A 461,373-nucleotide genomic window follows, 5' to 3' on the forward strand; every position below is an offset into this window, starting at 1 on the left:
CGGCGGCAAGATCGACTTCGACGGCAAGGGCAACCTGTTCCTGTCGACCGGTGACGACACCAACCCGTTCGCCTCCGACGGCTACGCCCCGCTCGACGACCGCCCCGGCCGCAACCCGGCCTACGACGCGCGGCGCACCGCGGGCAACACCGCCGACCTGCGCGGCAAGGTCCTGCGCGTCAAGGTCGGGAGCGACGGCGGATACGTCGTCCCCAAGGGCAACCTCTTCGCGCCGGGCACCCCCGGAACCCGACCCGAGATCTACGCCATGGGCCTGCGCAACCCGTTCCGCTTCGCCGTGGACGACCGGACCGGCGAGCTGTACCTCGGCGACTACTCGCCCGACGCCAACAGCGGCAACCCCGACCGCGGTCCCGCCGGCCAGGGCCGCTGGATGGTCGTCGACCGCCCCGCCAACTACGGCTGGCCGTTCTGCGTGACCCGCGGCCTGCCCTACCAGGACTACGACTTCGACACCCAGCGGTCGAGCGGCGCGTTCGACTGTGCCAGGCCGGTCAACGACTCGCGCCACAACACCGGCCGCAGCGTGCTGCCCCCGGTCACGGACGCGGAGATCGTCTACGGCTACGGCGCCTCCGACACCTTCCCCGAACTCGGCACGGGCGGCATCGGCCCCATGGGCGGCCCGGCCTACCACTACGACCGGCGCAACACGGCCGAGAACCGCTGGCCCCGGTACTACGACGGCAAGCCGCTCTTCTACGAGTGGACCCGCGACCAGATGAAGGCCATCACCCTCGGCCGCGGCAACGAGGTGCGCAGGATCGAGGACGCGATCCCCTCGATCAGGACCGACGGTCCGATCGACGCCGAGTTCGGCCCGGACGGCGCGCTGTACGTCCTCGAATACGGCACCGGGTACTTCGCGGAGCTGCCGGAGGCCCAGCTCTCCCGCATCGACTTCACCCGCGGCAACCGCACCCCCGAGCCACAGGTCGCCGCGGACGTGCTCAACGGGACCAGCCCGCTGACGGTCCGGTTCTCCAGCGCCGGCACCAAGGACGCCGACGGGGACACCCTCCGCTACGCCTGGGACTTCGACGCCGACGGCACCGTGGACTCCAGGGAGGCGAACCCGACCCACACCTTCACCAGCAACGCCGTCTTCGACGCCACGCTGAAGGTCACCGACAGCACCGGACGCTCGGCCTCCGCGTCCGTTCCGGTCGTGGTCGGCAACAAGGCGCCGGTCGTCTCGCTCACCACCGACCCGGCCCCCCACGGCGGCACGGCCTTCCACTGGGGCGACACCGTCACCTGGCAGGTGTACGTCACCGACGACCAGCCGGTGGACTGCGCGAAAGTCACCGTCTCGTTCATCCTCGGCCACGACTCGCACGGCCACCCGCTGTCGACGAGCAACGGCTGCTCGGGATCGTTCCAGACCTTCCTGGACGGCGGGCATTCCGGTGCCGACAACCTGAAGGCGGTCTTCAACGCCACCTACCAGGACACGCCCCCGGACGGCCTGCCGTCCCTCTCGGGCAGCGCCGAGGTCGCACTGACCCCGGCACACTGACGACGATGCCGGTCGAGCACCGCCGGTAGCGGTCGTCCCGGGTTGCCTGGAGCGCTAACACCGCCTCCAGGCAACCGCCTTCGGCCCCGGGAACGGGCCCGGCTCCGATTCGCCGTGCCGCCGGGGGTACCCGAAGGGCTCCGTCGCACGACCCGGGAGGCCCACCATGCACGAGGGCTTCGGGTCCCGTATCCCGCTCCGGGATCGACTCCTCCTCAAGCACATCGAGACCGAGATGCGGCGCGACCGCCGCCGCAACCGTACGGCCCAGCCGCCCCCCGCGCCGGGGGACCGCCGGCCGGCCGTCAGCCGGTCCGCGTCGAGCGGCCGAGCGGGAGGGGCACCGCGGACTCGGGGAGGCTGCCCGGCCCGAAGGCGACCGCCGGCGAGCCGCCTCCGATGCCCACCCCGTCCGGCGGCGGGCCGCCAGGAACGTCAGCTCCGCCTCCACCGAACCCGGCAGCGGGCACAGCCCGATTCCGCTGCCGTCCCGTACCGCGCGGCCGCGTCCCACTCCCGCGCGCGTCCACCACCCTCACCCGCATGCGTCCCGAGTCCCCCTCCGCGGCGACCCATGACGGCCCCGCCGGGCGCCGTGCGTCCTGCCGTGACGCGTGGTGGTGCCGGGCGGGGCGAGTGAGGAGGACGGTCCTGGGAGCCCCGTACCGAGCGACCCCGACGGGACAGATGACGGTCGCCCTCGGCCGGGTCTGCCGACCAGGGCTGGGCCGTCCTCGAGGACGTGTCCCGGCACACCGGAGGGCTTCAGCCCTGGCGGTGTCCGGACCGGGACTCCTGGGGGTCGACCCCGGTCTCCGCGGGGGCGTCCTTGGAGCCGCTCGGACGCCCGGAGCGGCCTCGGCCGCCCTGGGACCGGTGGCTCTTCTGGCCTCCCTCGGCGTGTTCCTCGCCGCGGGTGCTGTCGCTCTCCACCGTGTCGCCGGGGACCGGCCGGGTCTCTTCCTCGGACCGCTTCCGGCCCGGTCCCTTGTCGCCGCCGTATTCGGCGGTACGGAAGGAGCGCTCGGCGCTCGGGTTGTCCTGCTGGCGCGTCTCGTCCACGTCGGAGGCCCAGCCGTGGTCTCCGGTGCCGCGTGGCTTCTTCGTCATGGGTCGACCTGCCTGTTCATCGGGGCGGACTTTCCTTGGTACGTCCACGGCTTCACACGATCAGCATCACCACCATCCCGATCAGTCCGACCGCGACCAGCGCCACCACGATCATGATCAGGACGATCGGCATCGGCCCCCAGCCCTTGCGCAGTTCGGGGGGCTCAGGAGGGGAGATGCCGAAGGTGCCGCCTTCGGCGGGCGGGGTCTCACCCGGTGGCACCCCGCCGCCTGGTTCGAGTCCGGACGTCCGCCCGGGCTCGGGGTCGGGAGTCGTCATGGTGCACGCTCCTTTCTCGGTGCTCCGAGTACCCACGGTCGGAGGTGCCCCACGTGGGGCGGCCGCACATCGGGACCGGGTGCGGCCCGGCGGACGTTCCCGCCCGCGCCTCGGGGGGAACCCGTGCCGATGTGCCCCGCCCGCACCGGCCGCCGTACCGGCCCCGACGCGCAGGAGAACGAGATGCCCACCCCGCTGCCGGCCCCGTACCGCCAGGTCCGCGAGGAGACCGCCCGGCGCGCGGAGGCGCTGTGGCGGGTGGCGTGCGCGCTGCACGAGGACCCCGAGACCGGCTTCGCGGAGCATCGCGCGGCGGCCCTGCTCACCGGCGAGCTGGAACGGGCTGGATTTCGGGTACGGCGGAACGTGGCGGGCCTGCCGACGGCGTTCACGGCGTGTTCGGGCGAGGGGCGGCCGGCCGTGGCGCTGCTGCTGGAGTACGACGCCCTGCCCGGCCTCGGACATGCCTGCGGGCACAACCTGGTCGCCGCCGCCGGGCTCGGGGCGGCGCTGGTCGCGGACGCCGTGCGGGGGGCGGCCGACGGCGGTTGCGTGCTGGCCGTGGGCACGCCGGCCGAGGAGGGCGGGGGCGGCAAGGCGCTGGAGGCGGACGCCGGTGTCTTCGACGAGGTCGACGCCGCGCTGATGTTCCATCCCGGTGTCCACGACTGGGTGCGGGCGCCGCTCACCGCGCAGGAGCAGTACCGGGTCGCCTTCCGCGGCCGGGCCGCCCATCCCACCGGCGACCCGACCGAGGGCATCGACGCCCTCGCCGCCCTGATCGAGCTGTTCAACGTCCTGTCGGCGCTCGGCAGGCGGCTGCCGGAGGGCTCGCACGTGCAGGGGATCGTCACGCACGGCGGAACGGCGACCAACATCGTCCCCGACCGTGCCGAGGGCCGCTTCGGCCTGCGGGCGGCGACCACCGCCGCCCTGGACGACCTGGCGGTCCGGCTCGGTGTCTGCGCGGAGGGGGTGGCCCGGGCGACCGGCACGTCCCTTCGAGGTGGAGCGGGCGAGCGTCCGCTACGAGCACTTCCGGGACAACCACGTGCTCTCCGAGCGCTTCGCCGGTCATCTGAGCGCAGCGGGCATCACGCTCACCGCGCCGACACCCGGTGTCCACCTGGGCTCCTCGGACATCGGCAACGTCAGCGGCCGGGTGCCCGCCATCCACCCCTTCGTCGCGATCATGGACGCCGACGGCAGTGACCACACCCCGCGGTTCGCCGGGGCAGCCGCCTCCGAGCGGGCCCGGCACGTCCTGTCGGCGGTCGTGGAGGCACTGGCCGGCACGGCACTCGACGTCCTGCGGGACCCGCACCTACGGGTACGCGCGGCGACCGAGCACCGGACGGCCGCCGCCGACTGACCGACCGCCGGCCGCACGATGGCCGACAACCTGCACGGCGTCGCCCGGGCGCTGGGTGAGCGGCCGTTGGGCCGTTGACGGCATCCGGCTGAGCGCACCTCCCCGCGGTTCTCAGGTCCCGGCCGCCGGCCGTCAACCGGTGTCCGCGGTCTCCCCGGTGGCCGGGTGCCATTCGGCCAGGACGATCGTGGCGTCGTCCTCCAGCCGGTCGTGGTGGTGGTCGAGGATGGCGTGGACGAGGCGGCGCAGGGCCTCGGGGGCGGGTTCGCCGGCGGCGAGCGCGCGGGTGACGAAGTCGACGAGCCGGTCCTCGCCGAACCGCGTGCGGGTGTCGGAGCGCGCCTCGGTGACGCCGTCGGTGTGGATCAGGACGCGGTCGCCGGGTTCCAGCTGGGCCTGGTGCACGGTCCGGGAGGGCCGGTAGCCCGGGCCGAGGCCGAGCGGCAGTTCGCCCCGGGCCTCCAGGGCCCCCGGGACGACGCGGTGGGCGCGGATCAGCAGCGGCGGCGGGTGGCCGGCGTTGATCCAGGCCAGCTGTCCGGTGTCGAGGTCCAGGTGTGCGAAGACGCCGGTGAGCAGACCGCCCGGGCGCCATCGGTGCAGGTCCTCGTCGATCCGGGCGGCGATGTCGGCCAGGCTGCCACCGGCCCGGCGGGTGGACCGGCAGCCCGCCAGCGCGACGGCGGAGGCCAGTCCTGCGGCCAGGTCGTGGCCCATCGCGTCGACGACGGTCAGGTGCAGGCGTCCGTCGTCCAGGCCGTGGTCGAAGGCGTCCCCGCCGATCTCGTAGGCGGGCTCCAGGGCCGCGCTGGAGGTGACCTGGTCGGTGCCCAGGGTGCGTGGGGGCAGAAACGCCCAGACCATCTCCGCCGCGGTGGTCATCGGGCGGCTGCGGGAGGTACGGCTGATCAGGTCGCTGAATCCGCTCTTGGACACCAGGGCCAGCGCCGTCACAGCGGCCAGCTGCCTGGCGTCGTCCAGCAGGGCGGGGGTGAGTTCGTCGGCCGTGACGTGCAGCACGCCGATCCGGGCGATGCCGTCGACGAGGGGCAGCCAGGCCGCGGGCGGCCTGCGGCGCGAGAGCTGCGGCGTCATGGTCCGGTAGGCCCGTCCGGCCACCGTCCCCTCGATCGCCAGCGCTCCGCCGGGGCGGTCGGGGTCCTCGCCCGCCCCGGGCAGCGGCACCAGCTGCTCCTCCTGGACGTCCGCGAGGTGGACGGCCGCCGACGTCATTCCCAGCCGGCGGGCCGCATCCCCGACCAGCCGCGGCAGCTGCTGGGGGAGGCGGTGCGCGAGCGCTCCAGCAGCAGGCCCAGCGCGGCCCCCAGTTCGTCCGCCATCACTCACCGGCCCTTTCCCGACGTGGCCCCTTCTCCGAGTCTGGGACCGTTCCGCCCGGCGCGCCGCCTCGCGGGCACGGCGCGTGAGGGACGGTGTGCGGGAGGGCGGGTCAGAGCACGGCGAGGCGCTCCACCAGCAGGCGCACCCGCTCCTCCGTGACCTCGGGCGGGAGCCGTCCGGCCCGGGTCAGGGTCGCGACCCCGTGCAGGGACGCCCAGAACACCTCGGTGAACAGCCCCGGGTGGATGCCCTCCCCGGCGACCTCACCGAGGCACTCCAGCAGGGCGGCGAAGGCGTCCTTGAGCGGTTCCGGAGTGTCCTCCCGCGCATACGCCAGCCCGCCGTCGAGCTGGAACAGGGCGTCGTAGACCGCCGGATTGCGCTCGGCGTAGTCGAGGTAGGCGCGGGCGAGGGCGGCGACCCGCTCGCGCGGACCGTCCGCCGCGGCGGTCGAGGCCCGCAGCGCGACGGCCAGCTCGGAGGCGCCTTCCAGGGCGACGGCGCCGATGATCTCCCGTTTGCCGCGGAAGTGGCTGTAGAGGACGGGCTGGCTGTACTCGATGCGCTCGGCCAGGCGGCGTGTGGTGACCGCGTCCCAGCCCTGCTGCTCGGCGAGTTCGCGGGCCGTCGTCACGATGAGCCGCTCACGGTTCGCCCGCTCGCGCTCCTTGCGTTCCTTTACCGACATACCCCGATCCTAGCACCGCTAGACAACTGAGCGGTGGCAGCGCTAGCGTTGCCACATCGGATAGCACTGCTAGATTCCAGGAGGTCGTCATGCTCAGCGCACTTGAGGTGTTCACCATCGTGGTCGTCGGCCTGATGGTGGGGGTGGAGTTCTCCGTCGCCTTCGTCATGAACCGGATCCTCGACGCACTTCCCGGCGACGCCGGTCAGCTCGGCCACGCCCACGGGGGCCGGATGCTCGGCGCCCTCATGCCGTTCTGGTACATCGGCTCGCTCGTCCTCGTCGCGGTCTGGGCCGTCGCCGCACGGGGCGACGGCGCCACCGGCCTGGTCGTCGCCGCCGCCGCGCTGCTGCTCCTCAGCGTGATCATGTCGATCCTGCTGCTCGTCCCGATCAACAACCGGAACCGGACGTGGACCCCGCAGAACCGGCCCGCGGACTGGAAGGAGCAGCTGAACCGCTGGCAGCGCTGGCACTACCTCCGCGTCGCCGTCATCGTCGGCGCCTTCGCCCTGCTGGCCACCGCCCTCACCTGAGGGGACCGCAGCCCGCGGCAGCCGGCGGACACCGTGGAGGTCACCGGTCTCCGCCGGCTCCTCGGTGGCTTCGGTGCGGGTCCCCTTCCGGGGTGCCGAGTCGGCGGTGGTCCTCCTCGTCCCACGCCCGGGTGTCGCGCGGCTCGACGTACGGCTCCTCGTCGGCCGGGTGGCCCCCGGCGACGGCGCGCTGACGCGCCAGCTCCGCGTCGAACTCCAGGCCCAGCAGGATCGCGAGATTGGTGATCCACAGCCACACCAGGAAGATGACCACACCCGCGAGAGTGCCGTAGGTCTTGTTGTACGAGCCGAAGTTCGCCACGTACAGCGCGAACCCGGCGGACGCGGCCATCCAGATCAGCAGCGCCAGGAAGCTCCCCGGCGTGATCCAGCGGAAACCGCGGACGCGCGCGTTGGGGGTGGCCCAGTACAGGACGGCGATCATCACCGTCACCAGCAGCACCAGCACAGGCCACTTCGCGTACGACCACACGGTCAGCCCCGTGTCACCGACCCCGAGCGCCGTGCCCGCCTGCCGCGCGAGACTCCCGGTGAACACCACGATCAACGCGCTGATCACCGCCATCACCATCAGGACGACGGTCACGCCGACCCGTACCGGCAGCACCTTCCACACCGGTCGCCCTTCGGGGATGTCGTAGACCGCGTTGGCGCTGCGGATGAACGCGGCGACATAGCCGGACGCCGACCACACCGCGAGCACCAGGCCCACGACGGCCATGAGTGAGCCGAGCCCGCCCCTGCCCTGCATCTGCTGCACCGCGCTCCGCAGGATGTCCTGAGCCGCGCCCGGCGCGAGCTTCTGGATGTTGTCCAGGACCGCCCGGGTGGCGGACTGCCCGACGATCCCCAGCAGCGAGACCAGCGCCAGCAGCGCCGGGAACAGCGCCAGGATCGAGTAGTAGGTCAGCGCCGCGGCCCGGTCGGCCAGCTCGTCCCTCTTGAACTCCTTCAGGGTGCCCCTGAGCACTGCTGCCCAGGAGCGCTTGGGCAGGTCCGTCGGCTTCCCCGGGGCCTGCCGCTCCTCGCTCCCGTCCGTCCTGTCGGCGGCCGGGGCGTGCACGTCGTGGCGTCTGTGAGGCTTCAGCGTTCGTACCATTCCCGTCGGGTATCCGGCCCGCCACCAGCTATGCACATATATCCCTTATTGGACTTTTGGGGCCGATCGGGTGTGCTGTCGCCCGCCGCCGGGTGTTTCCCGCCCCCGGGGCGCTCGCCGCGCGCGGCTCGGGCAAGGGATGGAGCCGGGAGTGCGTGCCGGAGAGAGGAGTGCCGCCGTGGGTGACGGGCGACGCCGGGGGGAGCGGCTGGCGGACGCAGCGGACGCGCGACTGCCGGTGCACGACGGCGCGGGGCCGCTGCTGCGCAAGGCGTTCCCCGACCACGGGTCGTTCCTGCTGGGCGAACTGGCCCTGTACAGCCTGATCGTGCTCGTGCTGACCGGCGTGTGGCTGACCTTCTTCTTCGAGCCCGGGATGCGGGAGGTGGTGTACACCGGCTCCTACGCGCCGCTGCGCGGGGTACGGATGACGGAGGCGTTCGCGTCCACGATCGACATCAGCTTCGCCGTGCGGGGCGGGCTGCTGATCCGGCAGCTGCACCACTGGGCCGCGCTGGTGTTCGTCGCCGCGATCGGGGTGCATCTGCTGCGGGTCTTCTTCACCGGCGCCTTCCGCAGACCGCGGGAGGCGAACTGGGTCATCGGCGTCACGCTCCTCGTGCTCACCCTGGCCGAGGGTTTCGCCGGCTACTCCCTCCCGGACGACCTGCTCTCCGGCACCGGGCTGCGGATCGCCCAGGGCATCATGCTGTCCCTGCCGGTGGTGGGGACGTACGTCGCGCTGTTCGCGTTCGGCTCGCAGTACCCGGGGCACGACCTCGTCCCGCGGCTGTACGGCCTGCACATCCTGCTGTTGCCCGGACTGCTGCTCGGGCTGGTCACCGTGCATCTGGTCCTCGTCTTCTTCCTCAAGCACACCCAGTGGCGCGCCCCGGGCCGCACCCACGCGAACGCCGTCGGAAAACCGATGTACCCGCAGTTCACAGCGTCGTCCGGCGGCCTGTCCCTGGCCGTCTTCGGGCTGCTCGCCGCTCTCGCCGGCGTCGCGCAGGTCAATCCCGTGTGGCAGTACGGCCCCTACCGCCCGGACGTCGTGTCGACCGGTTCGCAGCCGGACTGGTACGTCGGCTTCCTCGAGGGCGCGCTGCGACTCGTACCGCCGTGGGAGACGACCGTCGCCGGGCACACCGTCATGTGGAACGTCCTGCTGCCGGCCGTCGTCCTGCCCGGACTGTTCTTCGGCGTGCTCTACGCCTACCCCTTCGCCGAACAGCGCCTCACCGGGGAGGGCAGCCGGGAACAGCACCTGTGCGACCGGCCCCGCGAGCGCCCGGTGCGCACCGGACTGGGCGTCGCGGGGATCACCTTCTACGGCGTGCTGGTGCTGGCCGGCGGCAACGACGTCGTGGCGGCGACGTTCCGCGTCTCGGTGAACGCCCTCACCTGGATCCTCCGGATCGCCCTGGTCCTCGGCCCCGTCGTCGCGTTCTTCGTCACCCGGGCGCTGTGTCACGCCCTGCTGCGCGCCGAACGGGCACGGCTCGCCGAGGGCGAGGAGACCGGTGAGGTGCGGCAGACCCTCGCGGGAGGCTATGAGGGCGGCCACCGCCCGGTGACGTCCTTCCGGCCGGGCGCACCGCGCCTACCGCTCAGCCCTCCTGGTCGCCCCGGTGGACGTACTGGAACACCATCCCCAGAACACCGCGCGCCAGAATCCCGAAACCGATGAGGAACAGCCACAGCCCGTAGACCACCCCGGTCGCCGCGAGGGCGAAGCCCAGCGCGGTGACGACGGGCCAGCCGCTGTGCGGCGGGAAGAAGTCCAGCGGCCCCACCCGGTCGGCGACCTCGGCGTCGGTGCGGTCCTGGGCCCGGGTGCCGGTGCCGGACGTACTGCACGGAGCAGTAGAACGACACGAGGGCGCCCATGCAGAACGCCACCACGAGCGCCGCCGTACCCGCCGGGTCCCAGCGCGACCAGAAACCGTAGAGCACCGCGGCTCCGCCGAAGAAGACGGCCACGCCCCCGAACAGCATCGCCTCCGCCTTCACCGTGCGTCCTCCCGCTCCGGGACGTCCGGGTGGCGCAGATCGAACGCCGGTGACTCCGAGCGGATCCTCGGCAGCGCCACGAAGTTGTGCCGGGGCGGCGGGCAGGAGGTCGTCCATTCCAGGGAGCGCCCGTACCCCCAGGGGTCGTCCTCCGTGGCGCGCCGCCCGTGGCGCGCCGTGCGCCAGACGTTGTAGAGGAACGGCAGGGTGGAGACGCCGAGCAGGAACGCACCGGCCGTCGACAGGGTGTTGAGCAGGGTGAAGCCGTCGGAGGGCAGATAGTCGGCGTACCGGCGGGGCATCCCCTCCTCGCCCAGCCAGTGCTGCACGAGGAACGTCAGCTGGAAGCCGGGGAAGAGCAGCCAGAAGTGCACTTTGCCCAGCCGTTCGTCGAGCATCCTGCCGGTGAACTTGGGCCACCAGAAGTAGAAGCCGGCGAACATCGCGAAGACCACCGTGCCGAACAGGACGTAGTGCAGATGGGCGACGACGAAGTACGAGTCGGTGAGGTGGAAGTCGAGGGGCGGGGACGCGACGAGCACCCCGCTCAGTCCGCCCAGCAGGAACGTCACGAGGAAGCCCGCCGACCACAGCATCGGCGTCTCGAAGGAGAGCGAACCGCGCATCATGGTGCCGGTCCAGGCGAAGAACTTGATGCCCGTCGGTACGGCGATGAGGAACGACATGACCGAGAAGAACGGCAGCAGGACCGCGCCCGTCGCGAACATGTGGTGCGCCCACACCACCGCCGACAGCATGGTGATCGTGGTGGTCGCCCCGATCATCGGCAGATAGCCGAACAGGGGTTTGCGGGAGAACACCGGGAGGATCTCGGAGATGATGCCGAAGAACGGCAGGGCGACGATGTAGACCTCCGGGTGCCCGAAGAACCAGAACAGGTGCTGCCACAGGAGGGCGCCGCCGTTGGCGGGGTCGAATACGTGCGAGCCGAACGTGCGGTCGGACTCCAGGGCCAGCAGCGCGGCGGTCAGCACGGGGAAGGAGGGCAGCACCAGGATCGACGTGAACAGCACGTTCCAGGTGAACATCGGCATCCGGAACATGGTCATCGCCGGGGCCCGCAGGCACAGGATGGTGGCGATGAAGTTGACCGCGCCGAGCGTGGTCGACACACCGGTGACCACCAGGCCCATCACCCACAGGTCGGCGCCGGCCCCGGGGGAGTGGTACGCGCTGTTGAGCGGGGCGTAGGCGAACCAGCCGAACGCGGCCGCGCCGCCCGGTGTCACGAACCCGGAGACGACCATCAGACCGCCGAAGAGGTACATCCAGTACGACAGCGCGTTGAGCCGAGGGAACGCCACATCGGGAGCCCCGATCTGCAACGGCATCACGGCGTTGGTGAACCCCGCGAACATCGGGGTCGCGAAGAGCAGCATCATGATCGTGCCGTGGATGGTGACGAACTCGTCGTAGGTCTGCTCGCTGAGGAACTGCAGCCCGGGCCGGGCCAGTTCGGCCCGCATACCGAGGGCGAGCAGACCGGCGAGGAGGAAGAACGCGAACGCCGTCACCATGTACAGGTTGCCGATCACCTTGTGATCGGTGGTCGTGGTCCAGCGGAGCAGCCGTCGGCCCAGGGGGAGCGTGACATCGCCGGGCGTGCGTGCCCCGCCTGCGGCGATGCGTGGGGGTGACACCTCGGTCATGGTCCGACGCTACCGGTGACCTCCGCTCGTGCCGGGATCGCCACGCTTGCGGGCATTCACTCCTCAGGGGCGGGTACTCGGCCCCGATGAACACGACACACGGACCGGGTACGCCGTTCGAGGCGGCCGAGCAGACGGCCGCGGCCGGATCGGCGGCGGGCATTGTCCTGATCGTCGTCTGCGGCGTACTCGTCACGGCCGCCCTGGTGTGGGCGGTCCGCTTCGGCACCAGGGTGCGGGCCCGGGAGCAGTCCCCGGGGCGCACGGCGACGCGCTCCGGGCCGCCGCGGCCGACTCGGCGGCCGGTGGACCAGGAACGGCTGCAGCGGCGCGAGCCCGGCGAGGTGCCCCAGGCCGGCCCCGGCGACCGCCCTCTCACACCGCACGAACTCGGCAACGCGCCCGACCGGCCGAGCGAGAGCCAGGAACGCCCTCGCCGGCGCCCCGGCTCCGGCGGCTCGTTCGGCAGCGGCGGCCACTGACCGGGCCGGCCTCCTACTTGACGTCGACGAAGTCGGCGGACGCCGTCGAGGCGCCGGTCGTGGCGGTGCCGGCGAAGGTGTAGCGGTAGTAACCGTCGGCGGTGGCCTTGGTCGTGGCCTTCAGGGTGCCGGTGCTGCTGGTCCTGACCGTCTTCAGGGTGGTGTACGTGCTGCCGCCCTTCTTGCGGAACTGCAGCTTCACGAGCTGGGACGCGTAGCCCGCGTACTTCCCCGTCGACCAGTTCGCGCGGGCGAGCTTGCCCGTGACGGTGATGGTCCTGCCCTTCTTGACCGGCTCGGGTGTGGCGTCGGCGGTCACTGTGGCGGCCTTCTTGATCGCGGCGGCGGCGACGTCGTCGTCGTAACTGGCGTTCGCGTACAGGTCCCAGCCGCCCAGGAACAGCTTCCAGGTCCCCGCGACGCCGTTGTTCTTCATGTCGGTGGCGGGGCGGATGTGGAAGACGGCCTTGCAGGTGTAGACGCCCTGGGTGGCCGACTCCGTGCAACTGGGGTCGTCGTCCGTCCCCAGGCCGCCGGTGATGCCGTCCGTGGTGGAGCTGTCGGTGCCCTGCCACAGGAAGGCCTCGGTGAGGGCGACGCCGTTCTGGTCGGTCGCGGTGTAGGTGACGGCGACGGTCTTCGTGCCGGTGGTGCCGAGCACGATGTCCTTGCCGCCGTTGACGACCGCGTGGGAGAACTTGGTGTTGCCCAACGCGTCGTACGGACGCACCGTCGCGGAGGCGCCGGAGGCGAAGGCGCCGAGCTTCGTCGACGCGCCCGTGCGCTCCGAGGCCTGAGCGGCCACCGGAAGGGCGAGCGCGGACAGGACGACGACACCGGAGACGACGGCGGCGGCCGTGACGCGTATACGCATGATCCCCCCACAAGAACCTGAGAGGCCCGCCGAAGTCGTCCTCCGGTCGGGCCTGTTGATCTCCGCATCATAGGAACCCGGTGTGTAAAGAGTGGAGATCGTTCCGGCAATGGCTGGGCAACGGAAGCCTGTCGAGCCCGCACCGTTCAGGCGAGGTCGGCGAGGTCCTCCTGGGTGAGTGTGATCCCGGCGGCGGCCATGTTGTCCTCCAGATGCGCCAGGGAACCCGAGCCGGGAATCGCCAGGGTCACCGGCGAGGAGGCCAGCAGCCAGGCCAGACCGATCCGGGCCGGGCCGGCACCGTGCCGGGCGGCGACCTTGGCCAACCGCGCGTCGTCCGGTTCCCGGCCGCCGCCGAGCGGGAAGAAGGGCACGAACGCGATGCCGGCCTCCTCGCAGGCGGTCAGCACGTCCATGTCGTCCCGGCGGGCGGCGTGGAACTGGTTCTGCACGGCCGCGACCGGGGCGATCGCGCGGGCCTCCGCGAGGTGGGCGCCGTCGACGTTGCTGATGCCGAGGTGACGGATCAGCCCTTCCTCGCGCAGCGCGGCGAGGGCCTCGAACGAGGCGGCGATGGAGGTGCCGCGCGGGGGACCCATGGCGCCCACCCGCAGATAGACCAGGTCCAGTCGGTCCACGCCCAGACCGTCGAGGTTGGCCTCGACGAAGCCGCGCATGTCGGCGGGGGCGCCGTGGGAGAGGCCACCGGGGCCGAAGACGGGGCCCACCTTGGTGGCGATGACCAGGTCCGCGGGATAGGGGTGCAGGGCCTCACGGATCAGGGTGTTCGCGCGTACCGCGCCACCGGCGCTGGCGTAGAAGTCCGCGGTGTCGATGTGGTTGACGCCGAGTTCGACGGCGCGGCGCAGCACGGCGCGGCCGCTCTGCGGGTCGCGGGCGGGGCCGCCGATGCCCTGCCGGGACGGCAGGCGCATGGCGCCGAAACCGAGCCGGTTCACGGGCAGGTCGCCGCCCAGACGGAATGCATTGCTCATGGCGCCAGCTTCACGGCGCGGCGGAGCGTCGGCCATGGTCTGGCACCTTGCTGCCAGGGGCGCGGCCGCGGTGCTGCGGCGCGCCCCCGGCAACCGCACGCGTCAGGGTGCGGTGGTGTTGCCCGCGACCTGCGTCACGAGCGGCGTGCCCGGCGGGTCGTGTACAGCGCCGCGCCGCCGAGGGCTATCACCGCGGCGGCGGTGCCGGCGATGAGGCCGACCGGCGCGCTGGAGCCGGTCTCGGCCAGGGGCGGGGTGCTGTGGCTGGGGGAGGGCTTCGGGCCGGCGGGCGGCGGCGACTGCATCGGCGGGACGTCCGACGTGGTCGGCGGGGTGCTGGAGGAGACGGGGGCGGTGGGGGTGGCCGGCGGCGTCGTGTCCTCGGCGGGGGGCTCGCTCGCCGGGGGTGAACTCGGGGTGGTGGGCGTCGGCTCGACGGGCGTCGAAGGCGGCGAGGCGGGCTGGTCCGGGGTGCAGGGCTTGTCGCCCCCGTTCCACGCGGCGATGAGGTGGTACGGGGTGACGATGTTGCCGGGCTGGTACGGCGCGGGGCCGTGACCGTCGCCCGTCTTGCCGTCGTACAGGACGTCGTCGCCGTAGAGGTCGATCTGCCCGTAGCAGTCGGGGGTCTCGACCGACAGCTTCTGCCAGGTCCGCTTGGTGTCGTCGGTGCCGGCGACGTCGGCCGCGGTGAGGTACACCGTGGCGTGGTCGACGAGGGTCTGGTGGCCGGAGGTGTACCAGTTGGATCCCTCGGTGGTGTACTCGGCCAGCGAGACCGGGTACGTGCAGCCGTCGCCGACCTTCTGCCCGGGGGCGAGGCGCACCTCGACGGTGCCCGGGACGGAGGTCCACTGGTGGAAGCCGCCCTGGGAGGTCCAGTCGGCGCCGACCGGGTTTCCGTCGCCGTCGACGAGGCGGTACTGCACGGTGGCCGACTGGCAGCTGCCTCCGGTTGTGGCGCTCGCTTGGGTCGCTCCGAGCAGCGGCGCGGTGGCGAGGAGGGCGGTCGTGGCGAGGGCGGCCGCGGTTCTGGAACGTGAGGAGTGCGTCAAGATCTGCCTCTGGGGGATCAGGATGGGGGAGGTCGGTGCGCGCGAGCCGTCGAGACCCACGGAGACCGGGAGTCTGCGGCGGGGACACTCGCGTCACAGGGCTCACTCAGGACGCAGTGAGTGATCGAGATTGTCGCCAATTCATCGAACTTCCGTCAAACTTTCTCGAGTTCGCCACAAACTGCACAGAATCCGGCTGATACGGCCCCAACCGTCCCGAGGCCGACGTTCTCGCCGGGCGCCCTGCTGGAACGTCCACGACGACCGCCGCCGCGACTTCTGGGGCAACGTCGTCATCGAGTCCTGGTACAAGGAACGGGGCGGAACGGGGCGGGGGCGCCGGTCGCTCGCCCTCCGCCTGGGTGGCGGACACGATCACCCGCGGGCCAGGCCGAGTTCAGCCGCGCGCAGCCCGGCCTGGAAGCGTGATTCCGCGCCCAGGACGGCAAGGAGTTCGGCGACCCTGCGGCGATAGGTGCGCAGCGACATCCCCAGCTCCCGGGCGGCCGCGGCGTCGGTGGCACCCGAGCTCAGCGTGCGCAGCACCGAGCGGGCCCGGGCGTCGATGTGGGGTCGATCGGCGGCGAGGAAGGCCGCCAGGTCCGTGGCCGTCTCCCACGCGGCCTCGAACAATGCGTACGCCCCGCTCACCAGAGCGGGTTCCGTGCTGAGGGTGTACGTGCGGTCACGGCGACCTGACGCGCCCGAGGCGGGACCGGTGAGGATCATGGTGCGTCGGTCGATGAACGCGGTGCCCCGGGGGACGGGGGCGGCGGTGACACGCACCTGGATGCCCTGGGCGGCCATCTCGCGCAGGACGTCCCGGTCACGTTCGTCGGCGAGCGCCGTGGGGCTGTACAGCTTGCGGGCCCGGCGGGCTCTCTCGCCGTTCATCCGACGCCGGGCCGACTCGCGGGCACCGGGCCAGGTGTCCAGATCGTGCGCGATGTTGACCCACTCCGTCTCGTCGGGCTCCACCAGCGGCCAGACCCGTGTGCGCAGTTCGAGATCACTGTGGAGGAAGATCGTCTGTGGCATGGATCCAGTGTGCCCCGGCGGCATTCCGGAGCTCGCCCGGGCGAGGGACCGCGGCCGGGCCGCGGCCGCACCTGCCTCCCCGGCGATCCGGTGCCCGGTACCCACGGCCCGGCTGCGCCGGCCGGTGGACCGACTGACGGCCGTCTTCGGGAAATCAACCGGGGTTTTGTCGCGCCTCCCCTCATATTCTGCGCCGTTTATCCCTGCCCTGACGCTTTTCGACGCACCGCGCGCGAGAACCGAATGAAAGACCCCCCGGTGGGGTACTTCTTCGCTTGCCGGAATGGCCGTGGAACGGAGTGGGGGCCGTACCTCCCCCGGGCGGGAGCCGACGCGGTTCCCTTGTCTCTCCGTGATCAAACCATGACCGCCCTGTCGTTATCGAATCGTCACATCGAGGGGTCGGCGGGCGGCGAGGGGGACGTTGCCGCATGTGGGTGCTCGCGTTACGGTTGTCCGATCTTCGGATGAAAGTGCAGACGGGAGCGTTGCACCTGCCCTTCCCGGCTCCTCCCGGACACATCCCCGCCACGACGGCGCAACACGGGCTCCGCATGTGCGGGCCGCGCCGCGCTGTGCATGTGTGACCGTACCGAACCGGCCCACCGAACAAAGCTACGCGCGATGACCGAACCCGCCGTACGGGGGCACCGCAGTATTTCCCCGCCGACCCCGACCGTCGTTGACTCCTCGCATGCGGCCCACCTAATGTCGCCGACAGCGGTGCAGAAAAAGAATGGGAATATTCGTCGCAGCGGCTTTCTTCTCTGCCTTCCGCTGACGAAGCAATAGTTCCGCGTTGACGTTCAGGAGAGGAATTTCATGCTCCCCTACGCCGACAGGTCGGCAATGGTCAGTGGCCTTCCCGAAGCATCGCGCCATGCTCGCCGTGGAGACCGGCGGGCAAGCGCCCCGCCGCACGTCACCTGCATGGCGAGTCTGGACGCCGGCCTCAAGATAGAAGCGGCCAACGCCGACTTCTTCCGGCATGTGGCCCGGCCGTCCACGGAGATCTGCGGACGCAGCATCTACGACGTCCTGCATCCGAGTGCCCGCAACATCCTGCCCAAGCACTTCACCCACCTCTCGAACGGCCACGGCAGCCGATTCGTGGAGCGGGTGGTCGCCATGCGAGGGCACGACCGCGTCTTCTCCGCGGAGATCACCGGCATAGCCGTCAAGGGGGAGGGCGACGACCTGTCAGGTGTCGTCGTCCTGATGAGCCCCGAGGACGAGCCGGCCGAAGCGGCGGAGCGCCCCGCCAAGCCGACGCCGGTGCTCACCGCCCTGGACGCCCGCATCCTCGAGGGGGTGGCCACCGGCGCCTCGACCATCCAACTGGCCTCGCGCCTCTACCTCAGCCGACAGGGCGTGGAGTACCACGTCGGACTGATGCTGCGCCGGTTCAAGGCCCCCAACCGTGCCGCGCTCGTCTCCCGCGCCTACTCCATGGGCGTCCTCACGGTCGGCAGTTGGCCGCCCCGTGCCGTGTCCGAGTACGTGAAGTGACCCCTCGGCACCGTGTGCCGCCACCGGACTCCCCAGGCCCGCCAGGGGAGTCCGGCCCATTTCTCACGGCGGACCGGCGCGGTCAGCGGCGCTGACCACCGATCCCCTCGTCGTCGGCGTCCTGCCAGGGCAGATGCTGGTACGGGCCGTCGCTGATCCGTACGACCTCACGTCCACGCCTGCTCCCGCACAGCGCCGACGCGCGGACGCCGGCACCCGAGACGTCCTCCATGTCCAGCTGGAAGCGGTCGAGATCGTTCATCAGCCGCCGGACGTACGGCGAGTCACCGTCGGCCAGCCGCAGCGACTCCAGGCTGCGACGCAGCTCCACCAGGGCACCGCGCACATGGGCGAGTTCCACGTTCGTCATGGCTCTTCCTCCGTCTCCTCCGGACCGGCCGACAGGCCGTCGCGCACACCGACCCGAGACCCGGACACATCACCGCCGCACCCCCGGGGCGGTGTCGCCTCATTCAGAGGGGAGAACCCGGACGAGCGCAACACCTCGCACAGCGCCCCGGGCCATGTCTGGGCGTTTCCCGAAACACACCGCCCCCGGGACGGCCTCCGCACCCGGCGACCCGGCACGAATCTAGGGGCCGCCCTAGTCCATGCGCCCCTAGCGTGAGTAGCCCGGCGGTCCGCGATCCGCTGCCCGACCCCTGGCGGGCCGGCGCGGGCCGCCGACTACGCCGTGCGCCGTATGCATGCCGTACCCGACGTCTGCGGTCCACACGAGCTGGGCCAACAAGCTGGTGGAGTGGAATGAGCGAGTCAGAACGCACACGGTACGGGCTCAACGCCGCCCCCCAGCGGGCCATCGCCGTCGTCGGCCTGGCCTGCCGCCTGCCCGGTGCGCCCGACCCCGACGGCTTGTGGCGCCTGCTGCGCGACGGTGACAGCGCCGTGCGCCCGGCGCCCGCCGATCGCCCGCGGCCCGCCGCTTCCTCCACCCGGGGCGGCCCCGAGGACGGGGCACCCCGCTGGGGCGGATTCCTCGACGAGGTCGACGGCTTCGACGCCGGCTTCTTCGGTGTCTCGCCACGCGAGGCGGACGCCATGGACCCCCAGCAGCGCCTCGTGCTCGAACTCGCCTGGGAGGCCCTGGAGGACGCCCGCATCCTGCCCGAACACCTCCGCTCCACCAACGCGGGCGTGTTCATCGGGGCCGCCCACGACGACTACGCCACCCTGCTCCACGCACTCGGACCGGAAGCGGTCACCCACCAGTCCTTCACCGGCACCCACCGCGCCCTCGTGGCCAACCGGCTCTCCTACCTGCTCGGCCTGCGCGGCCCCAGCCTCACCCTCGACTCGGCGCAGTCGTCCTCGCTCGTAGCCGTCCACCTCGCCTGCGAAAGCCTGCGCAGCGGCGACAGCGACATCGCCCTCGTGGGCGGCGTGAACCTGCACCTGGCCCCGGAGAGCGACCTCTACCCGCACCGCTTCGGCGCCCTCTCGCCCGACGGCCGCTGCTACACCTTCGACGCCCGCGCCAACGGGTTCGTGCGCGGCGAGGGCGGCGGCCTCGTCGTCCTGAAGCCGCTCGACCGGGCCCTCGCCGACGGCGACCCCGTCCGCGCCGTCATCCGCGGCAGCGCCGTCAACAACGACGGCGGAGGCGACACGCTCACCGCTCCCGACCCGCGCGCCCAGGAAGACGTGATCCGCCGAGCCCTGCGCAACGCCGGGACGGCCCCGCACGACATCCAGTACGTCGAACTCCACGGAACCGGGACACCGGTCGGCGACCCGGTCGAGGCGGCCGCCCTCGGCGCGGCCCTGGGCGAGGGAAGGCCCTCCGACGAGCCCCTGCGCGTGGGCTCCCTCAAGACCAACGTGGGCCACCTCGAAGGCGCGGCCGGAATCGCCGGCCTCCTCAAGACGGTCCTGTCACTCCAGCACCGCGAACTTCCGCCCAGCCTCAACTACCGGACCCCTAACCCCGACATCCCTCTCGACGCCCTCCGCCTTCGCGTCCAGGACACCAAGACCCCCTGGCCGCGCCCCGAAGCGTCCCTCATCGCCGGGGTGAGCGCCTTCGGCATGGGCGGGACGAACGCGCATGTGGTGTTGGAGGAGGCTCCGGTTGTGTCGGAGGCCGAGTCCGGGGATGCGGGATCGGACACGTCGCCGGTGCTTGTGGCTGGTGGTGTGGTGCCGTGGGTGGTGTCGGGTCGTGGTGGTGAGGGGCTGGCGGGTCAGGCCGGCCGTCTGGGGTCGGTCGTGGGTTCTGCCGGTGGTGAGTTGCGGCCGGTGGATGTGGCGTGGTCGTTGGCTGCGACGCGTACGGCGTTCGAGAACCGGGCCGTGGTCCTGGGTGGTGAGTCCGGTGAACTGGTGTCCGGGCTGGGTGTGGTGGCTGATGGTGGCGTCGTGGGTTCCGGTGTGGTGCGGGGTGCGGTGACGGGTGCTGCTGACCGGGTGGTGTTCGTGTTCCCGGGTCAGGGGGCTCAGTGGGTGGGTATGGGGCGGGAGTTGTGGGATGTCTCGCCGGTGTTCGCGGCGTCGATGGAGGCGTGTGAGCGGGCGTTGGCGCCGTATGTGGGGTGGTCGCTGAGCGAGGTCGTGCGGGGTGCGGCGGAGCTGGTGGACGTGGATGTGGTGCAGCCGGTGTCGTGGGCGGTGATGGTGTCGCTCGCGGAGGTCTGGCGTGCGTGCGGTGTTCAGCCGTCCGTGGTCGTGGGCCACTCGCAGGGTGAGATCGCTGCCGCGGTGGTGGCGGGTGGTCTGTCGCTGGAGGACGGGGCGCGGGTGGTGGCGCTGCGTTCGCGGGCGATCCGCGCGATCGCCGGGCGCGGTGGCATGGTCTCCGTCTCCCTTTCCCTCGCTGAGGTCGAGGAGTTGCTGGCGGGTTGGTCGGGGCGGGTCGATGTGGCGGCGGTGAACGGCCCGGCGTCGGTGGTGGTGGCCGGTGACGCGGACGCGCTGGACGAGCTGATGGCCCACTGCGAGAGCAGTGACGTACGGGCTCGTCGTATCCCGGTCGACTACGCCTCCCACACCTGGCACGTCGAAGCCATCGAGGACGAGCTGGCGCGGGTGCTGGCGGCGGTGGAGCCGCGTTCGGGTCAGGTGCCGTTCTTTTCCACGACCGAGGCGGAGGTGGTTGATACGGCTCTGCTGGACGGGGGGTACTGGTATCGGAACCTGCGTCAGCGGGTGCGTTTCGCGGATGCCGTGCAGGGTCTGGTGGATCAGGGGTACGGGGCGTTCGTCGAGGTCAGTTCCCATCCGGTGCTCGGCATGGCGGTCCAGGAGGCCGCTCCGGACGCGGTCGTGGTGGGTACTCTGCGGCGGGACAAGGGCGATGCCCACCGGCTGCTGACCTCCCTCGCCGAGGCCTGGGTGCGTGGTGTGCCCGTCGACTGGACGGCCGTACTCGCCGGACAGGACGCCCGCACGGTGGCGCTCCCGACGTACGCCTTCCAGCGTCGGCGCTACTGGTTCGACGGCGGCGCGACCCGTGGGCTTCCGCTCGAAGCCGACGTCGCTCCGACGCCGGAGCGGCGCAACGACTGGGTGCAGCGGATCCGGGCTCATGCCGCCGCCGTGCTGGGGCATGCCGCAGCAGGGGATGTCGACTCGACGCTCACCTTCAAGGCGCTGGGCTTCGACTCCGCGACCTCGGTCGAACTGCGGAACCGGCTGGTGGAGGACACGGGGCTCTTGCTGCCGGCCTCCGTACTCTTCGATCACCCCACGCCCCAGGCCCTCGCCCGTCATGTACGCGGGCTGCTCGACGGCAGTGGTGACCCGGCCCCCGAGATGTCCGAGGGCCAGACGTCCGCCACTGAGGATGAGCCCATCGCCATCGTGGCCATGGGCTGCCGCCTGCCCGGTGGCATCAGCACACCGGAAGAGCTGTGGGAACTCCTCTCCGCCGGCGACGACACCGTTTCCGGCTTTCCCGCCGACCGTGGCTGGGACCTGGAGAGCCTGTACGACCCCGACCCGGAACAGCACGGGACCACGTACGCACGCTCGGGTTCGTTCCTCTACGACGCCGGTGACTTCGACCCCGGCTTCTTCGGGATCTCGCCGCGCGAGGCCGTCGCCATGGACCCGCAGCAGCGGCTTCTCCTGGAAGCCTCGTGGGAGGCGCTGGAGCGGGCCGGGATCGACCCGGAGACGCTCCGGGAGCGCGACGGCGGAGTATTCGTCGGAATCATGCAGCAGGAATACGGGCCCGGACTGCACCGCGCCCCCGACTCCGTCGACGGGCATCTCCTCACCGGCACGTCCTCCAGCGTGGCCAGCGGTCGGATCGCCTATGTCCTGGGACTGCGCGGACAGGCGGTGACCGTGGACACCGCGTGCTCGTCGTCGTTGGTGGCCCTGCATCTCGCGGCCCAGGCGCTGCGCGCCGGTGAGTGCTCGTTCGCGCTCGCAGGGGGCGCGACGGTGATGGCCGAGCCCGGCATCTTCGTGGAGTTCAGTCGTCAGCGGGGGCTTGCGCCGGACGGTCGGTGCAAGCCGTTCGCGGCGGGGGCGGACGGTACGGGCTGGGGTGAGGGTGTGGGGGTGCTGCTGCTGGAGCGGCTCTCGGACGCCCGTCGCAACGGTCATCCGGTGCTGGCGGTGGTGCGCGGTTCGGCGGTCAACCAGGACGGGGCGAGCAACGGGCTCACGGCGCCCAACGGTCCCGCGCAGGAGCGGGTGATCCGGGCGGCCCTCGCCAAGGCCGGGCTGTCTGCGGCTGACGTGGACGCGGTGGAGGCGCACGGCACGGGCACCACTCTGGGCGACCCGATCGAGGCGCAGGCGCTTCTCGCCACGTACGGACGGGGACGCGATCCGGAACGGCCGTTGTGGCTGGGCTCGTTGAAGTCCAACATCGGTCACACCCAGGCTGCTGCGGGTGTGGTCGGCGTGATGAAGATGGTGCTCGCGTTGCAGCAGGGAATCCTTCCCCGCACGCTCAACGTCGACGAGCCGACGCCGCATGTCGACTGGTCTGCGGGAGCGGTGTCGCTGCTGACCGAGGCCGTGGAGTGGCCGTCGGGCGAGGGGCGTCCGCGCCGCGCGGGTGTGTCGTCCTTCGGGATCAGTGGGACGAACGCGCATGTGGTGTTGGAGGAGGCTCCGGTTGTGCCGGAGGCCGAGTCCGGGGATGTGGGTGCGGGTGCGTCGCCGGTGTTGGCTGCTGGTGGTGTGGTGCCGTGGGTGGTGTCGGGTCGTGGTGGTGAGGGGCTGGCGGGTCAGGCCGGCCGTCTGGCGTCGGTCGTGGGTTCTGCCGGTGGTGAGTTGCGGCCGGTGGATGTGGCGTGGTCGTTGGCTGCGACGCGTACGGCGTTCGAGAACCGGGCCGTGGTCCTGGGCACCGAACGGGACGACCTGATCCTCGCGGTCAAGGGGCTCACGGCGGACGACGGTGTGAACCCGTCGTCCGTGGTGCGAGGGCGAGCCACTCGTGCCGCCGGTGACGTGGTGTTCGTGTTCCCGGGTCAGGGGGCTCAGTGGGTGGGTATGGGGCGGGAGTTGTGGGATGTCTCGCCGGTGTTCGCGGCGTCGATGGAGGCGTGTGAGCGGGCGTTGGCGCCGTATGTGGGGTGGTCGCTGAGCGAGGTCGTGCGGGGTGCGGCGGAGCTGGTGGACGTGGATGTGGTGCAGCCGGTGTCGTGGGCGGTGATGGTGTCGCTGGCGGCGGTGTGGCGTGCGTGCGGTGTTCAGCCGTCGGTGGTGGTGGGGCATTCGCAGGGTGAGATCGCTGCCGCGGTGGTGGCGGGTGGTCTGTCGCTGGAGGACGGGGCGCGGGTGGTGGCGTTGCGTTCGCGGGCGATCCGTGCGATCGCCGGGCGCGGCGGCATGGTCTCCGTCTCCCTTCCCCTCGCCGAGGTCGAGGAGTTGCTGGCGGGTTGGTCGGGGCGGATCGATGTGGCGGCGGTGAACGGCCCGGCGTCGGTGGTGGTGGCCGGTGACGCGGACGCGCTGGACGAGCTGATGGCCCACTGCGAGGTGGAGGAGATCCGCGCTCGTCGTGTCCCGGTGGATTACGCCTCTCACACCTGGCACGTGGAGGCGATCGAGGACGAGCTGGCGCGGGTGCTGGCGGCGGTGGAGCCGCGTTCGGGTGAGGTGCCGTTCTTTTCCACGACCGAGGCGGAGGTGGTTGATACGGCTTTGCTGGACGGGGGGTACTGGTATCGGAACCTGCGTCAGCGGGTGCGTTTCGCGGATGCCGTGCAGGGTCTGGTGGATCAGGGGTACGGGGCGTTCGTCGAGGTCAGTTCCCATCCGGTGCTCGGCATGGCGGTCCAGGAGGCTGCTCCGGACGCGGTGGTGGTGGGTACTCTGCGGCGGGACAAGGGCGACGCCCACCGGTTGCTGACCTCCCTCGCCGAGGCCTGGGTGCGTGGTGTGCCCGTCGACTGGACGGCCGTACTCGCCGGACAGGACGCCCGCACGGTGGCGCTCCCGACGTACGCCTTCCAACACCGGCGCTACTGGCTCGACACGCCCGAGCCCGCCCCCGTCGGCCCCTCGGTCGACGCGGTGGACGCCCGTTTCTGGGAGGCCGTCGAGCGGGAGGATCTGGAAGCGCTGGCGGAGACGTTGCGCGTGTCCGACAGTGAGTCGCTGGCCGGTGTCCTTCCCGCGTTGTCGGGGTGGCGTCGGGAGCAGGCTGCGCGGTCGGTGGTGGACGGCTGGCGGTACAAGGTGGTCTGGAAGCCGGTCGGCCGGGACGTCCGGGACGCGGCCCTGACCGGTGTGTGGCTGCTCGTCGTCCCGCACGGACACCAGGACACCGCACTTGTCACCACCCTCGCCGACGGGCTGACCGCCCACGGCGCCGAGGTCCGTGTCCTCGGACTCACCGCGCGGCATGCGGAGTGCGAGGCACTGAAGTCCGCGCTCGACGAGGCGTCGGCCGACGCTGCGGTGCCGTTCAGCGGTGTGCTGTCGTTGCTGGGGCTGGACGAGGACCCGTTGCCCGATCACCCCGTGCTGTCCACCGGGGCCGCCCTCACCGTCTCCCTCCTCCAGGCGCTCGGCCGGGCCGGGGTGAGCGCGCCCCTGTGGTGTGTCACGCAAGGTGCCGTGGCCGTCGGGGACCAGGAACAGGTCGCCCGGCCGGCCCAGGCGGCCGTATGGGGCCTGGGCAGGGTCGCGGCCCTGGAGTGCCCGGAACGCTGGGGCGGACTCGTCGACCTCCCCGAGCGGCTCGACGGCCGGGGAGCGGGCGCCCTGTGCGCCGTCCTGGCCTCCCGCGGCGACAGTGCCGAGGACCAGGTGGCGCTGCGCGCCCACAGCACCTTCGTACGGCGTCTGGTTCCGGCCCCGCTCTCCGCAGGCGGGAACCCGGCTGCCGGGCGGCGGCACTGGAAGCCCCGCGGTACGGCCCTCGTGACCGGCGGAACCGGTGCGCTCGGTGCGCACGTCGCCCGGTGGCTGGCGCGCGGCGGTGCCGAGGACGTGGTCCTGGTCGGCCGACGGGAACGGTCCGACGACGCGGCCCTGACGGAGCTGCAGGCCGAACTCGACGGCTTGGGAGCCCGGTTGACCGTGGCGGCGTGTGATGTCGCCGACGGCGCGGCTCTGGGGGAGCTGCTGGACTCCCTGCGCGCCGACGGACGTACGGTTCGTACGGTGGTGCACGCCGCCGGTGTCGGCACCCTCGGAACGCTCGACGACCTCAGCACGGCGGAGTTCGCCGAGGTCGCCGCGGGCAAGGTCGCCGGGGCTCGGCACCTCACCGAGGCCCTGGACCCGGCCGAGACCGACGCGCTGATCTTCTTCTCCTCGATCTCCGGCGTCTGGGGCGTCGCCGACCACGCGGCCTACGCCGCCGCCAACGCCTGTCTGGACGCCCTCGCCGAGCACGTACGCCGCACCCGTGGGCTCTCGGCGCTGTCGGTGGCGTGGGGGCCCTGGGACGGCGGTGGCATGATCGCCGAGGACATGCGCGATCCGCTGCGTCGCCGGGGCATCCCCGTCATCGCCGCGGAACCCGCGATGGTGGCCCTGCAGGACGCACTCGACCACGATGACACGGTCGTGGCCGTCGCCGACGTCGACTGGGGCCGCTTCGTGCCCGTCTTCAGCGCCGTGCGCCCCGCCCCGCTCATCGCCGCACTGGAACCGAAGGACGAGACCGCGGGCGGCGAGCGGACCCGCGCCGGGGAACGGGACGGGCACGGGACGGACCCGGCTGCCTCGACCCTGACGCAGCGACTCGCGGCGCTGCCCGCCGTCGAGCACGACCGCTTCGTCCAGGACCTCGTGCGGTCCGAGGCGGCCGCCGTGCTCGGTCATGACTCGGCGGACGCCGTCGACGCCGCCTACGCCTTCAAGGAGCTGGGCTTCGACTCGGTCAGCGCCGTCGAGCTGCGCAACCGGCTCGTCGCCCGTACGGGGCTGAAGATCCCGACCACCGTCGTCTTCGACCACCCCAGTCCGCTCGCCCTCGCCGCCCACCTCCGCCTGCTCGCCGTCGGGGACCACGCCGGACCGCGACAGGACCCGGAGTCGTCCGCCTCGGTGGCCCTCTCGCGTGCGCCTGCCCCCGACGACGACCTCATCGCCGTCGTCGGCATGGGATGCCGCTACCCGGGCGGCATCGCCTCCCCCGACGACCTCTGGCGCGTCGTCGTCGACGGCGAGGACGTGATCACCGGCTTCCCCGCCGACCGGGGCTGGGACACGACCCGGCTCTACGACCCCGACCCCGACCGGAACGGCACCAGCTACGTCCGGCACGGAGGGTTCCTGCACGACGCCGGGGAGTTCGACGCGGCCTTCTTCGGGATCTCCCCGCGCGAGGCGGCGGCCATGGATCCGCAGCAGCGACTGCTCCTGGAGACGTCGTGGGAGGCCTTCGAGCAGGCCGGCATCGACCCGAGGACCCTGCGCGGCAGCAGCACCGGCGTCTTCACGGGCCTCACGGACCAGAACTACGGCACCCTGCTCAGCCGCGGCGCCGACGGCACCGAGGGCTATCTCGTCACCGGCGCCTCGACCGCCGTCGCCTCGGGCCGCGTCTCCTACGTCCTGGGCCTGGAGGGGCCTGCGGTGACCGTGGACACCGCGTGCTCGTCGTCGCTGGTGGCGCTGCACCTCGCGGTACGGGCCCTGCGGTCCGGCGAGTGCTCGATGGCGCTGGCGGGCGCCGCGATGGTCATGGCCGACCCTGCGCCCTTCGTGGGCTTCAGCCGGCAGCGGGGCCTGGCCCCCGACGGCCGGTGCAAGCCCTTCGCCGAAGCCGCCGACGGCTTCTCCCTCGCCGAGGGTGTGGGAGTGGTGCTGCTGGAGCGGCTGTCGGACGCCCGTCGCAACGGTCATCCCGTGCTGGCGGTGGTGCGTGGTTCGGCGATCAACCAGGACGGGGCGAGCAACGGCCTGACCGCGCCCAACGGTCCCTCGCAGCAACGAGTGATCCGTGCCGCTCTCACGGATGCCCGCCTCACCGCCGGTGAGGTGGATGTCGTCGAGGCGCACGGCACGGGCACACGGCTGGGCGACCCGATCGAGGCGCAGGCCCTGCTGGCGACGTACGGCCAGGACCGGCCCGCCGACCAGCCGCTGTTCATCGGTTCGCTCAAGTCGAACATCGGCCACACCCAGACCGCCTCCGGCATGGCGGGCGTGATGAAGATGGTGCTCGCCATGCGGCACGGCCTCGTGCCCGCGACCCTGCACGTCGACGCGCCTTCCTCGCATGTCGACTGGTCGGCGGGAGCGGTGTCGCTGCTGACCGAGGCCGTGGAGTGGCCGTCGGGCGAGGGGCGTCCGCGTCGCGCGGGTGTGTCGTCCTTCGGGATCAGTGGGACGAACGCGCATGTGGTGTTGGAGGAGGCTCCGGTTGTGTCGGAGGCCGAGTCCGGCCGTGCGGATGCGGACACGTCACCGGTGTTGGCTGCCGGTGGTGTGGTGCCGTGGATCGTGTCGGGCCGTGGCGGGGAGGGGCTCGCCGGTCAGGCCGGCCGCCTGGCGTCGATAGCGGGTGTGACTCGGCCGGTGGATGTGGCGTGGTCGTTGGCTGCGACGCGTACGGCGTTCGAGAACCGGGCTGTGGTTCTGGGTGGTGAGTCCGGTGAACTGGTGTCCGGGCTGGGTGTGGTGGCTGATGGTGGCGTCGTGGGTTCCGGTGTGGTGCGGGGTGCGGTGACGGGTGCTGCTGACCGGGTGGTGTTCGTGTTCCCGGGTCAGGGGGCTCAGTGGGTGGGTATGGGGCGGGAGTTGTGGGATGTCTCGCCGGTGTTCGCGGCGTCGATGGAGGCGTGTGAGCGGGCGTTGGCGCCGTATGTGGGGTGGTCGCTGAGCGAGGTCGTGCGGGGTGCGGCGGAGCTGGTGGATGTGGATGTGGTGCAGCCGGTGTCGTGGGCGGTGATGGTGTCGCTGGCGGCGGTGTGGCGTGCGTGCGGTGTTCAGCCGTCGGTGGTGGTGGGGCATTCGCAGGGTGAGATCGCTGCCGCGGTGGTGGCGGGTGGTCTGTCGCTGGAGGACGGGGCGCGGGTGGTGGCGTTGCGTTCGCGGGCGATCCGTGCGATCGCCGGGCGCGGTGGCATGGTCTCCGTCTCCCTTTCCCTCGCTGAGGTCGAGGAGTTGCTGGCGGGTTGGTCGGGGCGGGTCGATGTGGCGGCGGTGAACGGCCCTGCGTCGGTGGTGGTGGCCGGTGACGCGGACGCGCTGGACGAGCTGATGGCACACTGCGAGGTGGAGGAGATCCGCGCTCGTCGGGTCCCGGTGGATTACGCCTCCCACACCTGGCACGTGGAGGCGATCGAGGACGAGCTGGCGCGGGTGCTGGCGGCGGTGGAGCCGCGTTCGGGTGAGGTGCCGTTCTTTTCCACGACCGAGGCGGAGGTGGTGGATACGGCTCTGCTGGACGGGGGGTACTGGTATCGGAACCTGCGTCAGCGGGTGCGTTTCGCGGATGCCGTGCAGGGTCTGGTGGATCAGGGGTACGGGGCGTTCGTCGAGGTCAGTTCCCATCCGGTGCTCGGCATGGCGGTCCAGGAGGCCGCTCCGGACGCGGTCGTGGTGGGTACTCTGCGGCGGGACAAGGGCGATGCCCACCGGTTGCTGACCTCCCTCGCCGAGGCCTGGGTGCGTGGTGTGCCCGTCGACTGGACGGCCGTACTCGCCGGACAGGACGCCCGGACAGTCCCGCTGCCCACCTACGCCTTCCAACACCGGCGCTACTGGCTCGACACGCCCGAGCCCGCCCCCGTCGGCCCCTCGGTCGACGCGGTGGACGCCCGTTTCTGGGAGGCCGTCGAGCGGGAGGACCTGGAAGCCCTCGCCGACACCCTCGACCTGGCGCCCGAACGGCGCGACACGCTCGACACGGTCGAACCGGTGCTGCCCGTGCTGGCGGAGTGGCGCCGACGCAAGCGGGAGACCGCCGCGCTGGACTCCTGGCGGTACGCGGTGACGTGGCGGCCGGCCGGTGCACCGGTGGCCGGGCCCGGCCCGTTGGCATCGCACTGGCTGGTCGTACTGCCGGGCGACGACGGCACGGCCGAGAGCACCGCTCGGGAGCTGGTCGAGGGGCTGCGCGGGCACAAGGAGGTCGAGGACGTCGTCACGGTCACCCTCGACGTGACGCGGGCGGACCGGGAGGCTCTGGCGGACCGTCTCCACGAGGCGTTCGAACAGAACCCGCTCATCGGCGGCGTACTCAATCTGCTGCCCCTGGCACCTCGCGGTGGCCACCCCTCCGCAGAGCCGACCCCCTCCGGCGTGCCCGAGGCCGTCACGAGCACCTTCCTGCTCATGCAGGCCCTCGCGGACACGAAGGCCGAGGCACCGCTGTGGACGGTCACCCGGGGGAGCGGTCGCCGTGCCCGGCCCCGCCGCCCCGCAGGCGTCCGGGCCGCTGCCCGAGCAGGCGGCCGTCTGGGGTCTGGGCCGGGTCTACGGGCTCGACCATCCCGAGCGCTGGGGAGGCCTCGTCGACCTCCCCGCACTTCCTGGCGAGGACCAAGCCTCCGGTGACGTGGTCGTGGACCTCGGCGCCCGTGCCCTGGACCGGTTCCTCACCGCTCTCGCGGGCGACGAGGACGAGGACCAGTTCGCCGTGCGCGAGGACGGCCTGTACGTACGCCGCATGGTGCGCAAGCCGGTCGACACCGAGGTCGGCGAGCGACGTACCGTCGGCCTCACCGGGACCACACTCATCACCGGTGGCACCGGCGCCCTCGGCGCCCACCTGGCCCGACGGCTCGCCGCCACCGGTGCCCGGCATCTGCTGCTCGTCAGCCGCCGTGGGCCGGACGCTCCCGGCGCGGACGGACTGGAGCGGGAACTCACCGAGCTCGGCGCCCGTGTCACCATCGCCGCCTGCGACCTCACCGACCGGGAGGACCTGGCCCGCTTGCTGTCGGGCGTGCCGGAGGACGCGCCGGTCACCGCCGTGGTGCACGCGGCGGGCGCCGAGCCGCCGGCCGTGGCGATCGGGGACACGGACCTCGACGACCTGCACGAGGTGATGCGCGCGAAGGTCGCGGGTGCCCTGCACCTCGACGCGCTGCTCGGCGACCGCCCGCTGGAGGCCTTCGTCCTGTTCTCCTCGGGCGCGGGCGTCTGGGGCGACGGGGGCCACTCCGGTTACGCGGCGGCCAACGCCTACCTCGACGCGTTCGCCGAGTGGCGCCGCGGACGAGGCCGGACGGCCACCTCCCTCGCCTGGGGTGCCTGGGCCGGCGGCGGCATGGTGCACGAGGCCGAGGGCGACCGGCTGCGGCGCTACGGCGTACCCATGATGGACCCCGAGGTGGCGGTGGGCGCCGTACAGCAGGCCCTCGCCCACGACGAGACCGTCCTGGTCGTCGCCGACGTGATCTGGGAACGGTTCGCGGCCACCTACTCGGCCGCCCGCCGCCGACGCCTCTTCGACGAGATCCCGGAGGCCCGGCTCCTCGACGCCGCTCAGGTCGTCGGCCGCACCGCCGACACCGACCCCGACACCGGGGCCGCGCCCGGTCCGGCGCAGTCGTTCGCCGCCCGGCTGGCCGGCGCGAGCCGGGCCGAGCAGGAACGGACCGTGCTCCAGCTCGTGCGGACCCAGGTCGCGGCCGTTCTCGGCCATGACGGGACCGGTGCCATCAGCCCCGGACACGCCTTCCGCGACCTGGGATTCGACTCCCTGACCGCGGTGGAGCTGCGCAACCGGCTGAAGGAGGCCACGGGTCTCGGCCTGCCCGCCACCCTGGTCTTCGACCATCCCACCCCGGCGGCCCTCGGCGAACGGCTGCTGTCCGAACTCGCCCCGCAGACGACGGGGACGGACGCGGGGGACCTCTCACCGCTCGACGCGCTGGAGGCGGCCGTCGCCGCGCTCGACCCCGGCGACGACGTCTCCCGCACCAGGATCACCACCCGGCTGCAAGCGCTGCTGTGGCGTCTGTCGGACGGTCCGACGGAGGCCCCGGTCGGCGGGGACGCCGACGACACACTGCTCGAGGCCGTATCGGACGACGAGATGTTCGACCTGATCGACAAGGAACTCGGCCTCAACTAGACCGCCGGCGGGGCGGCGTACTCCCCCGGTCGCCCCGTCCGGCCCGCTCCTTCCGCTCCGCCCCACCGCCCCATCTCTAGGGACTGATGACGCTCATGGCTAACGAGGACAAGCTCCGCGACTACCTCAAGCTGGTCACCACCGACCTTCGGCAGACCCGCCGACGCCTTCAGGAGGTCGAGGCCCGCCAGCAGGAGCCCATCGCCATCGTCTCGATGAGCTGCCGCTTCCCCGGCAACGCGCACACGCCCGAGGACTTCTGGGGCATGCTGGTGGCCGGCGCCGACACCGTCTCCGAGCTGCCCGCGAACCGTGGCTGGGACCTGGAGAACCTGTACCACCCCGACCCGGAACACCAGGGCACCAGCTACGCCCGCTCCGGCTCGTTCCTCTACGACGCCGCCGACTTCGACCCCGCGTTCTTCGGTATATCGCCGCGCGAGGCGACGATGATGGACCCGCAGCAGCGGCTGCTGCTGGAGACCTCGTGGGAGGCGCTGGAGCGGGCCGGCATCGACCCGGGCACCCTGCGCGGCGAGAAGGCCGGCGTGTTCGTCGGCAGCAGCGACCAGGGGTACGGGGCGGCTGCCGCCCGGGCCCGCGACCGCGTCGAGGGACACATGCTGACGGGCGGCTCCGGCGCGGTGCTGTCCGGCCGTATCGCCTACACCCTCGGCTTCGAGGGCCCCGCCGTCACCGTCGACACCATGTGCTCCTCGTCGCTGGTGGCGCTGCACCTCGCCGTCCAGGCGCTGCGCCAGGACGAGTGCCGGCTCGCCCTGGCCGCCGGCGCCACCGTCATGGCCGGCCCCCGGAACTTCGTGGAGTTCAGTCGTCAGCGGGGGCTTGCGCCGGACGGTCGGTGCAAGCCGTTCGCGGCGGGGGCGGACGGTACGGGCTGGGGTGAGGGTGTGGGGGTGCTGCTGCTGGAGCGGCTCTCGGACGCCCGTCGCAACGGTCATCCGGTGCTGGCGGTGGTGCGCGGTTCGGCGGTCAACCAGGACGGGGCGAGCAACGGGCTCACGGCGCCCAACGGTCCCGCGCAGGAGCGGGTGATCCGGGCGGCCCTCGCCAACGCACGCCTGGGCGCCGATCTCGTGGACGCGGTGGAGGCGCACGGCACGGGCACCACCCTGGGCGACCCGATCGAGGCCCAGGCACTCCTGGCCACCTACGGGCAGGCGGACCGCGAGGAACCGCTGCGCATGGGCTCCCTGAAGTCCAACATCGGGCACCTGCAGGCCAGTTCGGGTGTCGCTGGGGTCATCAAGATGGTGCTCGCCATGCACCACGGCGTCCTCCCGAAGCTGCTGCACCTGGACGAGCCCACCCCGCACGTCGACTGGTCGTCCGGCGCGGTCGAACTGCTCACCGAGAACGAGGAGTGGCCCGAGACCGGCCGGCCCCGCCGCGCGGGCGTGTCCTCCTTCGGCGGCAGCGGCACCAACGCCCATGTGATCCTCGAACAGGCACCGGAGTCCGACCCCGAGGTGAGCGGACCGGAGACCACCGACGACCTCGGCGCACCCGTGCTCGTGGCTGGTGGTGTCGTGCCGTGGGTGGTGTCGGGCCGTGGCGGCGAGGGGCTCGCGGGTCAGGCCGGCCGCCTGGCGTCCTCCGTGGAGTCTGCCGCTGACGAGGTGCGACCGGTGGACGTGGCGTGGTCCCTGGCCGCCACGCGAGCCGCGTTCGAGAACAGGGCGGTCCTCCTCGGTACGGAGCGAAGCGAACTCGTCGCAGGACTCGGGGACCTGGCGGGCAATGCCGGTGTGGCTCCCGGAGCGGTGACCGGCAGCTTCGACGTGGTTCCCGACGGCACGGTGTTCGTGTTCCCGGGTCAGGGGGCTCAGTGGGTGGGTATGGGGCGGGAGTTGTGGGATGTCTCGCCGGTGTTCGCGGCGTCGATGGAGGCGTGTGAGCGGGCGTTGGCCCCGCATGTGGGGTGGTCGCTGAGCGAGGTCGTGCGGGGTGCGGCGGAGCTGGTGGACGTGGATGTGGTGCAGCCGGTGTCGTGGGCGGTGATGGTGTCGCTCGCGGAGGTCTGGCGTGCGTGCGGTGTTCAGCCGTCCGTGGTCGTGGGCCACTCGCAGGGTGAGATCGCTGCCGCGGTGGTGGCGGGTGGTCTGTCGCTGGAGGACGGGGCGCGGGTGGTGGCGCTGCGTTCGCGGGCGATCCGCGCGATCGCCGGGCGCGGCGGCATGGTCTCCGTCTCCCTTCCCCTCGCCGAGGTCGAGGAGCTGCTGGCGGGCTGGTCGGGGCGGATCGATGTGGCGGCGGTGAACGGCCCTGCGTCGGTGGTGGTGGCCGGTGACGCGGACGCGCTGGACGAGCTGATGGCCCACTGCGAGAGCAGTGACGTACGGGCTCGTCGTATCCCGGTGGATTACGCCTCCCACACCTGGCACGTCGAAGCCATCGAGGACGAGCTGGCCCGGGTGCTGGCGGCGGTGGAGCCGCGTTCGGGTCAGGTGCCGTTCTTTTCCACGACCGAGGCGGAGGTGGTGGATACGGCTCTGCTGGACGGGGGGTACTGGTATCGGAACCTGCGTCAGCGGGTGCGTTTCGCGGATGCCGTGCAGGGTCTGGTGGATCAGGGGTACGGGGCGTTCGTCGAGGTCAGTTCCCATCCGGTGCTCGGCATGGCGGTCCAGGAGGCCGCTCCGGACGCGGTCGTGGTGGGTACTCTGCGGCGGGACAAGGGCGATGCCCACCGGCTGCTGACCTCCCTCGCCGAGGCCTGGGTACGTGGTGTGCCCGTCGACTGGACGGCCGTACTCGCCGGACAGGACGCCCGCACGGTGGCGCTCCCGACATACGCCTTCCAGCACCGCCCCTACTGGTTCGACCCCGACCCGCAGTCGGCCGCCGTCACCGACGGGGTCCAGGACCCGGCGGACGCCGAATTCTGGGCGGCTGTCGAGGGACAGGACGTCGAAGCGCTGACCGGTGTCCTCGATGTCGCCGGGGACACCGGGCAGGAGGTGCTGGCCCAGGCGCTGCCCGTGCTGTCGGCCTGGCGCCGGGGCCGCCGTGCCGCGTCCACCCTCGACTCCTGGCGCTACCGCGTCGCCTGGCGGCCGACAGCCGATTCGTTCTCCACCGCGCTGGAAGGGACGTGGCTGGTCGTCGTTCCCGCGAGCCACGCGGGTACCGAACTCGTCCAGGTCTGCCTGGAGGGGCTCGCCGCGCACGGGGCTCAGACCGTTCCCCTGTTCATCGACTCCTCCGACACCGACCGCGAGCGGCTCGCCGCGCTGCTGACCGAGACGGCACAGCACAACGGCGTGGACTCCGTCCAGTTCGACGGCGTGCTCTCCTTCCTCGGGCTCGACGAGCACCCGTACCCCGCACAGCCGGGACTCGCGGCCGGTCTGGTGGCCGGGCTGGCACTGATCCAGGCGTGCGGTGACCTCGGTGTGCGTGCCCCGCTGTGGCTGGCCACCAGCGGGGCCGTCACCACGGGCGACAGCGACCCCCTGCGCAACCCCGTGCAGAACGGCATCTGGGGCATGGGCCGGGTCGCCGCTCTGGAGCACCCCGAGTTCTGGGGTGGCCTCGTCGACCTCCCGGAGCAGCCCGACGAGCGGACCGCCGCCCGGCTGTGCGGAGTCCTGGCCGACTCCCGTGCCGAGGACCAGGTGGCCATCCGCCGGACCGGCGTACTGATCCGCCGCCTGACCCGTGTCCCCGTGGGGGCGTCGGACGGCGGTCACGGTACGTGGACCTCGCGCGGCACCGCGCTGATCACCGGCGGTACCGGTGGCCTGGGCGGCCACACGGCCCGCTGGCTCGCGAACAACGGGACCGAGCACCTGGTCCTGGTCAGCCGTCGTGGAGCGGACGCCCCGGGCGCCGCCGCGCTGGAGGCCGAACTGCGCGAGCTGGGCGTTCGTGTCACCATCGCCGCCTGCGACATCGCCGACCGGGACGCCCTGGCCGCGCTCGTCGAGCGGGTGGAGGCCGACGGACCGCCCATCCGTACCGTCGTGCACACCGCCGGCGTCGGCATCCTCATCCCGCTGGCCACCACCACCCTCCAGGAGTTCGCCGACGGGGCCGAGGCCAAGCTGTCGGGCGTCGCCCATCTCGACGCGCTCTTCTCCGACGACCGGCTCGACGCCTTCGTCGTCTTCTCCTCCGTCGCGGGAGTCTGGGGCAGCGGCGACCACGGAGCGTACGCGGCGGCCAACGCCTACGCCGACGCGGTCGCCGAGCACCGGCGGGCCCGCGGTCTGGCCGGCACCTCCATCGCGTGGGGCATCTGGAGCGACGAGGGCGGCGGCATGGCCCTCGACATCGTCCAGGAGCAACTGCGCTGGCGCGGCATCCCCTTCATGGACCCCGCCCTCGCGGTCAGGGGCATGCAACAGGTCCTGGACCGCGACGAGTGCTTCGTCGCCGTCGCCGACATCGACTGGGAGCGTTTCGTCCCCGTCTTCACCGCTGCCCGCCCCCGCCCCCTCCTCACCGAGGTGCCCGAGGTCGCCGAGCTGCTGCGCGCCGAGGAGGAGCGCCACCGCCAGGACACGTCGGCCGTGGCGGGCTCCGGTCTCGTCGACCGGCTGCGCGGCATGGGCCCCGACGAACAGCAGCAGGCCGTACTGGACCTGGTGCGCGCGCAGGTCGCCGGCGTGCTCGGGCACAGCAGCCCGAGCAGCGTGGAAGTGGGCCGGGCGTTCCGCGAGCTGGGCTTCGACTCGCTGACCTCGGTAGAACTGCGCAACCGGCTGAACGCCGCCACCGGCCTGCGTCTGCCGGTCACCGTGATCTTCGATCGGCCCACGGTCACCGCTCTGGCCCGGCACGTCCGCGAGGAACTGCTCGGAGACACGGCGGCCCTTCCCGTGCCGGCCGCGCCCATGGCCCCCGCGCGTGAGGCCGCCGCGGACGACGACCCGATCGTCATCGTCTCCATGAGCTGCCGCTACCCGGGCGGCGCCGACAGCCCCGAGGAACTCTGGCGGATCCTCGCCGAGGGCCGCGACGTCATCGACGCGTTCCCCGACGACCGCGCCTGGGACCTCGAGGCGCTGTACGACCCGGACCCCGACCGCGAGGGCACCTGCTACGCACGCGAGGGCGGCTTCGTCTACGACGCGGGCGACTTCGACCCCGGCTTCTTCGGGATCTCGCCGCGCGAGGCCATCGCCATGGACCCGCAGCAGCGCCTGCTGCTGGAGACCTCCTGGGAGGTCCTGGAACGGGCCGGGCTCGTTCCCGAGGAACTGCGCGGCACTCCCGTCGGTGTGTTCGTGGGCGCCGCCAACCAGGGCTTCGGCGGCCTGGACAACCTGCCCGAGGGCGTCGAGGGGCACATCGTCACCGGCAGCGCCACCAGCGTGCTGTCCGGCCGGATCGCCTACACCCTCGGTCTCGAGGGCAGCGCGGTGACCATAGACACCGCCTGCTCGTCCTCCCTGGTCGCCCTCCACATGGCGGTCCAGGCGCTGCGCTCCGGCGAGTGCTCCATGGCCCTGGCGGGCGGTGTCGCCGTGATGGTCGAGCCCATCGGTTTCATCGGCTTCGCCCGGACCCGTGGTGTCGCCCAGGACGGGCGTTCGAAGGCGTTCGCCAAGGCCGCCGACGGCATGGGCCTCGCCGAGGGCGCGGGCATGGTGCTCCTGGAGCGCCTCTCGGACGCCCGCCGCAACGGACATCCCGTGCTGGCCGTGGTCCGCTCCACCGCCCTCAACCAGGACGGTGCGAGCAACGGCCTCAGCGCCCCCAGCGGCCCCGCCCAGCAGCAGGTGATCCGGGCGGCGCTCGCCAAGGCCGGGCTGTCTGCGGCTGACGTGGACGCGGTGGAGGCGCACGGCACGGGCACCACTCTGGGCGACCCGATCGAGGCGCAGGCGCTTCTCGCCACGTACGGACAGGGACGCGATCCGGAACGGCCGTTGTGGCTGGGCTCGTTGAAGTCCAACATCGGTCACACCCAGGCCGCCTCCGGTGTCGGCGGCGTGATGAAGATGGTGCTGGCGCTGCAGCACGGGCTCCTTCCGCCGACGCTGCACGTCGACGAGCCGACTCCGCATGTCGACTGGTCGGCGGGAGCGGTGTCGCTGCTCACGGAGGCCGTGGAGTGGCCGCAGGCCGAAGGCCGTCCGCGCCGCGCGGGTGTGTCGTCCTTCGGAGTGAGCGGCACCAATGCGCATGTGCTGTTGGAGGAGGCTCCGGTTGTGTCGGAGGCCGAGTCCGGGGATGCGGGATCGGACACGTCGCCGGTGCTTGTGGCTGGTGGTGTGGTGCCGTGGGTGGTGTCGGGTCGTGGTGGTGAGGGGCTGGCGGGTCAGGCCGGCCGTCTGGGGTCGGTCGTGGGTTCTGCCGGTGGTGAGTTGCGGCCGGTGGATGTGGCGTGGTCGTTGGCTGCGACGCGTACGGCGTTCGAGAACCGGGCCGTGGTTCTGGGTGGTGAGTCCGGTGAACTGGTGTCCGGGCTGGGTGTGGTGGCTGATGGTGGCGTCGTGGGTTCCGGTGTGGTGCGGGGTGCGGTGACGGGTGCTGCTGACCGGGTGGTGTTCGTGTTCCCGGGTCAGGGGGCTCAGTGGGTGGGTATGGGGCGGGAGTTGTGGGATGTCTCGCCGGTGTTCGCGGCGTCGATGGAGGCGTGTGAGCGGGCGTTGGCCCCGCATGTGGGGTGGTCGCTGAGCGAGGTCGTGCGGGGTGCGGCGGAGCTGGTGGACGTGGATGTGGTGCAGCCGGTGTCGTGGGCGGTGATGGTGTCGCTCGCGGAGGTCTGGCGTGCGTGCGGTGTTCAGCCGTCCGTGGTCGTGGGCCACTCGCAGGGTGAGATCGCTGCCGCGGTGGTGGCGGGTGGTCTGTCGCTGGAGGACGGGGCGCGGGTGGTGGCGCTGCGTTCGCGGGCGATCCGCGCGATCGCCGGGCGCGGTGGCATGGTCTCCGTCTCCCTTTCCCTCGCCGAGGTCGAGGAGCTGCTGGCGGGTTGGTCGGGGCGGATCGATGTGGCCGCGGTGAACGGCCCGGGCTCGGTGGTGGTGGCCGGTGACGCGGACGCGCTGGACGAGCTGATGGCCCACTGCGAGGTGGAGGAGATCCGCGCTCGTCGTGTCCCGGTGGATTACGCCTCTCACACCTGGCACGTGGAGGCGATCGAGGACGAGCTGGCGCGGGTGCTGGCGGCGGTGGAGCCGCGTTCGGGTCAGGTGCCGTTCTTCTCCACGACCGAGGCGGAGGTGGTTGATACGGCTCTGCTGGACGGGGGGTACTGGTATCGGAACCTGCGTCAGCGGGTGCGTTTCGCGGATGCCGTGCAGGGTCTGGTGGATCAGGGGTACGGGGCGTTCGTCGAGGTCAGTTCCCATCCGGTGCTCGGCATGGCGGTCCAGGAGGCCGCTCCGGACGCGGTCGTGGTGGGTACTCTGCGGCGGGACAAGGGCGATGCCCACCGGTTGCTGACCTCCCTCGCCGAGGCCTGGGTGCGTGGTGTGCCCGTCGACTGGACGGCTGTACTCGCCGGACAGGACGCCCGCACGGTGGCGCTCCCGACGTACGCCTTCCAGCGTCGGCGCTACTGGCTGGAGAAGACGGCTCCCGTGGCGGTTTCGGTCTCCGCGCAGGACGCGGTGGACGCCCGTTTCTGGGAGGCCGTCGAGCGGGAGGACCTGGAAGCGCTGGCGGAGACGTTGCGCGTGTCCGACAGTGAGTCGCTGGCCGGTGTCCTTCCCGCGTTGTCGGGGTGGCGTCGGGAGCAGGCTGCGCGGTCGGTGGTGGACGGCTGGCGGTACAAGGTGGTCTGGAAGCCGGTCGGCCGGGACGTCCGGGACGCGGCCCTGACCGGTGTGTGGCTGCTCGTGGTCCCGCAGGGACACCAGGACACCGCACTTGTCACCACCCTCGCCGACGGGCTGACCGCGCACGGCGCCGAGGTGACCACCCTGGAGGTGGCCGCCGGTGTCGGCCGGGAGCAGCTCACCGCACTGCTCGGTACCGTCGTGAGCGACGACGGCGGTGCCCGTCCGGCCGGGGTGCTGTCGCTGCTGGCGCTGGACGAGTCGTCGTACGCGCCCGGCACCGCACTCGACAACGGGCTCGCCCTCACCACGGCCCTGGTGCAGGCGCTCGGTGACGCGGGCGTGACCGCGCCGCTGTGGATCGCCACCCGCGGCGCGGTGTCCACCGGCCGCGCCGACCGGCCGGCCGCCCCCGTCCAGGCGCAGGCCTGGGGGCTCGGCCGTATCGCCGCGCTGGAGTACCCGCAGCGCTTCGGTGGCCTGGTCGACCTGCCGTCGGAGCTGGACGGCCGTGCCCTCGGCCGGCTGGTGACGGCCCTGTCCGGGGCCGTGCAGGAGGACCAGGTGGCCGTCCGGGGTTCCGCCCTGTTCACGCGGCGCCTGGAGCGGGCCGCGCTGCCCGATTCCGCGCCCGCCGTCTGGACGCCGACCGGCACCGTGCTGGTGACCGGCGGAACCGGGGGCGTGGGGGCCCAGGTCGCGCGCTGGCTGGCCCGCAACGGCGCCGGTCATCTGCTGCTGGTCGGACGCCGGGGCCCGGACGCGCCCGGCGCGGCGGAGCTGGAGGCCGAGCTGACCGGACTGGGCGCCCGTGTGACGCTCGCCGCGTGCGACGCGGCCGACCGCGACCAGCTGGCCGCACTGCTGGCCGCCGTACCCGCGGACCAGCCGCTCACCGCGGTCGTGCACGCGGCCGCGGTGCTCGACGACGGTGTGCTGGACGGCCTCACTCCCGAGCGGGCCGAGACGGTGCTGCGGCCCAAGGTGACGGCGGCGCTGCACCTGCACGAGCTGACCCGGGACCTGGAACTGGACGCGTTCGTGCTGTTCTCCTCGCTCGCCGGCACGCTCGGCGGCCCCGGCCAGGGCAGTTACGCGGCCGCCAACGCGTTCCTCGACGCGCTCGCCCGGCAGCGGCACGCCGACGGGCTGCCCGCCACGTCGGTCGCCTGGGGCGCCTGGGGCGGCGGGGGGTCTGGCCTCCGGCGACACCGGAGAGCGGCTGGCCCGCGCCGGTATGCCCGCGATGGAGCCCGAGTCGGCCCTGACGGGGCTTCAGCAGGCCGTGTCCGCCGGTGAACCCGTGCTGGCGCTGGCCGACGTACGGTGGGAGACGTACGCGTTCGCCCACTCCGACCGCGCCCCGCGGGTCCTCGCCGACCTGCCCGAGGTACGGGCGGCCCTGGCGACCCGCGGCACCCCCGTGACGGACGGCGGCGACGGCAACGCGCTCACGGGGCGCCTGGCAGGTCTTCCGTACGAGGAGCAGCGGCGTGAACTCCTCTCTCGGTAAGGACGCTGGCGGCCTCGGCGCTCGGGTACGCCGACGCCGACCAGGTCGACGAGGAGCGGGCCTTCCGTGACCTCGGCTTCGACTCGCTCACCGCGGTGGCCCTGCGCAACACCATCGCCGAGAGCACCGGACTCCGGCTGCCGGTCACCCTGGTCTTCGACCACCCGACCGCCGTCGCGCTCGCGGCGAAGCTGCACGAGGAGCTGTTCGGCGCGGCAGGACTGCCCGCCGACCCGGCACCGGCCGGCACGCTCCGGCCGGTCGCGACGGACGACGACCCCGTGGTGATCGTGTCGATGGGCTGCCGCTACCCCGGGGGGGTGGACGGCCCGGAGGCCCTGTGGCGGCTGCTCGCGCAGGGCGGTGACGCCGTGTCCGCCTTCCCCGAGGACCGCGGCTGGGACCTCGAGGGCGCCTTCGACCCCGACCCGGACCGTCCGGGCACCTTCTACGCCCGCGGTGGCGGATTCCTGTACGACGCGCACCACTTCGACCCCGAGTTCTTCGGTATGAGCCCGCGCGAGGCGCTGGCGGTGGACCCGCAGCAGCGGCTGCTGCTGGAGACCTCGTGGGAGGCGTTCGAGCGGGCCGGTATCGACCCGAAGACGCTGCGCGGCAGCGCCACCGGGGTGTTCGTCGGCTCCAACTACCACGACTACGGCTCCCGGGTGCAACGCGCCCCGAAGGACTTCGAGGGCTACCTGGCCACCGGAAGCGCCGGCAGCGTGGCCTCGGGGCGGATCTCGTACACCTTCGGTCTGGAGGGCCCGGCCGTCACCGTCGACACCGCCTGCTCCTCGTCCCTGGTGGCGCTGCACATGGCCGCGCAGGCACTGCGCTCCGGTGAGTGCACCATGGCGCTGGCCGGCGGGGTCACGGTGATCTCCTCGCTGGACACCTTCATCGAGTTCAGCCGGCAGCGCGCCCTGTCCCCGGACGGACGCTGCAAGGCGTTCTCCGACGACGCCGACGGCGCGGGCTGGGCCGAGGGCGTCGGCGTGGTGCTGCTGGAGCGGCTCTCCGACGCCCGGCGCAACGGCCACCCCGTGCTCGCGGTGCTCGCCGGTTCGGCGGTCAACCAGGACGGCGCCAGCAACGGCCTCACCGCGCCGAGCGGCCCGGCCCAGCAGCGCGTCATCCGTCAGGCGCTGGCCGCCGCCGGGCTCTCCCCGGCCGACGTCGACGCCGTCGAGTCGCACGGCACCGGCACCCGGCTCGGCGACCCCATCGAGGCCCAGGCGCTGATGGCGACGTACGGCCAGGGCCGGCCCGCAGACCGGCCGCTGCTGCTCGGCGCCCTGAAGTCCAACATCGGGCACACCCAGGCCGCCGCCGGTGTCGGCGGTGTGATCAAGATGGTGCTGGCGATGCGGCACGGTGTGCTGCCCCGCACCCTGCACGCCGACCGGCCCTCGACCAGCATCGACTGGACGGAGGGGGCGGTGGCACTCCTGACGGAGGCGGTCGAGTGGCCGCAGGACGCGGCGCGTCCGCGCCGGGCCGGCGTGTCGGCCTTCGGCATCAGCGGCACCAACGCCCATGTGATCCTGGAGCAGCCGCCCGCCGAGGCGCCCGGGACGTCGGACCGGTCCCCGCGGCCGGCCACCGAGACGGAGACGCCCGAAGCTCCCTCGACCGCCCGGGTGGTCCCCTGGGTGCTCTCCGCACAGGGCGCCGACGCCCTGCGCGACCAGGCCGTCCGGCTGCTCGCCCATCTGGAGGACCCGGAAGGGGAGCACACCCCCGTGCCCCTCGACATCGCGCACACCCTCGCCCTCGGGCGCACCGGCTTCGACCACCGCGCGGCCGCCGTCGGCCGCGACCAGGACGAACTCATCGCCGCCGTGCGGGCGTTGGCCGAGGAACGGGAGGCTCCCGGGCTGGTGCGCGGGGTGCGCCGGCGGGGCGGCCGTACCGCGTTCCTCTTCAGCGGCCAGGGCAGCCAGCGGCCGGGCGCGGGCCGTGACCTGTACGCCGCCCACCCGGTCTTCGCCGACGCCCTCGACGCCGTCTGCGCCGAACTCGACCAGGAGCTCGAACGGCCCTTGAAGGAGGTGCTGTTCGCCCCGGCCGGCACCCCCGACGCCGATCTGCTGGACCGGACCGTCTACACCCAGGCCGCGCTGTTCGCCCTGGAGGTCGCCCAGTTCCGGCTGCTGGAACACTGGGGGCTGCGGCCGGACATCGTGGTCGGCCACTCCATCGGTGAACTGGCCGCCGCCCATGTCGCGGGCGTGTTCGACCTGGCCGGCGCCTGCCGTCTGGTCGCCGCCCGGGGCCGGCTGATGCAGGGACTGCCCGACGGCGGCGCCATGCTGGCCGTGCAGGCCGGCGAGGCGGAGGTCCTGGCAGCGCTGAACACCTACGAGGACCGGGTGTCCGTCGCCGCCGTCAACGGCCCGGAGTCCGTGGTCGTCTCCGGTGACGAGGACGCCGTGGAGGAACTGGCCGAGGCCTGGCGCGAGGCGGGGCTGCGCACCAAACGGCTGAAGGTGTCGCACGCCTTCCACTCGCCGCGCATGGAACCCATGCAGGCCGACTTCGCGGCTGTCGCCGACGCGACGGCGTACACGTCCCCGAGCGTGTCCGTGGTCTGCGACCTCACCGGTGAACTCGCCGACTCCGGGCAGCTGGAGGGCGCCGACTACTGGGTGCGCCATGTGCGGGGCACGGTCCGCTGGGCCGACGTCGTCGCCACCCTGGAGGGGCAGGGCGTCACCGCCTACCTCGAACTGGGCCCCGACGCGGTGCTCACCGCCATGACCCGCGACTGTCTCGCCGAGCCGCAGGCCGCCGTCGTCACACCGCTGCTGCGCCGCGACCGGCCCGAGGAGACGGCGGTCACGACCGCCGTCGCCACGCTCCACGTGCACGGCGCGGGCCCCGACTGGGCCAGGTACTTCGCCGGTCGTCCGGTGCGCCGGGCCGAGCTGCCGACGTACGCCTTCCAGCACGCCCGGTACTGGCTCGACGCCGACCCCGGCGTCCCGGACCTCGCCGCCGCCGGGCTCTCCGCCGGGGAGCATCCGCTGCTCGCCGCGGGCACCGCCCTCGCGGGCGGCGACGGCTACCTCCTCACCGGACGGCTCTCGCTCAGCAGTCACCCCTGGCTCGCCGACCACGCGGTCTCCGGCACCGCCGTCCTGCCCGGCACCGCCTTCCTGGAGCTGGCCCTGCTGGCCGCCGACCGGGTCGGCTGCACGGTCGTCGACGAACTCACCCTGGAGGCACCGCTCGTGCTGCCCGACCAGGGTGCCGTCCACCTCCAGGTCACCGTCGGCGAGCCCGGCGAGCAGGGAGCACGCGGCGTGACCGTGCACTCCCGCCCGGACGACGCGGCGGACGACGAGCCCTGGACCCGCCACGCGCTCGGTCGGCTCACCGCCGCGGCGGACCCGGCCGACGAGCCCCCGCTCGGGCCGTGGCCGCCGCAGGGCGCCGAGGAGATCGCCCTGGACGGACTCTACGACCGCTTCGCCGCGGGCGGTTTCGGCTACGGACCCGCCTTCCAGGGGCTGACCGCCGCCTGGAGGCTCGGCGAGGACGTGTACGCCGAGATCGAGCCGCCCGCGGAGGTCACCGCCGACGCCGGTGGCTACGGACTGCATCCGGCCCTGCTGGACGCCGCCCTGCAGACCGTCGGACTGACCGAGGGCGCCGCGTCCGGTCCCGCGCTCATGCCGTTCAGCTGGACCGGCGTGCGACTGCACGCGCCGGGGGCCGGCGCCCTGCGGGTGCGTCTCGTCCCGGCCGGCCCGGACACGGTCGCGCTGACCGTCACCGATCCCGCGGGCGGTCCCGTCGCCACGGTGGGCGGGCTGACCCTGCGGCCCCTGCCGGCCGGGCACCTCGGGGACGACGCCCGTGCCGCCGCCCGGCATCTGTACGAACTGGAGTGGGTGACCCCGCACACCACCGGCGCCGCCGTCCGGGCCGCCTCCGACGGCTTCGCCGTCCTGGACGGCGACGGCGGCACCGCTCTCGGGGAGGCGCTGACGGCCGCCGGGCTCGCCGCCGCGTCCCGGCCCGACCTGGACGCCCTCGCCCGCGCCGTCGCCGTCGGCGACCTCCCGGTGCCCGGGACGGTGCTGGCCGCCGTGCCCGGCCTCGGCGACGACGAGGCGGGGCTGCCGGACGGCACCGCCGTGGCCGCCGCGGTGCGCCGGGTGACCGGTCGCGTGCTGCGGCTGCTCCAGGAGTGGCTCGCCGACGACACCTTCAACGCCACCCGCCTGGTGCTGGTCACCCGGCACGCCGTGACCGTCCACGACGGCGACCGGGCACCCGACCCGGTGGCCGCGGCGGTGTGGGGCCTGGTGCGCACCGCGCAGACCGAGAACCCCGACCGGTTCCTGCTCCTCGACTGGGACGGCGCCCAGGAGTCGTACCGGGCGCTGCCCGCCGCGGCCCGCCACGAGGAGCCGCAGGTCACCCTCCGCAAGGGCGAGACGCGGGTGCCGAGGCTCGTCCGTGCCCGGCTGACCCAGCCGGCCGACGGCGACACCGCCGCGCTGCTCGACCCGGACGGCACCGTCCTGGTCACCGGGGCCACCGGCGCGCTCGGCGGCCTCGTCGCCCGGCACCTGGCCGGCCGGCACGGGGCCCGGAACCTGCTGCTCGTCGGCCGCCGCGGCCCCGACGCGCCGGGCGCCCGGGAACTCCTCGACGACCTGAGCGCGCTCGGCGCCCGGGCCGAACTCGTCGCCTGCGACACCTCGGACCGGGAGGCGCTGGCCGCACTGCTCGCCACGGTCCCGGCACAGCATCCGCTGACCGCCGTGGTGCACACCGCGGGAGTCCTCGACGACGGTGTCATCGGCACCCTCACCCAGGAACGACTCGACACGGTCCTCGCCGCCAAGGCCGACAGCGCGCTGCATCTGCACGAACTGACCCGGCACAGCGAGCTGCGCGCGTTCGTGCTCTACTCCTCGCTGGCCGGCGTCCTCGGCGGCTCGGGGCAGGGCAACTACGCGGCGGCCAACGCCTTCCTCGACGCCCTCGCCCGGCAGCGGCGCGCCCACGGCCTGCCCGCCCAGTCACTGGCGTGGGGCCTGTGGGAGGAGCGGTCGGCGATGACCGGCAAACTGGACCGGGCCGACCTGGTGCGGATGGCCCGCGGCGGTGTCGTCCCGATGCCGTCCGAGCAGGCCCTCGGTCTCTTCGACGCCGCCGTGGCGGCCGACCGGGCGGTGCTGGTCCCGGCCCGCTTCGACACGGCCGGCCTGCGGACCCCTGACGGGGAGGTGCCGGCCCTGCTGCGGTCCCTCGTCAAGCCGGCGCCGGGCCGCCGCGCAGCCGCCGGCGGGGCCGGCGGGGCCGATGGGGTCGCGCCCGCCGAGCGGCTGCGCCGCAGGCTCGCGGAACTGGACGCCGAGGCGCGTCTCGCGGTGCTCGCGGACCTCGTCCGCGACCATGCGGCGGCCGTGCTCGGCTACGCCGACTCCGAGGCGGTGGACCCCGAACGCGGCTTCCTGGAGATGGGCTTCGACTCGCTGACCGCCGTCGAGCTGCGCAACCGGCTCACCACCGCGACCGGGCTCAGGCTGCCGGCCACCCTGCTGTTCGACTATCCGACGCCGCTCGGGCTGGCCCGCCACCTGCGGGCCGAGACCGCGCCGGGCGCTGCGGCGGCCGTACAGCCGATGCTGGCCGAACTCGACCGGCTGGAGGGTGCGTTGGCCGACATCACCGGGGACGAGGAGGTGCGCTCCGCGCTGGCCGGGCGGCTGCGCGGACTGCTCGCGACCCTGGACGCGGCCCCGGCCGCCGGGGCCACGGCCGGCTCCGCCGGGAGCGGCCACGGTGACCACGAGGGGGCCCCGCAGGCGGCGGTCGAGGAACGGATCGACGCGGCCAGCGACGACGACCTCTTCGACTTCATCGACCAGCAGTTCGGGTCCGCGTGAGCCGCTCGGCCAGGCCGCTGGGCGCGACCTGACCGGACGTCAAGTTGCTTGCTGGGTATAGGACTTCACCTAACAAAGGCTGTGATCGGCCCAAGGGAGGTGGTGTTTCGTGAATCGTTGCCCCGGGGCCGCCCCTTCGGCCCCGGGGCGGCCATCGGGCTGTGAAAGGAGCTGGAGGCCATGGAACGAGCGGCAGTCGTCGCCGGACTCGGCGGCTGGGTACCTCCGACCGTCGTCAGCAACGACCAACTGGCGGAGGTCCTCGACACCAGCGACGAGTGGATCCGCCGCCGTACCGGCATCCGGGAGCGCCGCTGGGTCTCACCGGGGCAGTCCACCGGCGACCTGGCCGTGGAGGCCGGGCGGCGGGCGCTGGCCTCGGCCGGGCTGGACAGCGTGGACGCGGTGGTCCTCGCCACCAGCTCCCCGGACCGGCACTGCCCCGCCACCGCGCCCGAGGTGGCCACCCGGCTCGGACTCGGACCGATCGCGGCGTTCGACGTGGCGGCGGTGTGCACCGGTTTCGTGTACGCCCTCGCGACGGGCGCCGGCATGGTCGCGCTCGGCGCCGCCGAGACCGTGCTGGTCGTGGGCGCCGACGCGTTCTCCACACTCCTCGCCCCGGACGACCGCACGACCCGGGTGATCTTCGGCGACGGCGGCGGCGCGGTGGTGCTGCGCGCCGGGTCGCCGACCGAGGCCGGGGCGCTCACCGGGCTGAACCTCGGCAGCGACGGCAGCCTCAGCGATCTGATCGAGGTACCGGCCGGCGGTTCCCGGCAGCGCTCCACGGGGCTGCCGGCCAAGACCGAGGACACCTACTTCACCATGCAGGGGCAGGTCGTCTACGCGCAGGCGGTGCGGCGGATGGCGGACTCGGTGAAGGAGACCGCCCGGCGCACCGGGTGGGACCCGGCGGAGATCGACGCCTTCGTGCTGCACCAGGCCAACGCCCGGATCCTGGAAGCGGTCGCCCGGCGACTCGGCCTGCCGGCGGAACGGTTCCTGTCCAACATCGAGACGCGAGGCAACACGGTCGCCGCCTCGATCCCCCTGGCCCTGGCCGACTGCGTCGCCTCCGGTCAACTGCTTCCGGGGCACAAGGTGGTGCTGGCCGGCTTCGGCGGCGGCCTCACCTGGGGGTCGACGGCCCTCGTCTGGCCCCGCCTGGCCGCGTCCTCGGCGTCGTCGCCGGACACCGCGGCCGCCTTGGCCGGTACCGCCCCCGGCACGCCCTGAACCCGGTGCCGCCGCGCCACACCCGAAGCACCGGAACCATGTGACCAGGAGGACCGTTGGACGCGCAGTCGATCGTCGCCCAGTTACTGACCACCGAGGGACGGGCCGATCCCTACCCGCTGTACGAGCGTGCCCTCGAACTGGGGCCCGCCGTGCCGGCCGGGGACGGTCTCCTGCTGGTCAGCGGCTACGAGGCCTGCCGCCAGGCCCTGCGCAGTCCGGCACTCGGCGCCGACATCAACCTGGTGACGTGGGGCGCCGACATCTCCGCTCACCCCTCGCTCGCCCTGATGAGCCGCACCCTGCTCGTCGCCAACCCGCCCCACCACGGGCGGCTGCGTTCGTCGATGTCCCAGGTGTTCACCGCCCGGAGGGTGGCGGCGATGGAAGCCCGCGTCGCGGACCTCACCGACGCGCTGCTCGACACCGTCGCGGACGCCGGCTCCGCACCGGTGGACTTCATGGACGCCGTGGCCTTCCCCCTGCCCGCCCATGTCATCTGCGACCTGCTCGGAGTCCCCGTCGAGGACCGGGAGCGCTTCCGGGACTACGCGACGGACCTGATCGGCATCCTGGAACTGCTCGCCGACCCCTCGGGCCTTGCGGCAGCCGACCGCGCGGCGGTGGAACTCCACCGGTACTTCACCGAGTTGGCCGGCCGACGCCGGGCCGACCCGCGCGACGACCTGGTGACCGCCATGGTCCGGGCGCGCGACGAGGGGACCCTGCGGGACGACGAGGAACTCGTCGCCAACCTCGCCAGTCTGCTGCTGGCCGGTTTCGAGACCACCACCTACCTCCTCGGCAACGGCCTGCAGACGCTGTTCGAGCACCCCGGGATCATGGCCGGCCTGCGGGACGGAACCGTTCCCGTGCAGGGCTTCGTCGAAGAGGTGCTGCGCCACGACTCGCCGGTGCAGACGAGCAACCGGGCCGTGCTCACCGACGGCGTCGTCGTCGGGGGCGTGCCGGCGCCGGCGGGCAGCCACGTGGTGCTCCTCCTCGGTGCCGCCAACCGCGATCCCGCCCGCTACGAGCAGCCGGACCGCTTCGACCCCCACCGCAAGGACATCCAGCCGCTCAGCTTCGGCGGGGGAGCGCACCACTGCCTCGGGGCCATGCTGGCCCGGCTGGAGGCCGTCACCGTCTTCAGCCGGCTGCCCACGCGGTTCCCCGACCTGCGCCCGGCTCCCGGGGACGGCCCGGTCCGCCGCGACCGGCTCGTCCTGCGCGGCCACCAGAGCCTGCCGGTCGTCCTGACCTGAACCGAACGAGCGGCCTCGACCGAACGGCCGGCCTGAACCGAATGACTGGCCTCGACCGAACGGCCGGCCTGAACCGAATGACTGGCCTCGACCGAACGGCCGGCCTGAACCGAATGACTGGCCTCGACCGAACGGCCGGCCTGAACCGAATGACTGGCCTCGACCGAATGACCGGCTTGAGCCGAACGACCAGCCTGGGCCGAACGACCGGCCCGAGCCGAACGACCGGCCCGAGCCGAACGACCGGCGTTTTTCGGCGAAGTTGCCGCGGCGCCCGACTCGAAAGGTTTCGCCCGCTCCCGCCGTGAGACTTCCGGTGAGGTCGAGCGCGAGCCATGCGGAGGAATCACGTTGTCGCTCACCACGGAATCCGAACACCTGTCCCTGGGTGTTCTGTCGCCCTCCAGCGAGGAGTCCCTGATCACCCGGTACGCCGGTGGCAAGGGCAGAAACCTGCACACGCTCACCGCGGCCGGTTTCCAGGTGCCCGACTGGTCGGTGATCGGCCTGGACGTCTTCGCCGGCTTCTCCCGCAGAAGCGGGCTGCAGGAGCGTCTGGCCCAGCTCCTCGCCGACGGCTGGGACACCACGGCCGGCCGCGTCGCCGCCGAGATCGCCGCCCTGATCGAGGAGACGCCCCTCGACGCGCACACCGCCGCGGCCGTCGCCCTGGCCTACCGGCAGGCCGGTGGCGGCCTGGTCGCCGTGCGCTCCTCCGGACAGGAGGAGGACGGCACGGAGCACTCCTTCGCCGGACAGTTCGACAGCTTCCTCAACATCAGCGGCCTGGACGAGGTCACCACCCATGTCCGCCGCTGCTGGGCGTCCGGATTCTCCGAGCGGTCCCTGCTCTACCGCGCGCAGCGGGGACTGCCGCCCGGCACCGGCGGCGTCGCCGTCATCGTCCAGCGCATGGTGCCCGCGGAGCGCAGCGGCGTGCTGTTCACCGCCGATCCGACGGCCGGGCGCACGGACCGCCATGTGGTCAGCGCCGTCCACGGGCTGGGGGAGGGGCTGGTCTCCGGCGCCGTCGACGCCGACACCGTCGTCCTCGACGCCGCCACCGGCGAACCGCTCAGCACGGTCATCGGTGACAAGCAGGAACGCTACGACGCCGGCACCGGACCGGGCTGCACCGTGACGCCGGTCACCGACGAGGACCGCGAGGCGCCCGCCCTGACCGCCGACGACCTGGCCCTGCTGCACGCCGCCGGGGTGCGCGCCACCGCGCACTACGGCGCCCCGCAGGACATCGAATGGGCCATAGCGGACGGCACCCTGTGGCTCCTGCAGAGCCGCCCCGTCACCACCCTCGGCCCGCCGCCCGGCACCGCGCCGGAACCCGAGGGGGAGCTGCGGATCTGGGACAACTCCAACATCATCGAGAGCTTCAGCGGCGTCGTCTCCCCGCTCACCTACAGCTTCGCCGCCGACACCTACGCCAAGGTCTACGAGAGCTACGCCCGCGCGCTGGGCGTCCGGGGCGACCGGCTCCGTGAGGTCCAGGAGTGGACTCCCCACCTGCTCGGCTACGTCCACGGACGCGTCTACTACAACCTGTACCACTGGTACCGCATGGTGCGGCTGGCACCGCTGTACCCGCTCAACCGCCGGGTGCTGGAGAAATCGCTGGGCGTCGCCGAGAGCATCTCCGACGAGACCGCCGACGGGCTGCACCCCTTCGCCCCCCGGCCCGGGCTGCGCGGCCGCCTCTCCCGACTGGCCCGGACGGCCGTCTTCACCCGGCGCTTCCTGTCCATCGGGAAGTCGGTGGAGACCTTCCACCGCGACTTCTACCGGGCGTACGAGGTCTTCAACAACGTCGACTACGACGCGCTGCCCGGCGACGAGACGTACCGCCGCTTCCGGCAGTTGCAGAAGGAACTCATCGAGAAGTGGGGCCCCATGCAGGCCCTGGACGCCACGATCCTGCTCTCCGTCGGCCTGCTGGCCCTGCTCACCCGCCGCTGGCTGCCCGACGCCCCCGAGTGGTTCACCTGGGCCGCGGCCGCTCCCGGCGGCGACGTCGAGTCCGCCGAACCGGCCTGGGCGCTCGCCGAACTGGCCGCGGCGGTGCGCGCCGACGACGAGGCGCGGCAGCTGCTGGAGCGCACCCCCGACACGGACGCCTACCAGGCGCTGGTCGAGGCCGGACACACCGGCATCGTCGCCGCCGTCGACGCCTACGTCGCCGCCTACGGCTACCGCAGCCCCGACGAACTCAAGCTCGAGGTCCCCGACCTGTACGAGAACCCGGCCGGCTTGTTCAGCCTGCTGCGCGACGCCCTGCCGGAGAACCGGGGGAGCGGCGCGGGCGAGCACGGGGGCGAGGCCGACGCCTACCTCGACCAGCATCTGCGCGGTCCCCGCCGCTGGGTGTACGAGCGGGTACGGCGCAAGGCCCGCGCCGCCCTCACCGACCGCGAACGGCTCCGGTTCTGCCGCACCCGCGCCTTCGGCGCCGCCAAACGGATGCTGCGCGCCCTGGGCCGCGACCTCGCCCGCGCCGGCGCCCTCACCTCCTGGGACGACGTGTTCATGCTGCGCCTGGAGGAGGTCAGGGGCGCCTACGAGGGCATGATCGCCCACACCGAGCTGAAGGACCTGGCCGCCCTGCGGCGCACCCGGCTCGCGGCGGACGCCGCGCTGCACGCCCCCGCCCGGTTCACCACCCGGGGCGCCCCCTACTGGTCGGGCAACCTCGAACGGGCCGGCTGGAGCAGCGGGCCCGCCGCCCGCAGCGGCGCCCGCGAACTGCGCGGCACCCCCTGCTGCCCCGGGGTCGTCGAAGGACCCGCGGTGGTCACCGACACGCCCCGCGACATCGGCGGCGGCATCCTGCTCGCCTACCGCACCGACCCCGGCTGGGTGGCCGCGCTGCCCTCGGCCGCCGCGCTGGTCGTCGAACGCGGCAGCCCGCTGACCCATGTCGCCGTCGTCGCCAGGGAGTTGGGCATCCCCACGGTGGTCCAGGTCAGGAACGCCACCACCGAGATCCGCACCGGCACCCTGCTGCGCGTCGACGGCGCCGCCGGCACGGTCACCGTACTCGCCGATCCGCCCGACGGCGGCGCGTCCGCCGAGAACCCGGACACTCCCAGGACGGAGACACATCCGTGATCCTCACCGAGGACCAGCTGCAAGACCTGCTCGACAAGTCGCTCGCCGAACTCCCCCCGGGCGCAGACTGGGCCGTGGTGCTGGAGGGCTCCATCGCGGAGGGCTTCGGCAACCCCTCCTCCGACATCGACTTCCTGCTCGTCGCCCGCTCCGAGGACGACCTGCCCACCATGCCGTCGCTGCTCTTCGTCGACGGCCGCAGGGTGGAGATCCGCACCCGGTCGATGCGCCAGCTCGCCGACCAGTTCCGCGCCCTGGAGAAGGGAGCCGGCCGCCCCGGCCGGCTCTCCGAGGATCTGCTCAACCGCTGCCAGCGGCTGCTGAACAGCCACCCGCTGCGCGGCCACGCCCTCGTCGACCAGGTCAAGTCCCTCATGCCGAAGGAGCGGTTCGCCCGGATCGCCGCCGACTGGTGGGCGCACCGGGCCCGGCAGTCCCTGCGGCACGCGACGGCGCTGCTCTGCCTCGGCGAGCCGGACGAGGCGGTCGACTGGACCCGCGCCGGACTCGTTCAGACGATCAAGTTCTGGGCGGCCGGACAGGGCGAGACCTACCTCGAACCCAAGTGGCTGTCCATGCAGCTCGACCGGGCCGACCACCCCGCCGTACGCGACGGGTACTGGGAGCTGGAGACCACCGCCCCCGCACCCGGCGACACCGACGCCGCCCGTGCCTACCTGACCGCCTGCCTCGCCTTCGCCGGGGAACTCGGCCTCACCGGTGTCTCCGCGCGTCCCGAGCGGCTCACCGTGGAACGCGTGGCCGCAGTGACCACCTGGCAGACCGACGCGCGCGTACACGTCGTCCGCGGACGGCGCGAGGTGTTCGCCCTCGGCGACCGCGCCGGAGCGGTCTGGCGCTCCCTGGTCCTCGGCCGGCCGCTGCCCCAGGTGCTGGCCGCCGCCGCGGACACCGGTGTCGCCGAACCGGGCAGGCTCCTGGCCACGTTCGTGCGCTACGGACTGATCCGGCTGGCCTGGAAGGGCGGCGGCACCGTCACCCCGGCGCTGCCGCTCGCCGCGCCGCCCGGCCCCGTCACCCCGCCGCCGTCCACCGCCCAGCCGTTGCTGTCGGTGCGCGGCGCCGCCGTCAGCGGCCCCGAGGCCGTCGACCTGGTGCCGCTGCCCGCCGAACGGTTCGCCGCCGCCACCATGGCCCTGGTGTGGGCCAACATCGTCACCGAGAACGCCGTCGAGGACCTGACCGGCGCCCTCCAGCGAGGCCAGTGGCGGGTCGCCGAGCTCACCGCCCGCCGCGCCGTGCACGCCGCGCTGCGCGGCCTGTTCAGCGCGTACGGCGTCAACCCGCTGCCCGCCGACACCGATCTGGTCCGCCGTATCGACCTGCTTCCCCCGGCCACCCTCGCGATCCGGACGCGCGCCGAGGAACTGCTGCGCCGCACCGTCTCCTCGGTGGAGCAGGGGGACGAGCTCCTCGCCGATCTGCGCGACTACATCGCCCAGGTGCGCGGCACCGCGGGCGCCGACGCCTTCCCCCTCTCCTTCGACTCGGCGGACACCTGGCGGGCCACGCTGGAGCTCAGCTACGACTGGGTGCGCATCGGCGCCCACCTCGACGCGGAACTCCCCCTGGAGGAGGCCCGCGACCTCGTCGCCAGCAACGGTGCCCAGCCCCACCAGGCCGCCTGATGCCTCGCCCCCTGACGGAGGAATGATCGATGGCTGACACGATGACGGTGCTGCTCACCGGCGCCAGCGGCTTCGTGGGCGCGGAGGTGGCCGCCCGGCTCACCGGCGCGGGCCACACCGTACTCACCCTGATGCACCGCAACGGCGACATCCTCCGCAACGACGGCAGGAAACTCGCCCCCGGGCCCGGCACCCTCACCCGCCTCACCGGTGACGTCACCCGTCCCGGCCTCGGGCTGAACGAGGACGACCGCAGGCTCGCCGCGACCGCCGACCGGATCGTGCACTGCGCCGCCGTCACCGACTTCGGACTGCCCGACGAGCGGTACGAGAGCATCAACGTGGGCGGCACACGGCACGTCCTGGACCTCGCCCTGGCCCACCGCACCCCGCTGGTGCAGGTCAGCACGGCCTATGTGTGCGGGGTGCGCGACGGCGTGGCCCTGGAGGACGAACTCGACGTCGGACAGCGGTTCGGCAACGTCTACGAGAAGAGCAAACTGGCCGCGGAGACCATGGTCCGCAAGGCCGCCGCGGACGGCCTGCCGGTGGCCGTGGTCCGTCCCAGCATCGTCACCGGCGCCTCCCGCACGGGCCGTTGCCGCGACTTCAAGACCGTCTATCCCATACTCAAGGTCATGACCCGGGGCCTGGTGCGCACCATGCCCGGCCACTACGACGCCGCGCTGGACCTGGTACCGGTCGACCACGTCGCCGACCTGGTCACGGAGGTCACCACCCGTTTCGAGGACGCCGAGGGCCTCACCCTGCACGCGGTCGGCCACCTGCTGACCCTGCGGGACTTCTCCGACGTCCTCGCCGAGTACCCGTCGTTCCAGGTGACGCGGTTCGTCCCGCCGACCACGTTCTCCGCGGCGGCCCTGCCCGACCGCGAACGCCCCTACTACGACCGCGTCGTCGCCCTCTACGACACCTACCTCCAGCGGCGCATCCGCTTCGACGACAGCCGGGCCGCCGCCTTCAGCGGCCGCCGCGTGCCCCTGAGCGGACGCCCCTACCTGCGCCGCCTCCTCGACCACTGCCTCAAGGTCGGCTACCTCGGCACACCACCGCCCCGGCAGCCCGCCGCGAACCCGACGGACGGGAGCACCCCGTGACGACCCACTCCGACCACCCCGAGCCGGTCCACGGCATCCCCGTCTCACCGCTGCTCACCTGCCACCCCGAGAAACAGCGGCTGTACGGCGCGGACACCTACTACCAGGAGAGCCACGAACAACTCGCCGCCCTCACCGACGACGTCACCGGCTTCGCCCACCGCCACGCCGCACTGCTGCTGAAGCCCGACGCCGTGGTGTCCCGCAGGCTGGACGCGGCCGTGGAGTGGCTGGCCGAGCAGGAGTACCGGATCGTCGGCGCGGCGATCACCCGGCTGACCCGGACCATGATCCGCTCCCTGTGGTACTTCCAGTGGAACCTCGCCACCCCTCATCGCAGGCGCCTGGCCGCGCTCTTCCTGGAGGACGCCGACGCCCTCGTGCTGCTCGTCCGCCCCGGCCGCCCCAGCGACATCCCGGCCTCGGTCCAGCTCACCCGGCTGAAGGGCCCCACCGACCCCGAAGCCCGGGTGCCCGGCCAGCTGCGCCACCTGCTCGGCCGCTACAGCTATCTGCTCAACCTCGTGCACACCCCCGACGAGCCCGCCGACGTCCTGCGCGAGCTGGCCGTGCACTTCGACCACGCGGAGCGCGACCGGCTCTTCCGCTCCGCGCTGGCCGACGAGGACCTCACCGGGTACGCCCTCGGGCTGGCCGACCGGCTGTACGCCGCCACCAAGCCGCGGGACCTCGACTTCGGGCCCGCCGCCGAACGGCTGCGCGCCGCGCTCTCCGGCCGGCCCGGTGCCGGCCCCGACGCCACCCCGCGTCACCTCCTGGAACACGCCTGGGAGCACGGCATCGACATCGACCCGTGGGACGCGGTCATCGTCGGATCGTCGGTGCTCCCGATGCGGCAGCCCGGCCGCGCCCCGGTCCTCGACGGCGCCGGCGTGGACGCGTGGCGCCGGCACCTGGACACCGTCCGGGACGCCCAGATCTGAACGAGGAGCAGCCATGCAGTTCGCCCGGACACTCCCGAAGGAGCTGGTGCACCGGGCAGCGATCGCGGAGGTCTTCCTGACCGACGCGGAGCGCCTCAGCGAGGACGAGATGCGGCTGGCCGCGCAGCTTCCCCGCCGCCACCCCTTCTACGGCGACGCCGTCGCCCCCCGCAGCCACCACGACCCGTTGCTGCTGCTGGAGGCCTGCCGCCAGGGCATCTTCGTGGTGGCCCACCGCTACCTCGACGTACCCCTGGACCACAAGTTCCTGCTCCGGACGGTCGAGTACGAGGTGTCCGACCCGGACGCCCTGACCTGCGGGGACACCCCCGCCGAGGCGGTCGTCGGGGTCCGGGTCGAGCACCGCATCCGCAACCGGACCGGTGTGACGGGCCTGCGGCTGCGCTTCACCGCGGCCATCGGGGCACGGGAGGCACTGCTGGCCCGCATCGACTACTCGTGGATGCCCCCGCAGGAGTGGAGCCGCCTGCGGGCCGGGCAGCGCCGGGACCTCGGCCTGTGCGATCCGCCCGTCGCGCTGCCCGGACAGACCGTCGAACCCGGCCGGGTCGGCCGGCGCGACCGGGCCAACGCGGTGATCACACCGCCGCGCACGTCGCCCGACGGCGTCCGCACCGCCCGGCTGGTCGCCGAGACCACCCACCCCACCCTCTACGACCACTGGGTCGACCACGTCCCCGGCATGCTGGAACTGGAGGCCTTCCGGCAACTGGCCCTGATCGCCGCCGTGGACGAGGGCGCGGTGCGCGCGCCCACGGCGCTGCCGGTCCGCCTGCGGGCCCGGTTCCGCTGCTTCGCCGAGATGGACCTGCCCCTGGAGTGCCGGACCGCTCCCGTGGTGCCGGGCGCCGACATCGAGTGCACCCTGCACCAGCCCGGCGCCCTGGTCGCCGAGGCCCGCGTCGGGTTCGCCGACCGGGACACGGCCGGCCGGACCGAGGTGCTCGCGGCCCCGGCGTCCGCCGCGCACCGCTGAACGGCCCCCGATGACGCACCCCACCAGAACCCGCACCCGAGACAGGGGACACCCTCAGTGAGCACCGTCGCCGTGCCCCGCATCCCCGGCCGGCTGGGCCGATTCGTGCTGCGTATGTTCCGGCCCCACGTCTACGCCACCTACGGCCTGCTGTGGGTCCTGGCCCTGGAGGGCTCCGCGGTGAGTGTGAGCGGCGCCGCCTGGCGGCCGACCGGCGCCACCTGGGTGCGGGTCCTCAGCGTCGTCCTCGCGCTGCTGTTCCTGAGGATGCTGGACGAGCAGAAGGACCTCGCCTACGACCGTGTGCACCACCCGGACCGGCCCCTGGTCACCGGCGCGATCACGGTCGCCGAACTGCGCGGTGCGATGGTCGCCCTCACCGCGGTGGTGGCCGGCCTGAACGCGGCGCTGTCCGCCACGGCCGTCCTGCTGGTCCTGGCCGCCCTCGGCTACGGGGTCTTCCTCGCCGTCCTGGAACGCCTCTCGGCGGCCGTGCGCGACCGGCAGCTCCTCAACCTCGCGGTCACCTACCCGGTGCAGGTGCTGCTCGGCGTCTATGTGTACGGTTCGCTGGCCGCCGCCGGGACCGTCACCGCCGACTGGCGCGGAGCGCTGCTGCTCGCCCTGTGCGCGGGTGTCTTCCTGCACTTCGAGTTCGCCCGCAAGACGGCGTGGGAGGCGGAGCCGGGCGCCCGTCTGTACTCGGCCGACCTCGGGCCCCGGGGCAGCGCCGCCGTCACCGCCGCGTTCGCGGCCGGGGCGGTCCTCTGCCAGGTCGTCCTGTTCGCGCCGGACGGCGTCCTCGGGCTGCTGCCCTGCCTGACGGCGGCCCTGCCGCTCTGGGGCGCCCGGCGGTTCCTGACCGCGCGCCGTGGCGCCTGGCCCCTGGCCGCCGCGATGGGGTTCGTCGTGACCACCTACCTCGCCCTGGCCGTCCGGGCGGTGCTGCTGCCGTGACCACGCCGCCTTCCCTCTCGGGCGAGGAGTTGCTGACCACGACCCGCTCCGTGCGGCGCGGCCTGGACCTGGAGCGGCCCGTCGACCCGGAACTGGTCAAGGACTGCCTGCGGATCGCGTTGCAGGCCCCCAACGGCAACAACCGCCAGCGCTGGCACTGGCTGCTGCTCACCGATCCGCAGCTCCGCGCCCGTGTCGCCGAGGTGTACCGGGCCGCCTTCCACGACCGCAACGGCGCCGCCCTGCGACGGCTGGACGAGCAGCCGGAGGGCACCCGCTCCGTGCTCACCGGCGCGCAGGTGCTGGCCGAGCGGCTGCACCGGGTGCCCGTGCTCGTCATCCCGTGCCTCGAACTGCCCGACGGCCGGCTGCCGGAGGGCAACCAGGCCGGTGTCTGGGGTTCACTGCTGCCCGCGGCCTGGAGCTATGCGCTGGCCGCCCGCAGCCGGGGCCTGGTCACCGCATGGACGGCCGTCCACCTGGACCGCGAGCGGGAGATGGCCGACCTCCTGGGCCTGCCCCCCACCGTCCGCCAGGGCGCACTGCTGCCGACGGCATACCCCCTGCGCACCACTTTCCGCCCGGGCCCCCGACGGCCCCTGGAGGAGGTCCTCCACCTGGACGGCTGGCAGGGCAGCGGCGACGACCACGCGTGACACCGTCCGCCGGCGGCGCGTTGCCGCCGCGTGCCGTGCTCCGGCCGGGTTGCACCGGGCCCGTGGGGCGGTGGCTGGCAAGGGGCGGGGCGAGACCGCGTGGTGACGCGATGGGCCGGGGCGGGGTCTGCCGACCGCCGTCCGCCGGGGGCGTGTTGCCGGTGACGGCGTTTCGGCTGCGTGCCGTGGTCCGGGCGGGGCCGCGCCGGGCCCTTGGGGGGTCTGCACGGGACGGCTGCAGGGGCGGGGCGACGACCGCGTCTGACGCCGTTGGCCGGGGGCCGAGGCCGCCGTGCGCAGGGGTGGGCCGCCGCATGCGAGTACCCGCGCCGTCCGCGCCCGTCTGCGCACCCGCGTCACCGAGCCCGTCCGCGCCCGTCTGCGCACCCTCGTCGCCGAGCCCGTCCGCGCCCGTCTGCGCACCCTCGTCGCCGAGCCCGTCCGTGCGACGGCGTCGTGTGCAGCGCTCCGGAGTCGTCTGCTCTGGAGCCCCCGTGACTGTCCGTCGGGGCGCGTTGTCGCCGACGGCGTTCCGCTGCCTGTCGTGTTCGGGGCGGGGACCAGCGGGCCCTCGGGAGGGTTCCGCATCCGGGTGGTCGGCGCGGCGGTGACCCCGGCTGAGACGCGGCCGGGGCCCTGTGCCGCTGGGGTGCGGCACAGGGCCCCGGACGTCGTCGGCCGTCAGTGTCGGCTCATCCTTCGTTCCACTTGAAGAACCGCAGCGTCAGCCCCGTCACCACGGCGGCGAAGGCCAGCATGCCGCCCATCGTGGGCAGGACGTCCAGGACACCGCCGCCCCGGCTGAGCACCGACTCGCCGCCCTCCACCAGGTAGTGCAGCGGCATGACGTACGACACGACCCGGACCCACTCCGGAGCGCTGTCCAGCGAGAAGAACGACCCCGACAGCAGGGACATCGGCAGGACCAGCAGCTGGGCCAGACCGCCCGCGGACTCCTCCGTCTTCGTGAGCGAGCCGATGAGCAGACCCAGCGACATCAGCGCCAGCGTCCCGCAGACCACGAGCGGCACCACCAGCCACCAGTTCCCGGTGAGCCGCAGACCGAAGTACGGCAGGGTCGCCACCGCCAGGAACAGGGCCGTCTGCGTCAACGCCATCAGCATGGTCATGGAGATACGGGCGGCCACCACCTCCCAGGGCCGGATCGGCGACAGCTGCATCCGCTGCAGGATCTTCTTGCGCCGCAGCGTCACCAGCGTCAGGGCGGTGCTGAACACCGAGCTGGTGGCGATGGCGAAGCCCAGCAGACCCGGGGTGAGGTACTGGATGGGCTTGACCGACTCGTCCTCGACCTGGGAGGCCTTCAGCGTGTACTTGGCGGGCATGCCGGTGGCGGCCAGGTTGACCTGCTCCAGCACCGCGTTCAGCGTCGCGCGGGCCGAGGCCCCCTTGACCGAGTCCGAGACGCTGTAGCGCAGCACGACGGTGTCCCCGTCCTGCTCGACCAGCGCGTCGTAGTCCCCCTCGCGTACCTTCGCCAGCGCGGCCGACTCGCTCTTCACCTTGGTGATCTTGGCGGCCTTGGAGAGCTGCTCCCGCTGCGCCCCGGTGAGCGAGTCGAGCACCTGCACCTCGCCGACCTGCGCCACCTTGATGTGCGAGGTCCCCTCGCTCTTGAACAACGTGCCGAACAACATCAGGAACAGGATGGGGAAGATCATCAGGAAGAAGATCGTGCCCTTGTCCCGCAGCACGCTGAGGATCATCGCCCGCGCCAGCTCGCGGATCGGGTTCAGCCGCCTGTCCTTGACGGGCCCCTTGCGCCCCGGACCGGCCTTGACCGTCGCCGCCTCCGGCTCCGCCGAGGCCTGCGCGGCCGTCCCGGTGGAGCGGGAGGACGTCTCGTCGATGCTCACGCGCGGTACTCCCGTCCGGTCAGCTGGAGGAAGACGTCCTCCAGAGTGGCGCCGCGCACCTGAAGACCGCGCAGCGCCCGGTGGTCGGCCAGGATCGACAGCACCGGCCCGGGGGAGGGCGTGGCGATCGACAGCGTGATCCCGTCGTCCTCCACCACCGCGTTCTCCACCCCGGCCGTCACCAGTCCGTCGCGCAGCGCGTCCGCCTTGACCAGCCCCGACTCCACACTGACCCGCACCATGTCGTCGAGCTCGCGGACCAGGGCCGCCGGCGCGCCCGTCTTGAGCACCCGGCCCTTCTCCATCACCGACACCCGGTCGCAGAGCATCTCGGCCTCGTCCAGGTAGTGGGTGGTGAGGACCAGCGTGCGGCCCTCGTCGTTGACGTCCCGGAGCAGGTCCCAGAGGTTGCGGCGCGCCTGCGGGTCCAGACCCGCGGTGGGCTCGTCCAGGAAGACGATCTCCGGGTCGTGCACCAGACCGCACGCGATCGACAGCCGCTGCGCCTGGCCGCCCGAGAGCTTGTCGGCCGGTACCGCGCCGAACTCGGTGAGGCCCACCCGCTCCAGCATCGCGTCGGCCTGCCGGGTGCCGACCCGGTAGAAGGAGGCGAACAGGCAGATCGTCTCGCGCGTGGTGAGCTTGTCGAAGAACGACGACGCCTGGAACTGCACGCCGATGCGGCGCAGCAGCCTGGGATTGCGCGGCCAGGGGCTCTCGCCGAACAGCTCGATCCGCCCCTCGTCGGGCTCGCGGACGCCCTCCAGAATCTCCAGAGTGGTCGTCTTCCCCGCGCCGTTGGGCCCCAGGATGCCGTAGAACTCGCCCGCCTCGATGTGCAGCGAGACTCCGTCGACGGCCTGGATGTCCCCGTACCGCTTGCGGACGCCGTCCGCGACGATCGCCGCCGTCATGACGCGCCCGTCCTGACCGTGCGGGACCGCCAACCGGCCCCGCCGCACATGAACTGAAGGTCCATCACTCGCCTGTCGTCTCTCCGTGATCGGTTGAGGGATCGAGGCCGGGCCGTGGGAGTGACAGGGCGCTGCGAACGCGTCCACCGCAGGTCGGCCGGGAAGGGGACGAACCGCCGCGGGGCGCGTGGCCCCGGGGCGGTTCGAAGACCCACACCAGCACAGCCGCGACAGCCGCGGCCACCGCGGGCGCCGAAGACTAGGGAATCGCCCCTACTCCCGGACCCGGAGTGGGGAACACGCCGTTCCGGCAGCGGTCTCCGACCGTAGGTTCGACGGGCAAGTCTGCGCGGTGCTCCCATCGCGAAGCCGACAGGAACGAGGAAGCGACGATGCCCCCCACCACCCGGGACGAGGACACCCACCGCGACGGCGGGTACCGACCTCCCGGGGCCACATCCCGTGTCCCCACCCCCGCCGCCCCGCCGGTGGACCCACCCCCACCCCTGGCCCTGCTGCCGGTGTGCGCCGTCGCGTGCGCCACCGCGGCCCTGCTGCTGCTCACCGCCGACCGCTTCGGCTACTTCAGCGACGAGCTGTACTTCCTCGCCGCCGGCCGCAGCCCCGCGTGGGGGTACGCCGACCAGCCCCCGCTGCTGCCCCTGCTGGCCCACGCCCTCGACGCCCTGGCGCCCGGCTCGCTGGTGGTGCTGCGCGCACCGGCCGCGGCCGTCACCGCGCTCGGGGTGCTGATCGCCGCCCTGACCGCCCGTGAGCTGGGCGGCCGACGCGCCGCCCAGCTCGCCACCGCCGGCGCGTACGCCGTCTCGCCGGTCATGCTCCAGATGGGCCACCTGCTCATCACCGCCACCCTGGACATCTTCCTGACGACGGCCGGGGTCTGGCTGCTGGTGCGCTGGGTCCGCACCCGGCGCGACCGGCTGCTGCCCCTGCTCGGTCTGACCGCCGCCGTCTCCCTCCAGGTGAAGTTCCTCAGCGTCGGCCTGTGGGCCGTGCTGCTCGTGTCCCTGCTCCTCGCCGGACCCCGGGAGCTGCTGCGCCGCCCGCTGCTGTGGGCCTCGGCGGCGGGGGCCCTGCTCACCGCGGTGCCCGGGCTGCTGTGGCAGGCCCGGGCCGGCTGGCCTCAGCTGGCCATGACCGGCGTCATCGCCCGGGAGGTCGCCGCCGAGGGAAGCCGGGCCACGTTTCTCCCCACCGTCCTGGCGGCCGCCGGACTGGCCGGCGCCCTCCTCCTCGGCTGCGGGCTCTTATGGCTGCTGTTCGCCCGCGCGGCACGCCCCTACCGGTTCCTCGGACTGACCTTCGCCGGACTGTGCGCCTGTTACCTCGTCGTCCACGGACGGCCCTACTACGTCGCCGGGCTGTTCGCCGTGCTGTGGGCGGCGGGCGCCACGGCACTGCAACGCCTGGCCGCCACCCGCCCGCGGATCTGGTCGACGGCCGTGGTCTACCTGGCGTCGGCGGCCCTGGCGGTCCAGGTCCTGCCGGTCTACCCGGTGCAGCGGCTCACCCGCTCCTCCGCCGACCGGCTGGCCATGGAGAGCGTCGGCTGGCCCGACCTGGCCGCCTCGGTGGCCCGCGTCTACCGCGGCCTGCCCGCCGACCGGCGCCGCCGGGCCCTGCTGGTCACCGACCGCTACGACCAGGCCGGCGCCCTCGACCGCTTCGGCCCCGGGCTCGGACTGCCGCGGCCCTACAGCGGCCACCGCGGCTACCGGTACCTGCGCCGACCGACCGACGACACCGCGACCGTGGTCTTCGTCGGCGCGGACGCCCGCTACCTGCGGGAGTTCTTCACCGACGTGCGCCGACGCGGCACCGTCACCAACGCGGACAAGGTGCACAACCTCAACTGGGGCACCCCCGTCTGGGTCTGCGAGGGACTGCGCCGGCCCTGGCGCACCACCTGGCCCCGCATGTCCCACCTGAGCTGAGCCCCAGCCCGGCCCTCCCGCGCCCCGCCAGGGCGGCGGAAACGGGAACCGCGGGCCGCCCCGTTGCCGGGACGGCCCGCGGTTCGTGTCCGGGGGGTCGGCTCACCCCCCAGGTCACGGGCAGCGCGTACACGCCGTAGTGCATCGCCTTGTCCCGCAGCGGGACCTCCCCCGGCTCGACCGCCAGCCGGAGGTCCGGGAAACGGTCGAAGAGCTTCTGGAAGCCGATGCGCAGGGTGGCCCGGGCCAGATGCTGCCCCAGGCACTGGTGGATGCCGAAGCCGAACGCCAGGTGGCGGCGGGAGGGGCGGGTGACGTCGAAGACCTCGGGGTCCTCGAACTGCTCCGGGTCCCGGTTGGCGGCCGGCAGGGACAGCACCACGGTCTGTCCGGCCTCGATCTGCTGTCCGCCAACCTCCACGTCCTCCAGCGCCACCCGGCTCGCGCCCATGTGGGAGATCGTCAGATAGCGCAGCAGCTCCTCCACCGCCCGCTCCATCAGCTCGGGCCGCTCGCGGACCTTCGCCAGCTGCTCCGGATGCTCCAGCAGGGCGAACGTGCCGAGACCCAGCATGTTCGGCGTGGTGTCCAGGGCGCCGCCGATGGTGATCCAGGCGATGTTCGCCAGCTCCTCCTCGGTCAGCTCACCGGTCTTGACCAGCTTGCCGAGCAGCTTGTCGTTCGGCTCGGCGAACAGGTCCTTGACGACCCGGGCCAGGGTCTGGTCCAGCGCCGTGTTGTGCTCGATGAACTCCTCGAGCGTGTAGTCGATCCGCATGATCGCCGAGAAGTGCCGGTCGAGCTCGGCGATGTCCTCCTCCGGCACCCCCATCACCGAGTGCACCGACCGGTGGACGACCTTCTGCACGAACGCCGGCAGCAGGTCCACCGGCGGTTCGAGGTCCGCCATCTCGTCGAGCACGTCGTCGATGATCCCGGCGAGCGTCGGCTCGTACTCCTGGATCTTGCGGACCGTGAAGAAGCCGGTCAGCAGGCGCCGGTAGCGCGTGTGGTCCGGGGCGTCCATGCGGACGAACGACCCCGGGCCCGACGGCTGGGGCTCGTACTTCTCCACCTCGAACGGCGGCGACGCCACCAGCGCCAGCAGCTCGGCGCGGTGACTGAACCGGGGGTCGGTCATGATCGCCCGCACATGGTCGTGCCGGGTGACCAGCCACCCGTCGTCGCGGCCCGGTGCGATGTCGAACCTGACCGGGCTGATCGGTTCCTCCTCACGCAGCCGGCGGTACTCCGGATCGGGGTCGAAGGGGCAGGTGCGGTCGGTGGGGATCACCGGTGGTTTCGGCTCGTAGGCCATGAGTCCTCCGTCTGGTGGGTTGTCCGCCCGGATGCGCCGGTCAGGCACGGCGGACCGTCAGGGGCAGCCGCCGAAGACCGAAGACGTTGACACGGTTGTCGAAGTAGGACAGCGGTGCGTCACGGTCGACCCGGATGTCGACGTAGCGGTCGAGCATCAGATTGAGCGCGATCTGCCCCTCCATACGGGCCAGCGGGGCGCCCAGGCAGTAATGGATGCCGTGCCCGAAGGCCAGCTGCTTGGCGTTGGACCGGCCGGGCAGGAAGCGGTCCGGGTCGGGGAAGACGCGCTCGTCGCGATTGGCGGACAGCAGCCAGAGGTACACCATCGCGTTCTCGGGCACCTTCTCCCCGGCGATCTCCACCGGGGCCGTGGGCACCCGCTCGATCTTCAGGAACGGCGGCCGGCAGCGCAGGACCTCTTCCGTGAACGGCGTGATCCTCGCGCGGTCGGTGCGCAACTCGGTGAGCAGGCCCTCTTCCTGATCCAGGGTCAGCAGCATGTTGCCGAGCAGCACGGCGGTGGTGACATGGCCGGCGAGCAGCAGCAGCGCGGCGAAGCTGACCACGTCGTCGTCGTTCAGGCTCTCCCCGTCGACCTCGGCGCGGACCAGCAGGCTCATCAGGTCGTCGTGCTCGCGTGCCCGCCGCTCGGCGACGTGCCGGCGCAGATATGCGTCCAGCTCCTGCACGGTCCGGCCCATGACCTCGGCGCCCTCGGGCGTCTCCCAGTCGACGGTCAGCAGGTTGTTCGCCCACACCTGGAACAGCGGGTGGTCGGACGGCGGGACCCCGAGCATCGAGGAGATCACGATCACCGGCAGCGGGTTGGCGAACGCCTCGATGAGGTCGAAGCGGTCGCTGCCGTCGAGACCGTCGAGCAGTTCGGTGGCCACCTCGGTGATCCGCGGCGTCAGCTCGTTGATCATCTTCGCGGTGAAGACCTTGCTCACCAGTCGCCGCAGCTTGCCGTGGCGCGGCGGGTCCAGCAAGAGCAGTGTGCCACCCGGCGGTTGGCGCTCACCGCCCGACAGCCGGGTCACCGTGTCCGAGGAGTAGGCCGCCGGGTCGGCGGTGATCCGCTGGATGTCCTCGTGCCGGAAGACGTGGTAGCGGCCCGCCGGATCGCGCCACACCGGCTGCTCGTCGCGCATCCGCCGCAGCCATGCCAGCAGGCTCGCACCGCCGTCGAGACCGACCTCGGGCGGCGCGGCCACCGCGGGGCCGGCAGGAGCGGGCACGGCTGTCATCGGGAACCCCTCTCGTAGGCGGGCCGCACGGGAGGCGGGCCGGGAGCGGCCTCAGCGCAGCACGCCGGGCCGAACGAAGGCCAGAAGAGCCGCGCAACTCTAGGGATTTGCCGGTGTCGGCCGCCGTCGACCGGTGCCGGGCGCGGGCCGGACCGGCGCCGGGCCGGTGCCGTGGGCAACTAGGGGATTTTTCAGAGTCGGAGGTAGAGCGGCCGTGGACCGCCCGGCCGCCCCCAGACTGGGCCGGGTTCGAGGTGTTCGAGGAGCCATGCCATGAGCGTGGGTGTCCGAGCCTGAGGAGATTCCGGTGTTGTCTACCGTTCCGAGCGCAGCGGGCCTGCCACAGCTCTCCGTCGTGGTGTGCGACCCGGGTCTGGGGGCCGAGCTGTGAGCGAAGACCGCCTGCGGGACTATCTGAAGCGGGTCACCGCCGACCTGCACCGCACCACCGGCCGCCTGCGCGAGCTGGAGAGCAAGGACCGCGAGCCCATCGCGATCGTCTCCATGGCCTGCCGCTACCCGGGTGACGTGCGCACCCCCGAGGACCTCTGGCGCCTGGTCGCCGACGGCACCGACGCCATCACGCCCTTCCCGGAGGACCGCGGCTGGGACGTGGCGTCCCTCTACCACCCCGACCCCGAGCGCCCGGGCACCTGCTACACCCGCGAGGGCGGCTTCCTGCACGACGCCGCCGACTTCGACCCCGACTTCTTCGGCATGTCGCCGCGCGAGGCCCTCGGCACAGACCCGCAGCAGCGGCTCCTGCTGCAGATCTCCTGGGAGGCCCTGGAGCGGGCCGGACTCGACCCCGGCACCCTGCGGGGCAGCCCCACCGGCGTCTTCGTCGGTGTCATGTACAACGACTACGGCTCCCGGTTCGACGTCCCCCCGCCCGGTCTCGAGGGCTTCATCGGCAACGGCAGCGCCGGCAGCATCGCCTCCGGGCGCGTCGCCTACACCCTGGGCCTGGAGGGCCCCGCCGTCACGGTGGACACGGCCTGCTCCTCCTCGCTGGTCGCCCTGCACCTGGCCTGCCGGGCGCTGCGGGCGGGCGAGTGCTCCCTGGCCCTGGCGGGCGGTGTCGCCGTGATGTCCACGCCGGTCACCTTCACCGAGTTCAGCCGCCAGCGCGGACTCTCCGCCGACGGCCGCTGCAAGTCCTTCGCGGACGCCGCGGACGGCACCGGCTGGGGCGAGGGCGCGGGCCTGCTGCTGCTGGAACGGCTGTCCGACGCGCGGCGCAACGGACACCAGGTGCTGGCGGTCATCCGGGGCAGCGCGGTCAACCAGGACGGCGCCAGCAGCGGACTGACCGCCCCGAACGGTCCCTCGCAGCAGCGGGTGATCCGGGCGGCCCTGGCGAGCGCCGGGCTGTCCACGGCGGACGTGGACGCGGTGGAGGCCCACGGCACGGGCACCACGCTGGGCGACCCGATCGAGGCCCAGGCGCTGCTCGCCACCTACGGACGCGACCGCGAACAACCGCTCTGGCTCGGCTCGTTGAAGTCGAACATCGGGCACACCCAGGCCGCCGCCGGGGTCGGCGGCGTGATCAAGATGGTCATGGCCATGCGGCACGGGCTGCTCCCGCGCACGCTCCACGTCGACGCCCCCTCCCGCCACGTCGACTGGTCGGCGGGCCGGGTGAGCCTGCTCGCCGACGCTCAGCAGTGGCCGCGGACCGACGACGACCGGCCGCGCCGCGCCGGCGTCTCCGCCTTCGGCGTCAGCGGCACCAACGCACATGTGGTGCTGGAGGAGCCGGGGGAGACCGAGGAGTCCGCCGTGTCCGGTGGCGGCGACGGCGACGCCGGGGTGGTGCTGTGGCCGGTGTCGGCGCGCGGCGAGGGGGCGCTGCGGGCGCAGGCGGCGCGGCTGCTGGACGCGCAGGCTTCCGCCGATCGCGCCGTCGATGTCGCGTGGTCGCTGGCGACGACGCGGTCGGTGTTCGAGGACCGTGCGGTGGTGGTCGGTTCCACGGCCGAGGAACTGCGGGCCGGGCTGGCCGCGGTGGCGGCGGGTGAGGAGGACGCACGAGCGGTGCGCGGGACGGCACTGCGCGGGCGCACGGCCTTCCTGTTCGCCGGACAGGGCTCCCAACGCCTGGGTATGGGACGGGAGTTGTACGACACCTATCCCGTGTTCGCCGAGGCCTTCGACGCGGTCGACGCCCACCTCCCCTTCGATCTGCGGGAGATGCTGTTCGGCGCGGACGCCGAGCGGGTGCACCGTACGGAGTTCGCGCAGCCGGCGCTGTTCGCGCTGGAGGTGGCGCTGTTCCGGCTGCTGGAGTCGTGGGGGGTGCGCCCGGACCTGCTGGCCGGTCACTCGATCGGTGAGATCGCCGCCGCGCACGTGGCGGGGGTGTGGTCCCTGGCCGACGCCTGCCGTCTGGTGGTCGCTCGCGGCCGCCTGATGCAGGCGCTGCCGGCCGGTGGTGCGATGGCCGCGGTGCAGGCCTCCGAGGACGAGGTGCTGCCCCTGCTCGGCGACGAGGTGGGCATCGCGGCGGTCAACGGGCCGCAGGCCGTGGTGGTTTCCGGCGCGGCCGGGGCGGTCGAGGAGATCGCGGGCCACTTCCGCGGCCAGGGCCGCAAGGTCACGGCGCTGCGGGTGAGCCATGCCTTCCACTCCCCGCTCATGGAACCGATGCTCGACGACTTCCGCGCGGTCGCCGACAGCCTGACGTACGAGCGCCCCCGGCTGACCGTCGTCTCCACGCTCACCGGGGAGACCGCGAGCGCCGAGGAACTGATGTCGCCGGACCACTGGGTGCGGCACGTCCGTCAGGCGGTCCGGTACGCCGACGCGGTCCGCACCCTCGTACGGAACAAGGCCACGCGCTTCGTCGAACTCGGGCCGGACGCCACCCTCACGGCGCTCGCCCGTACGTTCCTCGACGACGACCAGGGCGTTCTGGCGCCCGCCCTGCGCAAGGACGCCCCGGAGCCGGTGACCCTGCTGCGTGCCGTCGCCGCGCTGCACGCCCACGGGCACAGCCCGGACTGGTCCGCCCTCTTCCCCACCGGCCGGACGGTGGACCTGCCCACCTACGCCTTCCAGCAGCGACGCCTCTGGCTCGATCCGGTGCCCGGCACCGGACGGCGCGCCGGCGGGCATCCGCTGCTCGGTGGCGCGGTGACCCTGGCGGACTCCTCGTCCGTGCTGTCCACCACCGTGCTCTCGGCCCGTACCCACCCCTGGCTGGCCGACCACACGGTCGCGGGCGCGACCGTGCTGCCCGGCGCCGCGTACGTCGACTTCGCCCTGCACCTCGGCGCGCTCGTCGGCTGCCACCACGTCGTGGAGCTCGCACAGGAGCGACCGCTCGTTCTCGACGGCCACCGGCCCGTGGAGATCCAGGTCGTCCTCGACAGCCCGGACGAGAACGGCGTCAGGACGTTCTCCTGTCACTCCCGGCCCCTCCCGGCCGCCGACCGCGCACCGGACGACGCACACCAGGACGACCGGCCCTGGGTCCGCAACGCCCGCGGTGTCCTGGACCAGGCCGGGGCCCCGCCGGAGCTCCCCGGGCCGGACGCACCGGAAGCGGCCTGGCCGCCGCCGGGCGCCCAGGCCCTGACCGCCGACGAGATCGACGAGATCTACGACGCGTGGCGGGACCTCGGCCTGGACCACGGTCCCGCCTTCCGCGGGCTCACCGCGGTGTGGCGGGCCGGGGACCGCACCTACGCCGAGGTCGCCGTACCGGAGGAGTTCCGGCCGGACGCGCTGCGGGTCGCCCTGCATCCCGCGCTCCTCGACGCCGCCCTGCACACGGCGCCCGCGCTCGGCCGTCCCGGCGGCTTCGCCGTGACCTGGCGGGACTGCGCCCTGCACGCGGCCGGCGCGGAGACCCTGCGGGTCGCACTCCGGTCCCACTCCGACGGCACCCTGCGAGTCGACCTCACCGACGAGTCCGGCACCCCCGTCGCCACCGTTGGCGCGGTCACCCTCACTCCCGTCGACGAACTGCCCCTGACCGCCCCCTCGGAGGGCGGTGACGACCTGTTCGCCGTCGACTGGATCCCCCTGCCGACGGCCGGGACGGCCACCCACCGGCCGACCCTCGCCTTCGTGGGCGCCGCACCGGCCCCGGCCGACGCCGACCGTCACCCCGACCCGGACGCCTTCTTCACCGCCCTCGCCGACCCCGGCGCGCCGGTGCCCGACCTGGTCCTCGTGTCCTGGCAGGGAGGCGACGCGGAACTGCCCGCCGCCGCACACGAGTCGGCGGCCGCGGCCCTGGACCTGCTCCAGCGCTGGCAGGCCGAGGAACGCACGGCGGACGCCCGGCTGGTCCTGCTCACCCGGAACGCGGTGGCCGTCCGGCCCGGCGAACCGGTCGCCGACCTCGCCGCGGCCGCCGTCCGCGGTCTGGTGCGGTCGGCGCAGTCGGAGAACCCGGGGTCCTTCCTGCTCGTGGACACCGACTCCGGCACCGACCCGGAGGTCCTCCTCGCCGCCGTCCGCGACGCGGCGCACACCGGGGAGACCGAGATCGCCCTGCGGGCCGGCCGCGCCCACGCCGCCCGCCTCGTCCGGCACCAGCCGGAAACCCCCGCCACCGCCGCGCGGCCGCTCCTCGATCCGGAGCGGACCGTGCTGATCACCGGGGCGGGCGGCACCGTCGCCTCGGCCCTCGCCCGGCACCTGGTCACCGCGCACGGAGCACGGCACCTGCTGCTGACGAGCCGCCGCGGCCCCGAGGCGCCCGGCGCCGCGGAGCTCCGCGCCGCCCTCGAAGAGGCCGGTGCCGAGGTGACGCTCGCCGCCTGCGACGCCGCCGACCCGGCCGCGCTGGCGGCGCTGCTGGACGCCGTACCCGCACCGCACCCCCTCGGCGCGGTCTTCCACGCCGCCGGGGTGATCGACGACGGCGTCGTCCCCGCGCTGACCCCCGACCGGCTGTCGGCCGTGCTGCGGCCCAAGGCGGACGCCGCCGTGCATCTGGCGCGCCTGACCCGGGACCTGGACCTGTCGGCGTTCGTGCTGTTCTCGTCCGCCGCCGCCACCTTCGGCGGTCCCGGACAGGGCAACTACGCCGCCGCCAACGCCTTCCTGGAGGCGCTCGCCGCCACCCTGCGGGCCGAGGGACGGCCCGCGCTCGCCCTCGGCTGGGGCCTGTGGGCCGAGGAGAGCGGCATGACGGCCGGCCTCGGCGACGCCGACCGCACCCGCATGGCCCGGGCGGGCGTCGCACCGCTGCCCACCGCCGACGCCCTGCGCCTGCTCGACCTCTCCGCGGCGCAGGACCGCCCGGTGCTGCTGCCGGTCCGGCTGGACCTGGCCGCGGCGCGGGCCGCCACCACCCCCACCCCTGCCCTGCTGCGCGACCCCGCCGCCTCCGTGCCCCGTACCGCCCGAGCCGCCGCGTCGGGCGGACGCCTGGCCCGTACCCTCACCGCGCTGCCGGCGGCCGAACGGCCCGGCGCCGTCCTGCGCCTCCTGCAGACGGAGATCGCCACCGTCCTCGGCCACACCCCGGACGCCCCCGCCGCCGACCCCGAACGCGCCTTCCGCGACCTCGGCTTCGACTCGCTGACCGCCGTCGACCTGCGCAACGCGCTGCAACGCCGCACCGGCCTGCGGCTCGCGCCCAGCGTCGCCTTCGACCACCCCACCCCGGCCGCCCTCGCCGAGCACCTGCTGCGCTCGCTGCCGGCCGGCGACGGCGCCGCCCGGTCCGTCACCGCCCCGACCCGCCCCGCGTCCGGCGGCAGCGACGAACCCCTCGCCGTCGTCGGCATGGCCTGCCGCCTCCCCGGCGGCGCCGACACCCCCGAACGGCTCTGGGACCTGCTCGCCTCCGGCGGCGACGGCCTGACCGGATTCCCCGACGACCGCGGCTGGGACCTCACCTCGCTGTACCACCCGGACCCCGACCACGAGGGCACCAGCTACACCCGCACCGGCGGCTTCCTGTCCGGCGTCGACCGGTTCGACGCCGCCTTCTTCGGCATCTCGCCGCGCGAGGCCCTGGCCATGGACCCGCAGCAGCGGCTCCTCCTCGAAGTGTGCTGGGAGGCCGTCGAGCGCGCGGGCCTCGACCCGCGGACCCTGCGCGGCTCCCGCACCGGCGTCTTCGCCGGCACCAACGGCCAGGACTACCCGACCCTGCTGCGCACGTCCGCGGACGACGTCGACGGCTACCTCGGCACCGGCAACGCCGCCAGCGTCGTCTCCGGCCGCATCTCCTACACCCTCGGCCTGGAGGGCCCCGCCGTCACCGTCGACACCGCCTGCTCCTCCTCCCTGGTCGCCCTGCACTGGGCGGCGCGGGCGCTGCGCGCGGGGGAGTGCGACCTGGCCCTCGCCGGCGGCGTCACCGTGATGTCGACCCCGGCCGCGTTCCTGGAGTTCAGCCGCCAGCGCGGCCTGGCTCCCGACGGACGCTGCAAGGCCTACGGCGACGGCGCCGACGGCACCGGCTGGGGCGAGGGCGCCGGCATGCTGCTCGTGGAGCGGCTCTCCGACGCCCGGCGCAACGGACACCGGATCCTGGCCGTGGTGCGCGGCAGCGCCGTCAACTCCGACGGCGCCAGCAACGGCCTGACCGCCCCCAACGGGCCCTCGCAGGAACGGGTCATCCGGGCCGCGCTGGCCGACGCCGGGCTCACCCCCGCCGACGTCGACGCCGTCGAGGGACACGGCACCGGCACCGTCCTCGGCGACCCCATCGAGGCCCAGGCGCTCCTCGCCACCTACGGCCAGGACCGGCCCGACGACCGGCCGCTGTGGCTCGGCTCGGTCAAGTCCAACCTCGGCCACACCCAGGCCGCCGCAGGCGTCGCCGGCATCATCAAGACGGTCCTGGCGCTGCACCACGGCGAACTGCCCCGCACCCTGCACGCCGACCGGCCCTCCAGCCGGGTCGACTGGGCCTCCGGCGCCGTCCACCTGCTGACCGAGGCCCGGCCCTGGCAGCGAGAGGAGGGCCGCCCGCGCCGCGCGGGTGTCTCGTCCTTCGGGTTCAGCGGCACCAACGCCCACGTCATCCTCGAAGAGGCCCCGGCCGCGTCCGCCACCGTCGCGCAGCCCCCCGCACGGCCGGTCACCCACGCGACGACCGCCTGGCCGCTGTCCGGCCGCACCCCCGAGGCGCTGCGCGCCCAGGCCGAGAAGCTGCGCGAGCACGCCCTGCGCCACCCCGAACTGTCCGCCGCCGACCTCGGCCACTCCCTGGCGACCACCCGCCCCGCCTTCGAACACCGCGCGGTGCTGCTCGGCACCGGACGCGACGACCTGCTCGCCGAGCTGACCCGGCTCGCCTCCGGCACCACCCCGCCCGACGGGACGGGCACCGCCGCGCGCGGCGGACGCACCGCCTTCCTCTTCACCGGGCAGGGCGCCCAACGCCCCGGCATGGGCGGCGACCTGTACGCCGCCTTCCCGGTCTTCGCCGACGCCTTCGACGAGGTGTGCGCCCACTTCGGCGCCGACGTCCTCGGCACCACGCTGCGCGAGGCCGTCCTCGGCGACGCCGGAGCCCTGCTGGAGCGCACCGGATACGCGCAGCCCGCCCTGTTCGCGCTCGAAGTCGCCCTCTACCGGCTCGTCCGCGCCCTCGGCGTGACCCCCGACCACCTGTTCGGCCACTCCATCGGCTCCCTGGCCGCCGTCCACGCCGCCGGAGTCCTCAGCCTCGGCGACGCCTGCGCCCTGGTCGCGGCCCGCGGCCGGCTGATGGACGCCCTCCCGGCCGACGGCGCCATGGTCGCCCTCCAGGCCACCGAGGAGGAGGTGCTGCCCCTGCTGGAGGGCCACGAGCACCGGGTGGGCCTGGCCGCGGTCAACGGACCCCGCTCGGTGGTGGTCTCCGGCGACGAGGACGCCGTACGCGAGGTCGCCGCCCGCATCGAGGAGCTGGGCCGGCGCACCAAGCGGCTGCGGGTCAGCCACGCCTTCCACTCGCCCCTCATGGAGCCCATGCTCCAGGAGTTCCGCGAGGTGGCCGCCACGCTCCGCTACCACGAACCGCTCATCCCCGTGGTCTCCGACGTCACCGGCCGCCCGGCCGGACCCGACGAACTCGCCTCGCCCGACTACTGGGTCCGGCATGTGCGGCAGGCCGTCCGCTTCCACGACGGCGTACGCACCCTCCAGCAGGCCGGCGTCCGCCACTACCTGGAGATCGGCCCCGACGGCACGCTCACCGCCCTGGCCGCCGACGCCGTCACCGACCCCGCCGGCACCACCGCCGTCGCCCTGCTGCGCCCCGGCCAGGACGAGACCGTCACCCTGCTCGCCGGTCTCGCGCGCGCCCACACCCAGGGCGTCGACGTCGACTGGAGCGCCGCCACCGGCGGCACCGGTCGCGTCGTCGACCTGCCCACCTATGCCTTCCAGCGGGAGCGCCACTGGCCCACCACGGCCGGCCGGAGCGCGTCCGACCTGGCCGCGGCGGGCCTCGCCGACGCCGGACACCCGCTGCTCGGCGCCCGCGTCGACCTCGCCGACGGCCATGTCTTCACCAGCCGGCTCTCCGTCACCGACCAGCCGTGGCTCGCCGATCACGCCGTCGGCGGCACCACCGTCCTGCCCGGTACCGCCCACCTCGACCTGGCGCTGCTCGCCGCCGAACGCGTGGGATGCGACCGCATCGCCGCACTCACCCTGGTCGAGCCGCTGCTGCTCGCCGCCGACCAGGCCGTCACCCTGCACCTGCGGGTCGGCGCCCCCGACGCGGACGGCAACCGCCCGCTCGGCGTGCACTCCCGGCCCGCCGACGCCCCCGCCGACCGGCCCTGGACCCTGCACGCCGACGGCATCCTCGCCCCCGGCGCCGGTCCGGAACCCGAGGGTGCCCCGCTCGCCGACTGGCCGCCCGCCGGAGCCGAGGAAATCCCCGTCGACGACACCTACGACCGCCTCGCCGCCGCCGGGTTCGCCTACGGACCCGTGTTCCGGGGGCTGCGCGCCGCCTGGCGGCTCGACGACGACGTGTACGCCGAGATCGCCCTGCCCGAGCAGGCACACGCCGACGCCCCCCGCTACGGTCTGCACCCCGCGCTGCTCGACGCCGCCCTGCACGCCACCGCCTTCCTGCCGCTGGACGACTCCGCGCCCGGCCGTCTGCCGTACTCCTGGCGGGACGTGACCCCGCACGCCACCGGCGCCACCGCCGTCCGCGTCCGGCTCGCCCTGAGCGGCGAGGACACCGTCACCCTCGACGTGGCCGACGTCACCGGGCGGCCCGTGGCCTCCATCGGATCGCTCACCCTGCGCGAGATCGACCCCGAACGGCTGCGCGCCCGGCCCGACCGGGGCGCGGGCGACCTCTTCCGCCTCGACTGGCAGCCGCAGCCCGCCACCGGCGGCCGCCCGCACCCCCAGCCGCTCACCCTCCTCGGCGACGCCGCCGGCCGGGAGTTCGCCGCCCTGCTCGACGCCGCCGGGGTCCCCGCCGACGTCACCGAGGCCGCCGACCTCACCGCCCTGGCGGCGGCCGACACCGCACCCGGCACCGTCCTCGCCGTCCTGCCCCACCAGGACGGCCCGCTCGACCGCGCCGGACACACCGCCGCACAGCGCGCCCTCGCCCTCGTCCGGCAGCTGTCCGCCGAGCGACGGCTGGACGCCACCCGGCTGGTGCTGGTGACCCGTGAGGCGCTCATGCCGGACGGACCCGCCGGCCCCGGGGTGCGCCACCCGGCCGCCGCATCGGCCTGGGGCCTGGTCCGGTCGGCACAGTCCGAGCACCCCGGCCGGTTCGTCCTCCTCGACACCGACACCGCGGCCGCCTCACTCGCCGCCCTGCCCACCGCACTGGCCCGCACGGACGCCCAACTGGCGCTGCGCGAAGGGACCGTGCACCTCCCGCGTGTCGCGCGCACCGACCCGGCCACCGCCCTGCGGCCCCCGCACTCCAGCCCCGGTACCGCCTGGCGGCTGGACATGGTCCGCAAGGGCACCCTCGACGGCCTGGACCTCGTCGCCGCCCCGGACGCCGAACGCGCCCTCGCCGACGGCGAGATACGGATCGCCGTCCGTGCCGCCGGCGTCAACTTCCGTGACGTGCTCAACGCCCTCGGCATGTACCCCGGTCCGGCCCGCGACTTCGGCCTGGAGGGAGCCGGGGTGATCACCGAGGTCGGCCCCGGCGTCACGGGTCTCGCCGTCGGCGACCGCGTCATGGGCATGTTCCCCGCCGCCTACGGACCCGTCGCGGTGGCCGACGCCCGTACCGTGGCCCCCGTCCCCGACGGCTGGACCTTCGCCCAGGCGGCGACCGTACCGATCGTCTTCCTCACCGCCTACTACGCCCTCGTCGACCTCGGCGGAGTGACCGAGGGCCAGACCGTCCTCGTGCACGCGGCGGCCGGCGGCGTCGGCATGGCCGCCACCCAGCTCGCCCGCCACCTCGGCGCGGAGGTGTACGCCACCGCCGGCCCCGGCAAATGGGACGCCCTGCGCGCCGCCGGCCTGGACGACCGGCACATCGCCTCCTCCCGCGACCTCTCCTTCGAGACCGCCTTCCGCGCCGCGACCGGCGACCGCGGCGTCGACCTCGTCCTGGACTCCCTGGCGGGCGAGTTCGTCGACGCCTCCCTGCGGCTGCTGACCCCCGGCGGACACTTCCTGGAGATGGGCAAGACCGACGTCCGCGACCCCGACGACGTCGCCGCCCGCCATCCCGGCGTCCACTACCGGGCGTTCGACCTCATCGAGGCCGGACCCGACCGCATCGGCGAGATGCTCACCGCCCTCGTCGACCTGTTCGCGGCCGGGGTCCTGACCCCGCTGCCGGTCACCCCGTGGGACGTGCGCCGCGCGCCGGAGGCCTTCCGCCACATGTCGCAGGCCCGCCACATCGGCAAGGTCGTCCTCACCGTCCCCGCACCCCTCGACCCGCACGGCACGGTCCTCGTCACCGGCGGCACGGGCGGCCTCGGCGCCCTGCTCGCCCGCCACCTGGTCACCGAGCACGGCGTACGTCACCTGCTGCTCGCCTCCCGCCGCGGACCCGCCGCCCCCGACGCCGCCCCGCTCGTCACCGAACTGGAGGAGCTCGGCGCCGAGGTGCACGTCCGGGCCGCGGACGTCACCGACCGCGACCAGGTCGCCGCCCTCCTCGCCTCGGTACCCGACGGGCATCCGCTGACCGCCGTCGTCCACACCGCCGGCGTGCTCGACGACACCGTCGTGGACCACCTCACCCCCGAGCGGCTGGACGCCGTACTGCGCCCGAAGCTGGACGCCGCCGTTCACCTCCACGACCTCACCCGCCACCTCGACCTGAGCGCCTTCGTCCTGTTCTCCTCGGTCGCCGGCACCCTGGGCGCCCCCGGCCAGGCCAACTACGCCGCCGCCAACGCCTTCCTCGACGCCCTCGCCGAACACCGGCGCGCCCTCGGCCTGCCGGCCCTGTCCCTGCCCTGGGGTCCCTGGTCCCAGGCAACCGGCATGACCAGCGGCCTCGGCGACGCCGACATCCGCCGTATGGAACGCGCCGGGCTGCCGCCGCTCGCCCCCAAGGAGGGCCTGGCCCTCTTCACCGAAGCCCTGGACCAGCCCGCGGCCGTGTGCCTGGCGATGGCGGTCGACTCGACGCGCCTCGGGGCCGAGGGCCCGGTACCGCCCCTGCTGTCCGGCCTGGCCCGGACCCGACGCGCCGTCGCGCAGCACGCACCCGCCGACCGGCCGGGCGGCGGCGAGGACCTCGCCGCCGCACTGGCCCGGCTCGGTGCCACCGACCGGCACCGCAGGCTGGCCGAAGAGGTCTGCCGCCAGGTCGCCGCCGTCCTGGGGCACGCGTCCGCCGCCCGGATCGACCCGGAGCAGTCCTTCAAGGAACTCGGCTTCGACTCGCTCACCGCCGTCGAACTGCGCAACCGGCTCAACGCCGCCACCGGAGTGCTGCTGCCCGCCACCCTGGTCTTCGACTACCCCACCCCGACGGCGCTCGCCGACCATCTGAACCGGGAGCACTTCGCGGCCGGAACCGACCCGGCCGCGCCGGGCACGGCCACCCCCCGTCCGGGTGAACCCGACGAGGCGGCCCTCCGCAAGCTGCTGACGTCCATCCCGATCACCAGGTTCCGCGAGTCGGGGCTGCTGGACGCGCTCATGGACCTCGCGTCGGCCCCCGCCGCCCGGCCCGGTCAGCAGCCGCCGGCCTCGGCCGACGGCGCCGACGTGGACGTCGACGACATGGACGTGGACGACCTCGTCCGGATGGCCCTGGGCGCCGACGACTGAGCGTCACCGCCCCCGTCCCGATCCCTCCAGCCCCGACTGGACCCCTGTCTTCATCGAAGCGCGAAGTGTGGAGCTGAGCTGAGCATGTCCTCCGAAAAAGTCGTCGAAGCCCTCCGTGCCTCGCTCCGGGAGAACGAACGGCTGCGCAAGCACAACCAGCGGTTGCAGGAGGCGATGACCGAGCCGGTCGCCATCGTCGCCATGGCCTGCCGCTGGCCGGGCGGAGCCGACACCCCCGAGGACTTCTGGCGGCTCCTCGCGGACGGCACGGACGCCATGACGGGCTTCCCCACCGACCGCGGCTGGGACCTCGACGCGCTGTCCGGCTCCGAGGGCACCGACGGCGGCAGCGCCACCGCCCAGGGCGGCTTCGTCCACGACGCCGACCGCTTCGACGCCGACTTCTTCGGCATCTCACCGCGTGAGGCCCTCGCCATGGACCCCCAGCAGCGCCTGCTTCTGGAGGTCGCCTGGGAGACGGTGGAACGCGCGGGCATCGCCCCGGCCGCCCTGCGCGGCAGCAGCACCGGTGTCTTCGTCGGCGCCAGCAACCAGGAGTACGGCTCCGTCCTGCGCGACGTCCCCGACGGCGTCGCGGGCCACATCCTCACCGGCAACACCGGCAGCGTCGTCTCCGGACGGGTCGCCTACACCCTGGGCCTGGAGGGCCCCGCCATCACGGTGGACACGGCCTGCTCCTCCGCCCTGGTCGCCCTGCACCTCGCGGCGCACGCCCTGCGGGCCGGGGAGTGCTCCCTGGCCCTGGCGGGCGGTGTCGCCGTCATGTCCACCCCCGGCGCCTTCGTCGAGTTCAGCCGCCAGGGCGGCATGGCGGGCGACGGCCGCTGCAAGCCCTTCGCGGACGCCGCGGACGGCACCGGCTGGGGCGAGGGCGCGGGCCTGCTGCTGCTGGAACGGCTGTCCGACGCACGGCGCAACGGTCACCGCGTGCTGGCCGTCCTCCGGGGCAGCGCGGTCAACCAGGACGGAGCGTCGAACGGTCTCACGGCGCCGAACGGTCCGTCGCAGCAGCGGGTGATCCGCGCGGCCCTGGCGAGCGCCGGGCTGTCGACGGCGGACGTGGACGCGGTGGAGGCGCACGGCACGGGCACCACGCTGGGTGACCCGATCGAGGCCCAGGCCCTGCTCGCCACCTACGGGCAGGACCGCGAACAGCCCCTGTGGCTCGGGTCGGTGAAGTCCAACATCGGACACACCCAGGCCGCGGCCGGCGTCGCGGGAGTCATGAAGATGGTGCTGGCGCTGCGCCACGGCCTGCTGCCGCGCACCCTGCACGCCGACACGCCGTCCACCCACGTCGACTGGTCGGCGGGTGACGTGCGCCTCCTGGACCAGCCACGCGACTGGCCCCGGACCCAGGACCGTCCGCGCCGCGCCGGTGTGTCCTCCTTCGGCATCTCGGGCACCAACGCGCACGTGGTGCTGGAGGAGGCCGAGGAGGCCGAGGAGACCGAGGGCGCTCAGGAGGCCGCCGCGCCCGCCGGCAGCGGTGGCGGGGTGGTGCTGTGGCCGGTCTCGGCGCGCGGCGAGGAGGCGCTGCGGGCTCAGGCGGCGAAGCTCCTGGACGGGGCGCCGCAGGGTTCCGCCGCCGATGTGGGCCGGTCGCTGGCCGTGACGCGGTCGGTGTTCGAGGACCGTGCGGTGGTCGTCGCCTCCGGGCTCGACGAACTGCGCTCGGGCCTGGCCGCGTTGGCGGCCGGTGAGACGGACGCCCGGGTGGTGCGGGGCAGCGCCCTGCGCGGGCGCACGGCGTTCCTGTTCGCGGGGCAGGGCTCCCAACGGCTCGGCATGGGGCGGGAACTCTATGACGAGTACCCGGTCTTCGCCGAGGCCTTCGACGCGGTGGACGCGGAACTTCCCTTTGATCTGCGGGAGGTGGTGTTCGGTGCGGACGCCGAGCGTCTGAACCGTACGGAGTTCGCGCAGCCGGCGTTGTTCGCTCTGGAGGTGGCGCTGTTCCGGCTGCTGGAGTCGTGGGGTGTGCGGCCCGATGTGCTCGCGGGTCATTCGATCGGTGAGATCGCGGCGGCGTATGTGGCGGGGGTGTGGTCGCTGGCCGATGCGTGCCGTCTGGTGGTGGCGCGTGGTCGGCTGATGCAGGCGCTGCCGGCCGGTGGTGCGATGGTCGCGGTCCGGGCGTCCGAGGAGGAGGTGCTGCCTCTGCTCGGTGAGGAGGTGGGTCTCGCGGCGGTCAACGGGCCGCAGGCGGTGGTGGTTTCGGGTGCTGCCGGGGCGGTCGAGGAGGTCGCGGGTCACTTCCGTGGTCTGGGGCGCAAGGTCACGGCGCTGCGGGTGAGCCATGCGTTCCATTCGCCGTTGATGGAGCCGATGCTCGACGAGTTCCGTGCCGTTGCCGAGGGTCTCGTCTATGCGGAGCCGGGTCTGCCGGTCGTCTCCAGCCTGACGGGTGCGCTCGCGTCCGCGGAGGAGCTGTGCTCTGCGGACCACTGGGTGCGGCATGTCCGTCAGGCGGTCCGTTTCGCCGACGCCGTGGGTGTGCTCGCCGCGCGGGGTACGACCCGCTACCTGGAAGTCGGACCCGACGGCACCCTCACCGCCCTCGCCCTGGCGCTGCTGCCCTCCGGGCCCGGCCAGGAAGGGGAAGCGGCACAGCACATGGCCGTACCCGCCCTGCGCAAGGACGGGCCGGAAGCGGTGACGCTGCTCCACGCCGTCGCCCAGCTGCACGCGCACGGGCACAGCCCGGACTGGTCCGCGCTGTGCCCCGACGCACGCCACGTCGACCTGCCCACCTACGCCTTCCAGCGCGTCCGGTACTGGCCGGCCGACACCGCCTCCGGCCAGGAGGGGCGTCCCACGCACGCCCTCGACTCGGCGTTCTGGTCCGCCGTCCGCAGGGGAGACGTCCGCGACCTCGCCGAACGCCTGGCACTCGACCCGGACGTCCTGGCACCCGTGCTCCCCGCCCTCACCTCCTGGCACCACGACAGCATGCGGCGTGCCACCGCCGACTCCTGGCAGTACCGGGAGACCTGGACCCCCCTTCCGTCGCCCACCGGGTCCCCGGCCGGCGTCTGGCTGGTGCCCTTCTGCGCCGCCGACCCGGACGCCGCCGCGACCGCCGACGCCCTGGCGGAGGCCTTCACCGCGGCCGGCGCGGACGCCGCGCCCTTCCCGGTGACCGCCGACACCGACCGCGCCCGGCTCGTGGAAACGCTCACCGAGGCCGCCGCGGGCCACGGCGGTCCGCTCCAGCTGGTGTCCGTGCTCGCCCTCACCGAGGAACCGCACGCCGCGCACCCCGACGTACCGCTCGGGCTGCACCTCAACACCCTGCTGGTGCAGGCACTGGCCGAGACCGGCATCCGCGCACGGCTGTGGGCGGCCACGCGGTCCGCGGTGTCCGTCGGCGCCGCCGACCGGCTCACGCGGCCGACGCAGGCCACCACCTGGGGCCTCGGCCGGACCGCGGCCGTCGAACACTCCGATCTGTGGGCCGGCCTCCTCGACCTGCCGCAGCACCCGGAGCCGCGGGCGCTCGCCCGCCTGGTGGCGCTCGTCGCGCAGCCGGGGGACGAGACCGAGCTCGCCGTCCGCGACGCGGCCGTCTTCGCCCGACGACTGACCCGTGTCACCCGTGACGGCGCCGAGACCCCTCCCGCGCCGCGGTTCACCGGAACGACGCTCATCACCGGCGGCACCGGAATCATCGGTGCCCACGTGGCGCGCCACCTCGCCCGGGAGGGTGCCGAGCATCTCCTGCTCGTCAGCCGCAGGGGCCCGGAGGCCCCCGGCGCCGAGGACCTGCGCCGCGAACTCGAACAGACGGGGACCGGCGTCACCGTCGCCGCCTGCGACCCCGCCGACCGGTCGGCGCTGCGGGCGCTGCTCGCCACCGTCCCGGCCGACCGGCCGCTGACCTCGGTGCTGCACGTCGCCGGCGCCCTCGACGACGCGCCCCTGACCGCGATGGACCCCGAGCGGTACGCCACCGTCCTGCGCGCCAAGCTGCGCGCGGCCGACAACCTGGACGAGGCCACCAGGGAGCTGGACACCCCCCTCACCGCGTTCGTGCTGTTCTCGTCCATCGCCGGTGCGCTCGGCTCGGCGGGACAGGCCGGGTACGCGGCCGGCAACGCCCACCTCGACGCCCTCGCCCGGCGGCGGCGCGCCGCCGGACTCCCGGCGCTCTCCGTCGCATGGGGGCCCTGGTCCGGCGGCGGCATGGCCGACGACCCCGCGGTGCTCAACCGGCTGCGGCGCGGCGGCCTGACCCCGATGGAGGTCGAACCGGCGCTCACCGCCCTCGGCAGCCTCCTCGCCCATGACGACACCTGGGCGCTGGTCTGTGACGTCGACTGGACGAGGATCGCCGCCGGGCGGCGGGGACTGCCGGGCGGCGCCCTGCTGAGCCGTATCCCGGAAGCCGTCCAGGGCATGGCGGCCCACGACCCGACGGCCGGGCAGGGCGGCGGCCTGCGCGCCGAACTCGCCCCGCTGGGTGCCGCCGAACGCCGCCAGGTGCTGCTCAAGCTGGTCCGCCACAGCGCGGCCGGCGCGCTCGGCCACCCCACCCCGGAGAGCATCCAGCCGTCCCGCGCCTTCCAGGACTGCGGCTTCGACTCGCTCACCGCCGTCGAGCTGCGCAACCTCCTGGCCACCGCAACCGGCCTCACCCTGCCGACGACGCTGGTGTTCGACCACCCGACCCCGCTGGCCCTCGCCGAGCACCTGGTGCACGAACTCGACGACGGCAGCCTGGAGTTGGGCCACCGGGCGCCCGGCGCCGACCTGCTCCCGGCGGGCGGCCGCGGCGACGAGGACGAACCGATCGCCATCGTCGCCATGGCCTGCCGGTTCCCCGGCCGCATCACCTCGCCGGAGGAACTGTGGGACCTCCTGACGCGCGGCGGTGACGCCGTCGGCTCCTTCCCGGCCGACCGCGGCTGGGACCTCGACGCGCTGTACGACCCCGACTCACTGCGCCCCGGCACCAGTTACGTCAACGAGGGCGGCTTCCTGACCGGCGCCGACGCCTTCGACGCCGCCTTCTTCGGCATCTCGCCGCGCGAGGCCGTCGCCATCGACCCCCAGCAGCGGCTGCTGCTGGAGGTCTCCTGGGAGACCGTCGAACGCGCCGGGTTCGACCCGCGCTCACTGCGCGGGAGCCGCACCGGTCTGTTCGTCGGCTGCGGCCACCAGGGCTACGGTGCCACGTCCGGCGAGGTCCCGGACGACGTCCGAGGCCATCTCCTCACCGGCAGCGCGGCGAGCCTGGCCTCGGGCCGGGTGTCGTACGCGCTCGGCCTGGAGGGTCCCGCCGTCACGCTCGACACGGCGTGTTCGTCGTCGCTGGTGGCGCTGCATCTCGCGGCGCAGGCGTTGCGTGCGGGTGAGTGTGATCTGGCGTTGGCCGGTGGTGTGACGGTGATGTCGACGCCGGGTGTGTTCGTGGAGTTCTCGCGGCAGCGGGGGCTCGCGGAGGACGGTCGGTGCAAGGCGTTCGCGGAGGCCGCGGACGGTACGGGGTGGTCCGAGGGCGTGGGCATGCTCCTGGTGGAGCGGCTGTCGGACGCGCGGCGCCTTGGTCATCGGGTGCTGGCGGTGGTGCGGGGCAGTGCGGTCAACCAGGACGGTGCGTCGAACGGTCTGACGGCGCCGAACGGGCCTTCGCAGCAGCGGGTGATCCGTGCGGCGCTGGCCAGTGCGGGGCTGTCGACGGCGGACGTGGACGCGGTGGAGGCGCACGGCACGGGTACGGCTCTGGGTGACCCGATCGAGGCGCAGGCGTTGCTTGCCACGTATGGGCAGGGGCGTGAGCGGCCGTTGTGGCTGGGTTCGGTGAAGTCGAACATCGGGCACACGCAGGCCGCTGCCGGTGTGGCGGGTGTGATCAAGATGGTGCTGGCGATGCAGCACGGCGTGCTGCCGCGCACGCTGCATGTCGACGAGCCGTCCTCGCACGTGGACTGGTCGGCCGGTGCGGTCGAGTTGCTGACGCAGGAGCGGGAGTGGGCCGGTGAGGACGGACGACCGCGCCGCGCCGCCGTCTCCGCCTTCGGGCTCAGCGGCACCAACGCCCATGTCGTCCTGGAGCAACCGCTCCCCGCCGGGGCCCCGGAAGCCCCGCCCGCCCCGAACCCCCCGTCGGCCACGGTGCCCTGGCTGATCTCCGGCCGCAGCGACGAGGCGTTGCGCGCCCAGGCCACCCGACTGGCCGAGCACCTCGACTCCCACCCCGAGCTGAGCCCCGCCGTGGTCGCCCACGCGCTCGCCACCTCCCGGTCCGCCTTCGAGCACCGCGCCACCGTGATCGGTGCCGACCGCGACGACCTCCTCACCGCCCTGAAGGCCGTCGGCCGGGGCGAGCCCTCGCCCTTCGCGGCCGTCGGCACGGCCGGCCCCGAGGGCGGCCTCGCCTTCCTCTTCGCGGGACAGGGCTCCCAACGGCTCGGCATGGGCCGGGAACTCTACGCTGCCTACCCGGAGTTCGCGGAGGCCTTCGACGCCGCCTGCGCCCACCTGGACAACGAACTCGGGCGCTCGCTCAAGGACATCGTGTTCGGCGACGACGAAACGACGCTGAACCGCACCGAGTTCACCCAACCCGCCCTCTTCGCCTTCGAAGTGGCGCTCTTCCGGCTGCTGGAGTCGTGGGGTCTCCGCCCCGACGTGCTCGCCGGCCACTCCATCGGCGAACTGGCCGCCGCCTACGTCGCGGGAGTGTGGTCCCTGGACGACGCCTGCCGTCTGGTCGCGGCCCGTGGCCGACTCATGCAGGCGCTGCCCGAGGGCGGCGCCATGGTCGCGCTGCAGGCCTCCGAGGAGGAGGTGCTGCCCCTGCTGGCCGGGCTGGAGACCGAGGCCGGCATCGCCGCCGTCAACGGACCGCAGTCCGTCGTGATCTCCGGCGGCGAGGAGAGGGTGGCGGAGATCGCCGCGCACTTCCGGACCCTCGGCCGCAGGACCACCCCCTTGCGGGTCAGCCACGCCTTCCACTCGCCCCTGATGGAACCGATGCTGCGGGACTTCCTCAGCGTCGCGGAGGGCCTCACCTACCACCGTCCGCAGATCCCCGTCGTCTCCGACGTCACCGGCACCCTCGCCGACCCCGGCGAACTCTGCGCGGCCGGATACTGGGTGGCGCACGTCCGCCAGCCCGTACGCTTCGCGGACGACGTACGACGCCTGCACGAGCAGGGCGTCACCCGCTACCTCGAAGTCGGCGCCGACGGCACCCTCACCGCCCTCGCCCGCACCTGCCTCGCCGACGACCCGTCCACGGGCAGCGGCTCGCTGCTCGTCCCCGCGCTGCGCAAGGACCGCCCCGAGGTCGCCGGTCTGTACGGCGCCCTGGCCCAGCTCCACGCCCACGGCGTCGACGTCGACTGGTCCCCGGCGCTGGGCGCCGCCCCCACCACCCCGGCGGCGGACCTGCCGACCTACGCCTTCCAGCACGAGCGTTACTGGCTCGACCACGGCACGGCCGCCACGGGCGGGGCCGGGGAAGCAGCCCGGACCGCGGCGGACACCGCCGACGACCGGTTCTGGGAAGCGGTCGAGTGCGAGGACGTCGACGCCCTGACGCAGACCCTGGGGCTCCCGCCCGAGGACATCGGCGCGGTCGTCCCGGCGCTCGCCTCCTGGCGGAAGCGGCAGCAGCAGGAGAATGCCGTCGAGGCCCTCTCCTACGAGGTGGTGTGGAAGCCCGCCACCATCGAACCGGCCACCGCACCGGACGCCACCGACGCCCGGTGGCTGCTGGTCCTCCCGGCCGGCCCCGACAGCGACGACCCGGCCGTCACCGCCCTCAGCACAGCCCTGGGCGGCCCCGACCGCGTCACCACCGTGGTCGCCACGGGCGCCACCGACCGTGCCGCACTGGCCGACCGACTGCGTGACGCCACGCAGGGTCACCCGGTCGCGGGCGTCCTCACCTTCGCGGGACTCGCCGGAGCCGACCCCGAAGGCCTGCCCCTCGGCCCCGCCCTGGTGGCCATGGTGGTGCAGGCGGTCGGTGACGCGGGTGTGGGCGGCCGGGTGTGGGTGCTGACGCGTGGCGGTGTGTCGGTGGGCCGTTCGGACGGTCCGGCCGATCCGGTGCAGGGTGCGGTGTGGGGTCTGGGCCGGGTGGCGGCGTTCGAGTACCCGGATCGGTGGGGTGGACTGATCGACCTGCCCGAAGTCCTGGACCGCCGCGCCGTCACGCGTCTGCTGGGCGTGCTGTTCGGCGGCGGCACGGAGGACCAGGTGGCTCTGCGGCCTTCCGGCGTCCTCGGGCGTCGTCTGGAGCGGTTGCGTGGCGCCGGCGCTGCTGCCGGTGGGGAGTCGGTGTGGCGTCCGCGGGGGACGGTGTTGGTGACGGGTGGTACGGGTGCGTTGGGTGCGCGGGTGGCGCGGTGGGTGGCGGCTGAGGGTGCCGAGCATGTGGTGCTGATGAGCCGTCGGGGTGTGGAGGCTCCGGGTGCGGTGGAGTTGCGTGAGGAGCTGACTGCTGCTGGTGTGCGGGTGTCGGTGGTGGCGTGTGATGCGTCCGACCGGGAGGCTTTGGCGGGGGTGTTGGCGGAGTGTCCGGTGGATGCGGTGGTGCATACGGCGGGTGTGCTGGACGACGGTGTGATCGACGCGTTGACGCCGGAGCGGTTCGCGACGGTGTTGCGTGCGAAGGCGCTGGGCGCGTTGCACCTGGACGAACTGACCCGTGACCGCGACCTCGACGCCTTCGTCCTCTTCTCGTCGATCTCCGGCACCCTCGGCACCACGGGCCAGGGCAACTACGCCTCCGCCAACGCCTTCCTCGACACCCTCGCCCAGCGCCGCCGGGCGGCCGGGCTGCCCGCCACCTCGATCGTGTGGGGGCCGTGGGCCGACGGCGGCATGGCCGACGAGGAGGTCGTGCACTGGCGCATGCACCGCGGCGGCGTGCTGCCCCTCCAGCCCGCCCTCGGTGTCCTGGCGCTGCACCGCGCCGTCGGTGAACCCCTGCCGGTCGTCATGGTCGCGGACATCCACTGGGCCGAGTTCGCCCCCGTCTTCACCGTCACTCGCCCCAGCCCGCTGATCGAGTCGCTGCCCGAGGCACGCGCGGCCGTCGAGAAGGCCGGAGCCGCTTCCGAACGGTTCGGACGCGGCGACGGCTCCGTCCTGCGCGACCAGCTCATCGGGCTCACCCCCGCGGAACAGGAGCGCGTGCTCCTCGAAGTCGTCCGCTTCTGCGCCGCCGGCGTCCTCGGTTACGCGGGGGCGGCCGCCGTGCCGGCCGAGCGTGCCTTCCGTGACCTGGGTGTCGACTCCCTCACCGCGGTCGAACTCCGCGGCACACTCGCCATGGCGACCGGTGTCCCTCTGGCCGCCACACTGGTGTTCGACTATCCGACGCCCGTTCTGCTCGCGCGCCACCTGCGGGAACAACTGCTGGGCGACGATGCGCCCGGTGCGGAGGCCGTCGTTCCGGCGGTGGGGGGTGCGGTCGTCGCCGAGGACCCGGTGGTGATCGTCGGTATGGCGTGCCGGTTCCCGGGTGGGGTGCAGGACCCCGAAGGGCTGTGGCGGCTGCTGTCCGAGGGCGACGACACGATCGGCCCGTTCCCGGCCGACCGGGGCTGGGACCTCACGGCCCTGTACGACCCCGACGCCGAACACCGCGGCACGAGTTACGTGGACGTGGGTGCGTTCCTCGATGCTGCGGGTGGGTTCGACGCGGGGTTCTTCGGGATGAGTCCGCGGGAGGCGTTGGCGACGGATCCGCAGCAGCGGTTGTTGCTGGAGACGTCGTGGGAGGCGCTGGAGCGGTCGGGGATCGCTCCGGGTGGGCTGCGGGGCAGCCGGACGGGGGTGTTCGCGGGGACCAACGGTCAGGATTACACGGGTCTGCTGCTGGCCTCGGGTGAGGATTTCGAGGGTCATGTGGGCACGGGGAACGCGGCGTCGGTGCTGTCGGGGCGGGTGTCGTACGTGCTGGGTCTGGAGGGTCCGGCGGTGACGGTGGACACGGCGTGTTCGTCGTCGCTGGTGGCGCTGCATCTTGCGGCGCAGGCGTTGCGTGCGGGTGAGTGTGATCTGGCGTTGGCCGGTGGTGTGACGGTGATGTCGACGCCGGGTGCGTTCGTGGAGTTCTCGCGGCAGCGGGGGCTTGCGGTGGACGGTCGGTGCAAGGCGTTCGCCGAGGGTGCGGACGGTACGGGGTGGGGTGAGGGTGTCGGTGTGCTGGTGGTGGAGCGGCTGTCGGACGCGCGGCGCCTTGGTCATCGGGTGCTGGCGGTGGTGCGGGGCAGTGCGGTCAACCAGGACGGTGCCTCCAACGGACTCACCGCGCCGAACGGGCCTTCGCAGCAGCGGGTGATCCGTGCGGCGCTGGCGGCCGGTGGGCTGGATGCGGCCGAGGTGGACGCCGTCGAGGCGCACGGCACGGGTACGGCTCTGGGTGACCCGATCGAGGCGCAGGCGTTGCTTGCCACGTATGGGCAGGGTCGTGAGCGGCCGTTGTGGCTGGGTTCGGTGAAGTCGAACATCGGGCACACGCAGGCTGCCGCGGGTGTGGCGGGTGTGATCAAGATGGTGCTGGCGATGCAGCACGGCGTGCTGCCGCGCACGCTGCATGTCGACGAGCCGTCCTCGCACGTGGACTGGTCGGCCGGTGCGGTGGAGCTGCTGACGCAGGAGCGGGAGTGGGCCGGTGAGGACGGACGACCGCGCCGCGCCGCCGTGTCCGCCTTCGGCGTGAGCGGCACCAACGCCCATGTCGTGCTCGAACAGCCCGTCGCGGAAGAACGTCAGACGATCCCTGCTGACGGACCGGTGTCGTCGGTTGTTCCGTGGGTGGTGTCGGCGCGCAGTCGGGCCGCGTTGCGGGCGCAGGCCGGTCGGCTGGCGGAGTTCGTGGCCGGTTCCGGTGTGCTGGATGTGGCGGGTGTCGGTGCGGCTCTGGTCCGGTCGCGGTCGGTGTTCGAGCACCGGGCCGTGGTGTGGGGTGCGGATCGTGCGGAGCTGCTGGCCGGTCTGGGCGCGGTGGCGTCCGGTGAGTCGGTTGCGGGCGTGGTGACGGGCGAGGTCGGCGAAGGCGGCCGTACGGCGTTCCTGTTCGCCGGTCAGGGCTCGCAACGCCTCGGTATGGGACGTGAGTTGTACGAGGAGTATCCGGTGTTCGCGGATGCCTTCGACGCCGCCTGCGCCTACCTGGACACCGAACTGCCGCGTCCGTTGCGTGACGTGGTCTTCGGCGATGATGCCGACGTACTGAACCGTACGGAGTACGCGCAGCCGGCGTTGTTCGCGCTGGAAGTCGCGCTGTTCCGGCTGCTGGAGTCCTGGGGTGTGCACCCCGATGTTCTCGCCGGTCACTCGATCGGTGAGATCGCTGCCGCGCATGTGGCGGGGGTGTGGTCCCTGGCCGACGCGTGCCGTCTGGTGGCTGCTCGCGGCCGGCTGATGCAGGCGCTGCCGGCCGGCGGGGCCATGGTCGCGGTCCAGGCGTCCGAGGACGAGGTGCTGCCCCTGCTCGGTGAGGGAGTGGGTGTCGCGGCGGTCAACGGGCCGCAGGCGGTGGTGGTTTCGGGTGCTGCCGGGGCGGTCGAGGAGGTCGCGGGTCACTTCCGTGGCCAGGGCCGCAAGGTGACGGCGCTGCGGGTGAGCCATGCCTTCCATTCGCCGTTGATGGAGCCGATGCTCGACGACTTCCGCACCGTCGCCGAGAGCCTGTCGTACGAGCCGCCGCGGACACCGATCGTCTCGACCGTCACAGGCGCCGCTGCCACGGCGGAGGAGCTGACCTCGCCGGACTACTGGGTGGAGCACGTCCGTGCGACGGTGCGCTTCGCCGCCGCCGTACGCACCCTGGACGGACAGGACAACGTCCGCCGCTTTCTCGAACTCGGGCCCGACGGCACGCTCGCCACGCTGGCGCAGGACTGTGTCAGCGACGACGACCGGCTCTTCGTGCCGGTGTTGCGCAGGAACCGGGCGGAGGTCGACGCGGTGGTGGCCGCGGTGGCGGCTGTCTTCGCCGGTGGCGCCGAGGTGGACTGGTCCGCTCTCCTGCCCGCCGACGGCTGGGTGGAGCTGCCGACGTATGCCTTCCAGCACCGGCGGTACTGGCCGGATGTCGTGCGTCCGGAGCCGGTCGTCGGTGCGGGTGGTGAGATCGACGCCCGTTTCTGGGAGGCGGTCGAGCGGGAGGATCTGGGAGCCCTGGCAGGGGAGTTGGAGCTGGGCGAGGAGGTCGTGGGGGCTGTCCTGCCGGCGCTGACCTCCTGGCGGCGGCAGAGCCGGGAGCAGGCCGAGGCGGACCGCTCCCGGTACCGGGTGCACTGGGAACCGGTGACCGGTGTCCCCCGTGCTGCGGTGCTGTCGGGCCGTTGGCTGGCTGTCGTACCGGACGGCTTCGAGGCGGACCCCTGGGGCGTCTCGGTACGGGAGGCCCTCGCCGCGGCGGGCGCCGACGTCGAGTGCTGGACGTGCGATCCGCGTGCGGACCGCGCGCTGCTCGCCGCACGGCTGAAGGACGTACCGCCGGTGGCAGGAGTGGTGTCCTTGCTCGCCTCCTCGGACGGGGAGACCGGGGACGGCGTACCCCTGGGTGTGTCGGGTTCGCTGGCGCTGGTCCAGGCTCTGGGCGACGCCGGGGTGACGGCTCCGCTCTGGGCGCTGACCCGGGGCGCGGTCGCCGTGACTCGCGCGGACGCGGTCGTCGACCCGGTCCTGAACGCCGTCTGGGGGCTCGGCCGGGTGGCCGCCCTCGAGGCACCCGGCCGATGGGGCGGCCTGGTCGACCTGCCCGCCGACCTCGACGCCACCACCGGGAACGCCCTGGTGGCTGTGTTGGCGGGTGTGGGTGATGAGGATCAGGTGGCGGTGCGGGCGTCGGGTGTGTTCGGGCGTCGGCTTGAGCGGGTTCCTGCCGGGGGTGTTGGTGGGGAGTCGGTGTGGTGTCCGCGGGGGACGGTGTTGGTGACGGGTGGTACGGGTGCGTTGGGTGCGCGGGTGGCGCGGTGGGTGGCGGCTGAGGGTGCTGAGCATGTGGTGCTGGTGAGTCGTCGGGGTGTGGAGGCTCCGGGTGCGGTGGAGTTGCGTGAGGAGCTCGCCGCGGGTGGGGTGCGGGTGAGTGTGGAGGCGTGTGATGTGGCTGATCGGGGTGCGGTGGAGGCGTTGTTGGGGGTGTATCCGGTGGATGCGGTGGTGCATGCGGCGGGTGCGGTGGTGAATGTGCCGTTGGGTGAGGTGTCGGTGGGGGATCTTGCCGGGGTGTGGTCGGGCAAGGTGGCCGGTGCGGTGCATCTGGATGCGGTGCTGGGGGATCGTGCGTTGGATGCGTTCGTGGTGTTCTCCTCGATTGCCGGTGTGTGGGGCAGTGGGGGGCAGGCGGGGTATGCGGCGGCGAATGCGGCGTTGGACGCTTTGGTGGCGGCGCGTCGGTCGCGGGGGTTGGTGGGGACGTCGGTGGCGTGGGGTCCGTGGGCCGGTGGGGGTATGGCTGCGGACGAGGGTGCTGTGGAGGCGTTGCGGCGGCGGGGTCTGGTGGCGCTGGATCCGGAGCGTGCGGTGCGGGCGCTGGGTCGGGTCGTCGCTGGTGGGGACGGGGTCGTGGTGGTGGCGGACGTGGAGTGGGAGCGGTTCGCTCCGGCGTACACGAGTGTGCGTCCCAGCGCGCTGCTGGCCGGGCTTCCCGAGGCACACACCGCCCTCACCACGACCACGGCCCTCACCGGGCAGGAGGGCGAACGGGACGCCGGGCTACGGGAGAAGCTGGGCGGGCAGTCCGCGGACGAGCGAGGGCAGGCGCTGCTCGAGCTGGTCCGCAGGCTGGCGGCGCAGGTCCTGGGACACGGCGACACCGGCGAGGTGGGACCGGGCCAGGCCTTCAGGGAACTCGGCGTCGACTCACTGACCGCCGTCGAGCTGCGCAACCGGCTCGCCGCCGAGAGCGGCCTGAAGCTCCCCAGCACCCTCGTCTTCGACTACCCGACCCCCCGCCATCTGGCGGGCTTCCTCGACGCCGAGCTGTTCGGCTCCGGAGAAACGGACCCGGAGACCGTCCTCGCCGCCGAGCTCGACCGGCTGGCCTCCACGATTTCAAGGCTTTCCCCAGATAACAGCGCCAGGACTCTCGCGAAGGCCCGCCTGCGCAGCATGCTGACCGAGCTGGGTGATCAGGGCGAGGGTGATCCCAAGGCCTCCGTCTCCCAGCACCTCGAGGCGGCCTCGGACGACGAGATCTTCGACTTCATCAACCGGGAACTCGGCCGGTCCTGACCGCCCGCGTCACTGCAGGCCGAATCGTTCCTACCGATACGACGTATGGGGCAAGTTCCAATGGCGAATGAAGACAAGCTCCGGGACTACCTCAAGTGGGTCACCGCAGACCTGGCCGAGACGCGTCGCCGGCTCCAGGAGCTGGAGGCCCGCGAGGACGAGCCCATCGCGATCGTCGGCATGAGCTGCCGGTTCCCCGGCGGGGTGCGGTCCCCCGAGGACTACTGGCAGCTCCTGGCCGACGGTGGCGACGCCATCTCCCCCTGGCCCACGGACCGTGGTTGGGACACGGAGGCGCTCTACGACCCGGAAGCCCGCCGCGTGGACGGCAGCTACGCCCGTGAGGGCGGCTTCGTCCTGGACGCCGGCGACTTCGACCCGGCGTTCTTCGGGATCTCGCCGCGCGAGGCCGTCGCCATGGACCCCCAGCAGCGGCTGCTGCTGGAGGCGTCCTGGGAGGCCTTCGAACACGCCGGCGTGGACCCCGAGTCCGCGCGGGGCGGCCGCGCCGGCGTCTTCGTCGGATGCAGCAACCAGGAGTACGGCGCGGGCCTCGGTGACATCCCCGACGACGTCCGGGGCCACCTGCTGACCGGCAACTCCACCTCCGTGGTCTCCGGACGCGTCTCGTACGTGCTCGGCCTCGAAGGACCCGCGGTGACGGTGGACACGGCGTGTTCGTCGTCGCTGGTGGCGCTGCATCTTGCGGCGCAGGCGTTGCGTGCGGGTGAGTGTGATCTGGCGTTGGCCGGTGGTGTGACGGTGATGTCGACGCCGGGTGTGTTCGTGGAGTTCTCGCGGCAGCGGGGGCTCGCGGAGGACGGTCGGTGCAAGGCGTTCGCGGAGGCCGCGGACGGTACGGGGTGGTCCGAGGGTGTGGGCATGCTCCTGGTGGAGCGGCTGTCGGACGCGCGGCGCCTTGGTCATCGGGTGCTGGCGGTGGTGCGGGGCAGTGCGGTCAACCAGGACGGTGCCTCCAACGGACTCACCGCGCCGAACGGGCCTTCGCAGCAGCGGGTGATCCGTGCGGCGCTGGCCAGTGCGGGGCTGTCGACGGCGGACGTGGACGCGGTGGAGGCGCACGGCACGGGCACCACGCTGGGTGACCCGATCGAGGCGCAGGCGTTGCTCGCCACGTACGGGCAGGGTCGTGAGCGGCCGTTGTGGCTGGGTTCGGTGAAGTCGAACATCGGGCACACGCAGGCCGCCGCGGGTGTGGCGGGTGTGATCAAGATGGTGCTGGCGATGCAGCACGGCGTACTGCCGCGCACGCTGCATGTCGACGAGCCGTCCTCGCACGTGGACTGGTCGGCCGGTGCGGTCGAGCTGCTGACGCAGGAGCGGGAGTGGGCCGGTGAGGACGGACGACCGCGCCGCGCCGCCGTCTCCGCCTTCGGCGTGAGCGGCACCAACGCCCACGCCATCCTCGAGGAGGCACCCGCGGAGGAAGCTCCCGAGAACGCGGAAGCGCCCGCCGACGGCGACAGCGAGACCACAGCCGCCACTTCCCACGCGCTGCCGCACCCGGCCCCCCGCGTGCTGCCCTGGGTCCTGTCCGCCCGTACCCCCGAAGCCCTGCCCGCCCAGGCCACCCGTCTCCTCGCGCATCTGCGGGAACACCCCGGGGCCGAGCCCCTCGACATCGCCTGGTCGCTCGCCGCGCACCGATCGGCACTGCCGTACCGGGCCGCCGTCATCGGTTCCGACCGCGCCCGACTCATCGAGACGCTCGCCGCCTTCGCCGCCGGTGACCGGAGCGAGGGCATCGTCACCGGCACCGCCCACCCGGACGGCCGTACCGCCTTCCTCTTCGCGGGTCAGGGCTCCCAACGGCTCGGCATGGGGCGGGAACTCTATGACGAGTACCCGGTCTTCGCCGAGGCCTTCGACGCGGTGGACGCGGAACTGCCCTTTGATCTGCGGGAGGTGGTGTTCGGTGCGGACGCCGAGCGTCTGAACCGTACGGAGTTCGCGCAGCCGGCGTTGTTCGCGCTGGAGGTGGCGCTGTTCCGGCTGCTGGAGTCGTGGGGTGTGCGGCCCGATGTGCTGGCCGGTCATTCGATCGGTGAGATCGCGGCGGCGTATGTGGCGGGGGTGTGGTCGCTGGCCGATGCGTGCCGTCTGGTGGTGGCGCGTGGTCGGCTGATGCAGGCGCTGCCGGCCGGTGGTGCGATGGTCGCGGTCCGGGCGTCCGAGGAGGAGGTGTTGCCTCTGCTCGGTGACGAGGTGGGCATCGCGGCGGTCAACGGGCCGCAGGCGGTGGTGGTTTCGGGTGCTGCCGGGGCGGTCGAGGAGGTCGCGGGTCACTTCCGTGGTCTGGGGCGCAAGGTCACGGCGCTGCGGGTGAGTCATGCCTTCCATTCGCCGTTGATGGAGCCGATGCTCGACGAGTTCCGTGCCGTTGCCGAGGGTCTCGTCTATGCGGAGCCGGCTCTGCCGGTCGTCTCCGGCCTCACGGGTGCGCTCGCGTCCGCGGAGGAGCTGTGCTCTGCGGACCACTGGGTGCGGCATGTCCGTCAGGCGGTCCGTTTCGCCGACGCCGTGGGTGTGCTCGCCGCGCGGGGCACGACCCGCTACCTGGAAGTCGGACCCGACGGCACCCTCACCGCCCTCGCCCAGGACTGCCCGGACGCGCTCGCCGCCGGAGACACCGGCGGCCTCCTGTTCACCCCCCTCCTGCGCAAGGACCGGGACGGGACCGCCGACGTGGTCACGGCGCTCGCCCGTCTCCACGCCCATGGCGCCACGGTCGCCTGGGACGCCGTCCTGCCCGGTGGCAGCCGGGTGGAACTGCCCACGTACGCCTTCCAGCACCAGCGTTACTGGCTCGCCGACCAGGGCCGCCCGGCCGCGGGCAGCGGCGTCGAAGGCGGACAGCGCACCGGGGGCGCCGCCGAGACGGAGTTCTGGAACGCCGTCGAGCGGGGTGACCTCGGTTCCCTCGCCGACTCGCTGGGTCTCGCCGAGGAGTCCCTGAACGGACTCGTCCCGGCGCTGTCGTCCTGGCGGCGCCGCCGCCAGGAACGCTCACGCGCGGACGGGTGGTTCTACCGAGCACACTGGAAGCCGCTCGCGTCGACCACCACCCCGCCCGCCGGCCGCTGGCTGGTACTCCGGCCGGAAGGCACGGGACAGGACACCGGCACCGACGCCATCACGGCGGAACTCGCCGCGCGCGGCGCCGACCTCGCCGTGATCGACCTGCCCGTCGCGTCCGACCGTGCCTCCGTGGCGGCGCAGTTGGAGTCGGCCGGAGCCGACGAAGTCTCCGGGATCGTCGTCGACACCGTCGTCGGTACGGACGCCGCGGAGGTGTGCGGCCTGGTGGCCGTGGTGGTGCAGGCGGTCGGTGACGCGGGTGTGGGCGGCCGGGTGTGGGTGCTGACGCGTGGCGGTGTGTCGGTGGGCCGTTCGGACGGTCCGGCCGATCCGGTGCAGGGTGCGGTGTGGGGTCTGGGCCGGGTGGCGGCGCTGGAGTACCCGGATCGGTGGGGTGGTCTGATCGACCTGCCCGAGGTCCTGGACCGCCGCGCGGCCAACCGGTTCGCCGCGGTTCTCGCCGGCGGACTCGCCGACGAGGACCAGGTGGCGGTACGGGCGTCGGGTGTGTTCGGGCGTCGGCTTGAGCGGGTTCCTGCCGGGGGTGTTGGTGGGGAGTCGGTGTGGCGTCCGCGGGGGACGGTGTTGGTGACGGGTGGTACGGGTGCGTTGGGTGCGCGGGTGGCGCGGTGGGTGGCGGCTGAGGGTGCCGAGCATGTGGTGCTGATGAGCCGTCGGGGTGTGGAGGCTCCGGGTGCGGTGGAGTTGCGTGAGGAGCTGACTGCTGCTGGTGTGCGGGTGTCGGTGGTGGCGTGTGATGCGTCCGACCGGGAGGCTTTGGCGGGGGTGTTGGCGGAGTGTCCGGTGGATGCGGTGGTGCATACGGCGGGTGTGCTGGACGACGGTGTGATCGACGCGTTGACGCCGGAGCGGTTCGCGACGGTGTTGCGTGCGAAGGCGCTGGGCGCGTTGCACCTGGACGAACTGACCCGTGACCGCGCCCTCGACGCCTTCGTCCTCTTCTCGTCCTTCGCGGGAAGCATCGGAGCGGCGGGCCAGGGCAACTACGCGGCGGCCAACGCCTTCCTCGACACGCTGGCCGAGCGCCGCCGGGCGGCCGGGCTGCCCGCCATCTCGATCGCCTGGGGGCCGTGGGCCGACGGCGGCATGGCCGACGAGACCCACTCCGCCGCGCGGATGCGCCGCGGCGGTGTCCTCCCCCTGGACGCCGAGGCCGCCACGAACGTGCTCGCCCGCGCGGTCGCGTCCGACACGCCCGCCGTCGTCGTCGCCGACCTCGACTGGGCGGAGTTCGCCCCCGCCCTCACCCTGACCCGCCCGAACCCGCTGCTCTCCTCGCTGCCCGAGGTGCACGCGGCCCTGGAAGCCGCCGCCACCGAGACCGGGAGCACCGGCATCGGCGACCGGGCCGGGCTGCTCGGCCGGCTGGTCGGCCTCAGCCGCACCGAACAGGACCGCGTCCTGCTGGAGACGGTGCAGTCGTGCGCCGCCGCCGTGCTCGGTTATGCGGGGGCGGCCGCCGTGCCGGCCGAGCGTGCCTTCCGTGACCTGGGTGTCGACTCCCTCACCGCGGTCGAACTCCGCAACGGTCTCTCCGCCCTCACGGGTGTCACCGGCCTGACCGCGACGGTGGTGTTCGACTACCCGACACCGCTGGCACTCGCACGACACGTGCGGGAACAACTGCTGGGCGACGATGCGCCCGGTGCGGAGGCCGCCGTCCCGGCGGTGGGCGGTGCGGTCGTCGCCGAGGACCCGGTGGTGATCGTCGGTATGGCGTGCCGGTTCCCGGGTGGGGTGCAGGACCCCGAAGGGCTGTGGCGGCTGCTGTCCGAGGGCGACGACACCGTCGGCCCGTTCCCGGCCGACCGTGGCTGGGACCTGGCCACTCTGTACGACCCCGAGGGCGAGCGCCCCGGAACCACGCTGGTCGACATGGGTGCGTTCCTCGATGCTGCGGGTGGGTTCGACGCGGGGTTCTTCGGGATGAGTCCGCGGGAGGCGTTGGCGACGGATCCGCAGCAGCGGTTGTTGCTGGAGACGTCGTGGGAGGCGCTGGAGCGGTCGGGGATCGCTCCGGGTGGGCTGCGGGGCAGCCGGACGGGGGTGTTCGCGGGGACCAACGGTCAGGATTACACGGGTCTGCTGCTGGCCTCGGGTGAGGATTTCGAGGGTCATGTGGGCACGGGGAACGCGGCGTCGGTGCTGTCGGGGCGGGTGTCGTACGTGCTGGGTCTGGAGGGTCCGGCGGTGACGGTGGACACGGCGTGTTCGTCGTCGCTGGTGGCGCTGCATCTTGCGGCGCAGGCGTTGCGTGCGGGTGAGTGTGATCTGGCGTTGGCCGGTGGTGTGACGGTGATGTCGACGCCGGGTGCGTTCGTGGAGTTCTCGCGGCAGCGGGGGCTTGCGGTGGACGGTCGGTGCAAGGCGTTCGCCGAGGGTGCGGACGGTACGGGGTGGGGTGAGGGTGTCGGTGTGCTGGTGGTGGAGCGGCTGTCGGACGCGCGGCGCCTTGGTCATCGGGTGCTGGCGGTGGTGCGGGGCAGTGCGGTCAACCAGGACGGTGCCTCCAACGGACTCACCGCGCCGAACGGGCCTTCGCAGCAGCGGGTGATCCGTGCGGCGCTGGCGGCCGGTGGGCTGGATGCGGCCGAGGTGGACGCCGTCGAGGCGCACGGCACGGGTACGGCTCTGGGTGACCCGATCGAGGCGCAGGCGTTGCTTGCCACGTATGGGCAGGGTCGTGAGCGGCCGTTGTGGCTGGGTTCGGTGAAGTCGAACATCGGGCACACGCAGGCTGCCGCGGGTGTGGCGGGTGTGATCAAGATGGTGCTGGCGATGCAGCACGGCGTGCTGCCGCGCACGCTGCATGTCGACGAGCCGTCCTCGCACGTGGACTGGTCGGCCGGTGCGGTCGAGTTGCTGACGCAGCAGCAGGAGTGGCCCGAGGCGGGGCGTGCGCGGCGGGCAGGTGTGTCGGCGTTCGGTGTCTCCGGTACGAATGCCCACGTCGTCCTGGAGCAGCCGGTCCCGGAGGAGCTTCCTGCCTCTTCCGGCGGCGAGGAGCCGGTGTCGTCGGTTGTTCCGTGGGTGGTGTCGGCGCGCAGTCGGGCCGCCTTGCGGGCGCAGGCCGGTCGGCTGGCGGAGTTCGTGGCCGGCTCCGGTGTGCTGGATGTGGCGGGTGTCGGTGCGGCTCTGGTCCGGTCGCGGTCGGTGTTCGAGCACCGGGCCGTGGTGTGGGGTGCGGATCGTGCGGAGCTGCTGGCCGGTCTGGGCGCGGTGGCGTCCGGTGAGTCGGTTGCGGGCGTGGTGACGGGCGAGGTCGGCGAAGGCGGCCGTACGGCGTTCCTGTTCGCCGGTCAGGGCTCGCAGCGTCTGGGTATGGGGCGCGAACTCTATGACGAGTACACGGTGTTCGCGGATGCCTTCGACGCCGCCTGCGCCCACCTCGACGCGGAACTCGAAGTGCCTCTGAATGAGGTGGTGTTCGGTCAGGAAGCGGAGCGCCTGAACCGTACGGAGTACGCGCAGCCGGCGTTGTTCGCGCTGGAAGTCGCGCTGTTCCGGCTGCTGGAGTCCTGGGGTGTGCGCCCCGATGTTCTCGCCGGTCACTCGATCGGTGAGATCGCTGCCGCGCATGTGGCGGGGGTGTGGTCCCTGGCCGACGCGTGCCGTCTGGTGGCCGCTCGCGGCCGGCTGATGCAGGCGCTGCCGGCCGGTGGTGCGATGGCCGCGGTCCAGGCGTCCGAGGACGAGGTGCTGCCCCTGCTCGGCGACGAGGTGGGCATCGCGGCCGTCAACGGCCCGCGTTCTGTGGTGATTTCGGGTTCCTCAGAGTGGGTCGAGGAGATAGCGGAGCACTTCCGCGCCCAGAACCGCAAGGTGACGGCGCTGCGGGTGAGCCATGCCTTCCACTCCCCGCTCATGGAACCGATGCTCGACGAGTTCCGTGCGGTCGTGGAAGAGCTCTCCTACGAGCGTCCGCAGCTGCCCGTCGTCTCCACGGTGACCGGCGCGCCCGCCACCGACGAGCTGATGTCTCCGGAGTACTGGGTGGACCACGTCCGCCGTACGGTCCGCTTCGCCGACGCCGTGGCCACTCTCGACGGGCAGACCGTCACCCGCTTCCTCGAACTCGGGCCCGACGGCACGCTCGCCACGCTGGCGCAGGACTGTGTCACGGACGACGACCGGCTCTTCGTGCCGGTGTTGCGCAAGGACCGGGCTGAGGTCGACGCGGTGGTGGCCGCGGTGGCGGCTGTCTTCGCCGGTGGCGCCGAGGTGGACTGGTCTGCCTTCTTCCCCGCCGACGGCTGGGTGGAGCTGCCGACGTATGCCTTCCAGCACCGGCGGTACTGGCCGGATGTCGTGCGTCCGGAGCCGGTCGTCGGTGCGGGTGGTGAGATCGACGCCCGTTTCTGGGAGGCGGTCGAGCGGGAGGATCTGGGAGCCCTGGCAGGGGAGTTGGAGCTGGGCGAGGAGGTCGTGGGGGCTGTCCTGCCGGCGCTGACCTCCTGGCGGCGGCAGAGCCGGGAGCAGGCCGAGGCGGACCGCTCCCGGTACCGGGTGGCGTGGCGGCCGCTGGCCGACGTCCCCGGCTCAGGCGCACTCTCGGGCCGTTGGCTGGTGGTCGAGCCGGCCGGACTCACCGCGGACCCCTGGGCGCAGTCGGTGTGCGACGCGCTGTCGGCGCATGGTGCCGAGGTCGAGCGGGTCGCCCATGAGGCCACCATGGACCGGGTTGGGCTGGCCGCGAGCCTGGAGGGCACGGCGCCGGTCGACGGAGTCGTGTCCCTGCTCGCCCTCACTGAGGACGTCTCCGAAGACGTCGCCGAGGGCGGCGTGCCGCTCGGCGTGTCGGGTTCGCTGGCGCTGATTCAGGCTCTGGGCGACGCCGGGGTGACGGCTCCGCTCTGGGCGCTGACCCGGGGCGCGGTCGCGGTGGGCCGTTCCGACGGCGCCGTGGACGCCGCGCAGGGCGCCGTCTGGGGCCTGGGCCGGGTGGCGGCGCTGGAGGCCTCCGACCGCTGGGGCGGTCTGATCGACCTCCCTGCCACGATCGATCGCCGTACCGCGAGCCGCCTGGTGGCTGTGTTGGCGGGTGTGGGTGATGAGGATCAGGTGGCGGTGCGGGCGTCGGGTGTGTTCGGGCGTCGGCTTGAGCGGGTTCCTGCCGGGGGTGTTGGTGGGGAGTCGGTGTGGTGTCCGCGGGGGACGGTGTTGGTGACGGGTGGTACGGGTGCGTTGGGTGCGCGGGTGGCGCGGTGGGTGGCGGCTGAGGGTGCTGAGCATGTGGTGCTGGTGAGTCGTCGGGGTGTGGAGGCTCCGGGTGCGGTGGAGTTGCGTGAGGAGCTCGCCGCGGGTGGGGTGCGGGTGAGTGTGGAGGCGTGTGATGTGGCTGATCGGGGTGCGGTGGAGGCGTTGTTGGGGGTGTATCCGGTGGATGCGGTGGTGCATGCGGCGGGTGCGGTGGTGAATGTGCCGTTGGGTGAGGTGTCGGTGGGGGATCTTGCCGGGGTGTGGTCGGGCAAGGTGGCCGGTGCGGTGCATCTGGATGCGGTGCTGGGGGATCGTGCGTTGGATGCGTTCGTGGTGTTCTCCTCGATTGCCGGTGTGTGGGGCAGTGGGGGGCAGGCGGGGTATGCGGCGGCGAATGCGGCGTTGGACGCTTTGGTGGCGGCGCGTCGGTCGCGGGGGTTGGTGGGGACGTCGGTGGCGTGGGGTCCGTGGGCCGGTGGGGGTATGGCTGCGGACGAGGGTGCTGTGGAGGCGTTGCGGCGGCGGGGTCTGGTGGCGCTGGATCCGGAGCGTGCGGTGCGGGCGCTGGGTCGGGTCGTCGCCGGTGGGGACGGGGTCGTGGTGGTGGCGGACGTGGAGTGGGAGCGGTTCGCTCCGGCGTACACGAGTGTGCGTCCCAGCGCGCTGCTGGCCGGGCTTCCCGAGGCACACACCGCCCTCACCACCCCCTCCGTCCCCCTCGCCGGGGAACCGGCCGGCTCGGGGCTGCGCGACCGTCTCGCCGGACTGCCGGCGGCCGAACGCGACCGTGCCCTGCTGGAATCGGTCCTCGCCGCTGTCGCCGCGGTGCTCGGGCACGCCGACGCCGCGGCGGTGGAGGCCACACGGTCCTTCCGGGACCTGGGATTCGACTCGCTCACGGCTGTCGAGCTGCGGAACCGGCTCGCCGCCGAGAGCGGCCTGAAGCTCCCCAGCACCCTCGTCTTCGACCATCCGACGCCGGCGGCTCTCGTCCGGCTGCTGCGAGCGGAACTGTTCGCCGACGACGCCGCCGACCAGGCGACCGACGCGCTGTCGCCCGTCCCGGCGCTGACGGTCACGACGGACGACCCGGTCGTCATCGTCGGCATGGCCTGCCGGCTGCCCGGCGAGGTGGAGGGCCCGGACGACCTGTGGCGGCTGGTCACCCAGGGCGCCGACGCGATCTCCGCGTTCCCCACCGACCGGGGCTGGGACCTCGACGCCCTGCACGCCTCCTCCGCGGACGGCGGTCCGAGCCGCAGCCACACCCGGGCGGGCGGATTCCTCTACGACGCCGGGCAGTTCGACCCCGCCTTCTTCGGTATCTCGCCCCGTGAGGCCCTCGCCGTCGACCCGCAGCAGCGGCTGCTGCTGGAGACGTCCTGGGAAGCCCTCGAACACGCGGACATCAGGCCCGGCTCGCTGCACGGCAGCCGTACCGGCGTGTTCGTCGGCGCCGGCAGCTCCGGCTACGGCGCCGGACTCCGCGAGGTGCCCGAGGGGCTCGGCGGGCAGCTGCTGACGGGTGTCGCGGGCAGCGTGGTCTCCGGCCGTGTCGCGTACACCTTCGGCTTCGAGGGCCCGGCGGTGACGGTGGACACCGCCTGCTCGTCCTCCCTCGTGGCGCTGCACCTGGCGGCGCAGTCGCTGCGCTCCGCCGAGTGCGACCTGGCGCTGGTCGGCGGTGTGACCGTGCTGGCCGACCCCGGGGCGTTCGTCGAGTTCAGCTCCCAGGGCGGGCTGGCGGCGGACGGCCGCTGCAAGGCGTTCTCCGACGACGCCGACGGTACCGGCTGGGCCGAGGGCGTGGGCGTGCTCGTCGTGGAGCGGCTCTCCGACGCCCGCCGCAACGGTCACCAGGTGCTGGCCGTGGTGGCCGGTTCCGCCGTCAACCAGGACGGCGCGAGCAACGGTCTGACCGCGCCCAACGGGCCCGCCCAGCAGCGGGTCATCCGCCAGGCGCTGGCCGGGGCCGGGCTCACCCCGGCCGACGTCGACGCCGTGGAGGCGCACGGCACGGGCACGAGGCTGGGCGACCCGATCGAGGCCCAGGCACTCCTCGCCGCCTACGGCCAGGACCGCGAACAGCCGCTGTGGCTGGGCTCGTTGAAGTCCAACATCGGACACACCCAGGCCGCCGCCGGCGTCGCCGGCGTGATCAAGACGGTGCTGGCGATGCACCACGGCCTCCTGCCGCGCACCCTGCACGCCGACCGGCCGTCGAGCCACGTCGACTGGTCGGCGGGCAAGGTCCGGCTGCTCACCGAGAACACCGAGTGGCCGGTGACCGAGGGACGTCCGCGGCGAGCCGGTGTGTCGGCGTTCGGCGTGTCCGGCACCAACGCACACGTCGTCCTGGAACAGCCCGACCCGCAGCGACTCGCCCTTGAGATGGAGTCGTCCTCCGACGGGCACGTGGACGGTGCCCGTCCCGAGGCCACCGCCCTGCTTCCCTGGCCGGTGTCCGGCCGCAGCAGGACCGCGCTGCGTGCCCAGGCCGCTCGGCTGGCCGACCATGTCGCCGGCCGTCCCGGGGCGACGGCGGTCGAGGTGGCCGCCGCGCTCGTCGGCTCCCGCGAGGCGTTCGAGCACCGGGCCGTGGTCTGGGGCACGGACCGCGAGGACCTGCTCCGCGCCCTGCGGACGGTCGCGGACGGCGAGCCTGCCGACGGCGCCGCCATCGGCTCCGACGGCGCCGCCATCGGCTCCGTCATCGGCTCCGTGCTGCAGGACGGCCGTACGGCCTTCCTGTTCGCCGGCCAGGGCTCGCAACGCCCTGGCATGGGACGTGAGTTGTACGAGGAGTATCCGGTGTTCGCGGATGCCTTCGACGCCGTGTGCGCCCACCTGGACACCGAACTGCCGCGCCCGTTGCGCGAGGTGGCCTTCGGTGACGAGGCGGACGTACTGAACCGTACGGAGTACGCGCAGCCCGCGCTGTTCGCGCTGGAGGTGGCGCTGTTCCGGCTGCTGGAGTCGTGGGGTGTGCGTCCGGACGTGCTGCTGGGGCACTCCATCGGTGAGCTGGCCGCCGCGCACGTCGCGGGGGTGTGGTCGCTGGCCGACGCGTGCCGTCTGGTGGTGGCGCGCGGCAGGCTGATGCAGGCGCTGCCGGCGGGTGGGGCGATGGTGTCGCTCCAGGCGTCGGAGGACGAGGTCCTGCCCCTGCTCGCGGGCCGGGAGGCCGAGGCCGGTATCGCCGCCGTCAACGGACCGCTGTCCGTGGTGGTCTCCGGCACCGAGGACGCGGTGAGCGAGATCGCGGCGGCCGCCGAGGCGCTCGGCAAGCGCACCCGGCGGCTGCGGGTCAGCCATGCCTTCCACTCCCCGCTGATGGAACCCATGCTCGCCGGCTTCCGCGCCGTCGCCGAGGGCGTCACCTACGCCGCCCCGCACATCCCCCTCGTCTCCGACGTCACCGGCGCCGCCGCCACCGCCGAGGAGATCACCTCCCCGGAGTACTGGGTGCGGCACGTGCGCGACGCCGTCCGCTTCGCCGACGGCGTCGGCACCCTCGCCGGCCTGAACGTCACCCGTTGGGTGGAACTCGGCCCCGACAGCACCCTGACCACGCTCGCCCAGGCCTGCCTGCCCACCACGGACGGGCTGCACATGCCCGTGCTGCGGCACGACCGGCCCGAGCCGCACACCCTGCTCACCGCTGTCTCCGCCCTGTTCACGCGGGGCGTCGACGTGGACTGGACGCAGGCCCTGCCGGTGCTGTCCGGGACGCGGCGCGTCTCCCTGCCCACCTACGCCTTCCAGCGCCGGCGCTACTGGCTGGAGGTGCCGGTCGCCACGGGCGACGCCTCCGCGCTGGGGCTCGCCGCCACCGGCCATCCCCTGCTCGCCGCCGCCGTACCGGTCGCGGGCAGTGACGCGGTCGTCCTGACCGGACGGCTGTCGCTGCGCTCGCACCCGTGGCTGGCCGACCACCGGCTCGCCGGTGCCGTCGTGGTGCCCAGCACCGCCTTCCTGGAACTCGCCGTCCGCGCGGGCGACGAGGTCGGCTGCGACGAGGTGCGCGAACTCGCCCTGGAGGCGCCCCTGGCGGTGCCCGAACACGGCGCGGTCCGGCTCCAGGTCCGTGTCGAGGAGCCGGACGCCCGGGGCACCCGTGCCCTCGCCGTCTACTCGCGGCCCGACGACCCACGGTCCGACGCCCCGGAGTCCGACGGCCCCGGCTGGACCCGCCACGCGGCCGGCCTGCTCGCGCCGACCGGCTCCGCCGCCGCCCGGCGGGACGTCCACGCGGGCCGGGAAGCCGACTTCACGGTCTGGCCTCCGGCCGGAGCCGAGCCGGTCCCCGTCGGAGACCTGTACGAGCGGCTGGCGGCCGACGCCGGCCTGGAGTACGGCCCGGCGTTCCGCGCCCTCACCGCCGTATGGCGGCACGGCGACGACGTGTACGCCGAGGTCGCCCTCGACGCTCAGACCCGCGAACAGGCGCGGGGCTTCGGGCTGCACCCGGCCCTGCTCGACGCGGCGCTGCATCCGCTCGGCCTCGGCCTGCCGGAAGGACTGGGGGAGGGGCTCCTGCTCTTCGCCTGGCAGCGGGCGTCCCTGCTCGCCGACGGCGCCGCCACCCTGCGCGTCCACCTGGCCCGGACCGGCGAGGACGCGGTGACCCTCCGGGCCGCCGACGCCTCCGGGCAGCCGGTGCTCACCGTGGAGTCGCTGCGCCTGCGCCCCGCCACCCCCGCCGCCTCCGCCGCGTCCGGCCCGGTCACCGCGACCGCCGGGGACCGTACGGACACGGCGGGTGCCGGGGACCGTACGCCCGCAGAGGCAGCGGACGACCGCGGGCACGGAGCCGACGTCCCCGGCGACACCGCCGAGGGCGCACGTCCCGCCGCCCCGGCGCGGGCCGGACGCCGTCGCGCCGCCGACTCCGGTGACGAGGCCGGGGAAGCGAGCCTGCTGGACCGGCTCGCCGGGCGGTCCGCGGCCGAGCGCCGGCGCGTGCTGCTCGACCTGGTGCGCCGCAAGGTGGCCGCCGTGCTCGACTACGTCGACCTCGACGAGGTGGAGCCCTCCCGCGTCTTCAAGGACCTCGGTTTCGCCTCGGTCACCGCGGTGGAACTGCGCAACCGGCTCAGCGCGGACCTGGGCGTCCTGCTGCCGGCCACCCTGGTCTTCGACCACCCGACCCCGCTCGCGCTCGCCGCACACCTCGACGAGGAACTCTTCGGCACCCGGCCGGACACGGCCGCGCCCGCGGCCGTGCGGAACCGGCTCGACGACGATCCGATCGTGGTCGTCGGCATGGCCTGCCGCTACCCGGGCGGCATCACCAGCCCCGAGGAACTGTGGGACCTCGTCGCCAACCGCGGCGACGGCATCTCCCCGCTCCCGGCCGACCGGGGCTGGGACCTCGCCGCGCTCTACCACCCGGACCCGGACCACCCGGGCACCTGCTACGCCCGCGAGGGCGGCTTCCTGCACAACGCCAGCCAGTTCGACCCCGGCTTCTTCGGCATCTCCCCGCGTGAGGCGCTGGCGATGGACCCCCAGCAGCGGCTGCTGCTGGAGACGTCGTGGGAGGCGCTGGAGCGGGCGGGGATCGACCCGGCGTCCCGGCGCGGCAGCCTCACCGGAGTCTTCGCCGGTGTCACCTACCAGGACTACATCGGCATCCTCGGCGCGGCCAAGGAGAGCTTCGAGGGCTACATCGGCACCGGCAACTCGCCGAGCGTCCTGTCCGGCCGGATCGCCTACGCCCTCGGGCTGGAGGGCCCCGCGCTGTCCGTCGACACCGCCTGCTCCTCCTCCCTGGTGGCCCTCCACCTCGCGGTGCAGTCGCTGCGGCAGGGCGAGTGCGATCTCGCCCTGGCCGGCGGTGTGACCGTCATGTCGACGCCGGGCTCGCTCATCGAGTTCAGCCGGCAGCGGGCGCTCGCCGAGGACGGCCGCTGCAAGCCGTTCTCCGCGGACGCCGACGGAGCGAGCTGGGCCGAGGGCGTCGGCATGGTCGTGCTCGAACGGCTGTCCGACGCCCGGCGCGCCGGACACCCCGTCCTCGCCGTCGTCCAGGGCAGCGCCCTCAACCAGGACGGCGCCTCCAACGGACTGACCGCCCCCAACGGGCCCTCGCAGCAGCGCGTCATCCGCGCCGCGCTGGCCGGCGGCGGGCTCACCCCGGCCGATGTTGACGCCGTGGAGGCGCACGGCACGGGGACGACGCTGGGCGACCCGATCGAGGCCCAGGCCCTGATCGCCGTCTACGGCCAGGACCGCGCCGACGACCGCCCCCTGTGGCTGGGCTCCCTGAAGTCCAACATCGGCCACTCCCAGGCCGCGGCCGGCGTCGGCGGCGTGATCAAGATGGTCATGGCCCTGCGCAACGGGCTGCTCCCGGCGACCCTGCACGCCGACAATCCGACCTCCGAGGTCGACTGGTCCGCGGGTGCCGTACGGCTGCTCAACGACCCGGTGCCGTGGCCGCGGACCGACCGGCCGCGCCGCGCGGGCGTCTCGTCGTTCGGCATGAGCGGCACCAACGCGCACGTCATCATCGAGCAGGCCCCCGACGACGTGACCGAGCCCGACACGACAGCGACGCCGCAGGACCCGACCGTCCCGGCCGCCGTCCCCGTCGCCGTCCCGCTGTCCGCCCGCACCACCGACGGACTGCGCGCCCAGGCCGGCCGGCTCCTCGCCCACCTGCGCGCCCACCCCGGAGTCGGCCTCGCCGACCTGGGCCTGTCCCTGGCCACCACCCGCACCGCCTTCGAACAGCGGGCGGTCGTGCTCGCCGCCGACGAGGAGGGCCTGGTACGCGGGCTGCGCGACCTCGTCGAGGACGGCATGGTCAGCGAGGTCGTCCGCGGCGTCGACCGGCGCGGCACCGGACCGGTGCTGGTCTTCCCCGGCCAGGGCGCCCAGTGGCCCGGCATGGGCCGTGAACTCCTCGACACCGCACCCGAGTTCGCCCGTCGCATCGCCGAGTGCGAGCAGGCGCTCGCGCCCCACGTCGACTGGTCGCTGACGGCAGCCCTGCGCGGCGGCCCCGACGCCCCCGACCTCGACCGGGTGGACGTCGTCCAGCCCGTCCTGTGGGCCGTCATGGTCTCCCTCGCCCACCTCTGGCGCTCCTACGGCGTCGAGCCCGCCGCCGTCGTCGGCCACAGCCAGGGAGAGATCGCCGCGGCCGTCGTCGCCGGTGCCCTGTCCCTGGAGGACGGCGCCCGCGTCGCCGCCCTGCGGAGCAAGGCCATCACCGCCATCGCGGGCGACGGCGGCATGATGTCCGTCCCGCTGCCCGCCGACGAGGTCCGCCCCCGGCTCGAACCGTACGGCGACCGGCTCGCCGTGGCCGCCGTCAACGGCCCCCGCTCGGTCGTCGTCTCCGGCGCCGCCGACGCCCTGGACGACCTGTTCACCGCACTGACCGGGGACGGCGTACAGGCCCGCAAGGTCGCCGTGGACTACGGCAGCCACTCCACCCACGTCGAACCCGTCCGCGAGCAGGTCCTCGACACGCTCGCCGCACTGCGGCCGACGCCCCCCGAGATCCCGTTCCGCTCCTCGGTGACCGGCGACTGGCTGGCCGACGACACCGTCCTGGACGCCGCCTACTGGTACACCAACCTGCGCGAGACCGTCCGCTTCGAGGACGCGATCCGCGGCCTGCTCGGCGCCGGACACCGCGCCTTCATCGAGGTCGGACCGCACCCCGTCGTCGCCTTCGGCCTCCGGGACACCGTCGAGGACGCCGGCGCCGACGCCGTCGTGCTCGGCACGCTCCGCCGCGACCAGGGCGGCCTGGACCGCTTCCTGACCTCCCTCGCCGAAGCCCACGTCCAGGGCGTCCCCGTCGACTGGCACGGTGTCTTCGCCGGCACCGGTGCCCGCCGCGTCGACCTGCCGACCTACGCCTTCCAGCGGCTGAGGTTCTGGCCCGAACTGCGGGACGCGGAGCCCGCGGCCGAGGACGGCGCACAGACGTCCGACGAGGTGGAGAGCCGCTTCTGGCGGACGGTGGAGGAAGCGGACCTCGCCTCCCTCACCGCCACCCTCGACATCGGCGGCGACACGCCGCTGCGCGAGGTGCTGCCCGCGCTGTCCGCCTGGCGGCGCAGCAGCAAGGAGCAGTCCACCGTCGACAGCTGGCGCTACACCGTCGGCTGGACCCCGCTCACCCAGGACACCGCCGCGGCGCCCCCGTCCGGCACCTGGCTCCTCGTCCGGCCCGCCGCCGGCCACGCCCTGGCGGACGCCACCCGGCAGGCACTGACCGACCACGGCGTCACCGTCCGGACCGTCACCGTCGACGGCGCGGCACCCGGCACCGACCGCGAGGGACTGGCCGGACTGCTGACCGCCGCGCTCGCCGCCACGGACGCCGAACCCGCCCTGGAGCCAGCCGACCTCGGCGGAGTGCTCTCGCTCCTCGCCCTGGACGAGACCCCGCACCCCGACCACCCGTCCGTGCCCACCGGTCTCGCCGCCACCCTCACGCTCGTCCAGGCCCTCGGCGACCTCGGCATCAGCGCACCCCTGTGGTGCGCCACCCGGGGCGCCGTCGCCCTCACCGCGTCGGAGACCGTGCTGAGCGCACCGCAGGCCCTCGTCTGGGGCTTCGGCCGGGTCGCCGCCCTGGAGCACTCCGACCGCTGGGGCGGCCTGATCGACCTGCCCGCCACCCTGGACCGCCGGGCGGGCGACCGGCTGTGCGCCCTGCTCGCCCGTCCCGACGGCGAGGACCAGACCGCCCTCCGCGCCTCCGGCACCTACGGCCGCCGCCTGCTGCGCGCCCCGCTCGACGGCGCCACACCGCCCGGCGAGACCTGGCGCCCCCGAGGCACCGTCCTGATCACCGGCGGCACCGGCGCGGTCGGCGGACACATCTCCCGCTGGCTCGCCTCCCTCGGCGCCGACCACCTGCTGCTCACCAGCCGCCGGGGCGCCGACGCGCCCGGCGCCGCCGAACTGGCGGCGGAGCTGACCGCGCTCGGCGCCGGCCGTGTCACCCTCGCCGCCTGCGACGTCGCCGACCGCGACGCCCTGCGCGAGCTGCTCGGGTCGATCCCCGCGGAACACCCGCTCGACGCCGTGCTGCACATCGCCGGATCCCTCGACGACGGTGTCATCGACGCCCTCGACCCCGGCCGCATGCACCCGGTGCTGCGCACCAAGGCCACCGCCGCGGTGAACCTGCACGAACTGACCGCCGGACTCGACCTGTCCGCCTTCGTCCTGTTCTCCTCCACGTCCGGCACGATCAGCGGACCCGGCCTCGGCAACTACGCCCCCGGCAACGCCTTCCTCGACGCCCTCGCCCAGCAGCGCCGCTCCCTCGGCCTGCCCGCCACCGCCGTCGCCTGGGGCCACTGGGCCGACGGTGGCATGGGCGACGGCGCGGTCGGTGACCGTCTGCGCCGCTACGGCGTCTACGACATGCGGCCCGAACTGGCCTGCCAGGCCCTCCAGCAGGCACTCGACCACGGCGAGACCCACGTCGCCGTGACCGACATCGGCTGGGAACGCTTCGCGCCCGCCTTCACCGGCTCCCGGCCCAGCGCCCTCCTGCGCGACCTGCCCGACGCCCGGCGCGTCCTCGCACCGGCCGGCACCACCGCCTCCCGCCCGACCGCCGGCGACTCCTTCGGCGGCGACGGCGACGGCACCGGCCAGCCCGCGCTCCGCCGCCACCTCGCCGGCCTGCCCGCCGACGAACGGGCGGACGCCGTACTCGACGTCGTCCGCGGCTATGTGGCCACCGTGCTCGGCTACCCCGGGCCCGAGGCGGTCGAGCCGACCCGCGCCTTCAGCGACCTCGGCTTCGACTCGCTCAGCGCCGTCGAACTCCGCAACGGCATGAACAAGATCAGCGGCATGCGGCTGCCGGCCACGCTGGTCTTCGACTTCCCGAACTGCGCCGAACTGGCGCGGATGCTGCTCGGTGAACTCGGTACGGCGTCCGACGGCACGGACTCCACGGACGACCGCCTGCCGGCGGCCACCCGGACCGCCGCCGACCCTGTCTCCGTCGCCGACGACCCGATCGTCATCACCGCGATGAGCTGCCGCTTCCCCGGCGGGGCGGACACGCCCGAGGACTACTGGCGGCTGCTCGCCGACGGCACCGACGCCATCGCGCCGTTCCCGGCCGACCGCGGCTGGGACGTCGACAACCTCTACCACCCCGACCCCGACCACCCCGGCACCTGCACCGCCCGCGAAGGCGGCTTCCTGCGGGACATGGCCGCGTTCGACCCCGCCTTCTTCGGCGTCTCGCCGCGTGAGGCGCTGGCGATGGACCCGCAGCAGCGGTTGCTGCTGGAGCTGGCGTGGGAGACGTTCGAGCGGGCCGGGATCGACCCGACGACCCTGCGCGGCTCCCGCACCGGCGTCTTCGCCGGCACCAACGGCAACGACTACACCCCGCTCCTCGTCGCCTCCGGCGAGGACGTCGGCGGCCACCTCGGCACCGGCAACGCGGCGAGCATCGTCTCCGGGCGGGTGTCCTACACGCTCGGCCTGGAGGGCCCGGCCGTCACGGTCGACACGGCGTGCTCGGCCGCCCTGGTGGCGCTGCATCTGGCGGTGCAGGCGGTGCGTTCGGGTGAGTGTGATCTGGCGTTGGCCGGTGGTGTGACGGTGATGTCGACGCCGGGGCTGTTCCTGGACTTCAGTCGGCAGCGGGGGCTTGCGGGGGACGGGCGGTGCAAGGCGTTCTCGGACGCTGCGGACGGTGCCGGGTTCTCCGAGGGTGCGGGTCTGGTGCTGGTGGAGCGGCTTTCGGGTGCGCGTGCGGCGGGGCGTGGGGTGCTGGCGGTGGTCGCGGGTTCCGCGGTCAACCAGGACGGTGCGTCCAATGGTCTGACGGCGCCGAACGGTCCTTCGCAGCAGCGGGTGATCCGGCAGGCGCTGGCGGGTGCGGGGCTCAAGGCTGCTGATGTGGATGCGGTGGAGGCGCACGGTACGGGTACGGCGTTGGGTGATCCGATCGAGGCGCAGGCGATCCTGGCGACGTACGGTCAGGATCGGGAGCGGCCGCTGTTGTTGGGGTCGGTGAAGTCGAACATTGGTCATACGCAGGCTGCGGCGGGTGCCGCGGGTGTGATCAAGATGGTGCTGGCTCTGCAGCACGGTGTGCTGCCGCGGACGCTGCATGCGCAGGAGCCGTCGTCGCACGTGGACTGGTCGGCGGGGGCGGTGGAGCTGCTCACGGAGCGTGTGGAGTGGCCGCGTGTGGAGGGGCGGACGCGGCGTGCGGGTGTGTCGTCGTTCGGGCTGAGTGGTACGAACGCGCATGTGGTGCTGGAGGAGCCGCCGGTGGAGCCGGTGGCGGATCCGGTGCCGGTGCCGGTTGTCGGTGGTGTGGTGCCGTGGGTGGTGTCGGGTCGTACGGCTGCGGCGGTGCGGGCCCAGGCCGGGCGGCTGGCGGAGTTCGTGGCCGGTGACGAGATGCTGGGCCTCGCCGAGGTGGCTGGTGCGCTGGTGCGGTCGCGGTCGCTGTTCGAGCACCGGGCGGTCGTCTGGGGTTCGGGCCGTGCGGAGTTGCTGCGGGCGCTGGAGGCGGTTGTTTCCGGCGAGGAGGCACCCAACGCGGCGACGGGCACGGCCCGCCGTGAGGCTCGCACGGCGTTCCTGTTCGCCGGGCAGGGCTCACAACGCCTCGCCATGGGACGGGAGTTGTACGACGCCTACCCCGTCTTCGCAGACGCCTTCGACGCGGCCTGCGCCCACTTCGACACCGAAGTGCCGCGTCCGCTGCGGGAGGTGGTGTTCGGTGAGGACGTCGACCTGCTGAACCGTACGGAGTTCACCCAGCCGGCCCTCTTCGCTCTGGAGGTGGCGCTGTTTCGGCTGCTGGAGTCGTGGGGTGTGCGGCCGGACGTGCTGGCGGGTCATTCGATCGGTGAGATCGCGGCGGCGCATGTGGCGGGTGTGTGGTCGCTGGCGGACGCGTGCCGTCTGGTGGCGGCGCGCGGCCGGCTGATGCAGGCGTTGCCGGCCGGTGGCGCGATGGTGGCGCTGCAGGCGGCCGAGGACGAGGTCCTGCCTCTCCTCGGTGAGGAGGTGGGTGTCGCGGCGGTCAACGGCCCGCGCTCGGTGGTGATCGCCGGTGCGGCGGATGCCGTGGCGGAGATCTCCGATCACTTCCGTGCCCTGGACCGCAAGGTCACGGCGTTGCGGGTGAGTCATGCGTTCCACTCGCCGTTGATGGAGCCGATGCTCGCCGACTTCCGCAAGGTGGCGGAGAGTCTGTCGTACGGGCGTCCGAAGCTGGCGATGGTCTCGACGGTGACGGGTGAGGTGGCCTCGGCCGACGAGGTGATGTCGGCGGACTACTGGGTGGCCCATGTGCGCCGGCCGGTGCGGTTCGCGGACGCGGTCCGGGTGCTGGCCGGACAGGGTGTCGGGCGCTGGGTGGAACTCGGCGCGGACGGTACCCTCACCGCCCTCGCCCAGGCCTGCCTCGACGACACCGACGCCGTGGTGATGACGCCGGTGCTGCGCAAGGACCGGCCCGAGACGCCGTCCGCCCTCGCCGCCCTCGCAGCCCTGTTCGTGCACGGCGCCGACGCGGACTGGTCCACCCTCACGGGCGGCGACCGGGGCCCGACCCCGAACCTGCCGACGTACGCCTTCCAACGCCGCCGTTACTGGCCGGACTTCACCGGCGTCACCCTCGGCGACCTCGGTTCCGCGGGCCTCGGCTCGGCCGAGCACCCGCTGCTCGGCGCCGCCGTGCGGGTGGCCGGCAGCGAGGAGGCCCTGTTCACCGGGCGCCTCTCCCTCAGGTCCCACCCGTGGCTCCGCGACCACGCGGTCACCGGCACCGTCCTCTTCCCGGGTACCGGATTCCTCGAACTCGCCCTGTGCGCGGCCGGACAGCTCGGCTACGACCGCGTCGAGGAACTGACCATCGCCGCCCCACTGGTCGTGCCCGAGCGCACCGGACGACTGGTGCAGGTCAGGGTGGGCGAGCCCGACGAGTCGGACAACCGCACGGTGGAGGTGTACTCGCGGGCCGAGGACGCCCTCGACACCGATCCCTGGACGCTGAACGCCAGCGGCTCGCTGACCGCCGACCCGGCGCCCGAGACCGCGGCCCCCGACCTGACCGCCTGGCCCCCGCCGAACGCCGAGGCCGTCCCCATGGAGGGCTTCTACGACCGCTTCGCCGAGGCGGGCTTCGCCTACGGGCCGGTCTTCCAGGGCCTGCGCGCGGTCTGGCGGCGCGGTGAGGAGGTCTTCGCCGAGGTCGGGCTGCCCGACGAGCACGATCGACTCGCGGGCGACTTCGGTCTCCACCCGGCGCTCCTGGACTCCGCCCTGCACGCGATGATGTTCGTCTCGCTGGCCGACGCAGGCCAGGGCAGGCTGCCGTTCTCCTGGAGCGGTGTGTCGCTGCGCGCGTCCGGCGCGCGGGCCCTGCGCGTCCGGATGGTGCAGGCCGGTCCGGAAGCCGTCGCCCTGCAACTGGCCGACCCGACCGGCGGCACGGTCGCCGCCGTCGAGTCGCTGCTGCTGCGCCAGGTGTCCGGCGACCTCGCCGCGCGCGCCGAGGCCGACGGACACCGTGACGGCCTCTTCCAGGTGGACTGGACGAAGGTGTCGCCGGACGCGTCCTCGGCGGGTGCCCTCGTGGCGGTCGGCGCCGTCGGCCCCGTGCCCGGCGCGGTGTCGTACCCGACCCTGGCCGAACTGCCGGCCACCGTGCCCGCGACCGTGCTGTTCGCCGCGGGCGGCGGCCTGGACGGCGCCGACGGCGACACGGCGGCCGCGGCCCGCGTGGCCACCGGTCGTGTCCTGGACGCCGTACGGTCCTGGCTCGCCGACGAGCGGTTCGAGGAGTCCCGCCTGGTGGTCGTCACCGAGGGTGCGGTCACCCTGGACGGCACGGCCCCCGATCCGGCCCTGGCCGCGGTGTGGGGCCTGGTACGGGCCGCGCGCGCCGAGGCACCCGACCGGTTCGCCCTGGTCGACACGGACGGCACGGAAGCGTCTCGTGCCGCCCTCGCCCAGGCCCTCGGCACCGGCGAGCCGGAGCTCGCGCTGCGGGACGGCGTGCCTTACGCGCCGCGCCTCGGCCGCGTCCCGACCGGGGACGGACTCCCGCTCCCGGCGGGTGAACCGGCCTGGCACCTGGACAGTGTGGAGAAGGGCACCCTGGACAACCTGGCCCTGACCCCGTTCCCGGAGGCTGCGGCCGAGTTGACGGAGGGACAGGTCCGTATCGCCGTCCGTGCGGCGGGCGTCAACTTCCGCGACGTGCTCAACGCGCTCGGCATGTATCCGGGCGAGGCGGGGCTGCTGGGCGGCGAGGGCGCGGGCGTGGTGACCGAGGTCGGTCCCGGCGTGTCCGGACTGACCGTCGGCGACCGGGTGTTCGGCATGTTCCCCGGCTCCTTCGGGCCGGTGGCGGTCGCGGACGCGCGGACGGTCGCGCGGGTGCCCCAGGGGTGGTCGTTCGCCGAGGCGGCGTCGGTGCCCATCGTGTTCCTGACCGCGTACTACGCGCTGACCGACCTCGGGGCCGTCAAGCCCGGCGAGTCGGTGCTGGTGCACGCGGCCGCGGGCGGTGTGGGCATGGCCGCGGCGCAGCTGGCGCGGCACCTGGGTGCCGAGGTGTTCGGTACGGCCAGTGCCGGCAAGTGGGACACCCTGCGTGCCCTCGGCCTCGACGAGGGGCACATCGCCTCCTCGCGTGACCTGACCTTCGAGTCGGCGTTCCTCGCGGCGACCGGCGGCGACGGCGTGGACGTCGTACTGGATTCGCTCGCCGGTGAGTTCGTGGACGCGTCGTTGCGTCTGCTGCCGCGCGGTGGCCGGTTCCTGGAGATGGGCAAGACCGACGTCCGTGCCCCGGAGGCGGTCGCCGCCGAGCACGCGGGAGTCATGTACCGGGCCTTCGACCTGTGGGAAGCGGGTCCGGAGCGGATCGGCGGGATGCTGGCCGACCTGGTGGCCCTGTTCGAGGCGGGGGTGCTCAAGCCCCTCCCGGTCACCTGCTGGGACGTACGCAGGGCTCCGGACGCCTTCCGGTACCTGTCGCAGGCCCGGCACGTCGGCAAGGTGGTCCTCACCGTCCCGGTGCCGCTGGACCGGGACCGCACGGTCCTGGTCACCGGTGGTACGGGTGGTCTGGGCGCGCTGGCGGCCCGTCATCTGGTGACGGAGCACGGGGTACGGCGTCTGCTGCTCGCCAGCCGACGCGGCCCCGATGCGCCGGGAGCCGGTGAACTCCTCGCGGAGCTGGCCGCCTTGGGCGCCGAGGCGGAGGCCGTGGCGGTGGACGTCGCCGATCGCGACCAGCTGGCCGCCGCGCTGGCCGGGCATGCGCTGACCGCCGTGGTCCACACGGCCGGCATCGTCGACGACGGTGTCGTCGCCTCGCTCACCCCGGAGCGGCTGGCCGAGGTCATGCGGCCCAAGGCCGACGCCGTGGCGCACCTGCACGAGCTGACCCGTGACGCGGATCTGTCCGCCTTCGTGGTCTTCTCCTCCGTCGCGGGGACGTTCGGCAGCGCGGGTCAGGCCAACTACGCGGCCGCCAACGCCTTCCTGGACGCCTTCGCCGCCCGCCGCCGCTCCGCCGGTCTGCCGGCCGTGTCCCTCGCGTGGGGCGCGTGGGCGCCCGGCGCGGGCATGACCGCCGACCTGACCGAGGCGGACCTGCGCCGCATGGCCCGCGGTGGCATGCGGCCGCTCACCGCCGAGCAGGGACTCGCCCTCCTCGACACCGCGGGGCTCGTGGCCCCCACGGCCCCCGCACACCGGGCTCTCCTGCTGCCGGTGAACCTCGACCTCCAGGCGCTGCGGGCGCACGCCGAGGCCGTACCGCCGCTGCTGCGCGGCCTGGTGCGGGCACCGGCGCGGCGGGCCGCGCAGACGGCGGCCGGGGCCGGTGCGGAGCGGCAGGACCTCGGAGCCCTGCTGGCGGCCCTCGCGCCGGCCGACCGGGAGCAGCACCTCGTCGATCTCGTCTGTGCCCAGGCGGCAGCCACCCTCGGCCATGCCTCGGCGGACGAGATCGAACCGGACCAGGCGTTCAAGGAACTGGGGTTCGACTCGCTCACCGCCGTCGAACTGCGCAACCGGCTCAACGCGGTCACCCGGCTGCGGCTTCCGGCGACGTTGGTCTTCGACCACCCGACGCCGACGGCGCTGGCGGCGCACCTGCTGGAGGGGATCACCCTGCCGGAGGCGTCCGGCACGGGTGCGGGCGAGGGCCCGGGCGCGGCCGTGCCGGCGGCGCCGCTCCTGGTCGAACTGGACCGGCTGGAGGCGGCGCTCGGCGCCGCCGCGGTCGGCGGGGACGACCACGCGACGATCACTTCCCGGCTCCAGCGGCTGACGGCGAAGTGGCAGGAGAAGACAACGAAGGGCGGCGGTGCCGGACACGACAACGGCACCGGCTCCGGGGGTTCCGGAGCGGCGCTCGCCGACGTCGACGACGGGGAACTGGACTCCGTCGAGACGGCGGACGAGCTGTTCGACCTGATCGACAAAGAACTCGGGATGTCGTGATCAGCCGCGGGAAACCGTTGGCATCGGCTCAGGGATGTGGCGTTGGTGGCTGAAGACGGCAAGACGGACGACAAGTACGTCGAGTACCTCAAGCGGTTGACCGCGGAACTGCGGCAGACACGCCGGCAGTTGCGGGAGGTGGAGGAACGCGACCGGGAACCGATCGCGATCGTGGCGATGAGCTGCCGCTACCCCGGCGGGGTGGAGAGCCCGGAGGAGCTGTGGCGGCTCGTCGACGAGGGCGGGGACGCCATCTCCGGCTTCCCCGCCGACCGCGGCTGGGACATCGAGGCGGGCTACGACCCCGACCCCGACAACCCCGGCACCTTCTACGCGCTCGGCGGCGGCTTCCTGCACGAGGCGTCCCGTTTCGACGCGGACTTCTTCGGGATCTCGCCGCGTGAGGCGCTGGCGATGGACCCGCAGCAGCGGCTCCTGCTGGAGATCTCCTGGGAGGCGTTCGAACGGGCCGGGATCGCCCCGGCCTCCGTGCGCGGCAGCAGCACCGGGGTCTTCGTCGGCGCCGCGACCTCCGGCTACGGCGCCGGCGTGAGCGAGTTCCCGGACGGGGTGCAGGGCCTGCTGCTGGCGGGCAACGCCACCTCGGTCGCCTCCGGCCGCATCGCCTACACCCTGGGCCTGGAAGGGCCCACCGTCACCGTCGACACGGCCTGCTCGTCCTCGCTCGTCGCCCTGCACTGGGCGTGCCAGGCGCTGCGCCGCGGCGAATGCGACCTGGCGCTCGCGGGCGGTGTCGCCGTGATGGCCACCCCGGCGATGTACTACGAGTTCAGCCGGCAGCGCGGCCTGGCCGCCGACGGCCGCTGCAAGGCGTTCTCCGACGACGCCGACGGCACCGGCTGGGCGGAGGGCGCCGGCATGCTGCTCGTCGAGCGGCTCTCGGACGCCCGCCGCCTGGGCCACCCGGTCCTGGCCGTCGTCCGCGGCACCGCGATCAACTCCGACGGCGCCTCCAACGGCCTCACCGCCCCCAACGGCCCCTCCCAGCAGCGGGTCATCCGCGCCGCCCTGGCCAACGCGGGCCTCGCGCCCGCCGACGTGGACGCCGTCGACGCGCACGGCACCGGCACCTCGCTCGGCGACCCGATCGAGGCACAGGCCCTGCTCGCCGCCTACGGCCAGGACCGCGAACAGCCGCTGTGGCTGGGATCCCTGAAGTCCAACATCGGGCACACCCAGTCCGCCGCCGGCGTCGGCAGCATCATCAAGATGGTCGAGGCGATGCGGCACGGCGTGCTGCCGCGCACCCTGCACGTCTCCGAGCCGTCCCGGCACGTCGACTGGTCGGCCGGGGCCGTGCGCCTGCTCACCGAGCCCGTCGACTGGCCGGAGGCGGGCCGCCCGCGCCGCGCCGGTGTGTCCTCGTTCGGCATCAGCGGCACCAACGCGCACGCCGTCATCGAGCAGGCTCCCGCCGCCGGAGCGGACGAGCCCGAGGCCCCCGCCGCGGAGCCGGCCGCCCCCGCCGTCGAGCCCCGGACGCTGCCCGTCGTGCCGTGGCCGGTGTCCGCGCGCAGCGCGGAGGCGCTGCGGGCGCAGGCCGCCCGGCTGCTGGGCCGGCTGCGGGCCGGCGGCGAGCCGCCTCGCCCGCTGGACGTCGGCCACGCCCTCGCCACCGGCCGGGCCGCCCTGGAACACCGGGCGATCGTCCTCGCCACCGACCACGACACCGCCGTACACGAACTGACCGCGCTCGCCGACGGCCGGGCCGGCACCGCGACCGTCCTGGGCCGCACCGTGCGCGGTGCCACCGCGTTCCTGTTCGCCGGTCAGGGGTCCCAACGGCTCGGCATGGGCCGCGAACTGTACGACACCCATCCCGTCTTCGCCGCGGCGTTCGACGCCGTGGACGCCGAACTGCCCTTCAGTCTGCGGGAGATCGTCTTCGGCGAGGACGCGGACCGGCTGAACCGCACCGAGTACGCGCAGCCGGCGCTCTTCGCCCTCGAGGTGGCGCTGTTCCGGCTGCTGGAGTCGTGGGGTGTCACCCCGAAGTTCCTGCTGGGCCACTCCGTCGGCGAGCTGGCGGCCGCGCATGTGGCGGGAGTGTGGTCGCTGGCGGACGCCTGCCGGCTGGTGGTGGCGCGCGGCCGGCTGATGCAGGCCCTGCCCGAGGGCGGGGCGATGGCCGCGCTCCAGGCCACCGAGGAGGAGGTGCTGCCGCTGCTGAACGACCGCGTCGGCATCGCCGCCGTCAACGGGCCCCGCGCGGTGGTCGTCTCCGGTGCCGCCGACGCCGTGGAGGAGACGGCCGCGCACATGCGTGCCCAGGGCCGCAAGGTGACGGCCCTGCGGGTCAGCCATGCCTTCCACTCCCCGCTGATGGAGCCCATGCTCCAGGAGTTCCGGGCGGTCGCCGAGACCCTCACCTACCACCCGCCCCGGCTGACGCTCGTCTCCGACATGACCGGCGAGGTCGCCCGCCCGGCCGACCTGTGCTCACCGGACTACTGGGTGCGGCACGTCCGTGAGCCCGTCCGGTTCGCCGACGGGATACGGCTGCTGGCCAAGCGCCGGGTGGCCCGCTTCGTCGAGCTGGGCCCCGACGGCACCCTCACCGCCCTCGCGCAGGGCTGCTTCGAGGGCGAGGCGCCGGCCGCCGTGCCCACGCTGCGCAAGGACCGGCCCGAGCCCGCCGCGCTGATGGCGGCCGTCGCCGGTGCCTTCGCCCACGGCGCGCCCGTCGACTGGCCGGCCGTGTTCGAGGGGACCGGCGCCGGGGCGGTGGACCTGCCCACGTACGCCTTCCGCAGGGAACGCTTCTGGCTGGAGCCCACTCCGCCGTCCGCCGCCGGCCCCACGGGCGACACCGGTGCCGCGGACACCGGCTTCTGGACGGCCGTCGCGGACGAGGACATCGCCGCCCTCGCCGACACCCTGGACGTCGACGAAGGGCTCGTACGCCCCCTCGTACCCGCCCTGTCGTCGTGGTGGCGCGGACGGCGGGAGCTCGGCCGGGTCGACCGGCTGCGGTACCGCGTCGCCTGGCACCCCCTCGATCCGGGCGCCGGCGGCACGCTCACCGGACAGTGGCTCGTCCTCGCCCCCGCCGGAACGGGCGACGGCCGCCCCGTCGGCACCGTGACCGACGCGCTGACGGCAGCCGGGGCCGACGTCGTGCTCCTGGAGTACGCCCCCGATGAGGAGCGTGCCGAGCTGGCCGCCCGGCTCACCGGCCTCGCCCCCTGTGCCGGCGTCCTCGCCCTGCCCGTCGACGACGACCAGGCGTCACCGGCCGACACACTGCTGCGCACGCTGCGGCTGGTGCAGGCCCTCGGCGACGCCGAGGTGACCGCACCGCTGTGGCTCGCCACCCGGGGCGCGGTGGCCACCGCCCGCTCCGACGACGCACCCGAGCCGGCCCAGGCCGCACTGTGGGGCCTGGGCCGGGTCGCCGCACTGGAGCTGGCCGGCCGGTGGGGCGGCCTCGTCGACCTGCCGCCCACCGTCGACCGGCGGGCGGGGGCACGGCTCGCCGCGGCGCTGGCCCGGCCCGGCGACGAGGACCAGCTCGCCGTACGTGCCTCCGGCGTCTTCGCACGCCGTCTGCTGCACGCCGAGGACCCCACCGCCCCGCCGACCGGCGGGAGCGGCTGGCAGCCGCGCGGCACCGTCCTGATCACCGGCGGCACCGGCGCGCTGGGCGCCCGGGTCGCCCGCTGGGCCGCCGAACAGGGCGCCGAACACCTCGTCCTGACCGGCCGGCGCGGCCCCGACGCACCGGGCGCCGCCGATCTGACGGCCGCGCTCACCGCGCTCGGCGCCCGCGTGACGATCGAGGCCTGCGACATCGCCGACCGCGCGGCCGTCGAGGACCTGCTCGCCCGCCACACCGTCGACGCCGTCGTCCACGCGGCCGGCGTCACCGACACCCTGCCGCTGCCCGACCTCGACGCCGACCGCCTCCACCCGGTCGTCGCCGCCAAGGCACACGGCGCCGCCCACCTCGACGCCGTGCTGCGCGCCCAGGGTGACCGCCCGCTCGACGCGTTCGTGCTGTTCTCCTCCATCGCCGGCGTGTGGGGCAGCGGCGGCCAGAGCGCCTACGCCGCCGCCAACGCCTACCTCGACGCCCTGGCCGAACAGCGGCGCGCCCGCGGCGCCACCGCCACTTCCGTGGCCTGGGGGCCCTGGGGCGAGGGCGGCATGGCCGCCGAGGACGGCGCCGAGGAGTACCTGCGCCGACGCGGCCTGGCCGCCCTCGATCCCGACACGGCACTCGCCGCGCTGCGCCGCGTCCTCCAGCAGGACGTCACCGGCCAGGTCGTCGCCGACGTCGACTGGACACGGTTCGCCCCCGGCTTCACCAGCACCCGCCCCAGCCCCCTCCTCGCCGACCTGCCCGAGGCACGGGACGCGCTCAGCACGGGGCGGACCGAACCGGACGACGCCGGAACGGCCGCGGCCCTGCGCGCACGTCTGGCGGGCCGCCCGGCCGCCGAACGCACCCGCGCCCTCCTGGAGCTGGTCCGCACCCACGCCGCCGCCGTCCTCGGCCACACCGACGCGGCGCTGCTGGAGACCCGGCGCGCCTTCCGCGACTCGGGCTTCGACTCCCTGACCGCCGTCGAACTGCGCAACCGCCTCGCCGCCGAGACCGGCCTGGCCCTGCCCGCCACGCTCGTCTTCGACCACCCCACCCCCGTCGACCTCGCCGCGTTCGTGCACGGCGAGCTGTTCGGCGACACCGGGCCCGCGGACCCCGACGGCACGGGCGGCGCGGTCCGCGCGGAGCGCGCCACGGACGACCCGATCGTCATCGTCGGCATGGGCTGCCGTCTCCCCGGCGACGTGCGAGGCCCGGACGAGCTGTGGCAGCTGGTCGCCGCCGGACGGGACGCGATCGGCGAGTTCCCCGCCGACCGAGGCTGGGACCTCGACGCGCTCTACGACCCCGAACCCGGCCGCCCCGGCACCAGCTACACCCGGCACGGCGGATTCCTCACCGGCGTCGGCGACTTCGACCCCGCCTTCTTCGGCATCTCGCCGCGCGAGGCCGTCGCCATGGACCCCCAGCAGCGCCTGCTGCTGGAGACCTCCTGGGAGGCGCTGGAGCGCGCCGCCATCGCCCCGGGCGCCCTGCGCGGCAGCCGTACCGGCGTCTTCATGGGCTCCAACGGCCAGGACTATCCCGCCCTGCTGCTCAGCACACCCGACGCCGGGGACGGCTACCTCGGCACCGGCAACGCCGCCGCCGTGGTCTCCGGCCGTATCGCCTACGTCCTCGGTCTCGAAGGACCGACCCTCACCGTCGACACCGCCTGCTCCTCCTCGCTCGTGGCCCTCCATCTCGCGGTGCGCGCGCTGCGCGCGGGCGAGTGCGACCTCGCCCTCGCCGGCGGCGTCACCGTCATGTCGACCCCGGGCGCCTTCCTGGAGTTCAGCCGGCAGCGCGGGCTGGCGGCGGACGGCCGCTGCAAGGCGTTCTCCGACGACGCCGACGGCACCGGCTGGGCCGAGGGCGTGGGCGTGCTCGTCGTCGAGCGGCTCTCCGACGCCCGCCGCAACGGGCACCCGGTGCTCGCGGTGGTCGCCGGTTCCGCCGTCAACCAGGACGGCGCCAGCAACGGCCTGACCGCGCCCAACGGGCCCGCCCAGCAGCGCGTCATCCGCGCCGCCCTGGCGGACGCCGGGCTGACCCCGGCCGGCGTGGACGCGGTGGAGGCGCACGGCACCGGCACGACCCTGGGCGACCCGATCGAGGCCCAGGCCCTGCTGGCGGCCTACGGCCAGGACCGCGAACACCCTCTGCTCCTGGGCTCGTTGAAGTCGAACATCGGGCACACCCAGGCCGCCGCCGGTGTCGCCGGCATCATCAAGATGGTCATGGCGATGCGGCACGGCGTGCTGCCGCCCACCCTGCACGCCGAAGCCCCCAGCACCCATGTCGACTGGTCCGCGGGCGCCGTGGAACTGCTCGCGGAGAGCACGCCCTGGCCCGGCGGCGACCGGCCGCGCCGCGCCGGAGTCTCCGCGTTCGGCGTCTCCGGCACCAACGCCCACGTCATCGTCGAGCAGCCCGGGGACGACCAGCCGTCACCGGCCGACGACCGGCCCCGTGACGCCGCGCCGCAGGACGCCGACACCGGTGCCCCGCTGCCCTGGGTGATCTCCGGCGCGTCCGAGAACGCCCTGCGCGAGCAGGCCGAACGACTCCTCGACCACGTCGGGGCCCGGCCCGGCCTCACCGCCGCGAGCCTCGGCCTCGCCCTCGCCACCACCCGTACCGCGCTCGAACACCGCGCCGTCCTGCTGGGCGCCGACCGGGCCGAACTGCTGGCCGCCCTCACCTCCCTGGTCCAGGGCGAGCCCGGCCCCGCGGGCGTCACCGGCCGCTCCCGGCCCGACGGCCGCACGGCGTTCCTCTTCGCGGGCCAGGGCGCCCAACGGGCAGGCATGGGACGGGAGCTGTACGAGACGTACCCGGTCTTCGCGGACGCCTTCGACGCCGTCTGCGCGCAGGTCGACGCCGAACTGCCCCGCCCGCTCCGGGAGATCGTCCTCGGGGACGACACGGAGGCCCTCGGCCGCACCGAGTTCACCCAGCCCGCCCTGTTCGCGCTGGAAGTGGCCCTGTTCCGGCTGCTGGAGTCGTGGGGTGTACGCCCGGACGTCCTCGCGGGTCACTCGATCGGTGAGATCGCCGCGGCGCATGTCGCGGGCGTCTGGTCGCTGGCGGACGCCTGCCGGCTGGTGGTGGCGCGCGGCCGGCTGATGCAGGCCCTGCCCGAGGGCGGGGCGATGGTCGCCGTCCGGGCCACCGAGGAGGAGGTCCTGCCGCTCCTGGACGACACACGGGTCGGGATCGCCGCCGTCAACGGCCCCCGGGCGGTCGTCGTCGCCGGGACCGCCGACGCGGTGCAGGAGGTCGCGGACCGCTTCCGCGCCCAGGACCGCAAGGTCACGGCCCTGCGGGTGAGCCACGCCTTCCACTCCCCGCTGATGGAGCCCATGCTGGCCGCCTTCCGCGAGGTCGCGGAGAGCCTGACGTACGAGGTTCCGCACCTGCCCCTCGTCTCGACGGTCACCGGCGAGCCCGCCACGGCCGAGGAGCTGTGCTCCCCCGAGTACTGGGTCCGGCACGTCCGCAGGCCGGTCCGCTTCGCCGACGCGGTCGCCGCCCTGGAGTCCGAGGGCGTCACCCGGTTCCTGGAACTGGGCCCCGACGGCACCCTCACCGCGCTGGCCCATGCCTCGCTCACCGACGGCGAACCGGTCGCGGTCCCGGCCCTGCGCCCCGACCGCCCCGAGCCCGCGACACTGCTCGCGGCGACCGCGACCCTCCACGCCCACGGCGCGGACGTCACCTGGTCCGCGTTCTTCCCCGCCGAGCGCCCCGCCGAGCTGCCCACCTACGCCTTCCAGCACGGCCGCTACTGGCCGCGCACGGCCGGCGGACCCCTCGGTGACCTCCGCTCCGCGGGGCTCTCCGCCGCCGGGCACCCGCTGCTCGGCGCCGCCGTCACCCTCGCCGACAGCGGAGCCGCGCTCTTCACCGGACGGCTGTCCACCCGGCTCCAGCCGTGGCTGGCCGACCACGTCGTCTCCGGTTCCGTCCTGCTGCCCGGCACCGCCTTCCTCGAACTCGCACTCCACGCGGCCGACCGCGTCGGCTGCGCCCAGGTCGAGGAACTCACGCTGCACGCACCGCTGGTGCTGCCCGCTCAGGGAGCCGCCCAGCTCCAGGTCACCGTCGGCGCCCCGGACCCGGAAGGACGCCGCGAGATCGGCGTGTACGCGCGCCCCGCCGACGGCTCCGACACCGACGGACCCGACGACGAGCCGTGGACCCGGCACGCGAGCGGCACCCTGCTCCCCGAGCCCGCCGGGCCGGCCGCCGAAGCGGACGCACGACCGCCCGCCGACGCCACCGCGATCCCCACGGACACCCTCTACGACCAGCTGGCCGAAACCGGCCTGTCGTACGGGCCGCTGTTCCGCGGACTGGCCCGCGTCCGGCAGCACGGCGACGACCTGTTCGCCGAAGCGGGCCTCCCCGACGAGGCCGCCCAGGACGCCCGCCGTTACGGCATCCACCCCGCCCTGCTGGACTCGGTGCTGCACGCCCTCGCCACCGCCCCGCCGGCCACCGGCGACACGGCGGCGGGGGAGCCGCCGGCCCCCGGCCTGCCCTTCTCGTGGACCGGCGTCACTCTCTACGCCACCGGCGCGGCACAGCTCCACGCCCGTCTGCGCACGACCGGCAACGGCTCGGTCACCCTCGACCTGGCCGATCCCTCCGGCGCACCCGTCGCCACCGTCGGATCGCTCAGCCTGCGCGCCCTCACGGCACCGGCCGCCGGAACGGCGGACACCCCGCACGCGGAACTGCTGCACCGGGTCGACTGGACGCCGCTCCCGCTGGACGGAGCCTCGTCGGCGGCACCGGCAGCCCTGCCGTCGTCCCTCCCGACCACCTTGCCGACGACCGGCGCCGCAGCCGGGGAGGACGTGCTGATCGGCCTCGCACCCCCGGCCTGCGACCCCGGGGACGCGGTGCGCACGGCCACCCTGAACGCGCTGGAACTGGTACGCGCCTGGCTGACGGACGAGCGCTACGAAGGCGCCCGTCTGGTGGTGGTCACCGAGGGCGCCGTCACGCTCGACGCGACGGCCCCCGATCCCGCCCTCGCCGCGGTGTGGGGTCTGGTGCGGGCGGCCCGGGCGGAGAACCCGGGGCGGTTCGCGCTCCTCGACCTGGACGGTGCCGACGAGTCGTGGGCGGTCGTCCCGGCCGCGCTCGCCTCGGACGAGGCCGAGGCCGCGGTCCGCGCCGGCACCGTCTTCACGCCGCGTCTGGCCCCGGCCGCGACCGGCCGTGACCTCGCCCCTCCCACGGGGGAGGCGGCCTGGCGGCTGGCCATCGCGGAGCAGGGAACCCTGGAAGGGCTGGCCCTGCGGCCGGCCCCGGAGGCGGAAGCGGACCTGCCCCCCGGTCACGTCCGCATCGCCGTGCGGGCCGCCGGGGTGAACTTCCGTGACGTGCTCAACGCGCTCGGCATGTATCCCGGCGACGCGAAGGACTTCGGTCTGGAGGGCGCCGGACTGGTGACCGAGGTCGGTCCCGGGGTCACCGCTCTCGCCGTCGGCGACCGCGTGATGGGCCTGTTCTCGGGCTCGTTCGGACCGGTGGCCGTGGCGGACGCCCGCACGGTGGCCCGGATCCCGGCCGGCTGGACGTTCGCGCAGGCCGCGTCGGTGCCCCTCGTGTTCCTGACCGCGTACTACGCGCTGACCGACCTGGGGGCGCTGGAGCCCGGCGAGTCGGTGCTGGTGCACGCGGCGGCCGGCGGTGTGGGCATGGCCGCCCTGCAACTGGCCCGGCACCGGGGCGCCGAGGTGTTCGGCACCGCGAGCGCCGGCAAGTGGGACACGCTGCGCGGCCTCGGACTGGACGACGCGCACCTCGCCTCCTCCCGCGACACGGACTTCGAGCCGGCCTTCCTCGCCGAGACCGGCGGCCGCGGCATGGACGTCGTACTGGACTCCCTGGCCGGGGAGTTCGTCGACGCGTCCCTGCGGCTGCTGCCGCGCGGCGGCCGCTTCCTGGAGATGGGCAAGACCGACGTCCGTGACGCGGAGACCGTCGCCGCCGAGCACCCGGGCGTGACCTACCGCGCCTTCGACCTGTGGGACGCCGGTCCGGAGCGGATCGGACACATGCTGTCCGACCTGGTCGCCCTGTTCGAACAGGGTGTGCTCGAGCCCCTCCCGGTCACCTGCTGGGACGTACGGCAGGCCCCCGAGGCGTTCCGGTATCTGTCGCAGGCCCGGCACGTGGGCAAGGTGGTCCTCACCGTCCCCGCGCCGCTGGACCGGGACCGCACGGTCCTGGTCACCGGTGGTACGGGTGGTCTGGGCGCGCTGGTGGCCCGTCATCTGGTGACCGGGCACGGGGTACGGCGTCTGCTGCTGGCGGGCCGTCGTGGCCTCGATGCGCCGGGAGCCGGTGAACTCGTCGCCGAGCTGGGTGGCTTGGGCGCTGAGGTGGACGTCGTAGCGGTGGATGTCGCCGATCGTGACCAGCTGGCCGCCGCGCTGGCCGGGCGTTCGCTGACGGCCGTGGTGCACGCGGCGGGTGTCCTGGACGACGGCGTGGTGTCCTCCCTCACCCCGGAGCGGTTCGCGACGGTGATGCGGCCGAAGGTGGACGCGGTGACGCATCTGCATGAGTTGACCCGCGATGCCGACCTGTCCGCGTTCGTGGTCTTCTCCTCCGTCGCCGGGATGTTCGGCGGCGCGGGTCAGGCCAACTACGCGGCCGCCAACGCCTTCCTGGATGCCTTCGCCGCCCGTCGCCGTTCCGCCGGTCTGCCCGCGGTGTCCCTCGCCTGGGGTCCGTGGGCGCCCGGTGCGGGCATGACCGCCGAGCTGACCGAGGCCGACCTGCGCCGCATGGCCCGCGGCGGAATGCGGCCGCTCGCCCCCGCACAGGGCCTCGGCGCCCTGGACGCGGCCCTGCGACGGACCGAACCCGTCCTCGTGCCCCTCGCGCTCGACCGGCGCGTACTGCGGGACAGGCAGGCGGTGGCGGCCCTGCCCGCCATGCTGCGCGGCCTCGCCGTCGCCCCGGCGCGCCGCACCGCGGCCACGACGGACGGCGCCGACGCCGGGCAGAGCTTCCGGACCCGCCTCGCCGCGCTCGGACAGCCCGAGCGGGAGACGGCGGTCCTGGACCTCGTACGCACCCAGACGGCCCTGGTGCTGGGCCACACCGGCCCGGACACCGTGGAGGCCGGCCGGGACTTCCGCGGCCTCGGCATCGACTCGCTGACCGCCGTCGAACTGCGCAACCGCCTCAACGCGGCGACCGGACTGCGCCTGCCGGCCACCCTGGTGTTCGACTACCCCTCGCCGCAGGCGCTCGCCCGTCACATCGGCGCCGAACTCCTCGACACCCAACCCCCGGCCGCCGCGACCGCTCCCGTGCCGACGGCCCCGCGTGCCGCCGACCCGGCCGACGACGACGCGCGGATCGCGATCGTCGGCATCGGCTGCCGCTTCCCCGGTGGCGTCCGCGGACCGGAGGACTTCTGGCGCCTGCTCGCCGACGGCGTGGACGCGATCGGGGCACCGCCCGCCGACCGCGGCTGGCACGCGGACGGCGTCCAGGGCGGATTCCTGTACGACGCCGCCGAGTTCGACGCGGACTTCTTCGGGATCTCGCCGCGCGAGGCGGTGTCCATGGACCCCCAGCAGCGACTCCTGCTGGAGATCTCCTGGGAGGCGCTGGAGCGGGCCGCGATCGACCCGCGGGGCCTGCACGGCTCCCGTACCGGCGTGTTCGTCGGCACCAACTACCAGGGGTACGGTTCGGCCGCGCACGACGTCCCCGAGGACGCGCGCGGACAGCTCCTGACCGGGCACGCCGCCAGCGTGGCCTCCGGCCGCGTCGCCTATGTGCTCGGCCTGGAGGGCCCGGCGGTCACCGTGGACACCGCCTGCTCGTCCTCCCTCGTGGCCCTGCACTGGGCGGCCCAGTCGCTGCGGTCCGGCGAGTGCGACCTGGCGCTCGCCGGCGGTGTCACGGTGATGGCCACACCGGGCGCGTTCGCCGAGTTCGACCGGCAGGGAGGGCTCGCCGGCGACCACCGCTGCAAGGCCTTCTCGGACGACGCCGACGGCACCGGCTGGGGCGAGGGCGCCGGAATCCTCCTGCTGGAGCGGCTCTCCGACGCCCGCCGCAACGGCCACCCGGTGCTCGCCGTGGTCCGCGGCAGCGCCGTCAACTCGGACGGCGCCAGCAACGGACTGACCGCGCCCAACGGGCCCTCGCAGCAACGCGTCATCCGCGCCGCGCTGGCCGCGGGCGGACTCACGCCCGCCGACGTCGACGCGGTGGAGGCGCACGGCACCGGCACCGCGCTCGGCGACCCGATCGAGGCCCAGGCCCTGCTCGCCACCTACGGGCAGGACCGCGAACAGCCCCTGTGGCTCGGGTCGGTGAAGTCCAACATCGGACACACCCAGGCCGCCGCCGGCGTCGCCGGCGTCATCAAGACCGTGCTGGCGATGCGGCACGGAACGCTGCCGCGCACCCTGCACCTCGGCCGGCCCACCACCCACGTCGACTGGACGTCCGGCCGGATCGAGCTGCTCGCCGAACCGGTGGCCTGGCCGGCCACGGGACGCCCGCGGCGCGCCGCGGTCTCCTCGTTCGGCATCAGCGGCACCAACGCCCACGTCGTCCTGGAGCAGGGCGCGGGAGACGACACGGCGGAGGGCGCCGGAGAACCCGCCGCGCCGCACACCGCCGGGCCCGTCGCCTGGCCGCTGAGCGGACGATCGGCCGCCGCCCTGCGCGGACAGGCCGAGCGGCTGCGCGCCCGGCTGACCGCCGACCCCGAGCCGACCCCCGCCGACGTGGCGCACTCCCTCGTCACCGGCCGCGCGGCCTTCGAACACCGGGCCGTGGTGGTCGCCGAGGACCGCGCCGGGCTCCTGGCCGGGCTCGCCGCGCTCGGCCGCGACGAGGACACCGCCGCGGTGGTCCGCGGGCGCACCGGGCCACGGGGCCGCACGGCGTTCCTGTTCAGCGGCCAGGGCTCCCAGCGGCCCGGCATGGGCGGGGAACTCCTCACCCGCTTCCCGGTGTACGCCGAGGCCTTCCACCGTGTCTGCGCCGCGTTCGCCCCGCACCTCGACGTGCCGCTGGCCGACGTCGTCCTCGCCCCCGAGGGCACGGAGCAGGCCGGCCTGCTGGACCGCACCGCCTACACCCAGCCCGCCCTGTTCGCCGTCCACGTGGCGCTCTACGAACTGGTGCGCTCCTGGGGGGCCGCGCCGGACGCGCTGATGGGGCACTCCATCGGCGAACTGTCCGCCGCCCACGTCTCCGGAGTGCTGTCGCTGCCCGACGCGTGCGCCCTGGTCGCGGCCCGCGGCCGGCTGATGGAGGCGCTGCCCGAGGGCGGCGCGATGACCGCCGTACAGGCCTCCGAGGACGAGGTGGCGCCGCTGCTCGCCGGACGCGACCAGCACATCGCGGTCGCCGCCGTCAACGGGCCCTCGGCGCTGGTGGTCTCCGGTGACGAGGACGCCGTCCGTGACATCGAGGGACATTTCGCCGCGCTGGGCCGAAAGACTAGGCGTTTGCGGGTCAGCCATGCGTTTCACTCGGCGCATATGGACGCGATGCTTGCGGAGTTCGAAGAGGTCGCACGCGGCGTGCGCTACGCCGCGCCCGCGATCCCGATCGTCTCCAACGTGACGGGCGACCGGGCCACCGAGGCCGAACTGACCTCGCCGGACCACTGGGTGCGGCATGTGCGGCAGACCGTGCGCTTCGCGGACGGCGTACGCCGCCTGCGTCAGGACGGCGTCGGCACCTTCGTGGAACTCGGGCCGGACGGCTCGCTGACCGCGATGACCCTCGACAGCCTGGCGGAGCCCGCGCACCACGACCCGCGGGAACCGGCCGACGCGGCCGTCGCCGTGCCCGTGCTGCGCCGGGGCCGGCCGGAGCCGGTCGCCGCCCTGCTGGCCGCGGGCGTCCTGCACGTGCGCGGCCTGGCCGCCGCGCCGACCGGGCTGACCGGTCCGGCCCGCACGGTGGACCTCCCGACGTACGCCTTCCAGCGCGACCACTACTGGCTCGCGGCCGCCCTGCCCGCCGCGGCCGGGGCGCCGGACGACGGCGCGCGCGTCGACGACGAGTTCTGGGCCGCCGTCGAGCGCGGCGACCTGGGCGAGCTGACCGAGCGCCCCGACCTCGGCGACGACACCCCGCTCAGCGAACTGCTGCCCGCGCTGTCGACCTGGCGGCGCCGCCGCCGTGAGCGCGCCACCCTCGACTCCCGCGCCTACACGGTCCTCTGGCGTCCGGTGCCGGACGGCCCGCCGCCGGTGCTGTCGGGCACCTGGCTGCTGGCCGTGCCCGCCTCCCGGGCCGACGACCCCTGGACGGACACCCTCGCCGAGGGCCTGACCGCGCACGGCGCCCACGTCGTGCCCCTGGTCGTGGACTGCGCCCTCACCGACCGGACCGCCCTCGCCGACCACCTGCGCAAGCTTCCCGAACCGGACGCCGTACGCGGCGTACTGTCGCTGCTCGCACTCGACGAGGAGCCGGTGGCCACCACGGACCGCGCGGCCACCCCCGCCGGCCTGGCCGCGCTGCTCGCCCTGACCCAGGCGCTCGGCGACCTGGAGATCGGCGCCCCGCTGTGGGCCGCCACCGTCGGCGCCGTCGCCGCCACCGACCGGGAGGGCGTCACCTCGCCCACCCAGGCCGCCACCTGGGGCCTGGGCCGGGTCGCCGCGCTGGAGCACCCGCAGCGCTGGGGTGGTCTCGTCGACCTCCCCGCCACCCTCGACGGGCGGACCGCCGAACGGCTCGCGGCCCTGCTCTCCGGCACCACCGGAGAGGACCAGACCGCCGTACGGGCCGCCGGGGTCTTCGCCCGCCGCCTCGTGCACGCCCGGCCCGCCGACCCCGCCGCCGACGCACCCGAGTGGAACTGCGCGGGCGAGACCGTGCTGATCACCGGCGGCACCGGAGCACTCGGCGCCCGGGTCGCCCGCCGGCTCGCCGAACGCGGCGCCCGGCACCTGGTGCTGGCCGGCCGCCGCGGCCCCGACGCCGAAGGAGCCGAGGCGCTGCGCGCCGAACTGGCCGCCCACGGGACGACGGTGACGCAGGCCGCCTGCGACACCGCGGACCCCGACGCCCTGGCCGCCCTGCTGGCCCGGCACCCGGTCGACGCCGTGGTGCACGCCGCCGGGGTCCTCGACGACGGACTGCTGCAGTCGCTCACCCCCGAGCGACTGGAGGCGGTGCTGCGGCCGAAGCTGGCCGCCGCCCGCAACCTCGACCTGCTCACCCGCGACCGCGCCCTGTCGGCGTTCGTCCTGTTCTCCTCCTTCGCCGGCACCGTCGGCTCGGCGGGACAGGGCAACTACGCCGCCGCCAACGCCTACCTCGACGCCCTCGCCGCCCGGCGCCGCGCCGAGGGCCTGCCCGCCACCTCCGTGGCCTGGGGTCCGTGGGCCGGCGGCGGCATGGCGGCCGCCGACCCCGACGCGGAGGCACGCCTGCGGGGCGGCGGGATCGTCCCGCTCGACCCGGACACCGCCCTCGCCGCCCTCGACCGGGCGGTGACCGGCGCGGACGCCGCGCTGACCGTCGCCGAGCTGACCTGGGACCGCTTCGTGCCCGGCTTCACCGCCGTGCGTCCCGCACCGCTCCTCGCCGAACTGCCCGAGGCCGAGGCCTTCCGCCGGCAGGCGCGGGACGGGGACGGCGGTGCCGCGGCGGAGAGCGGCGCCCTGCGGACCCGGCTGGCCGGACTCGCCGAGGCCGAGCAGGAACGGCTGCTCATCCACCTGGTCCGCGGCCATGTCGCCACGGTCCTCGGACACGCTTCCGCCGACTCCGTCGACGCCGACCGGGCCTTCAGCGAACTCGGCTTCGACTCGCTGATGGCGGTGGAACTGCGCAACCGGCTCGGCGTCGCGGCCGGGCTCCAGCTGCCCGCCACCCTCCTGTTCGACCAGCCCACCCCGCGCGTCCTCGCCCGCCATCTGCGGTCCCTGACCGCGGCCGAGGGCGGCGGAGCGCCGGCGCTGGACGCCCTCGACCGGCTGGAGGCCGCGCTCGCCGGGCTCGCCGAGGACGACGCCGGGCGCGGCCGCATCGCCTCCCGCCTGCTGGCGCTCGCCACCCGCTGGAGCGGCCAGGGCGAACCGTCCGCCGAGCGGACGGGCGACGACGGCGGCGACCTCCAGGACCGGATCGAGACGGCCGGCGCCGAGGAGATCTTCGCCCTCATCGACAACGACCTGGGCCTGTCATGACCGGCACCACGGCCACCGCCACGACCGACACGACCTGCCAGGTGGGGGAGTACGCGTGAACGAGCAGGAGAAGCTCCTCAGTTACCTCAAGAAGGTCACCGGAGACCTGCACGAGACCCGCAGGCGGCTGCGGGAGGCCGAGTCCGCCTCCCGGGAACCGGTCGCCATCGTCGCGATGAGCTGCCGCTTCCCCGGCGGCGCCGACTCGCCCGAGGAACTGTGGCGGCTGCTCGCCTCCGGCGGCGACGCCGTCACCGAGTGGCCCGCCGACCGCGGCTGGAACCTCGCCGACCACTACGATCCCGAACCCGGCCGCCCGGGGAAGACGTACAGCACCTCCGGCGGCGCCCTCGCCGGAGCCGGCGACTTCGACGCCTCCTTCTTCGGCATCTCTCCGCGCGAGGCGATGGCGATGGACCCCCAGCAGCGGCTGCTCCTGGAGATCTCCTGGGAGGCGTTCGAGCGGGCGGGGCTCGACCCCACGGCCCTGCGCGGCTCCCGCACCGGCGTCTTCGCCGGCACCAACGGCCAGGACTACCCGGCCCTGCTGCTGGCCTCCCAGGAGACCCTGGAAGGACACGTCGGCACCGGCAACGCCGCCAGCGTCGTCTCCGGGCGCATCTCCTACACCCTGGGCCTGGAGGGCCCGGCCGTCACCGTCGACACCGCCTGCTCCTCCTCCCTGGTCGCCCTGCACCTCGCCGTACGGGCGCTGCGGTCCCGGGAGTGCGACCTGGCCCTCGCCGGCGGCGTCACCGTGCTGTCGACTCCCGGCCTGTTCCTGGAGTTCAGCAGACAGCGGGGCCTCGCCCCCGACGGCCGCTGCAAGGCCTTCGCCGAGGCAGCCGACGGCACCGGCTGGGCCGAGGGCGCCGGCATGCTGCTGGTGGAGCGGCTGGCCGACGCCCGCCGCCTCGGGCACCCGGTGCTCGCCGTCGTCCGGGGCAGCGCCGTCAACCAGGACGGTGCCTCCAACGGACTGACCGCCCCCAACGGCCCCTCCCAGCAACGCGTCATCTGGCAGGCCCTCGCCGACGCACAGCTGTCCACCGCCGACGTGGACGCCGTGGAGGCGCACGGCACCGGGACCATGCTGGGCGACCCGATCGAGGCCCAGGCCCTGCTCGCCACGTACGGGCAGGACCGGGAGACGCCGCTCTGGCTCGGATCGGTGAAGTCCAACATCGGGCACACCCAGGCCGCCGCCGGCGTCGCCGGCGTCATGAAGATGGTCCTCGCCATGCGGCACGGACTGCTGCCCCGCACCCTCCACGTCGACCGGCCCACCACCCACGTCGACTGGAGCGCGGGCCGCGTCGAACTCCTCACCGAGGCACGCCCCTGGCCCGCGGCCGAACGGCCGCGCCTGGCCGGTGTGTCCTCCTTCGGCGTCAGCGGCACCAACGCCCACGTCATCCTCGAACAGCCCGTCCCCGAACCGGCCGACCCGGCGACGCCCGCCCCGCCCGACGCCGTACCGGCGCGCACGCTCGCGTACGCCGTCTCCGGCCGCGGCGCCACCGCCCTGCGGGCCCAGGCCGCCGCCCTGCACGCCCGGCTGCGCACCGACGAGACGGTGGCCCCGCACGACCTCGCCTGGTCGCTGGCGACCACCCGGTCCGCGTTCGAACACCGCGCGGTCCTGCTCGCCGACGACCGCGCCGAACTGCTGCGCGGCCTGGAGGCGCTGGCGGCGGGCTCCCCGGCGGCCGGTCTCGTCCAGGGCGTGGCCGACGTCGACGGCCGCACCGTCTTCGTCTTCCCCGGCCAGGGCCCCCAATGGCCCGGCATGGCCACCGAACTCCTCGACACGGACCCGGACTTCCGCGACCACTTCACCGCCTGCGCGTCCGCCGTCGAACGGCACGTCGACTGGTCCGTCGAAGCCGTCCTGCGCGGCGCCGACGGCGCCCCCACCCTCGACCGCGTGGACGTCGTCCAGCCCCTGCTGTTCGTGACCATGGTGTCGCTGGCCCGGCTGTGGCAGTCCCGCGGCGTGCGCCCCGACGCCGTCGTCGGCCACAGCCAGGGCGAGATCGCGGCCGCCTGCGTCGCCGGCGGCCTCACCCTGGACGACGCGGCCCGCGTCGTCGTCCTGCGCAGCAGGGCCATCACCGCGCTCGCCGGACGCGGCGGCATGGCCTCGGTGCTGCTGCCGGTCACCGACGTCCGGGAACGGCTGGCACGCTGGGAAGGACGGCTGTCGGTCGCCGCCGTCAACGGCCCCGCCGCCGTGGTCGTCTCCGGGGACGCCGACGCCGTACGCGACCTCTGCGCCGAACTCACCGCCTCCGGCGCGCAGGCACGGCAGATCCCCGTCGACTACGCCTCCCACTCCGCGCAGGTCGAGGAGATCCACGAGCGGCTCCTCGCCGACCTCGCCGCCCTCCGCCCGCGCACCGCCGACGTGCCGTTCTTCTCCACCGTCACCTGCGACTGGCTCGACACCGAGCGCCTGGACGCCACCTACTGGTACGACAACCTGCGCCGCACCGTCCGCTTCGCCGACGCCGTACAGGCCCTCGCCGCCCAGGACTTCCGCGCCTTCGTCGAGTCCAGCCCGCACCCCGTGCTCACCGCCGCCGTCCGCGACACCCTCGACCAGGACGGCCGCACCGGCACCGTCGTCACCGGAACCCTGCGCCGCGGCGAGGGCGGCCCCCGCCGCTTCCTCACCTCCCTGGCCGAACTGAGCGTCCGCGGCGCGGTCCCCGCCGACCACATCGCCCCGGTCCCGACCGGCACCCGCGTCGACCTGCCCACCTACGCCTTCCAACGCCGCACCTACTGGCCCACCCCGGCCCAGCTCGCGCCCTCCGCGCCGACCGCCGGCACGGACCTCGACGCCCGCTTCTGGGAGACCGTCGAGAACGGCGAGACCGCCCCGCTGGCCGCCGCCCTCCACCTCGACCAGGACACCCTCGCCACGGTCCTGCCCGCCCTGAGCGACTACCGCAGGCGCAGCCGCGAGAACGCCACCGTGGACGCCTGGCGGTACCGCGTCACCTGGAAACCCCTGCCCCCCACCCCGGCACCCGTCCTGCACGGCAGCTGGCTCGTCGCCCTGCCCGCGGCGCACCAGGACCCCGACCACCCCGGCCACGGCCTCGCCACCGCTGTCGTCGACGCCCTCGCCCGCGCGGGCGCCGACCCGGTCACCGTCGCCGTCGCCCCCCACGACGGCCGCGACCGCATCGCCGAAGCCCTGAAAGCCACCGGCCAGGACCGGCCCCGGGCCGTCCTGTCGCTGCTCGCCCTCGACGAGGAGGAGTACGACGGGCTGCCCGGCCTGCCCCGCGGCTTCGCCGCCACCGTCTCCCTCGTCCAGGCGCTCGACGACCTCGGCCAGGAGGCACCCGTCTGGTTCGCCACCCGCGGCGCCGTCGCCACCGGTACGACCGAGACCGTCGACACCCCGGACCAGGCCCTCGTCTGGGGCTTCGGCCGCGTCGTCGCCCTCGAACAGCCCCAGCGCTGGGGCGGCCTGATCGACCTGCCCGCCACCCTCGACCCCGCCGGCGCCGAACGCCTCACCGCCGCCCTCGCCGGGGTCGGCCTGGAGGACCAGCTCGCGATCCGCGACACCGGCCTCCTCGCCCGCCGCCTCACCCGCGCGGCGACGGGCGGCCTCGGCAACGGCCGGGACTGGACCCCCACCGGCACCGTCCTCGTCACCGGCGGCACCGGCGCCCTCGGCCGCCAGGTCGCCCGCAGACTCGCCCGCCAGGGCGCCCCGGGCCTCCTCCTGGTCAGCCGCACCGGCGCCGACGCCCCCGGCGCCGCCGAACTCCGCAGCGAACTCACCGCACTCGGGGCCGGAAACGTCGACATCGCCGCCTGCGACATCGCCGACCGCGACCAGCTCGCCGCCCTGCTGGCCGCCGTCCCCGCCGAGCGGCCCCTCACCGCCGTCTTCCACACCGCCGCCGTCCTGCGGGACGGCGTCGTCACCACCCTCACCCCCGACCTGCTCGCCGAGGTCCTGCGCGTGAAGGTCGGCGGCGCCCGCAACCTCGACGCCCTCACCGCCGGGCTCGACCTCTCCGCGTTCGTCCTCTTCTCCTCGACCGCCGGCACGATCGGCGCCCCGGGCCACGCCAACTACGCCCCCGGCAACGCGCTCCTCGACGCCCTCGCCCAGCAGCGCCGCTCCCGCGGGCTGCCCGCGACCGCCGTCGCCTGGGGCCCCTGGGCCCACGGCGGCATGGCCGAGGGCTCGGTCGGCGAACGCCTCCAGCGGCACGGCGTACGCCCCATGGACCCCGAGCTCGCCCTCGGAGCCCTGCAACAGGCCCTCGACCACGAGGACATCACCCTCGCCGTCACCGACATCGACTGGGACCTGTTCGCCCACGCCTACACCACCGCCCGGCCCCGCCCCTTCCTCGACGACCTGCCCGACGCCCGGCGTGCCCTGACCGCCCGGCGCGGCCCCGACCACGACCCCCGGCACACCGCCGACGGCGACCCCCAGGACACCGGCGACCTCGTCCGGCGACTCGCGGCACTCCCCGAGGCCGAACAGCGCGCCGCCTTCGGGGAACTCGTCCGCGCCCACGCCGCCGTCGTCCTCAACCACGCCGGCCCGCAGGACGTCGAACCCACCCGCTCCTTCCGCGAACTCGGCTTCGACTCGCTCACCGCGGTGGAACTCCGCAACGCCCTCAGCGCCGCCGTCGGCCGCCCCCTGCCCGCCACCCTGGTCTTCGACTACCCCACCCCCACCGCCCTCGCCGAACACCTCCGCGCCGCCGTCGCCCCGGCCACCGGGAACACCCCGGACACCGCCCTCGCACTGCCGCGCGCGACCGACGACGACCCGATCGTCATCACCGCGACGAGCTGCCGCTTCCCGGGCGGGGCGGACACGCCCGAGGACTACTGGCGGCTGCTCGCCGACGGCACCGACGCCATCAGCTCCTGGCCCGACGACCGCGGCTGGGACGTCGACGCCCTCTACGACCCCGAGCCCGGCGTGCCCGGCCGCGCCAGCACCCGCGGCGGCGGATTCCTCGATCGCGTCGCCGACTTCGACCCCGGCTTCTTCGGGATCTCGCCGCGTGAGGCGCTGGCGATGGACCCGCAGCAGCGGTTGCTGCTGGAGCTGGCGTGGGAGGCGTTCGAGCGGGCCGGGATCGACCCGACGAGCCTGCGCGGCTCCCGCACGGGCGTCTTCGCCGGCACCAACTACCAGGACTACGCCTCCCGCCCCCTCGACCCCGCCACGGCCGAGGAGGTCGCGGGCCACCTCGGAACGGGCAACACCGCGAGCGTCATGTCCGGCCGGGTGTCCTACACGCTGGGCCTGGAGGGTCCGGCGGTGACGGTGGACACGGCGTGCTCGTCGGCGCTGGTGGCGCTGCATCTGGCGGTGCAGGCGGTGCGTTCGGGTGAGTGTGATCTGGCGTTGGCCGGTGGTGTGACGGTGATGTCGACGCCGGGGCTGTTCCTGGACTTCAGTCGGCAGCGGGGGCTTGCGGGGGACGGGCGGTGCAAGGCGTTCTCGGACGCTGCGGACGGTGCCGGGTTCTCCGAGGGTGCGGGTCTGGTGCTGGTGGAGCGGCTTTCGGGTGCGCGTGCGGCGGGGCGTGGGGTGCTGGCGGTGGTCGCGGGTTCCGCGGTCAACCAGGACGGTGCGTCCAATGGTCTGACGGCGCCGAACGGTCCTTCGCAGCAGCGGGTGATCCGGCAGGCGCTGGCGGGTGCGGGGCTCAAGGCTGCTGATGTGGATGCGGTGGAGGCGCACGGTACGGGTACGGCGTTGGGTGATCCGATCGAGGCGCAGGCGATCCTGGCGACGTACGGTCAGGATCGGGAGCGGCCGCTGTTGTTGGGGTCGGTGAAGTCGAACATTGGTCATACGCAGGCTGCGGCGGGTGCCGCGGGTGTGATCAAGATGGTGCTGGCTCTGCAGCACGGTGTGCTGCCGCGGACGCTGCATGCGCAGGAGCCGTCGTCGCACGTGGACTGGTCGGCGGGGGCGGTGGAGCTGCTCACGGAGCGTGTGGAGTGGCCGCGTGTGGAGGGGCGGACGCGGCGTGCGGGTGTGTCGTCGTTCGGGCTGAGTGGTACGAACGCGCATGTGGTGCTGGAGGAGCCGCCGGTGGAGCCGGTGGCGGATCCGGTGCCGGTGCCGGTTGTCGGTGGTGTGGTGCCGTGGGTGGTGTCGGGTCGTACGGCTGCGGCGGTGCGGGCCCAGGCCGGGCGGCTGGCGGAGTTCGTGGCCGGTGACGAGATGCTGGGCCTCGCCGAGGTGGCTGGTGCGCTGGTGCGGTCGCGGTCGCTGTTCGAGCACCGGGCGGTCGTCTGGGGTTCGGGCCGTGCGGAGTTGCTGCGGGCGCTGGAGGCGGTTGTTTCCGGCGAGGAGGCACCCAACGCGGCGACGGGCACGGCCCGCCGTGAGGCTCGCACGGCGTTCCTGTTCGCCGGGCAGGGCTCACAACGCCTCGCCATGGGACGGGAGTTGTACGACGCCTACCCCGTCTTCGCAGACGCCTTCGACGCGGCCTGCGCCCACTTCGACACCGAAGTGCCGCGTCCGCTGCGGGAGGTGGTGTTCGGTGAGGACGTCGACCTGCTGAACCGTACGGAGTTCACCCAGCCGGCCCTCTTCGCTCTGGAGGTGGCGCTGTTTCGGCTGCTGGAGTCGTGGGGTGTGCGGCCGGACGTGCTGGCGGGTCATTCGATCGGTGAGATCGCGGCGGCGCATGTGGCGGGTGTGTGGTCGCTGGCGGACGCGTGCCGTCTGGTGGCGGCGCGCGGCCGGCTGATGCAGGCGTTGCCGGCCGGTGGCGCGATGGTGGCGCTGCAGGCGGCCGAGGACGAGGTCCTGCCTCTCCTCGGTGAGGAGGTGGGTGTCGCGGCGGTCAACGGCCCGCGCTCGGTGGTGATCGCCGGTGCGGCGGATGCCGTGGCGGAGATCTCCGATCACTTCCGTGCCCTGGACCGCAAGGTCACGGCGTTGCGGGTGAGTCATGCGTTCCACTCGCCGTTGATGGAGCCGATGCTCGCCGACTTCCGCAAGGTGGCGGAGAGTCTGTCGTACGGGCGTCCGAAGCTGGCGATGGTCTCGACGGTGACGGGTGAGGTGGCCTCGGCCGACGAGGTGATGTCGGCGGACTACTGGGTGGCCCATGTGCGCCGGCCGGTGCGGTTCGCGGACGCGGTCCGGGTGCTGGCCGGACAGGGTGTCGGGCGCTGGGTGGAACTCGGCGCGGACGGTACCCTCACCGCCCTCGCCCAGGCCTGCCTCGACGACACCGACGCCGTGGTGATGACGCCGGTGCTGCGCAAGGACCGGCCCGAGGCCGCCTCGCTCCTCGCCGCCCTCGCCACTCTCTTCACCGACGGGTCCCCCGTCGACTGGGCGGCACAACTCCCGCCCACGGCGCCGGTGTTGCTGCCCACCTACGCCTTCCAGCGCCGCCGCTACTGGCTGGACGCCGCCGACCACGCCGGTGATGTCACCGCGGCCGGGCTGGAGCGCGCCGGGCACCCGCTGCTCTCGGCCACCGTCAGGGTCGCCGACACCGGCGGGCTCGTGCTCAGCGGGCGGCTGTCGGCCCGGGGCCACACCTGGCTCGCCGACCACTGCGTGCTGGGCCGTGCCATCCTGCCCGCCACCGCCTACCTCGAACTCGCCGTGCACGCCGGTGACCAGGTCGGCCTCGGCCAGGTCGCCGAACTGACCCTGGAGACCCCGCTGGTGCTGCCCGAGCGCGGTGCCGTGCAGCTCCAACTCGCCCTCGGCGGGGAGACGGAGGACGGGCGGCGGCCGTTCAGCGTGCACTCCAGGGCAGCCGACGCCGCGGCCGACCAGCCGTGGACCCGTCATGCCCAGGGGGTGCTGGCCGAGGAGTCCGAGCCGGTGCCGCAGGACACCGGTTCCTGGCCGCCGCCGGATGCCGTTCCGGTCGTAGCGGACCCGGCGGGGGAGGGCGACTGGTACGAGCTGTTCGCCGCCGGAGGGTTCGACTACGGGCCCGCGTTCCAGGGGCTCGGCCGTGTGTGGCGGAGGGACCGGGAGCTGTTCGCCGAGGTGGCGCTGCCGGAGTCCCACCGGTCCGAGGCGTCCCACTACGGGCTGCACCCGGCCTTGCTGGACGCCGCCGTACAGACCCTGCTCGTCAGGGCGCTGGACGCCTCCGGCGACCGGGAGGCGTCGGCGACCCTGCCGTTCGCCTGGAGCGGCTACTCCCTCCACGCGGCCGGAGCGACCGCCCTGCGCGTCCACCTGGCGCCCACCGACCGCCCGGACGAGTACGCGGTGACCGTCGCCGACCCCGACGGCCGGCCGGTGGCGACGGCGGACGGACTGCTGCTGCGCAGGATCGACGCCGAACGGCTCCAGGAGGCCCCCGGGGACGCGACGGCTCCCACCGCGCCGCCCCTGCTCGTGCAGCGCTGGCGGCGCGCCGATCCGCAGCCCGTCGCCCCGGCACCCGAGACCGTGCGCTGGGCGCTGATCGGGCAGGGCGACGGCGGCCTCGCCGAGACGCTCGACGCGGCCGGGGTGCACCTGGAGTGCTACGCCGACCTCGCCTCGCTCGCCGCGGCCGTCGACACCGGCACCGCCGCGCCCAGGATCGTCCTGACCGCCTGCACGGCCTTCGCCGAACCCGCCCCCGAGGGCACACGGGAACTGCTGGCCGGGGCCGTCGACCTCGTCGGACACTGGGTCGGCGACGACCGGTTCGCCGACTCGCGGCTGGTCCTGGTCACCCGCGGCGCCCTCGCCACCACCGACGCGGAGGACGTCGGCGACCTCGCCGCCGCCGCGCTGTGGGGGCTCGCCCGGTCCGCCCAGCTGGAGCACCCCGACCGCGTGCTGCTCCTCGACCTCGCCCCGTCCGGCACGGCGGACGACGACGCCTCGCCGGGCGCCGTAGCCGCCGCGGTCGCCGCCGCCCTCCCGCAGGCCGCTGTGCGCGACGGAGCACTGCTGGTGCCCCACCTCGCCGCAGCGGTCGCGGCCCTGGGCGACGCCGCCGAGCCCACGACCCCCTTCGCGGCCGGGGGCACCGTCCTCGTCACCGGCGCCACCGGAGCCCTCGGCACGCTGGTGGCACGGCACCTGGTCACCGCGCACGGAGCGCGCCGGCTGCTGCTGGCGTCCCGGCGGGGGCCGGACGCGCCCGGGGCCGACGCCCTGGCCGCCGAACTGGCCGCGCTGGGTGCGGAGACGACCCTCGTCGCCTGCGATGTCGCCGACCCCGACCGGCTGGCGGAGCTGCTCGCCTCCGTACCCGAGGAACACCCGCTGACCGCCGTAGTGCACCTCGCCGGTGTCGTACGGGACGCGACCCTGACCTCGCTGACCGACGCCCAGGTGGACGCCGTCCTGCGGCCCAAGGCCGACGCGGCCTGGCACCTGCACCGGCTGACGCAGGACCGCGACCTGTCCGCGTTCGTGGTGTTCTCCTCCGCGGCGGGCACCTTCGGCGCCGCCGGACAGTCCGCCTATGCCGCGGCCAACGCCTTCCTCGACGGGCTCGCCCGGCACCGGCGGGCGCACGGACTGCCCGCCACCTCCATCGCCTGGGGCCTGTGGGCGGCCGAGAGCGGAATGACCGCGGGGCTCGGCACCGCCGACCGGGAGCGGATGGCCAGGAACGGCATGCTGCCGCTGACCGCCGAAGCCGGCCTCGCGCTCCTCGACTCCGCCGTCGCCGCCCCCGACGCGGCCCTGGTCGCCGTCGCGAGCCGGTCCGCGGCGCCCGCCTCCCGTACGGTGGCGCGGCGCACCGCGGCCTCGGGTGCGCCGGCGGACGGCGGACGGGCGCTGTCCGCGCGGCTCGCCGGCCTCCCCGGCCCGCAGCGGCTCGCCGCGCTGCTGGACGCGGTCCGCGACCAGGTCGCCGCCGTCCTCGGGCACGACTCGACGGACGAGGTGCTGCCCGACCGGCACTTCGCGGAACTCGGCTTCGACTCGCTGACCGCCGTCGAACTGCGCAACAGGATCGCGACCCTGACGGGACTCCGGCTGCCTCCGACCCTCGTCTTCGACCACGACACCCCGCACGCGCTCGCCGCCGAACTGGCCGAACGGTTCGGGGAGGCGGACCCCGCCGGGCCGGACGACCCGGGCACGTCCCCGGGCGACGACACGACGGCCCGGCCCACCGCCCGCCCGGAGGACACCGTGGGCGCGCTGTTCCGCACCGCCTGCCGACAGGGCCGTGTCGACGACGGCTTCGCCCTGCTCCAGGCGGTCGCCGAGCTGCGCCCGGTCTTCGATTCCCCGGCCGCACTCACCGGCCCGCCCGCCGGACTGCGGCTGGCCGCGGGCGACGACGGCCCGTCCGTGATCTGCTTCAGTTCGTACGTGGCGCTCGCCGGTGTCCACCAGTACGCGCGGTTCGCCTCCGCCTTCCGCGGCCGTCAGGACGTGTGGGCGCTCCCCACGCCCGGCTTCGGGCGCGGCGAGCCGCTGCCCGCCACACTGGACGTGGTGGCCAGGACCCAGGCCGAGTGGGTGCTGCGCTGCGCGAACGGCAGGCCCTTCGTCCTCACCGGGTCGTCGTCCGGCGGCATCCTGGCCCTCGCGGCCGCCCGCCATCTGGCACAGTCGGGGCATCCGCCGCTGGGGGTGGCCCTCCTCGACACCTACATGCCGCGCGCCGACTCGCCGTTCACCCGCTTCTCGGCCGAGATGCTGAGCGGGATGTTCGACCGGGAGTCGATGTTCGCCGCCATGGACACCGACCGGCTCTCGGCCATGAGCTGGTACATCCGGATGATCGGCGAGTGGGACCCGGGCGCGCTGCCGGTGCCGGTGCTGCTCGTGCGGCCCGCCGAGCCGCCCGTCACCGGACCGACGCCGCTCGCGCCGGGGGAGTGGCAGAGCTCCTGGGACGGCGCGGACAGCGTGCTGGAGGTCCCCGGCAACCACTTCACGATGATGGAGTCACACGCCGCCACCACGGCGGGCGCCCTCGCCGGCTGGATCGCCACGGCACTGCCATCGCACACCGCGGGCCGCGACGCGGCCCGACCGACCGAGGGAGCATGATGCGGGTCCTGTTCGTCAGCCTGTCCGAGAAATCCCACATCTTTTTCATGACCCCGCTGGCGTGGGCGCTCACGGCGGCCGGGCACGACGTCCGGGTGGCCAGCCATCCCCTGGCGGTCGAGACCATCACCCGCGCCGGCCTCACCGCCGTCCCCGTCGGCACCGACCACGGCGTCCACCAGGACATGTCGGCCTACCGGGAGTCGCAGGACTACGAGACCGCCAACTGGAGCCGCTGCGAACGCGACCAGGTCGACTGGGCGGAACTGAAGGAGCGCTTCGCACTGAGCGTCCCCTACGCGTTCGCCCCCTACAACGACTCCATGATCGACGACCTGGCCGCGTTCGCCCAGGCCTGGCGGCCCGACCTGGTGATCCGCGACCCGCTGGCGTACGCCGGTGCCCTCGCCGCCCGGATCAGCGGAGCCGCCCACGCCCGCCTGATGTGGTGCTCCGACGTGTGGGGCCGCACCCGGCAGACGTATCTGGAGCTGATGCGGGAGCAGCCCGAGGCGGAACGGACCGACCCGCTCGCCGAGTGGATGGCCGCGCGGTCCGAGCCCTTCGGGTTCTCCTGCGACGAGGAACTGCTGCACGGCCAGGCCACCATCAGCACCCTGCCCCGCTCCCTGTCGATCCCGTCGGCCTCCCCCGAACTGCCCATGCGGTACGTCCCCTACAACGGCCGCGCGGTGGTCTGGGACTGGCTGCGGGAGGCGCCCAAACGGCCCCGGGTCTGCCTCAGCCTCGGCACCTCCAACACCGAGAACTACGGCGACGACTACGTCTCCATACCGCGCATCCTCGACGCCCTCGCCGACGAGGACGTGGAGGTGGTGGCCGCCCTGCTGCCCGCCCAGCTGGAGCAGCTCGGCACCGTCCCCGACAATGCCCGGGTCGTCCACTCGGTCGCCCTGAGCACGCTCCTGCCGAGCTGTTCGGCCGTCATCCACCACGGCGGCTACGGCACCTTCGCCACCGCCATGGTCGCCGGAGTGCCCCAGATGATGCTCTCCACCCTGATCGCCGACCACGAGCAGCGCGGCGGGGCGCTCGAACGCGCGGGAGCCGGCATGTACCTGCGCCACGGCGACGCCACCGTGGAGAAGGTCCGCGACGGGGTGCGGCGGCTCGTCGGCGAGCCGGAGCCCCGGGACGCGGCCCGCCGGCTGCGCGCCGAAGCCGAGGCCATGCCCCGCCCGCACGACCTGGTGGCCGACCTGGAACGCCTGGCCGAAGTGCGCTGAGCACCTCCGCCGGCCGGGTGCCGCACCGAGAACCAACCCCGACGAAAGAACAGGACAACCCCATGAAGATCACCGTCGACCGCGAGCGCTGTGTCGGAGCCGGTCAGTGCGTGCTGGCCGCGCCCGCCGTGTTCGAGCAGAAGGAGGACGGTCTCGTGGAGCTGCTGCTGCCCGAGCCGGAGCAGGACCTGCACGAGGCCGTGACCGAGGCGGAGCTGATCTGCCCCTCGGGCGCGATCGAGCTGCAGTCCTGACGGCGGCCCTCCCCCTCACCCACGACCCCAGTCAGACGGGATGAATCCGTGAAGGCTCTCGTGCTCTCGGGGGGTGCGGGCACCCGGCTGCGGCCGATCACCCACACCTCCGCCAAGCAGTTGGTGCCGGTCGCCAACAAGCCCATCCTCTTCTACGGCCTGGAGGCCATCGCGGACGCCGGGATCACCGAGGTCGCGATCGTCGTCGGCGACACCGAGAACGAGATCCGGCAGGCCGTCGGCGACGGTTCCGGCTTCGGCCTCGACATCACCTACCTGCGACAGGAAGCACCCCTGGGCCTGTCGCACGCCGTCCTGATCGCCCGGGACTTCCTCGGCGACGACGACTTCGTGATGTTCCTCGGCGACAACTTCGTCTTCGGAGGCATCACCGACGCCGTGGACGCGTTCCGCAAGGAGCGCCCGGACGCCCAGCTCCTGCTCACCCGGGTGCCCGACCCGTCCGCCTTCGGCGTCGCCGAACTCGACGACCTCGGGCGCCTGGTGAGTCTGGAGGAGAAGCCCGCGCAGCCCCGCAGCGACCTCGCGCTGGTCGGCGTGTACCTCTTCGGGCCCGCGATCCACGAGGCGGTGCGCGCCATCCGCCCCTCCGCCCGCGGCGAGCTGGAGATCACCGACGCCGTCCAGTGGCTGCTGGAACGCGAGCACGACGTGCGCACCACCGTGATCACCGGCTACTGGAAGGACACCGGCAACGCCGCGGACATCCTCGACGTCAACCGCAGACTGCTGGACCTGCTGGAGTACCGCGTCGACGGTGACGTCGACGAGACCAGCGAGATCGTCGGCCGGGTGCACATCGACGCGGGCGCCGTCATCCGCGGTTCGCGCATCGTGGGCCCCGCGATCATCGGTCCCGGCACCGTGGTCGAGAACTCCTACATCGGCCCGTCGACGTCCATCGCGGAGGACTGCGTCATCCGCGACAGCGAGATCGAGTTCTCGATCATCCTGCGGGAGTCCCGGTTCGACAGCATCCGCCGGGTGGAGGGCTCCCTCGTCGGACGCAACGTACGGGTCTCCCTGGGCCCCCGCGTGCCCGCCACCCACCGGCTGGTGATCGGCGACCACGGGCGGGTGCAGATCTCCTCATGACACGCCCGCACCCCGCCCCGCCCACCGCCCGCACGGGCGCCACCCGCATCCTGGTGACCGGCGGCGCCGGCTTCATCGGCTCCCACCACGTGCGGACCCTCCTCGGACCCGCCGGTCCGGCCGGTGTCACCGTCACCGTCCTGGACCACCTCACCTACGCCGGCAACCCCGCCAACCTGGACCCGGTACGCGACCACCCCGCGTTCTCCTTCGTCAAGGGCGACATCTGCGACCGGGAACTCGTCGACGACCTCATGGCCGGCCACGACGACGTCGTGCACTTCGCCGCGGAGTCCCACGTGGACCGCTCGATCCTGCATCCCGCCGAGTTCGTCCGCACCAACGTCCTGGGCACGCAGACCCTCCTCGACTCGGCGCTGCGCCACGGCGTGCGCACCTTCGTGCACGTCTCCACCGACGAGGTGTACGGCTCCCTCGACACCGGGGCCTGGACCGAGGACAGCCCGCTGCTGCCCAACTCCCCCTACTCCGCCTCCAAGGCCTCCTCCGACCTGCTCGCCCTGGCCTACCACCGCACCCACGGCCTGGACGTACGGGTGACCCGGTGCTCCAACAACTACGGCCACCACCAGTACCCCGAGAAGGTCGTCCCGCTGTTCGTCACCCACCTCCTCGACGGCCGCAAGGTGCCGCTGTACGGGGACGGCGGCAACGTACGCGACTGGCTGCACATCGACGACCACGTCCAGGGCATCGAACTGGTCCGCACCGGCGGCCGCCCCGGCGAGGTCTACAACATCGGCGGCGGCACCGAGCTGACCAACCGCCACCTGACCGACCTCCTCCTCGACGCGTGCGGCGCCGGGCCGGACCGCGTCGAGTACGTCGCCGACCGCAAGGGCCACGACCGTCGCTACTGCGTCGACTGGTCCAAGATCCGCGACGAGCTCGGCTACCGGCCGCGCAAGGACTTCGCCACCGGCCTGGCCGAGACCGTCGCCTGGTACCGCGAGAACCGGTCCTGGTGGGAGCCGCTGAAACAGACCGTGGAGATGACCCGTTGAGCAGCCTGGACGAGATCGTCGTCGTCGGCGCGGGCGCCGCCGGCGCCACCACCGCCGAGACCCTCAGACGCCAGGGCTACGAGGGCCGCCTCACCCTCGTCGGCGGCGAACCCCATTCGCCGTACGACCGGCCGCCGCTGTCCAAGCAGGTCCTCGCCGGCCGGTGGGAGCCCGACCGCATCCGACTGCGCGGGCCCGAGGTCTACGACCGCCTCGGCATCGACCTGCGCCTGGGCACCCCCGCCGCCCGCCTGGACCCGGCCGGCCGCGCCGTCGAACTCGCCGACGGCGGCCGGCTGCGCGCCGACGCCGTGGTGATCGCGACCGGCGTACGGCCCCGGACCCTGCCCGGCACCGAGGGCGTGACCGGTGTCCACGTCCTGCGCACGCTCGACGACGCCCTCGCCCTGCGCGAGGCCCTGGGCGAAGGACGCCGCCTGGTCGTGGCCGGGGCCGGTCTGCTCGGCACGGAGGCGGCCGTCGCCGCCCGCGGCCTGGGGGCGGACGTCACGCTGGTGGGCGGCGACCCGGTACCGCTGCTCGACCTCCTCGGACCGCAGGCGGCCGGACTGGTCGCCGCCGCCCACCGCGATCTCGGCCTGCGCTTCAGGCGCGGACGGGTGAGCGCGGTGGTGGGCGCGGGGGGCGTGGCCACCGGGGTCCTGCTGTCCGACGGAACGCACCTGCCCGCGGACGTGGTCCTGATCGCGACGGGTTCCCTCCCCCACACCGAGTGGCTGGCGGGCAGCGGCGTCCCGGTCGGCGACGGCGTCCTCTGCGACGACCTGGGCGCGGCCCGCCCCGGGGTGTGGGCCGCGGGCGACGTCGCCAACCGACCCGACCCGCGCACCGGACGGCGCCGACGGTGGGAGCACCGTACGCAGGCCACCGACCAGGCGGTCGCGGTCGCCCGCAACCTGCTCGCCGGCGCCGGGGCCCGGCCCGCCGCGCCGCTGCCGTACTTCTGGACCGACCAGCACGACCTGCGGATCCAGGTGTTCGGGGAGATCGCCGGCACCGACCGCTGCCATCTCGTCGAAGGCAGCCCCGCCGAGCGGAAGTTCACCGCGGTCTACTGCGCCCAGGACCGGGTCCGCGCCGCCGTCGCCGTCAACCTGCCACGCGCCGTCCAGCAACTCCGCCCCCTGGTGGAGAGCGCAGCCGTGTGGACGGGGCTGCCCACGGAGGCCCCTACCGGTCAGGTGCACTGATCACGAGCGCTGTCGACGGTCCTCGGCTTGATCATGGCGAGACCGCCGGGGTGGTGTCGAGGCCGAGACGGGCACCTCACGCGTCGCGGCCCCCACGTGGACGGCTCGCCGGCGGGCCGAGCGGAAGCAGGGGCTGCCCGACCGGCCCGGCCCGTCCCGGGGCACCCCGCCTCGACCGCGCACCGCGTGCTGCTCTCGGGCCGGTGGGCGCGGGCCGGGTCGCCGGTCGCGCCACCGTCTCTCCCGCCGGGAGGCGTCAGCCCTGGGGTGGGGCCACGACGACGGGGAGGGTCTCGTGGGCGCGCAGGATGAGCCGGTCCTGGCGGGTCGGCTCCGCGTCGGGCGCGAGGGCCAGGGCGGGGAACCGGGAGATCAAGCGGGAGAAGGCGATGGTGGCCTCCGAGCGGGCCAGTACGGCACCGAGGCAGTAGTGCGCGCCTCCGCTGAAGCTGAGCGGCTGGATGTCCTGGCGGCCCGGGTCGAAGCGGTCGGGGTCGTCGTAGCGGGCCGGATCGCGGTTGGCGGCTCCCAGGAGCAGCAGCACCTGACTGCCCGCGGGGACGGGGACGCCCTCGATCGAGATGCCGTCCGCCATCGCCACGCGATGGGTGACCTGCCCGGGGGTGTCATAGCGCAGCACCTCTTCGACGAAGTCGGCCACGTCGACGGTGCCCTCGCGCAGGCCGGCCATCACCTGGGGGTGCTCGAGCAGCAGTTGGAGACCGTTGCCCAGGAGATAGGTGGTGGTCTCAAGGCCCGCCAGAAGCACTTGGGTGAGGTTGGCGACGAGCTCCTCGTCGGTCTCCAGGGCACCCCGTTCCCGTGCCTTCACCAGAGCGGTGACCAGGTCGTCGCGCGGATCGGCTCGACGTGCCTCGGCCAGATGGGTGAAGTAGTCTCCGATCTCCAGAGCCGCCCGGTCGGCGGTCTCGAGGCCGGAGGGGTCGGCCATGAGTTCCAGTGCGGCCATCATGTCGATGGCCAGGCCGTGGAGGTGGGACCGGTCCCCGTCGGGCACACCGACCAGTTCGCAGATGACACGGGCCGGCAGGGGGAAGGCGAAGGCGTCCATGAAGTCCACCGGGCGGGCACCGGCTTCCGCGAGGGCGTCGAGCAGGGTGTCGGTGTGCTCGGCGATCGTTTTCTCCATGGCGGCCACCCTGCGGGCGGTGAACAACGGGGAAATCGGTGATCTCATACGCCCGTGGTGGGGCGGGTTGGCGTAGAGGATGGACCGGTTCAGCATGGCAAGGGAGGGATGTTCGTCGAGGTCGACGCCCAGCGACGCCATGGTGATGTCGGTCCCGAGCCCCGGGTTGCGCAGAGCCTCTTTGACGGCCTCGTAGCCGCCGACCATCACGAGGCCTTCACCGGCCGGGGCGGCGGGCCCCAGTTCATGGACGAGGGTGTACAAGGGGTAGCGATCGGCCCGCCCCTCGGGTGTCAGCAATTGGTTGATGATGGACTGTGCGTCCACGGGCCCTCCTCGTGATGCGAACGGCGAGTTCGATGAAGCCGGGTGGTTCGGAAGCCGAACGTCCCTGCCCGGTTCGGCGCACCGCGCAAGCCTGTGGGCGCCGTCCGGTCGTCGAAGCACCAGTGCGGACTCGGGGCCGGTGACGGGGACTCCTCGAGCAGCCGTCGCGCAGGACAGGGACGGACCGGGTACGACGACGCTAGGGCCGTATGGCGTCCGGCAGCCGCCCCGAGGGCCGAGGGCTGGGGGAACCACCAGTTTCCGCCGCCTGACCGACGCCGTGGTACCGGCTGTCGGTCCGCACACCTACGAGGTGGCCGGCCTGCCACGGGGCCCGCCGTCGTGACGGGCTCTCTCGGGTGAGGGGTGAGGGGTGAGGGGTGAGGGGTGAGGGGTGAGGGGTGAGGGGTGAGGGGTGAGGGGCCAGGTCCGGTGCGCCCCGCGGTGGTCGGGGCGTTCACCCGGCGGGCGGCGCGGTGGGACGGTCCACCCGTAGGGGGCGGTCCGTCAGGACAGCCACGCGTCAGGTGCCGGGCCGCCGCGCCCGACGGGCGGGAAGAGGGCGTCGAGCCCCGCTACGAACGCCTCCGGCAGCGGGGAACGCAGCGCTGCGAGCGCCCCGTCGACGTGCTGTTCCGTCCGCGGACCGATCACCGCGCCCGTCACCCCGGGGCGCGACAGCGTCCAGGCCAGCCCCGCCTCCGCCGGATCGAGACCGTGGTCGGCGCAGAGCTTCTCGTAGGCGCCGATGGTGTCGCGGTACTGGTCGAGGGCCTCCGCGGCACGGCCCTGGGCCGACTTCACCGCGTCGTTCTCCCGCAGCTTGCGCAGGACACCGCTGAGCAGACCGCCGTGCAGCGGGGACCACACCAGCACGCCGAGGCCGTACGCCTGCGCCGCGGGGATGACCTCCAGCTCGGCGTGCCGGGTCACCAGGTTGTACACGCACTGCTCGGACACCAGGCCGAGGGTGTGGCGACGCCTCGCCGCCTCCTGCGCGGACGCGATGTCCCAGCCGGCGAAGTTCGACGAGCCGACGTAGCGCACCTTGCCCTGGGCGACCAGCAGGTCCATCGCCTGCCACACCTCGTCCCAGCCCACCGACCGGTCGACGTGGTGCATCTGGTAGAGGTCGATCCAGTCCGTGCCCAGCCGCCGCAGCGACGCCTCACAGGCGGAGACGATGTTGCGCACCGACAGGCCGTGCGCGTTGAGACCGTCGCCCATCGGGTCGCCGACCTTGGTGGCGACGACGACCTCGTCACGCCGGCCGGGGCTCTTGGCCAGCCATCTGCCGATGACCTCCTCCGTGTGCCCCTTGTACACCCGCCAGCCATAGGTGTTGGCGGTGTCGACGAAGTTGATGCCCTCGGCCAGGGCGTGGTCCATCAGACGATGCGCCTCTGGCTCCTCCACCCGGCCACCGAAGTTCACGGTGCCGAGGACCAGCCTGCTGACGCGCAGACCCGTCCGGCCCAGCTGAGTGTGCAACACGTGGTCATCCTCGTGAGTGAGGGCCGGACCCGCTCTCCGGGCCGCCGGCCGTGGGGGTGCCGGGCTGCGGCGACAGGAGGGGCCACAGACCGGCACGCGCGTGGTAGATGTTGACGATCACCAGCATCAGCAGCGTGAAGACGCCGTACTGGGCGCCGTTGAGCGCGGGCACCACATGCACCGGCAGCGTGTACGCCATCAGCGTCCGTATCCCGGAGTCCACCAACAGCCCGACGCCCCAGATCACCGTGGTGACCCGCCAGATCCGCCGGAAGAGGGGCTCCTCCTCCCACAGTTGGTCCCAGTCCCGGTCACCGGTGGTACGCCGCTCCAGCAGCCGGCGGGAGAAACCGAACGCGAGGGGCCGCCGGCCGCGCAGGGACACCAGGAAGCCGAGCCCGGCCACCGCCGTCAGCCAGCCGTCGCGCACCAGCAGCAGCCGCGCGCTCCCCCCGGCCAGCGAGACCACGATGCTCAGCACCAGCATGGTCGTCACGAACGCCCCGAGCACGTCCACCCGCCGCGTCCGCACGAACCGCACCAGCGTCGCCGCCCCCGGCACCACGGCCCCGGCGGTCAGCGCGAGCACATCGCTCACACCGGCGGCCGTCAGCCCGTAGTAGAGGCCGATGGGGACGCCCAGGTCCACCAGGACGGTCAGCAGCAGGGGTGGCCCGGACGCGGTCTGCGGGTGCTGTTCCGGATGGGGGTGTCCACCGCTGGTCATGAGTTCTCCGTCCGATGGGGGCGGTACGGAACATGTGCCGGATCGCCCTCTTGCCGAGGCAGTCCGGCACACGCACAGCGTACGGGCGACCCCCCGCAACGGTCCCGCCGGCACCCACCGCAGCGTGCCAACACGCTGGAATTCCCTAGAACTCCGCGGCACTTGACGGCCCGGCGGCTCCTCGGTGCTAGCGTCGGGCGCCAGCTCCACCGGGCATATATGTCCTTTTTCGCCGTGGCCGCAGGAATCCCGATCCGCCCGCCGTCGCCCGGCCCACCGAGCCCTGTCAGCCTCCGCAGACCAGGAGACATCCGTGACCGACGTTCATACGACCCCCGAGTCGGCTGCGCCGACCGAGTCCATCCCCACCCCGGACTCCTTGGGGCTGAAGGAGATGCGCGAGGTCATCCGCAACATCCCCGGCTACATGTCCCGGCTGCGCGACAAGCACGGCCCCGTGGTCCGCATTCCCATGGGCAAGGACGAGGTCTTCCTCCTCAGCGACTTCGACGTCGTCCAGGACGTCATCGTCGCCTCCAGCCGCCGCTTCGACAAGGACACCAAGAAGACCGGCCCCGGGCCCGACGACTGGGGCGCCAACCTCGAGACCATCCTGGGCCGCAACGTCCTCGGCAAGGGCCTGGTCACCAGCGTCGGCACCTACCACCGCCGGCAGCGACGGCTCATCCAGCCCGTCTTCCACCGCAAGCGCATCGCCGGATACGGCTCCAGTTTCGCCGCCATCGCCGACGAGGCCTCGGGGAAGTTCACCGACGGCGAGAAGTTCAACTTCCACGAGTCCATGTACGAACTCGCCCTCGGCATGGTCACCCGCACCCTCTTCGACGTCTCCCTCGAAAGCGAGGCCGCCGAGAGCATCCGCACCGCCTTCCCCCGCGAGGGCGGCCCGCTGCGCTGGGAGCTGAGCCCCTTCGGCAAGGTCCTGCTGCGCCTGCCGCTGCCCGCCAACCGCCAGCTCAAGCGCGGCCTGCGGAACATCGACGACATCGTCTACGCCATGATCGAGGAACGGCGCCAGGGCTCCGGCGACGGCGCGGACCTGCTGTCCGTCCTGCTGACCGTCACCGACGCCGACACCGGCGAGCACCTCACCGACCTGGAGGTGCGCGACGAGGCCGTCACCCTGCTGATGGCCGGTCACGAGACCTCCTCCGGTGCCCTGACCTGGGCGTACCAGCTCCTCGGCACCAACCCCGAGACCCGCGAGCGGCTGCACGCGGAAGTCGACGAGGTGCTCGGGGACCGGCTGCCCACCGTCGAGGACCTGCCCGACCTGAAGTACGCCGACGCCGTCTACTCCGAGGCGCTGCGCCTGTACCCGCCGGCCTGGAACCTCGTCAGGCGCTCGCTGGAGGACTACACGGCCAACGGCTACCAGATCCCCCGCAACAGCGTGGTCATCTGCAGCCCCTACGTCCTGCACCGCGACCCCACCTGGTGGCCCGAGCCCGAGCGGTTCGCCCCCCAGCGGTTCCTGGCCGAGTCCGACCCCTCCGACCCGCTGGCGGGTCACGCCAAGGCGGCCGGCCGGCCCAGGCTGGCGTACCTCCCCTTCGGCGCCGGACCCCGGCAGTGCATCGGGAACGTCTTCGCTCAGATGGAAGGCGTCATGGCACTGGCGACCCTCAGCCGCCACTGGGAGTTCGAGCCCGTCGACAAGGGGCCCGTCCGGGTCGCCAGCGACATCACCCTGCAGCCCCGCGGCGGCCTCGAGATGATCGCCCGCCGCCGGCGCTGAACGCCGCTGACCAGGGCGGAAGAAGTAGAAGTCTCCCTAGATGGCGGCTAGCGCGCGGGACTGATCCGCTCGCCAGCCGCAAGGATGACGAACACCGGAACCAACGATCGCATCGCAGACATCGATCGTCTCGCAGGTCGCGCGGGAGTCGGATCCGGCCGGAATGCGCGGCCGGAAGTAGAGCCGGATCCGTAGGGCGGAGGCAGTGGCCGTGTTGCCAGAAGACGCACAGGCACGGGAAAACGCGTCGGAATCCCTTCAGGGACCCGAGAACCCTCAGGAAGGGGCTTCTCTTCGAAGGCCCGTCCTGCCGGGGGAGACGGCCCGTATCTCGTCGGAACCCCCGAACGCCACGGCGCTCCACAATGCCGTGGCGGTCGTGGGCCTGTCCTGCCGTTTCCCGCAGGCACCCGACCCCGCCGCCTTCTGGCGCCTGCTCACCGACGGCGCGAGCGCCGTCACCGAAACGCCCGACAGCCGCCGGGACACCTCGGCCGCGTCCGGCCCGGACGCCCCCGGCACCGTGCGCCGCGGCGGCTACCTCGACCACGTCGACCGCTTCGACCCCGGCTTCTTCGGTATCTCGCCGCGCGAGGCCGCGGCCATGGACCCCCAGCAGCGCCTGGTCCTCGAACTCGGCTGGGAGACCCTGGAGGAAGCAGCCGTCGTCCCCGCGCGCCTGCGCGGCAGCCGCACCGCGGTCTTCGTCGGCGCCATCTGGGACGACTACGCCACCCTCGCCCGCCGCCTCGGCCCCGAGACCGTCGGCCGGTACACCCTCAGCGGCCTCAACCGGGGCATCATCGCCAACCGCCTCTCCTACGCCCTCGGCCTGCGCGGCCCCAGCCTGACGGTGGACGCCGGCCAGTCCTCCTCCCTGGTCGCCGTCCACCTGGCCTGCGAGAGCCTGCGGCGCGGCGAGTCCGACCTCGCCCTGGCCGGCGGTGTCAACCTCGCCCTCGCCCCGGACAGCGCCCTCGCCTCCGCCGGTTTCGGAGCGCTCTCCCCGGACGGCCAGTGCTACACCTTCGACGCCCGCGCCAACGGCTACGTACGCGGTGAAGGCGGCGCCCTGGTCCTCCTCAAGCCGCTCGCCCGCGCCCTCGCCGACGGCGATCGCATCCACTGCGTCATCCGTGGCAGCGCCACCAACAACGACGGTGGCGGCGACGGCCTGACCGCACCCCTGCGCGAGGCGCAGGAGGACGTGCTGCGCCTGGCCTACCGCCAGGCCGCCGTGAACCCCGCCGACGTCCAGTACGTCGAGCTGCACGGCACCGGTACCCGGCTCGGCGACCCCATCGAGGCCGCCGCCCTCGGCACGGTCATCGGCGGCGCCCGCCCCGACGGCACCCCCCTGCTCGTCGGCTCGGTCAAGACCAACATCGGTCACCTGGAAGGCGCGGCCGGCGTCGCCGGGCTCGTCAAGACCGTCCTCTCCCTCCGCCACCGCCACATCCCCGCGAGCCTCAACTACCAGAAGCCCAACCCCGCCATCCCTCTCGACGCCCTCAACCTGCGCGTCGCCGCCGAGTCCCAGCCGTGGCCCGACCAGGACGGACCCCGACGGGCCGGCGTCAGCTCCTTCGGAATGGGCGGCACCAACTGCCACGTCGTGCTGGAGGAATGGCCCACCCCGGCGCCGGCCGACGCCGAGACGCTCGACGCCACGACGCCGGACTCCGTGACGCCGGCACCCCACGCCGAGCCGGAAGCGGCCGACCCGGGGGCCGCCGCCCCCGCACCGCTCCCGTGGATCGTCTCCGCCCGCACCCGCAAGGCACTGCGCGGCCAGGCCCGCCGACTGCTCACCCGCCTGGAGAACGATCCCGACGCCGACCCGGCCGACATCGCCTGCTCCCTGGCCGAGACCAGGACCCGCTTCGAACACCGTGCCGTGGTCGTGGGCGGGCACCGCGACGAACTGCTGCGCGGTCTGACCGCCCTCGCGGCGGGCACCCCGTCGAACGACGTCGTCACCGGCGTCTCCCAGCCCTCCCCGGCCACGCCCGCGTCCGCCCCCGACGGCATCGCCGCCCCCACCCGCACCGCCTTCCTCTTCGCCGGTCAGGGTTCCCAACGGCCGGGTATGGGGCGCGAGTTGTACGACGCCTATCCCGTCTTCGCCGAGGCCTTCGACGCCGTGGACGCCGAGTTGCCGTTCGCGCTGCGGGAGATCGTGTTCGGCGACGGGGCGGACGTACTGAACCGGACGGAGTACACGCAGCCCGCCCTGTTCGCCCTCCAGGTCGCCCTCTACCGCCTCGCCGAGTCCTTCGGCGTACGCCCCGACGTCGTGTTCGGGCACTCCGTCGGCGAGATCGCGGCGGCGCACGTGGCCGGCCTCTGGTCGCTGGCCGACGCCTGCCGCGTCGTCACCGCCCGCGGACGCCTGATGCAGGCCCTCCCCGCGGGCGGCGCGATGGTCGCCGTCGAGGCGACCGAGGACGAGGTGCTCCCCCTGCTGACCGACCAGGTCGGCATCGCGGCGGTCAACGGCCCCCGCGCGCTGGTCGTTTCGGGCACGGCCGAAGCCGTCGAGCAGGTCGGCGCGCACTTCCGGGCCCGCGACCGCAAGGTGACGGCCCTGCGCGTCAGTCACGCCTTCCACTCCCCGCTCATGGAACCGATGCTGGACGAGTTCCGCGCCGTCCTCGCCGGCATCACCTACGGGCAGCCCACCCTCCCGATCGTCTCCGACGTCACCGGCCGCCTCGCGACGGCCGAGGAACTGACGTCCCCCGACTACTGGACCCAGCACGTCCGGCAGCCCGTACGGTTCGCCGACGGCATCCGGACGCTGGAGGAGCAGGGCGCCCGCCGCTTCCTGGAACTCGGCCCGGACGGCACCCTGACGGCCCTCGCCGAGCAGAGCCTCAACGACGACGAGACGGTCGCCGTGCCCGCCGTGCGCAAGGACCGCCCGGAGCCGACGGCCTTCCTCGCGGCCCTCGCCGGACTGCACACCCGTGGCCTCCCCGTCGACTGGACCCCCCTCTTCGCCGCCCGCCGGGCCCGGCCCACCGCCCTGCCGACCTACGCCTTCCAGCGCCGCCGCTACTGGCTGCCCGACCCCGTCGCGTCCGGGACCCCGACGTCCGCGACGCCCGTGCCGTCCCCGGCGGCTCCGGAAGACACCGAGGACGCGACCGCCGCCGTAGCGCAGGACACCGACGACGCGCTCTCCCCGCTCCACGACGACCTGGCCGGACTCTCCCCGCGCGACCGGCACGGCGCTCTGCTGGACCTGGTGCGGGCCCACGCCGCGACCATCCTCGACCACGAGTCGGCCGACGAGGTCGAGCCCAGCCGCACCTTCAAGGACCTCGGCTTCGACTCCCTCACCTCCGTCGACCTGCGCAACCGGCTCAAGGCCGCGACCGGCCTGCCCCTGCCCGCCTCCCTGCTGTTCGACTTCCCGACCCCGGACGCCGTGGCCGGACACCTCGACGAACGGCTCTCCGGCGCCACCGTCTCCGCGCCCCTGCCGACCGGACCGGCGAACCCGGCCGACGATCCGGTGGTGATCGTCGGGATGGCCTGCCGGTTCCCCGGTGGGGTCGGTTCGCCGGAGGATCTGTGGCGGCTGGTCAGCGAGGGCGGGGACGCCATCGGCGCCTTCCCGACCGACCGTGGCTGGGACCTCGACGGGCTGTACGACCCGGAGCCCGGCACTCCGGGCCGCGTCTACGTGCGCGAGGGCGGATTCCTCCAGGACGCCACGTCCTTCGATGCCGGACTGTTCGGGATCTCGCCGCGTGAGGCGCTGGCGATGGACCCGCAGCAGCGCCTGCTGCTGGAGACCTCGTGGGAGGTCCTGGAGCGTGCGGGCATCGACCCGGCGACGCTGCGCGGCAGCCGCACCGGCGTCTTCGCCGGGCTCGTGGAACAGGGCTACGGAGCCTGTCTGCGCGACGCAGCCGAGGAGTCGGACGGCTATGTCCTCACCGGCACGACCCTCAGTGTGGCGTCGGGGCGTATCGCGTACACGTTCGGTTTCGAGGGTCCGGCGGTGACGGTGGACACGGCGTGTTCGTCGTCGCTGGTGGCGCTGCATCTGGCGGCGCAGGCGCTGCGTTCGGGTGAGTGCGATCTGGCGCTGGCCGGTGGTGTGACGGTGATGGCGGGGCCGGAGATGTTCGTGGAGTTCTCGCGGCAGCGGGGGCTGGCGGTGGACGGCCGGTGCAAGGCGTTCTCGGACGGGGCGGACGGCACTGCCTGGTCGGAGGGTGTGGGTCTGCTGCTGGTCGAGCGGCTCTCGGATGCGCGGCGCCTGGGCCACCGGGTCCTGGCGGTGGTGGCGGGTTCGGCGGTGAACCAGGACGGTGCGTCGAACGGTCTGACGGCGCCGAACGGTCCGTCGCAGCAGCGGGTGATCCGGCAGGCGCTGGCCGGTGCGGGGCTCAAGGCCGCTGATGTGGATGCGGTGGAGGCGCACGGTACGGGTACCCCGCTGGGTGACCCGATCGAGGCGCAGGCCCTGCTCGCCACGTACGGCCAGGACCGTGAGCAGCCGCTGCTTCTGGGGTCGTTGAAGTCGAACATCGGTCACACGCAGGCGGCGGCCGGTGTGGGTGGTGTGATCAAGATGGTGATGGCGATGCGGCACGGCGTCCTGCCGCGGACCCTGCACGCCGACGCGCCGTCCTCCCACGTCGACTGGAGCGCCGGTGCGGTCGAGCTGCTGACGGAGGAGCGCGGTTGGCCCGAGACGGACCGGGCGCGCAGGGCCGGGGTCTCGTCCTTCGGTATCAGCGGCACCAACGCCCACGTCATCCTCGAACAGGCCCCTGCCGCTCCGGCGGAGGCCGAGACGTCCGCAGAACCGCAGCGTCTCCCGGTGGCGCCCGTCGTGCTGTCGGGCGCGGCCGACTCCGCGGTGCGCGATCAGGCGGCGCGCTTGTCGGCGTGGCTGGAGGACGGCCCGACCGAGGACGTCCGCCCGGCCGACGTCGCCCTCGCGTCGGTCACGAGCCGGGCCGTTCTGGAGCACCGCGCGGTGGTCCTGGCCGCCGACCGGGACGACCTGCTGCGAGGTCTGCGCGCACTGGCGGCCGACGCCGAAGCACCGGGGCTCATCCGCGGTGCGCAGGCACGTGCGGGCAAGACGGCACTGCTCTTCGCCGGTCAGGGTTCCCAGCGCCTCGGCATGGGCCGGGAGTTGTATGCCACGTACCCGGTCTTCGCCGAGGCCTTCGACGCCGTGGACGCGGAACTGCCCTTCGATCTCGCGGAGGTGGTGTTCGGCGAGGACGCCGAGCGCCTGAACCGCACGGAGTTCACCCAGCCGGCCCTCTTCGCTCTCGAAGTGGCCTTGTTCCGGCTGCTGGAGTCGTGGGGTGTGCGCGCGGACGTGCTGGCCGGTCACTCGATCGGTGAGATCGCCGCCGCGCACGTCGCGGGAGTGTGGTCGCTGGCCGACGCGTGCCGTCTGGTGGCGGCGCGCGGCCGGCTGATGCAGGCGCTGCCGGCCGGCGGTGCCATGGTCGCGCTCCAGGCCTCCGAGGACGAGGTGCTGCCCCTGCTGGAGGGGGAGGTCGGCCTCGCAGCCGTCAACGGCCCACGAGCGGTCGTGATCGCCGGTGCGGCGGACACGGTGGAGAACGTCGCCGCGCAGCTCCGGACCCAGGGACGCAGGGTGACGGCCCTGCGGGTCAGCCACGCGTTCCACTCGCCGCTGATGGAACCGATGCTCGACGACTTCCGGGCCGTGGCCGAGACACTGACCTACGGCGCACCGCGTCTGGCCCTCGTCTCCACGCTCACCGGTGCCCCCGCCGAACCCGCGCAGCTCATGACCCCGGACTACTGGGTACGACATGTGCGCCAGGCCGTCCGCTACGGCGACGCCGTGCGCACGCTCGCGGGACAGGGCATCGCGCGATTCGTGGAGATCGGTCCCGACGGCACGCTGACCGCACTCGCGCAGGCGTGCCTGGACGGCGAGGGGGAGGGCCCGCTGCTGCAGCCCTGCCTGCGCAAGGACCGCCCGGAGGGCGAAACGGTACTGGCCGCGGTCGCCGCCCTGTTCACCCGTGGCGGAGACGTGGACTGGCGCGAGGTCGTCGCACGGACCGGGGCCCGCGCGGTCGAGCTGCCCACCTACGCCTTCCAACGCAAGACCTACTGGCCCACCAAGGCCCGGGAAAGGTTCGACGGTGACCTCTCAGGACTCGGCCTCGCGGCCGCCGATCACCCCCTGCTCGGAGCGGCGCTGGCACCGGCCGACTCGGACCGGGTGGTCCTCACCGGTCTTCTCTCGCTTCGGAGCCACCCCTGGCTACGGGACCACGTCGTCTCCGGAGTGGCGCTCTTCCCCGGCACCGGCTTCCTGGAACTGGTCCTCCGCGGGGCCGACCAGGTGGGCTGCGACCGGGTGGAGGAACTGACGATCTCCGTCCCGCTGGCACTCCCCGAGCACGGTGGTGCACGGGTCCAGGTGCTGGTCGACGGACCGGACGACTCGGGCCGTCGGGGAGTGAGCGTCTTCGCACGGGCGGAGGGCGCGGCGGAGGACGAGGCGTGGACCCTCCACGCCACAGGTGTGGTGACCGACCGGACGGAGGCTCCGTACCCGGACCGCTCCCTCGACACCGCCTTCGCCGTGTGGCCCCCACGGGACGCGGTGGCGGAGCCGGTCGAGGGCGCGTACGAGGCGCTGGCCGGGCTGGGGCTGTCGTACGGACCGGCGTTCCGGGGCCTGCGTGCCATGTGGCGGCGCGGCGACGAGGTGTTCGCCGAAGTGGCCCTGCCCGAGGCACAGGGAGAACTCGCGGACCGGTTCGGGATGCATCCCGCGCTGCTGGACGCCGTCCTGCACGCCGTCCTGCGCGGAACGTTCGGTGCCGAGAACTCGCTGCGACTGCCCTTCTCGTGCAGCGGTGTGTCGCTGTGGGCGACGGGCGCGCGGGAGCTGAGGGTGCGCGTGACCCCGGCGGGTCCGGACGCCGTGACCCTCGATCTCGCGGACACGACCGGCGCCCCGGTCGCCTCGGTGGACTCACTGGTGATGCGTGAGGCGACCGGGGGAATCGCATCGGCCGACGGTGGACGAGACGGCCTGTTCCAGCTCGACTGGGTGCGCGTCCCGGCGGCCACCGGCCCCGCCCCCCAGGTGAGGACAGGACTGCCCGAACCGACCGAGGCCGTGGCCGGCGACGTGCTGGTGCGCTTCGATCGCCCTGACGGAGATCAGCCGGCAGCCGCCCACGCCGTCGCCCGCACCGCGCTCGAAACGGTGCGCGTCTGGCTGGCGGAGGAGCGGTTCGAGGGTGCGCGTCTGGTGGTGGTCACCGAGGGCGCGGTCACGCTCGACGCGACGGCTCCCGATCCCGCCCTGGCCGCGGTGTGGGGTCTGGTGCGGGCGGCGCGGGCGGAGAATCCGGGCCGTTTCGTGCTGGTGGACGTGGACGGCACGGACGAGTCATGGGCTGTGGTGAGCGGGGCTCTGGCTTCTGGTGAGGCCGAGTTCGCGGTGCGTGGTGGGGTGGTGTTCGTTCCGCGGCTGGTGCGTGCGGCGTCCGGTGGGGCGTTGGCGGTTCCGGTGGAAGAGTCGGCCTGGCGGCTGGACATCGTGGAGAAGGGCACGCTGGAGGGGCTGGCGCTGCGTGGTGTTCCGTCGTCGGATGGGTTGGCGGATCAGCAGGTGCGTATCGCCGTTCGTGCGGCGGGTGTCAACTTCCGTGATGTGCTCAACGCGCTCGGTATGTACCCCGGGGACGCCAAGGACTTCGGTCTGGAGGGTGCGGGTGTGGTGACCGAGGTCGGCCCTGGGGTGTCGGGGCTGGCGGTGGGTGACCGGGTGTTCGGGATGTTCTCGGGTGCGTTCGGGCCGGTGGCGGTGGCGGATGCGCGCAAGGTGGCGCGGGTGCCCCAGGGGTGGTCGTTCGCGGAGGCGGCGTCGGTTCCGATTGTGTTCCTGACCGCGTACTACGCGCTGACCGACCTCGGGGCGGTGAAGCCGGGCGAGTCGGTGCTGGTGCACGCGGCTGCGGGCGGTGTGGGCATGGCTGCGGTGCAGTTGGCGCGGCATCTGGGTGCCGAGGTGTTCGGTACGGCGAGTGCCGGCAAGTGGGGTGCTCTGCGTGCCCTCGGTCTGGACGAGGGGCACATCGCCTCGTCCCGGGATCTGGCCTTCGAGGCTGCGTTCCTCGCGGCGACCGGTGGCGACGGCATGGATGTCGTCCTGGATTCGCTGGCGGGTGAGTTCGTGGACGCGTCGTTGCGTCTGCTGCCGCGCGGTGGGCGGTTCCTGGAGATGGGCAAGACCGATGTCCGTGACCCGGAGACGGTGGCGGCGGAGCACGCCGGTGTGGTGTACCGGGCGTTCGATCTGATGGATGTGGAGCCGGAGCGGATCGGCGGGATGCTGGCCGATCTGGTGGCTCTGTTCGAGGCGGGGGTGCTCAGGCCGCTTCCGGTCACGTGCTGGGATGTGCGCAGGGCTCCGGAGGCGTTCCGGTATCTGTCGCAGGCCCGGCACGTGGGCAAGGTGGTCCTCACCGTCCCCGCGCCGCTGGACCGGGACCGCACGGTCCTGGTCACCGGTGGTACGGGTGGTCTGGGCGCGCTGGTGGCCCGCCATCTGGTGACCGAGCACGGGGTACGGCGTCTGCTGCTCGCCAGCCGACGTGGCCCCGATGCGCCGGGAGCCGGTGAACTCGTCGCCGAGCTGGGCGACTTGGGTGCCGAGGTGGACGTCGTGGCGGTGGACGTCGCCGATCGCGACCAGCTGGCCGCCGCGCTGGCCGGGCATGCGCTGACCGCTGTGGTCCACACGGCCGGCATCGTCGACGACGGTGTGGTGTCCTCCCTCACCCCGGAGCGACTCACCACGGTCATGCGGCCGAAGGTCGACGCGGTGACGCACCTGCACGAGCTGACCCGCGACGCCGACCTGTCCGCGTTCGTCGTCTTCTCGTCCGTCATGGGCACCTTCGGAGGTGCGGGGCAGGCCAACTACTCGGCTGCCAACGCCTTCCTCGACGCCTTCGCCTCCTTCCGCCGGAAGGAGGGGCTGCCCGCGGTGTCCCTGGGCTGGGGTCCGTGGGCGCCGGGGGCCGGCATGACCGCCGAGCTGACCGAGGCCGGCCTGCGCCGTATGGCACGCGAGGGCATGCAGCCGCTGGCTCCTGAGCGGGGCCTGGGCCTGCTGGACGCGGCACTCGAACAGGGTCCCGGGCTGGAGCGGGCGGCCGTGCTGCCCATCGAGCTCGATCTGACGGGGCTGCGCCGGCGACCGGCGGAGGAAGTGCCGGCCTTGCTGCGTGCCCTGGTCCGGGTCCGTGCCCGTCGCAAGGCCGAGGCCGGAACGGGCAGCGGAACGCGGCACCAGGACCTCAAGGCACAGCTGTCGGCCATTCCGCCGGCGGACCGCGACCGGCTCGTGTCCGATTTGGTCCAGGGTGCTGCGGCCGCCGTGCTCGGCCACGCCTCCACGGCCGACATCGAGGTGGACCACACCTTCAAGGAACTGGGTTTCGACTCCCTGACCTCGGTGGAGCTCCGCAACCGCGTGAATGCCGCGACCGGCATGAGGCTCCCCGCCACCCTGATCTTCGACTACCCCACGCCCGCCGCCTTGATCCGGCACATCGGAACGGAGCTGGTGGGAGGAGACGAGCAAGCAGCCACGGCCGCACTGCCCGCGCCGACGAGTGTGACCGACGATCCGGTGGTGATCGTCGGGATGGCCTGCCGGTTCCCCGGTGGGGTCGGTTCGCCGGAGGATCTGTGGCGGCTGGTCAGCGAGGGCGGGGACGCCATCGGTGGCTTCCCGACCGACCGTGGCTGGGATCTCGACGGGCTGTACGACCCGGAGCCGGGCACGGTCGGGCGTACGTACGTCCGTGAGGGTGGCTTCCTCCACGACGCTACGTCCTTCGACGCCGGCCTGTTCGGGATCTCGCCGCGTGAGGCGCTGGCGATGGACCCGCAGCAGCGGCTGCTGCTGGAGACCTCGTGGGAGGTTCTGGAGCGTGCGGGCATCGACCCGGCGACGCTGCGCGGCAGCCGCACCGGCGTCTTCGCGGGCGCCATGGCCCAGGACTACGGCTCCTCCCTGCGCGGTACTTCCGAAGGCGCCGACGGCTACCTGCTGACCGGGAACACCGGCAGTGTGGCGTCGGGTCGTATCGCGTACACGTTCGGTTTCGAGGGGCCGGCGGTGACGGTGGACACGGCGTGTTCGTCGTCGCTGGTGGCCCTGCATCTGGCGGCGCAGGCGCTGCGCTCGGGTGAGTGCGATCTGGCGCTGGCCGGTGGTGTGACCGTGATGTCCACGCCGGACACCTTCGTGGAGTTCTCGCGGCAGCGGGGGCTGGCGGTGGACGGCCGGTGCAAGGCGTTCTCCGACGGCGCGGACGGCACGGCCTGGTCGGAGGGTGTGGGTCTGCTGCTGGTCGAGCGGCTCTCGGATGCGCGGCGCCTGGGCCACCGGGTCCTGGCGGTGGTGGCAGGTTCGGCGGTGAACCAGGACGGTGCGTCGAACGGTCTGACGGCGCCGAACGGTCCTTCGCAGCAGCGGGTGATCCGGCAGGCGCTGGCCGGTGCCGGGCTCAAGGCGGCTGACGTGGATGCGGTGGAGGCGCACGGTACGGGTACCCCGCTGGGTGACCCGATCGAGGCGCAGGCCCTGCTCGCCACGTACGGCCAGGACCGTGAGCAGCCGCTGCTTCTGGGTTCGTTGAAGTCGAACATCGGTCACACGCAGGCGGCGGCCGGTGTGGGTGGTGTGATCAAGATGGTGATGGCGATGCGGCACGGCGTCCTGCCGCGGACCCTGCACGCCGACGAGCCGTCCTCGCACGTCGACTGGACGGCCGGGGACATCGAGCTGCTCGCAGAGGAGCGGGCGTGGCCGGAGACGGGCCGTGCGCGGCGCGCGGGTGTGTCGTCCTTCGGGATCAGCGGCACCAACGCCCACGTCATCCTCGAACAGACGCCTGAAGCGGCGGTCGTTGCGGAGAGTACCGCGATCGACGAGGCGGCAAGCGGCGAGGCGTCGGTGTTGCCGTGGGTGTTGTCGGCGGCCGGCGGTGGCCTGTCGGCCCAGGCCGAGAATCTGGCGGCGTTCGTCGAGGCGCGGCCCGACCTCCCCCTCGCCGACACTGCTCGGGCGCTCGCCACCACAAGGACCGTCCTGGAGCACCGCGCGGTGATCCTGGCCGCCGATCGCAACGAACTGCTCCACGCTCTGAGCGCTCTCGCCGAGGGCGGTACGGAGCCCAACGTCATACGGAACTCCGCGCAGACCAACGGCCGGACGGCCTTCCTGTTCGCGGGGCAGGGTTCGCAACGCCTGGGTATGGGGCGTGAGTTGTACGAGGCGTATCCCGTCTTCGCCGAGGCGTTCGACGCCGTGGGCGCGGAACTGCCCTTTGATCTGCGGGAGGTGGTGTTCGGCGAGGACGCCGAGCGTCTGAACCGTACGGAGTTCACCCAGCCGGCCCTCTTCGCTCTGGAGGTGGCGCTGTTCCGGCTGCTGGAGTCGTGGGGTGTGCGGCCGGACGTGCTGGCCGGTCATTCGATCGGTGAGATCGCGGCGGCGCATGTGGCGGGTGTGTGGTCGCTGGCGGACGCGTGCCGTCTGGTGGTGGCGCGCGGCCGGCTGATGCAGGCGCTGCCGGCCGGTGGCGCGATGGTGGCGCTGCAGGCGGCCGAGGACGAGGTCCTGCCTCTCCTCGGTGAGGAGGTGGGTCTCGCGGCGGTCAACGGGCCGCAGGCTGTGGTGGTCGCGGGTGTTGCCGAAGCCGTGGCGGAGATCGCGGACCGCTTCCGTGCTCTGGACCGCAAGGTCACCGCGTTGCGGGTGAGTCATGCGTTCCACTCGCCGTTGATGGAGCCGATGCTTGAGGACTTCCGGGTGGTGGCCGAGGGGCTGTCGTACGGGCAGCCTCGGATTGCGGTTGTCTCGACGGTGACGGGTGAGGTGGCTGCGGCTGAGGAGTTGATGTCGCCGGGGTACTGGGTGGAGCACGTGCGTCGGCCTGTGCGGTTCGCGGGTGCGGTGGGGCGGTTGGCGGAGCAGGGTGTGTCGCGGTTCGTGGAGCTGGGCGCGGACGGAACCCTGACGGCGCTGGCGCAGGGCGGCCTTGACGGTGCGGACGGGGGCGTTCTGCTGACCCCGACCCTGCGCAGGGACCGCGCCGAGACCCACTCGCTCCTCTCGGCGGCAGCGGAGCTGTTCGCACGCGGCACCGCACTCGACTGGACCGCCGTCTTCACCGGTACGGCTGCTGCCGCGACCCCCTGCGACCTGCCGACGTACGTGTTCCAGCGGCGCCGCTTCTGGCCCGCCGCCTCCGCCCTGCACACCCGGGATCTGGGTGCGGTGGGGTTGGGTGTGGCGGGGCATCCGTTGCTGGGTGCGGCGGTGGAGTTGGCCGGTGGGGATGGTCTGCTGTTGACGGGGCGTGTGTCGTGTGGGGTGCAGGAGTGGTTGCGGGATCATGTGGTGGCGGGTGTGGTGGTGTTTCCGGGGACGGGGTTCCTGGAGTTGGCGTTGCGGGCGGGGGAGCAGGCCGGGTGTGACCGGGTGGAGGATCTGACGATCGCGGCGCCGTTGGTGGTGCCGGAGCGGGGTGGGGTCCGGGTTCAGGTGCGGGTGGGTGCGGCGGACGAGGCCGGCCGCCGCACACTGGAGATCCACTCCCGTCTCGAAGAGCTGCCCGACGATCTCCCCTGGACCCTGCACGCCACGGGCGCACTGGCCGCGCTCGCGGACGCCCCGTCCGCGGCTTCCCCCGATCTCGGTGTGTGGCCGCCGCAGGGTGCGGTGGCGGAGCCGGTCGAGGGGGTGTACGAGCGTTTCGCCGGTCTGGGGCTGTCGTACGGTCCGGTGTTCCAGGGTCTGCGGGGTGTGTGGCGGCGTGGCGAAGAGGTCTTCGCGGAAGTCGCGTTGCCCGAGGAGCATGAGGATGGGGCGGAGCGGTTCGGGGCGCATCCGGCGTTGGTGGATGCGGCGCTGCACGCGGTGATGTTCACGTCGGTGCTGGGGGACGGGCGGGCGCGGTTGCCGTTCTCGTGGTCCGGGGTGTCGTTGTGGGCGTCGGGTGCGCGTGCGTTGCGGGTACGGGTGGTGGAACTGGGTTCGGACGCGGTGGCGTTGGAGCTCGCGGATGCCGCGGGTGGGCTGGTGGCGTCGGTGGAGTCGCTCGTGCTGCGGGAGGCGTCCGGCGACCTGGCGAAGGCGGACGCCCGCCACGTCGACAGCCTCTTCCAGACAGACTGGGCCCCGGTCCCGCTCGCCCCGTCTGCCGACGGCGTGACGCAAGCCCCCGCTGTGCTCGTCGGTCTCCCCGACACTGCTGTGGAGCCCGGGACGGACGTCCTGCTGCGGGTGCGGCGGCCGGTCGGCGGCGCGGCCGAGGCCGCGCACGAGGTCACGGCCCACGTACTCGCCCAGGTCCAGGCCTGGCTGTCGGAGGAGCGGTTCGAAGGCGCCCGCCTGGTGCTCCTCACCGAAGGGGCCGTCACGATCGACGAGTCGTCCGCCGATCCGGCCCTGGCCGCGGTGTGTGGCTTGGTCCGCGCGGCTCGCGCCGAGGCGCCGGACCGGTTCGCACTGCTCGACGTGGACGGCACGGACGGGTCCTGGGCCCTGGTGCCCGCCGCGCTCGCCTCGGGCGAGCCGGAGCTGGCGCTGCGCGGTGGCACCGCCTACGCGCCCCGGCTCGTCCGCGCCGCGACCGGTACGGCTCTGACCATTCCCGCAGGGCAGTCGGCCTGGCGGCTGGACATCGCGGAAAAGGGCACGCTGGAGGGGCTGGCGCTGCGTGGTGTTCCGTCGTCCGATGAGTTGGCGGACCAGCAGGTGCGTATCGCCGTTCGTGCGGCGGGTGTCAACTTCCGCGATGTGCTCAACACGCTCGGCATGTACCCCGGGGACGCCAAGGACTTCGGTCTGGAAGGCGCCGGTGTGGTGACCGAGGTCGGCCCGGGCGTGACGGGGCTGGCGGTCGGTGACCGCGTCATGGGCCTCTTCTCCGGTTCGTTCGGGCCGGTGGCGGTGGCGGATGCGCGCAAGGTGGCGCGGGTGCCCCAGGGGTGGTCGTTCGCGGAGGCGGCGTCGGTGCCGGTGGTCTTCCTGACGGCGTACTACGCGCTGACGGATCTGGGGGCGGTGAAGCCGGGCGAGTCGGTGCTGGTGCACGCGGCCGCGGGCGGTGTGGGCATGGCTGCGGTGCAGTTGGCGCGGCATCTGGGTGCCGAGGTGTTCGGTACGGCGAGTGCCGGCAAGTGGGGTGCTCTGCGGGGGCTGGGCCTGGACGAGGGGCACATCGCGTCCTCGCGTGACACGGGCTTCGAGGCTGCGTTCCTGGCGGCGACTGCCGGCAGGGGCATGGATGTGGTTCTGGATTCGCTGGCGGGTGAGTTCGTGGACGCGTCGTTGCGTCTGCTGCCGCGTGGTGGGCGGTTCCTGGAGATGGGCAAGACCGATGTCCGTGACCCGGAGACGGTGGCGGCGGAGCACGCCGGTGTGGTGTATCGGGCGTTCGACTTGATGGATGTGGAGCCGGAGCGGATCGGCGGGATGCTGGCCGATCTGGTGGCTCTGTTCGAGGCGGGTGTGCTCAGGCCGCTTCCGGTCACGTGCTGGGATGTGCGCAGGGCTCCGGAGGCGTTCCGGTATCTGTCGCAGGCCCGGCACGTGGGCAAGGTGGTCCTCACCGTCCCGGCGCCGTTGGACCGCGAGGGCGGGACGGTGCTGGTGACCGGTGGTACGGGTGGTCTGGGCGCGCTGGTGGCCCGTCATCTGGTGACCGGGCACGGGGTACGGCGTCTGCTGCTGGCGGGCCGTCGTGGCCTCGATGCGCCGGGAGCCGGTGAACTCGTCGCCGAGCTGGGTGGCTTGGGCGCTGAGGTGGATGTCGTGGCGGTGGATGTCGCCGATCGCGACCAGCTGGCCGCCGCGTTGGCCGGGCGTTCGCTGACGGCCGTGGTGCACGCGGCGGGTGTCCTGGACGACGGCGTGGTGTCCTCCCTCACCCCGGAGCGGTTCGCGACGGTGATGCGGCCGAAGGTGGACGCGGTGACGCACCTGCACGAGCTGACCCGCGATGCCGACCTGTCCGCGTTCGTGGTCTTCTCCTCCGTCGCCGGGACGTTCGGCGGCGCGGGTCAGGCCAACTACGCGGCCGCCAACGCCTTCCTGGACGCCTTCGCCGCCCGTCGGCGTTCCGCCGGTCTGCCCGCGGTGTCCCTCGCCTGGGGTCCGTGGGCGCCCGGTGCGGGCATGACCGCCGAGCTGACCGAGGCCGACCTGCGACGCCTGGCGCGGAGCGGGATGCTCCCGCTGGCCCCCGCCCAGGGTCTCGGCCTGCTGGACACCGTGATGGACCTGGGTGCGGGCCTGGAACGGGCCGGCGTGCTGCCGGTCCACATGGACATCGCGGCGCTCCGCCGACGGGCACCCGAGGACGTGGCCCCGCTGCTGCGCGCCCTGGTGCGCGGTCACGGCCGCCGCAAGGCCGGGATCGCCGCGGCGGGCGAGGCCACGAGCCTGCGGCAGCAGCTGCTCGCGCTCCCGGCCGGCGAGCGTGAGCGCTTCCTCCGCGGTTTCGTCTCGACGCAGGCCGCCTCGGTGCTCGGGCACCAGTCGACGCAACAGGTGGACGCGGACCATACCTTCAAGGACCTCGGCTTCGACTCGCTCACCTCGGTCGAACTGCGCAACAGACTGAACGCGGCGACCGGCATGCGGTTCCCCGCCACGCTGGTCTTCGACTACCCGACCCCGGCTGACGTGGCCCGTTTCGCGCTCGCGGAACTGGTCGAGGACGGCGGGCCCGACGCCGTCGCCACCGACAGGCTCCTGCCTGCGCCGACGAGTGTGACCGACGATCCGGTGGTGATCGTCGGGATGGCCTGCCGGTTCCCCGGTGGGGTCGGTTCGCCGGAGGATCTGTGGCGGCTGGTCAGCGAGGGCGGGGACGCCATCGGTGACTTCCCGTCCGACCGTGGCTGGGACCTCGACCGCCTCTATGACCCGGAGCCGGTCACGCCCGGTCGTACGTACGTCCGTGAGGGCGGGTTCCTCTACGACGCCGCCCTGTTCGATTCCTCGCTGTTCGGGATCTCGCCGCGTGAGGCGCTGGCGATGGACCCGCAGCAGCGCCTGCTGCTGGAGACCTCGTGGGAGGTCCTGGAGCGTGCGGGCATCGACCCGGCGACGCTGCGCGGCAGCCGCACCGGCGTCTTCGCCGGCGCCATGGCCCAGGACTACGGTTCCTTCCTCAGGTCGGGCGAGCTCGACTCGGGCGGTTACCTCATGACCGGGAACACCGGCAGTGTGGCGTCGGGTCGTATCGCGTACACGTTCGGTTTCGAGGGTCCGGCGGTGACGGTGGACACGGCGTGTTCGTCGTCGCTGGTGGCCCTGCACTTGGCGGCGCAGGCGCTGCGCTCGGGTGAGTGCGACCTGGCGCTCGCCGGTGGTGTGACCGTGATGTCCACGCCGGACACCTTCGTGGAGTTCTCGCGGCAGCGGGGGCTGGCGGTGGACGGCCGGTGCAAGGCGTTCTCCGACGGCGCGGACGGCACGGCCTGGTCGGAGGGTGTGGGTCTGCTCCTGGTCGAGCGGCTCTCGGATGCGCGGCGCCTGGGCCACCGGGTCCTGGCGGTGGTGCGGGGCAGTGCGGTCAACCAGGACGGTGCGTCGAACGGTCTGACGGCGCCGAACGGTCCCTCGCAGCAGCGAGTGATCCGGCAGGCGCTGGCCGGTGCCGGGCTCAAGGCCGCTGATGTGGATGCGGTGGAGGCGCACGGTACGGGTACCCCGCTGGGTGACCCGATCGAGGCGCAGGCCCTGCTCGCCACCTATGGCCAGGACCGTGAACACCCGCTGCTGCTCGGCTCGTTGAAGTCGAACATCGGTCACACGCAGGCGGCGGCCGGTGTGGGTGGTGTGATCAAGATGGTGATGGCGATGCGGCACGGCGTCCTGCCGCGCACCCTGCACGCCGAAGAGCCGTCCTCCCACGTCGACTGGACGGCCGGGGACATCGAGCTGCTCGCCGAGGAGCGGGCGTGGCCGGAGACGGGCCGTGCGCGGCGCGCGGGTGTGTCGTCCTTCGGGATCAGCGGCACCAACGCCCACGTCATCCTCGAACAGGCGGCCGCGCCGGACCGCACCGACGAGGACAGGGCGCGCGACGAGAGCCACGGGGCCGCCGACCGTGGCGTCATCCTCCCCCTCTCCGCCGCCGAACCGCAGGCCCTGTGCGACCAGGCCGAGCGCCTGGCGACCCTCCTGTCGTCGGACACGGAGCTGTCGCACCATGACGTCGCCCTGTCCCTGGCGACGACGCGTTCCGCACTGGAACACCGTGCCGTGGTGGTGGCCACCGACCGCCGGCAGGTCCTGGCCGGGCTGCGGGCCGTGACCGGCCGGCAGCCCGCCGCGCAGGTGATCAGCGGCACGGCGGTCGCCGACGGGGGCCGTACGGCCTTCCTGTTCGCGGGCCAGGGCGCGCAACGGCTGGGCATGGGCCGCGAGTTGTACGCAGCCCATCCCGTCTTCGCCGAGGCCTTCGACGCCGTGGACGCGGAACTGCCCTTCGACCTGCGCGAGGTGGTGTTCGGCGAGGACGCCGACCGGCTGAACCGTACGGAGTTCGCGCAGCCCGCGTTGTTCGCGCTGGAGGTGGCGCTGTTCCGGCTGCTGGAGTCGTGGGGTGTGCGTCCGGACGTGCTGCTGGGGCACTCCATCGGTGAGCTGGCCGCCGCGCACGTCGCGGGGGTGTGGTCGCTGGCGGACGCGTGCCGTCTGGTGGTGGCGCGCGGCAGGCTGATGCAGGCGCTGCCGGCGGGTGGGGCGATGGTGTCGCTCCAGGCGTCGGAGGACGAGGTCCTGCCCCTGCTCGGCGACGAGGTGGGCATCGCGGCGGTCAACGGACCGGAGGCGACCGTGGTCGCCGGCAGCGAGGCGGCCGTCGAGGCGATCGCCGCGCACTTCCGGGACCTCGACCGCAAGGCCACCCGGCTGCGGGTCAGCCACGCCTTCCACTCGCCGCTGATGGAACCCATGCTCGCCGAGTTCCGCAAGGTCGCGGAAAGTCTGGCGTACGGACGTCCGCGGCTGACCGTCGTCTCGACGCTCACCGGCGAACTCGCCGAAGCCGACGACCTGATGACGCCCGACCACTGGGTGCGGCACGTTCGCCACGCCGTACGGTTCGCGGCTGCCGTGAGCCGGGCGAGCGACGAAGGAGTGTCCCGCTGGGTCGAGTTGGGACCGGACGGCACGCTCACCGCGCTGGCGCGGGAAGTGGTGCAGGCCGGCCCCGCCGAACAGATCCTCTTCGTGCCCGCGCTGCGCAAGGACCGCGACGAGCGCGCCACTGTACTGACCGCCCTGGCCGAGCTGTACGTGCGCGGTACCGAACCGGACTGGCCTGCCGTGTTCGAGGGTGGTGGCGCCCGCCGGGCCGAGCTGCCGACTTACGCCTTCCAGCGGCAGCGCTTCTGGCCGGACGCCCCGGCCGCCACGGCCGGTGACGCGACCGGTCTCGGACTGACCTTTGCCGGGCACCCGCTGCTCGGCGCGGAGGTGGCGCTGGCGGAAGGCGGCGGAGCGCTGCTCACCGGCAGGCTCTCCCTCACGACCCACCCCTGGCTGCGGGACCACGCGGTGGCGGGCACGGTCCTGTTCCCGGGGACCGGCTTCCTCGAACTGGCCCTCCAGGCCGGTCTGCGCGTGGGCTGCGCCCGTCTGGCGGACCTGACGCTCGAAGCACCGCTCGTCCTCACCGAGCAGGGCGGCGTACGGATCCAGGTCGCCGTCGGCGGCCCGGACAGCTCTGGACGGCGTACCGTGTCCGTCCACTCCCTGGCCGACTCCGCCGAGGCCACGGCCGAGGGATGGGTACGTCACGCCGGTGGCGTCCTCGACACCGACCCCACCGACGAGACGGACGCCGACGGCCCCTTCGGAGACTGGCCGCCCGCGGAGGCGACCCCCGTCCCGCTGCACGGCTTCTACGACCGTCTCGCGGACGAGGGGTACACCTACGGCCCCGTCTTCCAGGGCCTGCGTGCCGTCTGGCGGCAGGGCGAGGACGTCTACGCCGAGGTCGGACTGCCCGCCGGCCAGCAGGACGAGGCAGGGCGCCACGGCCTGCACCCGGCCCTGCTCGACGCCGCGCTGCACGCCTGGCTCGCCGCGGGACGGGCGACGGCGGACGCCTCCGGCGAGGCACCCGCCGCCGACGGGGTGCGGCTGCCGTTCGCATGGAGCGGGGTCTCGCTGACCGCGGTCGGCGCCTCCGCCGTGCGGGTACGGCTGGCACCGGTGGACGAGGACACGATCACGCTCGCCGTCGCCGACGCCGAGGGCCGAGGCGTGGCCCGCGTCGACGCCCTCACCCTCCGTGAGCTGAGCGGGGAGGCACTCACCCCCGCCGTCCGCCCGTCGGCCGGGCACGACACCCTGTTCCGGGTGGACTGGAGCGCGCTGCCCGCGCCGTCCGGCGCCCTCCCCGACCAGGCCGGACAGTGGGCCGTCGTCGGGCCGGAGATCGCCGGGCTGCCGGACGCGCCGGCCGGTCACTACGCCGACGTCACGGCCCTGGCCGAGGCGGTCGCCACGGGCACACCCCTGCCGGGCGCGGTGCTCGTCGCCTGCGACCCGTCCGCGACCGGGACACCGGCACCGGCGACTTCCACGGTGGACGTCACCAAGACGGTGCTGCACCAGGTCCTCGCCCTCGTGCAGAGCTGGCTGGCGGACGACCGCCTCGGCGCCGCCCGACTGGTGCTGGTCACCCGGGGCGCGGTGCCCGCCGACGGCGACCGGGCGCTCACCGACCCGGTGGCCGCCTCCGTCTGGGGTCTGGTCCGCTCCGCCCAGTCGGAGCACCCCGGACGCCTGGTCCTGCTCGACCTCGACCCCGGAACACCCGTCGCTCCCGATCACGTCGCCGCCGTCCACGCCGTCCACGAGAGCGGCGGGGCCGGCGCCACCGACCCCACCCCCGCACTCGCCTCCGGCGAACCCCAACTCGCCCTGCGCGCGGATGCCGTACTCGTGCCCCGGCTGCAACCGGCCGGCACCGGCGGCGCGCTGCTGCCGCCGCCCGGTGAGTCCGTGTGGCGGCTGGACGTCACCACGCCCGGCACCCTCGACAGCCTGGCCCTCGTCGGCTGCCCCGAGGTCACCGGACCGCTCGCCCACGGTGAGGTACGGGTGGCGATGCGGGCCACCGGCGTCAACTTCCGTGACGTCCTGGTCTGCCTCGGCATGCTCGACCGCGAGGTGCCCGGCCGTGAGGGCGCGGGCGTGGTCCTGGAGACCGGCCCCGGTGTCACCGGGCTCGCCCCCGGCGACCGGGTGCTCGGCCTCTTCTCCGGGGCGTACGGCCCGGTCGCGGTCACCGATCACCGTCTGCTCACCCGGCAGCCGCACGACTGGTCCTTCACCGAGGCCGCGGCGGCGCCCATCGTCTTCCTCAGCGCCTACCACGGCCTGGTGGACCTGGCGGACCTGCGTCCCGGCGAGGCCGTCCTCGTCCACGCCGGCACCGGAGGCGTCGGCATGGCCGCCGTCCAGCTCGCCCGGCACCTGGGCGCCGAGGTCTTCGCCACCGCCGCCCCCGCCAAGTGGGAGACGCTGCGGGCCATGGGTCTGGACGACGACCACATCGCCTCCTCGCGCGACACGGACTTCGAGGAGAAGTTCCTGCGGGTGACCGCCGGCCGCGGTATGGACGTCGTCCTCAACTCCCTGGCCCGGGAACTGATCGACGCGTCGTTCCGGCTGCTGCCGCGCGGCGGACGCTTCATCGAGATGGGCAAGACCGACCTGCGCGACGCGCCGACCGTCGCCGCCGCTCACCCGGGCGTGGTCTACCGGGCGTTCGACCTGCGGGACGTCGACCCCGACCACACCGCCGAGATGCTGACGGCCGTGCTCGCCCTGTTCGAACAGCGGGCACTGCGTCCGCTGCCGGTCACCACGTGGGACGTACGGCGGGCCCCGGAGGCGTTCCGGTACCTCAGCCAGGCACGGCACACCGGCAAGATCGTCCTCACCGTCCCCGAGCTGCCCGTCGACCTGGCCCACGCCGTGGAGGACGCGCACGACGGACGCACCGAGGAGCGCGCCCACCGCGAAGGCACCGTCCTGATCACCGGCGGCACCGGCACGCTCGGCGCGCTGTTCGCCCGGCACCTGGTCACCCGCCACGGCGTCCGCCATCTGCTGCTCACCAGCCGCAGCGGCCCAGACGCCCCCGGCGCCGCCGAACTCGCCGCGGAACTGACCGGCCTGGGCGCCACCGTCACCGTCGCCGCCTGCGACCTCGCCGACCGTGACGCCCTGGCCGCACTGCTGGCCGGGATCCCCGCCGAGCGACCGCTGACCGCCGTCCTCCACGCGGCCGGCATCCTCGACGACGGCATCCTGGACGCCCTGACACCCGACCGCGTCGACCACGTCCTGCGCCCGAAGGCACAGGCCGCCTGGACCCTCCACGAACTCACCCGCGACCTGCCCCTGTCGGCGTTCGTCCTCTTCTCCTCCGTGGCCGCCACCTTCGGCAGCCAGGGACAGGCCAACTACGCAGCTGCCAACGCCTTCCTCGACGCCCTGGCCCAGCACCGCAGGGCCCGGGGACTGGCCGCGCTCTCCCTGGCCTGGGGCCTGTGGGACACCGACGACGGCATGGCGGGCACCCTCGGCGCCGCCGACCTGCGGCGCATCGGCCGGATGGGTCTCGCCCCGCTCCCGGCGGACGAGGGCCTGGCCCTGTTCGACACGGCCCTCGCCGCCGACCAGGCGCTGCTGCTGCCCACCCGCCTGGACCTGCCCGGGCTGGAACGCCGCGGCACCGAACCGCCCGCCCTGCTCAAGGCCCTGGCCCGCACCCCGGTCCGACGGGCCGCGGCCGACACCACCGGCACCCCGGCCGACGGCCAGGACGCCGGAAGCGGTACGCAGGTGTCGTTCACGGAGCTGCTGCGGCCACTGCCCGCCGAGGAACGGGAACGGGCCGCCCTCGACCTCGTCCGCACCCACACCGCGGCGGTCATCGGGCACTCCGACCCCGAAGCGGTCGACGCCGACCGGCCGTTCAAGTCGCTGGGCTTCGACTCGCTCACCGCGGTCGAGATGCGCAACCGGCTCGGCGCGGCCACCGGACTCACCCTGCGGGCCACGCTGGTGTTCAGCTACCCGACGCCCGCGGTCCTCGCCCGCCACCTGCTGGAGCAGTGCGCGCCCCGCGACGAACGACCGGCCGACGTCCTGCTCGCCGAACTCGACAAGATCGAGTCCGTGATGGCCGGCACGCACCCCGCGGCCGACGGTACCGACGACGCCGCGCTGAACGACAAGGTGACCGCCCGCCTGCGGGACCTGCTGACCCGGTGGACGAGCAGCACCGGCACCACAGGCGACACGGCCACCACAGGCGGCACGGCGGGCACGGCCGCCACGGGTGACACAAGTGGCACCACGCCGACCGTCACCGGACTCGAATCCGCGACGGACGACGAGATGTTCGACCTCATCAACAAAGAGCTGGGCATTTCCTGACCCCGACCGACCCCGGACCGCTCAGGACCCGACGTCTCCGGATCCCCTCGGGGCTCCTCCAAGGAAGTGGCATCGAATGGCGAGCAACGAAGAGAAGCTGCGGGACTACCTCAAACTGGTCACGGCCGACCTTCGTCAGACACGCAAACGTCTGCAGGACCTCGAGGAACAGCGGCAGGAACCCGTCGCGATCGTCGCCATGGGCTGCCGCTTCCCCGACGGGGCCGACAGCCCCGAGGCCCTGTGGCGGCTCCTGGCCTCCGGCACCGACGCCGTCACCCCCTTCCCGGCCGACCGCGGCTGGGACCTCGACGCGCTGTACGACCCGGACCCCGACCGCCCCGGCACCTCCTACGTCCGCGAAGGCGGCTTCCTGCACGAGGCGCCCCTGTTCGACGCGGAGTTCTTCGAGATCTCCCCCCGCGAGGCCCAGGCCATGGACCCGCAGCAACGGCTCCTCCTGGAGACCTCCTGGGAGACCGTGGAACGCGCGGGCATCCTCCCGGCCTCCCTGCGCGGCTCGGCCACCGGCGTGTTCGTCGGCGCCATCGCCCAGGACTACCTGCCTCGCTCCCACGACTCCCAGGCCGACCTCGGCGGCCATCTGCTCACCGGCAGCACCATCAGCGTCGCCTCCGGCCGTATCGCCTACTCCTTCGGCCTGGAGGGCCCCGCCGTCACGGTCGACACGGCCTGCTCGTCGTCGCTGGTGGCCCTCCACCTCGCCGTACGGTCCCTGCGCTCGGGCGAGTGCGACCTGGCGCTCGGCGGCGGCGTGACCGTCATGTCCGGTCCCGAGATGTTCGTCGACTTCGGACGACAGCGCGCGCTCGCCGTCGACGGCCGCTGCAAGGCGTTCTCCGCCGAGGCCAACGGCTTCGGGCCCGCCGAGGGCGTCGGCATGCTCCTCCTGGAACGCCTCTCCGACGCCCGCCGCAACGGCCACCCCGTACTCGGCGTGATCCGTGGCAGCGCGGTCAACCAGGACGGCGCGTCCAACGGCCTGACCGCCCCCAACGGCCCGGCTCAGGAACGGGTCATCCGCGCCGCCCTCGCCGACGCCGGCCTGTCCGCGGACGACGTCGACGCCATCGAGGCCCACGGTACCGGCACCCCCCTCGGCGACCCCATTGAGGCGGAGGCGCTGCTGGCCACCTACGGCGCCGCACGCCCCGAGGACCGACCCCTGTGGCTCGGCTCGGTGAAGTCCAACATCGGACACACGCAGGCGGCGGCCGGCGTCGCCGGAGTCATCAAGCTCGTCCTGGCCATGCGCCACGGCCTGCTTCCCCGCACCCTGCACGCCGACGAGCCGTCCCGGCACATCGACTGGACCGCCGCCGACCTGCGCCTGCTCACCCTCGAACAGGCCTGGCCCCGTCACGACGACCGACCCCGCCGTGCGGCCGTCTCCTCCTTCGGCATCAGCGGCACCAACGCCCACTTGATCGTCGAAGAGGCGCCCGCGCCGGCGCCGCTCGAGGGAGCCGACCAGACGGAACAGGCACCCCCGCAGACCGCTTCCCCGGCCGAGCCGGAGCGGCCGACCGGTGACCACCCGCTGCCCTGGGTGCTCTCCGCCCGCAGCCGCACGGCCCTGCACGCCCAGGCCGCCCGCCTGCTCGCGCACCTGGACGACGTGCCCCACCCGGACCCGGCCCGCATCGGCCGCGCCCTCGTCACGACCCGCTCCACCTTCGAACACCGGGCCGTGCTCACCGGACGCACCCTCGACGACTTCCGCACCGCCCTCACCGCCCTCGCCGCCGGCGAACCCCACCCGGGCACCGTCACGGGAACCGTCCGGCCCGGTGGACGACTGGCCGTCCTGTTCACCGGCCAGGGTTCACAACGGCTGGACATGGGGCGTGAGTTGTACGCCACCTATCCCGTCTTCGCCGAGGCCTTCGACGCCGTGGACGCGGAACTGCCCTTCGACCTGCGCGAGGTGGTGTTCGGTGAGGACGCCGAGCGCCTGAACCGTACGGAGTTCGCGCAGCCCGCGTTGTTCGCGCTGGAGGTGGCGCTGTTCCGGCTGCTGGAGTCGTGGGGAGTACGCCCCGACGTCGTCGTCGGTCACTCGATCGGTGAGATCGCCGCCGCGCATGTGGCCGGGGTGTGGTCGCTGGCGGACGCGTGCCGTCTGGTGGTGGCACGGGGCCGGCTGATGCAGGCCCTGCCGGCCGGCGGTGCGATGGTCGCGCTCCAGGCGACCGAGGACGAGGTCCTGCCGCTGCTCGGCGACGAGGTCGGTCTCGCGGCGGTCAACGGCCCGCGCTCGGTGGTGGTCTCGGGTGCCGCGGATGCCGTGGCGGAGATCGCCGACCGCTTCCGTGCCCAGGACCGCAAGGTCACCGCGTTGCGGGTGAGCCATGCCTTCCACTCGCCGCTGATGGAGCCCATGCTCGACGCCTTCCGGGCCGTGGCCGAGACACTCACCTACAGCGCACCGCGCATCGCCGTGGTCTCCAACGTCACCGGCCGCCCGGCCGAACCCGCCGAACTCACCTCGCCCGACTACTGGGTGCGGCACGTCCGCCAGCCGGTCCGCTTCGCCGACGGCGTACGTGCCCTGGCCGAACGCAAGGTCGGCAGGCTGCTGGAACTGGGCCCCGACGGCCAGTTGACCGCCCTGGCCCAGAGCTGCCTGGACGGCGGCTCCGAACTGTTCGCCACCGCCCTGCGCAAGGACCGCCCGGAGCCCGAGACCCTGCTCGAGGCCCTGGCCCAGCTCCACACCGGCGGTCTGCCGGTCCGCTGGCAGACGGCGTTCCCCCACGAGGAGCCCACCGCTCCCGACCAGGATCAGGTGCCCCTGCCCACCTACGCCTTCCAGCGGCGCCGCTTCTGGTCCCGGGACACGGGCTCGACTCTCGGCGATCTGGGTGCGGTGGGGTTGGGTGTGGCGGGGCATCCGTTGCTGGGTGCGGCGGTGGAGTTGGCCGGTGGGGATGGTCTGCTGTTGACGGGGCGTGTGTCGTGTGGGGTGCAGGAGTGGTTGCGGGATCATGTGGTGGCGGGTGTGGTGGTGTTTCCGGGGACGGGGTTCCTGGAGTTGGCGTTGCGGGCGGGGGAGCAGGCCGGGTGTGACCGGGTGGAGGATCTGACGATCGCGGCGCCGTTGGTGGTGCCGGAGCGGGGTGGGGTCCGGGTTCAGGTGCGGGTGGGTGCGGCGGACGAGGCCGGCCGCCGCACACTGGAGATCCACTCCCTCGCCGAGGACGCCCTCGACTCCGATCCGTGGACGCTCCATGCGACCGGTGCGCTGTCCACGACCTCGGCCGTGCCGCCCGCCGACCGTTTCGACTTCGGTGTGTGGCCGCCGCAGGGTGCGGTGGCGGAGCCGGTCGAGGGGGTGTACGAGCGTTTCGCCGGTCTGGGGCTGTCGTACGGTCCGGTGTTCCAGGGTCTGCGGGGTGTGTGGCGGCGTGGCGAAGAGGTCTTCGCGGAAGTCGCGTTGCCCGAGGAGCACGAGGACGGGGCGGAGCGGTTCGGGGCGCATCCGGCGTTGGTGGATGCGGCGCTGCACGCGGTGATGTTCACGTCGGCGTTGGGGGACGGGCGGGCGCGGTTGCCGTTCTCGTGGTCCGGGGTGTCGTTGTGGGCGTCGGGTGCGCGTGCGTTGCGGGTACGGGTGGTGGAACTGGGTTCGGACGCGGTGGCGTTGGAGCTCGCGGATGCCGCGGGTGGGTTGGTGGCGTCGGTGGAGTCGCTCGTGCTGCGGGAGGCGTCCGGCGACCTGGCGAAGGCGGACAGCCGCCACGTCGACAGCCTCTTCCAGACCGACTGGGTGAAGGTCCCCGCGAGCAAGGGACCCGCCCCGGCTTCCGCTCGCACCGCTCTGCCGGGACCCGACGAGGCAGTGCCCGCCGACGTACTCCTCCGGGTAGAACGCCCGGCCGCCGCCGACACCGCCCAGGCCGCCCACGCGGTGACCACGCGGGTCCTCGGCCTCCTCACGGAGTGGCTGGCGGAGGAGCGGTTCGAGGGTGCGCGTCTGGTGGTGGTCACCGAGGGCGCGGTCACGCTCGACGCGACGGCTCCCGATCCCGCCCTGGCCGCGGTGTGGGGTCTGGTGCGGGCGGCGCGGGCGGAGAATCCGGGCCGGTTCGTGCTGGTGGACGTGGACGGCACGGACGAGTCATGGGCTGTGGTGAGCGGGGCTCTGGCTTCTGGTGAGGCAGAGTTCGCGGTGCGTGGTGGGGTGGTGTTCGTTCCGCGGCTGGTGCGTGCGGCGTCCGGTGGGGCGTTGGCGGTTCCGGTGGAGGAGTCTGCCTGGCGGCTGGACATCGTGGAGAAGGGCACGCTGGAGGGGCTGGCGCTGCGTGGTGTTCCGTCGTCGGATGGGTTGGCGGATCAGCAGGTGCGTATCGCCGTTCGTGCGGCGGGTGTCAACTTCCGTGATGTGCTCAACGCGCTCGGTATGTATCCCGGGGACGCGAAGGACTTCGGTCTGGAGGGTGCGGGTGTGGTGACCGAGGTCGGCCCTGGGGTGTCGGGGCTGGCGGTGGGTGACCGGGTGTTCGGGATGTTCTCGGGTGCGTTCGGGCCGGTGGCGGTGGCGGATGCGCGCAAGGTGGCGCGGGTGCCCCAGGGGTGGTCGTTCGCGGAGGCGGCGTCGGTTCCGATTGTGTTCCTGACGGCGTACTACGCGCTGACGGATCTGGGGGCGGTGAAGCCGGGCGAGTCGGTGCTGGTGCACGCGGCTGCGGGCGGTGTGGGCATGGCTGCGGTGCAGTTGGCGCGGCATCTGGGTGCCGAGGTGTTCGGTACGGCGAGTGCCGGCAAGTGGGGTGCTCTGCGGGGGCTGGGCCTGGACGAGGGGCACATCGCCTCGTCCCGGGATCTGGCCTTCGAGGCTGCGTTCCTGGCGGCGACTGCCGGCAGGGGCATGGATGTGGTTCTGGATTCGCTGGCGGGTGAGTTCGTGGACGCGTCGTTGCGTCTGCTGCCGCGCGGTGGGCGGTTCCTGGAGATGGGCAAGACCGATGTCCGTGACCCGGAGACGGTGGCGGCGGAGCACGCCGGTGTGGTGTATCGGGCGTTCGATCTGATGGATGTGGAGCCGGAGCGGATCGGCGGGATGCTGGCCGATCTGGTGGCTCTGTTCGAGGCGGGTGTGCTCAGGCCGCTTCCGGTCACGTGCTGGGATGTGCGCAGGGCTCCGGAGGCGTTCCGGTATCTGTCGCAGGCCCGGCACGTGGGCAAGGTGGTCCTCACCGTCCCGGCGCCGTTGGACCGCGAGGGCGGGACGGTTCTGGTGACCGGTGGTACGGGTGGTCTGGGCGCGCTGGTGGCCCGTCATCTGGTGACCGGGCACGGGGTACGGCGTCTGCTGCTGGCGGGCCGTCGTGGCCTCGATGCGCCGGGTGCTCCCGAACTCGTCGCCGAGCTGGGCGGGTTGGGTGCCGAGGCCGAGGTGGTGGCCCTGGACGTGGCGGACCGTGACCAGCTGGCCGCCGCGTTGGCCGGGCGTTCGCTGACGGCCGTGGTGCACGCGGCGGGTGTCCTGGACGACGGCGTGGTGTCCTCCCTCACCCCGGAGCGGTTCGCGACGGTGATGCGGCCGAAGGTGGACGCGGTGACGCACCTGCACGAGCTGACCCGCGATGCCGACCTGTCCGCGTTCGTGGTCTTCTCCTCCGTCGCCGGGACGTTCGGCGGCGCGGGTCAGGCCAATTACGGGGCCGCCAACGCCTTCCTGGATGCCTTCGCCGCCCGTCGCCGTTCCGCCGGTCTGCCCGCGGTGTCCCTCGCCTGGGGTCCGTGGGCGCCCGGCGCGGGCATGACCGCCGAGCTGACCGAGGCCGACCTGAGCCGTATGGCACGCGAGGGCATGCAGCCGCTCGCCCCTGAACAGGGGATCGGGCTGTTCGACACCGCCCTGGAGATCGCCCCGGCACTCGACAGGGCAGCGGTGCTGCCGATCAACCTCGACCTCGCGGCCCTGCGCCGACGCGGACAGGTCCCCGACCTGCTGCGCTCCCTCGTTCGCACGCCCACCCGCCGGGCCGCTGAGGCACACGCCGCCCTGGGAGGGGCAGGCGATCTCCGCCGACGGGTCAGCGGGCTCACCGAGGCCGAGCGGGAGAAGTTCCTGCTGGAGCTCGTGTGCGGGCAGGCCGCCTCTGTCCTCGGCCACGCGTCGGCAGCCGATCTGGAGGCCGATCAGGCCTTCAAGGCCCTCGGCTTCGATTCCCTGACCTCGGTGGAGCTGCGCAACCGGGTGAGCACGGCGACCGGCATGAGGCTCCCGGCCACGCTGGTCTTCGACTACCCGACCCCGGTCGCGCTGGCCCGGCACCTCCTGTCCGAACTGTCGGACGGACAGGATGCCGTCGACACGGCGTCGGCACTGCCCGCACCGACGAGCGTGAGCGACGATCCGGTGGTGATCGTCGGGATGGCGTGCCGGTTCCCCGGTGGGGTCGGTTCGCCGGAGGATCTGTGGCGGCTGGTCAGCGAGGGCGGGGACGCCATCGGCGGCTTCCCGACCGACCGTGGCTGGGACCTCGACCGCCTCTATGACCCGGAGCCGGGCATGGTCGGGCGTACGTACGTCCGTGAGGGCGGGTTCCTCTACGACGCCGCCCTGTTCGATTCCTCGCTGTTCGGGATCTCGCCGCGTGAGGCGCTGGCGATGGACCCGCAGCAGCGCCTGCTGCTGGAGACCTCGTGGGAGGTCCTGGAGCGTGCGGGCATCGACCCGGCGACGCTGCGGGGCAGCCGCACCGGCGTCTTCGCCGGCGCGATCACCCAGGATTACGGCTCCTGCATGCGCGCCGGGGAGCACGACTCCGACGGTTATCTGCTGACAGGTTCGACGGGCAGTGTGGCGTCGGGTCGTATCGCGTACACGTTCGGTTTCGAGGGTCCGGCGGTGACGGTGGACACGGCGTGTTCGTCGTCGCTGGTGGCGCTGCATCTGGCGGCGCAGGCGCTGCGTTCGGGTGAGTGCGATCTGGCGCTGGCCGGTGGTGTGACGGTGATGGCGGGGCCGGAGATGTTCGTGGAGTTCTCGCGGCAGCGGGGGCTTGCGGTGGACGGCCGGTGCAAGGCGTTCTCCGACGGGGCGGACGGAACGGCCTGGTCGGAGGGTGTGGGTCTGCTCCTGGTCGAGCGGCTCTCGGATGCGCGGCGCCTCGGTCACCGGGTCCTGGCGGTGGTGGCGGGTTCGGCGGTGAACCAGGACGGTGCGTCGAACGGTCTGACGGCGCCGAACGGTCCCTCGCAGCAGCGAGTGATCCGGCAGGCGCTGGCCGGTGCCGGGCTCAAGGCGGCTGATGTGGATGCGGTGGAGGCGCACGGTACGGGTACCCCGCTGGGTGACCCGATCGAGGCGCAGGCCCTGCTCGCCACCTATGGCCAGGACCGTGAACACCCGCTGCTGCTCGGCTCGTTGAAGTCGAACATCGGTCACACGCAGGCGGCGGCCGGTGTGGGTGGTGTGATCAAGATGGTGATGGCGATGCGGCACGGCGTCCTGCCGCGGACCCTGCACGCCGAAGAGCCGTCCTCGCACGTCGACTGGACGGCCGGGGACATCGAGCTGCTCGCCGAGGAGCGGGCGTGGCCGGAGACGGGCCGTGCGCGGCGCGCGGGTGTGTCGTCCTTCGGGATCAGCGGCACCAACGCCCACGTCATCCTCGAACAGGCACCCCACACTGCGGCCGACCCGGAAGACGCCGGAGAGGGCAAGGCGTCGGTGCTGCCGTGGGTGCTGTCCGCGGCAGGCGGCGCGCTGCCGGAACAAGCCGAGAACCTTGCGGCCTTCGTCGAGGCGCGGCCCGACCTCCCGCTCGCCCACACGGCCCGGGCGCTTGTGACCACCAGGACCGTCCTGGAGCACCGGGCGGTGCTCCTGGCCGCCGACCACCACGAACTGGTGACGGGTCTGCGTGCGCTGGCCGAAGGTGCCGACGCCCCGGGGCTGATCCGGGGTGCGCAGACCCGCGCAGCGAAGACGGCACTGCTCTTCGCCGGTCAGGGTTCCCAGCGCCTCGCCATGGGCCGGGAGTTGTATGCCGCCCATCCCGTCTTCGCCGAGGCGTTCGACGCCGTGGACGCGGAACTTCCCTTTGATCTGCGGGAGGTGGTGTTCGGCGAGGACGCCGAGCGCCTGAACCGCACGGAGTTCACCCAGCCGGCCCTCTTCGCTCTGGAGGTGGCGCTGTTCCGGCTGCTGGAGTCGTGGGGTGTGCGGCCGGACGTGCTGGCGGGTCATTCGATCGGTGAGATCGCTGCGGCGCATGTGGCGGGGGTGTGGTCGCTGGCGGACGCGTGCCGTCTGGTGGTGGCGCGCGGCCGACTGATGCAGGCGCTGCCGGCCGGTGGCGCGATGGTGGCGCTGCAGGCGGCCGAGGACGAGGTCCTGCCTCTCCTCGGTGAGGAGGTGGGTGTCGCGGCGGTCAACGGCCCGCGCTCGGTGGTGATCGCCGGTGCGGCGGATGCCGTGGCGGAGATCTCCGATCACTTCCGTGCCCTGGACCGCAAGGTCACGGCGTTGCGGGTGAGTCATGCGTTCCATTCGCCGTTGATGGAGCCGATGCTCGCCGACTTCCGCAAGGTGGCGGAGAGTCTGTCGTACGGGCGTCCGAAGCTGGCGATGGTCTCGACGGTGACGGGTGAGGTGGCCTCGGCCGACGAGGTGATGTCGGCGGACTACTGGGTGGCCCATGTGCGCCGGCCGGTGCGGTTCGCGGACGCGGTCCGGGTGCTGGCCGGACAGGGTGTCGGGCGCTGGGTGGAACTCGGCGCGGACGGTACCCTCACCGCTCTCGCCCAGGCCTGCCTCGACGACACCGACGCCGTGGTGATGACGCCGGTGCTGCGCAAGGACCGGCCCGAGACGCCGTCCGCCCTCGCCGCCCTCGCCACCCTGTTCACCGCGGGCGCCGAAGTGGACTGGCGCGCCGTCCTGCCCGCCGCCGGCCCCGGCGCCGTCGAACTGCCGACGTACGCCTTCCAGCGGAAGCGGTTCTGGCCGCAGCCGTCGGCGAGCCCGGGCGACCTGGCCGCCGCCGGGCTCGACGTGGCGGCGCACCCGCTGCTGGGCGCCACCGTGGAACTCGCCGACGGGGGAGCGGTGCTGACCGGACGCCTCGCGCTCAGGTCGCACCCGTGGCTGCGGGACCACGACATCCTGGGCACGGTGGTCTTCCCGGGTACGGGCTGGGCCGAGCTGGCGCTGCGCGCCGGCGACCAGGTGGGGTGCACGCGGGTCGAGGAGCTGACGATCGCGGTGCCGCTGCTGGTGCCGGAGGCAGGCATGCTTCGGCTGCGGGTGACCGTCGGCGTGGCCGACGACGCGGGACGCCGAACCGTGGAGATGCACGCACGCCCCGAGGACGCCCCGGACGACACCCAGTGGGTGCTGCACGCCGACGGAGTGCTGGCCGCGGACACGGCGGCGGAGACACACCGCGACGCGGCGTCCGGCCTCGCCGAGTGGCCCCCGCCGGGCGCCGAGCCCCGGCCCGTGACCGACGTGTACGAGCGGTTCGCGGCTGCCGGGCTGGCGTACGGCCCGGTGTTCCAGGGGCTGCGGCAGGTGTGGCGGCGCGGCGATGAGGTGTTCGCCGAGGTCGCCCTGCCGGAGGAGCACGAGGCGCTCGCGGCCCGCTTCGGGCTGCATCCCGCCCTGCTCGACTCCGCCCTGCACGCCGTCCTGTTCGGTCCCCTCGGCGACACGGGCCCCGGCCGGCTGCCGTTCGCGTGGCGCGGGCTGTCGCTGTACGCGGGCGGGGCGCGTGCCCTGCGGGTGCGGGTGGTGCCCGCCGGACCCGACGCGGTGTCCCTGTACGTGGCCGACCCGTCCGGCGGCCTGGTCGCCGCCGTCGAATCGCTGGCGCTGCGCGAGCTGCCCGCCGAGGGTGTGGGCGCTTCGGGCCCGGCCCCCCTCACCGGGACGTACCGGATCGACTGGACCGCGCTGCCCTTCACGGTCCAGGCTCCGGACCCCGCCGATCCGGCGGCCCCGGGTGACGGACGTACGGTGCTGCTGACGGATCACGCGGCCCCGGACGACCACCCGTCCGCGGCCCGCCCCGACATCCCCGCCCGCACCTGCGCGGAGCTGATGAGGGCCGTGCACGACGGAGAGCCCGTCCCCCGGACCGTGCTGCTGCCGTGGAGCGGCCCCGCGGACGCCTCGCTGGCCGGGTCCTCGGCCGTGGCGCACGCCGTCACGGCCGCCGCACTCACCTTCCTTCAGGAGTGGCTGGCCGCCGACGAGCTCGCCGAGGCCCGGCTCGTCGTCGTCACCCGAGGTGCGGTGGCGGTACGGCCCGAGGAGGAGTCGGATCCGGCGCTGGCCGCGCTGTGGGGCCTGGTGCGCTCGGCCCGTACGGAGAACCCCGGCCGTTTCGCGCTGGCCGACCTGGACGGCACCCCCGAATCCTGGGACACCCTGGTTGCACTGCTCGCCGGACCGGTCCTCCCCACCGCCGAGACCGAACTGGCCGTCCGCGGGGCCGAGGTACTCGTCCCGAGGCTGGTGGCCGCCCCTCTGCCCGCCCCCGCCGCCCACCTCGGCGGCGAGGACGACACCGCGCGCCTCGTGGACGACACCACGGGCCCCACGGACGACACCGTGCGCCTCGCGGACGGCACCGTCCTCGTCACCGGAGGCACCGGCGGACTGGGCGCCCTGGTCGCACGTCACCTGGTCACCGAGCACGGCGTACGCCACCTGCTGCTCGCGGGCCGGCGCGGTCCCGAGGCGCCGGGTGCGGCGGAACTCACGGCCGAACTGACGCAGTTGGGCGCCGACGTCACCGTCGCGGCCTGTGACGTGGCCGACCGGCAGGCACTCGAAGCCCTGCTGGCGTCGGTCCCGGCCGACCGCCCGCTGACCGGAGTGATCCACACCGCCGGTGTCGTCGACGACGGCGTGCTGACGTCCCTCACCGAGGAGCGGCTGCTCACGGTGGTCCGTCCCAAGGCGGACGCGACCGAACACCTCGACGCGCTCACCCGTGACCTGGACCTGGCCGCGTTCGTCCTGTTCTCCTCGGTCTCCGCCACCTTCGGCGGCGCCGGACAGGCCAACTACGCCGCTGCCAATGCCTACGTGGACGCCATCGCCCGGTGCCGCCGGAACCTCGGCCTGCCCGCGGTCTCGCTCGCCTGGGGCCCCTGGGCGCCGGGCAGGGGCATGACCGCGGAGCTCTCCGAGGCGGACCTGAACCGCATGGCGCGCGGCGGTGTCCGGCCGCTCGCCGTCGAGAAGGGCCTCGCCGTCCTCGACGCCGTCCTCGGACAGGCCGAGCCCGCCTTCCTGCTCCCGGTCGAACTCGACCTGCGTACACTGCGCCAACTGCCCGAGGTCCCGGCTCTGTTGCGGGACCTGGTGGGCGGGCCGGCCCGGCGTGCCGCGCACACCGGCGGCCACGGCACGGGCGGCCACGGTGCCGGCGGCGACGCGCTGCGGAACCGGCTGCTGACCCTGCCCTCCGCCGAACGCGAACCGCACCTGCTGGAGTTGGTCACCGGTCTGGTGGCCCAGGTACTCGGCCACGCCTCCGCCGGCGACGTGGAACCCGGCCAGGCGTTCAAGACACTCGGCTTCGACTCGCTGACCTCGGTCGAACTGCGCAACCGCGTCAACGCGGCGACCGGACTGCGACTGCCCGCCACCCTGGTCTTCGACCACCCGTCGCCTGTCGCCCTCGCCCGGCACCTGCTGACCGCCCTCGCCGGCGACGCGGCCGAGGCCCCGGGCGGGGCGCTGCCCGCCTGGAAGGGCATGGACGACGACCCGGTGGTCATCGTGGGCATGGCGTGCCGTTTCCCCGGCGGCGTAGAGTCGCCCGAGGACCTCTGGCGACTGGTCAGCGAGGGCGGCGACGCGATCGGTGACTTCCCGACGGACCGCGGCTGGGACCTGGAGACGCTGTACGACCCCGAGCCCGGCCGACTCGGCAGGACCTATGTCCGGCGGGGCGGCTTCCTCTACGACGCGGCGTCCTTCGACGCCGGACTCTTCGGGATCTCGCCGCGCGAGGCACTGGCCATGGACCCCCAGCAGCGGCTGCTGCTGGAGGTGTCCTGGGAGGTCCTGGAACGGGCGGGCGTCGACCCGACCGCGCTGCGCGGCAGCCGCACCGGCGTGTTCGCCGGTGTCATGGGGCAGGACTACAACTCCTGCCTGCGGGAGGGCGAGCACGACTCCGACGGCTACCTCCTCACCGGCAACACCAGCAGTGTCCACTCCGGCCGTATCGCCTACACCTTCGGCCTGGAGGGCCCGGCGATGACGGTGGACACGGCGTGCTCCTCCTCCCTGGTCACCCTTCACCTGGCCGCCCAGTCGCTGCGGGCCGGCGAGTGCGATCTCGCCCTGACCGGCGGCGTGATGGTGATGTCCACGCCGGACACCTTCGTCGACTTCAGCCAGCAGCGCGGCCTCGCCTCCGACGGCCGCTGCAAGTCCTTCGGGGCCGGGGCCGACGGTACGGCCTGGTCGGAGGGCATCGGCATGCTGGTGCTGGAACGGCTCTCGGACGCGCGCCGCAACAACCACCGGGTCCTGGCGGTGGTGGCGGGTTCGGCGGTGAACCAGGACGGTGCGTCGAACGGTCTGACGGCGCCGAACGGTCCGTCACAGGAGCGCGTGATCCGGCAGGCGCTGGCCAGTGCCGGGCTCAAGGCGGCCGACGTGGATGCGGTGGAGGCGCACGGTACGGGTACCCCGCTGGGTGACCCGATCGAGGCGCAGGCCCTGCTCGCCACGTACGGCCAGGACCGTGAACAGCCGTTGCTGCTCGGTTCGTTGAAGTCGAACGTCGGTCACACGCAGGCGGCGGCCGGTGTGGGTGGTGTGATCAAGATGGTGATGGCGATGCGGCACGGCGTCCTGCCGCGCACCCTGCACGCCGAAGAGCCGTCGCCGTTCGTCGACTGGACGGCCGGGGACATCACCCTGCTGACGGAGAACGTGGAGTGGCCGGAGCCGCAGGGCCGTCCCCGGCGCGCGGGCGTGTCGTCCTTCGGTATCAGCGGCACCAACGCCCACGTCATCATCGAGCAGTCCCCCGAGTCCCTCCCCGCGGCGCCCGAGACGGACAGCCCCGAACAGGCCGCGAAGAGCGCCGAGTTGCCGCTCACACCGATCGCGCTGTCCGCCGCGTCCGAGGGCGCCCTGCGCGGTCAGGCCGAACGGCTGTGGGCCCAGGTCGACGCCGACCCCGGACTCCGCCTGGGCGACCTGGGCCTCTCGACGTCCCTCCGCCCCTGGCTGGAGCACCGCGCCACGGTCCTGGCCGCCGACCGCACCGAACTGCTGCGAGGACTGCGCGCACTGGCGATCGGCGAGCACGACCCCTCCGTCCTCACCGGCACACCTGGCCGTTCGGGCCGCCGACTCGCCTTCCTGTTCGCGGGGCAGGGTTCGCAACGCCTGGGTATGGGGCGTGAGTTGTACGAGGCGTATCCCGTCTTCGCCGAGGCGTTCGACGCCGTGGGCGCGGAACTTCCCTTTGATCTGCGGGAGGTGGTGTTCGGTGAGGACGCCGAGCGTCTGAACCGTACGGAGTTCACCCAGCCGGCCCTCTTCGCTCTGGAGGTGGCGCTGTTCCGGCTGCTGGAGTCGTGGGGTGTGCGGCCGGACGTGCTGGCCGGTCATTCGATCGGTGAGATCGCTGCGGCGCATGTGGCGGGGGTGTGGTCGCTGGCGGACGCGTGCCGTCTGGTGGTGGCGCGCGGCCGGCTGATGCAGGCGCTGCCGGCCGGTGGCGCGATGGTGGCGCTGCAGGCGGCCGAGGACGAGGTCCTGCCTCTCCTCGGTGAGGAGGTGGGTCTCGCGGCGGTCAACGGGCCGCAGGCTGTGGTGGTCGCGGGTGTTGCCGAAGCCGTGGCGGAGATCGCGGACCGCTTCCGTGCTCTGGACCGCAAGGTCACCGCGTTGCGGGTGAGTCATGCGTTCCACTCGCCGTTGATGGAGCCGATGCTTGAGGACTTCCGGGTGGTGGCCGAGGGGCTGTCGTACGGGCAGCCTCGGATTGCGGTTGTCTCGACGGTGACGGGTGAGGTGGCTGCGGCTGAGGAGTTGATGTCGCCGGGGTACTGGGTGGAGCACGTGCGTCGGCCTGTGCGGTTCGCGGGTGCGGTGGGGCGGTTGGCGGAGCAGGGTGTGTCGCGGTTCGTGGAGCTGGGCGCGGACGGAACCCTGACGGCGCTGGCGCAGGGCGGTCTCGAGGGTGCGGACGGGGGCGTTCTGCTGACCCCGACCCTGCGCAGGGACCGCGCCGAGACCCACTCGCTCCTCTCGGCGGTCGTAGGGCTGCATCTGCACGGCGGGCAGGTGGACTGGGCCGCCGTCTACGCCCCGACCGGGCCGACCGTGGTGGACCTGCCGACCTACGCCTTCGAACGTGAGCGTTTCTGGCCCGACGGCGCCAGGCTGGGCGGCTCGTCCGCGGCGGTCACCTCCGACCGCGCGGACGCCGGGTTCTGGTCCGCCGTCGAGCAGGGTGACGCCCGTACGCTGGCCGACTCGCTCGGTGTCGCCCAGGACGCGCTGGACGGGCTGTTGCCCGCGCTGTCATCGTGGTGGCGGGGGCAGCAGGAGCAGTCCAGGGTCGACGACTGGCTCTACTCCATGAACTGGAAACCGCTCGGCGCGGTGTCCGGTGGTGGGCTGCCCGGCCGCTGGCTGGCCGTACTCCCCGCCTCGCTGCGGGACGACGCGTGGGGCTCCGCCGTGCTGGAGGGGCTCGCCGGGTACGGGGCCGAGATCGCGACGGTCGCGTACGAGCCCGGCACCGACCGGGCCGAGCTCGCCACGCTGCTGACCGCGGCGGCGGGGGACGGGCCGGTTGCCGGTGTCCTGTCCTTCCTGGCGCTGTCCGAGCCCCAGGACGAGGACGTCGACGAGGTTCCGGCCGGCCCCGCCGCCACCGCCGTACTCGTCCAGGCGCTCGGCGACGCGGCCGTCGCCGCCCCGCTGTGGGCCCTGACCAGGGGCGCTGTCGCGGTGAACCGGTCCGACCCGGCGCCCGACCCGGCGCAGGGCGCGGTCTGGGGAGTGGGCCGGGTCGCCGCGCTGGAGCACCCGGAGGGCTGGGGCGGTCTGGTCGACCTTCCCCAGGTCGTCGACCGGCGCACGACCGGCCGCCTCGTCGGCGTGCTCCAGGGCCGCGCGGGGGAGGACCAGGTGGCGATCCGGGCGACCGGTGTCTTCGGTCGCAGGCTCGGCCGTACGGCACCCGGTGAGCTCGGCGCGGGCTGGCGCCCCTCGGGCACCGTGCTGATCACGGGCGGTACGGGTGCGCTGGGCGCCCGGGTGGCACGCTGGGCCGCCGTGCGGGGAGCCGAGCACCTCGTCCTGCTCAGCCGGCGCGGTCTGGACGCTCCCGGCGCACCGGCTCTGCGTGACGAACTCGCCGCCTCGGGCGTACGGGTGACCGTGACCGCCTGCGACGCGGCGGACCGGGACGCACTCGCCGCGCTGCTGGCCGAGCACCCCGTGGACGCGGTGGTGCACACCGCGGGTGTCCTCGACGACGGGCTGGTGGAGGCGCTCACTCCGGAGCGCTTCGCGGCCGTCCTGCGCGCCAAGGCGGTCGCCGCCCGCAACCTCGACGTGCTCACCCGGGACCGGGAGCTGTCGGCGTTCGTGCTGTTCTCCTCCTTCGCGGGCTCCGTGGGCTCGCCGGGCCAGGGCAACTACGCCGCCGCCAACGCCTACCTGGACACGCTCGCCGAGCGGCGCAGGGCGGCCGGGCTGCCCGCCACGTCCCTGGCGTGGGGGCCGTGGGCGCAGGACGGCATGGCGGCCGACGGCGGTGTCGAGGAGTATCTGCGCCGCCGGGGCCTGACCGGCCTGGACCCCGAGCCCGCCCTGGCCGCGATGGAACGGCTGGTGGGCTCCGGAGACCCGGCCGCCGTCGTGGCACGGGTCGACTGGACGCGGTTCGCCCCCGCCTTCACCGCGGGGCGGGGTACCGCCCTGCTGGGGGAGATCCCCGAGGCCGAGGCCGCGCTGCGGGACGCCGCCTCCGGGGCGGACGCCGACGCGCTGCGCCGGCGGCTCGAGGGACTGGGCGCCGACGAACGGTCGGCGGCCCTCGTGCAGCTGGTGCGGGAGCAGGCCGCCGTGGTCCTCGGACACGCCAGGACCGAGGCGGTCGATCCGAGCCGCGCGTTCCGCGAGGCCGGATTCGACTCGCTGACCGCGGTGGAACTGCGCAACCGGCTCGGCACGGCCACCGGACTCCGGCTGCCGGCGACCCTGGTGTTCGACTACCCGGCCCCCGTGGACATCGCCCGCTACCTGGAGGGCGAACTCGTCGGCCCGGACGGTGACCCGGCCGCCGGGTCCGGGCTCCTCGCCGAGATCGACCGACTGGCGGGGGTCCTCGCCGCCGAGGCCGGGACCGGCGGCGCGACCGGCCCGGAGATCACCGCGAAGCTGCGGGGACTGCTGGCGCTGTGGACCGGCACCGACGCCACCGACGAGACGGACGACGCGATCGCGGAACTGGACGGGGCGACGGACGACGAGATGTTCGACCTGATCGACAAGGAATTCGGGATCTGATCACCCGGCCCGTGCGACGGGTCCGTTCACGGCTTTTGCGCGAGGAAGTGGAGCACGATGGCGAGCAATGAAGAGAAGCTGCGGGACTACCTGAAAAGGGTGACGGCGGACCTCCGTCAGACCCGCAAGCGTCTTCATGACGCCGAGACGGGCCGCCAGGAGCCCGTCGCGATCGTCGGCATCGGCTGCCGCTTCCCCGGAGGAGCCGACACACCGGAGGAGTTCTGGCGGCTGCTGAACGAGGGGCGCGACACCGTCGCCGACTTCCCCGCCGACCGCGGCTGGGATCTCGACGGCGTCTTCGACGCGGCGGGCGGCGTCGGCACCACGTACGCCCGCCAGGGAGCCTTCCTCTACGACGCACCACTGTTCGACTCCACCTTCTTCGACATCTCGCCTCGCGAGGCCACGACCATGGACCCCCAGCAGCGGCTGCTGCTGGAGACCTCCTGGGAGGCACTGGAACGCTCCGGCATCGACCCTGCCGCGCTGCGCGGCAGCCGCACCGGCGTGTTCACCGGCACCAACGGCCAGGACTACCTGGCGCTCATGCTCAACCGGCCGGAGGAGTCCGACGGCCACCTGACCACCGGCATCACCGCGTCGGTGCTGTCGGGGCGGGTGTCGTACGTGCTGGGTCTGGAGGGTCCGGCGGTGACGGTGGACACGGCGTGTTCGTCGTCGCTGGTGGCGCTGCATCTTGCGGCGCAGGCGTTGCGTGCGGGTGAGTGTGATCTGGCGTTGGCCGGTGGTGTGACGGTGATGTCGACGCCGGGTGCGTTCGTGGAGTTCTCGCGGCAGCGGGGGCTTGCGGTGGACGGTCGGTGCAAGGCGTTCGCCGAGGGTGCGGACGGTACGGGGTGGGGTGAGGGTGTCGGTGTGCTGGTGGTCGAGCGGCTGTCGGACGCGCGGCGCAACGGTCATCGGGTGCTGGCGGTGGTGCGGGGCAGTGCGGTCAACCAGGACGGTGCGTCGAACGGGCTGACGGCGCCGAACGGGCCTTCGCAGCAGCGGGTGATCCGTGCGGCGCTGGCCAGTGCGGGGCTGTCGACGGCGGACGTGGACGCGGTGGAGGCGCACGGCACGGGTACGGCTCTGGGTGACCCGATCGAGGCGCAGGCGTTGCTCGCCACCTACGGGCAGGGACGTGAGCGGCCGTTGTGGCTGGGTTCGGTGAAGTCGAACATCGGGCACACGCAGGCTGCCGCGGGTGTGGCGGGTGTGATCAAGATGGTGCTGGCGATGCAGCACGGCGTACTGCCGCGCACCCTGCACGCCGACGAACCCACCTCCCAGGTGGACTGGACGGCCGGCTCCGTCCGGCTGCTCCAGGCCACCACCGACTGGCCGGAGGCGGCGGACCGCCCACGCCGGGCGGGCGTCTCCGCCTTCGGGGTCTCCGGCACCAATGCCCACGTCGTACTGGAGCAGGCCCCCCAGGAGCCCGCCGCGGAGCCCGGCACTCCCGCTCCCGCCCCGGCCGCCCTGCGCCTGCCGTCCTCGGCCGTGCCGTGGCTGGTCACCGGCCGTACCCCGGCCGCCCTGCGCGAGCAGGCCCGTCGGCTCGCCGACTTCGTACGGTCGGGTCCGGCCGCCGATCCGGCGCACACCGCCGCCGCGCTGCTGACCACCCGGTCCGTCTTCGAGGAACGAGCCGTGCTGCTCGGCTCCGACCGCGACGACCTGCTGCGCGGTCTCGACGCCCTGGCCGCGGGCCACGCCCGGCCCGGCCTCGTCACCGGCTCCGCCTCCGCGAGCGGCCGGACCGCCTTCCTGTTCGCCGGGCAGGGCTCGCAGCGCCCCGGCATGGGGCGTGAACTCCACGCGACGTACGAGGTGTTCGCGGACGCCTTCGACGAGGTGTGCGCCGAGGTCGACACCCACCTCGAACGCCCGCTCCAGGACGTGGTGTTCGGTACGGACGCCGACCTGCTGAACCGTACCGAGTACGCGCAGCCCGCCCTCTTCGCCCTGGAAGTCGCCCTGTTCCGGCTCGCCGAGTCCTTCGGTGCACGCCCCGACGTGGTCCTCGGCCACTCCGTCGGCGAGCTGGCGGCCGCGCACGTGGCGGGGGTGTGGTCCCTCGCCGACGCCTGCCGGCTGGTGGCGGCGCGCGGGCGGCTGATGCAGGCGCTTCCCGAGGGCGGCGCCATGCTCTCCCTCCAGCTCCCCGAGTCCGAGGTGTCGGCCCTGCTGGAGGGGCGCGGCGACCGGGTCGGCATCGCCGCCGTCAACGCCCCCCACGCCACGGTGGTCGCGGGTGTCGCCGCCGATGTCGCGGAGATCGCGGAAGAGGCCAGGGCGCGCGGCCATCGCGCCACCGCCCTCCGCGTGAGCCACGCCTTCCACTCGCCGCTGATGGAACCGATGCTGCGCGACTTCCGGCGGGTCGCCGAGTCGGTGGAGTTCCACCCGCCGCGTCTGACCGTCGTCTCCGACCTCACGGGCCGCCCCGCCGACCCCGACGAGCTGACCTCCCCCGAGTACTGGGTGCGGCACGTCCGGCACGCGGTCCGCTTCGCCGACGGCGTCCGCGCCCTGGCCGGTCTCGGCGTCACCCGCTGCCTCGAACTGGGGCCCGACGGCACCCTGTCCGCCCTGGCGGCGCAGAGCCTGCCGGCCGAGGACGAGGTGCTCGCCGTTCCGGCCCAGCACAAGGACCAGCCCGGACCCCGGGCCTTCGAGACCGCCCTCGCCGCCCTGTACACCCGGGGCGCAGCCGTCGACTGGACCGGCCTCCTCACGGGAACGGGAACGGGCGCGGGCACGGGAACGGGTGCGGGCACGGGTGCGGACGCCGGCGCGTACGCCCCGCCCACCGAGCCGCTCCCGACGTACGCCTTCCAGCGGCGCCGCGCCTGGCTGCCCGCAGGACCGTCCGGCGCCGCCGGGATCCGGGCCGCGGGCCTCGGAGCCGCGCGCCACCCGCTGCTCGGCGCCACCGTCGAACTCGCCGGTGCGCAGGGTGTCCTCCTCACCGGCCGGCTGTCCGCGCGCTCCCACGCCTGGCTCGCCGAACGCGAGACCGCCGGCAGCACGCTGCTGCCCGGGTCCGTCCTCGTCGAACTGGCCGTACGGGCGGGAGACGAGGCCGGCTGCACCACCCTGGAGACCATGACCCTGCGGGAGCCGCTGCCGCTGCCCGCGCAGGGCGGGGTCCGGATGCAGATCCTGGTCGGAGCCGCCGACGACTCGGGGCGGCGCACGGTCACGGTCCACTCCCGGCCGGACGACGACGAGGGCGACCACCCCTGGCGCTGCCACGCCGAGGGCACCCTGACCGCCACCGGCAACGCCGGCGCCCAGCCCGCCGAGACCGCGTCCGCGACGGACATCTGGCCGCCCGAGCAGGCCGAACCCGTCGACGTGGAGGATCTGTACGAGGACCTGTCGCTGCGCGGCCACTCCTGCGGACCCGCCTTCCGTGCGGTGCGGGCCCTGTGGCGCCGAGGCAGCGAGCTCTTCGCCGAACTCGCCGTACCGGACGAGCCGCGCGAGGCGGGTGCGGCCGCCTTCGGCCTCCATCCGGTGCTGCTCGACGCCGCGGCGCAGACCGCCCTGTGGGCCGCGCCCGATGCGGGCGAGGGCCGCGTGGCGCTGCCCCAGGACTGGCACGGCGTGACCGTGCACGCGACCGGCGCGGCCACCGCCCGGCTGCGGGTCACCGGCGCGGGCACCGACCGCGTCTCACTCACCCTCACCGACGCCCACGCGAGGGCGCTGGCCACGGTCGACTCCGTCTCCCTGGCCTTCCCCGCCGTCTCCGCGCTGGTCACCGATCCGCGGGTCGACGGGCTCTACGCGCTGGAGTGGGCGCCGGTGTCCGGGCAGGCCGCCGAGCGACGACCTGCCGACGGTGACTGGGCGGTCCTCGCCCCGGACGGCGCGGCGCTCGCCGCCCACCTCGCCGAGCGCGGTGTGACCGTCCGCGTCCACCCCGACCTCGCCGCGCTGCGGGCCGCTCTGGACGAGGGCACCGCGGCGCCCACGACCGTGCTGCTGCCGGTCGCCTCCGCCGGCCGCCCGGACGACGGCACCAGCCTCGCGACCGCGGCCCGGGACGCCACCGCGGCCGTCCTGGCCACCCTGCGGGAATGGCTGGCCGACGAGCGCCTCGACGGAACCCGGCTGGCGGTGCTCACCCACCACGCCGTGGCCGCGGGCCCCGACGACCGGGTGCCCGACCTCGCCCACGCCCCCGTGTGGGGACTGGTCCGCACGGCTCAGTCGGAGCACCCCGGCCGGTTCCTGCTCGTGGACCGGGACACGCCCGACTCCCTCCCGCCGTCGGCCCTGCACGGCGAGGAGCCGCAACTTGCCGTCCGCGACGGGGTGTTGCTGGCCCCGGGCGTGGTGCGCGCGCCTCGCCCCGCCGAAGCGGCGTCGTCCGGGTTCGGCCCCTACGGCACGGTGCTGATCACCGGCGGCACCGGCGGCCTGGGCGCCCTGACCGCCCGGCACCTGGTGGCCGAGCACGGCGTACGGCGGCTGCTGCTGGTCAGCAGGTCCGGCCCCGGGGCACCGGGCGCGGCCGCCCTGCGCGACGCGCTGACCGCGCTCGGTGCCGAGGTGACGGTCGAGGCGTGCGACGTCAGCGACCGCCCCGCGCTGGCCGCCCTGCTGGCCGCCGTCCCGGCCGCACACCCGGTCACCGCGGTGGTGCACACCGCGGGTGTCCTCGACGACGGCCTGCTCACCTCCCTCACGCCCGAGCGTCTCGCCACGGTCTTCGACGCCAAGGCGACCGCCGCCGCGCATCTGCACGAGCTGACCCGGGACCTGGACCTGTCCGCCTTCGTGGTGTTCTCCTCGGCGGCGGGTCTGCTCGGCAATCCCGGCCAGGCCACCTATGCCGCCGCGAACACCTTCCTCGACGCCCTCGCCCGGCACCGCCGCGCGGCGGGACTGGCGGCGACCTCACTGGCCTGGGGGCCGTGGGAGCGGTTCGCCGGTATGACGGCCGCCCTGGACGCCACCCACGCCGCGCGAACGGCCGCCCAGGGGGTCGTTCCCCTCTCCGCCGAGCGGGGCCTGTCGCTGTTCGACGCCGGCACAGCCGCCGACCCGGCGCTGCTGCTCGCGATGCGGCTCGACGCGCGCGCCCTGCGCTCCCGCGCCGAGGCAGGGGAGCTCCCGCCGATGCTGCGCGGACTGGTGCGCGTCACCGTCCGGCGCGGCGCGTCCGGCACGGCGGGCGAGGGCGGCGGCTTCGCCCGTCGGCTCGCCGCGCTGCCCCGCGCCCGGCGGCACCGCGCGCTGGCCGACCTCGTCACCGGCCAGGTCGCCGCGATCCTCGGCTACGACAGCACCGACCTCGTCGGCTCCGACAAGCCGTTCAAGGAGCTGGGGTTCGACTCGCTCGCCGCCGTGAACCTGCGCAACCGGCTCGGTCAGGAGACCGGACTGCGCCTGCCCGCCACCCTCGTCTACGACCACCCCACCGCCGGTGCCCTGATCCGGTACCTGGCCGCGGAACTGGGCGTGGGCGGGGAACGGACCGACGGCGACGGCACCCCCGACGGCCCGGCCCCCGCCGTACCCGACGACGACCCGGTGGTCATCGTCGGCATGGGCTGCCGCTACCCCGGCGGAGCGGACTCCCCCGAAGCGCTGTGGCGCCTGGTCGCGGCGGGAGCCGAGGGACTGGGCCCGTTCCCGGCCGACCGCGGCTGGGACCTCGACGCGCTGTACCACCCGGACTCCGACCACCCCGGCACCACGTACGTCCGCGAGGCGGGGTTCCTGTACGACTCGGGCGAGTTCGACGCCGAGCTCTTCGGTATCTCCCCGCGCGAGGCGCTCACCATGGACCCCCAGCAGAGGCTGCTGCTGGAGACCTCCTGGGAGGTCTTCGAGCGGGCCGGGATCGCACCCGCCTCCCTCAAGGGCAGCCGCACCGGTGTGTTCGCGGGGGTGACCTATCACGACTACGCCTCCGGGATGCAGCTGGGCACCGCCGGGAACGTGGCCGCCGGCCGGGTGTCGTACGCCTTCGGTCTGGAAGGCCCCTCGGTGGCCGTGGACACGGCCTGCTCGTCCTCCCTGGTCGCCCTGCACCTGGCGGCGCAGGCGCTGCGGGCCGGGGAGTGCGACCTGGCGCTGGCCGGGGGAGTGGCGGTGATGTCGCAGCCCGACCCGTACGTGGCCTTCAGCCGGGAGCGCACCCTCGCCGCCGACGGCCGGTGCAAGCCGTTCTCGGCCGACGCCGACGGCACCAACTGGGCCGAGGGCGTGGGCCTGCTGCTCCTGGAGCGGCTCTCCGACGCCCGTCGGCGCGGTCACCGGGTCCTCGCCCGGATCGCCGGGAGCGGCATCAACCAGGACGGTGCCTCCAACGGACTGACCGCCCCCAGCGGCCCCGCCCAGCAGCGGCTGATCCGTCAGGTGCTGCGCTCCGCCGGACTGCGCGCCGCCGACGTGGACGCCGTCGAGGCCCACGGCACGGGCACCCCGCTCGGCGACCCGATCGAGGCCCAGGCGGTCCTCGCCACCTACGGACAGGACCGGGAACGGCCGTTGTGGCTGGGCTCGATGAAGGGGAACGTCGGCCACACCCAGGCGGCCTCCGGCGCGGGCGGCGTCATCAAAATGATCATGGCGATGCGGCACGGCGTCCTGCCCCGCACCCCGCACACCGACCCGCCCTCCCCGCACGTCGACTGGTCCGCGGGCGCCGTGGAACTGCTGCGGACGGACGTGCCCTGGCCGTCCGGCGACCGCCCCCGCAGGGCCGGCGTGTCCTCGTTCGGCATCAGCGGCACCAACGCCCACGTCATCCTCGAAGAGCCGCCCCGGGACGGGGAACACGCCGACGGCGACGATGACACCCCTGTCGACACCCCCGCCGGCGACGGCACCCCGCTGCCGCTGCCGTTGTCCGCGCGCAGTGCCGAGGCCCTGCGCGGGCAGGCGGCCCGCCTGCACGCCTTCCTGACGGAGGAGCCGGCGCCCGGGCTGGCGGACGTGGCGCTGTCGCTCGCCACCACCCGCTCCGCCCTGGAACACCGGGCGGTGCTCACCGTCCCGGACCGCGAGCGCGCGCTGGACGCCCTGAAGGCCCTCGCGGACGGGACCGCGTCCCACCCCGCCGTCGTCAGCGGCACCGCCCCCACCGGCTCCGCCGCACCCGCCGTCGTGTTCGCCTTCCCGGCCGCCGACGCCCGGTGGACGGCGGGTGCCGCCCCGCTGGCCGACACCGCCCCGGTGTTCGCCGAGACGCTCGCGGCCTGCGGACGGGCCCTGTCCGGGCTGGTCGACTGGACGCCCGCCGAGGTCCTGGCCGGACGCGCCGCCCCCGACTGGACCGACCGTCCCGAGATCGCCGGACCGCTCGGCTGGGCGGTGGCCGTCGCGACGACCGCGCTGCTGCGTTCGTACGGCATCGAGCCCGCGGCGGTGACCGGCCGGGGACTCGGCGAGATCGCGGCCGCCTGTGCCGCCGGGCTGCTCCCGCTGGAGACCGGTGCCCGCATCGCCGTGCACCACGGCCGGACCACGCCGGGGGACCTGCCCCCGGTCCGCTTCGGGGCCGCCGACACGCCGTTCTGCTCCGCCGCGACCGGTGGCTGGCTCGACGGCGACGAGAGCGAGGCCGACGAGTGGGCCGCAGGCCTCGCGGGCGATCCCGCACGGCCCGGACAGGCGCTGCGGGCGCTGCTGGACAGCGGCCACCGCACGCTGGTCGTCCTCGGCACCCCCGACCGGGGCGAAGAGCAGGCTCACGACGGCACCCCGGCCGACGCGCGGGCCGACCTGCTGCCGCTCACCGCACCGGACGGACCCGGACTCGTGACCCTCCTCGCGCACCTGCACGTCCGGGGTGTCGACGTCCAGTGGAGCACCCTGCTCGCGCCGTCCGGGGCACGCCGGATCCCGCTGCCGACGTACGCCTTCCACCGCCGCCACTACTGGATGGCCCCCGCCCCGCACCCCGGCGCCCCCGCCACCGGCCCGGCGGGCCGCCACCCGCTGCTGGACTCGGCCGTCGAACTGCCCGAGCCCGGCGGGCTGGTGCTGACCGGCACGCTGGACCGCGCCGCCCTGTGGCCCGCCGCTCACTCCGGCACCGGGGCCGTGCCCGGCTCGGTGCTGGTCGAACTCGCCGTCCAGGCCGGCGAGCGGGTCGGTTGCGACCACGTCCTCGAACTGACGCCCAAGGCTCCGCTGGTCCTGCCCGAGCGGGACGAGGTCGCGCTGCGCGTCACGGTCGGCGAGGCGGACGCCGCGGGGGAACGCGTCCTGCGCGTCCACTCCCGGCGCGTCGGCGCCCTGCCCGGCACACCCTGGACCTGCCACGCCCGGGCGGTGCTGTGCCCCGCCGCCGGACCGGCCTCCTTCGACCTCGAACTCTGGCCGCCCGCCGACGCCGAGCCCGTCGACCTCACCGGGCTGCCCGGGACGGCCGACGGCAGCCTTCGGGGCCTGTGGCGGCGCGGTGACGACCTGCTCGCCGACGTCGCCCTCACCGACGGACAGCGGCCGCAGGCAGCCTCGTACTGCCTGCATCCGGCGCTGCTGGACACCGCCCTGAGCACCCTCGCCCGCACGGAGGAGACCACCGGCACCGGCGGACCGGCCCTGCCCGGCTCCTGGCACCGCACGGCGCTGTACGCCGTCGGCGCCCCCGCGCTGCGCGTCCGCCTGACGCGTACCGGGAGCGAGACGGTCGCCCTGGAGGCCGCCGACGACACGGGGCTGCCCGTCGTGTCCATCGGCGAGATACGGCTCGCCGCCGCCGACCCGGAGCGGCTCACCGGTGCCCGCACCGCGCACCACGGACCGCTGTTCCGGCTGGAATGGCCCCGGACCGAGTGCCCGGCCCCCACGGACAAACCCCGCTGGGCACTCGTCGGCCCCGATCCGCTCGGGGCCCGCGCGGCCCTGATGAGGGCGGGTGTCTACACCGAGGCGTACGACGACCCGGCCGCGCTCGCCGAGGCACTGGACTCGGGCATGGCCGTGCCCGAGGCGGTCCTGGCCGGCTGCGTGCCGGAGCCCGGGGACCCCACCGGCGCCGCAGCGGTGCGCCACATCGCCGCGCTGGTGCAGGAGTGGCTCTCCGACGACCGCTTCGCCGATGCCCGGCTCGCCGTGCTGACCTGCGGCTCGCTCGCCGCCGACGGCACCCGCGCGCCGGACCCGGCCGTCGCCGCGGTGTGGGGCCTGATCCGCTCCGCCCAGCTGGCCCGTCCGGGCCGGATCGTCCTGGCCGACCTGGACGGCAAGCGTGCCTCCTGGCGGGTCCTGCCGGCGGCGCTCGCCCTCCCCGAGCCGCAACTGGCCCTGGCCCAGGGGGAAGTACGCGTCCCACGGCTGACCGCCGTGGCCGCCACGACCGCCCCCGCCGACGGAGCGGGCCTGCCGACCGGACCCGAAGGGACCGTCCTGGTCACCGGTGCCGACCGGCCGGCCGGCACCGAGATCGCCCGGCACCTGGCGGTCCGGCCGGACGTGCGCCGGCTGGTGCTCACCGCCCCGGCACCCGGCGAGGAGCAGCGGCTGCTGCGGGACGAACTGGCCGCGCAGGGCACCGAGGTGACCGTCGCCGCGTGCGACCCGGCCGACCGCGAGGCACTGGCCGCGCTGCTCGCCTCGGTGCCTGCCGCGCACCCGCTGACGGCTGTCGTCCACGCGGCCGGGGTACCGCGGCACCCCGGGACGGACGAGGCGGCGGCTGCGGCGGCGGACCCGCTGCACCGGGAACTCCTCGCCGCCCAGTACCTCGATGAGCTGACGACACCGGGGCGGCCCGGCTACGCCGCGCTCCCCCTGGTCCTCCTCTCGTCCGCCGCCGGCACACTGGGAGACCCCGGACACGGTGACGAGGCCGCCCTGGGCGCCTTCCTGGACGCCCTGGCGCTCCGCCGTCGGGCCGCCGGGCTGCCCGGGCTGTCGGTGGCGTGGGGCCCCTGGGACGGCGAGGACCGGGCCACGGGCGCGTTGCCCGCGGGCGTGGGACGGCTGTCCCGGACCGCCTGCCGGGACCTCTTCGACGCGGCCTGCGCCCAGGACGCGCCCACCGCCGTCCTGCTGCGCCCGGACACCGGGACGCTCCTCGGCCGCGCGGGCGACGCCGGCCTGCCGGCACCCCTGCGCGACCTGGCCGGCGCACCGGCCCGGCGCCGGGCGGGCCGGCCGGGATCCGCGGGCGCGCTCAGCATGCTCCGGCGCCGCCTCGCCGGGCTCGGCGACACCGAACGCGACGCCTTGCTCATGGCCCTCGTGCGCACCGACGTGGCGGCGGTGCTCGACTACCCCTCGCCCGCGGCCGTCGAGGACACCCGGGCCTTCCGGGACATCGGTCTCAACTCGCTCACCGCGTTCGCCCTGCGCAACCGGCTGCGCGAGACCACGGGACTGCGGCTGCCCGCCGCCCTGCTGTTCGAGGCCGACACCCCCGTCCTGCTGGTGAAGCGCCTCAAGGAAGAGCTGCTGCACGGATGACACGGGCGCCCCGGCGCCCCCGCGCGTCGGCCGCCCGACCCCGACACCACCACCCGAACGACACGACACTCAAGGAGAACAGCCACAGATGAAGACGAACGGCGTCTACGTCGACACGGTCGGGGTCTACATCCCGGAGCAGCGGGTGACCGTCGAGGAGGCCGTCGAGCAGGGGCTCTACGACGAGTTCTCCATCCAGTACGCGACCGGGCTCACCGCCGCCTACATCGCCGGCGACCTGCCCGCGCTCGACATGGCCGTGCGCGCCGCCCGGCACGCGTTCCGGCGCTCGGACAACGAGATCGACGACCTCGACTACCACGTCCACTGCACCGCCGTGCAGCACGGCCCCGAGGGCTTCTACCCGCCCGGGTACGTGCTGCGCGAGCTGGGCGCGAGCGGGGTGGCCAGCACGGACGTGCGCCAGCACTCCAACGGGCTGCTCGCCGGCATCGAGGTCGCCGTGGGACAGCTGACGGGAGCAGCGGGTGCCGAGACCGCGCTGGTGACGGCGGCGGAGAACTTCACCAGCCCGCTCATCGACCGGTGGCGCGGTTTCGGCACCGGGTTCACCGCCAGCGACGGCGGCGCCGCCGTCCTGCTCAGCGGCGAGGGCGGGTTCGCGGCGCTGCGGGCGGTGAACTCCGGGACCATGCCGGAGCTGGAGCAGTGGCACCGCGGGCAGGAGTCGCTGCTGCCGTTCCGCGGGGAGGAGCGCAAGGCCAACGGCACGATGGACCTGCTCATGTACTTCAACCAGCACGTCATGCCGCTCGACAAGTGCATGGAGATGATCCGCGACTTCGAGCTGGACCTGGTGCACCGCTCGCTGGTGGACGCGGGGCTGAACGCGTCGGACCTGCGCTGGGTGGTCGCCGCCAACAGCGACTCCCTCATGGTCGAGCAGACGAAGATGCAGCCGCTGGGCCTGCCGATGTCGCGCTCCACCGCCCACTTCGGCAAGGAATACGGTCACATGGGCGCCTGCGACATGGCGGTCTCCCTGAACCACCTGCTCACCAACGGGCTGGTGTCCCCCGGCGACAACGTCCTGATGACGACGTCGGCGGCCGGCTGGGTCTCCACCTCGGCCGTGCTCACCATCCTGGAGATCCCGGAGTGGGCCCGGTCCTGAGGCCCCGGGGCCCCGCGCCCGCCGCGGCGTCCCGCGCGAAAACGCCGGACCCGGCACCACGTCCCTGTGGTGCCGGGTCCTTTGCGCGCCGCGCGCGGGTGCTCACGCGTCCCGGTTGCGCAGCACGAGATACCCGCCGAGCAGTGCCGCGGCCACCCACGCCAGCATGATGACCAACCCGCCCCCCGCCCCGTAGGGCAGGTCCGACTTCGGCACCACCCGCACCATCGCCGCACCGGCCTGGTCGGGAAGGTACTCCGCCGCCTTCTTGGCTCCCGGCACGGAGGCCAGGATCTGTGTGACGAGGAAGAAGAACGGCATCAGGATGCCCATGGACAGCATCGAACTGCGCAGCATGGTGGCCACGCCCATCGAGAACACGGCCATCAGCGTCATGTAGAGCGCCGCGCCGAACGTCGCCCGGAGCACGTTGTGCGCGCCGAGGGTGGTGCTGTGCGATCCGAGCGCGGCCTGCCCGGCGAAGAAGGTCACGAACGTGGTGGCGAGGCTGACGGTCAGGGCCGCACCGGTCGCCACCGCGACCTTGCTGAGGTAGAAGACCCCGCGCCGGGGGACCGCCGCCAGGGAGCTGCGGATCGCGCCGGTGCTGTACTCGGAGCCGATCACCATGACACCGAACGCGATCATCGCCAACTGGCCGAGGAGACCGCCGGTGAAGCTGGTCCCGGCGGCGTCGAAGGAGAGCTTCTCCTGCTCCGAGAGGCTGTCGTAGTCGGAGTTGGACAGGGCGCTCACGAGCGTGCCGAAGGCCACGGTGACGGCGAAGGCGGCGAACAGGGTCCACCCCGTGGAGCGGACCGTGGTGAGTTTGGCCCACTCGGAGCGCAGGGTCGCTGTGGGTGCGGACATGGGTCAGGACTCCGTTCCGGTGGTCTGCGGCGCGTTCGTGGCGACGCTCGACGCGGCGGCGGGGGCGGGCGCCCCCGTGCGGTACTCGGCCGCCTCACCCGTCAGAGCGATGAACGCCTCTTCCAGGGAGGCGTGCTGCGGGCTCAGCTCGTGCAGCAGGACACGGTGCTCCAGGGCCAGTTCCCCGAGCCGCTCCACCGGCGTCCCGGTCACCTCGAAGACCCCCGGGGCGCTCTCGTCGGCGGTGATGCCGGCCGCCGCGAGGGCGTCCCGCAGCTTCTCCGGTTCCGGGGTGCGGATCCGCACGGACGAACGGGAGTTGCGGTCGATGAAGTCCTGCATACCGGTGTCGGCGAGCAGCCTGCCGCGGCCGATGACGACCAGATGGTCCGCGGTCAGCGCCATCTCGCTCATCAGGTGGCTGGAGACGAACACCGTGCGGCCCTCCGACGCCAGCCGCTTCATCAGCGTGCGGATCCAGTGGATGCCCTCCGGGTCGAGACCGTTGACCGGCTCGTCCAGCATCACGATCTCCGGGTCGCCGAGCAGCGCCGCGGCGATGCCGAGCCGCTGCCCCATGCCGAGCGAGAAGCCCTTGGGCCGCTTCTTGGCGACCTCGCCCAGACCGACCTCCTGGAGCACGTCGTCGACCCGCTGCATCGGTATCCGGTTGCTCAGGGCGAGGCACCGGAGGTTGTCGTACGCGCTGCGCCCGCCGTGCATCGCCTTCGCGTCCAGCAGCGCGCCGATGCGGCGCAGCGGTTCCTTCAGCCGGGCGTAGGGTTCACCGTCGATGAGGACGTGGCCCGCCGTGGGACGGTCCAGACCGAGCATCATCCGCATCGTGGTGGACTTGCCTGCTCCGTTGGGGCCGAGGAATCCGGTGACGCAGCCCGGCCGGACGCTGAAGGTGAGGTCGTCGACCACCACCTTCTCGCCGTACTGTTTGGTCACTCCCGCAAGCTCGATCATGTGTCCACGCTAGGTGGAGTCACCGCTTCCGGCCGGTGTCCGGGGGGACATGTCTAGGGGTTTCCCCAGTTTTGCGGCGCGGTCACCGGGCGGGCAGCGCCGCCAGATCCCGCGGCTGGGCGGTGTAGTACGGCAGATACGCGTCCAGCAACGCTCCGAGATAGGCCGGGTCGGGGACCGCGGCGCGGAAGTCCGGCACCAGCCGCCGCAGCCGCCGTACGGACGCACGGGTGACGGCGGTCGGGCCGGGACGGTGTACGCGCCGGGCCGTGACGCCCAGCCGCTCCTCGACCGCGGTCACGATCGCCTCCACCGGTTGCGGGACCCCCGAGGCGACGTTGACGACCTCGCCGTGGACGCCGTCCTCGAGGAGGCGGCCGACCGCGTGCACCAGGTCCCGCACGTCCAGCAGGTCGCGGTGCGCTCCCTGATGGACCGTCACCTCGCCCTCGGAGACGTGCCGTACGAGGGTGGGCAGCAACTGGTGCGGCCGCTGGTGGTGGCCCACGGCGTGACTCACCCGCAGGATCAGGTGCTCGACGCCCGAGGAGCGCACCACGCTCTCCAGGGCCAGCTTGTGCCGGCCGTACGCCGTCGGCGGCCGCAGCGGGCCCGTCTCGTCGACCTCGTCGTCCGTGAAGCCGTACATGGAGAACGAGGCGGTGGACAGGAACAGCAGCCGCCGGCCGTCCCGGCGGCACGCGTCGAGGACCTCGTAGAGGAGCTGCGCCTCACGGTCGTACTCGGACACGGCCGTGGTGGCCGTGCTGGAGACCCCGGAGGCGATCGTGGTCACCTCGGGGAAGCGGTCCCCGAACGACTCGGCCAGATTGCGGGCCAGGAATCCGTCACCGATGATCCGCACGGCTGCCTCCCCTGCCCGGGGCGCCGGCCCCGATCGCGCGGACTCCCGCCGCGGGCAGCCCGGTCGGGAGCCCGGTGACGCTGCGCAGGGCCGCGACCAGTGTCCGCGCCTGCACGTTGACGTAGTGGCTGTACTTCAGCAGCTCGCCGAGCTGACGCAGCGTCACCCACCGGTAGTCCGACGGGATCTCGTCGGGGACGCCGTCGTCCGCCTCGATGATCAGGTACCGGTTCTGCGCGTTCAGGAAGCGGCCGCCCTCCTCCGACAGCACCGTGTCGAACAGCACCTGCTCCGGGCGGGCCCCGGTCACCAGGTCGAGGAAGCGGGGCTGGTCCGACGCGGGAAGGCGGGCGTAGTTCTCCGGGGTGCACTGCACGGTGGGGCCGAGCTCGACCACGTCCAGGTAGCCCGGCTCGACCCGGGCCTGCACCAGACAGTGCGGCACCCCGTCGATCCGGCGCACCAGCATCGCCGAGATGCCGATGCCGTGCGGTTCGAGCAACGGCTGCGACCAGGACGTCACCTCACGCCGGTTGGACGAGACGTCCACCGGCACGATGCTGAAGAACAGCCCTCCCCGGTGGGAGATGCGGTCCTCGGTGCGGAACCAGTCCCGCCCCTCCACCTCGCTCAGCGGCAACAGGGAGGCGCTGACGTCCCGTTCGCTCTGCTGGGTGGTGATCCAGCTGCGGATCGCCACGTCCGGGTGGAGACCAGTCGTCGGACCGGTCCCGTGGTGCCAGTCGGGGAGACAGGAGAGCACCGTGCGCGCGTCCATGTTCACCAGGTTCTCGTAGTGCAGCAGCGCGTTGACCTGCCGCAGGGTCAGCCAGCAGAAGTCCTCGCCCGCCTCCACCTCCGGACCGACCTCGACGATCATGTTGCGGTTGCGCTTGCAGAAGAACCACGAGCCCTGCTCCGACTGGAGCACGTCCGCCAGCACCCGGTGGCCGCGGGCCTCCGGCTCGCGGAAGCAGTCCAGGTACGGCACCGACGCACCGCCGTGCACCCGGGTGTAGTTGCTCTTGGTCGCCTGCACGGTCGGGGACAGCTGCACCCCGTTGACGTTGCCCGGCTCGGACTTCGCCTGCATCAGGCAGTGGAGCACCCCGTTGGTCTCACGGACCGCGAGACCGAGGATGCCTATCTCCGGTTGCCTGATGATCGGCTGGGTCCATTCCGGCACGGGACCGAAGTCGGTGCTCACCCGCACGCCGCGCACGGTGAAGAACCGCCCGCTGCGATGCGCCAGATCGCCGCTGCCCGGGACGAAGTCCCACCCCGACATCTCGGCGAAGGTGGTGCGCCGCACCACCTGGCTGTGCCTGCGGCGGCGCTGGTCGAACCAGTCGAAGAACTCGACGTCGGTCATCACCTCGCCGCCCTCGGCCGTCGCGGAGACGGCCAGCCGCGCGGCCAGGAGCGCCTCGCTGTCGGACTCGGGTCCGGTCGTGTTGAGCTGGGGCATCGCTGCCTCTCCATCGGATCGTCATCGGTTCGAGGCGCCTCACGGCAGCCGGTGCGGCCCAGGGGGATCGGCCTGCGGCGGTGGGCGCAAGGCGTCGGACAAGGCCGTCACGCGGGTGCGGACGGCCGGGTGCGCGGCGCGCCGGACACGGCGCGGCCCATGGGCTCGCAGGAGGCCGGTACCCCGCCGGGTGCCTCCCCCGGTCCCTCGGCCGGGCGGCGCACGACGGGTGCCAGCGCGGTCAGCACCAGCCCGTCGTCCACGAGCCAACGGCCGGTGAGCCCGGCGCCGCCCACGGGACCCGCGAACTCACGGGGCACCGGTACCAGCAGCGTGACGTCGAACGTGCCGCGCGCCGCACCTGTGAGGTCAGGCTCCCGGGTGAAGCGCAGCCGGGCCTCCTCGAACCCCAGCGGCCGGCGGGCGAGCGGGAACCACACCTTGTAGACCGACTCCTTCGCGCTGAACAGCAGCCGGTCCCACGGCACCTGCGGTGCGGTGCGCGCCAGCCGGGCGAGATCGGCGCGCTCCTCGGGCAGGGACACCGCCTCCAGGACACCGTCCGGCAGCGGGGCCGCCGTCTCGGCGTCGACGCCGAGCGCCGCCAGATCGGTGGCGCGGGCGACCGCCGCCACCCGGTAGCCGTCACAGTGGGACACCGCACCGACCACCCCGGCGGGCCAGCGGGGTTCCCCCTGGGGACCGGACAGCAGCGGAACGGCCGGGAGCCCCAGCGCGGCCAGCGACAGACGGGCGCACCGCCGGCCGGTGGCGAACTCGCGGCGGCGCTTGTCGACCGCCCGCGCCACCACCGCCGCCTCCTCCGGGAACAGCGGCGGCCCGGTCAACTCGCCCCGCACCTCGGTCACTTCGACCGTGTCGGGCAGCAGGCGGCGCATCAGCGGCGTCACCGGGCACCTCGCCGGGGCAGGATCTCGCGCAGCAACGGATCGGGCATGCCGCGGGCCTGCCACTCACGCGGGTAGCCCAGCGACACCTCGCGGTGCGGCACCCCGTCGTGCCAGGTGGTGCGCGGGATGTGCAGATGGCCGTAGACGACGGTCGCCGCCCGGTAGCGCCGGTGCCAGTCATGGGTGGCGGTCGTCCCGCACCACAGGGCGAACTCCGGGTACCGCAGGATGCGGGTGGGTTCGCGCACCAGCGGGAAGTGGTTCACCAGCACCGTCGGCAGGTCGGACGGGCAGGCGTCCAGCCGCTCGCGCGTGTACTCCAGCCGTGCCCGGCACCAGGCCGCCCGGTCGGGGTAGGGGTCGCTGTGCAGCAGGAACTCGTCGGTGGCCACCACCCCGGCCTTCTCCGCCCGGGTCAGCGCGTCGGCGGTGCCGGTGGCGCCCGGCGGCAGGAACGAGTAGTCGTACAGCAGGAACAGCGGTGCGATCACCACCGGTCCGTCCGGTCCCGGCCACTGCACGTAGGGGTCCTCCGGGGTCAGCACGCCGAGGGACCGGCACAGTTCGACCAGGCTGCGGTAGCGGGCCTCACCGCGCAGCGGCACCGGATCGTCGGGATGTGTCCACAGCTCGTGGTTGCCCGGCACCCACACCACGGTGGCGAACCGCTCGGCGAGCAGCCGCAGCACCCACTCGACGTCCGCCGTCAGCTCCCCGATGTCACCGGCGACGATCAGCCAGTCGGAGGGATCGGACGGGCGCAGGCTCCGCACCACGGCGCGGTTCTGCTCGTAGGCGACATGCAGGTCACTGACCGCGAAGAGCCTGCCGCCCGGGACGGGGCTCACCGGTGGTGCGCCTCGCCCAAGGCGGGCCGTGGAACCGTGGTGCTGGGCATGGGAACTCCTCGCTGGGGGGCCGGCGCCTCGGATACGCGTCCGGCGCTCAGCTTTATGCCACCGTGCCGTCCCGCCGCACAACGGGCAGCCGCCCCACAGCTCCAAGGACAGGGGAAACGCCCAGACTTCGGGGAGCGGCCGCCGTTCGGCCCCTGCGGTGCCCGATAGTGGCGGCACACCTTCAGGAGCACGCCAGTGATCCAGCCCACCGAAATCCGCTGACACAGGACGGACGAACAGCGTGAGTGTTTCCCCCGCAGACGACGGACTGTGGTGCCGACGGTTCGACCCGGCCCCCGACGCCGCCCACCGCCTGGTCTGCTTCCCCCACGCCGGCGGCTCGGCCAGCTACTACCTCCCCGTCGCCACCGCGCTCAGCCCGCGCGTCGACGTCGTGGCCGTGCAGTACCCCGGCCGACAGGACCGGCGCAACGAGCCGCTGATCGACGACATCGGCACGCTCGCGGACCGGGTGCACGAGGTACTGCGCGGCTGGGACGACCGCCCGCTGACCTTCTTCGGGCACAGCATGGGCGCACTCGTCGCCTTCGAGGTCGCCCGGCGGTTCGAGCAGGAGGGCAGCGGTCCGGTACGGCTCTTCGCGTCGGGCCGGCGTGCCCCCTCCCGCTACCGCGACGAGAACGTCCACCGCCGCGACGACGACGGCATCATCGCCGAGATCAAGTCCATGAGCGGCACCGACGACCGGCTGCTGGGCGACGAGGAATTGATCCGCATGATCCTGCCCGCGCTGCGCGGCGACTACCGGGCCGTGGAGACCTACCGGTCCGCCCCGGGTGCCACGGTGGACTGCCCGGTCACCGCGCTCGTCGGCGACAACGACCCCAAGACGTCGATCGACGAGGCCCGGGACTGGGAGAAGCACACCACCGCGGACTTCGACCTGCGGATCCTGCCCGGCGGCCACTTCTACCTCAACAGCCGTGCAGCGGATGTGCTGAAGCTGCTCGAGGAGCACTTCAGCGCGCAGAGCGCACCGCAGGCCACCTGACCGGGGATGGGGAGCCGCCCGGTCGCCCGCTGTCCCGGACCCGGCCGGCGGTCAGGCCGCGCCCTGAGGGCGGATCGTTTCGGCGGGCGGAGCCGGCGTGCCCGGCGACTCGAACAGGCCCGCGTCCTCGAGCGCGCTCGCGAGCCCCGAACGGCCGGACGTCGACATCTTGCGGTAGCAGTTCGTCAGGTGCTTCTCCACGGCGCGCCGGGAGACCCCGAGCGCGTCGGCGATGGCCTGGTTCGTCAGCCCCTCCACGGCCATCCGCGCCACCATCCGCTCCGTCGACGTCAGGCCCCGCGTCGGGACGCCGGCCGCCGCCGGCCCCAGCAACTCCTGGGCGCGGGCCGCGATCCGCGCGGCTCCGCACTCCACGGCCAGCTCGAACGACGTGCGCAGCGCAGCCTCCGCCTCCGCTGCATGACGAGGGGCCACCGCCTCCGCCAGCCGCAGCAGGACCGACGCCCGTGTGAGCAGGTCGCCGGACGCCTCCAGCACCCCTGCGGCCTCCCGCAGCAGTTTCGGCGCCGACGACCCGCCCGTCACGGCGGCCTGGAGGGCGAGCGCGCGGCCCAGGCCCGAGGGGGCACCCCAGGCCCTCGCCTGTTCCAGGTGCCGTTCGGCCAGGGGCTCGGCGCGCTCGGACTCGCCCATGCGGTGCAGGGTGCGCGCCGCCCAGTACGCCGCCGGCGCGAGGACGGGATTGCGCCAACCCGCCCGGTCCAGGGCGTACTCGGCGTCGAGGTAGTGCTCCACGGCCATGCCCGGCTCGTGCCGGCGCTCCGCCTTCATGCCCCGCACCATGACGAGCAGGGCGGCCAGCACACAGTTCTCGTGCACCCCGCGGATCCGCTCCGGCAGCGCCTCGACCAGGTCCGGCTCGCGGGTCCGCAGTGCCACCAACGCCGAAGCGATGATCGAGAGCGTGCTCGCCTCCTCGGCGCCGGACACCGACAGGGCCCGTACCGCCCGGTCCCGCGCGGCGGTCAGCCTGCCCTGGGCGAGCAGGACCAGCGCCTGTTCGCTGAGCACCACCGACTGCTCCAGCCGTCCGCCCCGGCGTTCCGCGTCGGCCAGTGCCGTGTCCAGCCAGGACATCAGCCCGGTGACCGAGTCCGCGGTGACCGCGACCGGAATGACCAGCGGCACCACGGTGTGCACATGGGCCGCGCACGCCGGCTCGTGTTCCAGGACCCGCCTCGCGAGCGCACTGACCTGACGGGCGGGCAGCGTGGCGGAGACCGTCGCGGTGTACGCGAGCGACACCAGCAGCTCCCGCTGCCCCGGGTGTGTCATCTCCGGTCGCCCGCCCAGCCCGCCCAGCCGGTCCGCGGCCGACGCGAGCACCGACGGATCGAGGTCGCAGAGGTGATGGAGCCGGGCCTCCAGCCGCAGCTCCAGTAGCCGCCGGTCGGCCGGCCGCATCTCCGCGGCGGGCAGCTCCCGTGCCGTCTGCCGCATCGCGTCCCCCAGCGACAGCAGGGTGGCACCGGTCGCCACCGGGGTGAGCGTCAGCAGCGCCTCGGCGCGGGCCCGCGCGCCGGTCAGCAGCGGGAGCGCCTGGGTGATGTGCCGGACGGCCACCGACGGCGCGAAACTGCGCTCAGCCGTCGCCAGTTCGACCAGCAACGCGGCCCGCGCCTCACTGTGCGGCGGTACGTCGAGCAGCGCCCGGCGCAGATAGCGGGCCGCCGTCTCCGGGGCGCCGCGCCGCACCGCGGCATCGGCGGCGTGCCGCAGCGCCGCCACCGATTCGTCGTCCAACGGGGCGGTGCTGGCGAGGAGATGGCCCGCCACCCGCTCGGGCGTGCTGCCCCGGTACCGCAGGAGTGCGGCCGCTCGCAGGTGCAGCCGATTGCGCTCGCCCGGCGGCATGGTGTCCTCGATCACCTCGTGCACCGCTTGATGCGCCAGCCGCAGACCGGTGCCCTCCCGGACGACCAGCGTCAGCCTGTCCAGCCGCCACAGGCCCGTCTCCCGGTCCACCCGGTCCAGTCCGGCCAGTTCCCCCACCACCTGCGGGTCGGCACCGTCCCCGAGGACGTGCAGCGCACGCGCCGCGGCCAGGACGGAGGGCGGCTGGTCCTGGAGCCCCAGCAGGAGTCGCCGGCGCAGCGCCGGCGGCACCAGCGCGGCCACCTCGGACGCGCAGGCCGCCACCGGGGCGATGCCGCGGGACCGGCATTCCTGGAGCAGCGACACGAGGTGCAGCGGGTTGCCGCGCGTGGCGGCGTGACACGCGGCCGTGAACTCCGCCTCGCCCGGGGTGCCCAGGTGCTGCAGGATCAGGGCGTCGACCGACGCCGTGCCCAGCGGGGCCGGGAACAGCGTGTGCTCCGCGGCGGCGACCGGACGGACCCCGGGCGGATCCGCCGCGGGCTCTCCCTCGCAGACCGTCGCCGCGACCAGGATTCCGCGCTGGGGCACCTGCTGCACGAGCTGGTCCAGCCAGTCCAGCGTGCCCTCGTCCGCCCAGTGCAGATCGTCGATCAGGAGCACCGGAGTGCGGTCCTGGCTCATGTTCTCCACCAGGGACAGCAGGGCCCGCACCGTCGTCGCGGTGTGCTGGCGGGGCGACTCCGGGTCGCCCTGGAGGAAGCCGAGCGCGGGCCGCGCGGAGCCGGCGCTCCATCTGCTCACGAACGTGCCCGACTTGATCACCGGCTCCAGCAGTTGCCGGGTGACACCGAGAGCGAAGGAGCGTTCCGCGGGGGCGGCGTAGGCACGCATCACCAGGGGCCGGGGAAGCGCCGCCGACCCGGCAGTCGGGCCGGTGGTCAGGCGGAGGGCGAGTTCGCCGATCTCCGACAGGACGGCCGACTTGCCGATTCCGGGCGGTCCGCTGATCACGACCATGGATCCGTTGCCGTGTGCGGCGAGCCGGAGGGCCTCGGCCGCCACTGTCAGTTCGTTCTGCCGCTCGAGCAACATGCCAGCGGCCTCCTTGCGCGGTGTGATGGAGCTTGAGGGGGGTGGATACGAGGTGCGTCGAGTGCGCGGCGTCAAGGACCCATCGACAGCCCGCCGTCCTGGTACCCCGGTCCGGGGGACGCGGGGACCGACCGTACCCCGGAGCGCGCTCCGGCGGCCTCCCGGGCGACCACCGACTGGACGAAGCGCCGGGACCCGGGCGTGTGACCCAGCCGGCGCAGTGCGAGTTCGGTCAGCCGCGCCGCCTGCGGCGCCGGTGAGCCGAGGCCACGGCGCAGGTCGGTCCAGGCCAGGGCGGAGTCGGTGCCCCACCGTCGGGCCAGCCGCGACTCCTCCGCGAACCGCTCGGCCGCCCGGTCGTCCTCCCCGCAGCCCAGGTGGGCCAGGGCCGCCAACGAGCGCCAGGCCACCAGCCCCGGGTTGGCCCACCCGCGGGCGGCCATGCGCCGGCCGCACTCCTCGGCCTCGGCCAGCGCCCGCCGGGGGCGCCCCTGGCAGAGGTACAACTGGGCGCGGGAGTAGAGCAGATGGATCGCGGCGTCGCTCTCGTCGGCTGCCGGCGTCAGCTCCTCGCGGGCCAGCCGGTCCGCCTCCGCGTAGCGCTCCCGCGCGACCAGGAGGCGGATCTCCAGCGACCGCAGCAGGGTGAGCCGGGTGGGATCCCACACCTCCGCCGGTGCCAGGGACCGGCAGGAGGCGAGGTCGTGCACGGCGGTCTCGGGGGCTCCGGCCTGCAGGTTGAGCTGCGCCCGCAGCAACCGGCCCCACGCCACGAGTGCGGGACTGCGGCGGCGTCCGGCCTCGGCGAGGGTGATGTCCAGGGCATCCCGCGCCGCGTCGTGGGCGTCCGCCACGGACAGGGCGCAGCAGGCGGAGAACCGGGGGAGCAGCGCCGCGTCGAGCGGCGCCCGCAGGGCCTGCCGGCACATCTCGCGCACCGCGGCCGCGTCGTGGCCGCGCACCGTCTGCCGCCACGCCTGCGCGGTGAGCGGGCTCGGGTGCAGTGCGGCCCCGGACGCGTCGTGTGCGCCCGGCCGCCCCCCGGAACCTCCGGGCGCCCCGAGGCGCGGGGCGTCCTCCTCCAGGATCTCCGCGGACCCCGTGCCGTAGATCCCGAGCGACACCGGCAGGCTGTGGGGGCTGCGGTTGATCCGGAGGTCCTGGGCGGCGGCGCGCACCCGCGAGGGCGCCTGCGTCCCGGACAGCAGCTCCGCGATCCTGCGGTCCGCGGCCTCGGGCGCGGTCATCGTGTACGACTCGGCGGCCTCCAGGAGCACTTCCGCGCGCTCCTCGGGACTGAGCGGCTCGCGCAACGCGCGCTCCAGCACCATGGCCGCCTCGGCGTGACAGCCGCGGGTGAGCAGAGCGCGGGCGGTCCGGCGCAGCACCGACGGCACCCAGGGCTCGCCCAGCGGCACGGTGTTCAGCAGCAGGACGGCGAGCGCCTCCTCGTCGGCGTCCCAGCGGTGTGCCCAGCGGGCCGCCTGCACGTGCAACCGCTTGCGCTCGTCGCCCGTCAGACCCGTCAGCAGACCGGCCGTGCAGCCCGGCATCCGCAGCGGCGGTGGATCGCCGTCGCCGATCAGGCCCTGGACCCGCAACGTCCGCAGGGCGCCGGACAGTTCGGCTTCGTCCAGCTGCACCAGGGCGGCGACCCGCTCGACCGGCAGCAGCTCCCGGCAGACCGCCAGCCCGCGCAGCAGCGCGAGCGGACCTCCCACCAGGTGCGCGGCCGACTCGGTCGCCCGGTCCCGGTGCGCGGCCTCGATCTCCTGGGCGAGCGCCGTGCGCAGTCCCACCGAGGACACCAGCGCGGGGTCGCGGCGGACCTTGTCCACGGAACGCAGCATCACCCAGGGACTCCCGCCGGTGAGCCGGCTGACGTCGGCCCACCAGAGGTCGTCGGAGGTCGGGGGGACGGGCAGTCCCGAGGCGGTGCACATCGCATGGATCTCGGGCACGCCGAGCGGGCCGAGTTCCAGCAGCAGTCCCCGGTGGTCGGGGGAGGCGGCCGCCTGGTCGAGGAGCCCGGCGCAGGCGTCGGGGAACTCGCCGTGGGCGCCGGTGACGGTCAGCAGCACCCCGAGCGGTGCCGAGGACAGCCTGCGCAGCAGTCCCGCGAGCACCTGCACCGATTCCGGGTCCGCCCACTGGACGTCGTCCAGGGCGACGAGCGTCGGCCGGTGCGCGGCGGCCAGGAGGGAGCGGCACCAGCCCTGCACGGAGTCCTTCGCGGACGGCTCTCCGGCCAGGGCCGCACCGCCCACCGCGGACCGGCCCGGCCGCAGCTGTCGTACGAGGGAGTACGGTGCGGCCGGGGCCGGGGCCGTGCCCACCGCGGTCAACACCTGGACACCGGCGGCCCGGGCGAAGGCCGTGCCGCGCCGCAGCAGGCGGCTGCGCCCGGCGCCCGGCCTGCCGTGGATCACCGTCACGCCGGGATGCCCTGCGGCGAGCCGGTTCATCATGTGCAACAGCGCCGCTTGTTCGGCCTCTCGCCCGTACAGCGGGGTGAAGCCGTCCAGGGAGGCCGGCTTGAGCGGGAACGGGGCGGCGGAGGACGCCGTCCGGCCGTCCGGTGCGGCACTCATCGCTCTCCGCCGCCGGACGGGGACGCCCACATTCCGGTGGCCCGCAGGACGCCCACCAGATCCTCCCGGCCGCTCACGCCGAGTTTCTGGTAGGCGTGGGTCAGGTGCAGTTCGACCGTACGGCGGGTGATGTACAGCGTCTCGGCTATCTCCCGGTTGGAGCGGCCTGCCATCGCCAGGGCGGCGACTCTGCGCTCGCGTGCCGTCAGGGCGTCGTCCGGGCGGCCGCTGAGCTGGCGGGGCCGCCCGCCCGCCTCGGCCAGCCGGACCCGGATGTGCGTCGCGGCGTTGCCGGCCCCGCACCCGATCGTCAGGTCCAGCGCGGTCCGCAGCCGGGGCCGGGCGGCCAGGGGGTCGCCCGCGTCCAGCAGGGCGGAGCCCAGCGCGTACTCGGCGCGGGCCCGCAGCAGCCGTGCCGGGGATTCGGCCAGGCGGCCGCAGGCCTCGTCGAGGAGCCGGTGTCCGGCCCGGCCAGCAGTGGCCAGTCCGCGGGCCAGCAGCTGCAGTCCGGCGCCCCGCGGGGTGTCGCACCGGCCGACGAGGGCGGCGCCCTGGGCGGCCACCTGCCGCGCCTCGGCCGGCCGGTCCAGCTCGGTCAGCAGGTTGGCCGTCTCCAGCCACCACGGCAGCACCAGCGGGGACTCGGCTCCCTGCGGACCGAGGGCCCGGCCGCCGGCGCGCAGGGCCACCAGGGCGCCGGCCAGGTCGCCGTGTTCGCGGCGTACGGCCGCCGTCGCCCACCAGTACAGGGGGTGGACGTGCGACAGCCGGCGCAGGTCGGCGGAGCCGACCTCGGAGAGGACCGCCGCCGCGGCGGCGATGCTGCCGCGCTGGGCGAGGACATAGGCGAAGACGACGGCGGACGTGACGGCGGGGCCGTCGTCACGCCGCCGCTCCAGTTCCAGGGCCTGCCGGCTGTCCCGCTCGGCCGCGGGCAGGTCGCCCGTCGCGCTCAGCACCAGGGCCCGGACCGTGAAGGCCTGGATCCGGCTGGGGTCGAGTTCTCCGCGGAGCGGGTTGCCGAGGAGCCGGTCGAGCGCGGCGAGCGCCGTGGTGTTGTCGTCGGCGAGGTTCGCGACGACGGCGGCGGCGATCATCGACAGGTCGTCCAGCGGGGTGCCGGGGGTGCCGACGGCGTTGAGGCCGGGATGCTCGGGGACGGGGCGGCCGCTGAGCACCGACAGGGCGGCGCGGGCCAGCCGCAGCCGACGGGTGCCGGGGCTGTCGTCGCAGGGCTCGCTCGAGGTCCGCAGGCGCTCCTTGACCCAGCGCACGGTCCCCGGTTCCAGCGCTCCGCTGAGCAGCAGGGCGGATTCCAGAGCCGCCCGGCACTCCTGCGGAACGACGACCTGCGACGAGCCGGGGCGGCGGTCCAGCACGTCGGCGAGCAGCCGGGCCGCCTCGTCGCCGCGGCCGAGGGGGACGAGCGTGTCGGTGTACCGCAGGGCGAGCTCGGCGAGTTCGTGTCCGTCGGTGCTGCTGGCGATGAGCATGCTCAGGTGGTGGACGGCCAGGTCCGGTGCGACGGTGCCGAGGGTGTCGGCCAGCAGGCCCCTGATCCGGCGGAGCGTGCGGGTGTTCTCCCCGGCACCGATGTCCAGTGCGTGGGAGAGGTACCGCACGGCGGCCCTCGGGGAGTCGGTGGCCAGGGCCGCGCTGTAGAGGGCCTCCAGCATCCACGGTGCGGCCCCGAACCGGATCCGCAGGAGGGCCTGCGCCACCTGGGTCGGGGGGCGGCCCGCGTCCTCCAGCAGCCGGGCCGCGCGGGCGTACAGCGGGATGAGGTCGTCGCTCGAGAGACCGGCCGGCATGTCGTCGTCCGGATCGCGGGATCCGGCTCGTGCGCCGTCGAGCGGCAGGATCCGGCGTTCGGCGAGATGGTCCAGAGCCCGGCGCACGGTCGGCAGCGGCATCCGGATCAGTTCGCTCACCAACTCCGGTTCGGAGCAGCCGAGTACGGCCACCGCGGACAGGACGGCCGAGGCCGAGGAGGGCAGTTGGCCGAGGTCCTGCGGCGTGGCGCGGTCTCCGCCTGCCGCTCCGTCCGTCGCACCGCCTGTGCCGGTGTACCGGTGGACGAACGCGTGGACCGCCGCGGGGATGCCCTCGGACTGCTCCGCGCACCGGCGCAGCAGGGCCGTGGAGGGCTCGTGCCCCAGTTTCCGGAAGAGTACTTCGGAGATCTCGTCGGCGGTGAGGGGGTGCAACTCCCGTGCGCTCCAGGGGTGGTGGGTGAGCAGGGCGGCGAGGGCCGGCGGCTCGGTGACGGGGGGCACCGTGATCACCGGCAGCAGCGGCAGTCCGACGGATCTGCGCAGGACGTAGTCGAGTGCGCGCAGCGACCGGGGGCGGGGCAGGTGCGCGTCGTCCATGGCGAGCACCACGGGCCCGCGCCGGCACATCTCCGTCACCGACTCAAGGAGCTGATGGCTCGTCAAAGAAGCCTCGCCGAGCGGTGATCGGCCTCGGTCCGCGGCGCCGTGCACGGCCCCGACCGCGTCGTACCAGGTGCCGTCCTGCGCGCCGGCGCGCAGGACGGACGCCCAGGGGCCGACCAGGTCGCAGAAGGCGTGCAGCAGCGCGCTGCGGCCGACTCCGACCGGTCCGGTCAGCAGCACGCCGGGGGAGGCTCCGGAGTCGGTCCCGGGGATGCGGCGGATGAGTGCCGAGAGCAGGGTGGATCTACCCACCAGGGGTTCGGCCGAGGTGGCACGTGTGAGCGGCGAGCGAGGGGCCGGTAAGGCCGAAGTGAGGTTCACGGGGCCACCGAATGTTCTGGGGGGACGGACACTTGATGGGCTTTGTGGGCGAGGCGCCGGGGAAATGGGGAGCCCGGCCGCGCGGGCGGCACACGGCATGGGGAGGGTGGAGCTCGCGGTGGCCCAAGGGGTGAAGGGCGTCGGCGCTCACCGCTTTGTAAGCGGTTTTCAGCGCTCTCTTCTCTGTTCACAGTTGGTGCACACACAACGCTGTGGATTGTAGCCGATACTCACTGTCGACATGTGAGTGATGTGAAGGATGCAGGGGTCGGAATGCCCCGGCCAGGTGCGGGGACGTGCCCGGGAAAGGCCAGAAGTGCCTGCTGGCGCGGGTATTGCGTCCGGTTCATCCAATTCGCGTTGATGTGGTTCGGGGTGTGAATGGAACGGGACTAGTGAATCACCTAGAATTTAAGTCAATAGTGCCGGTGGATACGTCGTGGATCGCGCGCACCGCTTTTCCCGTGACCGGCCGGCCGCCCCGGGGTTTTTCTCCTCGCGCGCGACGCCTTCTCGCCCGGCAGCGGCCCCGGCCCCGTCGGGTCGGGCCAGGAATTCGGTGCGGGGCAGGTGTCGGGGCGGGCTCAGGCGGGCAGCCTGATGCGAAACCACGCTCCCCGGCGCCCGGGTTCCAGCGACACGGTCCCGCCGTGCGCGGTGACGATGGCCGCCACGACGCTCAGGCCCAGCCCGTTCCCGCCGCCCGTGTCCGCGACCGGGGGGCGCGTCGCCGCCTTGCCGCCGTGGACGAACCGTTCGAAGGCCGAGTGCCGCAACTCGACGGGGATGCCGGGCCCGTCGTCGATCACCTCGATGACCCGGAAACCGTCCTCGGTGCCCAGCCCCAGCGCGGTGCGTGTGCCCCCGGGTGTGTGATGCCGTACGTTCGCCAGCAGGTTGGCGACCGCCTGGTAGAGCCGGTCCCGGTCGCCGACGACGGCGTGGGTGCCCGGCAGGATCGTGAGCCGGATGGGATGGTGCGGAGAACAGGCCTGGGCGTCGGCCACCACTTCCCGGCACAGCTGGGCGAGGTTGACCGGCTCGCTGCGCAGGGGCTGGCCGAGGTCCAGTCTGGCGAGGAGCATCAACTCGTCCAGGAGCGCGGACATACGGCGGGTCTCGTCGGCCATGCGGTCCATGACCAGGTCGAACTTCTCCACGTCGGCCAGTCCGCCCAGCCGCGCCAACTGGACGTAGCCGGAGATGGCGGTGAGGGGAGTCCGTAATTCGTGGCACGCGGTCGCCACGAACGCCATGATGCGCTGCTCGGACTTGCGCCGGTTTCCCCGGTCCCGGTGCAGTTGGGTGCCGAGCCCGATCGCCGCCAGCAGCGGCAGGAGCAGCAGGGCCAGCTTGAGCATCGCCCGTGAACCGGGGGCGCCCAGAGCCCCTTTGGGGCCGACGACCCCCATGCTCTGCCGGCTGCCGCGGATCACGGCCACCCGTTCGCGGCCGCCGCCCGCGGCACCCGCGTGGAGGGCCATCGCGTGCGTCAGGGTCGGCCTGACCGGCGGGGGTGGCCCTCCCTCCCGCGTCGGACCGGCGGACAGGACGAGGAGAAGCACCATGAGGGAGAGGGCGCCGACCGCCGCACCACCGTGCGGGGTCCACGCCGAGGTCAGGGGGCGAGGCACCGACACCGCAGTCTCCTCGTGGGTCTCTCGAAGATACACCTCACCGCCCGATCAGGGTCCCCTGCGCCAACGCGACGAAAACAAGCCTTGCTTGGCGGCACGATACCGAAGGGCCCTCTCCGGTCGGCAAGTGTTCGCGTGACCAGGTTGTTACAAGGCGCTATCGATGTCGACAGGTTGGTCGTACCAGGTGGGAAGGGGTGCGGGCGGATCAGCGGCCGAGGCGCCGTCGGGTCGGGGCGGCGCCGCCCTCGAGGCAGGGCCGGGCAGCCCGGCCGTCGGCCCGGCGGGCCGCGCGGGCCCCGGGGCCCACTGCCGGAGTGCCGAGCGCGGTGAAAAAGCACTGATCACAGGGCGTCGCGGGGCGCGGAAAGGGTCAGGCGCGCGGCCACCCGACCTCCGGCTCCGCCCCGCAGCGGGGGGACGCGAGGCAGTCCGGCCGTGACGAACTCCCGCCCCGTGGATCTAGGGGAATCCCTGGTTTTCGCGCAGGTGCGCGACACGGGGCGGGTGTCTGTGCAGGGCGCTTTCCCCGGTCCCGCGGGCCGTGGTCGCGCGGAAGGTGCTCAGCGGGGCGCCGTTGCGCTTCAGGGCAGTGGCTGAGGGGAGGTGGAGCCGAGGCGGCGCCCCGCGCTGGCGGGCAGGCTCACCCGGAACCAGGCGCCCCGCTCCGAGGGTTCGAGGTCGATCGAGCCGCCGTGCGCCGTGACCACCGCCGCCGCCACGCTCAACCCCAGCCCGCGTCCGGAGCATTGCGGCAGATCCGGATCCGTGGGGGAGGGATGCGGCGCGCGGAAGAACGGCTCGAAGATCCGGTCCCGCACACTGCCCGCGATCCCGGGCCCGTCGTCGATGACGTCGATGACATGGCGGTCCCCGTCCAGACCCAGCCGGACCTGGGCCGAAGTCTCCTCGGGGGTATGGGCCAGCACGTTGGCGAGCAGGTTGTCGATCGCCTGCTCCAGCCTCTGCCGGTCGCCCTCCACCCAGTGCGGGAAGGACTCCACCTCACAGCGCAGCGTGCGGGGAGCGCCGGGCGCCTGGGCCCGGTCCACCGCCTGGAGGCAGACCTGGGCCAGGTCCACCGGACGCTGTTCGAGGATGCCGCCGTGCCCCAGCCGGGCCAGCAGCAGCATGTCCTCGACCAGGCTGATCAGACGCCGGGTCTCCTTCTGGACGTGCCCCATGGCCTCGTCCAGTCGGCGTGGGTCGTCCAGCGCCCGGATCAGGGCCAGTTGGGTGTACCCGGTGATGGTGGTGAGCGGCGTGCGCAGTTCATGACTGGCGGCCTCGACGAGTTCGCACAGCCTGTTCTCGTCCTGTCGGCGGCGCAGGGCCGCCTCCTCGATGCGGCGCAGCAGGTAGTTGTACGTGTCGGCGGTGCGCTGCAGCTCCCTGGGCGGGTGCGTCGTGACCGGGACGCGCTCCGAGGGGTCCTCGCTGCCTTCCGCGATGCGTCGGGCGTCGGCCGACATCTCGCGCAGGGACACGCAGGCCCGACGACTGGTCCACAGGGCCCCGAGGGCCAGCGCGACGATCAGCGGGACGGCGGTGACCGTCTCGATGTCCACGAGCGTCCGTACGGTCGCCGCGTCGGCGGCCGTCGACCGGGCGGTGACCAGGTAGCCGCCCTCCGGCAGCCTGTCCACGAGGGCCCGAGCCGCCCGGCCGGGCACCGGCAGCGGCTGCTCGATACCGTCCCGCTCCCGCAACAGCGCCGCCGACATCGGCAGTCTGCCGAGCGGGGGTGTGGCCCCCGTCGGCAGGCGCACGACACCCCGGGCGTCGGTCACCACGGACGCGGAGTCCTGCTGTGACGGGTACCAGTCCCTCCCGGCGCGCAGTGCCTCCAACCGCAAGCGGTGGGTCTGGACGATCTGCTGGTCCGTGCGCTCCCGGAGGCGGTACGACAGCGCGCACACGCAGTAGAAGTCGGCCCCGAGCACCCCGATCGCGGCGATGACGAGGAATCCCCAGACGAGCCTGCGGGTCAAGGACGTGGTGGGGGCCGGACGGGAGCGGGCCCCCTGGTCCTTTCGACGGTTCTGGGAGGGGCACGCGGCGGTGGACATCCTCAGCCCTCCGTGAGGTGTCCGGGAGGGGCCGAGCGCACCAGATAGCCCGCCCCGCGCACGGTGTGGATGAGAGTCTGGTCGGTGTCGCCCAGTTTCCGCCGCAAATAGTAGATGTAGGTCTCGACGATTCCGGACTCGCCCCGGAAGTCGTAGCTCCACACGTTGTCGAGCATCTGGGCCTTGGAGAGCACCTGGTCGGCGTTCTCCAGGAGATAACGCAGTAACGCGAATTCCGTCGACGACAGCTGAACCGGCTGACCGTGTCTCCAGACCTCTCGCGTGTCCTGGTCCAGTTCCACCCAACCGGCGCGCAGCCTGCGGCCATTGGCCGGAGTCAGCTCACGGCCGCGGCGCATGACGGCCCGGATCCGGGCCACCACCTCGTTGAGGTCGAAGGGCTTGGTGACGTAGTCGTCGGCGAGTTCGAGGCCGCGGACCTTGTCCGCCACCGCGTCACGGGCGGTCACGAACAGGACGGGGGCGTTGACGCCCGCGCCGCGGAGGCTGCGGCAGACCTCGAACCCGTCCATGTCGGGCAGGACGACGTCGAGCAGAACGACGTCGGGGGCACAACTGGTCGCCAGGGCGAGCGCCTTGCTTCCCCGGTCGGCGGTGATCACCGCGAATCCGAGGAACTGCAACGCCATGGTGAGCATGGAGGCGATGCTGGACTCGTCCTCCACGACGAGCACGGTCGTTTTCGAGGACGTGTCGCTCTGGATCATCGTGTGCGCACCAAGTCGGTAAGAACCCATTGTTGTCGAGATCTGCCCGCGGAATCGAGGAAGCCGGGATCAGTGCTGTCGTTGTCATGATGGCACAGGGATGATCCATCGGATCGTATTCCGATCGTGCTCTGAGCGGACTTTGATGTATCTCTGAACTTCGTGGACTTTCCTGTCCTGACATGACCACACACGCGGAGCCGATACCCGACCTTCACCCACTCTTCGCGTCGGAGGGGATCGAGGATGTCGACGAAGTACGCCGCAGGGTCCGGTGGGAGATCTTCTCGGCCCTGACCGAGGTGGTGTCCGGCCAGGGCGACTGGAGCTGGCAGAGTGCGGCTCGCATCCGCGCGGAGGGCCGGGCGTGGGCGCGACGGGGCCGGTCCCTCGACGAACTGCTCGCCATGGTGGGCGGGATGACCCGCCACCTCATCAACCGCTGCACCGTCGGCGCCCATGACCAGGACGCCATGACGCACGAGGTGATGGTCCTGCGCCTCGGTGACGCCGGCAGGCTGGTGGGCCGTGAACTCAACTGCGGCTTCTTCGACGTGGGGATCGGCGGTGAGGACGCCCCCGAGCCTCCCCGCCAGGTTCCGGCGCCGCGCACCGCGGGGACTGCCGACGAGGCGCGCGCGGTGCTCGCCGTACGCGCTCTGTCGTGCACGATCGCCGACATCGACCGGGTCTTCCGCGGTCTGGCGGCGGCCGTGGTGCCGACGTCCGAGGACGGAGCCCACGTCCTGCTGCGGGCCGCCGGCCAGGAAGAGGCCGTCGCCCTCGCCCGGGAAGCCCACAAGGACCTTCCCGGCGACGTCTGGATCGCGGTCCACTGGCAGGAGCCCGGCCCCGGCACACCGGGCGGACGGGCGGTGCCGGAGGGCGGCGGGGTGTCGGTCGCCGACGGCATCTGCGCCACGCTCCTCGCCCTCGAGTGTCCTCCCGGGGTGTACGGACTCGACGACGTCCTGGTGGAGTACGGAGCGGCGGAGACCCCGGCCGTCTCCGAGCGGCTCCTCAAGATGGTCGAGCCGCTGAACGAACACCCCGTCCTCTGGGACACCCTGACCGCCCTCATCGCCGCCGACGGGGTCCGTCACCGCGCCTGCGAGCGGCTGGGCGTCCACCGCAACACGCTGGACCGGCGCCTGCAGCGGATCGGCATGCTCACCGGCCAGCGCCTCGACGGGCTGCGCGGTCTGTGCACCCTGCGTGCGGCTCTCGCCGTCGTCGCGGTGACCCGGCTCCAGCGCGCCGCGGGCCTGACCTGGTCCGAATCGACGACGCCGGGCGGGTGGTCCCCGGAGGACGCCCTTGACTTCGGCGGCCACGAGGCCGTTCCGGACGGCCCGCCCCCGCACGCCGCAGGCACGACCCGCCCGCGCGTGCCGGCCCCTCTTCGGTGACCGCGCCCCAGACCCACGCTCTCGGCTGAGCCCGGCTGAGCCGAGCCCTGCCCGAACTGCCCCTGCCGAACTGAGCCGAGCCGAGACAAGCCGGGCTGACAAGCCGGCCGTACGTTCTTCAGAGCGCCGTGGAGAAGGGTGGCGGTCACCGGTCGTGTGGTCAGCCGCGATGTGCGGCACCGGACCGACCCGCCCTGTTTCCCCTGTGCCGCCGAGGACGCCTCGCCCGCGGCCGCCCGCACCACCACCGCACGGGCCCGCCACCGCCCAGCGCCGACGACGAGACGGCGTCAGGCCCCCCCTGCCGCACGCTTCCCCCACTTCCCCCACCTCCCCTTGGGCCCCTAGGCCTCCTTGGTCTCCTGGACCCATGGCCCCCGGCCCTCGGGCCCACAAACCCGCCCCGCCGCCACGGCCCGTCCTCCGCGCAGGGGCGCACGACGCCGGTTCGGACCACACCCCCACGACGACTTCCGTTCTCTCCCCACCCGCATTTCCGCGAAGGGAACGCCCGTGTCCCCTCTTGTCACGTTCGAGATCCCGGAGACCGTCACCGGGACGCCCGAGGACGTCCGTCTGGGTCGGCAGCTGATCGAGGCCTGGCAGCGCGACGGCATTTATCAGGTAGCCGTCCCGGCCGGGCAGCGCGGGGTGGTCGCCGACGCCTACGCGGCGAGCCGGCGCTTCTTCTCCCTGCCGCTCGCCGAGAAGTCCCGGCACGTCAGCGACCTCAGCTACAGCGGATACGTCGCCTCCGGCGAGGAGGTGACCGACGGCGTCCAGGACGGCTCGGAGATCTTCACCGTCACCAAGGACGTCTCCCCGTACGACGCCCGGGTCGCCGAGAACTGGCCCTGCCACGGCCCCGTCCCCTGGCCCGGGGACTCCTACCGCGACGCCGTCAACGCCTACATGGCACAGTCCGGCGACCTCGGCGAGCGCATCCTCCGGCTCACCGCCCTCGGACTCGGCCAGGACATCGAGGCCTTCACCCGGCTGACCGACGACGGCTGGCACCACATGCGCGTCCTGCGCTTCCCCGCCGCCACGCCGGACACCGACCGCGGCATCGGCGCCCACACCGACTACGGACTGCTCGTCATCGCCACCCAGGACGAGACCGGCCAGGCCCTCTACATCCGTCCCCCCGTCGAGGGCGAGCGCCGCAACCGCAACTGGCTGCCCGAGGAGAGCGCCGCCGGCGTGTACGAGGACGACGACCACTGGACCTACGTCCCGCCGGTGCCGCACACCTTCACCGTCTTCCCCGGCGACCTCTTCCAGTTCGTCACCGGCGGGAGCCTGCTCTCCACCCCCCACAAGGTCAAGCTCGCCGACCGCGAACGCTACGCCTTCGCCTACTTCCACGAGCCGAGCTTCCAGGCCGCGGCCCGCCCGCTCGGCAGCACCGACGACTCCGAAGTCCTGCACTACGGCAGCCACTTCACCCACATGTTCTTGCGCTGCTATCCCGACCGCGTCACGACCCGGCGCATCCACGACGAGGGCAGGCTCTCCGTCCTGGACAAGCTGAGGGAAGAGGCCGCCGCCACCTCGTGACCCCGCTCGGGGCCGTGCGTCCGCGCGACGGCGTGGGTACGGCTCCGGGGGTACGACGCGCGGGCTCGGCCTTCCGCCGAGCCCGCCACGCCGGTTCCACACCGGAGCCGGAGTGCCGTCACGCCGTCAGCGCTGCAGTGTCAGCAGACCCGGGCGGTAGGGCAGGAGGCCGTAGTCACCGCCGGAGTTGGGGCTGCGCCCCTGGTAGAGCAACTGCAGGTTGCAGGGATCGACGGTCATGGTCTGATCGGGGCCGGTGCGGATCAGTTCGCCGTGGCTGATGTCATTGGTCCATGCGGCGCCGCTGTTGGCCTTGCCCGCGAAGGGGTTGCTCTCGGTCGCGGCCTGCGGCGTCCATGAGCCGTTCAGACTGGTGGCCGTGAACGAGCGGAAGTAGCGCCCCCGCGCGCCGATCGCCTCGACGATCATGAGGTAGCGGTTCTGGCCCTGCAGCTTGTAGACCTGCGGAGCCTCGAACAGGTTGTTGGTCGAGTCGCTCATGACCACCGTCGAGGTCGAGCCGAAGCTGCCCGGGAAGTTCCCGATCGGCATACTGGCCCGGTAGATCTTGCCGTTGTCACCGGCGAAGAACAGGTACATGTTCGTGCCGTCACCGATGAGTGTCTGGTCGATGGGTCCCGTTCCGGAGCCGGCGATGCTCCCGGAGAAGAGCACCTGCGGGGATGACCAGCCATTCGGGTTGGTGGGGTTGCTCGAGGTCCGGTAGGAGAAGGCGGTGCCGCCCCACTGGTAGGTGAGCACCCAGATGTTCTTCGGCGCGAAGTAGAAGAGCGTGGGCGCGACGGTCGAGGCCGACATCGTGTTCTGGCCTGCCGAGGCCATGTCCGACCAGTTGGTGAACAGGTTGAAGTTCATCGAACCCCAGCGCGTTCCCGTGTCGTGCGTCGTCGCATAGACCAGTTGCCGGCCGTTGTAGGGGACGACCGTGAAGTCCTTGAGCGAGACCCACCCGGCCTTGGGCTGTGCCAGCGCGCCCGTCGAGGTCCAGCGGTACGCCGAGGGAAGATCGCACGCGGCGGTGGAGCCGGCGCCCACCTTGACGAGCCGCCACTGCTGGTTCGTGCCGCCCCGGTCGTCGTACTGGACGACGTTCGCGTTCTCGGCGGTGGAGGCGCCCTGTACCTCCAGGGCTTTGCCGCTGTGGCGCGAGACGAGCCGCACGTAGCCGTCCGGGCTGTCGGCCAGCCGCCACTGCTGGTGGGTGGCGTTCCGGTCGGCCCACTGGACGATCGAGCCGCCGTTCGCGGTGGAGCGGTTCTGGACGTCCAGGACCTTGCCCGAGAGGCGGGACTCGATACGGAAGTAGCCGCCTCCGGAGTCGACGAACCGCCACTGCTGCTGCTTCTCGTCGTTCCTGGACCACTGGGTGATGCGGGCGCCGTCGCCGGTCGCCATGTCGTGGACGTCCAGGGCCTTGCCGCTGTTGCGGTTGACCAGCACGTACGAGGCGTGGGTGTCCACGGTCGCCGCGCCGGAGGGCTGGGCACCGAGGAAGACGGATACGAGCAGCAGGGGCGCCAGGACAGCGAGTAATCGCCTCAGACGGACCGCGGACCGGGCCGCGGACGGATGACGGAACCACATGGGAGGGCCTCCTTGGGGGTGGGGGTGAGGGGACCTCGGTGAAGCACGGAGCGGACATGCCGGGAGAGGGGGCGATCTCGAAAGTTTCGAAGATTTCCCGCAAGCTTCGACGCCACAAGCTAGGAATTCCGGGCCCTCTGGTCAAGAGCTGTCGCCGATGTGTCCACAAACAGCTCCTCCTTCTGAGCCGGACGGGCGTCCAACCGGCCGCAGGCGTAGGCAGTCCGGCCATGACGCTCTGGCGGCGCGCCGGATTCCGGAAGTTTCGAAGGGGTCCCGAAACTTCTTCTGTGAGGGCTATTGACGATGCATCGTCAATTCCTCAATCATCCGTGCCGGAGGGGCCGGTCGCGGTTCGAGATGTCGAACGATGGTGGACCGAGTCTGCGCTGCACTGCAGATCCACGCACTGCCCGGGTTCCGGCCCGCCCCGACCGGCTGCCGAGTGGGAGCGGGCCACGCATTCCCCTGCGCTTCAGTCCTTCTCCGATTCCTACCCTGGAGGCACAGTCATGGGCTGTCCTGCCCTTTCCAGAACAGTGATCCGCCGGAAGGTCCACGGCCTGCTGCTGGCGCTGGTCGCCGGCGCCCTCGGTGTGGTCGCCACGCTGGTCGCGTCGCCGGGCGCGCACGCCGCCGAGAGCACGCTCGGCGCCGCGGCGGCGCGGAGCGGCCGCTACTTCGGCACGGCCATCGCCTCCGGCAGACTGGGCGACTCGGCGTACACGACGATCGCGAGCCGTGAGTTCAACTCGGTCACGGCCGAGAACGAGATGAAGATCGACGCCACCGAACCGCAGCGGGGCCAGTTCAACTTCACGGCCGGCGACCGGGTCTTCAACTGGGCTGTGCAGAACGGCAAGCAGGTGCGCGGCCACACCCTGGCCTGGCACTCCCAGCAGCCCGGCTGGATGCAGAGCCTCAGCGGCAGCACGCTGCGCCAGGCGATGATCAACCACATCAACGGCGTGATGGCCCACTACAAGGGCCGGATCGCCCAGTGGGACGTCGTGAACGAGGCCTTCGCCGACGGCAGTTCAGGAGCCCGGCGCGACTCCAACCTGCAACGCACCGGCAACGACTGGATCGAGGTCGCCTTCCGCACCGCGCGCGCCGCCGACCCGGCCGCCAAGCTCTGCTACAACGACTACAACGTCGAGAACTGGACCTGGGCCAAGACCCAGGCCATGTACTCCATGGTCCGGGACTTCAAGCAGCGCGGCGTGCCGATCGACTGCGTCGGCTTCCAGTCGCACTTCAACAGCGGCAGCCCCTACAACAGCAACTTCCGCACCACCCTGCAGAACTTCGCCGCCCTGGGCGTCGACGTGGCGATCACCGAACTCGACATCCAGGGCGCTCCGGCCTCGACGTACACCAGCGTGACCAACGACTGCCTGGCCGTACCGCGCTGCCTCGGCATCACCGTCTGGGGTGTGCGCGACACCGACTCCTGGCGGTCGGAGCAGACGCCGCTGCTGTTCAACGGCAACGGCAGCAAGAAGCCCGCCTACACCGCCGTCCTCAACGCGCTCAACGGCGGTACCTCGACGCCGCCCCCCGCGGACTCCGCGACGATCAAGGGCGTCGGTTCGGGCCGGTGCCTGGACGTGCCCGGCACCAGCACCGCCGACGGCACCCAGCTCCAGCTCTGGGACTGCCACAACGGCACCAACCAGCAGTGGGCCGCCACGGCCGCCGGCGAGCTGAGGGTCTACGGCGACAAGTGCCTGGACGCCGCCGGCACCGGCGCGGGGACCAAGGTCCAGATCTACGGCTGCTGGGGCGGTGACAACCAGAAATGGCGCCTCAACTCCGACGGATCCATCGTCGGCGTCCAGTCCGGCCTCTGCCTCGACACCGCCACCGCAGGCACCGCCAACGGCACCCTGGTGCAGCTCTCCTCCTGCACGAACGGCGACAGCCAACGGTGGACCCGCACCTAGAGCCGCACCCCACCGCGCGCGGGGTGGAGCCGGGATCATCCCGGCTCCACCCCGTCGACGTCCGTCCGGACAGCGCCTTTCGAGCGCCGGTGACTCCCGTCGCCAACTGTTTCGGCTCGGCTCGCGGCCCTCTGTCATGGCCGGTAGACCATGCCCGGCTGCGCCTTGGCGGGAGCGAGTAGCTGCGACACCGTGACGATGGTGTAGCCGCGTTGTTCGAGCGCCTTGATGATCCCGGGGACGGCGGGCACGGTCCCCTTGTGCAGGTCGTGGAGCAGGATGATGCCGTCGCGATGGGTCTGGTCCAGCACCCTTCTGGTGATCAAGGCCGAGTCGGTCGTCTCGTAGTCCTTGGCCGTGACGCTCCACAGCACCTGAGCCAGCCCCAACTCCCGGCAGACCTCGGCTACTTTGCGGTTGGTGCGGCCCTCCGGAGGACGCATCAGGACCGGCCTCTCGCCGGTGATCCTCTCGATGGCGTCCTGCGTCCGGGCCAGTTCCCGACGGGCGCCGGCCTCGTCGAGATCTGTCAACCTGGGGTGGGTCCAGGTGTGGTCACCGATTTCGTGCCCCTCGGCCGCCATACGGCGCAGGATGTCCGGGTACTTCGCTATGTGGCCCTTGCCCTGTGCGAAGAACGTGGCGTGCAGCCCGTCCTGTCTGAGGATGTCCAGCAGCCCGGGGGTCGTCGGGCTGGGGCCGCCGTCGAAGCTCAGGGCCACGCACTTCGTCTTGCGGCAGTCGACGTTTCCGGCCACCTTTCCCTCTGCCCTGTTACGGGCGGCGCGCGGTGAGGTGTGATCGTAGGTCGTGACCGTCAAGGCCAGAGTCAGCGCGACTGCCAGGGCAGCGGCCACCGCTGTCAGGCCGGCGATGAGGATGCGCGGGCGTCTTGTTCGCCTGTCGAGGGGCATGCGAGATCTTTCTTCGGACGGAGTCACGGGGTTATGGCGTACGGATGACAGCCGGCCTCACGGCGGGATCCCGCACTCGCATGTCGAGCGTCAGGCGATGCCTCAGCAGGCGTCCGAGCCGACGCTCCACGGTTGTGTGGATGAGCAGGGACAGCCCCAGCACGCAGAGGACGGACACCGCCATCGAAGGCAGCGGCCCCAGCTTCGGAACGAGTCGGAGCAAACCCTTGGCCAAGGGAACTCCGACGCTCTGGTGGAGGAGGTAGAAGGGGTACGTGAGTCCCCCCGCGGTGACCAGCCAACGCCGGCGCAGCCTCGCCAGCGGTCCGTCGACACCGGCCAGCGCCAGCAGCCCGAGACAGACCGTGAGCACGACCGCGCACACGGCCCAGGAGGGCCGGCTCTCGCCGGTGGGTACGGTGGCGTGGTCGGCCACCCGGAGTTCGAGCACGGTGAGTTCGTAGGACCAGGCGAAGCCCAGCAGCAGCCACAGCAGGAGGCTCCGGCCGAACCTGTGCATGAGGTGGAGGACGATTCCGGCGACGAACAGACCGGTGTACCGGGGCAGTACGAACTCTTCCAGCAGGGGCGAGTGGAGTTCGAGCGTGATGACACCGGCCAGGAGCCAGGCTCCGCAGAAGGTCACCACCCGCCGGTACGACAGCCCGCGGACGAGCAGCACGGCCATCAGCAGGTAGAAGCGGGCCTCCACCCAGAGCGTCCAGCTGACTCCGTCGACCAGGTCGAGCCCCAGGGGGCCCGGGGCCATCGTCAGGTTTCCGAGGACGGTGCGAAAGTCGACGCGGGTGGCGGCGGGCCAGTGGCCCATCCGCGAGACAAGGACGAGCGCGACGACGAGGAGTACGGCGCACCAGTAGGCCGGGAAGAGTCGTGCGATGCGGGAGACGGTGAACTGTCCGGGAGTCCGCCCCCAGCAGCTCATGCAGATGACGAAGCCGCTGATGGCGAAGAAGAACTCGACGCCGAGCCAGCCGTAGCGGCTGATCTCGTGCAGGAACGGCACGAGGTCCCGGAGTTCGGTCCTTCCCCAGAAGTGCGAGGTGGGCGTCCCGAGGAAGTGGTACGCGGCCACCATGAGCGCTGCCGACAGGCGGAGCCCGTCTATCGCGGCCAGGCGTGCCGGCCCGCTCGGCGGTCCGGGAGACGGCATCTGGGAGACCGTCTCAGGCGGCGGGCAGAGGCGCGCGGCTGACACGTATCTTCGACTGGCCGTGCGGGCGCTGCTCCCAGTCCGCCATGAACCGCGCGTGCAGGCCGTGCCGCCTCGCCAGAGCCAGCAGCGTCTCGGTCCGGTAGTAGAAGTCCTCGCGCAGCACCTGGTGTTCGGTGCCCTCGGTGCGGTCGAAGGTGAAGTCGAAGAACCCGGTGTCGGTCAGCACCCGGCCGACGTGCGCCAGGCACTGGTCGATGACCTCCAGTGGCGAGTGGGAGAAGACGCTGTGCGCGTGGACCACGTCGAAGTGGTCGTCGGGCAGGAAGTCCAGGGTGAGGTCGCCGGTGATGGTCAGATGCGGCAGCTTGTCCTGGACACGGCGCTCGACCAGGGTCTTCTTGGCGGCTATCAGGATGTCGGGCGAGATGTCGATGCCGTAGTAGTTGCCCGTGTCGAGGTGGCTGATGAAGCGCCAGCCGCCGCGCAGGTTGCCGCAGCCGATGTCCAGCATGCGGTGGTCGGGCCGCAGCCCGTGTTCGACGAGGTAGTCGAACTGCATCTGCCCGAGCGCGAGCCAGCGGTCGTGCGTCTGGCTGCCGACGGCGGCCTCCGGGTTGCGGCGGGTGTCCGAGGCCATCACGGCACGGTAGTAGCCGACGTGGTCGGGGTGCTTGAGGCCCAGCCACGCGTCCCGGCCGGCCCGGCGCAGGTACGGGACGACGCGGCCGGGGTGGCGCAGGGCGTAACCGGTCTTGTGGGTGAGGGTGGCGCGGTTGTTGCGCAGTTTCTTCGGTGACGTGGCGTCGGCGGGCATGGCGAAGCGACCTCCGTGCGGTTGCAGCAGGGGAACCCTGGTGAAGGAGAAAGACAGACAGGCGGACGGGCGGACAGGCGGAGCGGACGGTCCCGATCCGGTCGCCGCGGTCAGACGCGGCGGCGCAGGAGCAGGACGGTGAGGACCGTGAGCAGTGCGGCGAGGCCGCCGAGGACGGCGGTGTCGGTCCACTGGAAGGTCCAGTAGTCACCGGCGGGGTTGGCCTCGTAGAAGCGGGACACGTACCCGTGCGCCGCCATGCACTCCTTGAGCTGGGCACCTGACGGATAGGGGCAGTTCAGCACGTCGTCGTGGCGGCCGGAGGAGGTGATCAGGCCGTAGGTGCCGGTCGACCACTTCTCTCCCATGGGCGCCTTGGGGGTGGGGCCGGTGCTGACGTAGGTGTGCGGCGGGACCAGCAGCCGGGTCCGGTGCGTCCACTCCAGCAGGAGCGTCGTCACCCCCGTCACCAGCAGGGTCAAGCCCATCGCTGCCAGGACCCGGCGGGCCAGCAGGCCCAGCAGGGTGCCGGCCGCCAGGCCGAACAGAGCGGCCGCGACGACGCGGGGGCCCGAGCCGCTCAGGGCCGTTTCGTCGTACCAGAACAGGCCGTAGCTCCGGTCGGCGGCCGGCCGCCACCACCACGCGAACACTCCTGCCAGCAGGGCGGAGAGGGCCGTCGTGATCAGCGCCGCGAGGGCGAACCGGGAGGCGAACCACTGCCCGCGGCTCACGCCCTGGGCGAGGATCATGCGGTGCGTGCCCAGTTCCCGGTCGCGGCCCAGCAGCGGGGCGCCCCAGAAGACGCCGATGGCGACGGGCAGGGCGATGTTCAGCGCCCCGAGGTACTTCAGTGGCTCGACGTCCAGCAGCAGGGGCAGGCCGGTGTCGGACCGGGTGCAGTACAGCGGCCCGGTGGCGCAGTGGTCGAACAGCCCGCTGTGCAGGGCGTCGAGCATGTCCGAGCGGTAGTACGCGGCGATCGCCGCGGCGAGGAGCAGAGTGACCGCGCCGATGCCGGCGGAGACGCGTTGCTGTCGCCAGGCGAGCCAGAGGGAGCCTTTCATGCGGCCGCCTCCGTCGGCTCGGCGGGGGCGGTGCGGGGGTGCCCCGGCTCTGCGGCCTGGAGGTAGCCGATCAGGACGTCCTCCAGTCCGGGCCGTTCGACGTGCCATGTGCCGTGCAGGGGGCCGTGCTGCCGTATCAGGGCGGTCAGCTGTCTGCCGCCGGTACGGCTCCGCACGACGGTGTGCTGTGCGGCCAGCGTGTCCGCCTGGTCGGTGGGCCCGGTCAGTACGGCATGGCTCCGGCGCATTGTCTCGGCATCCTCGCTGAGCTCGACGCGGCCGTCCCGCAGGACCAGCACCCAGTCGCAGGTCTCCTCCAGTTCGGGCAGGACGTGCGAGGACAGCACGATGTTCGTGCCGCGCTCCGCGGCCTCGGCCATCAGCTCCGCCATGATCTCGCCTCGTGCCACGGGGTCGAGGTCGGCCAACGGCTCGTCGAGAAGCAGGAGTTCGGGCCGTTTGCCCAGTGCCAGGGCGAGCGCGACGCGAGTGCGCCGCCCAGGGGAGAGTTCGCCGACGCGGGCGTGTGGCGGGATGCCGCCCTCGTGGACGATCCGCTCGGCGGTCGTCCGGTCCCACGAAGAGTTGAGCCTCTCGCCCATCAGCAGGGTGTCAGCCACGGTGAAACGGGGGTAGAGCGGCTTGTCCTGGGTGAGCAGCGCGACCCGGTTGCGGGCCTCGGCCGTGCCGGGTACGGCGCCCAGCGTCCGCAGTTCCCCGCGGCTGGGCCGCAGCAGGCCGCCGGCCAGGTGCAGCAGGGTGCTCTTGCCCGCGCCGTTGCGTCCGACGAGTGCGGTGATACGACCGCCCGGCACGGTGAACTCGCAGTCCCGTAGGGCCCAGCCGCCCCTCATGCGGTACCGGAATCCCAGTCCTGTGGCGCAGAGCGCGGCCGACGCGTCAGGCCCGGTCATACGTCCTCCTTCGTCTTGCGTCCCCGGTCGCCCGGGGTCCTGCTCTCGTGCTCGTGCTCGTGCTCGTTGTCGTAGGCGTCCAGGACGGCCGTGACCAGGGCGAGGACATCGGCCCGTTCCAGCCCGGCGGCCCGCGCGCGGGCCACCAGGTCGGTGGCGTCGCGGCGCAGCGGGGAGTCGTCCTCCGCGCCGGGCCGGGCGAGCGACCGCGTCACGAAGGTCCCGAGGCCACGGCGCAGTTCGACCAGACCGGCCTGCTCCATGTCGCGGTAGGCCCGCAGCACCGTGTTGGGGTTGATGGCGGTAGCCGCCACCACCTCCCTCGCCGTGGGCAGCTTGTCCCCGACCTGCAGGGTGCCCATCCGCAGCGCTCGTTCGGTCTGCTCGACGATCTGGACGTAGGCCGGTACACCGCTGCCACGGTCGACCCGGTAGTCGATCACATCGGCTTCCTCTGCTCCACCATGCTTGTGTTAATGAATTAATGGAAGCATGGTGGATGTCCGGCGGCGATGTCAAACACGCGGGGGAGAACCACTGCCCACCGGATCAACGGCCGCCGACGGCGCCTGCTCCCCGACACCCTCGACACCGGCTGGAAAATTTCCTCCACCCCACCGTCTGGATCCGGCCGGGGTTGCGGCGGAGCAGCGACCGCACCTCCTCGGCGAACCGGAGCGGTGTGCCGCGCTGCGCGCGGCAGGTGCACGCGATGCCGTCACCTCCGTTTCACACGACACCCATCGCCGCTGGCGCGCTGTGCTGAACCAATACGATCTCGCCCCGGCCTTGACTTGGACGGACACCGGACCGTGCACCCCTGAGCGCCGCGTGGCCGGCTATCGGCGTCTGAGGCCGGATCAGCTGCATTGCGACGCGCTCGACGAACTCGTACCGTTACAGGTCGGCGGCGACGCCGCCGGCGACCGGTCTCGCTTGCCTTCGCCCTGCTCCCGCCCGGCGACTCGAATGATGAAGCGGACTGACCTCGCCGCCCGCATCTACGCTCGTCGTGTGTCCCTCGCCGTGCGCCGTGTGGACCGGCGGGGGATCAGGACCGGTTGTACGAGCCGACGCCGGTCCACCCCGACGCGGCCGTTGATGACGGCGACCAGCAGATCGACCGCCGCCTCGCCGGTGCGGTCCGGTCGGAGACTGAGCGCGGTGACGGGTGGTGTGGTCGTGGCGTAGTCGGGGTCCTCACTGACACAGGCCACCAGGAGATCCCGCGGTACCCGAAGACCGTGGTCGCGCGCGACGGCGAGGATGTTGTGACCGGAGTCGGAGTAGACGCCGATGACGGCGTCCGGTCTCGGATCGCGGTCGAGCAGCCGCGCGACCGCCTTCTGTTCCGCCGTGAAGTAGTCGGGCATCGCCGCGTACTCCTCCACCAGGATCTGCATGTCCTGGTCGGCGCACCAGAGCCGGTAGGCGTCGGCGATCAGGTGCGGGTACGTGTTGTCGTGCACGGGCAGGGTGAGCCCGATCCTCCGGGCACCGGCCGCAGCGAGGTGGTCGAGCAGGAGCCGCAGACCTGTGTCGTGGTCGGCGTCGACCCACGTGTCGCACCCGTTCCCTTCGGGCGGCCGGCCTTCGCAGACCATGGGGATGCCCCGCTCGAGCAGCAGGGAACGTACGTGGTCGTCCGCGCGCGGGCCGACGTGGATGACGCCGTCCATCGGCGTGTTCAGCCACATCCACGACGACATCGAGTTCGGCATCACCTGCAGCAGGTAACCGCGGTTGTGTGCCGCCGCCATGGCAGCCAGCACCAGGTGCGCGTAGAACGGGATCTCGGTGTAGGGGACGCGCAGGTTGCCGTACGTCGTCATGGTCAGGCCGAGCACTCCGGTGGCTCCGCGCGCCAGGGCGCGGGCGGTGCTGGCGGGGGCGTAGCCGAGTTCGCCCGCTGCGGCCAGGACGCGTTGCCTGGTCGCCTCGGAGAGCCGACCGGTGCCGTTGAGCGCGTTGGACACCGTGGCCGTCGACACGCCGGCCCGGGCGGCCACGGCGTCCAGCGTGGGACGTCGCCAGACACGCGAACTCGTCATGCGGACCCCACGTTCCCAACTGCACTGTGACGCCTTGCGGTTAAGAGCTTAATCAGTCAGCGTACCCGGCGTCGGCCCCGGCTGCCGGTTGGCGGGGCTCAGGCGTGGACACGTCACCAGGACATGAAGAGGACGCGGTGGAAGCGACATATACGCAGGTGCGGCGAAGCACCACATCTCCGGTCGGTGCGGCGCGGCGCGCGCTGTGGACCTTCGTTGTCGTCAACGTGGTGATCGTCGAGGTGCTGTTCCTCAGCGCTGGCACGGGTAAGAACGCAGTGCTCACGGTCGCCAAGTTCTTCGGCCTGCACGCCGCCGTACTGATGCTCTTCCAACTGCTGCTGGTGGCACGGCTGCCGTGGCTCGATCGCCGCATCGGCATGGACCGGTTGACGGTGTGGCACCGATGGGTCGGCTTCACCCTGCTGTGGACCATCCTCGCCCACGCCGGCCTGGTGGTGCTGGGCTACGCGAAGCTGAGTGGCACCTCACTGCCGAAGACGTTCTCCTCGCTGGCCGACGTGCCGGCCTCCCTGCTGGGGATGTGCGCGGCGGCGATCGTCGCGGTGATCGCCGTGGTCTCCGCCCGCTCCGTGCGACGGCGGCTGCCCTACGAGGTCTGGCACGGTCTGCACCTGCTGCTGTACGTGGCGTTGGGGCTGGCGTTCGTCCACCAGTTGCAGGAGACCACGACGTTCAAGTCCTCCGCCTTCGCGGAGATCTACTGGTGGGCCTTGTGGTTGTTCGCCTTCGGTGCCCTGATCGCGGGGCGGGTCGTCATGCCGCTGTGGCGCAACGTCTATCACCGCTTCGAGGTCGCCGCCGTAGTGATGGAATCCGACAACGCGGTGTCTGTGCACGTCACCGGCCGCCACCTCGACAGACTGCCGGTCCAGGCGGGGCAGTTCTGCATCTGGCGGTTCCCCGGGCACAACCCCTGGTGGCTGGCCAATCCGTTCTCGCTGTCGGCAGCGCCCGACGGCAGGACGCTGCGCCTGACCGCCAAGGCGGTAGGCAGCACCAGCGCCGGACTGCGGCACCTCGAGGTCGGCAGCCGCGCCTTCGTGGAGGGCCCGTACGGCGCGTTCACATCACTGCACCGAACACGGTCCGGTGCGTTGCTGATCGCCGGAGGCGTCGGCATCACGCCCGTCCGCGCGCTGCTGGAGGAGGAATCGGCCGGTGATGTCGTCGTGCTGTACCGCGTGCGCAGCGAGAGCGACGCGGTACTGGTCGACGAGGTACGTACCCTCGTGGCCCACCACGGCGGCCGGCTGCACCTGCTCACCGGTCCACGGGGCGAGGGAGCGTCGCCCTTCGAGCCGGACGGTCTGAGTGCTCTGGTCCCGGACGTGGCCGAACGCGACGTGTATGTCTGCGGGCCGCCGGCGATGACCTCGACCGTGCTCAGTGCCCTGCGCACGCTGGGGGTTCCCCGAGGACAAGTGCACGCCGAGCGGTTCGGTCTGGCCTGAGGCACACCGGTGCCTGGGTCGGCGTTGACATAGCTGCCGCCTCCACCGACCCAGTGCGCACGGTGTCCACGTGAACGCCGACGCGGTTGGCGATGCGCGCGTTGGCCCGGCCCGGGGCCGCCAGCACCACGATGCGCCCGCACCCGGGCCTGATGCGGGGTCTTGTGGCCCCGGGCCGCTTCTCTTCTTGAGCGGGCGCCGCTCAGCGGCGGTCGGGAGTACCGGACGGGCTGCGGCAACAGGCATGAAGGGCGGACCGATCGGATGAAGTGGATCAGGCCTTGCCGCCATCTGCCGCACCTGCCTCGGCGAGCAGGGTTCGCCACGCGGCACGGATCGGGCAGCAAGGAGCGGCGAGATCAGGTTCGGCACTCTGCCGATGCCGGCTGCCGGTCAGCGCGCTCGGCCTTCAGCCGGTGCCCGGGAATGGCCATCAGTGGCCCAGGCCAGCAGCATCCGCAGGGCGTCGTGCGATGCGCTGCCAGGCTCGGCGGCATACGTGATCAGCGCCTGCTCGGGATCGTCCGCTGCGCGCAGAGTCTCGTAGGCCAGTTCCAGATCGCCGACCACCGGATGGTGGAATCGCTTGGTCCCCGAGGTCTTGTCCCGCACCGGGTGCTCTGCCCACCAGCGGCGGAAGTCCTCGCTCTTCATCGACAGTTCGCCGATCAGGCTCGCCAATCGGGGGTCCTCGGGGTGACGTCCTGCGTCCAGGTGGGCGAAGGCCAGCACCGGGGCGAGCAGCAGACTCACCGCGTAGACCCGGAACGGAACGCGCCAGCCCGCCGCGCCGGCTGCTCCGCCGAGCACGAAGAACGCTGTGGCGGACGCGGAGGCGCACATGGTCTGCAGGGCGAGGTACCTCACCCGCCGGTGACCGGAGTAGTAGTGTGCCGAACAGCGCGTACAGGACGGTCGCCACCAGCAGCAGACGCTTGCGGCCCAAGCGATCGACGATCACGCCGGCGAACGGGGCCAGCAGCGCCAGAACCAGCGCCGGAACAGTCAGCGCCAGGGGAACCAGCGCCTTGGCGCCGGGGGCCGACGCGAAGTGGTCCTGCATCTTCGGCAGCACAGGAGCGATCAGTACCGCTCCCAGCACGGGCAGACAGCTGCCCGCCATCAGCGCGGTCACCCGCAGCTGATGCGCCGGACCCGACACGCTCACCGGCGGAGGGGTGGAGTCGTCGACAGTGGTGGAGGGCACGGGCACGGCAGCGGGCCTGGTGACTCCAGGGGGACGAAGTATGGGAGCGGGCATGCCGCACAGGCGCTCTCGGCGCTCGGCATGCTGCGGAGGACCTCACGCCGATCGGGAACCGGGGACGTGGCGTGCGGGTGGGACGACCATGCGGCCTCGGGGGCCCGCTGCCCCCCACCCCCGCGCGATCGGTATTCCGGATTCGGCGCCTCCATGGAACGAATGGGGATGTCACGGTCCGGGCAGGGCGGACGGTGATGCGTCAGCGGCATCGGAGTATGAAAGGCGCGGGGGCGTGCGGGTCGGGCTCGGGTACGCCCGGCCCGACCGGCTGTGCCCGGATCGGATCAGGAGCGGCTCCGGGGACGTCGGCGAGCCACCGGCAGGGGCACCGGCTCGGTGCCGGGGACGACGGTGTTGCGGACGGAGCCGAGGACGTCCGCGGTGAGGGTGACGGTGTCGCCGGGCTTCAACGGCGGCGGGACCCGCTCGCCCCGGATGCCCCACAGTTCGGCCAGGCAGCCGCCGTTTCCGCAGGTGCCCGAGCCGAGGACGTCGCCGGGGCGGACGACGGTGCCGCGTGAGGCGTGGGCGATCATCTCCTCGAAGGTCCAGCTCATGTTGGACAGCAGGTCCTTGCCGACGACCTCGCCGTTGATCTCCGAGGTCAGGGCGAGGCGCAGGAAGCCGTCCGGGTCGCGGTACGGCTCCACCTCGTCCCCAGTCACGAGGTAGGGGCCGAGGGTGGTGGCGGTGTCCTTGCCCTTGCAGGGGCCGAGGCCCACCTGCATCTCGCGGATCTGAAGGTCACGGGCCGACCAGTCATTGAACAGGGTGTATCCGGCGATGCGGTCGCGCGCTTGCTCGGGCGTCAGGTCGCGGCCCTCGCGGCCGATGACCACCGCGACCTCGAGTTCGAAGTCCAGCACCTTGCTGCCGGGCGGATACGGGACGTCGTCGTGCGCGCCGATGAGGGCTTGAGGGTTGGTGAAGTAGAAGGTGGGCGCGTCGTACCACGCCTCGGGTACGCCGCGGTCACCGGAGCGCCGTACGCCCTCGATGTGTTCTTCGAAGGTGTAGAAGTCCCGCACGGAAGGCGGTTCCAGGGGCGGGAGCAGCCGTACGGCGTCCAGCGCGACGGGGTCTGCGGTGGGTGGGAGGTCGGTGGCCGCTCGCGGGAGTCCGGAGCGGATCAGGTCGAGCAGTGTCGTGCCGTCGGGGAAGGCGCGTACGGCGGCACCGTCGATCACGCCGCAGTTGCGGCGGCCCTGATACTCGTAGGTGGCGAAGCGCATGGGGGCTCCAGGGGGCTGGGCCGGGGGCGCGGCGGGCACTCAGGGCCCTGAGCGGAGCGTCGCCTCGCCCCCGGAGTAGGGAGGATCAGACCGGCGGGGCGATGAAGCAGCCGCGGTCGGGGTCGTTGAAGGACTCCTTGGCGACCAGTTCGTTCACGGGGTTGGCAGTGCCCCACTGGTCGGAGACCTCGTCGGTGGAGAAGTCGTAGACGTGGGGGTGCCAGGTGTCCTCGTCCAACTGCTCCAGCTCGGTGGTGTACTCGACGGTGTTGCCGTGCGGGTCGTGGAAGTAGGAGAAGGTGTTGTCGCCCGCGCAGTGGCGGCCGGGGCCCCATACCTTGTGCACCCCGGCGCGCAGCAGTCGGCCGGTGCCGCGCATGTACTCGTCGATGCCGCGCATCTCGAAGGAGATGTGGTGCAGGGCGGTGTGCGGTCCCTGGGCGATGGCCATCGAGTGGTGCTGGGAGCTGATCCGCATGAAGTGCATCGCCTCACCCATCTTCGGGTGCCAGAGGGTGTCGGAGAGCCGGAAGCCGAGGTGGCGCTCGTACCACTCCTTGGTGGCGTTGAGATCGGGGGAGTTGATGACGACGTGCGACAGCTTGACCGGGATCGACTCCTTCTCCTCGATCTTGCGGTGCTGTCGTATGGCGACGTCGGCGGAGACCTCGATGGTGCGGCCGTCGATGTCGAAGAAGCGGAAACCGTAGCCGCCGCCGGGGGTGTCGACCTTGCCCGGCTGGGTAATCAACTGCACTCCGCCCGCAAGGAGTTGTGCGGCGAGGGTGTCGACGTCGGCCGGGGTGGCGGCGCCGTAGGAGATGAGGTCGAGGCGCTTCTCCTCGGCCTTGCGCAGCCGCACGATGTACTGCTCGGGGCTGCCCTCGGCGGCGAGGAAGGAGACGCCGGAGTCCTCGGCGACCTCGGTCAGGCCCCAGATGCCGGCGTAGAAGTCGAGCTGTTTGTCGTAGTCGGGCACGGCGAGGTCGACATGCCTCAGATGGGTGAGCAGACGCTCGGTCATGAGTGGGGCTCCTGTTCAGGTGGCCTCAGGTGAGGCGCAGCAGCGAAGCCGCGTTGGCACCGCGAATGGCGTGGAAGTCGGAATCGGGCAGGTGGGCGGCGCGCAGAGCGGCCAGCGGGTGGTCGGCCCCCATGTCGAAAGGGAAGTCGGAACCGAGCAGCACCCGGTCGGCGCCCACGATCCGGACCAGCTCGCGCAGGACGGACGGATCGTGGACGAGCGAGTCGAAGTACAGCCGCTTGAGGTAGCTGCTGGGCGGGTGGGCGCAGCCTCGGGCGTCAGGACGGACCCGCCAGGCGTGGTCGGAGCGGCCGATGTGGGTGGGAAGATAGCCGCCCCCGTGCGCGGCTATCAGCTTCAGCTCCGGGTGCCGGTCCAGGACACCGGAGAAGATCAGATGGGAGAGCGCGACGGCGTTCTCGGTGGGCTGGCCGACGGTGTTGGACAGGTACCACCGGTCGAGGCGCTCGTCGAGGGTGCAGCCGTAGGGGTGCAGGAACAGCACGGCCCCGGTCTCCTCGGCGCGGCTCCAGAAGGGTTCGTATGCGGGGTCCGACAGTTCGCGGCCGGGTGCGTGCGAGGAGATCTCGACACCCGACAAGCCCTGTTCCACGGCGTGTTCGAGAGCCTCGACGGCCAGGTGCGGATGCTGGAGCGGGACCAGCCCGAGGCCGCGCAGCCGCTCCGGTGCCTGCGCGCAGTGTGCCGCGACACCGGTGTTCGCCAGCTCCCACACGGTGCGGGCCGGCTCCTGTTCCGTCCAGTAGTGGTAGTCCGGGACGGGAGACACGAGCTGTATGTCGACATCGCAGGCGTCCATCGCGGCCAGGCGGGCTCTGGCGTCGGTCAGCTTCGGGATGCGGTCACGGATCATGGGCCCACTGACGGCCTGGGCCTCCGGGCCGATGCGGCGGGCCTCCAGAGCGCGGGCGGCGGCGCGTCCCGGCCACCCGGCGATGGTCTCCTCCAGCTCGGGGAGTACGACGTGGGCGTGGACGTCGACGGTCGGCGTCGTCACGGCAGCTCCGTCAGCATGGTCATCGTGCGGCCGATCAGACCGGGCACGTCGGCGTCGCGTACCCCGTCCAGCTGCCACCGGCAGATCTGGACGGCGCCGTCCACGACCAGCCGGACTCGGGGGATACGCCGCTCGTAGTAGGCCGTGAGCAGTTCGTCGTTCCAGTCGTCGTGGCCGGCGAGCAGCTCCGCCAGGACCAGGGCGTCCTCCAGGGACATCGCCGCGCCCTGGGCGAGAGTGGGTGGGCAGCTGTGCGCGGCGTCGCCGACGAGCACGACGCGGCCGCGGTGCCAGGAGCCCTCGACCAGGTGCCGGGTGAACACCGTGTAGTTGACCTTCTTCGGATCGGTGATGGACGCGCGGATCTCGTCCCAGGCACCGCCGTACGGCTCGGCGAGGCGGCGCATCTCCTCGTCGAAGGTGTCAGGGTCGAGGTTCGCACGGTCCCGCTGGGGCTCCACCAGGTACGCGTAGAGGGAGTCCGGGCCGGTGGGACAGTAGCCGGCGATGTAGCAGGGGCCGCCGTAAGCGAGGTCAGTGCGCTCGACGTTTGTGGGACGAGGGGCGCAGACACGCCAGATACCCATGCCGACGGGTTCGGGCCGCTCGCTCATGCCGATCATGGCGCGGGTGGCGGAGTGCAGTCCGTCGGCGGCGACGACCAGGTCGTACCGGCCCGAGGTGTCGTCGCTGAAGGTGACGTCGACTCCCGCGGCGTTCTGTTCCAGTTGCCGGACGGTGGTGCCGAGCCGGACCCGGACGCCGGATCTTCGGACCGCGTCGATGAGGATGCGCTGGAGGTCCGCCCGCTGCATGCCGACAACCGAGGGCAGGTCCGGGCCGCCGGTGCGGTGATGGGCGTCGAGGTGCAGCACTGTCCCGTCGGGAGCGGTGATGCCGAGCGCGTCGAACCCGAAGCCGTGCTTCTCGACCTCCTCCCACACGCCGATCTCGCGCAGGACGCGCAGGGCGTTGCCCTGAGTGGTGATTCCGGAGCCGTGGACGTTCCAGTCGGCCTTGGCTTCGACGAGGTCGACGTCGATGCCGGCTTTGCGGAGCAGGACGGTCAGGCCGTTTCCTGCGGTGCCGCCGCCGATGACGAGGACGGTGCGGGTGTGGGTCATGGGAACTTCCTTGTTCCTCTTGTCAGGTCGTGACGGCCGGGTCGATGGGCTACTTGACGGCGATCGGATTGACGGGCGAGCCGACGGCGCCGGTGATGGGCAGGGGCGCGGCGGTGAGCCAGAACTCGTACACGCCGTCGTCCGCGCAGTCCGCGGCGAGGACGTCGAGGTCCCACATCTCGCCGATCAGCAGGCCCATGTTGGGGATGACGACCTGGTGCAGTGGCTGGAAGGCGCCCTCGAACTCGTTCGGCCGGACCTCGAAGCCCCAGGTGTCGGTGGCGATCGCGGCGATCTCGGTGCGGTGCAGCCACCCGGCGGTGGTGAAGGACAGGCCGGGCGCGGGCCCGCCCGCGTAGTCGCCCCAGCCCTCGCGGCGGACGCGGGTCAGCTGGCCGGTGCGTACCAGGGCGATGTCTCCGCGGCCGACGGCGACGCCGTGCGCATCGACGGTCGCGGTCAGGTGCTCCTCGGTGATGGCGAAGCCGTCGGGCAGCTCGCCGTCGGTGCCGATGACCCGTCCCACGTCGAGGAGAACGCCGCGCCCGGCCACGTGCGGGGCCATGTGCTCGATGCCGGTGACCAGGTCGCCCTCGGCGGTGACTACCTTCTGCGCGTCGCGTCCGTTCCATGCCTTGCCGTGGTCGAAGACGTGGCCGAGTCCGTCCCACTGGGTGGAGCACTGCAACGGCATCGTGATGAGGTCGTCGGCGCCCCCGATCCCGTGGGGGGAGCCCTGGTTGCCGAGAGCCGCGTCCGTGCCGGTCATCAGCATGGTGTGGACGGGGTTGGTGCGCCGCCGCCAGCCCTTCTGCGGGCCGTCCATGTCGAAGCGCTGGGAGAGCGAGAAACTCACCCCGCGCCGTCCCAGGGCCATGCCCTCGCGGCGTTTGGCCTCGTCGAGGAAGTTCAGGGTGCCGAGAACGTCGTCCTCTCCCCAGCGTCCCCAGTTGGAGTACGCCTCGGCGGCCTCGGCGATCGCGCCTTCGGGATCCGTGCGGTCCAGGCTCACGAGGACGTCTCCGCCACACTTCGGGTGCGCTGGGTGCCCAGTCCGGTGATGGAGCCCTCCATGACGTCGCCGTCGCGCATCAGCCGTCCCCAGTGCATGCCGTTGCCGGCCGGGGATCCTGTCAACACCAGGTCGCCGGGCAGGAGCCGCGCCGTCTGGGAGATGTACGACACCAGGCGTGCGACGCCGAAGAGCATGTCCTTGGTGGACTCGTCCTGCATGGTCTCGCCGTTCAGCTTCAGCGTGACCCGCAGGTCACCGGGGTCCGCGATCGACTCCGCGGGGACGATCCAGGGGCCGAGCGGGGTGAAGCCGGGGGCGTTCTTGCTGTGCAGCCAGTCGGTGCCGATTCCGGGCATGTCCTGGCGGAAGACGGTGGCGCGGTCGGTGAGGTCGTTGGCGATCGTGTAGCCGGCAACGTACTCCAGCGCCTCCTCCACGGAGACTCGGTGGGCGGGCTTGGCGATCACGGCCACCAGCTCCAGTTCCCAGTCCGGCTGTGCGGCCCAGGCGGGCAGGAGGACGTCGTCGTACGGGCCGGTGATCGCGCTCGGCAGGCCGATGAACACGTAGGGCAGGTCGTCGCGCGTCCGGCGGTCCATGGCCTCCGCGAACTCGACCCGCGCCGCCTCGACCGTGCGGGGGTCGTCGGGGGAGCGGTGGGCGACTGCCAGGTCGATCACGTGCTGCCGGTAGTTGGCGCCGGACTGGAAGACCTGCCGTGGCTCCACGGGGGCGTGGATCCGCAGACCGTCCAGAGGCAGCCAGTTGCCGGCCGTGTCCGCGGCCAGAGTGCGCAGGCGCGGCAGCACGTCGTCCCAGCCCTCCAGCAGGGTGCGCACGGTGAGCTCCGGCGCGCCCAGGGCGGCACGCAGGTCCAGCACGCGGTCGCCCGGCACGACCAGAGCGGGGAACGGATCTCGGCCTGGTGCGCTGACGGTGCCGAGGGCGAAGGGGCCGGAGAAGGTCGGTGAATCAACATCGCGTTTCACGGATGTGTCCTCTCGGTGGCGGTGCGACTAATGTGGCCGCACCGCATCCGATCGGGGAAATCGATTCGCCGGATGAAGCCCATCGGTGGGACCGATGAGCCATTGGTCTCGTATCTCGTCTCGCGACGGGTGTTCAGCGCTCGGGAGTGTCATGCATCTGGCCAGCCTTGACCTGAATCTCCTGGTGGCTCTGCGCGCTCTTCTGGAGGAACGCAACGTCACCAGGGCCGGGCAGCGTATGGGGCTCAGCCAGCCCGCGATGAGCGGCGCCCTCGCGCGACTGCGCCGGCATTTCGACGACGAGCTCCTCTTCAGGACCGGCAACAGCTACGAGCTGACCGCCCTCGGCCAGGCGCTGCTGGACCGGACGGCCAGGGCCTGCGACATGGCGGAACGGGTCTTCAGCAGCCAGGCCGAGTTCGACCCCGTCGAGGACCAGCACGAGTTCAAGATCATCACCTCGGACTACGCGGTGACGGTCTTCGGCACCGAACTGACCCGCACCGTTCACGCGGAGGCGCCCGGGGTCCGGCTCCATTTCGAGCTGACTCCCGCCACGGTCACCGAGGAGACAGCCGCGTTGCTGAGTACCACCGACGGGATGCTCCTGCCGCACGGCTTCATCAGCGGTTACCCGGCGCTCGAGGTCTTCCAGGACCGCTGGGTCTTCGTGATCTCACGGGACAATGCCGACGTGGGTGACGAACTCACGCTGGACGACCTGAGCCGGCTGCCCTGGGTGACGTACCGGCGGCTGTACGACACCCCGTCCACGCGGCAGCTGAGCATGCTCGGCATCGAGCCCCGCTCGGAGGTCTCCGCCGACACCTTCCAGGCACTGTGCTTCCTCGTCGCCGGAACCCGCCGAATCGCCCTCGTCCAGGCCCGGCTCGCCGAACTGCTCCGGGACACGGCCGGCATCCGCGTCATGGAGCCGCCGTACAGCGCGATGCCCCTCCACGAAGCCCTCTGGTGGCACCCCGTCCACGCCCACGACGCGGCACACACATGGCTTCGCGCGACCGTCGCGCGGGTCGCGAAACGGATGGCAGAGCGCTCACCGGAAAAGTGACCGGGTCTGCCCTCAGGGCGCCGACGGTCTCGGCTCGCCTTCCTCACCTGCGAAAACGCGGAGCTGCAGGGCGAGCGTGGAGTAGTAGCCCACCAGGGTCGTCAGCTCGAACAGGCCGCGCTCACCGATGGCCGACACCGCCGCGTCGTACTCGCCGTCGCCCAGGCTGCCAGAGTCCAGGAGCGAGGCCGTCGTCCGCAGCGCGATCGTCTCGTCGGCGTCGGTGAGGGCCGGCAGCGCACCGGAGCGCAGCGAGCCGAGCTCCTCCTCGGTCAGACCGCAGGCACGCCCCACGGCTTCATGGGCCTCCCGTTCGAACGAGCTGCCCCAGTGCGCGGCGACCAGGAGCACGGCCATCTCACGTACGCGGTCGCTGAGCGAGGAGCGGTAGCGCACTGCCGCGCCCACGGTCTGCAACGCGGCGCCGACCGGTGGGCTGAGCAGCATCGCGTTGAACGGTCCCCGAAGCCGTCCCTCGCCGTCGGTGAGGGCGAAGAGCTGCGGGCCAGTGGCGCGTGGTCCTCCGGAGATGGCCTGGTAGACCGAGGCCTGTTCCTCGCTCAGATCGCCGGGGAGAAACCCTGCGAGGCGCGCGATCATCGTCGCTCCCTTCGTTCGATGACGCGGAATGACGCGGAACTATAGCCCGCTGTCACCCTCGCGCCGCGAGCCCGTCAGCCCTCGCGGCGCAGCGCGGCCGGCGTCGTACCGAGGTGGGAGCGGATCACTCGGGTCAGGTGCTCCTGATGCGAGAAGCCGCACGTGGCCGCCACCTGTGCGATGGGCATGGAACCCGCGCGCAGCAGGCGGGCGGCCTGCTCCACGCGCAGGCGCACGAGGTACCGGTGGGGAGGGCAGCCGACGCGGGTCTTGAAACGCCGGGCGAACTGGCTGACGCCGAGGCCCGTGGCCGCGGCAAGGTCCTCCAGCGACAGCGCCTCGGAAAGCCGGGCGTCGATGAGATCCCGAACAGCCGCGAACTGCCGGTCGCTGAGCCCCACTTGCCGCCCCGTCGGCTCGGCGGCCCTCCCCCGGCCTCCGGCCGGGGGTGCCCCCAGCCGCACGCTGTGGCGACGGGTCAGCTGGGCAGCGGTCATGAGCGCGAGCTGATCCGCGTAGGTGCTGGCACTGGGCTCCCAGCGCCGTACGACACCGTCGAGGGCCAGGACGAGCTGCTCCAGGAGCGGATCCGTGGTGCCGAACTCCTCCTTCAGCCGTACCGGCCGGCCGTCGTCCGCGGTCGTCTGGAGGGCCGAGTCCGACAGGTAGACGTGCACGGTGTTCAGGTAGCCGCCGAGTTCCACGTCCAGCTCTGTCCCGGCGGGATGCAGGAACAGACCGCCGGGCGGCACGTGCCGTGCGGCCGTCAACCCGCGGCGTCCCCTGCGCACGGTGACGGGGCCGTCCAGATGAAGGATCACCAGATGGCTGCCGGCGCCCTGGAAGGCATCCCGGTACGGCAGCTCCCGCTGCGTCGACACATACAGCCGCTCCCAGCCGAGACCCGCGCTCGTGCGGACGGGACGCACCCCGGGCCGGGCCAGTATTCCGTGGGTGTCATCGAGTCCCATCTCGCTCATGCGACCCTCCTTCGCAACACAGTCTCGCTGCCCTCCGTACGGGCAGGCAAGCACGGACCGGGCGACAGCCGAAGCCGTTTCTTTGCAAAGCGATGCCGAGATTGTGCAGGAACGGCTGGCGCACGGGCCCGAATACTGCGACAGGCCCACTGACCCCCCACAGCACGGAGAGCAGCTTCATGAGGAGTTTTGTGCACACGGCCGGCCCGAGCCGGGTGGTCTTCGGCGCGGGAACGCTCCCGCAGGCCCGCGATGAGGCCGAACGGCTCGGCGGGTCCCGGGTACTTCTCCTCTCCGATGGATCACCGGTCCTGCGCAAGGACACCGAACGGCTCCGTGAAGTTCTGGGCGACCTGTTGGTGGCCGAGTTCGACGGCGCGGCCATGCACACCCCCGTCGAGGTGACCGAGCAGGCCCTGAGTCTCGTGCGCGACCAGCGCGCGGATTGCCTGGTGGCCATCGGCGGCGGCTCGACGACCGGCCTCGCGAAGGCGCTGGCGGTCCGCACGGACCTGCCCCAGATCATCGTGCCGACCACCTACGCCGGCTCCGAGGTCACTCCCGTGCTCGGCGAGACGGTGGACGGCCGCAAGGTCACCCGGTCCTCACCCGTGATCCTGCCCGAAACGGTCGTGTACGACGTCGAGCTCACCCTCGGCCTCCCTGTCGCCATGTCAGTGACAAGTGGCATCAACGCGCTGGCCCACGCCGTGGAAGCCCTCTACTCGCCGGACGCCACTCCGGTCACCGACGCCATGGCCCTGGAAGCGGTCGCCGCCATCGGCAGAGCCCTCCCCGCTCTCCAGGAGAATTCCTCCGACCTGGACGCACGGGCGGAGATGCTGCAGGCGGCATGGCTGTCCGGCAGCTGCCTCGGCGCCGTCGGCATGGGACTGCACCACAAGCTCTGTCACACCCTGGGCGGTACCTTCGGCCTGCCGCACGCCGAGACCCACACCGTGATCCTCCCGCACGCCATGGCGTACAACGCGCCCGCGGCACGGGAGGCGATGGACCGCATCGCGCGTGCCCTGGGCGTGCCCGACGCACCCACCGGCCTCTTCGACCTGATCCGCCGGAGCGGCGGGCCGACGTCACTGCGCGACCTCGGCATGGCCGAGGCCGACCTGGACCGCGCAGCGGAACTGGCCACGGCACAGCCGTACCCGAACCCGCGCGAACTCACCCGCACCGGCCTCGCGGACCTGCTGCGCGACGCCTGGCAGGGCCGCCGCCCGCAGGCGGCGGCCGGCTCGGCACCCGACCTGCGCCCGTTGACCGACGAGGTGGTGGCCAGCTTCGACGGCTGCACGAACCCGCGCCTCAGGCAACTGCTGACCGATCTCGCCCGCACCCTCCACGCCTACACGATCCGCAACGACCTGACCCCGCAGGAGTGGCAGCGGGCCATCGGATTCCTCACCGAGGCCGGCCACATCACCACCGACAAGCGGCAGGAGTTCATCCTCCTCTCCGACACCCTCGGCGTGTCCAGCGTCGTCGATGCCCTCGCCAACTCCCGTACGCCCGACACCACTTCCTCCGCGATCCTCGGCCCCTTCTACGTCGCCGGGCCGCCCGCTGCCGAACACGGCAGTGACATCGCGGGAGACTTCACGGGCACACCGATGTGGGCGGACATCACGGTGACCGACCAGGCGGGGGAGCCGGTCGCCGGTGCCGTCGTGGACGTCTGGCAGTCCAACGAGGACGGCTTCTACGACGTCCAACTCCCTGATCTGGACGGGCCGGTGTTGCGCGCCCGGTTCACCACCGGCGCCGACGGGCGTTTCACGTTCTGGTCGATCCTGCCGTCCGCATACCCGATCCCGGACGACGGTCCGGTCGGCGAGATGCTCTCCGCCGTCGGACGCCACCCCTACCGTGCACCGCACGTGCACTTCCTGATCAACGCTCCCGGACACCAGCCGCTGATCACCCAGCTGTTCGTCCGGGGCGGGGCCTACCTCGACGGAGCCCCGGGTCAGCGCGACGCGGTCTTCGGCGTCAAGGACGACCTGGTCACGGACTTCGTCCGGCGCACCGGCCCCACGCCCGACGGCCGGCCTGTCGACGGCGAGTGGCGCCGACTCGACTTCACCTTCCGCATCGCGCGTCTCGGGCATTGAGCGCCCCATTCCCTCACGGATTCCCACAGAGCTTCACGGAGACAGCATGAGCACGCCCGAAAGCTACGACACCGACGTCCTCGTCGTCGGCAGCGGACCCGCCGGCGGAACCGCAGCCCTGCTGCTGGCCACCTACGGTGTGCGCACCCACCTGGTCACCAAATACGGCTGGCTCGCCGACACCCCGCGCGCCCACATCACCAACCAGCGCGCCATGGAGGTCTTCCGTGACCTCGGCATCGAGCAGGAGGCCCTGGAGAAGGGCACACCGAGCCACCTGATGGGCGACACCGTGTTCGCCACCTCACTCCTCGGCGACGAGATCGGCCGTATCCGCACCTGGGGCACCGGCGACGAGAGCCTGACCGAGTACGCGTCCCAGAGCCCCTGCGGGATGATCGACCTCCCGCAGACCTACCTGGAGCCCATCCTCCTGGCCAACGCCGCCAAGCGCGGCGCCGTGGTCCGGCTGAACACGGAACTTGTCGACTTCGAGCAGGACGCGGGCGGCGTGACCGCGCGCCTGCGCGACCGGGTGGGCGGAACCGAGACCACTGTCCGCGCCCGTTACATGATCGGCGCCGACGGCGGCCGCAGCATCGTCGCGGAGAAGCTCGGGCTGCCCATGGAGGGGCAGATGGGCAAGGCCGGCAGCATGAACATCGTCTTCAGGGCCGACCTCGCGCAGTACGTCGAGCACCGTCCCAGCGTCCTGTACTGGATCATGCGCCCGGGCGCCGACGTCGGCGGCATCGGCATGGGCCTGCTGCGCATGGTTCGTCCCTGGAACGAATGGCTCATCGTCTGGGGATACGACATCGACAACCCCCCGCCGGAGGTCACCGACCAGGGGGCGGCAGCGATCGTCCGTGACCTCGTCGGCGATGACGAACTCGACGTGCGGATCGACAGCGCCTCCCTGTGGACGGTCAACCATGCCTACGCCACCCGGCTGCACGCCGGACGCGTCTTCTGTGCCGGGGACGCCGTCCACCGGCACCCGCCGTCCAACGGCCTCGGTTCCAACACTTCCGTCCAGGACTCCTACAACCTCGCGTGGAAGCTGGCGGCTGTCCTGAAGGGACACGCCGGGCCCGAACTCCTGGACACCTACTCTGACGAACGCGCCCCCGTCGCCAAGCAGATCGTTGAACGCGCGAACCTGTCCCGAGACCAGTTCCTTCCGCTCTTCGAGGCTCTCGGTGTCGTGGGCGGGGACGAGGAAGGCATCTCCAAGGCGCTGCACGCGGCTCGGCAGCCGGACGCCGACGGGGCGAAGAAGCGGCGGGCCATCCGCGAGGCGATCGAGTTGAAGCACTACGAGTTCAACGCCCACGGCGTCGAGCACAACCAGCGCTACGAGTCGGCGGCCGTCATCCCCGACGGCACCGTCGAAACGATCTCACACGACGATGAACTCTTCGGGCGCCCGACCTCCCGTCCCGGCGCGAAGCTGCCGCACGCCTGGCTCGTCGACGACCAGGGCGGGCGCATCTCGACGCTCGACCTGGTCGGCAGGGGCAGGTTTACCATCGTCACCGGCCTGGCCGGTGCCCTGTGGGCCGACGCCGCCGAAACCCTGGCTCGGGACCTCGGTCTCGACCTGCGCGCCGTCGTCATCGACCGCGACGCGCACGACGCGTACGGCGAATGGAGCCGCCGCGCGGAGATCGACGAGGAAGGCGTACTGCTCGTCCGCCCCGACGGATACGTGGCCTGGCGTCGACCCAACGGTGCCGCCGACATCACCGAGGCGACCCGGCTGCTGCGGGAGACGCTGACCATGGCGCTCTGCCGACCCGCATGACGCGCGGCACCATGTTGCGCAGTTCTCGCCGGCAATCGGCACTGCAGAATCCGTAGCCTTCTGTGGATTCCAGCTGGACGGTCCGTTCACTTCCCGGCTACGGACCGCCGGGCCGGGAACAGAGCGTGTTGCGCGAAGGGCGCCTGACGGGTGAAACCCGGGGCAGGCGCCTTTCCGCAGGTGTCTAGAAGAAGCCGAGCTTCTGAGGGCTGTAAGAACACAGAATGTTCTTCGTCTGCTGGTAGTGCTCCAGCATCATCTTGTGCGTCTCCCGCCCGATGCCCGACTGCTTGTACCCGCCGAAGGCGGCGTGCGCCGGGTAGGCGTGGTAGCAGTTCGTCCAGACGCGGCCCGCCTGGATCGCCCGGCCCGCGCGGTACGCCGTGTTGATGTCCCGGGTCCACACGCCGGCCCCGAGGCCGTACGGGGTGTCGTTGGCGATCTTGATGGCGTCGTCGAAGTCGTCGAAGGAGGCCACCGAGACGACCGGTCCGAAGATCTCCTCCTGGAACACCCGCATCCGGTTGTCGCCCTCGAAGATCGTCGGCTGGACGTAGTAGCCGCCCTTCAGCTCGCCGTCGTGCTCGGCGCGCTCACCGCCGGTGAGCACCTTGGCGCCCTCCTGCCGGCCGATGTCGATGTAGGACAGGATCTTCGACAGCTGCTCGCTCGACGCCTGCGCGCCGATCATCGTGTCGGTGTCGAGCGGGTTGCCGGACTTGATCAGCTCGGTGCGGGCGACGGCCGCCTGGAGGAAGTCGCCGTAGTTCCCGCGCTGGATCAGACCGCGGGACGGACAGGTGCACACCTCGCCCTGGTTCAGCGCGAACATGGTGAACCCTTCGAGGGCCTTGTCGCGCAGGTCGTCGTCCTTGTCCCACACGTCGTCGAAGAAGAGGTTCGGCGACTTGCCGCCCAGTTCCAGCGTGACGGGCTTCAGGTTCTCCGCGGCGTACTGCATGATCAGCCGGCCCGTGGACGTCTCGCCGGTGAAGGCCACCTTCGCCACCCGGGGGCTGGACGCGAGCGGCTTGCCCGCCTCCGGGCCGAAGCCGTTGACGATGTTGACCACGCCCGGCGGCAGCAGGTCCGCGATCAGGCTCATCCAGTAGTGCAGCGAGACCGGCGTCTGCTCGGCCGGCTTGATGACCACCGCGTTGCCCGCCGCGAGCGCCGGCGCCAGCTTCCACGAAGCCATCAGGATCGGGAAGTTCCACGGGATGATTTGCGCGACGACACCGAGCGGCTCGTGGAAGTGGTACGCCACCGTGTCGTCGTCGATCTCGCTGAGCGAGCCCTCCTGCGCGCGCACCGCCCCCGCGAAGTAGCGGAAGTGGTCGATGGCCAGCGGGATGTCCGCCGCGAGCGTCTCCCGGACCGGCTTGCCGTTCTCCCAGGTCTCCGCGACCGCGAGAGGCTCCAGGTAGGCCTCCATACGGTCCGCGATCTTCAGCAGGATGTCCGACCGCTCGGTCGCCGACGTACGCCCCCATCCCGGCGCCGCAGCGTGTGCCGCGTCGAGCGCCCGCTCCACGTCCTCCGCCGTGCCGCGCGCCACCTCGGTGAAGGGCTGCCCGTTCACGGGGGACGGGTTCTCGAAGTACTGCCCGCGGGCCGGCGGCACGTACTCCCCGCCGATGAAGTGGTCGTAGCGCGCCTGGTAGGAGACGATCGCGCCCTCGGTGCCGGGCGCCGCGTAACGGGTCATGGGGGTGTGCCTCCCTCAGCAGGGCCGCCCGCCGTTGGACGGCTCTGCCCGGAGGCTAGGGACCCGGACGTTGCAGCAACGTTGCGGTGATCCCCGCGGCGCCCGGCCCGGGCCGGGGCCAGCCGTCCGGCGCCCGCAGTTCCGCCTCCAGCGCCGCCAGCCGCGCCCGAGTCGCCGCCGTCGGGCGGGCCGCCGCCAGCGCCCGCCAGACGTCCAGGTCGTCCTCACCCCACGGCGCGTGCGCCCAGTCCGCCAGGAGGTCGGGATCCCGGCCGGCGATCAGCGCGGCACGCAGCCCGTCGGCGAGACGCTGCCGCAGCCGTACGACCGCCGGGGCCTGCGACGCCGGCAGCAGCGGCCCGGAGTATGCCGCCGCTGCGGCCGTCAACGCTCCCGACGCCAGGCGCCGTTCGACGATCGCCACGTCCGACTGCAGCGGAACGGTGAGCCGGTAGGGTCGCGAGGCCAGCAGCCCGGGCCCCAGCACCCCGCGCAGCCGGGCGAGTTCCGCCCGCAGGGTCACCGGCGTCACCGTCTCGTCCTCGTACAGCGCGCACAGCAGCTCGTCGCCGGTCAGACCCTCCGGATGACGGGCCAGCAGCACCAGGATCTCGCTGTGCCGCCGACTGAGCCGCACACTGCGGCCACCGGTGACCAGCCGAGCCTCGTCCCGGCCGAGCACGGACAGCTCCGGTACGTCGAGCTGCGGCAACTCCGGCGCGAGCAGGGCGAGCTGGGACTCGGCGGCCCGGGCGACCGCCTGGACGAAGCCCAGGCTGTGCGGATGGGCCAGCCCGTTCCCGCCGGTGATGTCCACCGCCCCCAGCACCCGTCCCGTCCGCGGATCGTGCACCGGCGCGGCCGCGCACGTCCACGGCTGCACCCGTCGGATGAAGTGCTCGGCGGCGAACACCTGCACCGGCCGGTCCAGGGCGACCGCCGTGCCCGGTGCGTTCGTCCCGACGGCGCACTCCGACCAACGCGCACCCGGCACGAAGTTCATCGTCCCGGCCCGCTTGCGCGTCGCCGCGTGGCCCTCGACCCACAACAGCCTGCCGTGCGCGTCGCACACCGCGAGGAGATGCTCGCCGTCGGCGGCGAACGTGCCCATGAGCTCCCGGAACAGCGGCATCACCCGCGCCAGCGGATGCTCGTCCCGGTAGCTGCCGAGATCGCCGTCGGTCAGCTCCACGCTCGCGGTGCCGTCGGGGCCGACCCCCGCCCGCGCCGACCGCCGCCACGAGTCGGCCACCACCGACCGCACCGGCCGGGCGACGGTGCCCGCCTCGGTGAACGTCTGGTACGCCCGGCGCAGGATGCGTGCCCGCTCGGCGGCATCGGCCCCTGGTTCCAGGGCCACCCATGGGTCGCTCGACACTCGCCCTCCCGGGGGACGACACGGCTGGGACGTCCACTGGGGACATCGGCTGGGACATCGGCTGGGGACATCGTCGCCCCGGGCGTGCGGAGCGACAACCATTTGAACGTGGATCAGACGCCGTTGACGAGTCTCAGATAGCGCGCCCAGTCCCAGTTCGGGCCGGGATCGGTGTGGTCCGTGCCCGGCACCTCGTAGTGGCCGATGATGTGCGCACGGTCCCGGGGGATGCCGTACCGCTCGCAGACCGACGCGGTGAGCCGGGCGGACCGCTCGTAGAGGGCGTCGGTGAAAGAGGCGGGCCGGTCCACCCAACCCTCGTGCTCGATGCCGACGCTGTGGGTGTTGACCTCCCAGTTCCCCGCGTGCCAGGCGATGTCGGACTCCCGCACGCACTGCGCCACATGCCCGTCGGCGGAGCGCACGACGTAGTGCGCCGACACCCTCTTCCTCGGGTTCTGGAAGACGGCCAGGGTCTTCGCGAAATCGGTCTGGGTGACGTGGATGACGACCCGGTCGACCGGATGGGACACGGGGCGGTCGGCCGCGGTGTAGTTGGCCGCGGTCGCCGGTTGCCATGCGGCGGGCCGGTAGTCGACGGCCTGGGTCTGCGCACCGGCCGGCGGATCCGGGAGCAGGGTGTACGGGACGGCCGCGAGCAGGGCACCCCGCAGCAGCCGCCGCCGGGTGGGAAGGGACACGTGTGGGGTCATGGCTGGGCTCTCCGTTCCGCGGAGGCCGACGGCTGCGCCCCGCGTCGATCACACTACGGCGACCACCGGCCGGGCCGTGGGACGTCGGGTGGTTCGGTGGACAGCCGGCCGCATGGGGACAACTCGCTCACCCGAACGAGGAATTCCGGTCGCGCGCCGACGTCAGGAGCCGTCCTTCGCCACCGCCGCCGGGTCGTCGAGCACGGCCCGGACCACGGAGTGCGCCGCCCCCAGCAACGGCCCTTCGGGACCCAGCAGGGAGACGGACACCGGGCGCGCGGGGCCTGCCGTCCGCCGGGCGAGTTCGGACTCCAGCGACGGCAGCAGCCACGGCGCGAGCCCGGCCAGCGCGCCGCCGAGCACGACGCTCTCGGGGTCCAGCAGATTCAGCGCACCGGTCAGGGCGATGCCGAGGGCCGTGCCCGCCTCGTGCAGGGCGCGCCGCACCTCGGCATCGCCGTCCGCCGCCCGGCCCGCGAGGAGGCCGACCCGGTCGCCCCCCGGCTCCAGCCCGGCCGCGCGCAGTACCGCCTCCTCGCCGGCGTACTGCTCCAGACACCCGCGGCCGCCGCAGCCGCACCGCGGCCCGTCGGGGTGGACCGGCACATGCCCCAGCTCGCCCGCGAAGCCGCGGGTGCCGCGCAGCAGGCGGCCGTCCACGACGACCGCGGCGCCGATGCCGATCTCCGCCGACACGTGCAGGAAGTTCTGCGGGGTCCGTTCGCCGAGCCAGAGCTCGGCCAGTCCGCCGAAGTTGGCCTCGTTGTCCACCGTCAGCGGCCAGTCGGCGGGCAGCAGGGCACCGAGGTCGGTGTCGTGCCAGCCGAGGTTCGGGGCGCGGACGACGGTCCGGGCGTCGCGGGCGATCAGGCCCGGGACGGCCACGGCGAGCCCGGCCGGCCACAGCCCCGCGCCCTCCGCCTCCGCGACGGCCGCCCGCAGCAGCTCGGTGAGTTCGCCGATCACCGGCTCGGGGGAGCGGCCCCGGTTCGTACCGTGCCGCACGGCACGCGCGCGTACCTCGCCCCGCAGATCGACGACGCACACCGCGAGATGATCGACGCCGACCTCGGCGCCCAGCCCGGCCGGGCCGCGCCCGCTGACCGCCAGTGCCGAACCGGGCCGGCCCACCCGGCCGGGCCGCTCCGGGCCGAGTTCCTCCAGCAGTCCGGTGCGTATCAGCTCGTCGACGAGGGTCGACACCGCCGCACGGGTCAACCCGATGCGGGAGGCGACCGCCGCCCGGGACAGCGGCCCCTCCGCGCTGACGGTGTGCATCACCCGCGCCAGGTTGCGGCGGCGCATGCCCTGCTGGGTGTCGGGCAGCGCGCGCCCCGGGCCGGTGCCGGGGGCCTCGTGCAGCGGTGCGGTCATGCCTCCATCGATTCGTAGATTCGTAGATTCGTAGATGTGTGAATTCGTGGATATCTGGTTGCCGTAGCTTCGTTGCTCCGTCGATATCGCCGGTTCGTGGCCTGGCGGATCTCGTCGGTCCGTCGCCGGCGCGTGGACGCGCCGCCGCTCAACCGGTGTGCGTGCCCCGCTCCAGCAGCGGAGCCGCGTCGGAGAGTACCCCGGCGATCCTGGTCAGCGTCGCGTCGTCCCGCTCCACGGCGTCGAGGACCGGGCCGCGCGCGGTGTTCCAGCGGCGGGCGACGGCGGCCGGGTCCTCCCCGGTCAGCAGCCCGGCCGCCTGTGCCGCCGCGCCCAGCGCGACCAGCTCCTTGGCCTCCGGGATCTGCACCGGCCGCCCCGACAGCCGCCGTACGGTCTGCTGCCACGCCGCACCCCGCGCGCCGCCGCCGATCAGCAGCAGCGGTGCCGACGGGTCCGCGTCCGCGTCGAGGACCAGGTCCAGCGCGCCCAGCAGCGAGTGCACGGCACCGTCGTAGGCCGCCTGCAGCAGCTGCCCGCCCGTGGTGTCGTGGCGGAGGCCGTGCAGCAGACCCGAGGCGTTCGGCAGGTTCGGGGTGCGCTCGCCGTCCAGGTAGGGCAGCAGCGTGAGGCCGGTGGTGGGCTCCACGGCCTCTCGGTCGAGGCCCAGCAGCGCCGCGAGCCGGTCCACGGCGAGGGTGCAGTTCAGGGTGCAGGCCAGCGGCAGCCAGTCGCCGTGCGCGTCCGCGAAGCCCGCCACCGTGCCGGTCGGGTCGGCCGGCCGCCGCTTCGACACCGCGTACACCGTGCCGGACGTGCCGAGGCTCAGCACCGGCGTGCCGGGACGCAGCCCGAGGCCCAGGGCGGCCGCCGCGTTGTCGCCGGTGCCCGCGGCGACGAGGGTGCCCTTGGCGAACGGCAGGTCGTGGCTGTCGCGCACGGTGCCCGCGATCTCACCGGGCCGCACCACACGGGGCAGCAGCGCCGGATCGAGCCCCACGCGCGCGAGGATCTCCTCGTCGTACCCTTCCGTCGCCGACGCCCACCAGCCGGTGCCGGAGGCGTCGCCGCGATCGGTCGTGCCCTCGCCGGTGAGACGCCCGGTCAGGTAGTCGTGCGGGAGGCGTACCGCCTTCGTGGCGTGCAGCGCCTCCGGCTCGTTCTCGGCGAGCCACGCCCACTTCGTGACAGTGAAGGACGCGGCCGGTACGGATCCGGTGCGCTCCGCCCAGAACTTCGCTCCGCCGAGCTCCTCGGTCAGCCGTCGGGCCTGGGGGGCCGACCGCACGTCGTTCCACAGCATGGCGGGCCGCACCGGCTCGCCGTTCGCGTCCAGCGTCACCAGTCCGTGCTGCTGCCCGCCGATCGACACCGCGGCGGCCTCGCGCGCCGGCTCCCCGCACTGGCGCAGCGCCTCGTGCAGCGCGTCCCACCACTGACGCGGGTCGCTCTCCCGGCCGGCCCCGGCGGAGACCGTGTGCGGTGCCTGGCCGCCGGCGACGATCTCGCCGGTGCCCGCGTCGACGACCAGCACCTTCGTGGACTGGGTGGACGAGTCCACCCCGACGACGAGCGGACCCTCGGCTGCTGACATCGGGTTCTCCCTCAAGTTTTTTCGCGGCTCCGTGGGATCTGTCTTCCCAGAGATGCGTTGGCATACTAATTTGTAAACGGCCATGACGAAATAGTTCGCCACCGACCGCCACCGACCCGCACGACCATCTGCACACCAAGGAGCAGCGGCAATGAGCTACCAGCCCACCCCTGACGACAGGTTCACCTTCGGCCTGTGGACCGTCGGCTGGCAGGGAAGGGACCCGTTCGGCGACGCCACGCGGCGTGCCCTCGACCCGGTCGAGACGGTGACCCGCCTGGCCGAGCTGGGCGCCTACGGCGTGACCTTCCACGACGACGACCTGATCCCGTTCGGGTCCTCCGACAGCGAGCGCGAGGAGCACATCAAGCGCTTCCGCCAGGCCCTGGACACCACCGGCATGACCGTGCCGATGGCCACCACCAACCTTTTCACGCACCCCGTCTTCAAGGACGGCGCGTTCACCGCGAACGACCGCGACGTACGCCGCTACGCCCTGCGCAAGACGATCCGCAACATCGACCTGGCCGCCGAGCTCGGCGCGAAGATCTACGTCGCCTGGGGCGGCCGCGAGGGCGCCGAGTCCGGTGCCGCCAAGGACGTGCGCGTCGCCCTCGATCGTATGAAGGAGGCGTTCGACCTCCTCGGCGAGTACGTCACCTCCCAGGGCTACGACCTGCGCTTCGCCCTCGAGCCCAAGCCGAACGAGCCGCGCGGCGACATCCTCCTGCCCACCGTCGGACACGCGCTCGCGTTCATCGACCGCCTGGAGCGCCCGGAGCTGTACGGCGTCAACCCGGAGGTCGGCCATGAGCAGATGGCGGGCCTGAACTTCCCGCACGGCATCGCGCAGGCGCTGTGGGCGGGCAAGCTCTTCCACATCGACCTCAACGGCCAGTCCGGCATCAAGTACGACCAGGACCTGCGCTTCGGCGCCGGCGACCTGCGGTCCGCGTTCTGGCTGGTCGACCTGCTGGAGAGCGCCGGCTACGCGGGCCCGAAGCACTTCGACTTCAAGCCGCCGCGCACCGAGGACCTCGACGGCGTGTGGGCCTCGGCCGCGGGCTGCATGCGCAACTACCTGATCCTCAAGGAGCGCGCGGCCGCGTTCCGCGCCGACCCGGAGGTCCAGGAGGCTCTGCGGGCCTCCCGCCTCGACGAGCTGGCCCAGGCGACCGCCGCCGACGGCCTGCAGGGCCTGCTCGCCGACCGCACCGCGTTCGAGGACTTCGACGCCGACGCGGCCGCCGCCCGCGGCATGGCCTTCGAGCGCCTCGACCAGCTCGCGATGGACCACCTGCTGGGCGCCCGCGGCTGACCCGCCCCGGCCCGGACCTCCGCACGGAATACGCCGGAATCATGCCCTCCACGGCATGACCCGGTAGCAATTTCCGCGCGGAGGTCGTTCCCGGTCTCCGTTCGCGGGGACGCTGGACCTATGGCCACGCCACCCGTACCGCCCCATCCGCCCGGTCCGCCGGGCGACGACACACCGCCGCACGGCGGCTTCGGACCGCCCGCCCCCGGCTACGGTCCCGGCGGCCCCCGGCGGCGCCGCAGCCCGCTCGTCGCGGTCCTCGTCCTGCTCGTCGGCGCCGTCGCCGTCTTCGTCGTCGTCCTGATGGCCTCGTCCGGCGACGACGATCCGGACGACAAGCCGACCGGCGGGACCGCCACCACGCCCGCTCCCTCGATCAGCCTTCCGACCGAACTGCCCAGCACGCTGCCGAGCGGACTGCCGTCCAGGCTCCCGAGCACCCTGCCGACGGAGCTGCCGAGCGACCTGGACTCACTGCTGCCGTCCCTGACGGCGCTGCTGCCCTAGGGGGCGCCGTCTCGGCCTTGGCCTCCAGGACGGGTCGCCGAGGGTGTAGGCCTCTCGGGGCTGCCTCGGGGCTGCCTCGGGGCTGCCTCGGGGCTGCCTCGGGGCTGCCTCGGGGTGGAGCTCAGGGACGTTTCAGGGTCGGTTCCGGAACCGCGCGCGGCGCGGACCCGTTTTCATGACAGAGAGCGGCAGGGGCCGCGAAGGAGGCGACGCACATGTCGAGGAACGCGAAAATCGCCGCCGGAGGTGTGGCGGTCGGGATTCTGCTGTTGATCTGGCTGCCCTGGTGGGCGGCTGTGCTGATTGTGCTGGGGGTTCCGGCGGCGGCCTACCTCACCCTGGATCCCGCACAGCGGCGCAGGCTGCGCCGCGTCACCCGCAAGGAACTCGGCCGCTGAGCAAGCCACCACGACAGCGGCCGAGGGAGCCACGGCCGCGAGGACCGCGGTGGGCGTGCGTCCCGGAGGGACGGGCGGGGGTGATTCCCCCCGCGCAGCGCCTCACCGCGGTCCTCGTACCGTCTCAGTACGGGCGTACGGCCATCTTGTCCAGCGCCTCCAGGAGCCCCGGCAGTTCCGGTCCCCGGCCGACCGGTAGGACCTCGCCGGGCCGCGCGTCCAGCAGAAGGAACGCGATGTCGTCGGTCCTGGCCACGAGCGACCAGCCGGGGCCGTCGGCGCGCAGGGTGCGCGCGTCGCCGGGTGCGAACGACGACCGTACCCGCCCCGGCGGCGGCGGAGTCTCCACGTAGGCGCGGGCCTCGGCCAGCACCCGCCGGATGTCGCTGTGTCCTGTGGGCGGAGTCTGTCTGGCCCCGGTCCCGTCCGTGTCCCCGTCGGTGCCGCCGCCCTTCTCGGCGTCGTCCAGGCCGTTCCCCCCGGTCTCCGTCGTGAAGTCCGCGTCGTCCAGCTGATCCCGCCACAGGGTCCACTGGACCCCGATCTCGTCGGCCCCCAGCCGCCGCCGGGCCGGGCCCCACACGGACGTGTCCGGCGGGGTCAGCGTGGGGGCGTCCGTGATCTCCGGGGCGGGATCGTGCGGTGCGGGCACCCCGGGCGCCGCGACGGCGACGTCCAGCGGCCAGCCCGGCAGCGCCGCGACCACCGTCCGCTCGTCGGGCGACAGCTCCTGCTCCATGCCGCAGTCCCACGACGCGATGGCGACCGCCACGAGCGACACGTCGTCGATGACGACCGTCCACCGCGCACCCTCGCCGTCCTGGCCCAGCACCAGGCCGTACCCGTCGGCCCGCGGCGCGAGACCGAGCGCCGCACAGGCCTCCGGGTAGTCGTCCCCGAGCACCGCCGGGAACTTCGCGGGCGTCAGCAGCGCCGCCGTGAGCACATAGAGCGCGTCGTCCGCGGCGGCGACGGTGTCCTCGTCCGTCCCGGCCATCCCAGCCTCCCCATCCATTGGTCCAACGGCGCGCACCCTAATGCGGCGGGAAGGCGCTTGTCACGACTGCCCGGCACACCCGGAGCTGCCGTTTTCCGACGTGACGGGGCGAAACGGCCACCCTTCACCGGTCTGTCACACGGCCGGCAGCCCCAGCAGCGCCCGTGCCACGGTCCCCGGCGACTCGTCGCGCTCCCGCGCGAGGGCGAGGACGGCACGGCAGGCGAGTTCGTTGACCCCGAAGGACAGCGCCTCCGGCGACACCCAGCCCGCCGCCTCCTCGATCCTGTCCTGATCGTCCACCGCGCGGGCGGAGACGTACACGGCGGCCGCCTCGAACAGATTGTGCGGGCGCTTCGCGGCGGCGGAGCCCTTTCCGGCGGCGGGCCGCGACCCGCCCGGGCCGTCGGGCGACGGTGTGCTCCGCGCGCCGAAGAGTCTCGCACCGGCCTTGCGGATCCTGTCGAACATGGTGAAGCCCTTCCCCGATACGGTGTACGCCGTGCCATGGTCCTTTCATCACCCCATACCCAAGCTGGAGTTAGAGTCACGGCGACAGAGAGGGAACCGTACGGTGAAGCGATTCGAGCGGCTCGAACAGATCCGGCGCATGGACCCGTACCGGGACGCCCACGAGATCTACCGGCTGACCGCGGCGTACGAGTTCCCCTGGGACTTCACCCGCGCCCTCGAACTCGCCCTCTACCGCACCTACGCGGTGCCGAGCATCGGCCGGCTGCTGGCCGAGACGGCGGAGCTCACCGACCGCTCCCAGAAGCGCTACGACGACACCTCCCTGCTCCTCGACGCGGTCGTCGAGCACGGCTTCGACAGCGAGCGGGGCCGCACGGCGGTGCGCCGCATCAACCAGATGCACCGCAGGTACGACATCGGCAACGACGACCTGCGGTACGTGCTCTGCACGTTCGTCGTCATGCCGAAGCGGTGGACCGACGCCTACGGATGGCGGCGGATGTCCCGCCACGAGACGGTGGCCTCCACCGTCCACTACCGCACGCTCGGCCGCCTCATGGGGATCCGGGGCATCCCCGAGACGTACGAGGAGTTCGAGGACTGCCTCGACGCCTACGAACGGGCCCACTTCGCCTGGGACGAGCAGGCGCGCCGCGTCTCGGACGCCACGCTGGACCTGATGGCCTCCTGGTACCCGCGTCCGCTCGCCCCCGCCCTGCGCACCGCCACCCTCGCCCTGCTCGACGAGCCGCTCCTGACGGCCTTCCGCTACGGCCCGCCGAGCCCTGCGGTCCGCACCCTGGTGCGCAGGGCCGTACGCGCGCGTGGACGCGTGGTGCGACTGCTCCCGCCCCGCCGCGAGCCCCACTACGCCCGGCAGAACTGGGAGATCAAGAGCTATCCGGACGGCTACCGCCTGGAGGACCTGGGCACCCGCCCCGTGCCCGGTCTGCGCGGCTGCCCGGTGCGGCATGCCGGGGGCGAGTCAGCCGCCCAGTGAGTCCAGGGTCTCGCGCAGCCAGGTGATCTCGGCCCGGGACGTGGCCCGTGCGACGGTCAGCACACCGCGCCGGAACGGGTCGTCGAGCTCTTCGGCGCGCAGGGGCCGCTCACCGTCGTAGAAGAAGCTCGTCGGCTCTCGGAGGAAGTCCAGGCGGCGACGGAGCACAGCGGCCTGCGCTCCGGGATCCTCCAGGTGCCGCAGGAACGTGAGGACCGTGAACCAGCGGTTCTCGTCGGTGATGTCTCGCTCGCCCGGCTCGGCCAGCCTGCGGCGCAGTTCGCTCCGGCCCTCGTCGGTGAGGCTCAGGACATGGCGCGGGGCGGCCACGACCCCCGGTTCGGTGGCGCGCACCAAGAACCCCGGCCTCTCCAGGCGCTTGATCGCCGGATAGAGGGTGCTCTCCGCCACCGGGCGCACGTGTCCCGTCAGCGCCGTGAGACGTTTGCGCAGCTCGTAGCCGTGCAGCGGGGTGTCGTACAGGAAGCCGAGGATGGCGAGCTCCAGCATGCCCGCATCCTATATCTCGTTGACGTAATACCTCGGTGCCGATGTATTGTCCTCCCCGGACGTGACAGCCGGGTGCGCGAGGGGGGCGAGATGCGGCAGGCCGTGTTCGACGACGGGGGAAGCGGCATCAGGTGGACGGAGACCCCAGGGGACGACCCCGCGCGCGTGTACGTGCACGGACTGGGGTCGGTCTCCGCCGTCTACCACGCGCACGTGGCGGCCAGGCCCGAACTCGCCGGTCGGCGCAGCCTGTTCGTCGACCTTCCCGGGCACGGCATCAGCGACCGGCCCGAGGACTTCGGGTACACCCTCGAGGACCACGCCGACGCCTTGGCGGCCGCCCTCGACGCGGCGCGGGTGAGCGGAGCGGAACTCGTCGCCCACAGCATGGGCGGCGCCGTGGCCATCGTCCTGGCGCACCGCCGGCCCGACCTGGTCGCCCGGCTGGTCCTCACGGAGGCCAACCTGGACGCGTACCCGCCGCTCACCGCCGGCAGCGCCGACATCGCCTCCTTCTCCGAGGAGGAGTTCCTGGACCACGGGTACGCGCGTGTTCTCGACCGGGTGGGTCCCCTGTGGGCCGCGACGATGCGTCTCGCCGATCCGCTCGGCCTCTACCGCAGCGCCGTCGCCCTGCGGCGCGGTTCGGAGCCGGTCATGCGCGAGATCCTGGCCGGGCTGCACACCGTCGACCGCGTCTACCTCCAGGGCGAACGCAGCGGTGCGCTCGACGGGGCGGACGCGCTGGAGGGGGCGGGCGTGCGCGTCGTGACGGTCCCGGGCGCCGGACACAACGTCATGTTCGACGCCGCGGACGCGTTCGTCGGGGCGGTCGCCGCGGCTGCGTGAGCCGTCAGGCCTCCCGGACGGCCAGGGCCAGGAAACGGGTGTCCTCGTCGGCGTACGAGGTCATGCGCCAGCCGGAACCGGCCAGCAGGGGGCGCAGGTTCGGCTCCGCGCGCACATCCTGCGGTGTCAGCTGCCTTCCCTGGCGGGCGGCCAGGGCGGCACGTCCGATCGGATGGAACAGCGCCAGGACGCCGCCCGGGCGCACCACCCGGGCCAGCTCCCGCAGGTTCTCCGCCGGCCGAGGGAGATGGGCGACGAGCCCCGCCGCGAACACCGCGTCGAGCGACTCGTCCCGCAGGGGGAGCGCGGCGACGTCCGTGAGCAGCAGTCGCCCCGCGCGGTCGCGTCCGGCCCGTACGGCGGCCTGGAGCATGGCCGGGGTCAGATCGGCCCCGACGACCACTCCCGAGGGCCCCACGGCCGCCCGCAGCGGCGTGAGGGCACGCCCGGTGCCGCAGCCCGCGTCCAGCACCCGGCTGCCCTCCCGCAGGCCCAGCTCGGCGACGGCTGCCGCGTAGAGGGGGCCGTCGTCGGGGAAGCGGGTGTCCCAGTCCGCCGCCCGCGCGCCGAAGAACTCCTGGACATGTGTGTGGTCGTCGCTCATGGACCGCATGATCCCTCACCGTCAGGGAGGACGTCGCTGTGTGCATGTTCGAGCGTGCGGCGATCGGCACGGCACACTTATGCGTCACATTCCATCACCTTTCGAAATGCGCCCCCTTTGTGCACCCGTGCCCCCACTAGCGTCCCCTGGCCATGGGACACCTGGACCACGCCGCCTTCGGCTGGCTGACCCCCGTACTGTCGTACGTGATGGCGTGCACCGGCGCCGCCCTCGGGCTGCGCTGCACCGTGCGCGCCCTCGGCGCCACCGGGCACTCACGGCGCAACTGGCTGATCACCGCCGCCTCCGCGCTCGGCACCGGCATCTGGACCATGCACTTCGTGGCCATGCTCGGCTTCGCAGTCGGCGGCACCGACATCCGCTACGACGTTCCGCTGACCGTGCTCAGCCTCCTCGTCGCCATGGTCGTCGTCTGCGCCGGTGTGTTCGCCGTCGGCTACGGCCGTGACCGCACGCGCGCGTTGCTGATCGGCGGGCTCACCACCGGGGTCGGCGTGGCGAGCATGCACTACCTGGGCATGGCCGCGGTCCGCCTGCACGGTGACGTCTCCTACGACCCGACGCGCGTCGCCCTCTCCGTCCTGATCGCCGTCGTCGCCGCGACCGCGGCCCTGTGGGCGGCGCTCAACATCAAGTCGCCGATCGCGGTCACCGTCGCCTCGCTGGTGATGGGCGCGGCGGTCAGCAGCATGCACTACACCGGCATGTTCGCGGTGCGCGTGCACGTCACACCCTCCGGGGCGGTGCTGCCCGGGGCCACGGCGATGCAGTTCATCTTCCCCCTCGCCGTCGGCCTCGGGTCCTATCTCTTCCTGACCTCGGCCTTCGTCGCGCTGTCGCCCACCACGGGGGAGCGTGAGGCGTCCGCCTCGGCTCAGCAGCCGCTGGAGAGCGGAGCCGTCCGCGGTCCGGCCCGGACCGTGTGAGCGGCCCGGAGCGCACACCCGAGTCGTTCCGCACACCCCGCGTCGTTCCGCACGCCGCGAGCCGTTCCGCACGGCTCGTCCCCCGCACTACTTCCGAGCGAGGAGGCCATGCGTACACCCCGTAGGACCCCCACCGCCGGCGCCGAGGCGCCGCCCCCGGTGCGCGGCCGGCGCGCCCACGCCGGGCCGCCCGCCGACGAGGGCCCGGACGAACAGCCGGGCGCGCCGGACGGCACGGCACCCGCGCGTGCGGGACGTCGGCACCTGAGGCCGCGCACCGTACGGGCCAAGATCATCTGCCTGCTGATGGTGCCGGTCGTCTCCCTGCTGGCCCTGTGGGCGTACGCCACCGTCAGCACCGCCCAGGACATCTCCCGGCTCCGCCAGCTGCAGCGGGTGGACGCCCAGGTTCGTACGCCCGTCGCGGCGGCGGTGGCCGCTCTGCAGAACGAGCGGGCGGCCGCCGTACGGTACGCGACCGAACCCGCCGCCGGGCAGGACGACGACCTCAGGCGACTCGCGGAGCAGACGGACGCGGCTGTCGCCCGGCTCCGCCTGGGGGACCACAGCACCGTCGCCGACGGCCAGGAACTGCCCGCCGGAGTCGCCCGGCGGCTGGAGACGTTCGTCTCCGGAGCCGAGGCCCTGAGCCCGCTGCGGACCGCCGTGCTCAACGGCGGCGCCGACTGGCGGGATGCCTACGACCGGTACACCGCCACCCTCTCGGCGGCCTTCCAGGTCGACGGCGCGCTCTCGGGCATCCAGGACGCGGAACTCGGCTCCGACGCGCGCGTGCTGCTCGAGTTCTCCCGCGCGGGCGAGGCGCTGGCCCAGGAGGACGCCGTCCTCGCGAGCGCCCGCCTGGCCGGGCGCCTGGACGGCGAGCGCCTGAGGCTGTTCACCGGCGCCGTCGCCACCCGCCGTACCTTGGCCGAGTCGGCCGCCGCCGACCTGCGAGGCCCCGAACGCACCGCCTGGCAGCGCCTCGCCGCGGGCAGCGCCTACGCGGCGCTGGCCGCCACCGAGAACCGCGTGCTCGGGGGCGGATCAGGGGCGAAAGCGCTTTCGGCCGCGTCGGGGGCCACCTGGAACAAGGCCCACGCGCGCGTGCGGGACGACCTGCGCGGCATCGAGTCCGCCGCCGCACGCGACGTCGCGGACCGCGCCGACCCGTTCACCCGGGGCGCGCTCACCCCCGCGGGCGCCGCGGTGCTCTTCGGTCTCGCCGCCGTCGCCGCGTCGCTCGTGATCTCCGTCCGCATCGGCCGCGGGCTCGTCGTGGAACTCGTCAGCCTGCGCAACAGCGCCCTGGAGATCGCCCGGCGCAAACTCCCCGAAGCCATGCGCCGGCTCCGCGCCGGGGACGAGATCGACATCCGCGCGGAGGCACCGCCCGGACCGGCCGCCGAGGACGAGACCGGTCAGGTCGCCGAGGCGCTGACCACCGTGCACCGGGCCGCGCTGCGGGCCGCGGTGGAGCGCGCCGAACTCGCCAGCGGCATCTCCGGCGTGTTCGTCAACCTCGCCCGCCGCAGTCAGGTTCTCGTCCACCGCCAGCTGAGCCTCCTGGACAGCATGGAGCGCCGCTCCGACGACCCCGACGAGCTGAGCGACCTCTTCCGGCTCGACCACCTCACCACCCGCATGCGGCGTCACGCCGAGAGCCTGATCATCCTCTCCGGGGCAGCCCCCGGCCGGGCCTGGCGCATGCCGGTCTCCCTGACCAACGTGGTCCGCGCCGCGGTCTCCGAGGTCGAGGACTACGCGCGCGTGGAGATACGGCAGCTGCCCGAGACCTCCGTCGTCGGCGCCGCCGTCGCCGACCTCACCCATCTCCTCGCCGAACTCGTGGAGAACGCCGCCCAGTTCTCCCCGCCCCACACGCGCGTGCGCGTGACGGGCGAGCCCGTCGGCAACGGCTACGCCGTCGAGGTGGAGGACCGCGGACTCGGCATGGGCAAGGAGACCCTCGCGGAGGCCAACCGGCGCATCGCGCAGTCCGAGGCGCTCGACCTGTTCGACAGTGACCGGCTCGGTCTGTTCGTCGTCAGCAGACTCTCCGCGCGCCACGGCGTCAAGGTGCATCTGCGGACCTCGCCCTACGGCGGCACCACCGCGGTGGTCCTCCTGCCGACGGCCCTCCTGCACGGCGGGAAGCCGGAACGTTCCGCGGTCGATGCCGTGGAGGCGGCGGAGGCGGTGCAGGCCGAGGCGGTGCAGGCCGAGCGGGTCACGGCACGCGCGTACGCGCGCGTACCCGCCCCCGAGCGGTCGGCGCCCGAACCGGAGGCCGTTTCCGCGCCCGCCGAGCGGCCCGCGCTGGTCGCCCCGTCCCGCGCCGCCGCCGAACCGGCCTCCGCCGACCCGCCGCCTCCCGGAGTCACCGCCTTGCGTCTGCATCGCCCCCCTGACGACTCCGAGGGATCGGACGACCTCCCGCGCCGGGTAAGGCAGGCGCACCTCGCCCCCCAACTGCGCAGATCGCTCCCCGAGGAACCGCCTCGCGACACCCACCGGCGCGACGACGGGCGTACCCCCGAACTCGTACGGGACCGCATGGCCGCCTACCGGGCCGGCTGGGCACGCGGCGGCGGCAGGCAACCCGGCCGGGCCGGAGCACCGCATCCCGCACCGGGCAGCGACAGCAGCGAAGGAGACCCCGCATGATCCACGACCCGAGCCCGAGGCCGGCCCAGCGGTCGGGCGAACTCGACTGGCTGCTGGACGACCTCGTGACGAGAGTCAGGGAGGTACGGCATGCCGTGGTGCTGTCCAACGACGGCCTCGCCGTCGGTGCCTCCACCGGCCTGAGCCGCGAGGACGCCGAACACCTCGCGGCCGTCGCCTCCGGCTTCCACAGTCTCGCCAAGGGCGCCGGACGCCACTTCGGCGCCGGCGGCGTCCGGCAGACCATGGTGGAGATGGACGAGGGCTTCCTGTTCGTGGCCGCTGCCGGAGACGGCTCCTGCCTCGCCCTCCTCACCGCCGTCACCGCCGACATCGGCCTGGTCGCCTACGAGATGGCACGGCTGGTCAAACGGGTCGGCGAGCATCTCTTCACCGGTCCGCGCACGGGCGCGCGGCCCCCCGCCGCCGGATGAGACGAGAGAGCGACCGGCCGACATGACCGAGGACAGGACCGGCGCCCCGCACGAGCCGGGCAGCCAGTGGTACGACAACGAGGCCGGACCCCTGGTGCGCCCGTACGCCATGACGGGCGGCCGCACCAAGCCGGGCCCCTGCGGAGTGCGCTTCGATCTGATCGCCCTGGTCACCCTGGAACCGGGGGCGCCCGACACGGACGACCCGGCCGTCGGGCCCGAGCACCGGGCGCTCACCGACCTGTGCCGCGCGGAGACGCAGTCGGTCGCCGAACTCGCGGCGGGCGCCGACCTGCCCGTGGGAGTGGTCCGGGTCCTCCTCGGCGACCTCCTGGAGCTCGGCCGCGTCACCGTCAGCCTGCCGGTCCCGCCCGCCCGCCTGCCCGACGAGCGCATCCTCCGCGAGGTGATCGAGGGGCTGCGGGCCCTGTAGGCCGGGGGCCCGGCCCCGGACCACACGGACCCGAGCCGACCCGGACGCAGAACGGACCCGCCTGGCACAGGCTCACGCACACCTTCGGACCGTGAACGCGCAGCGAGCGGTCAGATCGGTCAGATTACGGTCGAACCCCCCGGAAAGGGGCCCACGTTGTCATGATGCTGACTTCGCACACCTGCACCGCAGCCGTCCTCTCCCGAGAGAAGTGATCCATGGTCTCCGAGCACTCCGATGCCACAGGTGGCGAGACGGCCCCCCTGGCGTTGAAGATTCTGGTCGCAGGCGGGTTCGGCGTCGGCAAGACCACCCTGGTGGGCGCCGTCAGCGAGATCAGACCGCTGCGCACAGAGGAACTGCTGAGCGAAGCCGGCCAGTGGGTGGACGACACCGACGGAGTGGACCAGAAGGTCACCACGACCGTCGCCATGGACTTCGGCCGGATCACCATCCGCTCCGGCCTCTCCCTCTACCTCTTCGGAACCCCCGGCCAGGACCGCTTCTGGTTCCTGTGGGACGAGTTGTCACAAGGGGCCCTGGGCGCGGTCGTCCTGGCCGACACCCGGCGCCTCGAGGACTGCTTCCCCGCCGTCGACTACTTCGAGCACCGGCACATCCCCTTCGTCGTCGCCGTCAACTGCTTCACCGGCGCCCGGACCTACGGCGCCCAGGACGTCTCGCGCGCTCTCGACCTCGACGGCGGAACCCCCGTCGTGCTGTGCGACGCACGGGACCGCGCCTCGGGGAAGGAGGTGCTGATCCGGCTCGTCGAGTACGCCGGGCGGATGCACACCGCCCGGCTGCTCGACTCGGTGAGCTGAGGGGTGCCGCTCAGTCGGCGACGGACCTCAGAGCCAGCACCTTGTCGATCGCGACCCGCACCAGCAGCTCACCGGGTACGCCGTTGCGGGCGCCGAACTCCTCGGCACGCTCCTCGCCCATGTACCGGGCCCCGATACGGGCCGCCCAGTAGCGGACCTCGTCGAGCACCTCCGAGATCCGGGCCCGGCCCTGGAGCACCACGAAGTCGAACGGCGGCCGGTCGTCGTCCACACACAGGGCGATCCGGCCGTCCCGCGCCAGGTTCCGCCCCTTCACCGTCTCCTTGCCGGTGTTGAACACCACCTCGTCCCCGTCGAGCAGGAACCACACCGGCGCCACATGCGGACTGCCGTCGGCCCGCACCGTGGACAGCTTTCCGGTGCGGGTGCCCTGCGAGACGAACGCCCGCCACTCCTCGTCGGTCATCTTCTGCGCCATGCCGTAATCCTCCTTGCTCCGGCGCCCGTTCCTGGGGAAGGCTGGCGGGCGTTTCCTCCGGCGAGGCGGGGGAGCACGGGCGAATCTCACGGGGACATGACACGCGGGGAGACGGAGACATGGCGCAGAACCAGGGGCTGGGCCGGCTGCTGGACGACCTGACCGAGCGCGTCGACCACGTCCGCCATGCGCTGGTGCTGTCCAACGACGGACTGGTGGCGGGCGCGAGCACCGGACTGCGCCGCGAGGACGCGGAGCACCTCGCGGCGGTCTCGTCCGGACTGCACAGCCTGGCCAAGGGCTCCGGACGCCACTTCGGCGCGGGCCAGGTACGCCAGACCATGATCGAGTTCGATGAGGCGCTGCTCTTCGTCACCGCGGCCGGCTCCGGCAGCTGTCTGTGCGTGCTCAGCGGCGCGCAGGCCGACATGGGCCAGATCGCCTACGAGATGACGCTGCTCGTCAGCCGGGTCGGTGAGCACGTCACCGTGGACGTCCGCAGGCCCGACCGAACGCCACTGGAAGACCTCTGACCTGCATTTTTCGTGACCCCCGTGGAGTTATCCACAGGCCCGCCACGAGATCCGCGGTTCCGGCTACGGTTTTTTCCGAGGCCACCGCGGACCGTGCGGGGCCGTCGTACTCCACGGGGGAGACCGGACATGTCCTCGAACACCGTCGCACCACAGCAGACCCCGTCGTGCCCCGCGAGCCGCGCCGCTCGGGAACTCGGCCTGAAGCGCAGCGAGTTCGACCTCGCCGTGCACCTGGGACGGATCAGGACCGTCCCCGACGAAGGCGGCGGGGGCCGCCGGGTGGTGCCCCGCACCGAAGTCGACCGGCTGCTCGGAGCCACGCGGGAACTGCGCGAGCACGTGCGGGTGGTCGGCACCGGCGAGGCGGCCGCCCTCATGCAGGTACCGGCCTCCCGGTTCACCCGCCTCGCCCGACTCGGAGTCGTCGTGCCCGTGCGCTTCTACTTGAACCGCTATCGGGCCGTCGTCTGGCAGTACCTGGCCGAAGAGCTGGAGCAGTTCACCGCCGACGACCACAACGCCTGCCTGCTCAAGGGCCGTACACCCGAATCGATGCGGGGCCACCTGGCGGCCGGCCGCGACCTCAGGGCCCGGAACTGGCGAGGCCGTCACCTGGGCTTCCTGCTGCGGCAGTGCGACGACCCCTGGCAGAAGGCCGGAGCCCTGGCCGCGTTCCTCGACCCGCTCCAGATCGCGGAGATCGTCGACGATCCCTACGAGCGCACCCACCTGAACCGGTACCGGCCCGGGCCACCCGCCCACGGCGCCCCGGGCAGCCCGGCCGCACACCTCGTCGAGAAGATCGCCACGGCCGACGACCCGGACGAGATCGCCTGGCTCCGGGCCGACCTGCACCGCACCCTGGACGAAGCCCGAGCCCACCGCCCCGCGCCCCGCCCGGAACCCTCGGGCCACGCGGAGGAACCAAGGCCCCCGCACCCCACGGCGGAACCAGGGACGCCACCACGCCCCCGGCGCGCGCCGCGCGACCTGCTGAGCATCCTGCGCCGCAGAAACTCCTGACAAAGGACAGGCGCGCTACAGCTTGCGGAACAGGCCTTCCTGGACGACCGACACCAACAGGCGCCCCTGAAGGTCGTAGATCCGCCCGCGGGCCAGGCCGCGCCCACCGGTGGCGATCGGTGACTCCTGGTCGTACAGGAACCACTCGTCCGCGCGGAACGGCCGGTGGAACCACATGGCGTGATCCAGCGACGCCATGTCGAAGTTCCGCTGCCCCCACAGGGGTTCCACCGGCAGCCGGACGGCGTCCAGGAGCGTCATGTCGCTGGCGTACGTGAGCGCGCAGGTGTGCACCAGCGGATCGTCGCCCAGCGGACCGACCGCGCGCATCCACACCGCGCTGCGCGGCTCGGCGTCCCGGACGTCCTCGGCGCTCCACCGCAGCCGGTCCGCGTACCGGATGTCGAAGGGCTGACGGCGCGCCATCCGCTCCAACTGCTCGGGCAGTGCGCCCAGATGCTGCCGGATCTCCTCCGTGACCGTCGGCAGGGACTCCGGGTCCGGGACCTCGCGGGCCGGCGGCAGCTGGTGCTCGAAGGGGCCTTCCTCAGGCTTGTGAAAGGAGGCGGTGAGATTGAAGATCGTGCGGCCCTGCTGCACTGCGGTGACCCGGCGCGTGGTGAACGACCGCCCGTCCCGCACCCGCTCGACCTGGTACACGATCGGCACGCCCGGCCGCCCCGGGCGCAGGAAGTACGCGTGCAGCGAATGCACGGGCCGGTCGCCGTCGGTGGTCCGGCCGGCCGCGACCAGCGCCTGGCCGGCCACCTGCCCGCCGAAGACCCGCTGCAGGGACTCCTGCGGACTGCGGCCGCGGAAGATGTTGACCTCGATCTGCTCCAGGTCGAGCAGATCGACGAGCCTCTCGGCAGGGTTCGTCATCGGTGCACTTCTCCTGTGCCTCGCGCTGATCTCACAGTTGACCCACGTCCGTGACCCGGACGACCGCCCGGCCCTCCGCGTCGGAGGCCGTGAGGTCGATCTCCGCGCTGATGCCCCAGTCGTGGTCGTCGTTCGGGTCGTCGAAGATCTGGCGGACCCGCCACAGGGCGTTCTGCGGCTCCTCCTGGATCACCAGCAGCTTGGGACCGCGCGCGTCCGGGCCGGTGCCCAGGTCGTCGTACTCGTCCCAGTACTTGTCCATCGCCTCGCCCCACGCGTCGGCGTCCCAGCCGGACTCGGCGTCCATCTCGCCCAGCTCCTCGACGTGGTCGAGAGCCGCCAGCTCGACCCGCCGGAACAGGGCGTTGCGCACGAGCACCCGGAAAGCCCGCGCGTTCGCGGTGACCGGCTTGACCTCGTCGGCCTTCTCCTGCGCCTCCTCCGCGGTCATCTCCTCGGGGTTGGCGAGCTGCTCCCACTCGTCCAGCAGACTCGAGTCGACCTGGCGCACCATCTCGCCCAGCCACTCGATCAGATCCTGGAGGTCCTCCGACTTGAGATCGTCGGGGACGGTGTGATCGAGGGCCTTGTAGGCACTCGCCAGGTAGCGCAGCACGATGCCCTCGGTGCGGGCCAGCTCGTAGTGGGAGACCAGCTCCGTGAAGGACTGGGCCCGCTCGTACATGTCACGGATGACGGACTTGGGCGACAGCGGGTGGTCGCCGACCCACGGATGACTCTTGCGGTACGTGTTGTAGGCGTGGAACAGCAGTTCCTCGAGGGGCTTCGGGTAGGTGATGTCCTGGAGCCGCTCCATGCGCTCCTCGTACTCGACACCGTCGGCCTTCATCAGGGCGACGGCCTCCCCACGCGCCTTGTTCTGCTGGGCGGCCAGGATCTGCCGGGGGTCGTCCAGGGTGGACTCGACGACGGAGACCATGTCCAGCGCGTACGACGGCGACTCGGGATCGAGCAGTTCGAACGCGGCCAGCGCGAACGTGGACAGCGGCTGGTTCAGCGCGAAGTCCTGCTGAAGATCCACGGTGAGGCGGACGATCCGGCCGGTGGCGTCCGGCTCGTCGAGCTTCTCGACGATCCCGCCGTCCAGCAGCGAACGGTAGATCGCGATCGCACGCCGGATGTGCCGCAGCTGCTGGCGCCGCGGCTCGTGGTTGTCCTCCAGCAGATGACGCATCGCCTCGAAGGCGTTGCCCGGCCGGGCGATCACCGACAGCAGCATCGTGTGCGTCACCTGGAAACGGGACGTCAGCGGCTCCGGCTCCGACTCGATCAGCTTGTCGAACGTATTCTCCGTCCAGCCGACGAAGCCCTCCGGCGCCTTCTTGCGGACCACCTTGCGGCGCTTCTTCGGATCGTCGCCCGCCTTGGCGAGCGCCTTCTCGTTCTCGATGACGTGCTCGGGGGCCTGCGCCACCACGAAGCCCGCCGTGTCGAAGCCGGCCCGTCCCGCCCGGCCGGCGATCTGGTGGAACTCACGCGCCCGCAGCGTCCGCACCCGGTTGCCGTCGTACTTCGTGAGGGCCGTGAACAGCACGGTGCGGATCGGCACGTTGACCCCGACGCCGAGGGTGTCCGTCCCGCAGATGACCTTCAGCAGACCCGCCTGGGCGAGCTTCTCCACCAGGCGCCGGTACTTGGGCAGCATGCCGGCGTGGTGCACGCCGATGCCGTGCCGTACGTAACGCGAGAGGTTCTGACCGAACTTGGTGGTGAAGCGGAAGTTGCCGATCAGATCGGCGATCTGCTCCTTCTCGTCCTTCGAGCACATGTTGATGCTCATCAGCGCCTGCGCCCGCTCCACCGCCTGCGCCTGGGTGAAGTGCACGATGTAGACGGGGGCCTGCCGGGTGTCCAGCAGATCGGTGAGCGTCTCCGTCAGCGGGGTGTAGCGGTACTCGTACGACAGCGGTACCGGCCGGGTCGCCGAGCGGACCACGGCGGTGGGGCGGCCGGTGCGGCGCGTGAGGTCCTTCTCGAAGAAGGACACGTCACCGAGGGTCGCCGACATGAGGACGAACTGCGCCTGCGGCAGCTCCAGGATGGGGATCTGCCAGGCCCAGCCGCGGTCGCCCTCGGCGTAGAAGTGGAACTCGTCCATCACGACCTGGCCCACGTCCGCGTGCTTGCCGTCGCGCAGGGCGATCGAGGCGAGCACCTCCGCGGTGCAGCAGATGACGGGGGCGTCGGAGTTGACGGACGCGTCACCCGTCAGCATGCCCACGTTCTCCGTGCCGAAGATCTTGCACAGCTCGAAGAACTTCTCCGACACCAACGCCTTGATCGGCGCGGTGTAGAAGGTGACCTCGTCCCGGGCCAGCGCCGCGAAGTGCGCGGCCGCGGCGATCATGCTCTTGCCGGAGCCGGTCGGCGTCGACACGATCACGTTCGCCCCGGAGACCACCTCGATCAGCGCCTCCTCCTGGTGGGGGTAGAGCGTCAGCCCCCGCTCCTGCGCCCAGGACTCGAAGGCGTCGTACAGGGCATCGGGATCTGCGGTCGGCGGCAACTGATCGATGAGGGTCACGACCCCATCTTGCCTGCCCGGCAGCCCGATGGGGGAATCGGCTGCCGGCCCGAAGATCACGGCCGCTACGCTGTGTCGCCGACGGAGCGTCATCGCACCCGGTCAACTGGACAGCGGCACTCGAGGAATGGGGCGGGCAACGGCCATGATGGGACCAGCACACTCACTGTCGGGCGCCGCCGCCTGGCTAGGCGTCGGCGCGGCCGCCGCCGCGGCGGGGCACACCATGCCCTGGCCGGTCCTTCTCTCCGGTGCGCTGATCTGCGCCGGTGCGGCGCTGGCACCGGACCTCGACCACAAGGCCGCCACCATCTCCCGCTCCTTCGGCCCGGTCTCCCGATGGCTGTGCGAGATCGTCGACAAGCTCTCGTACGCCGTCTACAAGGCCACGCGGAAGCAGGGCGACCCGCGCCGCTCCGGCGGGCACCGCACGCTCACCCACACCTGGCTGTGGGCGGTCATGATCGGCGCGGGCGCCTCGGCCCTGGCGATCGCCGGTGGCCGCTGGGCGGTGCTGGCGATCCTCTTCGTGCACATGGTGCTGGCGATCGAGGGCCTGCTGTGGCGGGCCGCCCGGGGCTCCAGCAGCGATGTGCTGGTGTGGTTGCTGGCCGCGACCAGCGCGTGGATCCTCGCCGGTGTCCTGGACAAGCCGGGCAACGGCGCCGACTGGCTGTTCACGGACCCCGGCCAGGAGTACCTCTGGCTGGGCCTGCCGATCCTGCTGGGCGCTCTGGTGCACGACATCGGCGACGCGCTGACCGTCTCGGGCTGCCCGGTCCTGTGGCCCATCCCGATCGGGCGCAAGCGCTGGTACCCGCTCGGTCCGCCGAAGGCGATGCGGTTCCGGGCGGGCAGCTGGGTCGAGCTGAAGGTGCTGATGCCGGTCTTCATGCTGCTCGGCGGAGTCGGCGCCGCGGCCGCGCTCAACGTCATCTGAAGCCGGCCGCGGGCGGGGGTGACGGCTCAGCCGGTCTTGTCCTCGCCGTAGCGGCGCTCGAAGCGGGCGACGCGGCCCTCCGTGTCCACCGTGCGGGCCTTGCCCGTGTAGAAGGGGTGGCTCTCCGAGGAGATCTCCACGTCCACCACGGGGTACGTCTCGCCGTCGTCCCACTCGATGCTCTGGTCGCTGGAGGCGGTGGACCGGGTGAGGAACGCGTAGCCGGCGGCGCGGTCGCGGAAGACCACCTCGTGGTAGTCGGGCTGCTTGTCCTGCTGCATGGGTGCTCCTCGTCCTCGCTGGGCGGCGGGTCAGCCGGAGAGGCTGTCCTCGTCGACGATGTGCATGGCCGCCTCCTCCGCGGACGCGGCCGCGCCGTCGATACCGATGTCACTGGCGACCATGGCGCTCTCCTCGTCCTCGTGGGCGCCTTCGTCCGGTGCGACCAGCCGGCCCGAGCGGGCCGCGCCGACCTCGTTGTCGAGGAGTTCCCCGTCGGTGCCGTCGCAGTCGCCGAGGCCGTCCCCGTCGGGCACGGGCGGATCGGGCACCTCTTCGGCGAGCCGCTGGTCGAGGGTCTCGCCCTGCCGGCGCTCGGCGGCCGTCACCCCGTCGTGCTCCACGGCCCAGGGCCGCTCGGGCGGGGACCAGCCGCGGTCGAGGGGGTCGGAGACACCGTCGTCCACGAGTGTGTCCTCCGCGTCGAGCAGTCCGGAGTCCTCCTGGATGTCGGAGGCGTCGGGCTGGTAGACGTCGTCCCCCCATCCGTCGACGCTGTTCACGGGTACCTCCAGGGGCTGACCGGCCCGTTCTCACCGCGATCGGCGGTGGGGTACCGCCGCACGGGGCACCGGCCTGGCCCGGCGTGCGCCGGACGGATCCGGGCCGACTCGGGCGCGGGTGCCGGTATCCAGCGTTCCATCCCGCTTCGGCACCGCGCAACGCCAGCGCGGCGTCGAAACGGGGCCGGCCCCGCCGGGTCCGGAACGCCGGGTGCTCACCCTCCGAGGATCGCCGGGCCCCCTGCCCCGGCCCGCACAGGGCGCCGAGCCTCGGGCGCGACGCGGCCGTCGGGTGCCGACACCACCCCACCGCGCAGGCCCCCGCCCCTCGCCTTCCCTAGCCTCGGCGGCCACTGACCGGCCTCCCGGCTGCCGCCTTCCCGGGCTTCGACCGCCAGCGACTCGGCCTCCCGGCCCTCGTCTTCCCGGCCCCTCGTCTTCCCGGCCCCTCGTCTTCCCGGCCCTCGTCTTCCGGGGCCTCGGCGGCCAGAGACCCGGCGGCCAGGGGCCCGGCCTCCCGGCCCTCGCCTCCCCGGGCTTCGGCCGCCGGGGCCCCGGCCTCCCGTCCCCGCCTTCCGGGGCCCCGGTGGCCAGGGCTCCGGTCTCCCGGCTCCCGCCGCACCGGACCCCGGCCGCTGGGGCCCCCGGCCTCCCAGGTCGCGCTCCCGGCGCCCGACCTCCCGGCACCCCACCCCCCACCCTTAGGACCCGGCCGCCTGCCGGGAGCCCGCGCTCCCGCGTGGCCCGTCTCAGCCGTGCCAGGAGCGCCACAGTGCCGCGTACGCCCCGTTCGCGGCGACGAGGTCCGTGTGGCTGCCCAGCTCGCTGATGCGGCCGTGCTCGACGACGGCGATCAGGTCCGCGTCGTGGGCGGTGTGCAGGCGGTGGGCGATGGCGACGACGGTGCGGCCGTCCAGGACGCGGGAGAGGGACCGCTCCAGATGGCGGGCGGCACGCGGGTCCAGCAGCGAGGTCGCCTCGTCCAGGACCAGGGTGTGGGGATCGGCCAGCACCAGCCGGGCCAGGGCGATCTGCTGGGCCTGGGCCGGGGTGAGCGTGAAGCCGCCCGAGCCGACCTCGGTGTCCAGCCCCCGGTCCAGGCCCCGCGCCCAGCCCTCAGCGTCGACCGAGCCCAGCGCCGCCCACAGCTCCTCATCCCCGGCTCCGGTCCGGGCCAGTCGCAGGTTGTCGCGGAGGGAGCCGACGAAGACGTGGTGTTCCTGGTTGACGAGTGCCACGTGGGAGCGGACGCGTTCGGCGGTCATCCGGGACAGCTCGGCGCCGCCGAGGGTGATCCGGCCGTCGCGCGGCGCGTAGATGCCGGCGAGGAGCCGGCCCAGCGTGGACTTGCCCGCGCCGGACGGTCCGACGAGGGCCAGCCGGGTGCCGGGGGCGACCTCCAGGGACACCTTGCGCAGCACGTCGACGCCCTCGCGGTAGCCGAAGTGGACGCCCTCGGCGAGTACGTCCCGCCCGTCCGGCGCCAGCCCGCTCTCACCGGCGTCCGGCTCGATGTCCCGCACCCCGACGAGCCGGGCCAGCGACACCTGCGCGATTTGCAGCTCGTCGTACCAGCGCAGGACGAGGTTGACCGGGTCGACGAGCATCTGCGCCAGCAGCGCGCCGGTCGTCAGCTGGCCCACCCCGATCCAGCCGTGCAGGACGAACACCCCGCCGAGCATGAGGACCGAGCCCAGCACGGTGACGTGCACCAGGTTGATGACCGGGAACAGCACCGAGCGCAGCCACAGCGTGTAGCGCTCCCAGGCGGTCCACTGCCGGATCCGCTGCTTCGACAGTTCGATCCGGCGGTCGCCGAGACGGTGGGCCTCGACGGTGCGGCCGGCGTCCACGGTCTCGGCGAGGGCGGCGGCCACGGCGGCGTACCCGGCGGCCTCCGAGCGGTAGCCGGAGGGCGCCCGCTTGAAGTACCAGCGGCAGCCCACCACCAGCAGCGGCACCGCGACCAGCACGGCCGGTGCGAGGGGCGGTGCCATGACGACGAGCCCGCCGAGCAGCAGGGCCGCCCACAGCACACCGATGGTCAGCTGGGGCACGGCCTCGCGCATGGCGTTGCCGAGCCGGTCGATGTCCGTGGTGATGCGGGACAGCAGATCGCCGGTACCGGCCCGCTCCAGGACGCCCGGGGGCAGCCGGACCGACCGTACGAGGAAGTCCTCGCGCAGGTCCGCCAGCATCCGCTCGCCGAGCATGGCGCCGCGCAGCCGCACCTGGCGGACGAACGCGGCCTGGACGACCAGGGCGGACACGAACAGCGTGGCGACGATCCCCAGGTGGAGTTCCTCGGTTCCGGCGGAGAGCCGTTCCACCACGTCGCCGAGGAGCCAGGGGCCCACCATCGAGGCGACGGTGGCGACGGTGTTGACGAGCAGCAGGAGCAGGAAGGCGCGGCGGTGCCGGCGCAGGAGTTCGGCCACGTAGGCGCGGACGGTCGCCGGGGCGCCGACGGGCAGCGTGTTCGCCGTCGTCGGTGCCGCAGGGTCGAACACGGGTGGCGGCACGCCGATCATGCGGTCTCCTCGATCTCTTGCAGCTCGTCCAGTTCGTCCAGCTCGTCCAGCCCGGCCGGCCCGGCCGGCTCGGTCCGGTCGAGCGTGGTTCCGTCCGGCCCCGTCGGCGGGTCGGCGGCGGCCGACTCCTCGTCGGTCTCGCGGGTGACCACGGCGCGGTACCGCGGTTCGCCGTGCAGCAGCGCGCGGTGCTCACCGACGGCGACGACCTCGCCCTCGTGCACCAGGGCGACCCGGTCGGCCCGGTCGAGCAGCAGCGGGGAGGAGGTGAACACCACGGTCGTGCGACCGGTCCGCAGCTCCCGCACCCCCTCGGCGATCCGGGCCTCGGTGTGCGAGTCGACGGCCGAGGTGGGCTCGTCGAGGACGAGTACCTCCGGGTCGGTGAGCAGCGACCGGGCCAGGGCGAGTCGCTGCCGCTGGCCGCCGGACAGCGAGCGGCCGCGTTCGGTGATCCGGGCGTCCATCGGGTCGTCGGCGTCCAAGGAGCCCTGCACCAGGGCCTCCAGGACGTCCTCGCACTGGGCCGCGGCCAGCGCGGCAGGCGCCGCCACGTCACCGGAGGCGGGCACGTCGAGCAGTTCGCGCAGTGAACCGGACAGCAGCACCGGGTCCTTGTCCTGGACGAGGACGGCCGTGCGCGCGGCCTCCAGCGGGAGTTCGTCCAGTGGGACACCGCCGAGCAGGACCGAGGGACCGTCCTCCGGAGGGTGGCCGCCGAGTCGTTCGGCGAGCCGTCCGGCCGCGTCCGGGTCGCCGCACACCACCGCGGTGAGCCGTCCGGCCGGCGCGAGCAGTCCGGTGGCCGGGTCGTACAGGTCGCCCGAGGGCACGTCCCCCGCGCGTGATCCGCCGATGTCCGTGGCCCGTCGCAGCGACAACACGCGGGCGGCTCGTCGGGCCGAGGGACGCGAGAAGGAGTAGGCCATCGCGATCTCCTCAAAGTGCCGCAGGGGATACGTCAGGACCATGACGGAGCTGTAGACCGCGACCAGTTCTCCGACGGAGATACGGCCCTCGTGCACGAGACGGACGCCGTAGCAGACGACCACGATCACCAGCAAGCCGGGCAGCAGCACCTGGATGGCGGTGATCAGGGACCACATGCGGGCGCTGCGGACGGCCGCGTGCCGGACCTCCTGGGAGGCGCGGCGGTAGCGGTCGAGGAAGAGGTCCTCCCCGCCGATGCCGCGCAGCACCCGCAGTCCGGCCACGGTGTCCGAGGCCAGTTCGGTGGCGCGTCCCGCCTTCTCACGCTGGTCGTCGGCCCGGCGTGTCGCGCGCGGCAGCAGCGGCAGCACCGCGAGCGCGAGGACGGGCAGGCCGACGGCGACGACGATGCCGAGGGCCGGCTGGTAGACGACGAGGCCGACACAGACCAGCACGACGGTCAGGGCCGCGGCGGTGAAGCGGGAGACGGCCTCGACGAACCAGCCGATCTTCTCGACGTCACCGGTGGAGACGGCCACCACCTCGCCGGCCGCGACCCGCCGGGTCAGCGCGGATCCCAGCTGGGCGGCCTGGCGGGCGAGGAGTTGCTGGACGCGGGCGGCGGCGGTGATCCAGTTGGTGACGGCGGCGCGGTGCAGGAAGGTGTCGCCGATCGCGGTGGCCGCCCCGAACAGGGCCATCAGCCCACCGGCCAGGGCGAGTCGGCTGCCGGAGCGGTCGACCACGGCCTCGATGGCGTACCCGACGCAGAACGGCTGCGCCGAGACGGCGACGAAGTGCAGCAGTCCCCAGGCCAGGGACTTGAGCTGGCCGCCCAGTTGGTTGCGGCCGAGCCACCACAGGAAGCGGGGTCCCGAGCGTGCGTCCGGCACACCCGGGTCGGGATACGGAAGGTCTTGGATCTGCATGACGTCCCAGTGGCTCGTGTCAGGGGAGGGGGGAAGGGCCCGCGAGGGGCGGCAACAAACCGTGAAAGGTTCGCGTCGGGGTGTGGTCGGAATCAACTGGTTTTCCGATGCGGGTACGGGGTTCCGGCTGTTCTCCGACACGGTCCCGGTGTCCGGAATCTGACGCATATACCGGGAAAGTGATGCAAGCATGGGCGGATGCGACATGGCGGTGTGCGGTCCGGGGTGGCCGTGGCGGTGGCCGGAACCCTCCTTCTCGCGGCCCTGTCCGCGTGCGGCGGCGCGGACGCGGGACGAAGCGGCGGCGACGGGGCGGCAGGGCCCGGGGGCAGCGCCGCCCCGGCGGGCGGGGCGGCGGAGAGCGGCGCCCGGTCGGGTGACGGTCCGTCGGGTGGTGCCGGTTCGGGCGGATCGGCGTCGAGTACGCCCGCCCTGACGCGGATCCCGGACATCGGCGACCGGCTGCACCGGCGTATTCCGGCCACGTCGAGCCAGGTCCTGGCGGTATACGGCGACGGAGCGGACTCGGCGGAGTCGACCGTCGTGCTCTACGGCAGGCGGGGCGCGTTCTGGGAACGCGTGGCCGGCTGGCCCGCGCACAACGGCAGGAAGGGCTGGACCCCCGACCATCGTCTGGGCGACCACCGCAGCCCCGTCGGGGTCTTCACGCTCACCGCCGCGGGCGGGGTCCTGGCCGATCCCGGGACCAGGCTGCCGTACACGCACTCGGAGGACTACGCGGCGCCGCGCTGGTGGGACGAGTCGCACTGGCACGACTTCGACTACGTCATCGCCATCGACTACAACCGGGTCCCGGGCACCCCGCCCGACGACGGGGAGCAGCCGCTGGGGGAGGAGAAGGGCGGCGGGATCTGGCTGCACCTGGACCACGGCGACGGCACGTCCGCCTGTGTCAGCCTCTCCAAGGAGGCGATGGAGTACCTGCTGCTCGCGCTCGACCCGGAGCGGGATCCCGTCGTGGTGATGGGGGACAGGGCCGCGCTGAAGGCGTAGGGCCGGTGGGGGAGGCATTGGAGGCGTCATTGCGGGTGCGGGCCGACTCCCCGTAGAACACCGGCCATGAAGAGTCGATTAATCATGTCCATGCTCACCGGGGCGACCCTCCTGGTGGGCACCATCCTCGGGGCGGCCCCGGCCCGATCGGCCGACGTGCCCGCCGAGTTCGGCACCGACTGGCACGACCCGGTGACCGCGGCGCCCCCGGTCGACCGGCCCGGGGGCAGGTCCTGCCGCATCACCCTCGCCGAGGCGCAGTTCCGGGACTTCACCCCGTACCGGGGCGTCTACACCCCGCCGGACGGCTGCGGCGACCGCTGGAGCAAGGTGGTGCTGCGCCTCGACGGCAAGGTCAGGGGGTGGCAGTTCGACCGGCTCGGCCATGTGCAGGTCGGCGGGGTCGAGATCTTCCGTACGTCGACCCCCGAGCCCTCGCCCGACGGCATCGCGTGGTCCGTGGAGAAGGACGTCACCCGGTACAGCGACACCTTCCGCCGGAGCCAGGACGTCGAGATGCTCATCGGGAACGTCGTCGACGACACCTACACGGGTGTGCTCGACGTCAAGGTCACGCTGACCTTCTACGCCGGCAAGGAACCGGCCGCGACCCCCGACAGCGTCCTCACCCTGACCGGCGGCGCGACCCTCACCACGCCCCGCAACGGCGAACGCGTCGTCGCCGAGGTGTACGCGACCGGCTCGGGCGGCGGCTGCGAGGAGTACTGGTACCTGACGGTGCCCGCGCAGGCGCCGTACTCCTGCCGGGCTGACGACGGCCCGTACCGCGAGGTGCAGGTGAGGGTCGACGGACGACTGGCGGGAATCGCCACCCCGTTCCCGACCGTGTGGACCGGCGGCTGGTCCAACCCCTTCCTGTGGTACGTGATCCCGGGCCCCCGCGCCTTCGACGTCAAGCCGATCGAATACGACCTGACGCCCTTCGCCGGAGTCCTCAACGACGGACGCCCGCACCGCGTCGAGGTGTCGGTCGTCGGTGTGCCCGAGGGGCAGAGCGGGTGGAGCACACCGGTCAACGTGCTGGTCTGGCGGGACCACGGCAGGGCGGTCGTGCCCGGGAGACTGCTCACCGCCGATGCCGGCGACCCGACCGGTTCCAGCGTCTACACGCCCGGCACGGAACACCGCCTCGACACCGAAGGGGGCCACCGGCTGACCGTCGCCGGGTACCTCGACACCTCGCACGGCCGGGTGCGGACCACCGTCACCCGCTCCCTGGACCACACCTCCGCGCACCGCTGGACCGACGGCGAGACCGTGGACGGCCTCGACGCGGTCTGGAAGGACGACGAGAAGGTCACGGTCGCCGGCCACGGACGGACCGTCACCACCGCGACCCGGCGCACCTGCACGATGGACGGCACGACCACGCTCGGCGCGGACGACCGGCTGCGGACCGTGCTGACGCTCGGCGACCGGGCGCACGCCGTGACGATCCGCAACGGCCGCCGCACGGCCTGGTCGCGGCTCGACGACACCTACACCGGTGACGCCACCTACACCGTCGGAGTGCCCCGGGACCAGCGGCACGCGGTCGGCGCGACGAGCGAGCACTACCGGCTCCGCGGCTCGGACGGCTGCCACGACCGCCGACTCGCCACGGCCCAGGGGGTGTTGACGGAAGACCGTGACGGCTGCTGAGCGCGAAAGGCGCGCGACGCGGCACGGGTGACGGGATTTACACGGCCGAAACGCGGCGGTCTTGTGCGCGATCAACGACACCTTCACAGTGATCGCAACGGAATTCGCTTTCCGCATTGCAGAAGTCCCTCGTCCCCAGGGGCTTCTGCGATGCCGTCGTCCTGCACAGGTCGTCCCCCACAAGTCGTCCCCCACAAGGAGTGCCCGTGCCGCCGTCCGTCCCGTCCCTGCCACGACGCGTCGCACGCCTGCTGCGTACCTCACTCTTCGCGCAGGTCGCCTGCGCGCTCGTGCTCGGCATCGTCGTCGGAAAGCTGTGGCCCGGTGTGGCCACGGATCTCCAGCCGCTCGGCGACGGTTTCACCCGGCTCGTCAAGACGATCATCTCTCCGCTGGTGTTCTGCGTGGTGGTCGTCGGCATCGCCAAGGCCGGTGATCTCAAGGCGTTCGGCCGGATCGGGCTCAAGGCCCTGATCTGGTTCGAGGTCGCCAGCACGCTCGCCCTGATCATCGGGTTGCTCGCCGCCAACGTCGTCCAGCCCGGCTCGGGGATGCACGTCGACCCGGCCACCCTGGACACCGCGGCGGTCGACGCCAAGACCGGCGGCGGCTCGCTGCCCACGACGACCGAGTTCGTCGTGAACGCGCTGCCCACCAGTTTCATCGGCGCGTTCGCCGAGAACTCCCTCCTCCAGGTGCTCATCCTGGCGTGCCTGGTGGGCGCCGCACTGCTTCACCTCGGGCACACCAAGGTGCCGCAGGTACTGCCCGCCGTCGAGCAGGCCCAGGAGATCATCTTCGCGATCGTCGGCTTCGTGATGCGGCTGGCGCCGATCGCGGTGTTCGGCGCGATGGCCGTGCTGATCGGCAACTACGGGCTCGGTGTCATCGAGACCTACGCCAAGCTGATCGTCCTCTGTTACGCGGCGGCCGCGTTCTTCGTCGCGCTGCTGGCCGTGGCCCTGCGCCTGGTGACCGGGCTCAGTCTCTGGAAGTTCCTGCGCTACATCCGTGAGGAGATGCTGCTCGCCCTCGGCACCGCCTCCACCGAGGCCGTCATGCCGCGCGTGATGCAGAAGCTGCGCAGGGCGGGTGCCCGTGACGACGCGGTGGGCCTCGTGCTGCCGACCGGCTACTCCTTCAACCTCGACGGCGCCTCGCTGTACCTGTCCATCGGCACGCTGTTCATCGCCCAGGCCGTGGACGTCGATCTCAGCCTCGGGCAGCAGATCACCGTGATCCTGGTGCTGATGCTGACGAGCAAGGGCATGGCCGGCATTCCCGGTTCGGCCTTCCTCGCCCTGTCCGCCACGGCGTCCTCGCTCGGCGCCATTCCGGCGGGCGCCGTGGCCCTGCTGCTGGGGGTCGACCGGATCATGGACTCGATGCGGGTGGTCACCAACCTCCTCGGCAACTGCGTCGCGGTCTTCGCGGTGTCCCGCTGGGAGGGGGCGCTGGACCTGGGGCGGGCGAAGAGGGTGCTGGAGGGCGAGAGCGCGGGCGAGGAGGAGGTCGCGGTGCCGGAAGAGGCGGCGCCGGTCGCCCAGTAGACCGGGTGTGCGTGGCGGTTGATCGCGCAGTTCCCCGCGCCCCGGAAAGGCCGGACCGCTGGTCCGGCCTCGAAAGGGGCGCGGGGAACTGCGCGATCGCCACGAACCACCCGCAGCCGCCCGCGAACCGTAGCCCCCTCCCCGTAGCGCCCCCTACGGCATCCCGTCCACGAGCGTGTCCAGCAAGTCGCCCAGTACCTCCCGCTGCCCGCCCGAGAGCGGGGCGAGGATCTCCTCGGCCGCCGACCGCCGGGCGGCCCGCAGGTTGCGCAGGGCCGCCCGGCCGTCGTCGGTGAGTTCGATGCGGATCACCCGGCGGTTCGTGGGGTCGGGCACCCGTCGTACCTTCCCGCCCGCCTCCAGGCCGTCGACCAGCGTCGTCACCGCGCGCGGGACCACCTCCAGGCGCTCGGCGAGATCGGCCATCCGCGGCGGCGAGCCGTAGCACGCCAGGGTGCGCAGCAGGCGGGACTGGGCCGGGGTCACGCCGATGCCGCACTGTTCGATGTGCCGCTTCTGGATCCGGTGCACACGGCGGGTGAACCGCAGCAGTTGCTCGGCGAGCACGCTGTCGGAATCGGGGGTGGTCATGCGGGAACAATATCAGGATGCCGTTCATTGTGAGTATAGGTAACAATGAGCTATGGTCAGCTCGATCAACCCGCTCACCTCCCGTAGGAGCCCATGCATCCCGACACCCCGGCATCCTGGACACCGTCCGCCGACAGCGAGGCCCAGCCCCGGCAGGTCCGCCGTATCGTCGGTCTCTTCCGTCCCTACCGCGGCCGGCTCGCCGTCGTCGGCGTCCTCGTCGGCGCCTCGTCGCTGGTCTCGGTCGCCACGCCCTTCCTGCTGAAGGAGACCCTCGACGTCGCCATCCCCGAGGGCCGCACCGGGCTGCTGAGCCTGCTCGCCCTCGGCATGATCCTCAGCGCCGTGCTCAGCAGCGTCTTCGGCGTCCTGCAGACCCTCATCTCCACCACCGTCGGCCAGCGCGTCATGCACGACCTGCGCACCGCCGTCTTCGGCCGGCTCCAGCGCATGTCCCTGGCGTTCTTCACGCGCACGCGTACCGGCGAAGTGCAGTCCCGCATCGCCAACGACATCGGCGGTATGCAGGCCACCGTCACCTCCACGGCCACCTCCCTGGTCTCCAACTTCACCAGCGTGGTCGCCACGATCATCGCGATGATCGCCCTCGACTGGCGGCTGACCGTCGTCTCCCTGCTCCTGCTGCCGGTGTTCGTCTGGATCAGCCGTCGCGTGGGCAACGAACGCAAGAAGATCACCACCCAGCGCCAGAAACAGATGGCCGCCATGGCCGCCACGGTCACGGAATCGCTCTCCGTCAGCGGCATCCTGCTCGGCCGCACCATGGGCCGCGCCGACTCGCTCACCCGCTCCTTCGCCGACGAGTCCGAGCGGCTGGTCGACCTGGAAGTGAAGTCGAACATGGCCGGCCGCTGGCGCATGGCCGTGATCACCATCGTCATGGCCGCCATGCCGGCGGTCATCTACTGGACGGCCGGCATGGCCCTCCAGCTCGGTGGCCCCGATGTCTCCCTCGGCACGATCGTCGCCTTCGTCTCCCTCCAGCAGGGCCTCTTCCGCCCCGCCGTCAGCCTGCTCGCCACCGGCGTGCAGATCCAGACCTCCCTCGCGCTCTTCCAGCGCATCTTCGAGTACCTCGACCTCCCGATCGACATCACCGAGCGCACCGACCCGGTACATCTCGACCAGATCAAGGGCGAGGTCCGCTTCGAGAAGGTCGTGTTCGCCTACGACGGGAAGGGCAGCGCCGTCCTCGACGGCATCGACGTCACCGTCCCCGCGGGCGGCAGCCTCGCCGTCGTCGGCCCGACCGGCGCCGGCAAGTCCACCCTGGGGCACCTGGTGCCGCGCCTTTACGACGTGACCGGCGGCCGGGTCACCCTCGACGGGGTCGACGTCCGCGACCTCGACTTCGACACCCTCGCCCGCGCGGTCGGTGTCGTCTCGCAGGAGACGTACCTCTTCCACGCGACGGTCGCCGACAACCTGCGCTTCGCCAAGCCGGACGCCACTGACGAGGAGCTGTACACCGCCGCGCGCGCGGCGCAGATCCACGACCACATCGCCGCCCTGCCCGACGGGTACGACACGGTCGTCGGTGAACGCGGCCACCGCTTCTCCGGCGGTGAGAAGCAGCGCCTGGCGATAGCCCGCACCATCCTGCGCGATCCGCCGGTGCTGATCCTCGACGAGGCGACGAGCGCCCTGGACACCCGCACCGAGCACGCCGTCCAGGAGGCCCTCGACGCGCTCTCCGCAAACCGCACCACCCTCACCATCGCCCACCGGCTCTCCACCGTCCGCGACGCCGACCAGATCGTGGTCCTCGACGCGGGCCGACTGGTCGAACGGGGGACGCACGAGGAACTGCTGGAGCGGGACGGGCGGTACGCGGCCCTGGTGCGGCGGGACGCCAGCCTGGAGCCGACAAGCTGACAACCGTCAAGCGCATGACCGGTTATGCCGGGTTTATGACGATATGAGGGTTACCGTGCCCGCATGCAGATGAACACTCCGCCACGGAGCACGATTCGACTGACGCGCCGGGGCCGGCTCGCCCTCATCGCGGCCGGAGCCGTCGTGGCCGGTACCGCCGTGGCGGTGCCGCTGCTGAGTACCGGGCACAAGGTGGTGCCGGAGGCACCCAAGAAGCCGACGGCTCTGGTCATCCCCGAGGGCTGGCGCGCGAGTCAGGTCTACGAGGCCGTCGACAAGGCCCTCTCCCTGCCCGCCGGCACGACCAGGAAGGCCCTGCCCCAGGCGGGTCTGAAGCTCCCGGCCGACGCCGACGGCAACCCGGAGGGCTACCTCTTCCCGGCGACGTATCCGCTCGACGGGAAGACGACGCCGCAGGCGCTGCTGGCCTACATGGTCGACACGGCGAACAAGCGGTTCAACGGGGCACCGGTCACCGCGGGCGCCCAGCGGAGCGCGATGAACGTCTACCAGGCCGTCACCATCGCCAGCCTGGTCCAGGCGGAGGCCGCCACCAAGGCCGACATGGGGAAGGTGGCCCGGGTGGTCTTCAACCGGCTCGCGCGCGGCATGCCGTTGCAGATGGACTCCACCATCAACTACGCCCTGAACCGGTCCACGGTGCGGACCACGGAGAGCGACACCCGGATCGAGAGCCCCTACAACTCCTACCAGCGCATGGGCCTGCCGCCGACGCCGATCGACAATCCCGGCGAGGAGGCCATGCACGCCGCCCTCAGCCCCACCCCCGGCGACTGGTTGTACTTCGTCACGGTCAAGCCCGGCGACACCCGCTTCACCGCGAACTACCAGGAGCACCTGCGCAACGTGGCCGAGTTCAACCGGAACCGGCAGAGCGCGTCGGCCAAGGCGGCCGGTTGACGCGACGGAACGTCAGGCGGCGGCCGCCTCCGGCTCGGTCTCGGGTCCGGTCTCCGGCTCCGGTCCCGGCCCGGGCTTCCCGGCCCCCTCGGACAGCAGCCGTCCGATGTCCCGCACGGCGGCGCGGCCGGCCCGGTTGGCCCCGATGGTGCTCGCCGAAGGCCCGTAGCCGACCAGATGGATCCGCGGATCGGCGGCCACCCGCGTGCCCTCCAGCCGGATCCCGCCGCCCGGACCGCGCAGCCGCAGCGGGGCGAGATGGTCGATGGCGGGCCGGAAGCCCGTCGCCCAGAGGATGACGTCGGCGTCCACACGGCGGCCGTCGTCCCACTCCACACCCTCCGGTGTGATCCGGTCGAACATCGGCAGCCGGTCCAGGACCCCGTCCGCCAGCCCCTGCCGGATCGCGTCGTTCAACGGCAGCCCCGTCACCGACACCACGCTCCTCGGCGGCAGCCCCTGCCGCACCCGCTCCTCCACGAGCGCGACCGCCGCACGGCCGGCCTCCTGGTCGAAGGGCCCCTCGCGGAACACCGGAGGCCGCCGTGTCACCCAGGTCGTGGAGGCGGCGTAGGGGGCGATCTCCAGCAGGTGCTGGGTGCCGGACGCGCCCCCGCCCACCACGACCACCCGTTGCCCGGCGAACGCCTCGGGCCCCGGATAGCCGGCCGTGTGCACCTGTCGGCCCCGGAAGGTCTCCTGGCCCGGGTAGCGCGGCCAGAACGGCCGGTCCCAGGTGCCGGTCGCGTTGATCAGCGCCCGTGTCGACCAGGTGCCGGCGGAGGTCTCCACGAGCAGCCGCCCACCGGACCCCTCGCGCACGGCCCGTACGTCCACCGGACGCCGTACCCGCAGATCGAAGGTCCGCTCGTAGGCGGCGAAGTACCCGGAGATCACCTCGGACGACGCCCGCGCCGGATCGGCTCCCGTCAGTTCCATGCCCGGCAGTGCGTGCATCCCGTGCACCGTGCCGTACGTCAGCGAGGGCCAGCGGAACTGCCAGGCACCGCCCGGACCGGGCGCGTGGTCCAGCACCACGAAGTCACGCTCCGGCTCGAACCCGGTGCGCCGCAGGTGATACGCCGCGGCCAGCCCCGCCTGACCCGCTCCGATCACCACGACGTCGACCTCAGGGACGTCGACTTCAGGTGTGTCGTTCACGCCTCAACTAACACTGCCGGCCGGGCGGATCTTCCCCGGACCCGTCCGTGGGCCAGGATGGTGGCATGTCAGACGCGTTCACCACCCGAGTACTGCACGTCGCCTCCGGCACCCGGGAGCGGGTCGTCGATCTCACCCAGGACTGCGAGGCCTTTCTGCGGGAGGCCGCCGGAGAGCGGGACGGCCTGCTGAACATCTTCGTCCCGCACGCCACCGCCGGCATCGCCGTGATCGAGACGGGCGCCGGGAGCGACGACGACCTCCTCGCCGCCCTGCACACCCTCCTGCCCGCCGACGACCGCTGGCAGCACCGCCACGGCAGCCCCGGTCACGGCCGGGACCATGTCCTGCCGGCCTTCGTCCCGCCCCACGCGACCCTGCCCGTGGTGGCCGGGCGGCTGGAACTGGGCACCTGGCAGTCGGTGTGCCTCGTCGACACCAACAAGGACAACCCCGAGCGCAAGGTCCGCCTGTCGTTCCTGGGTTAGCCCGTCGGGACAGGGAGCCCTGCCCGCCCTGCGCGGCCGTCCCCCCGGTGTCAAGCTGGAGCCATGTCCCCGACATCCGGGCAGGCCGTGTCCCGCGTCTCCCGCGCGGAGTTCGACGCGCTGTTCGAGGCGGTGTGCACCTGGGGCCGCTGGGACCGGGCCGACCGCGGGGCCTGGAACCGGGTGACCGCCGACCGGGTGCGGCAGGCCCTGGCCGAGGCGCGGTCGGGGACCGTCGTCCCGCTGGCCCTCCCCTGGAACACCCGGCCCGAACCCGGCAACCCCAAGCCGGCCCTGCATCACATGACCGACCTCGGCGACGTGGAGACCCCCGAACCCGCCGCCCACAAGGACTTCATCGCCGTCGACTACCACGGCAGGGGCGTCACCCATCTCGACGCGCTCTCCCACATCGCCTACCGGGGCCTGCTCTACGACGGCCGTACGGCACGCGAGGCCGTCGACGCCGGCGGCGCCCGCTTCGGCGCGGTGGCGGAACTGGGGCCCCTGGTGACGAGGGGGGTGCTGCTCGATCTGCCCGTCGTGCTCGGGGTCCCCTGGCTGGAACCGGGGCAGGCGGTGCACGCCCGCGACGTCCTCGCCGCGGAGGCGGCGCTCGGGGCGGTGATCGGCGAGGGGGACGCGGTACTGCTGCGCACGGGGCATGTCCGCCGTCGTAGGGAACGGGGACCGTGGGACTCCGGCGCACTGAGCGCGGGTTTCCACGTGGACGCCGTACCGCTGCTGGCCGAGCGGGGTGTCGCCCTGCTTGGAGGGGACGGCGACAGTGACGTACGGCCCTCACCCGTCGTGGAGGTGCACTCGCCCGTGCATGCCCTGGCCGTCACCGCGATGGGGGTGCCGCTGCTGGACAACCTCGACCTGGAGGCCCTGTCGGCCGCGACGGCGGAGGCGGGCCGATACACGTTCCTGCTCGTCGTGGCGCCACTGAACATCCCCGGCGGGACCGGGTCGCCCGTCACCCCGGTCGCCGTCCTGTGACGACCGGCGTACGGACGTCACCGCATGTGAGGGGCGGGCCGGAGGCCGTCGCACGCCAAGGCGGGCGGCCCATGACTCACGCCGCTTATGTCCGTATGCTCTTCAATGTCGGATTAAATATTGCTCCGGTCATCTGCTTGACCGGAGGAGGGACGGGCGACAGGGCGAGTGGACGCGGGCGCGAGTGAGGCGAGGCGTGTTTCGATCCGAAGGAGAACAGGCTGCGGTGGGGCGTGCGACGGACGGCACGGGTCCCACGCTCTTCCGTGAGCGATTCCTGCAGGGCGAGTCCGTCGAACGCGGCGTAAGGCTGTCCATCCTGGACTCCTGGCAGCGCTGCCGGACCCTGGGGCTCTCGCCTGACCAGTCCGACCTGCCCTTCCGGGACGACTTCGAGGCGGACGGCCGTATCGTCCGCGCCGCCGCGCCGGTGCTCGACCGGCTGGAGTCCCTGTTCGCCGGCAGCAAGATCAATATCTCCGTCGCCGACGCGAACGGGACGGTCCTCCTGCGCCGCTTCGGCGAGACGTCCATGTCCCACAGCCTTCCGGCGATCCAGCGCGTCCCGGGCTTCGTGTTCGCCGAACGCGTCGCCGGAACCAACGGCATCGGTCTCGCCCTCGCCGAACGCCGGCTCATCCGCGTCTACGGCGCCGAGCACTTCGCCGAGCGCGCCCAGGCGAACGCGTGTGTCGCGCTGCCCGTGCGCGATCCGCTCAGCGGCGGCATCGAGGGCGTCCTGTGCTTCGGCTACCCGCGCGGCTTCGAGACCCCGGCGCTCAGCGGCGTGATCCGCAAGGCGGCCCGCGCCATGGAACGCCGGCTGCTGGGACAGAGCTCCGCTCGTGAGCGCGCACTGCTGCGGGCGTACCTGGCCACCCAGGCCGAAGCCGACGAGGCCGACGGCCGTGAGGGGAGTGCGCCGGCCCTGCGGCTGCGCCCCGGTGACCGGGCGCTGCTCATGGAGAAGGCCGCCGAGCTGATCTCCCGCGCGCAGCGGGCCGCCGTGGACGTACCGCTGCCCGACGGGCGCCGGGTGACCCTGGTGAGCCGACCGATGCGGAGCGCGTCGGGCGTGGAGGGCGTCGCCATCGAGGCGGTTCTGCCGGGTTCCACGCCCGGGGAACGCCTCGCGACCAGGGAACCGCTCGTCGTGCCGGCCCGGGGCGACGAGCGGCTGCCGACGCTCCCCGTCGGATTCCCCGTCGAGCCGGCCGTCGTCGCCGCCGTCTCGCGGCTCGACCGGCTCTCCCTCACGCCACCGGTGGGGCACCTGCCGAACGGGAACGGTGCCGCGGACGAGGATGGGGCCGAACGAGCCACGGTCGACCGTGACGGAGCCGATGGAGCCGTCGGTGCCGGAACCGCGGCTGTCTCCGTCACCGGCGCCGCAGCCGCCGGCGTCATCGCCGACGGCCTCGGTGCCGCCGCCAACGGTTCCCCCGAGCCGCCGCCCTCGGCGCGGGGGCTCGTCATGGTCGGGGAGCCGCAGGTCGGCGCCTACGCCCTGGCGGCGCGCCGCAGGCTGGAATTGCTGTCCGAGGCCAGCGCCCGCATCGGCACCACCCTGGACGTCCGTCGCACCGCCGAGGAACTCGCGGAGACCGCCGTCCCCCGGCTGGCCGACTACGTCACCGTCGACCTGCCCGACGCCGTCCTGCGCGGCGAGGAGTCCGCCGACCCGGTCGGTGACCTGCACCGGACGGTGATCCACGGCCTCCGTGACGACCTGCCCTTCACCCCCGTCGGCCGGCGGACCGACTTCGGCCCGACCGCGCCCCAGCGGCGCGCGCTGACCGGCGGTCAGGCGGTCCTGGAACCGGACCTGGCGAGCGCCGCGGGCTGGCTCGCCCAGGACCCCGAGCACACCGGGACCCTGCTCACCCAGGTGCACTCGCTCATCGCGGTCCCCCTGGTGGCGCGCGGGGTCGTGCTGGGCGTCGTCAGCTTCTACCGCGCCCAGGAACCCGCCCCCTTCGGCGACGACGACCGCTCGCTGGCCCAGGAACTCGCCACCCGCGCCGCCCTCTCCATCGACAACGCGCGGCGCTACACGCATGAGCGCGCCATGGTCCTGGCCCTCCAGCGCCGACTGCTCCCGCACGGGCTGCCCGACCAGGAGACCGTCGAGGTCGCCCACCGCTATCTGCCCGCCGAGGCCGACGTCGGCGGTGACTGGTACGACGTCATCCCGCTCTCCGGCGCGCGCATCGGCCTCCTGGTCGGTGACGTCGTCGGCCACGGCATGCTGTCCGCCGCCACCATGGGCCGGCTGCGCACCGCCGCCCGCAGCTTCGCCGAACTCGACTTCCCGCCCGACGAGGTCCTCGTCCACCTCGACAACCTCGTGGGCCGCCTCGACCGCGAGGACCCCGAGGGGGAGGGCGAGGGGATGGGCATCATCGGCGCGACCTGCCTGTACGCCGTCTACGACCCGACCTCGCAGCGCTGTGTGATGGCCCGCGCCGGACACCCGCCGCCCGCGCTGGTCCACCCCGACGGCGGCGTGACCTACCCGGACCTGCCCGCCGGACCCCCGCTCGGCCTCGGCGGACTGCCCTTCGACGCGGTGGAGATCGACCTGCCCGAGGACAGTCAGCTTGTCCTCTACACCGACGGTCTCATCGAGGACCGTCACCGTGACGTCGACCTGGTCCTCGACGAGCTGCGCGGGGCCCTGGCCCACCATCCCGAGCGCACCCCCGAGGACACCTGCCAGGCGATCCTGGACACGGTGGCGCCCGCGCATCCGTGTGACGACATCGCGCTGCTGGTCGCCCGCACCCATGCCCTGGACCCCGGCCGGATCGCCACCTGGGAGCTGCCCGCCGACCCCGCCCGAGTCGGCGAGGTCCGCGCCGCGGCCATGCGACAGCTGAGCGACTGGGGACTCGACGAGGCCGCCTTCGCCGCCGAGCTGATCCTCAGTGAGCTGGTCACCAACGCCATCCGGCACGGCACCGGGCCCGTACGGGTACGGCTGCTGCACGACCGTTCCCTGATCTGCGAGGTCGCCGACGCCAGCAACACGGCCCCGCACCTGCGCCGGGCGGCCAGCACCGACGAGGGCGGGCGCGGCCTCTTCCTCGTCGCCCAGCTCTCCCGGACCTGGGGCACGCGCTATCTCCCGGAGGGCAAGGTCATCTGGGCCGAGTGCGGGCTCGACGGCGTCTGAGGCGCACAGCCGAGTCGAATATCCGAAATGACATGAATGATCCCGATAGGATCGCCCCATGTGCGACGCTTCCGACCCGTCCGCCCCGGCGGCCGCGCCCCTCGCGTCGGAGCCCCTGGTCCGCATCCGCGGGCTCGGCAAACGGTTCGGCGGGACGCTCGCCCTGGCCGGGGTCGACCTCGACGTCCACGCGGGCAGCGTCCTCGCCCTCCTCGGGCCCAACGGCGCCGGGAAGTCCACCCTCATCAAGATCCTCGCCGGCGTCCACCACGCCGACGCGGGACGGATCACGGTGGACGGGCACCCCCTCGGCAGCCAGGCCGCCGCCCGCCGTATGTCGTTCATCCACCAGGACCTCGGGCTCGTGGAGTGGATGACGGTCGCCGAGAACATCGCCCTGAGCACCGGCTATCCACGCCGCGCCGGACTGGTCTCCTGGCGGCGCACCCGCGAGAGCTGCGCCGACGCCCTGGGCACCGTAGCCGCCCACGTCGATCCCGACACCCCGGTCGCCCGGCTGGCGCCCGCCGAACGGTCCCTGGTCGCCATCGCCCGGGCGCTCGCGGCCCGCGCCCGGCTGATCGTCCTGGACGAGCCGACCGCCCGCCTGCCCGCCCCGGACTGCGCCCGGCTCTTCGGCGTCCTGCACGCCCTGCGCGACCGCGGACACGCCGTCCTCTACGTCAGCCACCGCCTCGACGAGGTCTACGAGGTCGCCGACACCTTCGCCGTCCTGCGCGACGGCCACCTAGTCCGTCACGGCCTCCTGGCGGAGCACGCCCCCGCCCGCCTGGTGCACGACATCGTGGGCCCCCGGCCGACTGCCCCGGAGACCGAACAGCCGGCCACCCATGCCGGGGGTCGGCCCCCCGAGGAGGCCCCACCGCCGGCCCCCGCCCCGGCTCCCTCTTCGGCCCCGGGTCCGCCCGCCGCCCCGGCTCCGGCCCCAGGCCTCGGCCCAGCCTCCACCCGCGCCCCGGCTCCCGCTCAGGCTCCCGGTCCGGCCCCCGCCCCGGCTCCGGCCCCCGCCCCCGCCCGCACCCCCACCCCCGCCCTTCTCACCCTCGAAGCCGCTCGGGTCGCCGGCGCGGGTCCGGTCGACCTCGCTCTGCGGGCCGGGGAGGCCCTCGCTCTGGTCGGGCTCTCCGGTGCCGGGCACCTCGACCTCGGCCGGGCGCTCGCCGGGGCCCGTCCGCTCCTGGCCGGGCAGGTACGGCTCGGCGGGCAGCCGTACCGCCCCCGCACGGTCGCCGACGCCGTACGGCGAGGCGTCGGCTTCGTGCCCGGCGACCGGCTGCGCGAGGCCTGCCTCGCCGACCTGACCGTGCGCGAGAACCTCTTCGCCAACCCCGCCGCCGGAGGCCGCCCCGCACCCCGCTGGCTCGGCCCCCGCCGGGAACGCGCCGAGGCCGCCGCCCTGGTCGAGCGGTTCGCGGTGCGCCCCCATGACACCGAGGCGCCTCTCGCCACGCTGTCCGGGGGGAACCAGCAGAAAGTCGTGATCGGCCGCTGGCTGCGCGCGGACCTGCGGCTGCTGATCCTGGAGGAGCCGACCGCGAGCGTCGACATCGGCGCCAAGGCCGCCGTCCACCGCCTGCTCGACGAGGCGCTGGCCGCGGGCCTCGCGGTCCTGCTGATCTCCACCGACTTCGACGAGGTCGTCAGTGTGTGCCGACGCGCCCTGGTTTTCGTCCGGGGCGCCGTGACGGCCGAGCTGAGCGGCGCGGCCCTCACCGCCGCCGGGCTGACCCGCGCAGCCTCCGCCGTGCCCCCGCCCCGGACGGACCCGGGCCCGTGACGGCCCCCACCCCGCCCCGGCCCCGCCGACCGGGCGGGCACCTCGTCGGCGCCTACGGACTGCTCGCCCTCACCGCCCTGCTGGTCCTGGTCTTCTCCCTCGCCCTGCCCCGCACCTTCCCGACCCTCGACACCCTCGACTCGATCCTGTCCTCCCAGTCGATCCCGGCGATCCTCGCCCTCGCCGCCACGATCCCCATCGTGACCGGCGCGTTCGACCTCTCCCTCGGCTACGCCCTCGGGCTCGCCCACGTCATGGCGATGGAGCTGATCGTGAACGAGGGCTGGCCCTGGCCGCTCGCCGCGCTCGCGGTGATCGCGGGCGGCGCCGCCGTGGGCGTGCTCAACGGGGTGATCGTCGAATACGGGCGGATCGACTCCTTCATCGCCACCCTCGGCACCGGCAGCATGCTCTACGCCCTGACCGGCTGGGTCACCGACGGCGGCCGGATCGTCCCCGGCCCCGAGGGCCTCCCGCCCGCCTTCACCGACCTCTACGACTCCACGTTCCTCGGCCTCCCGGTCCCCGCCTTCTACGTCCTCGCCCTCACCGCGGTCCTGTGGCTGGTCCTGGAACGGCTGCCCCTCGGCCGGTACCTGTACGTCGTCGGCTCCAACCCCCGCGCCGCCGACCTCCTCGGCATCCCCACCCGCAAGTACACCGTGTACGCCTTCACCGCGTCGGGCCTGATCGTCGGCATGGCGGGGGTGCTGCTCGCGGCCCAGCAGCAGATCGGCAACCCGAGCGTCGGCCTGGACTACCTGCTGCCCGCCTTCGCCGGGGCCCTCCTCGGCGCCACCGCGATCAAGCCCGGCCGGCCCAACGCCCTCGGCACCCTGGTCGCCGTCACCGTCCTCGCCGTCGGCCTCACCGGCATCGGGCAGCTCGGCGCCGACTTCTGGACGGTCCCGCTGTTCTACGGCGGCACCCTGCTTCTCGCCGTCGGCCTAGCCGGATACGCCGCCCGCCGCCGACTGAGCGGCGGGGTGCACGCAGCCCGCGACGCACCGCCCGACCCCTCCCCGTAGCTCCCCGCCCGCGCCCACCCGGCCCTGTCTCCAACCATCCGTCCCCACTCGTCCCCACCCTGTTCTCCGTCTGTTCCCCTCCCACGAGGAGTACCCGTGCACGGCAACCGCAGAGCCACCCCCGGCGCCCGTACCGCCCGGACCGGCTCGTGTGCCCTGCTCCTGGCGGCGGTCACCGCCCTCGCCGGCTGTCAGCGCGGCTCGTCGGACACCTCGGGGGAGACCCCCACCGGGCCCAACGGCTGCCCCGCCGTCCACGCCACGGCACAGGCCTCGGTCCTGCGGGCCGAGCAGAGCGACGTCCCCTGGGGCGGGCCGACCACCGGACCGCGGGCCGTGCCGCGCAAGACCCTCGTCTACGTCGCGCAGACCATGACCAACCCGGGGGTCGCGGGCGTCGCGAAGGGCGTACGGGAGGCCGCGCGGGTCATCGGCTGGAACGTCCGGGTCATCGACGGCGGCGGCACTCCCGCCGGCCTCCAGTCGGCGATGAGCGAGGCCGTCGCCCTGCGACCCTCCGGCATCGTCATCGGCGGCTTCGACCCGAACTCGACCTCGGAACAGGTGGCACGGGCCAACCGGGAGGGCATCCCGCTCGTCGGCTGGCACGCTCTCCCCGCCCCCGGCCCCAGCCGCCGGCCCGAGCTGTTCACCAATGTCACCACTCATGTCGAGGAGGTGGCCGAGATCAGTGCGCGCTGGATCATCGCCCACTCCCAGGGCCGTGCCGGGGTCGTCCTGATCACCGACGCCTCGATCCCCTTCGCCAGGAACAAGTCCGAGCTGATCAGGAAGGAACTCGCCACCTGCCCGGGCGTCAGCCTCCTCGCCTACCCCAACATCCCCATCCCGGACGCCGGCAGCCGCACCCCGCGCGAGATCTCCTCCCTCCTCGCCCGTTTCGGCGCCCGGTGGACCCACTCCGTCGCCATCAACGACCTGTACTTCGCCGACGCGGCCCCCGCCTTCCGCGCCGCGGGGAAGAAGGGTGCCGGGCCGCCGTACAACATCGGCGCGGGCGACGGCGACCCCTCCGCCTTCCAGCGCATCAACAGCCGCCAGTACCAGGCCGCCACCGTGCCAGAACCGCTGTCCCTCCAGGGCTGGCAGATCGTCGACGAGTTCAACCGCGCCTTCTCCCGGGCGCCCGCCAGCGGCTACACGGCACCCGTCCACATCGCCACCGCCGACAACAGCGCCGGCACCAGCTCCTGGGACCCGACGGGCTACCGGCAGGCGTACCGCACCATCTGGGGGAAGTAGGCGTCAGCCCAGGGCCCGGTCCAGGTTGAAGGCCGCGCTGATCAGCGCCAGATGGGTGAACGCCTGGGGGAAGTTCCCCTGCTGCTCACCCGTCTGGCTGATCTCCTCGGCGAAGAGGCCCAGGTGGTTGGCGTAGGTCAGCATCTTCTCGAACGCCAGCCGTGCCTCGTCCAGCCGCCCGGCGTGCACCAGCGCCTCGACGTACCAGAACGAGCAGATGGAGAACGTGCCCTCGTCGCCGCGCAGCCCGTCGGGGCTGGCCACCGGGTCGTAGCGGTAGACCAGGGAGTCGGAGACCAGGTCCTCGGTGAGCGCGTCGAGCGTCGACAGCCACTTGGGGTCGGTCGGCGCGATGAACTTCGTCAGCGGCATCATCAGCACCGCCGCGTCCAGCACGTCCCCGTCCTCGTGCTGCACGAACGCCTGCCGCCGCGGCGACCAGCCACGGTTGTGGATGCGCCGGTAGATGGTGTCGCGGGCCTCCTGCCAGCGGGGCAGGTCGGCGGGCAGTCCGCGCCGGTTCGCCATCCGGATCGCCCGTTCGAGCGCCACCCAGCACATCAGCCGCGAGTACAGGAAGTTCTTGCGGCCGCCCCGGGTCTCCCACACGCCCTCGTCCGGCTGGTCCCAGTGGGCGCACACCCAGTCGACCAGGGCGCACACGTCGTCCCACTGGTCGCTGGAGACCGGCTGCGCCCACTTGTCGTACAGGTACACCGAGTCGATCAGCGCGCCGTAGATGTCCAGCTGGAGCTGGTCCGCGGCGGCGTTGCCGACCCGTACCGGGGCGGATCCCTGATGGCCCTCCAGATGCGTGAGCTCGCTCTCGGACAGGTCGGTGCGCCCGTCGATGCCGTACATGATCTGCAAAGGCCCGGAGGGCTTGCCGTCGCCCGGGGTGATGTGCCGGGTCACGAACTCCATGAAGGCCCCGGCCTCGTCGGAGAACCCCAGCCGCAGCAGCGCGTACACACAGAACGCGGCGTCGCGCACCCAGACGTACCGGTAGTCCCAGTTGCGCTCGCCGCCCACCTGCTCGGGCAGGCTCGTGGTCGGCGCGGCCACGATCGCCCCCGTGGGCGCGTAGGTGAGCAGTTTCAGGGTGAGCGCGGAGCGGTGCACCATCTCCCGCCAGCGGCCCCGGTACCGGGAGGCGGACAGCCAGCGCCGCCAGTACGTCACCGTCGCCGCGAACTGCTCCTCGGCCTCGGTGCGTGCGCACCGCCGCGGGGTGACCTCGCCGCCCACCTGGTCGAGGGCGAACACCGCCGACTCGCCCTCGGACAGTTTGAAGTCCGCCCGCACGTCCGGCCCGTCGCACTCCAGGGGCACCGTCGAGGTCAGGGAGAGTGCCAGCTTCTCGGACTCGAAGACGGCCATGCCCTCGACCAGGCGGACGGTGTGGGCACTGGCGCCGTAGTCGAACCGGGGCGCCACCCGGGTACGGAACGGCAGCGCGCCGCGCACACACAGCACCCGCCGGATCAGCCGGTGCCGTTCGACCTCGGCGGACCCGCCGGTCACCGGCATGAAGTCCTGCACCTCACCCACCCCGTCCGCGGTGAAGAACCGGGTGATCAGGACGTTGGTGTCGGGGAAGTAGAACTGCTTCGTACGGGCCGCCACCGCCGCCGCCAGCTCGAACGAGCCGCCGCGCCGGGCGTCCAGAACCGATCCGAACACGCTCGGCGAGTCGAACGACGGACAGCAGTACCAGTCGATCGTGCCGTCCGTCCCCACCAGGGCCACACTGCGCAGATCACCGATCAGCCCGTGCTCGGCGATCGGCAGATAGCCGTCGGCATCGGCCATGACAGCCTCCCTGTCCCGACCCGCTCCGGCGAGGCTTCCAGCCTAGGCGGGATCGGCCGCCGCGTCCTCGGCAGCCGGTCGCCCGCCCAGGGCGTCGAAGGAGAGGCCCGCCGGTCCCGGGCCCCGGTCCGCGCTCGCGTCACACCTGGTGCGGTGCGAACAACTCCAGATGACCGCAGACACGGCAGCGATAGGCGTCTATCTGGAAGCGGGGCCGGCCCAGACGCCTGGCCCCGCCGAAGATCCCCCGCTGGAGCGGCCCGGGAATCCACCGCGCGTAGCCGCGGGAGTGCTCGCCCGAGTCCTCGACGAACCCCGGCTCCAGCTCGAACCCCTGGCACTGCGTGCATCTCATCTCCATGGCCGCACTGTAGGAGCAGCCGGAGCGGGCCGGTGAGCCCCCTGCGCCAACGGCCCGTCACCGTTCATCCGTCGTCGTCCACGCTCACCCGGCTCACCCGACTCACCCGATGTCCACCACCCGTGCCCAGTCGGGCGGCGCGTCGGGCACATAGTCGAGGTCGCTCTCCCGCCAGGAGCCCCCGGGCCGGGAGAAGAGCCCCACGACCGTACGGCACGGCGGACGCGCCTCGGGCCAAGGCGTCTGACCGTCCGTCAGCACCACGATCACATCCGGCCGGGGCCGCGTCCGCAGCGCCCTCGCGAAGCCCGTGCGCAGATCCGTACCCCCGCCGCCCATCAGCGCGATCCCCTCGCCCCGGCAGAGCGAGTGCGCGAACGGGGCGTCCGCGTCGCACGGCAGTACGGTGACCAGGTCCCGCCGCCCGCCCACCGCACGGCAGATCGCGGCGACCTCCAGCAGCGCGCCGCCCAGTTCGGCGTCGCTGACCGACCTCGACGTGTCGATGATCACGGACACCCGGGGCGGCCGTCGCCGCAGGCTCGGCAGGACGACCCCGGGCACCCCGGACGAGCGCCGCGCCGGCCTCCCGTACGAGTAGTCCTCGCCCCCGCCCGCGCCCGACGCGGCCGAACGGACCGCCGCGCCCAGCAACTCCCGCCAGGGCTGCGGCGGATGGAACGCCTCCTCGGCCCACCGCCGCCACCGCTGCGGCGCGTTCCCCGGACGGCCCTTGATGCCCTGCGCCACCCGGAACCGGACGGCGTCCCGCTCCTGCTCGCTCAGCCCGTGCGCGCCGTCGGGGCCGAGGTCCCATTCCCGCGCCAGCCCGTCGGCACCGCTGCCGCAGTCCAGCCAGGCCAGGTCCTGGGTGGGTGACCCGAGCGTGAAACACCGCAGGTAGTCCTCCATCAGCCTGCCCTCGGGCAGCCCCAGGAACTCCGGGTCGACGGCGCCCGTCGGACGGACCAGCCCGTCGCCGTAGACGTCGTCGTTGATCTCGCAGTCCGCCGCGATGTTCATCCGGAGCCGTTCCCCGGGCCCGGTCAGTCCGCGCTCCCGGGCCACCCGGTCGCTGCGCCCGTGATGGTCGCGCAGCAGGTGCGAGACCTCGTGCACCCAGACCGCCGCCAGTTCCTCCACCGGCATCCGCGCCACGAACGCGGGCGAGACATAGCACCGCCAGTGGGGGTCGACGCCCATCGTCGGCACCCGCCGGGACTCGACGACCTGCAGGGCGAACAGCGCGGTGGCCAGGTAGGGACGGGCCCGCGCGGCCTGCAGCCGGGCGCTGAAGAGCTTGTCGCGGTCCAGGGGCATCGGCGGCAGTGCTCCGGCTGTGCCCTCCGTGTCGCTCACGTCCACGTCGTCCGCGTCCCGGTCCTTCATCGGCCGTGGCCCCCTCATGCCTTCGCCCGGGCCGCCGTACGCGTCGCCGCCCGGTCCGCCCGCCGGGACAGCGAGACGACCCCGGCAAGCTGCTCGATCGAGGCCGGCACCTGCCACTCCTGGCAGCGCAGCGCCGCGAGGCTCGTCGCCGGGACCACCACCAGGTCCGGCGCCCCCGTCTCCACCGCTCGCACCATCAGTGCCCAGGCCGCGTCCCAGCGGGACTTGTCGGGACGCTCCCGGACGGCGGCCACCACGCCGTCGAGCACGGCCTGCCGGAGGTCCCCGCGCTCGGGCAGTTCGGCAGCGGCCGGGTCGGCAAGCAGCGCCTCGGGGTCCGGCAGGTCCAGCCGGTCCAGGCTCGATGAGCGTACGGATCGTCGCCACGGCCCGCCACGCCATTTATGACGACCCGCCACCCCCTTGCGGTACGACCCGTGTCCCCCGTTCGGCCCACCGCGCGTCACCGACGGCCTCCGAGTCATTGCGGCCGGGTCCGAGCCGCCCGACTGTGGAGGCAGGACCGGCGAGCGAGGAGGACGGGCGATGACGGACGCCGAAAGACCGGTGGACGCCGAGCGGCGGCGGCTCGCGGAGGCCGACGCCGGCGTGGCGCCCTGGCGGCGCTGGGGCCCGTACCTGAGCGAGCGGCAGTGGGGGACGGTCCGCGAGGACTACAGCGCGGACGGCGACGCGTGGTCGTACTTCACCCATGACCAGGCCCGCTCCCGCGCCTACCGCTGGGGCGAGGACGGCATCGCCGGGGTCAGCGACGACAAGCAGCTGCTGTGCTTCGCGCTGGCCCTGTGGAACGGCCGCGACCCGATCCTCAAGGAACGCATGTTCGGCCTGACCAACGCCGAGGGCAACCACGGCGAGGACGCCAAGGAGTACTGGTTCCACCTCGACAACACGCCCACCCACTCGTACATGAAGTACCTCTACAAATACCCGCAGAGCGCGTTCCCCTACGCCGACCTCGTCGCCACCAACCGGGCGCGCGGCCGACGCGACCTCGAGTACGAGCTGCTCGACACCGGCGTCTTCGACGAGGACCGCTACTTCGACGTGTTCGTCGAGTACGCCAAGGCCGGCCCGGAGGATCTGCTGGTCGAGATCACCGCGCACAACCGGGGCCCCGACGAGGCCACCCTGCACCTGCTGCCGACCCTCTGGTTCCGGCACACCTGGTCCTGGGCCGGCGGCACGGCCGTCCCCGCCCTGCGCGCGACCGACGGCGCCGTCCGCGCCGACCACCGGGACCTGGGGCCGCGCTGGCTCCACCACGAGGGCGGCGAGCCGCTCTTCACGGACAACGAGACCGACGACGAGCGGATCTTCGGCAGCCCGAACACCACCCCGTACGTCAAGGACGGCATCGGCCGCCGCGTCGTCCACGGCGACACCACCGCCGTCAACCCGGCCCGCACCGGCACCAAGGCCGCCGTCCACCACGTCCTGACCGTCCCCGGCGGCCGGAGCGCCACGGTCCGCCTGCGCCTGACCGACACCGAACTGCCCGCTCCCTGGGCCGACTTCACCCAGGTCATGGACGCACGCCGCACCGAGGCCGACGCCTTCTACGACGCCCTCACCCCCGACAGCATGGGCGACGACGAGCGCCGCACGGTCCGCCAGGCGCTCGCCGGAATGCTGTGGTCCAAGCAGTACTACCACCTGGACGTCGAACGCTGGCTCGCCGAACACGGCGTCGACCCCCTCGCCGCCGACCCCGGGATCCGCAACAGCGGCTGGTACCACATGGTCCACGACGAGATCATGTCGATGCCCGACACCTGGGAGTACCCCTGGTTCGCGGCCTGGGACCTCGCCTTCCACACCCTCGCCCTCGCCATGGTCGACATCGCCTTCGCCAAGGACCAGCTCGCCCTGCTGCTGCGCCGCCTCTCGCTGCACCCCAACGGCCAGATCCCGGCGTACGAATGGAACTTCGGTGACGTCAACCCGCCCGTGCACGCCTGGGCCGTCCTCTTCGTGTACGAACTGGAGAAGCGCCGCACCGGCCGCGGCGACCGCGCCTTCCTGGAGAACGCCTTCCAGAAGCTGATGAAGAACTTCACCTGGTGGCTCAACCGCAAGGACACCGACGGCAACAACGTCTTCCAGGGCGGCTTCCTCGGCCTCGACAACATCGGCGTCTTCGACCGCAGCGCGCCCCTGCCCACCGGCGGTCACCTCGACCAGGCCGACGGCACCGCCTGGATGGCGCTCTACTGCCAGAACCTCCTCGACATCGCCATCGAACTCGCCGTCGACAACCCGGTCTACGTCGAACAGGCGCAGATGCTCTTCGAGCACTTCGCGTGGATCGCCGTCGCCATGAACCGCATGGGCCCGGACAACGCCAGCCTCTGGGACGAGGAGGACGGCTTCTTCTACGACGTGCTGCGCCTGCCCGACGGCAGTGCCACCCCGCTGAAGGTACGGTCCCTGGTCGGTCTGATACCGCTGGCGGCGACCAGTGTGATCGGCGGCCGGGCCGATCGCGCCTTCCCCGAACTCGTCGCAGGGGCAAAGGAGTTCATCCGGCGGCACCCGGCAGTGGAGGCGGTCGTCGAGCAGCAGGACCTGGGGTCCGGAGCCGACGGCCGGTACCTGTTCGCGCTGTTCGGCGAGGACCGGCTGCGCCGCGTCCTGGCCCGGATGCTCGACGAGGACGAGTTCCTCGGCCCCTACGGCATCCGCTCCCTCTCCCGCCACCACGCCGAGCACCCGTACACCTTCGAGGTGCACGGGCAGACGTACGGTGTGGGCTATCTGCCCGCCGAGTCCGACTCCGGCATGTTCGGCGGCAACTCCAACTGGCGCGGCCCGGTGTGGTTCCCCGTCAACGTCCTGATCATCCGCGCCCTGCTGAACCTGCACGACTACCACGGCCCCGCCTTCACCGTGGAGTGCCCGACCGGATCCGGCCGGTCGCTGAACCTCTACGAGGTCGCCCGCGAGATCTCCGACCGGCTCACCGCCACCTTCCTGCGCGACGCCGACGGCCACCGTCCGGTGCACGGCGCCCAGGCCAAGTTCGCCAAGGACCCGCACTGGAAAGACCTGATCCTGTTCCACGAGTACTTCCACGGCGACGACGGCTCGGGCCTCGGCGCCTCCCACCAGACCGGCTGGACCGGACTGGTCGCCGCGATCGCCACCCTGTTCCACACCATCGACGCCGACGACTGGCGGCACGGCGGCCGCACCTCGCTCGAACCCGCGCCGGACGACCGCGGGGAGCCGCTGTCGTGACCGTGATCCATGAGATCAACACCCTGGTCTGGCTCGACGGACTGGGCCGCCGTCTCGGCCGCCGCATCACCCTGGGTGAGGTGCCGGGCGAGGTCTGGGACACGCTCGCACGGCCCGGCGTCGACACGGTCTGGCTGATGGGCGTCTGGGAGCGCAGCCCGGTAGGCCTCGGCGTCGCGCTGCGCGACGAGCACCTCCTGAAGTCGTTCCGCGAGGCCCTGCCCGACCTCACCGAGGCGGACATCGCCGGCTCCCCCTACTGCGTACGCGACTACGTCGTCGATCCGTCCCTCGGCGGCCCCGGCGGCCTGGCCGAGGCCCGCGCCCAACTGGCCCGTCGGGGACTGAGGCTGATCCTCGATCACGTGCCCAACCACGTGGCCCCCGACCACCCCTGGCTCGCCGCGCACCCCGAACGCCTGATCCGGGGCACGGCGGACGACCTGGCCCGAGACCCCGGCGGATATCTGGAGCGGGAGGGGCACGTGTTCGCCCGGGGCCGTGACCCCTACTTCCCGCCCTGGCCGGACGTCGTGCAACTCAACGCCTTCAGCGAGGAGTTGCGCCGGGCCACGGTCGACACGCTCGTCTCCGTCGGCGACCAGGCGGACGGCGTGCGCTGCGACATGGCGATGCTGATGATGAACGACGTGTTCGCCAAGACCTGGGGCGAGCGGGCGGGACCCGCGCCCGCCGAGGACTTCTGGCCCCACGTCCTTCCCCGGGTGCGCGCCCGCCACCCCGACCTGCTCCTCGTCGCGGAGGCGTACTGGGACCTCGAAGGGGCCCTCCAGCAGCAGGGCTTCGACCACTGCTACGACAAACGGCTCTACGACCGGCTCGCCCACGAGGGCGCGGGACCGGTCCGCGCTCATCTGGGCGCCGACCTCGCCTTTCAGCGAGGCCTGGTCCGCTTCCTGGAGAACCACGACGAACCGCGCGCCGCCACCGCCCTGCCCGGCGGCCGGGGACGCGCGGCGGCCGTCACCGTGGCGACCCTGCCCGGCGCCACCCTCTGGCACGAGGGCCAGTTCGAGGGGCGCGCCGTGCGGCTCCCCGTATTTCTGCGCCGGGCGCCCGAGGAACCGGCCGACACCTCGCTCCGGGACTTCTACGCCCGACTGCTGCCCGCCGCCGCCCGCGCCCGCCGCGGCGAGTGGCGGCAGCTCACCCCGACGGGCTGGCCCGACAACGACACCCACTCCCGGCTGCTCGCCTGGACCTGGACCGCCTCCGACGCCCGCCACCTGGTCGTCGTCAACCACTGCGACAGCCCGTCCCAGGCGAGGATCCCCCTCACCTGGGACGGGCTGCGCGGGCACACCCACCGACTGACCGACCTGCTCACCGCACAGTCGTACGACCGCGAGGGCGCCGAACTGACCGACCCCGGTCTCTTCGTCGCCCTGGAGCCCTGGCAGGCCCACCTCTTCGAGGTCAGCCCATGCTCTTCGCCCCGTCCAGGGACTCCCGGATGATGTCGGCATGACCGGCGTGCTGGGCCGTCTCGGCGACGATGTGGATCAGCACCCGGCGCGCCGACCGACGGCCGCCCGGCTCGAACCACGGCGCCTTCGGCAGCGGGTGCTCCACGTCCAGGCTGGGCAGGGAGACGACCAACTCGTCCGTACGGCGGGCCACCTCCTCGTACTCCTTCAGCACGCCCGCCAGCGTCTCGCCCGGCAGCATCCGGAACTCGTCCGCCCGCCGGGCGAAGTCCGCCTCGGTCATCGCGTCGAAGTCACCCAGCGCGGACGGACCCTCGACGATGAAGTCGGCCCAGCCGCGCTCCATCGAGGTCACATGCTTGATCAGCCCGCCCAGACACAGTTCGCTGGCCGTCGTCCGCTGCCCGGCCTGCTCGTCCGTGAGGTCACGGGCGGGGAAACGCAGGAAGTGCCGGGCAGCGGCCAGCTCCTTCAGCAGGTCGGCGCGCTCGCCGGTGACGGCCTGGGCGGGGGTGGCGGTGGAGTCGCTCATGGTCCTCTTCTCCCGTGTGGTTCCGCGGTCGAGTACCACGTTAGGAGCCATGCAGGTCAGATCCTGACCTAAAGCCCCACGCCGTCGCGCACAACTCGCGCTCCACCCCTCCCGTGTAGCAGGCCGCCGCCAGCCACGCCCGGGCGAAGCGGGGCGTGCCGGCCGGAAGGAGCCGGCCGAACGCGTCCCGCGTGCGGTCCGCCGCCGTCGCGTGCAGCTCGTCGAGCACGGCCGCGCCGGTGGCGAACCCGTTGCGGCGCAACCGGGCCGGATCGCCCGCCGCACCCCCCGGGAAGGCCAGCACCCGGCGCCCCCCGGACACCGCCTGGTGCACCCGGCGCCGCAGCAGGTGGAGCGGGGCCTCGTCCGGCACGGGAGCGGCGGCCGGCGGCACGGCCGGCGCGGGCAGATCGGCCCGCTGGAGTCGGTCCAGACCGAGATCGACCCGCACGCCCGGCCGGGACGGGTGCTCGGCGGCCAGCAGCAGGGCCCGGGGGAGCGGCCCCGGCGCCAGCCGCGCGATCACCCGCAGACGGGTGCCGAGGGCGGCCGCCAGCAGCCGTAGGTTCTCCCGATGGGGGAGCGCCGGATCGTCGTGCGCCGCGGCCAGCCGCAGCGTCAGCCCCTCGCAGTCCGCCAGCAGACAGTCACCCGCGGCCTCCCGGACCGTGCCGACGAGCGTGACGTCGAGGAACAGCAGGTCATGCGGCCCGCCGTCGAGGGCCCGGCGCACCTGCTCGGCCACGGGCACCGCCCACAGCCGCTCCAGCGGCTCCCCGCGCCAGTCGGCGCCGGACGCGCGGACCGCCCGTACCCCCGCCCCCGCGCCCAGGCGTCCGGTCGGCGACACCGTCGCGCCGGACACGGCGAGCCCCGCGCGCGACAGCTCGCGGTGGGTCAGGGCCGTGTCCCCGATCCGCACGGTCCGGTCGGCGGCGCCGGTGGCCCGGCCGGCACCGCCCGGCGCCACATCGGACACCGTGTACAGACGGCCCTCCGTGTCCGCCGTCCAGGTGACCGCACCCGCGTACCCGGTCGCCGTCAGCACCGGTTCGGAGAACAGCCCGTACAGCCGCAGCGAACCGTCCGGCGTGTACGGCTGCCGTACCGTCCCGCGCAGCTCCGCCAGCTCGGCTCCCGCCGCACCCGGCAACCGGTGCGCCACCCCCAGGACCGTCCGCAACGCCTCCACCAGGTCGGGCAGCCGGTAGGCCGGGTCCGCGGAGCGCGCCGCCCGCACCCCGGTCACCACCGTGACCGCCGCCGAGGCGGCCCGGGGGAGCCCGGCGAGCCGCGCGGTGTGCGCGGCCCGCAGCAGCTCCGCCTGGAGCACGGCCCCCGCCCCGTCCGTACCGGCCTCGAGCACGGCGGCCGCCGCCTCGAAGACGGCGCGGGCGGCGCCGAGCTGCTGGGGGGAGGGGCCCTCGGGCTCCGGCTCCGGTGCAGGTTCCGGCTCCGGAGACGACGGCTGCCGCGGGGACTCCCCGGCCGCCGCCGGTGTCTGCGGGCCGCCGTCCTCGACGGCCCCCGCGGGGACGCCGTCGGCCACCGGCGCCGCCGAGGCCGCCGCCGCGCGGTGCAGACAGTCAGGGGCGAGCAGACACCCGCAGCGGACCGCGTCCGCGCTGGTCACCACGGAGCCGGGGGCGTGCAGTTCGAGATCGGTGTCGTCGTCGATCGCGATCCGCACGGTGTCCCCGTCGCGCACGACGGGACGCCCCGCCAGTTTGGCGACGCCCGCGTCCAGCCGCTTGCGCAGCCGGGGCGACAGCGCCTCCACGAGTTCGGCGGTCACGGCCGGGACGACCGCGGGCAGCTGCGGACTCGTGCTCATGCGATCTTCTCCCCTACCCAGCGGGCCAGTTCGAGCGGACTGAGGGCGGCCACGGGCATGCCCGCCGACACGAGCTGACCCGCGACCCCCGTGGAGTAACGCGGCCGGCCGGTGTCGTCGAGGCTGGCGCAGCCCAGCACATGACAGCCGGCGCCGACCAGGGCGCGGACCTCGGCCAGCAGCCCGCCGAGCGGATACCCCTCCTCGAAGTCGCTGACGACCACGACGAGGGTGCGCGAGGGCACGGTGACCAGCTCACGCGCGTGCCGCAGACCCGCCGCGATGTGCGTGCCGCCGCCGACGCGCACCTCCAGCAACAGCGACAGCGGATCCTCGACATGCCCGGTGAGATCCATGACCTCCGTGGAGAAGGCCAGGAAGTGCGTCGACAGGGTCGGCACCCCGGCCAGCACCGACGCCGTGAGCGCCGCCCACACCGTGGAGGCCTCCATGGACCCCGACACGTCCGTGACCAGGATCAGCCGCCAGTCGGCGGCCCGGCGCGCCCGGGTACGGAACACCGGGTGCTCCGGGACGACCCGGACCGTGCCGTCCGGGCCGCGCCGGGCGGTCGCCAGGTTGGCCCGCAGGGTGCGGGGCAGGTCCAGCCCGCCGCCCGGCCGCCGGCTGGGCCGGGGCAGGACCGTGCCGTGCAGCGCGGGCCGCAGCCGGGTGGCCAGCTCCCGGGTGAGCGCGTCCACCAGCCGCCGGACGAGCGGCCGGAGCGCCGCCAGCCGGGCCTCGGGCAGCCCGCCCGCATGGCTCAGCACCGTGCGCAGCAGCTCGACCGAGGGCCGCACGGCGGCCGCGTCCAGCTCCGTCAGCACATCCTTGCGGCCCTCCGCGGCGGCCGCCGCCAGCACCTCCTCCCGGATACCCGGTCCGAACAGCGCCGCCAGCTCCTCCGACCACTCGCGCACCCCGGGATACGGTGCCTCCCGGCCGCCGCCCACCCCCGTACCCGTGAGGTCGCCCCGGCTGCCCTCGCCGCGCCCGCTGCCGTACAGCTCGTCGAGCGCGGTCGCGAGCGGTGCGGCGGAGGCCGAGAGCCGCTCCTTGCGCCGGCCCAGGACGAGCCGCCAGCGGTCGGCGGGGGTCAGCCGCCGCTCCTCGGCCGGGGACGGCGCCTGGTCGTGGCCCTGGTCTTGGTCTTTGTCTTTGTCTTGGTCCCGGTCCGGGGCGACCGGTGCCGTGTCGGTGCTGTCCGGCTCGGTGCCGGGGGCGGATGAGGGCAGCAGGCCGAGGGAGCGCAGGGCGGTGTGCGCCGCCAGGTCGGCCTGTGTCCAGGCGGCCAGCGCGGCCGGGTCCACCCCGCCGGTGTCGGCCACCCGGTCGGTGCCGAGGCGTTCCTCCACGGCCGACAGCAGCCGGTCCCGGGCCGCCGGGCTCAGCGTGTCGAAACCGCCCCGCAGCGCCGGGAGCCGCTCCAGGAACGCGCGGTCGGGCAGCTCCGCCACCCGGGTCAGCAGCGGATCCAGGGCGTCGGCCGCCGCCTCCAGCAACGGCCCCGCGGCCGTCAGCAGCCCCGTCAGCCGGGCGGTCAGCGCGGACCGCGCGTCGGCGTCCACCGCACCGTCGACCCATGAGGCCACCCGGTCCCCGAACGCCCGCGCGTCCTCCTGCCCGAGCAGCACCCGTACGGCCCCGGCGGCGCCGCGCATCAGCGGCGAGCCCCCGGCGGCCAGCCGCGCGAGGGCGTCGGCGAGCCGGATCCCGCCCAGCAGGTCCGCGCGATGGGCCAGTCCGAGCAGGGCGTGCGCGTCGGCCGCCTCCTCGGAGCCGGTCAGACCGTCCACCTGCCGCACCGCGGCCGACGTCAGCAGCTCGGCCACGTCCGCCGCCCGCGCCGTACGGCGGCCGTCGGCGCCGAGCCCGGCCACGTGACCGGCGCGGACCCGGTCCAACAGGGCCAGCCCGGCGAGCAGTTCGGGCAGCGAGCCGGCCTGCGGCAGGGTCTCGGCGAGGTCGTCGAGCCGTTCGTCCGCCAGCGTCGGCAGACCGCACTCCGCGGCCCGCGCCAGCCCTTCGAGCACCTGGGCGCCGGTCGAGCCGCCCTCGTCCCGCTCTGCGCGTCGCCGCTCCCGCAGCACCCCCTCGGCGGCCTGGGCGGCGGTCACCCCGCGCACCCCGGCCGCGGTCAGCATGGCCGCGGTGGCCGGCGTCCAGCGCACCTCCCAGCGCGAGGTCAGCGCCTCGGCACCGCCCGCGCCGGCGACCTCCTTCGCCTCCCCGTACGGCACACCGCACACCGCCAGCCGACGCAGCAGCAGCTCCCGGCGCCGGTCCAGGTCGGACCGCAGCGGGTCCAGACGCAGGTCCTTGGCGGCCGGGGCCGTGCCGTTCCCCGGTCCGGGCAGGCCCAGCTCGGCGACCTCGGTCTCCACCGCCGGAGCGAGACCGCTGCGCGGGGCGCCGGGCGCGGGACGTCCGGTGCGGGTGCCGACCAGCACCCGCTCCATCGCCCGTGCCACGGCCCGGCCGCGTCCGTACGGCTCCCCCTGGGCGAGCACCGTCTGCACCGCCTCGACCAGCTTCGCCACGGCCCGCCGCCGGGAGACCGCGCAGCCGGGCCAGGTCCGAGGCGAGCCGGGTGATCTCCCGGGCATCGGCGGGCCCCGACGGATGCCCGAGTCCCCGCAGCTCCGCGCACACCCGTACGGCCGCCCGCGTCAGCGCCTCCTCCAGCGCGGCGGGCTCCCCGCCCGCCCGCAGCACCAGGTCCTGCCACTCCGGGTCCCGGATACCGGCCGGATACCCGGAGCGCTCGTCCAGGAGGGCGTAGGTGTACGGGATGAGGGAGGTGGTCCAGGTGCTCGAAGGGGTGCTCGAAGGGGTGCTCGCGGGGGAGGGGCGGTCGTCGGAGGCATCGATACCGCAGGCGTCGGCACCCGGGGCGCCGGAGTCCGCTTCCTCCCCGCCCCCCGGCTCCGTCAGCGCCGGGGCGTGGAAGGCGCCGACGACCACCGCCGCCCGCCGGCCCCCCGCCGTGGCCTCCGCGATCCGGGCCCGCATCCACCGCTCCCGCCGCAGGTCCAGCTCCGGCACCCCGCCCGCGGCGGCCGCGTCCTCGCGCAGCGCCCAGCCCGTCAGCAGGGCCGCCCGGCGCAGCGCCTCCGGCGGTGACCCCGGTGCACTCGCCTCGACGAGCCGGTCCCACAGATCGTCCCCGGGGCGTCCGGTGAGCCGGGACCGCAGCGCCGAGGTGAGCCCCAGGGGCTCCCCGGCCGCGGAGCCGTCACGCCCCTCGCCCCACGCCCGGTGCGCGAGCGGCAGGTCGCAGGCGACCACGGGCACGCCGCGCCGGGCCGCCCACCGCACGGCCGCCAGCTCGGGCGAGAAGTCGGCGAACGGATAGAACGCCGGCCCGGCGCCGCCCCGGCCGTCCCCGGGCGCGGCGGCGAGGGCGACCGGCGCCCGCGTCTCCTCGTGCCCCAGCCAGGGCAGCCACTGCTGCATCTCGGCCGGCAGCTCGACCAGCACCACGTCCGGCCCCGCCGCGTCCAGCAGCGCGGGCACGGCCGCGGCCAGGGAGGGCGCGTGATGCCGCACACCGATGAGGAAGGGCGCGTCGTGACGGGTGAGCGCGGCGAGCGCCCGGTCGGGGGCCACGACGGCCTTCCGGGGCGAGTCGGGGCCGCACGGCTCCGTCGTGGTGCGGGGTGCGACCCCGTGGGAGTGGGACACGACCGTCAGCCCTCCAGGACCGTGCGCAGGTCCCACAGGGTCCGCCAGGTCGCGGAACCCTGCTCGGCGCGGCGCCGTACGGGGCCGTCCCAGTAGCCGCGCAGCCGGGCCGCGTCCGCAGGGTCGTCCTTGCGGACCACCCCGAGCAGATGGCCCGGCAGCAGACCGAGCACATCACGGTCGCCGGGGAAGTACGCCGCGGCCAGCCCCAGTGCACCCGCCACCGACACCGCCTCCGCGGTGCTCATCACGGTCGACGGCCGCTCCACCTCCCAGCCCTCGGCCGACCGGCCCTCACGCAGGTCCCGGAACGCGGTGACCAGCGCCTCCAGCACCGCGTCGTCGACCTGGAACGGCGCCCCGGACCGCTCCACGGAGGCCCGCGCCTGGCTGCGCACCAGCGCGGTCTCCGCGTCCAGGTCGGGGATCGGGCCGACCGTCTCGAAGTTGAAGCGGCGCTTGAGGGCCGCGGACATCTCCGAGACGCCCTTGTCCCGCAGGTTGGCGGTGGCGATGAGGTTGAAGCCGGGTGCCGAGTGCGCCAACGCGTCGTCCGTGCCGGCCAGTTCGGGCACCGCGATCCGCCGCTCCGACAGCAGCGACACCAGCGAGTCCTGCACCTCCGGCAGACACCGGGTGACCTCCTCGACCCGGGCGATGCCGCCCCGGCGCATGGCGGTCAGCACCGGTGAGGGCACCAGCGCCTGCGGGCTGGGCCCCTGTGCCAGCAACAGGGCGTAGTTCCAGCCGTACTTGAGCTGGTCCTCGGTGGTGCCGGCGGTGCCCTGCACGACCAGTCCGCTGGTCCCGCACACCGCGGCCGACAGCAGCTCGGACAGCATCGACTTGGCGGTGCCGGGCTCGCCGACGAGCAGCAGGCCGCGCTCCCCGGCGAGGGTGACCACACACCGTTCGACCAGAGCGCGGTCGCCGACGAACTTGCCCTCCACGACCAGCCGGCGCGGCACCCCCTCGGGTGCCTCCGCGCCGTCGGGCAGCTTCAGGGCCCGGCCGTCGCTGCCCATGACGAAGGTGACGACGGCACGCGGGGTGAGCCGCCAGGCGGGCGGGCGCGGACCGGCGTCGTACGCGGCGAGGAAGGCCAGCTCGACGGCGTACCGCTCCTCCGGCGGCACGATCTGGCGGGCGGTGTCGGGGGACAGGGTGGCGGTCATCACGGTGCGTTCTTCCAGGTGGGGCGGGACGGTGGTCATCGGCGGCGGCCCTTGCGGGTCGCGCGGGACGTGAGCTCCTCGTACGCCGGGGCGTCACCCGTGCGGACCCGGTCCCAGGCCCGCTCGTACACCTCGGCCACCGGCAGCAGCGGTACGGCGCGTCCGTACCCGCTGAGCGGGTAGAGGCCCTGCTTCCAGAGCTCCACCGGCAGCGCGCCCCGGGACTTCAGGTCCAGCCAGCCGCACGGCAGGAACAGCGTGCGTCCGGCGCGCGACCGCTTGGCCTCCACGACCAGGTCGGTCGCCGCGAGTTCGGCCCGGGCCTTCTTCATCCGCGCGGGCTTCCAGCCGGTCCAGCGGGCGCAGTTGCGGTCCGTCGGGTCGGGCAGGGCGAGCAGCATCAGATACAGCGCCGCCGCGTCCGCACCGAGACCGTGCCGCTCGGCGACCTCGGCGACCAGCGTGGGCACGCTGAACATCGGGTCCTGCGCATGCCCCGAGGGCCCCTCGGGGTCGACACCGACCGCGAGAGCGCGCGTGAGCTCGTCGTCGAGGAGGGTCCGCAGGGCCCCCATGCCCTGTCCGCGCCCGGGGCCGACGATCCCTTCGAGCAACCCGAACACCGGGTCGTCCGAACCGGTGAGCGCACCGGGACGCACCAGTACCGTCTCCTGCTCCCCGTACCAGGGGCGCAGCACCAGCGCCTCGCCCGCCCGGGTCAGCCCGTCCTGGCCGGCGCCGCCGGTGGCGGGCATCCCGTACGCCTTGCGCAGGGCGACGGCGGTCGGCTCGGCGGTCGCCGTCCAGGCCAGATCCAGGTCGAGGAGCAGCCCCGGGTCGGCGACCCGGCGGCGCAGCGCGGCGAGACTGTCCGGCAGCACGGCCCGCAGCGGATGCCCGTACGGCAGCGCGTAGGCGAGGCCGGCCAGGGCGTGCACCGCCTGCGTGATGTCGTACCGGCCGGGCAGGGCCTGCGGGTCCTCCGCGACCAGGGCGCCGTCCTTGTCGGGCCGCTGCACGGTGGTGCGGCTGATCCAGGGGGTGCGCCCGGGGTTGAGGACCTCGTACGCGGAGCCGAGGGGCAGGGAGACGAGGGAGAGCTCGGCGGCCAGCTCCTCGGGCAGCCGCACGACATCGGCCAGGAACCGCTTCCAGATGCCGCCCACCGCGTCCGTGTCCGGGCCGGTCGTCCACAGGTCGGCGGGGTTCTCGGGCAGCAGCGCGCCGACCATCGGCTTCCAGTTGCCGGGCTCCAGCGAGTTCAGCAGCTGGTCGCCGAGCTCCTTCTGGCGAGGCTTCAGCCCGGTCGCCGCGCTCACCTCGTCGGTGAGCTGCGCGGGCCGGCCGGCCAGCAGCAGGGCCGCCTGCACGGGCCCCAGCCCGCCCCGGCTCGCCGTGACCAGCGCGTCGACCGCCTCCGGCTGCCAGGGGGCCGGGCCCTTGTCCCGGACGAGCCGGGTGACGGCGGCGAGCGTCTCGGCGGGGTAGACCGCCGGATGCGCCTGTTCCTGCTCCAGGGCGAAGTGGGCGATCGCGCCGCGGTCGTCGGCCGGGCCGTGATCCAGGGCCAGCCAGTGCATACGGTTGTGCTCGTCGACGTTGCGGGAGCCGATGACGACGACCGTGCGGTCCGCCCGGCGCAGCACCTGGCCGACGCGCTGCTGCTTGTCGTGGGGCTCGCTCAGCACGACCTGCCGCAGCAGCTTCCCCGGAGCGGCCAGCGGCCCCTCCACGATCGCCTCGAACAGCAGGAGCAGCGCCGCCCGGTGCGTCTCGGTCGTCGCCGGGGTGGCCGCCCGGTAGGCCAGCGGGCGCAGGGCGTCGAGAAGGGACAGCCACTGCGCGCCGTCGCCGGGGACGGTGAACTCGTCACTGGTCCAGCCGTCCTGCGCCCCGGTGGTCCGCAGGGCCTTCGGCAGCGGCTTGCCGTCGGCGGGCTCGCCGGACAGCACGTGGTTCACGGCGCGGATCTGCCGCAGCGTGCTCCACCGCGGGGTGCCTCCCCACCAGCCGTGCAGACCCGCCAGGCCGCTCACCGCCTCCTTCAGGGTGGTGTCGTCGCCGTACTCGGGGCGGTAGTCCGCGAACATGCCCTCGGTGCGCCGGGGGTCCCGCTGCGACTTCTCGGCCGGGGGCGCCACGTACACCGCGGTCGACTCGTCGAAGCGCAGGGCCGCGCGCACCAGCGCCGCCACCCCGGTGACCAGCCGTTCGTCGCCCAGCTCGGGCAGGGCGGCCGAGACCACCGTCCGCAGTACCTCGTCGGCGGCCGGGACGCCCGCCTTGGCGTCGTCCGTGCCGTCGACCGCCGCGGCCGCGGCTATTCGCGCCTGCCGCTCCGCCAGCGCCTCGGCGCCGGCGCGCATCACCTCGGCCACGCGCGCGTCGGTCAGCGCGCGCAGCACGGCGGAGGCCCGCTCGTCGCGCGGACGCAGCGCGTGCCAGAACTCCACCGGCGGCACGAACCGGGTGCCGGCGGCGAACTCGCTGCCGCGCTCCATCGGCGTCACCCGCCCGAGTTCACCTGCGGCGGAGGTGTCGGCCCCCGCGTACAGCGCGAGGTGCTGCTGCCTGCGCACGACGACCGGCTCGGCGCCGCCCGGCAGCCGCAGCGCGCCGAGCGGAACGCCGGAGTTCCCGCCGCTCCGTGCCACGGTGACGGTCCGGCCGTCCGGGGTCCCGGCGACCGTACGCGCCTCGGCGCCCTCGCCCTCGGTGCGCACCCAGCGGCCGAGGACCGTGCCGTCGGTGCCGAAGGGGCTGTGCTCCAGTCCGGGCTGGAGCGGCAGCACCTCGCAGTCCTGCTGCCGCAGCGTGGCGCCCTCCCGGACACCGCCCTGCACGAAGGCGGGCAGCGAGGCACGCCCGTGCGTGCCGGTGGCCGGGTCGTACTCGAGCCACACCTGCTGCCGGCCCTGCCGCCCCTGACGCCAGTAGGACGTGCCGTCGCCCAGGATGCGGCGGCCCGGCGGCAGCACCGTGTCGCCGGCGTGCAACGTGCGTCCGCCGGTGGCCCGGCCCCCGCCCGGCAGCGGAACGGAGGCAGCGCCCGCGTGGCCGGAGCCGTACCAGTAGTAGGGGATCGTCTCGCCGCCGAGCGGGAACACGTCGGCCGCGCGGGCGGACCAGTAGCCGACCTGCTTGCCGTCCTCCCGCCACATCACCAGCAGCTCGCCGTCCGTGTAGCGGAACGACGGACGGTTCCACCGGCCCAGCTCCACGGGGAGCCGCAGCTCGTGCTCCAGCAGGATCTCCTCGGGGCCGACGACGAACACCTTGTGGCCCCGGTGGACGATCAGCGCGGGCCAGGCCTCCTGGACCGTCACCGTCTTGTCCTGGTCGCCCTGGGGCTTGGTCTCGGCGTCGATCCGGCGCAGCGCCTCGTCGAGCGCGGGCCAGCCCAGCTCGTCCAGGAGGCCTGCGCGCAGGGTGTGCCCGAGCAGCGGCGCGGCCTCGTGCGCGGCGACCCGCGCCACGGCGTCCGGGGCCACCTCGGCGGCCACCGTGCGGAACGGCTGCATCCGCTCCAGTGCCGCGCGAGCGGGGGGCAGACCCGTGGCGGCGGTCAGTTCCCCGGCCGCGTCGCTCAGCCACTCACGCAGGACGTCGCTGAGCACCGGGTGCGCGGCGATGCCCTTGAGCACCGCGGCGTCCGGGCGGTTGCCGCTCTGCGTGCCGATCTCGGTGTACAGCAGACGCCGGAAGCGGGCGTCCGCCGCGATGCCCGTCAGCTCGCGCCGGCCGGGCCGGTCCTCGCTCAGCCAGCGCTGGAGACCGAGGTACACCACCTCGTCCGCGGGCGGCGGCGCCAGCGGGATGCCCTCGGCCAGGCAGAGGTCGAGCAGGTCGAGGTCGGCACCGGCGTGCCAGCGGCCCGTGACGATGTCCACGGGCCGGCCCTGGGCCCGCAGCCGGGGGGCCATCCTCGCCACGAGCGCGAGGGTGGCCGCGGAGCGGTCGCAGATGTTGCCCCCGTGCTTGCGGTGCAGCGCCCAGCGGGTCAGCCAGTCCGCCGCGTCGACCGCGTCGGACTCGTCCGGCCCCGCACCGGCTTCACCGGTCAGCAGCAGGTCGGCCCCGCACTCCGCGAGCAGCGCCAGCCAGAACTCGTCGTCCTCGACGGACCGGCCGAGAGCGGCCGGCATGATCTCCAGCAGTCGGCGCCGCACCGCGGGCTCCCGCTCGGCGAGCACGACGAGCGTCGCCCGGTAGGAGTTCCAGAAGGACGCCGGGGCCCGCACGGCCGCGGGCGAGGCGAGCAGGTCGCCGACCAGCCCGCACTCCTCGGTGACCCGGTCCAGCCCCGCCGCCTTGATCAGCCCGCGCGCGTCCTGCGGCAGCGACGCGTAGGGCGGCATCCCGGCGGCGCACCGCTCCACCGTGAGCTGCCGGAACTGGCTCCAGGCGTCGGCCGGGCTGAGCCGCGCGGCGAGCGCCTTCACATGCTCCTTCAGCGCCTTGACGGTCAGCGCGCCCGCGAACGCGAACTCCAGGAACACGGCGCGCTGCCGCTCCTCGTCCACCGTCAGCGCGTGCACCCGCTCGGCCTCGCGCGCCTTGCCGAAGAAGGCGGCGGCGTACGTCGTGTTCTCGTGCTGGAGGAAGACCCGCGCCGCCTGCTCGTAGAACGTCGGCAGGAAGTGCGGGACGGCCCGGCCCAGCCGGGTGCCGAGCTCCTCGAAGCCGTCCTTGGCGTTGCCGGGCCGGGACTTCGCCTGGCGCGCGAGCCGCTCGACGTCCCTCACCAGCGCCAGCGCGTGATGGCCGTTCGCCGGGTCGTTGACCAGCGCCCAGGCCGGGAAGCCCAGGGTCACCCGGCGCACCTGGCCCACCTCGGGGACCTCGGGGTCCCGCACCAGACCGAGGAAGTCCAGGGCGAGGTCCTCGGCCTCGCCGAGCGTGCCCGGCACCAGCCGGACGATCCGCCGGTCGTCCAGTCCGGGGTGGGTGTAGGTGCGGACGGTGAGCGTGTCGGCGTCCTCGCGGTCCGTGCTGCCCGGCGGCAGGACCGCGCCCGCGTCGAGCAGCGTGCCCGCGGTGGTCTCGTCGTAGGTCGTCATGCCGCCCGCTCCTCGTCCTCGATGTCGCGCCCCGCGTACAGTGCGGCCGCCATGCGCATGCCCTCCGACCAGGCCACCGGTCCCACCTGACCGAGCCTCAGCACCCGGCCCGCGGGATCGGTGAAGGTCAGCGGGCCGGTCTCGGACTCCTCGTAGCTCTCGTAGTCGCCCACCCACACCCGCGCCTCGACCGTGCGCCCGTCCTCCAGGACGGCGTGGACGGCGTTGCCGCCGCGCACCCGGTAGCCGAGCTGGGTCACCCGGCCGTGCAGGAACCGCTGCTCCTTGAAGGCGCCGCCCGCGTACTCCTCGACCGAGGTGCCCTCGGCGTCCAGCGTCGCCGGACGGTGCCACACCTCGCGGAAGAGCTGCTGGGCGCGCTGCTCCACACCGAGCTCCACCGCGAACTCCCGCAGGTCCTCCAGATCGTCGAGGAGGACCGGGTGCGGCAGGCGGACCAGGTCGGGGGTGATGCGCACGGTGTCGCCGTCGAGGTCGACCAGTCCCAGGCCGCGCTCGGGGTCGGCGTCCCGCAGGAACCCGGCCACCTCTCCGTCGGCCCCGGTGACCACCAGGTCCCGCAGCGCCGCCTGCCAGGCGGGGTCGGGCCACACCCGGGCCACGACCGCGAACGGCACCGGCAGCGAGCGCACCATCCACCGCTCCACATCGGTCAGGCACTGCCGCTCGTGCCGCTCCAGCCACTCGACGAGCTGGCGCAGTCCCACCACGGCCGGATCGTCGGCGATCTTGGGCGGTACGGACTTCAACAGCCGCCCCGCCGCGTTGCGGCACACCACCTTGCCGTCGTCGAGGGCGACTTCGTAGTCGCCGGCCGACACCCACCCCATACGTGCCTCCCGCACCCGCATCGATCAAGTGACGGGAACTGTAGAACAAGCCACTGACAACGGGGCCCGGCCGAAGCAGATCTGACGGCGGACCAGGCGTGACCTGCGGGAATTCCTGTCATGACCCCGCCGAGTAGCCCCGAGAGCCCCCGAGATCCCGCCAAGAACCCGCCACGAACACTCCGGGAACGGGTCCGCGGGCCGCGCGCGGAGGCGGAAAAACGACGGGACCCCCGTCGGTGTCGACGGGGGTCCCGATGCCCTCGGGCATGGGTCCGAGGGTCAGCCCTCGACCCAGCCGTGGTTCTTGGCGAACTGCGCGAGCCCGCCGCGCACCTGCAGGATCTGCTCCCCGGTGAGCGAGGGCGCCGCGCTCAGCAGGGCCTCGGTGACGTCCCGGACGAACTCCTCGGTGCTGAGCACATCGCACAGCACGTCGTCGTCGGCCGCGAGCGGCTTGCCGTCCTCGCCCCGCGCGAGCCGGACCGCGGACGCCTTCGGACCGCGCTCGCCGTCCTCGATCTCGAACTCGACGAGGATGCCCCGCCGCACCTGCGACTCGGGCATCAACATGTCGTTGACGTGCAGGAAGACATCCTCCCCGCCGTCGTCGGGCGCGATGAACCCGTAGCCCCGCTGGCTGTCGAAGCGCACCACACGACCAGCAACCATCCCAACCCCCAGCAACCTCGAAACACCCACTTCGGTGAACCTGCCCAGATCGTAGTCAAACCGACCGCCCCCAGGCGACTCCCGGGTCCCACCGCGCGCGGCGCACCTCGCTGAGCTGCGGAAACCGCCCGTGTCAGTCCTCGGTGGCGGCGCGCTCGGCGTCCCGCTTCTTCAGCCGGGCCGCCTCCTTGCGGACCTCGGCCTGGGTACCGCGCTCCTTCTCCAGCCACTCCGGCTCGGCGTCCTTGAGCGCGTCGATCTGCTCGGTGGTGAGCGCCTCCGTCACCCCGCCCCGGGCCAGGCCCGCGATGGACACGCCCAGCTTGGCCGCGACCACCGGACGGGGGTGCGGGCCCTTCTCGCGCAGCGTCCGCAGCCAGGCGGGCGGGTTCGCCTGGAGCTCGTTCAGCTCGGCGCGCGAGACGACGCCCTCCTGGAACTCGGCGGGCGTGGCGGGGAGGTACACACCCAGCTTCTTCGCCGCGGTGGCGGGCTTCATCGTCTGGGTGGTCTGCTGCGACTTCATACGGTCCAGGGTATCGGCCGCCGCGGAGACCTCCGACCACAGCCGGTAGCCTGGCGGGATGACCGACCAGGCGGATTCCCCTTCGTTCCGGCTCGCGTACGTTCCCGGAGTGACGCCCGCCAAGTGGGTGCGGATCTGGGAGGAGCGCCTGCCCGACACCCCTCTCACCCTGCTCCAGGTGTCCCCGGCCGAGGCCTGCGAGGTCCTGCGCGGCGGCGCCGCCGACGCGGCCTTCCTCCGGCTGCCCGTCGACCGTACGGTGTTCAGCGCGATCCCCCTTTACACCGAGACGACGGTCGTCGTGGTCCCCAAGGATCATGTGATCACCGCCGCCGAGGAGATCACCCTGGACGATCTCGCCGACGAGGTGGTGATCCACCCCCTCGACGACGTCCTCGGCTGGTCCGAGCTGCCCGGGGAGCCCGCCTTCGAGCGCCCGCGGACCACGGAGGACGCGATCGAACTCGTCGCGGCGGACATCGGCGTCCTGATCGTGCCGCAGTCCCTGGCCCGCCTGCACCACCGTCGCGACCTCACCTACCGCACGCTGGTGGACGCCCCGCAGTCGGCGGTCGCCCTGTCCTGGCCCGAGGAGGCGACCACCGACCTGGTCGAGGACCTCATCGGCATCGTCCGGGGCCGCACGGTCAACAGCACCCGGGGCCGGGCCCAGCAGGCCCCGCCGAAACAGCGCGAGCCCCGCGGGACCGCCGGAAGCGGCGGAGGCACCGGAGGCGCGCGCGGCCGCAGCGGCGGCACGCGGAGCGGCGGCTCGGCGAAGGGCGGCAGCGGCACGAGGAGCGGTGGCGGAGCGCGGGGCGCGGGCGGGACGAAGGGCGGCGGCGGTACGAAGGGCGGCGGCCGGCGCGGAACCGGCGGCGGCAAGCCCCGCCGCCGGTCCTAGCGCCGAGCCATCGGCGGCCGGTGCCGCCGCCGATGCCGCTCCGCTCGTCCGTTCAGGCCACGTAGCTCGCCGCGGCCGCGGTGCTCACCACCTTCTCGCCGTCCGCCGACGGCAGCAGCCCGGTGGCCACCCAGGCGTCCACCACCGACCGTACCCGGGCGACGAGGGCCGCCTTGGAGGCGAACGGCGCGGCCGCCCAGACCTCGTCGAGCAGCGTGGTGCCGTCCGGCTTCGCGGGATTGGCGACCCCTGAGTCGACGGTCCCGAAGACGGCCTTCGGCTCCGAGCGCCGGACGTAGGCGTGCGTGGGGTCCTCCGTCCCCTCGAAGAACGGCGCGAACTCGGTGCCGTTCAGCGTGTAGTGGAGGGACTTGCCGCTCACCGGCGTCAGCGTGGGCAGCAGATCGCCGGAGAGCGCCGCGTTGGCGTACAGCCCGCACCGCAGATACCCGGTGGAGGAGTCGCGGGCGACCAGGTTCACCGGTCCGTAGAACAGGGTCTGCAACGACGGATCGTCCAGGGCCTTCTCGACGCGCAGCCGGAACGGCACGCCGACGCGTACGACGTCACCGGACTTCCAGGTGCGGGACACCGTGAAGTAGCTCCCGGCGACCGGAGTGCCGTTCACCGCGCTGCCGTTGACCGTCACCCGGAAGCCCGCGGTCGCCCAGGACGGCACCCGCAGCCGGAGGGCGAAGGACGCGCTGCTCCCGCCGAAGGTGAGGGTCGTGCCCTGTTCCACCGGGTAGGCGGTGGTCTGGGTGACCGTGACGCCCTTCTCCGCCCAGGTCAGCGTGGACGGGCTGTAGAGGTTGACGTACAGCGCGCTGCCGTCGGCGGCCTTGAAGTACACCGAGTCCTGGTACTTGGTGGCGCTCTCCATCCCGGTGCCCTCGCAGCAGGTGGTGCCCTGCTTGGGCGTGTAGTCGCGCACATGGCCGGGGGTGAGGCCGATGAAGTACGTGACGAGCGGCTTCTCCGTGTCCGCGGTGTCCTGCTTGGAGCCGAGGACCTGGTTGAGCAGGGTCCGCTCGTAGTAGTCCATGTAGGCCGGGGTCTGCTCGTGGAAGAACAGGGTCCGGCTCAGCTTCAGCAGGTTGTACGCGCAGCAGGTCTCCGCGTTCGTGGTGCTGATCGTGCCCGCGATGACGTCCCGCGCCTTCCAGAACTCACCGGTGCTGGTGCCGCCGATGCCGTACGTCCGGTGCGGGACGACCATGCCCCAGAAGTTCTTCGCGGCCGTCAGGTAGCGGGTCTCGCCCGTCGCGTCGTACAGCCTGAGCAGTCCGGTGAAGATCGGGATGTGCTGGTTGGCGTGCAGCCCGTCGAGCGTGTCGGTGTTCGCGGCGCACGCGTCGATCAGCGAGTCGAGGTCGAAAAGCCTGGCCAGCGCGAGGTGTTCGGCCTTCCCGGTGAACGCGTGCAGATCGACGATCGCCTCGACGATCCCGCCGAACTCGCCGCTGGAGAACAGCCCCCACATCCGCTGGAGCGTCGCCGCGGAGAGCACCGACAGCCGGGAGTGCATCCAGTCGCCCATGCCGGACGCAAGATCGAGGGCGCGGGCGTCGTCGGTGGCGAGGTAGGCGTCCAGCAGGCCGCGCAGGATCTTGTGCGCGGTGTAGTACGGCGCCCAGACCTTGGTGTAGTCGCTGCCGGTCATCGACTCCAGGAGGATGAACTGGGTCTCCGGGTAGGCGGCCAGGAACCCGGGGTGGCTGGGCCCGCCCCAGGTGCGCTTCAGGGTGGCGGTCAGCCCGCGGCCCGAGGCGTCCGAGAAGGTGCCGCCGGCGGTGGCCTGGAACCAGTACGACGCGAGGTTGCCGAGTCCGGGCGAGGAGAGCTTGGCCTCGCTGGTCTGGAGCGAGGTGATCTCGGCCTGGGTGAGGACCCGCGACCACACGTTGAACTCGTCGTAGCAGCCGGCGTACAGGGGGTCGCCGGAGTAGTTCGACCGGCCCAGCCAGTTGTTGGTGAGCGTGCCGAGCGCCGCGGGGGTGAGGGTCATCGCCGTGTTCGTGGCGACCGCCGTGCCGTTGACGTACAGGGTGCCCGTGCTGCCCGAGAGGGTGACCGCGAGGTGGCTCCACTGGTTCAGCGGCAGCGCGGCCGTCCCGTTGAGGCCCTGCTCGCCGCCCGCGCCGCCGGTCGTGATGGCGAACCGGGGCACACCGCTCGCGTTGCGGCTCGCCAGGTACATGTACCGGGTGGTGTTGTCGCCGAAGTCGAACACCCGCTGCCAGTCGGCGTCATGGGTGGGCTTGACCCACACGGCCAGGGTGATCGCGGAGGCGCCGTTCAGCACGGTGGCGGGCAGGTCGACGTACTGGTAGGAGCCGCGCACCAGTTCCAGACCCCCGCCCCACTTCCCCGTGACGGCAAGCATCTTCGGGTCCGTGCGCAGGGCCGCGCGGACCTCGGACAGCGCGCCGACCACGGTCGCGATGCGGTCGGCGAACACCTGCTCGCCGGTGCTCGCGTACGCCTGCGCCAGCATGGTCAGGAAGTGCCCGGTGTAGTGCCCGCGCAGATTGCCGTTGGCCTCGCCGTCGAGCCCCTCCCAGCCGCCCGGCGCGACCGCGCCCAGCGTGGAGAGGCCGGCGTTGGCCCGGAACACCTGGAGCAGCCGGTTGACGTCGTAGCCGCGGGCGTGGTCGAGCATCAGCTTCCGCTTGCTGGCGAAGATCCCGGCGCCGAGGGCCACGTCCTGGAGCGCGAAGGGCTGCAGCGCCCAGGAGGCCGGCGGCGGAAGCGTGGCCGCCGAGGCCGAGGGGGCCACCGCCGCGCCGACACCGGGGGCCGCGGTGGCGAGGATCGCGCTCCGGAGAAGGGTCCGTCTGCTGAGGGGAGGTGCCATGTACTGCTCCTCTGATCCACAAGGGGGTGTGTTCGCCGTCGCGTGTCCGGAAGGCGTCCGAGCGCTGTTCGATATGACGAACGATGTGCGGATGGTCGACCAGACGTTAGAAGGGGGACGGGAAGGCGTCAACGGGCCTGACAGGACCGAAAGTTGAGAGAGTCACCTGCGGGCCGCGCGGCCGATCGACTCCACCAGCGGCAGCAGACGGTGCGGTACGCGCTCGCGCAGCGCGACCTCGGTCCGGGTGCGCACCACTCCGGGGAGGCTGATCAGCTTCTGGATCACGTCCTCCAGATGGGCGTTGTCCCGCGCCACCACCCGGGTGAGCAGGTCCCCGCCCCCGGTGATCGAGAAGGCCTCGACGATCTCCGGTACGGCGGCCAGCGCGTCGCCCACGTCGTCGAGATGCCCCTGGGTGACCTCGATGTGCACGAACGCGAGCACCGGGTGACCGAGCGCGGCGGGGGAGAGCGAGGGGGCGCTGCCGGTGATCACCCCGTCCCGCTCCAGCCGGTCCAGCCGGGCCTGGAGGGTGCCGCGCGCGACACCGAGGATCCGCGCGTACTCCCGCACGCTGGTCCGCGGCTGTTCGAGCAGCAGCCGCAGGATGCGGGTGTCCAGCTCGTCGACGGCCATGACTCCCGGCCTCCTGGTACGGGACTGATCTTCGCCGACTGTACCAACGGCCCGGCCGGACGGCCCACACGGTGCGCCGGGGACGCCGCACTCCCCGACCCCGCTCGACGGGTGCCATGCTGGATGCGGGGACCCGTGCGGGCGCCGGGGGCGGGAGCCACGCGCGGCGCCGCAGCCGCCCCAGGAAGAAGATGACGGTGATGATCTCCCAGCCGGTCCGGGTGCCCGTCGACGGCGCGGCGCTCGCCGGCGATCTCCTCGTCCCGGAGCACGCCCGGGCCGTGGTGCTCTTCGCCCACGGCAGCGGCAGCTCCCGGCACAGCCCCCGCAACCGCGCGGTCGCCGCCGAACTGCGCTCCGCGGGCCTCGGCACCCTGCTCGTCGATCTGCTCACCGAGCCCGAGGAGCGCGCGGACGCGTCCACGGGCGAGCACCGCTTCGACATACCCCTGCTCGGCGGACGTGTGGTCGCCGTGGTCGACCGGCTCGCCGCACGGCCCGACACCGAGGGCCTCCCCGTCGTCCTGTTCGGCGCCAGCACCGGCGCGGCGGCGGCGCTGACGGCCGCGGCCGAGCGGCCCGGCCGGGTGCTGACCGTGGTCTCCCGCGGCGGGCGGCCCGACCTGGCCGGGGCCGCCCTGGACGCCGTACGGGTGCCGGTGCTGCTGATCGTGGGCGGCCGGGACCCGGAGGTGCGGCGGCTGAACGAGGAGGCGGCGCGGCGGCTGCCGGGGCCGTGCACCCTCCACGTCGTACCGGGCGCCACCCATCTGTTCGAGGAGCCCGGCGCGCTGGAGCAGGTCGCCGGGGTCGCGAAGCGCTGGTGCGCCGATCGGCTGCGGGAGCTGCCCCCGCCGTCGCCGCGAGCGCATCGCCGGGACGGAGGAGGCGGTCGTCATGCGGTTCCCTGACCGTGCCCGGGCCGGACGCGAGCTCGCCGAGGTGCTGCGCGCGCGCCAGGACGACGGCGAACTGCCCGACCCCGTCGTCCTCGCCCTGCCCCGGGGCGGCGTCGCCGTGGCCGAGGAGGTCGCCCGCGCGCTCGGCGCGCCGCTCGACGTGCTCGTCGTACGGAAGATCGGCGCGCCCTTCCAGCCGGAACTCGGCGTCGGCGCGCTCGTGGGCGACGCCGAGCCGCTCTTCGACGAGGCCATGCTGGGCGCACTCGGCCTCACCGAGCGCGACCTCGCCCCGGTGGTGGAGCGCGAGCGCGCCGAACTGCGCCGCCGTGAGATGCTCTACCGGGACGGCCGCCCCGCCCCCGACCTGCGCGGACGTACCGCGATCGTGGTCGACGACGGCCTCGCGACCGGAGCCACGGCCCGCGCGGCCCTGCGCCACCTGCGGCACGTGGCGCCCCGCCGCACGGTCCTGGCCGTGCCGGTCGGCGCCCCGGAGGCGGTCGCCCTGCTGCGGTCCGAGGCGGACGACGTGATCTGTCTCCACCGGCCGGCCGCCTTCACGGCCGTCGGCCTCTGGTACGAGGATTTCGACCAGCTCAGCGATGCCGACGTGCTGCGTGCCCTGCGCACGGCGGCCGGCCGGTGAAGCGCCGCCGCTGGTCCGATGGCACCCCGCCGGTCCACCCGCTGAGGTCTTCACTGCACCATTGGCCCAGTGCTCACGGCACCGGTTGAACCATCTGCCGACCGGATGTTCCTATGGACGCGTCAATGGCGCTGCGGACCCCGCGGCGCCTTTTTCGTGCGGGCGTCCGACAGGGGTGGGAAGCAGTGCTGAAGAGGGTGTTCACGGCTCCGGACCCGGGGCGGACCCGGCTGCGCTTCGCCGCCCGGGCCGTCCTGGGCATCGGCCTGGCCGTCGTCGCGTGCGGTCTCGCCGGGCACGCGCTCCCCGGGATCGTCACCGGCGGCCTCGCGGCCCTGCTCGCCCTGTTCACCGTCGCGGACGCCTCCGTGCGCGGCCAGGCGGTCACCACCGCCCTGCTGCCCGCCGTGGGCCTGCCCGTGCTCACCGCGGCGGCCGTCCTGCACGACCACCCCGTGGTCCGCGACCTCACCTTCCTCGCCGTCATCGGCGCGGGCGTGTACGCCCGCCGCCGGGGGCCGCGCGGGCACAGCCTGGGCGTCTTCGCGTTCATGATGTTCTTCGTCGCCCAGTTCCTGCACGCGACGACCGGAGACCTCCCCGAGCTGTACGCCTCCCTCGCGCTGTCCCTGACGGCCGCCGCGGCGGTGCGCTTCGGGGCGTGGTGCTACGAGCGCCGCACGCCTCCGGCGCCCGTGCCCGCCCCGCCCGGCGGCCGCGGCCTGGCCCGGGTCACCACCCGCCAGGCCGTCCAGGCGACCGCCGGCGCGGGCTTCGCCCTCGTCCTCGGCCAGCTCGTCTCCGGGCAGCGCTGGTACTGGGCCGTCGGCGCCACCTGGTGGATCTTCGTCAACACCGCCTCGCGCGGCGAGACCCTGGTGCGCGGATTCCGCCGGGTCCTCGGCACGGTGATCGGCATCGGACTCGGGCTCCTGGTCGCGGTCCCGGTGCACGGAGCCCCCGCCCCCACCGCCGCCCTGGTGGCACTCTCGGTCTTCGGCATCTTCTACACGGCCGCCGTCTCCTACACCTGGATGATGCTCTGGGTGACCCTGCTCGCCGAACTGCTCTACGGCCTCCTCGGCGTCCTCACCCCGGGGCTGCTGGCGCTGCGGCTCGCCGAGACCGCGGTGGGCGCGCTCGGCGCCGCGCTCGCCGTGCTGTTCGTCCTGCCGGTGACCACGCACACCATCACCGACGCCTGGATCCAGCGCGCCCTGCGCTGTGTCCACGCCTGCACCGCCGAGGCCGCCGCCCGCCTCGCCGGCGACCCCTTCGCCGACCCGGCCGGGCGGGCCGCCGAACTGGACCAGCTCCTCGGCCGGGTCCGGCTCGCCGTCGCGCCGCTCGTGCACCCCCTGAACCCGATGGCCGGCCGCAAGCGACGCGCCCGCCGGGTGCTGGCCCTGCTGGACGACTGCGCCCGGGAGAGCCGGGGTCTGGCCGCCGTCGCCGCCGACCCCGAGGCCTCGCACGACGCCCGGCTGGCCGCGGCCTGCTGGCGCGTGCAGGCGGCCGTGGAGGCCCTCACCGGCGGCGGTGCCCCGGCGGCGGTCCCCGGGGAACGGCCCCCGGCAGCCCATCCCGCCCTGCCCGCCCTGGCCCACCTGCACGGTCTGGAGCACGCCCTGGCGGAACTGTCCCAGCCGCTGCGGACCCCGTCGGGATCGCCACTAGTCGGGGCGTGACGTTTCGGCGCGGGTCTGGTCTAGACCTGCGCCGGTCAACTGCTACCGTCACCCCGGACAGCAGCGACCGAGAGGGGACAGCGGTGGCAGACCTCGGCGGACGGACCCGGCGTGCGTTCATCGGCTCGTTCACGGCGGCCGGCGGTCCCGGCATCGTGACCGCCGCCGTGGACCCGGACAGCGGGGCGCTCACCGCGCTCAGCAGCCTCGACGCGCTGCCCGACCCGTCCTACCTGGCCCTGTCGGCCGACGGCGGCACCCTCTACGCCGTCAGCGAGACGGCCGAGGGCGCGGTGGCCGCGTACCGGGTCACCGGTGACCTGCCGGAGGCGGCCGGGGCGCCCGTGCCGGTCGACGGCAGCGGCCCCACCCACCTCGCACTGTTCGACGGCCATGTCCTGACCGCGAACTACGGCTCCGGCAGCGTCACCGCCGTCCCCGTCCGGGCGGACGGCGGCCTCGCCCGGACCGCCTCCGGCGTTCTGCACCACACCGGCTCGGGCCCGCACACCCGCCGCCAGCAGGGGCCGCACGCGCACCAGGTGCAGGCCGACCCCAGTGGGCGCTGGGCGGTCAGCGTGGACCTCGGGACGGACTCGGTGCGGGTGTGCGCCCTGCGCGACGGCACGCCCGTCCTGCACCGCGAGCACGCCCTGCGCCCCGGCTCGGGGCCGCGCCACCTCGCCTTCCACCCCGACGGCTCGTACGCCTACGTCGTCAACGAACTCACCCCGACCGTCACGGTGTGCCGCTGGGACGCCCTCGACGGCTCCCTGAAGCCCCTGGCGGAGGTGCCGGTGCTGCCCGGCGCCCCCGACGGGGACGCCTACCCCTCGGGCGTCGCCGTGGCGCCGGACGGCCGGTTCGTGTGGACGGCAACGCGCGGCGAGGACGTGCTGTCCGTGTTCGCCGTCGAGGGCGAGGGCGACGCGCTGCGGCCGGCCGGCACGGTGTCCTGCGCGGGCCACTGGCCGAGGGACCTGGCCGTCTCCGCCTGCGGCAGAACCCTCTACGTCGCCAACGAGCGCTCCGGCGACGTCGCCTGGTTCACCCTGGACCCCACCACCGGCCTGCCCCGGCCCGCGGGCTCACTGCCGCTCCCGGCCGCCTCGTGCGTGGTCCTGGGCTGACCCCGTTCCCGTCCGGACCTGCTCGTCGCCCTCGCTGCCCCAGGGCACGGCGAAGGGCCCGCTCCTCGATCGGAGCGGGCCCTTTCGCGTCGTGCGGCGTCCTTGACGGTCGGCCGGTCAGCGGACCGGCGCGCCCTGCGGCTGCGGTGGGGCGATGCCCAGGGCGGTCGTGTACTTGGCCAGCGCGAGCTTGCCGATCGCCGGGTAGGCGCCGAGCGCCTCGGCGGCGGCGCAGTCCGCTTCCTTGGCGGCCTCCTCGATCAGCGTGGCGTCGATCTCCGGGCCGATCAGGTACGGCGCGAGCGCCAGCTGCTGGGAGCCGGAGGAGCGCAGCTGGTCGGCCACGGAGGCGATGGAGCCCTCCTGGTCGAGCGCGGCGGCCATCACCGGCACGGCGAGACGCGCGGCGAGCAGCATGCCGGTGATCCCGGCGGCCTGCACGGCCTCGTCACCGCCCACGGAGGCCAGGATGATGCCGTCCGCGGCGGTCGCCACGGTGAACAGCCGGGCCCGGTCCGCGCGGGCCAGACCGGCCTCGGACAGCCGCACGTGCAGCGCCTCGGCGAGCAGCGGGTGCGGGCCGAGGACGTCGGTCAGATCGGCGGCGACCCGGCTCTCCATCACGGCCTGACGGACCTGGCGCAGCAGCGCGCTGTCGGGGCCGGCCAGCAGCGGCACCACGACGCCGACGGGGCCGTCCGGCTCCTTGACGTCGTGACCGGCGGCGCGGGCCTGCTCGTAGCGGGCGGTGCGCTCCTCGGCGGCGTGCGCGAGGACGGACTGGAGGGCGGGGAACTCGGCGTCGTCCCCGTCGAGGTAACCGATGCGCGCGTCGACGCCGGGGAGCTCGGAGCGGGCGATGCTCACGATCTCCTCGGCGATGCCGCGGGTGGCCCTGCTCGGGGTGCCCGGCACCGCGAGGACGAGCGCGGGCGCGCCTTCAGGAGCCGCCAACGGCTCGGGTCGCCGGTGCCGCCCGGGCTGGCGGGGGCGCGGCATTCGTACGGGCAGGCCGGACGCGGGCCCAGTGGGGGAGCTCATGGCGCCGCATGTTACTTGTTTCCTGGGCTCCCCTGTTCGGGGAGGGTGCAGGTGAGCGGTATCCGTCCGGTTTTGTCTGATGAGTTACGTACGGATCAGAAGTGATCAGCGTGTTTTCCGGGCGACTTGCCCACGAAGAGAGCAATCCCTCTTTTGGGTAATGCTGTACGACTCGTTCCGTACGTTTCACTCCGTACGTCCCCTACGTACACCCCCGATCAGCCGCCTACGCGCGACGCAAAACCGACAGAAGCACCCCGTCGACCGGCAGCGCGAGTCGGCCTTCGGCCAGATCGGCGGCCATCCGCACCGCGCCGTGCAGCGGATCCCCTTCGGGGTCCACCCGCCGTGCGTGCGGCAGCAGCCGGGCCACCTCCTCCGCCAGCGGTACGAGGAGGGGCGCGCCCAGTCCCGCCAGGCCCCCGGTGAGGGCGAACGGGGGCTGTCCGTCCGGCGGGCAGACCGCGGCGGCCGACTCGGCGATGTGCCGTGCCGCCGCCCGCAGGATGTCCGAGGCCACCGGATCGCATGCGGCGCACCCGGCCACCTCGGGCGCGAAGGAGGCGAGGACGGCCGCCCGGTCCGGCCGCGGGTAGAGACGGCCCGGCAGCCCGGGCACCGGCCCGAACCGCTCCTCGGCGCGGGCCAGCAGCCGGGCCGAGCCGCCCGGCCGCCCGTCGTGGGCGCGCAGCGCGGCCTCCAGCCCCGCCCGTCCGATCCAGGCGCCGCCACCGCAGTCGCCCAGCAGATGACCCCAGCCGTCCGCCCGCTGCCAGCCCGTCAGATCCGTGCCGAGCGCGATCAGACCGGTGCCGGCCGCGGCCACGACTCCCGGCCGGGCACCGAGCGCGCCGCTGAACGCGGTGACGGCGTCCGCGGCCAGCGCGGTCGTCCGGACGCCGAACGCGCGGGCGAGGGCGTCCGGGAGCGTGGCGCGCAGCCCGTCGCCCAGGCCGGCCAGTCCGGCCGCACCCACGACGGCCGTGGTCGCTTCCGCGACCCCGGTCCGCTCCTCCAACGCCCGTACCATCGGAACCAGTTGATCCAGCAGGTGCCCGGGGTCGATGCCCCGCTCGCCGGTGCGCACCGGCACCGGCGAGGACTGCTCGGCCAGGGCGCCGGCCCCGGAGGTGCCCACGGCCACCCGCAGACCCGAGCCGCCCGAGTCCACGGCGAGGATGCCGTGGCCGCGCTCCGGATCCGCGGGGACGGTCACGGCAGTTGCCAGTCCACCGGCTGACCTCCCTGCCGGACCAGCAGGTCGTTGGCCCGGCTGAACGGCCGTGAACCGAAGAAGCCGCGGTCCGCCGACATGGGCGAGGGGTGCGCGGACTCCACCGAGGGCAGATCGCCCAGCAGCGGACGCAGGTTGCGGGCGTCCCGGCCCCACAGGATGGACACGAGCGGCTTGCCGCGCGCCGCCAGCGCCCGTATCGCCTGCTCGGTGACCGCCTCCCAGCCCTTGTCGCGGTGTGCGCCGGGCTTGCGCGGGGCCGTGGTGAGCGCCCTGTTGAGCAGGAGCACGCCCTGCCGCGTCCACGGCGTCAGATCACCGTTGGACGGCTGCGCCAGGCCGAGGTCCGAGGTCAGCTCCCGGTAGATGTTGATCAGACTGCCGGGCAGCGGGCGGACGTCCGGCGCGACCGAGAAGGACAGTCCCACCGCGTGCCCCGGCGTGGGGTAGGGATCCTGTCCGACGATCAGGACGCGGACGTCGTCGAAGGGCTGCTGGAACGCCCGGAGGACATTCTGACCGGCCGGAAGGTAGGTGCGTCCCGCGGCGATCTCCGCGCGCAGGAAGTCGCCCATCTCGGCGATCCGTCCCGCCACCGGTTCCAGGGCCTTCGCCCAGCCCGCTTCGACGATCTCATGCAAGGGTCGTGGTGCCACGGGCGTCACCCTACTGCCGTACGCACGACGATGATCAACCGGTGGCCAACGCCCCGCCAGCCCCCCACCCGGCTCATCCGACCACCGCGGCCCGCACACAGAGCACGTCCGGCAGATGGGACGCCAACTGCCGCCAGCTGTCGCCGTCGTCCGCCGAGGCGAACACCTCGCCGTTGCGGTTGCCGAAGTACACGCCCGCCGGGTCCGCGTCGTCCGTGCACAGCGCGTCGCGCAGGACCGTGCCGTAGTGGTCCTCCTGCGGCAGACCCGCTGTGAGCGGCTCCCAGCTCGCGCCCGCGTCCGCCGTACGGAAGACCCGGCACCGGTGGCCGGCGGGGACCCGGTCCGCGTCGGCGTTGATCGGGAAGACGTACGCCGTGTCCCCGCGCGTGGGATGGGCGGCGGCCGCGAAGCCGAAGGTGGAGGGCAGGCCCGCGCCGATGTCCGTCCAGCTGCGGCCGGTGTCGTCGCTGCGGTACACGCCCCAGTGGTTCTGCAGATAGAGCCGGTCCGGGGTCGCCGCGTCCTGGGCGATCTTGTGCACGCACTGGCCGAACTCCGGGTGCGGATCCGGCAGGAACACCGCCGAGACCCCGGAGTTGGAGGGCTGCCAGCTCGCCCCGCCGTCGGTGCTGCGGAAGACCCCGGCCGTGGACACCGCCACCGTCACCGCGTCGGGGTCGCGCCGGTCGGTGAGGACGGTGTGCAGCCCCTCCCCGCCGCCGCCCGGCACCCACTTCGAGCGCGTCGGGTGCTCCCAGAGCGGGCGGACCAGCTCGAAGGTCTCCCCACGGTCCTCCGAGCGGTACAGCGCCGCAGGTTCCGTCCCCGCGTAGACCACGTCGGGTTCGGCCGCCGCCGGGTGCAGCTGCCACACCCGCTCCAGGGACGCCTCCGTGTCCTGCGGGAACCTGACGGCGGGCGTGGCCGGTTCGGTCCAGGTCCGGCCGAGGTCGTCGGAGTGGAACACGGACGGGCCCCAGTGCGCGCTGTCGCCGCCGGCCAGCAGCCGCGGCCGCTCGCCCCGGGTGTCGATGGCGACCGAATAGATCGCCTGTGCGTTGAAGTACGGGGATGCGTCGAACTCCCATGTGCCTGCGCGCCGACGCCCGATGAACAGGCCTTTGCGCGTGCCCACGGCGAGCAGTACCTCGGTCATGCCGCTCTCCTCCACTGTGTCCTCGACCTCGTTGTCCCGGACACCGGCCAGTCTGCACCCCGCCACTGACAGTCACCTCCGGACAGACCGTCTCCGCAGGTCACAGCCGTCGTGCCGGACCCGTCAGCGGCGCCTCGGCCCCCGCCCGGACGGACGGCCGCGGGGCCGACGGGACACGTGCGGCCACCGGAACGAGCCACTCGCCCTGAGCATCCGGACCGCGCGCCCCGTATGGGAGGGCGGTCCAAGGATGTTCGTGCGCTCATGAGGAGGAAGCCTTCGATGGCGTTCCGTGGTCCGAAGGTGTGGCTGTGGCGCTGGCGGCGCAACCCGCTCAGGCGTCGCGCCGACGCGGTGGAGGCCTGGGTCGTGCTCGGTGCCTGGGCACTGACCGTCCTCGTCGGGGTCCTGGCGGGATGGGGGGCCGCCGGGTCTGTCGAACACGGGCTGGCCAGAGAGCGCGTCGAGTGGCGTCCCCTGGAGGCCCGGCTGACCGAACCGGCGCCCGGGAAGGCCGACCGGCAGCCCGGCTCGGCCGGTGGCGACATGGTCTGGGCGAAGGTCGGCTGGACCGGCCCGGACGGCTCCTCGCACACCGGTCAGGTCCGGGTCGCGACCGGCAGCCCCACCGGCACGCCGGTCACCGTCTGGACGGACCGCCAAGGCCGGCTGGTCACCCGGCCCGCCACCCCGGACCAGGCCCGGCTGCGCTCCGCCATGGTGGGCGGCCTGGCCGGTGTCGCCGCGGCGGCCCTGCCCTTCGCGGCCGGCCGGCTCCTGCGCGGACGTCTGGAGCAGCGCCGCATCGAACAGTGGGACACCGACTGGGCCCGCTTCGACGCCCTCCGGGGCCGCCGCCCGATGAGCTGACCGGCACGGCCCTCGGGACGTCCTGCCTGCGGTTCCCGTCCGGGCGGCCGGCGTACCGACGGGATGAGGCGACTTCCCCGCGGCCAGGTCCCGCGGGGGCACCGCGCCGGTGCCTGGACGGCCTGACAGGCGGCGATGCCCATGCGCGTGTGCGGTGCGCGGCCCGGACGGCGCGCGGGGGAGCGGCGACCGTCGGCTCCCGCCTCCCGGCTGACCCGGGTCATGGCGCAGGCGACGGCCGTCGCGGACTGCCGGCGGCGCGCCCGGGGGATGCCGTCCGGTGGAGCAGGGCCAGGGCCGCGCGTGCGGTGCTGCCGGGCCGGGCCGGGCCTGGCTACGGGCGGCGCGCGGGGGAGGGGCGAAGGCCGACTCCACCGGCCCGGCGACCCGGGCAGCGGCGGCGGCCGGCTCCCTTTCCCCGGCGACCCGGCCATCGCGCAGTCGGCGGCCGGCCCGGAGCGCCGCCGGAGCGCCCGGGGATGCCGTCCGGCGGAGCACAGGCAGCGCCGCGCGCGCCGCCGCCGGGCCGGACCCGACCGCGCGCGGCGTGCCCGGTAGCGTTGCCGTGAGCCGACTTCCGTGGCAGGACGGGCAGCACCGCTCCCGGGTCGGCTCACGTAAGCGACGGCGGAACCCAGGTTGCGGGACAGGACGCGCGAGGTCTCCGTCAGCCGGGCCGGCACCCGGACCGCACGCGAATCCCCGGCCCCGGCCGGGGCCCGCACCGCTGCCCCCCGACCCTCGTCACCCCGGGCGGCCACCGTCGTCACCACAGGTCGGGCCGCACGACCACCAGCACGCGGAGGCCGCCGGGGGACGGGGACCGGTCCCGCCCCCCGTCCTTCGCACCGCTCGCGGTCACGCGCGCGTGGCGGGCCCGACCCCCGGCGTGATCCCCGGAGTGTTCCCCGGCGCGATGCCCGGCGCGACCCTCCAGCAGATCCCGAACCCGGACACCAGGTCGGCCGGAAGCCGCCCCGGACGGCGGGCGGCGGGGCGGAAGCGGCACGGAATCCGACGCCGCTCGCAGGCGACGGGCGTCAGTGCGCGCCGGGAAGGCTCCGCTCCAGGATGCCGTCGACGTCGGCCCCGTCGGGAAGCGTGCCGAAGGCGTGGCCCCAGTCGCCGCCGAGCCGGGTCGCGCAGAACGCGTCCGCCACGGCCGGCGGGGCGTGCCGGACCAGGAGGGAGGCCTGGAGGGTGAGGGCCATGCGTTCCACCAGCCGGCGCGCCCCGGACGGTGTCGCCGTGCCGAGATCGGACCGCAGCCGCGCGACGGCCGCGTCCAGCCGGGCGTCCGCCCCCCGGGCCAGGGCGAGTTCACCGAAGAGCGCCTGGGCGGTCTCCGGTTCGCGCGTCAACGCGCGCAGGACATCAAGGGCGTTGACGTTCCCCGAGCCCTCCCAGATCGACAGCAGCGGCGCCTCGCGGTAGTGGCGGGGCATGCCGGAGTCCTCCACGTAACCGTTCCCGCCCAGGCACTCCAGCGCCTCCGCCGTGAAGGCCGGACCCCGCTTGGTCACCCAGTACTTGCCGACGGCGGTGGCGATCCGCCGGAAGGCCGGCTCGGCCCCCTGGCCGTCGTCCCCGCGCACCGCGCGGTCGGCCGCCCCCGCCAGCCGCAGCGTCAGCGTGGTCGCCGCCTCCGACTCCAGCGCCAGATCGGCCAGGACGTTCCGCATCAGCGGCTGGTCCAGCAGCCGGGCCCCGAACGCGCTCCGGTGCCGTACGTGATGACCCGCCTCGACGAGCGTCTTGCGCATCAGCGCCGCCGACATCATCACGCAGTCCAGACGGGTGCAGTTGACCATCTCGATGATGGTCTTGACCCCCTGCCCCTCCGGTCCCACCAGCCAGGCCACGGTCCCGTCGAACTCCGGCTCGGAGGACGCGTTGGAGCGGTTGCCCAGCTTGTCCTTCAGCCGCTGGACACGGAACGTGTTGCGGGTGCCGTCCGGCAGGACGCGCGGCACCAGGAAGCAGGACAGCCCGCCCGGCGCCTGCGCCAGCACCAGGAACAGGTCGCACATCGGCGCCGACGTGAACCACTTGTGCCCGCGCAGGGTGTACACACCGGGCTCCGCCGTCGGCGAGGCCGCCGTGGTGTTGGTGCGGACGTCCGAGCCGCCCTGCTTCTCGGTCATCCCCATGCCGGCCAGCAGCCCGCGCTTCTCCGTCGGCACCCGCAGCCCCGGGTCGTACTCCCGGCTCGTCAGCAGCGGCTCGTACACCTTCGCCAGCTCCGGCTGCCGGCGCAGGGCGGGCACCGCCGCGTAGGTCATCGACGTCGGGCAGCCGTGCCCGGCGTCGGTGTGCCCCCACACCAGGCCGCCCGCCGTCCGCGCGACATGCGCGCCGGGCCGTTCGTCCGCCCACGGCGCGCCCGCCTGCCCCTCGGCGACCGCCACCCGGAGCAGCTCGTGCCAGCTCGGGTGGAAGTCGACCTCGTCGACCCGGTGGCCGTACCGGTCGTGCGCGCGCAGCACCGGAGCGTGCCGGTTGGCCAGCTCGCTCCACTCCTGTGCCTCGGGGCCGCCGGCCAGCAGCCCGAGCCGGCGCACGTCCGCCTCCGCCCAGCCGGCGCCCTCCCGTCGCAGCCCCTCCAGCAGGGCGGTGTCGTCGGACGCGTCGTAGGGGGACAGCGGCGGCGGCTGATTGGTCACGTCGTGCGTGGCGTACGGCGGGGTCTGCGGGAGCGTCGAGGTCATGCGGGACATGTTGCACTTTTCCTTCGGTCGCAGCAATAGTGCAGCAATAGGGAGGTCGTACAGTACGTTTCCATGCGGATGAACGTCCCGGCGGAACCCGGAGCAGTCGAGCTGCGCCCGCTGTCGGCCCGGTCGGTGGTGCTGAGCCTGCTGCTGGGGGCGCACCCGCCCGAGCTGCCCGCGCGGGACCTGGTGCGGGGGGTGGAACCCTTCGGGGTGGGCGGATCGACCGTGCGGGCCGCGCTCAGCAGGATGGTCGCCGCCGGTGATCTGCGGCGCACGGACACGGTCTACCGGCTCAGCGACCGGCTGCTGGAGCGGCAGCGCCGGCAGGACGACGCCGTCAGTCCCGACACGCGCGCGTGGGAGGGCGACTGGGAGATGGCGGTGATCACCGCGACCGGCCGCGGGCCCGCCGAACGCGCCGATCTGCGCACCCGGTTGACCGCCCTCAGGCTCGCCGAACTCCGTGAGGGCGTCTGGCTGCGCCCCGCCAACCTGGGCCACCGCTGGCCCACCGACCTCGACCAGGTCCTCCAGCGCTTCACCACCCGGCCGGCGTCCCCCGACGCCGAGCTGGCCGCCGGTCTGTGGCCGCTCGACGCCTGGGCGGACGCGGCGAGGGCCCTGCTGGCCCACGTGGAGCGCTCACCCGGGCCGGCCGAGCTGTTCACGGTGCTGGCCGCGGTCGTCCGGCATCTGCTGGCCGACCCGGTGCTGCCGCCCGCGCTGCTGCCCGCCGACTGGCCGGGCCCGGCGCTGCGGACCGCCTACGAGCACCACAGTCGCATGCTCGCCGGGATCGCCCTCGGCGCCCGGACACAGGAGCGGCGGCCGTGCGAAGCGCCGTGCGGGGACGCTTCGTACGGCCGCCTTCACCGTGGGGGGACGACGGGACAGGGGCGGACTACCTGTACGTGATGTCGGCCGCCGTGTAGTTGCAGTACGTGCCGTCGGCGCTGGTGCCGTTGGTGGTCGGCTCCGCACCCGTGTTGTTCCCGATGTACTTCTGGCACGGGACGATCTTCCTGCTGCTGTCGCCGACCACGGTGACGGCACGCAGCGCCACGCTGTCGCCGTAGTTGGTGTTGATGCCGGCGATCCGGCCGCCCGGGTAGGTGACCTCGATGGTGTTGAGGGTGATCGACCGCTTGTACTGCGTCCTGCAGTTGCCGCAGGACCGGACGAAGGTGCCGAAGTTCTGCACGGCGAACTTGGAGACGACCAGCTTGCCCGCGCCGTTGAACTGGAACACCTTGTCGCTGGCCCCCTTCGCGCCCCCGCCGTAGACGGTGTAGACGCTCGACGAGGAGGCGCCCTTGAAGGTGGCGGCGTCCTCGCCGACGTCCTCCCACCACACGTTCTGCAGGGTGCAGCTGCCCTTGCAGTGGATGCCGTCGGCGGCCGGGGCGCCGATGATGACGTTCTTCAGGACGGCGCCGTCGGCCAGTTCCAGGATCGGCCCCTGGTCCTCGTCCTGGCTGCCGCTGCCCAGGTCGCCGGTGCCGTACAGGCGGACGTACCCGTAGTCCTTGGTCCCGGACACGGAGATGGTGGAGGAGACCGCCTTGTTGCCGGTCGCGGTGGGCCAGGTCGCGGCGTTGGCGGGCGCGGAGCCCAATGTCGTGATCATGCCAATCGAGAGGCCAAGGGTGGCCAGTATGCCGCTCAGCGCGCGCACGGACGAGCGCGGACGTGCCGAAGAAGTCATGTCCCGATTCCTTCTTCCTCGTCGGGGATGGTCAGAGCTTTCCGGCGCCCGCTCCGGCCGTCATCGAGGCGACGACGGTCGAGGCGGGCTCGGCGGTGCAGCTGTAGGGCGGCTCGGTGAAGGTCCCCACCCGTGACACCTCGGTCGCGGCTCCGCCGAGGCCGTCCACGTCGCTGTCCCGGCTGGTGGTGACGGCGACCAGGGTCGAGCGGAAGACGTTGTTCTCGACCGGCATCCGGGCGCCCATCCGGGAGTGGACGGCGCTTCGGCGCCGACGACGCAGTTGTCGTAGAAGTGCCCGGTGCCGAACCCGACCGGAGAGGTGTCGGCCGCGCCGGCCGGCTGGGGGGAGGGCGGGCACCGACGCCGTGGTGACGAGAGCGGCGGCCGCCTCGACGAGGGTGGATCTTTGCGCCTGGGTACGTGGGGGGTTGCCGGACACGCGGATGCGTCCCTTCGGGGAAAGTGGGGAGAACACATTCATGACTGTTGTACTTGTGCTTGAACTCTGAAATGCCGCAAGTGCCACTCTTGAGGGATCTTCCGGAGGCAGCTCGGTCACACTGCTGAACGGAACGTAGAGGGCAAGCGCTTTCTAGTCAACGCTTTGCGCAGAACGAACCCGCCGTGCGCGAAAGCAGTGGGAGCGCTTCCATGGCGCGCATGCGCATGCCACCATGCGAGGCGGACTCCACGTACGACGTCCCCCGAGCCCCACAGAAAGGGACAAGCACGTGCCCGACTTCTTACGCAGAGCACTGCGTTCCCTGGGCGGAGCCCTGGCGCTCCTGCTCGCGACGGCCCTTCTCACCGCCCCCGCCGCCGTGGCCCGTCCGCAGGCCGCGGCGCCCGTCCCGACCGCCACCCTCACCGAGGTCACCGGCTTCGGTGCCAACCCCAGCGGCCTGCGCATGTACGTGTACGTGCCGGCGAGCGTCACCGCGCACCCGGCCGTCCTGGTCGCGGTGCACTGGTGCACCGGCTCCGGCCCCGACATGTACAACGGCACCGAGTACGACACGCTGGCCGACCGGTACGGGTACATCGTGGTCTACCCGTCGGTCACCCGCAGCAGCAAGTGCTTCGACGTCTCCTCGCCGCAGGCGCTCCGGCGCGGCGGCGGCAGCGACCCGGTCGGCATCAAGTCCATGGTCGACTGGGTGACCACGAACTACGCCGCCGACACCGGCCGGATCTACGTCACCGGCATCTCCTCCGGCGCGATGATGACCAACGTCCTGCTCGGCGACTACCCGGACGTCTTCGCAGCGGGCGCCGCCTTCGCCGGCGTCCCCTTCGGCTGCTTCGCCACCACCGACGGCTCCGAGTGGAACAGCGCCTGCTCCGGCGGCACGGTGATCCACACCGCGCAGCAATGGGGCGACATCGCCCGCGCCGCCTACCCCGGGCACACCGGCGCCAGGCCACGGATGCAGCTCTGGCACGGCACCGTGGACGACGTCCTGCGCTATCCCAACTTCGGGGAGGAGATCAAGCAGTGGACGAACGTCCGCGGCATCGGGCAGACCCCGGCCGCCACGGACGCACCGCAGTCAGGCTGGACCCGCACCCGCTACGGCGGCACCGGTGACCAGGCCCCCGTGGAGGCCATCAGCCTCCAGGGCACCGGCCACAACGTGTACACCTACGGCATGGCGGCCCGCGTCCTCACGTTCTTCGGCCTCGACGGCGGCGGCCCCGCACCCCAGCCCCAGCCCGGTGGCTGCAAGGTGACCGCCACGACCAACGCCTGGAGCACCGGACTGACCGCCTCGGTGACCGTCACCAACACGGGCACCACCGCCGTCAACGGCTGGCAGCTCGCCTTCACCCTGCCCTCCGGCCAGACCGTCACCAACGGCTGGGGCGCCACGTACAGCCCGGCCGCCGGTGCGGTGACGGCGACGAACGTGTCGTACGACGCCACCATCGCCCCGAACGCCGGCATCAGCATCGGCTACCAGGCGAACCACACGGGCAACAGCGCCGCGCCGGGTGCCTTCACCCTCAACGGGGCCGCCTGCACCCTGGGATGAGACTGAAGATCTTGCTCCGGCCGCCTGACTCGCCCCGGATTGCCAGTCAATGTCAATCACTATGAACCGGTGCAAGTCGGGCGCGATTTCAAGATCTTCAGGACGCTTCTAGTGTCCTGAGTCTTTGATTCGATTCAGATATCCGGTGAGGCGTTCGAAGATCTCGTCAGCGGTCTTCGTCCAGACGAAGGGCCTCGGGTTGTCGTTCCAGTCGGCGATCCAGGCCCGGATGTCTTTCTCCAAGGCTTGGACGTTCCTGTGGACGCCACGCCGTATCTGCTTGTCCGTCAGCAGTGCGAACCAGCGCTCCACCTGGTTGAGCCAGGACGAAGCTGGTCGGGGTGAAGTGCATGTGGAACCGGGGATGGGCCAGCAGCCACTTCTGGATCGCGGGCGTCTTGTGGGTGGCGTAGTTGTCGCAGATCAGGTGGACGTCGAGATGGTCTGGGACCTCCTTGTCCAGCTTGGCCAGGAACTTCTTGAACTCCACCGCGCGGTGCCGGCGGTGGAGCGAGCTGATGACCTCGCCGGTGGCCGCGTTCAGGGCGGCGAACAGGGTCGTCACGCCGCCGCGCAAGTAGTCGTGGGTGCGGCGCTCAGGCATGCCCGGCATCATCGGCAGCACCGGCGCCGACCGGTCCAGCGCCTGGATCTGTGACTTCTCGTCCACGCACAGGACGATGGCCCGCTCGGGCGGGTCCAGGTACAGGCCGACAACGTCGCGGACCTTCTCGATGAACTGCGGGTCCTTGGACAGCTTGAAGGTGTCCACCAGGTGTGGTTTGAGGCCGAAGGTCCGCCAGATCCGCGAGACGGTGGACTGGCTCAGGCCGCTGGCCGCGGCCATGTCCCGTGTCGACCAGTGCGTGGCGTTCTTCGGAGTGGTCTCCAGGGTCCGCACGACCACCTCCTCGACTTTCTCGTCGCTCACCGTGCGGGGCGGGCCGGGCCGCGGCTCGTCCGACAGACCCTGGAGCCGGTCGGCCGCGAACCGCTTACGCCACTTGGCCACCGTGACCGGGTGGACCCCAAGCTCCATTCCCACCGCGGTGTTCGAGCCGCCATCAGCACACGCGAGTACGATCCGGCACCTCAACGCCAGAGCCTGCGAGGACGTTGCCCGCCGTGACCAGCGCAGCAGCGTCTCTCGCTCCTCATCCGTCAGAACCACCTCGACCGTCGGCCGACCCATACGCGCCATGAGCCCAGCCTACTTCTGTATCGAAATAAAGACTCATGACACTAGAGCCCTCCGCCGGTGGGCGGTGACGGCGCCGTCCGCGGCGCCGCACCGCCCTTCGCCGGAAGGTGGTTGAAGACCAGGTTGAGCACGATCGCCGTCAGACAGCCCGCGCTGATACCGCTGTTCATGATCGTCTGAAACCAGTCGGGGAACTTCTCGTAGACGGTCGGCACCCCGACCGGCAGCATCCCGACGGCCACGGACACGGCGACCACGGTGAGGTTGTGGTTGTCCTGGAAGTCGACGCGCGCCAGGGTGCGCAGTCCGCTCGCGGCGACCGTCCCGAACATCACCAGCCCCGCACCGCCGAGGACCGGTGCGGGCACGGCCGCCACCACCGCGCCCAGCTTGGGCAGCAGACCGAGCAGGACGAGGATGCCGCCGGCGGTGGCCACCACCCAGCGGCTGCGCACCCGGGTCATCCCGACCAGACCGACGTTCTGGGCGTACGCCGTGTAGGGGAACGTGTTGAACACACCGCCCAGGACGGTGGACAGTCCGTCGGCGCGCAGCCCGTCGGCGAGGGAGCGCGGCTCGACCCGGCGGCCGGTCATCTCGCCGACCGCGATCAGGTCACCGGTGGTCTCCGTCATCGTCACCAGCGCCACCACCAGCATCGACACGATCGCCGAGACCTCGAAGGAGGGCGCCCCGAAGTGGAACGGGGTGCTGATCCCCAGCCAGTCGGCGTCCTGGACCCCGCCGAAGTCGGTGAACCCGAACGGCACCGCCACCACCAGCCCGACCGTGATCCCGGTCAGCACCGCGATCCGGCTCAGGAACGCCGGCGCGAACCGCTGCACCGCCAGCACCACGGCGAGGACGAAGGCGGCCAGCGCGAGGTTCTTCGGCTCCCCGAAGTCCTGCGAACCGACGCCGCCCGCGGCCCAGTTGCCCGCGACCGGCAGCAGCGAGAGACCGATGACCAGGATCACCGTGCCGGTGACGAGGGGCGGGAAGAACCGCAGCAGCCGGCCGAACACCGGGGCCAGCAGGACGATCGCGAGCCCCGCCACGATCACCGAGCCGTAGATCGCCGTCAGTCCGCCGCCCGTCGTCCCGATCAGCACCATCGGCGACACGGCGGCGAACGTGCACCCCTGCATGATCGGCAGCCGGACACCGAAGCGCCAGAACCCGACGCACTGGATCAGCGTGGCGATCCCGCACACCAGCAGATCGGCCGTGATCAGATACGCCAGGTCGGCGGGCGACAGCTTCATCGCCCCGCCCACGATCAGCGGCACGGCCACCGCGCCGGCGTACATCGCGAGCACGTGCTGCAGGCCGAAGGCGGCCAACTGCCGTACGGGAGGCACCTCGTCGACGGGATGAACGGGTGCGGTCGTGGCCATGGGCACTCCTGAGCGGGGCGACGTCCGAACAGCACGGAACGGTACGCCGATTAAACAGATTGTTGATTTCCGTGGTGTTGCCGCTGTGTGCGGTCGTCGGCGATCCCTGCCCGGTCCACGGCCGTCCGCAACGCCGCCCAGTCGGGCAGTTTCACCACGTCCCGCCCCAGCGAGGCCCCCAGCTCCGCCTCGGCCCGCTCGATCCCCAGCCACCCCTGCCACCCGACCGGCTCGGCCCCCGCCGCCCGCAACGACGGCAGCACGTCCTTCGGCACCTGCCTGCGTACGAGCAGGGCGGCGTCCTCGAGGAGCGAGGTCGCCGTCTCCTTCGCGCACGGCCGGTTGGTGCCGATCACCCCGGTCGGCCCCCGCTTGATCCAGCCCGCCACGTACTCGCCCGGTGCGGCCGCGCCCGCGCGTACCACCCGCCCGGCCGTATGCGGCACCGTGCCCCGCACCGCGTCGAACGGCAGCCCCTCCAGCTCCACCCCGCGATAGCCCACCGACCGCAGCACCAACTGGGCCTCGACGATCTCGTGGCGGCCGGTGCCCGTCACGCCGCCCCGGCCGTCGGGTGCGGTCCGCTCGAACCGCACCGCGCCCACCCGGCCCCCGACGGCGAGCAGTTCGACCGGCCGCAGGAAGAAGCGGAGCCGGATGCGCCGCCGCACGTCCCGCGCCGGCAGGGCCGTCCAGCCGCGCAGCACCTCCACGTTGCGGCGCTGTGCCGCCGGCAGCCCGGACGGATCGCCGTACGCCGGGTCGAGCGCCAGCTCCGCCGCGTCCACGCGTACGTCCGTGTCCGGCAGCGCGCCGAGTTCCCGCAGCTCCTTGGTGGTGAAGCGGGCCTGGGAGGGGCCGCGCCGGCCCACCGTGTGGATGTCCATGACCCCGCTCGCGGCCAGCGCGGTCAGCGCGGCCTGGGGCATGTCGGTGGGGCTCAGCTCGGCCGCGCCGCGCGCCAGGATGCGGGTGACGTCCACGGCGACGTTCCCCACGCCGATCACGACCGCCGAGCGGACGCCCCGCAGAAACCCCTCGTCGGCCGCGTCCGGATGGGCGCTGTACCAGGAGACGAACTCCGTCGCCGACCAGCTGCCCGGGAGTTCCTCGCCCGGGATGTCCAGCCGGCGGTCGGCCGCCGCGCCCACGCAGTACACCACCGCGTGGTACAGCTCGCGCAGCCGGGCGACCGGCACGCCGCCCGCACCGACCTCGACCCCGCCGAGGAACCGCACCCGCTCGTGCTCCAGCACCGTGCGCAGGGTGCCCTGCAGCGACTTGATCTTCTCGTGGTCCGGCGCCACGCCGTACCGCACCAGGCCGTACGGGCAGGGCAGCCGGTCCAGGACGTCGACCTGCACCTCGGGATCCTGCTGGACGAGGCTCTGGGCGGTGTAGACCCCGCTCGGCCCGGAACCGACCACGGCGACACGCAGCACGGCGTGACCCCTTACCCGCACGACACCCGTGCGACGGAGGAGAGCGCTGGTGCCTCCAGCATCGCACCGAGGGTGCTCCGCTGACAGGGTGCGTCACCGCGGCCCGTGTGCGTGTCCGTTCGTATGGAAAGTGATCATGCGGTTACGTTGCGTGTGTGCTAGAAGCATCTTTCCTTAATCTTTCTGATCGTTCCGCAGAGGACGGGACCGTGACCGTGTCACCGGCGTGGGAGCTGCGCGAGAACGGCGACCCCGCGGCGACCTGGTTCGACGTCCGGCTCGCCTTCGCCGACGGCGCCGGGGTGGACCTGCTGGCCGTGGTGTCCGGGGGGTGCGTGTCCTTCGAGGACGTCCGCGCCCGGCCGCCCCTGTCCCTGGTCGACCTGACGGAGCTCGCGGACTGGATCGAGGGTCCGCTCTTCGACAGCTGCGCGGGCGCAGGCGGGACGCAGGCCGAGCGGGGGACGGCGGCGGGCGGTGCCCGTCGCGCCCGTCCGGCCTGGCCGCGCGGGAGCGAGGGGTGCCGACTGGTCGCGCAGGAGTACCGGGCGGCCCAGCAGCAGGGCGCGGACCCCATCCTCGCGGTGATGAGTGCGACCGGGCACAGCCGTCGCGGGTCCCTGCGTCTGATCGCCCGGGCGCGGGACGCCGGCTATCTGGCGCCGCGTCACGCGAAGGGATGAGCGGGGACCGGGGAAACCCGGTCCCCCGGGTCAGCTCATCTGCCGCATCCGGGTGATCTCGCTCGTCTGCTGGGCCACGACGTCGTCCGCCATCTCCTCGATCCGCAGGTTGTTGCCCTGCGCCTTGACCTCGGTGGCCATCGTGATCGCGCCCTCGTGATGGGTGATCATCAGGCTGAGGAAGAGGGCGTCGAAAGCCTTCCCGTGCGTCGCGCGGAGCGTGCTCAGCTGGGCGTCGCTCGCCATGCCGGGCATCGCGGCGTGGTCGTGCGCACCGCCGGTCTCGGCCTTGTCGTACGACCCGAGCCAGGCCTTCATCGCCTCGATCTCCGGTCCCTGCGCGGCCGCGATGCGCAGCGCGAGGCGCTTCACGCCCGCCGACGCGGCCCGCTCCGGGACGAGTTCGGTCATCACCAGGGCCTGGGCATGGTGCCGGATCATCATCCGGGCGTACGACACGTCCGCCGCGTTGGGGGAGTCGTCCTCGGCCCGCTGCTCGGCAGCCTCCTGGGCGGAGAGCGTCCGGTTGCCCTCGCCCGGCATGCCCGGCGCGATCACCGAAGGGCCGCCCGCCGCGGCCGGCTTGTCCTGCGCACCGGAGTCGCAGCCCGCGAGGGCGAGCACGAGCAGTGCGGCCGCGGCGGTGAGGGGTGCGCGGCGGTGGGGCACAACGACCTCCTGAAGCAAGGGAGTTGGATTGATCGCACTACCCGGCGGAGAGATTCATTACGTCTGCGTTGCCAGCCTTTGATATGTGCATGATGAAGACGATACTGCAGGGGACCGTGAACCGTTCCACAGGAACGGCAACGAGGGAGGACGCAGTGACCCTGTCGAACGATCCCCGAACGCGGCGCAGACGGCTGGGCGTCGCCGCCGCCTGTACCGGGCTCCTGGCCGCGCTGCTCGCGGCGGTCCCGGCTGCCGCCACCCCCGACCCGGGGGACGCGCCGGCCGTGGAGCGGGAGGTGTCCGGAAGCGCCCGGGCCGGGGCGGCCGCCGCGATCGCGGACGGTGACATACCCGGACAGGACGAGATCGTCCACTCCGCCAACATCGAGCACCTCACCAACGTCCCCAAGGACGCGCTGTCCGGCACCAATTCGGACCTCGCCTTCCAGGGGAAGTACGCCTTCGCCGGCAACTACGACGGCTTCCGCATCTTCGACATCAGCGACCCGAAGTCCCCGAAGACCGTCTCCCAGGTGCTCTGCCCCGGCTCGCAGAACGACATCTCCGTCTCCGGAGACCTGCTCTTCCTCTCCACCGACTCCTCGCGCAGCGACAGCAGTTGCAACAGCACCACGCAGCCCGCTACGGAGAAGTCCTCCTGGGAGGGCATGAAGGTCTTCGACATCAGCGACAAGAAGAACCCCAAGTACGTCGCCGCCGTCGAGACCGCCTGTGGCTCGCACACCCACAGCCTGGTGCCCGAGCGCAAGAACGTGTACATCTACGTCTCCTCGTACTCGCCGAGCGCCGCCTACCCCGACTGCCAGCCCCCGCACGACGGCATCTCCGTCATCAAGGTGCCGCGCAAGGCGCCCGAGACGGCGGCGGTCGTCGACTTCCCCGTCCTCTTCCCGGGTGAGGGCCCGGACGGCGGCGGCAACCCCGGCTCGCCCACCAACCCGGGCGTGTCCAAGACCACCGGCTGCCACGACATCACCGTGCTCCCGGAGAAGGACCTCGCGGCCGGCGCCTGCATGGGGGACGGCATCCTCTTCTCCATCAAGGACCCGGAGCACCCCAAGGTGATCGACCAGGTGCAGGACAACGTGAACTTCGCGTTCTGGCACTCGGCGACCTTCAACCAGAAGGCGAACAAGGTCGTCTTCACCGACGAGCTGGGCGGCGGCGGAGCGGCCACCTGCAACGCGGCCATCGGCCCGAACCGGGGCGCCGACGGCATCTACGACATCGTCGGCAAGGGCGACAAGCGCAAGCTCGTCTTCCGCAGCTACTACAAGATCCCCCGCCACCAGGCGGACACCGAGAACTGCGTCGCCCACAACGGCTCGCTGATCCCGGTCAAGGGCAAGGACCTCATGGTCCAGGCCTGGTACCAGGGCGGCGTCTCGGTCTGGGACTTCACCGACTCCTCCGCCCCGAAGGAGATCGCCTACTTCGAGCGCGGCCCGCTGAGCACAACGGCCCTGTCGGTCGGCGGCGCGTGGTCGGCGTACTACTACAACGGCTACATCTACTCCAACGACATCGCCAAGGGCTTCGACGTGCTGAAGCTCAGTGACCGGCGTACGGATCCGGCCAAGCGGATCCACCTGCGGGAGCTCAACGTCCAGACGCAGCCGGACTACTTCGACTGATCTGCGTCGGCCTGAGCGGCCGGCTCCGTCGCGAAGTAGCGTGACAGATCCTGCGCGCATCTCCCGCCGGGCGCCTCGGCGTCCGGCGGGAACCCCGACTCCCAGTCCAGCCGGTACCGTTCGAACAGCTCGGCACGCAACCGGGCCAGCGGCAACGGTACGTTGGGCAGCACCAGCGCGTACACGGCGCCCATGAGCTGCGAACGCAGCATCGGATAGTCGTGGCCGACGTCCCGCGACCCGTGCCGGGCCGCCGTCTGCCGCAACAGCTCGGCCAGTCGCTGCTGTTCGGGACACTGCACGAAGCCCTCGGCCTGGAGCAGTCCGGCCATGTGTTGGCGCATCAGCACCGTACGGTCCCGGGCCAGTCCGAGGATCGCGTCGATGGCCCGCGCCATCCGTTCCCGGCCGTCCTCGGTACACGGCTCCCGCTCCAGGGCCTCCTCGAGCGTACGGTGCATCAGCCGGTGCACCGCCGACTGCACCAACTGCCGCTTGCCGGGGAAGTAGTACGACACCAGACCGCGCGCCGAACCGGCCCGGTCCGCGATGTCGCCGAGCGTCGTGGCCTCGTACCCGCGCTCGCTCACCAGCTCCAGGGCCGCGTGCAACAGCCGCTCGCGCGAACGTCGCCGCAATTCTTCATTGACCGAGGCGCTGCGCGGGGACATCCTGTAACTCCTGCGTTGACTGGCTATCAGCCAACTATACTCAGGGCATCCCGGACAGTTCCGCACGGAGCAGGTCCGGGCTGCTGCCCGCTCTGGGCGACGCGGGGGATCGTCCAGAGTGGGCGCGCCTTCGCCCACATGGTGGCCTGGGGCTACTGATCGGTGGGGCGCGCCGGAACCGGCCACCGCCTGCAGCAGAGGCCGGGCCACACCTCGGCCCGACCAGGACGACCTTTCTGCCGTCTACCGCATTCCGAGCTCCCGGCTGCGACCCACCAGGTCCAGGACCGGGCGCAGTCCGTCCGGCCGTTCGGCCGCTGGGAGATGGTCCACGAAGTGCACCGTGCAGCCCAGCGCCGCCGCCCCGCCGTCCGCCCGCCGGTCGTCCCCGACCATCAGGGCCGCGCGCGGATCGACCCCGAGCGCCTCGCAGGCCGCCGTGAACAGCCGGGGATGCGGCTTCTGCACCCCGTGCTCGTACGACAGCACATACGTGTCGACGAACCGGTCGAGCCCGTGCGCACGGAACACCGGCCGCAGATCCCAGCCGATGTTGCTGACCACGCCCACCGCGACCCCCGCCTCCCGCAGCCCGCTCAGCACGTCGAGGGCGTCGGGATACGGCGCCCAGGCCGCCGGGGTCATGTGCCGGTCGTACAGCGCGTCGTGCAGCCCCGGGTCCGGCAGCGTCACCTGACGGGAGAGCCCGGTGTACGCCGCCCGGTGCGCCTCGGCGCTCTCGTCCCGGACCCGCCACGCCGCGGCCACCTCCTCGGGCACCCGCCCCGGAGGCGCCCCGCCGGGCAGCGCCCCGGCCGCCTCCAGCGCACGCGCCGTGGCGGCCAGCTCTTCCTCCGGCAGGCCGGCCCCGGCCTCCTCCAGCACGGCACGCAACCAGGCCTCGGTGGACTCGACCCGGAACAGGGTCCCGGAGAAGTCGAACAGAACGGCAGTCATGCGCTCGATCCTAGGAACTCGGAGGATCTCGCGGGGCCACGTTCCAGAAGAGGGGCAACTCGTCCTCGCAGAACACACAGACGTACACCTCTTCCCGCACCACGTTGATCTCCCGGCACCGCTCGCAGCGCCGGAACACCAGCGCGTGGGTGAACGCGTCCGGTCGCACGATCCCCGCCCGGTCCAGGGCGGCCGCCACCGCCGGCCAGCAGCCGGGGTCGGGGCAGTAACCGGTGGACTGGTTGGTGACCTCGTGGACCTCCCAGCCACGGCCGGTGCGCCGGAACGAGACCTCGCCCGCCCCGAGGACGGCCCCGCCGCCCGCACAGGCCACGTGCTCGCTGCGCCGCGGGGCCAGGCGCAGCCGTCCGTCGAGCCCGACGACGTACGTGTACGGCTCCCCGTCCTCCACCGCGAAGGCGGTCAGGCCGGCGAGGTCGCGCACGGCGTACCCCTCACTGCCCGGTACGACGGCTCGCAGGATGTCCTCGGGCCCGACGTACCGGTACGGCCCGGCCGGGGGGTGCGGCGGGACGGTCACGGGTACCGGCGCTGGTGCACCACGACGGCCCCTGTCACCAGCAGGGCGCCCAGCAGCCAGCCGCCGAGGACGTCCGAGGGCCAGTGGACGCCCAGCCAGATCCTGGTCAGGCCGACGCCGACCACGGAGACGACCGCCACCGCCACGGCCGTACGCCAGACCGGGCGGCTCACGCCGTGGCGGTGCAGCAGCCACAGGAGGAGACCCAGCACCACCGTGGCGGTCAGGGCGTGGCCGGAGGGGTAGGCCTGGTAGTGCGCGGAGTCGACGGGGTCGGGCCAGACCGGGCGGTCCCGGTCGACCGCCGCTTTGAGGCCCTGCTGGACCAGCGTCCCCACCGCCGACGTGACCACCAGCCAGCCCGCGGTCCACCAGGCCGCGTGCCGCCACACCAGCCACACCGCCGCCGCGGCCCCCACCAGCCGCATCGTCACCGGATCCCACACCCAGTCCGTGAGGATGCGGCAGACACGCGTGAAGCCGGGGTCGGCCACGGCCCAGCGGTGGGTGGTGCGGGCGAGGTCTCCGTCGACGGCCATCAGCGGGTGCCACTCCGTCGCGACCAGGACGAGAAGGGCCACCGAGCACAGACCGAGGACCGCCGCGAGGCGGACGGCCGTGCGCCGGGCCGGTGGACGGGGCGGGGGAGTCGACGGACCGCGTGTGCATGATGCGATCCTCGCCGAACGGAGGGGCCGGAGGCCAACCCGGGCTGTCACGGAGCGGGCCCCTGGGGTTTCGCCGAGGTGGAATCGAGGTGTACGGGCACTCCGCGGCCCCCGCTCACCCGTGACCGGGGTCTGATGCCGGCCAGCTGGCGCGGCTGCGGCTCGCCGCCGACCGTGCCGCCGTCCCGGCTCCGCAGCCCGCCCACCCACCCCGGAAGCCCGTGTTTCCCGACCGCCGGCGCTCCTCAGCCCAGTGCCCTCAGGCCAGGTACCAAAGTCACCAGGACCGGGATCACCGGCACCAGTGCGGCCGCCGCCGTCAGACGCAGTCTGCGTGCCGGGGGGAGCCGGTCCGGGGGAGTGAGGAGCCGGTGCACCCGCTGCGGGACGTGTGCCTGCGGAGTGGGGGTGGGGCCGAACACCCCGCGGTCCTCGTTGAGTTCGACCAGCGCAAGCGCGGTGGTCAGCCGGCCGAACCGTCGGGACGCCATGTCGTCGGCGGCCAGCTCCACCAGCCGGTGCATCTCGTCGCGGAACGCCGCGAACACCGGCACCTGCGGGAACCCGGTGGCCAGTGCCGACGACGAGTGCAGCAGCCAGTGGTGCCGGGCCTGCGCGTGCCCCTGCTCATGGGCGAGCAGAGCGTCCAGCTGACGCCCCTTCAGTCGCTGCAACGCGGCCGTCGTGACGACGAGTCGGGGTGCGGCACCCGACAGCCACCAGGCGTCCGGCCGCGCACCCTCCAGGACGACGAGCCGCCCCGCCGCAGGCTCCTCGCCGGGCAACAGCGGTGCGCGCAGCAGCAGTTCGGCCCGGCGTGCCCGGCTGCGGGCCCCGGCGCGCGCCACCTCCCGTACGAGCATCGCCGCGCTCCACAACCCGGCGCAGGCCAACGTCAGCGCGGTGGCCGCCGCCCAGGGGCCGGTGGAACCGAGGGCGTAGGCATCCACGACCGCCCGCGGCGCCGGAGCGAAGACATGACCGCGTACCGCCTGCCACGCCGCCGCCGCACTCAGCGTCATCGACAGCGCACAGCAGAGCAGGACCGCCGCCACCACGCACTGCCACGCCCACAGCGCGACCACCGGTTCACGGTCGGGCCAGTCGGCCCGGGCGAGCAGCCGGGGGTGCTCCGACCGCGGTCAGGGCGCCGAGCAGCAGCAGGACCGCGGGGACCGTCATGGACAGCACCCTATGAGCGGCGCACCGCTCAGGGGTACGGCTTGCCCCGGCAAAGTGACGCAGGCCACGGCCGAGTTGAGGCCGGCGCGACCTCACAGAGCCAGCAGCATCGCCAGCATCCCGATCCCCATGGACAGCCGGCACGCCCGCGCCAGTTCGGGACGGTCGCTCCACCCGACGGCGCCCCCGGCGGACCCGGGAACTCCCCCCGCCCCGGCACTCCCGCCGGCCGCGGCCGTCCCCGTCCACGGCAGCAGCCGCGCCCCCGAGAGGAGGACGTACCCGGCGAAGTACAGCAGCAGTACGCCCGTGAGGACCGGTACACCCGAGGCGGCCGCGCCGTGCGCGTGCGCGTCGGGCGGCGACACGGCCATCGTGACCGCCATGTAGACCATCGCCGAGCTGCCCACCAGGTGGTGCAGATGGTGGCTGTCCGCACGCGCCGTCCACAGGGCCCGTAACGCGGCGGCCCCGAACACCGCCGCGTAGGCGGGCCAGGCCCACGGGGGCGGGATGAACACCGAGGGCGGCACCGCCATCACCGCCATGCCGAACCCCATGAGTGCCTCACCGCCGGCGGCTCTGCGCTGCTCCTCCACATGGCTGCGCATCCGCAGCAGACAGTAGGCACCGGTCGCCGCACACAGCGTGACCAGCAGCCAGCCGGGCGAAGTCGGTCCGTGCACGCGCACCTCCCCGCTCGACGGACGCGTCGAGGGTTGCGATGCCCACGCCACGCGGCGCGCACGCGGCGCAACGAGGTACACGGGGAGCATTCGAGGGAGCACGGTGCGTGAGCGATTGCCCGCCGCATATGGCACGAGCGTGCGCGGCTCCTGCCTCCCCCGTCCGCCGCCGAGCGGTGGCGACGCGCCCTGCCGAGGAGCGGGTCAGCGCTGCCGAACGGTCCGGACGCCGTACGCTCGCCGCGACGGTACGGCACCGGGGACCGCCCCCGGATCGGGACGCGACCACGACGGCGGAGGGTGTGCGGCGATGACGGCGACGCGGGGACCAGCGGCGGCCGGGGACGGGGCGGGGAGCGACACCGTCGCGTCGGTGGTGGGGCAGTGGCAGGTGGTGCGGCCCGACCTCGACACCGGCCCCATGGAGATCATCGGCCGTGTCAACCGCTGCGCCGCCCTGCTCCAGCAGGCCGAGGACGCACCGCTGCGCCGGGCGGGTCTGAGCCGCCCCGAGTTCGACCTGCTCGGCGCGCTGCGCCGTACCGGCCATGAACTGACCCCCGGCGACCTGGCCCGCGAGACCTTCTCCTCGGGGGCCGCCGTCACCAAACGCCTCAAGCAGCTCACCGAACGCGGCCTGGTGGAACGCCGGGGGGACGCCCGCGACCGCCGCGTCGTCCACCTGAGCCTCACGGACGCCGGCCGCGACCTCGTCGACGCCGTCCTCCCCGAGCAACTCGCCTACGAGCGCGCCGTGCTGTCTGCCCTCGACGGCGACCGCCAGGGCGAACTGGCCGGACTCCTGGGGGAGTTGCTGAGCCGCCTGGAAGGGTCCATGCGCACCGCCCGCGCCTGAGGCGTCAACCGGCCTGCCCGACGCCGGGGTTCAGCCCTCCTCCCCGGCCCGGTACACCCCGAACACGGCTCCCTGCGGGTCCTGCAGTACGGCGATCCGCGGGCCGTCGGGCACGGACAGGGGCTCCACCGGCGCGGCGCCGCCCGCCGCCGTCGCGGTGGCCGTCGAGGCGTCCACGTCGGCCACCGCGAAGTACGGCAGCCAGTGCGGCGGCACCTCGGGCGGGAACCTCTCGTCCATCCTGACCATGCCGCCGAAGTCGGCGCCGCCGACACCCCACTGCAGATAGTTCTCCGACGAGGTCACGGTCCAGCCGAACACGGTGGTGTAGAAGGTCTCCGCCCGGTCCGGGTCACGGGTCAGCAGCTCCACCCAGCCGAGCGAACCGGGCGCGTTGAACAGCCCCGCGCCCGGGAAGGCCCGCGCCTGCCAGAGCTGGAACACCGCTCCGCCCGGATCGAGGGCCACCACGAAACGGCCCGTGTCGAAGACGTCCATCGGCCCGACCAGCACCTTGCCGCCGGCCTCGGTGACCAGCCGTGCGCTGACATCGGCGTCGGTCGCGGCGAAGGACACGTTCCATGCGCACCGCTGCGCCATCTGGTACAGGGGCGTCAGCGCGGCGACGGCCGCCTCGCCGAGGTGCGCGACGGTGTAGCCGCCGGCCTCCTGCCGGGGGTCCGTCTGCGCACGCCAGCCGAAGAGCTCCGCGTAGAAGCGCTTCGCCGCCTGCGGATCACTGGTCCCCAGCTCGGCCCAGCAGGGCCCGCCGGGCACCGGTGCGTCGAGCTTCATGACGTTCCTTCCAGAAAAGGAGGCCCCTCCAGCACGCTATGCCCGCCCTGCCGCCCCGGCATCCGCTCACGCTGTCGACGAGCCCCGCACCACGGGCAGGGGGCGCCACCGTCCCGCGGCTCCCGGGGCGCCGGCCGCTAGTGCCGTGACCGGAAAGGTTCACCGGCTCGCGGCGTCCGGCACGGCACCTCGCCGCGTTGTCGCATCACCCGAGTACATCCGGTACGCGGGCGACGCTCCGCCTTGCGATGCACCGCACCGGACGCCGCGAGCTTCCCGGCAAACCTTTCCGGTCACGGCACTACTAGATCCCCGGCCGGTACCTGATCGGATGATCCTTCGGCACCTCCACCAGCACGATCGGCGTCCCGTCCGGATCCTCGATCCACATCTCCACCAGCCCCCACGGCTCCTTGACCGGCGCCCGCACGACGGCAACCCCCTTCGCCCGCAGCTCCTCGTACGCCGCCGTCACGTCCGCGACCTGCAACCAGAGCCGTACGGCGGGGTCCGGCGGTGTCTGCGCGCGCCCCGAGAGCTCCAGGAAGCCACCGCCGAGGAAGTAGACGACCCCGCGCTCCGGCCCCGTACCGAACTCGCGGTAGACCCCGAGCCCGAGCTGCTCGCCGTAGAAGACGCGCGAGCGCTCGGGGTCGGTGGGGCGGAGGAGGACCCGGCTGCTGAGTACGTGCACCATGCGCCGGGAGCCTACGGCCTGGCGCCGTGCCGAGCGGCCGGACGGGCCGGGAGCGGGTGGCGATACCCTCGTCCGAGTCCCAGCCGTGCCACACACCGGAGACCGCCCGCATGGAGATCACCGCCGACCCCGCCCCCACCTTCCGTGACGCCACCGACGCCGACGTGGACGAGGTGGTCGCGCTGGTCGAGTCGGCGTACCGCGGGGAGTCCAGCCGGGCGGGCTGGACCACCGAGGCGGACATCCTCCAGGGGCAGCGCACCGACCCCGAGGGGGTCCGGGCGATCATCGGGTCGGCCGACGGACGGGTGCTCACCGTCGAGCGGGACGGCCGGATCGTCGCCTGCTGCCAGCTCGAACACCGCGGCGACCACGCCTACTTCGGCATGTTCGCGGTCAGCCCCACGGCCCAGGGCGGCGGCCTCGGCCGGATCGTCCTGGCCGAGGCCGAGCGGCAGGCCCGCGAGGTCTGGGGAGCCGCCGAGATGCACATGACCGTGATCTCCGTACGCGAGGACCTCATCGCGTGGTACGAGCGCCGCGGCTACGGCCGCACCGGACGGATGACGCCCTTCCCCTACGGCGACGAGCGCTTCGGCATCCCGCAGCGCGACGACCTCCAGTTCGAGCTGCTGGTCAAGCCGCTGTCCTGAGGCCCCTCACGCGGTGAAGCGCCCCGTGCGCCTGATCTCCGGGTAGTCCGTGGTCGCGCCGTCCAGCTCCAGCGCGCGCACCAGCCGCAACTGGTGCTGGGTGTTGACCACCCAGCCGATGATCCGCAGATCCCGTCTGCGGGCCTCCTCGACGATCTCCAGGGTGAGGCGCCGCATGTTCAGGCACACGGTCGCGGCCCCGGCGTCCGCGGCCCGGGAAACGATGTCGAGGCCGAAACGGCTGCCGATCAGCGCGGTGCGCACCCCGGGCACCAGCCGGGCCATCTCGGCCACCGCCTCGTCGTGGAACGAGGACACCTCCACCCGGCCCACCAGATCCCGCTCGCGCAGCACCTCGGCCAGCGCCCGGGCCGCCTGCACGTCCTTGATCTCGGCCTGCAGCGGCAGCGACACGGCGTCCAGGACCTCCTCGAACACCGGCACCCGCTCCCCGCGCCCCGCGTCCAGGGTCTTCAGCTCCGCGAGCGTCTGATCGGCGATGGGGCCCGTGCCGTCGGTCGTCCGGTCCACGTCCGGATCGTGCATCACCACCAGCGCGCCGTCCTTGCTCAGATGCAGATCGAGTTCGATCACATCGAGGCCGGCCTCCTCGGCGGCGACGAACGAGCGGAGGGTGTTCTCGGGCTCGACACCCATGACGCCGCGATGACCGATGGTGACGAAGTTCAAGACGGGACTCGCTTCCGTCGACGAGCGGGTGCGCAACCGCAGCCTAACGGCCCGGGTTCGTCATGGACACGTGTAGACGCCGTTGGTCGCAGCGTGTACCCACCCTGAGCGGAATCAGTCACTCCTGGGATGGCGGACAGGAAAAACTCACGTTAACCCCCGTGTGTGCAGAATAATTTTCGGTAGCCCCCCTTGCTGAGGCAAACCTCGTATGCATACGGTGTCCATACGCGAGGTTCTCCCGTGGAGGATGGGACATGACGGAAATTCTTGTGCAGGCGGCGACGGGGGAGCAGCTTCCTCCCGGCACCAGGGTGGTGGAGCACCCGGCGTGGCCCGTGCTCAAGGATGCCGTGGAGCGGATCCGCCCCTGGCAGTCCAAGGACGGATCGATCGACTTCTCCGCCGTCGACGCCCCCGAGCGCCCCGAGGCCGAGCGGGCCGTACGGGACGTGATCGACGCGGTCGAGCAGCTCTCCCCGCTGCTCCCGCACGACGCCGACTACCACCGGTCCCTGGTGAAGGACCTGCACCGCTGGGCCGAGGGCGGCTTCGAGGTGCCGGACTTCCTCGACTCGCTGCTGGCCTTCCAGCCCGCCGCGAACCGCGCCGACGGCCTTCAGCACCTGGTCGTCTTCCCGATGTACACGCAGAACGGCAACCCCGACCGCAACCTGGAGGCGGTCGTGCTGCGCATGGTCTGGCCGGACTGGCTGGCCGAGCTGGAGCGCACCCGCTACGACAACCCGCTGTTCTGCGGCATCAAGTTCGAGGACTTCACCGCCGGCTACGACACCAACTCGGCCGTGCTCTTCCCGGAGACCATCGCCGTCCGTGAGGCGCCGGAACGTTTCTCCTGGGGTGGGATCTTCTGCGACCGCGAGGCCGCCCGCTTCCGCCGGGTCACCGACGCCGCCGTCGGCATCCTGGGCCTGGAACTCCCCGAGGACATCGCCGCCATGGTCCACGACCAGAAGCGCTGCGAGGAGGCCTTCGTCCTGTGGGACATGGTCCACGACCGCACCCACAGCCACGGCGACCTGCCCTTCGACCCCTTCATGATCAAGCAGCGCCAGCCGTTCTGGATGTACGGCCTGGAGGAGCTGCGCTGTGACCTCACCGCCTTCAAGGAGGCCGTGAAGCTCGAGGCCGACGGCGTCCCGCAGGCCCGTGACGTGCAGTACGCGGTCCTCTTCGACCGCATGTTCCGCTTCCCGGTCACCGGCGAGCGCGTCCGCAACTACGACGGCCTCGGCGGCCAGCTCCTCTTCGCCTACCTGCACCGGCACGAGGTCGTCCGCTGGACCGACAACAAGCTGCACATCGACTGGCAGCGCGCCCCACAGGTCACCAACGAGCTGTGCGCCGAGATCGAGAAGCTGTACCGCGACGGCATCGACCGCCCCAAGCTGGTCCACTGGTTCGCCGGCTACGAGCTGGTCTCCACCTACCTCTCCCCGCACCCCGGCTCGCGCTGGGCCAAGGGCCCCGACGCCCTGGATCTCTCGCAGCCGCCGCGCAAACTCGTGGATGACGTGCTTCCCGACGAGTTTCCGCTGAGCATGTTCTATGAGGCACTGTCCAAGAAGCTCAAGCACGTGATCGCCTCCACCAAGGGCATCACGGCGGACAGCGCCGAGAGGGTCGCCGCGTGAGCGACCGTACGGACACCGCTCAGCAGGAGGCAAGGATGGGGAACGGCGCTCTCAACGGTGCGGTGATCGCGGTGGCCGGCGCGGGTGGACCTGCCGGCCGTGCGGCACTGCTCCGGCTCGCCCGCGCGGGCGCGACCGTCGTCGGCTCGGACAACGACCCCGAGCGCCTGGCGGAGGCCGTCGACCACGCCCGCTACGAGGCCGGCGGCGCCACCGTCACCGGCGACACCGTCGATCTGCTCGACCTCGGCTCCACCCAGGAGTGGGCGGCGCGCGTCGAGAAGGACTTCGGCCGCATCGACGGACTGGTCCACCTCGTCGGAGGCTGGCGCGGCAGCGAGACGTTCGTCAAGACCAGGCTGGACGACTGGGACCTGCTCGAACTCCTCCTCGTCAAGACCGTGCAGCACACGTCGCTGGCGTTCTTCGAAGGGCTCCAGCGCAGCGAGCGCGGCCGGTACGTGCTGATCAGCGCCGCCGGCGCGTCCAAACCCACCGCGGGCAACGCCGCCTACGCCGCCGCCAAGGCCGCAGCCGAGGCCTGGACGCTGGCCCTCGCGGACGCCTTCCACAAGGCCGGGGGAGCCGCGGGGCCCACCTCGGCGGCCGCCATCCTGGTGGTGAAGGCGCTGGTGCACGACGCGATGCGCGCCGACCGGCCCAACGCCAAGTTCGCCGGCTTCACCGACGTCACGGACCTCGCCGAGGCGATCGCCGGTGTCTGGGAGAAGCCCGCCCCCGAAGTGAACGGACAGCGTCTGTGGCTCACCGAGAAGCCGTGAACCCCCCGAAGACCGACGCCCGTCGCCACCACGACCCGGAGGTCCGCGGTTTCGCCAGCGACAACTACGCCGGGGCCCACCCGGAGGTGATGGCCGCCCTGGCCCTGGCCAACGGCGGCCATCAGGTCGCGTACGGCGAGGACGACTACACGGAGAACCTCCAGCGGATCGTCCGCGGCCACTTCGGGGCCACGGCCGAGGCGTTCCCGGTCTTCAACGGCACCGGCGCCAACGTCGTCGCGCTCCAGGCGGTCACCGACCGCTGGGGAGCGGTGATCTGCGCCGAGAGCGCCCATATCAACGTGGACGAGGGCGGTGCTCCGGAGCGGATGGGCGGACTGAAGCTGCTCACCGTCGCCACCCCCGACGGCAAGCTCACCCCGGAGCTGATCGACCGGCAGGCCTGGGGCTGGGAGGACGAGCACCGCGCCATGCCTCAGGTCGTCTCGATCACCCAGAGCACGGAGCTCGGCACCCTCTACACCCCGGCCGAGATCCGCGCGATCTGCGACCACGCCCATGCGCACGGCATGAAGGTGCACCTGGACGGCTCCCGCATAGCCAACGCGGCCGCCTCCCTGGACGTCCCGATGCGGACCTTCACCAACGCGGTCGGCGTCGACATCCTCTCCCTCGGCGGCACGAAGAACGGCGCGCTGTTCGGCGAGGCGGTCGTCGTGATCAACCAGGACGCCGTCCGCCGTATGAAGCATCTGCGGAAGCTGTCCATGCAGCTCGCCTCCAAGATGCGCTTCGTCTCCGTGCAACTGGAAGCACTGCTCGCCAAGGATCTGTGGTTGCGCAACGCCCGGCACGCCAACGAGATGGCCCAGCGGCTCGCCGAGGGGGTGCGCGCCGTGCACGGGGTGGAGATCCTCCACCCCGTCCAGGCCAACGGCGTGTTCGCCCGGCTGCCGCACGAGGTGAGCGTGCGCCTGCAGAAGCGGTTCCGCTTCTACTTCTGGGACGAGGCCGCGGGCGACGTGCGCTGGATGTGTTCCTTCGACACGACCGAGGAGGACGTGGACGCGTTCGTCGCCGCGGTCAAGGAGGAGATGGCGGACTAGCGGCTCCCCCACGAGCATGTATGCATAGATATGCGGTCACCCGAAAAAGTATTGACGATCGGGTGATCGCGTTTCTATGCTCTCCGATCATGGAGCTGATCCAGGAGAACCCCGACCTGTCCGCCTATCTGGCCGACGACGAGGTCGTCGACCACCATCACCCGCTCGTCCGGGAGACCGCCGCGCGACTCGCCGACGGCGCGACGGACTCGTATGCCTATGCGCGCCTGGCCTTCGAGTTCGTGCGCGACACCATCCGCCACTCCCAGGACTTCGGCGATCCGCGCGTCACCTGGCGCGCCTCCGACGTGCTGGAGCAGGGCACGGGCATCTGCTACGCCAAGGCCCACGCGCTCACCGCGCTGCTGCGGGCCGAGGACATCCCCACGGCGCTGTGCTACCAGCGCCTCACGCAGGACGACGGCGCGGGGCACTGTGTGCACGGGCTGGTCGCCGTGCGCTTCCACGGCGCCTGGCACCGGCAGGACCCGCGCGGCAACGGGCCGGGGGTGGACGCCCGATTCTCCCTGGACGGTGAACAGCTCGCCTTCCTCCCGGACCGGGAGCAAGGCGAGCTGGATTATCCGACGCTGTACGCGGCACCGCACCCGGCGGTGCTGGACGCGCTCAGGGCCGCCCCGGACCGGTCGTCCCTGTGGCGGACGCTCCCGGCCGAGCTGACCTGACGCGCCTCCCGGCCGCCGTCAGTGGGCCTCGGCCGCCCGCACCTGCTCCGGAGTCGGCGCCGTACCGCCGAGGTGCGCGGGCATCCACCAGGTGTCGTCGGCGTCCTTCGGGCGGACCGGGTAGGCGCGCTGGGCGGCCTCCAGCAGCTCCTGCACCCGCTCGCGCAGCTGACGGGTGATCGCGCCCGCGTACTTGTCCTTGGACGCCTCGATCGCCTCGCCGACACGGATGGTGATCGGGGTGTGGCTGCGCTTGAAGTTGCGTGGGTGCCCCTTCGTCCACAGCCGCTGCGTCCCCCACACGGCCATCGGGATCAGCGGGACGCCCGCCTCCTGCGCGAGCCGCGCCGCACCCGACTTGAAGCTCTTCAGCGTGAACGACTGGGAGATGGTCGCCTCGGGGAAGACCCCGATGATCTCGCCCGAGCGCAGCGACGCCAGCGCGTGCTGGTAGGCCGCCTCGCCCTGGTTGCGGTCCACCGGGATGTGCTTCATCCCGCGCATCAGCGGACCGGAGATCTTGTGGCGGAACACGGACTCCTTCGCCATGAAACGGACGAGCCGCTTCTGCGGGAGCGCGGCCAGGCCGTCGAAGATGAAGTCGAGGTAACTGATGTGATTGCTCACCAGCACGGCACCGCCCGACCGCGGGATGTTCTCCGACCCCTTGCAGTCGATCTTGAGGTCCCAGACCTTGAACAACGTCAGGGCGAGGCCGACGGCGGGACGGTAGACAAGCTCTGCCATGGGCGGCGCGGACCCTTCCTTCTGCCCGGGCGGGGTTCCCCTCGGGCAAAGTTACGCTGCCGTAGGTTTACGGCATCTCGCAGATCGTGCCCGAAGAACGGCCGGGGGGCCAGCCCCCGTGCCCCACGACGACGAGATCCTCGTCACTCCGCCCCGTAATCCACCTCGGCCTTTTAAGTCACCTTTACTGCGCGCGCACCGTCACCCGCCGTACGAGCAGGTACGCCTCGCAGCCCAGGCAGTACCCGAAAGCGGCATTGAGGAAGGCGGCCGCGAGCGCCGCGCCGGTCGCCGCGAGCCCCAGCCAGCCGGGGCCCAGCGCCAGGCCCACCAGACCCACGGCCGCGAAGACCAGCCCCACCGCCTGCGCGAACCGCGGCGGCTCCGGCGGCTCGAACTCCGTCGGCGGCCCGATCCGCGGCCGTACGATCCTGCGGAACGCCCAGCCGTACGGCGAGCGCCCCACCCCGCCCGCGGCGCCCAGTGCGAACGCCAGCGTCTGCCAGGCCAGCAGCCACACACTGCCGGTCACCAGAACGACCGCCAGTACTACGGTCGTGACGGCGGCCCCGAACCGGGGGCCCCTCACATCGATGTCCATGGATCGAGCATTCCTCAGAAGAAACGATTCTTGGTGCAGGGAATCTTTGCAGTCTCATGAACGCTGGAGCAGCTGGTGACCGGACTGGTGGTGTGTGTGGCGGTGCTCGCTGCGGCGAGCGCCTACGGAGTGCTGCAGCGGCGGCGGAGCGGGAGGGTGCGCGTGCGCGGGCGCGACGACGGAAAGCGGCTCGACGCCGGCCGGCTCGGCGGCGAACTGGGGGAGCGGGCCACCCTCCTGCAGTTCTCCAGCGCCTTCTGCGCGCCCTGCCGGGCCACCCGCAGGGTCCTCGGCGAGGTGGCCGGCATGGTGCCCGGCGTCACCCACATCGAGATCGACGCCGAGGCGCACCTGGACCTCGTGCGCGAGCTGGACATCCTCAAGACCCCCACCGTGCTGGTCCTCGACGCGGACGGCCGCATCGTGCGCCGCGCCACCGGGCAGCCCCGCAGGGCCGACGTCATCGCCGCCCTGGGGGAGGCCGTATGACCGGCCGACAGGTGAGGGTGAGGCACCTTTCGGATCGCGGAACGTACTTGACTGGACACGCCACCCGTCGTCAGCCTGAGCCCATGCCCGAGGAACTCCTTCTCCACGGACGGGTCCACGTCGACCTCGTCCGTACCGCGAGCGCGCGCTGTCCGGGCCGTTGACAGCCCCCGGACCCTCCCGCCGCCGCTCACCCCAGAAGGACGCCAACTCCATGACGGCCTCGCCCGACCTCGGCACCGCCCAGCTCGCCTCACCCGACCTCCTGCGTTCCGTCTTCCGCCGGCATGCCGCGGGGGTCGCCGTGATCACCGCCGCGGGTGCCCGCGGCCCGGTCGGCTTCACCGCCACCTCCCTCACCTCCGTCTCCGCCGAACCCCCGATGCTCTCCTTCGGCGTCGGCACGGGCGCCTCCAGCTGGCCCGCGATATCCCGGGCGGAGCACGTGGGCGTGCACCTGCTCGGCGAGCACCAGCAGGAGCTGGCCGCCACCTTCGCCCGCAGCGGCGCCGACCGCTTCGCCGAACCCACCGCCTGGCGCGAGGGCCCCGAGGGCGTCCCCGTCCTCGACGACGTCCTCGCCTGGCTGGTGTGCCGCGTCGTCGCGCGGGTCCCCGCCGGGGACCACCGGATCGTGCTGGCCGAGGTCGTCCTCGGCGACCCGGCGGGCGCGGGCCGGCCGCTGCTCTACCACCAGGGCCGGTTCACCGCTCTGCGGGATTGATCACTGCCCGGCTCTCCTGCGAAGCCGTCGAGTTCCGGTTACGCTGCGTTGCAGAGGTCACAGTTCAAAGCGCTTGCTTAGCGGGCAGGAACTGGGTGTACTGACGAGTAATATTTCGTTCGGAGCGCAGGCCGCCCCGATCGGGATCGGCCGCTTGTGGCGCCTATGCTGCCTGAAAGAAGGCAGCCGAGAACTGACGATGCAGTAGGAGAGCCGGCGTGAGCTTGAGGATCGTTGTCACTGTGAAGTACGTGCCCGACGCCACTGGCGACCGGCACTTCGCCGATGACCTGACCGTCGACCGGGACGACGTGGACGGTCTGCTCTCCGAGCTCGACGAGTACGCCGTCGAGCAGGCGCTGCAGATCTCCGAGAACTCCGACGACGACGTGGAGATCACCGTTCTCACGGTGGGCCCCGAGGACGCCAAGGACGCGCTGCGCAAGGCGCTGTCGATGGGCGCCGACAAGGCGATCCATGTCGAGGACGACGACCTGCACGGCACCGACGCCATCGGCACCTCCCTGGTGCTGGCCAAGGCCATCGAGAAGGCCGGCTACGACCTGGTGATCTCCGGCATGGCCTCCACCGACGGCACCATGGGCGTCGTACCCGCCCTGCTCGCCGAGCGCCTCGGCGTCCCGCAGGTCACCCTGCTCTCCGAGGTCTCCGTCGAGGACGGCACCGTCAAGGGCCGCCGCGACGGCGACGCCGCGAGCGAGCAGCTCGAGGCCTCCCTGCCGGCCGTCGTGTCGGTCACCGACCAGTCCGGCGAGGCCCGTTACCCGTCCTTCAAGGGCATCATGGCGGCCAAGAAGAAGCCCGTTCAGGCCTGGGACCTGTCCGACCTCGACATCGAGACGGACGAGGTCGGCCTCGAGGGCGCCTGGACCAAGGTCGAGGACGCCTCCGCGCGCCCGGCCCGCACCGCCGGCACGATCGTCAAGGACGAGGGCGAGGGCGGCAAGCAGCTCGCCGAGTACCTCGCGAGCCAGAAGTTCATCTAAGGCTCGACACGCCGACCGCCCCCTCAACTTCGTTTCGCAGGAGAGCAATCCCATGGCTGAAGTCCTCGTCTACGTCGACCACGTGGACGGTGCCGTCCGCAAGCCGACCCTGGAGCTGCTGACGCTGGCCCGCCGCATCGGCGAGCCCGTCGCCGTCGCGCTCGGCGCCGGGGCCGAGAACACCGCCGCCGCGCTCGCCGAGCACGGCGCCGTCAAGGTCCTCACGCACGACGCCTCCGAGTACGCCGACTACCTCGTCGTACCGAAGGTGGACGCGCTGCAGGCCGCCGTCGCCGCCGTCTCCCCGGCCGCCGTGCTGGTCCCCTCCTCCGCCGAGGGCAAGGAGATCGCCGCCCGCCTGGCGCTGCGCATCGGCTCCGGCATCATCACCGACGCCGTCGACCTCGAGGCCGGCGACGAGGGCCCGGTGGCCACCCAGTCGGTGTTCGCCGCGTCCTTCACCACCAAGTCCCGCATCGCCAAGGGCACCCCGGTCATCACCGTCAAGCCCAACAGCGCCGCCGTCGAGGCCGCCCCGGCCGCCGGCAGCGTCGAGGCCCTCGCCGTCACCTTCTCGGCCGCCGCGACCGGCACCAAGGTCACCGGCCGCACGGCCCGTGAGTCGACCGGCCGCCCCGAGCTGACCGAGGCCGCGATCGTCGTCTCCGGCGGCCGCGGCGTCAACGGCGCCGAGAACTTCGCCGTCATCGAGGCCCTCGCCGACTCCCTCGGCGCGGCCGTCGGCGCCTCCCGCGCCGCGGTGGACGCCGGCTGGTACCCGCACACCAACCAGGTCGGCCAGACCGGCAAGTCCGTCTCCCCGCAGCTGTACATCGCCAACGGCATCTCCGGCGCCATCCAGCACCGCGCCGGCATGCAGACCTCGAAGACCATCGTGGCCGTCAACAAGGACGCCGAGGCCCCGATCTTCGACCTGGTCGACTACGGCATCGTCGGCGACCTCTTCGACGTCGTCCCGCAGCTCACCGAGGAGATCAAGGCCCGCAAGGGCTGATCGCCACCCGGTCGGCGCAGTCGCCCGAGGCCCCCGTGACCCCAGCGGTCGCGGGGGCCTCGGCCGTTCACTTCAGGCTCACCGACGCCAGCACCGGCAGATGGTCGCTCGGATAGCGGCCGTCCACCGTGAACGGGTCCGCCCACGCCCGGTGGACCGTCACATCGGGGGTCGACAGGATCCAGTCGATACGGTCCCCGTCGGGCCTGAGCGCCTGCCAGCCGTTGAACGTCCCGAACACCGGCCCCGTCTCCCGCGCGGTGACCCAGGTGTCGACGAGACCGGAGCCCAGCAGGGTGCCGTAGGCCGGGTCCGTGGTGGCAGCGGCGTTGAAGTCGCCCGTCAGCAGGACCGGACGGGAGGGGCCGAGCCGTCTGATCCGATCGCCGATCAGCCGGGCCGCCCGCACGCGCGCGTACGCGCTGCGATGGTCGAGATGGGTGTTGAGGACGTGGAACTCCCGTCCCGGGTCCCGCCGGTCGCGGAAGAGCACCCGGGTCACCAGCCGGGGGAAGGCCGCCCCCCAGGTGTTGGAGCCCGGTACGTCCGGCGTGTCGGAGAGCCGGAAGACATCGTGCTCGAGCGGCTCGAGCCGGCGGACGTCGTAGTAGATCGCCACCGACTCCTCGTCACCGCTGCCGGGCGTGCCGATCCAGTCGTAATGCGGGCCCATGTCGGCCCACACGGCCTGGAGCTGCCTGAACTGTCCCTCCTGGGTGCCCATGACATGCGGCGCGGTCTCCTTCAGCAGCGCCCGCATCACCGGACGCCGGTGGACCCAGCTGTTGCCGTCCTGGTCGACCGGGACCCGGAGGTTGAACGTCATGATCCTCAGCGGGGGCACGGGCTGCGGCTCCCGGGCCGGTGACGGGACCGCCCGGCGCGGCTCGGCCGCCCCGACCGCGGCGAACAGCGGGACCGCGACGGCCGCCGAGACCATCGCTCTCAGTCCCGCCCGCCGGGTGGGTCCCGCAGCGCCTGTCATGTGTCCCCTCTCGCCTCGTGAGCCAGGATGAAGGTGTGCGGGTCTGTGCGAAAGAGGGGCAAGGTGCGGAAGTGATCACACGCGACCACGGCTCGGTGATCACACAAGAGAGCGGTGAGCTGCGAGTGACCAGGACGTGGACGGGGTGTTGACCCACCGGAACGTGCACGGATAGCTTCGCTCTACGGATTGTTGATTCCGTCATACGGAAACAGGAGGTTGCGGGATGGGCCAGGGCCAGCACGAGACGGGCCGGCGCGAGACGGTGGCGACGAGCCTCACGGGCGCCGTCAGCGACGAGATCAGCGCTTCCCTCGCCCCCGTCGACGCCGAACTCGACCGCCGCTACCCCGGCGACCCCGGCACCCGCCAGCCCGTCCACACCGTCTACGTCCCCGCGGACGCCTTCACCGCCGGCACCGTCCGCTCCTGGGGCGACCGCGCCCTCGCCGCCCTCGACGCACACGCCCCCGACGCCGCCACCTTCGCCGCCTGCCTCGGCCTGCCCGACCACCTCGCCGAACCCGTCCACACGCGCGTACGCGCCAAACTCCACCGCGAGCCGGTGGAGGACCTGCGCATCGACTTCGAGGACGGCTACGGCCTCCGCCCCGACCCCGAGGAGGACGAGACCGCCGCCCGCGCCGCCCGGCTCGTCGCCGAGGCGTACGCGAAGGGCACGGCAGCCCCCTACATGGGCATCCGCATGAAGTGCATGGAGGCCGCAGTCCGCGCCCGCGGCATCCGCACCCTCGACATCTTCCTCACCGGCCTGCTGGCGGCCGGCGGCCTGCCCGAGGGCCTGGTGCTGACCCTGCCGAAGGTCACCTACCCCGAGCAGGTCACCGCCATGGTGCGGCTCCTCGAGGCCTTCGAGAACGCCCACGGACTCCCGCCCGGCCGCCTCGGCTTCGAGATCCAGATCGAGACCAGCCAGGCCATCCTCGCCACGGACGGCACCGCCACCGTCGCCCGCATGATCCAGGCCGCCCGGGGCCGAGCCACCGGCCTGCACTACGGCACCTTCGACTACAGCGCCTGCCTCGGCGTCTCCGCGGCCCACCAGGCCAGCGACCACCCGGCCGCCGACCACGCCAAGGCGGTCATGCAGGTCGCCGCGGCCGGCACCGGCGTACGCGTCTCGGACGGCTCCACCAACGTCCTGCCCGTCGGCCCCACCGCCCAGGTCCACGACGCCTGGCGGCTGCACTACGGCCTCACCCGCCGCGCCCTGGCCCGCGCCTACTACCAGGGGTGGGACATGCACCCCGCCCATATCCCCACCCGGTACGCAGCCGTCTACGCCTTCTACCGCGAGGGCTTCGCCCAGGCCGCCGAACGCCTGGCCCGGTACGCGAACCGGGCCGGCGGCGACGTGCTCGACGAACCGGCCACCGCCAAGGCCCTCGCCGGCTACCTGCTGCGCGGCCTGGACTGCGGCGCCCTCGATCTCGCCGAGGTGATCCACGCGACCGGGCTGTCCCGGGCGGCTCTGGAGGGCTTCGCGGCCCCTCGACGGGGCGAACTGACGGCTTCGGCACCCTGACCGCGACCGGCCGGGCGTCCAGAAGCCGCCTTTCAGGCCGTGCGCAGATGTTCCAGCCCGGAGCGCGTCACCCGGCGCTCCTCGGCGAGCAGGCGCGTGCCGCGCTCGCAGAGCGCCGCGTCCGACCGGGCGCGGGCCACGAACTCCTCCGGCGTCGTCCCGAACAGCCGCCGCAACGCCGGTGACGCGTCGAGGAGTTCGGTGATGAGCGGACGCTGGCCGGGGTGACTGCGCGGAGCGCCGCGGCCGTTGTGCAGGACGCCGTGGCGATTGACGTACGAGAACACCTCGTCCAGCGTCTCGCCGCTCTCCAGCCCGACCCTGAACCGGGGCACGGGCAGGACGACCCGGTCGTAGTTCGGCTCGGTCGCGTCGACGGCGGCGAGCTGCTCGTCGTCCAGCCAGATCACGAACAACTCCCGTGCCGCACCGGGGGAGTCGACGGGAGAGGCGGACATGTACCCCAGCCGGCTGACGTGCGCCGAGACCCCCACCCCGACACCGCTCACCCGGGTCCGCACCATCGGGATCGGCGAGGTGATCCCCAACACCGCCATCTTGTGCCGCAGTTGCCCCGGGGAGGCGTTGGAGCCGACGGCCAGGACCGGGCTGCGGCCGGGATGCGTGAGGCGGTCCAGGGGCAGCAGCAGATCACCGGCGAGCAGACCCGACCCGGCCGGCCACACACCCGGATAGCCGAGCGGATGGTCGCACGGCGCACGACCCAGCCCCAGCTCCTCCAGCGAGCGGTGTTCCCGGCGTTCGTCCATCCGTGCCCAGTCTGCCTCAGTCCGCGGGCGGCAGCTCACCCGAACCGCGCGCGATCAGCCGGGTGGGCAGCTCGATGCGCTCCGGCACCACGAGCGTGCCCTCCAACTGCCGGAACAACCGCTCCGCGGCGGTCCGGCCGAGCGCCGCCGCGTCCTGCGCGACCACGGTCACCCCCGGCTCCAGCAGATCGGCCAGCTCCAGATCGTCGAAGGCCACCAACGCCACCCGGCGGGCCCGCTCCGCGAGAACCCGGATCACGGTGACCGTCACCCGGTTGTTCCCCGAGAAGACCGCCGTGACCGGCTCCGGACCCGACAGCATCTCCTCGGCAGCCCGGCGCACCCGCTCCGGGTCGGTGGTGCCCAGCGAGACCCAGGCGTCCGCGACCTCTATCCCCGCGTCCTCCATCGCCGTCCGGTAGCCGCGCAGCCGCTCCGCGGCGGTGTGGATGCGCGGCATGTCGCCGATGAAGCCGATCCGCCGGTGTCCGTGCGCGATGAGATGGGCCACGCCCTCGCGGGCCCCGCCGAAGTTGTCCGACAGCACGCAGTCGGCGTCCATGTGCCCCGCCGGCCGGTCCACGAACACCGTCGCCACGCCCGCCTTGACCTCCGGCTCCAGATACCGGTGGTCGTCGCCGGCCGGGATCACCACGAGCCCGTCCACCCGCCGCGCGCACAGCGCCAGCGCCAGCTCCTGCTCACGGTCCGGGTCCTCGGCACTGGAACCGTTGATCAGCAGCGCCCCGTGGGCCCGGGCCACCTCCTCCACCGCCCGGCTGAGCGGGCCGTAGAACGGGTCCGCCAGATCCTCCAGGACCAGACCGATGCTCGCGGTACGCCCCTTGCGCAGCACCCGCGCGCTGTCGTTGCGGCGGAACCCCAGCGCGTCGATGGCCTCCTGGACCCGGCGTTCGGTCTCGGGGGTGACCCCCGGCTCGCCGTTGACCACCCGGGAGACCGTCTTGAGGCCGACGCCGGCGCGGGCCGCGACATCCTTCATCGTGGGACGGTTGCCGTAACGGCTGTCGGGGCGGCGCGGCGTCTCGGGCACGATGCGGAGTCCTGTTCCTGTCGTCCACGGGACGGCCGGTCACGGCGGCGGCCGCGAAGACGGTGCCGACGGGATGGACGGGTCCCTGGGTGCGGATGAGGGTGTGGCGTCGAGCATAGAGCCTGGACAACGTTGTCAGATGCGGGAGAGACTGTCCAGCGACAAACTCCGGCCCACGTCCCCCACCACAGGCCGGCCGGCCCCTTTTCCAAGGTTGACGGGGAGAACCGAGACTTTGATGCAGACCGACCTCGTGGCCGCGCTCGACATGGGCGGCACCAAGATCGCCGGAGCCCTGGTGGACGGCGACGGCACGATCCTGGTCCGCGCACAGCGGCCCACACCAGCGCAGGAGGACGGCGACACCGTGATGGCGGCCGTCGAGGAGGTGCTGAAGGAGCTGACCGCCTCCCCGCTGTGGCCCCGCGTGTACGCCGTCGGCATCGGCAGCGCCGGCCCGGTGGACGCCTCCGCCGGCACGGTCAGCCCGGTGAACGTGCCCGGCTGGCGCGACTACCCGCTCGTCGACCGCGTCCGGGCCGCGACCGGCAACCTCCCCGTCGAGCTGATCGGCGACGGCGTGGCCATCACGGCGGCCGAGCACTGGCAGGGTGCCGCCCGCGGCCACGACAACGCCCTGTGCATGGTGGTCTCCACCGGCGTGGGCGGCGGCCTCGTCCTCGGCGGGCGCCTGCACCCGGGCCCCACCGGCAACGCCGGTCACATCGGCCACATCAGCGTCGACCTCGACGGCGATCCCTGCCCGTGCGGGGCGCGCGGCTGCGTGGAACGCATCGCCAGCGGGCCCAACATCGCCCGGCGCGCCCTGGCGAACGGCTGGCTTCCCGGCCCCGACGGCGACACCTCCGCGGCCGCCGTGGCCGCCGCGGCCCGCGCGGGCGACCCGGTGGCCGTCGCCTCCTTCGACCGCGCCGCCCAGGCCCTCGCCGCCGGCATCGCGGCCACCGCCACCCTCGTCGAGATCGACATCGCGGTGATCGGCGGAGGAGTGGGCAAGGCCGGCGACATCCTCTTCACCCCCCTGCGCCGGTCCCTCGCCGGCTACGCCACGCTCTCCTTCGTCCAGCGCCTGCAGGTCGTCCCGGCCCAGATGGGAACGGACGCCGGACTCGTCGGAGCGGCCGCGGCGGCACTGGCGAAGGCGGGGGCGGTACGGGTGTGAGGCACGCGCGCGGCGACGGCGAGCGGTGCCCTGCCCTGAGGGCACTGCTCGGCTCTGGGCGCACCGCCCTCCCGTGAGCACGGCGCTCCGCCCTGCGCTCGGCGCTCAGCGGGGTCCGTCGGGCGCTGGGCGCTGGGCGCTCAGCGAGTTCCGCCGGGCGCTGGGTGCTGGGCGCTGGCCTGGAAGAGCGGGGCTCCGGGCTGAGAGCGGTGCCGAGCCTCGACGCCGGGCGATGGGCGCCGGGCCCTCGGGCGCTGGGGTGCGGCTCTCCCGTGGCCTGTGACTCCAGCTCCGTGGGACGTGGAGGCGGTTCCGTGGGGCAGGTGGGTGCGGCGGGTCCGGGGGGGTCCGGCCCGCCGGGTCCGGCGGGTTGGGTGGGCCCGGGACTTCGGGCTCAGGGGCCCGGCGGGTGTGGGGACTTCGGCGTCGGGCCCAGCGGGTTGGGGCGCACCAGGGCTGGGGCCGGCGGGTCTGTGCGCATTTCGGGCTTGAGGTCCTGTGGGCCCGGGGACTCCGGGTTTGGGACCCGCCAAGTCTGTGGGGACTTCGGGCTTGGGCCCCTGCGGGTCCGTGCGGAGCAGGGTACCGAGCCGGTCGGCCATACGGGCCCCGGTTCGGGCGGTGGGCCTGGGCGGGGCGTGACCTCTGTGGCGCCCTGCCGTTGGAGTGGGCATGAAGAAGCGCAGCATGCTCGCCATCGCCTCCCTCGCCACCGGGTTCGTCGTCGCGGCCATCACCCCCTCCCACGGCCTGGGCGCCGACGACCTCGACGACCTGAACGTCCGTGACACCGTCGGCAGCCTCGACCACACCATCGCCAGCGAGAGCCTGGCGATCGACGACAACGCCCTGGGCCAGACCGACTGACGGCGGACGCGGCACGCAGGACGCATCGGCCGTGGCACCGGTGCCCCCTTCGCGGGAGCACCGGTGCCACGGCCTTCGTGCGCCCTCTTCGCGGAGGTGGTTTCCATGGCAGGGTGGAGCGGGCAAGCCACAGGGGGCCACCAGAAGAGGGGGAAATGTGACCGTCGTTTGGATCAACGGCGCGTTCGGTGCGGGCAAGACCACCACCGCACGGGAACTGATCGACCTGATCCCGAATAGCACGCTCTTCGACCCCGAGGTGATCGGCGGAGCACTCCCGCACCTGCTGCCGCCCAAACGCCTCGCGGAGGTCGGCGACCACCAGGACCTGCGGATCTGGCGCCGGCTGGTGATCGACACCGCGGCCGCCCTTCTCTCCGAGGTCGGCGGCACCCTGGTCGTCCCCATGACCTTGCTGCGCCAGGAGTACCGCGACGAGATCTTCGGCGCTCTCGCCGCCCGCCGGATACCGGTCCACCACGTGCTCCTCGCCCCGGCGGAAACGATCCTGCGCGGGCGCATAGCCGGTCGCGAGGTCCCGCCCGACCTCCCCGACGGCGAGATCCGCGTCCGCCAGTGGTCCTACGACCACATCGAGCCCTACCGCGCCGCCCTCGCCTCCTGGCTCACGGCCGATGCCCACCTCGTCGACACCAGCCACCTCACCCCGTACGAGACCGCCGTCCGCATAGCCGATGCGGTAGGCACCGGCGCTGTGCCCGCCTGCGACATCGTCCAGACCCCCGAACCCACCGGCGAGACCCTCGCCTCCGGAGTGCTGCTCTTCGACGAGCACGACCGGGTGCTGCTCGTCGACCCGACCTACAAACCGGGCTGGGAATTCCCCGGCGGGGTCGTGGAACCCGGCGAGGCACCCGCCCGCGCCGGGATGCGCGAGGTCGAGGAGGAGACCGGCGTCCACCTGGAGGACGTACCCCGGCTGCTCGTCGTCGACTGGGAACGGCCCGCACCCCCCGCCTACGGCGGACTGCGCCTCCTCTTCGACGGCGGCCGCCTCGACACGGCGGCCGCCGAGGGGCTGCTGCTGCCCGGCCCCGAACTGCGCGGCTGGCGCTTCGTCACCGAGGCGGAGGCCGCCGATCTCCTGCCGCCGGTCCGCTACGAGCGGCTGCGCTGGGCGCTGAGGGCGCGGGAGCGCGGCGCAGCCCTGTACCTGGAGGCCGGGGTTCCGGTCGGCTGAGCGCACCTCTGCCGAGCGCACGCCGCACGCCCCGCGCCGGGAACGGAGTCGCGCGGCTCTCCTCCACCAGCCGGCGCCGGAACTCCTCCATCACCACGGCGACCGGGGCGTGGCGGCGCGGCCGCGCCCCGGGATCCCCTCCGGCCCCATCCCCTGCGGACCGGCGCCTGCATCTGCTGTTCCCTCTCCCGGGCCACCAGCGGCACGCCGCGTCCGCCGCCGTGCCCGCCGCCGCGTCCGGCGTGCGCAACCGCGCGCCCGGCCAGTCGTGGAGGGTGTCCGGGACGTACTCCAGGAACAGCGTGCCGGCCGCCCCTCCAGCCGTTTCGCGCACTCCCCGGCCGCCGCCCCAGTACCACACCGTCCGCGCCACGTCGGCCAGTTCGGGCGGCAGCGGGCGCGGTTCGTCGGGCAGCACCCGCCAGTGGTGCAGCAGCGGGAAGCCGGCGAACCGCCCGGACAGCGCCCAGCGGGTCGTCATCAGCTAACGGATCGGCCGTGGACTGCCGCGCTTGGGCCGCAGCACCGTCGTCCAGGCGTTCCCCGGCCGCGGCGACGGCGTGGTGGGCGACGATCCGGCCGGTCAGCACGGCCCCATCCGCCGTCAGCCCGGCGGCACTTGTCCGCTCATCCGGCCGCGTAGTTCCGCAGGAACAGTGCTTCCGCCACGGACAGCCGCTCCAGCTCCTCCGGTGACACGCTCTCGTTGACCGCGTGGATCTGGGCCTCCGGCTCGCTCAGCCCGATCAGGAGGATCTCCGCGGCCGGGTACAGGGCCGCGAGGGTGTTGCACAGCGGGATGGAGCCGCCCTGGCCGGCGTACTGCATCTCCTGGCCCGGGTAGGCGACGGCCATCGCGTCGGCCATCGCCGCGTATGCCGGGCTGGTGGTGTCGGCGCTGAACGGCTGGCCCTGGCCGATCTGCTCGGTGCTCACCCGCGCACCCCACGGCGTGTGCGCCTCCAGGTGCGCCTGCAGCAGCTTCGTCGCCTCGGCCGCGTCGACGCCCGGCGGCACCCGCAGGCTGATCAGCGCACGGGCGCTCGCCTGCACGGACGGGGTGGCGCCGACCACCGGCGGGCAGTCGATGCCGAGGACGGTGACGGCCGGCCGGGCCCAGATGCGGTCCGCGACCGTGCCGGAGCCGATCAGCTCGACGCCTTCCAGCACCTTGGCGTCCTGGCGGAACTGCTCCTCCTCGTACTGCAGTCCCGGCCAGTGCGCGTCACCGGTCAGCCCGTCGACCGTCGTCGAGCCGTCCTCGGCCCGCAGCGAGTCCAGTACGCGGATCAGGGCGCCCAGCGCGTCGGGGGCCGCTCCGCCGAACTGGCCCGAGTGCAGGTTCCCCTCGAGTGTGTCGATCTTCACGCGCAGCATCGTCATCCCGCGCAGGGTGGAGGTGGCCGTGGGCAGGCCGACCCGGAAGTTGCCCGAGTCGCCGATCACGACGGCGTCGGCGGCCAGCAGCTCCGGGTGCTGCTCGGCGTACCGCTCCAGACCGCCGGTGCCCTGCTCCTCCGAGCCCTCCACGATCACCTTCACGTGCACCGGGACCCCGCCGTTCGCCTTCAGGGCGCGCAGCGCGAGCAGGTGCATGACGAGGCCGCCCTTGCAGTCGGCGGCACCGCGGCCGTACCAGCGGCCCTCGCGCTCGGTCAGCTCGAACGGCGGAGTGGTCCAGCCCGCCTCGTCCAGCGGCGGCTGCACGTCGTAGTGCGCGTAGAGCAGCACCGTCCTCGCGCCCTCGGGGCCCGCCAGCCGGCCGTACACCGACTGCGTGCCGTCCGGCGTGTCGAGCACGGCCACGTCCTCGAAGCCCTCGGCCTCCAGCGCGGTCGTGATCCAGCTCGCGGCGGCCTCGCTCTCGCTGCGCGGGAACTGGTCGAAGTCCGCCACCGACTTGAAGGCCACCAGTTCGGTGAGCTCCGCCTTCGCCCTGGGCATCAGCGAGGCGACGGTCTCGGCGACGGGATTCGACGACATGGGCACGCTCCTTGTGGGTGCGACGTTGTACAGGGTGGCACTGGTCCGTTCGGGGACCGTGCGAGCGTACGCGCTGCCGGGATGGGGTCGCGCACCTCGCCGATCCTTCCACAGCGGACTGTCATCGGGCCGCGACGATCTCCGCCGTAGGATGCGGGGGACAGGTGCGGCAGGCGGCTTGATCGGGAGCAGTAGACCATCGTGAGCAGCGAGAACTCTTCGGCGGACGACGTGCGGCAGGTGTGGGACGTCGTCGTGGTGGGCGCGGGACCTGCGGGGGCTTCGGCCGCGTACGCGGCGGCGGTCACGGGACGGCGTGTCCTGTTGCTGGAGAAGGCGGAGCTGCCCCGCTACAAGACGTGCGGCGGCGGCATCATCGGCCCTTCGCGGGATGCGCTGCCACCCGGATTCGACCTGCCCTTCCGGGACCGGGTGCACGCGGTGACCTTCTCCAACAACGGGCGCTTCACCCGTACGCGCCGCTCGCGGCAGATGCTGTTCGGGCTGATCAACCGGCCCGAGTTCGACCAGCAGCTGGTCGAGCACGCACAGAAGGCGGGCGCCGAACTGCGGACGGGCGTCACGGTCACCCGCGTCGAGCAGCACGGCTCGGCGGTCCCCGACCGGCGCACGGTCGCGGTCGTCCTCCAGGGCGGCGAGACCGTGCTGGCACGCGCGGTGGTGGGCGCGGACGGCAGCGCCAGCCGCATAGGGGCGCACGTCGGGGTGAAACTCGACCAGGTGGACCTCGGCCTGGAGGCGGAGATCCCGGTGCCCGACACGGTCGCCGAGGACTGGAGGGGCCGCGTCCTCATCGACTGGGGCCCGATGCCCGGCAGCTACGGCTGGGTCTTCCCCAAGGACGACACGCTGACAGTCGGTGTGATCTCCGCGCGCGGCGAGGGCGCCGCCACCAAGCGGTATCTGGAGGACTTCATCGGGCGGCTGGGCCTGGCCGGCTTCGAGCCGAGCATCTCCTCCGGCCACCTCACCCGCTGCCGCGCCGACGACTCGCCGCTCTCCCGGGGACGCGTGCTGGTCTGCGGGGACGCGGCGGGCCTGCTGGAGCCGTGGACCCGTGAGGGCATCTCCTTCGCCCTGCGCTCGGGCCGTCTCGCGGGCGAGTGGGCGGTACGCATCGCGGAGGCGCACGACGCGGTGGACACCCGCCGTCAGGCGCTGAACTACGCGTTCGCGATCAAGGCGGGCCTCGGTGTGGAGATGGCGGTCGGCAAGCGCATGCTGGCGGCCTTCGAGCGCCGCCCCGGCCTTTTCCACGCGGCCCTCACCGGCTTCCGCCCCGCCTGGCGGGCCTTCGCCGACATCACCCGGGGCCGTACGACCCTCGGTGAGCTGGTCCGTTCGCATCCGATGGCCCAGCGCGCGCTGACCCTGATGGACCGCAGGCAGGAGCCGGCCGCGACACCGGCCGAGGAGCCCGAGGAGGCCTGAGCCGGGGGCGCGCGTCGGTCAGCCCTCGACCGTGATCCGGAACACCGGGTGGTCGGGGGCCGCCGCCGCGATCTCCGCGTCGGTGGACTTCGCCGTGACCCCGTTGAAGTACTGGTTGACCTCCCAGCCCCACTTCTCCAGATAGGTCCGCAGGATCGCGGGCTTCTCCTCGTCGGGGACCTCCACCGCGGTGAACGAGCGCACCTTGCGTCCCACCCGCAGCTCCCCGCCGCCGGCCGCCCGCATGTTGCGCACCCACTGGGAGTGCCCGCGCGCCGAGACCAGGAACTGCGCACCCTCGTACGTGTGCGGGTTGACGGGGATGCGCTGCATCTGCCCGCTCTTGCGGCCCCGCACCGACATCTCCGCCGAGCCCATGAGGCTCAGCCCGTGCCGGGCCAGCCAGCCGATGACGCCGTTGAAGCGGACGTTGATCGGGCTGCCCTTGAGGTAGTACGGCTGCGACGACATCGGTGACCCCAGTCAGTTTGAGAGAGCGGTGCTCTCGCTTGCTTCGAGTGTGCCGGAGGTCGGCGATGCAATGCAAGAGCAGTGCTCTCGAATTTTTGCGCCGCTCTCGAATGTGTGCACTGATCTGATCGCGTGGGAGACTGAGGACATGAGCACCAATGCCGCCCAGGGGGCCCGCGCCCGCGCCCGGATCGAAGTCACCGCCGCCATCAAGGAGGAGGCGCGCAGACAGCTGGCCGCCGAGGGCGCCGCCAAGCTCTCGCTGCGGGCGGTGGCGCGTGAGCTGGGCATGGTGTCCTCCGCGCTGTACCGGTACTTCCCGAGCCGTGACGACCTGCTCACCGCACTCATCATCGACGCGTACGACTCCCTCGGCGAGCGTGCGGAGGTTGCGCACGCGGCTGTCGCCGGGGCGGATCCGGTACGGCGCTGGGTGGCGGTGTGCGAGGCGGTGCGCGCCTGGGCACAGTCGCATCCGCACGAGTACGCGCTGATCTACGGCACGCCCGTCCCGGGATACAGCGCGCCGCAGGCGACGGTGCCGGCCGCGTCCCGGGTCGGGCTCCTCCTCATCGGTATCGTCCGGGACGCGCACCGGTCGCAGGTCCTGGAGGTGCCGCTGCTCACCGACGAGCTTGTTCCGGAAGCTGTGCGCATGGCGGGCGACTTCGCCCCCGACCTGCCCCCGGGAGCGGTCGCGGCGCTGGTCGCGGCCTGGGCGCAGCTGTTCGGACTGGTCGGCTTCGAGCTGTTCGGCCAGTTCAACCGGATCGTGGAGGAGCGCGAGCCGTTCTTCCGGCACGCGGTGACCCGGCTGGCCCACGGCGTGGGCCTGCGCCAGGTGCACTGACCCGCCCGCGGGTCCCACCCTGGACGAGGTGCCGACGCGGCTCACTCTGCGGGACCCCGCGCCACCCTCCTCGCCGGTTGACGGGCGAGCAGTGCACCGAGACGGTCCGGGTGCTGTCCGTGACGGCAGGCAACGCGGAGGCGTTCACGGTCCACCGAGCGGGCCGTGTGCGCGGGGAGCGGCAGCGGCGTACTTCCAGGGGAGTACGGCTGATCACCTCGCCCGGCGGACGTCCGCCCCGGCTCCGGACGTCTAGCGTGGCCGACATGGACGCAGAGCAGGAGCGCGGGGGCGGCGCGCCGGGGCGGTGGCGGCGGTACGGGCGGCTCCGGCCGCGCCCATGGCCGCAGGAAGGCGCTCAAGGTGACGGCGACGGCGACGGTGACGGTGACGGTGACGGTGACGAGCGTCGGCCGTGGTGGTCCACGCTGCTGCTGACCGCCTTCGTCCTCGCCGGTTCGGCCTTCGCCGCCCATGTGCAGCAGGGCGAGCGCGCCGGACTGGACCTCTTCGCCCGTGTCCTGCTGCTCGCAGCCTGCGCACTCCTGCTGTGGCGGCGACGGCATCCGGTGGCCGTCGTGTTCGGCACGGCGGTCGTGGTCGCGCTCTATCTGGGGGCGGGCTATCCGTACGGCCCGGTGTTCTTCACGGTGGCCGTGGCCTGTTTCGCCGCCGTGGTCGCCGGGCACCGGCGCGCCGCGTGGACCGCGCTCGGCCTGCTGTGCGTCGTACATCTGCTGGTCGCGTACTGGCTGTACCGGTGGCTGCCGCCGTCCGGGGACCGGTCGGCGTCCCTCGGGCAGGAGATCGTGGTCACCGGCTGGGTGGTCGCGATCGTGGCGGTCGCGGAACTGGCGCGGGCCCGGCGCGAGCAGTGGTCACGGGATCGGGCCGAGCGTGCGCAGGCCGCACGGCGCCGCGCCGACGAGGAGCGGCTGCGGATCGCCCGCGAACTGCATGACGTCCTCGCGCACAGCCTGTCCGTCATCAACGTCCAGGCGGGGGTCGGTCTGGCACTCCTCGACGCCGATCCCGATCAGGCGCGTACGGCGCTCACCACCATCAAGTCCGCCAGCAAGGAGGCGCTCGGCGAGGTGCGCCAGGTGCTCGACACCCTCCGCGCACCGGGAGACGCGCCGCGCGCCCCGGCGCCCGGCCTGGACCGGCTCCCCGAGCTGGTCGAGCAGGCGGCACACGCCGGGCTCACCGTCGAGGTGACGGGCAAGCCGCCCAGGCTGCCACCCGGCACGGACCTCGCCGCGTTCCGCATCCTCCAGGAGGCCCTCACCAACGTCGTGCGCCACTCGGGTTCACGGCACGCGCGCGTACGGCTCGACGAGGACGGTACGACGCTACGGCTGCGTATCGACGACGACGGGCCGTCGGCCGGCGCGGACGCGGGCGGCAGCGGCAAGGGTCTCGCCGGGATGCGGGAGCGTGCCGCGGCGCTGGGTGGCACGATCGAGGCGGGGTCGCGCGCCGACGGCGGCTTCCGTGTGCTCGCCGTCCTGCCGGTGCGGGCGACGGCGCGGCCGACCGCGGCGGAGGGTGGGGAGAGCCGGTGATCCGCGTACTGCTCGCCGACGACCAGTCCCTGGTCCGGGCGGGGTTCCGGGCGCTGCTCGACGCGCAGCCGGACATCGAGGTGTGCGCCGAGGCGGCGGACGGCGAGGAGGCCGTGCGCGCGGTCGGTGAACTCCACCCGGACGTGGTCCTGATGGACATCCGCATGCCCCGGCTGGACGGCCTCGTGGCCACCCGCCGCATCACCGGGGACGAGACGCTCGCCGGGGTGAGGGTGGTCATGCTGACCACGTTCGAACTCGACGAGTACGTCTTCGAGGCGATCCGCTCGGGGGCCTCCGGCTTTCTGGTCAAGGACACCGAACCCGAGGAACTCCTGCGGGCTGTCAGGGCGGTGGTGGCCGGTGACGCGCTGCTCTCGCCCGGTGTGACGCGCCGGCTCATCGCCGAGTTCGCCGCCCGCTCCAAGGAGCCCGCCGCGGCGGAGGAGCTGGGCCGGCTCACGGAACGCGAGCGGGAGGTGATGACGCTGGTCGGCATCGGCCTGTCCAACGAGGAGATCGCCCGCCGCCTGGTCGTCAGCCCCCTCACCGCCAAGACCCACGTCAGCCGTACCATGGTGAAACTGGGTGTCCGGGACCGTGCCCAACTGGTCGTGCTGGCCTACGAGTCGGGCCTGGTACGACCGGGCTGGCTGGGCTGAGCCGCCCGGGGGAAGCGCCACAGCACGCTCACCACACGGACCACGAACACCGCGGCGGCGGGAGCCAGCGCCGCGCGCGGCAGCAACCGGGCGACGACGTCCGGCAGTTCGAACACCAGCACCGGACCGGCGACCGCGCCGAAGACGACCGCGGCCGCGAACGCCGCGCTGAACAAGGCGTATCCGATCTCCACGGTGATCGCGTCGCGCTCGACCCGGCTCCGCCGTCCCCCGTGACCGCTCATCCCGCGATTCTCACCGCTCGGCGCCCGGCCGGGCAACACCCCCGCCGGGCGCACCGTTGAAAGGGAATCCCTCAGTCGCCGACCGGTACGCGGTCCGGCCGCGACGTCTCCGGCGTGGAGCCCGCGACGACGACCGAGCCGCGGGCGTGGCGGGTGCGCAGCCCGGGAAGGGTGATGAGCAGACCCGCGGCGGCGATCGCCGTCACCACCGCGAGGCCGGGGCGGTAGCTGTCCAGGACGGCCTGCGGGGTCGGCTCGGCCGGGGCCCCCGCGGTCACCACCGCCGTCACCACGGCGAGGAAGATCGCACCGCCGACCTGCACGGACGTGTTGAGCAGACCGGACACCATGCCCTGCTCACGGTCCGCCACGCCGTTGGTCGCCTGGATGTTGAGCGAGGGGAAGACCAGCGCGCAGGCCGCGCCGATCAGCAGCATGGTGGGCAGGATCACGGTCGCGTACACCGGGTCGAGGTCGACACGCAGGAACAGCGCGTACCCGGCGACCATCAGGGCGAAGCCGGCCGCGATCAGCCGCGGGGTGCCGAACCGGTCCACGATCGCGCCGACCCTGGTCGAGGACACCGCCACCAGCGCACCCGCCGGCAGGAACGCGAGTGCCGTGTGCAGGGCCGACCAGCCGAGCAGCGACTGCAGGTAGAGCGTGGCCAGGAACTGGAAGCCCACGTACGAACCGAAGAAGGCCATCGCGCCGAGCTGGGCGCGGATCTGGTTGCCCGAGCGCAGGACACCGAGCCGGATGAGCGGCCCGGCGGAGCGCTGCTCGACCCGCACGAACACCGTCAGCAGCACCGCGACCGCGAGGAACGAGAGCAGTGTTCGCGCGGATGTCCAGCCCGCCTCCGGTGCCTGGACGACCGTGAACACCAGCAGCAGCATCGACAGGGTGCCGAGGACGGCGCCGGGGACGTCGTAGCCGTTGTGCTCCCGTTCGCGCTCGCTGCGCGGCAGCAGCCGCATCCCCGCGAACAGCGCGATCAGGGCGATCGGCGCGGGCAGCAGCATGGTCAGACGCCAACTGGCCTCCGTGAGCAGGCCGGAGAGGACCAGCCCCATGGAGAAGCCGGTGGCGGCGCAGGTGGTGTAGATGGACAGGGCCCGGTTGCGCAGCGGCCCCTCCGGGAACGTGGTCGTGATGATCGACAGGCCGGCCGGCGCGGTGAACGCCGCGCTCAGGCCCTTGATGAAACGGCTGGCGATCAGCAGCGGCCCCGAGTCGACGAGCCCGCCCAGCAGCGAGGCGAGCGCGAAGACACCGAGGGCGACCAGGAAGACCTGACGCCGGCCCAGCAGGTCGGCGGTCCGGCCGCCCAGGAGCAGCAGTCCGCCGTAGCCGAGGATGTAGCCGCTGACGACCCATTGCAGCGTCGAGGTGGAGAGGCCCAGGTCGGAGCCTATGGACGGCAGGGCGACGCCGACCATCGACACATCGAGCGCGTCCAGGAACATCGCGGCGCAGAGCACCAGCAGGGTGCCCCACAGCCGGGAGGTCCAGCGTCCCTCGGGCACGCCGGGGACGGGTGAGGTGAGCGGAGAGGTCATGGGACGACAGTACATGCGCACGCATTGAATGCAAGCGCATTTAATTCTGGTGCAACAAAATCGTTTCTCTGCTACGGTGCGGGCCATGGCGGCGAAGAGCGGCGAGGCGGACAGAGCCGAGCGGGCGCTGGTCGAGCAGTGGCGGGACATGCTCGCCCTGCATGCCCGCACCCAGTGCGAACTCGACCGGGTGCTGCACCGGCACGGCCTGTGCGCCAGTGACTTCGAAGTCCTGGACGTCCTCGCCGAGTCGGTCGGGGACGCCGCGTGCAGCTACCGCGTCCAGGAGATCGCCGAGCGGGTCCACCTCACCCAGAGCGCGCTGTCCCGGCTGATCGCGCGGCTGGAGAGGGACGGCCTGGTCGAACGCCGCCTGTGCGCCGAGGACCGCAGAGGCGTCCGGGTCGCGCTCACGGGGAAGGGGCGGACGCTGCACGGCGACCTCCTGCCCGCTCAGCGAGCAGTGCTCACCCGCATGCTGACGCAGTCGGACACGCCCTGGAGAACCAGCTTCAGGTGACGTCAGGTCGCCCGGCGGGTGGCGAAGCCGATCAGGGCGGCCAGCGCGGCGAGGGCGGCCACGCTGGTCAGTGCGACGGACAGGGAGAGCCACTCGGCCAGGAAGCCGATGGCGGGCGGCCCGAGGAGCATGCCGCCGTAGCCGAGCGTGGAGGCGGTGGCCACCCCGCTCGGTCCGGCCAGGGCGCCCGCGCGTTCGACGGCCACGGGAAAGAGGTTGGCCAGACCGAGTCCCGCGATCAGATAGCCCAGCAGGGCCGCCCAGAGCGCGGGGGCGAGCGCGCCCAGCAGCATCCCGGCCGCCGCGACGGAACCGCCGGCCACCACGGTGAGGGTGCGGCCGAGCCGTTCGAGGAGCGTGGTGCCGGTCAGCCGGCCGACGGTCATGGCCAGTGCGAAACACGAGTACCCGATCGCGGCGGCTCCGGCGGAGCTGCCCAGGTCCTGCCGCAGATGCAGCGCGCCCCAGTCGGCCAGGGCACCCTCGCCGTACGCCGTGCACAGGGCGATCAGACCGAAGACGAGGACCAGTCGGCGGGTGCGGGGGGCTGTCGCCGACTCGCGGGAAGGCCGGGGCGGCCCCGGCGCCAGGGGTGCGGTCGCCGCTGTCCGGGCGGCGGGCGGTGACAGCGTTGTCGGGGCGGTCGGCTCCACGGCTGCCGCGCGCCCCGCCGCGGCGGACGGACCCGCCGGTGCGCGCGGACCGCCAGGGGGGTCCGCTGAGCCCGCCTGCGGGGGAAGCCCCGGCGAGGCGGGCTCGGTGATGATCGTGGGCGACGGCCCCGAGGCCGCGGCCGGTGCCTGGCGCAGCAGTGCCGGACCGGCGACGGCTGTCACGGCGAGGCCGAGGAGCCCCAGGCCGACCAGGTGGACGGTGGGCGACAGCGTCCCGGCGACGAGCGCGCCGAGCCCCGCGCCCAGCATGCCGCCCAGGCTGAACGCGGCGTGGAAGGTGGGCATGATCGGCCTGCGCAGGGCCGTCACCAGGTCGACGGCGGCGCTGTTGAAGGCGACGTTGATGCCCCCGTACGCACTGCCGAACACGAGGAGGACGAGGCCGAGGGTGAGGGCGGAGTGGGCGAGCGGGGGCAGCATCACGCCGAGGCAGAGCAGGACGGCGCACACGACCGTGACGGGATGGCTGCCGTGGCGGCGGCACAGGCGCCCGGTCAGGGTCATGGTGACCACCGCCCCGGCGGAGACGCCGAGCAGGGCCAGGCCGAGGGTGCCGGCGGTGGCGTCGGTCTGTTCCTTGATGGCGGGGATGCGGACGACCCAGCCGGCGAAGACGAAGCCGTCGAGGGCGAAGAAGACGGTGAGGACGATCCGGAGGCGAGTGAGGGTGAGACCCGGCACGACGCTGTGCGTTCGGGTTTTGTTTATTTGCGGCACAAACTCAGGCTAGGTGTGCGCCAGGCTTCGGACAAGGTGGCGATGTTCACGGCGGCGGGGCCGGAACGGCGAGGACGCGCAGCTGGAGGGCGGGCGCGCCGTAGTGGCCGGCGCCTGCCGACCGTTCGAAGAGGGTGCGTTCGCCGGGGCGGACGGATCCGGGTCCGTGCCCTCCCGCAGTGCCGGCAGCGCGGTGTCCGTCGCCCCCCGCGGCGCCGACGCGTTCGTGTGCCGTGCCCGCGGGCGCCGGTCGCGGCCCTCGGCCGACTCGGGACGCCGCGTGATCCATTCTTTGTAAAGTGGCCCTCGCCCGTCCTTTACAGGAGCCCCTGCGACCCGTGAGGTACACCCGAACCATGACGACCGAAACGTTTGAGTTCCAGGTAGAGGCCCGTCAGCTCCTCCAGTTGATGATCCACTCGGTCTACTCGAACAAGGACGTCTTCCTGCGCGAGCTCGTCTCCAACGCCTCCGACGCGCTGGACAAGCTGCGCCTCGCCAAGCTGCGGGACGACGCGCTCGACGCCGACGTCTCCGACCTGCACATCGAGATCGACACCGACGCCGAGGCCCGTACGCTCACCGTGCGGGACAACGGGATCGGCATGTCGTACGACGAGGTCGGCCAACTCATCGGCACCATCGCCCACTCCGGCACCGCGCAGTTCGCCAAGGAACTGCGCGAGGCGCAGGACGCGGACAGCGCGGAGGGGCTCATCGGTCAGTTCGGCGTCGGCTTCTACTCAGGGTTCATGGTGGCCGACGAGATGACCCTCGTGACCCGGCACGCCGGGGAGAGTCACGGCACCCGCTGGTCCTCGCGCGGCGAGGGGACGTACACCCTCGAGACCGTCGAGGACGCGCCGCAGGGCACCTCGGTCACCCTGCACCTCAAGCCGGCCGACGACGAGGACAAGCTGCACGATTACACCTCCGCCTGGACGATCAAGGACATCGTCAAGCGCTACTCGGACTTCATCACCTGGCCGATCCGCACCGTCCCGCGCCCGGACGAGGACGGCACCACGCCCGAGCCTGAGACACTCAACTCGATGAAGGCGCTGTGGGCGCGCTCGCGCGAGGAGGTGTCCGACGACGAGTACCACGAGCTGTACAAGCACATCAGCCACGACTGGCGCGAGCCGCTGGAGACCATCAGGCTCCAGGCGGAGGGCACCTTCGAGTACCAGGCCCTGCTGTTCGTGCCCTCGCACGCACCGCACGACCTCTACACCCAGGGCTACAAGCGCGGCGTGCAGCTGTACGTCAAGCGCGTCTTCATCATGGACGACTGCGAGGCGCTGCTGCCGCCCTACCTGCGTTTCGTCAAGGGCGTGGTCGACGCGGCGGACCTCTCGCTGAACGTCTCCCGCGAGATCCTCCAGCAGGACCGGCACATCCGGATGATGCAGCGCCGGCTGACCAAGAAGCTCCTGTCCACCGTCAAGGAGATGCGGGAGAACGCCCCGGAGCGGTACGCCACGTTCTGGCGGGAGTTCGGCTCCGTCCTCAAGGAGGGCCTGCTCAGTGACGCCGACAACCGTGACACCCTGCTCGCCGCCGCGTCGTTCGCCAGCACGCACGCCGAGGACGGGCTCACCACGCTCGCGGCGTACGTGGAGCGGATGAAGGACGGCCAGGAGGACATCTACTACCTGACCGGCGAGTCCCGCGAGAGCGTCGAGAACTCCCCGCACATGGAGGCGTTCCGCGCCAAGGGCATCGAGGTCCTGCTGCTCACCGACGCCGTCGACGAGGTCTGGGTCGACGTGGTGGGCGAGTTCGAGGGCAAGCGGCTCAAGTCCGTCGCCAAGGGCGAGGTCGACCTCGACGGCGACAGCGACGAACAGGCCGACGAGGAGCGGGAGAAGCAGGGCGAGGAGTACGCCGCCCTCCTCGGCTGGATGAAGGAACAACTGGGCGACGACATCAAGGAGGTGCGCCTGTCCGCACGCCTCACCGTCTCCCCGTCCTGTCTCGTCTCCGACACCGGCGACCTCACCCCCGCGCTGGAGAACATGTACCGCGCGATGGGCCAGGAGGTGCCGAAGGCCCAGCGGATCCTCGAACTCAACCCGGGACACCAGCTGGTGCAGGGCCTGAACAAGGCCTACCAGGAGCGCGAGGACCGCTCCGAACTCGCCGGTACCGCCGAACTGCTGCACGGCCTCGCGGTGCTCGCCGAGGGCGGCCGCCCGACGGATCCCGGCCGGTTCGTGAAGCTCGTGGCGGAACGGCTGGAGCGCGCGCTCTAGCACCGTGCCGGGCGTCGCGAGCCGGTGAACCTTTCCGGTCACGGCACTATGGGGTGTTGCCGAAGTCCCGCACAGCACCCGCGGCGCCCGGCACGCTCCCCCGGAGGGGGCACCCCCACTCGCCGCACCGGCCGAAACCCCAAGTACGTCCAGTACGAGGGCTTTCGTCCGGCACTCCCCCAGCCTTCGGCCGGGGGGACCCCCAGAGCACGCACCGGACACCGCGGGCACCGCACAGGACTTTCGAAACACCCCCTAGCGGCCGCGGGCGATTCCGGGTGATTCCGGGCGGGGACGGCGTGGCGGCCCGTCCGGAATCTTCACGGCCCGCACACCGAACCTTCTGATTGGTTGAGTCAATCAACTGGGCCTACGATGCTGGGCAGTTCGTGCTGGAACGCATCCCCCCACGGAGGCCCCCACCATGTCCCCCACGCATCCCGCGCCCGCCCGGGCGGGGGCCTCCACACCCGCGAGGACGGGGGAGCCCGCCGCCCGGCGGCCGGGTCTCGTCGTCGCGGTGCTCGCCTTCGGCGGGATCGTCGTCTCGCTCATGCAGACGCTGGTCATCCCGATCGTCCCCGAACTGCCCACGCTGCTCGACGCGTCGGCCTCGGACGCGACCTGGGCGGTCACCGCCACCCTGCTCGCCGCCGCCGTCGCCACCCCCGTCATGGGCCGGCTCGGCGACATGTACGGCAAGCGCCGCATGCTGCTGGCCGGCCTGTTCATGCTGGTCGCCGGTTCCGTCACGGCCGCCCTCGGCGACACCCTCGCCCCCGTGATCGTCGGCCGGGCGCTCCAGGGCCTCGCCTCCGGAGTCGTCCCGCTGGGCATCAGCATCATGCGCGACGAACTCCCCACCGAGCGGCTCGCCCCGGCCACCGCGCTGATGAGCGCCTCCCTCGGCGTCGGCGGCGCCCTCGGACTGCCCGCCGCCGCGCTGATCGCGGACCACTTCGACTGGCACGCGCTGTTCTGGACCTCCGCCGCGCTGGGCGTGGTCGCCGCCGTGCTCGTCCCGCTGTGCGTGCCGGAGTCGCCGGTGCGGGCCGGCGGCCGCTTCGACGTCGTGGGCGCCGTCGGCATGGCGGCCGGGCTGGTCTGTCTGCTGCTGGGCATCTCCAAGGGCGCCGACTGGGGCTGGGGCAGTGCCACCACGCTCGCCCTCTTCGGCGCGGCGGCCGTCGTACTCCTCCTGTGGGGCCTGTTCCAACTTCGGGTCCCGGAGCCCCTGGTGGACCTGCGGGCCACCGCCCGCCGTCAGGTGCTGTTGACCAACCTGGCCTCCCTGGCCTTCGGCTTCTCCATGTTCGCGATGTCCCTGGTCCTTCCCCAGCTGATCCAGTTGCCTGAGGCGACGGGCTACGGTCTGGGCAGGTCGCTGCTGACCGCCGGTCTCGTCATGGCCCCCACCGGCCTGGTCATGATGGCCACCGCGCCGCTGTCCGCGCTGGTCTCCTCGGCACGCGGCCCCAAGACGACCCTGATGATCGGCGCCGCGATCGTGGCCGCGGGGTACGGACTGGGCATCGTGCTGATGGACGCCGTGTGGCAGCTCGTGCTGGTCTCCTGCGTCGTCGGAGCCGGCATCGGCTTCGCCTACGGCGCCATGCCCGCGCTCGTCATGGGCGCGGTGGACCCTTCCGAGACGGCCGCCGCGAACAGCCTCAACACGCTGATGCGGTCCATCGGCACCTCCACCGCGAGTGCCGTCGCCGGGGTGATCCTGGCCCGGATGACCACCCCCTTCGGCACCGGCGCCCTGCCGTCCGAGAACGGCTTCAAGGTGGTCATGGCCGTGGGGTCGGGGGCGGCGGCGCTGGCGCTGCTCGTCGCCGCGTTCCTCCCCGGGCAGCGCCGCTCGGCGCGGGAGCCGGACGCGGTGACGGCGGAGCCCGCCGGGCCGGACGAGCGGGCCGTCGGCGCGGCCGTCGCCGTCCCGCTGGCCCGTGCCGTCGCCGAGGTGGTCGCCACGGTGCCGGGCCTCGACGACGGCGAGCCGGGCGTCGGCGCGCACCCCGTGCGCGGACAGGTGAGAGGCGCGGAGGGCACCCCGGTCGCCGGGGCGGCGCTGACCCTGATCTCGCTGGGCGGACGGCAACTGGGCCGCGCGGTCACCGCGGACGACGGCTCCTACACCCTCCAGGCGCCGGGGGAGGGGACGTACGTACTGGTCACCGCTGCGGACGGCCATCAACCGCAGGCGACGACCGTCGTGGCGGGGGCGGCGCCGGTGACGTACGACGTCCTCCTCGTCGGCAGCAGTGGGCTCGCCGGAGCGGTGCGCTCGGCCGAGAGCGGTGCTCCGGTCGCCGAGGCGGTGGTGGTCGTCACCGATGTGCGCGGGGATGTGCTGGCCAGCGTGCGGACCGACGGCTTGGGCGAGTTCGCGGTGGCGGATCTGGTGCCCGGGCCGGTGACCGTCGCCGTCAGCTCGCCCAAGCACCGGCCCCTGGCGCTGCCCGTGGAGATCGGCGGCACCGGCATCACCCGGGTCGACCTCGCACTGCGGTTCGGCGCGCAGGTCCGGGGCACGGTACGCGGCGCGGGCGCCCCGCTCGGCGACGCCCGGGTGACACTGGTGGATGCCGCCGGGAACGTCGTCGCCTCCACGACGACGGGCGGCGACGGCACGTACGCCTTCTGCGATCTGGACGGCGGCCCGTACACGGTGATCGCGACCGGCTACCCGGCCCGTGCGAGCGGGGTCAGTCTCGGCGGCGGTGACGTGGACGACCACGACATCGAACTCGCCCACGCGGGCGAGTAGCCCCGGCGCCGCCTCACGAGCGGACCGGCATCCGCCCCACTCGGGTGCCGGTCCTTCACCGACCGCCGCCAGCACAGCGGTGGCCGCGGTCGCCCCGACCCCGACCCCGACCCCGGCCGTCGGCGTCGGCAGCGGGCACGCGATGACCACCCGCACCGCGCCCTCGACCACGCCCCGGCCGGCGCGGCTCTCCGAGGCGGTCGACGTACCGCTTGCTTCCGCACGGTCCGTCCGGCCTCCCCGGCGGCAGCTCACGGCTGCCGTGGCAGGCGCGATCACCGGGGCGAGGCCGACATCGGCATCGTGCTCGACCAGGCCCCGACGGGCGCGAGCCGGGCGTTCCCGGACACCGATCCGGCCGTCGTCGACCGCGCCGCTACCCGGCGGCGGGCCGGGAGGCGACGGCCCGGACCGTGAAGCGGACCCTGCGCCTGTTCATCCGCGCCTGACCGCCTTCAGCACCACGAACTTCGGGTCCCCGGCCACCAGCCGGCAGTTCCCGAACAGCCGCTTCAGCGTCACGTGGTAGCCCAGATGCCGGTTGCCCACCACCCACAGCTCCCCGCCCGGCCGCAGCACCCGCCGGGCACCCGTGAACATCCGGCGGGCCGTCGCGTCGGTGGTCGCCTGGTGGGAGTGGAACGGCGGATTGTTCAGGACGACGTCCACACTGCCGTCCGGCACCCCGGTCAGCCCGTCCCCGACGCGGAACTCGGCGTGGCCCGGCACCCCGTTGGCCTTGAAGGTCGCCTCCGCAGAGGCCACCGCCTGGAACGACTCGTCGGTGAACAGTACTTCCGTCCGCGGGTCGGCCAGCGCCACCGCCGTCCCCACGATCCCGTTGCCGCAGCCGAGGTCCACGACCCTGTCCCTGCCGTCGGTGCCCGGCAGGTGCCGCAGGAAGAACCTGGTGCCGATGTCCAGCCGATCGGCGCAGAAGACCCCCGCGTGGTTGACGACCGGGCGGCCCGAGAGCGGTCCGAGGCCGTCGGGAAGGTCGTAGAGGTAAGGCCACGGGTTCGCGGGGCGGGACAGCGACGCATCCGGGGTGCAGAAGATCAGCCGCGCCTTCTGCTCGGCCAGCGAGGTCGTGGTCGGGCCGAGGATCCGCTCGAACAGCCTCAGGGTGGAGGTGTGGATCTCCTTGACCATGCCGGTGCCGATCACGACCGTGCCCGGGTGGACGGCGGGCGCGAGCCGCAGCAACTGGTCCTCCAGCAGCGCCAGGCTCTTCGGCACCCTGACGAGGAGCAGGTCGATCCGCTCGGGCACCGGGTCCTGGGTGGTGAGCAGCCGCACCGTGCCGGGCCCTGCACCCGCACGCGCCAGGTTCGCCCGGGTCGCCTCCTGCCCCAGCCAGGAGTCGGTGATCTGCACCGGGTGGTGCGCCGCGAGCGCCGTGACGAGCGCGCCCCAGCGGTCGCCCAGCACCACGACCGTGCCGGTCAGGGGCACGTCCCGCTGCGCGAGATACCGCAGCAGATACGCGTCGGAGGCGTCCCAGGCACGCAGCCGGTCGCGCGGATCCTCGGGGAAGCGGGCCAGGGCGACCTCGCCCCACGGCGTCGTCATACGGTCGTTCATGGTGCCCCAAGGCTAGCCCAGCCGCAGCTCAGGCCCGGTGGCGGTGCGGTGGGGGAGGATGGCCGCATGGACGGCGAGCTGTTTCCCCGGCAGCGGGCCCGGATCGCGCCCGGCGCGGTGCACGTGCCCGACTGGCTCGACGCGGGCCGGCAGGCTGACCTCCTCGAAGCCTGCCGCGACTGGGCGAGACCCCCGGCCGGCCTGCGCACGGTCCGCACGCCCGGCGGCGGCACGATGACCGCCCGCCAGGTCTGTCTGGGCTGGCACTGGTACCCGTACGCCTACGCCCGCACGGTCGTCGACGGGGACGGCACACCGGTGAAGCCGTTCCCGGACTGGCTCGGTGAGCTGGGCCGGCGCGCGGTGGCCGACGCGCTCGGACCCCGGGCGGTGGCCGCTGCGCCGTACGACATCGCGCTGATCAACTTCTACGACGGCGACGCCCGCATGGGACTGCACCGGGACGCCGACGAACGCTCCGACGCGCCCGTGGTGTCCCTGAGCCTCGGCGACACCTGTGTGTTCCGCTTCGGCAACACCGAGACCCGCACCCGGCCCTGGACCGACGTGGAACTGCGCAGCGGCGACCTGTTCGTGTTCGGCGGGGACTCCCGGCTCGCCTACCACGGGGTGCCGCGCGTCCTGCCCGGCACGGCACCGGCGGGGCTGGGCCTGACGGGACGGCTGAACCTCACGCTCCGGGTGAGCGGCTTCCCGCGGACGTCCGGCGTCGGCTGACGAACGGATCATGGGAGACTCCCCCTCATGAGCGGCGACGCGGACCCCCGGCCGGCGGGGGAAGGAACCACCTCCAGGGCGCGGTTGGACCGGGGGCGCGGTGCGCTCGGGCCCGCGTTGGAGCTCGTGCACACCGGGCGGGCGCCCACCCGGTCGGTGCTCACCGCGGAACTCGGCGTCACCCGCGCCACGGCCGGCGCGGTCGCCGCGGAACTGGAGGCGCTCGGGCTGATCCGGGTCGACGCACGGCCCGGTGCCGCCGCCGGTTCCCAGGGCCGGCCCTCGCACCGGCTCGAACTCGCCGAGGAGGGCCCGGTCGCCCTGGCCGCCCAGGTGCACGCCGACGGGTTCCGGGCCGCGCTGGTCGGCCTCGGCGGCCGGATCGTCGCCACCACCCCCAGCTGCGAGACCGTGGACGCCGACCCGGCGAAGGTGCTCGGCGCCGCCATGGACGCCGGTGCCGAACTGCTGCGGCGGACCGGCCGCCGGTGCGTGGGCGCCGGGCTCGCGGTGCCGTCGGCGGTCACCGAACCGGAGGGCCTGGCTCTCAACCCCCTGCACCTGGCCTGGCCGGTGGGGGCGCCGGTGCGGGAGGTCTTCGCCGAACGCGTCCGGGCCGCCGGGATCACCGGCCCCGCCTTCGTCGGCAACGACGTCAACCTCGCCGCCCTCGCCGAACACCGGCACGGGGCCGGCCGCGGCGCCCGCGACCTGCTGTGCGTGGCCACCGGGCACCGGGGCGTCGGCGGCGCGCTCGTCCTCGACGGACGTCTGCACACGGGCAGTTCGGGACTCGCCCTGGAGGTCGGGCACCTCACCGTCAACCCCGAGGGCCGCCCCTGCCACTGCGGCGGCCGCGGCTGCCTCGACGTCGAGGCCGACCCGCTGGCCCTCCTGACGACCGCCGGCCGCGAGCCCGGACCCGAGGGCTCGCTGCTCCACCAGGCCAACGAGCTGCTCCGCGAGGAGTACGGCGACCCGGTCGTCCGCACGGCCGCCGAGGCCCTCATCGACCGGCTCGGCCTCGGACTCGCGGGCCTGGTCAACATCCTCAACCCCGACCGGATCATCCTCGGCGGCCTGCACCGCACCCTCCTCGACGCCGACCCCGACCGGCTGCGTGCCGTCGTCGCCGACCGCAGCCTGTGGGGCCGCAGCGGCGGCGTCCCCATCCTGGCCTGCACCCTCGACCACAACAGCCTGGTCGGAGCGGCCGAGCTGGCCTGGCAGCCGGTGCTCGACGACCCCCTCGGCGCACTGAGCGCGGCCTGAACCGCTCCCGCTCACGTCCGTCGAGACGCCACGGCCGCTTCGTACCCAGCTCGTCCGTCTCACGGGGACCTGCCGGGCCTGATGGGCGTGCGGGGACTTGCCGGGCCTGCGGGGCCTGCTGAGTCCGTCGAGCGCGCCCGGCTGCCGAGCCCTGCGGGGCCTGTCCGGACCTGTCGAGACCGCCGGGCCTGCGGGTCTCGCCGAGTCCGTCGGGACCTGCCGAGTCCGCCGGGCCTTCAAGTCCGCCCGGCTGGCCGAGGGGGTCGGGCCTGCCGAGTCCGTCGAGCGCGCCCGGCTGCCGAGCCCCGCCGCACCTGCCCGGACTTGCCGAGCCCGCCGGGCCTACGGGGGCCTGCGCGTCTCGCCGAGTCCGTTGAGACCTGCTGATGAGTCCGTCGAGCGCTCCCTGCTGCCGGGCCTGCCGGGCCTGCCGGGCCTGCCGGGCCTGCCGGGTCTGCCGGGTCTGCCGAGCCCGACGGGCCAGCCGGGCCCGCCGAGCCCGACGGGCCTTTCGAGCCCGTCGAGCCCGCCCGGCGTGCCGGGCCCCTTCCCGCCTGCCGAGCCCCGCCGGAACTGCCGGGACGTGCCCAGCCCCGCCGAGCCCGCGGGGTCTGCCCAGCCCGCCCGGCCCAGCCCGCCCGGCCCGTCGCGCCCGGCCCGTCGCGCCCGTCGGCCGGTGGCTCCGGGGGGCCGTTCGATGACGGCGGCGATCAAAGGCCGTCCAGCAGCGCTGCGCAGCGGGGCGCACCGCTCACCCGCTCGGACGTCCGCGTCGACGCGGTCCGCCCGGCCGGGGGGTGGTCACCGGGCACCGCCGCACGGTCGCACGGCCGTGGGAGCGTCGCGTCGAAGTAGGTTGACGGCATGAGCCACAAGACCACCGTGAGTGTCCTCGGCACCGGCATCATGGGTGCCGCCATGGCCCGCAACCTCGTCCGCGCCGGACACCCCGTCCGCGCCTGGAACCGCACCCGCGCCAAGGCCGAGCCGCTGGCCGCCGACGGCGTCACCGTCGCCGACACCCCCGCCGAGGCCGTCCGGGACGCGGACGTCGTCCTGACCATGCTCTACGACGGTCCCTCCGCCCTGGAGGTCCTGCGCGAGGCCGCTCCCGCCCTGCGCTCCGGCGCCGCCTGGGTGCAGTCGACCACCGCCGGCATCGCGGCCGTCGGCGACCTGGCCGCCTTCGCCAGGGAGCACGGGCTCGTCTTCTTCGACGCACCGGTGCTGGGCACCCGCCAGCCCGCCGAGGCCGGGCAGCTGACGGTCCTCGCGGCCGGTCCGGTCGCGCACCGGGACGCGGTCGCGTCCGTCTTCGACGCGGTCGGCGCGCGTACCGTCTGGACCGGCGAGGACGGCGGCGCGGGCAGCGCCACCCGGCTGAAGCTGGTCGCCAACAGCTGGGTCCTCGCCGCGACCGCCGCGACCGGCGAGGTGCTCGCCCTCGCTCAGGCGCTCGACGTCGACCCGGCGGCGTTCTTCGGGCTGATCGAGGGCGGCCCGCTGGACATGGGCTATCTGCGGGCCAAGGCCCGGATGATCCTCGACGGGCGGCTCACCCCGCCCCAGTTCGCCGTGGACACCGCGGCCAAGGACGCCCGGCTGATCGTCGAGGCCGGCCGTGCGGGCGGCATCCGCCTCGACGTGGCGGCCGCGAGCGCGGAACGCCTGGAGCGGGCGGCCGCGCAGGGACACGCCGACGAGGACATGGCGGCGGCCTACTTCGCGAGCTTCGACGAGAAGCCGTCCGCCTGAGGCAGCACAGCACCGCCACCGCCACCGTCACCGCGCCGGACGCCGCCGCCCCTCATGAGGCACGTGCGGCGCCCGCGCGCCGCGGCCCGGGCCGTCAGACCCCGGCGGCTCGGCGCGGCCGGGACACCAGCTCGCCGCCGCAGTTGGGGCAGACACCCCCCAGCGCGTCGCCGCACGGCCCGCAGAACGTGCATTCGTAGGAGCAGATCAGCGCCGGCCCGTCGGGCGGCAGAGCAGCCGTCGTACAGCGCTCGCAGCGCTCACGCATCTCCAGGGCCATGACCGTGCCGCTCCTCATCCTCGGGGTCTCTCCGTCACCGGCCATGCTCGCGGACCGTCCGGCGACCGGCAGCGCCCCGGCAGGTCAGGAACCGACATGATCGGGCCACCCGTCCGCTCCGCCGCTCCGTCCGAAGCAGTCCCGCGCCCGGCGCGTACTCCCCGGGAGGTACCCGCACTGCCGCCGCCCGCACGACGACCCGGGCCCCCTCCCAGCGGGATTCTCGAGGCGTCGCAGCACCGGGGAACCCCACCGAGGCCCCCGGCGGGAACCCACCGAGGAGATGACCCGAGATGTACACCCTGGCGAACTGGGACGGCGGCGGCCCCGGCCCCTGGATCCTGTTCCTCCCGCTGATCTGGGCGGCCGTCGTGGCCGGCGTCGTCACCCTGCTGCGTCGCACGGTGTGGCGCGGCCCGTGGCGGCCGGTCGACCGGCCGACCGGCGACTCGCCGCTGGCCGTCCTGGGCCGGCGCTTCGCCTCCGGCGAGATCGACGAGGACGAGTACTGGCGCCGACTGTCCGTCCTGGACGAGCAGTTCGGCCGGAAGGGCGGCGCGCTGTGACCATCGCGACCGCCCTCACGACGGCCGCCCGCGTCACCGACGCCGTCAAGGTGTACGGCGTCGGTGACACCGCCGTACGGGCGCTGGACGGGGTGAGCGTGGCCTTCCCGGCCGGACGCTTCACCGCGATCATGGGCCCGTCGGGCTCGGGCAAGTCCACCCTGATGCACTGCGCGGCGGGCCTGGACACGCTCACCTCCGGCGCTGCCTGGATCGGCGACACCGAGCTGGGCGCCCTCGACGACCGCCGCCTCACCCTGCTGCGCCGTGAACGGGTCGGGTTCGTGTTCCAGTCGTTCAACCTCGTCCCCACCCTGACCGTCGAGGAGAACATCCGGCTGCCGCTGGACCTCGCGGGTGCCACGGGCGAGGCCGAGTGGATCGACGCGCTGGTCGACACCGTCGGTCTGCGTGACCGGCTGCACCACCGGCCCGCGCAGCTCTCCGGCGGACAGCAGCAACGGGTCGCCGTGGCCCGGGCGTTCGCCGGCCGTCCCGACGTCGTCTTCGCCGACGAGCCCACCGGCAACCTCGACTCGCGCACCGGGGGAGAGGTCCTCGGGCTCCTCGCCGGGACCGTGCGCCGCACCGGTCGTACCGTCGTCATGGTCACCCACGACCCGGTGGCCGCCGCCCACGCCGACGAGGTGGTCTTCCTCGCCGACGGACGGCTCGTCGACCGGATGGAAGCCCCCACCGCCGACCGCGTCCTGGACCGCATGAAAGCCTTCGAGGTGCCGTCATGAACGCGTCCGTGCGGCTCGGTCTCACCTCTCTCACGGCTCACGGGAGGCGGTTCGCCGGCACCTTCCTCGCGGTCTTCCTCGGCGTGGCCTTCCTCGCCGGAACGCTCGTCATGGGCGACACCCTGCGCGCGAGCTTCGACTCGATGTTCGGCAGCGCCACCGCCGGCACCGACGCCGTCGTCCGCGGGGCCGACGCCCTCACCACCCCCGGCGAGAGCCAGGGCGCACGGCGGCCGGTGGACACCTCCCTGGTCGCGGCCCTGACGAAGGTGCCGGGGGTGGCGGCCGCCGCCCCGGACATCCAGGGCGCGGGCCAGCTCCTCGGCGCCGACGGCAGGCCGATCGGGGGCCAGGGGCCGCCCACCCTCGCCGGCAACTGGATCGCCGACCCGAAGCTCAATCCGTACCGGCTCGCCGAGGGCCGGGTCCCGGCCCGGTCCGGCGAGGTCGTCGTCAACCGCGGCACCGCCGAGCGGGGCGGACTGAGGATCGGAGACACGACCGTCCTGCGCACCCCCGACCCGGTGCGGGTGACGATCGTCGGGCTCGCCACCTTCGGCGGCGAGGACGGCATGGCCCAGGTGACCTACACCGGAATGACCCGGGCCGACGCCGAGAAGTACCTCACCGCCCGGCCCGGTCAGGCGACGCGCATCGTGGTCCGCGCCGCGTCCGGAGTGAGCCAGGCGGAGCTGGTCCACCGGCTGACTCCCGTGCTTCCCCGGGGCGTCGAGGCCATCACCGGGCAGGAGGCGGCGCGTGAGAACGCCGACATGATCGCCAGCCGGTTCCTCACGGTCTTCACGACCTTCCTGCTGGTCTTCTCCGGAGTCGCCCTGCTCGTCGCGACGTTCTCCATCCACAACACCTTCGCGATCGTCGTCGCCCAACGCACACGGGAGAACGCCCTGTTGCGTGCCCTCGGTGCCTCCCGCCGCCAGGTCACCGCGGCCGGGCTCGCCGAGGCGAGCGCCGTCGGCATGACGGCCTCCGCGGCCGGACTGGCCGGCGGCATCGGGATCGCGGCCGGACTCCAGGCACTGTTCCCGGCCATCGGGTTCCCCTTCCCCGAGGGCGATCTGGTGATCAGTGGCCTGTCGCTGGGCCTCCCCCTCGCGGTCGGCGTCCTGGTCTGCCTGGGCTCCGCCCTGCTGCCCGCCGTGCGCGCCGGACGCACCGCCCCGCTGGCCGCGCTGCGCGAGAGCGCCGTCGACACCTCCGGCGCCTCCCGGCCGCGCGCCGTCCTCGGCGCGTCACTGCTGGCCCTGGCTCTCGCCGCGACGCTGACCGGCGTCCTCGTCTCCCCCTCCGTCCGGACGGCCGGCCTGGGCGCCGTCCTCGCCCTGGTCGCCTTCGTCGTCCTCGGCCCGGTCGCCTCCGGCACGGCGGTACGCGTCCTCGGCAGCCCCCTGGGCCCGCTGCGCGGCGTCACCGGAGCCCTCGCCCGGCGCAACGCCCTGCGCAGTCCGGAGCGGACGGCCGCCACCGCGAGCGCCCTGATGATCGGCGTGGCCGTGGTGTCCCTGTTCACCGTGTTCGGGGCGTCGCTGAAGGCCACGACGGACCAGACCGTCTCCCGGTCCTTCGCGGGCGACGTGGCCGTCAGCACCCCGTCCTTCGGGGCGGGCGGCAGCGGCCTGAGCCCGCGGCTGGCCCCCGCGATCGGCGCGCTCCCCGAGGTCGAAACCGCCGTCGGGCTGGGCCGCGGAGTCGCCGAAGTCGACGGCGAGGGACGTGCGTTGACCGTGACCGACCCGGTGGCCCTGGCCCGTACCTTCGACCTGGGCACCGTACGCGGTGACCTGCGCGCCCTGGGCACCGACGGACTCGCCGTCACCCGCGCGGAGGCGGCACGGCGGGGCCTGCGCGTCGGCGAGCGGGCGCGGCTCGCCTTCACCGACGGACAGCGGCGGACCTTCACCGTCCGAGCGGTCTACGGGCAGTCGGAACTCGTCGGCGACTACGTCATCACCCGCGCCGCCTGGGCCCCGCACCGCACCCAGGACGCCGACACGCTGATCGCCGTCTCCTTCGAGGACGGCGTGAGCACCGCGCAGGGCAGGGCGGCCGTCGAGCAGGTCGCCGCGCGGTACGGCAACCCCGAGGTGCAGACCCGCGACGCGTACGCGGCCTCGTCGGCCGGCGGCATCGACATGATGCTCACCCTCGTCTACGCCCTGCTCGCCCTCGCGGTCCTGATCGCGCTCCTGGGCATCGCCAACACCCTGACGCTGTCGGTCCACGAACGCACCCGCGAACTCGGCCTGCTGCGGGCCGTCGGCCAGACCCGGTCCCAGCTGCGGGCCATGGTCCGCTGGGAGTCGGTCCTGGTCGCCGCCTTCGGCACAGCGGGCGGCCTGGGGCTCGGCACCTTCCTCGGCTGGGTGCTGGTGCGGGCCTCCGACGGGGCGGGCGACAGCGCGTTCGCCTTCGCGCTGCCGCCCGCCCGGCTCGCCGTCGTCGCCCTCGTGGGGCTCGCCGCCGGAGCCCTCGCCGGACTGCGCCCGGCCCGGCGCGCGGCCCGCCTGGACGTGCTGCGGGCCGTCGCCGCCGAATGACCGTACGGGAGGCCCCCGGTGACGGCGGGTCACCGCCCGGTCAGCCGACGACGGCGGACCGGGCGGGAGCGTGGGAGGCACGGTGGACGTCCACCGCGACCACCTCGGGGAACGGGGACACGACCTGCTCCCGGGGCGTACGGCGCGGCGGGCGCGCCGACCGCTCCGGCACCACGGCCGACGCGGGCAGCGTGAACCAGACCACCTTGCCGGACTCCCCGTCGGGCCGGGCGCCCCAGCTCTCGCTCATCGCGGCCACCATGGCGAGCCCGCGCCCGCAGGTGGTGAGGGTCCCGCTCTCCGGGACGTCCGCCGGAACCGGCAGCCGCGGATCGTGGTCGCGGACGGAGACGGTGAGCCGGTCCAGCAGCAGCTCCATCTCCACGACACACGTCTTGTCGGGCCGGGCGTGCAGGTGGACGTTGGTCAACAGCTCCGTCACACCGAGCGCGGCCCGGTCTATGAGGGGATCCAGATGCCAGTAGCGCAACTGCGCCGATACGATTCTGCGGACCTGGCCGATCCGCGACGGCAGGGCTTGGAGCTCCACCGTGCAGTGCCTGCTTGGGTTGCTGATCACGGCTGCGACTCCCCGACTGAGGTCCGGAAGAACACGGAGTTCGGATCGATGGAGCAGAGCTGCTGCGCGAGGCGGCCGCCTGCTGCGGTGGCCGGCGGGCTGGTTCGCAGCGTTATCGCCGGTAAACCCAGAGTGACGTGAGAACAGCGTGACTCAGGGGATCCCGCGGCGCAACTCGCACGGCCCGGGGCTGCTCGGCTGCCTCGCCTCAGCGGGAGTGACCCGCCGCCTTCCGTACGGCCTCGATGAACCGGCGGGCCGCGGGCGGCCCCGGCTCACCCGGCGCGGGGTCGTGCTCGCCGAGGGTCAGCAGGTACCGGTTGCCGTTGAGGTCGGCCAGCGCCCGGTCCTCCGGGGCGAACCAGGGCCGGGAGGCGCGGACCGCCTGCACCGGCGCGCTGTCGATCTCGCTGCCGTAACTGGTGAGCAACTCCAGCCTGCCGCCGCTGATCCGGACCTGCCCGGCCCGGGTGAGCGAACGCAGTCTCTTCCCGATCCGCACGCCCGTCGCCGTGAACTCCGGCTCCGCCATGCCTTCCCGCCCCCTTGCGGTCGTCCTCGCGTGAGTGAACTCGTCGCCTCCGTGATCCAGTGTGCGCCCCCGTCCGGGACCCGCGCCGCGCCCAGGGGCGTACGCCCTGACCGGGAGCCGCGCCCCGCCGGGTGCAGTCTGCCCGCGCCCGGCGTCGAGCACCAGTGCGTACGCCCCGCCGACCTCGCCCTTCAGGAGCACTCGCGTGAATGCGCCCCCCTGTGCGCCCGCACTGCCGTCCCAGGCCGCCTTTGAGGTTCCCAAAGGGGTGTTTATGCAGGTGAGAAGCGGTACGGAAGGTGCCTATGATCGGTGTGCCGGCCGCCTCGGGCGCCCGTCGGCGCGATGCGTGTAAGGAGCTCCTGCCGTGACCACCCCCCAGCAGACCAGGACCGGCGCCACCCTCGACGTCGACCACAGCGACGCCTTCTACCGCGACTGGCTGAAAGAGGCCGTCCGAAAGGTGCAGGCCGACGCCCAGCGCTCGGCCGACACCCATCTCCTCCACTTCCCCCTCCCTGCCGACTGGGGCGTCGACCTGTACCTCAAGGACGAGTCCACCCACCCCACCGGCAGCCTCAAACACCGCCTCGCCCGCTCGCTGTTCCTGTACGGCCTGTGCAATGGCTGGATCCGGCCGGACCGCCCGGTGATCGAGGCGTCCAGCGGCTCCACCGCCGTCTCCGAGGCGTACTTCGCCAAGCTCATCGGCGTGCCCTTCATCGCCGTCATGCCCCGCACCACGAGCGCCGAGAAGATCCGCCTCATCGAGTTCCACGGCGGCGGCTGCCACTTCGTCGACGACCCGCGCACCATGTACGAGGAGTCGGCCCGCCTCGCGGCGGACACCGGCGGCCACTACATGGACCAGTTCACCTACGCCGAGCGGGCCACCGACTGGCGGGGGAACAACAACATCGCCGAATCCGTCTTCCGCCAGCTGGAGTCGGAGCGGTTTCCCGAACCGGCCTGGATCGTCGCCACGGCCGGCACCGGCGGCACCTCCGCGACCATCGCCCGGTACGTCCACTACACCCAGCGCGACACCCGCATCTGCGTCGCCGACCCCGAGAACTCCTGCTTCTTCGAGGGCTGGACCACCGGCGACCCGGACGTCACCTACGACTGCGGCTCCCGCATCGAGGGCATCGGGCGGCCCCGGATGGAGCCGAGCTTCGTCCCGGGTGCCATCGACCGCATGATGAAGGTCCCGGACGCGGCCAGCGTCGCCGCCGTACGGGCGCTGGAGCAGGTCATCGGCCGCAAGGCGGGCGGCTCCACGGGCACCGGACTGTGGAGCGCGCTCAAGATCGTCGCCGAGATGGTCGCCGACGGCCGGCGCGGCAGTGTGGTCACCCTGCTGTGCGACCCCGGCGACCGCTACCTCGACAAGTACTACTCCGACACCTGGCTGGCGGCACAAGGTCTGGACATCGCGCCCTACACGGCGGCCATCGAGTCGCTCCTGGCGACCGGCGTCTGGCCGGAATGAGCCGGGTCCGCCGCGCTACGAACCCGCCGCGAGCCGCCGTTCCAGCCGGCCCATCGCATCCCGGAACGACAGCCCGAGCCCCGGGCCCGCCAGCCGCAGCGCACCCCGCACCGGCACGGGCCCGTCCGCGGCGAACGTCCACCGCACCCGGGTCCCCGCCCCGGCCGGCGCCAGCCGCCACTCCTCGACCAGCGCCCGCACCCCCGGCGCGTTGGTGAGGTCCACCCGGTAGGCGTACAGCTCGGGCTCCTTCGCCGCGAGGACCGTCTCCCTGAACCGCGTGCCACCCCACAGCCGTACGTCCCGTCCGGCCCCCTCGTCCAGCGGCTCGACCGAGGAGACCGCCGGGAACCACGCGGCCCAGCCGGAGACGTCCGAGGCCAGCGCATGGAAGACCCGTTCCGGCGCGACGGACAGGTCACGGGTGAAGCCCAGCCGGACGGGAGCGGCCCCGACGAAGTCGAGGCCCTCGGGACGCAGACGACGGACCATGGCGACACGGACCCCCTCGGTCGACGGAGCCGCCACCCTAGCCGTCACCCCGTCAGATGTCTTCCCCCGCGCCGTTCTCACCGGCGACCACCAGCCGCCGCAGATGCTCGGAGATCTCCGCGCGTGCCGCGCCCGGCAGCCCGCCGTCCGTGACCAGGGTGTCGACCTGCTCCAGGGCCGCGAACGAACTCAGCCCCACCACGCCCCACTTGGTGTGGTCGGCGACCACCACGACCCGGCGCGCCGAGTGCACCAGGCGCCGGTTGGTCTCGGCCTCCGCCAGGTTCGGCGTGGACAGCCCCGCCTCGGTGGATATCCCGTGCACCCCGAGGAACAGCAGATCGAAGTGGAGCGCCGCGATGGCCTGGTCCGCCACCGGCCCCACCAGCGAGTCGGACGGCGTGCGCACCCCACCGGTCAGCACCACCGTCGCCGCGCCCTGCCGGGGGCCCGAGGTGCGCTGCGCCACGTGGAAGACGTCGGCCACCCGCACCGAGTTCGTCACCACGGTCAGGTCCGGCACCTCGAGCAGCTGGTGGGCCAGCGCATAGGTCGTCGTACCGCCCGACAGCGCGATCGCGCTCCCCGGCGCGACCAGCTCCGCGGCGGCCCGCGCGATGTCCTCCTTGGCGGTCAGCTCCAGCCCCGACTTCGCCTCGAAGCCGGGCTCGTGCGTGCTCGCCTCCACCACCGGGACCGCCCCGCCGTGCACCTTCTCCAGCACACCCTGCCGGGCCAGCGCGTCCAGGTCGCGGCGGACCGTCATGTCCGACACGCCGAGCTTGCGGGTCAGCTCGTTGACACGGACGCCGCCCCGGCGGCGCACCTCGTCCAGGATGAGGGAGCGGCGCTGCTCCGCGAGGAGGTTCTGATTCTCGCTCACGTACGCTCCGGTCCTTTCCTCGACGGTTCGACAGGCCCGCTCACCTGCTGCGACGAGAGGATTCTCACCGGTCCCGGGTGCGCGGGCGTCCCATCCTCGCACGACAGGACCCCGACCGTGCCAGCACCCCGACGTGTGCATGCCAGCCAGGGCGGTGAAGTTCCCGTGTCGCTCGGATCGGGGACATTCGGTGTACCGGGGTGTGGACGCCCTCCGGAGCGGAGATCCTGTGCCCGCACGAACACAGGAAAGCGGCGTGTCAGGGGGGAGTGCGAACGGTGGAAGGCGCCTCGACGGGCAGAGCGGCCCTGGAACTCCTGGTCCACGGCGTGGGCGGCGCCACGCCCGAGAAGATGCTGAACGATCCGCGCACGGTGCGGATCACCGGCGACGAGACGGCGGCGGTCTACCGCCGCGCCGAGGACGCCGACGCGGACGCCCCCGCGGCCGACGCCAACGCGCCCTCCGGCGGACCCGACGGGCGGCCGGTCCCGGAGGCGTACGTCTGGTCCAACCTGACCTCCGGCAACGGCACCCGTGCGCTGTGGCTGTTACTGCTGCCGTTCATGGTGGTCAACCTCGCCCACTGGATGCGCCCCGCGGCCCGCGAGGGCACCCGCGCGGTCCGCCTCTACGGCCTGCTCGTCCGGCTCGCCGGCCTCAGCCTGACGGTCCTCCTCGTCGCCGCCGCCTGCGAGGTCGCCCTCGACCTCACCGCCTGGCAGTGCGCCGGCACCGGCGCGTGCGCCGCCCGCCACTCCTGGCTGGGCTTTCTGTCCCCCGGCGGCCCGCACGGCGGCTGGTGGAGCACGCCGGGCCGCCGCCTCGCCCTCGCGGCCCTCGTCCCGACCGCCCTGACCGGCCTCCTGTGGTACCTCTCCCACCGCACCTGGCGGGCGTACGAATCCCAGGAACCGCTCGACCGCGTTCCCGAGCCGGAGCACGGCCCCGTCCACACGGCGCTGAGCCGCCCCGGCTTCTGGTACGGCCGCCGTCTCGTCGCCCGACTGCGCGCCGCGCACACGGCGGCGGGGCTGCTCACGGTGGCCGCGGCCGTCGGCACGGCCGCGGCCCGCGAGGACCACCGGCCCGGCGGCCCCGCCGTCCTGGACGCGCTCGGCCGACTGCTGGAGGTGTCCCTGGCTGCCGGAGCGCTCGCCGTGGTCTGGGTGGTCTGCCGGCGCGGCCGCAGCGAGAACCGCCTCGACCGCACCCTCGACGCCCACCTCGTGCACCGCCTCCCCCTCACCGCCCTCGCCCTCCTCGCCCTCACCCTGCTCTACGCCGCCTGGAGCCGCCCGCACTGGCACTCCTCCGGCCGCCTGGCCGGTGACACGGCCTTCGGCGCCCTCACCCTGGCCCAGGGCACCCTCGTCCTCACCCTGGCCGCCGTCGCCCGCGCCCTGCACCGGGGCCGGCCGGACCGCACGGGCCAGGGAAGGGGCGCCGCGGTCGCGGTACCTCCCCGGGCTCCCCAGGCAGAGGCCGCCGGTGAATCCGCCCCGCCGGACCCGACGGGTACGGCCGCCGCGGCCCGGCCGGGGGACGGTCAGCGGTCCGCGCTGCGGGGGCTGGGCGGGCCCGCCGTCGTGATGCTGGCCTGTGCGCTGGGCGGGGTGATGTCCGGCGGGGTGGCACAGCGGGTCGCGGACTGGCTGGACGGGACCGGGACCTCGATCGACGGTCCGCCGGTGCTGCTGACCTGGCAGGCGTCCGTGATCCCCGTGCTGCTCGCCGTCCTGGCGGTGCTGTGCGCCCTGCTCGGGCGGCGGACCTGGCAGCTCACCCGGGCCGAGCGGGCCGCGGTGGTCCGGGAGTACCGGGCCGACCCCGGCGACCCGGCCCGCACCCGCCGCATCGCCCGCACCCGTTCGATGGCCGCGCTCACCGACCGCGGGCCCCTCCTCGTCGCCGTGACCGCCACCTCGACCCTGCTCCTCGGCGCGGGCGCCCTCGTCGGGGCCTCCGTGAGCGGTGAGACCCCGGTCCGGGCCACGGCGGCGGCGGGCCCCCTCGTCCACGGCGCCGCCCAGGCGGCCCAGGCGCTCGGCTCCTGGCTGATCGGCTTCGGCTGCCTCCTGTTCGTCACCTGGGGGCGGCGCGCCTACAAGGACGCCGCCGCACGGCGCACCATCGGCATCCTGTGGGACGTGGGCACCTTCTGGCCGCGCGCCGCCCACCCCTTCGCGCCGCCCTGCTACGCCGAGCGCGCGGTGCCCGACCTCACCTGGCGGATGACCGGCTGGACCCGCGCGACCGGCGGCCGGCTCGTCATCTCCGGGCACTCCCAGGGCAGCGTCCTCGCCGCGGCCGCCGCCTGGCAGCTGAAACCGTCCGACCGCAGACGGGTCGCCCTGCTGACCTACGGCTCCCCGATCGAGCGCCTCTACGGCCGCTGGTTCCCGGCCCACTTCGGCCCGGCCGCGCTCGCCGCCCTGCACCGGGACATCGACTGCTGGCGCAACCTGTACCGGCTCACCGACCCCATCGGCGGCCCGGTACGGCTGACCGGCGACGACTGCGGCCCCGAGGTGGACCGCGCGCCCCTCGCGGACCCCCTGGCGTACGGCCGCACCGCCGAGCACCCGCTGCCCGCGCCCGTCCTCGGCCACTCCGACTACCAGGCGGACCCGGCCTTCGCCGAGGAGCGCGCCCGCCTGCTGGCCCGGCTGAGCCCGGAACTGCCCGGGCAGCGCGCCTGAGAGCCCGGGTCAGGGCAGCTCGGGCAGGTCCTCCACGAACAGCAGGGTCAGGTCGTCCGTGCTCGGCTCGGCGAGCTGGGCGACCCGGCTCGCGTGCCGCTCCACCATCGCCTCGAACGTCTGGCGGGCCGTACGCCCGTTGCCGAAGGCGGCGCCCTTGGGGATCTCGGTGAAGTACTTCAGCAGGGCCTCGGCGCTGCCCGGCGCCAGCCGGTACTCATGCTCCTCCGCCTGCTGCTCCACGATCCGCAGCAGCTCGTCCGGGCCGTAGTCGCCGAAGGTGATGGTCCGTGAGAACCGGGACGCCACCCCCGGGTTGACCGTCAGGAACCGCTCCATCTCGGCCGTGTAGCCCGCCACGATCACCACCACGGAGTCCCGGTGGTCCTCCATCAGCTTCACGAGCGTGTCGATGGCCTCCTTGCCGAAGTCCCGGCCCGCGTCCTCCGGCGAGAGCGCGTACGCCTCGTCGATGAACAGCACCCCGCCGTGCGCCCGCTGGAACGCCTCCTGCGTACGGATGGCGGTGGAGCCGATGTGCTCGCCGACGAGGTCGACCCGGGACACCTCGACGAGATGGCCCTTCTCCAGCACCTCCAGGGCCGCGAGGATCTCGCCGTACAGGCGCGCGACCGTCGTCTTGCCGGTGCCGGGGGAGCCCGTGAACACCAGGTGGCGCTTGACCGAGGCGGCCTTCAGGCCCGCCCGCTGCCGACGCCGGCCCACCTCGATCATGTCCGTCAGCGCCCGCACCTCGCGCTTGACACTCTCCAGGCCCACCAGTGCGTCGAGCTCGCCCAGCACGTCCAGGGAGGTCCGCACCGGCACCTCCGTCCCGGCCTCGGCCGACGCCGCCAGCGGCTCCGGCACGGTCACCCGCTGCTCGGGGATCGGACCGAGCAGACCCACCGCGGCGGAGGTCGTCTGCACGGCCGTCTCCCGGCTCGCCGCGGTCCGCAGCCCGGCGCTCTCGTCGCTGGTGCAGTCCTCGACCACGGCTCCCGCACCGGGCGCCCCGTCGGCCCCGGTCTCCGCGAACTCGTACCCCCCGCGCGCGCAGCGCTCCGTACGGCATCTGCGCAGGGTCGCCCGGCAGCCGTCTATCACATGGAAGCCGTAGCCCCCGCTGTCGGTGACCCGGCAGTTCAGGAAGCTGCCCCGGCCCCCGGCGGAGACGTAGAAGCCGGCCTCGGCGGGGGAGGTGACCGTGCAGCGCTCCACCGTGGGGTCGGCGCCCTTGGTGACGATCACCCCGGTCTGGACGCCGTCCACCGTGCAGTTGTTGAGGGTGCCGCCGCTGCCGTGGTCGCGGAACCAGGCGCCGGTCGCGGCCTCCCGGATCCGGCAGTCGTCGAGCTGGGCCGTCGCTCCGTCGCTCACCGACACGGCCGTGTTGCGCACCTGCGCCAGATCGCTGTCGATGACGTCCGCGCGCGAACCGCGGTCGAGGACGAACAGCGCGTCCGGCACGTCGTGCACCCGGCAGGAGTCGAGGACGGCGGTCGCGCCGTCGCTGACCCAGACGGCCGGGTAGTCGCCGGTGCTGTCGAAGATCTCGCACTGGTTGGCGTCGACCCGGGTGCCCGGGTCCCACACCGACAGTCCGTTGCGGCCGAACTGACGCACCGTCGTGCGGGTCAGCGTCAGCACGGAGCGCGACCTGAGGTCGATCGCGTTCTCCGGGATGTCGTGGATCCGGCAGTCGGCCAGCGTCAGCACCGCGTCCGTGTCGAGCGTGACGCCGTCGGCGGTGGTGCGGTGCACGGCGCAGTCGGTGAGGTGCGCGGTGGCCCGGGCGGTGACCTGCACCCCGCTGCCCCGGACCTCGTAGATCTCGCAACCCACCGCTTCCAGACCGGAGTTGTCCCCGGTGACACTCACACCGGTACCGGAGGCGTGATGAATCCGGGAGCGCTCGAGACGGGGGTGCGCGCCCCCGCGGACCAGGACGCCCGCCTGCCCGGCCGCGACGACCTCGCACTCCTCGAAGACGCCGCCGCCGCCGTCGACCACGGCGATCCCGATGCCGGCCGGGTTGTCGACCGTGCACCGGCGCACCGTGGGACGGGCGTTGCCGCGTACCTCGATGCCGGCGGCGGACCGCGTGACGATCCGCACGTCGAGCAGCTCCGGCGTGCCCTCCTCGACGAGGACCGCGGGGGCGGCCGCGTCCTGGCCCTCCACGTGCAGGTCCTGTACCACCGCCGACGCGCACAGGGTCAGCGGCACCCCGTCGACGGGTGCGATCCGTACGGAGCCGGGCGAGCCCTCGGGGCCGCGCAGGGTCACCGACCGCTGCACGACGAGGTTCTCCCGGTAGGTTCCGGGAGCGATGGTGAGGACGTCGCCCTCGGCCGCGGCCTCCAGGGCGGCGGCGAGCGATGCGTACTCACCCGTGCGGCGGCGCCACCTCGATGTGCCGGTGTGCGTCACCTGGACCGTGCCCTGTGCCATGGCGTTGCTGTGCCCCCACCTCGTCGTACGCGGGTTTGATGCCGAATCATGCATCATCCGGCCGGACCACCGTAGCGTGCGCGCGGGCGGTGGGTTGACCACTGACCGAACGGCGTCAGCTACCGGTACCTGTACGGCCCCAGTCCGGGCCCGCGCGGTCCCACTCCTGGTCCCAGCGGGCGTACCGGCGGCGGACCATGCGCCAGAGGATCAGCCGTCTGCCGCCCTCCACCGCGCCGGCGGTCAGCAGGGACGCGCCGAATCCGGCCAGCACCGCGTGTGTCGTCGCGGTGGCGGAGTCCAGCGGCCGGGCCACGAGGGTGCCGTGCGTGTCCGTCCATATCCCGAAGTGGTCGCCCCGGTGCGGGGTCTTCAGGGCGGCCAGCACGGTGCCGTGCCGGTGGGTGCCGTCCGGGGCGGTCCAGTCGGCGAGGACCCGGCTGCGTGCCTCCCGTCCGGAAGCGGCCTCGGGATCGGCCTCCAGTGGCGAGGAGCCCTCCCTGCGCACCACCGTGGCCGTGATCTCGTGCCTGCCCTGGCGCTGCTCTCGGACCGCCTGTTGCAGGGAGTCCTGGGCGACCGCGCCGATCAGGGAGCCCACGACGGGCGCCACGAGCAGGACCAGCAGCAGCGCCGACAGCGCCAGCCAGGCCTCGACCAGATCCGTCCCGCGGCACAGCGGATTGTGCCGCCAGCGCCAGATCCCACCGATCGCTCGCACCGTCCGCACCCCCTTCCCGCTCCGTGATGACCCCCGCCGGAGCCGTCCACGTGGGGACCCGGGCGGAGAGAGAGCGAAATCACCCACGCCCGGGACCTCTCATGGACTTCTCACGAAAGCCCAACGCGTCGGCACCCGGTGGAGGTTCCCGCGGTCGAGGCGGTGCGGAACGCGGCCGGATTCAGCCGGTCACCCGGACCGGGTCGCCGATCCGGACCGTGCCACGGCCGAGCGGGACCAGGTTCTGCCCGAAGACGAGCTTGCCGTCGATCCGGCGGTGCCGGCCGAGGGAGTGCAGGGGTTCCCGGCCGCGCCCGGCGGTGCTCTGGTCGGTGGTGGTGACGACACACCGTCCGCAGAATTTGGCGACCCGGAAGGCGACCTCGCCGATCTCGACCCGTGACCAGCCGTCCTCGGCCCAGGGGGCGGTGCCCGACACGACCAGGTTCGGCCGGAAACGGTTCATCGGCAGCGGGCCCTCGGCGGCGTGGTCGCCCTCGGCGATCAGCGTGTTGAGGGCGTCGAGCGAGGCGGCCGTGGTGAGGAGCAGCGGATAGCCGTCGGCGAAGCCGACGGTCTCGCCGGGCCACGCGTACGCGGGATCGACGGGCCGACCGGTCGCGGGATCGTCCATGTGGACCAGGCGGACGCCGACGCCGAGATACGCGCTGCACCAGGCATGCGCCTCGGCGTCGGCGAGGACCCCCTCCACCTTGTCCCGGAAGATCTCCAGCGTGACCCGGTCCATCGGCTCGGGCACCGCCACGGTCAGTGGCTCCAGGCCGGGCGCGGACAGCCGGACGCCGCCGCCGGGCACGAGTGCGGCGACGACCGTGGCCAGGCGCGGCTGCTGACGTTGCGTGACGACCTTTCCCCCGTCGTCGATCAGCGCCCAGCGTCGGTCTCCGGCCAGCCCCCAGGGCTCCACGACGGCCTCCCGGGGCGCCTGGCCCCGGCATGCCTTGACCGGATAACGATGGATGGACAGCAGGTGCGCGTTCCGCATGAGGTCATCCTGCCGGGCGGGCGGGGCGACCCCGGGGCGGATCAGTAGCCGCGGTACTGCTGGTTGTTGTACGGGTCCTGGTACTGCGGCGCGGCCGGCCGGGGAGCGGCGGGGCGCATGGCCTCGTAGCCCATCCCGGGCGCGGCCGGGATGGGCTGCTGGGCCATCTGCGGCATCTGCGGACCCGGGTAGCCACGGGGCGCGGCGGCCTGCGGCGGGATGTACGCCGCGGGCGCCTGCTGCAGCGGCGAGGGCTGCTGCGCCTGCGGGTAGCCGTACGACGCCTGCGACGGGCCCGCCGGGAGGGCGGGCAGTGCCGACGGCAGCGCGGGCAGGTTGCTGCTGCTCGGCGTGTCGTAGGCGGCGGGGACCCGGATCGGGGCGATCTGCGGGGTGCCTCGCTCGGCCACGAGCGAGTCGTAGATCGGGGTGTCCGGGAAGGCGGAGTAGTAGCCGCCATAGGTGGAGCGGGGGGAGGTCATGGCCATAAGTTAAGCCCACGATGTGCTGGTTGGGGAGACCGATAAGAGGGTTGATTTCCGTGTCGGCAGTGCCCTCGGAGCCCCAATGCGAGCGAACATGGGAAAAAGGGGCGCCAGGTGCGCCCCTGATCGTGTAAAAGCCGAGTTCCGGGCGGGTTACCGGCGGGTCGGGCGGGGCCGTTCCCGTGCCTTTCCTGGGCCTGCGCCGTCCCGCCGAATAAGTTGACGGGGTAGACAGACGAGAAGCGCCGGCACACGGCCCGGCGCAGCGGAGGTCGAGGGGGCGGACATGTCGATGCCGAAGGGTTCCAACACCCCGGTGCCGACCACGGCGCTACGGGTCGAGCTGGGCTGGCGCTCGGGGCCCGGGGTGCCCGACGCGGACGCCTCGGCCCTGCTGCTGGTGGGCGGAAAGGTGCGGTCCGACGCCGACTTCGTCTTCTACAACCAGCCGGCCCACTCCTCGGGCGCGGTCCGCCACGAGGGCAAGAGCACGGCCGGCGGCCGGGTGACCGACACCCTGCTCGTCGACCTCGCGCGCGTGGAGCCCTCGATCGAGACCGTCGTGCTGGCCGCGTCCGCCGACGGCGGCAGCTTCGCGGGCCTGCCCGACCTCTACATCGAGGTGCGGGACGCGGCGCGGGGCACCGTCGCCGCACGGTTCGACAGCACCGGCGCCACGGTCGAGACCGCCTTCGTGCTGGGCGAGTTCTACCGCCGCCAGGGTGCCTGGAAGTTCCGTGCCGTCGGGCAGGGGTACGCGACCGGCCTGGAGGGACTGGCCACGGACTTCGGCATCACCGTCGACGAGCCGCAGCACGCGGCCCCGCCCCAGCCCCCGACCACGCCCCGGCCTCCGTCCACGCCTCAGCCCTGGTCCCCTCCTCAGCCGCCGTCCCCGCCGCTCACGGCCACGCCCCCGCCGCCCCCGTCCGTCCAGCCGACCCTGCCCGCGCTGCCGGTCACCGTGCCCCCGCCCGTCCACCGGACACCGCCGCCCCCGCCCGCCCCGCCCGCCGCCCCCGTCCGGCTGACCAAGGTGACGCTCACCAAGGCCGCCCCCGCCGTGTCGCTCAGCAAACAGGGCGGAACCTCGGGGGTCATGCGCGTCAACCTCAACTGGGAGGTGCGCAGGCAGTTCTCGGGCTGGGGCAGCAAGCGCGGCCGGGCCGTCGCCCTGCACAACGACCTCGACCTCGACCTGTGCGCCCTGTTCGAGCTGACCGACGGCCGCAAGGGTGTCGTGCAGGCCCTCGGCAACGCCTTCGGAGCGCTGCACCAGCCGCCGTACATCCACCTCGACGGCGACGACCGCACCGGAGCCGTCGCCGACGGCGAGAACCTCACCATCAACCTCGACCACAGGAACGACTTCCGGCGCATCCTCGTCTTCGTCACCATCTACGAAGGGGCCCGCTCCTTCGCGGACCTGCATGCGACGGTCACGCTGCAGCCCCAGTTCGGCGCCCCGGTCGACTTCGCCCTCGACGAGTGCACCGTCCCCTCGACCGTGTGCGCGCTCGCGCTGATCACGCAACAGGGCGGCGACCTGATCGTCCGGCGCGAGGCCCGCTACCTCGTGCCCGACCGAGGGGTCAGCCCGCAGCGGACCGTCGACCGCGTCTACAACTGGGGCATGAACTGGACACCTGGCCGCAAATAGCCCCTTCGGAGCCCCTTGGCAGCCCCTTCGGGACGGTTCAGCCCTCGTCGGTCACGGTGTCCGGACGCGCGTAGGTCCGGCCCTTCCAGGCCGCGCCCCGCCCCCGGTGGTGCTGCACGGCGGAGTCGACCGTCATGAGCAGGTACAGGAACGCGGTGAACGGCAGCAGCGGCGCGAGCCACAGGGGCTGACGGTAATAGCGGAGCATCGGCAGGTACGTCCCCGTCATCACCAGCCACGCCAGCCCGCCGAGCACCGCGACGGCCGGGTCGCCGACCGCCGACCCGGCGACCAGGGCCAGCGGCGGCACCAGGTACACCAGCGCCAGGCCGAGCACCGTACCGGCCAGCAGCAGCGGACTGTGCCGCAGTTGCGCGTAGGCGCTGCGCGAGACCATCCGCCACAGGTCGTGCAGCCCCGGATAGGGGCGCACGCTGTCCACCCGCTCGGCCAGCCCCAGCCAGATCCGGCCGCCCGTGCGCTTCACCGCGCGCGCGAGCGCCACGTCGTCGATGACCGCCTGACGGATGGAGTCCGGGATCCGAGCCCGCTGGGCCGCCTCGGCGCGCAGCAGCACACACCCGCCCGCCGCTGCCGCCGTCCGCGCCCCGGGCCGCCCGATCCTGCGGAACGGATACAGCTGGGCGAAGAAGTAGACGAACGCCGGCACGACCAGCCGCTCCCACAGGCTCTCCACCCGCAGCCGCGCCATCTGCGACACGACGTCGAAGTCCCCGGCGCGCGCCGCCGCCACCAGCTCCCGCAGACCGTCCGGCGCGTGCGCGATGTCGGCGTCCGTCAGCAGCAGATACTCCGGCCCACGCGCGCGGGCCAGGGCGATGCCGTGCCGCACCGCCCACAGCTTCCCCGTCCAGCCCGCGGGCGGTTCGCCCGGCGAGGCGACGGTCAGCGGCAGCCCGCCGTGCCGCCGCGCGAGTTCACGCGCGAGGTGCCCGGTGCCGTCCGAGCTGCCGTCGTCGACGAGGAACACCTCGGCGTGCCCCGGATAGTCCTGGGCGAGCAGCGTCGGCAGGCTCGCGGGCAGGACCGCCGCCTCGTCACGCGCCGGGACGACCACGCACACCCGCGGCCACTGCCGCGGCTCGCGCCGGGGCGGCAGCCTGACGTCCGTGCGCCAGAAGAAGCCCTGACAGAGCGACAGCCACACCCAGGCGGCCAGGGACACGGCGGCGATCCACACGACGGCGCTCACCCGCGCAGTCTGCCCCACCCCACCGGTCACCAGGAGCACATCGTCTAAGGTGGCCGGGTGAAGATCGCGCTCATGGACTCCGGAATCGGGCTGCTGGCGGCCACCGCCGCGGTACGGCGTCTGCGACCCGACGCCGATCTCGTGCTCTCCCTCGACCCCGACGGCATGCCGTGGGGCCCGCGTACCCCGCAGGACCTCACCGCGCGCGCGGTGGCCGTCGCCGAGGCGGCCGCCGCCCACCGTCCCGACGCCCTGATCGTCGGCTGCAACACCGCGACCGTGCACGCCCTGCCCGCCCTGCGCACCCTCCTCGAACCGGGCATCCCGGTCATCGGCACCGTCCCCGCGATCAAGCCGGCCGCGGCCGGCGGCGGCCCGGTCGCCATCTGGGCCACCCCGGCCACCACCGGCAGCCCCTACCAGCGCGGCCTGATCGAGGACTTCGCGGGAGGGGTCGGCGTCGCCGAGGTCCCGTGCTGGGGCCTCGCCGAGGCCGTCGAACACGCGGACGAGACGGCGATCGCGTCCGCCGTCGCCGCGGCCGCCGCCCTCACGCCCGAGGACGTCACGACCGTCGTCCTGGGCTGCACCCACTACGAACTGGTCGCCGACCGCATCCGCGCCGCGGTCCAGCGCCCCGGCCGGCCGCCCCTCGTCCTGCACGGCTCGGCCGGTGCCGTCGCCGCACAGGCCCTGCGCCGCATCGGAGCCCAGCCCGAGCCGGCCGCGACCGGCCTCGGTTCCGTGACCGTTCTCCTCAGCGGCCGCGAGGGCGGCATCCCGCAGCCCGCCCTCGCCTACCCGGAGGGCCGGCTGCTCCAGAGCGTCACTCCGGCCCCGTGACCGGCGGTCACCGACCTTAGTCCCGCCTTCCGCGCGCCGCGGGGCGGCGCTGTCACCCTGTGCGACGCCCTACCAGCGCAGGGAAACCTGGGTAACCTCATGTATATGAGGGACCACTCCCACGTTCACCCCCCGGGCGCGGGCGGGGACACCCCGCATCCGGACGTCTGGACCGGCCGGGCCACCAACCGGTTCCAGTGGCTGCTCGCGCTGGTCGGCGCCGCCTGCATGGCGCTCGGCATCGAACTCGCCGTCGACTCCGCCTGGACGTCCGGCACCGTCCCCCTCGTCATGTCCGTCGTGGGCTGCATCGCGGCCGGACTGCTGGTCCTCTTCGGCACCCTCGCCTTCGTCCACGTCGACCTCAGACTCGACCAGGACGCGCTGGAGGTGCGGTGCGGCCACATCGGTCTGCCCCGCCGCCGGATCCCGCTCTCGCACGTCGCGGGCGCCGAATTCGACCCCTGTGTCACCCCGCGCCACTGGGGAGGCTGGGGCTACCGCTGGCGTCCCGAGAAGGGCACCGCCGTCGTCGTACGCCGGGGCGAGGGCGTGGTGCTGCGGCTCTGGGACGGCCATACGTTCACGATCACCGTCGACGAGGCGGAGTCCGCCGTGGAGGCGATCCGGGCCCGGCTGCGGCCACGGACGCCCGGCCCGGCCCTGTGACCTCGGCCCTCCCGGACGTCAGACGGCGGGACGGTCGCGTTCCCTGCGCGATCCGGCCGACGGCCCGGACACCGGTTCGTCGGCCAGCGGCCGGGCCGTCGCCAGACCCGCCAGGAGGCCGGCACCGACCGACACCGTCGTGAAGCTCAGCGCGTTGCCGAGGGCGGAGAGCGCCGCGACCGCGGTGAGCGCGGCGCCCGCCGTGAGCACGACCGGCGTCGGACGGGGCGCGCGCCCCAATGCGAACAGCACCCAGGCGTACGCCGCCGCGAGGAGCAGCACCCCTACGACACCCTGTTCCGCCGCCAGCTGCAGAGGTGCCGAATGCGGCTTGCCGTCGGGAAGCGCCGACTGCGCCGCCGCGGTGCTCAGCTCCCCGAAGCGGCCGGGCCCCACACCGAGCCCCGCGTTGTCACGGGCCAGGTGCAGCGCGTCGCGCCAGAGGGCGACCCGGCGCGGTGTGAGCTGGTCCACCAGCGACGAGCCGAGCCCCGAGGGCAGCGCATCACCGGCGACCGCCCAGGTCAGGCCGGTGACCGCGGCCGTGGCGAGGGCGAGACCGGCGAGGGCCGCACCCCGGTGGCGCATCCGCCCCGCGGCCAGGGAGCACAGCAGCACGGCAGCGCACGTCACGACCGCCGCGACCGATCCCAGTGCGGCTCCCGTCACCACCGCACCGCAGGCAGACAGCCGCAGGGCGAGCCGCAGCAGCGGCACGGGCGTCGCCCAGGCGGCGCAGCACGCGGCACCGGCCGACAGCGAGAGCACCGCGGCGGTGGCACCCGCGTGGCCCAGCGGTGAGGCGGTCTCCGGTCCCGGCGCCAGCCGGGGCAGTGCCACGGTCAGGGTGAGTCCGGCCAGCGCCGCGGCACAGGGCGCGGCCACCGGCAGCAGCACTCCGCAGATCCGCCCCGTGGCGTAGCCGGCCGTTACGGCCAGCACCGCGAGCAGGACGCCCTCGGGGCGGCCCCCGTGCACGGCCGCGCTGAGCAGCGACCACGCGGCGCAGGCCCCGAGCACGGCCACTCCCACCGCGTCGGCGGCGGTGTGTCTGTCTCCGTCGGCGCCCGCGCCCGCCGCCGACGTCATCCCCGTGGAACCCGTGGACCCCACCAGACCCCCCGAACCCGGTCGCCCCCGGCCAGTACCACCCCGGACGTCTGTGCGAACGGGGTTCCGGCACACCGTAACGGCTGATGGCCGGTTTGTGGATGAGATGTGCCGGGATTGTGCATCACAGTGGTCCCCAGGAGGCCTCAGTGGACCGTGCTGTCGGCCAAAAGGTGACCCGCCGTACACTCCCGGAGTGACCGTCACCGCAACTTCCGTGGGCCAGCCCGACCAGCTCGAGCCCCAGACCACGCCGGTTTCCCGCCGTGCGCGGCTGCTGCGCCTCCTGCCCGCCGCTGCGGCGGCGCTCGCCGGAGTGCTGCTCTACGCCAGCTTCCCGCCCCGGACCGTCTGGTGGCTGGCCCTGCCGGCCTTCGCGGTCTTCGGCTGGGTGCTGCGCGGGCGCACCTGGAAGGCGGCGCTCGGCCTCGGCTACCTGTTCGGCCTGGGCTTCCTGCTGCCGCTCCTCGTGTGGACCGGCGTCGAGGTCGGCCCCGGCCCCTGGCTCGCCCTGGTCGCCATCGAAGCGGTGTTCATCGCCCTGGTGGGTGTCGGCGTCGCCAAGGTCTCCGCGCTGCCCGCCTGGCCGGTGTGGGCGGCGGCCCTCTGGACGGCCGGCGAGGCGGCACGCGCGCGCGTGCCGTTCAACGGCTTCCCGTGGGGCAAGATCGCCTTCGGCCAGGCGGACGGTGTCTTCCTGCCGCTCGCCGCGCTCGGCGGCACCCCGGTCCTCGGCTTCGCCGTCGTGCTGTGCGGGTTCGGTCTCCACGAGACGGTCCGGCTGTTCCTGGACCGCCGCCGCACCGGTGAGGTCCGCAGGTCGGCCGCCGCCGTGGCCCTGCTCAGCCTGGCCGTCCCCGTCGGCGCCGCCCTGGCCTCACGCACCCTGGTGAGCGACAAGGCGGAGGACGGCACCGCGACGGTCGCCGTCATCCAGGGCAACGTCCCCCGCCTCGGTCTGGACTTCAACTCCCAGCGCCGCGCCGTCCTCGACTACCACGCGCGCGAGACGGAACGGCTGGCCGCCGAGGTCAAGGCGGGCAGGAAGCCGCAGCCCGACTTCGTGCTGTGGCCCGAGAACTCCTCCGACATCGACCCCTTCGCCTATGCGGACGCGGCCGCCGTCATCGACAAGGCCGCCAAGGCCGTCGGGGTGCCCATCTCCGTCGGCGGGGTCGTCGAGCGCGGCGGCAGGCTCTACAACGAGCAGATCCTCTGGGACCCCGAGAAGGGCCCCACCCAGACCTATGACAAGAGGCAGATCCAGCCGTTCGGCGAGTACCTCCCGCTGCGCTCCCTGATCGGCGCGATCAACAGCCAGTGGACGTCGATGGTCCGCCAGGACTTCAGCCGCGGCACCAAGCCGGGCGTGTTCACCATGGACGACACGAAGGTGGGACTGGTCACCTGCTACGAGGCCGCCTTCGACTGGGCGGTGCGCTCCGAGGTCACCGACGGCGCCCAGCTGATCTCCGTGCCCAGCAACAACGCCACCTTCGACCGCAGCGAGATGACCTACCAGCAGCTCGCCATGTCCCGCGTCCGCGCCGTCGAGCACAGCCGCACCGTGACCGTGCCCGTCACCAGCGGCGTCAGCGCGATCATCATGCCCGACGGCAGGATCACCCAGAAGACCGGCATGTTCGTCGCCGACAACCTGGTGCAGAAGGTGCCGCTGCGGTCCTCCGAGACGCCCGCGACCCGGCTCGGCATCCTTCCGGAGATCGCCCTGGTGCTCGCGGCCGCGGGCGGTCTGGGCTGGGCGGTCGCGGCGGGCGTCCGCGCCCGGCGGGGCGCCGGCGCCCAGGCGCAGGTGTAGGTGCAGGTCGGGGGAGCCTCGCCGCCCGGTCGTCGGCCGGCGGGGGACCACTGCGGTTAGGGTCGGTCCCATGCCGACTCCTGAGTTCATCACCGAGATCCGCGCCGTCGCCGGCCACCAGCTCCTGTGGCTCCCCGGCGTCAGCGCCGTCGTCTTCGACGACGAGGGACGCGTCCTGCTCGGACAGCGCGCGGACAACCGCCAGTGGACCGTGATCACCGGCATCCCGGACCCGGGCGAGCAGCCCGCGGACTGCGCCGTGCGGGAGGTCGAGGAGGAGACGGGCGTGCACTGCGTGCCCGAACGCATCGTCCTGATCCGCTCCGGGCGACGGGTCGAGTACCCCAACGGCGACCAGTGCCAGTTCATGGACGTCACCTTCCGCTGCCGGGCGGTCGGCGGCGAGGCACGGGTCAACGACGACGAGTCCCTCCAGGTCGGCTGGTTCGAGCTGGACGCCCTCCCGCCGATGCACGAACGTCAGGTGTTCCGCATCAAGCAGGCGCTCTCCGACGAACCCACGTGGTTCGAGACGACACCGGCCGAGTGAGGCGCGGGGGCCCGCCCCCGCCCGAGTGGGGCGCACACGAGCGCGGGTACGGCGCGCGCGTTGTGCAATGCGCTTCTGTCTGCGCACCGCTTCCTTCGGCACTATGAGGTGAGCACAGGGCGAGAGGCAGCGGGGCTTCGGCGGAGCGCCGGGCAGTGCGGGGGTGTGGGTGGACAAGGGGACACCGCGGGTCGTACTCGCGCAATACCACGTGGGTGACGACGATACCCGCGTGTTCGTGGTGACACCCGAAGGCCACGAACCCGACGTCGTGACGGTCGGGGTCGGCAGAGCCGAACTGGCCTGCATCGCAGGGGAGATGGGCGGCACGGACACGGAGGCCACGTTGCGGGAGGGAGCGCTGGACCGCCTGCTGACGCCGGCGCTGCGCGCCACCGACCCGGGCGACCTGCTCTATTTGATACCGCACGAGAGTCTGCATCGCATCCCCCTGCAGGCCGCCTGGGTGGACGGGGCACCGCTCATCGAGCGCAACCCCGTGGCGACCGTGCCCAGCGCCTCGGCGCTGCACAACTGCCGTGCCAAGCGCAAAGGGCGCCGCCGGTCCATGCTCATCGTCGCGGACCCGGGGGGCGGGTCAGCACCGCTGGTCTTCGCACGTGAGCAGGCGCTGGCCGTCGCGGAACAGTTCGGCGTCTACCAGCTGGTGTCCGGGGCGAGGGCGTCGAGGGAGTACCTCGTGGCGGCGCTGAACGGGCACCAGGCGTCACCGGACATCCTGCACTTCACCGCCCACGGCGTGTTCGACCCGCACCAGCCCATGCGATCCGGGATCGAGCTCGCCGACGGCAGGCTGACGGCGGCCGACATCCTCGGGATGTCACTCGACGTCGACCTCGTCACCCTGGGGGCCTGCGAGACCGGACTGGGCGCGGCCACGGCCGGCGACGACATCATCGGTCTGGCATGGTCCCTGTTCTGCGCCGGCACTCCGACGGCCCTGGTCAGCCTGTGGCGCGTGGAAGAACTGTCCGCGACCATGCTGCTCAAGCGCTTCTACGCGGAACTGCAGGCAGGGCGTTCCAAGGCACACGCGCTGCAAGCCGCCCAGCTCTGGCTGCGCAGGCTCAGTGCCGCCGAGGTGCTCGCCCATGCCGGCACCGCCCGCGAGCGGCTGGGCGGCCGACCGGACTTCGAGCGCGTCATCACCGAGCACGAGGCATGGCTCCGCCTGACCTCCGGTGATCACCAGGGGGCGCTCGCCCTGTACCGCGCCCTGCGTGCGGAGCCGACGCTGCCCGCTGCCGAGCGCGATCGTCTGGAGGTCCTGGAGTTACGGGCCGGCGTGCTCGCCCGCGGGCGAGCACGCCGGCCCGTGGCACTGCCGTTCTCCGACCCTCGTCACTGGGCCCCGTTCTTCCTCACCGGCGATTGGCTGTGACACCGTGACGCACCCCCTCACGACCGGCGAAGTGATGTCCGCGGAATTCCTCTCGGGCACCGAGGCGGCCCTTCTCAGCGCGAGCCTGGCCGGGCGCGGCGACGCCGCCTTCGCGGTCCTCACGGGACGGGGCGGCGAACCGGCGGGCCTGGTCGGTGCCGACGGCCACTGGCCGGCGGTGGTGGTCGCGAAGAGCCTGCCCCTGAAGGACCTGCTCGCCGACAAGACGGTCCTGCGGGCCCTGACCAGCGGCATTCCCGCAGTGGTCGTGGCGGAGGGCGGACGCGTCGCCGGAGTCGTCGGCGCCCAGGCCTTGGACGACCTGCTGGCGGCGGACGTGATCGAGTCCGGCCCGGGCACCAAACTCGGGCTGGAGGCGCAGCCCATGGGGCTCCCCGACCCACACCCGGCCTTGCTCATCCAATGCGTGGCCCCCGTCCCGGGGGGTGGTCAGTGCGGTGCCACCAACGCGTTCCCGCGTTGGCCCCCCGAGCAGGGGAACGGGGAGTGCGTCGAGGGCGGGCACGCCTTCCGCCCGTTCTGGGAGGCGTAGATGGGCGGGCTCGTCGAGACCATCACGGGCCTGCTGGACCGTCGGCAGCTGGCCACCACGTACGGCCCGGCGGTCGCCTTCCTCAGTGCGCTGGGCGTCGTCGTCGCCTCGGCGCAGGGCTGGTCCCGCTGCCTGCGTGCGTGGGAGTCGCTGCCCATCGCCGCGCAACTCCTCGTCCCCGTGGCGGCCTTGGGCGTCGTCCTGCTCCTCGGCCAGGTGCTGCAGACGTGCCGGCTCCCGGTGATCCGGATGCTGGAGGGGTACTGGGCGGGCCTGCCCGGTGGCCGGCGTCTGGCCGAACGATGCCGACGGCGGCACCGGGAGATGCGCGACCGTGCCGCTGAGTCCGACCCGCGACGTCACGAGTACCCGTCGGCCGACCGTCACGTGATGCCCACCACCTTGGGCAATGTGCTGCGGGGCGCGGAGACGCACAGCACCTACCGGTACGACCTCGACGGAGTGGTGGCCTGGCCCCGCCTCTACCCCACCCTGCCCGAGGGGTTCCAGCAGCTCTTCGCCGCCGCCACCGGCCGCCTCGAGGCGATGGCCACCCTCAGCGCCCTGGGGGCGTTCTTCGCCGCGGTGGGAGGTGTCCTCGGGACGTGTCTCCTGCCCTGGTACGGTGCGGCCGCCTGCGTCCTGGGCGGTGGTGCGGTCGCCTGGGCCGGTTACTGGGGCGCCGTCGGCGCGGCACGCGCCTACGGGCAGCTCTACCGTTCGGCCTTCGACGTCCACCGCTGGGCCCTGCTCGACGCGATGGGGCTGACCCGACCGGGCGACTACCGGGCGGAACGGCGTCAGTGGCGGGCACTGAGCCGACTGTGGCTCCTCGGCGCGGTGGACACCCACGCCGTCGGTGACCTGGGCTACACCGCTGCCACCCCGGCCCTCCTTGTCCCGCCCGCCTCACCGCCCGTCCCGCCTCCCCCCGCACCGCCCGCCGCTCCGGACCCCGCCGCTCCGGACCCCGCCGCCCCGGACCCCGGTGCCCCCGTGCGCCTGGGCCGCAGGCTCACCGCCGTACTCCTGGTCGCGGCGGTGGTGGCCGCCTGCGCGGCGGCGCTGCGACCGGGCGCGGACCAGGGGTGCCGCACCCGGACCGCCCTGCCCGCCTACCATCAGCTGCGGCCCGGGGACGTGCGGGGATCGGTGTGCACGAAGGTCGTCGGCCACTATCTGCTGCAAGGGGTGCGGGCGGACCGGACGCTGTCGTCGGCGGTGCTGGGACCGGCACTGGCCCCCGCCGCCCTCACCGGCCGGGAGTGGACGGTGCTGAGCCCCACCCCGGCCCAGGACCTCGCCCGCACCGTCGCGAGGGGAGCCGAGGTCTCGGTCGTGGTCGTGCCGCCGAAGGGGCCCTACCGCGCCGTCGAAGGGCTGAGGGTCCTCGACCTGCTCGACCGGGGCCGCCGTGTCGTCGTCGCCGGGACCGCGGCGCAGCTGCGCACGCTCCTCTCGGCCGGCGCCAGGAGCGAGGTGCACCTGCTGCTCAGCCCGGGCTGAGCCGTCCGCCGCTTTCCTCGCGCAGCAGCTGCCGGACCTCCGCGAAGCCGATGGGTGTGCCACGCCGCAGCCTGAGGTATGCGGTGCCGGCGTCTCCGGACGCCTCTATCCGGCTCTGCACCTCACGCAGTTCACGCTCGGCGCCCCTCACGCGTGCCATGACATCGGCGTCCTCGACGGCGGTGCCCCCGATCGACACCAGCTGCGTACGCAAGGCACGCACCCGCGACAACGCCGCACGCTCCCGCTCGACGAGGGGCTCCAAGGCGCCGTCGACGGGGATGGTGAGAGTCTCGCCCAGCACGTCCAGCAGCGCTCGCGCCCGCGAACGCTCCACCAGTTCCCACGCCCTCGCCCTCGCCTCGGGCGGCGGCCAGTCCCGACCGTCCGTGCCCTCCAGCAGCAGCATCACCATGGCCCCGTACCAGAGCTGCTGGGCGTACGTCGCCTCGCTCTTGCGCTGGGGGGCGAGCAGTTGCTGGCGGGCCAGCTCGGCCATCTCGACCGCCTGCGCCAACTCGTGGTGCACGGCGCGCCACTGCCGTCGCCGCGTTCCCAGGTCCATGAGGAAGTTGCAGGCAGACGTGTACTTTCCGAACTCGCCGTAGCGCAGCGCCACCACCTTGGCCCGCGCCGCCAGATACCGAGCCTGGTCCTCACGCCCGGCCCGGACGCACCGCTCGGCGCTCTCCAGCAGGCTCTCGGGCTCGTGCATCGCCCCTATCAGGCCGTCGAAGCCGTGTCCCTTCCCCTTTGCGAGAACCTTTCCGTGAGCGGCCATCTCCTCGGCCATGCGCAGCGTTTCGGTCAGCACGTTGCGCATGCTCATGGCCATCAACTGGGGGATGCCCGGAGGAAGCTCGGCGTGCAGGACCGCGATGTCCCGGGCTGCTTGCGCCGGGCTCACCTCGCGGGGCCCGCCGTGCGGATCGGCGCAGGGCCGCGCGTCCGGATCGCGCACGCGCCGCATGGCCTCGGCGCAGGCCCACGCCGTTCTGCGCACGATGCCCACCAGGCTTTCGTCGTCGGCGACGGCGCGCAGATCCCGCAACGCGTCCTCGGGGGCGAAGAAGGCCGTGCACAGTTCGCCGTTCGCCAGCAAGCGGGTCAGGGCGGCCAGGTTCGGCATTCCCGCCTCCGCGTAATGGGCACCGGCCGCCGAGAGGCCCGCGGCCGCTTCCTCGCGCCGTTGCTCGCGCTGTGCCAGGGTGGCGTGGACCTGCTGGATCATCCCGCGGGCGAACAGCACGTCCTTGTCCTGCGGACCTCGGCGCCCCTCGTCCCGGCCCGCGAGCACGGCGATGGTGTCGATCGCCGACCGCGCCACACCCAACAGCATCTCGGCCTGTGCGCTCGTCGGCGTGGGCATGAACGGCACCGGGGTGCGGCCCTTGAGATCGCTGAACGCGGCGGTCGACTGGGCTGTGCTGGTCAGCGCCAGGACCAGGGAGGTGTCGAGCCGGTCCGGCCGCCGCAGGGCACGCCGCCGGACCCAGTCGTCCACGGCTGCCTCGACCAGCTCCCTCGGCAGTTTCCGGAGCATCGCCGCGTCGTTCAGCACCCCGTACACGTCATGGTCTGCGGACGTGCGGTGCAGCAATCGCAGCAAGGAAAGCAGCGCCACGCCCCAGGCGGCGAGGATGAGTTCGGGATCGGGCTGCCGGAACCCCACGAGCAGCAGAGCCAGGACGCCGTCCCCGCACAGGAGGGCGGCCGGAATGCTCACCACCGTGAACAGACAGCCGGCCAGGGCCTGCGGTCCGCCGCTCTGGCTCCACGCGATCTGCCTGATGCCCGCCGTGAAGCCCAGCAGGGAGAGCACCAGCGGTACCACCAGCCCGGCGGTACGGGGGAGCGCGGTCCACCAGCCGATCAGCCACCCGCCGACGGGGCTCACCACCAGCAGTACGGTCAGGGCGAGCCAGACGTCCGCTCTGCGGCGCAGACGCAGGCGGGTGGGCAGCGTCCGCCGCAGCGCCAGACGATGCTGCACATACAGCTCGACCGAGACGGTGACGGCACATCCCAGACGCGGCCACCACACCTCGCCCCGGCCTTCGGCCAAGGGGCCGAACAGCGCCGCCCACGTCGGGGCCAGGATGGTGATCCAGAAGCTGTACCGGCTCAGGCGATCGCGCGAGCGGACATGGTCGAGCAAGTGATCGGTCGGCTGCGGGGTGGATCCGGAGGACCGGTTCATCGTCCCAGAATCCAGGAGGGGAACCGGATCCCGACAGGGCGCGTGGGAGCGGCGACCGGCGTACGCCCGGGGCGCGCCCGCCCGGCTCCGACGTGCGGGCCGGGACGAGCGCGGCCGCCGCGCCGGGCCGGCACCCCGCCCCTCGTATCCGGTACGGCGATCACCACCGGGACGCCACCCGCCCACCGCGATGGATTGGGACAAACGTGTCCGTGCCGGCCGCCCCCGCGGCCCGGCCGCCCGGACGGCGCGGCATGGCGGCCGCAAGCTCGTCGGGGCAGGGCGGATGCTCATGGACCTCAACACCGTCACCGAGGTGGTCCGACGGCCGTCCGAGTGGCCCGGCGTCCACTGGCGCGAGGGCGATGCCTGGCTGGCGGGCGGGACGTGGCTCTATTCCGTGGAGCAGCCGGACCCGCGGCGGCTCATCGATCTGACGGCGTTGCGCTGGGACCCGCTCGTCCCGACCGCCGAGGGCCTGGAGATCGGCGCCACCTGCACCACCGTGACCTGTACGCCTTCCCGTGGCCCCAGGACCGGCCCGTCGGACGCTCTTCCGGGCGAGGGCGACGGCAAGGAGGCACCGCCGCCGTCCGAGACCAGGACCTCCCTCGCCGTGGGGGTCGGCCTGTACCCGACCGTCGTCCTGCTGACGCTGGCCCTGTTCCCGCTGCACCTGCCGCTCTGGATCGGTCTGCTCGTCGGCAACCTGCTGTCGAGCTTCCTCATGAGCTTCCCGACCATGCCCTACTACGTGAGCCCGCTCCTCGGGCGCTGGCTCCGCCCACCGCGGGACGAACCGCCGGTGCGCGGCACACGGTACGTTTCTGGACCCTGCCCTGACGGACGCCCGGTCAGGCAGACCGGGTCAGGGCGACCGGGTCAGCCGGGACGGTGAGCCCGCAGTCTGGCTGCCCTCGTCCTCCAGTGTGAGGGCGTCGGTACCGGTCTTCGTCAGGGTGTAGACGTTCCCGGGTGTGCAGAGCACGCCGGTGGACGGGTCGGTGGGGCTGCTGGTGGCCGCCTCGAAGACCATGGTCGTGCCGTGGGACTCCTGGAGGCGCAGGGTCTCGGTGCATCCGATGTCGCGGCCGCTCGCGGCTTCGCGCACCTCGCTGACCTGCCGGCCCACGATCTGGCCCCGTTCCGCCGCGTGGAACGTGACGGTGACGGTCACCTTGCTCGTACGGGCGTTGACCACCCCGTCGCCGGAGGAGCTGCCGGGGCCCGTGCCCTGCCAGGTGCCCACCCAGGACGCGGGCAGGGCGTCCGAGGCCGTGGAGGCGGACGGGGAGGCGGAGGAGGGGGAGTCGGAGGGAGCCGCGGTCCCCTCGTCCTTGCCGTCGTCCGGCCAGGTGACCGCCGCGACGACGGCCGCGGCCGCCACCACGCAGGCGAGTACGGCCGCGGTACGGACGGAGAGAGGACGCCGACCGGGGGCCGGGCCGGGAGGGGGAGGGGGAGGGAGGAGGGGCGGCGGGGCCGGAGGGGGAAAGGGCGCGGGGGCCGGTCCGAACCCCGCCGGCGGGGCGGGAGCGAGGGGGACCGGCCGTCCCAGTACCGGCCGTTCCGCCATCGGCCGTTCCAGCGTCGACCGCAGTGCGGCCTCCCGCGCGGTGATCTCCGCCTCCAGCCCGGCCGGCAGCGAACCGGCCCAGGGATCCCGGTCGCCGCCGAGCCGGCGCAGCAGGTCGTCCGTCGTGGGGCGGGCCTCCGGGGACTTGTGCAGGCAGGCGGCGGCCAGCGGCCGGAGGGCGGGCGGTACGCCGTCCAGCACCGGCTCCTCGTGCACGATCCGGTAGAGGAGCTGTGCCGCCGACGGATGCTCGCCCGGGTTCAGGAAGGGGCTCGTCCCGGTGGCCGCGTAGACGAGGACGGCGCCCAGGGCGAACAGGTCGCCGGGCTCGGCGGAGATCCCGCCGGTCACCTGCTCCGGCGGCATGTATCCGGGTGAGCCGATCACTCCGCCGGTCCGGGTGTGCCGGGTGTCGTCCACGGCGCGGGCGATGCCGAAGTCGATGAGCAGGGGGTGGCGGCGGGCGAGCAGCACGTTGGAGGGCTTCAGGTCGCGATGGGACAGACCCGCCCGGTGCACCGCCCGCAGGCCCTCGGCGAGTTCCGCCACGAGCGCGCGGACCGAGGGCTCGGGCAGCGGGCCGTACCGCTCCACCCAGTCGGCGAGGGAGGGGGCGGGGACGTACTCCGTGGCCAGCCACTGCGGCCGGTGTCCGGCGGGGCTGTGGTCGACGACGGCCACCGTCCACGCGGAGCGCACCCGCTCGCTGCTGGCGATCTCGCGGGCGAACCGCTCCTCGAACCCCGGATCGGCGCCGAACTCGCTGCGCACGGTCTTCAGCGCCAGCGGCCTGCCGGACGCCGTACGGGAGAGGAAGACCTGCCCCATGCCCCCGGCGCCGAGCTGTGCCAGCAGGGGATAGCCGCCCATCTCCGGAGGGTCCCCGGGCTCCAGACTCCTCATGCGCCTCTCCGAGTGCTGCCCGGCCACAGGAAGGCCGTGATCACGTCATGTCAGCTTACGTCGCGCACAACGGAGACAGACGGCCGGCGGACGGATCGAGGATCGCCGATCCGTCCGCCGGTGAGGGCCGGAGGAGTGCCCTGGGTGCCGGGGTGCCCCGGGGGATGTCAGGGGCGGTTGGTCAGGTAGCCGCCCATGGAGGTGAAGTACTCGGCCGCGGGCAGCTCGCGGCCGTCCTCGGTGCGGACACGGGTGATCGCCAGGCCGTGGTTGCGGCCGGTGCGGGCGTCGGCTCCGGCGACGATCACCACGCCGTCGCCCTCGCGGTAGAAGATACGGCCGGGCGTACCGCCGTAGCGGCCCTCGGAGACGACGGCGGCCAGGACCTCCAGCCGCCTGCCCCTGTGGAAGGTGAACGCGCTCGGGTACGGCTCGGACTGGGCGCGGACCAGGCGCTCCAGGTCCGCGGCCGGCCAGCTCCAGTCGATGCGGCTGTCCTCGGGGGAGCGCTTGTGGAAGAAGCTGGCCTGCGAGCGGTCCTGCCGGGTGAACTCCGTCCGCCCGGAGGCGATCAGGTCGAGTGCGCCGATGGTGACCGGTGCGATGAGGTCGACGGTCTTGTGGAAGAGGTCGGTCGCGGTGTCCGTGGGGCCGACCGGCACCGCCTCCTGCCGCACGATGTCACCGGCGTCGAGCTCGTCGTTCATCATGTGCGCGGTGACGCCCACCTCGGGCTCCCCGTTGATGAGCGCCCAGATCAGCGGGGAGAAGCCGGCGTACTTCGGCAGCAGTGAGTCGTGCACGTTGAGCGTGCCGTGCCGCGGCAGGCCGAAGATGCGCGGAGGGATCCACGTACGCCAGTTGTTGGCGACGATGATGTCCGGGTCGGCCTCCTTCAGGCGCTCGAACAGCTCCTCGTCGTCCGGGCGGTTGCGGATGACGACCGGTACGCCGTTCTCCTCGGCGAGGTCGGCGACCGAGTCGCTCCAGATCTTCTCGTACGCGTGCTCGCTCTTGGGGTGCGTCACGACGAGGACCACGTCGTGCTCGGAGTCCAGCAGGGCTTGCAGGGTGCGGTGCCCCCAGGTCTGGTAACCGAACATGACGACCCGCATGGGGTTCCTCCTCAGGCCAGGGATGGGGCCCGCACAGTAAAGCAAGGCTTACCTAAGTGGTCAACAGGGGCTTCGTGAAAGCGGGTTGACGGGTACTCACTCTCCGACTGTCCGGTTTGTTCTATGGACATGCCTCGCAGGATGAGCTTAGCCTTACCTAAGTTCCGGTCGCGGCCCCCTTCGGTGTGCCCGGCTTCTCGTACGTCCCGTACTTCCCGATGCTCGACCCACGGCCGCCTTCCCCGCAGGGCGGCCGCCCGCACGATGGGAGTGACATGGCACAGGCTCGTCCTGGCGACGCCCCTTTGATCCACGACCTCATAGGTATCGGCTTCGGGCCGTCCAACGTGGCCATGGCGATCGCGCTCAGCGAGCACAACGCAGGCGTCGCCCCCGAGGAAGCGGTCACCGCTCACTTCTTCGAGCAGCAGCCGCGCTTCGGATGGCACCGGGGCATGCTCATCGACGACGCGACCATGCAGGTCTCCTTCCTCAAGGACCTGGTGACGCTCCGGAACCCGGCCAGCGAGTACAGCTTCCTGTGCTACCTCCAGAGCCAGGGCCGGCTGATCGACTTCATCAACCACAAGAACCTCTTCCCGCTGCGGGTGGAGTTCCACGACTACTTCGAGTGGGCCGCCCGCAAGGTCGACGACCTCGTCTCCTACGGCCATGAGGTCGTCGGCGTCATGCCCGTCGTCCGCGACGGCGCGGTGGAGTACCTGGACGTCACGGTCCGGTCGGCGGAGGGGCTCGCGGTCCACCGCGCCCGCAACCTCGTCATCGGCACCGGTCTGCGTCCCCTCGTGCCGGAGGGTGTGGAGCGCTCCGAGCGTGTCTGGCACAACTCCGAACTCCTCGCGAGAGTGGAGGAGTTGGACGGCAGCTCGCCCTCGCGTTTCGTCGTCGTGGGCGCCGGGCAGAGCGCCGCCGAGAACGTCGCCTACCTCCACCGGCGCTTCCCCGAGGCCGAGGTCTGCGCCGTCTTCTCCCGCTACGGCTACAGTCCGGCCGACGACAGCAGCTTCGCCAACCGGATCTTCGACCCGGCGGCCGTCGACGAGTTCTTCGCCGCGCCGGAGGACGTCAAGCGCCGGCTGATGGACTACCACGGGAACACCAACTACTCCGTGGTGGACGTCGACCTGATCGACGACCTGTACCGGCAGATGTACCAGGAGAAGGTGCTCGGCAGCGAACGCCTGCGCTTCCTCAACGTCTCCCGGCTCACCGCCGTCGACGACGCGCAGGGCACGGTGCGGGCCACGGTCACCTCCCTCGTCACCGGGGAGGAGACCCTCCTGGACGCGGACGTCGTGGTCTTCGCCACCGGCTACAGCCCCGCCGACCCCGTCGCCCTGCTGGGCGAGGTCGCGGACCGCTGTCTGCGCGACGACGAGGGCCGGGTCCGCGTCGAGCGCGACTACCGCATCGCCACCGACCCCGACCTGCGCTGCGGCATCTATCTCCAGGGCGGCACCGAGCACACGCACGGCATCACCTCGGCGCTGCTGTCCAACACCGCCATCCGGGTCGGCGAGATCCTCGACTCGCTCGTCGGCCGGAGCCCCGTCGCCCCGGGCGGTGCGCGGGCGGTCGCCGACGGCACCGGCAGCACCGCGCGCTAGCCCCGAGAACAGAGGGATGACGTACGCCGACATGGGCACGACCGCAGTGCAGCGACCCACGTCCGGGGCCCCGACGCAGGCCCGGCGCAGGCGAGTCGTAGGGCTCGGCATGCTGCTGGCGGTCCTCGTCGCCGCGGCGGTGGTGTCGTTGGCGGTGGGGGCGCGCGCGTTGAGCCCCGGCGAGGTGTGGCACGGGCTGTTCGCGGCGCCCGATCCCGATCGGCGGCTCACCGAGATCCGGCTCATCGTGCGGACCGTACGGGTGCCCCGGACGGTGCTCGCGATCGTCGCGGGCCTCGCCCTGGGCGTGGGCGGCGCCCTCATCCAGGGCTACACCCGCAACCCGATCGCCGACACGGGCCTGCTGGGGGTGAACTCCGGCGCGTCCTTCGCCGTCGTCACGGCGATCTCGGTGTTCGGCTTCTCCCAGCCCTTCCAGTACGTCTGGTTCGCCTTCCTGGGTGCGGCGGTCGCCGGTGTCGTCGTGTTCGGCCTGGCCAGCATCGGCCGGGGCGCCGGCAACCCGCTGACCCTCGCCCTCGCCGGGCAGGGGGTCACGGTCTTCCTGGCGGCGATGACCACGGCGGTCGCGCTGACGGACCAGAAGTCGCTGAACGCCCTGCGGTTCTGGAACGCGGGCTCGGTGGCCGGGGTCGGCTTCGACGTCATCGGGCCGGTGAGCGCGTTCGTCCTGGTCGGCCTCGTGCTGGCGCTCACCGCGCTGCCCACCCTCAACCTGCTGAACCTCGGCGAGGACGTGGCGCGCGGGCTGGGCGTGAACATCGCGCTGAGCCGGACCGTCGGCATCGCCGCCGTCACCCTGCTGGCGGGCGCGGCGACGGCGGCCTGCGGCCCCATCGCCTTCCTCGGCCTCATGGTGGCCCATGTGGCCCGGTACCTCACCGGACCCGACTACCGCTGGCTGGTCCCGTACGCCGGACTGCTCGGCGCCGTCGTCCTGCTGGTCTGCGACATCGTGGGGCGGCTGGTGGTGCGCCCCGGGGAGCTGGACGCGGGGGTCCTCGTCGCCCTGCTCGGCGCGCCGTTCTTCGCGGGGCTGGTGTGGCTCGGAAAGTTCAGGAACGCATGAACGGGACGGACGTGAAACCTTCGGTGGCGCCGGGCCTCAGGCTCGGCGGGGTGTCGTTCGTCTGGCGGCCCTGGCTCGTGCTCGTCACGCTGCTGCTGGCGGCGGTCACCTTCCTGGTGTTCTGCCTGTCCATCGGCGTCGGGGACTTCCCCGTCAGCCTGCCCCGGGTCGTCGCCACGATCCTCGGCCGGGGCGAGCAGGTCGACGAGTTCGTGATCATGGATCTGCGGATGCCGCGCGCCCTGGCCGGGGTGGTGGTGGGCATCGCGCTCGGCGTGTCCGGGGCGATCACGCAGTCCGTCGCGCGCAATCCGCTGGCCAGCCCGGACATCCTCGGCATCACCGGGGGCGCGGGTGCGACCGCGGTGTTCCTGGTGACCGTGTCGGGCGGGACCGCCGCGGCGATCGCCGACTCGGTGGGCGTGTCCGCCGCCGCGCTCGTGGGCGGTCTCGGCACCGGGCTCCTGGTGTACTTCCTGGCGTGGCGGCGCGGGATCGACGGCTTCCGGCTGATCCTCATCGGCATCTCGGTGAGCGCGGTGACGGAGGCGATCACGACCTGGCTGCTGGCCACGGCCGACATCCGGGACGTGGCCCGGTCCCAGGCCTGGCTGGTCGGCTCGCTGGACGACCGCTCCTGGAGCGAGGTCCGACTGGCGCTCTGGGGCACGCTCGTCCTCCTGCTCGTGGTGGCGTGCGTGTCGTTCCAGTTCAAGCCGTTGCACCTCGGCGACGACGTCGCCGCGGGCCTCGGCGTCCGCCACTCAGCGGTGCGGGCGGCCCTGCTGCTGTGTGCGGTCCTGCTGGCCGGCGTGGCGGTCAGTGCCGCGGGCCCGGTCCCGTTCGTGGCCCTGGTGGCCCCGCAGGTGGCGATGCGGCTGACCCGGTGCCCCACACCGCCGATGCCGGCCTCCGGTGTGGTGGGCGCGCTGCTGCTGACCGGCTCGGACCTGCTCGCGCGCACGGCCCTCCCCGTCGCCCTCCCGGTCGGTGTGGTGACCGCCGCGATCGGCGGCCCCTTCCTCGTCCATCTGCTGGTGCGGGCGAACCGCAGATAGCTGACATGTCATCGGGTACGTCCGAACAAGGGGGCCTTGTGGTCGCTCAGTCCATCACCGGCGTCAAGACCGGGACCGATACGGCCGCGAGGCTGGCGGCGAGGGGGGTCACGGTCGGGTACGGCGCCCGGACCGTGATCGAGGATCTCGACGTGGCGATACCGCCCGGCGTGATCACCACGATCATCGGCCCCAACGGCTGCGGGAAGTCGACGCTGTTGCGCACCCTGGCCCGGCTGCTGAAACCGTCCGGCGGGACGGTCGTACTGGACGGCGAGGACATCGCCGGGCTCCGGACCAGGGACGTGGCGAAGAAGCTCGGTCTGCTCCCGCAGGCGCCGGTCGCGCCCGAGGGGCTCACGGTGTCCGACCTGGTGGCCCGGGGCCGCCATCCGCACCAGAGCTGGCTGCGGCAGTGGTCCTCGGACGACGCCGCCGTGGTGGAGCGCGCGCTCGCCATGACCGGGGTGTCCGATCTGGCCGGCCGGGCGGTCGACACCCTCTCCGGCGGGCAGCGGCAGCGGGTCTGGATCTCGATGACCCTGGCCCAGGGCACCGATCTGCTGCTGCTCGACGAGCCGACCACCTATCTGGACCTGGCGCACGCGATCGACGTGCTCGACCTGGTGAGCGACCTGCAGGGCTCGGGCCGCACCGTGGTCATGGTGCTGCACGACCTCAACCTGGCCGCCCGCTACAGCGACCACCTCGTCGTGATGCGCTCCGGGGCGGTCCTGGCGCAGGGGCACCCGCGCGACGTCATCACGGCCGAGCTGCTCCACGAGGCGTTCGGGCTGTGCGCCCGGGTGATCGACGACCCGGTGGGCGACCGGCCGCTCATCGTCCCCATCGGGCGTACGCACGTCCAACTCGACTAGGCAGCAGTCCAGTTGGCCGCATTAGGCTAGGCTAACCTAACTTTCATGCGGTACGGTTTGCCTGCCCTTACCCAGGGCGTACCGGACAGCGCGAACAGCAAGGGGATAGACGGATGCTCCTCCACAGAACGACGCGCAGGACGCCGTGGCGGCGGCTCGCGGCGACCCTGTCCGCCGCGGCCCTCGGCGTCGGCCTCCTCGCGGGGTGCGGATCCGGCTCGGACACGGACCCGGCCGCCGAGGCGGGCGACGCCACCTCCGCCGCCGCGGCCGGAGCCTTCCCGGTCACCGTGGAGCACGCGTTCGGCAGCACGACGGTCAAGAAGGCCCCCGAGCGGGTCGTCACCGTCGGATACACCGACGACCAGACCGTCCTGGCGTTCGGCGTCACGCCCGTCGGCATGGTCGACCAGTACCCGAACCCCGCGGGCCGGAGCCCCGACATCAACACCCAGTGGCCCTGGGTGAAGGACAAGTGGGGCGACACCCGGCCCGAGGTCATCATGGCCAACGGTGACTCCGGCCCCAACTACGAGAAGATCGCCGCCCTGCGCCCGGACCTGATCATCGCGGTCTACTCCGAGGTCGACCGGGCCGCCTACGACAAGCTCTCCAGGATCGCTCCCACGGTGGGCCGTACCAAGACCGAGAAGGAGCCGTTCAGCGCGCCCTGGCAGGACAACGCGCTCCAGATCGCCAAGGCCCTCGGCAAGGCCGAGGAGGGCCGGAAGGCGGTCGACGCCATCGAGGCCAAGCTCGACGCGGCGAAGAAGGCCCACCCCGAGTTCGCCGGCCGGAAGGCCGTGGTGCTGTCCTGGTACGAGAACTCCGTGGCGCCGTTCACCTCCACCGACGTCCGCGGACGGCTGGTGTCCGGCATCGGCTTCGGGTACCAGACCGAGATCGACAAGATCGCGGACGGCAGCTTCTACACCAAGCTCTCGCCCGAGCGCCTCGACCTCGTCGACGTCGACCGCGTCTTCGTCATCAACGACAAGGCCGACACGGACGCGCTGAAGAAGTTCAAGCTGTTCGCCAACCTCGACGCCGTGAAGAAGGGCCACGTGTCCTACCTGCTGGACAGCGAGGGCCCGGCGGTCGGCGCGGCCATCTCCCAGGGCACCCTGCTGTCGATGCCCTACGCGATCGACGAGCTCGTCGAGTCGGCGGCCGGCCGGTAGATGGCGACCGACACGCGCGCGGCCCCCGCGACCCTGCGCACGGCGTCCGGACGCGAGGCCACCCGGTGGGTCATGGCGCACTGCCGCGAGGCGCCCTGGCTGACCACGGCCACCGTGCTCACCACGGTGGCCGGGGCCGCGCTCCAGGTGCTCCCCGTCCTCCTGCTCGGCCGGGTCGTCGACGGGGTCGTCGAGGGCGGGTCCCGCTCGGTCCTCGTCACCGTCGCCGTGCTGATCGGAGCCGCCGCCCTGCTCGGCGCGGCGGCCACCGCGGCGTCGACCTACCTGATCGGACGGCTCGGCGCGGACCTGCTCGCCCGGCTGCGCGAGGGCGCCGTCCGCGCGGTGCTCGGCATGCCGAGCGCGCGCATCGAGGAGGTCGGCCGGGGAGACGTCCTCTCCCGGGTCGGCGACGACGTGGCCGTCCTCTCCAAGGGCATCCGCACCGCCGTCCCCACGGTGTTCTCCGCGGGGGTGCTGGTCACCATCGCCACCGCCGGCATGTTCGGACTGGACTGGCGGCTCGGCCTGGCCGGCGCCGCGGCCCTGCCGGCGTACGCGCTGGCCCTGCGCTGGTACCTGCCCCGCTCCGCCCCCCTCTACCAGCAGCAGCGCAGAGCGCAGGCCGACCGCGCCCAGGCCCTGATCAGCGGTCTCGACGGGATCGGCACGGTACGGGCCTACCGCCTGGAGGACGCCTTCCGGGAGAAGGTCACCGCCGAGTCGTGGCGGGTGCGCGACCTCGGCATCGACGTGTTCCGGTTCTTCGGCCGGTTCGTCGGCCGGGAGAACCGCGCCGAGTTCATCGGGCTGGTCCTGATCCTCCTGGTCGGCTACGGCCTGCTGGAGGCGGACGCCGCCACCCTGGGCGAGGTGTCCGCGGCGCCGCTGCTGTTCCACCGGCTGTTCACCCCGCTGGGCCTCATCATGTTCACCTTCGACGAGGCGCAGAAGTCGGGCGCGAGCCTGACCCGGCTGGTCGGGGTGCTGGGCGAGTCCGCCGAGGGGCGGCTGGTGGGGGACCCGGCCGTCGCGCCGGCGGACCCCGCGCCCCTGCCGGTCACGGTGAAGGGGCTGACGTTCCGCTACCCCGGCGCCGACGAACCGGTCCTCAGGGACGTCGACCTGTCGATCCCGGCCGGGGGTTCGCTCGCCCTGGTGGGCGCGACGGGTGCCGGCAAGACGACCCTGGCCGCGCTGATCGCGGGCATCGGCACCCCGACGTCCGGGTCCGTCCACGTGGGATCGACCGACCTCGCCGGGCTGGACGAGGCCGGCGCGCGGGCCGTGGTGAGCATCCTGACCCAGGAGACCCATGTGTTCTCCGGCCCGCTCCGCGACGATCTGCGGCTGGCCGCCCCGCAGGCCACCGACGACGAGCTGATGGGCGCCCTGCGCCGGGTCGGCGCCGGCGCGTGGGCGGAGACGCTGCCCGACGGGCTGGACACCGCGGTCGGCGAGGGCGGCGAACGTCCGGACGTCACCAAGGTCGCCCAACTCGCCCTGGCCCGGCTGGTGCTGGCCCGCACGCCCGTGGTCGTGCTCGACGAGTCGACCGCGGAGGCGGGCAGCGAGGGCGCCGCCGAACTGGAGCGGGCCGTCCTGGCCGCGTGCTCCGGGCGGACCACCCTGTTCGTGGCGCACCGGCTCACCCAGGCGATGGCGGCCGACCGGATCGCCGTCCTGGACGCGGGACGCGTGGTCGAACAGGGCACGCACGACGAACTGGTGGCGGTGGGCGGCCGCTACGCACGACTGTGGCGGGCCTGGCGCGAGGGCAGTTGATCGGCCCCACGCCAGGCAGCACTCCGTTATGTGAGGCAACTTTCATGCTCAGAAGGGGCGTTGAGTCGTCGATGGAATCGAGCGCTCGTCTCGTACTGCTGTCCACCGATCGCCTTCTTGACGTACGCCGGCGCATCGGCGACCACGGCGACCGGACCGTCGCCGAAGCCTGCGCCGTCGGGCTGGCGTACTGGGCGACGGGCCTGAGTCCCGACGGCATCGACCTCACCGCCGGCACACCCTTCGCGGACGTCCTCCGCTGGGTCGACAACGGCGGTGCCGCTCCCGCCGGTTGGGAGGTCCACGCGGACGGGCGGAGCATCACCGTGCCCGAGGGCGTCCATCTGGCCGACGCCCAGCTCGCCCTGGACGACCTCGCCGACTTCCCCGACCGGCACCTCGGCACGATCGGCCCGTCCAGCGCGGCGGCGCGCCTCGCGACCCTGGCCGAGTGGAACGACACCCGGTCCGACCGCGATCGCCCCACCCTCGTGGAGATGTTCCACGAGCAGGCCCGCACCCGGCCGGACGCCGTCGCCCTCGTCGACCCCCACCGCACCCTGACCTACCGTCAGCTCGCCGACCGTGCAGCCCAGTTGTCCCACCACCTGATCGAGCGCGGGCTCACCGCCGAACAGGTCGTCGGCATCTCCCTCGGCCGCTCCGCCGACATGGTCGTCGCCCTGCTCGCCGTGCTCCAGGCGGGAGGCGCGTTCGTCCCGCTCGACCCGCAGTGGCCCGCCGCGCGCCGGGCCGTCGTCATCGAGGACGCCCGGGTCGTCCTCCAGCTCGACGCCTCCGGCGAGGCCGCCCCGGGCGAACCGGACGCCGTGGCCGTGGACCTCGGCGACTGGCGGTTCGGCGCGTATCCCACCGGGCCGACCGGGGTCACGGTCCCCGGCGACGCCCTGGCCTACGTCATCTTCACCTCCGGTTCCACGGGGCGGCCCAAGGGCGCGATGATCCGGCACGAGGCGATCAGCGAGCGCCTGCTGTGGCAGGTGCACGAAATCCTGCACTTCGGCCACGACGACGCCTCGCTGTTCAAGGCGCCGCTGTCCTTCGACATCTCCGTCAACGAGATCTTCCTGCCCCTGGTGTCCGGCGGCCGGCTGGTCGTCCTGCGGCCCGGCGGCGAACGCGACCCGCACCATCTGCTGGCCGTCATCGCCGAACAGCGCGTCACCTTCACCTACCTCGTCTCGTCCATGCTGGACGTGCTGCTGGAGATCGCGGGCGATTCGGGGCGCCTGGACAGCCTGCGGCACGTGTGGTGCGGCGGCGAGGTGCTGACCCCGGAGCTCTACGAACGCTTCCGCACCACGCTCGACATCCCGATGTACCACGGCTACGGCCCCGCCGAGACGACCATCGGCGTCTCGCACGTCATCTACCGGGGCGCGGCCGAACGCCTCACGACATCGATCGGCAGGGCCAACCCGAACACCCAGCTCTACGTCCTGGACGACGAACTGCGCCCGGTCCCGGTGGGCGTCGGCGGCGAACTGTACGTGGGCGGCTTCCTGCTGGGACGCGGATACGTGGGCGCGCCCGGACTGACCGCCTCCCGGTTCGTCGCCAACCCCTTCGCCGCCGACGGCTCCCGGCTGTACCGGACCGGCGACCTCGCACGCTTCACCGCCGACGGGTCGCTGGACTTCCTCGGCCGGGCCGACAACCAGGTCAAGATCCGCGGCATGCGGCTGGAGATCGAGGACGTCGAGGCCGGGCTGGCGGAGCACCCCGGCGTCCGGCACACCTGCGTCGTCGCGAAGAAGAACACGGCGGGCGGCACCTACCTCGTCGGATACGTCATCCCGGCGGCCGGCAACGAGGACCTGCGGGCCGACGACGTCACGGCGTGGGCCGCCGCGCACATGGTGGAGTACATGGTGCCCGCCCAGGTCGTCGTCCTGACGGAGTTCCCGCTCACCGCCAACGGCAAGCTCGACCGGGCCGCGCTCCCCGAGCCCGTGATCGGCACGGACGCGCTCGTGCGGCCCGTCACCGAGGACGAGCGGGCGGTGTGCGCGGCCGTCGCGGCCGTCCTGCGGCTCGACGAGGTGGGCGTCGACCAGAACTTCTTCAAGCTCGGCGGGGACAGCATCCTCGCGATCTCGCTGCTGAGCGCGCTGCGCGAGGCCGGGCTGCATGTCACCGCAGGGCAGATCTTCAGCCACGGGACGGTGGGCGCGCTGGCCGCGGTGGCGAGCCGCGAGGACGTCCCGTCCGTCGACCACCGCGATGTCGCCACCGGCTCCGTCGTGGGATCCCCCGTCGTGCAGTGGCTCGGCGAGACCACCGACGCCATCGACGGCTTCGTCCAGTCCGTCGTGCTGACCACCCCCGCCGACCTGACCGCGGACACCCTCGACGCCCTCCTCACCGCGGTCGTCCGCCGGCACGACATGCTGCGCGCCAGGCTGGTCCGCGGCGACCGGTGGAGTTTCGAGATCCCCGAGCCCGACCGGGCCGTGGCGGGCTGGCAGGAGAGCGACCGGCCGCTCGACGCGTGCGTCGCCCTCGCCACCGCGGGGCTCGACCCGGCGGGCGGCGCGATGCTGCGGGCCGTCTGGCGCCGCGAGGCCCGCCAACTGGTCCTCGTCGCCCACCACGTGGTGATCGACGGGGTGTCCTGGCGGATCCTGATGGAGGACCTCGCCACCGCATGGCGGCAGCACACCGGGGGCGTCCCGGTCGAACTCCCCAGGGCGGGCACCTCCTTCCGGCGCTGGACCCAACTCCTCGAAAGGGCCGCGTTCGACGCGGACAGCGCGTACTACCGGCGGCCCCTGCCGGGCGAGGACCTGCCCGTGGGCCGGCGTGCCCTGTCCGCGGCCGACACCGTCGCGCGGGAGCGGCTGCGGACCGTCCCCGTCGGCCCCGAGATCACGGCCGCGCTGCTCGGCGAGATCCCCGCGAAGTTCCACGCCGGGGTCAACGACGTCCTGCTGACCGCGCTCGCCGTCGCCCTCGCCCGGTGGCGCCGCGACCTCGGCCAGCGGCAGACCTTCGCCCACATCGAACTCGAGGGCCACGGCCGCGAGACCTCCTTCGTGGCGCCCTCCGCCGGCTTCGAGCCCGAACTGTCCAGGACCGTGGGCTGGTTCACCACCCTGTTCCCCGTGACCGTCGACCCCGGGGACACCGCCGACTTCACCGCGCCCTCCTACCTGGCCGCCGCGCTCAAGGCGGTCAAGGAGGACCTCGCCCGGGTCCCGGACAACGGCGTGTCCTACGGCGCCCTGCGGTACCTGGCCGGGGCCGAGTTCGAGGCGCCCGCCCCCCAGGTGCTCTTCAACTACCTGGGCCGCTTCGCCGCCGGAGCCCCCGGCGACTGGCAGCTCGCGCACACCACAGGTCAGTTGGGCGAGAGGCGCGACCCGGACATGCGTCTGCCGCGCGCCCTGGAGTTCAACGCCATCGCCGAACCCGCCGCGAACGGCGCCTACGAGCTGGTCACCACCGTCTCCTGGCCCGAGGGGATGTTCACCGACGACGACATCACCGCGCTCACCACGTACTACCGGACGGCCCTGGCCGGACTCGCCGCGCTGGAGGAAGGCGGCCGCTCGCCCAGCGACTTCGACCTCGTGCGGCTCACCCAGGCCGACGTCGACGCCCTCGACTGCCCCCGGCTGCTGGACGTTCTGCCGCTGACCCCGCTCCAGGAAGGCCTCTACTTCCACTCCGTCTTCGACGACGACTCGGCCGACTCCTACGTCGAGCAGCAACTGCTCACGCTGGACGGCGAGGTGGACGCGGACCGGCTGGCAGCGGCGGCCACCCGGCTGCTCGCGCTCTACCCCAACCTCGCGGCCCGGTTCACGGCCCTCGCCGACGGCCGGGTGGTCTCCGTCCTGGAGAGCGGGGCGCGGGCGCCGTTCCGCACGCTCGACCGCCCCGGCATCACCGACGCCGAACTGCGCGCGTTCGCCGAGCGGGACCGCCGCGCCGGGTTCGACCTCGCGACCGGCCCGCTGATGCGGTACACCCTCGTGCGCGGGGGCCCCGGCCGTGACGTCCTGGTGCAGACCGTGCACCACCTCGTCGCCGACGGCTGGTCGGTGCCGCCGATGCTCCGGGCGCTGCTGGCCGAGTACCACGCGCCGGGGACCGTGTACCCCCTCGGCGGCTTCCCCGACTACGTGCGCCGGCTCGCCGGACACGACGAGGACACGAGCGACCGCGTCTGGCGGGAGCAGCTCCGCGACCTGCCCGGCCCCTGCCTGGTCGCCGAGGGCCACACGCCCTCCGACCGCTTCGCGGACACCCTCCTGGAGCCGGAGGACGACATCGACGCGGCCGCCCGGTCGGCCGGCGTGCCGCTCAGCGTGGCCGTGCACAGCGCCTGGGCGGTGACACTGGGCTCCGTCCTGCACGGCAGGGACGTGGTCTTCGGCTCCACGGTCTCCGGCCGCGACCTCGACCTGCCCGGCATCGAGGACATGGTCGGCCTGTTCATCAACACCATCCCCGTGCGGGCCCGTTGGACCCCGACCACCACCGCGCGCGAACTGCTCGCCTCGGTCCGGGAACACCAGAGCGCGGTGCTGCCGCACCAGCACGTCTCGCTCGCGAGGATCGGCCGGCTCGTCGGCGCCGGCGCCCTGTTCGACACCCTGGTGGTGTTCGACGTCGCCACCGACGTGGCGGCCCTGCGGCGGCCCGGCGACACCCTGGCCGTCACCGGCGTCGTCAACGAGGGCGCCCCCCACTACCCGTTGACGCTGGTCGTCGAGCGCACCCCCGACGGGCGGGTCCGCTTCAACCTGATCCACGACGGCCGGCTCATCCGCGAGACGGTCGCCCGGTCGCTGCTGCACACCTTCGCCCGGACCCTCACGGCACTGCTCAGCCGGCCGGAACACCCCGGTCGCCGACCTCACCGCGGACGACCGGAGTCCGGCGCCCCTCGCACCGGCCACGCTCGGCGCCCTCTTCGACGCCGCCGCCCGCCGCGACCCGGCCGCCACCGCCGTCACCCAGTGCGCCCTCGACGGCGCCACCCGCTCCCTGACCTACGGCGAACTCCTGTCGGCGAAGGACGAGTTGGCCGCGACCCTGCGTGCGGCCGGGGTCGGACCGGGCCGACGGGTCGCCGTCGCCGTCCCGCGCTCCGTGGAGCAGGTCGTCGCCCTGGTCGCGGTCGTCGGAGCGGGCGGCGCGTACGTGCCACTGGACCTGGCCTACCCCGACGAGCGGCTGGAGTACGTCCTCGCGGACGCCGCTCCCCAGGTCGTCCTCGTGGACCGCGACCAGCGCGACCGCTTCACCCGGCTGCTGGCCCGGGCGGACGTCCCGGCCCGGGTGCTGGTGCAGGGCGGCGCACCCCGGCCGCCGCGGCACGCCACCACCGCGCCCGCCGCCGAAGCCGGCCGGCACGATCCCGCGTACGTGATCTACACCTCCGGCTCCACCGGCCGGCCCAAGGGTGTCGTCGTCCCGCACTCCAGCGTGGTCGCCCTGCTCGGCAACACCCGGCGCGACATGGACTTCGGCCCCCAGGACGTGTGGGTCCAGTTCCACTCCTTCTCCTTCGACTTCGCGGTCTGGGAGCTGTGGGGCGCGCTGGCGCACGGCGGCGAGCTGCTGGTGCCGGAGTACGGGCTGACCCGCTCCCCGGTCGACTTCCACCGCCTGGTCCGCGAGCGCGCGGTGACCGTGCTCAACCAGACGCCGTCGGCGTTCTACCAGTTCATCGAGGCCGACCGGCACGCGGGCGAGCCGCTGCCCGCCCTGCGCCGGATCATCTTCGGCGGCGAGGCGCTGGACCCCGGGCGGCTCCGCGGCTGGGTCGAACGGCACGGCACCGCCGCGCCCGAGCTGGTCAACATGTACGGCATCACCGAGACCACCGTCCACGTCACCCACCGGGTGCTCACCGACGAGGACTTCGCCGGGGACGACGTCAGCCCCATCGGCGGCCCGATCCCCGGGCTGGCCACCTACCTCCTCGACGACCGGCTCCGGCCGGTCCCGCCCGGCACGGTGGGCGCCATCTACGTGGCCGGCGACCAGGTCTCGCTCGGCTATCTGGGCCGTCCCGGGCTCACGGCGTCCCGGTTCGTGGCGAACCCGTTCCGGGACGACGGCTCCCGCATGTACCACACGGGTGACCTCGCCCGCCGTACCCTCGACGGCGCGCTCGAATTCACCGGCCGCGCCGACGACCAGGTCCAGCTCAAGGGATTCCGGATCGAGTCGGGCGAGGTGGAGACCGCGCTCCGCGAACTGGACGGGGTGGTCGACGCGGCCGTCACCGTCGCGGCCGACGGCGACCACCTGGTGGCGCACGTCGTGGGCCGCGTCCCGGACGACCTCACCGCCCGGCTGTCCGCCAAGCTGCCGGTGCACATGGTGCCGGCCCGCGTACGGACGCTGGACGCCCTCCCCCTGACGGTGAACGGCAAACTGGACCGCAAGGCCCTGGTGGCCGGTGCGGCAGCGCTGCCGCCCAGGGGCGCGGGGCAGTCTGCATCGGCGGCTCCGCCGCGGGGCGCGACCGGCCAGGAGGCGCCCGCGGACGAGAACGCCGCACTCACCGCGTTGACAGCCCTCTTCGCCGAGGTGCTGCACGACACCGACGCGACCCCCGACACCGACTTCTTCCGCGCCGGAGGCGACAGCATCGTCGCCATCACCCTCATCAACCGGGCCAGGGCGCTCGGCCTGCCCGTCGCGCCCCGCGACGTGTTCCTCCTGCGGACCCCCCGCGCGCTCGCCGCGCACCTGAGGACCCGGGAACCCCGCGCCGCGGCAGCTCCCGCACCCGACCGCCGCACGGACGGCCCGCTGCCCGCCACGCCGATCATCCTGCGCCAACGCGAACTCGGCGGCTCCCTCGCCCGGTTCGCCCAGGCCCGGACCCTCCTGGCCCCCGAGGGCACCGGGTTCGCCGACGTCGAGCGCGCCGCGCGTACCGTCGTGGCCGCCCACCCGGCCCTCCGGCTCCGGCTGCGGACCGAGCACGGGGTCTGGACCCTGCGGACCGAACCGGCCGGCGAGATCACCGTCGTACGGCCGGACACGACCGACGCCACGACGGCGGCGAACGACGCCGCCGGACGGCTCGACCCCGAAGCCGGGGAGGTCGTCGCGTTCTCCTGGCTGGAGCACAGCCGGACCCTCGTGGTCACCGTGCACCACCTCGCCGTCGATGCGGTGTCCTGGCTGGTCCTGCTGGACGACCTGGCCACCGCCCTGCGCGCGGAGGCCCTGGCGGCCCCGACCACCTCGTACGCCGAGTACGCCGAGGCACTCGCCCTCGACGCCGCCCGCACGACCGAGGACCTCGGGCACTGGATCACCACGCTCCAGGCGCCCCCGCTGCTCCCCGCCGTCGACGGGCTCCGCGCGACCACGGTCGTCCTCGCGCCCGACGTCAGCGACCGGGTGACCCGCGTCGCGCCCACCGCGCTCGGGATCGGCCTCACCGAACTGCTCTGCGGCGCGCTGCGCGCCGCCCTCACCCGCGTCCAGCCCGAGCCCACGGATCTGGCGGTCGAACTGGAGCGGCACGGCCGGGTCCCGGTCCTGGAGCACCACGACTACACCCGCACGGTCGGCTGGTTCACCGCCGTCGCGCCCGTACGGCTCACCCCGCACACCGATCCGGTCGCCGCGGCGCGCGAACTCCTCCGGCGCCAGCCCGACGAGCGCGCGCACGTCCGCTACGGCCTGCTCCGGTACCTCAACCCGCAGACGGCCCCGCTGCTGACCGCCCGCCCGCAGGTGCTCCTCAACTACCTGGGCCGGGGCAGCGAGTCCCGGGCGGTGCCGCTCACCGGCGGCGACGAGGGCAGCCGGTACGCCGTCGAGGTGAACGCCTGGCTCGACGCCGCCACGGGAAGCCTGCACGCGGACTTCACGCTCGCCGAGGGAGTCCCCGACACGCTCCTCGACCACTGGCGCGGCGCCCTGGAGCACCTCGCCGACGTCTCCGCGCGGGCCGAGCGCACCGCACCGGTCACCCCCCTCCAGCGGGGCCTGTACTTCCAGGCGCAGCTCGCGGGCCCGGCCGGACACTACGTCGCGCAGAGCTGGTTCACCTTCGACCGGCGGCTGGACACGGACGCGCTCGCCGACGCCATGGCCTACGTGACGGCCCGGCACCCCGTGGTCGGCGCCGGCTTCGGCACCGACGACGACGGCGACCCCGTGCAGGTCCTCGGGGCGGGCCGGCGGGTCGGGGTGCGCACCGTCGAACTCGCCACGGACGCCGAGGTCGACGCGCTGCGCGCCCGCGACCGCGCCACCGGCTTCGACCCCGGCGAGCCGCCGCTGGTCCGGCTGACCGTGGTCCGGCTGCCCGACGGCCGGGACGGGCTGCTGCTCAGCTACCACCTGCTGCTGTGGGACGGCTGGTCCCGCGAGATCGTGCTGCGCGACCTGTTCGACGCCTACGAGGCCGTCGTCGCGGGCGAGCCGCCCGTCCCGGTCCCGGCCGTGCCGAGCTTCGAGGACCACGCCAGGGCGCTCGCCGCCCGGGACGGCGCCGCGGCCGAACGCTTCTGGGCGGAGCACCTCGCCGAACTCCCCGGCCCGACGCTCCTCGCCGGACCGGCGCCGGTGTTCCCGGACGACCTGCCGCGCGCCCTGGTGCACACCCTGAGCGCGGCCCGCTCGGAGCGGCTGGCGCAGGCCGCCAGGACACACGGCGTCACCCTGAACTCCGTGCTCACCGGCGCCCTCGGCCTGCTGCTGGGCGCCCGCACGGGCCGCGCCGACGCCGTGTTCGGCGTGACCGTCTCCGGCCGCGAGGGCGAGGGCCTCGAGGACGTCGTCGGCGTGCTGCTCAACACCGTGCCGATGTGGACCCGGCCCCGGCCGCACGACTCCGTCCGCGCCTACCTGTCGGGCGTGCAGGCGGCCCGGGTCGAGGCGATGGAGCACGAGCACCTGGGGCTCGGCGAGATCCAGCGGGCCGGCGGGCACGACACCCTGTTCGACAACCTGTTCGTACTGCAGAACTTCCTCGACCTGGACGCGTTCGCCGAGATGAACGCCCGCCACGGCATCGTCTCGGTCCAGGCGGACGACTCCACCCACTACCCCTACACCTGGGTCGTCACCCCCGGCGACCGGCTCACCGTCAAGCTGGAGTACCGCGACGGCGACACCGAGGCCGCCCGCCGGCTCCTCGACGACTACCTGCGGGTGCTGGACGACCTGACCCGGGCGACCGGACCGGTCGGCGCGCTGCCCGGGCCGGCGCCGCAGCCCGAGCGGGGCGAGCGCACGGACATCGGCACGGACACCGTCGTCGACCGGTTCGACCGGGCGGCCGACCGCGACCCCGGACGGGTGGCGCTGGTCACCGACGGCGCGACCCTGACCTTCGCGGGGCTCCGGGACCGCAGCCGCGCCCTGGCCGGGGTGCTCGCGGCGCGCGGCATCGGCCCCGAACGGACCGTGGCGCTCGCGCTCCCGCGCTCCCTGGACTTCGTCGTCGCCCTGTTCGCCGTCCTGCGGACGGGCGCCGCGTACGTGCCACTGGAGCTGGACCACCCGGACGAGCGGATCGCCGCGATCGTCGAGGACGCGCGCCCGGACGTCGTCCTCACCGTCGGCCCGGTGGCGCCCCGGCTGGCCGGCCCGACCGGCGAGCTGATCGAGCTGGACCGTCCGCTGCCCGCGGCCGAGCCGCTCGTGACGTTCGCGCCCGGCGACCCGGACCGGCTGCGGCACCCGGCGTACACGATCTACACCTCCGGCTCGACCGGAAAGCCCAAGGGCGTGGTGACGGAGTACGCCGGTCTCACCAACATGCTGATCAACCATCAGCGCCGGATCTTCGAACCGGTGCTGGCCGACCACGGCCACCGGGTCTTCCGGATCGCGCACACCGTGTCGTTCGCCTTCGACATGTCGTGGGAGGAGCTGCTGTGGCTCGCCGACGGCCACGAGGTGCACATCTGCGACGAGGAACTGCGCCGTGACGCGCCCCGGCTCGTCACGTACTGCCTGGAGCACGGCATCGACGTCGTCAACGTGACCCCGACCTACGCCCAGCAACTGGTCGCCGAGGGGCTCCTCGACAACCCGGCACGGCGCCCGGCTCTGGTGCTGCTGGGCGGTGAGGCCGTCACCCCGACGCTGTGGCAGCGGCTCGCCGAGACCCCGGGCACGGTCGGCTACAACCTGTACGGACCCACCGAGTACACCATCAACACCCTCGGCGTCGGCACCTTCGAGTGCGCGGACCCGGTCGTGGGCGTGGCCATCGACAACACCGACGTCCATGTCCTCGACCCCTGGCTGCGTCCGCTGCCGGACGGGGTCCCCGGGGAGCTGTACGTGGCGGGCATCGGCATCGCGCGCGGCTATCTCGGGCAGCCCGCCCAGACCGCGCACCGGTTCGTCGCCTGCCCGTTCGGCGAGCCCGGCGAGCGCATGTACCGCACCGGCGACCTGGTGATCCGCCGGCCCGACGGCAACCTCCTGTACCTGGGCCGCACCGACCAGCAGGTCAAGATCCGCGGGCACCGGGTCGAACCAGGCGAGGTCGAGGCGGTGTTCGCGGCGCACCCGGCGGTGCGGTTCGTCGCCGCGGTCGCCCAGCCGGACCCGCAGGTCGACGGCTCCCACCGGCTGGCCGCCTATCTCGTGCTGGACGGGGCGGACCTGGCGACGGTCGCCGCCGAGGTCGGCGCCGGGCTCCCGGACTTCCTGCGCCCGACGCACTACGCCGAGGTCGACGGCATCCCGCTGACCGTGAACGGAAAGGCTGACACGAAGGCACTGCCCGAGGCCAGGCCGCTGGGCGCGCTGACCACGGCGGGGGAGCGGGGCCCCCGGACGCCGACCGAGACCGTGGTGTGCGAGTTCTTCGCCGAGGCACTGGACCTGGATGACGACGAGGTGAGCGCGGTGAGCGACTTCGTGTCCCTCGGGGGGCACTCCATGCTGGCGGTACGGCTGGTCGGGCTGCTCCGCCGCGAGTACGGCCCCGTCGTCACGATCCGAGACCTGTTCGCCCTGCGCACCCCGGAAGCGATGGCCCGCCACCTCGATGACCACTCCTGACACCCAGCGGCCCCGCACGGGGTCCGACATCCTGCGCACCGCCCTGCGCCGCAACATCGGCGCCATGGCCGGGGGCACCCTCCTCATGGGCCTGTACCAGGCCGGTGAGACGGCGTTCCCGATCGCGCTCGGCCTGATCGTCGAGCACACCATGCGCCACCGCAGCCCCGGTTCGCTCGGTCTGTCGATCGCCGCGCTGGCCGTGATCATCACGACGGTCTCGCTGTCGTGGCGGTTCGGCATGCGCGTCCTGCAGAAGGCCAACACCACGGAGGCGCACCGCTGGCGGGTGCGGGTCGCGGCCTGCGGACTCCAGCCGGTGGCCCGGGACGTCGACCTCAAGTCCGGCGAGGTGCTGACCATCGCCACCGAGGACGCGGACCAGACCGCCGACATCGTCGAAGTGGTACCGCTGCTGATCAGCTCGCTGGTCGCGGTGGTGGTCGCGGCGCTCGCGCTGGGCCTCGCCGACCTCCGGCTCGGTCTGCTGGTGATCGTGGGCACCGTCGCCATCATGGCGGTCCTGAGCGTGCTGTCCCGGCGGATCGGCTCCAGCACCCGGGAACAGCAGGCGCGGGTGGCGCGGGCCGGTGCGAAGGTCGCCGACCTGATCACCGGACTGCGTCCGCTGCACGGCTTCGGCGGCAACCACGCGGCGTTCCGCTCCTACCGCACGGTCAGCACCGAGGCGAAGCGCCAGGCGGTCACGGTCGCCAAGGTCAACGGCGCCTACGCGGGCACCGCGCTGGCCCTGAACGCGGTGCTCGCCGGCGCGGTGACCCTGACGGCGGGCTGGCTGGCGTTCGAGGGCCGGATCGACATCGGGGAGCTCGTCATGGCCGTGGGGCTGGCGCAGTTCATCATGGAGCCGCTGAAGCTGTTCTCCGAGATGCCCAAGTACGTCATGATCGCCCGCGCCTCGGCCGAGCGGATGGCGCTGGTGCTGGCCGCGCCGCCGGTCATGGTTCCGGGGCCGGAGCACCCGGCCGCGGGCGGGGGACTGGAGCTCGACGGGGTGCGGTACGGGTCCCTGCGCCGGTTGAAACTCCAGGTGTCCGCAGGTGAGTTCGTGGCGATCGCCGCCTACCAGCCGCGTACGGCCGCGGACCTCGCGTCGGTGCTGGCCGTCGACGTGCCGCCCGCCGCGTACGAGGGCGTGGTGCGGGTCGGCGGGCGGGAACTGGCGGAGCTGTCGATCGAGGCGCTCCGCGCGCACCTGCTGGTCAACCCCTACGACGGGGAGATCTTCGCGGGCACCCTGCGCACCAACATCGACCCTTCGGGCACCAGTCGGCTGGTCCCCGAGGCGGTCGAGGCGTCCCTGCTCACCGATGTCGTCGCCCTGCACCGCGAGGGACTCGACCACGCCGTCCGCGACCGCGGCGCGAACCTCTCCGGCGGGCAGCGCCAACGGCTGTCCCTGGCCCGCGCCCTGGCCGCCGACGCCGAGGTCCTGGTGCTGCACGACCCGACGACGGCCGTGGACGCGGTGACCGAACAGCTCATCGCGCGGGGCGTCGCACGTCTGCGCCGCGGTCGCACCACCCTCGTCATCACCAGCAGCCCGGCCCTGCTGGACGCCGCCGACCGGGTCCTCGTCCTGGACGAGGGCGTCATCACGGCCGAGGACACCCACCGCAACCTGCTGGCGACGGACGAGGCGTACCGGGCGGCCGTGACCAGGTGATCCTGCCGGCAGGCGCTAGGCGGTGACCCGAATGTCTAGCCGAGGGCCCAGGCGACATCCCTGAGCAGGGCGTGGCGCCACCCCGCGCGGTCGTGGCCGGACGCCGACCGGGAGACCCGTACGGTGGCGCCGGCCTGCCGGGTCAGGGTCTCGGTCAGCTCGCAGTGGGGCAGCATCCGCCGCTCGTGCTCACCCACGTCGAACGCGATCCGCAGGCCGGAGAGATCGGGGCGCCCGCGCAGCCGGTCGGCGACGGCACCGCCGACCGGGCCGCCCAGTGGGTCGGCGCGGTCCAGGGCGTCGGGCGTCCACCAGAACGAGCCCGACTGGCAGGCCACGCGGGAGACCAGCTCCGGGAACTCCAGCGCCGCGTACAGCGCGCTCAGCCCGCCGAGGCTCTGCCCGGCGACCACCAGCCGCCCCGGGTCGGCGGGCGTCCCGGACCGGGCTACCAGCGGCAGCAGTTCGTCGCGGACCGCCTCCCACAGGTCGGGCCGGCACGCGAACTCGGCCACCCGGTCCCGGGCCGGGAGGAAGACGAGGGTGACGGGGGGCAGGTCACCGGCGGCGACGGCCGAGTCGAACGCGGTCATGGCCGGGTGCAGATACAGCCAGTCGTCCCCGTCCAGCAGCAGCACGACCGGTCCGCCGCCGCCCGCCGGGTGGATGCGGACCGTGCGCCGCCCGCCGAGCCGGCCGCCGGCCCAGCGGATCCGGGCGAGCGGCACGGGCAGCACCCCGTCCGCGCCGACCGCGGGCCAGTGCGGCTGGGCCGGGGCGTCCGGCGTCGCGGCGATGGACCGGTCACCGCCCGCGGCAACCGGGTTGAGGGGGTCGGCGTACGTCTCGTCGCCCACGAGGAACCGGTAGGTCACCCGCAGCCGCGCCGGCATGCGGACCTCCGCGTACCAGCAGTCCGAGGCGCCCCACCGGCGCAGCGGCACCGGCTGCGACCAGCTCTCGAAACCGATGATCGCCTCCGGCCCGCGCCACAGGAACAGGGTGCGCCAGCCGCCGTCCTCGGCGGGGACCGACACGGGCGCTCCCGCAGCCGCCCAGAAGGCGTCGGTGCCGGGTGCGCCGGACAGCCCGAACTCGGCGAAGCCGTCTGTCATTTCGGCCGGGAGGCCCCGCATGAGCGTCTCCTTGTGAGGGGGAAGGGGAAGAGGTTAGGCTCATTCCAATTAGGCGAGGCTAACCTAATCTTGACCTTTCCGGGAGGCACTCAGCATGAGCACCAACCCCTTCGACGACGCCGACGGCCGTTTCCTGGTCCTGGTCAACGACGAGGGCCAGCATTCGCTCTGGCCGTCCTTCGCCGGGGTGCCCGGCGGGTGGACGGTCGCCCTCGGCGAGACCACCCGGGAAGCGTGCCTGGAGTACGTCGAGGCGAACTGGACCGATCTGCGGCCCCGTTCCCTCGCCGCGTCCGGGGATGCGTGACCGCCACCGGACTGTCGTACGCGCACCCCTTGGGGGTGCCGCTCGTACGCACCGCGTGTCCCGCGGACGCCGCCGCCCTCGCCGCGCTGTCCCGTCCGTTCGTGCGGTCGGGAGCGCTGCGGGAGCGGCCCCTGTCGCTGTACGCGGCCCACGCGGCCGACTTCCTCGTGGTGCAGGCCCATGACGGCACCCTCGAAGGGTGTCTGGGCCTGCGGGTGCACGGGGACGGCGGGCACGGCCCGGCCGGCGTCCTCTGCAACTTCTGCGTGGCGCCGGACCGGCAGGGCCGTGGAACCGGGGTGCGCCTGCTGGAGGCGGCGCCGGCCCGGGCCCGCACCCTGTCGCTGGGCGCCCTGTTCACGGCGACCACCGGCGGGGGCGGCCTGTTCCTGCGCCACGGCTTCGCGCCCACGGGTCCGAGTCCGGCGCCGGCCGACTGGGTGCGCTCCCTGGGCCCGCGGCGCGACGCGCGGGCCCTGGGGCGGGCGTTGTAGGGGCGCGCTACCGGACGGGGGTCCGCCCGTGCGGCGCCCCGCCCGCCCCGGTGCCCGGGACCACGGTCGTCCCGGACCGCTCCTCGCCCAGCAGGCCGCGCAGCAGCGCGTGCGGCACTCTCCCGTCGAGCACCCGGGCCCGGTGCACACCGGCCCGGACGGCCCGCAGGCAGCCCTCCATCTTCGGCAGCATCCCGGTCGCCAACTCCGGCAGCAGGAGGTCGAGTTCGTCGGCGGTGAGACGCTCGATCACCTCGGTGCCGCGCGGCCAGTCGGCGTACAGCCCTTCCACATCGGTGAGCACCACCAGACGGGCCGCGCCGAGCGCCACGGCCAGCGCGGACGCCGCGAGGTCCGCGTTGACGTTGAAGACCTCTCCGTCCTCGCCGCGTGCCACGGGGGAGACCACGGGGATGTGTCCCTGCTCCAGGAGGGCCCGCACCGCGCCCGGGTTGACGTCGACGATGTCGCCCACCAGCCCGATGTCCACCGGGCGGCCGTCCACCCGGGCCGGCCGGCGTACGGCGGTCAAGGTGTGCGCGTCCTCGCCGGTCATGCCGACGGCGAAGGGGCCGTGCGCGTTGATGTGCCCGACCAGATCCCGCTGGACCCGGCCCGAGAGCACCATGCGCACCACGTCCATCGTCTCCGGGGTGGTGACCCTGAGGCCCGCCTCGAAGCGGCTCTCCAGCCCGAGCCGGTCGAGCATCGCGCTGATCTGCGGGCCCCCGCCGTGCACGACCACCGGGCGCAGCCCCGCGTGCCACAGCTCCACGACGTCCTCGGCGAAGGCCTGCTGGAGGCTCTCGTCCACCATGGCGTTGCCGCCGTACTTGACGACGACCGTGCTGCCCCGGAGTTCCTCGGCCGGCCGCGGTCCGCCGGCCGGGGTCTGACGGTGTGTGTGCTCCGCGACGGCGGTCATCACGTCTGCGGCCCCTGCGGTCATGCTCGCTCCCCTGTGCGGTGTCCCGGTGTGGTCACGCGTCGCGCCGTTCCCCGTGCAACAGGGGGCCGTCGAGTCATCCGGACCCCAAGATTGGTTAGCTGAGCCTAGCCTAAATTACCTCCCTTGGGTGGGGTGCCGCATGCACCCGGGGCCTCGGGGAGAGGTTCTCCCCGAGGCCCCGGGCGGTGGGTGGTACGTGTGCGGCGGAGGCGGATCAGCGCTGGGTGTAGATGAACCCGACCTTGTCGACCTCGTCGCCGGACCGTCCGTGGAAGCCGGCGATCTGCCAGCCGCCGGGTGCGGTGCGGGTCACGCAGTCCGAGGTGGTGGTGCCGCCGGCCAGGGTGCGGCCGAGGTTCGTCGTGAACTTCGCGTAGAAGATCCGGGTGCGGCCGTCCTTCTGGGCCTGGCACAGGTACGCCGACGTCACGTACTCACCGCTGCCCAGGGTCAGCGAGGAGGCGGTGCCGCCGGTCCCGCCGTGGGTCAGGGTGGTGCCGTTCGACAGGGTGACGCTCAGCTGGTCGACCCGGGAACCCGCCCGCAGCGCGATGGTGGAGGCGCGACCGCCGGCCGGCACAGCGGTGATGTCGTTGTAGTAGTCGCCGTGCGGACCGCCGTACTGGTCGCTCAGCTGGAAGGCGGGGTTGCGCGACCAGGTGAAGCCGACGGCGATCGGGTCGTGGTCGGAGAGCATCAGCCCGCCGGAGGTGAGGAACTTGGCGTGCTCGTTGTTGTACGTCGTGGCGTTCAGCGAGACGAGCTTGCTGCCCCGGTAGAGGACCTTGTCGACGACCTCGCAGGTGTTGGGGACGGTCGCCCCCGACTGGTCGCAGACCAGGGCGTCGCTGCCCTTGGCGGGCGCCGAGCCGCCGCGGATCAGCTGGACCCAGGCGTCGGTCAGTCCGTTGGCGGCGGCGAACTCGCCGATGGTGTCGCCGGAGCGGGTGTAGCGCGTGTTGGTGTCGCCCATCACCACGACCGCGTTCCCGGCGGAGTGGGTCGAGATGAACGAGGTGAGCTGCGCCAGGTTGTCCGCGCGCGAGGCGAGGTCGCCGTCGTTGGTCCCGGCGTTGGTGTGCACGTTGTAGAAGTCGACGTACACCCCCTCGGCGAGCCGCTCACGCATGAAGGTGAAGCCCTTCGGGGTGAGGCAGTCACCGGAGTCCAGCTGGCAGGAGTTCCAGCGCACCCGCTCGAAGTCGTCCCCGTCGTAGGAGATCTTCGACAGTGTGTTGAGCCCGCTGCCGATCCCGGCGCCGCCGCTGGTGGGGGTGCGGTAGGCGTGCGTGGTGTCGCCCGCGTACAGGTAGGCGTGGTAGTTGAAGTCCTCCTGCACATGCACGATGTCGTACGGCGCGATCCGCTCGCCGATGGTGGTCGTGCTGGACTGACGGGGCGTCGACGCGCTGGAGAGGGCCTCGGGCAGTCCGGCCACGTTGTAGCTGAGGACGTTGAAGGTGCCCGAGTCGGCGGCCGTGGCGGGCGGGGCGGCCACGGCGAGCCCACCGAGAACGGCGGTTGTCGCCGCCAGGCAGGCGAGGAGTCTGCGCATGTGGTGTGTCTCCTGGAGGGGGGAAAGCGGTTGCGGACAAGAATATGGCGGAAGTTACCGCTGGTTACCACATTCGTGTCCAGAGTTTGCCCGCACTTTCGGAGGAGTCGCCGCCCGTACACGGACGATTCGGATTCCCGTCATGGAGCCCGCCGGCGCCCGTCGGGGTGCGCCGGGCTCAGGCCGCCTGCGGATGCAGCAGCCGGGCCAGCAGGTCGTCGAGCGTGAGCAGGCCGGTGAGCCGGCCCGTCTCGTCCCGGACCACGGCCAGTGAGGCCCGTCGGCGCCGCGGTTCCTCGACGGCGTGGCCGACCGTGTCCCGCTCGGTCGGCTCCGGCACGGGTCGGCCCAGGCCGGCCGCGGTGACCTGCCTCCCCCGGGCGCGGGCGACCAGCGTCGCGGGCGTGGACCGAGCCGACGCGGCGATGTCGCCGACCAGTTCCTCGGCGATGTCCTCGTAGGTGACGATGCCCGCCACCCCGCCGTGCTCGTCCAGGACGACCGCGAACTCGTCGCCGCGGGAGCGCATCTGCTCCACCGCGTCCGGCAGCGGGAGGGTGTCCGGCGACAGCAGGGGCGGCCGGGCCACCGCCCCGGCGCTGGTGCCGGCCGGCCGGTCGGCGGGCAGCCCCAGGAGGTCCCGTACGCCGAGCACACCCGCGACGTCGTCGGGGCGGTCGCCGAGGACCGGGTAGTTGGAGTGGCCGTGCCGGGAGATGAGGCCGACCGCGTCCGCGGCGGAGGCCTCCCTGCGGACGAACACGGCGTCCGCGCGTGGCATCGTCGCCTCGTCCAGGGTGCGCTCGGAGAACTCCAGGGCGTGGTCCAGCAGCGCGGCGGTGTCCTTCGGCAGCTCGCCCTGCTCCCGGGACTCGCCGATCAGATGGCCGAGTTCCTCCAGGGTGGCGCCGTGGTGGAGCTCCTCGACCGGTTCGACCGCCCGCCTTGCGCAGCAGCCCGTTCGCCGCTCCGTCGAAGACGCGCACCAGGGGGCCGACGACCTTCCGAAGGACGACGGTGGCGCCCACGAAGGCGAGGACCCCGGAGATGCCGCCGGCCGCGGCGCCGGGGACGCCGAGGCCGGACAGCGCCGGCTCCAGCAGCGCGGACACCGACGGCTCCGCGAGGAAGCCGACCACCAGGCCGGTGACGGTGATGCCGAGCTGGGCGCCCGACAGCATGAACGACAGGCGCTCCAGCACCCGCAGCGCACGGGCGGCCCTGCGGTCGCCCGCCTCGGCCTCCCGGGCCCCACCCCAGGGCGAGCCGGTCGGCGGAGACGTAGGCGAACTCCTGCGCGACGGAATAGCCGGTGCCGGCGGCAGGACGAGAACGGCCGGCAGGCCCAGCACGGCGCTCGTGGCACTCACGCGCCACCACCCCGCCGTGCGCCGGAGTGACACATCCGGTCACCGGTGCCGCAGGGTGCCCACCGCCCTGAGGAAGCGGACCGCCCCGTTCTTCAGGGCGGGGTGCGAGCGCACCAGGTGGTGCGCGGCGCGCACGGGCTCGTGGCGCAGCCAGTGCACGGCCGCGGCCGGTCCCGCCGTCCGCAACGCCCCTTCGTGGACCATGAGGTCCCCGGTCTTGAAGGAGTTCTTGTACGGGGCCTCACCCCGGCCGAAGTCCACCAGCCGGATGCCGGACTCGGCCGCCGCCTCGATCATCCGCAGATAGAGGATGCGGCCCGGCGAGTACGGCGCGAGGGCCCGGTCGTACGAGGGGAACCAGCAGGACAGGACCGTGCGGGAGCGCAGTCCGAAGTGGGCGGCGACGGGCCGGCCGGCCGCATAGAGCACCGACAGCGTCCCCGAGCAGTCCGCCGCCCGGGTCGCGGCGAGGCCGTCCACCAGCCGGGCGATCCACGGCTGGGCGAAGGGATCGCGTCGGCCGGTGCGGCGGTAGTGGGCGGACTTCCAGGCGACGAGTGTGCGCAGGGCGGCGGGGCTGCGGTCGTCGTGGACGAAGCGGACCGGCCCGATGTTCCGGCCGAGCCGCCGTTCCTGGGCCCGCGCCGTCTTCAGGAAGCTGCGGGCGTGGGCCCGCAGATGCTGCTCGTAGTGCGCGAACCCGTGCGTGAGGTCGACGACCGGGGACGCGAACTGGCCCGTCGCGTACGGCAGGAAGAGGTCCTGGCCGCTTTCGAGGTGGTTGAACTCCCAGGTGTTCAGGGCGCAGGCCCGCATCAGCTGGTGCGGATCCAGGTGCAGACCGGGGTCCAGGACCGCGCCCTGGCAGTCGGAGACGCCCAGTCCGACGGCCCGGCCGCAGCCCCAACGGCCTCTCTGGTAGGGGAAGTAGCCGACCGTGCGGCCGTCTCGGCGCAGGACCGCCACCCGGGTGTCGTGTCGCACCCGGCCGACGGCCTGGCTGAACTGGGCACTCATGAAGGGGTTGGCGGCGGTCGTGGTCGCGGCGCGCAGGTCGTTCCAGTGGTCGAGGTCTGCGGCGGTCAGATCACGGGGGTGCACGATGGAGATACGCGGAGCGGTGGTGGTCATGGCATCTCCATCGTCGACGGTACGCGCAGGTCAGGCGCCCGGAACGGGAAAACTGGCCCATGTGAACGTTCAGCCGAGTACTCACGGGGACGAGTGAATCGCCTCGGGGAAAACATGACGGAACGTGTCAGGTAAGACGGCCACCATGGGCGCGCCAGGACGGCATTCCACGAGGTGAGGAGTTCCCGTGCACAGCCTGCAGACCGTCATCCCCCTGGGGTGTGAGGAAGCGCCGGCCCGCGAGGAGGCCGTTCCGCCGGAGCGGGCCTGGCTCGGTGTGGTGTCGGCCGACCACGCCCGCCGAGCGAGCCGGTACGGCTGGATCCAGCTCAACCACGGCGCCCGCCGCAATCTCGTCCGGCTGCGCCGGGGAGACGGATTCGTCTTCTACTCGCCCACCGAACACAGGGGCGGCCGGGAGAGACTGCGCGCCTTCACGGCGCTGGGTACCGTCGCCGACGACGAGCCCCGTCTCGCCGACGAGGTGGTGGACATGGGCGAGAGAGGCACGGTTCGGCCCTGGCGGCGGACCGTCGACTTCGCGCCGGTGCACGCCGTCGCCCTGTACGCCGTCACCCACGAACTGCTCCTGACCCGGGAGCGGAACTGGGGCTACCAACTGCGCTTCGGCCTGCTGCCGCTGGCGGTGGCGGACTTCGAGGTGCTGCGCGGCGCGATGGAGCGATGAGGGGCGGGCACACCCGCGGTCGAGGAGCGCGCCGGGGCGCTCCCGCGCGGGACGGCGGCCGACCGGGCCGCAGACACCCGTCTCCTCCACGGACACCCGCCCCGTGAGCCCCCGACCTCCACCGCCCGGGCGTTGTCAGTGGCCCGGAGGAGGATGCCGATCATGACGTCGCCGCTGACCTCGCCGCTGACCCTGCCCGCTTCCCTGACGGCCGCCCGTCGGATCGATCCCGCCGGTGACGGGTGGAGGTTCGTCACCCGTCACGCGGTGGCCACGCCCGCCGGGGACACCTACGTGCTGTCCGGGGCGAGGCGCTATCGACGGGAGGCCGAGGCGGCGACGGACCCCGCCGAGCAGAACTTCGCCTGTCAGCTCATCACCCGCCACGGCACCGACGGACGGCCCGTCGCCGTCGCCCTGTACGGACAACCGCGGCCGGACGGCACGCCCTCGGCGGTCGAGGAGGGCACCGCGCCGACGCTGGCGGTCCTCCCGGACGGGACCGTCGCCGTCAGCGCCGAACCGGGCAGCACCCATCTGATCTCCGCGGACCTGAGCCGCGTCCTGGCCTCCTGGCGGATGCCCTGGGGCTGGCAGGAGGAGAAGGAGCGCAACGGCGACCCGTACGCCGCGTCGATATCCGTCACGCCCTCGGGCCGGCTGCTGTGCGTGACGTCCGAGTACGGGCTGAGCGACTTCGCCGGCGCGCACCCCAACATCGTCGCCCTCTCCGAGCCCGGCGAGCGCCTCGCCCCCGGCTCCAGGGCCACCCTCCGGGCCCTCGCCACGCACGACGCGCGCACCGACCGGCAGACCGACGCCGACCTCTACGCCCACGTCCGCCACCGGGGCGCGCCGGTGGGCCGCGGCAACCGCCCCTCGCCCTCACTGACCGAGATCGTGTCCCGGGACTCCGGCCGCCCCTTCGACTACCGCGACTGCACGTTGGGACGGCCCGCGGCGCTGGGCGACGACCTGTTCGTCGTCCCCGTCTTCGGGCGCCTGCACCGCTCCGGCAACCGGGGCCAGGTCTTCACCTTCGCGCTCCTCGACGACCAGGGCACGGTCCGGGGCCGTCTGGAGGGACTCGACCGGTACGAGGACAGTCCGTTCACCGGCTTCTGCTTCACCGTGGTCGGCGATCCGTACCGCGCCCGCGCCTTCCACCTCAACCGCTTCGGCCTGTACGCCTGGAGCGCCGACGGCCGGCTGCGCTCCCGCATGTCCACCGAGGACAAGCCGTACAAGGCGCTCACCCACTTCACCCTCCTGGAGGTCACGCCCGCAGGTGAGCTCCTCCTCGCCCACCGGGGGCAGCACCTGCTGCTCCGCGTGCCCGTCCCGGAGGACCTCGACGGCCTCGCGGCCGCGGTGGAGGCGGCCCTCAAGAGCTACGCCCGCGGGCGTACGGCGTGGAAGAAGGAGTACGCCCCGGTGAACTGGCACTGGGTCGACGGCTCCGCCCGGGTGCACCACCTGTGAACCCGGGCCGGGAGCCGTCGTGCGCGCCCGGAGCGGTCGGGGAGGGGCCGGAGCCGTCGGCGGGGCCCGTCCTCACGCCGTCGGGGCGGGCAGCCACAGGTCGGGGCCGAAGACCTCGTACCTGACCCGCCGGGCCGGGACGCCGGCGCGCAGCAGAGCACCCCGGACCTCCCGCATGAAGGGCACCGGTCCGCACAGGAACACCATGGCGTCCGGGGGCAGTTCGATCCCGTCGAGGTCCATCAGACCGGCCCGGGCGGTGGGCTCCTCCGCTCCGGGACGCTCGTACCAGAACGTGGCACGGGCGCCGGGCAGCCGCTCCACGAGGGCGTGGGTCTCCGCCCGCAGCGCGTGCTCGGCGGGGGAGCGGTCGGCGTGCAGGACCAGCACCGGCCGGGTCGAGCCGAGGTCGGCGAGGTGGGCCAGGATGCCGGTCATGGGGGTGCAGCCGATGCCCGCGGAGACCAGGACCACCGGGGTGCCGGCGTCGGCCGGCTCGTCGAGGAACACATCGCCGAACGGCGCGGACAGCATCAGCTCGTCCCCCGCCCTGACCTGGTCGTGCAGCAGGGCGGAGACCTCCCCCTCCGGCCCGTCCGCCGTCCCCGCGACCCGTTTCACCGTGATCCGTCGCAGCTCGCCGCCGGGGGCGCAGGACAGGCTGTACTGCCGCAGCTGACGCACCCCGTCGGGCATCCGGACCCGCACGCTCACGTACTGGCCCGCCCGGGCGTGCGGCGCCGGAGCGCCGTCGGCGGGGCGCAGCAGGAACGACGTCACGTCCGCCGTCTCCTCCCGGCGCTCGACGACCGTCCACGACCGCCACACCTCGCCGGGCGCGACCCCCGCGTCCTGGTAGAGCCGGGCCTCCCGTCCGATCAGGGCCCCCGCCATCAGCCAGTACACCTCGTCCCAGGCGGCTGCGACCTCCGGGGTGACCGCGTCCCCGAGCACCTCGGCGATCGCGCCGAACAGGTACTTGTGGACGACCGTGTACTGGTCGTCGGTGACCCCGACGGCCGCGTGCTTGTGCGCGATCCGGTCCAGGAGCAGGTCGGGACGGGTGTCCGGCGCGTCCAGCAACGCGGTCGCGAACCCGGCGATCGAGGCGGCGAGGGCCCTCCGCTGGGCGCCGCTCGCCTGGTTGCCGCGGTTGAACATCCCGTCCAGCAGTTCGGGCCGGTCGCCGAACATGGTGGCGTAGAACCGCGTGGTGATCTCGTCGAGCGCTCCGGCGACCGCGGGCAGGGTGGCACGGACCACGGCGGCGGATTCTGCGGACAGCATGGAGCCTCCCGGGCAGGGCGTGAGCAGAGGGTGGGCGCCGTTCCCGACCGGGGCGGCGCATCCCTGTCTAACAGGCGAAAGACCGGATCCCGGGCCTGATCGGCCGTCCGCGGCGAAAAGGGGACCAATGGCCCCACCGGTCCGGGAACATCGGTCCGGCGGACGTCCCGGCGGCCGGGACGTACGGCGGGACACCGCCGCCCTTCGGCCCGGAGACCCGGCGCAGTAGGGCCGACCGGCCCTGGCCCCGCGGACCCGGATGACGCAAGATCTCCGTAAGGCCAGGACCGGTCACGCCCCTGCGGGGTGGAGCCGCCCAGGCGTCCCACGGTACGAACGAGGAGCGATCCGATGGCGGACGGCGAGCGTCCCGAACCCGAGAACCCGATCCGGGTCTTCCTGCTGGACGACCACGAGGTGGTCCGGCGCGGGGTGCGCGACCTGCTGAACGACGAGCCCGACATCACCGTGGTCGGCGAGGCGGGCACCGTGGAGCAGGCTCTCGTACGGGTGCCCGCGCTGCGCCCGCAGGTGGCCGTGCTCGACGTACGGCTGCCGGACGGCGACGGTGTGACCGTCTGCCGGGAGCTGCGGTCGAGCATGCCGGAGCTGGTCTGTCTGATGCTGACCTCGTTCGACGACGAAGAGGCCCTGCTCGACTCGATCATGGCCGGCGCCTCCGGGTATGTGCTGAAGCAGATCCAGGGCACCGACCTGGTCTCCGCGGTCCGCACCGTGGCCGCCGGGCAGTCGCTCCTCGACCCCAGCGCCACCACCCGGCTGATGGCCCGGCTGCGCCAGGGCCAGGAGCCCGAGCCCGAGCCGGACGCCCTGCCGGGCCTGACGGAGCGTGAGCGCGAGATCCTGGCGCTGATCGGCGAGGGTCTGACCAACCGGCAGATCGGGCAGCGGCTGTACCTGGCCGAGAAGACGGTCAAGAACCACATCTCCCGGCTGCTCGCCAAGCTCGGCGTGGAACGGCGCATCCAGGCCGCCGTCATCGCCACCCAGGCCCAGGACCGGCTCCGGCAGAAGGGGCACTGAGGCGGAAAGGCACTGAGGCGGAGGGGCACCGATTCCCT

Annotated in this window: 248 protein-coding genes and 14 pseudogenes (1 of these 262 cut by a window edge); 129 read left to right on the forward strand and 133 right to left on the reverse strand. The window is 73.3% G+C overall.

The window, feature by feature from the left end; all coding sequences use genetic code 11:
• Positions 1-1,540, forward strand: partial view of a PQQ-dependent sugar dehydrogenase gene (locus U5640_RS39530; RefSeq protein WP_340384041.1) — the 3' portion only. Its footprint begins 581 nt before the window's first position; the window shows 1,540 of its 2,121 coding nt (coding positions 582-2,121); its start codon lies beyond the left edge, outside the window; its stop codon occupies positions 1,538-1,540.
• 303 nt (positions 1,541-1,843) lie between these two features.
• Here the strand turns inward: U5640_RS39530 and U5640_RS39535 are convergent.
• The 3 genes and pseudogenes from U5640_RS39535 to U5640_RS39545 all read right to left on the reverse strand — a co-directional run.
• A pseudogene (locus U5640_RS39535) lies at positions 1,844-2,042 on the reverse strand (Ppx/GppA family phosphatase); the annotation flags it as partial.
• 263 nt (positions 2,043-2,305) lie between these two features.
• Positions 2,306-2,650 (reverse strand): hypothetical protein, encoded by a 345-nt coding sequence (locus tag U5640_RS39540; RefSeq protein WP_340384042.1) that lies wholly within the window; start codon positions 2,648-2,650, stop codon positions 2,306-2,308.
• A gap of 52 nt (positions 2,651-2,702) precedes the next feature.
• Positions 2,703-2,930: a DUF6480 family protein gene (locus U5640_RS39545; protein WP_340384043.1), complete on the reverse strand. Its 228-nt coding sequence runs from the start codon at positions 2,928-2,930 to the stop codon at positions 2,703-2,705.
• A gap of 183 nt (positions 2,931-3,113) precedes the next feature.
• Here U5640_RS39545 and U5640_RS39550 point away from each other — a divergent pair.
• Positions 3,114-4,302: pseudogene (locus tag U5640_RS39550) on the forward strand (amidohydrolase).
• 132 nt (positions 4,303-4,434) lie between these two features.
• Here U5640_RS39550 and U5640_RS39555 read toward each other — a convergent pair.
• Both U5640_RS39555 and U5640_RS39560 read right to left on the reverse strand, forming a co-directional pair.
• On the reverse strand, positions 4,435-5,535 hold the full coding sequence (locus U5640_RS39555; RefSeq protein ID WP_340384044.1) for a PP2C family protein-serine/threonine phosphatase: 1,101 nt from the start codon (positions 5,533-5,535) through the stop codon (positions 4,435-4,437).
• 217 nt (positions 5,536-5,752) lie between these two features.
• The gene (locus U5640_RS39560; protein WP_340384045.1) at positions 5,753-6,331 is read right to left on the reverse strand and encodes a TetR/AcrR family transcriptional regulator; all 579 of its coding nucleotides are present in this window, start codon (positions 6,329-6,331) and stop codon (positions 5,753-5,755) included.
• A gap of 89 nt (positions 6,332-6,420) precedes the next feature.
• On the opposite strand from U5640_RS39560, the gene U5640_RS39565 reads away from it, so the two are divergent.
• Positions 6,421-6,867: a DUF1772 domain-containing protein gene (locus tag U5640_RS39565; protein ID WP_340384046.1), complete on the forward strand. Its 447-nt coding sequence runs from the start codon at positions 6,421-6,423 to the stop codon at positions 6,865-6,867.
• A gap of 40 nt (positions 6,868-6,907) precedes the next feature.
• Here the strand turns inward: U5640_RS39565 and U5640_RS39570 are convergent, their stop codons facing one another.
• The gene (locus U5640_RS39570; protein ID WP_340384047.1) at positions 6,908-7,987 is read right to left on the reverse strand and encodes a YihY/virulence factor BrkB family protein; all 1,080 of its coding nucleotides are present in this window, start codon (positions 7,985-7,987) and stop codon (positions 6,908-6,910) included.
• A 139-nt stretch (positions 7,988-8,126) separates the two neighbouring features.
• Between U5640_RS39570 and U5640_RS39575 the strand changes: the two genes are divergently transcribed.
• On the forward strand, positions 8,127-9,677 hold the full coding sequence (locus U5640_RS39575; RefSeq protein ID WP_340384048.1) for a cytochrome bc complex cytochrome b subunit: 1,551 nt from the start codon (positions 8,127-8,129) through the stop codon (positions 9,675-9,677).
• Here U5640_RS39575 and U5640_RS39580 read toward each other — a convergent pair.
• The 3 genes and pseudogenes from U5640_RS39580 to ctaD form a co-directional block, all read right to left on the reverse strand.
• Complete coding sequence (locus U5640_RS39580) at positions 9,598-9,783, reverse strand: cytochrome c oxidase subunit 4 (RefSeq protein WP_340384049.1); 186 nt, start codon at positions 9,781-9,783, stop codon at positions 9,598-9,600. The two genes, U5640_RS39575 and U5640_RS39580, sit on opposite strands and share 80 nt — an antisense overlap.
• Positions 9,784-9,892: 109 nt before the next feature.
• Positions 9,893-9,985, reverse strand: a pseudogene (locus tag U5640_RS39585) (cytochrome c oxidase subunit 4); the annotation flags it as partial.
• 11 nt (positions 9,986-9,996) lie between these two features.
• A complete protein-coding gene (gene ctaD / locus U5640_RS39590) occupies positions 9,997-11,670 on the reverse strand; it encodes a cytochrome c oxidase subunit I (protein WP_340384050.1) in 1,674 nt (557 codons plus the stop codon).
• Positions 11,671-11,756: 86 nt separating this feature from the next.
• Here ctaD and U5640_RS39595 point away from each other — a divergent pair, with 86 nt between their 5' ends.
• On the forward strand, positions 11,757-12,152 hold the full coding sequence (locus tag U5640_RS39595) for a DUF6479 family protein (RefSeq protein ID WP_340384051.1): 396 nt from the start codon (positions 11,757-11,759) through the stop codon (positions 12,150-12,152).
• 13 nt (positions 12,153-12,165) lie between these two features.
• Here U5640_RS39595 and U5640_RS39600 read toward each other — a convergent pair whose 3' ends face one another.
• The 4 genes from U5640_RS39600 to U5640_RS39615 all read right to left on the reverse strand — a co-directional run bounded on the left by U5640_RS39600 (position 12,166) and on the right by U5640_RS39615 (position 16,114).
• The gene (locus U5640_RS39600) at positions 12,166-13,026 is read right to left on the reverse strand and encodes a hypothetical protein (RefSeq protein WP_340384052.1); all 861 of its coding nucleotides are present in this window, start codon (positions 13,024-13,026) and stop codon (positions 12,166-12,168) included.
• A 146-nt stretch (positions 13,027-13,172) separates the two neighbouring features.
• Positions 13,173-14,021, reverse strand: coding sequence for an aldo/keto reductase (locus U5640_RS39605; protein WP_340384053.1), 849 nt, complete (start codon positions 14,019-14,021; stop codon positions 13,173-13,175).
• A gap of 134 nt (positions 14,022-14,155) precedes the next feature.
• Complete coding sequence (locus U5640_RS39610) at positions 14,156-15,076, reverse strand: hypothetical protein (RefSeq protein ID WP_340384054.1); 921 nt, start codon at positions 15,074-15,076, stop codon at positions 14,156-14,158.
• 375 nt (positions 15,077-15,451) lie between these two features.
• Entirely contained in the window at positions 15,452-16,114 is a 663-nt protein-coding gene (locus U5640_RS39615; RefSeq protein ID WP_340384055.1) for a DNA-binding response regulator, read from the reverse strand.
• 930 nt (positions 16,115-17,044) lie between these two features.
• On the opposite strand from U5640_RS39615, the gene U5640_RS39620 reads away from it, so the two are divergent.
• Positions 17,045-17,623 carry a LuxR C-terminal-related transcriptional regulator gene (locus U5640_RS39620; protein ID WP_340384056.1) on the forward strand — a complete coding sequence of 193 codons (579 nt, stop codon included), beginning with the start codon at positions 17,045-17,047 and terminating at the stop codon, positions 17,621-17,623.
• Positions 17,624-17,705: 82 nt separating this feature from the next.
• Here the strand turns inward: U5640_RS39620 and U5640_RS39625 are convergent, their stop codons facing one another.
• Positions 17,706-17,993: a hypothetical protein gene (locus U5640_RS39625; protein ID WP_340384057.1), complete on the reverse strand. Its 288-nt coding sequence runs from the start codon at positions 17,991-17,993 to the stop codon at positions 17,706-17,708.
• Between the two features lie 395 nt (positions 17,994-18,388).
• Here U5640_RS39625 and U5640_RS39630 point away from each other — a divergent pair, with 395 nt between their 5' ends.
• The 12 genes and pseudogenes from U5640_RS39630 (at position 18,389) to U5640_RS39685 (ending at position 58,206) form a co-directional block, all read left to right on the forward strand.
• The gene (locus tag U5640_RS39630) at positions 18,389-29,563 is read left to right on the forward strand and encodes an SDR family NAD(P)-dependent oxidoreductase (protein WP_340384058.1); all 11,175 of its coding nucleotides are present in this window, start codon (positions 18,389-18,391) and stop codon (positions 29,561-29,563) included.
• A gap of 112 nt (positions 29,564-29,675) precedes the next feature.
• On the forward strand, positions 29,676-31,088 hold the full coding sequence (locus U5640_RS39635; RefSeq protein ID WP_340385611.1) for an SDR family NAD(P)-dependent oxidoreductase: 1,413 nt from the start codon (positions 29,676-29,678) through the stop codon (positions 31,086-31,088).
• Between the two features lie 95 nt (positions 31,089-31,183).
• A pseudogene (locus tag U5640_RS39640) lies at positions 31,184-46,261 on the forward strand (SDR family NAD(P)-dependent oxidoreductase).
• Positions 46,262-46,441: 180 nt separating this feature from the next.
• The gene (locus U5640_RS39645) at positions 46,442-47,500 is read left to right on the forward strand and encodes a beta-ketoacyl-ACP synthase III (protein WP_340384059.1); all 1,059 of its coding nucleotides are present in this window, start codon (positions 46,442-46,444) and stop codon (positions 47,498-47,500) included.
• 56 nt (positions 47,501-47,556) lie between these two features.
• Positions 47,557-48,765 carry a cytochrome P450 gene (locus U5640_RS39650; RefSeq protein ID WP_340384060.1) on the forward strand — a complete coding sequence of 403 codons (1,209 nt, stop codon included), beginning with the start codon at positions 47,557-47,559 and terminating at the stop codon, positions 48,763-48,765.
• A gap of 351 nt (positions 48,766-49,116) precedes the next feature.
• A complete protein-coding gene (locus tag U5640_RS39655; RefSeq protein ID WP_340384061.1) occupies positions 49,117-51,885 on the forward strand; it encodes a phosphoenolpyruvate synthase in 2,769 nt (922 codons plus the stop codon).
• Entirely contained in the window at positions 51,882-53,534 is a 1,653-nt protein-coding gene (locus tag U5640_RS39660) for a nucleotidyltransferase domain-containing protein (protein WP_340384062.1), read from the forward strand. Before U5640_RS39655 ends, U5640_RS39660 begins: the two co-directional genes overlap by 4 nt.
• A gap of 29 nt (positions 53,535-53,563) precedes the next feature.
• Positions 53,564-54,652 (forward strand): SDR family oxidoreductase, encoded by a 1,089-nt coding sequence (locus tag U5640_RS39665; protein WP_340384063.1) that lies wholly within the window; start codon positions 53,564-53,566, stop codon positions 54,650-54,652.
• Entirely contained in the window at positions 54,649-55,596 is a 948-nt protein-coding gene (locus U5640_RS39670; RefSeq protein WP_340384064.1) for a nucleoside-diphosphate kinase, read from the forward strand. Before U5640_RS39665 ends, U5640_RS39670 begins: the two co-directional genes overlap by 4 nt.
• 13 nt (positions 55,597-55,609) lie before the next feature.
• Positions 55,610-56,593, forward strand: coding sequence for a ScbA/BarX family gamma-butyrolactone biosynthesis protein (locus tag U5640_RS39675; protein ID WP_340384065.1), 984 nt, complete (start codon positions 55,610-55,612; stop codon positions 56,591-56,593).
• Positions 56,594-56,650: 57 nt separating this feature from the next.
• On the forward strand, positions 56,651-57,550 hold the full coding sequence (locus U5640_RS39680) for a hypothetical protein (protein ID WP_340384066.1): 900 nt from the start codon (positions 56,651-56,653) through the stop codon (positions 57,548-57,550).
• Positions 57,547-58,206, forward strand: a complete 660-nt coding sequence (locus U5640_RS39685; RefSeq protein WP_340384067.1) for a nitroreductase family protein — start codon at positions 57,547-57,549, stop codon at positions 58,204-58,206. The genes U5640_RS39680 and U5640_RS39685 overlap by 4 nt, the downstream gene beginning before the upstream one ends.
• Before the next feature lie 692 nt (positions 58,207-58,898).
• Here the strand turns inward: U5640_RS39685 and U5640_RS39690 are convergent.
• Positions 58,899-60,083 (reverse strand): ABC transporter permease, encoded by a 1,185-nt coding sequence (locus U5640_RS39690; protein ID WP_340384068.1) that lies wholly within the window; start codon positions 60,081-60,083, stop codon positions 58,899-58,901.
• Positions 60,080-60,997: an ABC transporter ATP-binding protein gene (locus tag U5640_RS39695; protein ID WP_340384069.1), complete on the reverse strand. Its 918-nt coding sequence runs from the start codon at positions 60,995-60,997 to the stop codon at positions 60,080-60,082. The genes U5640_RS39690 and U5640_RS39695 overlap by 4 nt, the downstream gene beginning before the upstream one ends.
• Before the next feature lie 392 nt (positions 60,998-61,389).
• On the opposite strand from U5640_RS39695, the gene U5640_RS39700 reads away from it, so the two are divergent.
• Complete coding sequence (locus U5640_RS39700; RefSeq protein ID WP_340384070.1) at positions 61,390-62,952, forward strand: glycosyltransferase family 39 protein; 1,563 nt, start codon at positions 61,390-61,392, stop codon at positions 62,950-62,952.
• Here the strand turns inward: U5640_RS39700 and U5640_RS39705 are convergent.
• Both U5640_RS39705 and U5640_RS39710 read right to left on the reverse strand, forming a co-directional pair.
• Entirely contained in the window at positions 62,867-64,270 is a 1,404-nt protein-coding gene (locus U5640_RS39705; protein WP_340384071.1) for a cytochrome P450, read from the reverse strand. The genes U5640_RS39700 and U5640_RS39705 overlap by 86 nt on opposite strands.
• A gap of 40 nt (positions 64,271-64,310) precedes the next feature.
• Positions 64,311-65,519, reverse strand: coding sequence for a cytochrome P450 (locus U5640_RS39710; RefSeq protein ID WP_340384072.1), 1,209 nt, complete (start codon positions 65,517-65,519; stop codon positions 64,311-64,313).
• A 387-nt stretch (positions 65,520-65,906) separates the two neighbouring features.
• Between U5640_RS39710 and U5640_RS39715 the strand changes: the two genes are divergently transcribed.
• The 10 genes from U5640_RS39715 (at position 65,907) to U5640_RS39760 (ending at position 148,433) form a co-directional block, all read left to right on the forward strand.
• Positions 65,907-77,720, forward strand: a complete 11,814-nt coding sequence (locus tag U5640_RS39715; RefSeq protein WP_340384073.1) for an SDR family NAD(P)-dependent oxidoreductase — start codon at positions 65,907-65,909, stop codon at positions 77,718-77,720.
• 84 nt (positions 77,721-77,804) lie between these two features.
• Positions 77,805-91,949: an SDR family NAD(P)-dependent oxidoreductase gene (locus U5640_RS39720; protein WP_340384074.1), complete on the forward strand. Its 14,145-nt coding sequence runs from the start codon at positions 77,805-77,807 to the stop codon at positions 91,947-91,949.
• Positions 91,950-92,009: 60 nt separating this feature from the next.
• Entirely contained in the window at positions 92,010-116,753 is a 24,744-nt protein-coding gene (locus U5640_RS39725; RefSeq protein WP_340384075.1) for an SDR family NAD(P)-dependent oxidoreductase, read from the forward strand.
• Positions 116,754-116,798: 45 nt separating this feature from the next.
• A complete protein-coding gene (locus U5640_RS39730; RefSeq protein WP_340384076.1) occupies positions 116,799-132,569 on the forward strand; it encodes an SDR family NAD(P)-dependent oxidoreductase in 15,771 nt (5,256 codons plus the stop codon).
• Positions 132,570-132,624: 55 nt separating this feature from the next.
• Positions 132,625-143,580 carry an SDR family NAD(P)-dependent oxidoreductase gene (locus tag U5640_RS39735; protein WP_340384077.1) on the forward strand — a complete coding sequence of 3,652 codons (10,956 nt, stop codon included), beginning with the start codon at positions 132,625-132,627 and terminating at the stop codon, positions 143,578-143,580.
• Positions 143,580-144,827: an activator-dependent family glycosyltransferase gene (locus U5640_RS39740; RefSeq protein ID WP_340385613.1), complete on the forward strand. Its 1,248-nt coding sequence runs from the start codon at positions 143,580-143,582 to the stop codon at positions 144,825-144,827. Before U5640_RS39735 ends, U5640_RS39740 begins: the two co-directional genes overlap by 1 nt.
• Before the next feature lie 62 nt (positions 144,828-144,889).
• Positions 144,890-145,081, forward strand: coding sequence for a ferredoxin (locus tag U5640_RS39745; RefSeq protein ID WP_340384078.1), 192 nt, complete (start codon positions 144,890-144,892; stop codon positions 145,079-145,081).
• 48 nt (positions 145,082-145,129) lie between these two features.
• Positions 145,130-146,197 carry a glucose-1-phosphate thymidylyltransferase gene (locus tag U5640_RS39750; protein ID WP_340384079.1) on the forward strand — a complete coding sequence of 356 codons (1,068 nt, stop codon included), beginning with the start codon at positions 145,130-145,132 and terminating at the stop codon, positions 146,195-146,197.
• Positions 146,194-147,222 carry a dTDP-glucose 4,6-dehydratase gene (rfbB, locus tag U5640_RS39755; protein ID WP_340384080.1) on the forward strand — a complete coding sequence of 343 codons (1,029 nt, stop codon included), beginning with the start codon at positions 146,194-146,196 and terminating at the stop codon, positions 147,220-147,222. The genes U5640_RS39750 and rfbB overlap by 4 nt, the downstream gene beginning before the upstream one ends.
• Complete coding sequence (locus U5640_RS39760; RefSeq protein ID WP_340384081.1) at positions 147,219-148,433, forward strand: FAD-dependent oxidoreductase; 1,215 nt, start codon at positions 147,219-147,221, stop codon at positions 148,431-148,433. Before rfbB ends, U5640_RS39760 begins: the two co-directional genes overlap by 4 nt.
• A 256-nt stretch (positions 148,434-148,689) precedes the next feature.
• Here the strand turns inward: U5640_RS39760 and U5640_RS39765 are convergent, their stop codons facing one another.
• From U5640_RS39765 to U5640_RS39775, 3 genes are all read right to left on the reverse strand, one after another.
• A complete protein-coding gene (locus U5640_RS39765; protein ID WP_340384082.1) occupies positions 148,690-149,910 on the reverse strand; it encodes a cytochrome P450 in 1,221 nt (406 codons plus the stop codon).
• 507 nt (positions 149,911-150,417) lie between these two features.
• Entirely contained in the window at positions 150,418-151,404 is a 987-nt protein-coding gene (locus tag U5640_RS39770) for an aldo/keto reductase (protein WP_340384083.1), read from the reverse strand.
• A gap of 4 nt (positions 151,405-151,408) precedes the next feature.
• Complete coding sequence (locus tag U5640_RS39775; RefSeq protein ID WP_340384084.1) at positions 151,409-152,131, reverse strand: VC0807 family protein; 723 nt, start codon at positions 152,129-152,131, stop codon at positions 151,409-151,411.
• Between the two features lie 313 nt (positions 152,132-152,444).
• Between U5640_RS39775 and U5640_RS39780 the strand changes: the two genes are divergently transcribed.
• The 5 genes from U5640_RS39780 (at position 152,445) to U5640_RS39800 (ending at position 204,542) form a co-directional block, all read left to right on the forward strand.
• A complete protein-coding gene (locus tag U5640_RS39780; protein WP_340384085.1) occupies positions 152,445-153,890 on the forward strand; it encodes a cytochrome P450 in 1,446 nt (481 codons plus the stop codon).
• 370 nt (positions 153,891-154,260) lie between these two features.
• On the forward strand, positions 154,261-176,424 hold the full coding sequence (locus U5640_RS39785) for an SDR family NAD(P)-dependent oxidoreductase (protein WP_340384086.1): 22,164 nt from the start codon (positions 154,261-154,263) through the stop codon (positions 176,422-176,424).
• 76 nt (positions 176,425-176,500) lie between these two features.
• Positions 176,501-192,964: an SDR family NAD(P)-dependent oxidoreductase gene (locus U5640_RS39790; RefSeq protein ID WP_340384087.1), complete on the forward strand. Its 16,464-nt coding sequence runs from the start codon at positions 176,501-176,503 to the stop codon at positions 192,962-192,964.
• 57 nt (positions 192,965-193,021) lie between these two features.
• A complete protein-coding gene (locus tag U5640_RS39795) occupies positions 193,022-203,407 on the forward strand; it encodes a type I polyketide synthase (protein ID WP_340384088.1) in 10,386 nt (3,461 codons plus the stop codon).
• Between the two features lie 88 nt (positions 203,408-203,495).
• Positions 203,496-204,542, forward strand: coding sequence for a ketoacyl-ACP synthase III family protein (locus tag U5640_RS39800; RefSeq protein ID WP_340384089.1), 1,047 nt, complete (start codon positions 203,496-203,498; stop codon positions 204,540-204,542).
• A 102-nt stretch (positions 204,543-204,644) separates the two neighbouring features.
• On the opposite strand, the gene U5640_RS39805 is transcribed toward U5640_RS39800, so the two are convergent.
• The 6 genes from U5640_RS39805 to U5640_RS39830 form a co-directional block, all read right to left on the reverse strand.
• Positions 204,645-205,412 carry an ABC transporter permease gene (locus U5640_RS39805; protein ID WP_340384090.1) on the reverse strand — a complete coding sequence of 256 codons (768 nt, stop codon included), beginning with the start codon at positions 205,410-205,412 and terminating at the stop codon, positions 204,645-204,647.
• A gap of 3 nt (positions 205,413-205,415) precedes the next feature.
• Entirely contained in the window at positions 205,416-206,384 is a 969-nt protein-coding gene (locus U5640_RS39810; protein ID WP_340384091.1) for an ABC transporter ATP-binding protein, read from the reverse strand.
• An 82-nt stretch (positions 206,385-206,466) separates the two neighbouring features.
• Positions 206,467-207,249, reverse strand: coding sequence for an NAD-dependent epimerase/dehydratase family protein (locus U5640_RS39815; RefSeq protein WP_340384092.1), 783 nt, complete (start codon positions 207,247-207,249; stop codon positions 206,467-206,469).
• Complete coding sequence (locus tag U5640_RS39820) at positions 207,233-208,717, reverse strand: NDP-hexose 2,3-dehydratase family protein (protein WP_340384093.1); 1,485 nt, start codon at positions 208,715-208,717, stop codon at positions 207,233-207,235. Before U5640_RS39820 ends, U5640_RS39815 begins: the two co-directional genes overlap by 17 nt.
• A gap of 107 nt (positions 208,718-208,824) precedes the next feature.
• The gene (locus tag U5640_RS39825; RefSeq protein WP_340384094.1) at positions 208,825-209,628 is read right to left on the reverse strand and encodes a 4'-phosphopantetheinyl transferase superfamily protein; all 804 of its coding nucleotides are present in this window, start codon (positions 209,626-209,628) and stop codon (positions 208,825-208,827) included.
• On the reverse strand, positions 209,625-210,476 hold the full coding sequence (locus U5640_RS39830) for a metallophosphoesterase (RefSeq protein ID WP_340384095.1): 852 nt from the start codon (positions 210,474-210,476) through the stop codon (positions 209,625-209,627). The genes U5640_RS39825 and U5640_RS39830 overlap by 4 nt, the downstream gene beginning before the upstream one ends.
• Before the next feature lie 292 nt (positions 210,477-210,768).
• Here U5640_RS39830 and U5640_RS39835 point away from each other — a divergent pair, with 292 nt between their 5' ends.
• The gene (locus tag U5640_RS39835) at positions 210,769-211,539 is read left to right on the forward strand and encodes a thioesterase II family protein (protein WP_340384096.1); all 771 of its coding nucleotides are present in this window, start codon (positions 210,769-210,771) and stop codon (positions 211,537-211,539) included.
• 51 nt (positions 211,540-211,590) lie between these two features.
• On the opposite strand, the gene U5640_RS39840 is transcribed toward U5640_RS39835, so the two are convergent.
• The 6 genes from U5640_RS39840 to U5640_RS39865 form a co-directional block, all read right to left on the reverse strand.
• Entirely contained in the window at positions 211,591-214,470 is a 2,880-nt protein-coding gene (locus tag U5640_RS39840; RefSeq protein WP_340384097.1) for an AAA family ATPase, read from the reverse strand.
• 71 nt (positions 214,471-214,541) lie between these two features.
• Positions 214,542-217,061 (reverse strand): AAA family ATPase, encoded by a 2,520-nt coding sequence (locus U5640_RS39845; protein WP_340384098.1) that lies wholly within the window; start codon positions 217,059-217,061, stop codon positions 214,542-214,544.
• The gene (locus tag U5640_RS39850; protein ID WP_340384099.1) at positions 217,058-219,751 is read right to left on the reverse strand and encodes a LuxR C-terminal-related transcriptional regulator; all 2,694 of its coding nucleotides are present in this window, start codon (positions 219,749-219,751) and stop codon (positions 217,058-217,060) included. Before U5640_RS39850 ends, U5640_RS39845 begins: the two co-directional genes overlap by 4 nt.
• Before the next feature lie 653 nt (positions 219,752-220,404).
• Complete coding sequence (locus U5640_RS39855; RefSeq protein WP_340384100.1) at positions 220,405-221,460, reverse strand: HAMP domain-containing sensor histidine kinase; 1,056 nt, start codon at positions 221,458-221,460, stop codon at positions 220,405-220,407.
• A gap of 581 nt (positions 221,461-222,041) precedes the next feature.
• On the reverse strand, positions 222,042-223,526 hold the full coding sequence (locus tag U5640_RS39860) for a HAMP domain-containing sensor histidine kinase (protein ID WP_340384101.1): 1,485 nt from the start codon (positions 223,524-223,526) through the stop codon (positions 222,042-222,044).
• 2 nt (positions 223,527-223,528) lie between these two features.
• Complete coding sequence (locus tag U5640_RS39865; RefSeq protein ID WP_340384102.1) at positions 223,529-224,254, reverse strand: response regulator transcription factor; 726 nt, start codon at positions 224,252-224,254, stop codon at positions 223,529-223,531.
• Between the two features lie 182 nt (positions 224,255-224,436).
• Between U5640_RS39865 and U5640_RS39870 the strand changes: the two genes are divergently transcribed.
• Together U5640_RS39870 and U5640_RS39875 are read left to right on the forward strand one after the other, a co-directional pair.
• A complete protein-coding gene (locus U5640_RS39870; RefSeq protein ID WP_340384103.1) occupies positions 224,437-225,663 on the forward strand; it encodes a helix-turn-helix domain-containing protein in 1,227 nt (408 codons plus the stop codon).
• A 513-nt stretch (positions 225,664-226,176) separates the two neighbouring features.
• Positions 226,177-227,223 (forward strand): 2OG-Fe(II) oxygenase family protein, encoded by a 1,047-nt coding sequence (locus U5640_RS39875; RefSeq protein ID WP_340384104.1) that lies wholly within the window; start codon positions 226,177-226,179, stop codon positions 227,221-227,223.
• Between the two features lie 126 nt (positions 227,224-227,349).
• Here U5640_RS39875 and U5640_RS39880 read toward each other — a convergent pair whose 3' ends face one another.
• A complete protein-coding gene (locus U5640_RS39880) occupies positions 227,350-228,828 on the reverse strand; it encodes a non-reducing end alpha-L-arabinofuranosidase family hydrolase (RefSeq protein WP_340384105.1) in 1,479 nt (492 codons plus the stop codon).
• A 512-nt stretch (positions 228,829-229,340) separates the two neighbouring features.
• Here U5640_RS39880 and U5640_RS39885 point away from each other — a divergent pair.
• Positions 229,341-230,774 (forward strand): endo-1,4-beta-xylanase, encoded by a 1,434-nt coding sequence (locus U5640_RS39885; RefSeq protein WP_340384106.1) that lies wholly within the window; start codon positions 229,341-229,343, stop codon positions 230,772-230,774.
• Positions 230,775-230,908: 134 nt separating this feature from the next.
• Here the strand turns inward: U5640_RS39885 and U5640_RS39890 are convergent, their stop codons facing one another.
• The 7 genes from U5640_RS39890 to U5640_RS39920 form a co-directional block, all read right to left on the reverse strand.
• Positions 230,909-231,688, reverse strand: coding sequence for a polysaccharide deacetylase family protein (locus tag U5640_RS39890; RefSeq protein WP_340384107.1), 780 nt, complete (start codon positions 231,686-231,688; stop codon positions 230,909-230,911).
• Between the two features lie 31 nt (positions 231,689-231,719).
• Entirely contained in the window at positions 231,720-232,859 is a 1,140-nt protein-coding gene (locus U5640_RS39895) for an acyltransferase (protein WP_340384108.1), read from the reverse strand.
• 13 nt (positions 232,860-232,872) lie between these two features.
• Entirely contained in the window at positions 232,873-233,676 is an 804-nt protein-coding gene (locus U5640_RS39900) for a class I SAM-dependent methyltransferase (protein ID WP_340384109.1), read from the reverse strand.
• A gap of 110 nt (positions 233,677-233,786) precedes the next feature.
• Positions 233,787-234,743 carry a transporter gene (locus U5640_RS39905; protein ID WP_340384110.1) on the reverse strand — a complete coding sequence of 319 codons (957 nt, stop codon included), beginning with the start codon at positions 234,741-234,743 and terminating at the stop codon, positions 233,787-233,789.
• Positions 234,740-235,657, reverse strand: coding sequence for an ABC transporter ATP-binding protein (locus U5640_RS39910; protein WP_340384111.1), 918 nt, complete (start codon positions 235,655-235,657; stop codon positions 234,740-234,742). The genes U5640_RS39905 and U5640_RS39910 overlap by 4 nt, the downstream gene beginning before the upstream one ends.
• Entirely contained in the window at positions 235,654-236,100 is a 447-nt protein-coding gene (locus U5640_RS39915) for a GntR family transcriptional regulator (protein WP_340384112.1), read from the reverse strand. Before U5640_RS39915 ends, U5640_RS39910 begins: the two co-directional genes overlap by 4 nt.
• Positions 236,101-236,658: 558 nt before the next feature.
• The gene (locus U5640_RS39920) at positions 236,659-237,708 is read right to left on the reverse strand and encodes a LacI family DNA-binding transcriptional regulator (protein WP_340384113.1); all 1,050 of its coding nucleotides are present in this window, start codon (positions 237,706-237,708) and stop codon (positions 236,659-236,661) included.
• A gap of 158 nt (positions 237,709-237,866) precedes the next feature.
• On the opposite strand from U5640_RS39920, the gene U5640_RS39925 reads away from it, so the two are divergent.
• Positions 237,867-239,183, forward strand: a complete 1,317-nt coding sequence (locus U5640_RS39925) for a ferredoxin reductase family protein (protein ID WP_340385615.1) — start codon at positions 237,867-237,869, stop codon at positions 239,181-239,183.
• Positions 239,184-239,576: 393 nt separating this feature from the next.
• Here the strand turns inward: U5640_RS39925 and U5640_RS39930 are convergent.
• The 7 genes and pseudogenes from U5640_RS39930 to U5640_RS39960 all read right to left on the reverse strand — a co-directional run bounded on the left by U5640_RS39930 (position 239,577) and on the right by U5640_RS39960 (position 246,849).
• Positions 239,577-240,444 (reverse strand): annotated as a pseudogene (locus U5640_RS39930) (MFS transporter).
• A gap of 287 nt (positions 240,445-240,731) precedes the next feature.
• A complete protein-coding gene (locus tag U5640_RS39935) occupies positions 240,732-241,679 on the reverse strand; it encodes a fumarylacetoacetate hydrolase family protein (RefSeq protein WP_340384114.1) in 948 nt (315 codons plus the stop codon).
• An 85-nt stretch (positions 241,680-241,764) separates the two neighbouring features.
• Positions 241,765-242,703 (reverse strand): VOC family protein, encoded by a 939-nt coding sequence (locus U5640_RS39940; protein ID WP_340384115.1) that lies wholly within the window; start codon positions 242,701-242,703, stop codon positions 241,765-241,767.
• 25 nt (positions 242,704-242,728) lie between these two features.
• On the reverse strand, positions 242,729-243,721 hold the full coding sequence (locus tag U5640_RS39945; protein WP_340384116.1) for an amidohydrolase family protein: 993 nt from the start codon (positions 243,719-243,721) through the stop codon (positions 242,729-242,731).
• Entirely contained in the window at positions 243,718-244,845 is a 1,128-nt protein-coding gene (locus tag U5640_RS39950) for an FAD-dependent oxidoreductase (RefSeq protein WP_340384117.1), read from the reverse strand. Before U5640_RS39950 ends, U5640_RS39945 begins: the two co-directional genes overlap by 4 nt.
• 49 nt (positions 244,846-244,894) lie before the next feature.
• On the reverse strand, positions 244,895-245,857 hold the full coding sequence (locus U5640_RS39955; protein WP_340384118.1) for a cyclase family protein: 963 nt from the start codon (positions 245,855-245,857) through the stop codon (positions 244,895-244,897).
• Positions 245,854-246,849 (reverse strand): fumarylacetoacetate hydrolase family protein, encoded by a 996-nt coding sequence (locus tag U5640_RS39960; protein ID WP_340384119.1) that lies wholly within the window; start codon positions 246,847-246,849, stop codon positions 245,854-245,856. Before U5640_RS39960 ends, U5640_RS39955 begins: the two co-directional genes overlap by 4 nt.
• 151 nt (positions 246,850-247,000) lie before the next feature.
• On the opposite strand from U5640_RS39960, the gene U5640_RS39965 reads away from it, so the two are divergent.
• Positions 247,001-247,921 carry a LysR family transcriptional regulator gene (locus U5640_RS39965; RefSeq protein ID WP_340384120.1) on the forward strand — a complete coding sequence of 307 codons (921 nt, stop codon included), beginning with the start codon at positions 247,001-247,003 and terminating at the stop codon, positions 247,919-247,921.
• Positions 247,922-247,933: 12 nt separating this feature from the next.
• On the opposite strand, the gene U5640_RS39970 is transcribed toward U5640_RS39965, so the two are convergent.
• Positions 247,934-248,521, reverse strand: a complete 588-nt coding sequence (locus tag U5640_RS39970; protein ID WP_340384121.1) for a carboxymuconolactone decarboxylase family protein — start codon at positions 248,519-248,521, stop codon at positions 247,934-247,936.
• A gap of 74 nt (positions 248,522-248,595) precedes the next feature.
• Positions 248,596-249,501: an AraC family transcriptional regulator gene (locus U5640_RS39975; RefSeq protein ID WP_340384122.1), complete on the reverse strand. Its 906-nt coding sequence runs from the start codon at positions 249,499-249,501 to the stop codon at positions 248,596-248,598.
• Between the two features lie 179 nt (positions 249,502-249,680).
• On the opposite strand from U5640_RS39975, the gene U5640_RS39980 reads away from it, so the two are divergent.
• Together U5640_RS39980 and U5640_RS39985 are read left to right on the forward strand one after the other, a co-directional pair.
• Complete coding sequence (locus U5640_RS39980) at positions 249,681-251,630, forward strand: maleylacetate reductase and hydroxyquinol 1,2-dioxygenase domain-containing protein (protein ID WP_340384123.1); 1,950 nt, start codon at positions 249,681-249,683, stop codon at positions 251,628-251,630.
• A 46-nt stretch (positions 251,631-251,676) separates the two neighbouring features.
• Positions 251,677-253,437: an FAD-dependent monooxygenase gene (locus U5640_RS39985; protein ID WP_340384124.1), complete on the forward strand. Its 1,761-nt coding sequence runs from the start codon at positions 251,677-251,679 to the stop codon at positions 253,435-253,437.
• Between the two features lie 184 nt (positions 253,438-253,621).
• On the opposite strand, the gene U5640_RS39990 is transcribed toward U5640_RS39985, so the two are convergent.
• The 5 genes from U5640_RS39990 to xylB form a co-directional block, all read right to left on the reverse strand.
• The gene (locus U5640_RS39990) at positions 253,622-255,145 is read right to left on the reverse strand and encodes an aldehyde dehydrogenase family protein (protein WP_340384125.1); all 1,524 of its coding nucleotides are present in this window, start codon (positions 255,143-255,145) and stop codon (positions 253,622-253,624) included.
• A gap of 55 nt (positions 255,146-255,200) precedes the next feature.
• Positions 255,201-256,523: a GAF domain-containing protein gene (locus U5640_RS39995; RefSeq protein WP_340384126.1), complete on the reverse strand. Its 1,323-nt coding sequence runs from the start codon at positions 256,521-256,523 to the stop codon at positions 255,201-255,203.
• 113 nt (positions 256,524-256,636) lie between these two features.
• Positions 256,637-257,236 carry a peptidoglycan recognition family protein gene (locus U5640_RS40000; RefSeq protein WP_340384127.1) on the reverse strand — a complete coding sequence of 200 codons (600 nt, stop codon included), beginning with the start codon at positions 257,234-257,236 and terminating at the stop codon, positions 256,637-256,639.
• A 162-nt stretch (positions 257,237-257,398) separates the two neighbouring features.
• Positions 257,399-258,610, reverse strand: coding sequence for an ROK family transcriptional regulator (locus U5640_RS40005; protein WP_340384128.1), 1,212 nt, complete (start codon positions 258,608-258,610; stop codon positions 257,399-257,401).
• Between the two features lie 148 nt (positions 258,611-258,758).
• Positions 258,759-260,204, reverse strand: coding sequence for a xylulokinase (xylB, locus tag U5640_RS40010; protein ID WP_340384129.1), 1,446 nt, complete (start codon positions 260,202-260,204; stop codon positions 258,759-258,761).
• Between the two features lie 151 nt (positions 260,205-260,355).
• Between xylB and xylA the strand changes: the two genes are divergently transcribed.
• The 3 genes from xylA (at position 260,356) to U5640_RS40025 (ending at position 262,427) form a co-directional block, all read left to right on the forward strand.
• Complete coding sequence (xylA, locus tag U5640_RS40015) at positions 260,356-261,522, forward strand: xylose isomerase (RefSeq protein ID WP_067257059.1); 1,167 nt, start codon at positions 260,356-260,358, stop codon at positions 261,520-261,522.
• A gap of 120 nt (positions 261,523-261,642) precedes the next feature.
• Positions 261,643-262,029 carry a hypothetical protein gene (locus U5640_RS40020; RefSeq protein WP_340384130.1) on the forward strand — a complete coding sequence of 129 codons (387 nt, stop codon included), beginning with the start codon at positions 261,643-261,645 and terminating at the stop codon, positions 262,027-262,029.
• A gap of 215 nt (positions 262,030-262,244) precedes the next feature.
• Positions 262,245-262,427, forward strand: coding sequence for a hypothetical protein (locus U5640_RS40025; protein WP_067257057.1), 183 nt, complete (start codon positions 262,245-262,247; stop codon positions 262,425-262,427).
• 124 nt (positions 262,428-262,551) lie between these two features.
• Here the strand turns inward: U5640_RS40025 and U5640_RS40030 are convergent, their stop codons facing one another.
• A complete protein-coding gene (locus tag U5640_RS40030) occupies positions 262,552-263,424 on the reverse strand; it encodes a hypothetical protein (RefSeq protein WP_340384131.1) in 873 nt (290 codons plus the stop codon).
• 135 nt (positions 263,425-263,559) lie between these two features.
• A complete protein-coding gene (locus U5640_RS40035) occupies positions 263,560-263,895 on the reverse strand; it encodes a hypothetical protein (RefSeq protein ID WP_340384132.1) in 336 nt (111 codons plus the stop codon).
• 103 nt (positions 263,896-263,998) lie between these two features.
• Here U5640_RS40035 and U5640_RS40040 point away from each other — a divergent pair, with 103 nt between their 5' ends.
• Positions 263,999-264,898, forward strand: coding sequence for an oxygenase MpaB family protein (locus tag U5640_RS40040; RefSeq protein WP_340384133.1), 900 nt, complete (start codon positions 263,999-264,001; stop codon positions 264,896-264,898).
• On the opposite strand, the gene U5640_RS40045 is transcribed toward U5640_RS40040, so the two are convergent.
• A complete protein-coding gene (locus U5640_RS40045; RefSeq protein WP_340384134.1) occupies positions 264,884-265,408 on the reverse strand; it encodes a PadR family transcriptional regulator in 525 nt (174 codons plus the stop codon). The two genes, U5640_RS40040 and U5640_RS40045, sit on opposite strands and share 15 nt — an antisense overlap.
• Positions 265,409-265,498: 90 nt before the next feature.
• On the opposite strand from U5640_RS40045, the gene U5640_RS40050 reads away from it, so the two are divergent.
• Positions 265,499-266,257, forward strand: a complete 759-nt coding sequence (locus U5640_RS40050) for an alpha/beta hydrolase (protein WP_340384135.1) — start codon at positions 265,499-265,501, stop codon at positions 266,255-266,257.
• A 4-nt stretch (positions 266,258-266,261) separates the two neighbouring features.
• Here the strand turns inward: U5640_RS40050 and U5640_RS40055 are convergent, their stop codons facing one another.
• Complete coding sequence (locus U5640_RS40055; RefSeq protein WP_340384136.1) at positions 266,262-266,861, reverse strand: class I SAM-dependent methyltransferase; 600 nt, start codon at positions 266,859-266,861, stop codon at positions 266,262-266,264.
• A gap of 152 nt (positions 266,862-267,013) precedes the next feature.
• Between U5640_RS40055 and U5640_RS40060 the strand changes: the two genes are divergently transcribed.
• The 5 genes from U5640_RS40060 to U5640_RS40080 all read left to right on the forward strand — a co-directional run bounded on the left by U5640_RS40060 (position 267,014) and on the right by U5640_RS40080 (position 272,166).
• Positions 267,014-267,808 (forward strand): MHYT domain-containing protein, encoded by a 795-nt coding sequence (locus U5640_RS40060; protein ID WP_340384137.1) that lies wholly within the window; start codon positions 267,014-267,016, stop codon positions 267,806-267,808.
• Between the two features lie 108 nt (positions 267,809-267,916).
• Positions 267,917-270,475, forward strand: coding sequence for a nitrate- and nitrite sensing domain-containing protein (locus tag U5640_RS40065; RefSeq protein ID WP_340384138.1), 2,559 nt, complete (start codon positions 267,917-267,919; stop codon positions 270,473-270,475).
• Complete coding sequence (locus U5640_RS40070; RefSeq protein ID WP_340384139.1) at positions 270,472-270,909, forward strand: roadblock/LC7 domain-containing protein; 438 nt, start codon at positions 270,472-270,474, stop codon at positions 270,907-270,909. Before U5640_RS40065 ends, U5640_RS40070 begins: the two co-directional genes overlap by 4 nt.
• 22 nt (positions 270,910-270,931) lie before the next feature.
• Positions 270,932-271,342, forward strand: a complete 411-nt coding sequence (locus U5640_RS40075; RefSeq protein WP_340384140.1) for a DUF742 domain-containing protein — start codon at positions 270,932-270,934, stop codon at positions 271,340-271,342.
• A 218-nt stretch (positions 271,343-271,560) separates the two neighbouring features.
• The gene (locus tag U5640_RS40080; RefSeq protein WP_340384141.1) at positions 271,561-272,166 is read left to right on the forward strand and encodes an ATP/GTP-binding protein; all 606 of its coding nucleotides are present in this window, start codon (positions 271,561-271,563) and stop codon (positions 272,164-272,166) included.
• 10 nt (positions 272,167-272,176) lie between these two features.
• On the opposite strand, the gene U5640_RS40085 is transcribed toward U5640_RS40080, so the two are convergent.
• Positions 272,177-272,605, reverse strand: a complete 429-nt coding sequence (locus U5640_RS40085; RefSeq protein ID WP_340384142.1) for a PPOX class F420-dependent oxidoreductase — start codon at positions 272,603-272,605, stop codon at positions 272,177-272,179.
• Between the two features lie 119 nt (positions 272,606-272,724).
• Here U5640_RS40085 and U5640_RS40090 point away from each other — a divergent pair, with 119 nt between their 5' ends.
• Both U5640_RS40090 and U5640_RS40095 read left to right on the forward strand, forming a co-directional pair.
• Positions 272,725-273,138 carry a roadblock/LC7 domain-containing protein gene (locus U5640_RS40090; RefSeq protein ID WP_340384143.1) on the forward strand — a complete coding sequence of 138 codons (414 nt, stop codon included), beginning with the start codon at positions 272,725-272,727 and terminating at the stop codon, positions 273,136-273,138.
• A 129-nt stretch (positions 273,139-273,267) separates the two neighbouring features.
• Entirely contained in the window at positions 273,268-274,164 is an 897-nt protein-coding gene (locus tag U5640_RS40095; RefSeq protein WP_340384144.1) for a DUF6397 family protein, read from the forward strand.
• A gap of 15 nt (positions 274,165-274,179) precedes the next feature.
• On the opposite strand, the gene U5640_RS40100 is transcribed toward U5640_RS40095, so the two are convergent.
• Positions 274,180-275,046 (reverse strand): acyl-CoA thioesterase II, encoded by an 867-nt coding sequence (locus U5640_RS40100; RefSeq protein WP_340384145.1) that lies wholly within the window; start codon positions 275,044-275,046, stop codon positions 274,180-274,182.
• 31 nt (positions 275,047-275,077) lie between these two features.
• Positions 275,078-277,591, reverse strand: a complete 2,514-nt coding sequence (locus tag U5640_RS40105) for a DUF3516 domain-containing protein (RefSeq protein ID WP_340384146.1) — start codon at positions 277,589-277,591, stop codon at positions 275,078-275,080.
• 145 nt (positions 277,592-277,736) lie between these two features.
• On the opposite strand from U5640_RS40105, the gene U5640_RS40110 reads away from it, so the two are divergent.
• Entirely contained in the window at positions 277,737-278,531 is a 795-nt protein-coding gene (locus U5640_RS40110) for a metal-dependent hydrolase (protein ID WP_340384147.1), read from the forward strand.
• 26 nt (positions 278,532-278,557) lie between these two features.
• Here the strand turns inward: U5640_RS40110 and U5640_RS40115 are convergent, their stop codons facing one another.
• The 4 genes from U5640_RS40115 to U5640_RS40130 all read right to left on the reverse strand — a co-directional run bounded on the left by U5640_RS40115 (position 278,558) and on the right by U5640_RS40130 (position 283,703).
• The gene (locus tag U5640_RS40115) at positions 278,558-278,812 is read right to left on the reverse strand and encodes a type B 50S ribosomal protein L31 (RefSeq protein WP_340384148.1); all 255 of its coding nucleotides are present in this window, start codon (positions 278,810-278,812) and stop codon (positions 278,558-278,560) included.
• A gap of 30 nt (positions 278,813-278,842) precedes the next feature.
• Positions 278,843-279,313, reverse strand: coding sequence for a DUF5709 domain-containing protein (locus U5640_RS40120; RefSeq protein ID WP_340384149.1), 471 nt, complete (start codon positions 279,311-279,313; stop codon positions 278,843-278,845).
• A 749-nt stretch (positions 279,314-280,062) separates the two neighbouring features.
• A complete protein-coding gene (locus U5640_RS40125) occupies positions 280,063-281,844 on the reverse strand; it encodes an ABC transporter ATP-binding protein (protein ID WP_340384150.1) in 1,782 nt (593 codons plus the stop codon).
• The gene (locus U5640_RS40130; RefSeq protein ID WP_340384151.1) at positions 281,841-283,703 is read right to left on the reverse strand and encodes an ABC transporter ATP-binding protein; all 1,863 of its coding nucleotides are present in this window, start codon (positions 283,701-283,703) and stop codon (positions 281,841-281,843) included. Before U5640_RS40130 ends, U5640_RS40125 begins: the two co-directional genes overlap by 4 nt.
• Before the next feature lie 198 nt (positions 283,704-283,901).
• On the opposite strand from U5640_RS40130, the gene U5640_RS40135 reads away from it, so the two are divergent.
• The 3 genes from U5640_RS40135 to U5640_RS40145 all read left to right on the forward strand — a co-directional run bounded on the left by U5640_RS40135 (position 283,902) and on the right by U5640_RS40145 (position 287,929).
• Positions 283,902-284,717, forward strand: coding sequence for a L,D-transpeptidase family protein (locus U5640_RS40135; RefSeq protein ID WP_340384152.1), 816 nt, complete (start codon positions 283,902-283,904; stop codon positions 284,715-284,717).
• A 66-nt stretch (positions 284,718-284,783) separates the two neighbouring features.
• Positions 284,784-286,379, forward strand: a complete 1,596-nt coding sequence (locus tag U5640_RS40140; protein WP_340384153.1) for a peptide-N4-asparagine amidase — start codon at positions 284,784-284,786, stop codon at positions 286,377-286,379.
• A 206-nt stretch (positions 286,380-286,585) separates the two neighbouring features.
• Positions 286,586-287,929 (forward strand): cation:dicarboxylase symporter family transporter, encoded by a 1,344-nt coding sequence (locus U5640_RS40145; protein WP_340384154.1) that lies wholly within the window; start codon positions 286,586-286,588, stop codon positions 287,927-287,929.
• A gap of 153 nt (positions 287,930-288,082) precedes the next feature.
• Here the strand turns inward: U5640_RS40145 and U5640_RS40150 are convergent, their stop codons facing one another.
• Positions 288,083-288,520 (reverse strand): MarR family transcriptional regulator, encoded by a 438-nt coding sequence (locus U5640_RS40150; protein ID WP_340384155.1) that lies wholly within the window; start codon positions 288,518-288,520, stop codon positions 288,083-288,085.
• A 93-nt stretch (positions 288,521-288,613) separates the two neighbouring features.
• Here U5640_RS40150 and U5640_RS40155 point away from each other — a divergent pair, with 93 nt between their 5' ends.
• Together U5640_RS40155 and mltG are read left to right on the forward strand one after the other, a co-directional pair.
• Positions 288,614-290,416: an ABC transporter ATP-binding protein gene (locus U5640_RS40155; protein ID WP_340384156.1), complete on the forward strand. Its 1,803-nt coding sequence runs from the start codon at positions 288,614-288,616 to the stop codon at positions 290,414-290,416.
• A 63-nt stretch (positions 290,417-290,479) separates the two neighbouring features.
• Positions 290,480-291,337, forward strand: coding sequence for an endolytic transglycosylase MltG (mltG, locus tag U5640_RS40160; protein WP_340384157.1), 858 nt, complete (start codon positions 290,480-290,482; stop codon positions 291,335-291,337).
• A 12-nt stretch (positions 291,338-291,349) separates the two neighbouring features.
• Here the strand turns inward: mltG and U5640_RS40165 are convergent, their stop codons facing one another.
• On the reverse strand, positions 291,350-292,498 hold the full coding sequence (locus tag U5640_RS40165) for an NAD(P)-binding domain-containing protein (RefSeq protein WP_340384158.1): 1,149 nt from the start codon (positions 292,496-292,498) through the stop codon (positions 291,350-291,352).
• A 65-nt stretch (positions 292,499-292,563) separates the two neighbouring features.
• Between U5640_RS40165 and U5640_RS40170 the strand changes: the two genes are divergently transcribed.
• From U5640_RS40170 to U5640_RS40195, 6 genes are all read left to right on the forward strand, one after another.
• On the forward strand, positions 292,564-292,986 hold the full coding sequence (locus U5640_RS40170; protein ID WP_340384159.1) for a secondary thiamine-phosphate synthase enzyme YjbQ: 423 nt from the start codon (positions 292,564-292,566) through the stop codon (positions 292,984-292,986).
• Positions 292,987-293,049: 63 nt separating this feature from the next.
• A complete protein-coding gene (locus U5640_RS40175) occupies positions 293,050-293,988 on the forward strand; it encodes a cyclase family protein (RefSeq protein WP_340384160.1) in 939 nt (312 codons plus the stop codon).
• Positions 293,989-294,214: 226 nt separating this feature from the next.
• Complete coding sequence (locus U5640_RS40180) at positions 294,215-297,163, forward strand: SpoIIE family protein phosphatase (protein WP_340384161.1); 2,949 nt, start codon at positions 294,215-294,217, stop codon at positions 297,161-297,163.
• Between the two features lie 58 nt (positions 297,164-297,221).
• Positions 297,222-298,961 carry a sugar ABC transporter ATP-binding protein gene (locus U5640_RS40185; RefSeq protein ID WP_340384162.1) on the forward strand — a complete coding sequence of 580 codons (1,740 nt, stop codon included), beginning with the start codon at positions 297,222-297,224 and terminating at the stop codon, positions 298,959-298,961.
• Positions 298,958-299,989, forward strand: a complete 1,032-nt coding sequence (locus tag U5640_RS40190) for an ABC transporter permease (protein ID WP_340384163.1) — start codon at positions 298,958-298,960, stop codon at positions 299,987-299,989. Before U5640_RS40185 ends, U5640_RS40190 begins: the two co-directional genes overlap by 4 nt.
• A gap of 96 nt (positions 299,990-300,085) precedes the next feature.
• Complete coding sequence (locus tag U5640_RS40195) at positions 300,086-301,252, forward strand: substrate-binding domain-containing protein (protein ID WP_340384164.1); 1,167 nt, start codon at positions 300,086-300,088, stop codon at positions 301,250-301,252.
• 3 nt (positions 301,253-301,255) lie between these two features.
• Here U5640_RS40195 and U5640_RS40200 read toward each other — a convergent pair whose 3' ends face one another.
• The 4 genes and pseudogenes from U5640_RS40200 to U5640_RS40215 all read right to left on the reverse strand — a co-directional run.
• Positions 301,256-303,064: a glycoside hydrolase family 15 protein gene (locus tag U5640_RS40200; protein ID WP_340384165.1), complete on the reverse strand. Its 1,809-nt coding sequence runs from the start codon at positions 303,062-303,064 to the stop codon at positions 301,256-301,258.
• A 139-nt stretch (positions 303,065-303,203) separates the two neighbouring features.
• Positions 303,204-303,425, reverse strand: a complete 222-nt coding sequence (locus U5640_RS40205; protein ID WP_340384166.1) for a hypothetical protein — start codon at positions 303,423-303,425, stop codon at positions 303,204-303,206.
• Between the two features lie 102 nt (positions 303,426-303,527).
• Positions 303,528-304,745, reverse strand: coding sequence for a VWA-like domain-containing protein (locus tag U5640_RS40210; protein ID WP_340385617.1), 1,218 nt, complete (start codon positions 304,743-304,745; stop codon positions 303,528-303,530).
• An 83-nt stretch (positions 304,746-304,828) separates the two neighbouring features.
• Positions 304,829-305,179 (reverse strand): annotated as a pseudogene (locus U5640_RS40215) (AAA family ATPase); the annotation flags it as partial.
• Between the two features lie 181 nt (positions 305,180-305,360).
• On the opposite strand from U5640_RS40215, the gene U5640_RS40220 reads away from it, so the two are divergent.
• Positions 305,361-308,075 carry a glucosidase gene (locus U5640_RS40220; protein WP_340384167.1) on the forward strand — a complete coding sequence of 905 codons (2,715 nt, stop codon included), beginning with the start codon at positions 305,361-305,363 and terminating at the stop codon, positions 308,073-308,075.
• Positions 308,072-309,553, forward strand: a complete 1,482-nt coding sequence (locus U5640_RS40225; RefSeq protein ID WP_340384168.1) for an alpha-amylase family glycosyl hydrolase — start codon at positions 308,072-308,074, stop codon at positions 309,551-309,553. The genes U5640_RS40220 and U5640_RS40225 overlap by 4 nt, the downstream gene beginning before the upstream one ends.
• Here the strand turns inward: U5640_RS40225 and U5640_RS40230 are convergent.
• The 8 genes and pseudogenes from U5640_RS40230 to U5640_RS40265 all read right to left on the reverse strand — a co-directional run bounded on the left by U5640_RS40230 (position 309,513) and on the right by U5640_RS40265 (position 323,857).
• A complete protein-coding gene (locus tag U5640_RS40230; protein WP_340384169.1) occupies positions 309,513-310,055 on the reverse strand; it encodes a DinB family protein in 543 nt (180 codons plus the stop codon). The two genes, U5640_RS40225 and U5640_RS40230, sit on opposite strands and share 41 nt — an antisense overlap.
• Before the next feature lie 40 nt (positions 310,056-310,095).
• Positions 310,096-311,889 carry a hypothetical protein gene (locus tag U5640_RS40235; protein WP_340384170.1) on the reverse strand — a complete coding sequence of 598 codons (1,794 nt, stop codon included), beginning with the start codon at positions 311,887-311,889 and terminating at the stop codon, positions 310,096-310,098.
• Positions 311,886-315,498 (reverse strand): annotated as a pseudogene (locus tag U5640_RS40240) (DUF5682 family protein). The gene U5640_RS40235 and the pseudogene U5640_RS40240 overlap by 4 nt, the downstream one beginning before the upstream one ends.
• Before the next feature lie 80 nt (positions 315,499-315,578).
• On the reverse strand, positions 315,579-316,748 hold the full coding sequence (locus U5640_RS40245) for an AAA family ATPase (protein WP_340385619.1): 1,170 nt from the start codon (positions 316,746-316,748) through the stop codon (positions 315,579-315,581).
• 35 nt (positions 316,749-316,783) lie between these two features.
• The gene (locus tag U5640_RS40250; RefSeq protein WP_340384171.1) at positions 316,784-321,808 is read right to left on the reverse strand and encodes a hypothetical protein; all 5,025 of its coding nucleotides are present in this window, start codon (positions 321,806-321,808) and stop codon (positions 316,784-316,786) included.
• Positions 321,805-322,659 (reverse strand): DUF4132 domain-containing protein, encoded by an 855-nt coding sequence (locus U5640_RS40255; RefSeq protein ID WP_340384172.1) that lies wholly within the window; start codon positions 322,657-322,659, stop codon positions 321,805-321,807. Before U5640_RS40255 ends, U5640_RS40250 begins: the two co-directional genes overlap by 4 nt.
• Before the next feature lie 282 nt (positions 322,660-322,941).
• Complete coding sequence (locus U5640_RS40260; RefSeq protein ID WP_340384173.1) at positions 322,942-323,331, reverse strand: cold shock domain-containing protein; 390 nt, start codon at positions 323,329-323,331, stop codon at positions 322,942-322,944.
• A gap of 133 nt (positions 323,332-323,464) precedes the next feature.
• Positions 323,465-323,857 carry a DUF5997 family protein gene (locus U5640_RS40265; protein ID WP_340384174.1) on the reverse strand — a complete coding sequence of 131 codons (393 nt, stop codon included), beginning with the start codon at positions 323,855-323,857 and terminating at the stop codon, positions 323,465-323,467.
• Between the two features lie 58 nt (positions 323,858-323,915).
• On the opposite strand from U5640_RS40265, the gene U5640_RS40270 reads away from it, so the two are divergent.
• The gene (locus U5640_RS40270; RefSeq protein ID WP_340384175.1) at positions 323,916-324,761 is read left to right on the forward strand and encodes a LysR substrate-binding domain-containing protein; all 846 of its coding nucleotides are present in this window, start codon (positions 323,916-323,918) and stop codon (positions 324,759-324,761) included.
• A gap of 52 nt (positions 324,762-324,813) precedes the next feature.
• On the opposite strand, the gene U5640_RS40275 is transcribed toward U5640_RS40270, so the two are convergent.
• Together U5640_RS40275 and U5640_RS40280 are read right to left on the reverse strand one after the other, a co-directional pair.
• On the reverse strand, positions 324,814-327,618 hold the full coding sequence (locus tag U5640_RS40275) for a beta-L-arabinofuranosidase domain-containing protein (RefSeq protein WP_340384176.1): 2,805 nt from the start codon (positions 327,616-327,618) through the stop codon (positions 324,814-324,816).
• Between the two features lie 162 nt (positions 327,619-327,780).
• Positions 327,781-328,257 carry an Lrp/AsnC family transcriptional regulator gene (locus U5640_RS40280; RefSeq protein WP_067256969.1) on the reverse strand — a complete coding sequence of 159 codons (477 nt, stop codon included), beginning with the start codon at positions 328,255-328,257 and terminating at the stop codon, positions 327,781-327,783.
• Between the two features lie 200 nt (positions 328,258-328,457).
• On the opposite strand from U5640_RS40280, the gene U5640_RS40285 reads away from it, so the two are divergent.
• The 4 genes from U5640_RS40285 to U5640_RS40300 all read left to right on the forward strand — a co-directional run bounded on the left by U5640_RS40285 (position 328,458) and on the right by U5640_RS40300 (position 332,623).
• Entirely contained in the window at positions 328,458-329,168 is a 711-nt protein-coding gene (locus U5640_RS40285) for an alpha/beta hydrolase (RefSeq protein ID WP_340385621.1), read from the forward strand.
• Positions 329,155-329,805: a phosphoribosyltransferase family protein gene (locus U5640_RS40290; protein ID WP_340384177.1), complete on the forward strand. Its 651-nt coding sequence runs from the start codon at positions 329,155-329,157 to the stop codon at positions 329,803-329,805. Before U5640_RS40285 ends, U5640_RS40290 begins: the two co-directional genes overlap by 14 nt.
• Positions 329,806-329,990: 185 nt before the next feature.
• Positions 329,991-331,493, forward strand: coding sequence for an FUSC family protein (locus U5640_RS40295; protein WP_340384178.1), 1,503 nt, complete (start codon positions 329,991-329,993; stop codon positions 331,491-331,493).
• Between the two features lie 83 nt (positions 331,494-331,576).
• Positions 331,577-332,623: a lactonase family protein gene (locus U5640_RS40300; RefSeq protein ID WP_340384179.1), complete on the forward strand. Its 1,047-nt coding sequence runs from the start codon at positions 331,577-331,579 to the stop codon at positions 332,621-332,623.
• 117 nt (positions 332,624-332,740) lie between these two features.
• Here U5640_RS40300 and U5640_RS40305 read toward each other — a convergent pair whose 3' ends face one another.
• From U5640_RS40305 to U5640_RS40320, 4 genes are all read right to left on the reverse strand, one after another.
• Positions 332,741-333,664: a hypothetical protein gene (locus U5640_RS40305; RefSeq protein ID WP_340384180.1), complete on the reverse strand. Its 924-nt coding sequence runs from the start codon at positions 333,662-333,664 to the stop codon at positions 332,741-332,743.
• A gap of 226 nt (positions 333,665-333,890) precedes the next feature.
• Positions 333,891-334,880 (reverse strand): BadF/BadG/BcrA/BcrD ATPase family protein, encoded by a 990-nt coding sequence (locus tag U5640_RS40310; RefSeq protein ID WP_340384181.1) that lies wholly within the window; start codon positions 334,878-334,880, stop codon positions 333,891-333,893.
• A complete protein-coding gene (locus U5640_RS40315) occupies positions 334,877-335,554 on the reverse strand; it encodes a uracil-DNA glycosylase (RefSeq protein ID WP_340384182.1) in 678 nt (225 codons plus the stop codon). Before U5640_RS40315 ends, U5640_RS40310 begins: the two co-directional genes overlap by 4 nt.
• A gap of 73 nt (positions 335,555-335,627) precedes the next feature.
• On the reverse strand, positions 335,628-336,779 hold the full coding sequence (locus tag U5640_RS40320) for a sialidase family protein (RefSeq protein ID WP_340384183.1): 1,152 nt from the start codon (positions 336,777-336,779) through the stop codon (positions 335,628-335,630).
• A gap of 216 nt (positions 336,780-336,995) precedes the next feature.
• On the opposite strand from U5640_RS40320, the gene U5640_RS40325 reads away from it, so the two are divergent.
• Positions 336,996-337,583 carry a hypothetical protein gene (locus U5640_RS40325; RefSeq protein WP_340384184.1) on the forward strand — a complete coding sequence of 196 codons (588 nt, stop codon included), beginning with the start codon at positions 336,996-336,998 and terminating at the stop codon, positions 337,581-337,583.
• Positions 337,584-338,623: 1,040 nt separating this feature from the next.
• On the opposite strand, the gene U5640_RS40330 is transcribed toward U5640_RS40325, so the two are convergent.
• On the reverse strand, positions 338,624-340,300 hold the full coding sequence (locus tag U5640_RS40330) for an acyl-CoA dehydrogenase family protein (protein WP_340384185.1): 1,677 nt from the start codon (positions 340,298-340,300) through the stop codon (positions 338,624-338,626).
• A 63-nt stretch (positions 340,301-340,363) separates the two neighbouring features.
• Between U5640_RS40330 and U5640_RS40335 the strand changes: the two genes are divergently transcribed.
• Positions 340,364-341,212 carry a PaaX family transcriptional regulator C-terminal domain-containing protein gene (locus U5640_RS40335; protein ID WP_340384186.1) on the forward strand — a complete coding sequence of 283 codons (849 nt, stop codon included), beginning with the start codon at positions 340,364-340,366 and terminating at the stop codon, positions 341,210-341,212.
• Here U5640_RS40335 and U5640_RS40340 read toward each other — a convergent pair.
• Together U5640_RS40340 and U5640_RS40345 are read right to left on the reverse strand one after the other, a co-directional pair.
• The gene (locus U5640_RS40340; RefSeq protein WP_340384187.1) at positions 341,199-342,002 is read right to left on the reverse strand and encodes a pectate lyase; all 804 of its coding nucleotides are present in this window, start codon (positions 342,000-342,002) and stop codon (positions 341,199-341,201) included. The two genes, U5640_RS40335 and U5640_RS40340, sit on opposite strands and share 14 nt — an antisense overlap.
• A 31-nt stretch (positions 342,003-342,033) precedes the next feature.
• A pseudogene (locus tag U5640_RS40345) lies at positions 342,034-342,311 on the reverse strand (pectate lyase); the annotation flags it as partial.
• Between the two features lie 425 nt (positions 342,312-342,736).
• Here U5640_RS40345 and U5640_RS40350 point away from each other — a divergent pair.
• The gene (locus U5640_RS40350) at positions 342,737-344,038 is read left to right on the forward strand and encodes a PHB depolymerase family esterase (RefSeq protein WP_340384188.1); all 1,302 of its coding nucleotides are present in this window, start codon (positions 342,737-342,739) and stop codon (positions 344,036-344,038) included.
• A 108-nt stretch (positions 344,039-344,146) separates the two neighbouring features.
• On the opposite strand, the pseudogene U5640_RS40355 reads toward U5640_RS40350, so the two are convergent.
• The 3 genes and pseudogenes from U5640_RS40355 to U5640_RS40365 form a co-directional block, all read right to left on the reverse strand.
• A pseudogene (locus U5640_RS40355) lies at positions 344,147-345,239 on the reverse strand (IS630 family transposase).
• 41 nt (positions 345,240-345,280) lie between these two features.
• The gene (locus U5640_RS40360; RefSeq protein WP_340384189.1) at positions 345,281-346,636 is read right to left on the reverse strand and encodes a nucleobase:cation symporter-2 family protein; all 1,356 of its coding nucleotides are present in this window, start codon (positions 346,634-346,636) and stop codon (positions 345,281-345,283) included.
• Positions 346,637-346,686: 50 nt separating this feature from the next.
• A complete protein-coding gene (locus U5640_RS40365; RefSeq protein WP_340384190.1) occupies positions 346,687-348,078 on the reverse strand; it encodes an FAD-dependent oxidoreductase in 1,392 nt (463 codons plus the stop codon).
• A gap of 209 nt (positions 348,079-348,287) precedes the next feature.
• Between U5640_RS40365 and U5640_RS40370 the strand changes: the two genes are divergently transcribed.
• Positions 348,288-348,761, forward strand: coding sequence for a DUF6214 family protein (locus tag U5640_RS40370; protein ID WP_340384191.1), 474 nt, complete (start codon positions 348,288-348,290; stop codon positions 348,759-348,761).
• Between the two features lie 30 nt (positions 348,762-348,791).
• Here U5640_RS40370 and U5640_RS40375 read toward each other — a convergent pair whose 3' ends face one another.
• Positions 348,792-349,430, reverse strand: coding sequence for a DUF305 domain-containing protein (locus tag U5640_RS40375; protein ID WP_340384192.1), 639 nt, complete (start codon positions 349,428-349,430; stop codon positions 348,792-348,794).
• Positions 349,431-349,585: 155 nt separating this feature from the next.
• On the opposite strand from U5640_RS40375, the gene U5640_RS40380 reads away from it, so the two are divergent.
• Positions 349,586-351,088, forward strand: a complete 1,503-nt coding sequence (locus tag U5640_RS40380; protein ID WP_340384193.1) for a hypothetical protein — start codon at positions 349,586-349,588, stop codon at positions 351,086-351,088.
• On the opposite strand, the gene U5640_RS40385 is transcribed toward U5640_RS40380, so the two are convergent.
• The 6 genes and pseudogenes from U5640_RS40385 to U5640_RS40410 form a co-directional block, all read right to left on the reverse strand.
• Positions 351,076-351,759 carry a helix-turn-helix domain-containing protein gene (locus U5640_RS40385; RefSeq protein WP_340384194.1) on the reverse strand — a complete coding sequence of 228 codons (684 nt, stop codon included), beginning with the start codon at positions 351,757-351,759 and terminating at the stop codon, positions 351,076-351,078. The two genes, U5640_RS40380 and U5640_RS40385, sit on opposite strands and share 13 nt — an antisense overlap.
• Positions 351,760-352,002: 243 nt before the next feature.
• Positions 352,003-352,716, reverse strand: a complete 714-nt coding sequence (locus U5640_RS40390; RefSeq protein ID WP_340384195.1) for an HAD-IA family hydrolase — start codon at positions 352,714-352,716, stop codon at positions 352,003-352,005.
• A 10-nt stretch (positions 352,717-352,726) separates the two neighbouring features.
• Positions 352,727-353,257 (reverse strand): hypothetical protein, encoded by a 531-nt coding sequence (locus U5640_RS40395; RefSeq protein ID WP_340384196.1) that lies wholly within the window; start codon positions 353,255-353,257, stop codon positions 352,727-352,729.
• A pseudogene (locus U5640_RS40400) lies at positions 353,254-353,926 on the reverse strand (phosphatase PAP2 family protein). Before U5640_RS40400 ends, U5640_RS40395 begins: the two are co-directional and overlap by 4 nt.
• Before the next feature lie 244 nt (positions 353,927-354,170).
• A pseudogene (locus tag U5640_RS40405) lies at positions 354,171-355,107 on the reverse strand (M56 family metallopeptidase).
• Positions 355,108-355,199: 92 nt separating this feature from the next.
• Positions 355,200-355,793 (reverse strand): DUF5134 domain-containing protein, encoded by a 594-nt coding sequence (locus U5640_RS40410; RefSeq protein ID WP_340384197.1) that lies wholly within the window; start codon positions 355,791-355,793, stop codon positions 355,200-355,202.
• Between the two features lie 310 nt (positions 355,794-356,103).
• Here U5640_RS40410 and U5640_RS40415 point away from each other — a divergent pair, with 310 nt between their 5' ends.
• Positions 356,104-356,649, forward strand: a complete 546-nt coding sequence (locus U5640_RS40415) for a MarR family transcriptional regulator (RefSeq protein ID WP_340384198.1) — start codon at positions 356,104-356,106, stop codon at positions 356,647-356,649.
• Between the two features lie 30 nt (positions 356,650-356,679).
• Here the strand turns inward: U5640_RS40415 and U5640_RS40420 are convergent, their stop codons facing one another.
• On the reverse strand, positions 356,680-357,444 hold the full coding sequence (locus U5640_RS40420) for a VOC family protein (RefSeq protein ID WP_340384199.1): 765 nt from the start codon (positions 357,442-357,444) through the stop codon (positions 356,680-356,682).
• Between the two features lie 304 nt (positions 357,445-357,748).
• Positions 357,749-358,141: a VOC family protein gene (locus U5640_RS40425; protein WP_340384200.1), complete on the reverse strand. Its 393-nt coding sequence runs from the start codon at positions 358,139-358,141 to the stop codon at positions 357,749-357,751.
• A gap of 110 nt (positions 358,142-358,251) precedes the next feature.
• Between U5640_RS40425 and U5640_RS40430 the strand changes: the two genes are divergently transcribed.
• Positions 358,252-358,794, forward strand: a complete 543-nt coding sequence (locus tag U5640_RS40430; protein WP_340384201.1) for a GNAT family N-acetyltransferase — start codon at positions 358,252-358,254, stop codon at positions 358,792-358,794.
• A gap of 6 nt (positions 358,795-358,800) precedes the next feature.
• On the opposite strand, the gene U5640_RS40435 is transcribed toward U5640_RS40430, so the two are convergent.
• Positions 358,801-359,484 carry a glycerophosphodiester phosphodiesterase family protein gene (locus U5640_RS40435; protein ID WP_340384202.1) on the reverse strand — a complete coding sequence of 228 codons (684 nt, stop codon included), beginning with the start codon at positions 359,482-359,484 and terminating at the stop codon, positions 358,801-358,803.
• A 257-nt stretch (positions 359,485-359,741) separates the two neighbouring features.
• Between U5640_RS40435 and U5640_RS40440 the strand changes: the two genes are divergently transcribed.
• The 4 genes from U5640_RS40440 to U5640_RS40455 all read left to right on the forward strand — a co-directional run bounded on the left by U5640_RS40440 (position 359,742) and on the right by U5640_RS40455 (position 363,674).
• Positions 359,742-361,139, forward strand: coding sequence for a DUF6421 family protein (locus U5640_RS40440; protein WP_340384203.1), 1,398 nt, complete (start codon positions 359,742-359,744; stop codon positions 361,137-361,139).
• Between the two features lie 35 nt (positions 361,140-361,174).
• Complete coding sequence (locus tag U5640_RS40445) at positions 361,175-361,921, forward strand: SDR family NAD(P)-dependent oxidoreductase (protein WP_340384204.1); 747 nt, start codon at positions 361,175-361,177, stop codon at positions 361,919-361,921.
• Positions 361,918-362,988 carry a low specificity L-threonine aldolase gene (locus U5640_RS40450; protein WP_340384205.1) on the forward strand — a complete coding sequence of 357 codons (1,071 nt, stop codon included), beginning with the start codon at positions 361,918-361,920 and terminating at the stop codon, positions 362,986-362,988. The genes U5640_RS40445 and U5640_RS40450 overlap by 4 nt, the downstream gene beginning before the upstream one ends.
• An 89-nt stretch (positions 362,989-363,077) precedes the next feature.
• Complete coding sequence (locus U5640_RS40455; protein ID WP_340384206.1) at positions 363,078-363,674, forward strand: transglutaminase family protein; 597 nt, start codon at positions 363,078-363,080, stop codon at positions 363,672-363,674.
• Positions 363,675-363,692: 18 nt separating this feature from the next.
• Here the strand turns inward: U5640_RS40455 and U5640_RS40460 are convergent, their stop codons facing one another.
• A complete protein-coding gene (locus tag U5640_RS40460; protein ID WP_340384207.1) occupies positions 363,693-364,421 on the reverse strand; it encodes a lysophospholipid acyltransferase family protein in 729 nt (242 codons plus the stop codon).
• A gap of 184 nt (positions 364,422-364,605) precedes the next feature.
• Positions 364,606-365,022 (reverse strand): DUF4395 domain-containing protein, encoded by a 417-nt coding sequence (locus tag U5640_RS40465; protein ID WP_340384208.1) that lies wholly within the window; start codon positions 365,020-365,022, stop codon positions 364,606-364,608.
• A gap of 75 nt (positions 365,023-365,097) precedes the next feature.
• Here U5640_RS40465 and U5640_RS40470 point away from each other — a divergent pair, with 75 nt between their 5' ends.
• The 4 genes from U5640_RS40470 (at position 365,098) to U5640_RS40485 (ending at position 368,257) form a co-directional block, all read left to right on the forward strand.
• A complete protein-coding gene (locus U5640_RS40470; protein ID WP_340384209.1) occupies positions 365,098-365,511 on the forward strand; it encodes a thioredoxin family protein in 414 nt (137 codons plus the stop codon).
• Between the two features lie 214 nt (positions 365,512-365,725).
• Positions 365,726-366,235 (forward strand): flavin reductase family protein, encoded by a 510-nt coding sequence (locus U5640_RS40475; protein WP_340384210.1) that lies wholly within the window; start codon positions 365,726-365,728, stop codon positions 366,233-366,235.
• A 218-nt stretch (positions 366,236-366,453) separates the two neighbouring features.
• A complete protein-coding gene (locus tag U5640_RS40480; protein WP_340384211.1) occupies positions 366,454-367,242 on the forward strand; it encodes an electron transfer flavoprotein subunit beta/FixA family protein in 789 nt (262 codons plus the stop codon).
• Between the two features lie 52 nt (positions 367,243-367,294).
• Positions 367,295-368,257 carry an electron transfer flavoprotein subunit alpha/FixB family protein gene (locus U5640_RS40485; protein ID WP_340384212.1) on the forward strand — a complete coding sequence of 321 codons (963 nt, stop codon included), beginning with the start codon at positions 367,295-367,297 and terminating at the stop codon, positions 368,255-368,257.
• 67 nt (positions 368,258-368,324) lie between these two features.
• On the opposite strand, the gene U5640_RS40490 is transcribed toward U5640_RS40485, so the two are convergent.
• A complete protein-coding gene (locus tag U5640_RS40490; RefSeq protein WP_340384213.1) occupies positions 368,325-369,242 on the reverse strand; it encodes an endonuclease/exonuclease/phosphatase family protein in 918 nt (305 codons plus the stop codon).
• A gap of 226 nt (positions 369,243-369,468) precedes the next feature.
• On the opposite strand from U5640_RS40490, the gene U5640_RS40495 reads away from it, so the two are divergent.
• The gene (locus U5640_RS40495; RefSeq protein WP_340384214.1) at positions 369,469-370,788 is read left to right on the forward strand and encodes an aldolase; all 1,320 of its coding nucleotides are present in this window, start codon (positions 369,469-369,471) and stop codon (positions 370,786-370,788) included.
• 32 nt (positions 370,789-370,820) lie between these two features.
• Here the strand turns inward: U5640_RS40495 and U5640_RS40500 are convergent, their stop codons facing one another.
• Together U5640_RS40500 and U5640_RS40505 are read right to left on the reverse strand one after the other, a co-directional pair.
• The gene (locus U5640_RS40500; protein ID WP_340384215.1) at positions 370,821-371,558 is read right to left on the reverse strand and encodes a hypothetical protein; all 738 of its coding nucleotides are present in this window, start codon (positions 371,556-371,558) and stop codon (positions 370,821-370,823) included.
• 16 nt (positions 371,559-371,574) lie between these two features.
• Complete coding sequence (locus U5640_RS40505; protein ID WP_340384216.1) at positions 371,575-372,612, reverse strand: LacI family DNA-binding transcriptional regulator; 1,038 nt, start codon at positions 372,610-372,612, stop codon at positions 371,575-371,577.
• A 238-nt stretch (positions 372,613-372,850) separates the two neighbouring features.
• On the opposite strand from U5640_RS40505, the gene U5640_RS40510 reads away from it, so the two are divergent.
• From U5640_RS40510 to U5640_RS40520, 3 genes are all read left to right on the forward strand, one after another.
• Positions 372,851-373,795, forward strand: a complete 945-nt coding sequence (locus U5640_RS40510) for an ROK family protein (protein ID WP_340384217.1) — start codon at positions 372,851-372,853, stop codon at positions 373,793-373,795.
• A 672-nt stretch (positions 373,796-374,467) separates the two neighbouring features.
• Positions 374,468-374,662 (forward strand): hypothetical protein, encoded by a 195-nt coding sequence (locus tag U5640_RS40515; protein ID WP_067256906.1) that lies wholly within the window; start codon positions 374,468-374,470, stop codon positions 374,660-374,662.
• Between the two features lie 157 nt (positions 374,663-374,819).
• A complete protein-coding gene (locus tag U5640_RS40520) occupies positions 374,820-375,863 on the forward strand; it encodes an NUDIX domain-containing protein (RefSeq protein ID WP_340384218.1) in 1,044 nt (347 codons plus the stop codon).
• Between the two features lie 627 nt (positions 375,864-376,490).
• Here the strand turns inward: U5640_RS40520 and U5640_RS40525 are convergent.
• A complete protein-coding gene (locus U5640_RS40525; protein WP_340384219.1) occupies positions 376,491-377,846 on the reverse strand; it encodes a dipeptidase in 1,356 nt (451 codons plus the stop codon).
• Positions 377,847-378,047: 201 nt separating this feature from the next.
• Between U5640_RS40525 and U5640_RS40530 the strand changes: the two genes are divergently transcribed.
• The gene (locus tag U5640_RS40530; protein ID WP_340384220.1) at positions 378,048-379,298 is read left to right on the forward strand and encodes a geranylgeranyl reductase family protein; all 1,251 of its coding nucleotides are present in this window, start codon (positions 378,048-378,050) and stop codon (positions 379,296-379,298) included.
• 18 nt (positions 379,299-379,316) lie between these two features.
• Here U5640_RS40530 and U5640_RS40535 read toward each other — a convergent pair whose 3' ends face one another.
• Positions 379,317-379,769 carry a nitroreductase family deazaflavin-dependent oxidoreductase gene (locus U5640_RS40535; protein ID WP_340384221.1) on the reverse strand — a complete coding sequence of 151 codons (453 nt, stop codon included), beginning with the start codon at positions 379,767-379,769 and terminating at the stop codon, positions 379,317-379,319.
• A 148-nt stretch (positions 379,770-379,917) separates the two neighbouring features.
• Here U5640_RS40535 and U5640_RS40540 point away from each other — a divergent pair, with 148 nt between their 5' ends.
• The 3 genes from U5640_RS40540 to U5640_RS40550 all read left to right on the forward strand — a co-directional run bounded on the left by U5640_RS40540 (position 379,918) and on the right by U5640_RS40550 (position 382,846).
• Positions 379,918-380,619 carry a TetR/AcrR family transcriptional regulator gene (locus U5640_RS40540; protein ID WP_340384222.1) on the forward strand — a complete coding sequence of 234 codons (702 nt, stop codon included), beginning with the start codon at positions 379,918-379,920 and terminating at the stop codon, positions 380,617-380,619.
• 266 nt (positions 380,620-380,885) lie between these two features.
• Positions 380,886-382,184: a sensor histidine kinase gene (locus U5640_RS40545; RefSeq protein WP_340384223.1), complete on the forward strand. Its 1,299-nt coding sequence runs from the start codon at positions 380,886-380,888 to the stop codon at positions 382,182-382,184.
• Positions 382,181-382,846 (forward strand): response regulator transcription factor, encoded by a 666-nt coding sequence (locus tag U5640_RS40550; protein ID WP_340384224.1) that lies wholly within the window; start codon positions 382,181-382,183, stop codon positions 382,844-382,846. The genes U5640_RS40545 and U5640_RS40550 overlap by 4 nt, the downstream gene beginning before the upstream one ends.
• Here U5640_RS40550 and U5640_RS40555 read toward each other — a convergent pair.
• Positions 382,807-383,091, reverse strand: coding sequence for a DUF6332 family protein (locus U5640_RS40555; RefSeq protein WP_340384225.1), 285 nt, complete (start codon positions 383,089-383,091; stop codon positions 382,807-382,809). The genes U5640_RS40550 and U5640_RS40555 overlap by 40 nt on opposite strands.
• A 71-nt stretch (positions 383,092-383,162) precedes the next feature.
• Positions 383,163-384,653 carry an MFS transporter gene (locus U5640_RS40560; protein ID WP_340384226.1) on the reverse strand — a complete coding sequence of 497 codons (1,491 nt, stop codon included), beginning with the start codon at positions 384,651-384,653 and terminating at the stop codon, positions 383,163-383,165.
• Positions 384,654-384,738: 85 nt separating this feature from the next.
• Between U5640_RS40560 and U5640_RS40565 the strand changes: the two genes are divergently transcribed.
• The gene (locus tag U5640_RS40565) at positions 384,739-385,173 is read left to right on the forward strand and encodes a MarR family transcriptional regulator (protein WP_340384227.1); all 435 of its coding nucleotides are present in this window, start codon (positions 384,739-384,741) and stop codon (positions 385,171-385,173) included.
• A gap of 2 nt (positions 385,174-385,175) precedes the next feature.
• On the opposite strand, the gene U5640_RS40570 is transcribed toward U5640_RS40565, so the two are convergent.
• On the reverse strand, positions 385,176-386,528 hold the full coding sequence (locus tag U5640_RS40570; RefSeq protein ID WP_340384228.1) for an MFS transporter: 1,353 nt from the start codon (positions 386,526-386,528) through the stop codon (positions 385,176-385,178).
• 392 nt (positions 386,529-386,920) lie between these two features.
• On the opposite strand from U5640_RS40570, the gene htpG reads away from it, so the two are divergent.
• A complete protein-coding gene (gene htpG / locus U5640_RS40575; protein ID WP_340384229.1) occupies positions 386,921-388,819 on the forward strand; it encodes a molecular chaperone HtpG in 1,899 nt (632 codons plus the stop codon).
• Between the two features lie 424 nt (positions 388,820-389,243).
• A complete protein-coding gene (locus tag U5640_RS40580) occupies positions 389,244-391,592 on the forward strand; it encodes an MFS transporter (protein ID WP_340384230.1) in 2,349 nt (782 codons plus the stop codon).
• Between the two features lie 435 nt (positions 391,593-392,027).
• Here the strand turns inward: U5640_RS40580 and U5640_RS40585 are convergent, their stop codons facing one another.
• Positions 392,028-393,164 carry a methyltransferase gene (locus tag U5640_RS40585; protein ID WP_340385622.1) on the reverse strand — a complete coding sequence of 379 codons (1,137 nt, stop codon included), beginning with the start codon at positions 393,162-393,164 and terminating at the stop codon, positions 392,028-392,030.
• A gap of 78 nt (positions 393,165-393,242) precedes the next feature.
• On the opposite strand from U5640_RS40585, the gene U5640_RS40590 reads away from it, so the two are divergent.
• The 3 genes from U5640_RS40590 (at position 393,243) to U5640_RS40600 (ending at position 396,941) form a co-directional block, all read left to right on the forward strand.
• Complete coding sequence (locus U5640_RS40590; RefSeq protein WP_340384231.1) at positions 393,243-393,914, forward strand: alpha-ketoglutarate-dependent dioxygenase AlkB; 672 nt, start codon at positions 393,243-393,245, stop codon at positions 393,912-393,914.
• Positions 393,915-393,941: 27 nt separating this feature from the next.
• Complete coding sequence (locus U5640_RS40595) at positions 393,942-395,186, forward strand: ROK family protein (protein WP_340384232.1); 1,245 nt, start codon at positions 393,942-393,944, stop codon at positions 395,184-395,186.
• 864 nt (positions 395,187-396,050) lie between these two features.
• Complete coding sequence (locus U5640_RS40600; protein ID WP_340384233.1) at positions 396,051-396,941, forward strand: NAD(P)-dependent oxidoreductase; 891 nt, start codon at positions 396,051-396,053, stop codon at positions 396,939-396,941.
• A gap of 94 nt (positions 396,942-397,035) precedes the next feature.
• Here U5640_RS40600 and U5640_RS40605 read toward each other — a convergent pair whose 3' ends face one another.
• Positions 397,036-397,221, reverse strand: a complete 186-nt coding sequence (locus U5640_RS40605) for a DUF1272 domain-containing protein (RefSeq protein WP_340385623.1) — start codon at positions 397,219-397,221, stop codon at positions 397,036-397,038.
• A 293-nt stretch (positions 397,222-397,514) separates the two neighbouring features.
• Between U5640_RS40605 and U5640_RS40610 the strand changes: the two genes are divergently transcribed.
• From U5640_RS40610 to U5640_RS40620, 3 genes are read left to right on the forward strand one after another with little or no spacing between them, the layout of a single operon-like run.
• Positions 397,515-397,787, forward strand: coding sequence for an SHOCT domain-containing protein (locus U5640_RS40610; protein ID WP_340384234.1), 273 nt, complete (start codon positions 397,515-397,517; stop codon positions 397,785-397,787).
• Positions 397,784-398,533, forward strand: coding sequence for an ABC transporter ATP-binding protein (locus tag U5640_RS40615; protein WP_340384235.1), 750 nt, complete (start codon positions 397,784-397,786; stop codon positions 398,531-398,533). The genes U5640_RS40610 and U5640_RS40615 overlap by 4 nt, the downstream gene beginning before the upstream one ends.
• Positions 398,530-401,091 carry an FtsX-like permease family protein gene (locus U5640_RS40620; protein WP_340384236.1) on the forward strand — a complete coding sequence of 854 codons (2,562 nt, stop codon included), beginning with the start codon at positions 398,530-398,532 and terminating at the stop codon, positions 401,089-401,091. The genes U5640_RS40615 and U5640_RS40620 overlap by 4 nt, the downstream gene beginning before the upstream one ends.
• Before the next feature lie 40 nt (positions 401,092-401,131).
• Here U5640_RS40620 and U5640_RS40625 read toward each other — a convergent pair whose 3' ends face one another.
• Together U5640_RS40625 and U5640_RS40630 are read right to left on the reverse strand one after the other, a co-directional pair.
• A complete protein-coding gene (locus tag U5640_RS40625; protein WP_340384237.1) occupies positions 401,132-401,671 on the reverse strand; it encodes an ATP-binding protein in 540 nt (179 codons plus the stop codon).
• 208 nt (positions 401,672-401,879) lie between these two features.
• Complete coding sequence (locus U5640_RS40630; protein WP_055634135.1) at positions 401,880-402,203, reverse strand: hypothetical protein; 324 nt, start codon at positions 402,201-402,203, stop codon at positions 401,880-401,882.
• Between the two features lie 367 nt (positions 402,204-402,570).
• Between U5640_RS40630 and U5640_RS40635 the strand changes: the two genes are divergently transcribed.
• Positions 402,571-403,695, forward strand: a complete 1,125-nt coding sequence (locus U5640_RS40635; protein ID WP_340384238.1) for a PLP-dependent cysteine synthase family protein — start codon at positions 402,571-402,573, stop codon at positions 403,693-403,695.
• 15 nt (positions 403,696-403,710) lie between these two features.
• On the opposite strand, the gene U5640_RS40640 is transcribed toward U5640_RS40635, so the two are convergent.
• Positions 403,711-404,187 (reverse strand): SRPBCC family protein, encoded by a 477-nt coding sequence (locus U5640_RS40640; RefSeq protein WP_340384239.1) that lies wholly within the window; start codon positions 404,185-404,187, stop codon positions 403,711-403,713.
• Positions 404,188-404,239: 52 nt separating this feature from the next.
• Positions 404,240-405,070, reverse strand: a complete 831-nt coding sequence (locus U5640_RS40645; protein WP_067256867.1) for a DeoR/GlpR family DNA-binding transcription regulator — start codon at positions 405,068-405,070, stop codon at positions 404,240-404,242.
• Between the two features lie 353 nt (positions 405,071-405,423).
• On the opposite strand from U5640_RS40645, the gene U5640_RS40650 reads away from it, so the two are divergent.
• Positions 405,424-407,772: a hypothetical protein gene (locus tag U5640_RS40650; RefSeq protein ID WP_340385624.1), complete on the forward strand. Its 2,349-nt coding sequence runs from the start codon at positions 405,424-405,426 to the stop codon at positions 407,770-407,772.
• Positions 407,773-407,781: 9 nt separating this feature from the next.
• Here U5640_RS40650 and U5640_RS40655 read toward each other — a convergent pair whose 3' ends face one another.
• The 4 genes from U5640_RS40655 to U5640_RS40670 form a co-directional block, all read right to left on the reverse strand.
• Positions 407,782-410,226: a right-handed parallel beta-helix repeat-containing protein gene (locus U5640_RS40655; protein ID WP_340384240.1), complete on the reverse strand. Its 2,445-nt coding sequence runs from the start codon at positions 410,224-410,226 to the stop codon at positions 407,782-407,784.
• A gap of 115 nt (positions 410,227-410,341) precedes the next feature.
• Positions 410,342-410,947, reverse strand: a complete 606-nt coding sequence (locus tag U5640_RS40660) for a hypothetical protein (protein WP_340384241.1) — start codon at positions 410,945-410,947, stop codon at positions 410,342-410,344.
• A 181-nt stretch (positions 410,948-411,128) separates the two neighbouring features.
• Positions 411,129-411,953 carry an MOSC N-terminal beta barrel domain-containing protein gene (locus U5640_RS40665; protein ID WP_340384242.1) on the reverse strand — a complete coding sequence of 275 codons (825 nt, stop codon included), beginning with the start codon at positions 411,951-411,953 and terminating at the stop codon, positions 411,129-411,131.
• A 41-nt stretch (positions 411,954-411,994) separates the two neighbouring features.
• The gene (locus tag U5640_RS40670) at positions 411,995-412,435 is read right to left on the reverse strand and encodes a DUF6643 family protein (RefSeq protein WP_340384243.1); all 441 of its coding nucleotides are present in this window, start codon (positions 412,433-412,435) and stop codon (positions 411,995-411,997) included.
• A 295-nt stretch (positions 412,436-412,730) separates the two neighbouring features.
• Here U5640_RS40670 and U5640_RS40675 point away from each other — a divergent pair, with 295 nt between their 5' ends.
• Positions 412,731-414,098: a TerD family protein gene (locus U5640_RS40675; RefSeq protein ID WP_340385625.1), complete on the forward strand. Its 1,368-nt coding sequence runs from the start codon at positions 412,731-412,733 to the stop codon at positions 414,096-414,098.
• 37 nt (positions 414,099-414,135) lie between these two features.
• Here U5640_RS40675 and U5640_RS40680 read toward each other — a convergent pair whose 3' ends face one another.
• Complete coding sequence (locus tag U5640_RS40680) at positions 414,136-415,329, reverse strand: glycosyltransferase (protein ID WP_340384244.1); 1,194 nt, start codon at positions 415,327-415,329, stop codon at positions 414,136-414,138.
• 39 nt (positions 415,330-415,368) lie between these two features.
• On the opposite strand from U5640_RS40680, the gene U5640_RS40685 reads away from it, so the two are divergent.
• Positions 415,369-416,154, forward strand: a complete 786-nt coding sequence (locus U5640_RS40685) for an aspartate/glutamate racemase family protein (RefSeq protein WP_340384245.1) — start codon at positions 415,369-415,371, stop codon at positions 416,152-416,154.
• Positions 416,155-416,259: 105 nt separating this feature from the next.
• Complete coding sequence (locus U5640_RS40690; RefSeq protein WP_340384246.1) at positions 416,260-416,823, forward strand: hypothetical protein; 564 nt, start codon at positions 416,260-416,262, stop codon at positions 416,821-416,823.
• A gap of 18 nt (positions 416,824-416,841) precedes the next feature.
• Here the strand turns inward: U5640_RS40690 and U5640_RS40695 are convergent, their stop codons facing one another.
• The gene (locus tag U5640_RS40695; protein WP_340384247.1) at positions 416,842-417,912 is read right to left on the reverse strand and encodes an O-antigen ligase family protein; all 1,071 of its coding nucleotides are present in this window, start codon (positions 417,910-417,912) and stop codon (positions 416,842-416,844) included.
• A 217-nt stretch (positions 417,913-418,129) separates the two neighbouring features.
• Between U5640_RS40695 and lnt the strand changes: the two genes are divergently transcribed.
• The 5 genes from lnt (at position 418,130) to U5640_RS40720 (ending at position 423,763) form a co-directional block, all read left to right on the forward strand.
• A complete protein-coding gene (gene lnt, locus U5640_RS40700) occupies positions 418,130-419,752 on the forward strand; it encodes an apolipoprotein N-acyltransferase (RefSeq protein WP_340384248.1) in 1,623 nt (540 codons plus the stop codon).
• A 70-nt stretch (positions 419,753-419,822) separates the two neighbouring features.
• Positions 419,823-420,302 (forward strand): NUDIX domain-containing protein, encoded by a 480-nt coding sequence (locus tag U5640_RS40705; protein WP_340384249.1) that lies wholly within the window; start codon positions 419,823-419,825, stop codon positions 420,300-420,302.
• Between the two features lie 238 nt (positions 420,303-420,540).
• Positions 420,541-421,704, forward strand: coding sequence for a CHAT domain-containing protein (locus U5640_RS40710; protein WP_340384250.1), 1,164 nt, complete (start codon positions 420,541-420,543; stop codon positions 421,702-421,704).
• Between the two features lie 4 nt (positions 421,705-421,708).
• Positions 421,709-422,257, forward strand: a complete 549-nt coding sequence (locus U5640_RS40715; RefSeq protein WP_340384251.1) for a hypothetical protein — start codon at positions 421,709-421,711, stop codon at positions 422,255-422,257.
• Positions 422,258-423,763, forward strand: coding sequence for a hypothetical protein (locus U5640_RS40720; RefSeq protein WP_340384252.1), 1,506 nt, complete (start codon positions 422,258-422,260; stop codon positions 423,761-423,763). It abuts the gene before it with no gap.
• On the opposite strand, the gene U5640_RS40725 is transcribed toward U5640_RS40720, so the two are convergent.
• Positions 423,750-425,963, reverse strand: a complete 2,214-nt coding sequence (locus tag U5640_RS40725) for a hypothetical protein (RefSeq protein ID WP_340384253.1) — start codon at positions 425,961-425,963, stop codon at positions 423,750-423,752. The genes U5640_RS40720 and U5640_RS40725 overlap by 14 nt on opposite strands.
• Before the next feature lie 292 nt (positions 425,964-426,255).
• On the opposite strand from U5640_RS40725, the pseudogene U5640_RS40730 reads away from it, so the two are divergent.
• Positions 426,256-426,482 (forward strand): annotated as a pseudogene (locus tag U5640_RS40730) (FAD-binding molybdopterin dehydrogenase); the annotation flags it as partial.
• Positions 426,483-426,831: 349 nt separating this feature from the next.
• On the opposite strand, the gene U5640_RS40735 reads toward U5640_RS40730, so the two are convergent.
• Positions 426,832-428,442 carry a serine/threonine-protein kinase gene (locus U5640_RS40735; RefSeq protein WP_340384254.1) on the reverse strand — a complete coding sequence of 537 codons (1,611 nt, stop codon included), beginning with the start codon at positions 428,440-428,442 and terminating at the stop codon, positions 426,832-426,834.
• Between the two features lie 167 nt (positions 428,443-428,609).
• Positions 428,610-429,557 (reverse strand): formyltransferase family protein, encoded by a 948-nt coding sequence (locus U5640_RS40740; protein WP_340384255.1) that lies wholly within the window; start codon positions 429,555-429,557, stop codon positions 428,610-428,612.
• Positions 429,558-429,832: 275 nt separating this feature from the next.
• On the opposite strand from U5640_RS40740, the gene U5640_RS40745 reads away from it, so the two are divergent.
• From U5640_RS40745 to U5640_RS40780, 8 genes and pseudogenes are all read left to right on the forward strand, one after another.
• The gene (locus U5640_RS40745; protein ID WP_340384256.1) at positions 429,833-431,185 is read left to right on the forward strand and encodes a lysine N(6)-hydroxylase/L-ornithine N(5)-oxygenase family protein; all 1,353 of its coding nucleotides are present in this window, start codon (positions 429,833-429,835) and stop codon (positions 431,183-431,185) included.
• A 31-nt stretch (positions 431,186-431,216) separates the two neighbouring features.
• Positions 431,217-432,275 carry an iron ABC transporter permease gene (locus U5640_RS40750; protein ID WP_340385627.1) on the forward strand — a complete coding sequence of 353 codons (1,059 nt, stop codon included), beginning with the start codon at positions 431,217-431,219 and terminating at the stop codon, positions 432,273-432,275.
• The gene (locus tag U5640_RS40755; RefSeq protein WP_340384257.1) at positions 432,272-433,333 is read left to right on the forward strand and encodes an iron ABC transporter permease; all 1,062 of its coding nucleotides are present in this window, start codon (positions 432,272-432,274) and stop codon (positions 433,331-433,333) included. Before U5640_RS40750 ends, U5640_RS40755 begins: the two co-directional genes overlap by 4 nt.
• 38 nt (positions 433,334-433,371) lie before the next feature.
• A complete protein-coding gene (locus U5640_RS40760) occupies positions 433,372-434,211 on the forward strand; it encodes an ABC transporter ATP-binding protein (RefSeq protein ID WP_340384258.1) in 840 nt (279 codons plus the stop codon).
• 113 nt (positions 434,212-434,324) lie between these two features.
• Complete coding sequence (locus tag U5640_RS40765) at positions 434,325-435,392, forward strand: iron-siderophore ABC transporter substrate-binding protein (RefSeq protein ID WP_340384259.1); 1,068 nt, start codon at positions 434,325-434,327, stop codon at positions 435,390-435,392.
• Positions 435,393-437,177 carry an ABC transporter ATP-binding protein gene (locus tag U5640_RS40770; RefSeq protein WP_340384260.1) on the forward strand — a complete coding sequence of 595 codons (1,785 nt, stop codon included), beginning with the start codon at positions 435,393-435,395 and terminating at the stop codon, positions 437,175-437,177.
• A gap of 71 nt (positions 437,178-437,248) precedes the next feature.
• Positions 437,249-448,205 (forward strand): annotated as a pseudogene (locus U5640_RS40775) (amino acid adenylation domain-containing protein).
• On the forward strand, positions 448,192-449,892 hold the full coding sequence (locus tag U5640_RS40780; RefSeq protein ID WP_340384261.1) for an ABC transporter ATP-binding protein: 1,701 nt from the start codon (positions 448,192-448,194) through the stop codon (positions 449,890-449,892). Before U5640_RS40775 ends, U5640_RS40780 begins: the two are co-directional and overlap by 14 nt.
• 35 nt (positions 449,893-449,927) lie before the next feature.
• Here U5640_RS40780 and U5640_RS40785 read toward each other — a convergent pair whose 3' ends face one another.
• Positions 449,928-451,028 carry an alpha/beta hydrolase-fold protein gene (locus tag U5640_RS40785; RefSeq protein WP_340384262.1) on the reverse strand — a complete coding sequence of 367 codons (1,101 nt, stop codon included), beginning with the start codon at positions 451,026-451,028 and terminating at the stop codon, positions 449,928-449,930.
• 94 nt (positions 451,029-451,122) lie between these two features.
• Here U5640_RS40785 and U5640_RS40790 point away from each other — a divergent pair, with 94 nt between their 5' ends.
• Both U5640_RS40790 and U5640_RS40795 read left to right on the forward strand, forming a co-directional pair.
• Positions 451,123-451,335, forward strand: a complete 213-nt coding sequence (locus U5640_RS40790; RefSeq protein ID WP_340384263.1) for an MbtH family protein — start codon at positions 451,123-451,125, stop codon at positions 451,333-451,335.
• Positions 451,332-451,829, forward strand: coding sequence for a GNAT family N-acetyltransferase (locus U5640_RS40795; RefSeq protein ID WP_340384264.1), 498 nt, complete (start codon positions 451,332-451,334; stop codon positions 451,827-451,829). Before U5640_RS40790 ends, U5640_RS40795 begins: the two co-directional genes overlap by 4 nt.
• A 7-nt stretch (positions 451,830-451,836) precedes the next feature.
• Here U5640_RS40795 and argB read toward each other — a convergent pair whose 3' ends face one another.
• The 4 genes and pseudogenes from argB to U5640_RS40815 all read right to left on the reverse strand — a co-directional run bounded on the left by argB (position 451,837) and on the right by U5640_RS40815 (position 456,834).
• Positions 451,837-452,754 carry an acetylglutamate kinase gene (gene argB / locus U5640_RS40800; protein WP_340385629.1) on the reverse strand — a complete coding sequence of 306 codons (918 nt, stop codon included), beginning with the start codon at positions 452,752-452,754 and terminating at the stop codon, positions 451,837-451,839.
• A 238-nt stretch (positions 452,755-452,992) separates the two neighbouring features.
• Positions 452,993-454,333 (reverse strand): jacalin-like lectin, encoded by a 1,341-nt coding sequence (locus U5640_RS40805; RefSeq protein ID WP_340384265.1) that lies wholly within the window; start codon positions 454,331-454,333, stop codon positions 452,993-452,995.
• 178 nt (positions 454,334-454,511) lie between these two features.
• Positions 454,512-455,703 (reverse strand): annotated as a pseudogene (locus U5640_RS40810) (hemolysin family protein).
• Positions 455,704-455,742: 39 nt separating this feature from the next.
• A complete protein-coding gene (locus U5640_RS40815; RefSeq protein ID WP_340384266.1) occupies positions 455,743-456,834 on the reverse strand; it encodes a GNAT family N-acetyltransferase in 1,092 nt (363 codons plus the stop codon).
• Between the two features lie 187 nt (positions 456,835-457,021).
• Here U5640_RS40815 and U5640_RS40820 point away from each other — a divergent pair, with 187 nt between their 5' ends.
• Positions 457,022-457,522, forward strand: coding sequence for an EVE domain-containing protein (locus U5640_RS40820; protein ID WP_340384267.1), 501 nt, complete (start codon positions 457,022-457,024; stop codon positions 457,520-457,522).
• 162 nt (positions 457,523-457,684) lie between these two features.
• The gene (locus U5640_RS40825; RefSeq protein ID WP_340384268.1) at positions 457,685-459,004 is read left to right on the forward strand and encodes a hypothetical protein; all 1,320 of its coding nucleotides are present in this window, start codon (positions 457,685-457,687) and stop codon (positions 459,002-459,004) included.
• A gap of 72 nt (positions 459,005-459,076) precedes the next feature.
• On the opposite strand, the gene U5640_RS40830 is transcribed toward U5640_RS40825, so the two are convergent.
• Positions 459,077-460,291, reverse strand: coding sequence for a globin domain-containing protein (locus U5640_RS40830; protein WP_340384269.1), 1,215 nt, complete (start codon positions 460,289-460,291; stop codon positions 459,077-459,079).
• Positions 460,292-460,642: 351 nt separating this feature from the next.
• Here U5640_RS40830 and U5640_RS40835 point away from each other — a divergent pair, with 351 nt between their 5' ends.
• On the forward strand, positions 460,643-461,335 hold the full coding sequence (locus tag U5640_RS40835; protein ID WP_340384270.1) for a response regulator transcription factor: 693 nt from the start codon (positions 460,643-460,645) through the stop codon (positions 461,333-461,335).
• Positions 461,336-461,373: the final 38 nt, after the last annotated feature.

Source organism: Streptomyces sp. SS7 (assembly GCF_037993025.1).
Lineage (GTDB): Bacteria > Actinomycetota > Actinomycetes > Streptomycetales > Streptomycetaceae > Streptomyces.

Bases quoted from the DNA above. Each gene is read 5' to 3' on its own strand.
- U5640_RS39605 (WP_340384053.1), bottom strand. From the start codon at position 14,021: ATGAGCAATGCATTCCGTCTGGGCGGCGACCTGCCCGTGAACCGGCTC.
- U5640_RS40280 (WP_067256969.1), bottom strand. From the start codon at position 328,257: ATGGCCGTCGACGAGCTGGACACCCGCATCCTGCGGCTGCTGCTCGAA.
- U5640_RS40325 (WP_340384184.1), top strand. From the start codon at position 336,996: ATGGCGTTCCGTGGTCCGAAGGTGTGGCTGTGGCGCTGGCGGCGCAAC.
- U5640_RS40245 (WP_340385619.1), bottom strand. From the start codon at position 316,748: ATGACCGCCACCCTGTCCCCCGACACCGCCCGCCAGATCGTGCCGCCG.
- U5640_RS40260 (WP_340384173.1), bottom strand. From the start codon at position 323,331: ATGGTTGCTGGTCGTGTGGTGCGCTTCGACAGCCAGCGGGGCTACGGG.
- U5640_RS40555 (WP_340384225.1), bottom strand. From the start codon at position 383,091: ATGAGCGGTCACGGGGGACGGCGGAGCCGGGTCGAGCGCGACGCGATC.
- U5640_RS39890 (WP_340384107.1), bottom strand. From the start codon at position 231,688: ATGCCCCTCGACAGGCGAACAAGACGCCCGCGCATCCTCATCGCCGGC.
- U5640_RS39555 (WP_340384044.1), bottom strand. From the start codon at position 5,535: ATGACGTCGGCGGCCGTCCACCTCGCGGACGTCCAGGAGGAGCAGCTG.
- U5640_RS40420 (WP_340384199.1), bottom strand. From the start codon at position 357,444: ATGAAGCTCGACGCACCGGTGCCCGGCGGGCCCTGCTGGGCCGAGCTG.
- U5640_RS40065 (WP_340384138.1), top strand. From the start codon at position 267,917: ATGCGTACACCCCGTAGGACCCCCACCGCCGGCGCCGAGGCGCCGCCC.
- U5640_RS39800 (WP_340384089.1), top strand. From the start codon at position 203,496: ATGAAGACGAACGGCGTCTACGTCGACACGGTCGGGGTCTACATCCCG.
- U5640_RS40675 (WP_340385625.1), top strand. From the start codon at position 412,731: ATGCCGAAGGGTTCCAACACCCCGGTGCCGACCACGGCGCTACGGGTC.
- U5640_RS40130 (WP_340384151.1), bottom strand. From the start codon at position 283,703: ATGCAGATCCAAGACCTTCCGTATCCCGACCCGGGTGTGCCGGACGCA.
- U5640_RS40650 (WP_340385624.1), top strand. From the start codon at position 405,424: ATGCTGAACGATCCGCGCACGGTGCGGATCACCGGCGACGAGACGGCG.
- U5640_RS40080 (WP_340384141.1), top strand. From the start codon at position 271,561: ATGGTCTCCGAGCACTCCGATGCCACAGGTGGCGAGACGGCCCCCCTG.
- U5640_RS39695 (WP_340384069.1), bottom strand. From the start codon at position 60,997: ATGACGGCGGCGATCGTCGCGGACGGCGTCCGCAAGCGGTACGGGGAC.
- U5640_RS40455 (WP_340384206.1), top strand. From the start codon at position 363,078: ATGGAGCTGATCCAGGAGAACCCCGACCTGTCCGCCTATCTGGCCGAC.
- U5640_RS39920 (WP_340384113.1), bottom strand. From the start codon at position 237,708: ATGACGAGTTCGCGTGTCTGGCGACGTCCCACGCTGGACGCCGTGGCC.
- U5640_RS40490 (WP_340384213.1), bottom strand. From the start codon at position 369,242: ATGACAGGCGCTGCGGGACCCACCCGGCGGGCGGGACTGAGAGCGATG.
- U5640_RS40670 (WP_340384243.1), bottom strand. From the start codon at position 412,435: ATGACCTCCCCCCGCTCCACCTATGGCGGCTACTACTCCGCCTTCCCG.
- U5640_RS40125 (WP_340384150.1), bottom strand. From the start codon at position 281,844: ATGATCGGCGTGCCGCCACCCGTGTTCGACCCTGCGGCACCGACGACG.
- U5640_RS40805 (WP_340384265.1), bottom strand. From the start codon at position 454,333: ATGCGCAGACTCCTCGCCTGCCTGGCGGCGACAACCGCCGTTCTCGGT.
- U5640_RS40085 (WP_340384142.1), bottom strand. From the start codon at position 272,605: ATGGCGCAGAAGATGACCGACGAGGAGTGGCGGGCGTTCGTCTCGCAG.
- U5640_RS40255 (WP_340384172.1), bottom strand. From the start codon at position 322,659: ATGGGGTGGGTGTCGGCCGGCGACTACGAAGTCGCCCTCGACGACGGC.
- U5640_RS40115 (WP_340384148.1), bottom strand. From the start codon at position 278,812: ATGCAGCAGGACAAGCAGCCCGACTACCACGAGGTGGTCTTCCGCGAC.
- U5640_RS40525 (WP_340384219.1), bottom strand. From the start codon at position 377,846: ATGTCGTCGAATCCCGTCGCCGAGACCGTCGCCTCGCTGATGCCCAGG.
- U5640_RS40110 (WP_340384147.1), top strand. From the start codon at position 277,737: ATGATGGGACCAGCACACTCACTGTCGGGCGCCGCCGCCTGGCTAGGC.
- ctaD (WP_340384050.1), bottom strand. From the start codon at position 11,670: ATGACCGAGGTGTCACCCCCACGCATCGCCGCAGGCGGGGCACGCACG.
- U5640_RS40540 (WP_340384222.1), top strand. From the start codon at position 379,918: ATGAGCACCAATGCCGCCCAGGGGGCCCGCGCCCGCGCCCGGATCGAA.
- U5640_RS40830 (WP_340384269.1), bottom strand. From the start codon at position 460,291: ATGCTGTCCGCAGAATCCGCCGCCGTGGTCCGTGCCACCCTGCCCGCG.
- U5640_RS40170 (WP_340384159.1), top strand. From the start codon at position 292,564: ATGTCAGACGCGTTCACCACCCGAGTACTGCACGTCGCCTCCGGCACC.
- U5640_RS40030 (WP_340384131.1), bottom strand. From the start codon at position 263,424: ATGGCCGGGACGGACGAGGACACCGTCGCCGCCGCGGACGACGCGCTC.
- U5640_RS40440 (WP_340384203.1), top strand. From the start codon at position 359,742: ATGACGGAAATTCTTGTGCAGGCGGCGACGGGGGAGCAGCTTCCTCCC.
- U5640_RS39975 (WP_340384122.1), bottom strand. From the start codon at position 249,501: ATGAGCGAGATGGGACTCGATGACACCCACGGAATACTGGCCCGGCCC.
- U5640_RS40545 (WP_340384223.1), top strand. From the start codon at position 380,886: ATGGACGCAGAGCAGGAGCGCGGGGGCGGCGCGCCGGGGCGGTGGCGG.
- U5640_RS40705 (WP_340384249.1), top strand. From the start codon at position 419,823: ATGCCGACTCCTGAGTTCATCACCGAGATCCGCGCCGTCGCCGGCCAC.
- U5640_RS40750 (WP_340385627.1), top strand. From the start codon at position 431,217: ATGGGCACGACCGCAGTGCAGCGACCCACGTCCGGGGCCCCGACGCAG.
- U5640_RS40815 (WP_340384266.1), bottom strand. From the start codon at position 456,834: ATGACCACCACCGCTCCGCGTATCTCCATCGTGCACCCCCGTGATCTG.
- U5640_RS39595 (WP_340384051.1), top strand. From the start codon at position 11,757: ATGAACACGACACACGGACCGGGTACGCCGTTCGAGGCGGCCGAGCAG.
- U5640_RS39810 (WP_340384091.1), bottom strand. From the start codon at position 206,384: ATGATCGAGCTTGCGGGAGTGACCAAACAGTACGGCGAGAAGGTGGTG.
- U5640_RS40200 (WP_340384165.1), bottom strand. From the start codon at position 303,064: ATGGCCGATGCCGACGGCTATCTGCCGATCGCCGAGCACGGGCTGATC.
- U5640_RS39745 (WP_340384078.1), top strand. From the start codon at position 144,890: ATGAAGATCACCGTCGACCGCGAGCGCTGTGTCGGAGCCGGTCAGTGC.
- U5640_RS39625 (WP_340384057.1), bottom strand. From the start codon at position 17,993: ATGACGAACGTGGAACTCGCCCATGTGCGCGGTGCCCTGGTGGAGCTG.
- U5640_RS40330 (WP_340384185.1), bottom strand. From the start codon at position 340,300: ATGTCCCGCATGACCTCGACGCTCCCGCAGACCCCGCCGTACGCCACG.
- U5640_RS40655 (WP_340384240.1), bottom strand. From the start codon at position 410,226: ATGGCACAGGGCACGGTCCAGGTGACGCACACCGGCACATCGAGGTGG.
- U5640_RS39600 (WP_340384052.1), bottom strand. From the start codon at position 13,026: ATGCGTATACGCGTCACGGCCGCCGCCGTCGTCTCCGGTGTCGTCGTC.
- U5640_RS40600 (WP_340384233.1), top strand. From the start codon at position 396,051: ATGAGCCACAAGACCACCGTGAGTGTCCTCGGCACCGGCATCATGGGT.
- U5640_RS39795 (WP_340384088.1), top strand. From the start codon at position 193,022: ATGGCGAGCAATGAAGAGAAGCTGCGGGACTACCTGAAAAGGGTGACG.
- U5640_RS39990 (WP_340384125.1), bottom strand. From the start codon at position 255,145: ATGACCCGTTACGCGGCGCCCGGCACCGAGGGCGCGATCGTCTCCTAC.
- U5640_RS39740 (WP_340385613.1), top strand. From the start codon at position 143,580: ATGCGGGTCCTGTTCGTCAGCCTGTCCGAGAAATCCCACATCTTTTTC.
- U5640_RS40460 (WP_340384207.1), bottom strand. From the start codon at position 364,421: ATGGCAGAGCTTGTCTACCGTCCCGCCGTCGGCCTCGCCCTGACGTTG.
- U5640_RS40755 (WP_340384257.1), top strand. From the start codon at position 432,272: ATGAACGGGACGGACGTGAAACCTTCGGTGGCGCCGGGCCTCAGGCTC.
- U5640_RS40515 (WP_067256906.1), top strand. From the start codon at position 374,468: ATGAAGAAGCGCAGCATGCTCGCCATCGCCTCCCTCGCCACCGGGTTC.
- U5640_RS39985 (WP_340384124.1), top strand. From the start codon at position 251,677: ATGAGCACGCCCGAAAGCTACGACACCGACGTCCTCGTCGTCGGCAGC.
- U5640_RS40390 (WP_340384195.1), bottom strand. From the start codon at position 352,716: ATGACTGCCGTTCTGTTCGACTTCTCCGGGACCCTGTTCCGGGTCGAG.
- U5640_RS40060 (WP_340384137.1), top strand. From the start codon at position 267,014: ATGGGACACCTGGACCACGCCGCCTTCGGCTGGCTGACCCCCGTACTG.
- U5640_RS39845 (WP_340384098.1), bottom strand. From the start codon at position 217,061: ATGAGTGCCGCACCGGACGGCCGGACGGCGTCCTCCGCCGCCCCGTTC.
- U5640_RS40485 (WP_340384212.1), top strand. From the start codon at position 367,295: ATGGCTGAAGTCCTCGTCTACGTCGACCACGTGGACGGTGCCGTCCGC.
- U5640_RS39540 (WP_340384042.1), bottom strand. From the start codon at position 2,650: ATGACGAAGAAGCCACGCGGCACCGGAGACCACGGCTGGGCCTCCGAC.
- U5640_RS40230 (WP_340384169.1), bottom strand. From the start codon at position 310,055: ATGAGCGACTCCACCGCCACCCCCGCCCAGGCCGTCACCGGCGAGCGC.
- U5640_RS39895 (WP_340384108.1), bottom strand. From the start codon at position 232,859: ATGCCGTCTCCCGGACCGCCGAGCGGGCCGGCACGCCTGGCCGCGATA.
- U5640_RS40335 (WP_340384186.1), top strand. From the start codon at position 340,364: ATGCGGATGAACGTCCCGGCGGAACCCGGAGCAGTCGAGCTGCGCCCG.
- U5640_RS40275 (WP_340384176.1), bottom strand. From the start codon at position 327,618: ATGGCACCTCCCCTCAGCAGACGGACCCTTCTCCGGAGCGCGATCCTC.
- U5640_RS39950 (WP_340384117.1), bottom strand. From the start codon at position 244,845: ATGACCCACACCCGCACCGTCCTCGTCATCGGCGGCGGCACCGCAGGA.
- U5640_RS40465 (WP_340384208.1), bottom strand. From the start codon at position 365,022: ATGGACATCGATGTGAGGGGCCCCCGGTTCGGGGCCGCCGTCACGACC.
- U5640_RS40430 (WP_340384201.1), top strand. From the start codon at position 358,252: ATGGAGATCACCGCCGACCCCGCCCCCACCTTCCGTGACGCCACCGAC.
- U5640_RS40825 (WP_340384268.1), top strand. From the start codon at position 457,685: ATGACGTCGCCGCTGACCTCGCCGCTGACCCTGCCCGCTTCCCTGACG.
- U5640_RS40605 (WP_340385623.1), bottom strand. From the start codon at position 397,221: ATGGCCCTGGAGATGCGTGAGCGCTGCGAGCGCTGTACGACGGCTGCT.
- U5640_RS40415 (WP_340384198.1), top strand. From the start codon at position 356,104: ATGACGGCGACGCGGGGACCAGCGGCGGCCGGGGACGGGGCGGGGAGC.
- U5640_RS39840 (WP_340384097.1), bottom strand. From the start codon at position 214,470: ATGTTGCTCGAGCGGCAGAACGAACTGACAGTGGCGGCCGAGGCCCTC.
- U5640_RS40155 (WP_340384156.1), top strand. From the start codon at position 288,614: ATGCATCCCGACACCCCGGCATCCTGGACACCGTCCGCCGACAGCGAG.
- U5640_RS39635 (WP_340385611.1), top strand. From the start codon at position 29,676: ATGGTGCGCAAGCCGGTCGACACCGAGGTCGGCGAGCGACGTACCGTC.
- U5640_RS39725 (WP_340384075.1), top strand. From the start codon at position 92,010: ATGGCGAATGAAGACAAGCTCCGGGACTACCTCAAGTGGGTCACCGCA.
- U5640_RS39905 (WP_340384110.1), bottom strand. From the start codon at position 234,743: ATGAAAGGCTCCCTCTGGCTCGCCTGGCGACAGCAACGCGTCTCCGCC.
- U5640_RS40020 (WP_340384130.1), top strand. From the start codon at position 261,643: ATGGCCACGCCACCCGTACCGCCCCATCCGCCCGGTCCGCCGGGCGAC.
- U5640_RS40235 (WP_340384170.1), bottom strand. From the start codon at position 311,889: ATGAGCACGAGTCCGCAGCTGCCCGCGGTCGTCCCGGCCGTGACCGCC.
- U5640_RS39700 (WP_340384070.1), top strand. From the start codon at position 61,390: ATGCCCCCCACCACCCGGGACGAGGACACCCACCGCGACGGCGGGTAC.
- U5640_RS39965 (WP_340384120.1), top strand. From the start codon at position 247,001: ATGCATCTGGCCAGCCTTGACCTGAATCTCCTGGTGGCTCTGCGCGCT.
- U5640_RS39645 (WP_340384059.1), top strand. From the start codon at position 46,442: ATGGAACGAGCGGCAGTCGTCGCCGGACTCGGCGGCTGGGTACCTCCG.
- U5640_RS40640 (WP_340384239.1), bottom strand. From the start codon at position 404,187: ATGGTCCGTCGTCTGCGTCCCGAGGGCCTCGACTTCGTCGGGGCCGCT.
- U5640_RS40150 (WP_340384155.1), bottom strand. From the start codon at position 288,520: ATGACCACCCCCGATTCCGACAGCGTGCTCGCCGAGCAACTGCTGCGG.
- U5640_RS39710 (WP_340384072.1), bottom strand. From the start codon at position 65,519: ATGACAGCCGTGCCCGCTCCTGCCGGCCCCGCGGTGGCCGCGCCGCCC.
- U5640_RS40070 (WP_340384139.1), top strand. From the start codon at position 270,472: ATGATCCACGACCCGAGCCCGAGGCCGGCCCAGCGGTCGGGCGAACTC.
- U5640_RS40780 (WP_340384261.1), top strand. From the start codon at position 448,192: ATGACCACTCCTGACACCCAGCGGCCCCGCACGGGGTCCGACATCCTG.
- xylA (WP_067257059.1), top strand. From the start codon at position 260,356: ATGAGCTACCAGCCCACCCCTGACGACAGGTTCACCTTCGGCCTGTGG.
- U5640_RS40135 (WP_340384152.1), top strand. From the start codon at position 283,902: ATGCGACATGGCGGTGTGCGGTCCGGGGTGGCCGTGGCGGTGGCCGGA.
- U5640_RS39860 (WP_340384101.1), bottom strand. From the start codon at position 223,526: ATGTCCACCGCCGCGTGCCCCTCCCAGAACCGTCGAAAGGACCAGGGG.
- U5640_RS40005 (WP_340384128.1), bottom strand. From the start codon at position 258,610: ATGACCGCACCGCTGCACGAGGCCCCCGGCACCGGCCCGGGGCGCGCG.
- U5640_RS40690 (WP_340384246.1), top strand. From the start codon at position 416,260: ATGAGGGACCACTCCCACGTTCACCCCCCGGGCGCGGGCGGGGACACC.
- U5640_RS39575 (WP_340384048.1), top strand. From the start codon at position 8,127: ATGGAGCCGGGAGTGCGTGCCGGAGAGAGGAGTGCCGCCGTGGGTGAC.
- U5640_RS39570 (WP_340384047.1), bottom strand. From the start codon at position 7,987: ATGGTACGAACGCTGAAGCCTCACAGACGCCACGACGTGCACGCCCCG.
- U5640_RS40495 (WP_340384214.1), top strand. From the start codon at position 369,469: ATGGGCCAGGGCCAGCACGAGACGGGCCGGCGCGAGACGGTGGCGACG.
- U5640_RS39545 (WP_340384043.1), bottom strand. From the start codon at position 2,930: ATGACGACTCCCGACCCCGAGCCCGGGCGGACGTCCGGACTCGAACCA.
- U5640_RS40290 (WP_340384177.1), top strand. From the start codon at position 329,155: ATGCGGTTCCCTGACCGTGCCCGGGCCGGACGCGAGCTCGCCGAGGTG.
- htpG (WP_340384229.1), top strand. From the start codon at position 386,921: ATGACGACCGAAACGTTTGAGTTCCAGGTAGAGGCCCGTCAGCTCCTC.
- U5640_RS40360 (WP_340384189.1), bottom strand. From the start codon at position 346,636: ATGGCCACGACCGCACCCGTTCATCCCGTCGACGAGGTGCCTCCCGTA.
- U5640_RS40095 (WP_340384144.1), top strand. From the start codon at position 273,268: ATGTCCTCGAACACCGTCGCACCACAGCAGACCCCGTCGTGCCCCGCG.
- U5640_RS39885 (WP_340384106.1), top strand. From the start codon at position 229,341: ATGGGCTGTCCTGCCCTTTCCAGAACAGTGATCCGCCGGAAGGTCCAC.
- U5640_RS40045 (WP_340384134.1), bottom strand. From the start codon at position 265,408: ATGCTGGAGCTCGCCATCCTCGGCTTCCTGTACGACACCCCGCTGCAC.
- U5640_RS39940 (WP_340384115.1), bottom strand. From the start codon at position 242,703: ATGACCGAGCGTCTGCTCACCCATCTGAGGCATGTCGACCTCGCCGTG.
- U5640_RS39705 (WP_340384071.1), bottom strand. From the start codon at position 64,270: ATGGCCTACGAGCCGAAACCACCGGTGATCCCCACCGACCGCACCTGC.
- U5640_RS40035 (WP_340384132.1), bottom strand. From the start codon at position 263,895: ATGTTCGACAGGATCCGCAAGGCCGGTGCGAGACTCTTCGGCGCGCGG.
- U5640_RS40735 (WP_340384254.1), bottom strand. From the start codon at position 428,442: ATGAGGAGTCTGGAGCCCGGGGACCCTCCGGAGATGGGCGGCTATCCC.
- U5640_RS39980 (WP_340384123.1), top strand. From the start codon at position 249,681: ATGAGGAGTTTTGTGCACACGGCCGGCCCGAGCCGGGTGGTCTTCGGC.
- U5640_RS39775 (WP_340384084.1), bottom strand. From the start codon at position 152,131: ATGACCAGCGGTGGACACCCCCATCCGGAACAGCACCCGCAGACCGCG.
- U5640_RS40745 (WP_340384256.1), top strand. From the start codon at position 429,833: ATGGCACAGGCTCGTCCTGGCGACGCCCCTTTGATCCACGACCTCATA.
- U5640_RS39820 (WP_340384093.1), bottom strand. From the start codon at position 208,717: ATGCCCCAGCTCAACACGACCGGACCCGAGTCCGACAGCGAGGCGCTC.
- U5640_RS40720 (WP_340384252.1), top strand. From the start codon at position 422,258: ATGGGCGGGCTCGTCGAGACCATCACGGGCCTGCTGGACCGTCGGCAG.
- U5640_RS40585 (WP_340385622.1), bottom strand. From the start codon at position 393,164: ATGACGACGCCGTGGGGCGAGGTCGCCCTGGCCCGCTTCCCCGAGGAT.
- U5640_RS40090 (WP_340384143.1), top strand. From the start codon at position 272,725: ATGGCGCAGAACCAGGGGCTGGGCCGGCTGCTGGACGACCTGACCGAG.
- U5640_RS40665 (WP_340384242.1), bottom strand. From the start codon at position 411,953: ATGCGGAACGCGCACCTGCTGTCCATCCATCGTTATCCGGTCAAGGCA.
- U5640_RS40210 (WP_340385617.1), bottom strand. From the start codon at position 304,745: ATGCCCCTGGACCGCGACAAGCTCTTCAGCGCCCGGCTGCAGGCCGCG.
- U5640_RS40140 (WP_340384153.1), top strand. From the start codon at position 284,784: ATGAAGAGTCGATTAATCATGTCCATGCTCACCGGGGCGACCCTCCTG.
- U5640_RS40695 (WP_340384247.1), bottom strand. From the start codon at position 417,912: ATGACGTCGGCGGCGGGCGCGGGCGCCGACGGAGACAGACACACCGCC.
- U5640_RS40285 (WP_340385621.1), top strand. From the start codon at position 328,458: ATGATCTCCCAGCCGGTCCGGGTGCCCGTCGACGGCGCGGCGCTCGCC.
- U5640_RS40000 (WP_340384127.1), bottom strand. From the start codon at position 257,236: ATGACCCCACACGTGTCCCTTCCCACCCGGCGGCGGCTGCTGCGGGGT.
- U5640_RS40050 (WP_340384135.1), top strand. From the start codon at position 265,499: ATGCGGCAGGCCGTGTTCGACGACGGGGGAAGCGGCATCAGGTGGACG.
- U5640_RS40075 (WP_340384140.1), top strand. From the start codon at position 270,932: ATGACCGAGGACAGGACCGGCGCCCCGCACGAGCCGGGCAGCCAGTGG.
- U5640_RS39560 (WP_340384045.1), bottom strand. From the start codon at position 6,331: ATGTCGGTAAAGGAACGCAAGGAGCGCGAGCGGGCGAACCGTGAGCGG.
- U5640_RS40835 (WP_340384270.1), top strand. From the start codon at position 460,643: ATGGCGGACGGCGAGCGTCCCGAACCCGAGAACCCGATCCGGGTCTTC.
- U5640_RS40265 (WP_340384174.1), bottom strand. From the start codon at position 323,857: ATGAAGTCGCAGCAGACCACCCAGACGATGAAGCCCGCCACCGCGGCG.
- U5640_RS40560 (WP_340384226.1), bottom strand. From the start codon at position 384,653: ATGACCTCTCCGCTCACCTCACCCGTCCCCGGCGTGCCCGAGGGACGC.
- U5640_RS40445 (WP_340384204.1), top strand. From the start codon at position 361,175: ATGGGGAACGGCGCTCTCAACGGTGCGGTGATCGCGGTGGCCGGCGCG.
- U5640_RS40475 (WP_340384210.1), top strand. From the start codon at position 365,726: ATGACGGCCTCGCCCGACCTCGGCACCGCCCAGCTCGCCTCACCCGAC.
- U5640_RS40610 (WP_340384234.1), top strand. From the start codon at position 397,515: ATGTACACCCTGGCGAACTGGGACGGCGGCGGCCCCGGCCCCTGGATC.
- U5640_RS40205 (WP_340384166.1), bottom strand. From the start codon at position 303,425: ATGGAGATGAGATGCACGCAGTGCCAGGGGTTCGAGCTGGAGCCGGGG.
- rfbB (WP_340384080.1), top strand. From the start codon at position 146,194: ATGACACGCCCGCACCCCGCCCCGCCCACCGCCCGCACGGGCGCCACC.
- U5640_RS40025 (WP_067257057.1), top strand. From the start codon at position 262,245: ATGTCGAGGAACGCGAAAATCGCCGCCGGAGGTGTGGCGGTCGGGATT.
- U5640_RS40055 (WP_340384136.1), bottom strand. From the start codon at position 266,861: ATGAGCGACGACCACACACATGTCCAGGAGTTCTTCGGCGCGCGGGCG.
- U5640_RS40580 (WP_340384230.1), top strand. From the start codon at position 389,244: ATGTCCCCCACGCATCCCGCGCCCGCCCGGGCGGGGGCCTCCACACCC.
- U5640_RS40770 (WP_340384260.1), top strand. From the start codon at position 435,393: ATGGCGACCGACACGCGCGCGGCCCCCGCGACCCTGCGCACGGCGTCC.
- U5640_RS40175 (WP_340384160.1), top strand. From the start codon at position 293,050: ATGTCCCCGACATCCGGGCAGGCCGTGTCCCGCGTCTCCCGCGCGGAG.
- U5640_RS39565 (WP_340384046.1), top strand. From the start codon at position 6,421: ATGCTCAGCGCACTTGAGGTGTTCACCATCGTGGTCGTCGGCCTGATG.
- U5640_RS40595 (WP_340384232.1), top strand. From the start codon at position 393,942: ATGAGCGGCGACGCGGACCCCCGGCCGGCGGGGGAAGGAACCACCTCC.
- U5640_RS40305 (WP_340384180.1), bottom strand. From the start codon at position 333,664: ATGAGCTCCCCCACTGGGCCCGCGTCCGGCCTGCCCGTACGAATGCCG.
- U5640_RS40500 (WP_340384215.1), bottom strand. From the start codon at position 371,558: ATGGACGAACGCCGGGAACACCGCTCGCTGGAGGAGCTGGGGCTGGGT.
- U5640_RS39935 (WP_340384114.1), bottom strand. From the start codon at position 241,679: ATGCGCTTCGCCACCTACGAGTATCAGGGCCGCCGCAACTGCGGCGTG.
- U5640_RS39900 (WP_340384109.1), bottom strand. From the start codon at position 233,676: ATGCCCGCCGACGCCACGTCACCGAAGAAACTGCGCAACAACCGCGCC.
- U5640_RS39665 (WP_340384063.1), top strand. From the start codon at position 53,564: ATGGCTGACACGATGACGGTGCTGCTCACCGGCGCCAGCGGCTTCGTG.
- U5640_RS40340 (WP_340384187.1), bottom strand. From the start codon at position 342,002: ATGACTTCTTCGGCACGTCCGCGCTCGTCCGTGCGCGCGCTGAGCGGC.
- U5640_RS40790 (WP_340384263.1), top strand. From the start codon at position 451,123: ATGAGCACCAACCCCTTCGACGACGCCGACGGCCGTTTCCTGGTCCTG.
- U5640_RS40510 (WP_340384217.1), top strand. From the start codon at position 372,851: ATGCAGACCGACCTCGTGGCCGCGCTCGACATGGGCGGCACCAAGATC.
- U5640_RS39720 (WP_340384074.1), top strand. From the start codon at position 77,805: ATGTCCTCCGAAAAAGTCGTCGAAGCCCTCCGTGCCTCGCTCCGGGAG.
- U5640_RS40565 (WP_340384227.1), top strand. From the start codon at position 384,739: ATGGCGGCGAAGAGCGGCGAGGCGGACAGAGCCGAGCGGGCGCTGGTC.
- U5640_RS39630 (WP_340384058.1), top strand. From the start codon at position 18,389: ATGAGCGAGTCAGAACGCACACGGTACGGGCTCAACGCCGCCCCCCAG.
- U5640_RS40100 (WP_340384145.1), bottom strand. From the start codon at position 275,046: ATGACGAACCCTGCCGAGAGGCTCGTCGATCTGCTCGACCTGGAGCAG.
- U5640_RS39805 (WP_340384090.1), bottom strand. From the start codon at position 205,412: ATGTCCGCACCCACAGCGACCCTGCGCTCCGAGTGGGCCAAACTCACC.
- U5640_RS40590 (WP_340384231.1), top strand. From the start codon at position 393,243: ATGGACGGCGAGCTGTTTCCCCGGCAGCGGGCCCGGATCGCGCCCGGC.
- U5640_RS39865 (WP_340384102.1), bottom strand. From the start codon at position 224,254: ATGATCCAGAGCGACACGTCCTCGAAAACGACCGTGCTCGTCGTGGAG.
- U5640_RS39970 (WP_340384121.1), bottom strand. From the start codon at position 248,521: ATGATCGCGCGCCTCGCAGGGTTTCTCCCCGGCGATCTGAGCGAGGAA.
- U5640_RS40785 (WP_340384262.1), bottom strand. From the start codon at position 451,028: ATGCGGGGCCTCCCGGCCGAAATGACAGACGGCTTCGCCGAGTTCGGG.
- U5640_RS40630 (WP_055634135.1), bottom strand. From the start codon at position 402,203: ATGGCGGAGCCGGAGTTCACGGCGACGGGCGTGCGGATCGGGAAGAGA.
- U5640_RS39910 (WP_340384111.1), bottom strand. From the start codon at position 235,657: ATGACCGGGCCTGACGCGTCGGCCGCGCTCTGCGCCACAGGACTGGGA.
- U5640_RS40425 (WP_340384200.1), bottom strand. From the start codon at position 358,141: ATGGTGCACGTACTCAGCAGCCGGGTCCTCCTCCGCCCCACCGACCCC.
- U5640_RS39675 (WP_340384065.1), top strand. From the start codon at position 55,610: ATGCAGTTCGCCCGGACACTCCCGAAGGAGCTGGTGCACCGGGCAGCG.
- argB (WP_340385629.1), bottom strand. From the start codon at position 452,754: ATGACCGCCGTCGCGGAGCACACACACCGTCAGACCCCGGCCGGCGGA.
- U5640_RS40535 (WP_340384221.1), bottom strand. From the start codon at position 379,769: ATGTCGTCGCAGCCGTACTACCTCAAGGGCAGCCCGATCAACGTCCGC.
- mltG (WP_340384157.1), top strand. From the start codon at position 290,480: ATGCAGATGAACACTCCGCCACGGAGCACGATTCGACTGACGCGCCGG.
- U5640_RS40250 (WP_340384171.1), bottom strand. From the start codon at position 321,808: ATGACGACCTACGACGAGACCACCGCGGGCACGCTGCTCGACGCGGGC.
- U5640_RS39870 (WP_340384103.1), top strand. From the start codon at position 224,437: ATGACCACACACGCGGAGCCGATACCCGACCTTCACCCACTCTTCGCG.
- U5640_RS39880 (WP_340384105.1), bottom strand. From the start codon at position 228,828: ATGTGGTTCCGTCATCCGTCCGCGGCCCGGTCCGCGGTCCGTCTGAGG.
- U5640_RS40725 (WP_340384253.1), bottom strand. From the start codon at position 425,963: ATGAACCGGTCCTCCGGATCCACCCCGCAGCCGACCGATCACTTGCTC.
- xylB (WP_340384129.1), bottom strand. From the start codon at position 260,204: ATGTCAGCAGCCGAGGGTCCGCTCGTCGTCGGGGTGGACTCGTCCACC.
- U5640_RS40220 (WP_340384167.1), top strand. From the start codon at position 305,361: ATGACGGACGCCGAAAGACCGGTGGACGCCGAGCGGCGGCGGCTCGCG.
- U5640_RS40740 (WP_340384255.1), bottom strand. From the start codon at position 429,557: ATGCGGGTCGTCATGTTCGGTTACCAGACCTGGGGGCACCGCACCCTG.
- U5640_RS40385 (WP_340384194.1), bottom strand. From the start codon at position 351,759: ATGTCCCCGCGCAGCGCCTCGGTCAATGAAGAATTGCGGCGACGTTCG.
- U5640_RS40765 (WP_340384259.1), top strand. From the start codon at position 434,325: ATGCTCCTCCACAGAACGACGCGCAGGACGCCGTGGCGGCGGCTCGCG.
- U5640_RS40270 (WP_340384175.1), top strand. From the start codon at position 323,916: ATGACCGACCAGGCGGATTCCCCTTCGTTCCGGCTCGCGTACGTTCCC.
- U5640_RS39615 (WP_340384055.1), bottom strand. From the start codon at position 16,114: ATGCCACAGACGATCTTCCTCCACAGTGATCTCGAACTGCGCACACGG.
- U5640_RS40620 (WP_340384236.1), top strand. From the start codon at position 398,530: ATGAACGCGTCCGTGCGGCTCGGTCTCACCTCTCTCACGGCTCACGGG.
- U5640_RS40185 (WP_340384162.1), top strand. From the start codon at position 297,222: ATGTGCGACGCTTCCGACCCGTCCGCCCCGGCGGCCGCGCCCCTCGCG.
- U5640_RS39790 (WP_340384087.1), top strand. From the start codon at position 176,501: ATGGCGAGCAACGAAGAGAAGCTGCGGGACTACCTCAAACTGGTCACG.
- U5640_RS39620 (WP_340384056.1), top strand. From the start codon at position 17,045: ATGGCGAGTCTGGACGCCGGCCTCAAGATAGAAGCGGCCAACGCCGAC.